General features: G+C 57.1%; 409 protein-coding genes, 13 tRNA genes and 7 pseudogenes (2 of these 429 only partly in view). 233 read left to right on the top strand and 196 right to left on the bottom strand.

Annotated elements, in window-relative coordinates:
• On the bottom strand, positions 1-441 hold the beginning of the coding sequence (locus tag NXF97_RS04675) for a sensor histidine kinase (RefSeq protein WP_274956623.1). The gene continues 984 nt to the left of window position 1, outside the view; 441 of the gene's 1425 nt are visible here — the first part of the coding sequence; its start codon is at positions 439-441; its stop codon lies beyond the left edge, outside the window.
• Positions 442-476: 35 nt separating this feature from the next.
• Entirely contained in the window at positions 477-1190 is a 714-nt protein-coding gene (locus NXF97_RS04670; RefSeq protein WP_022373679.1) for a response regulator transcription factor, read from the bottom strand.
• Positions 1191-1433: 243 nt separating this feature from the next.
• Between NXF97_RS04670 and NXF97_RS04665 the strand changes: the two genes are divergently transcribed.
• The 4 genes from NXF97_RS04665 to NXF97_RS04650 are packed head-to-tail and all read left to right on the top strand — an operon-like array spanning position 1434 to position 6148.
• Positions 1434-2957: an efflux transporter outer membrane subunit gene (locus NXF97_RS04665; protein WP_274956622.1), complete on the top strand. Its 1524-nt coding sequence runs from the start codon at positions 1434-1436 to the stop codon at positions 2955-2957.
• Complete coding sequence (locus tag NXF97_RS04660; protein ID WP_274956621.1) at positions 2954-4222, top strand: efflux RND transporter periplasmic adaptor subunit; 1269 nt, start codon at positions 2954-2956, stop codon at positions 4220-4222. Before NXF97_RS04665 ends, NXF97_RS04660 begins: the two co-directional genes overlap by 4 nt.
• 15 nt (positions 4223-4237) lie before the next feature.
• Positions 4238-4939 (top strand): ABC transporter ATP-binding protein, encoded by a 702-nt coding sequence (locus NXF97_RS04655; RefSeq protein ID WP_274956620.1) that lies wholly within the window; start codon positions 4238-4240, stop codon positions 4937-4939.
• Between the two features lie 3 nt (positions 4940-4942).
• Positions 4943-6148, top strand: coding sequence for an ABC transporter permease (locus tag NXF97_RS04650; protein ID WP_274956619.1), 1206 nt, complete (start codon positions 4943-4945; stop codon positions 6146-6148).
• 81 nt (positions 6149-6229) lie between these two features.
• Here NXF97_RS04650 and NXF97_RS04645 read toward each other — a convergent pair whose 3' ends face one another.
• From NXF97_RS04645 to NXF97_RS04625, 5 genes are all read right to left on the bottom strand, one after another.
• Positions 6230-6712 carry a single-stranded DNA-binding protein gene (locus tag NXF97_RS04645; RefSeq protein ID WP_274956618.1) on the bottom strand — a complete coding sequence of 161 codons (483 nt, stop codon included), beginning with the start codon at positions 6710-6712 and terminating at the stop codon, positions 6230-6232.
• Between the two features lie 28 nt (positions 6713-6740).
• A complete protein-coding gene (locus NXF97_RS04640; RefSeq protein ID WP_274956617.1) occupies positions 6741-7121 on the bottom strand; it encodes a hypothetical protein in 381 nt (126 codons plus the stop codon).
• A 167-nt stretch (positions 7122-7288) separates the two neighbouring features.
• Positions 7289-8620 carry a sodium-dependent transporter gene (locus NXF97_RS04635; RefSeq protein WP_274956616.1) on the bottom strand — a complete coding sequence of 444 codons (1332 nt, stop codon included), beginning with the start codon at positions 8618-8620 and terminating at the stop codon, positions 7289-7291.
• Between the two features lie 103 nt (positions 8621-8723).
• The gene (locus NXF97_RS04630) at positions 8724-9173 is read right to left on the bottom strand and encodes a single-stranded DNA-binding protein (protein WP_022372637.1); all 450 of its coding nucleotides are present in this window, start codon (positions 9171-9173) and stop codon (positions 8724-8726) included.
• 25 nt (positions 9174-9198) lie between these two features.
• Positions 9199-10419, bottom strand: a complete 1221-nt coding sequence (locus NXF97_RS04625) for an MFS transporter (protein ID WP_274956615.1) — start codon at positions 10417-10419, stop codon at positions 9199-9201.
• Between the two features lie 143 nt (positions 10420-10562).
• Here NXF97_RS04625 and uvrA point away from each other — a divergent pair, with 143 nt between their 5' ends.
• Together uvrA and rfbD are read left to right on the top strand one after the other, a co-directional pair.
• Positions 10563-13403: an excinuclease ABC subunit UvrA gene (gene uvrA, locus NXF97_RS04620; RefSeq protein ID WP_274956614.1), complete on the top strand. Its 2841-nt coding sequence runs from the start codon at positions 10563-10565 to the stop codon at positions 13401-13403.
• Positions 13400-14281: a dTDP-4-dehydrorhamnose reductase gene (rfbD, locus tag NXF97_RS04615; RefSeq protein WP_274956613.1), complete on the top strand. Its 882-nt coding sequence runs from the start codon at positions 13400-13402 to the stop codon at positions 14279-14281. Before uvrA ends, rfbD begins: the two co-directional genes overlap by 4 nt.
• A gap of 45 nt (positions 14282-14326) precedes the next feature.
• Here rfbD and NXF97_RS04610 read toward each other — a convergent pair whose 3' ends face one another.
• The 5 genes from NXF97_RS04610 to NXF97_RS04590 form a co-directional block, all read right to left on the bottom strand.
• Positions 14327-15874: an SLC13 family permease gene (locus tag NXF97_RS04610; RefSeq protein WP_274956612.1), complete on the bottom strand. Its 1548-nt coding sequence runs from the start codon at positions 15872-15874 to the stop codon at positions 14327-14329.
• 243 nt (positions 15875-16117) lie between these two features.
• Complete coding sequence (locus NXF97_RS04605; protein ID WP_274956611.1) at positions 16118-16708, bottom strand: TMEM165/GDT1 family protein; 591 nt, start codon at positions 16706-16708, stop codon at positions 16118-16120.
• A 359-nt stretch (positions 16709-17067) separates the two neighbouring features.
• Complete coding sequence (locus NXF97_RS04600; protein WP_074009753.1) at positions 17068-17856, bottom strand: fumarate reductase subunit C; 789 nt, start codon at positions 17854-17856, stop codon at positions 17068-17070.
• Positions 17857-18099: 243 nt separating this feature from the next.
• Positions 18100-19026, bottom strand: a complete 927-nt coding sequence (locus tag NXF97_RS04595) for a LysR family transcriptional regulator (RefSeq protein WP_022372644.1) — start codon at positions 19024-19026, stop codon at positions 18100-18102.
• Between the two features lie 11 nt (positions 19027-19037).
• The gene (locus tag NXF97_RS04590; protein WP_274956610.1) at positions 19038-19691 is read right to left on the bottom strand and encodes a hypothetical protein; all 654 of its coding nucleotides are present in this window, start codon (positions 19689-19691) and stop codon (positions 19038-19040) included.
• A 609-nt stretch (positions 19692-20300) separates the two neighbouring features.
• Here NXF97_RS04590 and NXF97_RS04585 point away from each other — a divergent pair.
• Together NXF97_RS04585 and NXF97_RS04580 are read left to right on the top strand one after the other, a co-directional pair.
• Positions 20301-20555: a hypothetical protein gene (locus tag NXF97_RS04585; protein ID WP_274956609.1), complete on the top strand. Its 255-nt coding sequence runs from the start codon at positions 20301-20303 to the stop codon at positions 20553-20555.
• A 604-nt stretch (positions 20556-21159) separates the two neighbouring features.
• Positions 21160-21414 (top strand): hypothetical protein, encoded by a 255-nt coding sequence (locus NXF97_RS04580; RefSeq protein WP_274956608.1) that lies wholly within the window; start codon positions 21160-21162, stop codon positions 21412-21414.
• A gap of 111 nt (positions 21415-21525) precedes the next feature.
• Here NXF97_RS04580 and NXF97_RS04575 read toward each other — a convergent pair whose 3' ends face one another.
• Positions 21526-21969, bottom strand: a complete 444-nt coding sequence (locus NXF97_RS04575; protein ID WP_274956607.1) for a phosphate-starvation-inducible PsiE family protein — start codon at positions 21967-21969, stop codon at positions 21526-21528.
• Between the two features lie 172 nt (positions 21970-22141).
• Here NXF97_RS04575 and upp point away from each other — a divergent pair, with 172 nt between their 5' ends.
• A complete protein-coding gene (upp, locus tag NXF97_RS04570; protein ID WP_022372647.1) occupies positions 22142-22789 on the top strand; it encodes a uracil phosphoribosyltransferase in 648 nt (215 codons plus the stop codon).
• A 68-nt stretch (positions 22790-22857) separates the two neighbouring features.
• Here the strand turns inward: upp and NXF97_RS04565 are convergent, their stop codons facing one another.
• The 6 genes from NXF97_RS04565 to NXF97_RS04540 all read right to left on the bottom strand — a co-directional run bounded on the left by NXF97_RS04565 (position 22858) and on the right by NXF97_RS04540 (position 30401).
• A complete protein-coding gene (locus NXF97_RS04565; protein WP_022372648.1) occupies positions 22858-23232 on the bottom strand; it encodes a hypothetical protein in 375 nt (124 codons plus the stop codon).
• 27 nt (positions 23233-23259) lie between these two features.
• Positions 23260-24537, bottom strand: a complete 1278-nt coding sequence (gene iscB, locus NXF97_RS04560) for an RNA-guided endonuclease IscB (RefSeq protein ID WP_274956606.1) — start codon at positions 24535-24537, stop codon at positions 23260-23262.
• Between the two features lie 294 nt (positions 24538-24831).
• A complete protein-coding gene (locus NXF97_RS04555; RefSeq protein ID WP_022373228.1) occupies positions 24832-25833 on the bottom strand; it encodes a class 1 fructose-bisphosphatase in 1002 nt (333 codons plus the stop codon).
• A 23-nt stretch (positions 25834-25856) separates the two neighbouring features.
• Entirely contained in the window at positions 25857-28529 is a 2673-nt protein-coding gene (pepN, locus tag NXF97_RS04550) for an aminopeptidase N (protein WP_274956605.1), read from the bottom strand.
• Positions 28530-28700: 171 nt separating this feature from the next.
• Positions 28701-29318, bottom strand: coding sequence for a cytochrome c3 family protein (locus tag NXF97_RS04545; protein ID WP_274956604.1), 618 nt, complete (start codon positions 29316-29318; stop codon positions 28701-28703).
• Positions 29319-29588: 270 nt separating this feature from the next.
• The gene (locus tag NXF97_RS04540; RefSeq protein ID WP_274956603.1) at positions 29589-30401 is read right to left on the bottom strand and encodes a TOBE domain-containing protein; all 813 of its coding nucleotides are present in this window, start codon (positions 30399-30401) and stop codon (positions 29589-29591) included.
• 197 nt (positions 30402-30598) lie between these two features.
• On the opposite strand from NXF97_RS04540, the gene modA reads away from it, so the two are divergent.
• The 6 genes from modA (at position 30599) to greB (ending at position 35532) form a co-directional block, all read left to right on the top strand.
• Positions 30599-31357 (top strand): molybdate ABC transporter substrate-binding protein, encoded by a 759-nt coding sequence (gene modA, locus NXF97_RS04535; protein WP_022373224.1) that lies wholly within the window; start codon positions 30599-30601, stop codon positions 31355-31357.
• 38 nt (positions 31358-31395) lie between these two features.
• On the top strand, positions 31396-32076 hold the full coding sequence (gene modB, locus NXF97_RS04530) for a molybdate ABC transporter permease subunit (RefSeq protein WP_022373223.1): 681 nt from the start codon (positions 31396-31398) through the stop codon (positions 32074-32076).
• Positions 32073-32912: a molybdenum ABC transporter ATP-binding protein gene (gene modC / locus NXF97_RS04525; RefSeq protein ID WP_022373222.1), complete on the top strand. Its 840-nt coding sequence runs from the start codon at positions 32073-32075 to the stop codon at positions 32910-32912. The genes modB and modC overlap by 4 nt, the downstream gene beginning before the upstream one ends.
• A gap of 139 nt (positions 32913-33051) precedes the next feature.
• Positions 33052-33966, top strand: a complete 915-nt coding sequence (argF, locus tag NXF97_RS04520; RefSeq protein ID WP_022373221.1) for an ornithine carbamoyltransferase — start codon at positions 33052-33054, stop codon at positions 33964-33966.
• A 186-nt stretch (positions 33967-34152) separates the two neighbouring features.
• Positions 34153-34875 (top strand): pseudouridine synthase, encoded by a 723-nt coding sequence (locus NXF97_RS04515; protein ID WP_084765957.1) that lies wholly within the window; start codon positions 34153-34155, stop codon positions 34873-34875.
• A 75-nt stretch (positions 34876-34950) separates the two neighbouring features.
• Positions 34951-35532: a transcription elongation factor GreB gene (gene greB, locus NXF97_RS04510; RefSeq protein WP_022373219.1), complete on the top strand. Its 582-nt coding sequence runs from the start codon at positions 34951-34953 to the stop codon at positions 35530-35532.
• 70 nt (positions 35533-35602) lie between these two features.
• Here greB and NXF97_RS04505 read toward each other — a convergent pair whose 3' ends face one another.
• The 4 genes from NXF97_RS04505 to NXF97_RS04490 form a co-directional block, all read right to left on the bottom strand.
• Positions 35603-37930, bottom strand: coding sequence for a RelA/SpoT family protein (locus tag NXF97_RS04505; protein WP_274956601.1), 2328 nt, complete (start codon positions 37928-37930; stop codon positions 35603-35605).
• 131 nt (positions 37931-38061) lie between these two features.
• Positions 38062-38265 (bottom strand): DNA-directed RNA polymerase subunit omega, encoded by a 204-nt coding sequence (gene rpoZ / locus NXF97_RS04500; protein ID WP_022373217.1) that lies wholly within the window; start codon positions 38263-38265, stop codon positions 38062-38064.
• A gap of 48 nt (positions 38266-38313) precedes the next feature.
• Complete coding sequence (gene gmk / locus NXF97_RS04495) at positions 38314-38958, bottom strand: guanylate kinase (protein WP_274956600.1); 645 nt, start codon at positions 38956-38958, stop codon at positions 38314-38316.
• Between the two features lie 55 nt (positions 38959-39013).
• Entirely contained in the window at positions 39014-39658 is a 645-nt protein-coding gene (locus NXF97_RS04490) for a LysE family translocator (protein WP_022373215.1), read from the bottom strand.
• A gap of 163 nt (positions 39659-39821) precedes the next feature.
• On the opposite strand from NXF97_RS04490, the gene NXF97_RS04485 reads away from it, so the two are divergent.
• From NXF97_RS04485 to NXF97_RS04475, 3 genes are read left to right on the top strand one after another with little or no spacing between them, the layout of a single operon-like run.
• Complete coding sequence (locus NXF97_RS04485) at positions 39822-42065, top strand: arginine/lysine/ornithine decarboxylase (RefSeq protein WP_274956599.1); 2244 nt, start codon at positions 39822-39824, stop codon at positions 42063-42065.
• Between the two features lie 27 nt (positions 42066-42092).
• The gene (locus tag NXF97_RS04480; protein ID WP_274956598.1) at positions 42093-42998 is read left to right on the top strand and encodes a hypothetical protein; all 906 of its coding nucleotides are present in this window, start codon (positions 42093-42095) and stop codon (positions 42996-42998) included.
• A gap of 23 nt (positions 42999-43021) precedes the next feature.
• Positions 43022-44419, top strand: a complete 1398-nt coding sequence (locus tag NXF97_RS04475; protein ID WP_274956597.1) for an L-serine ammonia-lyase — start codon at positions 43022-43024, stop codon at positions 44417-44419.
• 66 nt (positions 44420-44485) lie between these two features.
• Here the strand turns inward: NXF97_RS04475 and NXF97_RS04470 are convergent, their stop codons facing one another.
• Positions 44486-45250: a basic amino acid ABC transporter substrate-binding protein gene (locus NXF97_RS04470; protein WP_274956596.1), complete on the bottom strand. Its 765-nt coding sequence runs from the start codon at positions 45248-45250 to the stop codon at positions 44486-44488.
• 372 nt (positions 45251-45622) lie between these two features.
• On the opposite strand from NXF97_RS04470, the gene NXF97_RS04465 reads away from it, so the two are divergent.
• A complete protein-coding gene (locus NXF97_RS04465; RefSeq protein WP_274956595.1) occupies positions 45623-46411 on the top strand; it encodes a MetQ/NlpA family ABC transporter substrate-binding protein in 789 nt (262 codons plus the stop codon).
• Between the two features lie 177 nt (positions 46412-46588).
• Here the strand turns inward: NXF97_RS04465 and purB are convergent, their stop codons facing one another.
• Complete coding sequence (purB, locus tag NXF97_RS04460) at positions 46589-47959, bottom strand: adenylosuccinate lyase (protein ID WP_274956594.1); 1371 nt, start codon at positions 47957-47959, stop codon at positions 46589-46591.
• Between the two features lie 290 nt (positions 47960-48249).
• Here purB and NXF97_RS04455 point away from each other — a divergent pair, with 290 nt between their 5' ends.
• Both NXF97_RS04455 and NXF97_RS04450 read left to right on the top strand, forming a co-directional pair.
• Positions 48250-48849, top strand: coding sequence for a hypothetical protein (locus NXF97_RS04455; RefSeq protein WP_274956593.1), 600 nt, complete (start codon positions 48250-48252; stop codon positions 48847-48849).
• A 51-nt stretch (positions 48850-48900) separates the two neighbouring features.
• Positions 48901-50007 (top strand): DUF72 domain-containing protein, encoded by a 1107-nt coding sequence (locus NXF97_RS04450; RefSeq protein ID WP_274956592.1) that lies wholly within the window; start codon positions 48901-48903, stop codon positions 50005-50007.
• Here NXF97_RS04450 and NXF97_RS04445 read toward each other — a convergent pair.
• The 10 genes from NXF97_RS04445 to fnr form a co-directional block, all read right to left on the bottom strand.
• Positions 50004-50585, bottom strand: a complete 582-nt coding sequence (locus NXF97_RS04445; protein ID WP_274956591.1) for a nitroreductase family protein — start codon at positions 50583-50585, stop codon at positions 50004-50006. The genes NXF97_RS04450 and NXF97_RS04445 overlap by 4 nt on opposite strands.
• Positions 50586-50590: 5 nt before the next feature.
• Positions 50591-51400, bottom strand: coding sequence for a glutamate racemase (murI, locus tag NXF97_RS04440; protein ID WP_274956590.1), 810 nt, complete (start codon positions 51398-51400; stop codon positions 50591-50593).
• Positions 51400-52407 carry an L-threonylcarbamoyladenylate synthase gene (locus NXF97_RS04435; RefSeq protein ID WP_274956589.1) on the bottom strand — a complete coding sequence of 336 codons (1008 nt, stop codon included), beginning with the start codon at positions 52405-52407 and terminating at the stop codon, positions 51400-51402. Before NXF97_RS04435 ends, murI begins: the two co-directional genes overlap by 1 nt.
• A gap of 12 nt (positions 52408-52419) precedes the next feature.
• Complete coding sequence (locus NXF97_RS04430) at positions 52420-53595, bottom strand: 5-(carboxyamino)imidazole ribonucleotide synthase (protein ID WP_274956588.1); 1176 nt, start codon at positions 53593-53595, stop codon at positions 52420-52422.
• Between the two features lie 51 nt (positions 53596-53646).
• A complete protein-coding gene (iscB, locus tag NXF97_RS04425) occupies positions 53647-54945 on the bottom strand; it encodes an RNA-guided endonuclease IscB (RefSeq protein WP_274956587.1) in 1299 nt (432 codons plus the stop codon).
• 226 nt (positions 54946-55171) lie between these two features.
• Positions 55172-55675 (bottom strand): 5-(carboxyamino)imidazole ribonucleotide mutase, encoded by a 504-nt coding sequence (gene purE / locus NXF97_RS04420; RefSeq protein WP_274956586.1) that lies wholly within the window; start codon positions 55673-55675, stop codon positions 55172-55174.
• 114 nt (positions 55676-55789) lie between these two features.
• Positions 55790-56680, bottom strand: a complete 891-nt coding sequence (locus tag NXF97_RS04415) for a phosphoribosylaminoimidazolesuccinocarboxamide synthase (RefSeq protein WP_022373202.1) — start codon at positions 56678-56680, stop codon at positions 55790-55792.
• Between the two features lie 69 nt (positions 56681-56749).
• Positions 56750-57142 (bottom strand): diacylglycerol kinase, encoded by a 393-nt coding sequence (locus NXF97_RS04410; RefSeq protein ID WP_274956585.1) that lies wholly within the window; start codon positions 57140-57142, stop codon positions 56750-56752.
• Between the two features lie 78 nt (positions 57143-57220).
• On the bottom strand, positions 57221-58285 hold the full coding sequence (fba, locus tag NXF97_RS04405) for a class II fructose-bisphosphate aldolase (RefSeq protein ID WP_274956584.1): 1065 nt from the start codon (positions 58283-58285) through the stop codon (positions 57221-57223).
• Between the two features lie 227 nt (positions 58286-58512).
• Complete coding sequence (gene fnr / locus NXF97_RS04400; RefSeq protein WP_274956583.1) at positions 58513-59334, bottom strand: fumarate/nitrate reduction transcriptional regulator Fnr; 822 nt, start codon at positions 59332-59334, stop codon at positions 58513-58515.
• A gap of 316 nt (positions 59335-59650) precedes the next feature.
• On the opposite strand from fnr, the gene hemN reads away from it, so the two are divergent.
• The 8 genes from hemN (at position 59651) to NXF97_RS04360 (ending at position 67667) form a co-directional block, all read left to right on the top strand.
• On the top strand, positions 59651-61051 hold the full coding sequence (hemN, locus tag NXF97_RS04395) for an oxygen-independent coproporphyrinogen III oxidase (RefSeq protein WP_274956582.1): 1401 nt from the start codon (positions 59651-59653) through the stop codon (positions 61049-61051).
• A 151-nt stretch (positions 61052-61202) separates the two neighbouring features.
• Positions 61203-62768: an exodeoxyribonuclease I gene (gene sbcB / locus NXF97_RS04390; RefSeq protein ID WP_274956581.1), complete on the top strand. Its 1566-nt coding sequence runs from the start codon at positions 61203-61205 to the stop codon at positions 62766-62768.
• Positions 62769-62779: 11 nt separating this feature from the next.
• Positions 62780-63688 (top strand): NAD(P)-dependent oxidoreductase, encoded by a 909-nt coding sequence (locus NXF97_RS04385; protein ID WP_274956580.1) that lies wholly within the window; start codon positions 62780-62782, stop codon positions 63686-63688.
• A 237-nt stretch (positions 63689-63925) separates the two neighbouring features.
• Positions 63926-64168: a FeoA family protein gene (locus NXF97_RS04380; RefSeq protein ID WP_274956579.1), complete on the top strand. Its 243-nt coding sequence runs from the start codon at positions 63926-63928 to the stop codon at positions 64166-64168.
• A 9-nt stretch (positions 64169-64177) separates the two neighbouring features.
• A complete protein-coding gene (locus tag NXF97_RS04375; RefSeq protein WP_022373194.1) occupies positions 64178-64405 on the top strand; it encodes a FeoA family protein in 228 nt (75 codons plus the stop codon).
• Positions 64406-64451: 46 nt separating this feature from the next.
• Positions 64452-66815 carry a Fe(2+) transporter permease subunit FeoB gene (gene feoB / locus NXF97_RS04370; protein ID WP_274956578.1) on the top strand — a complete coding sequence of 788 codons (2364 nt, stop codon included), beginning with the start codon at positions 64452-64454 and terminating at the stop codon, positions 66813-66815.
• 110 nt (positions 66816-66925) lie between these two features.
• Positions 66926-67168, top strand: coding sequence for a FeoC-like transcriptional regulator (locus tag NXF97_RS04365; RefSeq protein ID WP_022373191.1), 243 nt, complete (start codon positions 66926-66928; stop codon positions 67166-67168).
• Positions 67169-67238: 70 nt separating this feature from the next.
• Complete coding sequence (locus NXF97_RS04360; protein WP_274956577.1) at positions 67239-67667, top strand: YbaK/EbsC family protein; 429 nt, start codon at positions 67239-67241, stop codon at positions 67665-67667.
• Between the two features lie 50 nt (positions 67668-67717).
• Here the strand turns inward: NXF97_RS04360 and NXF97_RS04355 are convergent, their stop codons facing one another.
• The 3 genes from NXF97_RS04355 to NXF97_RS04345 all read right to left on the bottom strand — a co-directional run bounded on the left by NXF97_RS04355 (position 67718) and on the right by NXF97_RS04345 (position 72382).
• A complete protein-coding gene (locus NXF97_RS04355) occupies positions 67718-68785 on the bottom strand; it encodes an RNA-guided endonuclease InsQ/TnpB family protein (RefSeq protein WP_274956576.1) in 1068 nt (355 codons plus the stop codon).
• A 109-nt stretch (positions 68786-68894) separates the two neighbouring features.
• Positions 68895-69308: an IS200/IS605 family transposase gene (tnpA, locus tag NXF97_RS04350; RefSeq protein WP_074009392.1), complete on the bottom strand. Its 414-nt coding sequence runs from the start codon at positions 69306-69308 to the stop codon at positions 68895-68897.
• Between the two features lie 230 nt (positions 69309-69538).
• Positions 69539-72382 (bottom strand): valine--tRNA ligase, encoded by a 2844-nt coding sequence (locus tag NXF97_RS04345; protein WP_022373873.1) that lies wholly within the window; start codon positions 72380-72382, stop codon positions 69539-69541.
• Positions 72383-72628: 246 nt separating this feature from the next.
• On the opposite strand from NXF97_RS04345, the gene NXF97_RS04340 reads away from it, so the two are divergent.
• The 3 genes from NXF97_RS04340 (at position 72629) to NXF97_RS04330 (ending at position 74093) form a co-directional block, all read left to right on the top strand.
• Positions 72629-72704, top strand: a tRNA-Ala gene (locus NXF97_RS04340).
• Positions 72705-72826: 122 nt separating this feature from the next.
• Positions 72827-73309, top strand: coding sequence for a DUF6978 family protein (locus NXF97_RS04335; protein ID WP_022373872.1), 483 nt, complete (start codon positions 72827-72829; stop codon positions 73307-73309).
• A 4-nt stretch (positions 73310-73313) separates the two neighbouring features.
• Positions 73314-74093, top strand: a complete 780-nt coding sequence (locus NXF97_RS04330; RefSeq protein WP_274956575.1) for a DUF1829 domain-containing protein — start codon at positions 73314-73316, stop codon at positions 74091-74093.
• A gap of 247 nt (positions 74094-74340) precedes the next feature.
• On the opposite strand, the gene NXF97_RS04325 is transcribed toward NXF97_RS04330, so the two are convergent.
• A tRNA-Arg gene (locus NXF97_RS04325) sits at positions 74341-74417 on the bottom strand.
• A 268-nt stretch (positions 74418-74685) separates the two neighbouring features.
• On the opposite strand from NXF97_RS04325, the gene istA (NXF97_RS04320) reads away from it, so the two are divergent.
• Positions 74686-76263, top strand: coding sequence for an IS21 family transposase (gene istA, locus NXF97_RS04320; protein WP_274955416.1), 1578 nt, complete (start codon positions 74686-74688; stop codon positions 76261-76263).
• Positions 76264-76272: 9 nt separating this feature from the next.
• Complete coding sequence (locus NXF97_RS04315) at positions 76273-77043, top strand: ATP-binding protein (protein ID WP_274955417.1); 771 nt, start codon at positions 76273-76275, stop codon at positions 77041-77043.
• A 266-nt stretch (positions 77044-77309) separates the two neighbouring features.
• On the opposite strand, the gene gltX is transcribed toward NXF97_RS04315, so the two are convergent.
• Complete coding sequence (gene gltX, locus NXF97_RS04310) at positions 77310-78713, bottom strand: glutamate--tRNA ligase (protein WP_022373870.1); 1404 nt, start codon at positions 78711-78713, stop codon at positions 77310-77312.
• A 151-nt stretch (positions 78714-78864) separates the two neighbouring features.
• Here gltX and miaB point away from each other — a divergent pair, with 151 nt between their 5' ends.
• The 23 genes from miaB (at position 78865) to ftsA (ending at position 105198) form a co-directional block, all read left to right on the top strand.
• Positions 78865-80190, top strand: a complete 1326-nt coding sequence (miaB, locus tag NXF97_RS04305) for a tRNA (N6-isopentenyl adenosine(37)-C2)-methylthiotransferase MiaB (protein ID WP_022373869.1) — start codon at positions 78865-78867, stop codon at positions 80188-80190.
• A gap of 9 nt (positions 80191-80199) precedes the next feature.
• Positions 80200-81201, top strand: a complete 1002-nt coding sequence (locus NXF97_RS04300; RefSeq protein ID WP_022373868.1) for a PhoH family protein — start codon at positions 80200-80202, stop codon at positions 81199-81201.
• Entirely contained in the window at positions 81201-81674 is a 474-nt protein-coding gene (gene ybeY, locus NXF97_RS04295; RefSeq protein ID WP_022373867.1) for an rRNA maturation RNase YbeY, read from the top strand. Before NXF97_RS04300 ends, ybeY begins: the two co-directional genes overlap by 1 nt.
• Positions 81675-81756: 82 nt before the next feature.
• On the top strand, positions 81757-82644 hold the full coding sequence (locus NXF97_RS04290) for an HlyC/CorC family transporter (protein WP_274956574.1): 888 nt from the start codon (positions 81757-81759) through the stop codon (positions 82642-82644).
• On the top strand, positions 82644-84200 hold the full coding sequence (gene lnt / locus NXF97_RS04285; RefSeq protein WP_274956573.1) for an apolipoprotein N-acyltransferase: 1557 nt from the start codon (positions 82644-82646) through the stop codon (positions 84198-84200). The genes NXF97_RS04290 and lnt overlap by 1 nt, the downstream gene beginning before the upstream one ends.
• A gap of 153 nt (positions 84201-84353) precedes the next feature.
• Positions 84354-85265: a glycine--tRNA ligase subunit alpha gene (gene glyQ, locus NXF97_RS04280; protein ID WP_022373864.1), complete on the top strand. Its 912-nt coding sequence runs from the start codon at positions 84354-84356 to the stop codon at positions 85263-85265.
• Between the two features lie 44 nt (positions 85266-85309).
• Positions 85310-87403: a glycine--tRNA ligase subunit beta gene (gene glyS / locus NXF97_RS04275; protein WP_274956572.1), complete on the top strand. Its 2094-nt coding sequence runs from the start codon at positions 85310-85312 to the stop codon at positions 87401-87403.
• A gap of 13 nt (positions 87404-87416) precedes the next feature.
• Positions 87417-88181: a lysophospholipid acyltransferase family protein gene (locus NXF97_RS04270; RefSeq protein WP_022373862.1), complete on the top strand. Its 765-nt coding sequence runs from the start codon at positions 87417-87419 to the stop codon at positions 88179-88181.
• Complete coding sequence (locus tag NXF97_RS04265; protein WP_274956571.1) at positions 88178-88915, top strand: M48 family metallopeptidase; 738 nt, start codon at positions 88178-88180, stop codon at positions 88913-88915. The genes NXF97_RS04270 and NXF97_RS04265 overlap by 4 nt, the downstream gene beginning before the upstream one ends.
• Positions 88916-89108: 193 nt before the next feature.
• Positions 89109-89534, top strand: coding sequence for a division/cell wall cluster transcriptional repressor MraZ (gene mraZ / locus NXF97_RS04260; protein WP_274956570.1), 426 nt, complete (start codon positions 89109-89111; stop codon positions 89532-89534).
• Positions 89535-89545: 11 nt separating this feature from the next.
• Positions 89546-90541 carry a 16S rRNA (cytosine(1402)-N(4))-methyltransferase RsmH gene (gene rsmH, locus NXF97_RS04255; RefSeq protein ID WP_022373859.1) on the top strand — a complete coding sequence of 332 codons (996 nt, stop codon included), beginning with the start codon at positions 89546-89548 and terminating at the stop codon, positions 90539-90541.
• Positions 90541-90876, top strand: a complete 336-nt coding sequence (locus tag NXF97_RS04250) for a cell division protein FtsL (protein WP_022373858.1) — start codon at positions 90541-90543, stop codon at positions 90874-90876. The genes rsmH and NXF97_RS04250 overlap by 1 nt, the downstream gene beginning before the upstream one ends.
• 2 nt (positions 90877-90878) lie before the next feature.
• Positions 90879-92699, top strand: coding sequence for a peptidoglycan D,D-transpeptidase FtsI family protein (locus NXF97_RS04245; RefSeq protein WP_274956569.1), 1821 nt, complete (start codon positions 90879-90881; stop codon positions 92697-92699).
• The gene (locus NXF97_RS04240; protein WP_274956568.1) at positions 92692-94215 is read left to right on the top strand and encodes a UDP-N-acetylmuramoyl-L-alanyl-D-glutamate--2,6-diaminopimelate ligase; all 1524 of its coding nucleotides are present in this window, start codon (positions 92692-92694) and stop codon (positions 94213-94215) included. The genes NXF97_RS04245 and NXF97_RS04240 overlap by 8 nt, the downstream gene beginning before the upstream one ends.
• Positions 94212-95615, top strand: coding sequence for a UDP-N-acetylmuramoyl-tripeptide--D-alanyl-D-alanine ligase (locus tag NXF97_RS04235; RefSeq protein ID WP_274956567.1), 1404 nt, complete (start codon positions 94212-94214; stop codon positions 95613-95615). Before NXF97_RS04240 ends, NXF97_RS04235 begins: the two co-directional genes overlap by 4 nt.
• Positions 95616-95630: 15 nt before the next feature.
• The gene (gene mraY, locus NXF97_RS04230; RefSeq protein WP_074009791.1) at positions 95631-96785 is read left to right on the top strand and encodes a phospho-N-acetylmuramoyl-pentapeptide-transferase; all 1155 of its coding nucleotides are present in this window, start codon (positions 95631-95633) and stop codon (positions 96783-96785) included.
• Between the two features lie 26 nt (positions 96786-96811).
• Positions 96812-98329: a UDP-N-acetylmuramoyl-L-alanine--D-glutamate ligase gene (murD, locus tag NXF97_RS04225; protein ID WP_274956566.1), complete on the top strand. Its 1518-nt coding sequence runs from the start codon at positions 96812-96814 to the stop codon at positions 98327-98329.
• Positions 98330-98331: 2 nt separating this feature from the next.
• Entirely contained in the window at positions 98332-99564 is a 1233-nt protein-coding gene (gene ftsW, locus NXF97_RS04220; protein ID WP_274956565.1) for a putative lipid II flippase FtsW, read from the top strand.
• A 2-nt stretch (positions 99565-99566) separates the two neighbouring features.
• Positions 99567-100673 (top strand): undecaprenyldiphospho-muramoylpentapeptide beta-N-acetylglucosaminyltransferase, encoded by a 1107-nt coding sequence (murG, locus tag NXF97_RS04215; RefSeq protein WP_022373851.1) that lies wholly within the window; start codon positions 99567-99569, stop codon positions 100671-100673.
• A gap of 65 nt (positions 100674-100738) precedes the next feature.
• Positions 100739-102142, top strand: coding sequence for a UDP-N-acetylmuramate--L-alanine ligase (murC, locus tag NXF97_RS04210; RefSeq protein WP_274956564.1), 1404 nt, complete (start codon positions 100739-100741; stop codon positions 102140-102142).
• A 30-nt stretch (positions 102143-102172) separates the two neighbouring features.
• Positions 102173-103129 (top strand): D-alanine--D-alanine ligase, encoded by a 957-nt coding sequence (locus NXF97_RS04205; RefSeq protein ID WP_074009793.1) that lies wholly within the window; start codon positions 102173-102175, stop codon positions 103127-103129.
• Positions 103130-103144: 15 nt separating this feature from the next.
• Positions 103145-103924 carry a cell division protein FtsQ/DivIB gene (locus tag NXF97_RS04200; RefSeq protein WP_084765874.1) on the top strand — a complete coding sequence of 260 codons (780 nt, stop codon included), beginning with the start codon at positions 103145-103147 and terminating at the stop codon, positions 103922-103924.
• Complete coding sequence (gene ftsA, locus NXF97_RS04195; protein ID WP_274956563.1) at positions 103924-105198, top strand: cell division protein FtsA; 1275 nt, start codon at positions 103924-103926, stop codon at positions 105196-105198. The genes NXF97_RS04200 and ftsA overlap by 1 nt, the downstream gene beginning before the upstream one ends.
• A gap of 233 nt (positions 105199-105431) precedes the next feature.
• On the opposite strand, the gene NXF97_RS04190 is transcribed toward ftsA, so the two are convergent.
• Positions 105432-105578, bottom strand: a complete 147-nt coding sequence (locus tag NXF97_RS04190; RefSeq protein WP_274956562.1) for a hypothetical protein — start codon at positions 105576-105578, stop codon at positions 105432-105434.
• A 119-nt stretch (positions 105579-105697) separates the two neighbouring features.
• On the opposite strand from NXF97_RS04190, the gene NXF97_RS04185 reads away from it, so the two are divergent.
• From NXF97_RS04185 to NXF97_RS04155, 7 genes and pseudogenes are all read left to right on the top strand, one after another.
• Entirely contained in the window at positions 105698-106495 is a 798-nt protein-coding gene (locus tag NXF97_RS04185; protein WP_274956561.1) for a hypothetical protein, read from the top strand.
• Between the two features lie 230 nt (positions 106496-106725).
• On the top strand, positions 106726-107058 hold the full coding sequence (locus NXF97_RS04180) for a hypothetical protein (protein WP_274956560.1): 333 nt from the start codon (positions 106726-106728) through the stop codon (positions 107056-107058).
• Positions 107059-107063: 5 nt separating this feature from the next.
• Positions 107064-107645, top strand: a complete 582-nt coding sequence (locus tag NXF97_RS04175; protein ID WP_338031955.1) for an integrase core domain-containing protein — start codon at positions 107064-107066, stop codon at positions 107643-107645.
• Positions 107646-107942: 297 nt separating this feature from the next.
• A pseudogene (locus tag NXF97_RS04170) lies at positions 107943-108554 on the top strand (FAD-binding protein).
• Complete coding sequence (locus NXF97_RS04165; protein ID WP_274956558.1) at positions 108509-109078, top strand: FAD-binding protein; 570 nt, start codon at positions 108509-108511, stop codon at positions 109076-109078. Before NXF97_RS04170 ends, NXF97_RS04165 begins: the two are co-directional and overlap by 46 nt.
• A 356-nt stretch (positions 109079-109434) precedes the next feature.
• Positions 109435-114573: a beta strand repeat-containing protein gene (locus NXF97_RS04160; protein WP_274956557.1), complete on the top strand. Its 5139-nt coding sequence runs from the start codon at positions 109435-109437 to the stop codon at positions 114571-114573.
• Between the two features lie 289 nt (positions 114574-114862).
• On the top strand, positions 114863-115246 hold the full coding sequence (locus NXF97_RS04155) for a helix-turn-helix domain-containing protein (RefSeq protein WP_074009804.1): 384 nt from the start codon (positions 114863-114865) through the stop codon (positions 115244-115246).
• 224 nt (positions 115247-115470) lie between these two features.
• Here the strand turns inward: NXF97_RS04155 and NXF97_RS04150 are convergent.
• The 3 genes from NXF97_RS04150 to NXF97_RS04140 all read right to left on the bottom strand — a co-directional run bounded on the left by NXF97_RS04150 (position 115471) and on the right by NXF97_RS04140 (position 115746).
• Positions 115471-115546 (bottom strand) — tRNA-His (locus NXF97_RS04150).
• Positions 115547-115575: 29 nt separating this feature from the next.
• Positions 115576-115652: transfer RNA gene (locus NXF97_RS04145), tRNA-Arg, on the bottom strand.
• A gap of 17 nt (positions 115653-115669) precedes the next feature.
• Positions 115670-115746 (bottom strand) — tRNA-Pro (locus NXF97_RS04140).
• A gap of 220 nt (positions 115747-115966) precedes the next feature.
• On the opposite strand from NXF97_RS04140, the gene trpC reads away from it, so the two are divergent.
• From trpC to lpxC, 6 genes are all read left to right on the top strand, one after another.
• Complete coding sequence (gene trpC / locus NXF97_RS04135; RefSeq protein WP_074009805.1) at positions 115967-116761, top strand: indole-3-glycerol phosphate synthase TrpC; 795 nt, start codon at positions 115967-115969, stop codon at positions 116759-116761.
• Positions 116762-116763: 2 nt separating this feature from the next.
• A complete protein-coding gene (locus NXF97_RS04130; RefSeq protein ID WP_274956556.1) occupies positions 116764-117516 on the top strand; it encodes a uracil-DNA glycosylase in 753 nt (250 codons plus the stop codon).
• A 74-nt stretch (positions 117517-117590) separates the two neighbouring features.
• A complete protein-coding gene (locus NXF97_RS04125; RefSeq protein WP_274956555.1) occupies positions 117591-119291 on the top strand; it encodes an autotransporter assembly complex protein TamA in 1701 nt (566 codons plus the stop codon).
• Positions 119291-123106: a translocation/assembly module TamB domain-containing protein gene (locus NXF97_RS04120; protein WP_274956554.1), complete on the top strand. Its 3816-nt coding sequence runs from the start codon at positions 119291-119293 to the stop codon at positions 123104-123106. The genes NXF97_RS04125 and NXF97_RS04120 overlap by 1 nt, the downstream gene beginning before the upstream one ends.
• Positions 123107-123309: 203 nt before the next feature.
• Entirely contained in the window at positions 123310-124656 is a 1347-nt protein-coding gene (ftsZ, locus tag NXF97_RS04115) for a cell division protein FtsZ (RefSeq protein ID WP_084765876.1), read from the top strand.
• Positions 124657-124661: 5 nt separating this feature from the next.
• The gene (lpxC, locus tag NXF97_RS04110) at positions 124662-125585 is read left to right on the top strand and encodes a UDP-3-O-acyl-N-acetylglucosamine deacetylase (protein ID WP_022373839.1); all 924 of its coding nucleotides are present in this window, start codon (positions 124662-124664) and stop codon (positions 125583-125585) included.
• Between the two features lie 4 nt (positions 125586-125589).
• Here lpxC and NXF97_RS04105 read toward each other — a convergent pair whose 3' ends face one another.
• A complete protein-coding gene (locus NXF97_RS04105; RefSeq protein ID WP_274956553.1) occupies positions 125590-126090 on the bottom strand; it encodes a hypothetical protein in 501 nt (166 codons plus the stop codon).
• 189 nt (positions 126091-126279) lie between these two features.
• Between NXF97_RS04105 and secA the strand changes: the two genes are divergently transcribed.
• The 4 genes and pseudogenes from secA to NXF97_RS10765 form a co-directional block, all read left to right on the top strand.
• Positions 126280-128958: a preprotein translocase subunit SecA gene (secA, locus tag NXF97_RS04100; protein WP_074010119.1), complete on the top strand. Its 2679-nt coding sequence runs from the start codon at positions 126280-126282 to the stop codon at positions 128956-128958.
• Positions 128959-129088: 130 nt separating this feature from the next.
• Complete coding sequence (argJ, locus tag NXF97_RS04095; protein WP_074009810.1) at positions 129089-130318, top strand: bifunctional glutamate N-acetyltransferase/amino-acid acetyltransferase ArgJ; 1230 nt, start codon at positions 129089-129091, stop codon at positions 130316-130318.
• Positions 130319-130320: 2 nt separating this feature from the next.
• Positions 130321-131211, top strand: coding sequence for an ATP-binding protein (locus NXF97_RS04090; protein WP_022373835.1), 891 nt, complete (start codon positions 130321-130323; stop codon positions 131209-131211).
• A pseudogene (locus tag NXF97_RS10765) lies at positions 131208-131615 on the top strand (NUDIX domain-containing protein); the annotation flags it as partial. The gene NXF97_RS04090 and the pseudogene NXF97_RS10765, both read left to right, overlap by 4 nt.
• 350 nt (positions 131616-131965) lie before the next feature.
• On the opposite strand, the gene NXF97_RS04080 reads toward NXF97_RS10765, so the two are convergent.
• From NXF97_RS04080 to tnpA (NXF97_RS03980), 21 genes are all read right to left on the bottom strand, one after another.
• Complete coding sequence (locus NXF97_RS04080; protein ID WP_074009812.1) at positions 131966-132181, bottom strand: DNA gyrase inhibitor YacG; 216 nt, start codon at positions 132179-132181, stop codon at positions 131966-131968.
• A gap of 75 nt (positions 132182-132256) precedes the next feature.
• Entirely contained in the window at positions 132257-132868 is a 612-nt protein-coding gene (gene coaE, locus NXF97_RS04075; protein WP_074009813.1) for a dephospho-CoA kinase, read from the bottom strand.
• 129 nt (positions 132869-132997) lie between these two features.
• On the bottom strand, positions 132998-133999 hold the full coding sequence (locus tag NXF97_RS04070) for a tRNA dihydrouridine synthase (protein WP_274956551.1): 1002 nt from the start codon (positions 133997-133999) through the stop codon (positions 132998-133000).
• A gap of 13 nt (positions 134000-134012) precedes the next feature.
• Positions 134013-135155 (bottom strand): MBL fold metallo-hydrolase, encoded by a 1143-nt coding sequence (locus NXF97_RS04065; RefSeq protein WP_274956550.1) that lies wholly within the window; start codon positions 135153-135155, stop codon positions 134013-134015.
• A gap of 243 nt (positions 135156-135398) precedes the next feature.
• Positions 135399-135773, bottom strand: coding sequence for an H-NS histone family protein (locus NXF97_RS04060; RefSeq protein ID WP_274956549.1), 375 nt, complete (start codon positions 135771-135773; stop codon positions 135399-135401).
• Positions 135774-135877: 104 nt separating this feature from the next.
• Complete coding sequence (nth, locus tag NXF97_RS04055; protein WP_274956548.1) at positions 135878-136513, bottom strand: endonuclease III; 636 nt, start codon at positions 136511-136513, stop codon at positions 135878-135880.
• A gap of 5 nt (positions 136514-136518) precedes the next feature.
• Positions 136519-137109, bottom strand: a complete 591-nt coding sequence (locus tag NXF97_RS04050; RefSeq protein WP_022373036.1) for an RnfABCDGE type electron transport complex subunit B — start codon at positions 137107-137109, stop codon at positions 136519-136521.
• Complete coding sequence (locus NXF97_RS04045; RefSeq protein WP_274956547.1) at positions 137100-137825, bottom strand: ferredoxin--NADP reductase; 726 nt, start codon at positions 137823-137825, stop codon at positions 137100-137102. Before NXF97_RS04045 ends, NXF97_RS04050 begins: the two co-directional genes overlap by 10 nt.
• Before the next feature lie 65 nt (positions 137826-137890).
• Positions 137891-138214 (bottom strand): ferredoxin FdxA, encoded by a 324-nt coding sequence (gene fdxA / locus NXF97_RS04040; RefSeq protein WP_074009817.1) that lies wholly within the window; start codon positions 138212-138214, stop codon positions 137891-137893.
• Positions 138215-138455: 241 nt separating this feature from the next.
• A complete protein-coding gene (locus tag NXF97_RS04035; protein WP_274956546.1) occupies positions 138456-139751 on the bottom strand; it encodes a hypothetical protein in 1296 nt (431 codons plus the stop codon).
• 80 nt (positions 139752-139831) lie between these two features.
• Positions 139832-141205, bottom strand: a complete 1374-nt coding sequence (locus NXF97_RS04030; protein WP_022373033.1) for a PFL family protein — start codon at positions 141203-141205, stop codon at positions 139832-139834.
• Between the two features lie 36 nt (positions 141206-141241).
• Positions 141242-141802, bottom strand: a complete 561-nt coding sequence (locus NXF97_RS04025) for a glycine cleavage system protein R (protein ID WP_274956545.1) — start codon at positions 141800-141802, stop codon at positions 141242-141244.
• 131 nt (positions 141803-141933) lie between these two features.
• Positions 141934-142734: a TatD family hydrolase gene (locus NXF97_RS04020; RefSeq protein ID WP_022373031.1), complete on the bottom strand. Its 801-nt coding sequence runs from the start codon at positions 142732-142734 to the stop codon at positions 141934-141936.
• A 6-nt stretch (positions 142735-142740) separates the two neighbouring features.
• Complete coding sequence (locus NXF97_RS04015; RefSeq protein WP_274956544.1) at positions 142741-143421, bottom strand: ABC transporter ATP-binding protein; 681 nt, start codon at positions 143419-143421, stop codon at positions 142741-142743.
• Complete coding sequence (locus NXF97_RS04010; protein ID WP_074009821.1) at positions 143414-144670, bottom strand: lipoprotein-releasing ABC transporter permease subunit; 1257 nt, start codon at positions 144668-144670, stop codon at positions 143414-143416. Before NXF97_RS04010 ends, NXF97_RS04015 begins: the two co-directional genes overlap by 8 nt.
• Before the next feature lie 27 nt (positions 144671-144697).
• Positions 144698-145975: an RNA-guided endonuclease IscB gene (gene iscB / locus NXF97_RS04005; protein ID WP_274956543.1), complete on the bottom strand. Its 1278-nt coding sequence runs from the start codon at positions 145973-145975 to the stop codon at positions 144698-144700.
• A gap of 282 nt (positions 145976-146257) precedes the next feature.
• Positions 146258-146758 carry an aminoacyl-tRNA deacylase gene (locus NXF97_RS04000; RefSeq protein ID WP_022372422.1) on the bottom strand — a complete coding sequence of 167 codons (501 nt, stop codon included), beginning with the start codon at positions 146756-146758 and terminating at the stop codon, positions 146258-146260.
• Positions 146759-146813: 55 nt separating this feature from the next.
• Complete coding sequence (locus NXF97_RS03995; protein ID WP_074009823.1) at positions 146814-147380, bottom strand: methylated-DNA--[protein]-cysteine S-methyltransferase; 567 nt, start codon at positions 147378-147380, stop codon at positions 146814-146816.
• Positions 147381-147580: 200 nt separating this feature from the next.
• Positions 147581-149182 (bottom strand): transposase, encoded by a 1602-nt coding sequence (locus NXF97_RS03990; RefSeq protein ID WP_274956542.1) that lies wholly within the window; start codon positions 149180-149182, stop codon positions 147581-147583.
• On the bottom strand, positions 149179-150240 hold the full coding sequence (locus tag NXF97_RS03985; RefSeq protein WP_274956541.1) for an RNA-guided endonuclease InsQ/TnpB family protein: 1062 nt from the start codon (positions 150238-150240) through the stop codon (positions 149179-149181). The genes NXF97_RS03990 and NXF97_RS03985 overlap by 4 nt, the downstream gene beginning before the upstream one ends.
• Positions 150241-150349: 109 nt before the next feature.
• Entirely contained in the window at positions 150350-150763 is a 414-nt protein-coding gene (tnpA, locus tag NXF97_RS03980; RefSeq protein ID WP_074009392.1) for an IS200/IS605 family transposase, read from the bottom strand.
• An 84-nt stretch (positions 150764-150847) separates the two neighbouring features.
• Here tnpA (NXF97_RS03980) and NXF97_RS03975 point away from each other — a divergent pair, with 84 nt between their 5' ends.
• Entirely contained in the window at positions 150848-151672 is an 825-nt protein-coding gene (locus NXF97_RS03975) for an alpha/beta hydrolase (protein WP_274956540.1), read from the top strand.
• Between the two features lie 692 nt (positions 151673-152364).
• Here the strand turns inward: NXF97_RS03975 and ispH are convergent.
• Entirely contained in the window at positions 152365-153330 is a 966-nt protein-coding gene (gene ispH / locus NXF97_RS03970; protein ID WP_022372830.1) for a 4-hydroxy-3-methylbut-2-enyl diphosphate reductase, read from the bottom strand.
• Positions 153331-153614: 284 nt separating this feature from the next.
• On the opposite strand from ispH, the gene rpmB reads away from it, so the two are divergent.
• Together rpmB and rpmG are read left to right on the top strand one after the other, a co-directional pair.
• Positions 153615-153848, top strand: a complete 234-nt coding sequence (gene rpmB / locus NXF97_RS03965) for a 50S ribosomal protein L28 (protein ID WP_022372829.1) — start codon at positions 153615-153617, stop codon at positions 153846-153848.
• A gap of 19 nt (positions 153849-153867) precedes the next feature.
• The gene (gene rpmG / locus NXF97_RS03960) at positions 153868-154035 is read left to right on the top strand and encodes a 50S ribosomal protein L33 (RefSeq protein ID WP_022372828.1); all 168 of its coding nucleotides are present in this window, start codon (positions 153868-153870) and stop codon (positions 154033-154035) included.
• A 126-nt stretch (positions 154036-154161) separates the two neighbouring features.
• Here rpmG and NXF97_RS03955 read toward each other — a convergent pair whose 3' ends face one another.
• The 11 genes from NXF97_RS03955 to trpD form a co-directional block, all read right to left on the bottom strand.
• Positions 154162-154830 carry a hypothetical protein gene (locus tag NXF97_RS03955; protein ID WP_274956539.1) on the bottom strand — a complete coding sequence of 223 codons (669 nt, stop codon included), beginning with the start codon at positions 154828-154830 and terminating at the stop codon, positions 154162-154164.
• A gap of 26 nt (positions 154831-154856) precedes the next feature.
• Positions 154857-155246 (bottom strand): hypothetical protein, encoded by a 390-nt coding sequence (locus NXF97_RS03950; RefSeq protein ID WP_274956538.1) that lies wholly within the window; start codon positions 155244-155246, stop codon positions 154857-154859.
• A gap of 114 nt (positions 155247-155360) precedes the next feature.
• A complete protein-coding gene (locus NXF97_RS03945) occupies positions 155361-155795 on the bottom strand; it encodes a universal stress protein (protein WP_022372825.1) in 435 nt (144 codons plus the stop codon).
• A gap of 175 nt (positions 155796-155970) precedes the next feature.
• Positions 155971-159114 (bottom strand): efflux RND transporter permease subunit, encoded by a 3144-nt coding sequence (locus tag NXF97_RS03940; RefSeq protein WP_274956537.1) that lies wholly within the window; start codon positions 159112-159114, stop codon positions 155971-155973.
• 15 nt (positions 159115-159129) lie between these two features.
• Complete coding sequence (locus NXF97_RS03935) at positions 159130-160293, bottom strand: efflux RND transporter periplasmic adaptor subunit (protein ID WP_274956536.1); 1164 nt, start codon at positions 160291-160293, stop codon at positions 159130-159132.
• Between the two features lie 246 nt (positions 160294-160539).
• Entirely contained in the window at positions 160540-162336 is a 1797-nt protein-coding gene (locus NXF97_RS03930; RefSeq protein ID WP_274956535.1) for an aminopeptidase P family protein, read from the bottom strand.
• A 50-nt stretch (positions 162337-162386) separates the two neighbouring features.
• Positions 162387-162767: a hypothetical protein gene (locus NXF97_RS03925; protein ID WP_022372821.1), complete on the bottom strand. Its 381-nt coding sequence runs from the start codon at positions 162765-162767 to the stop codon at positions 162387-162389.
• Positions 162768-162850: 83 nt separating this feature from the next.
• On the bottom strand, positions 162851-164710 hold the full coding sequence (locus NXF97_RS03920) for a DEAD/DEAH box helicase (protein WP_423767308.1): 1860 nt from the start codon (positions 164708-164710) through the stop codon (positions 162851-162853).
• 441 nt (positions 164711-165151) lie between these two features.
• Entirely contained in the window at positions 165152-165979 is an 828-nt protein-coding gene (gene trpA, locus NXF97_RS03915; protein ID WP_274956534.1) for a tryptophan synthase subunit alpha, read from the bottom strand.
• A 31-nt stretch (positions 165980-166010) separates the two neighbouring features.
• Positions 166011-167261, bottom strand: a complete 1251-nt coding sequence (gene trpB, locus NXF97_RS03910) for a tryptophan synthase subunit beta (protein ID WP_274956533.1) — start codon at positions 167259-167261, stop codon at positions 166011-166013.
• Positions 167251-168324, bottom strand: a complete 1074-nt coding sequence (gene trpD / locus NXF97_RS03905; protein WP_274956532.1) for an anthranilate phosphoribosyltransferase — start codon at positions 168322-168324, stop codon at positions 167251-167253. Before trpD ends, trpB begins: the two co-directional genes overlap by 11 nt.
• Positions 168325-168830: 506 nt before the next feature.
• On the opposite strand from trpD, the pseudogene NXF97_RS03900 reads away from it, so the two are divergent.
• Together NXF97_RS03900 and NXF97_RS03895 are read left to right on the top strand one after the other, a co-directional pair.
• A pseudogene (locus tag NXF97_RS03900) lies at positions 168831-169148 on the top strand (FKBP-type peptidyl-prolyl cis-trans isomerase); the annotation flags it as partial.
• Positions 169149-169490 (top strand): FKBP-type peptidyl-prolyl cis-trans isomerase, encoded by a 342-nt coding sequence (locus NXF97_RS03895; protein WP_416336978.1) that lies wholly within the window; start codon positions 169149-169151, stop codon positions 169488-169490. It begins immediately after the preceding pseudogene.
• 79 nt (positions 169491-169569) lie between these two features.
• On the opposite strand, the gene NXF97_RS03890 is transcribed toward NXF97_RS03895, so the two are convergent.
• The 6 genes from NXF97_RS03890 to NXF97_RS03865 all read right to left on the bottom strand — a co-directional run bounded on the left by NXF97_RS03890 (position 169570) and on the right by NXF97_RS03865 (position 173890).
• Positions 169570-170187, bottom strand: coding sequence for a Maf family protein (locus tag NXF97_RS03890; RefSeq protein WP_274956531.1), 618 nt, complete (start codon positions 170185-170187; stop codon positions 169570-169572).
• 2 nt (positions 170188-170189) lie between these two features.
• Positions 170190-170657 (bottom strand): 23S rRNA (pseudouridine(1915)-N(3))-methyltransferase RlmH, encoded by a 468-nt coding sequence (gene rlmH / locus NXF97_RS03885; RefSeq protein ID WP_022373250.1) that lies wholly within the window; start codon positions 170655-170657, stop codon positions 170190-170192.
• Between the two features lie 6 nt (positions 170658-170663).
• Positions 170664-171050 carry a ribosome silencing factor gene (rsfS, locus tag NXF97_RS03880; protein WP_022373251.1) on the bottom strand — a complete coding sequence of 129 codons (387 nt, stop codon included), beginning with the start codon at positions 171048-171050 and terminating at the stop codon, positions 170664-170666.
• Complete coding sequence (gene nadD, locus NXF97_RS03875) at positions 171050-171709, bottom strand: nicotinate (nicotinamide) nucleotide adenylyltransferase (RefSeq protein WP_274956530.1); 660 nt, start codon at positions 171707-171709, stop codon at positions 171050-171052. Before nadD ends, rsfS begins: the two co-directional genes overlap by 1 nt.
• Positions 171710-171762: 53 nt before the next feature.
• Positions 171763-173046: a phosphoribosylamine--glycine ligase gene (gene purD / locus NXF97_RS03870; RefSeq protein ID WP_022373253.1), complete on the bottom strand. Its 1284-nt coding sequence runs from the start codon at positions 173044-173046 to the stop codon at positions 171763-171765.
• A 103-nt stretch (positions 173047-173149) separates the two neighbouring features.
• The gene (locus NXF97_RS03865; RefSeq protein WP_274956529.1) at positions 173150-173890 is read right to left on the bottom strand and encodes a YebC/PmpR family DNA-binding transcriptional regulator; all 741 of its coding nucleotides are present in this window, start codon (positions 173888-173890) and stop codon (positions 173150-173152) included.
• 631 nt (positions 173891-174521) lie between these two features.
• Between NXF97_RS03865 and lgt the strand changes: the two genes are divergently transcribed.
• Complete coding sequence (gene lgt, locus NXF97_RS03860) at positions 174522-175325, top strand: prolipoprotein diacylglyceryl transferase (protein WP_274956528.1); 804 nt, start codon at positions 174522-174524, stop codon at positions 175323-175325.
• The gene (locus NXF97_RS03855; protein ID WP_274956527.1) at positions 175325-176137 is read left to right on the top strand and encodes a transglycosylase SLT domain-containing protein; all 813 of its coding nucleotides are present in this window, start codon (positions 175325-175327) and stop codon (positions 176135-176137) included. Before lgt ends, NXF97_RS03855 begins: the two co-directional genes overlap by 1 nt.
• Here NXF97_RS03855 and NXF97_RS03850 read toward each other — a convergent pair.
• Complete coding sequence (locus NXF97_RS03850; protein WP_274956526.1) at positions 176124-176870, bottom strand: 16S rRNA (uracil(1498)-N(3))-methyltransferase; 747 nt, start codon at positions 176868-176870, stop codon at positions 176124-176126. The two genes, NXF97_RS03855 and NXF97_RS03850, sit on opposite strands and share 14 nt — an antisense overlap.
• A gap of 203 nt (positions 176871-177073) precedes the next feature.
• Between NXF97_RS03850 and tkt the strand changes: the two genes are divergently transcribed.
• The 13 genes from tkt to NXF97_RS03785 all read left to right on the top strand — a co-directional run bounded on the left by tkt (position 177074) and on the right by NXF97_RS03785 (position 192384).
• A complete protein-coding gene (gene tkt / locus NXF97_RS03845) occupies positions 177074-179098 on the top strand; it encodes a transketolase (RefSeq protein WP_288559350.1) in 2025 nt (674 codons plus the stop codon).
• A 34-nt stretch (positions 179099-179132) separates the two neighbouring features.
• On the top strand, positions 179133-180149 hold the full coding sequence (gene gap, locus NXF97_RS03840) for a type I glyceraldehyde-3-phosphate dehydrogenase (protein WP_274956525.1): 1017 nt from the start codon (positions 179133-179135) through the stop codon (positions 180147-180149).
• Positions 180150-180264: 115 nt separating this feature from the next.
• Positions 180265-181461 (top strand): phosphoglycerate kinase, encoded by a 1197-nt coding sequence (locus NXF97_RS03835; RefSeq protein ID WP_274956524.1) that lies wholly within the window; start codon positions 180265-180267, stop codon positions 181459-181461.
• 520 nt (positions 181462-181981) lie between these two features.
• The gene (locus NXF97_RS03830) at positions 181982-184042 is read left to right on the top strand and encodes a cytochrome c3 family protein (protein WP_074009849.1); all 2061 of its coding nucleotides are present in this window, start codon (positions 181982-181984) and stop codon (positions 184040-184042) included.
• A gap of 83 nt (positions 184043-184125) precedes the next feature.
• Positions 184126-184548 (top strand): rhodanese-like domain-containing protein, encoded by a 423-nt coding sequence (locus NXF97_RS03825; protein ID WP_074009850.1) that lies wholly within the window; start codon positions 184126-184128, stop codon positions 184546-184548.
• A 96-nt stretch (positions 184549-184644) separates the two neighbouring features.
• Positions 184645-185400, top strand: a complete 756-nt coding sequence (locus tag NXF97_RS03820) for an FKBP-type peptidyl-prolyl cis-trans isomerase (protein WP_274956523.1) — start codon at positions 184645-184647, stop codon at positions 185398-185400.
• Between the two features lie 100 nt (positions 185401-185500).
• Entirely contained in the window at positions 185501-186154 is a 654-nt protein-coding gene (locus tag NXF97_RS03815) for a tetratricopeptide repeat protein (RefSeq protein WP_274956522.1), read from the top strand.
• 99 nt (positions 186155-186253) lie between these two features.
• A complete protein-coding gene (locus NXF97_RS03810) occupies positions 186254-186970 on the top strand; it encodes a 4Fe-4S dicluster domain-containing protein (protein WP_022373265.1) in 717 nt (238 codons plus the stop codon).
• Between the two features lie 3 nt (positions 186971-186973).
• On the top strand, positions 186974-187888 hold the full coding sequence (gene nrfD / locus NXF97_RS03805; protein ID WP_274956521.1) for an NrfD/PsrC family molybdoenzyme membrane anchor subunit: 915 nt from the start codon (positions 186974-186976) through the stop codon (positions 187886-187888).
• Between the two features lie 194 nt (positions 187889-188082).
• Positions 188083-189372 (top strand): nitrous oxide reductase family maturation protein NosD, encoded by a 1290-nt coding sequence (nosD, locus tag NXF97_RS03800; protein ID WP_274956520.1) that lies wholly within the window; start codon positions 188083-188085, stop codon positions 189370-189372.
• Positions 189373-189463: 91 nt separating this feature from the next.
• On the top strand, positions 189464-191341 hold the full coding sequence (locus NXF97_RS03795) for a heme lyase CcmF/NrfE family subunit (RefSeq protein ID WP_274956519.1): 1878 nt from the start codon (positions 189464-189466) through the stop codon (positions 191339-191341).
• The gene (locus NXF97_RS03790) at positions 191338-191721 is read left to right on the top strand and encodes a cytochrome c-type biogenesis protein (RefSeq protein WP_022373270.1); all 384 of its coding nucleotides are present in this window, start codon (positions 191338-191340) and stop codon (positions 191719-191721) included. Before NXF97_RS03795 ends, NXF97_RS03790 begins: the two co-directional genes overlap by 4 nt.
• Positions 191722-191745: 24 nt before the next feature.
• On the top strand, positions 191746-192384 hold the full coding sequence (locus tag NXF97_RS03785) for a TlpA family protein disulfide reductase (protein WP_274956518.1): 639 nt from the start codon (positions 191746-191748) through the stop codon (positions 192382-192384).
• Positions 192385-192435: 51 nt separating this feature from the next.
• Here the strand turns inward: NXF97_RS03785 and NXF97_RS03780 are convergent, their stop codons facing one another.
• On the bottom strand, positions 192436-192924 hold the full coding sequence (locus NXF97_RS03780; protein ID WP_274956517.1) for a DUF4186 domain-containing protein: 489 nt from the start codon (positions 192922-192924) through the stop codon (positions 192436-192438).
• Between the two features lie 40 nt (positions 192925-192964).
• Here NXF97_RS03780 and NXF97_RS03775 point away from each other — a divergent pair, with 40 nt between their 5' ends.
• Both NXF97_RS03775 and NXF97_RS03770 read left to right on the top strand, forming a co-directional pair.
• On the top strand, positions 192965-193675 hold the full coding sequence (locus NXF97_RS03775; protein ID WP_274956516.1) for an AlkZ-related protein: 711 nt from the start codon (positions 192965-192967) through the stop codon (positions 193673-193675).
• Between the two features lie 115 nt (positions 193676-193790).
• Positions 193791-194069: a hypothetical protein gene (locus NXF97_RS03770; RefSeq protein ID WP_074009859.1), complete on the top strand. Its 279-nt coding sequence runs from the start codon at positions 193791-193793 to the stop codon at positions 194067-194069.
• Positions 194070-194247: 178 nt separating this feature from the next.
• Here the strand turns inward: NXF97_RS03770 and NXF97_RS03765 are convergent, their stop codons facing one another.
• The 5 genes from NXF97_RS03765 to NXF97_RS03745 form a co-directional block, all read right to left on the bottom strand.
• Positions 194248-195594, bottom strand: coding sequence for an anaerobic C4-dicarboxylate transporter (locus NXF97_RS03765; RefSeq protein ID WP_143183139.1), 1347 nt, complete (start codon positions 195592-195594; stop codon positions 194248-194250).
• Between the two features lie 304 nt (positions 195595-195898).
• The gene (locus NXF97_RS03760) at positions 195899-197149 is read right to left on the bottom strand and encodes a dicarboxylate/amino acid:cation symporter (RefSeq protein ID WP_022373562.1); all 1251 of its coding nucleotides are present in this window, start codon (positions 197147-197149) and stop codon (positions 195899-195901) included.
• Between the two features lie 291 nt (positions 197150-197440).
• Positions 197441-198625: an MFS transporter gene (locus NXF97_RS03755; protein WP_274956515.1), complete on the bottom strand. Its 1185-nt coding sequence runs from the start codon at positions 198623-198625 to the stop codon at positions 197441-197443.
• A 119-nt stretch (positions 198626-198744) separates the two neighbouring features.
• A complete protein-coding gene (locus NXF97_RS03750) occupies positions 198745-199641 on the bottom strand; it encodes a universal stress protein (protein WP_074009861.1) in 897 nt (298 codons plus the stop codon).
• A 250-nt stretch (positions 199642-199891) separates the two neighbouring features.
• Positions 199892-200824: a DMT family transporter gene (locus NXF97_RS03745; RefSeq protein ID WP_274956514.1), complete on the bottom strand. Its 933-nt coding sequence runs from the start codon at positions 200822-200824 to the stop codon at positions 199892-199894.
• A gap of 210 nt (positions 200825-201034) precedes the next feature.
• On the opposite strand from NXF97_RS03745, the gene NXF97_RS03740 reads away from it, so the two are divergent.
• Both NXF97_RS03740 and NXF97_RS03735 read left to right on the top strand, forming a co-directional pair.
• Positions 201035-201520, top strand: a complete 486-nt coding sequence (locus NXF97_RS03740; RefSeq protein ID WP_274956513.1) for a GntR family transcriptional regulator — start codon at positions 201035-201037, stop codon at positions 201518-201520.
• 2 nt (positions 201521-201522) lie between these two features.
• Positions 201523-202314 (top strand): SDR family NAD(P)-dependent oxidoreductase, encoded by a 792-nt coding sequence (locus NXF97_RS03735; protein ID WP_274956512.1) that lies wholly within the window; start codon positions 201523-201525, stop codon positions 202312-202314.
• On the opposite strand, the gene NXF97_RS03730 is transcribed toward NXF97_RS03735, so the two are convergent.
• The 3 genes from NXF97_RS03730 to NXF97_RS03720 all read right to left on the bottom strand — a co-directional run bounded on the left by NXF97_RS03730 (position 202311) and on the right by NXF97_RS03720 (position 204939).
• Positions 202311-203798, bottom strand: a complete 1488-nt coding sequence (locus NXF97_RS03730; RefSeq protein WP_274956511.1) for an ATP-binding protein — start codon at positions 203796-203798, stop codon at positions 202311-202313. The two genes, NXF97_RS03735 and NXF97_RS03730, sit on opposite strands and share 4 nt — an antisense overlap.
• Positions 203795-204487 carry a response regulator transcription factor gene (locus NXF97_RS03725; protein ID WP_022373569.1) on the bottom strand — a complete coding sequence of 231 codons (693 nt, stop codon included), beginning with the start codon at positions 204485-204487 and terminating at the stop codon, positions 203795-203797. The genes NXF97_RS03730 and NXF97_RS03725 overlap by 4 nt, the downstream gene beginning before the upstream one ends.
• A gap of 95 nt (positions 204488-204582) precedes the next feature.
• A complete protein-coding gene (locus tag NXF97_RS03720; RefSeq protein WP_022373570.1) occupies positions 204583-204939 on the bottom strand; it encodes a NirD/YgiW/YdeI family stress tolerance protein in 357 nt (118 codons plus the stop codon).
• 368 nt (positions 204940-205307) lie between these two features.
• On the opposite strand from NXF97_RS03720, the gene rarD reads away from it, so the two are divergent.
• The gene (rarD, locus tag NXF97_RS03715) at positions 205308-206207 is read left to right on the top strand and encodes an EamA family transporter RarD (RefSeq protein ID WP_274956510.1); all 900 of its coding nucleotides are present in this window, start codon (positions 205308-205310) and stop codon (positions 206205-206207) included.
• Positions 206208-206252: 45 nt separating this feature from the next.
• On the opposite strand, the gene NXF97_RS03710 is transcribed toward rarD, so the two are convergent.
• The 5 genes from NXF97_RS03710 to lptE all read right to left on the bottom strand — a co-directional run bounded on the left by NXF97_RS03710 (position 206253) and on the right by lptE (position 210445).
• Positions 206253-206328, bottom strand: a tRNA-Glu gene (locus NXF97_RS03710).
• Positions 206329-206435: 107 nt separating this feature from the next.
• Positions 206436-207605 (bottom strand): THUMP domain-containing class I SAM-dependent RNA methyltransferase, encoded by a 1170-nt coding sequence (locus tag NXF97_RS03705; RefSeq protein ID WP_274956509.1) that lies wholly within the window; start codon positions 207603-207605, stop codon positions 206436-206438.
• Positions 207606-207620: 15 nt separating this feature from the next.
• Positions 207621-208898 carry a glutamate-5-semialdehyde dehydrogenase gene (locus tag NXF97_RS03700; protein WP_022373573.1) on the bottom strand — a complete coding sequence of 426 codons (1278 nt, stop codon included), beginning with the start codon at positions 208896-208898 and terminating at the stop codon, positions 207621-207623.
• A gap of 18 nt (positions 208899-208916) precedes the next feature.
• Positions 208917-209927 carry a DNA polymerase III subunit delta gene (gene holA / locus NXF97_RS03695; RefSeq protein ID WP_022373574.1) on the bottom strand — a complete coding sequence of 337 codons (1011 nt, stop codon included), beginning with the start codon at positions 209925-209927 and terminating at the stop codon, positions 208917-208919.
• Positions 209928-209932: 5 nt separating this feature from the next.
• Entirely contained in the window at positions 209933-210445 is a 513-nt protein-coding gene (gene lptE, locus NXF97_RS03690) for an LPS assembly lipoprotein LptE (RefSeq protein WP_022373575.1), read from the bottom strand.
• Between the two features lie 185 nt (positions 210446-210630).
• Here lptE and mobB point away from each other — a divergent pair, with 185 nt between their 5' ends.
• Genes mobB through NXF97_RS03660 form a run of 6 tightly spaced genes read left to right on the top strand, consistent with a single transcriptional unit; the run spans position 210631 to position 213884 of the window.
• A complete protein-coding gene (gene mobB / locus NXF97_RS03685; RefSeq protein ID WP_022373576.1) occupies positions 210631-211140 on the top strand; it encodes a molybdopterin-guanine dinucleotide biosynthesis protein B in 510 nt (169 codons plus the stop codon).
• Positions 211127-212332, top strand: coding sequence for a gephyrin-like molybdotransferase Glp (gene glp / locus NXF97_RS03680; RefSeq protein WP_274956508.1), 1206 nt, complete (start codon positions 211127-211129; stop codon positions 212330-212332). Before mobB ends, glp begins: the two co-directional genes overlap by 14 nt.
• A gap of 11 nt (positions 212333-212343) precedes the next feature.
• A complete protein-coding gene (gene moaD, locus NXF97_RS03675) occupies positions 212344-212601 on the top strand; it encodes a molybdopterin converting factor subunit 1 (protein ID WP_274956507.1) in 258 nt (85 codons plus the stop codon).
• A 1-nt stretch (position 212602) separates the two neighbouring features.
• Entirely contained in the window at positions 212603-213055 is a 453-nt protein-coding gene (locus NXF97_RS03670) for a molybdenum cofactor biosynthesis protein MoaE (RefSeq protein ID WP_022373579.1), read from the top strand.
• A gap of 3 nt (positions 213056-213058) precedes the next feature.
• A complete protein-coding gene (gene crcB / locus NXF97_RS03665; RefSeq protein ID WP_274956506.1) occupies positions 213059-213469 on the top strand; it encodes a fluoride efflux transporter CrcB in 411 nt (136 codons plus the stop codon).
• A gap of 4 nt (positions 213470-213473) precedes the next feature.
• Positions 213474-213884, top strand: coding sequence for a lysozyme inhibitor LprI family protein (locus tag NXF97_RS03660; protein WP_074009878.1), 411 nt, complete (start codon positions 213474-213476; stop codon positions 213882-213884).
• A gap of 63 nt (positions 213885-213947) precedes the next feature.
• Here NXF97_RS03660 and leuE read toward each other — a convergent pair whose 3' ends face one another.
• The 3 genes from leuE to NXF97_RS03645 all read right to left on the bottom strand — a co-directional run bounded on the left by leuE (position 213948) and on the right by NXF97_RS03645 (position 217923).
• Positions 213948-214610, bottom strand: coding sequence for a leucine efflux protein LeuE (leuE, locus tag NXF97_RS03655; RefSeq protein ID WP_022373582.1), 663 nt, complete (start codon positions 214608-214610; stop codon positions 213948-213950).
• Positions 214611-214776: 166 nt separating this feature from the next.
• Entirely contained in the window at positions 214777-217416 is a 2640-nt protein-coding gene (gene leuS / locus NXF97_RS03650; protein WP_274956505.1) for a leucine--tRNA ligase, read from the bottom strand.
• A 111-nt stretch (positions 217417-217527) separates the two neighbouring features.
• On the bottom strand, positions 217528-217923 hold the full coding sequence (locus tag NXF97_RS03645) for a CorA family divalent cation transporter (protein WP_274956721.1): 396 nt from the start codon (positions 217921-217923) through the stop codon (positions 217528-217530).
• An 8-nt stretch (positions 217924-217931) separates the two neighbouring features.
• Between NXF97_RS03645 and NXF97_RS03640 the strand changes: the two genes are divergently transcribed.
• The 5 genes from NXF97_RS03640 (at position 217932) to NXF97_RS03620 (ending at position 230720) form a co-directional block, all read left to right on the top strand.
• The gene (locus tag NXF97_RS03640; protein ID WP_022373586.1) at positions 217932-218741 is read left to right on the top strand and encodes an FAD-binding protein; all 810 of its coding nucleotides are present in this window, start codon (positions 217932-217934) and stop codon (positions 218739-218741) included.
• Positions 218742-219097: 356 nt separating this feature from the next.
• Entirely contained in the window at positions 219098-224020 is a 4923-nt protein-coding gene (locus NXF97_RS03635; protein ID WP_274956504.1) for an autotransporter domain-containing protein, read from the top strand.
• A 294-nt stretch (positions 224021-224314) separates the two neighbouring features.
• On the top strand, positions 224315-224683 hold the full coding sequence (locus NXF97_RS03630; RefSeq protein WP_274956503.1) for a helix-turn-helix domain-containing protein: 369 nt from the start codon (positions 224315-224317) through the stop codon (positions 224681-224683).
• 444 nt (positions 224684-225127) lie between these two features.
• Positions 225128-230047 carry an autotransporter domain-containing protein gene (locus NXF97_RS03625; RefSeq protein ID WP_274956502.1) on the top strand — a complete coding sequence of 1640 codons (4920 nt, stop codon included), beginning with the start codon at positions 225128-225130 and terminating at the stop codon, positions 230045-230047.
• Between the two features lie 289 nt (positions 230048-230336).
• Positions 230337-230720, top strand: a complete 384-nt coding sequence (locus NXF97_RS03620; RefSeq protein WP_274956501.1) for a helix-turn-helix domain-containing protein — start codon at positions 230337-230339, stop codon at positions 230718-230720.
• Positions 230721-230817: 97 nt separating this feature from the next.
• On the opposite strand, the gene NXF97_RS03615 is transcribed toward NXF97_RS03620, so the two are convergent.
• On the bottom strand, positions 230818-231204 hold the full coding sequence (locus NXF97_RS03615) for an FAD-binding protein (protein WP_274956500.1): 387 nt from the start codon (positions 231202-231204) through the stop codon (positions 230818-230820).
• Positions 231161-231625 (bottom strand): FAD-binding protein, encoded by a 465-nt coding sequence (locus NXF97_RS03610; protein WP_274956499.1) that lies wholly within the window; start codon positions 231623-231625, stop codon positions 231161-231163. The genes NXF97_RS03615 and NXF97_RS03610 overlap by 44 nt, the downstream gene beginning before the upstream one ends.
• 316 nt (positions 231626-231941) lie before the next feature.
• Here NXF97_RS03610 and NXF97_RS03605 point away from each other — a divergent pair, with 316 nt between their 5' ends.
• Entirely contained in the window at positions 231942-234392 is a 2451-nt protein-coding gene (locus NXF97_RS03605; RefSeq protein WP_274956498.1) for an ATP-dependent helicase, read from the top strand.
• Between the two features lie 124 nt (positions 234393-234516).
• On the opposite strand, the gene efp is transcribed toward NXF97_RS03605, so the two are convergent.
• Entirely contained in the window at positions 234517-235074 is a 558-nt protein-coding gene (efp, locus tag NXF97_RS03600) for an elongation factor P (protein WP_022372575.1), read from the bottom strand.
• A gap of 103 nt (positions 235075-235177) precedes the next feature.
• The gene (earP, locus tag NXF97_RS03595; RefSeq protein ID WP_274956497.1) at positions 235178-236332 is read right to left on the bottom strand and encodes an elongation factor P maturation arginine rhamnosyltransferase EarP; all 1155 of its coding nucleotides are present in this window, start codon (positions 236330-236332) and stop codon (positions 235178-235180) included.
• A 45-nt stretch (positions 236333-236377) separates the two neighbouring features.
• Between earP and uvrC the strand changes: the two genes are divergently transcribed.
• Together uvrC and pgsA are read left to right on the top strand one after the other, a co-directional pair.
• Positions 236378-238246, top strand: coding sequence for an excinuclease ABC subunit UvrC (gene uvrC, locus NXF97_RS03590; protein WP_274956496.1), 1869 nt, complete (start codon positions 236378-236380; stop codon positions 238244-238246).
• A 16-nt stretch (positions 238247-238262) separates the two neighbouring features.
• The gene (gene pgsA, locus NXF97_RS03585) at positions 238263-238820 is read left to right on the top strand and encodes a CDP-diacylglycerol--glycerol-3-phosphate 3-phosphatidyltransferase (protein WP_022372572.1); all 558 of its coding nucleotides are present in this window, start codon (positions 238263-238265) and stop codon (positions 238818-238820) included.
• 70 nt (positions 238821-238890) lie between these two features.
• On the opposite strand, the gene mutS is transcribed toward pgsA, so the two are convergent.
• The 5 genes from mutS to NXF97_RS03560 all read right to left on the bottom strand — a co-directional run bounded on the left by mutS (position 238891) and on the right by NXF97_RS03560 (position 244936).
• Entirely contained in the window at positions 238891-241554 is a 2664-nt protein-coding gene (gene mutS / locus NXF97_RS03580; protein ID WP_274956495.1) for a DNA mismatch repair protein MutS, read from the bottom strand.
• Positions 241555-241692: 138 nt separating this feature from the next.
• A complete protein-coding gene (locus tag NXF97_RS03575) occupies positions 241693-242493 on the bottom strand; it encodes an inositol monophosphatase family protein (RefSeq protein WP_274956494.1) in 801 nt (266 codons plus the stop codon).
• A 218-nt stretch (positions 242494-242711) separates the two neighbouring features.
• Entirely contained in the window at positions 242712-243809 is a 1098-nt protein-coding gene (locus NXF97_RS03570; protein WP_274956493.1) for a threonine synthase, read from the bottom strand.
• A gap of 18 nt (positions 243810-243827) precedes the next feature.
• Positions 243828-244208: a RidA family protein gene (locus tag NXF97_RS03565; protein WP_022372586.1), complete on the bottom strand. Its 381-nt coding sequence runs from the start codon at positions 244206-244208 to the stop codon at positions 243828-243830.
• Positions 244209-244228: 20 nt separating this feature from the next.
• Complete coding sequence (locus NXF97_RS03560; RefSeq protein WP_274956492.1) at positions 244229-244936, bottom strand: helix-turn-helix transcriptional regulator; 708 nt, start codon at positions 244934-244936, stop codon at positions 244229-244231.
• Between the two features lie 133 nt (positions 244937-245069).
• Between NXF97_RS03560 and NXF97_RS03555 the strand changes: the two genes are divergently transcribed.
• The 4 genes and pseudogenes from NXF97_RS03555 to NXF97_RS03540 all read left to right on the top strand — a co-directional run bounded on the left by NXF97_RS03555 (position 245070) and on the right by NXF97_RS03540 (position 248372).
• Complete coding sequence (locus NXF97_RS03555) at positions 245070-246242, top strand: alanine racemase (RefSeq protein WP_274956491.1); 1173 nt, start codon at positions 245070-245072, stop codon at positions 246240-246242.
• 77 nt (positions 246243-246319) lie between these two features.
• Positions 246320-247147, top strand: coding sequence for an RNA methyltransferase (locus NXF97_RS03550; protein ID WP_022372589.1), 828 nt, complete (start codon positions 246320-246322; stop codon positions 247145-247147).
• Positions 247148-247209: 62 nt separating this feature from the next.
• A pseudogene (gene cysE / locus NXF97_RS03545) lies at positions 247210-247860 on the top strand (serine O-acetyltransferase); the annotation flags it as partial.
• A 350-nt stretch (positions 247861-248210) separates the two neighbouring features.
• Positions 248211-248372, top strand: coding sequence for a hypothetical protein (locus NXF97_RS03540; RefSeq protein WP_274956489.1), 162 nt, complete (start codon positions 248211-248213; stop codon positions 248370-248372).
• Positions 248373-248482: 110 nt separating this feature from the next.
• Here NXF97_RS03540 and NXF97_RS03535 read toward each other — a convergent pair whose 3' ends face one another.
• From NXF97_RS03535 to NXF97_RS03510, 6 genes are all read right to left on the bottom strand, one after another.
• On the bottom strand, positions 248483-250027 hold the full coding sequence (locus tag NXF97_RS03535) for an FAD-dependent oxidoreductase (protein WP_274956488.1): 1545 nt from the start codon (positions 250025-250027) through the stop codon (positions 248483-248485).
• Positions 250027-250374, bottom strand: a complete 348-nt coding sequence (locus tag NXF97_RS03530) for a cytochrome c3 family protein (RefSeq protein WP_274956487.1) — start codon at positions 250372-250374, stop codon at positions 250027-250029. Before NXF97_RS03530 ends, NXF97_RS03535 begins: the two co-directional genes overlap by 1 nt.
• 255 nt (positions 250375-250629) lie before the next feature.
• On the bottom strand, positions 250630-252054 hold the full coding sequence (locus tag NXF97_RS03525) for an aldehyde dehydrogenase family protein (protein WP_022372593.1): 1425 nt from the start codon (positions 252052-252054) through the stop codon (positions 250630-250632).
• A 118-nt stretch (positions 252055-252172) separates the two neighbouring features.
• Positions 252173-253369 carry a PLP-dependent aminotransferase family protein gene (locus NXF97_RS03520; protein WP_274956486.1) on the bottom strand — a complete coding sequence of 399 codons (1197 nt, stop codon included), beginning with the start codon at positions 253367-253369 and terminating at the stop codon, positions 252173-252175.
• 23 nt (positions 253370-253392) lie between these two features.
• Positions 253393-254871, bottom strand: coding sequence for a sodium/proline symporter PutP (gene putP, locus NXF97_RS03515; protein WP_022372595.1), 1479 nt, complete (start codon positions 254869-254871; stop codon positions 253393-253395).
• Positions 254872-254978: 107 nt separating this feature from the next.
• Entirely contained in the window at positions 254979-255737 is a 759-nt protein-coding gene (locus NXF97_RS03510) for a biotin--[acetyl-CoA-carboxylase] ligase (RefSeq protein ID WP_274956485.1), read from the bottom strand.
• A gap of 86 nt (positions 255738-255823) precedes the next feature.
• On the opposite strand from NXF97_RS03510, the gene NXF97_RS03505 reads away from it, so the two are divergent.
• Positions 255824-256168, top strand: coding sequence for a flavin reductase (locus tag NXF97_RS03505; protein ID WP_274956484.1), 345 nt, complete (start codon positions 255824-255826; stop codon positions 256166-256168).
• Here NXF97_RS03505 and NXF97_RS03500 read toward each other — a convergent pair.
• Entirely contained in the window at positions 256094-257695 is a 1602-nt protein-coding gene (locus tag NXF97_RS03500; protein ID WP_274956483.1) for a transposase, read from the bottom strand. The genes NXF97_RS03505 and NXF97_RS03500 overlap by 75 nt on opposite strands.
• Before the next feature lie 127 nt (positions 257696-257822).
• Between NXF97_RS03500 and NXF97_RS03495 the strand changes: the two genes are divergently transcribed.
• On the top strand, positions 257823-258059 hold the full coding sequence (locus NXF97_RS03495; RefSeq protein WP_423767307.1) for a hypothetical protein: 237 nt from the start codon (positions 257823-257825) through the stop codon (positions 258057-258059).
• Between the two features lie 266 nt (positions 258060-258325).
• On the opposite strand, the gene NXF97_RS03490 is transcribed toward NXF97_RS03495, so the two are convergent.
• From NXF97_RS03490 to smpB, 14 genes and pseudogenes are all read right to left on the bottom strand, one after another.
• Positions 258326-260098 (bottom strand): IS1634 family transposase, encoded by a 1773-nt coding sequence (locus tag NXF97_RS03490; protein ID WP_274956145.1) that lies wholly within the window; start codon positions 260096-260098, stop codon positions 258326-258328.
• Between the two features lie 473 nt (positions 260099-260571).
• Positions 260572-260775, bottom strand: a complete 204-nt coding sequence (locus tag NXF97_RS03485) for a hypothetical protein (RefSeq protein WP_143277097.1) — start codon at positions 260773-260775, stop codon at positions 260572-260574.
• A gap of 113 nt (positions 260776-260888) precedes the next feature.
• Positions 260889-263932 (bottom strand): annotated as a pseudogene (locus NXF97_RS03480) (type III restriction-modification system endonuclease).
• 108 nt (positions 263933-264040) lie between these two features.
• Entirely contained in the window at positions 264041-265756 is a 1716-nt protein-coding gene (locus tag NXF97_RS03475) for a DUF262 domain-containing protein (protein ID WP_274956482.1), read from the bottom strand.
• A 9-nt stretch (positions 265757-265765) separates the two neighbouring features.
• Positions 265766-267799 (bottom strand): site-specific DNA-methyltransferase, encoded by a 2034-nt coding sequence (locus NXF97_RS03470; RefSeq protein WP_274956481.1) that lies wholly within the window; start codon positions 267797-267799, stop codon positions 265766-265768.
• 25 nt (positions 267800-267824) lie between these two features.
• Positions 267825-268697: a DUF4391 domain-containing protein gene (locus tag NXF97_RS03465; protein ID WP_274956480.1), complete on the bottom strand. Its 873-nt coding sequence runs from the start codon at positions 268695-268697 to the stop codon at positions 267825-267827.
• A complete protein-coding gene (locus NXF97_RS03460; RefSeq protein WP_274956479.1) occupies positions 268694-271927 on the bottom strand; it encodes a helicase-related protein in 3234 nt (1077 codons plus the stop codon). Before NXF97_RS03460 ends, NXF97_RS03465 begins: the two co-directional genes overlap by 4 nt.
• A gap of 10 nt (positions 271928-271937) precedes the next feature.
• Positions 271938-272522, bottom strand: a complete 585-nt coding sequence (locus tag NXF97_RS03455) for a recombinase family protein (protein WP_094839153.1) — start codon at positions 272520-272522, stop codon at positions 271938-271940.
• A 186-nt stretch (positions 272523-272708) separates the two neighbouring features.
• A complete protein-coding gene (locus tag NXF97_RS03450; RefSeq protein WP_274956478.1) occupies positions 272709-273089 on the bottom strand; it encodes a plasmid mobilization protein in 381 nt (126 codons plus the stop codon).
• Between the two features lie 143 nt (positions 273090-273232).
• Positions 273233-274549: an IS21 family transposase gene (istA, locus tag NXF97_RS03445; protein WP_274956477.1), complete on the bottom strand. Its 1317-nt coding sequence runs from the start codon at positions 274547-274549 to the stop codon at positions 273233-273235.
• Positions 274550-275020: 471 nt separating this feature from the next.
• Positions 275021-276586: a glutamine-hydrolyzing GMP synthase gene (guaA, locus tag NXF97_RS03440; protein ID WP_074009899.1), complete on the bottom strand. Its 1566-nt coding sequence runs from the start codon at positions 276584-276586 to the stop codon at positions 275021-275023.
• Between the two features lie 99 nt (positions 276587-276685).
• Positions 276686-278152, bottom strand: coding sequence for an IMP dehydrogenase (gene guaB, locus NXF97_RS03435; protein WP_022372599.1), 1467 nt, complete (start codon positions 278150-278152; stop codon positions 276686-276688).
• A gap of 155 nt (positions 278153-278307) precedes the next feature.
• The gene (locus tag NXF97_RS03430; RefSeq protein WP_022372600.1) at positions 278308-278904 is read right to left on the bottom strand and encodes an NUDIX domain-containing protein; all 597 of its coding nucleotides are present in this window, start codon (positions 278902-278904) and stop codon (positions 278308-278310) included.
• Positions 278905-278907: 3 nt separating this feature from the next.
• Positions 278908-279390, bottom strand: coding sequence for an SsrA-binding protein SmpB (smpB, locus tag NXF97_RS03425; RefSeq protein ID WP_074009900.1), 483 nt, complete (start codon positions 279388-279390; stop codon positions 278908-278910).
• 93 nt (positions 279391-279483) lie between these two features.
• On the opposite strand from smpB, the gene NXF97_RS03420 reads away from it, so the two are divergent.
• On the top strand, positions 279484-279798 hold the full coding sequence (locus NXF97_RS03420; RefSeq protein WP_274956476.1) for an RnfH family protein: 315 nt from the start codon (positions 279484-279486) through the stop codon (positions 279796-279798).
• Between the two features lie 149 nt (positions 279799-279947).
• Here the strand turns inward: NXF97_RS03420 and NXF97_RS03415 are convergent.
• Together NXF97_RS03415 and NXF97_RS03410 are read right to left on the bottom strand one after the other, a co-directional pair.
• Positions 279948-280163, bottom strand: a pseudogene (locus NXF97_RS03415) (efflux RND transporter permease subunit); the annotation flags it as partial.
• The gene (locus NXF97_RS03410) at positions 280145-280456 is read right to left on the bottom strand and encodes a hypothetical protein (RefSeq protein WP_274956475.1); all 312 of its coding nucleotides are present in this window, start codon (positions 280454-280456) and stop codon (positions 280145-280147) included. The pseudogene NXF97_RS03415 and the gene NXF97_RS03410, both read right to left, overlap by 19 nt.
• Before the next feature lie 39 nt (positions 280457-280495).
• Between NXF97_RS03410 and NXF97_RS03405 the strand changes: the two genes are divergently transcribed.
• From NXF97_RS03405 to NXF97_RS03380, 6 genes are all read left to right on the top strand, one after another.
• On the top strand, positions 280496-281275 hold the full coding sequence (locus NXF97_RS03405) for an ISAs1 family transposase (RefSeq protein ID WP_274956720.1): 780 nt from the start codon (positions 280496-280498) through the stop codon (positions 281273-281275).
• A 64-nt stretch (positions 281276-281339) separates the two neighbouring features.
• Positions 281340-281582 carry a hypothetical protein gene (locus tag NXF97_RS03400; RefSeq protein WP_274956474.1) on the top strand — a complete coding sequence of 81 codons (243 nt, stop codon included), beginning with the start codon at positions 281340-281342 and terminating at the stop codon, positions 281580-281582.
• 187 nt (positions 281583-281769) lie between these two features.
• Positions 281770-282003 (top strand): hypothetical protein, encoded by a 234-nt coding sequence (locus tag NXF97_RS03395; protein WP_274956473.1) that lies wholly within the window; start codon positions 281770-281772, stop codon positions 282001-282003.
• Between the two features lie 150 nt (positions 282004-282153).
• On the top strand, positions 282154-282411 hold the full coding sequence (locus tag NXF97_RS03390) for an ATP-binding protein (RefSeq protein WP_274956472.1): 258 nt from the start codon (positions 282154-282156) through the stop codon (positions 282409-282411).
• Positions 282412-282561: 150 nt separating this feature from the next.
• Entirely contained in the window at positions 282562-284214 is a 1653-nt protein-coding gene (locus NXF97_RS03385) for a fumarate hydratase (RefSeq protein ID WP_274956471.1), read from the top strand.
• Between the two features lie 292 nt (positions 284215-284506).
• A complete protein-coding gene (locus tag NXF97_RS03380) occupies positions 284507-285973 on the top strand; it encodes an aldehyde dehydrogenase family protein (RefSeq protein WP_274956470.1) in 1467 nt (488 codons plus the stop codon).
• An 81-nt stretch (positions 285974-286054) separates the two neighbouring features.
• On the opposite strand, the gene NXF97_RS03375 is transcribed toward NXF97_RS03380, so the two are convergent.
• Complete coding sequence (locus NXF97_RS03375) at positions 286055-286828, bottom strand: outer membrane protein assembly factor BamD (RefSeq protein WP_084765897.1); 774 nt, start codon at positions 286826-286828, stop codon at positions 286055-286057.
• Here NXF97_RS03375 and NXF97_RS03370 point away from each other — a divergent pair.
• The 7 genes from NXF97_RS03370 to NXF97_RS03340 all read left to right on the top strand — a co-directional run bounded on the left by NXF97_RS03370 (position 286827) and on the right by NXF97_RS03340 (position 295654).
• Positions 286827-287921 (top strand): RluA family pseudouridine synthase, encoded by a 1095-nt coding sequence (locus NXF97_RS03370; protein WP_274956469.1) that lies wholly within the window; start codon positions 286827-286829, stop codon positions 287919-287921. The two genes, NXF97_RS03375 and NXF97_RS03370, sit on opposite strands and share 2 nt — an antisense overlap.
• 57 nt (positions 287922-287978) lie before the next feature.
• Complete coding sequence (gene pgeF / locus NXF97_RS03365; protein WP_274956468.1) at positions 287979-288791, top strand: peptidoglycan editing factor PgeF; 813 nt, start codon at positions 287979-287981, stop codon at positions 288789-288791.
• Entirely contained in the window at positions 288788-290140 is a 1353-nt protein-coding gene (gene rimO, locus NXF97_RS03360) for a 30S ribosomal protein S12 methylthiotransferase RimO (RefSeq protein WP_274956467.1), read from the top strand. Before pgeF ends, rimO begins: the two co-directional genes overlap by 4 nt.
• A gap of 366 nt (positions 290141-290506) precedes the next feature.
• Positions 290507-292129, top strand: a complete 1623-nt coding sequence (locus NXF97_RS03355) for an ammonia-forming cytochrome c nitrite reductase subunit c552 (protein WP_274956466.1) — start codon at positions 290507-290509, stop codon at positions 292127-292129.
• Between the two features lie 102 nt (positions 292130-292231).
• Complete coding sequence (ccmI, locus tag NXF97_RS03350) at positions 292232-293125, top strand: c-type cytochrome biogenesis protein CcmI (RefSeq protein WP_022372611.1); 894 nt, start codon at positions 292232-292234, stop codon at positions 293123-293125.
• 201 nt (positions 293126-293326) lie between these two features.
• The gene (locus NXF97_RS03345) at positions 293327-294025 is read left to right on the top strand and encodes a hypothetical protein (RefSeq protein ID WP_274956465.1); all 699 of its coding nucleotides are present in this window, start codon (positions 293327-293329) and stop codon (positions 294023-294025) included.
• A gap of 27 nt (positions 294026-294052) precedes the next feature.
• Positions 294053-295654: a hypothetical protein gene (locus tag NXF97_RS03340; protein ID WP_274956464.1), complete on the top strand. Its 1602-nt coding sequence runs from the start codon at positions 294053-294055 to the stop codon at positions 295652-295654.
• 71 nt (positions 295655-295725) lie between these two features.
• Here the strand turns inward: NXF97_RS03340 and NXF97_RS03335 are convergent, their stop codons facing one another.
• Positions 295726-296619 (bottom strand): DMT family transporter, encoded by an 894-nt coding sequence (locus NXF97_RS03335; RefSeq protein ID WP_022372613.1) that lies wholly within the window; start codon positions 296617-296619, stop codon positions 295726-295728.
• A gap of 159 nt (positions 296620-296778) precedes the next feature.
• Between NXF97_RS03335 and NXF97_RS03330 the strand changes: the two genes are divergently transcribed.
• Together NXF97_RS03330 and NXF97_RS03325 are read left to right on the top strand one after the other, a co-directional pair.
• Positions 296779-297162: a nitrous oxide-stimulated promoter family protein gene (locus tag NXF97_RS03330; protein WP_274956463.1), complete on the top strand. Its 384-nt coding sequence runs from the start codon at positions 296779-296781 to the stop codon at positions 297160-297162.
• A gap of 4 nt (positions 297163-297166) precedes the next feature.
• Positions 297167-297496, top strand: coding sequence for a hypothetical protein (locus tag NXF97_RS03325; RefSeq protein ID WP_022372615.1), 330 nt, complete (start codon positions 297167-297169; stop codon positions 297494-297496).
• Positions 297497-297549: 53 nt separating this feature from the next.
• Here the strand turns inward: NXF97_RS03325 and NXF97_RS03320 are convergent, their stop codons facing one another.
• From NXF97_RS03320 to NXF97_RS03310, 3 genes are all read right to left on the bottom strand, one after another.
• On the bottom strand, positions 297550-299325 hold the full coding sequence (locus NXF97_RS03320; RefSeq protein ID WP_274956462.1) for a DUF748 domain-containing protein: 1776 nt from the start codon (positions 299323-299325) through the stop codon (positions 297550-297552).
• A 140-nt stretch (positions 299326-299465) separates the two neighbouring features.
• The gene (locus tag NXF97_RS03315) at positions 299466-300182 is read right to left on the bottom strand and encodes a class I SAM-dependent methyltransferase (protein ID WP_074009909.1); all 717 of its coding nucleotides are present in this window, start codon (positions 300180-300182) and stop codon (positions 299466-299468) included.
• Between the two features lie 66 nt (positions 300183-300248).
• A complete protein-coding gene (locus NXF97_RS03310) occupies positions 300249-301754 on the bottom strand; it encodes a hypothetical protein (RefSeq protein ID WP_074009910.1) in 1506 nt (501 codons plus the stop codon).
• 101 nt (positions 301755-301855) lie between these two features.
• Between NXF97_RS03310 and arfB the strand changes: the two genes are divergently transcribed.
• The 10 genes from arfB (at position 301856) to NXF97_RS03260 (ending at position 310419) form a co-directional block, all read left to right on the top strand.
• A complete protein-coding gene (gene arfB / locus NXF97_RS03305; protein ID WP_274956461.1) occupies positions 301856-302266 on the top strand; it encodes an alternative ribosome rescue aminoacyl-tRNA hydrolase ArfB in 411 nt (136 codons plus the stop codon).
• A gap of 44 nt (positions 302267-302310) precedes the next feature.
• Positions 302311-303240, top strand: coding sequence for a DMT family transporter (locus tag NXF97_RS03300; RefSeq protein WP_274956460.1), 930 nt, complete (start codon positions 302311-302313; stop codon positions 303238-303240).
• Between the two features lie 128 nt (positions 303241-303368).
• On the top strand, positions 303369-304910 hold the full coding sequence (locus NXF97_RS03295) for a 2-isopropylmalate synthase (protein ID WP_274956459.1): 1542 nt from the start codon (positions 303369-303371) through the stop codon (positions 304908-304910).
• 152 nt (positions 304911-305062) lie between these two features.
• A complete protein-coding gene (gene rpsO / locus NXF97_RS03290; protein ID WP_022372623.1) occupies positions 305063-305329 on the top strand; it encodes a 30S ribosomal protein S15 in 267 nt (88 codons plus the stop codon).
• Between the two features lie 265 nt (positions 305330-305594).
• Positions 305595-307727 carry a polyribonucleotide nucleotidyltransferase gene (gene pnp / locus NXF97_RS03285; RefSeq protein WP_022372624.1) on the top strand — a complete coding sequence of 711 codons (2133 nt, stop codon included), beginning with the start codon at positions 305595-305597 and terminating at the stop codon, positions 307725-307727.
• Between the two features lie 141 nt (positions 307728-307868).
• On the top strand, positions 307869-308627 hold the full coding sequence (gene tpiA, locus NXF97_RS03280; protein WP_274956458.1) for a triose-phosphate isomerase: 759 nt from the start codon (positions 307869-307871) through the stop codon (positions 308625-308627).
• An 18-nt stretch (positions 308628-308645) separates the two neighbouring features.
• Complete coding sequence (gene secG / locus NXF97_RS03275; RefSeq protein WP_022372626.1) at positions 308646-309002, top strand: preprotein translocase subunit SecG; 357 nt, start codon at positions 308646-308648, stop codon at positions 309000-309002.
• A 63-nt stretch (positions 309003-309065) separates the two neighbouring features.
• Positions 309066-309150, top strand: a tRNA-Leu gene (locus NXF97_RS03270).
• 124 nt (positions 309151-309274) lie between these two features.
• A tRNA-Leu gene (locus tag NXF97_RS03265) sits at positions 309275-309359 on the top strand.
• Between the two features lie 250 nt (positions 309360-309609).
• Positions 309610-310419: a MetQ/NlpA family ABC transporter substrate-binding protein gene (locus tag NXF97_RS03260; RefSeq protein ID WP_274956457.1), complete on the top strand. Its 810-nt coding sequence runs from the start codon at positions 309610-309612 to the stop codon at positions 310417-310419.
• 62 nt (positions 310420-310481) lie between these two features.
• Here NXF97_RS03260 and NXF97_RS03255 read toward each other — a convergent pair whose 3' ends face one another.
• Positions 310482-311708, bottom strand: coding sequence for an MFS transporter (locus tag NXF97_RS03255; RefSeq protein WP_274956456.1), 1227 nt, complete (start codon positions 311706-311708; stop codon positions 310482-310484).
• A gap of 231 nt (positions 311709-311939) precedes the next feature.
• Between NXF97_RS03255 and NXF97_RS03250 the strand changes: the two genes are divergently transcribed.
• The 19 genes from NXF97_RS03250 to NXF97_RS03160 all read left to right on the top strand — a co-directional run bounded on the left by NXF97_RS03250 (position 311940) and on the right by NXF97_RS03160 (position 330067).
• Positions 311940-312593 carry a hypothetical protein gene (locus tag NXF97_RS03250; protein WP_274956455.1) on the top strand — a complete coding sequence of 218 codons (654 nt, stop codon included), beginning with the start codon at positions 311940-311942 and terminating at the stop codon, positions 312591-312593.
• On the top strand, positions 312590-314701 hold the full coding sequence (locus NXF97_RS03245) for an ATP-dependent DNA helicase (RefSeq protein ID WP_274956454.1): 2112 nt from the start codon (positions 312590-312592) through the stop codon (positions 314699-314701). Before NXF97_RS03250 ends, NXF97_RS03245 begins: the two co-directional genes overlap by 4 nt.
• Positions 314702-314887: 186 nt before the next feature.
• Complete coding sequence (locus NXF97_RS03240) at positions 314888-316072, top strand: aspartate aminotransferase family protein (RefSeq protein WP_022372359.1); 1185 nt, start codon at positions 314888-314890, stop codon at positions 316070-316072.
• 194 nt (positions 316073-316266) lie between these two features.
• Positions 316267-316357: transfer RNA gene (locus NXF97_RS03235), tRNA-Ser, on the top strand.
• Positions 316358-316451: 94 nt separating this feature from the next.
• Positions 316452-316865, top strand: a complete 414-nt coding sequence (locus NXF97_RS03230) for a DUF2726 domain-containing protein (RefSeq protein ID WP_022373413.1) — start codon at positions 316452-316454, stop codon at positions 316863-316865.
• A 231-nt stretch (positions 316866-317096) separates the two neighbouring features.
• The gene (gene nosZ / locus NXF97_RS03225; RefSeq protein WP_022373414.1) at positions 317097-319685 is read left to right on the top strand and encodes a Sec-dependent nitrous-oxide reductase; all 2589 of its coding nucleotides are present in this window, start codon (positions 317097-317099) and stop codon (positions 319683-319685) included.
• An 88-nt stretch (positions 319686-319773) separates the two neighbouring features.
• A complete protein-coding gene (locus NXF97_RS03220) occupies positions 319774-320553 on the top strand; it encodes a hypothetical protein (protein WP_274956453.1) in 780 nt (259 codons plus the stop codon).
• Positions 320554-320567: 14 nt separating this feature from the next.
• A complete protein-coding gene (gene nosD / locus NXF97_RS03215) occupies positions 320568-321806 on the top strand; it encodes a nitrous oxide reductase family maturation protein NosD (protein WP_022373416.1) in 1239 nt (412 codons plus the stop codon).
• Positions 321803-322501, top strand: a complete 699-nt coding sequence (locus NXF97_RS03210) for a 4Fe-4S dicluster domain-containing protein (RefSeq protein ID WP_022373417.1) — start codon at positions 321803-321805, stop codon at positions 322499-322501. The genes nosD (NXF97_RS03215) and NXF97_RS03210 overlap by 4 nt, the downstream gene beginning before the upstream one ends.
• A 2-nt stretch (positions 322502-322503) precedes the next feature.
• The gene (locus NXF97_RS03205) at positions 322504-323136 is read left to right on the top strand and encodes a c-type cytochrome (RefSeq protein WP_274956452.1); all 633 of its coding nucleotides are present in this window, start codon (positions 322504-322506) and stop codon (positions 323134-323136) included.
• Between the two features lie 59 nt (positions 323137-323195).
• Positions 323196-323657, top strand: a complete 462-nt coding sequence (locus tag NXF97_RS03200) for a c-type cytochrome (protein WP_274956451.1) — start codon at positions 323196-323198, stop codon at positions 323655-323657.
• Between the two features lie 9 nt (positions 323658-323666).
• Positions 323667-324536 (top strand): NapH/MauN family ferredoxin-type protein, encoded by an 870-nt coding sequence (locus tag NXF97_RS03195; protein ID WP_022373420.1) that lies wholly within the window; start codon positions 323667-323669, stop codon positions 324534-324536.
• A 2-nt stretch (positions 324537-324538) separates the two neighbouring features.
• Positions 324539-325183, top strand: coding sequence for an ABC transporter ATP-binding protein (locus NXF97_RS03190; protein ID WP_022373421.1), 645 nt, complete (start codon positions 324539-324541; stop codon positions 325181-325183).
• Positions 325180-325653: a hypothetical protein gene (locus NXF97_RS03185; RefSeq protein WP_274956450.1), complete on the top strand. Its 474-nt coding sequence runs from the start codon at positions 325180-325182 to the stop codon at positions 325651-325653. Before NXF97_RS03190 ends, NXF97_RS03185 begins: the two co-directional genes overlap by 4 nt.
• Positions 325654-325672: 19 nt before the next feature.
• Positions 325673-326500, top strand: a complete 828-nt coding sequence (locus tag NXF97_RS03180) for an ABC transporter permease (RefSeq protein WP_274956449.1) — start codon at positions 325673-325675, stop codon at positions 326498-326500.
• Between the two features lie 108 nt (positions 326501-326608).
• A complete protein-coding gene (locus tag NXF97_RS03175) occupies positions 326609-328312 on the top strand; it encodes a sensor histidine kinase (RefSeq protein WP_274956448.1) in 1704 nt (567 codons plus the stop codon).
• Between the two features lie 20 nt (positions 328313-328332).
• Positions 328333-328977 (top strand): response regulator transcription factor, encoded by a 645-nt coding sequence (locus NXF97_RS03170; RefSeq protein ID WP_274956447.1) that lies wholly within the window; start codon positions 328333-328335, stop codon positions 328975-328977.
• A 173-nt stretch (positions 328978-329150) separates the two neighbouring features.
• The gene (locus NXF97_RS03165) at positions 329151-329336 is read left to right on the top strand and encodes a hypothetical protein (protein ID WP_274956446.1); all 186 of its coding nucleotides are present in this window, start codon (positions 329151-329153) and stop codon (positions 329334-329336) included.
• On the top strand, positions 329336-330067 hold the full coding sequence (locus tag NXF97_RS03160) for an HAD family hydrolase (protein ID WP_022373427.1): 732 nt from the start codon (positions 329336-329338) through the stop codon (positions 330065-330067). The genes NXF97_RS03165 and NXF97_RS03160 overlap by 1 nt, the downstream gene beginning before the upstream one ends.
• Before the next feature lie 132 nt (positions 330068-330199).
• Here the strand turns inward: NXF97_RS03160 and rpsT are convergent, their stop codons facing one another.
• A complete protein-coding gene (gene rpsT, locus NXF97_RS03155; RefSeq protein ID WP_022373428.1) occupies positions 330200-330463 on the bottom strand; it encodes a 30S ribosomal protein S20 in 264 nt (87 codons plus the stop codon).
• Positions 330464-330709: 246 nt separating this feature from the next.
• Between rpsT and murJ the strand changes: the two genes are divergently transcribed.
• Complete coding sequence (gene murJ, locus NXF97_RS03150; protein ID WP_074009921.1) at positions 330710-332284, top strand: murein biosynthesis integral membrane protein MurJ; 1575 nt, start codon at positions 330710-330712, stop codon at positions 332282-332284.
• A 30-nt stretch (positions 332285-332314) separates the two neighbouring features.
• On the top strand, positions 332315-332890 hold the full coding sequence (locus tag NXF97_RS03145) for a macro domain-containing protein (RefSeq protein ID WP_022373430.1): 576 nt from the start codon (positions 332315-332317) through the stop codon (positions 332888-332890).
• A gap of 51 nt (positions 332891-332941) precedes the next feature.
• Here NXF97_RS03145 and hypE read toward each other — a convergent pair whose 3' ends face one another.
• Genes hypE through NXF97_RS03090 form a run of 11 tightly spaced genes read right to left on the bottom strand, consistent with a single transcriptional unit; the run spans position 332942 to position 342265 of the window.
• The gene (gene hypE, locus NXF97_RS03140) at positions 332942-333991 is read right to left on the bottom strand and encodes a hydrogenase expression/formation protein HypE (protein ID WP_274956445.1); all 1050 of its coding nucleotides are present in this window, start codon (positions 333989-333991) and stop codon (positions 332942-332944) included.
• Positions 333992-334000: 9 nt separating this feature from the next.
• A complete protein-coding gene (gene hypD / locus NXF97_RS03135) occupies positions 334001-335113 on the bottom strand; it encodes a hydrogenase formation protein HypD (protein WP_274956444.1) in 1113 nt (370 codons plus the stop codon).
• Entirely contained in the window at positions 335097-335330 is a 234-nt protein-coding gene (locus NXF97_RS03130; protein ID WP_022373433.1) for a HypC/HybG/HupF family hydrogenase formation chaperone, read from the bottom strand. Before NXF97_RS03130 ends, hypD begins: the two co-directional genes overlap by 17 nt.
• Positions 335302-337659, bottom strand: a complete 2358-nt coding sequence (gene hypF / locus NXF97_RS03125) for a carbamoyltransferase HypF (RefSeq protein WP_274956443.1) — start codon at positions 337657-337659, stop codon at positions 335302-335304. Before hypF ends, NXF97_RS03130 begins: the two co-directional genes overlap by 29 nt.
• Before the next feature lie 28 nt (positions 337660-337687).
• Entirely contained in the window at positions 337688-338503 is an 816-nt protein-coding gene (gene hypB / locus NXF97_RS03120; RefSeq protein ID WP_022373435.1) for a hydrogenase nickel incorporation protein HypB, read from the bottom strand.
• Between the two features lie 18 nt (positions 338504-338521).
• Positions 338522-338866 carry a hydrogenase maturation nickel metallochaperone HypA gene (locus tag NXF97_RS03115; protein ID WP_022373436.1) on the bottom strand — a complete coding sequence of 115 codons (345 nt, stop codon included), beginning with the start codon at positions 338864-338866 and terminating at the stop codon, positions 338522-338524.
• Complete coding sequence (locus NXF97_RS03110; RefSeq protein ID WP_274956442.1) at positions 338859-340001, bottom strand: hypothetical protein; 1143 nt, start codon at positions 339999-340001, stop codon at positions 338859-338861. Before NXF97_RS03110 ends, NXF97_RS03115 begins: the two co-directional genes overlap by 8 nt.
• A complete protein-coding gene (hybE, locus tag NXF97_RS03105) occupies positions 339988-340662 on the bottom strand; it encodes a [NiFe]-hydrogenase assembly chaperone HybE (RefSeq protein ID WP_074009926.1) in 675 nt (224 codons plus the stop codon). The genes NXF97_RS03110 and hybE overlap by 14 nt, the downstream gene beginning before the upstream one ends.
• The gene (locus tag NXF97_RS03100; RefSeq protein ID WP_022373439.1) at positions 340643-340939 is read right to left on the bottom strand and encodes a rubredoxin; all 297 of its coding nucleotides are present in this window, start codon (positions 340937-340939) and stop codon (positions 340643-340645) included. The genes hybE and NXF97_RS03100 overlap by 20 nt, the downstream gene beginning before the upstream one ends.
• Positions 340940-340950: 11 nt before the next feature.
• On the bottom strand, positions 340951-341751 hold the full coding sequence (locus NXF97_RS03095) for a hydrogenase expression/formation C-terminal domain-containing protein (RefSeq protein ID WP_022373440.1): 801 nt from the start codon (positions 341749-341751) through the stop codon (positions 340951-340953).
• Between the two features lie 52 nt (positions 341752-341803).
• On the bottom strand, positions 341804-342265 hold the full coding sequence (locus NXF97_RS03090) for a hydrogenase expression protein HyaE (protein WP_274956441.1): 462 nt from the start codon (positions 342263-342265) through the stop codon (positions 341804-341806).
• Between the two features lie 436 nt (positions 342266-342701).
• Here NXF97_RS03090 and NXF97_RS03085 point away from each other — a divergent pair, with 436 nt between their 5' ends.
• Together NXF97_RS03085 and NXF97_RS03080 are read left to right on the top strand one after the other, a co-directional pair.
• The gene (locus tag NXF97_RS03085; protein WP_274956440.1) at positions 342702-343502 is read left to right on the top strand and encodes a pseudouridine synthase; all 801 of its coding nucleotides are present in this window, start codon (positions 342702-342704) and stop codon (positions 343500-343502) included.
• Between the two features lie 9 nt (positions 343503-343511).
• Positions 343512-344219, top strand: a complete 708-nt coding sequence (locus NXF97_RS03080) for a YggS family pyridoxal phosphate-dependent enzyme (protein WP_274956439.1) — start codon at positions 343512-343514, stop codon at positions 344217-344219.
• 57 nt (positions 344220-344276) lie between these two features.
• On the opposite strand, the gene ilvD is transcribed toward NXF97_RS03080, so the two are convergent.
• From ilvD to NXF97_RS03065, 3 genes are all read right to left on the bottom strand, one after another.
• Positions 344277-345935, bottom strand: a complete 1659-nt coding sequence (gene ilvD, locus NXF97_RS03075) for a dihydroxy-acid dehydratase (protein ID WP_274956438.1) — start codon at positions 345933-345935, stop codon at positions 344277-344279.
• A gap of 141 nt (positions 345936-346076) precedes the next feature.
• The gene (locus tag NXF97_RS03070; RefSeq protein ID WP_274956437.1) at positions 346077-347441 is read right to left on the bottom strand and encodes an MATE family efflux transporter; all 1365 of its coding nucleotides are present in this window, start codon (positions 347439-347441) and stop codon (positions 346077-346079) included.
• A 432-nt stretch (positions 347442-347873) separates the two neighbouring features.
• Positions 347874-348716: an RNA-guided endonuclease InsQ/TnpB family protein gene (locus tag NXF97_RS03065; RefSeq protein ID WP_274956436.1), complete on the bottom strand. Its 843-nt coding sequence runs from the start codon at positions 348714-348716 to the stop codon at positions 347874-347876.
• 194 nt (positions 348717-348910) lie between these two features.
• Between NXF97_RS03065 and ccmA the strand changes: the two genes are divergently transcribed.
• From ccmA to NXF97_RS03010, 11 genes are all read left to right on the top strand, one after another.
• Positions 348911-349621, top strand: coding sequence for a cytochrome c biogenesis heme-transporting ATPase CcmA (ccmA, locus tag NXF97_RS03060; protein WP_074009931.1), 711 nt, complete (start codon positions 348911-348913; stop codon positions 349619-349621).
• Positions 349614-350282 carry a heme exporter protein CcmB gene (gene ccmB / locus NXF97_RS03055; RefSeq protein ID WP_022373827.1) on the top strand — a complete coding sequence of 223 codons (669 nt, stop codon included), beginning with the start codon at positions 349614-349616 and terminating at the stop codon, positions 350280-350282. The genes ccmA and ccmB overlap by 8 nt, the downstream gene beginning before the upstream one ends.
• Before the next feature lie 24 nt (positions 350283-350306).
• The gene (gene ccmC / locus NXF97_RS03050; RefSeq protein ID WP_074009932.1) at positions 350307-351035 is read left to right on the top strand and encodes a heme ABC transporter permease CcmC; all 729 of its coding nucleotides are present in this window, start codon (positions 350307-350309) and stop codon (positions 351033-351035) included.
• Between the two features lies 1 nt (position 351036).
• Positions 351037-351216 carry a heme exporter protein CcmD gene (gene ccmD / locus NXF97_RS03045; RefSeq protein ID WP_274956435.1) on the top strand — a complete coding sequence of 60 codons (180 nt, stop codon included), beginning with the start codon at positions 351037-351039 and terminating at the stop codon, positions 351214-351216.
• 58 nt (positions 351217-351274) lie between these two features.
• Positions 351275-351766, top strand: a complete 492-nt coding sequence (gene ccmE / locus NXF97_RS03040; RefSeq protein WP_274956434.1) for a cytochrome c maturation protein CcmE — start codon at positions 351275-351277, stop codon at positions 351764-351766.
• Between the two features lie 37 nt (positions 351767-351803).
• On the top strand, positions 351804-353777 hold the full coding sequence (locus NXF97_RS03035) for a heme lyase CcmF/NrfE family subunit (protein WP_022373823.1): 1974 nt from the start codon (positions 351804-351806) through the stop codon (positions 353775-353777).
• Between the two features lie 2 nt (positions 353778-353779).
• Positions 353780-354313 carry a DsbE family thiol:disulfide interchange protein gene (locus tag NXF97_RS03030; RefSeq protein ID WP_074009935.1) on the top strand — a complete coding sequence of 178 codons (534 nt, stop codon included), beginning with the start codon at positions 353780-353782 and terminating at the stop codon, positions 354311-354313.
• Entirely contained in the window at positions 354310-354801 is a 492-nt protein-coding gene (locus NXF97_RS03025) for a cytochrome c-type biogenesis protein (RefSeq protein WP_022373821.1), read from the top strand. The genes NXF97_RS03030 and NXF97_RS03025 overlap by 4 nt, the downstream gene beginning before the upstream one ends.
• 3 nt (positions 354802-354804) lie before the next feature.
• A complete protein-coding gene (gene ccmI / locus NXF97_RS03020) occupies positions 354805-356088 on the top strand; it encodes a c-type cytochrome biogenesis protein CcmI (RefSeq protein WP_274956433.1) in 1284 nt (427 codons plus the stop codon).
• Positions 356089-356251: 163 nt separating this feature from the next.
• Complete coding sequence (locus NXF97_RS03015) at positions 356252-356893, top strand: DJ-1/PfpI family protein (RefSeq protein ID WP_274956432.1); 642 nt, start codon at positions 356252-356254, stop codon at positions 356891-356893.
• A gap of 249 nt (positions 356894-357142) precedes the next feature.
• Positions 357143-357910: an SIMPL domain-containing protein gene (locus NXF97_RS03010; protein ID WP_074009937.1), complete on the top strand. Its 768-nt coding sequence runs from the start codon at positions 357143-357145 to the stop codon at positions 357908-357910.
• Here the strand turns inward: NXF97_RS03010 and NXF97_RS03005 are convergent, their stop codons facing one another.
• From NXF97_RS03005 to NXF97_RS02985, 5 genes are all read right to left on the bottom strand, one after another.
• Positions 357911-358375: an EamA family transporter gene (locus NXF97_RS03005; protein ID WP_274956431.1), complete on the bottom strand. Its 465-nt coding sequence runs from the start codon at positions 358373-358375 to the stop codon at positions 357911-357913.
• Between the two features lie 62 nt (positions 358376-358437).
• Positions 358438-359505, bottom strand: a complete 1068-nt coding sequence (locus tag NXF97_RS03000) for an RNA-guided endonuclease InsQ/TnpB family protein (RefSeq protein ID WP_274956430.1) — start codon at positions 359503-359505, stop codon at positions 358438-358440.
• A gap of 109 nt (positions 359506-359614) precedes the next feature.
• The gene (gene tnpA / locus NXF97_RS02995) at positions 359615-360028 is read right to left on the bottom strand and encodes an IS200/IS605 family transposase (RefSeq protein WP_074009392.1); all 414 of its coding nucleotides are present in this window, start codon (positions 360026-360028) and stop codon (positions 359615-359617) included.
• Positions 360029-360049: 21 nt separating this feature from the next.
• Positions 360050-360628, bottom strand: coding sequence for a DMT family transporter (locus tag NXF97_RS02990; RefSeq protein ID WP_274956429.1), 579 nt, complete (start codon positions 360626-360628; stop codon positions 360050-360052).
• Positions 360629-360720: 92 nt separating this feature from the next.
• Complete coding sequence (locus tag NXF97_RS02985) at positions 360721-362247, bottom strand: tyrosine-type recombinase/integrase (RefSeq protein WP_274956428.1); 1527 nt, start codon at positions 362245-362247, stop codon at positions 360721-360723.
• Between the two features lie 126 nt (positions 362248-362373).
• Between NXF97_RS02985 and NXF97_RS02980 the strand changes: the two genes are divergently transcribed.
• Both NXF97_RS02980 and NXF97_RS02975 read left to right on the top strand, forming a co-directional pair.
• A complete protein-coding gene (locus NXF97_RS02980; RefSeq protein WP_022373815.1) occupies positions 362374-363321 on the top strand; it encodes a hypothetical protein in 948 nt (315 codons plus the stop codon).
• Between the two features lie 24 nt (positions 363322-363345).
• Positions 363346-365301 (top strand): sensor histidine kinase, encoded by a 1956-nt coding sequence (locus tag NXF97_RS02975; protein WP_274956427.1) that lies wholly within the window; start codon positions 363346-363348, stop codon positions 365299-365301.
• A gap of 3 nt (positions 365302-365304) precedes the next feature.
• Here the strand turns inward: NXF97_RS02975 and NXF97_RS02970 are convergent, their stop codons facing one another.
• Positions 365305-365499, bottom strand: a complete 195-nt coding sequence (locus NXF97_RS02970; RefSeq protein ID WP_274956426.1) for a hypothetical protein — start codon at positions 365497-365499, stop codon at positions 365305-365307.
• Positions 365500-365739: 240 nt separating this feature from the next.
• Between NXF97_RS02970 and NXF97_RS02965 the strand changes: the two genes are divergently transcribed.
• The 3 genes from NXF97_RS02965 to NXF97_RS02955 all read left to right on the top strand — a co-directional run bounded on the left by NXF97_RS02965 (position 365740) and on the right by NXF97_RS02955 (position 369177).
• The gene (locus tag NXF97_RS02965; RefSeq protein ID WP_022373812.1) at positions 365740-366282 is read left to right on the top strand and encodes a biotin transporter BioY; all 543 of its coding nucleotides are present in this window, start codon (positions 365740-365742) and stop codon (positions 366280-366282) included.
• 262 nt (positions 366283-366544) lie between these two features.
• Complete coding sequence (argG, locus tag NXF97_RS02960) at positions 366545-367885, top strand: argininosuccinate synthase (protein ID WP_274956425.1); 1341 nt, start codon at positions 366545-366547, stop codon at positions 367883-367885.
• A gap of 200 nt (positions 367886-368085) precedes the next feature.
• A complete protein-coding gene (locus tag NXF97_RS02955) occupies positions 368086-369177 on the top strand; it encodes a cation diffusion facilitator family transporter (protein ID WP_274956424.1) in 1092 nt (363 codons plus the stop codon).
• Between the two features lie 85 nt (positions 369178-369262).
• Here NXF97_RS02955 and leuD read toward each other — a convergent pair whose 3' ends face one another.
• Both leuD and leuC read right to left on the bottom strand, forming a co-directional pair.
• The gene (leuD, locus tag NXF97_RS02950; protein ID WP_274956423.1) at positions 369263-369904 is read right to left on the bottom strand and encodes a 3-isopropylmalate dehydratase small subunit; all 642 of its coding nucleotides are present in this window, start codon (positions 369902-369904) and stop codon (positions 369263-369265) included.
• An 11-nt stretch (positions 369905-369915) separates the two neighbouring features.
• On the bottom strand, positions 369916-371328 hold the full coding sequence (leuC, locus tag NXF97_RS02945) for a 3-isopropylmalate dehydratase large subunit (RefSeq protein WP_274956422.1): 1413 nt from the start codon (positions 371326-371328) through the stop codon (positions 369916-369918).
• Between the two features lie 104 nt (positions 371329-371432).
• Between leuC and rng the strand changes: the two genes are divergently transcribed.
• Positions 371433-372908: a ribonuclease G gene (gene rng / locus NXF97_RS02940; RefSeq protein ID WP_274956421.1), complete on the top strand. Its 1476-nt coding sequence runs from the start codon at positions 371433-371435 to the stop codon at positions 372906-372908.
• A gap of 62 nt (positions 372909-372970) precedes the next feature.
• Here the strand turns inward: rng and NXF97_RS02935 are convergent, their stop codons facing one another.
• Entirely contained in the window at positions 372971-373777 is an 807-nt protein-coding gene (locus tag NXF97_RS02935) for a sulfite exporter TauE/SafE family protein (RefSeq protein WP_274956420.1), read from the bottom strand.
• A gap of 602 nt (positions 373778-374379) precedes the next feature.
• Here NXF97_RS02935 and NXF97_RS02930 point away from each other — a divergent pair.
• The 7 genes from NXF97_RS02930 (at position 374380) to NXF97_RS02900 (ending at position 381253) form a co-directional block, all read left to right on the top strand.
• Positions 374380-376404 (top strand): ribonucleoside triphosphate reductase, encoded by a 2025-nt coding sequence (locus NXF97_RS02930; RefSeq protein WP_274956419.1) that lies wholly within the window; start codon positions 374380-374382, stop codon positions 376402-376404.
• 69 nt (positions 376405-376473) lie between these two features.
• Entirely contained in the window at positions 376474-376656 is a 183-nt protein-coding gene (nrdD, locus tag NXF97_RS02925) for an anaerobic ribonucleoside-triphosphate reductase (RefSeq protein ID WP_022373803.1), read from the top strand.
• A gap of 7 nt (positions 376657-376663) precedes the next feature.
• The gene (locus NXF97_RS02920; RefSeq protein ID WP_274956418.1) at positions 376664-377443 is read left to right on the top strand and encodes an anaerobic ribonucleoside-triphosphate reductase activating protein; all 780 of its coding nucleotides are present in this window, start codon (positions 376664-376666) and stop codon (positions 377441-377443) included.
• A 149-nt stretch (positions 377444-377592) separates the two neighbouring features.
• Complete coding sequence (locus NXF97_RS02915; protein WP_274956417.1) at positions 377593-377769, top strand: hypothetical protein; 177 nt, start codon at positions 377593-377595, stop codon at positions 377767-377769.
• Positions 377766-378278, top strand: coding sequence for a type II toxin-antitoxin system death-on-curing family toxin (locus NXF97_RS02910; protein ID WP_274956416.1), 513 nt, complete (start codon positions 377766-377768; stop codon positions 378276-378278). The genes NXF97_RS02915 and NXF97_RS02910 overlap by 4 nt, the downstream gene beginning before the upstream one ends.
• Before the next feature lie 190 nt (positions 378279-378468).
• On the top strand, positions 378469-379140 hold the full coding sequence (rbr, locus tag NXF97_RS02905) for a rubrerythrin (protein WP_274956415.1): 672 nt from the start codon (positions 378469-378471) through the stop codon (positions 379138-379140).
• A 283-nt stretch (positions 379141-379423) separates the two neighbouring features.
• Entirely contained in the window at positions 379424-381253 is a 1830-nt protein-coding gene (locus NXF97_RS02900) for a carbon starvation CstA family protein (RefSeq protein ID WP_274956414.1), read from the top strand.
• Positions 381254-381317: 64 nt separating this feature from the next.
• Here NXF97_RS02900 and NXF97_RS02895 read toward each other — a convergent pair whose 3' ends face one another.
• Positions 381318-382388 (bottom strand): lytic murein transglycosylase, encoded by a 1071-nt coding sequence (locus NXF97_RS02895; RefSeq protein ID WP_274956413.1) that lies wholly within the window; start codon positions 382386-382388, stop codon positions 381318-381320.
• A gap of 160 nt (positions 382389-382548) precedes the next feature.
• Between NXF97_RS02895 and NXF97_RS02890 the strand changes: the two genes are divergently transcribed.
• On the top strand, positions 382549-383007 hold the full coding sequence (locus NXF97_RS02890) for a hypothetical protein (protein WP_274956412.1): 459 nt from the start codon (positions 382549-382551) through the stop codon (positions 383005-383007).
• Here the strand turns inward: NXF97_RS02890 and gluQRS are convergent.
• Positions 383004-383876, bottom strand: a complete 873-nt coding sequence (gluQRS, locus tag NXF97_RS02885) for a tRNA glutamyl-Q(34) synthetase GluQRS (RefSeq protein ID WP_274956411.1) — start codon at positions 383874-383876, stop codon at positions 383004-383006. The genes NXF97_RS02890 and gluQRS overlap by 4 nt on opposite strands.
• Before the next feature lie 146 nt (positions 383877-384022).
• On the opposite strand from gluQRS, the gene NXF97_RS02880 reads away from it, so the two are divergent.
• From NXF97_RS02880 to NXF97_RS02830, 11 genes are all read left to right on the top strand, one after another.
• Positions 384023-385300, top strand: a complete 1278-nt coding sequence (locus NXF97_RS02880; protein WP_274956410.1) for a multidrug effflux MFS transporter — start codon at positions 384023-384025, stop codon at positions 385298-385300.
• Positions 385301-385427: 127 nt separating this feature from the next.
• Positions 385428-385503, top strand: a tRNA-Gly gene (locus NXF97_RS02875).
• Between the two features lie 26 nt (positions 385504-385529).
• Positions 385530-385603: transfer RNA gene (locus NXF97_RS02870), tRNA-Cys, on the top strand.
• Positions 385604-385638: 35 nt separating this feature from the next.
• Positions 385639-385714: transfer RNA gene (locus NXF97_RS02865), tRNA-Gly, on the top strand.
• 58 nt (positions 385715-385772) lie between these two features.
• A tRNA-Gly gene (locus NXF97_RS02860) sits at positions 385773-385848 on the top strand.
• Between the two features lie 207 nt (positions 385849-386055).
• Positions 386056-386307: an exodeoxyribonuclease VII small subunit gene (locus tag NXF97_RS02855; protein ID WP_022373791.1), complete on the top strand. Its 252-nt coding sequence runs from the start codon at positions 386056-386058 to the stop codon at positions 386305-386307.
• The gene (locus NXF97_RS02850; RefSeq protein WP_274956409.1) at positions 386300-387241 is read left to right on the top strand and encodes a polyprenyl synthetase family protein; all 942 of its coding nucleotides are present in this window, start codon (positions 386300-386302) and stop codon (positions 387239-387241) included. Before NXF97_RS02855 ends, NXF97_RS02850 begins: the two co-directional genes overlap by 8 nt.
• Complete coding sequence (dxs, locus tag NXF97_RS02845) at positions 387241-389145, top strand: 1-deoxy-D-xylulose-5-phosphate synthase (RefSeq protein ID WP_274956408.1); 1905 nt, start codon at positions 387241-387243, stop codon at positions 389143-389145. Before NXF97_RS02850 ends, dxs begins: the two co-directional genes overlap by 1 nt.
• A 28-nt stretch (positions 389146-389173) precedes the next feature.
• On the top strand, positions 389174-390247 hold the full coding sequence (gene murB / locus NXF97_RS02840) for a UDP-N-acetylmuramate dehydrogenase (RefSeq protein ID WP_274956407.1): 1074 nt from the start codon (positions 389174-389176) through the stop codon (positions 390245-390247).
• Between the two features lie 136 nt (positions 390248-390383).
• Positions 390384-391094 (top strand): PAQR family membrane homeostasis protein TrhA, encoded by a 711-nt coding sequence (gene trhA, locus NXF97_RS02835; protein ID WP_074009955.1) that lies wholly within the window; start codon positions 390384-390386, stop codon positions 391092-391094.
• A gap of 3 nt (positions 391095-391097) precedes the next feature.
• On the top strand, positions 391098-391745 hold the full coding sequence (locus NXF97_RS02830; protein ID WP_274956406.1) for a hypothetical protein: 648 nt from the start codon (positions 391098-391100) through the stop codon (positions 391743-391745).
• Here the strand turns inward: NXF97_RS02830 and NXF97_RS02825 are convergent.
• Together NXF97_RS02825 and NXF97_RS02820 are read right to left on the bottom strand one after the other, a co-directional pair.
• A complete protein-coding gene (locus NXF97_RS02825) occupies positions 391736-391999 on the bottom strand; it encodes a hypothetical protein (RefSeq protein WP_274956405.1) in 264 nt (87 codons plus the stop codon). The two genes, NXF97_RS02830 and NXF97_RS02825, sit on opposite strands and share 10 nt — an antisense overlap.
• Entirely contained in the window at positions 391996-392535 is a 540-nt protein-coding gene (locus tag NXF97_RS02820; RefSeq protein WP_074009957.1) for a GNAT family N-acetyltransferase, read from the bottom strand. The genes NXF97_RS02825 and NXF97_RS02820 overlap by 4 nt, the downstream gene beginning before the upstream one ends.
• A 194-nt stretch (positions 392536-392729) precedes the next feature.
• Here NXF97_RS02820 and NXF97_RS02815 point away from each other — a divergent pair, with 194 nt between their 5' ends.
• From NXF97_RS02815 to aroC, 3 genes are all read left to right on the top strand, one after another.
• Positions 392730-393098 (top strand): STN domain-containing protein, encoded by a 369-nt coding sequence (locus tag NXF97_RS02815; RefSeq protein ID WP_022373182.1) that lies wholly within the window; start codon positions 392730-392732, stop codon positions 393096-393098.
• A 193-nt stretch (positions 393099-393291) separates the two neighbouring features.
• Positions 393292-394575 (top strand): dicarboxylate/amino acid:cation symporter, encoded by a 1284-nt coding sequence (locus NXF97_RS02810; RefSeq protein WP_274956404.1) that lies wholly within the window; start codon positions 393292-393294, stop codon positions 394573-394575.
• A gap of 184 nt (positions 394576-394759) precedes the next feature.
• Positions 394760-395848 carry a chorismate synthase gene (gene aroC / locus NXF97_RS02805; protein ID WP_074009962.1) on the top strand — a complete coding sequence of 363 codons (1089 nt, stop codon included), beginning with the start codon at positions 394760-394762 and terminating at the stop codon, positions 395846-395848.
• A 102-nt stretch (positions 395849-395950) separates the two neighbouring features.
• Here aroC and NXF97_RS02800 read toward each other — a convergent pair whose 3' ends face one another.
• On the bottom strand, positions 395951-398983 hold the full coding sequence (locus NXF97_RS02800) for an Rne/Rng family ribonuclease (protein ID WP_423767312.1): 3033 nt from the start codon (positions 398981-398983) through the stop codon (positions 395951-395953).
• Positions 398984-399984: 1001 nt separating this feature from the next.
• On the opposite strand from NXF97_RS02800, the gene NXF97_RS02795 reads away from it, so the two are divergent.
• The 3 genes from NXF97_RS02795 to NXF97_RS02785 are packed head-to-tail and all read left to right on the top strand — an operon-like array spanning position 399985 to position 402384.
• Complete coding sequence (locus NXF97_RS02795) at positions 399985-401043, top strand: RluA family pseudouridine synthase (protein ID WP_274956402.1); 1059 nt, start codon at positions 399985-399987, stop codon at positions 401041-401043.
• Positions 401040-401750 carry an HAD family hydrolase gene (locus NXF97_RS02790; protein WP_274956401.1) on the top strand — a complete coding sequence of 237 codons (711 nt, stop codon included), beginning with the start codon at positions 401040-401042 and terminating at the stop codon, positions 401748-401750. Before NXF97_RS02795 ends, NXF97_RS02790 begins: the two co-directional genes overlap by 4 nt.
• Positions 401751-401802: 52 nt before the next feature.
• A complete protein-coding gene (locus NXF97_RS02785) occupies positions 401803-402384 on the top strand; it encodes an NAD(P)H-dependent oxidoreductase (RefSeq protein WP_274956400.1) in 582 nt (193 codons plus the stop codon).
• Between the two features lie 12 nt (positions 402385-402396).
• Here the strand turns inward: NXF97_RS02785 and NXF97_RS02780 are convergent, their stop codons facing one another.
• The gene (locus tag NXF97_RS02780) at positions 402397-403827 is read right to left on the bottom strand and encodes an ATP-binding protein (protein WP_274956399.1); all 1431 of its coding nucleotides are present in this window, start codon (positions 403825-403827) and stop codon (positions 402397-402399) included.
• Positions 403828-404045: 218 nt separating this feature from the next.
• Between NXF97_RS02780 and NXF97_RS02775 the strand changes: the two genes are divergently transcribed.
• Positions 404046-404843 (top strand): peptidylprolyl isomerase, encoded by a 798-nt coding sequence (locus NXF97_RS02775; RefSeq protein WP_274956398.1) that lies wholly within the window; start codon positions 404046-404048, stop codon positions 404841-404843.
• A gap of 75 nt (positions 404844-404918) precedes the next feature.
• Here NXF97_RS02775 and NXF97_RS02770 read toward each other — a convergent pair whose 3' ends face one another.
• Both NXF97_RS02770 and NXF97_RS02765 read right to left on the bottom strand, forming a co-directional pair.
• A complete protein-coding gene (locus NXF97_RS02770) occupies positions 404919-405659 on the bottom strand; it encodes an SAM-dependent methyltransferase (RefSeq protein WP_274956397.1) in 741 nt (246 codons plus the stop codon).
• A 13-nt stretch (positions 405660-405672) separates the two neighbouring features.
• Complete coding sequence (locus NXF97_RS02765) at positions 405673-406272, bottom strand: Maf family protein (protein WP_274956396.1); 600 nt, start codon at positions 406270-406272, stop codon at positions 405673-405675.
• Between the two features lie 50 nt (positions 406273-406322).
• Between NXF97_RS02765 and NXF97_RS02760 the strand changes: the two genes are divergently transcribed.
• On the top strand, positions 406323-406835 hold the full coding sequence (locus tag NXF97_RS02760) for a YceD family protein (RefSeq protein ID WP_274956395.1): 513 nt from the start codon (positions 406323-406325) through the stop codon (positions 406833-406835).
• Between the two features lie 83 nt (positions 406836-406918).
• On the opposite strand, the gene NXF97_RS02755 is transcribed toward NXF97_RS02760, so the two are convergent.
• Both NXF97_RS02755 and NXF97_RS02750 read right to left on the bottom strand, forming a co-directional pair.
• A complete protein-coding gene (locus NXF97_RS02755; protein ID WP_274956394.1) occupies positions 406919-407818 on the bottom strand; it encodes a DUF2156 domain-containing protein in 900 nt (299 codons plus the stop codon).
• Between the two features lie 125 nt (positions 407819-407943).
• The gene (locus tag NXF97_RS02750; protein WP_274956393.1) at positions 407944-409002 is read right to left on the bottom strand and encodes a hypothetical protein; all 1059 of its coding nucleotides are present in this window, start codon (positions 409000-409002) and stop codon (positions 407944-407946) included.
• A 253-nt stretch (positions 409003-409255) separates the two neighbouring features.
• Here NXF97_RS02750 and rpmF point away from each other — a divergent pair, with 253 nt between their 5' ends.
• Positions 409256-409441 (top strand): 50S ribosomal protein L32, encoded by a 186-nt coding sequence (gene rpmF, locus NXF97_RS02745; protein WP_022373313.1) that lies wholly within the window; start codon positions 409256-409258, stop codon positions 409439-409441.
• A 295-nt stretch (positions 409442-409736) separates the two neighbouring features.
• On the opposite strand, the gene NXF97_RS02740 is transcribed toward rpmF, so the two are convergent.
• A complete protein-coding gene (locus tag NXF97_RS02740) occupies positions 409737-411032 on the bottom strand; it encodes a nitronate monooxygenase (protein ID WP_274956392.1) in 1296 nt (431 codons plus the stop codon).
• 415 nt (positions 411033-411447) lie between these two features.
• Here NXF97_RS02740 and NXF97_RS02735 point away from each other — a divergent pair, with 415 nt between their 5' ends.
• The 5 genes from NXF97_RS02735 to fabF all read left to right on the top strand — a co-directional run bounded on the left by NXF97_RS02735 (position 411448) and on the right by fabF (position 415914).
• On the top strand, positions 411448-412434 hold the full coding sequence (locus tag NXF97_RS02735) for a beta-ketoacyl-ACP synthase III (protein ID WP_274956391.1): 987 nt from the start codon (positions 411448-411450) through the stop codon (positions 412432-412434).
• Between the two features lie 25 nt (positions 412435-412459).
• Positions 412460-413398, top strand: a complete 939-nt coding sequence (gene fabD / locus NXF97_RS02730) for an ACP S-malonyltransferase (RefSeq protein ID WP_274956390.1) — start codon at positions 412460-412462, stop codon at positions 413396-413398.
• A gap of 31 nt (positions 413399-413429) precedes the next feature.
• A complete protein-coding gene (gene fabG / locus NXF97_RS02725; protein WP_274956389.1) occupies positions 413430-414179 on the top strand; it encodes a 3-oxoacyl-ACP reductase FabG in 750 nt (249 codons plus the stop codon).
• 110 nt (positions 414180-414289) lie between these two features.
• On the top strand, positions 414290-414529 hold the full coding sequence (acpP, locus tag NXF97_RS02720) for an acyl carrier protein (RefSeq protein WP_074009976.1): 240 nt from the start codon (positions 414290-414292) through the stop codon (positions 414527-414529).
• A gap of 149 nt (positions 414530-414678) precedes the next feature.
• Complete coding sequence (gene fabF / locus NXF97_RS02715; RefSeq protein WP_274956388.1) at positions 414679-415914, top strand: beta-ketoacyl-ACP synthase II; 1236 nt, start codon at positions 414679-414681, stop codon at positions 415912-415914.
• 160 nt (positions 415915-416074) lie between these two features.
• On the opposite strand, the gene NXF97_RS02710 is transcribed toward fabF, so the two are convergent.
• The 18 genes from NXF97_RS02710 to NXF97_RS02625 form a co-directional block, all read right to left on the bottom strand.
• Positions 416075-417019, bottom strand: a complete 945-nt coding sequence (locus NXF97_RS02710) for a DMT family transporter (protein ID WP_274956387.1) — start codon at positions 417017-417019, stop codon at positions 416075-416077.
• 79 nt (positions 417020-417098) lie between these two features.
• Positions 417099-417896 (bottom strand): ABC transporter permease, encoded by a 798-nt coding sequence (locus tag NXF97_RS02705; RefSeq protein ID WP_074009977.1) that lies wholly within the window; start codon positions 417894-417896, stop codon positions 417099-417101.
• Position 417897: 1 nt separating this feature from the next.
• Positions 417898-418818 carry an ABC transporter ATP-binding protein gene (locus NXF97_RS02700; protein ID WP_274956386.1) on the bottom strand — a complete coding sequence of 307 codons (921 nt, stop codon included), beginning with the start codon at positions 418816-418818 and terminating at the stop codon, positions 417898-417900.
• Positions 418818-419222 carry a metal-dependent transcriptional regulator gene (locus NXF97_RS02695; protein ID WP_274956385.1) on the bottom strand — a complete coding sequence of 135 codons (405 nt, stop codon included), beginning with the start codon at positions 419220-419222 and terminating at the stop codon, positions 418818-418820. Before NXF97_RS02695 ends, NXF97_RS02700 begins: the two co-directional genes overlap by 1 nt.
• A 34-nt stretch (positions 419223-419256) precedes the next feature.
• Positions 419257-420045, bottom strand: a complete 789-nt coding sequence (locus NXF97_RS02690) for a TonB family protein (RefSeq protein WP_274956384.1) — start codon at positions 420043-420045, stop codon at positions 419257-419259.
• Between the two features lie 2 nt (positions 420046-420047).
• The gene (locus NXF97_RS02685; RefSeq protein ID WP_274956383.1) at positions 420048-420476 is read right to left on the bottom strand and encodes an ExbD/TolR family protein; all 429 of its coding nucleotides are present in this window, start codon (positions 420474-420476) and stop codon (positions 420048-420050) included.
• Positions 420477-420484: 8 nt separating this feature from the next.
• Positions 420485-421159: a MotA/TolQ/ExbB proton channel family protein gene (locus NXF97_RS02680; RefSeq protein WP_022373300.1), complete on the bottom strand. Its 675-nt coding sequence runs from the start codon at positions 421157-421159 to the stop codon at positions 420485-420487.
• 84 nt (positions 421160-421243) lie between these two features.
• Positions 421244-421756 (bottom strand): flavodoxin family protein, encoded by a 513-nt coding sequence (locus NXF97_RS02675; protein ID WP_274956382.1) that lies wholly within the window; start codon positions 421754-421756, stop codon positions 421244-421246.
• 42 nt (positions 421757-421798) lie between these two features.
• A complete protein-coding gene (gene hutX, locus NXF97_RS02670) occupies positions 421799-422335 on the bottom strand; it encodes a heme utilization cystosolic carrier protein HutX (RefSeq protein ID WP_274956381.1) in 537 nt (178 codons plus the stop codon).
• Positions 422336-422354: 19 nt separating this feature from the next.
• The gene (locus tag NXF97_RS02665) at positions 422355-423854 is read right to left on the bottom strand and encodes an ABC transporter ATP-binding protein (protein WP_274956380.1); all 1500 of its coding nucleotides are present in this window, start codon (positions 423852-423854) and stop codon (positions 422355-422357) included.
• 10 nt (positions 423855-423864) lie between these two features.
• Positions 423865-424653: an energy-coupling factor transporter transmembrane component T family protein gene (locus tag NXF97_RS02660; RefSeq protein ID WP_274956379.1), complete on the bottom strand. Its 789-nt coding sequence runs from the start codon at positions 424651-424653 to the stop codon at positions 423865-423867.
• Positions 424634-425176 (bottom strand): MptD family putative ECF transporter S component, encoded by a 543-nt coding sequence (locus NXF97_RS02655; protein WP_022373295.1) that lies wholly within the window; start codon positions 425174-425176, stop codon positions 424634-424636. The genes NXF97_RS02660 and NXF97_RS02655 overlap by 20 nt, the downstream gene beginning before the upstream one ends.
• Before the next feature lie 70 nt (positions 425177-425246).
• Positions 425247-427361, bottom strand: a complete 2115-nt coding sequence (locus NXF97_RS02650) for a TonB-dependent receptor plug domain-containing protein (protein ID WP_274956378.1) — start codon at positions 427359-427361, stop codon at positions 425247-425249.
• Positions 427362-427525: 164 nt separating this feature from the next.
• Positions 427526-428944 carry a heme anaerobic degradation radical SAM methyltransferase ChuW/HutW gene (gene hutW, locus NXF97_RS02645; RefSeq protein ID WP_274956377.1) on the bottom strand — a complete coding sequence of 473 codons (1419 nt, stop codon included), beginning with the start codon at positions 428942-428944 and terminating at the stop codon, positions 427526-427528.
• A 175-nt stretch (positions 428945-429119) separates the two neighbouring features.
• Positions 429120-429500 carry a hypothetical protein gene (locus tag NXF97_RS02640; RefSeq protein WP_274956376.1) on the bottom strand — a complete coding sequence of 127 codons (381 nt, stop codon included), beginning with the start codon at positions 429498-429500 and terminating at the stop codon, positions 429120-429122.
• Between the two features lie 70 nt (positions 429501-429570).
• Positions 429571-429942 (bottom strand): hypothetical protein, encoded by a 372-nt coding sequence (locus tag NXF97_RS02635; protein WP_274956375.1) that lies wholly within the window; start codon positions 429940-429942, stop codon positions 429571-429573.
• A gap of 27 nt (positions 429943-429969) precedes the next feature.
• A complete protein-coding gene (gene iscB / locus NXF97_RS02630) occupies positions 429970-431247 on the bottom strand; it encodes an RNA-guided endonuclease IscB (protein ID WP_274956374.1) in 1278 nt (425 codons plus the stop codon).
• A 303-nt stretch (positions 431248-431550) separates the two neighbouring features.
• Positions 431551-432705 (bottom strand): DUF4143 domain-containing protein, encoded by a 1155-nt coding sequence (locus NXF97_RS02625; protein ID WP_274956373.1) that lies wholly within the window; start codon positions 432703-432705, stop codon positions 431551-431553.
• 276 nt (positions 432706-432981) lie between these two features.
• Between NXF97_RS02625 and nrdD (NXF97_RS02620) the strand changes: the two genes are divergently transcribed.
• From nrdD (NXF97_RS02620) to dcuC (NXF97_RS02605), 4 genes are all read left to right on the top strand, one after another.
• The gene (nrdD, locus tag NXF97_RS02620) at positions 432982-435141 is read left to right on the top strand and encodes an anaerobic ribonucleoside-triphosphate reductase (protein ID WP_022373128.1); all 2160 of its coding nucleotides are present in this window, start codon (positions 432982-432984) and stop codon (positions 435139-435141) included.
• 91 nt (positions 435142-435232) lie between these two features.
• Positions 435233-435709, top strand: coding sequence for an anaerobic ribonucleoside-triphosphate reductase activating protein (gene nrdG, locus NXF97_RS02615; RefSeq protein ID WP_274956372.1), 477 nt, complete (start codon positions 435233-435235; stop codon positions 435707-435709).
• 140 nt (positions 435710-435849) lie between these two features.
• A complete protein-coding gene (pepT, locus tag NXF97_RS02610; RefSeq protein ID WP_274956371.1) occupies positions 435850-437094 on the top strand; it encodes a peptidase T in 1245 nt (414 codons plus the stop codon).
• A 33-nt stretch (positions 437095-437127) separates the two neighbouring features.
• On the top strand, positions 437128-438390 hold the full coding sequence (gene dcuC, locus NXF97_RS02605) for a C4-dicarboxylate transporter DcuC (protein WP_274956370.1): 1263 nt from the start codon (positions 437128-437130) through the stop codon (positions 438388-438390).
• Between the two features lie 496 nt (positions 438391-438886).
• Here dcuC (NXF97_RS02605) and mmuM read toward each other — a convergent pair whose 3' ends face one another.
• Positions 438887-439837 carry a homocysteine S-methyltransferase gene (mmuM, locus tag NXF97_RS02600; RefSeq protein WP_274956369.1) on the bottom strand — a complete coding sequence of 317 codons (951 nt, stop codon included), beginning with the start codon at positions 439835-439837 and terminating at the stop codon, positions 438887-438889.
• Positions 439838-439995: 158 nt separating this feature from the next.
• Here mmuM and NXF97_RS02595 point away from each other — a divergent pair, with 158 nt between their 5' ends.
• From NXF97_RS02595 to NXF97_RS02575, 5 genes are all read left to right on the top strand, one after another.
• Positions 439996-440772 (top strand): basic amino acid ABC transporter substrate-binding protein, encoded by a 777-nt coding sequence (locus NXF97_RS02595; RefSeq protein ID WP_274956368.1) that lies wholly within the window; start codon positions 439996-439998, stop codon positions 440770-440772.
• 41 nt (positions 440773-440813) lie between these two features.
• On the top strand, positions 440814-441680 hold the full coding sequence (locus NXF97_RS02590; RefSeq protein ID WP_274956367.1) for a hypothetical protein: 867 nt from the start codon (positions 440814-440816) through the stop codon (positions 441678-441680).
• A gap of 5 nt (positions 441681-441685) precedes the next feature.
• The gene (locus NXF97_RS02585; protein ID WP_274956366.1) at positions 441686-442636 is read left to right on the top strand and encodes a hypothetical protein; all 951 of its coding nucleotides are present in this window, start codon (positions 441686-441688) and stop codon (positions 442634-442636) included.
• Positions 442637-442789: 153 nt separating this feature from the next.
• Positions 442790-443935 carry a porin gene (locus tag NXF97_RS02580; protein ID WP_274956365.1) on the top strand — a complete coding sequence of 382 codons (1146 nt, stop codon included), beginning with the start codon at positions 442790-442792 and terminating at the stop codon, positions 443933-443935.
• Between the two features lie 67 nt (positions 443936-444002).
• Entirely contained in the window at positions 444003-444773 is a 771-nt protein-coding gene (locus tag NXF97_RS02575) for an SGNH/GDSL hydrolase family protein (protein ID WP_235836792.1), read from the top strand.
• A gap of 597 nt (positions 444774-445370) precedes the next feature.
• On the opposite strand, the gene NXF97_RS02570 is transcribed toward NXF97_RS02575, so the two are convergent.
• Positions 445371-446357, bottom strand: a complete 987-nt coding sequence (locus NXF97_RS02570; protein WP_274956364.1) for a LysR family transcriptional regulator — start codon at positions 446355-446357, stop codon at positions 445371-445373.
• 164 nt (positions 446358-446521) lie between these two features.
• Here NXF97_RS02570 and NXF97_RS02565 point away from each other — a divergent pair, with 164 nt between their 5' ends.
• From NXF97_RS02565 to NXF97_RS02545, 5 genes and pseudogenes are all read left to right on the top strand, one after another.
• On the top strand, positions 446522-447946 hold the full coding sequence (locus NXF97_RS02565; protein WP_274956363.1) for an argininosuccinate lyase: 1425 nt from the start codon (positions 446522-446524) through the stop codon (positions 447944-447946).
• A gap of 23 nt (positions 447947-447969) precedes the next feature.
• Complete coding sequence (dcuC, locus tag NXF97_RS02560) at positions 447970-449340, top strand: C4-dicarboxylate transporter DcuC (protein WP_274956362.1); 1371 nt, start codon at positions 447970-447972, stop codon at positions 449338-449340.
• A gap of 92 nt (positions 449341-449432) precedes the next feature.
• Positions 449433-449845 (top strand): annotated as a pseudogene (gene tnpA, locus NXF97_RS02555) (IS200/IS605 family transposase).
• Between the two features lie 109 nt (positions 449846-449954).
• Positions 449955-451022 (top strand): RNA-guided endonuclease InsQ/TnpB family protein, encoded by a 1068-nt coding sequence (locus tag NXF97_RS02550; protein WP_274956361.1) that lies wholly within the window; start codon positions 449955-449957, stop codon positions 451020-451022.
• Between the two features lie 431 nt (positions 451023-451453).
• Positions 451454-452449 (top strand): helix-turn-helix transcriptional regulator, encoded by a 996-nt coding sequence (locus NXF97_RS02545; protein WP_022373879.1) that lies wholly within the window; start codon positions 451454-451456, stop codon positions 452447-452449.
• On the opposite strand, the gene NXF97_RS02540 is transcribed toward NXF97_RS02545, so the two are convergent.
• Positions 452446-452823 carry a winged helix-turn-helix transcriptional regulator gene (locus NXF97_RS02540; protein WP_274956360.1) on the bottom strand — a complete coding sequence of 126 codons (378 nt, stop codon included), beginning with the start codon at positions 452821-452823 and terminating at the stop codon, positions 452446-452448. The genes NXF97_RS02545 and NXF97_RS02540 overlap by 4 nt on opposite strands.
• 119 nt (positions 452824-452942) lie before the next feature.
• Between NXF97_RS02540 and NXF97_RS02535 the strand changes: the two genes are divergently transcribed.
• On the top strand, positions 452943-455252 hold the 5' portion of the coding sequence (locus NXF97_RS02535) for a heavy metal translocating P-type ATPase (protein WP_274956359.1). Its footprint extends 480 nt past the window's final position; only the first 2310 of its 2790 coding nucleotides appear in the window; its start codon is at positions 452943-452945; its stop codon lies off the right edge, out of view.

Genomic DNA, 455252 nt, shown 5'->3' with positions numbered 1-455252 from the left:
ATGCCGCCCCATCATCATGCCGCGGCCCATGCCCATTCCCGGACCCATCCCGGGCATCATGCGGCAGGGCTGCAGAATGTACTGTTCAGCGGTGGGGTGCCTGAGGCTTTCGGCGGCTTTTTCCGGCACCTTGCGGCCGCTGATTTCATTGCCGTCGGCGTCGGTGACAAAGACTTCCGGGCGGTTGTTGCTCGTTTTGTCGGTAAGCCAGCTCACGAGCACTTCGCGGCCGCCCCAGTGGTAGATACCGATTGCGTTATTCACGGCGCGCTGTGCGGCCCGTCCGCTTTCAATGTCGCCGAAATTGCGCGGCACCTGCTGGTAGTTTTCACTGGCGACCCAGACAAGAAACCCGAGAATGAAAAGCGCTGCCCAAAGCCCGGCGAAAAGCTGCAGAAAAATGCCGCCGGACCGCAAAAACTGAGTCGGTTTGAGACGCATGGGTTGTCCTTGTCGGGGCCACGGGCCGCCCTCTTTTACGCCGCGCCCTCAGGCGTTGCGTGCACAACGAGCTGATAGCCCACGCCGCGGATGCTTTCAATGGAAACCGCCGTCGGCGAAATGTCCGCGAGTTTATGGCGGATGGAACTGATGTGTACGTCGATTGCGCGGTCATAGCGCCCCATGGGGCGGCCTAAAACGCGCGGATAGATTTCCGTCTTGGCAACCGGTTTTCCGGCCTGACGCGCAAGCATTTCCAGCAGCAATAATTCAGTCCCGGTGAGCGTCACGGACTTTCCGTTAAGGCTTGCCGTTCTCTGCGCCATATCGATTGACAGGGGCCCCGCGGTTAAGGGACCGCGGCCGAATTCACTGTTTTTGCTGCGGCGCAGAATGGCGCGCATGCGGGCAACAAGCTCCCGGGGCGGGCAGGGCTTAGGAACGTAGTCGTCCGCGCCGAGCTCAAGTCCCAAAATCCTGTCCACGGGATCGCCCTTGGCGGTGAGCATCAGCACCGGTGTCTGACTGGTCTCGCGGATCTTTGCGAGCACTTCGGTCCCGGACATCCCCGGCATCATGACGTCGAGAATAATGAGGTCAAACGTGTCTTTGGCAAGTGCCGCCAGGCCCGCGGGCCCTGAGTGCGAGGGAGTGGTCGCAAAACCCTCGAGCGTGAGGTAATCCACAAGCAGTGTGACAAGCTCAACGTCATCATCGATAATCAGAATTTTCGGCGGACGGGAGAACATGGTCGGCTCAGATCCTTTGAGTGCTGGCAGGCGGCATGCCTGCGGGTTTGTGGTGGGCCAATGGGAATTGTTGCCGGGAATCGTACACAACTTTGACGCGCCGCGCCTCATGCGCCTGTGTTTGGTTTCGCCTCTTTGCAGTTCCTTTGCAGTTCTTTACCCGGGCTTAAGGAACTTTAACGGGTCAATCCGCAACAATTCAGGGAACAAAAAGGACTGTTTGCCGCAAAAGGATAAGAAAAAATGGGAACGCAGACACGAAAAACCAAAACCGTCAGGCGCAGGCTTCTTGCCGCGGCCGCGGGCTCCGCGCTTCTGGCGCTCACAGGCTGCGCCTCGCAGGCAGTGATGACGCAGACCGATCAGGCGGCCGTCGGGGAGAGCTGGACCTGGCAGCAGGTGCTGCCTGAAGGCGTGCGGATGGTTCCGACGGCTGAAGTCAACCGCAACTGGTGGCGCGAGTGGCAGAACCCGGAACTCACGGGCCTCATTGATGCGGCTTTGGCCAAAAACACCGATATCAAATCGGCGCTTGCGAATCTGAGAAGCGCCGCAGCGTCGGCCGATGACGCCACCGCGTCGCTTTTTCCGACGCTTGATCTTTCGGGGTCGGGGTCCGCGAGCCGCGTGATGGGAGAGGCTTCGACGACACGCTGGGGCGTGCAAGGGGAGGGCGCCTGGTCGATGTCGCTTGCGGGCGGCAACATCGCCGCGCGCAGGGCGGCGGTTTACGAGGCAGCGGCTTCGCTTTTAAGTCTTGAAGACGTGCGCATTACCGTGGCGGGCGAAGTGGCCCAAAACTACATCGGACACGCGCTTGCGTGCGTGAAGTACGCCGTTGCCGCACAGATGCTCAAAAATTACTCGGAGGCCGCTCAGATTGCGCAGTGGCGCTTTAACGCGGGGCTGGCGGATCAGGCAGAGCTTGATCAGGCGATGAGTAACCGTGAGGCTTCAAGCGCGTCGCTTGCGATGATGCGGCAGAGCATCACGCAGTACAAAAATGCGCTCGCGCGGCTCACGGTCACCAATGTCATGCAGTTAAAACTCACCGAACCCGATGCAGTGCCTTCGGCGCCCGCCGCGTTTGCCGTGGCCGTGCCCGCGCAGACTCTCTCGCAGCGGCCCGATATGCGTGCCGCGGAACTGACGGTCGCGGCGGCAAGCGACCGCGTCTACGAGGCGCGTTCCCAGTGGTTCCCGGCTCTCACGATCTCCGGAAATCTCGGCACGCAGGCCGCAACGATCGCAACGCTCGGTGCTTCCGGCACCGGTATTGTGGCGCTTGCCGGAGCGCTTTCCATGCCGCTATTGAATTGGGGTAAGCAGGTGACGGCCTCTGAGCAGGCTTTGGCGCAGCTTGATCAGGCGCGCGCCTCCTATACGGCGACACTTGTGACGGCACTGGAAGAAACCGAAAACGCGCTCACGATGATTTCCACGGCCGAGACCCGTAAAAAGCCCCTGCAGCGCGCGTTAAGTTATGCGGAATCAGCCGCTGACCTCACCATGCAGCAGTACAAGGCGGGGCTTGTGGATTACCAGAATGTGCTCACGACGCAGAGAACGCTTCTTTCTGCGCTTGAAAGCACGGCCACAAACGATGCGGATCTCGCCACGGGTCTGGTGATGCTCTACCGCGCTTTAGGGGGCGGCTGGGAACCCGCCGACGAGGTGAGAGCAATGCTCACTGACATTGAAAAGCGTGCGGCCGAAGAGGCCGCTGCCGACAAACGGATTCAGGAAAAAGCGGGGATTAACAAATGAGTAAAGCTATGGACAAACAGACGCTTCTAGGTGAAAACCCCGCGAACAAAAGCCGCCGCCGGATTTTGGCGGCCGCTGTGGTGATTGCGGCCGCGGCGGGCGGTGCGGCCTGGTGGCATTTCGGTTCGGGTGCCGCCAAACCGAGTTATGCAACGCAGGCGCTCACCACCGGCAACATCACGGTTACGGTGACCGCAACCGGGACACTCAATCCGGTGCGAAGCGTCAGTATCGGCAGTGAACTTTCCGGCATCGTCGCCAAAGTCAACGTCGATGTGAACAGCACCGTCAAGGCCGGGGACGTTTTGATTGAACTTGATACGGCAAAACTTGAAAGTGCCGTCAATCAGGCCCGCGCCGCGCTCTCCAGCGCCAAGGCGCAGCTCGGGGAAGCCAACGCCACCGTCGTTGAAGCCAAAGCCAAGATGGCGCGTCTTGAGGAATTAAACCGCACGTCGGGCGGAAAACTCCCCTCGCGCACGGAGCTTGACGAGCAGCGGGCCACTGTTTTAAAGGCTGAGGCTTCGGTCGCTTCAGCCAAAGCTTCCATTGAAGACGCCACCGCCACGCTTGAGACGCAGCTCACAAACCTCTCCAAGGCCTCAATTAAGTCGCCCGTTGACGGCGTAGTGCTCACGCGCTCGGTGGAACCGGGCTACGCGGTTGCGGCAAGCCTTCAGGCAGTCGAACTTCTTACGGTCGCAACGGACTTAAGGGAACTCGAACTTAAAGCCGACATCGATGAAGCCGACGTCGGACGGGTGGCCCCGGGTCAGGGGTCCGACTTTACGGTCGCAGCCTTCCCGGACCGTAAGTTTGAGGCGCGGCTCTCGAAAGTCGCCTACGGCGCCACTACCAACGAAACCACGAAGGTTGTCACCTACACCGGGTACTTCAACGTTCCCAACAAGGAACTGCTTCTGAGGCCCGGGATGACGGCAACGGCAACGATTGAAACCGCACGGTGCGACAATGTGCTGCTCGTACCCAATACGGCATTCCGTTTTCGTCCGCAGACTGCGGCCGCCGCAAGTTCCGTCTCCTTCATGATGCCGCCGCCGAGAACGCGCGTAAAGCAGGTAAAGGAACGCATCCAGCAGGCCGAGCGCGAACGCACGGTCTACGTGCTCAAAGACGGTGCCGCGCAGGCGGTTACGATCCGCACGGGGCTTACCGACGGCAAGATGACCGAAGTTCTCTCGGGAGACATCAAGGCCGGTGACAAAGTCATTACGCAGCAGTTAAAAAGCGCTGCGGGCGCTTAAAGCGGGGTAGTGCCAATGTCCGAAACGCCGCTTATTGAACTTAAAAACATCACGAAGCGCTACGGCGTCGGAGCCGCTGCGTTTGATGCCTTAAAGGGTGTTTCCTTTACCGTGCATCAGGGGGAATTTCTTGCGGTGATGGGCCCTTCGGGGTCAGGTAAGTCCACCACGATGAATATCATCGGGGCCCTCGACAGCCCCACCTCCGGGGAGTACCTCTTTGAAGGCGTGCATGTGGAAACGCTCACCAAAGATGAGCGCGCTCTTTTGCGGCGCCGCTGCATGGGGTTTGTGTTTCAGGGGTTTAATCTCCTTGCGCGCACCACGGCGCTGGAAAACGTGGAACTGCCTTTGCTTTACCGTGGGGTCCCCGCCAAAGAGCGCCATGAGGCGGCAAGAAAGGCCCTGGATCGTGTGGGGTTGCTCGAGTGGGAACACCATACGCCCGCGGAACTCTCCGGCGGCCAGCAGCAGCGTGTGGCCATTGCCCGCGCAATCGTCACGCACCCGCTCCTTTTACTTGCCGACGAACCCACGGGGAGCCTTGACAGCCGCCGAAGCGTCGAAATCATGGAGCTTCTCACGGATCTCAACAAAAGCGAAAACATCACCGTGCTTTTGGTGACGCATGAGCCGGAGATGGCGGCGTACGCACGGCGCTGCATTCACTTTTTGGACGGCATGGTCGCAGGCGACAACCTGCAGCCCGGGAGGTAGGCGATGCTTGGTAACGCATTTCTTCTGGCATTCCGGCAGATCCGCCGCAATCCGATGCGGTCCCTTCTGACGGTTTTGGGCATCGTCATCGGTGTGGCGGCCGTGATCACCATGGTGACGATCGGTAACGGTGCCACGCAGGCCGTGCGCGCCGAAATCGAAAGTTTCGGCAGCAATCAGCTCATGCTCCGGCCGGGGCAGCGTATGGGCCCGGGGGGCGCAGCCGGAGCCCCCTCATTTAAGCTTGCCGACATTGAGGCGATTGAAAGTCAGGTCGCAGGCGTCGTCTCCGCCGCCCCTCAGACTTCGCGCTCGACGACGGTTGTGGCGCAGGGTAAAAACTGGTCCACAAGCGTGATCGGCACCACCAACGATTACTTCACGACGGATAACCGCACGTTAACCCAGGGGCGCTTTTTTGAGCCCGCGGAAGAGCGTGCGGGGTCAAGTGTCTGTGTGATCGGCAACACCGTGCGTAAGGAGCTCTGGGGCGCGGGCGATCCGGTGGGCGAGATGCTCAGAGTCGGTAACTTCAGCTGCCGCGTCATGGGCCTGTTGACGGAAAAAGGGTCGGCCGCGATGGGGGGAGACCAGGACGACCTCGTGGTGATTCCCTTTAATACGGCCGCACGGCGCCTGGTGGGTAGTACCCGCGTGAGCACGATTTTGATCAGCATCAGCCCGGACAGTGACCGCGAGGCGCTCAAATCCTCTTTAAAGGATCTGATGCGGGAGCGCCGGTCGCTCTCGGCCGGGGATATCGACAATTTCTCGATTCTGGATACCGCTGAAATTGCCGAAAAGGTCGCTTCCACGACGCAGATCATGACGATGCTTCTGGGTGCGGTCGCAGCGGTAAGCCTTCTTGTGGGCGGCATCGGCATCATGAACATCATGCTTGTCTCCGTGACCGAGCGCACCCGCGAAATCGGTGTGCGTCTTGCGATCGGCGCAACCGCAGACGAAGTGCTAATGCAGTTTCTGATTGAAGCAGTGGTGCTTGCCTGTCTCGGAGGCGTGCTCGGGGTGATTCTGGCCTTCGGGGCTTCGGCTGTTCTCACGACCGTGATGGATCTGCCCTACGTCTTTGACCTCACGATCAATATCGTGTCCTTCGGTTTTGCTGCATTAACGGGCATTATCTTCGGGTACTTCCCGGCAAGAAACGCCGCAAGGCTCGATCCCATTGAAGCCGTGCGCCACGAATAACGCGTTTTAAACCGTATGAAAAAGCCGCCGGGCAGTCTGTGCCGGCGGCTTTTGACGTATCAGGATGAGATGCCTGATGCTTTAGAACGGTACATCGTCTTCAGCGATTTCATCGGCGCTGCGGGCCGGTGCGGCGGGACGCGCAGCCGGCGCGCGGCGCGGCGACTCAAAGCCGTCGTCGCCCGCGGGAGCGCCGTAGCCGCCCGGCTGGGACTGGCCGCCTGCGGCGGTGTTGCGGCTGCCTAAAAGCTGCATGGATTCGGCGATGATGCCCGTGCTCCAGCGCTCGATTCCGTCCTTGTCGGTGTAGCGGTTCGTGCGGATGCGGCCTTCGATGTAGACGGGGTTGCCCTTTTTGAGGTACTGCTGGGCCACTTCAGCCTGGCGCCCGAAAAGCGTCACGCGGTGCCATTCGGTTTCTTCCTGCAGTGCGCCCTGGCTGTCCTTGTAGCGGCGCGTGGTGGCAAGCGCCAAAGAGCAGATGGGACGGCCGTCGGCGGTCATGCGGGTTTCGGGGTCGCGCCCCAGGTTACCGATCAGAATTACTTTATTAACAGAAGCCATAGCGGCAAAAATCTCGAAAAATCAAAAATCAAATGTTCGTTGCGACGACGATGAGAATCATCAGCGGAGCAAGGATACCCATAAAGAAGCGAATTGTACCGAGCTCAAAAGGCGTTAACGTCCTTACGGTCTGAAGCTGTCTGACGGTGTGCTTTTTCCAGGCAACCCACGCGACGGCAATCAGAAAGCCCATGGCCGACAAGGGCATCCCGACGTTACTCGTGAGCGCCGCAAACACAAGGCACAGATAGAAGGCAACGGCAAAGAACTGGCCCGCCGGGAGCTGCGCAAAAATTGCGGGCATCGTGACGAAGGTAAGGCCCGGACCGGCGTTGGGGTCAAGGCCGAAGGCAAAGACCGTGGGCATCACCATGAGGCCGCCCAGCACAGTTGAGAAAATCGCGAGCACCGCAACTCACGCGGTGGATGTGACGAGGTTTGATTTTTCCGAGAGGTAGCCCGCATAGGTCACCATGACGCCGGCGCTGAGCGAGAGCAAACCCATGGCGTTACTGACGACCGCAGAAAAACCTAACGGAAGACGTCTTTCTGCGGTCCGGTGAGGTTTCAGCTGCCTCAGATGTTTGTCGCGACCACGATCACGATCATGAACGGAGCGAGAATGCCCATGAAGAAGCGGATCGTGTTGAGCTGCAGGGCGCTTAAGGGCTTAACGGTCTGCAGCTGATGCGCGGTGTAGTTTTTCCACGCAACCCAGGCGGCAGCGATCAAAAAGCCCATGGCCGACAAGGGCATTCCCACGTTACTCGTGAGGTAATCGAGCAGATCAAAGACGGTCTTGCCGAAGATCTTGAAGTCAGCGAGGGCGCCGAAACTTAAGTCGCAGAAAAGGCCCACAATCATTGCAACGATCGTGCCGCCCACCACAATGCTGCGGCGGGTAAAGTGCAGTTCGTTGCTCACGGTGCCCACAACGGCCTCAAGCATCGAAACGGAGCTTGTGAGAGCCGCAAACACCAGGCACAGATAGAAGGCAACGGCAAAGAACTGACCCGCCGGAAGCTGCGCAAAAATTGCGGGCATCGTGACGAAGGTGAGACCGGGGCCCGCGTTGGGGTCAAGCCCGAACGCAAAGACCGTGGGCATTACCATGAGGCCGCCCAAGAGTGCTGAGAAGATCGCGAGCACCGCGACCCACGCGGTGGAAGTCACAAGGTTGGATTTTTCCGAGAGGTAGCAGGCGTAGGTCACCATGGTGCCCGCGCCAAGCGACAGCGAAAAAAACGCAAACCCCATGGCGTTAAAGGCCGAGGACGACGTGAACTGATCCCAGCGCGGCAAAAAGAGATATTCAAGCCCCTTGACGGCACCGGGAAGCGTGAGTCCCCTCACGATGAGAATCAACATCAGGATAAAGAGCAGCGGCATCAGGACCTTGGAGAGTCGCTCAAGCCCGGTGTTGACGCCGCCCAAAACAACGACGGCGTTTAAAATCAGAAAGACCGCCTGGTAGGCAAAACTCACCGGGCCGTTACTCACAAAGGCACCGAAATGGGAATTTAAAAGTGCGGCATCCTTAATGAGGCCGTTACCGAGCACGGCGTCCACAAGATACTTAAGGCACCAGCCGCCCACGGCCGAGTAAAAGCAGAGGATTGTAAAGCCCGTGAGCATCCCGATAAAGCCGAAAATACCCCACCAGCGGCCCGCGACCTTCTTTAAGGACCCGACGGCGCCTGCCCGGCCCGCGCGGCCCACGGCGTATTCGGCCAGAAGCATCGCCACGCCGATAGTGAGCGTAAAGAGAATGTACGGAATCATGAAGGCGGCGCCGCCGTTACTGCCCGACATATACGGGAACTTCCAGATGGCCCCGAGGCCCACGGCGGAGCCGGCGCTGGCGAGAATAAATCCGAGGCGAGACCCCCAGGATGCTGTTGCAGACATAAAAAACCTCTGTTTTCTTCTTGTCTTTGGTACAGGATTAAAGAACCGGACAAAGTTCAGATGAGGGGAGAGCCGTCCGGTCTGTTTTTGCGAGATTCAAAGATTAAAACGGCACGTCGTCTTCAGAGAGCGATTGCGCCGAAGCCGCGGGCTGAGCGCTTTGCGCGGCAGGTGCGGCGTGCGGCTGAGATGCCGTATGCGACGGAGGCGTTGCGGCGTTTCTTGCGCCTAAAAACTGCAGGGATTCGGCAACGATTTCGGTGCTGAAGCGCTCCACACCCTGCTTGTCGGTGTATTTGCGGGTTCTCAGACGCCCTTCAATGTAGACGGGATTACCCTTTTTAAGGTAGGTTTGGGCGACTTCGGCCTGGCGCCCGAAAAGAACGACGCGGTGCCATTCGGTTTCTTCCTGCAGGGCACCCTGGGCATCTTTGTAGCGGCGAGATGTGGCGACTGTGATCGAGCAGATCGCAAGTCCCCCTTCGGCGGTGTAGCGGGTCTCGGGATCACGCCCGAGGTTGCCGATCAGAATGACTTTGTTGACTGATGCCATGGTAAATCGTTCCTAAAAAATATCGTCAGATTTTGATTTCCTCACCGCGTTCGCGGGCCTTCGCCGCAGGGGGCGTCATACCTCGGGCGATGAAAAACCAGACAAGCATCATCACCAGACAAAATGCATAAACACCCGTGCGGCCGAATGTCTGCGACAGCCATCCGCCCAAGGCGCCTCCGACAAAAAGACCGATGCTCTGCGTGGTGTTGTAAACGCCCAGGGCCAGGCCCTTGGCAGACGTATCAGCGGTTCTTGACACAAAGGAGGGCAGTGTTGCCTCCAGAATGTTAAAGCCGCAGAAAAACGCAAACAACAGCACGCCGATGGCGGCAAGACTTTCGTCGGCAGCGGCAAAACCCGCGAAAACACACGCGAGCAGCAAAACGGCTACGAGAAAAAGCGTTTTCATTTTACCTGCCCGCTCAGCCCTTGAGATAGACGGCATCAACACGCCAAAGCTCAGGATCACGGCGGGCAGATACACCTGCCAGTGCTCAGACACCGGAAGGCCCAGGCGGCTCATCTCCACCGGAATCACGACAAAGACGGCCATCATCGCCATGTGAAGGATAAAAATTCCGGCATTTAACCGCAGCAGATCCGGGTTAAAGACGGTAGCTTTCCAGTTAGAGCCAGTGCCGGCTTCTTTTCTTACGAGAGGCGCATCGGGTACCACGCGGTACGTGACCCAGACGGCGGCAAGCGACAAGACGGCCGTAAGCCAGAAAAGGCCGCTCACGCCGATGTAGTGCGCAAGAACCGGAGAGGCTACAAGCGAAAACGCAAAGGTAAGGCCGATCGAAGAGCCCACAATTGCCATGGCCTTGGTGAGCACCCGGTCACGGACCGAGTCGGAAATCATGGCGGTGACGGCGGCTGAGACCGCTCCCATTCCCTGCAGCGCCCGGCCGGCCATCACGGTCCAGATGTCGCTGCCCAGGGCGGCAAGGATGCTGCCTGCGGCAAAAATCAGAAGCCCCGCGGCGATCACGGGTTTTCGCCCCCAGCGGTCGCTTGCCGCCCCGAAGGGAATCTGCAGAATCCCCTGAGTGAGCCCGTAAATACCGAGCGTGAGTCCAACGGCAAAGGCGCTTTCCCCGCCGGGCAGGTGCCGTGCATAAACGGCAAAGACCGGAAGAATCAGGAAAAGCCCGAGCATCCTCAGGGCAAAAATTGAGCCCAGCGACAGGGCGGAACGGCGTTCGACGGGGGTAAAGCGACGGGGATCAGCGGGCGAGGTCATCTTGAGACGGTTCTTCTGGCACGTCTGTCTGAATGTCTGACGTGTGTTTTTTCGTTGTGCGGGCTATATTAGTAGGTTCTTTCTTTCTGAGCCTTAAGAGAAAGCTTCTGACCACTTTTTTCGTTCCGGCACTGTGAAACGCTATGGCAAACGACTGGATCCGTATCCGCGGCGCACGCACGCACAACCTGAAAAATGTGAACGTCGATATTCCCCGCAACAAGCTCACGGTAATCACGGGGCTTTCGGGGTCCGGCAAAAGTTCGCTTGCCTTCGATACCCTTTACGCCGAAGGCCAGAGGCGCTACGCCGAAAGCGTGAGCTCCTACGCACGGCGCTTTATGGACGTTCTGGATAAGCCCGACGTTGACAGCATCGAGGGGCTCTCCCCTTCGATTTCCATTGAACAGCACACGGGAACGCTCGGTTCACGCTCCACGGTCGCAACCGTTACGGAAGCAGCCGACTATCTGAGGCTTTTGTTTGCCCGCGCAGGGCGCCCGTACTGCCCCGAGCACCATGTGCCGTTGTCGCGCTGTGGCATTCATGATATGGTGGACGCCGCGTTAAAGCTTCCCGAAGGGACGAAAGTCATGATTCTGGCGCCCGTTTCCCGCGACACGCGCCTAGTGGTGGGGCAGGCGGCAGCGGAAATGAGCCGCCGGGGCTTTGTGCGCGTAAGGCTTGACGGAGCAGTGAGCGCGACCGAAGAGCTTTTAGGCGACAAAACCGACGGCGTTCACACGCTTGAAGCCGTCGTCGACCGCCTCAAAATCAGCGATCAGTCACGCTCGCGCCTTGCCGAAAGCTTTGAGGCGGCGGTGCGGTTAAGTGACGGCAAAGCCATTCTTGCGCCGATGGAAGGCAACTTCCCGGAGCAAAGCTTTTCCACCCGCTACGGCTGCCCCGTGTGCGGCTACAGTGCCGCAGAACCCACGCCCCCGATGTTTTCCTTTAATAACGCGCTCGGGGCCTGCCCCAAGTGTGAGGGCACGGGGCGCGTGGATCAGTTTGATCCGCACCTTGTGGTCCGCGATCCGGAGCTCTCCTTGGGCGAAGGCGCCGTGTGCGGATGGTCTCCGAAAAGCCGCGCCAACTGGCAGATTCTGGAGCGCCTTGCCGACAAAATGGGCTTTAACCTCGCGGCGCCCTGGAAAAAACTCTCGCCCGAGGTGCAGCACTTCATTTTGTACGGTGACGGCAGGGAAGGCGGTTTTACGGGCGTGATCGGCGCGTTGGACCACGACTGGGAGCGTAAAAGAAGTGAAGCCGCCCGCGTGGGGCTGAAACAAATGCGCACCGTGTCGGTGTGCCCGGAGTGCGGGGGAGCCCGCTACAGGAAAGAAGTGCTGGACGTTTATCTCGGTGAAGGTGACTCGCGCGTCAATATTGCCGAACTCACGGCCATGAGTCTAACGGACGCACGCGACACACTCAGAGAGCTCACCTTTTCGCCCGAGCGCAAGGCCGTCGCAGAGGGGCCCGTTGCCGAACTTTTAAAGCGCCTCGCGTTTCTCTGTGACGTGGGCCTGGGGTATCTGACGTTAAACCGTGAGGCTTCCACCCTTTCAGGGGGCGAAATGCAGCGTATCCGTCTTGCAGGTCAGATCGGTTCGGGCCTCACAGGCGTTACGTATGTGCTGGATGAACCCACGATCGGGCTGCATCAGAGAGACAACGAAAAACTGATTGCCATGATGAAGCGGCTCTCTGAAGCCGGCAACACCGTGGTTGCGGTTGAACACGACATCGATGTGATCCGCGCCGCCGACTACATCGTGGATATCGGGCCGGGCGCCGGCGAGCACGGCGGCGAAGTGATCGCGCAGGGGACGCCCGCGGAGGTGGCTCAAAACCCCGCCTCCAAAACCGGCGCCTACCTCTCGGGGCGCGCCCGCGTGGAAGACGACGGCAAGGGGCGTCCGAAAGAAATGACTCAGTTTCTGACACTGGAAGGCGCGCGTGGGCACAACCTCAAAAACCTCACCTGTCACTTCCCGGTGGGGGCGGTGACGGTGGTGACCGGGGTGTCGGGTTCAGGGAAGTCAACGCTTGTGAACGACACGCTGGGCGCCGCGCTCAGACGGCACTTTAACCACACGAAAGAGCGGCCGCTTGAATACGACCGCATCGACGGGCTGGATCTCATTGACAAGGTGATCGACGTGGATCAGAGCCCGATCGGAAAGACGCCGCGCTCCAACCCCGCAACCTACACGGGGCTTTTCACGAGTATCCGCGATATCTTTGCGCAGACGCCCTCGGCGATTGAACGCGGCTACGACTCAGGGCGTTTTTCCTTTAATACGCCGGGCGGGCGCTGCGAAGCCTGTGAGGGCGACGGCGTCATCAAAATTGAGATGGGATTTCTGCCGCCCGTTTACGTCACCTGCAGCACCTGTCAGGGACGGCGCTACAACCGCGAAACGCTGGAAGTAAAGTACAAGGGGAAAAACATCTGCGACGTGCTCAATATGACGGCTTCGGAGGCGGCGGACTTTTTCTCGGCCTTTCCGGCGGTTTCAAGAAAATTGAGAACGCTTGAAGAAGTGGGCCTCGGCTACATCCGCCTGGGGCAAAGCGCGGTGACTTTCTCAGGCGGTGAAGCCCAGCGCATCAAGATTGCCGAAGAACTTTCAAGGCGCGATACGGGAAGCACGCTCTACATTTTGGACGAACCCACCACGGGGCTGCATTTTGATGACGTGGCGGCCTTAATGAAGGTGCTTCGCAAACTCACGGCGCTCGGCAACACGGTGATTGTCATTGAACACAATCTGGACGTGATCCGCCTTGCCGACTGGATCGTGGATATCGGCCCGGACGGAGGCTCCAGGGGCGGGGAACTCGTTGCCGAAGGCCCGGCAGACGTGATTGCCGCGTGCCCTGCAAGCCTTACCGGAAAGTATCTGAGGGAAGAACTTGCACGCACCGTTGTAAAGCCCGCGAAAAAGAGTGCGTCCCGCAAAAAGGCGGCGGCATGATGGTCCTGGTCCTGGGCGCGGGAGGCCAGATCGGAAAAAGCCTCATGAAGCGTGTGCCGCCGGGCGTGAAGGCCGTGGGTCTCACGCACGCGGCGCTTGATCTCACGGACGAAAGTGCTCTTTGGTCGGCACTTGAGTCGTACAGCCCTGAAGCAGTCATTAACGCCGCGGCATACACGGCGGTGGATCGGGCGGAAACAGAATCCGCGGCCGCCTTTGCCGTCAATGCCCGGGCGCCGGAGCTCATTGCGCACTGGTGCCGCATGCGGGCCGTGCCCTTCATTCATTTCGGCACCGACTACGTTTTTGACGGCACAAAAAACGGGGCCTATACGGAAGCCGATCCCGTTTCGCCCGTTAACGTCTACGGCCGCAGTAAAGCCGAAGGCGAAGCGGCCGTCATCCGTGAAGGCGGCGCCGTACTGCGCGTGGGCTGGGTGCACGCAAGTACCGTGAGGGGCTTTGTCCCCTGGGTTGTGAAAGGCCTTTTGGCCAGAGGTGACCTGCGTGTCGCCGGTGATCAGAAGGGGGCTCCCACCGCAGCCCGCACGGCAGCGGAAATTGCCTGGCAGGTGCTTTCCGCCGTCGGGCCGAACCGGGCGGCAGGCGGCCTTTATCACGCAGCGTCCTCAGGCGTTACAACGCGCTTTGAGGCAGCCTGCTTTATCCGGGACTGCCTCACGCAGGAAGGCTTGGCCGTGCGGGGAAAACTGACTGAGGTAAAAACAAAGGACATTGCTTTTGCGGCCGCCAGGCCCTTAAATTGTGTCCTCGCAACAGATCGCCTTCACCGCGTCTTCGGCATTGAGGCAGGGCCCTGGCAGACAGGGCTCTCGCAGACCGTGAGAAGAATCCTTTCAGAAATCTCCGTGCGGTAAAAAACGGCCGAACGTAAAGTCCGGCCGTTTGCTCAGGTGCGTGTTTTAGAGCGGTGCCTGGAGGCTACTCAGAATCCCCGGCGCAATGAGGATGCAAAGCAGCGGAATCAGGATGATTGCGACGATGTTAAGCCAGATACCCGCGCGGATCATTTCGCCGATCCGGATTTTGCCGGTACCGAAGACCATGGCGTTCGGAGGCGTACCCACCGGCATCATGAACGCGCAGGAGGCGCCGAACGTGGTGCAGAGAAGCAGTGTTTCAGGATTGATCTTTAGCGACTCAGAAATCGCGGCCACAAGCGGCATCATCGTGGCGGCGAGCGCCGTGTTGGAGGTAAATTCCGAAGCCATGACGGCAATGGCTGTCACGCCCGTCGTGATCCCCCAGTCCGGAAGGCCCGAAAGCCCCATGGCGGCAGAGCCTACGACCTGTGCGGCACCGGTACTCTGAATGGCCGCAGCCATCGAGAGACCGCCCCCGAAGAGAAGCAGCACGTCCCAGCTGATCGCTTCCGAAGCGCTTGACCAGTCAAGCGCGTGGATGCCTTTTTTGTAGTCAACCGGAATAATGAAGAGGATGATGCCCGCGCCCATGGCAATCACGGCGTCGCTCATGGGCTTAAGAGGCTTCATGCCGCCGATTTCAAGGGCTCTCAGGAAGGGCCCGAACACCCAGAGAAGCGCCGCGCAGACAAAGACCGTTAGGACGATCTTTTCGCCGCGGGAGAGTTTGCCGAGCGAAGCAAGTTCCGCCGACACCCATTCGCGTCCACCTTCGATCGCATCAATCTGCTGACGGAAGAGAAACTTCGTCATGATGATGTAGGTGGCAGCCAGAAGCCCGATGCCCACGGGCAGCGAAATCTTGAGCCACTCAAGAAAGCTCACCTGTTCGTTGTAGGTCTGTTCCACAAACCGCACGAAGATGCCGTTCGGAGGCGTACCGATCAGGGTGATCATACCGCCGAGGCTGGCGCCGTAGGCAATGGACAGCAAAAGGCAGACATTAAAGTTGTGTTCCCGCACATCGGGCGCATCGAGCTTACTTTTGCGGCGCACCACACCCATGATGGCAATGGCAATCGGCAGCATCATGGCGGCGGTGGCGGTGTTGCTCACCCAAGCCGACAGAAACGCCGTTGCCAGCATCACGCCCAGAATGATCTGCTGCGGGCGCGTGCCCACGATGCGGATCGTGAGAAGCGCAATGCGGCGGTCAAGACCCCAGCGGGCAATACCTGCGGCAATCAGAAAGCCGCCCATAAAGAGGTAGATCGTGCTGTTGGCGTAGTTCTTCAGCGCTTCAGCGGGCGTGGTGATCCCGAAAAGCGGAAAGATCACGATGGGCAGAAGCGCCGTGACGGCAATCGGCACGGCTTCGGTAAACCACCAGATGCCCATCCAGAGCACGACGGAAGCACAGGCGCGGCCCGCATGGGAAAACTGTGCGGTCTCGCCCGCGGGCGTCGTGTACGTTTCTGGCAGGATGAAGTAAAAGGCGAGCGCCAGAAGCGGGCCCAGAATGAGGGGTATGAGCTTGGTCTTGTTGCTTAACGCACCAATCTCAATGCTAGATTCGTGTTGGGACATTTAATTTGTCTCCCCGTGGTGGAGCAGGCGATGCAAGGGTTTGCCTGCTGCGGTTATCGGTTCAGCCCCGTCCGGTTTTTATTTTTGTAAACGAGACTTCTCGCTTTTGATGCTAGTCAAACTCTTAGAGTGAGACAACCCCGGAATATCCGTAGATACCCTTAAAAATAAACCGCCGCTTTTCGTTTGAGAGTCAATCTCAATGAAGTAGCGGCGGATTTCCCGTAGGCAAAACGGGAGGGATCAGACGTCGGGAGCGTCGGCAACGGCCGCCAAAACCGCAAGAAGCACAAAGATGGCGGCAGCGATCCGGCGCATCCACTTCATGGAGAGTTTCTCGGAGAGTTTGTTGCCGATAAAGACCGCGGGGACGTCCGCAAGCAGTATGCCGAGCGTGGTGCCGGTAACGACGGAAATCACGCTCGTGGCGTAGCTCGCACCCAGGGCCATTGTGGCAATCTGCGTTTTATCCCCCATTTCCGCAAGGAAAAAGAGTACGCACGTCGTACCGAACACGCCGAAGCGTTTGTGTGCAAAGACGCAGGAATCTTCTTCCATTTTGTCGGGAATGAGAATCCAGACGGCCATTGCGAGAAAGGCCGCCACCAGAATCCAGCGCAGAACCTCCGGATCGATGAAGGAGGCAACGGAGGCGCCTAAAAGTCCGGCTATGGCGTGGTTGGCGACGGTAGCGGCGAGTATGCCCAGACAGATGGGCATCGGCGCACGAAAGCGCGCCGCAAGGAAAAACGCAAGCAGCTGCGTTTTATCCCCGATTTCAGCGGCCGTGACGACAGCCGTGGAGATGCCGATAAGCTGAAGTGATTCAAACATGGGTTCAGGCGAAGTTGACGGTACAAAACACGTACGAAGGACGGACCGGATGTCAACTTCTTCGGGTTAGAGAAGCCGGGCAGTCTTTCGCAGGTCTTGCTGTCGGACGGAGTTTTGTTTCGGGACTTTCCTGTCGTAGTCTGCACCACAAAGGCCGGGCTTTTGTTCGTCCGGTCTCTGAGTCTGTTGATGCAGACGCTGTTTGCTTCGGAACCGCGCCGCAAAACGCGTTCCCGGAAGTTTTCAGCCAACTACTCCCCTGAAAAGGAGGCGGCATCTTATCAAAGGCAGATACAAAAAAGGCGCCGGACTTAACCGACGCCTTTGGGTAACCTTAAGCTGATAGTTTCAGCAGAGGATTACTTGGCAAACCAGTTGTTCTGGGGCACGTAGCGGACAGCGGCCTGGTCGCTTTCAACGAGCTGCTTGCCGTTCATGTAGAAGGTCGTGGCAGTGAAGGCACCGCAGACGATCATGAGAAGGGCAACCACGAGCATCGTCGTACGGAAGCCGTGAGCGCGGCCCTTGATGACGTCCCACTTAACACCGAGACGGTACAGACCGATCATGCCGTGCAGTTCCGTGGCAACGAGGAAGATGAACGTCCAAATGAGACCCATGTGATAGGTGTGAACGGAGGAGAGGTTGGGGTCGATTTCAGACGGAGCCGTGAGCATGCCCATCACGTGCGGGAAGACCGTGGCGGTGAGGATGATGGCGGTCACGAACTGGATGACCCACAGACGCGTATCCGTGTGATGCACAAACTTGTTGTGTGCGAAGATGTCGCGCAGCTGCTTATAAGAGGTCGGGAAGCGGCGCAAGGCGCACAGAGCGTGGATGATGACGAGCACCGTGATCACAGCCACGAAGATGAAGTGAGCCCAAACCTGTTCATGCCCGAAGATCGGGGTAAGGCCGGAGCACTGGATGAGGTTCCAGAAGAGGTCCTTGCCGAATTGAATGGAGCTCGTAAAGGCCATGTGGCAGAAGAGGAACAGACCGAGCAGCAGGCCCGTAACGGACTGAGCCACGTCAAAGTAGGCCGTCCACTTGCTTGCGCGCTTGGCGTCCTTGAGCGTAACACCGGCGATCACTTCGTCCGAAGTCGGCGTATGAGCGAACTTGATTTGTTCAGGAGTCGTCATGACTGATTTCCTTTGTTTGAGATTGGGGGCCCGGATGCACTGAAAACTCACCGCGCACCGGTTGTCTTTCTTGTTGAGCGAATCATGCTCCCTTAAGGAAATTTAAGGATTGACTTTTGTCAATATTCGTTACTTAAAACGAAAGGAAATCGAAGAATTTTCCGAAGAAATTACGTGTTAACCCTGAATAATGAATGAAGTATCACTCTTAAATAAAGGGTTAACCCGTAATTTTTGAAAAAATTAACCGTGGCGGAATTCACGTTCGCCGACGGTGTGCATCACATCAATGAGACTTTGGGCGGCTTTGCTGAGATAGGTGTCCTTGCGCCGGGCCGCGACGACCTGACGCGGGGGAACGAGCGGCGCAATTTCAAAAAAGCGCACGGGCTGAGCGGTGGGGCAGCGCCGGGCGAGTGTTTCGGTGACAAAGGTGGCACCGAGTCCGGCGCTTGCAAGCATCAGCGCCGCAATCGGGGATTCACTCTCAAGCACAATGCGCGGGGAAACCGAGCAGCGCGAGGAGAGGTTCCAGAAAAGCCGGTGAAATTTCTGGCCTCGCCGCAAGGTGATGAAGGGTTCCGCATCAAGCCGCGAGAAATCGAGCTTGTCAAATTCGGCCTTGGTTTCAGGGACGGACTTTGCCAGAGCACTGTCCGCTGCCGTGGCGATGAGGATTTTCTCGTCGTAAAGCGCTGTGTAGGTGAGTTCGTTGTTGAGAACCGGCGCAAGCACAATGGAGACGTCGGTTGTGCCGTCGGCGGCACAGGTCTCGAGTGCGTCGTTGGTGGCTTCCACCAGCGTAATGTCAATGGCGGGGAAAAGGCTTCTGAACCGAGGCAGCACCAGCGGCAGAAAGTAGCTTGAGCGGTACTGGGAGACTCCGAGCCTCACGTGCCCGCGGATGCCGGCGCCGATATCGGCGATCTCTTTGGTTCTGAGGTCCCGGAGCTGCTCAATGCGCCGCTCAGTCTGCAGAAAGCAGTCTCCGGCGGCCGTAAGCCTTAAAGGGCGGCTCGTGCGGTCAATGAGTTCGGTGCCGGCTTCGGCTTCCAGGCGCTGAATGAACTGTGACAGCGAAGGCTGCGAAATATCGAGGTAGCGCGCAGCCTGCGAAAAACTCCCCTGTGATACCAGGGCTGAGAGGTAGCGGTAGGTATGGTCTGCCATCGTCCGGATTCTCAGCGTTTCTGTTCTTGTGCCTGCTCTTTTTCAGCCGTTCCGGTGTTGCCCGGCAACTCTTTTACCGGTGTCTTTTCAACGGCCATGATGGGTTTGGCCGGTTCCTTTTCGCGGTGACCGAGAAAACCGAAGAAGCCGCTCTTAGCCTTTTTATCAGCGGGAGCCGCGGGTTTAAATTCCACGCCGTTTTTCTCGGCGACCGCGTCGATTTTGACGTCAAGCGCGGCAAGCGTTGACTGCAGCGCTGCAATCTGCGTGAGAAGCTTTTCGCGGAAGGCGTCCCGGTCCTTTATGTTCTGCGCTTCAGTGTCCGCAAACTTCTGTTCCAGTGCGGCAAGTTCTTCGTGAAAGGCTTTCTTACTTTCTTCAAAGCGGGACTTTTCGGCGCTGTCGGCAAGCCCGCGGCTTGAATCGGCTTCTTTGTAAGCCTTGCGGATTTCAAGCAGGGTGGCTGCCTGCTGCAGCAGCGCCCAGATGATGCCCGCAATCCAAAGCACGCCCAAAACCAGCAGGAGAATGAGGCCGAGCGGCGCTTCCGTGTCGGTGTACAGGAGATTCACCGGGACCGGCGCCGTGATGCCCGGCCAGTTGAGAATCAGAAAGACAGCGGCAACAATGCAGAGAAAAACAAGAACAACGGTTCGAATCGGCATGACGGCAAACCTCCGCGCCAGAAAGGTTGGTTTGCCGTTCATTATAGGTGGCGGGCTATGGAAAATTGTCTTGCCGCAGGAAATCGTTACAGACGCCGGAAGTTTTCCGGCGTCTGTGCCTCTTAGTGCGCTCGGCATGAGCGCGTTCTAACGGGTGAAAGTCCCGAGTGCAGGGGGTAGCACAAAGCACATAGCCAAGAGCAAGGGTGTCCGCCGCGAGGCGGGATCTGAAGGAAGCTGGAGGCAAACCACTGACCTGACGTACAGAAACTGCATAAGGCATTTGAAGATGGGTAAGTCTGCTAAACAAGATGAAGCCCGAAGCTACACGGAATCCGAGGTGTAAATGCAGCAGGTACATGGTGGGAAAGAACGCGTTCTTACCCGAGGAGGACTCACGGACTTCAATGCAACAGCATTGTCGGAGTAAAGCTTGCCGTGAGTAGTCAGCAACGGTCATAGTAAGCAGGGCAGTACCTGACGAAGGACCAAATTTATAGGAGTACGGTGCCGTAGACACAAAGTCGCATGGCGCAGAAAACATAAGAAACCTGTCTGAGTTTTGGTACCCACGGAATGGGAAGAGGAACTCAGGAGGGCGCAACGGCCGTGATGGACATGGAAAACACCGCACATACCCCGCCTGCTTTCACGGGGATCACACTTGAAGCGATACTGAGCACTGAAAACCTGCTCACGGCGCTCAAACGCGTCGAGAGCAACAGAGGTGCTCCCGGTGTCGACGGGATGACGACTGAAGAAATTCGAGCGTATATCTTTGCGTATCCGGGCGAGCTTAGGAGTGCGATTCTGACGGGTAAATACCGCCCTTCTCCCGTGAAACGGGTATCTATACCGAGTTAACGGTATGGGAAGGTAAAACTATGAAAACCGCCGTAAAACACTGCGTGAGCAGTGCCTACCAGATCGGTACGGGCGGTGGTGTGGAAGGACGGCGGGGCCTAGCCCCGCCTCCTATCCGATGTGCGCTCGGCATGAGCGCGTTCTAACGGGTGAAAGTCCCGAGTGCAGGGGGTAGCACCAAGCACATAGCCAAGAGCAAGGGTGTCCGCCGCGAGGCGGGATCTGAAGGAAGCTGGAGGCAAACCACTGACCTGACGTACAGAAACTGCATAAGGCATTTGAAGATGGGTAAGTCTGCTAAACAAGATGAAGCCCGAAGCTACACGGAATCCGAGGTGTAAATGCAGCAGGTACATGGTGGGAAAGAACGCGTTCTTACCCGAGGAGGACTCACGGACTTCAATGCAACAGCATTGTCGGAGTAAAGCTTGCCGTGAGTAGTCAGCAACGGTCATAGTAAGCAGGGCAGTACCTGACGAAGGACCAAATTTATGGGAGTACGGTGCCGTAGACACAAAGTCGCATGGCGCAGAAAACATAAGAAACCTGTCTGAGTTTTGGTACCCACGGAATGGGAAGAGGAACTCAGGAGGGCGCAACGGCCGTGATGGACATGGAAAACACCGCACATACCCCGCCTGCTTTCACGGGGATCACACTTGAAGCGATACTGAGCACTGAAAACCTGCTCACGGCGCTCAAACGCGTCGAGAGCAACAGAGGTGCTCCCGGTGTCGACGGGATGACGACTGAAGAAATTCGAGCGTATATCTTTGCGCATCCGGGCGAGCTTAGGAGTGCGATTCTGACGGGTAAATACCGCCCTTCTCCCGTGAAACGGGTATCTATACCGAGTTAACGGTATGGGAAGGTAAAACCATGAAAACCGCCGTAAAACACTGCGTGAGCAGTGCCTACCAGATCGGTACGGGCGGTGGTGTGGAAGGACGGCGGGGCCTAGCCCCGCCTCCTATCCGATACCTTCAGTGGTCATGGAGTTCGAGGTTTTCTTCACGATCCAGAGCGCTGCGACGAGAATCAGAATCGCCAGGGCTGTAAAGAGCATGTACTCGGGCGAAATGTGCTTATAGTCCACCACGATGTAGCGCGACACCGCAACGATTGCCAGAGCAATCGGCGTGTGAATCGGAATTTCGCGGGTGCCGAAGCAGGCCCCTTTAACCATCGAAATCACGGCGATGTAAAGAAAGAGCATCAAGAGGTCGCCCAGACTGATGTTTCGCGAGAGACTCATCTCCCAGATGGACTGCGCGATGCCGGCGACGGCCGCAAGTGCGATCGCAACGAGCGCCACAGCCTGCGCATAGGTGAGCCACTTATTGAAAATGATGCCCGGACCCTCAAGAAAGTGAGGCGAGTTGGGGTTTTCGGGCGTTTTGTCGGATTCAGACATGTTTGAATAAAACCGTGGGACTTAACGGAAAAAGTCGTGCGATCTTAGGGGAAAACGGCGTGAAACACATGTCTTTTTTGCAAGCGGTTGCAAGATTTCATGAGGCTTAAGAATTTGCCTGACACGAGTATCATTACCAGCAGTCTGCAACCGATCTTGGGAATAAATTTATATGAAAACCGACGCCCGTTTCCCGCGACTTCATATCGTTGATCATCCGCTGATTCAGCACAAACTCACCATCATGCGTCAGAAAGAGACGAGTACCAACGTGTTTCGTCAGCTGCTGCATGAAATCACCGTGCTGATGGGCTACGAACTCACGCGTGATCTGCCGCTTTCGCACCGTCATATTGAAACCCCGATCGGACCGATGCAGGCGCCGACTCTTGCCGGCAAAAAGCAGGTGATCGTGCCGGTGCTGCGTGCCGGGCTCGGAATGAGTGACGGCCTTCTGCAGCTCATGCCTTCGGCGCGTGTGGGGCATATCGGCATGTACCGCGATGAAAACCACCGGCCGGTGGAGTACCTCGTGCGGCTTCCTGACGTCACCGACCGCCTCTTTATCATCTGTGATCCGATGATGGCGACCGGCTACTCGGCCGTGCATGCCGCAGATGTTCTGAAAAAACGCGGTGTGGCGGGAAATTCCATCCGCTTCCTTGCGCTTGTGGCAGCTCCCGAAGGCGTTGAGGTGTTCCAGAAGAACCACCCCGATATTGATGTGTATGTCGCTTCGCTTGATGAAAAACTCAATGAAAAGGCCTACATCGTGCCGGGCCTGGGCGACGCCGGTGACCGGCTCTTCGGCACCAAATAAACGGTAATGACGCCAAAACGGGCTGCCTTTTTGAAGTAGCCCGTTTTTTTAATCCTTGGGGTAAACCGTTACTCAGCCAGCCAGTTTCTGAGTTTCTCTTTGCCGGCCTTGTAGCCTTCCTTCGTTTTTTCCTTGGCGGCGGCCCACCCTTCGGCAGACAACTCTTTGGTTTTATCCCAGCTGTCGGAAGTGATGTCCTTGGCCTTGTCCCAGCCTTCAGACGCGGACTTTTTTGCGTCAGACCACGCGTCAGAGGCTTTGTCAGCGGACTTCTCCCGTGTTTCAGCGGTGGCGTCCTTGGCCTTTTCCCAGGTGTCTGCAGCCGCTTCTTTGGTAGCCTGCCAGCTCTTTTTCAGATCATCGGTAAACGACGACTGGGCGCTCACGGAGCTGACGGCCAAAAGGGCCGTTACGGCGGTAAGAACGGCTGCAGTTTTTTTCATAGAAATTCCGCGATTCCTCCCGCGTCTTCAGACGCGGGAGGAATCGCGGCCCTCCTTTCTCAGTTCAGTTAAAAACATCTTTCGCTTCTCAAGAAGCGAAAGTTTCTTGTAGGAAATACCGGCAGAAATCTTTGTACCGTCCAGACGGCGCACATCGAATGCACCCGAGGAGCGTCTGCCAAAAATAAAGCCGACTTCCCCTTTGCACAGCACCTTGTCAAAGAGCCTGAAGCCGTGCACTAGGTACGGAGCCTGATGGCGCTTGCGCACACCGCCTTTGAGAATCGTCAGCTTGTGGATCTGGCGATTGTGGCGGCGCGTCTGTTTCTGAAACAGGTATTCGCCCCAACGTTTTGCGTCGAGGACGCCGGCAATGCAGAAAGCGTCCGCGCAATGCGTCTTCGGCAAGCCCGCGACGATGCGCTTGTGTTTGGTCAGATACCCGTAGGTATTCGTGACAGGCAATTCGGGATGGCGCTCGCGCAGGCGGTTGAGCACCGTCCAACGCATGATGCCCATGAAAGTCTCTGCCCTGAAAGAAGCGCCGCGCCGGGGACTGAACTGCTTCAACTTGCCTGCATGATACGCCTTGTGGCACGCCTCACAGAGCGTGATGAGGTTGCCCGGCGCGTCGCCTCCCGTTTTCCGACTCTCAATGTGATGCACGTTGAGAATCAGATCTTTCGATCTGCCTTTGCAGGCTTGGCAAACGTGACCGTCGCGGAAAAGAACGTACTCGCGCACGTTCCAGAATCCGAGCTGGTCGCCCTGCTGATAGTCCGTGCCTTCGACTTCGGGATTCTTGATCTTCTGAATGTCGAAGGATGCGGTTTCAATCACGATTTTGGTGATCGGAAGCACTCGGCAAACCGCTTCAATGCGCGATATGTGCGCCTGAATGCGGTTCTCCACGGACGGCGCAAGCCAACCCTTGTGCTTTGATCGAACGCGATTATCAAAACGCGGCGCACGGTAGCGGGTCTTGCGGTTGCGTCGGGCGCGGCGAAGTTCCAAGCGATCCGAGAGCAAGCCCGTCACGTCCTGCCGCAGTTCGACCTCGGAAGCCAACAACTCTTCCTTGGCGGTCGTTGCGCTCAGGCCGACGTGCTTGTAGCCCGCATCCACACCCAAGGTGATCGGCTGCTTGGTTTCGCCCGTCGGCACCGTCAGTTGAATCACAAAGGGCGTTCGGCGCACAGGCACGGCCTTCCCGGCCCGAAGGAGCTTACGCGCCCTGGGCGGGGAGCACGGCATGAGCGGTTGCCCGCGCATATTCAACACAAAAACTTTCAAAGTGTTCTCCATTGACGGATACCTCACGGGCTCCGTCTGCTCGACCTTGCGGTCGGTGGTGATCCTTCGCCAATGTTGGAAGGGGTTTGTTGTCTGAAGCACCGCTCCTACCTCTCAGAGCTTTTAACCGCAGACTGCAGAGCGCGGGACTGGGATCGACATCCCGCGGTGCCTGTTTGCGTCCCGTCTTGCGACGGAACGGATTCCCAACCAACGGAGTCCGTCCGAAAACGGACTGAGGCTAGTCAACCAAGACTTGTTGCCAAGCCTCTGACTTCAGCCAGGGGTAGTTGACAGGAAGGTTCCTTAATTTTTGTGGTAGGACGTGACGAGTTCCACCTCGTTTTTCGCTCCGAGAAATACTGCCACACGCTGGTGTAATTTTTCCGGGGCAATTGAAAGAATGCGTTGCCGTCCGTCGGTCGAGGCGCCGCCCGACTGCTCAATGAGCCAGCTCATGGGATTGGCTTCGTACATCAGGCGCAGTTTCCCGGGCTTGGCCGGATCGCGGTCGTCCCTCGGATACATAAAGATACCGCCGCGGGAAAGAATGCGGTGCACTTCGGCGACCATCGCCGCCACCCAGCGCATGTTGAAGTCCTTGCCGCGCACGCCCGTTGTGCCCTGCAGCAGTTCAGCGACATAGCGCTTCACCGGTTCCTGCCAGTGGCGCATGTTGGACATGTTGATGGCAAATTCCTTGGTGTCGGCAGCGAGCGTCACAACCGGGGTCGTGAGGATAAAGTCGCCGCTGTCGGGATCAAGCGTAAACATCGCCACGCCCCGGCCAACGGTAAAGACAAGCTGCGTCTGCGGGCCGTAGATCACGTAGCCGGCGGCCAGCTGATTGTCGCCTGACTGCAGAAAATCATCATCGGTGATGTCGCGGGAAGCACCCTTAGGACTCGGCAGCACCGAGAAAATCGTGCCGATCGAGACATTGATGTCGATGTTGCTTGAGCCGTCCAGGGGGTCAAAGCAGATGAGGTAGGGACCAACGGGCTTATCGGCCGGAACCAAGAGGGCGTGATCCATTTCTTCGCTAGCCATGGCGCTCACGGCTCCCGTGGCAATGCAGCCTTCCACCATCAGGCGGTTACTGATGACGTCAAGCTTTTTCTGATCCTCACCCTGAATGTTTTCGGTGCCGGCCATGCCGAGAACGCCGGCAAGCGCGCCGCGGCTTACTTCGTAACTGATTTCCTTACTCGTTTCAGCCACACCGGTGATAAGGTCGGCAAGTTTCTGCGGCAGGCCGTTTTTTGTGACTTCCGCTTCAAGGTAATGCTTCAGTGTTGTGTGCGTCATAACTAAAAATTCCTGATAAACGGTTAACGGCAGTTCAAAGCCTTGTCGACGACTTCACGCACGCCCGAAGAAAGCGTGGTGTTTTGGGCGACCTCAGTAAGCGCCGCATGCATGAGTTTGGCGCGTGCCGGGTCAAACCGGCGCCAGTTGTCAAGAGCTCTTGCAAGGCGCGCGGCCACATGGGTATTAATTTTGTCCACGGCCTGCACGGTCTCCGCCCAGAAGCGGTAGCCCGAGCCGTCGGCACGGTGAAATTCGCCCGGATTGCGGGTAAAGAAGGCGTTTACAAGGGCGTAGACGTTGTTCGGATTTTTAATGGAAAAGACCTTGCTTGCCATCAGAGCCCGCACGCGGTCCACGACCGGGCATTCGTTGGCGCGCGCAACGGCCGTTGCCTGCACCGTAAACCACTTGTTCATCAGCAGCGGTTCGCTTACCCAGAGGCGTGCGGCGGCATCGAGCACGTCGACCTTTGCGGGGCTTTGGCTGTTGACAACCATCTGCAGCGCTGCGAGCCGGTCGGTGAGGTTGTCGCTGTTGTCAAACTGATCGCGTGCGGTTAAAAGCGCCTTGGCGCTGCCGCCCGCAAGCCAATAGTCAAGCGCCGTGTTTTTAAGTGCCCGCTTTCCGGCCTCAACCGCGTCGGGCGAATAGTCCGCCGCGGAGAAGTTCTTCAAAACGGTGGAAGAGAAGTCCTGGCTTAAGTGGCGTCCGAAAAAGGCCTGCGCGGAAAGCCAGGCCGTGCGCACGGCGTCCGGGTTAATCATGGCGCGCGTCATCGCAACCGTCATTTCGTCGGGCAGCTGCAGTGCTGCTGCCCTGAAGGCGGGCGAGAGACCATCGTCGTTAAGCACTGAGCGGAAGGTCGTTGACCAGGCGTCGTTCACTTCAGGCTCTTCGCCTGCCTCCACCATGTCGATCATGGTGTTTAAGCCGTCAACCGCCAGGCGCTGCATCGCTTCATAGCGGTTGAAGGGATCGCTGTCGTGGCAGGCCAGAAACGCGAGTTCTTCGCGGCTGTAGGGGTAGTCAAAGATCACAGGCGCGGAAAAGCCGCGGGCCAGAGAAAGCACGGGATTACATTCCACGTTTTTAAAGACCCACTCGTCGCTTTCGTCTTCAAGTATCAGGGTGCGCGTGGTCTGCGGTACGGCTGCTTCGTTGTCATCGGCGAGCTTCAGCGTCATGTCGCGGCCTTCGGTGTCGAGCAGCCCCACGGAAATCGGAATGACGAGCGGCGCCTTTTCCTTCTGGTCTGCCGTCGCCGGCGTTGCCTGCGAGGCTCTGAGCGTTAAGGTCTGATGAACTTCGTCGTAGCTTGTTTCCACCGACACGCGGGGGGTGCCTGACTGCGACCACCAGAGCGCAAAGTGTCCGAGATCGCGGTTGTTGGCTTCCGCCATCGCGGCAATGAAGTCATCGCACGTCACGGCGTTGCCGTCATGGAGCATGATGTAGCGGTCAAGCCCCTTGCGGAAACCGTCTTTACCGAGCATGGTCTGCAGCATGCGGATTACTTCCGCGCCCTTTTCATACACGGTCATCGTGTAGAAATTGTTGATCTCGCGGTAGCTGTCCGGACGGATCGGATGCGACATGGGGCCCGCGTCTTCCGGGAACTGCGCGGTTCTTAAGGCCTTCACGTCTTTGATGCGCTTGATGGCACGGGACGTGCTGTCCGGGGCCATGTCCATCGAGAACTCCTGGTCACGGAATACCGTGAGGCCTTCCTTTAAGGTGAGCTGGAACCAGTCTCTGAGCGTGACGCGGTCACCGGTCCAGTTATGGAAATACTCGTGTCCCACCACGGACTCAACGGCGGCGTAGTCGGCGTCCGTTGCAATGTCGGGCGTTGCCATCACGTAGCGGGAGTTAAAGATGTTGAGGCCCTTATTTTCCATGGCGCCGAAGTTAAAGTCATCGGTTGCCACGATCATGAAGCGGTCAAGGTCAAGTTCCAGACCCCAGCGCTCCTCATCCCAGAAAATGGCCTTTTTCAGACACTGCAGCGCCCAGGCGCTCTTGTCGAAATTCTTCTCTTCGGTCCAGACCTGCAGCAGGCACTCGTGCCCGTTTTTAAGCGTGATTTTGTCGCCGCGCACGGAAAAGCGGCCGGCCACCAGGGCAAAGAGGTAGCAGGGCTTTTTAAAGGGATCTTCCCAGCGCGCCCAGTGGCGCCCTTCGCTTTCATCGCCGCTAGCCACAAGGTTGCCGTTGGAAAGAAGCACCGGGTAGGCGGACTTGTCCGCGTGCATTGTCACCGTAAAGCGGCTCATCACGTCGGGGCGGTCGGGCCAGTAGGTGATCGCCCGGAACCCCTCGGCCTCGCACTGGCTCATAAAGGACCCCGCCGACATGTAGATGCCCGAGAGATCCGTGTTTTCGGCCGGGCTGAAGCGGTTTACGATCGTGATGTCGGTCTGGTGGCTTACGCCGTAGACCGTGAGCGAGTCTTCGGTGAGGCTGTATTCGTTGTCCTTGGCCTCACGGTCATTGATTCTGAGGCTTTCAAACGTGAGGTTGTGCCCGTTTAAGACGAGGTCATCGGTTTCGGCATCGCGCTTGGGTGTGACCTTCATGCGGCTTGTGACAAGCGTGCTCTGCGGGTCGAGAACAAAGTCAAGCTCCACCGAGTCAATCGAGTGGGTGTAGGGCTTGTAGTTCTTGCGGAAAATGGTACGGGGGGAATCAGTCACTTTGAAAAATTCCGAAGCTCAAAGTCTGAGCGTTAAAAAACAAAGGTTGCCGGGCATTCTAGCGCCGGCATCGGGGTTTTCGGCGCAGTGTGCGGACACAATTTTCAGACAAAGAAAAAGCCCGGGGAATTCTCTCCGGGCTTTGTGCCTGATCAGCTGATTACAGGCCGATTAATTGACGCCTTCCTTGGCGGCAGCTGCGGGTTTGGCCTCAGCCTTGTCGATCGCCTCGTAGTCGTGGCCGGCGGTCTTGTGGCATTCGATGCAGTCGGCTTCCGGCGTATCGGCCATCATCTTGTGCATCGGAGCAACCATGGGCTTGGCGGGGTTGACCTTAAAGTTATTGAGGTCATGGCAGCCGCGGCAGTTCTGGAAGCCCGTGGAGCGGGCCCACTTCAGATACTTCTCGGAAAGTTCATTCTGCATGGCCTTCTGCTTTTCCGGCGTGCTCATCGTGCCGCGGATTTCACCCCAAAGGGAAGAAGAACCGCTCATTGCCTTGTGCCAGAGCAGACCAACTACCTGAGCCTGAGAGATGGACTTTTCGGATTCATACTTCAGATGGCAGTCAACGCAGCCCACTTCAACGCCGACGTTGGTCTTGCCGTGCAGACCGTGCTGGTAAGCGGCATAGACGCGGTCCATGGAGTGGCAGAACGTGCCGCAGAACTGCGTGGAACCGGACCAGTGAACAACAGCCGTACCGGCGGAAACAAGGGCAACGCCCACAACGATACCGACCAGGACGAGGCCGCTGGCGAACCATTTGCTGTTTTTGTTAAAGCTCATTTTTCAACTCCTGAGCCATCCGCGGTACAAGACCGGAGGGGCTTATTTTTGTTTTTTCAGTGTGTGCGGCACGCCGTCTCTGAGGGGCGGGACGCAAAATTTCACGCGGCGCTGGTTCCGAGGACTGCGCCTGAATTTGTCTGCGGTGCACCCGGGCATCCACGGGGCAAATATTAAGTGGATCTGAAAACGAAGGGCCGTTCAGGGTTTTGACATTGATCAACGGCTTGAATCTTTGTATCCGAAGTTTACAGATCTGATAGAAGCGCCTTAAGTGAAAAGCCCGATCACAACACTCTGCGGTGAGATATAGGCCTCAGCGGTATCCCCGACACGTAAGCCGTGACGGGGGCGAGAAAACCCCACAAGGGACATACCGCCCGCAAGTCTCAGGGTCACTTCGCCGCCTCGGTCGGCGCGCGACGTTCTCACAACAGTCCCCCTGAGAATGTTGCCGTAATCCTGCTGCACGGCCTGCTGCGCGATTTCAACGGCCGTGGCTTTCGTCAGAGCGAGCACTTTTGTGCCGACGTCAAGCCCCATTAACTGGGCGCTTTCCTGCGTAAGCGTTGCCTTGAGGCTGTTTTCCTCGTCAATTTTCAGATGCACGCGCACCTGCGCGGCCCCGCGCGAAATCCGGGTGATGACGGCGGGAAGGTGGTTGCGCATCGAGGTGCGCAGCGTGGAAGCCGAGAGGTTGGCAAGTTCCGGAACAAACTCGGACTCAAACTGCGCAAGCACCGCGGCGCGTGCTTCCGCAAGGCGCGAGGCGAGTTTGAGAACCTGTTCTCCGACGGGGGTGAGCCGTGTGCCGCCGCCTTTGCTGCCGCCCACCACTTTTTCCACAAGCGGGCTGCCCGCGAGGTTTGAGAGCGTTTCAATGGCCTGCCAGGCGGCTTTATAGGAGACCCCGGCCGTGCGGGCGGCCTCTGAAATTGAGCCCGTCTCCCCGATGCGTCTGAGGATGTCGTAGCGCTTATCGACCATGCTGCTTAACTGGCGCGTGAGCGCAATGGGGTCGGCAAGCCTCGTCTTGAGCGGAGTCTGAGCCGCGCTTTCCTGAACCGTTTTTTCCTCAGCCATGAATCGCCCCGGGTAAAAGTGTCTGCCGAATGTCCGGCAAGTATTGCACGGGATAAAACGTTTTGCGACATCAGAAGAGGCATTCGTGATTCATTTTATGAATAACGTGCTATTCTCCCGAAACCGGCGGACGCGGCGCCTTGTTTTTGTGCCGGAGGCGGCCCGAGAACAGATTTTTTTTTCAGGGGAATAAAAAAATGACGAACCGTTTTGTGAAGGCAGCCGTTGCCGCTGTCTTTTGTGCCGCGGCTGCGGCGTCTTTTGCCGATGAAATTCACGTGGCGGTGGCCGCCAACTTCACGGCGCCGGCCAAAGAACTCGCGCCTGTTTTTGAAGCGAAGACCGGCCACAAGGTCATTCTGAGTTTTGGTTCGACCGGCATGTTCTACGGCCAGATCAAAAACGGTGCGACCTATGACGTTTTGCTGGCTGCTGACGCCAAGACGCCGAAAAAGGCTGTGACCGAAGGCTACGGTGTCGCAAGTTCCGTCTTTACCTACGCCGTGGGTAAGCTCGTCTTTTGGTCTTCGGACGCGGGCAAAATCAAGGACGGTGCGAAGCTTTTGGAAACGGCTGACTTCAATAAGTGTGCCGTGGCCCACCCAAAGCTTGCTCCGTACGGCCTCGCTGCTTATGAGACTTTGAAGCACATGAAGGTTTTTGAGAAGGTGCAGCCTAAGTTTGTCGAGGGCGACAACATCGGCAAGACCTTCCAGTTTGTGAAGACCGGCAACGCCGATGTGGGCTTTGTGGCCTTAAGTCAGGTCTATAAGAACGGCAAGATGACTTCCGGTTCGGGCTGGGTGATTCCGGCTGACTACTACGGTAAGATCCGCCAGGATGCGGTGCTTCTTAAAAACGGCAAGTCTCTGAAGGCTGCGGCAGAGTTTCTGCAGTTCTTAAAGGGCGGGGAAGCCGCCAAGGTGAAGACTGCCTACGGTTACGGCACAAACTGATTCATTAACGGCGGTGAGCAACAGACAGGAGACGGGAAGTGCCGGACGATATCTCTCTGGAACCTGTGTGGTTAAGCCTTGAGCTTGCCGCCGTCACGACTGTTGTCCTCCTGATCCTCGCAGCGCCCCTGGCGTGGTGGCTGGCACGCACCAAAAGCGCGTGGCGGGCGCCTGTGGGGGCGGTGGTCACGCTTCCGCTGGTGCTGCCGCCTTCGGTGCTCGGGTTTTATATCCTGGTGGCGCTTGGCCCGCACGGCCCCCTGGGGCAGCTTACGCAGTCAATGGGGTTGGGACTTCTTACCTTTACCTTTCCGGGCCTGGTGATCGGGTCACTCATTTACTCGCTGCCTTTTGCGGTGCAGCCCCTGCAGGCTGCGTTTGAAGCGCTCGGTGAGCGCCCCGCGGAAGTGGCCGCAACGCTTGGAGCCAAACCGATTGACGCCTTTTTTTCCGTGGTGCTTCCGCTGGTGCGCCCCGGCATATTCACGGCTCTGGTGCTCACCTTTGCCCACACGATCGGTGAGTTCGGCGTGGTGCTCATGATCGGCGGCAATATCCCCGGCAAAACCCAGGTTGTTTCCACCGAGATCTACACCTTTGTCGAAGCGATGGAATACGATAAGGCCCACTGGCTTGCGGGCGGCATGCTCGTCTTTTCCTTTGCGGTGCTTCTGGCACTTTCATTTCTTAACCGGCGTGCCAAGGCGGTGAGCGTATGACGGGACACGCGCAACTGAAACTCACCCGCACGGCCGGGTTTTCGCTTGACGTTGCCTTTGACATTCCGGAGGACGGCGTCACCGCCCTTTTCGGACCCTCGGGCTGCGGCAAGACGACGGTGCTGCGCTGCATCGCGGGCCTTGAGAAAGCCCGGGGGCGCGTCGTTGTGGCAGGCCGCGTCTGGCAGGACGATGCGGCCGGTATTTTTGTGCCGACCTATGCGCGGCGGCTCGGGTACGTCTTTCAGGAAGCCAGCCTTTTTGATCACTTAAACGTCCGGCAGAACCTTGAGTACGGGATGAAGCGCATCCGTGATGCGGACGCGGCCGAGCGCCTGGCGCATGCCGTGGAGCTTTTGGGAATCGGACATCTGCTTGACCGCCGGACCAACGAACTTTCGGGCGGCGAGCGTCAGCGTTGCGCCATTGCCCGAAGTCTTGCCGTCAAACCCACGATTCTTCTGATGGATGAGCCTCTGGCGAGTCTTGACAACGCCAGGCGCCGCGAAATTCTCCCGTGGCTTGAAAAGCTCAGAAAGGAGCTCAGCATTCCGATTCTTTACGTGACGCACTCCGAAGAGGAGGTTGAGCGTCTGGCCGACCGTGTGGTGATGCTGAGTCAGGGCAGAAAAACGGCCGAAGGACCGGTAAAGGACGTCTTTGCCTCGCGCCGTACCGTCGGAACGCTTTCGGCCGTTGTCGTTGAAGTTGATCCGGATTCTTCACGCATGAAGATAAGGCTTCCTGAAATGGGTGAGAAGGAGATCTGGATAGCGGCCACCGGAGCAAAACCGGGCGACGTGCTGAGTCTGGATCTCTCCGCCGCCGGCGGTTAGGACCACAGTCTTTTCCTCAGGCCGGCCCGCGCATTAAAATCAGCAGGATTATCTGAGTTTTTTCACCTCGGAAAAAACGCGCCGGCACCGGCCTTACGGCCGGGCGCCGACGTCAGAAATTTTTTAAACGACTGCAGCCATGACGATCCGACACTTTCTCAAGCTTTCCGACTTTACCGCTGACGAACTCAACCACATGCTTGACCGCGCGCTTGCGATCAAGGCACTGCAGAAAGCGGGCATCCCCTACGAACCTTTCCGCGGCAAAGTGCTCGCGATGATCTTTGAAAAGGCAAGCACCCGCACGCGTGTTTCCTTTGAAGCGGGTTTTTATCAGTTCGGCGGCAACGTCATCAATCTGACGTCTCAGGGCTCGCAGCTCGGGCGCTCGGAATCCATCGAAGACACGGCGCGCGTCATCAGCCGCATGGTCGATCTGGTGATGATCCGCACTTTCGGGCAGGACCGCCTGGAAGCGTTTGCAAAAAACAGCAAGGTGCCGGTGATTAACGGCCTTACCAATGAATATCACCCTGTGCAGATCATGACCGACATCATGACCTTCATGGAGCACCGCGGTTCGATTCAGGGTAAAAAGGTTGCCTGGATCGGGGACGCGAACAACATGAGCTACTCCTGGCTTGAAGCGGCAAAAATCCTGGGATTTCATATGACGCTTGCGATCCCCGAGGGCTATCCGATTGACACCAAACTCATCCCCGCGGGGACCGATTACTACACGGTGACGCGTGATCCGGTTGAAGCCGCCCAGGGCGCCGATCTTGTCACCACGGACGTCTGGACCTCGATGGGCTTTGAAGAAGAAAACGCCAAGCGCCGCAAGGACTTTGCTGACTTCCAGGTCAACGACCGTGTGATGAAGGCCGCCAACCCCGGCGCGCTTTTCATGCACTGCCTGCCCGCGCACCGCGGTGAAGAAGTCACGGCTGACGTGATCGACGGACCCCAGTCCGTGGTGTGGGATGAGGCCGAAAACCGTCTGCACGCGCAAAAAGGCATCATGGAATACTGCCTTCTGGGCCGCGTCGGCTAAACAGCTGTGGCAGAACGCAGTTTTCCCAAGACAAGCCGCAGGCCGCGGCCGGTGAACCGGGGCTTCGTGAAAAGCCACGGTAAGCCCGCTTTCGGAGGAGCGCCCTTTGCCGGGCGCCGCCCCGTAAAGGCGCCGACAGCGGCCGCGCCGGCTGATCCCGACGCACCGCAGCGGCTCAGTAAGCGCATGAGTGAACTCGGCCTTTCAAGCCGTCGGGAGGCCGATGCCTGGATTGCCGCGGGCTGGGTGAAGGTTAACGGCGTTACCGCTGAGCTCGGTCAAAAGGTGACGCGTGAGGACGTGATCACCATTGACCGCCGGGCAAGTGCCGAGCAGGGTGAGCGCGTCACGATTCTCATCAATAAACCTGTGGGATACGTGAGCGGCCAGGCTGAAGACGGCTATGAGCCCGCAAAAGTTCTCGTGACGCCGGAAAATCACTGGGCCAAAGACACGAGTCCGAGGCGCTGGTCGCGCGCGCAGCTCGCGCATCTGGTGCCAGCAGGGCGCCTCGATATCGACTCCATGGGGCTGTTGGTCCTCACGCAGGACGGGCGCGTTGCCAAAACCATCATCGGTGAAACGAGTGACGTCGACAAAGAGTACATCGTGCGTGTGGGTAACGCCGACGGCACGGTGCCGCTGCGGCTTTCGGACAAAAACCTTGCGCTTTTAAATCACGGCCTGTCGCTTGACGGCGTGGCGCTTTTGCCCGCAAAGGTGACGCGGCTTAATGCCGATGAGCTGCAGTTTGTGCTCCGTGAAGGTAAAAAGCGTCAGATCCGCCGTATGTGTGAGGCTGTGGGGCTTAAAGTGCTGCGGCTTAAACGCGTGCGTATCGGCCGCGTGCGGTTGGGAGACCTTCCTTTGGGTGCGTGGCGCTACTTAGGCGAAAACGAGGCCTTTTAGGCGCCCGCTGCCGGCTTAAAATCCTCCGGCTTTTCGGGCGGGCAATTGAGTGCCGCCCGTTGTGGAACATGAGCTATGACTGAGCAGACAATGCAGAGCGCGCAGGACGGCGACGAAGAGGAAGTAAAGCTTCCCGGGCTGCCTGCAAACACCAAAAACTACATGACGCCCGCCTGCTACCGCAGGCTTTTGGACGAGCGTGAACACCTTGTGAACGTCGAACGTCCTCAGGTTGTGAGCGTTGTGAGCTGGGCCGCCAGTAACGGTGACCGCAGTGAAAACGGCGACTATCAGTACGGTAAGCGCCGTCTGCGCGAAATTGACCGCCGCATCCGCTTTTTAAATAAGCGCGTGGAGTCTGCTGAAGTCGTGGATCCGGAAACGCGTCCCGCGACCGATCAGGTCTTTTTCGGTGCTACGGTCACGTATGAAAACCTCACGACCGGGGAAGAGCACACGATCCGCATTGTGGGGATTGATGAAGCCGATCCCGATCACGGGGACGTGAGCTGGATCAGTCCGATTGCCCGCGTGTTTCTCAAAAAGCGTGAGGGTGATGAAGTGCGGCTTCCGACGCCTGCGACAATCGATCATCCGGCGCGTGTTGAAGAGCTTGAGATCGTTGAGGTGCGCTATACGGCCGAGCAGCCGTACTGATTCACGCAATACGCTTCAAAAAAGAGGCCGGTTTCTTTGCGGAGACCGGCCTTTTTAATTGGGTTTTGCGTCAGACGCGGATCACCTTGTCGCCGTCGAGGCACCGGGCCGCAGACGTGACGGTGGGCAGCTGCCGCACCATCCTGAGCACATGCAGCAGGTGCACGCGGTCCTTAACCTGAATCATGAGTCTGAGCTTGTTGTCCGTTTTGCCGTTGTCGTTCATGTTGACGCCCACAATGGCGGAGCCCGCTTTGGCAAGTTCGGCGGCCACACCCGCAAGCGCGGCGCGCTCGTCGGTGACTTCCAGTTCAACGGGCACCGGAAAGCGCGCATCAGAGGCAATGTCTTCCTTCCAGTCCGCGGCCATCCAGCGCTCAGAGTCAACCTTGCGGCCGCGAACGGTGTGCTCGCAGTCGGCGCGGTGTACAGAGAGGCCGTGGCCTTTGCGCATAAAGCCCCAGATCGTGTCGCCCGGAATCGGGTGGCAGCACGTTGCAAGCTGCACGGCCATGCCTTCGGTGCCGCGGATACTGACGGCGGCGGTGGACTGCGCAGTCTTTTCGCGCGCCCGCATGAAGTTCACGAGGCGCGTCACGACGGCTGCGGCAAAGAGTTTGCCCTGTCCCACATTGGCAAAAAGCGCCGTGCGGTTTTTGGTTTCGTTTTCGGTCACAACCGTCTTCCAGGCTTCTTCCGGAATCATCTCAAAGTTGATGCCGGCTTCAGCAGCGGCCTTACGCAGGAAGGTTTCCCCGAGGGCCACGCTGTCCTTGAAGTCGCGGGTTCTCAGGTACTGACGGATTTCGGCGCGGGCACGGCCCGAGCGGACGTAATTGAGCCAGTTCGGATCGGGCTGTGCTTTGTCCGCGGTGAGAATTTCCACCATGTCGCCGTTTTTGAGTTCCGTGGTGAGCGGTTTTTCCTCGCCGTTAATGCGGCAGCCGCTTGTTTTGTTGCCGATATCGGTGTGGATCTGATAGGCAAAGTCCACCGGGCAGGAGCCCCGCGGAAGACTGATGATCTTGGATTTCGGCGTAAAGACGTAGACGCGGTCCGGAAAGAGGTCGATCTTGATGTTTTCGATGAATTCGGAGCTGTCGGCGCTGGTGCGCTGAATCTCAAGAAGGCTCTGAAGCCACGCCGCCACCATCTTCTGCAGTTCGCTCGTATCGAGCCCGTCGTTATAGAGCCAGTGCGAGAGAATGCCCATCTCGTCGATGCGGTGCATCTGCTCGGTGCGGATCTGGTACTCAATGGGCGTGCCGCTCGGACCGATCACGGTGGTGTGCAGGCTCTGGTAGCCGTTGGCTTTGGGAATGGCGATGAAGTCCTTGAAGCGCCGGTGCACGGGTTTGTAGAGTTCATGCAGGGCGCAGAGCGCGAGGTAGCACTCCTCCCGGGTACGCACGATCACGCGAAAGCCGTAGATGTCCAAAACGTCCGAAAACGACGCATGCGTGTCACGCATGCGGTTGTAGATACCGTAGATTGTTTTGTCGCGTCCCTGAACCTGCGCAACGATATGGTGCTTGGGAAGCACTTCGCGCGTTTCCCGCAGAATCCGCTCAAGCACCGCACGGCGTTTGCCGCGGGAGGCGATGAGGTTTTTTCTGAGTACTTCGTAGCGCAGCGGATGCTGGTTGAAAAAGGAGAGCTCCTGCAGTTCACGGAAAACCGTGTTTAAACCTAGACGGTGCGCGATGGGAACGTAGATTTCCAAGGTTTCCGTGGCGATGCGGCGCCGCTTTTCCGGGCGCATCACGCCGAGCGTTCTGAGGTTATGCAACCGGTCGGCAAGCTTGACGAGAATCACGCGCACGTCGCGGCTCATCGCCAGAAGCATCTTTCGAAAGCTTTCGGCCTGGGCAATTTCGTTGGAGGAAAAACGGAGTTTATCGAGTTTGCTCACTCCGTCGACGATTTCCGTCACTTCGATGCCGAACTGCTCGGCCATCTCGATTTTGGCCACGCCCGTGTCTTCGAGCACGTCGTGCATGAGGCCCGCGCAGATTGTGGCGGCATCCAGATGCCACTCCGCGAGAATCGTTGCAACCGCCAGAGGGTGCGTGATGTAAGGTTCGCCCGACTTTCTGAATTGCCCGAGGTGCGCATCATCGGCGTAGCGGAAGGCCGCCTGAATGCGGCTCACATCGCTTTCAGAGAGGTACTGACGGCAGCGCGCCAGAAGCTGTGCGCTCGTTGCAATCGCTGTGGCTTTGCCCACCGGGGTGTAAAGCGGCAGGTCCGCATCATCGGAGACGATCTCATCGGCCCGGCGGTCCAGATACGCTTCGTCGTAATCACCCTCATGGCGCACGTTTTGCGTCGGAATCTCCGGCCGGGGAGGTACCTGCCGCAAAATGGCGTCGGATTGTCTGGCAACTGTCTGGGGCATCACGTTCTTCCCTGAAAAACAAAGCCGCGCAGTCCCGAGGTTTATGGGGTTGCGCGGCGAGGTATTTTTTCTTCGTTACGGTGCTTTTCTTTTTTTTCTGTTGAGCACCGTCTGACTGTCAGCAGGAAAGACTAGACGACGCGCTCGAGCATTTCATCGCGGCCGACGTCGCCGTTGGCGATTTCGCGCAACGCGACCACGGCGGGCTTATCCTTGGCGTCCACATGGGGCTGATGGCCCTGGGCAATCAGGCGGGCACGGTAAGCAGCCGCGAGCACGAGCTCAAAGCGGTTCGGAATCTTTTTCAGACAGTCTTCAACAGTAATACGAGCCATGGAAGTATCGGTTCAAAAGTAACGGTAATTTCGGGTTTCCGGCGTTTTTCAGACGGGTACGCCCAGAGACACAAACTGATCGCGGTGACGCACGGCCTGGTGCCGGTAGGTCAGACGCGACGCAGTCACAATGGCTTTAAGCTGACTTAAAGCCGTTTCAAAGCTGTCGTTGATTATAACGAACTCAAACTCCGGAGCATGCGCAATTTCCGCGCCCGCGCCCATCAGACGGCGCGTGATGACGGCTTCGCTGTCGGTGCCGCGCTTGTGCAGACGGGCGTTTAAAGATTCAATGGAAGGCGGCAGAATGAAGATGCCGACTATATCGGCGATTTTTTCTCTCACCTGGCGTGCGCCCTGCCAGTCGATTTCAAGGAGCACGTCGCGCCCCGCGGCCATCTGCTCTTCAATCCAGACGCGGCTTGTGCCGTAGTAGTTGCCGTGCACAAGGGCCGACTCAAGAAATTCACCGTGTGCCTTACGCTCTTCAAATTCGGCGACTGACACAAAGTGGTATTCGCGCCCGTTGACTTCCCCCGGACGCGGATCACGCGTCGTGTGGGAAATGGAAAGCATGATGGCGGGGTCGGCCGCTAAAAGCGCGTTAACAAGCGAACTTTTTCCCGCGCCCGAGGGGGCGGTCACCATAAAAAGGCGTCCGGCGTGCTGCGTTTTGTGTTTTTCGTCAGTCATCTCAAGCCTGAAAAAGAAGAAGTCAATCTGTTAATTTTAAAAGGAAGTGCGGTCCTTAAGGCGTCTCAGTCGTCACAAGTTTCAGACCGAAAATCAGAAAAATGCCGCCCGCAACGCGGTTAAGCCACTGCTGGAAACGCAGGGACTGAAAAATCGCGCGGATAAGCCCGAGAATGACCGCCAGAAGCGAAAACCACACGAGGCTGATTCCCATGAGAATGAGCCCCAGGATAAGGAACTGGGGCGTGAGCGGCGCATTCGGATCCATGAACTGCGGCAGAAAGGTGAGGAAAAAGATCACGGCCTTCGGGTTTAAGACATTACAGAAAAACCCCTGAAACCAGCTTTTCGCGAGTCCCCGGCCGTGTGCGGGCTCGAGATCAAGGTTTTCACAGGCAAGCGCGTTTTTTCCGGAAAAAGACGCGCGGATTGCCTGAATGCCGAGCCAGAAAAGATAGGCGGCGCCCACCCACTTAAGCACTGAAAAAAGCGTCACGGAATGTGCAACGACCGCAGAAATCCCGAGCGCGGCAAGCGTTGTGTGGACGAGCAACCCGCAGGCAACACCTGCCGAGCAGATGACGCCCGCGGTGCGGCCGCGCACCAGGGCCGTTTTTGTAATCACGGCAAAATCCGGGCCGGGCATCAGCACAATGAGAACGGCAGCCGGAATGTAAAGAAGCACGTTTTCGAGCGTCATGAGAAAATTACGCAACGGGCAGAGAAGGGGGCGAGGATTTTAGTCGCCCTGCAGACCCCCGTCTAAGTACAATTGCGTGCTTTCCCGTGTGTGCCGGTCATCAGGGATTGGCCGGGTCCGTGCGCACGCCGTTTCCGTTTCTTGCCCAAGAAAGAGGTAACCCATGCAATACCACTTTCCCGTTGTCATCATCGATGAGGACTATCACTCTGAAAACGTCTCGGGGCTCGGTATCCGGGACCTCGCGCAGGCGATTGAAGCGCAGGGGATTGAAGTGAGAGCCGTCACGGCTTTTTCCGACCTCACGGGTCTTGCCAAGCAGGCAAGCCGCACCTCAGCCTTTCTCGTGAGTCTCGATGACGATGACTTTTCCGAGACGGGTGAAGAAAACGAAGCGATTCACGAACTGCGTGAATTTGTGCGCCAGATCCGCCGCTCCAACCCGGATGTGCCGATTTTCCTTTACGGGGAAAATAAGACCGCCACATCAATTCCCAACGATGTGCTGCGGGAACTGCACGGCTTTATTCACATGTTTGAAGATACACCGGACTTTGTGGCGCGCTACATCGCGCGTGAGGCCCGTGAGTATTTAAAGAGTCTGCCGCCCCCGTTTTTTAAGGCCCTGACGCACTACGCCGCGGATTCTTCCTACTCCTGGCACTGCCCGGGGCACTCCGGCGGCGTTGCCTTCCTAAAGAGCCCCGTGGGACAGATGTTTCACCAGTTTTTCGGTGAAAACATGCTCCGCGCCGACGTCTGCAACGCCGTGGAAGAGCTCGGACAGTTACTGGACCATACCGGGCCGGTGGCAAAGTCAGAGCAAAACGCCGCGCGCATCTTCGGCTGTGACAATCTCTTTTTCGTCACCAACGGCACGTCAACTTCCAACAAGATCGTCTGGAACTACACCGTGGCTCCGGGCGACATCGTGATCGTGGACCGCAACTGTCATAAGTCGATCCTGCACGCCATTACGCTCACCGGTGCGATCCCCGTCTTTCTGATGCCCACGCGCAACCATTACGGCATCATCGGACCGATTCCGCTTTCCGAATTTGACTGGGAGTCGATTGAAAAGAAGATTGCGGCCAATCCCCTTATCAAGGACAAGAAGGCCAAGCCCCGGATCATGACGATCACGCAGTCGACCTATGACGGCATTGTCTATAACGACGAAGTGATCAAGGCGAAGCTCGACGGCAAGGTCGACATTCTGCACTTTGACGAAGCATGGCTGCCGCATGCGGCTTTTCACAGCTTCTACGACAATATGCACGCGATTGACCGCAATAAACCGCGCACGAAAAAGAGCATGGTTTTTGCGACGCACTCAACGCATAAGTTGCTTGCGGGTATTTCGCAGGCAAGCCAGATCTGTATCCAGGACTCTGAAACCGAGAAGCTTGACCGCGCCGGATTTAATGAATCCTTCATGATGCACACGTCCACTTCGCCGCAGTACGCGATCATCGCAAGCTGCGACGTCGCTGCGGCCATGATGGAAGGACGGGCCGGTACGGCGCTCGTGGAAGAATCCATTCAGGAAGCCGTGGATTTCAGGCGTGCCATGCGCGAAGTCGGTACGAGCTACTCCGACTGGTGGTTTACGGTCTGGGGGCCGGAGAAACTGCCGCAGGCCGGACGCGGCACGCAGGCCGACTGGATGCTTGACGCCAATGATGCCTGGCACGGCTTCGGGGATGTGGCACCGGGCTTTAACATGCTTGACCCCATCAAGGGGACGGTGGTGACGCCGGGGTTGTCGCTTACCGGTGAATTTGCCGAAACCGGGATCCCTGCGGCCGTCGTCACGAAGTATCTTTCTGAGCACGGCATCATCGTTGAGAAAACGGGCCTTTACTCCTTCTTCATCATGTTTACGATCGGCATCACCAAGGGCCGCTGGAACACGATGGTGACCGAACTGCAGCAGTTTAAGGACGCCTACGACGCCAACGCCGAACTCTGGCGCGTGATGCCCAAATTCATTGCGGCGTTCCCGGCCTATGAAAATATGGGGCTCAAAGACCTCTGCCAGAGCATTCACAGTGTGTACCGGGAGTATGACGTTGCACGTCTTACCACTCAGATGTACATCTCGGAGATGGTGCCCGCGATGCGTCCGACGGATGCCTACGCAAAGTTCGTGCACAGCGAAGTCGACCGCGTTCCGATTGATGAGCTTGAGGGCCGGGTCTCCGCGGTGCTTCTCACGCCGTACCCGCCGGGAATTCCGCTTTTGGTGCCCGGGGAACGCGTCAACAGCAAGATCGTCGAGTACCTGCGGTTTGCCCGTGATTTCACGAAGCGCTTCCCGGGGTTTGAAAGCGATGTGCACGGTTTGGTGAAGATAAAACAGCCTGACGGCACTGTGAAGTACATGCTCGACTGCGTGCGTGAGTAAGAATTTTTTGAAAAAAGAAGTAACGAAATGGCTTTGAATTTAGTGCTTTTTCAACCGCAGCCCGTGACGGTTCTCACCGTTAAGAAGGCGCCGAAGTTTCTGGCGCGCCTTACGGCAAGCGACTTATCCAAACTCGCCGTCGGAAGCCTTGAGCGGACGGTGATGTTAAACGCCTCAGGCGGCATCATCGGAACGGTGATCGCGGTGCGCACGGAAACGGACACCTATGAGCTTTTCCTTTACGGAGATAAGGCCGACGTACGTGAGGCGTGGATCCGTCAGGTAAGCGCCGCCTTTGACGCGGAGATTGAAGGGCGGCACCTCTGCGGTTTTCTTTACGCGGGCGAGATGCCCGTGGATGCGGCTAAAACCACGCCCAACACGGCTAAGGAAGAAAGCGAGATTTCGTTTCTGAACCTGCGCTGGATTCAGCTTGTCACGGGACCGGAAGCGAACATTAAGGCGCTGCACGAAAACCTCACCGCGGCGGGCGCGCAGGCCGGAGCGCAGGAGGGGCTTGATGCCCTGAGAATTCTTGCTAAGGAACCGGCCGAGGGGCTCGAGTTTGACGAAAACACGAGTCCCCTGGAGTGCGGTTTTGAGGATGTGCTCGACTTTTCCGATCCGGAACGCATCTTTATCGGGCGGGCACTGACGGAAGCGCGTTTTAAGGCGGGCGGTTACGACCGTATGCATCTCGTGGCTTTTGAAACGGCTTTTGATCCGGCGCTTCTGGTGGACGTGCCGATGATCGTGATGGGAGACACGGGTTATCAGCTCACATCCATTGCGCGCATCCCGGATATTCCTCTGACGGCAGGGCTTGTGCGTCTGCCCTATACCGTCAATGTCGGTGAGCACGTTGCCGCGGATGTGAAAACCGATCCGCGAAGCTACTGCGAAAAGGCCCTTGTGGTTGACGCGCAGGTCTGAGTTTTTTTGAAAAAAGGCAGAGCATGCCCATCAGTATTTTTGAAATGTTTCGGGTCGGTATTGGCCCGAGTTCAAGTCATACCGTGGGTCCGATGCGGGCGGCAGCCATGTTTGTGAAGGAAGCGGCAGATGAAGGTGTGCTCTCCAAAACCGAACACCTCTCCGCAGATCTGATGGGCAGCCTCGGCGCCACCGGTAAGGGCCACGCCACGGACACGGCCGTGATGCTGGGGCTGATGGGGTTATCTCCCGAGACAGTGGACACGTCCGCCGTCGCAGAGATGATGGCCTCGGTGAGAGACTCCAGGCGCCTTCCGTTGGCGGGCGGCCACACGATTGTGTTTGATCCGGCCGTCGACATCACGTTTTCGCCCGACAAGGCGGCGGCCTTTCACACCAACGGGCTGCAGATTGCGGGGTTTGACGCCTCAGGCAAAAAGATCATTGAGCGGCGTTATTACTCCGTGGGCGGGGGCTTTGTGGTGCCTGCGGACAACACGGACTTTGATAAGCCCCGCACGCAAAGCCGGGACGCTTTTCCGGGCCGTGCGGAAGTCACGGTGCCCTTTAATTACACCAATGCCTCGGAGCTTGTGGCGATGGCGCGCGCAAGCGGCAAAACGATTGCTGAAGTCGTCCGCGACAATGAACGCACCCGCCGCAGCGACGCAGAAATCGATGCGGCGCTTGACCATGTCTGGGACGTGATGTGTGAGTGCATTCAAAGGGGCCTTAAAACGGAAGGGGTGCTTCCGGGGCCCTTACGCGTAAAGCGCCGTGCACCGCAGCTGCTTGCGCGGCTTAAAGCCTCTGACGGAAACGATCCTTTGGCTGCCATTGACTGGGTGAACGCCTGGGGCTTTGCCACGGGCGAAGAAAATGCCGCGGGCGGCCGCATTGTCACCTGTCCCACAAACGGAGCGGCAGGCGTTTTGCCTGCGGTGCTTCAGTACTACGTGAAGTTTGTGCCGGGCGCGGATCAGACGGGCGTGAGAAACTTTCTGCTCACCGCGGGGGCCGTGGGCATGCTCTACAAGGAAAACGCGTCGATTTCGGGCGCTGAAGTGGGCTGCCAGGGCGAAGTGGGGGTGGCAACTTCGATGGCCGCGGCGGGCCTTGCGGCTGCCAAGGGCGCAACTCTCGATCAGGTGGAAAACGCCGCGGAAATCGGCATGGAGCACCAGTTGGGGCTCACCTGTGATCCGGTGGCGGGGCAGGTGCAGATTCCCTGCATTGAACGTAATGCCGTGGGCGCCGTAAAAGCCATTGAGGCGGTCCGCATTTCGATGGCAGGCGACGGGCGTCATGTTGTGAGCCTTGACAAGGTCATGCGCACCATGTTTGAAACGGGTCGGGACATGAAGGCCAAATACAAGGAAACGAGCCGCGGGGGGCTTGCCGTGACCATCGTTGAGTGCTGAGGCTTATGGCCTGACCCGAAAAAAATTTCCCGGCGCGTGCCGGGAAATTTTTTTCGACGGAAAACGTTACTCCTTGGGCGGCTCTTCGCCGAACCACTTCTTGTACATCCTGCCGTAGCTGCCGTCGGCGCGCATCGCCTTCATGGCGGCATTCATCTCCTCGACCAGTGCTTTGTTGCTCTTTTTGGCGGCAATGCCGAAAAGCTCTGTGTTAAGCATCACGGGCATGTGGTAGAAGTCTTTTGCGGTCTGCGGGCGGCTCATCAGAAAGTAGCTGTTTACCGGCCGGTCGCCGATCACGGCATCACACCCCTTGTTGCTTAATTCAAGGAAGGTTTCCGAGACGTTGTTAAAAGCCTTCACTTTGGCGCCGGGAACCTGCTGGGCACGCATGTGGCCGGAGGTGCCGATCTGAGCACAGATCGTGCGGTTGTTGAGATCCTCAACTTTGGTAATGGTTGCTTTGTCCGCGGCACGGATCAGAACCGAGAGGCCTGAGACATAGTAGGAATCGGTAAAGGCGAGGCGCTTTTGGCGTTCCGGCGTAATGGTGATCGCTGCCATGCCGACATCGGCCGTGTTTGTGAGAAGCGCCGGAATGATGGCGTCAAACCCCATCGGCACGATTTCGAGTTTGCGGCCGATGCGTTCGGCAATGCCCCGCAGGAGGTCAATTTCAAAGCCCACGGTTTCGCCCGTCTTGGTTTCCACAAATTCAAAGGGCGGGTAGGAGCTTTCGGTGGCCATGCGCAGGACCTTCTGGTCCGCGGCCTGAGCACTGATAAACGCGGCGGCAGCCAAAGCGCCGACGAGAAGTTTCTTCGCAAACATGTGTGTGCGTCTCCGCAAAGAAAGAAAAGTAGAGAGGGGCGTCAGCCTCGTCACTGGCAGCGGGCGGTATTTCTGTGCCGCTTCTCTCCGCAAACAGCGCGTGTAAGACTGACCGTCACTGCCTGAGTCAAAGCCCAAACGGAATGCAATATAGTCGCCTGTCTTCGGAATTTCTAAGAATTGCCGGTCAGGAAAACCTGCAGGAGATTTTGCTTAGACGTCCGGTTTTTTAAGGTGCCGGGCCGGTAATACCTTAACCGAACCGCAGAAAAGATACCTCTGATGACGGACTTGGAGCCGGTTTTGCGTATAGTGCCTTCACCCGGGGACGCGCTGTCCCTTCAGAACACAAAGAACACCGGAGTATTGCAAATGACAGTCAGAACCTTTTTTGCCGCAGCCGCGGCGGTGATCGTCGGTTTGAGTGCCGCAGCCGCGGGCGCTGAAGAACTTCGCGTGGCGGCAACCCCGGTGCCCCACGCCGATATTCTGAAGCTCATCGAGCCTGATCTGAAAAAGGACGGCTACGACCTCAAAATCGTTGAGTTTTCCGACTACGTGAGCCCGAACCTCGCGCTTGATGCAGGCGAAGTGGACGCCAACTACTACCAGCACAAGCCCTTTTTGGATGCCGCTGTCGAGCACCGCCGTCTGAAAATCGCTTCCATCGCGCCGATTCACATTCTTCCGATGGCGGCCTACTCCAAGAAGGTGAAGAAAATCACGGATCTTGCCGACGGCGCTTCCGTGACGATTCCCAATGACCCCGCCAACGGCGGTCGTGCGCTGCTTCTGCTCGAAGATGCAGGGCTTTTAAAGTTAAAGCCCGGGATCGGCGTCAAAGCCACGGTGCTTGATATCGTCAGTAACCCCAAACACCTCAGAATCCGTGAGGTGGAAGCCGCGCAGGTGCCGCGTACTTTGGACGATGTCGATCTCGCGGTCGTTAACTCCAACTACGCTATCGGCGTGGGTTTAAACCCTGTGACGGACTCGATCTATCTTGAGAGTAAGACGAGCCCCTATGCCGTGGTGGTGGCCGCCCGTCAGGGACATGAAAAGGACGCGAAGGTTCAGGCGCTTGTGAAGGCTCTGACGACCGAAAAGGTCCGCAAGTTCATGACGGATAAATATAAGGGCGGCGTGGTCCCGGTGTTCTGAGCCGGTCCCGACTTCTGAATCTGACAAAAGGACGGCGTGCTGCCGTCCTTTTTTCGCAGGAGGCTCACAAAGCAACGCGCAGACAAAGAAGCTGAAGCAACTGATCCGGGGCCTGTAAAAAAGCGGCTGAACAGACGTGTTCAGCCGCTTCAGAAGCACTTCCCGGTGAGCCGGAAATCAGGCGCGGCGCGCGAGTTCGACGGCCTTACCGATGTAGGTCGCGGGCGTGAGCTTCTGCAGACGTTCCTTTGCGTCGGCAGGCAGCTCAAGCGTCTCGATAAACTCGTGGATCACCTCGGGCGTCATATGGCCCTTGCCGCGGGTGAGCGCCTTGAGCTTTTCATAGGGCTTGGGAATGCCGTAACGACGCATGACGGTCTGGATGGCTTCAGCAAGCACTTCCCAGGCGGCATCGAGGTCTTCAGCAACGCGTGCGGCGTTAAGTTCAAGTTTTCCGAGGCCTCGGCCGAGCGCCGCATAGCCCACGAAGCAGTAGCCGAAGGCCACGCCGAGGTTGCGGAGCACCGTGGAGTCGGTGAGGTCACGCTGCCAGCGTGAGATCGGGAGTTTCCCCGCGAGGTGGTTTAAAAGCGCGTTGGCTACCCCGAGGTTGCCTTCGGAGTTTTCGAAGTCAATGGGATTCACTTTATGCGGCATCGTGGAGGAGCCGACTTCGCCTTCCTTGAGTTTCTGCTTGAAGAACCCGAGGGAGATGTAGCCCCAGACGTCACGGTCAAAGTCAATGAGAACCGTGTTGGCGCGCGCAATTTCGTGAAAGAGCTCGGCCATGTAGTCATGCGGCTCGATCTGAATGGTGTGCGTGTTGAAGGTAAGTCCCAGGCGCTCCTCAACGACGCGCTTACTGTGCGCTTCCCAGTCGTAGTCGGGGTAGGCGATGAGGTGCGCGTTGAAGTTGCCGACGGCGCCGTTCATTTTGGCGTAGAACTTCACGGCGCTGATCGCTTCAATGATGCGTCCGAGGCGCACGGCAACGTTGGCCATTTCCTTGCCGACCGTTGTGGGAGACGCGGTCTGACCGTGTGTGCGGCTTAACATCGGAACATCGGCCCACTGATGCGCATACTTCGCAATCGTTTCGCGGATCTCGGTAAGACGCGCAATCAGCGCCTTGCGGCCGGCGGTGAGCATCAGCGCGTGGCTCGTGTTGTTGATGTCTTCGCTTGTGCAGGCAAAGTGAACGAATTCGCTTGCCTTGGCGAGTTCCGCATCATGCGCGACCTGGCCTTTGATCCAGTATTCCACGGCCTTGACGTCGTGGTTGGTGGTGGCTTCAATCGCTTTGATCTCCGCGCAGTTTTCAACCGTAAAGTTCTCCGCCAGACCGCGCAGGAAGGCTTTGCCGTGCTCGCTGATGGGCTTGAGCTCTTCAAAGCCCGCCTCGGAAAGGGCGATGAGCCATTCCATTTCCACGCGCACGCGGGCGTTCATGAAGGCCGATTCAGAGAAGATGTCGCGCAGTTCATTGCACTGACGGGCATAACGGCCGTCCAGGGGACTTAAAGCCGTCAAAACAGAAAGTTCCTGCATGGGGAGATTTTCCGATGGTTAATATTTGAAAAGACAGGTGCCGCAATTGTAATGCACACGAACCTTGCTCAAAGCCGTTATGCCGGCGGGCGGACCCGATTTTGCGGGTGTTGGACTTTTGTTTTTTACATTTTGAAATACGTCCTTCCCGGCCCTTTACCGAGTGGCTTTCAGAAGGCTTTAACCTGAGCTTCATCAGTCAGGGGAAAAAGAAATTCCCGCCGGTAACGCCCGAAACCGCATGACACAGTCAGCGCCGGGGCGCGGACCGTTTTCATAAGGAGTCAAAAATGATGAAACGCTGGATTATCGCTGCCGCTCTTGCCGCCACCGCCGCGGGCGCTTATGCCTGGTGCGGAGACGGCGCCGGTTACGGCCCGCGCGGTCACTGGACGGGTCCCGATGTGCAGCAGTCTCTGGCAAACCGCAATGCCGCACTTGAGTCGATTCTCACGCTCAGGGACAATCAGAAGCAGGCTTTTAAAGACTACACGGCTGCCCAGGAAAAGGCTTATGCCGCGATGCGCGACTTCCGCGCCAAAAACCGCGGTCAGGCCTATGACCGGCAAAGCCGCCTCGAACTGAGTGCCGAACGCGAAAAGCTCCTCGGTCAGGTGCACTCCGATGTGGCCGCCAAGCGCGCCGCACTCTGGAAACTGCTTGACCCCCAGCAGAAGATGGCGCTTGAAGACTATGAAAGCCGCGCTTTTGTCGGTCACGGGCGCTTTCACCAGGGGCCGCGTCACGGCTGGAACTGCCCGGGTAACGCCGGCACACCCTGCCCGATGGCGGAGCAGTCTCCCCGTCAGTGTCCGGGCTACAACGGAGCTCCCGCACCGCGTGGGCCGGCTGCCGGGATGCATCATCCGGAAATGCCGCACCGCTATTAATTTCGGCTAAAGTAGAAGGCAGAGTTCGTTTTGAGGCTCTGCCTTTTTTATATGCGCGACACCCGAACAGAAGCACTCTTTGATGATGAACCGCCGGTGAACGCTCCGATCGCGCCGATGGCCCCCGAACGGGACCTGAGGCTTTTGGGCGAGCGGCTTCCTGCCGGCATTTATCTCGGAAGTTCAAGCTGGAACTTTCCGGGCTGGCGGGGTGTTGTCTGGTCGCAGATGAGTTCGGTGAAGGGACTCGCGGAAAAGGGGCTGACCGCCTACAGCGCCTATCCCGTTTTCCGTACCGCAGGGATTGACCGCTCCTACTATAAGCCGCTCGCCGAGGAGACCTACCGGCATTTCGCTGAGCAGGTGCCGGATAATTTTCGGTTTCTTGTGAAGGCCCCTCAGTCTGTTACCGACAGCCTTGTGCGCGACGTCAGAGGCCGTGGGGCCGGCGTCAACACACATTACCTTGATGTGAATGAAACCCTTGAAACCTTTATCGACCCGGTTGTTAAGGGACTCGGACGAAAGCTCGGAGTGCTTGTCTTTGAACTTGCGGCGCTTCCCCGTGAGCGGATTCTGAACCTGAGAAATGCGCATGCCGCGATTGATGAAATCGTTTCGTTCTTTGCAAGGCTTCCCCGGGAAACGGAAGGCATGCCCTTGAGTTACGGCGTGGAAATGCGCACGGCGCAGCTTCTGACGCGCCGCTATATCCGTCTGTTGCGGCCGACGCACGCCAGGCCCGTTGTCGGCATTCACCCGTCACTGCCTCCGGTGATGCGGCAGATCAACGCATTGAGATACCTTGATGACCCGGAGAATAATTCCGGCAACTGGCGGCTTAAAGGCGATACGGTTGTCCGTTGGTCGGTGGCGCAGGGCGGCACCTATGCGGAACTTAAGCGCGAGTGGGCGCCCTTTGACCGGATTCAGAGTCCCGATATCGTGACGCGGGAAGCCGTGGCCGGGCTCATGCAGCGCGCGCACGCAAGCGGCGTAAGGGGCTTTACGGTCGCCAACAACAAGGCCGAAGGCTGTGCGCCGCTGACGATGCGGGCCGTGGCCGAAAGTATCTGTGCGATGGAAAAAACGGCGCGGGACGCAGCGATTGAAGCCGCATCCGTGCGCCGTCTCACAGGACAAGGCCCCAAAAATTAAGAAGCCGCCGGAGTCCACACCGTAAAGGGAGCTTCTCGGGTTTCCGCGTCCTGGGGTTTGGCTTCAGGGGCGGGTGTGCCGCAGATCACCCAGGCAATGAGTTTTTCGCCGGGCTTGCGGCAGAAAAAGGCCTGCACGCCGTCGTCAGCGAGAACCGAACCCGAAAGCACGATGCCGCCGAAACCGAGCGCACTTAAGGCGAGCATGAACTGATCAAGAGCGGCGCCTGCGGTGAGAAACTGCTCATCAAGTGAAATGCCGCATTCGGTAGCAGGGGAAAACACAAAACCCACGAGCGAGGGACCTTTGAGAGCCTTGGAGCGGGAGCGTGCCTGTTTGTCCGCGTCAGCTCCCTGACGTTTGGCGGCTGCTTCGAAAACATCGGCAAGACGTCCGCGGTCTTCGCTTTCCACCCGCACAAAACGGTAGGGAACGAGCGAGCCGTGATCGGGTGCACGCATCGCCGCCTGTGCGGCACGCGCAAACTGCGCGTCCGTCGGCGAGGGTTCAGTAAGAAGCTTGGGTTTGAGGCTGCGCCTTGAGGCAATGAATTCAAAAACAGCGGTATTTTCGGACATGATTTTTAAACAGTAAGTTCTGTGACGGTTTCACTTGCCGCCTGCGGCCACAGTTTATTGAGAACGCCGGCCACGGAATTCACACCATTGATAAAAAATATGTCGCTTCCGGCCTCACCGGTATCGGCATTTTTAAGGAGTTCCCGTTCGGTAAGTCTCGTACGGGCGACGGCCGCAACCGCCGGACCGGGCTCAATGATTTTCACGGCCTCACCGACAATAGTCCGGATAGCAGCGGTTAAAAACGGGTAGTGCGTGCAGCCCAAAACGAGGATGTCGGCATTCGCCTCGGTGATCGGGGTGAGGTATTTGGTGAGAAGCGCTCTCGTGCGCGGCGTGTCAAATTCACCTTTTTCCACGCATTCCATAAGGCCCGGCGCAGGCGTACTGATGACGCGGGCGCCCGCGGAAAAACGCGACAGAAGCCGCGAATAGCGTTCACTGCGGATGGTGCCCGCAGTCGCAAGCACGCCCACCACATGCGTGCGGCTCATTTTCACCGCCGGTTTCACCGCCGGTTCAATGCCCACGACCGGTACGGGAGACCATTCTCTTAAATGATCGGCTGCGGCGGCCGTGGCGGTGTTGCAGGCAAGAACCAACATCTTGACGTGATGCACGTCAAGAAACCAGTGTGCAATCGTGTCGCACCGGTTTCTCACCCACTGACCGGTTTTATCGCCCCAGGGGGCGTTGCCGCTGTCGGCGCAGTAGATGAAGTTTTCGGCCGGGAGTTCCTGGCGCAGGGCTCTCAGCACCGAAAGGCCTCCGAGCCCGGAATCAAGAACCCCGACCGGACACTGCGCGGAAAGCATTAAGCGTCCTTGGCGGCTGCGGCGCGCCCGAGCCGGTCGTTGACGGCGGCCCATTCAGGCGTCTGCGGAGGCTGTTCAATCAAAAGTCTGGCGGCGCCGGATTTGTCGAGCCTGTGAAGGTTCTCGTACAGACTGTGCTGCCAGTCGGCTTCTTTACGGCTCATCACGAGTTCGAGCACAATGCGGTTGCCGAAGGCCTTTTTGCAGGCATCAAGAACGTCTGCGGTTGCCATGACGGCGACCTTATCGTTGCCTGCGGCAAGTGCCGCAATGTCCTTTGCGCTGAAAAGTGTGACGGGCGTGCCGGGCGCATAGTGGCTCTTTAGGCGCCCCGAGGCCCGCGGTGCATCACTTCCGGCATCAGGTACCGGGCGGCCGAGGACGGCTTCGAGCATGGCGCGCGTCACTGCACCGTGCCGCAGAATTTCAGGGCGCTCGCCCGAGAGATTGATGATCGTGGACTCAACGCCCACTTCGCAGCGCCCGCCGTCCAGAATCATGTCAAGCGATCCCTCGGGTTTGACGCCGAGGTCTTCGGCAACGTGTGCGGCGCAGGTCGGGGAGATTTTCCCGAAGGTGTTTGCGCTCGGCGCCGTCAGGCCCTTGAAGGTTGACCCCGCAAAGCGCTTTAAAAGCGCTTGAATCCAGGGGTGAGAGGGACAGCGCAGGGCGACACTCGCCTGCCCGCCCGTGACAAAACCGCCGCAGCGCTCACTCTTGGGAAGAACCATCGTAAGGGGCCCGGGCCAAAAGGCCTTGGCAAGTAGCCTGGCTTCCTCGGGGACGACGCACGCCCAGGCAGAAAGGGCTTCAGGGCCCGCTATATGCACAATGAGCGGATGGTTGGTGGGGCGGCCTTTGACGGCAAAGGTTTTAAGCACTGCGTCACGGTTATCGGCGTCAGCGGCAAGCCCGTAAACCGTTTCCGTCGGAATCGCAACGAGGCCGCCCTCGGAAAGAATCCGGGCGGCACGTTCGACGGCGGCTGTATCAATCGGGGGATACATGGATTTTGTCCGTCAGATGGGGGTGGGCAGGCCCAGAATCGCGGCTACACGCTTGGCACAGACAAGAGCCTCATCAAGCGTTTTTCCGACGCACGTGACGTGTCCCATCTTGCGGGCGTGACGGGCGTCTTTTTTACCGTAAAGATGCAGTTTGGCGCCGGGCACGGCAAGCACGCTCTTCCAGTCGGGTTCGCGCTTTTTATCGTCGGCATCAAACCAGACGTCGCCGAGAATATTGAGCATGACAGCGGGTTGCACAAGATCGGTGGGACCTAAGGGCATCCCGGTCATCGCGCGCACCTGTTCCTCAAACTGGCTGGTCACACACGCTTCAATCGTGGCGTGGCCGGAATTGTGCGGACGCGGCGCCATTTCGTTGGCAACAAGCGTGTCGTCGGCGAGCACAAAAAATTCAATGCAGAGGACACCGCGGTATTCCAGGGCGTGTGCGATTTTTTCAGCATACGCACGGGCCTTGTCGGCAACGGCCTGCGGCACGCGTGCCGGCACGACGGTTTCGGCCAAAATGCCGTTTTTATGATGGTTTTCAAAAACGGGGAAGGTGACCGCGGAGCCGTCAAGACCGCGGGCCACAATAACGGAAACCTCGGTCTTTAAAGGCAGACGCTTTTCCAGAATGCAGAATTTGCCGCCCATTTCGGCAAACGCGTGTTTGACGTCGTCACGGTTAAAGACCGTGCGCTGGCCCTTGCCGTCGTAACCCAGACGGGTGGTTTTAAGAATCCCCGGAAAAAGCGATTCATCAAGGAGATCGGCGTCTTCTGCGGAGAGAACCGGGGCGTGCGGTGCCACGGGGACACCGGCCACCATCTCAAGAAACGTCTTTTCATCCAGCCGGTCCTGGGCAACCGAGACGGCCTGCGCCGAAGGCGCGGTCACGCAGCCGTCGGGACCGTCGGCCAGGGCCGAAAGAGCTTCGGCCGGCACGTTTTCAAATTCGGTTGTCACCGCAGCCGTTGTGCGGCGCATGGCGTCCAAAGCCCCCGGATCGGTGTAGGGCGCGTCAATATGGCAGGCGCACACTTCACTTGCCGGGCAACTGCCCTTTTCGAGCACTTCGACTTCGTAGCCCAGCGTTGCTGCGGCCTGCGCAAACATGCGGCCCAACTGACCGCCGCCCATAAGCCCGAGCGTCGCACCGGGATTGAGAGGAAAAGAAGCTTTCATAATAATTCGGCGCGGAAACCTCTTCCTTTAGGAAGGGGAGGAAGCGCCGACCTACTTTCTAAGTTGAGTCAAAAATGTGGTTCGCTTTTCGAGAAGCGTCAGTTTTTTAGAGCTGATGCCAGCGGAAAGCCGAGTCCCATCAAGCGTTCTGACGTCGAAGGAACCCGTTGAACGGCGACCGAAAATAATCCCGATTCGTCCCGTGCATTTCACCTTGTCGAAGAGGCGGAAGCCCTTGACAAGGAACGGCGCTTGGTGGAGCTTTCGCACTCCACCCTTGAGAATCGAACACTTGTGAATCTGTCGGTTGTGCTTACGCGTCTGGCGCTGGTAGAGGAAGTCTCCTCGTCGCAGCGCATTCAGATTTCCGGCAATGCAGAAGGCGTCGGCGCAATGCGTCTTGGGCAGGCCAAGGGCAATGCGCTTGTGCTTCGTCAGATACCCGTAGGTGTTCTCGACAGACAGTTCAGGATGCGCCTTGCGGACGCGATCAAGCAGCGTCCGGCGCATGATGCCCATGAAGGCTTCAGCCCTGAACGATGTACCGCGTCGTGTCTTCAACTTGATCTTCCCGGCGTGATATGCCTTGTGGCATGTCTCGCAGAGCGTGATCAGGTTGTTTGGCGCGTCACCGCCCGTCTTGCGGCTCTCAAGATGATGCACGTTGAGGATCGGATCCTTGGATCGACCTCGACAGTGTTGGCAAACATGACCGTCTCGGAAAAGAACGTACTCGCGCACGTTCCAGAATCCAAGTTGATCGCCCTGCTGATAGTCCGTTCCTTCGACTTCGGGATTCTTGATCTTCTGAATGTCAAAGGATGCTGTTTCAATCACGATTTTGGTGATTGGAAGCACTCGGCAAACCGCTTCAATGCGCGAGATGTGCGCCTGAATGCGATTCTCCACGGAAGGCGCAAGCCAGCCCTTGTGCTTGGATCGAACGCGATTGTTGAAGCGCGGTACGCGGTAGCGTGTCTTGCGATTGCGCCTTGAACGTCGGAAAGCCAGACGGTCGGCCAGGAGTCCCGTGATGTCCTGTCGAAGCTCGACTTCGGACGCAAAGACCTCCTCCTTTTCCGTCGTGGCGGAAATGCCTACGTGCTTGGCGCCTGCATCGACGCCAAGCGTCACGTCCTGCTTCGTCTCGCCCGTAGCGATGGTCAGCTTGATCGTGAACGGCGTCCGTCGCGCTACGACGGCCTTGCCTGCCTTCAGCATGTGTCTCGCCTTTGCAGGCGAACACGGCATTAGCGGCTTGCCGCGCATGTTCAAAACAAATACTTTCAAAGTATCTCCTTTGCGGATACCCGCAGGATCCACTTGCTCGGCCAGAAGGCCGGTTAACATCCTTCGTCAATGTTGGAAGGGGTTTCCAACCAGCAGCACCGCTCCTACCTCTTAGAGCTTTTAACCACTGGCCGCAGAGCGTGGAACTAGGATGAACATCCCACGGTGCCTGTACATTCCCAACCAACGTAGCTCGCCTCCCCAAGGAGGTTTGCTGAGACTAGTCAATAAAGGCTCTTTCAAGCCTCTGCCTTCAGGCAGGGGTTATTGACGAGTTGATCTTTTTTTAAAGAGACGGCAGTTCCATGGCGCGGGCCTTGGCATTTTGTTCCTTGCGGAAGTCCTGCAGCTTGGCGTAAAGCGCCTTATCGGTAACGGCGAGAATGGTGACGGCGTAAAGCGCCGCGTTGGCGGCACCGGCTTCTCCGATGGCGAAGGTGGCAACCGGAACGCCCTTGGGCATCTGTACGATCGAGTAGAGGCTGTCTTCGCCGCGGAGGTACTTTGACGGCACGGGAACCCCCAAAACCGGCACCACGCATTTGGCGGCGAGCATACCGGGCAGGTGTGCGGCGCCGCCCGCACCCGCGATGATGCAGGCAAGACCCCGGTCACGCGCGGTGGCGGCGTACTCAAACATCTCATCGGGCATACGGTGCGCGCTTACCACACGGGCTTCGTAGGGCACGCCGAAGGCCTTGAGAATTTCGGCGGCTTTCTGCATCACGGGCCAGTCGGAATTTGAACCCATCACAATGCCGACAACGGGCTTCTGATCGCACTGAGTCATAGTTTTTTCTCTTAATAAAGCAAAGGCGCGCCGCGGCTCATTCTGACAAACGGATGAGACCGGACGGCGCGCGCTGCCGGGAGTCGCTCCCGGCATATCTCGGGCGGCAGAGACTTACTGCACGTCTTTACCTGTGAGTTTAACAAGTGCCTCACGGTACTTCATCGAGGTTTTCTCGATGATGTCCTCGGGCGGCACCGGAGCGGGCGGCACCTTGTTCCAGCCCGTGGATTCGAGCCAGTCACGCAGAAACTGCTTGTCGTAGCTCGGGGGCGAAATGCCGAGGGTGTACTGGTCAGCCGGCCAGAAGCGCGAGCTGTCGGGCGTGAGCATTTCATCCATGATGCAGACGTTGCCGTTTTCATCAAGGCCGAACTCAAACTTCGTGTCGGCGATGATGATGCCGCGGGTGGCCGCGTATTCGGCGGCACGGGTGTACAGGTCGAGCGTGTAGTCGCGGATTTTCTGCGCAACGTCGCTGCCGTACATTTCCACGACCTTTTCAAAGGAAATGTTTTCGTCGTGGGTGCCGATTTCGGCTTTGGCTGCGGGCGTAAAGATCGGTTCCGGAAGCTTCTGGGCCATTTTGAGCCCCTCGGGGAGCTTAATGCCGCAGACACTGCCCGTGGCCTGGTAGTCCTTCCAGCCGCCGCCGATGATGTAGCCGCGGGCAACGCACTCAATCAGAATCGGGGTGAGGCGCTTGACAACCATGGCGCGGCCCGTGACCTGGTCGACTTCGTCGGGCGCAACAACCGTTGCGGGATCAATGCCCGTTAACTGATTGGGCATGCCCTGCGTGAGCTTGTCGAACCAGAACTGGGTGATCTGCGTGAGAACCTTACCCTTATTGGGAATCGGAACGCTCAGAATGCTGTCAAACGCACTGATGCGGTCGCTCGCGATCATCAGAAGCTTGTCCTGACCGACGGCGTAGCACTCACGGACCTTGCCGCGGTAAACGAGCGGCAGGCTCTTGAGATTTGTCTGCATTAAACCGGACATTGGATTGTCTCTCCCCGTAACAGAGAATTATTGATGCTTGGAATTCTAAACGCACTGCCACTAGGCATTTCAACCAAAAATAATTGTAAAAAGTACAACAAGCCACACAATCAGCACAAAGATCAGTGCAAAAAGTACGGCGGCGCTGCCGCAGTCTTTGGCAAAACCGGAAAGGGGATGAAGTTCCGGACCGATTCTGTCGACGACGGCTTCAATACCGGAATTGAGTAATTCCGTCACCAAAAGGAAGATCAGCGAAAAGATGCACCAGAGTTTCAGAGACCAAGCCGCCGGCAGAAAGAAGGCAACCGGAATCAGAATGACGGCAAGGATGAACTCCTGCCGGAAGGCTTCTTCCTTACCGAAAGTCGTACGGATGCCCTGCCAGGAGTAGCGCGTGGCGTTGATGAGCCGGCGGATGCCGGTTTTGCCTTTGAGGTCGGCTGCGGTTTTTTCAGTCATAACACGAAAAAAATCAAAAAAGCCTGCCGCGGCGCTCGGTGCTCTCGGCAGGCTTTGTCTGTGTCTTGTGCTGCTTTCTTAACGGACGTTTTGAGCGAGCGTGCCGTCAGCGTAGCGCGAGGCCATCACGGAAAGGGGCGTGGCGTGAATCTTGCTGCCCTGACCTTCACAGCCGAAGGCGATGTAGCGGCTCTTACAGAGTTCGTAGGCAGCCTGGCGGGCCTTCTTGAGGTAGGCGCGCGGATCAAAGCCGTCGGGATTTTCAACGAGATAGCGGCGGATTGCAGCGGTCATCGCAAGACGGATATCCGTGTCGATGTTCACCTTACGCACACCGTGCTTGATCGCTTCCTGAATTTCCTCGACCGGCACGCCGTAGGTTTCGCGCATCTGTCCGCCGAACTCGCGGATTTCAGCGAGGTACTCCTGCGGCACGGAGCTCGAACCGTGCATCACGAGGTGAGTGTTCGGCAGGCGCGCGTGAATTTCCTTGACGCGGTCAATGGAAAGAATGTCGCCGGAGGGTTTGCGGGTGAACTTGTAGGCGCCGTGGCTCGTGCCGATTGCGATCGCAAGGGCATCAAGTTGCGTTTCGCGGACAAATTCGGCGGCCTGATCCGGGTCGGTGAGAAGCTGATCGCGCGTCATCGTGGCGTCGGTGCCGTGGCCGTCTTCCTTGTCGCCCTTCATGGTTTCCAGGGAGCCGAGGCAGCCGAGTTCGCCTTCAACGGAAACGCCGATGCAGTGGGCGTTTTCCACCACACGCTTGGTGACGGCGAGGTTGTAGTCATAGGGGGCGATCGTTTTGCCGTCGCTCATCAGTGACCCGTCCATCATGACCGAGGTAAAGCCCATGCGCATGGCGATCTGGCAGACCGCCGGGCTCTGACCGTGGTCCTGGTGCATACAGACCGGCACATCGGGCCAGGTTTCGACCGCGGCTTCGATCATGTTTTTGAGGAAGGCTTCACCGGCGTACTTACGGGCGCCCGCAGAAGCCTGCATGATGACCGGGGCGTCGACTTCTGCGGCGGCGGTCATGATGGCCTGAACCTGCTCAATGTTGTTGACGTTGAAGGCCGGTACGCCGTAACCGTTTTCGGCTGCATGATCCAGCAGCTCACGCATGCTCACAAGTGCCATTTGCGCAATGCTCCAATAGTGGTGAAGGAGAATGCTCCCTGAAACCTCCGCTGCTTGAGATTTATGCGCGGAAGCGGGCGCTGCGCAACACGCGGAAGACAACGCGCAGACGCCCCTCTTCAGAGACTCTCCGAAAAAAATGATGCCGCTATTTTAGCGGCACAGGGCCCGGCTGCGCGGCAACTTTTGCACGCTGCAACAGTCGGGCGGAAAAAGGCGGGGCGGGCTTATTCCGAAGGTGCCACCAAGTCATCAATGCCGCGTGCGGTCTTGTGAATCTTCATGTCGTTTTTGACTTGGGCACTGTGGTTGTCAAAGAACGTCTGGCCGCTTACGATCGCGCGCAGTCCGTCAAAGTCGAGAATCTGCACGTGCTTTTGGTTGACGATGATGAGGTTGTCGTGCGAAAAGCGTGAGAGCACGCGGCTCACGGTCTCAAGTTTCAGCCCCAGGTAAGAGCCGATTTCGGCGCGCGTCATGCGGAGCACAAATTCGCTGCGGGAGTAGCCGCGCTGTTCAAAGCGCTGGGAAAGATTGAGAATGAAGGCGGCAAGCCGCTCTTCGGCGTGCATGGAACCCAAAAGCAGCATCACGCCGTTCTGACGCACGATTTCGCGCGCCAAAAGCCTTTGAAAGTGCGAGCTCCAAGTGGGCATTTCTTCGGAAAGTTCTTCAAGCCGCGCAAAGGGCAGAATGCAGACTTCCGTGTCTTCCAGGGCGATGAGGTCACTGGAGTAGACCATGCTTGCCAGGCCGTCAAGGCCCACGATGTCGCCCGACATATGAAAGCTTGTGACCTGCTCACGACCGTCACTGGACATCACCGCGCTTTTAAGAAAGCCCAGGCGGATTGCGTAAAGCGCTTCAAACTTGTCGCCTGCACGGTAAAGCGCATCGCCGCGCTTGACGCGGCGTCGGGTGCTCACAATTTCTTCGAGCTGCTCGATTTCCTTGAGGTTCAACCCGACGGGCAGGCACAGTTCGCGCAGATTGCAGTTGGAACAGGCGACTCTGAGCGTGGCCATGTTGATGTTGGGGTTGTTGAGCATCTTTTTTCAGTGAGTCCGCTGGTTATCGGGCCGGCCGCAGATGAATTGCATCACAGTGACGCAAAAAACGGCGCCGGGTAATAAAAAAATAATCTGTTGCGCCTAGACTTAGCGACATTCCCGTCGGGAGAATGTCTGCATACAATGCGCAGTTCCGGATTGTTGCGGTCCGGAAGTGCCCGCAGAAAGCGCTTTTGCCTTACACCACAGAAAGTACCAATACTATTAACAGTGTTGACGTCTGTCAATGAAGGCATGAATAGCGCGCTGTCTTCGGCGAACTTTTGTTTTTGGTCATACTTTTTGAGGTGCCCCGATGTCTGACCCTGTAATGCGCGGTGTGGAACTGCCTGATTCCGAACTGCTGAAGAAATTTGATGTGCCGGCGCCGCGCTACACATCGTATCCGACCGCTGACCGTTTCAACGACGGGTTCACCGCAAAAGACTATGAAGCCGAACTCGCGGGCCGCAAGGACGCGAAAAAGCCCGCGGGCCTTTCGCTCTACGCCCATATTCCCTTCTGCCACGACGTCTGCTTCTACTGCGGCTGCAACAAGATCGTGACGCGCGACCACAGCCGCGCTAAGGACTATCTTGAGGTGCTTCTCAAGGAAGCTGATCTTGTGAAGGGCTTTATCACGGGTTCAACGGAACTTGAGCAGCTCCATTGGGGCGGCGGCACGCCGACCTTTCTCGATAACGACGAGATCGAGTACCTGATGAGCGAAATCGCCAAGCGCTTTCCTTTCGCAAAGGACGGCGAGTTTTCGATCGAAGTGGATCCGAGAACGTGCCCGGCCGATAAGGTACAGGCGTTAAAGCGTGCGGGCTTTAACCGCATGAGTCTCGGTGTTCAGGACTTTAATCCGGACGTGCAGAAGGCGGTTAACCGCATCCAGCCCTTTGAGATGACGCGCGATCTGATGCAGGAGGCCCGCGCCAACGGCTTTCACTCGATCAACATGGATCTTATCTACGGGTTGCCCAAGCAGACCCGGGAGACCTTTAAAAAGACGATTGATCAGGTGATTGATCTCTCGCCCGACCGTATCGCGCTTTACCACTATGCGCACCTGCCCAATCACTTTAAGGCGCAGCGCCGGATTCTGCCCGCGGACTTGCCCTCCACGGTGGAAAAGGTCAACATCATGTTTGATGCGATCCGTCGCCTGACCGCCAACGGCTACCGCTACATCGGGATGGATCACTTCGCCAAGGAAACTGATGAGCTTTCCATTGCCCAGATTAACGGCACCATTCAGCGTAACTTCCAGGGCTATTCCACTCGAGCCGAATGCGATATGGTCGCTTTGGGCGCAAGCTCCATTTCCTTTGTGGGCGGCGGCTACGCCTGCAATCCCCGCGACGTGGAGCCGTACGCTGAGGCAATCCGCGCCGGACGTCTTGCGACCTGCCGCGGCTTTAGGCTCTCGGAAGAAGACAAGCTGCGCCGTGCGGTCATCATGACGGTGATGTGCCGTTTTGAAATCGACAAGCGCGCGATTGAGGCTGAATTCGGCATCAACTTCGATGAAACCTTCGCGTATGAATTAAAGAAGCTGCAGGCCTACGCCAAGCACGAACTCGTGGTTCTTACGCCGGAAAAGATCATCGTGAGCCCCAAGGGCAAGATCTTCGTGCGCGCCGTTGCGATGCAGTTTGACCGCTATCTGCGTGAATCCGACCGCGCGGGCGGCTACTCCAAGATCGCTTAAGCGGGCACACTGCCCAGCATTAGAAAACCTGCAGGCCGGGCGCCCGTCACAAGCGCCTACTGCAGGTTTTTTGTTTCCGCCGCGGCAAGCCAAACGCCGGGCGGCGTGCTAGAGTCAAAAGATCAAGCCTTTAATTTAGAAAGTTCAACCTATGCCGGACCTCCCTGAAACAGAAAAAGCCGTCGGGCCCACGATTTACTGGCATGACTATGAAACCTTCGGCCTGGACAGAAAACTCGACAGGCCGGCACAGTTTGCCGGTATCCGTACCGACATGAACTTTAACCGTCTGGGTGAGCCCGACATCTGGTACTGCAAACCTTCGCAGGACTATCTGCCGGAGCCCACGGCATGCCTGGTGACCGGAATCACGCCGCAGCTCACCGAAGCGAAGGGGTGCTGCGAACACGACTTTGCGGAAAAAATCCGGGCTGCGATGATCGAGCCCGAGACACTCTCCGTGGGCTACAACTCCATGCGCTTTGACGATGAGGTGACCCGAAACCTCTTCTGGCGCAACCTTTACGATGCCTATGAGCGGGAGTGGGCGAACGGCTGCTCGCGCTGGGATCTCTTTCCCTTTGTTCTTGCGGTGTGGGCCCTCAGGCCCGAAGGTATTGAATGGCCTCTGACGGGGGGCGTTGATCCGGCCCGCGCAGACCTCGTGACCTTCCGGCTTGAAAAACTCACTCAGGCCAACGGCATCTCCCACACCCACGCACACGACGCCGCAAGCGACGTTGAAGCAACGATTGATCTTGCAAAGTTAATTGCCGGCAAGCAGCCCAAGCTCTGGCAGTGGGCTCTTGCCAACCGCAGCAAGAAATCGGTTGTGGCGGCTCTGGAAAGCGGAAAACCCTGTGTGTGGGTGGATCCGAGAGCGGGGCAGAAGCGCGGCTACATCCGTGTGGTGCTGCCGATTACGATTGCGCCCGTCAACAAAAACGAATACCTCGTCTGGGACTGCCGCGAGGATCCGCGGGTTTTGGTTGGTATGCCCCCGGAAGAAATCCGCCGCCGCGCCTTCGGTACGCGCGAGGAACTTAACGGCGAAGAGCGCCTCTCGCTTGCCTCCCTCAAGGTCAATCAGTCGCCTTTTGTTTGTAATGACCTGCGGGTTCTGACGGATGCTGTCTGTGCGCGTTTCGGTATTGATAAAGCGCGCTGCCTGGAAAACATGCAGCATCTTGCGGAAATTCAGAAGGAACTTGTGAGCCCAGTCTATTCAAGCCGGATGCCGGAAGAAAAGCCCGAAGAGGCGGCGCAGCCCGATCTGGATGCCGCGCTTTACGGCGGACTTATACCCGCCAATGACCGCACGCTCATGATCCGGGCCCAGAGCTATTCGCCCGCTGATCTCACGCAGGCCGTGGCTGAAGGCAGGCTTTCGTTTGAAGATCCGCGCCTTACGGAAATGCTCTGGCGCATGCGGCTTCGCAACTGGCCTGAGACACTCACCCCGGAAGAAAAGAAAGCGCGCCGCGCGTTTTGTGCCCAAAGACTTTCCGGTGAAATTCCGGGGGTGCGCGGCTTTGAAGACTACTTTAACGAAATCGACCGTCAGGCCGAGATTAACGATACGCTCGTTGCGGAAGGCACGATCGATGAAGCCAAGTACGAGGCGCGTCAGGCGGTTTTAGATGCGCTTTACGCCTGGGGTGAAGCCTTGGGTGAGTACTGTGAAGCCGGCGATGAGACCGAAGACACACCTCAGTGAGGACGCAGATCATGTTTGAAAAGAAAGCAGCTTATCCGGTGACCGAACCCAGACGTGTTGCCTTTATCGGTCTGGGTGTTATGGGTTATCCGATGGCAGGTCACCTTCTCGCAGCCGGTCACAGCGTGACCGTTTATAACCGGACCACGGCCAAGGCTGACAAGTGGGTGAAGGAATTCGGGGGCAGCCGTGCCCTCACGCCCAAGGAGGCAGCCTCCGGTGCTGACGTTGTTTTTGCCTGTGTCGGAAACGACGATGATTTAAGAAGTGTGATTCTCGGCGAAAACGGGGCGCTTGCTGGAATGAAGGCGGGCGCCGTTTTCGTGGACAACACGACGGATTCGGCCGGTGTTGCCCGCGAGACGGCTACGCTTTTCAAGTCAAACGGCCGGCACTTTATCGATGCGCCCGTCTCCGGAGGTCAGGCCGGTGCCGAAAAAGGGATTCTCACCGTGATGTGCGGGGCCGACACGTCGGATTTTGAGCGCGTTAAGGACGTGATTGCCGCCTACGCCTGCGCCGTCACGCGTATCGGGGAGGCAGGCAGCGGGCAGCTTGCAAAGATGTGCAATCAGATCTGTATCGCAGGGCTTGTTCAGGCGCTTTCCGAAGCCATCCGGTTCGGCGAAAACGCGGGGCTTGACATGAAGACGGTGCTCAAGGTCATTGAAAAGGGAGCGGCAGGCTCCTGGCAGATGTCTGCGCGCGGCACAACCATGCTTGAAGACCGCTTTGATTTCGGTTTTGCTGTTGACTGGATGAGAAAAGATCTGGGTATTGCGCTTGCCGAAGCCCGCCGCAACGGTTCAAGCCTTCCGGTTACGGCCTTGGTTGACAGTTTCTATGGAGATGTCCAGGCGCTGGGCGGCAACCGTTTTGACACGTCTTCACTCATTAAGCGCCTGCCGAAGAAAAAATAACCTTGTAATTTGCAGGCTATTAGCTGCAAACAACCAATAGCTGCTGAAAAAACGCCTCAGACCCCGGCACAGCCCGTGCTTACTGGTCCGGGGCGTTTTTTTATGGTTTTCGGAAAGTATGAACAGTTGTAAAAATTTGCAAATGAGAATAACTCTCATTAGTATCCCGTTTTGTGAAGGTCGGCCCGTATTGAAGGCTGGCTTCAAGTAGTTGTTTTATGGAAGGCAGTAAACAAAATGTCAGTCAGTGGTGTGTCGCAGCTCAAAAAATTATCTGAACTGCCGCAGGGAGTTGAAGCAGTGGTCGTGAAGATGAAGCTTGAGCAGGGGGAGGCTGACCGTCTCTCTGACCTCGGCATGCGCCACGGGAGCACTGTCCGCGTCTTGTGCGGCGGCGAAAATCAGACCATTTTGGTCGCTGTCGGTGACGGCCGTATCGGCGTTAACTACGCCACGGCAGAAAAGATTTACGTTCACTAAGGAAGAATCATGTTGCTGAAAGATCTCAAGCCCGGTGACAAGGGCCGTATCGTCAGTTACAGCAAGGACGCGGTGGAATACCGCCGTCGTCTGCTGATGCTCGGCGCCACGCCCGGTACCTCTTTTGAGGTTGTGCGTATCGCCCCCCTGGGCGATCCGATTGAAATTCGGGTAAGAGGCAGCTTCATCAGCGTCCGTAAGGACGAGGCCGCCATCATGGAGGTTGCCCTCTCATAAAGAGGGTTTTCCGGCAAAGAACATTCCAACTGAGGAATCACACAACATGTCCAGGCAGACAATCTGCGTTGTCGGTAACCCGAACTGCGGCAAGACAACGCTTTTTAACGCCCTCACCGGTGCGCATCAGGAAGTCGGCAACTGGCCGGGCGTCACCGTTGAAAAGAAGGTCGGCCACTACAGCTACAACGGCGAAGACATCGAAATCGTCGACCTTCCCGGCATTTATTCCATTACGCCTGCGAGCACAGCCGGTGAAGACGAACGCGTCGCGCGCGATTACATTCTCACGAATGAATCGTCCTGCGTCGTGAACATCGTTGACGCATCCAACCTCGAGCGTAACCTCTACCTCACCTCGCAGTTAATCGAAATGCGTGTTCCGATGATTGTCGTTGTGAACATGCTCGATATTGCCGAAGCCCACCACCTTAAGATCAATCTGGAAGCGCTTCAGGAGTTTCTGAAGTGCCCGGTGATCGGTATGGTCGCCGCCCGCAATAAGGGCGTGGAGGAACTCAAGGGCGCCATCAGCGACTTCCTGAAGAAGCCCTTCGTGCCGCCGATGACCGTGAAGTTTGACGAAAAGATCACCCACTGCGCTCACGCCGTTGAAGATCAGCTTGCCAAGCTCGGTGTTGAACGCCCCAACTGGTTTGCCGTGCAGCTCATGGAAAACGCCCCCGGGATTGCCGATAAGCTCCCTGCGGGCGCTGTGGATGCCGTCAAGCCCATCGTCGAACCCCTGAACAAGGAATTTGACGGTGACCTTGATATCGCCATTGCCGATGCCCGTTACCAGTTTGTGGCCGGCATCGCTGAAAAGGCGATTAAGCGCGAAGGCGAAGTTTCCGCAACCGTCACCGATAAGATCGACCACGTGGTTCTGAACCGCTGGCTCGGTCTGCCGATCTTCCTGCTCGTGATGTACGTGATGTTCCTCTTCACGCAGAATTTCGGCGCTGCCTTCATTGACTTCTTCGATATCTTCGTGGGCGGCGTGGCCGTTGACGGGTTCGGTCAGCTGCTTGAAAGCATCGGCTGCCCCGAATGGCTCAAGGTGATCCTCGCTGATGGTATCGGCGGCGGTATTCAGACCGTCTCCACCTTCATCCCGGTGATCTTCTTCCTGTATTTCTTCCTGGCCATCCTCGAAGACTCCGGCTACATGGCCCGTGCGGCCTTCGTGATGGACCGCCTGATGCGCGCTCTGGGTCTGCCCGGCAAGGCCTTCGTGCCCCTCATTGTCGGTTTCGGCTGCAACGTTCCCGCCATTATGGCAACGCGCACCATTGACCGTCCGGCTGACCGTATCACCACGATCATGATGGCTCCGTTTATGAGCTGCGGCGCCCGTCTGCCGGTGTACGTTCTGTTTGCAACAGCCTTCTTCCCCACCAACGGCCAGAACCTCGTGTTCGCTCTTTACCTCATCGGTATTGTGGCTGCCGTCTTTACGGGCTTTATCCTCAAAAAGTTCGTTCTCACGGGTGAAACTTCTGCCTTTGTGATGGAAATTCCGCCGTACCATATGCCGACCTTCAAGGGCGTCATGATCCGTACGTGGGACCGCCTCAAGGGCTTTGTGATGCGTGCCGGTAAGGTGATCGTTGTGATCGTTGCCTGCCTGCAGTTCTTAAACAGCTGGGGTGTCGACGGTTCCTTCGGTAACGCCGATAGCGATAAGTCCGTTCTCTCCAAGATCGGTCAGACGATTGTTCCTGTCTTCCAGCCGATGGGCGTTCAGGAAGAAAACTGGCCGGCTGCCGTGGGTATCTTCACCGGTATTCTCGCGAAGGAAGCCGTCGTCGGTACGATGAACTCCCTCTATGAAACGATGGCGGCTGAAGCCAACAAGAAGGCGGCTGCCGCCGACGGTGCTGCTCCGGCTGAAGAAGCTGAAGAAGACGCGGGCTGGAGCCTTGTCGACATCACTAAGGAAGCCGTGGGCGTGGTGGGTGAAAACCTCGCAGGTCTGGGCGGCGCACTGCTCGATCCGCTCGGTATCGAAGTCGGTGACTTAAGCGATACGGCAGCTGCGGCTGAAGAGCAGGAAGTCTCGGTTGACTCCGTGAGCATCATGCATCAGCTCTTCGGTACCGGTTTTGCCGCCTTCTGCTACCTCCTGATGGTTCTGCTTTACATGCCCTGCGGCGCGGCGGTGGCTGCGGTCTTCCGTGAAGCCGGCGCGGTCTGGACGGTGTTTCTCGCCTGCTGGACCACGATCATGGGTTTTTCGACTTCCACGATCGTCTACCGTCTGGGGACCTTCAGTCAGGATCCGATGTACGCCATTCTCTCCATCGTGATCGCTGCGGTGCTTCTCGTCGGTATGGTCTTCTGGATGAGAAGTTATGTAAAGCGCGCCCGTCTGAATGCCCCCAAGGTGATTCCGATCGCTGCGCAGTAATACGTCAGACATTGCTTAAATCAAGCGTCTGAGTGAGAACATACCCGGCTGTGCAATCAATACACTGCCGGGTATGTTCGTTTTGATACCCGACAAAGGACAAAACGGATATGGTTTCTACGGCTGAACTCAAGGCTTTTATTAAGGAACAGGGAACAATCGGTGAAGAGCAGATTGCGCGGCGTTTTCTGACAACGGCTCCCGTTATCGCCATGATGTGCGAGCGGCTTGCCGCCAAGGGTGACGTGCGCCTGATCGCTACGGGCGAACACTGCTGCGGCAAGGATCAGTGCACGGGCTGCACCGACGTGATGCCTGCGCAGCGCGCCTGGCGCTGGATCCGTAAGGACTGATGCGTCTTTTTCCGGTTGTCTGCCCGCCCTGGTCCGAAACCTCGGCGGGATTTTTTTTCAGGAAGACAGAGTGGCATTTGAAGAAGTAAAAGCGTTTATGACGGCGCGCGGCTTTGCTGACCGCCTGCGGATTTTGGACGGCTCAAGCGCAACGGTGGAGCTGGCGGCACAAACCCTGGGCTGCGCGCCTGAGCGCATTGCCAAGACGGTTTCTCTGCGGCTTAAGACCGGTCCGATAGTGATTGTTACCGCCGGCGACGCCAAGATTGACAACCGTACCTACAAGCACCGTTTCGGTGAGAAGGCGCATCTCATTGCCTTTGATGAGGTGGAGGCACTCACCGGGCACGCGCCGGGCGGCGTCTGCCCCTTTGCCTTAAAGCCGGGCGTTCGGGTGTTTTTGGATGAGTCACTGAAGCGTTTTGACTCGGTGTGGCCTGCGGCCGGAGCCGACCATACGGCGGTCTTTCTTAAACTTAGTAAACAATCCCCCGTCTGAAGACGGGGGCTTTATTGTAACCGCATCACACGGCCCAACATAAGGCTGGTTTACATCAGCCCCTGTGCTGACAGCTGTCGGCACAGACCCTGCAGGTTGCGGCTCGCATTCAAGTCGCTGTGCGCAAGGTGACCACATTGGCTGCAGCGGAATCCGTGCTTATGGCGTTTGCCCGGTGCCCCGCACTGTGAGCATGTCTGGCTTGTATAGCGCGGATCCAGGAAAACACACCGGATTCCAGCGGCTGCCGCTTTGTAAACAATCATCTCCTGCAACTCACGGAAAGACCAGCGGTGCAGTCGGCTTCTGATGCGTTTCCCGGCCTTGATGTGATCCCGGATATGCGTCAGGTCTTCCAGGGCGATTAACTTGATACCCCGCTTTGCGGCTTCCTGCACAATCTCTTTGCTTACAACGTTATTGACATGCGTCACATGGCGTCTTTCTCGGCCTGAGGCTTTTTTCAGGTGCTGTCTGGCACTCTGAGAGCCGTTGCGCTGAAGACGCTTTCTCTGACTCATATATCGGTCTCTTTTATCCTTTAATACTCCTGCTTTCCAAATACGACCCGTGCTGACGGCCGCAATATTGTTCTCGCCGACATCAATACCCATGATCTCGTCGGCTTTCAGATTCTTTAAATTCTCTTCGCCCGAACAACCTTGGGACTCCACTGCGATGTGAAGCTCCCAAAACGCTTCTTTCCGGCCTCTCCGGGGATGCAGAACAAGGTTGCACTCCTTACGCTTTCCAGAAGCCAGCAACTCTTTTTGAAAAGGGCCGGGGCACAGACGTGCCCGAATCCGACCGCTGATGGTTGAAATTGAAACAGTGCCGTCAGGGAAAAATGTCAGCGTGTTCTTGTCGACGTGAACCGAGGGGTGCCTGAACACCAGCGTCTTGAGCTTCTTGTCCTCACTTTTGAGCTGTGCCGGATGCTTGGCAAGCTCCGTCTTGTAGGCTGCCGACACCGAGCGGATGACGTTACAGGCATACTGGCTGCCGAGATCAGGAAATTTTGCCTTGATTTTGTCATAAACTGCGTGATGCAGCGTGAAACGCTGCCAGAGCCTCTTCGTGCGGTCCGCCGCTACTGTCGGAACTACAAAGTTACACACCTGCGCATAGAGTCTCTGCGTCGCTGCGAGCTTTTCGTGTGCTGCCGGATCGAGTAGTTCCAGCCGAACGCAGGCTGTGCGGACACACTTGCCACTCCCCTCAACGCGTCTAACGCCGTCCGCGGATGTGTTCAGTCCTTTCGATGTAGCTTTTGATCGTTTCTGCACTGACACTGCCAGCTGTTCCGACGTAGTAAGAAGGCGACCAAAGATGGCCTGCCCAAAGTTCATTTTTGAGTTCCGGATGCCGCATCAGCAGCATCCTTGCACTGGCACCCTTCAATACTCTCACCGCGTCGGCAATGCTGACGGACGGCGGAAAACTGACAAACAGGTGCAGGTGATCCGGCTGAATTTCCAAAGAAAGTATCTCATACTTTCTTTCAGCGCATATGCTTTCAAGCAACTCACGCAGAGACTGCGCAACACCACCCCTGAGAACGGATTTCCTGTACTGGGGGCACCATACCATATGGTAAGCTGTCTGATAGACGCAGTTTCTGCTGTAAACGATGTTTAGCATAGTGCGTATGGTACCAATTTTTTAAAATAAAAACAGCCGCGATTCCTCCCGCGTCTGAAGACGCGGGTTTCCTCGCGGAATTTCTATGAACTGGAAGCGCTTGCTCAGCCTGAAAGCTGGGGCGACGTCTGTAAAGGCTGTCGAGAAGAAGAAACGGCGCTTGCCGCATAAAAAGAAAAAGGCCGGAATGCTGTTGGAACATCCCGGCCTTTTTTTAGGGAAACCCTGCTTTAGGCTTTGGGCAGACGTGCAAGCTGCGCCTTCACCTTTTCAAGGGTGGCGGCGAAGTCAGCCTGACGCTTCTTTTCCTGGTCAACAACCGCCGCGGGCGCGCGCTCCACGAAGGAGGCGTTGGAAAGTTTGGCCTCACACTTCTTGAGCTCATTTTCAAGGCGTGCGACTTCCTTGGTGAGACGTTCGCGTTCGGCGTCAATGTCGATTTCAACCTTGAGCATGAGCTTAAAGTCGCCGACGATCGCGACCGGCGCAACGGCACCTTCGTTAATCGCATTGATGTCTTCGACATGTTCAACGCCTGCAAGGCGTGCAAGCGCCGAAAGGTACCCGGCAAAAGCCTTCACCGTGGCGTCGCACCCTTCAACGGCAAGCGGAACCCGCACGGAGGGAGACAGCTGCATTTCGCCTCTGAGGTTACGCACAGCATCGATCATCTGCTTCATCAGGCCCATTTTTTCATCGGCCGAAGCGTCGAGCGCCTTTTCATCGAACTCGGGGTAGCGGGCAATCATGATGCTCGTTTCTTCGTCCGGGCGGCGTGTTGCGGCCGCAAGGCTCACCTTCTGCCAGAGCTCTTCGGTGATGAAGGGGATGATGGGGTGCGCCAGGCGCAGTGTTGCTTCAAGCACCGTAGCAAGCGTGTGGCGCGTGGCGCGCTGCACGGCTTCATCGGCGTCAGAAAGCTGCACTTTCGCAAGTTCCAGGTACCAGTCGCAGAACTCGTTCCAGACAAAGCTGTAGATGGCGTTGGCGGCATTGTCGAGACGGTAGTCGGCAAAGGCGTCCTTCACGGCCTTCACGGTGCGCTCAAATTCGGAGATGATCCACTTGTCAACGAAGGAGAAGCTCATGGGCTTGCTGGCGTTTTCACCGGTGCCGCAGTCCTTGCCTTCGATATTCATGAGCGTAAAGCGTGTGGCGTTCCAGAGCTTGTTGCAGAAGTTGCGGTAGCCCTCGCAGCGCTTGATGTCAAAGTTCACGTTGCGGCCGAGCGTGGCGTAGGCAGCCATCGTAAAGCGCAGGGCATCGGCGCCGAACGAGGGAATGCCGTCCGGGTAGCGCTTTCTGAGGCGCTTTTCAACCTGCGGGGCTTTTTCGGGCTGACGCAGACCGCGGGTGTTCTTCTTTACGAGCGACTCAAGGTCAATGCCGGAAATAAGATCGAGCGGATCGAGCGTGTTGCCTTCGCTCTTACTCATCTTCTTGCCTTCGGCATCACGCACGAGACCGTGGATGTAGACGTTCTTAAAGGGAGCGCGGCCCGTGAAGTGTTTGGTCATCATGACCATGCGCGCAACCCAGAAGAAGATGATGTCGTAACCGGTAACGAGAACCGTCGAGGGGAGGTAGAGGTCGTAAGCGGCCTTGTCTTCGCCCCGGGGTTCAGGCCAGCCCAATGTGGAGAAGGGCACCATGGCGGAACTGAACCACGTGTCAAGGACGTCCTCGTCACGGGTGAGCTTGACGCCTTCTCCGGCCTGAGCCTGAGCTTCTTCTTCGTTTTCAGCAACGTAGACGTTGCCCTTTTCGTCGTACCAGGCCGGAATCTGATGGCCCCACCAGAGCTGACGGCTGATGCACCAGTCCTGAATGTTTTCGAGCCACTGGCGGTAAACGCCCTGCCATTCCTTCGGGAAGATGTTCACTTCCCCCGAGGTGACGGCTTCAAGGCCCACTTCTCCGATGGACTTGCCCGGGAAGAGACTGCCTTCGGGGGCGGGTTTGCTCATCGCCATGTACCACTGCTCGGAGAGCATGGGTTCGACCACCTCACCGGTACGCGTCACACGCGGCACCATGTGCTTGATGTCCTTGATGCCCACCAGCAGGCCCTGCGCCTTTAAGTCTTCGACGCAGGCCTTGCGGCAGGCGTAACGGTCCATGCCGCGGTACTTTTCCGGGCAGTTGTCGTTCATCGTCGCCGTCTTGGTGAGGATGTTGAGCATCTCAAGGTTGTGGCGCTTGCCGACTTCAAAGTCGTTGAAGTCGTGCGCAGGCGTGATCTTCACGCAGCCGGAACCGAATTCACGGTCGACGTATTCGTCGGCAATCACCGGAATCAGGCGGTCGGTGAGCGGAAGCTTGAGCATCTTTCCGACAAGGTGCTTGTAGCGCTCGTCTTCGGGGTGAACGGCAACGGCCTGGTCACCGAAAAGCGTTTCAGGACGGGTCGTTGCAACGATGACGCCTTCTCCGCCGTCAGCGGCCGGATAGCGGATCTCCCAAAGGTGGCCCGGAGCTTCCTCGCTTTCGACTTCAAGGTCGCTCACCGCACTCTGCAGCTTCGGATCCCAGTTCACGAGGCGCTTGCCGCGGTAGATGAGACCTTCACGGTAAAGCTGAACGAAGGTCTTTTTGACGACTTTGCTTAACTTGTCGTCCATCGTGAAGTAAAGGCGCGACCAGTCAAGGCTGTCGCCTAAGCGCCGCATCTGATTGAGAATCGTGCCGCCGGAATACTTCTGCCACTCCCAGATTTTGCTGATAAAGGCTTCGCGGCCGATCGCGCGGCGGTCTGTGCCTTCTTCCTGCAGCTGGCGTTCCACCACGATCTGCGTGGCGATGCCGGCGTGGTCGGTGCCGGGCAGCCAAAGCGTGTTGTAGCCCTGCATGCGGTAGTAACGCGTCAGAGAATCCATCACGGTCTGGTTGAAGGCATGGCCCATGTGCAGGATGCCCGTAATGTTGGGCGGGGGCAGCTGAATGGCAAACCCGGGCTTGGCGGGGTCGCTGCCGGCCTTGAAGTAGCCGCGGCTTTCCCAGACGGGGTACCAGCGCGCTTCAATGTCGGCCGGCTCAAAGCTTTTGGCGAGTTCGTTGGAGGTGGTCTGACTCATGATGAACTTTCAAAAAACAATAGGTACGGGCGGGACAAAAACGCGTTCCGTCCGGCTGAAAATCTGTAGGACCCGTAATTTTCGCACGATTTAACGGATGCGAGAAGAGCAGCGCTTGCAGGAAAAAGTCGTTGTTTGCTTGGAGCCAGGTTATGAGCTTTTCAGAAAAAATTTGATTTTTTCTTTCGACTTAGGCAGAATGCACCGCCTACGAAGAGACATTGGTCTTTCTCGTGAGAAAAATTTGGGGGTGTAGCTCAGCTGGGAGAGCGCTGCGTTCGCAATGCAGAGGTCAGGAGTTCGATCCTCCTCATCTCCACCAAATAAAAAGTTTTCAGATGATGTAAGCTCGCATAAAAGGCGGGCTTTTTTCATATCTGCGCTGAAATTTCTCGTCCTTTTTTCTCAGCTCTCAGATGGAGCCGATCTTGGAAGTATGGTTCAATGATTGGCGACACGGCTTTTGATTCAAAAGAAAAAATGACTGAACAGGCACTGACGAAAGAGGAAGCACAGGCTTTGCTGAAGATGGAAAAGGTTCCCCAGCCGGGGATTAAACCTGAGCCTTTTCCAGGGCTGGGCGGCCGGATAAAAGTTCCATTGCAAGCAATGAATGGTCGGGAAAAGTTTCTTTTCGATATCACAACTAAGCGTATAGCCTTGACAACCTCGTATCAGACCCGGGCCAGACAGGTCTATGTTCTTGCCAGATTAGATTTCAATGCTCCGCATACGAATCCTGACGGAACAAAGATCGGAGTGCCCCATCTGCATCTTTACTCGGAAAAATATGGGGATAAGGTGGCATACCCAGTGCCGGAGGGCTTGTTGAGCAATCCTGCTTCTAAATCCGCAGTTCTTGAGGATTTCATGAGGTTCTGCAATATCAAAAGTTGTGTGATTGAAATTGATCTGTTTGGGCAGTAATGAAATGACTACTATCGAACAAGTTCAGGCCATGACGGATGAGTACTTTCGGTGGCTGAGGCAGGAAACCACATTTAAATCGGTAGCGGCAGGAGAATGGGTTGAAATTACGACGCCAATGCTTGACAGACATAACGACCATATTCAGATTTATGTCAGGCATGATGAGCGAGGATGGTATTTGACCGACGACTCTTTTACGCTGGATGATTTGGCTATGTCGGGTTGTGAGGTCAACTCTTCCCGCAGAAAGTTTCTTCTTGATCAGGTTTTAAATGGGTTCGGTGTCTCGCTTGACGAGAACAACGCTATTTATGCCAGGGCTTCAGATCAGGATTTTGCCCGTCAGAAGCATTTCCTGCTTCAGGCGATCCTGGCGGTTAATGATTTGTTTTATTTGTCCAAGCCGAATATTGAAAGATTTTTCTTCGAAGATGTTGCTGATTGGCTTGACAATAACGACATACGAAACTCAAGAAGAATCATTGTAATGGGCAAAAGCCATTATTCGCATCAATTTGATTTCATTATCCCTAAGAGTAAGCAGGCCGGGGAAAGATTTATCAAACTTCTGAATAATCCCACACAATCAAATATCAAGAGTGCCCTTTTTTCATGGATCGATACGAAAGAAAATCGAGAACAAAATTCGAGCGCTTTTGTGATTGTGAATGATGAGAACATCAAGGCACTTGAAGAGGAGAAAAGTGCACTCGAGTCATATGGGCTTCAGATGTTCGAGTGGTCAAAAAAAGAAAATTTTGTCCAAAACTTAGCTGCTTAAAGCTGACAAAGTTTGGCGCGCCTCTGTCCCCCGTCCTGAGGAAAAATGATTGAGGCGGGAGCGGTATTTGTCAAGACAAATACCGCAACCGAGGGATTGCTGCCAAAACGTCCGCTCATTGTAGGACGGGAAAAGACAAAGCAGGAAGCGGCAGTCGGCAATTGCGCCGATAGATGCCGGAGCAACGCCGGGCGCGGATAACAAAAAACCGTGAGGCATTGCTGCTTCACGGTTTTTAATGAATTTCTGGTGCGCCGGGTAGGATTCGAACCCGCGACCCCCTGGTTCGTAGCCAGGTACTCTATCCAACTGAGCTACCGGCGCACACTTTTTTCTGCCCTCTCAAGCAGAGACCGGCATTTTACAGAAACACTTTTAAAAGTGCAACTGCCGTGGCTTTTCTTATTTATTGGCACGGCGCTTCTCAAACACTGGGACGGGGGTTTCTTAAAGATTGGGACAGAAGCCTAAATTTTTGATTCTTATCTACTGGGACACTGATTCTTAACCATTGGGACACAGGTACACACCTTCCGTCCGCTAATGATTGACGCTAAACAAAAAGTGCTCTTGTTAACCTACAGGAGGCTTTATGCAAAAGCATCAAACTGAGCACATCAGGGCTGTCTTGCAGGCCCTTGATGAAAACATGTCCTATCGTGAGATTGAAGCATGGCTTCATATCTCCAAAACCGCAGCAGGCCGCATCAGGACGGCGGCAGTCAATTCCGGTTTGTCTACTCAAGAACTTTGCGGGCTGGATGATGAAGACCTTCAAAAGATCTTCTATCCGCCGACAGGCAAAGTACGTGTTGATCCGGACTGGGAACAGGTTCACAGCCTTCTCAAACGAAAAAAAGTCACACTTCAAATGCTTTTCGCTGAGTACGAAAAGCAGGCTGAAGGGGAAACCTACACTTACGCGTCATATTGCAGACGCTACAACGAGTGGAAGCAGGCCAACGGCATTTTCCGTATCGAAGGCAACACACAACGCTTGCCCGGCGAGAGAATGGAAATCGACTTTGTCGGTGATGACATTCCCTGGGTTGACTCCTATGGAGAGATCCACAAATCGAGGCTCTTTGTAGCGACATTGCCATTCAGTTGTTTGATTTTCTGCAAGGCTTACCAGGATGAAACACAAGCCAGTTGGCTCGACGGCGTCATCTCAGCCTTGGAATACTTCGGAGGCTCTCCCCAGGTCCTGGTCATGGACAATGCCCGAGCCCTGGTTCAAAGAGCTCACTGGCATGAGCCTGACATCCAGCCGGCAGTGCGCTCAGTCTGCGCTTACTACTCAATGCAACCATGGGCTTGCCGGCCGGCAAGCCCCAAACAGAAGAATCGGGTAGAAGCCGCTGCCGGGGATGTTGAGCGATGGATCATCGCTCAACTGACTCTGCACCAGCCGCATATTCTGGCTCCGGATATCGATACGCTTAACAGCCTGATTCGCAGGCGCATTGATGAAATCAATGCCCAGCCGTTCAGATCCAAAGGCTCAACCGGATCACGCCTCCAGAAATATGAGGAAGAAGAACGATCCTGTATGCGGGCTCTGCCGCCGTTGCGCTACGAACTGGGGCAATGGCGCTTGCTCGTTGCTGACAAGGCACACTGCATTCGTATCTCTTCTGATGCCGGGCACCGCTACAGCGTTCCTGCCGCCTATGCGCATAAAAAAGTTGCTGTGCGCATCTGCAGTAACACTGTCGAGATTTACGATCCGGACAGCAATCAAATGCTGGGGCGGCACATTCGCTGCACGAATCAGCACGGTGAGAAAACACACATTCTTGAAGAACACCTGACTGCGGCAGAAAAGAGTTATCGAAAGACTCCGGCTGACTGGATAAAGATTTTCATCCAAAAAGGATTATCCGAAGCCTTGGCAGATCGGCTTGTCTCTGTGCTGCAGGACAAACAGGGCAAATTTCCCGGCAGCCGCACTTGTTGCGCACTTCTGAGGCTTACCAAAACCTACACGCCGGCCATTCTGCGCAAAGCCGTAGCGCAAGCTCTGGAAGACGATGTCGTGAGCTACCGCTACATAAAGCTGCTCAGTGAAAAGTACAGCGTTGCTGCGGCTACTAACCGCAGTCTCTTTGTCAAAGAAGCAGAGCCGGTTGACATCCGGCACGAAAACATCCGCAATAACTATGAATAAGGAACAGAGATGACTACGTCATTTATTGATTTGAAGCCGCTGTTTAAGCGGTTGCGCATGAGCAGTGTCTGTGAGCATGCCTGGGAACTGGACAAGGATCCCGCAACAGCCGCCCTGACACACGCTCAATGGATCGAAACCCTCTTGAGAGCTGAAATCGTCCGCCGTGAAGATAAAGCGCTCAAGCGTCGCATTCAGGATGCCCAAATTCGCTACGTCGATGCCTGCTTCAGTGACGTTGACTATGACCCCGTCAGGTGTCTGGATAAGGCATTCATTGCCCAGCTGGCCAGTTGTGACTGGATCCGGCACCACCAAAACCTCATCATCACCGGGAAAACCGGCTGCGGTAAGACATGGATGGCATCAGCCGTGACAAGGGCGGCTTGTTTAGCTGGTTTCACTGCCAGAACTTACCGACTTGCTCACCTGCTGGCTGCAATTAAGGCCGGAGAAACTGCTCTTTTGGAATACAGGAAGCTCAGTAAAGAGTTGGAACAAGTAGACCTCTTGGTTCTTGACGATTGGGGAATCGGAACCGCTGACCGATCAGCTCTGGCCGGCCTGTATGACATCATAGACAAAAGGTGTCACTGTAAAAGCACGCTGGTTGTCAGTGTGCTGCCGGTAAGGCATTGGGCTGAATTTCTTAACGATGCGACACTGGCCGATTCAATTTTGGACCGACTCGTTAAATCCAGCCATAGACTGGAAATGGACGGTCCTTCCATGAGAGATAAAGCACAGTACGGAGCAATTCCAAGAATTAAACGCGACTGATTGAACCGATAACACGACTTTCCCACCGCTCTCCCGGCCTACGGCCCACTTAGTAGGGTGAGCGGCCGGGAGAGCCGTGGAAAAGTCTGCGCTGTCCGTACGCCGTCGTCCTGCGTTCCTCCAATAAAAAAGCGCCGAAGCTTAACTCGCTCGGCGCCGTAACGGACTGTCCCAATGTTTGAGAAAGGGGGGGTCCCAATGTTCGATATACACCGTCCCAATGTGTGTGAAATTCCATGCCGTGCCGGTGAGCCGAAATTCAGGTCTTACGCTGCCATCGCCAGACCGCTGTCGATGCGGGCAAGCACTTCGTCTTTGCCGAAAAGTTCCAGGGTCTTGTCAATCTGCGGCGTACGGTCAACGTTGCAGACCAAAACTCTGAGCGGTGTGGCAATCGGGCCCATCTTGATGTTGAGCTTTTCCATGACGGCCTTGATGGCACCGTAAATGGAGGGCGCATCAAACGTTGCAAGCTTGGCAGCTTCTTCACGGAAGGCAAGGAGCGCTTCCTTGTTGCCGTCAGCCAAAGCGGCCTTTACCGCTTCCGGATCACGCTCGAGGGGCTTATAGAAGAAGAGGGCGGCATCGGCCAGCGCTTCAAGCGTGGCGGCACGGGTCTTTAAAAGGCCGCAGACGCCCGCAAGCGACGGGCCGCCTTCAACCTTGCCGCCGCGCTTTTCAATGCGCGCACGGGTGAGGTCTGCAAGACGCTTGTCATCGGCTTCCTTCATGTACTGGGCATTGAGCCACTCGAACTTCTTAAAGTCGATGCGGGCTGCGGCACGCGAGCAGTCGGAAAGGTCAAAGACCTTGGCCAGCTCTTCGCGCGAGAACTTTTCCATGTTGCCGTGGCCCCAGCCGAGGCGGGCGAGGTAATTGAAGACGGCTTCGGGCAGAAACCCGCGGGCTTCGTATTCCATCACCGACACCGAACCGTGGCGCTTGGAAAGCTTCTGTCCGTCAGGCCCGTTGATAAGCGGCAGGTGCGCAAAAATCGGAATCTCGGCGCCGAGGGCCTTATACAGATTAATCTGACGCGGCGTGTTGTTGATGTGGTCGGCACCGCGGATCACGTGGCTGACCTTCATGTCCCAGTCATCCACCACCACGGCAAAGTTGTAGGTGGGAATGCCGTCACGCATGATGATGAGGTCATCGAGTTCCTTGTTGGAAATCGTGATCGGGCCGTAAACGGCATCATCCCAGGACACGTCGCCGTCATCGGGATTGCGGAAACGGATCACGGGCTTGACGCCTTCGGGAATCGGGCGGCCGACGCAGTTTTCAGGACGCCAGCGGCCGTCGTAGCGGGGCTTAAGCCCCTTGGCACGCTGCTCTTCGCGCATTTGATCGAGCTCTTCGGGGGTGGCGTAGCACTTGTAGGCGCGGCCGTCGGCGAGCATCTGATCAACGATTTCGCGGTAGCGGTCCAGACGATCCATCTGATAGATGGGGCCCTCGTCGTAGTCGAGGTTGAGCCACTTCATCGAATCGAGAATGACCTGCGTTGCCTCATCGGTGGAGCGCTTCTGATCAGTGTCTTCGATGCGCAGCAGGAACTTGCCGCCCAGGTGCCGGGCCACAGCCCAGCAGTAAATGGCGGTACGGGCAGTCCCCAGGTGCATCATGCCGGTGGGCGAGGGAGCAATACGGGTACGGATTTCTTTCATCACAATTCTCTAAGTAATCCTGAACGCAGGTGAGGCGCCTTTATTTTTTCGATCGGTGCCGTCAGACTGAGATTTCAACAGAATTCAGCATTTTAGCGCTTACGGGTAAAATATCGGCCTTCAAAAATTTTTCCGCCGACGGATGTAAACCGTGACCGCAAAAAAACTCTATCTGCGCAGCTTCGGCTGCCAAATGAATGACTATGACTCCGCCCGTATCGTCGACCTGATGGCCAAAAACGGGTACGAGCGGGTGGCAGCGCCCGAAGAAGCCGATCTCGTTGTGATCGTGACCTGTTCGATTCGTGAAAAGGCTCAGGAAAAGACCTTCTCGGATCTCGGACGCATCCGCGAAATCAAGAAAAAGAATCCGGAGCTTCTCATCGCCGTGGGCGGCTGTGTGGCAAGCCAGGAAGGTGAAAATATCCTGAAGCGCTCCCCCTGGGTGGACGTTGTGTTCGGGCCGCAGACACTGCACCGGCTGCCGAAAATGATTGAAGAGCGCCTGAAAACCGGGCGCCCGCAAGTGGACATCACGTTTCCTGAAATTGAAAAGTTTGATTGTCTGCCTGCGCCCAAGAGCAACGGGCCCGCGGCCTTTGTTTCCATCATGGAAGGCTGCAGCAAGTACTGCTCTTACTGCGTGGTGCCTTATACGCGCGGCGAAGAAATCAGCCGTCCTCTGATGGACGTGCTTGTGGAATGCACGCTTCTTGCCGCACAGGGCGTGAAGGAAATCACGCTTCTCGGGCAAAACGTGAACGCGTACCGCGGGCGCGGCGCCGACGGCTCGATTGTGGACTTTGCGCTGCTTCTGGAATATGTGAGCGAAATCGACGGAATTGAACGCATCCGCTACACCACGAGCCACCCGACGGAATTTTCCGACCGTCTGATTGAAGCCTACGGGCGGCTGCCCAAACTCGCCAACCACGTGCATCTGCCGGTTCAGAGCGGCTCAGACCGGATTCTGGAAGCCATGAAGCGCGGCTATACGCACGACTGGTATCTCAACCGCATTGCCAAACTCATGGCCGTGCGTCCGGGGATTTCCATTGCCACGGACTTCATTGTGGGATTCCCCGGCGAAACCGAGGAAGACTTCAACGAAACGATGCGCCTGATTGATGAGGTGGGCTTTGACGCGAGTTTCTCCTTTGTGTATTCCAAGCGTCCAGGAACGCCCGCGGCAGATCTGCCCGATGACACCCCTTACGAGGTGAAGTTAAAGCGTCTGCAGCATCTGCAGGCCGTCAACGACGCCCGCGCCACGGAAATTTCCAAGGCCATGCTCGGCAACATTGAGCGCTGTCTGGTAACGGGCCCGGCGAAAAAGGGTGAGGGGATGCTTTCGGCGAGAACCGACAACAACCGCGTCGTCACCTTCGAGGGCGGTCCGAGGCTTATCGGCCAGATGGTCAACATTGAAATCACGGATGTCTTCCCGCATACGCTGGGCGGACGTCTTGTCAAGTAAAGAGGCGTCATGCAGGAACTTCAGGAACAGGTTTTTTCTGCGGAACTCACCGCGGCTGAGCTCTCGCGCCTTGTGGGGCCGTTGGACGAGAATCTGCGGCAGATTGAAAACGCCTTCGGCGTGCAGGTGCTGCGCCGCGGGCACAACTTCCGGTTTGCGGGAGTGCAGGCCGCAGGTGCCGCGCAGGTCTTAAGACGCGCCGCGGCGCGCATTCAGGCCGGTGAAGATCTGACGGTTAACGACGTTCAGATGATGATCATCGCCGAGCAGCGGGGCGGAGAAACCGAAGACGATGAGGGCTTTACGCTCAGAACGCGCCGCTCGGGTTTGAGACCGAGAACTCCCAATCAAAAGGCCTATCTCAAAGCATTACTCGAAAGTGATGTGACCTTCGGTATCGGCCCGGCCGGAACCGGTAAGACGTACCTGGCGGTTGCGGCTGCCGTGGACGCGTTTGAGCGCGATGCCGTGGAGCGCATTGTTCTGACGCGCCCTGCGATTGAAGCCGGTGAGCGCCTCGGGTTTCTCCCGGGAGACCTCACGCAGAAGGTCGATCCCTATTTAAGACCGCTTTACGACGCGCTTTTTGATCTCTTCGGATTTGAAAAGACGCAGCGCCTCATTGAAAAACAGGTGATTGAAATTGCGCCTTTGGCGTATATGCGCGGCAGAACGCTCAATAACGCGTTTGTGATTCTTGATGAAGCCCAGAACACGACCGTCGAGCAGATGAAGATGTTTTTGACGCGTATCGGTTTTGGTACGCGTGCCGTCATCACCGGGGACGTCACGCAGGTGGACCTGCCGCGCGGCGTGAGAAGCGGGCTTGCGCATGCCTCGCGGGTTCTTGAGAATGTCCGCGGCATTGCCATGGTGCATTTTTCGGCGGCTGACGTTGTGCGCCATCCTCTCGTGGGCGCGATTGTGCGCGCCTATGACGCCTACGAAGCCCGTGAAAAGGAAGAGGAAAAGGCGCGGCGCGCTCAGTTAAAAGCGGAGGCGGAAAACTGATGGCAAGAGCAAAAAAGGCCGGAAAGGCCGTGGACGTCACTTTTGAGCGCACGGACGGCGCCAAAAAGCGCCTTCCGACACGCGCCGAGATGCGCGGCTGGATGCAGGCCGCAAGCTTCGTGCCTTTTGCCGGGTCGGTGCGCTTTGTGGGGCCAGAAGAAGGGCGGCTTCTCAATAAAACCTACCGCGGCAAGGACTACACCACAAACGTACTGACCTTTGACTATGCGCACAGCCCGACGGCCGAAGCCGATATTGTGATCGCCACGGACGTCATTGAACGGGAAGCGCGCGAGCAGAAAAAAAGTTTCCGCGAGCATCTGGCGCACATGCTCATTCACTCCGTGCTTCACGCACAGGGCTGGGATCATGAAACCGATGAAGAGGCCGAGGCGATGGAAGCGCTTGAAACCAAGATTCTGTCAGGCCTCGGGTTTGCCGATCCCTACAGTGATCCGGCCCGCGGCCACTAAAAGCGGACGCTCTTTGCTATGCTCAACATATGACGGCGTAAAAACGCCGTGAAATCAGTTATTACCATCAAGAAAAAGTTGTATGCCCGACGAGCAACCACAAAAACAGACGAAAAAAAGCAAACGCGGATTTTTCAAACTGTTCCGCAGCCGTTTCGAGGACGGACCGCAGACGCGCGAGGAAATCGTGGCGCTTTTGCGTAGCTCTCTGAGAAAAGGACTTCTTGACGCCGATGCACTTGCGATGATGGAAGGGGCGCTGCACGTCTCCGAACTCAGAGCCTCCGACCTGATGGTGCAGCGCGCTCAGATTGAGGCCGTTGATCTTTCCGAGAAGAAGGAAAACTGGCTGCCCAAACTCATTGCCCGCGGACACTCACGCTTTCCGGTTGTCGACGGTGACCTCGACACCGTCAAAGGCATCATGCATGCCAAGGACCTTTTAAGGCTCCTACTGGATCCGGACTACGACCTCGCGAGCCATCTGCGTCCGGCCCGCTTTATTCCGGAGACGCTTCCCATCAATATTTTGCTCAGGGATTTCCGCGACAGCCGCAATCACCTGGCTTTGGTGATCGATGAGTTCGGTTCCGTCTCAGGGCTGATCACGATTGAAGACGTGATCGAGCAGGTCGTGGGGCAGATTAACGATGAATTTGACTCCGTGAGTTCCGACGTCGACAACATCGCGGTTGTGGATGCCGAGCACTGGCGCATTAAGGCGGGGACCCATCTGGAACAGTTCAACGCTTATTTCCAGTGCAACCTGCAGGATGACTACTGTGAGACGGTGGGCGGGCTTATCACCGACCGCTTTGAGCATGTGCCTCACAGAGGGGAAGTGATCGAAATTGAAGGGTTCCGCTTCCGTGTCTTAAAGGGCGATGAGCGTCAGGCCGCACTCTTTCTTGCGGAAAAAGTGGTGGCCGCGGAGAAGGCTGAAGCCAAGAGCCGGGAAGGTAACAGCTGATGGAGGCTTTAAAAGCCGGCGGGAAATTTTCTGCGGCAGCGCCGTTTGTGCGTGCCGCAGCCTGCGCTTTGTCGGGCGCTGTTGCGGTTTTGGGGTTTGCCCCCTTTAACTGGTGGCTTCCGACGCTGGTTGCCTTTGCGGCGCTTTTTTTCTGTATTGAAAAATCGGCCGGTGTTAAAGAGGCTTTTCTGGACGGCTGGCTCTGGGGGCTTGCATTTTTCACGCTGGGGTTAAGCTGGACGCACCGTTCGATGGCCGTTTTCGGCGGATTCGGCGATGTTTTGGCCGCGGCAGGCGTCTTTCTGATGGCCGCGGTTCTCGCGCTTACGGCTGCCGTTCCTTGTGCGGCAGCCAGGTTTTTCAAGGCACCGCAGGGGTTACGAAGTCTTTTGTATCTGCCGGTCTGTTGGGTGCTGTCTGAAATTATCCGTACGAATGTCTTCGGATTCGGGTGGCTTACGGCGGGCTATGCGTTTTTACCCACGCCGCTTGCGGGCTGGGCTCCGGCGGGCGGCGTGTTTCTCACGGCGCTGGCGGCACTTTTTGCCGCGGGTCTTGTTGCAGCAGCCACGCTCGGCATGAAGGGGGTTGCCGTCAAAACGGCGGGGGCGCTTTTGGCGGGCGCTGCCGTCGCGGGCGGTTTCGGACTTGAGGGCATCAGTTGGTTCACGCCGGGAAAAACGCTTGATGTGCGGCTTGTGCAGCCCGATCTTCCGATTGTGATGCGGGTAACGGCTTCCGAGCAGACTTCCCGTCTGGAGCGCGTCAAGGCCATGAGTCTTGCAAGTCCCTTAGGCGGCAAACTTGATCTTATTTTGTGGCCTGAGAGCGTTTATGCCGCGCTGTTAAATCGGCTTAAGACCGAAGAAGCGCTTCTGCCGGCTCGCGTTGCCCGCGCGCAGAAAACCACGGTTTTATTCAATGCGTTTGAAGAGCCCGCCCGCGGCGTTTATTTCAACAGCCTCTGGGCGGCAGATGAGGCAGGAAGCGAGGCGCCGGTTTACGCTAAACGCCATTTGGTGCCTTTCGGTGAATATGTGCCCTTCGGATTTCGCTGGTTCGTGGATGCGATGGGCATCCCCATGGCCGATCAGCGGCACGGTCTTGTGCCGGAAGAGGCGCTCAAGGCCTCAGGCATTGTCTACGCGCCGGCGGTTTGCTACGAAAATAACTTCGGCGGTGAACTGCGGGCTTTCTGGCAGAAGCGCGAAGTGCCTCAGCTTATTGTCGTCACGGCAAATCTGGGGTGGTTCGGTGATTGGGCGGCTGCGCAGTTCACGCAGATTTCTGCGATGCGGGCAAGGGAATTCGCCACGCCCCTTCTGCAGGTCGTCAATAACGGCAGCTCTGCGGTGATTGATTTCCGGGGAAGGCTTGAACGCCGGGCGGGGCCGGGCGCACAGAGTCTGGATGCACTGGTGACGGTTTCGCGCGGGAGCGTCACGCCTTATGCCCGGTTCGGGGATCTGCCGCTTGCAGTCCTTCTGACGCTTATCCTCGCGGTCATTGCTTTCTGTCATCTGCGCAGGAAGCACCGGGAAAGCGCTCTCCGTTAGGTGCTTTCTGCGGGCACGGCGGGCAGGCAGAGCCCTTAATCTTGATGGGGTAAAATTCCTCACTTTCCGCCGTCGGTTTTCGTTAATTGCGGCTCACGGTTGTGTTTTGCGCTGCAACTGAGGCGGGTTGTATTCAGGTTCTAGATAGAAAAAATGATTACCTTTCAGGAAGTAATTCTGCGTCTGCAGCAGTATTGGAACAAGCAGGGCTGCGCTCTGCTTCAGCCGATCGACATCGAAGTCGGTGCCGGTACCTCTCATACAGCGACATTTCTGAGAGCGCTCGGACCTGAACCCTGGCGTGCCGCGTATGTGCAGCCGTCGCGCCGTCCCAAGGACGCCCGTTACGGCGAAAACCCCAACCGTCTGCACCAGCACCATCAGTATCAGGTGGTGTTAAAGCCCGCTCCCGTCAATATCGTTGATCTCTATCTGGATTCCCTCAGAGCGCTCGGCATCGATACGGAGGTCAACGACATCCGTTTCGTGGAAGACAACTGGGAAAACCCGACGCTCGGCGCCTGGGGCCTTGGCTGGGAAGTGTGGATGAACGGTATGGAAGTCACGCAGTTTACGTACTTCCAGCAGGTGGGCGGCCTTGAGTGTAAGCCCATCACCGGTGAAATCACCTACGGGCTTGAACGCCTGACGATGTATCTGCAGAACTGCGACAACGTCTTTGACCTGGTCTACACGAACTGGACCGACGGACTGGGCGAAGAGCACACGCTCACCTACGGCGACGTCTTCCATCAGAACGAAGTCGAGCAGAGTCACTACAACTTTGAAGCCAGTGACCCGGAAAAGCTCTTCAAGCAGTTTGATTACTTTGAAGGCGAAGCCAAGCGCCTGATGGAACTCAGGCTCGCGCTGCCGGCCTACGAAATGGTTCTTAAGGCCGGCCACACCTTCAACCTTCTTGACGCCCGCGGTGCCATCAGCGTCACCGAACGAGCCGCCTACATTTCGCGCATCCGCAAATTCAGCCGTGAAGTGGCGCAGAGCTACTACGAATCGCGTGAACGCCTGGGATTCCCCATGCTTAAGAACGCACATCACGCCTAAGGCGAAGACCGGATTAAACACAATTTGCGGATAAAGAATTCAAAATGACCAGTTTGTTAGTTGAACTTCAGACCGAAGAACTGCCCCCGAAGGCTTTAAAGAAACTTTCCGACGCGTTTGCCGAAGGTATTGCCAAGAGCCTCAGGGCCGCGCATTTTCTGACGGACGATTCCGTTGTGCACGCCTACGGTGCCCCGCGCCGCATGGCCGTTCACATCACCAACGTTCTTGAAAAGAGCCCGGACGAGGCCTTCCGTCAGAAGCTTGTGCCGGTGAAGGTCGGTATCGGTGCCGACGGTGAAGCCGCACCGGCCCTGGTGAAGAAAATGGCTGCGCTCGGCATTTCCTGCCCGGTTTCGGAGCTTAAGCGCGTGAGCGACGGCAAGACCGAACAGCTCTACTACGAAGGTGTGCGCGCCGGTCAGAGCCTTACGCACGGCCTGCAGCAGGCCCTCGAAGACAGCGTCAAGGCGCTGCCGATTCCGAAGGTCATGAATTATCAGTTGGCCGATGGTGTGACCACAGTGCAGTTCGTGCGCCCGGTGAAGCATCTCACGGCTCTTTACGGCAGCGACGTTGTCAACGTCACGATGTTCGGCCTTAAGGCAGGCCGCGTCACGATGGGGCACCGCTTTCATACGCATGCGCCGATTGAAATCACGTCGGCCGACAGTTACGCCGCTGAGCTTCTTGAAAGGGGCAAGGTTATTGCCGACTATGCCGAACGCCGTGCGCGCCTTGTGGAAGAACTCGGTAAGGCCGCCAAGCGCGAAGGCGGCACGCTCATTGCCCCTGAGGACCTTATCGATGAGACGAATTCGCTCACCGAATGGCCTGTGATTTACGTCTCTGAATTTGAAGAGAAGTTTTTGGCCGTGCCCGAAGAATGCCTCATTCTGACGATGCAGACCAACCAGAAGTACTTCCCGATGCGCAGTGCCGACGGCAAACTCATGAATAAGTTCGCCCTGGTGTCGCACATTGAAGCCAAGGACGGCGGCAAAGCCATTGTTTCCGGTAACGCCCGTGTGGTGCGTGCACGTCTGGCTGACGCCGAGTTCTTCTACAACCAGGACTGCAAGGAAACGCTCGAAAGCCGCCTGCCCGGTCTGCAGCATGTTGTTTACCACAATAAGCTCGGCTCTCAGGCCGAACGGATGCTGCGCGTGAAGGCGCTTGCCGGCATGATTGCCAAGACAATCGGAGCCGATGTCACGCACGCAGAGCGCGCCGCCATGCTTGCCAAGGCGGATCTGCGCACCCTTATGGTGGGCGAATTCCCCGAGCTTCAGGGCATCATGGGTGAATACTATGCGCGCCACGACGGAGAGCCCGAAGACGTGGCTGTTGCCGTGCGTGAGCACTACGAACCGCGCTTTGCCGGCGACAAACTGCCCGAGAGCAAGGTGGCGCTTGCCGTTGCCCTGGCCGACAAGATGGAAACGCTTTGCGGCATGTTCGGTATCGGCCAGATGCCCACGGGTGAGAAGGATCCTTTCGCGCTGCGCCGTCATGCGCTCGGTGTGCTTAGGATGCTCATTGAAAAAGAACTCACCGTGAGCCTCACGACCCTTGTGAAGTACGGGTTTGAAGTCGAAACCGGTGTGGCAGGCGTTAAGGACGCGTCCGCAGAGCTTCTGAACTTCTTCCACGACCGTCTGCGCGTGATGATGCGCGATGCCGGTTACAGCGCTCAGGAAGTCGATTCTGTGCTGTGCGGCCGCCCGGCCGATCTTGCCGATATTCCGCAGCGTCTTGCCGCCGTGCGCCGCTTCCTGGAACTGCCTGAAGCCGAAAGCCTCACTGCAGCCAATAAGCGTATCGGCAACATTCTCAAAAAGATTGAGGGCGATGTTCCGACCGAAGTGGATCCGGCACTTTTTGCAGAACCGGCTGAAAAGGCGCTTTATGAAGCACTCTGCGACCATGAGCCGGTTGCGCAGGCGCTTTATGAAAAGGGCGAGTTCAGCGCGATGCTTGCCTCGCTTACGCCCTTGAAGACTCCGGTTGATGCGTTCTTTACCGATGTGATGGTCAACGCCGAGGATCTTGCGGTGCGCCGCAACCGTCAGGCGCTTTTAAACCGTCTGTCGACCCTGATGAACCGCGTGGCCGAACTCTCGCGCCTCGCACTCTGACGGAAGTCACGCCATGCGCGCCTTAAGGGGCTGGTGCTTTTACGTCGCCTTTTCGGTGACGCTCGTCCCCATCGCACTGGCCTGCGTCCTTTTGTGGCCGTTTGCAGGCGCGGCATGGCGCTATCAGAGAATCGTCAGACCCTGGTTGGGCCTGGTGATGGGGATGCTGAAGTTTTTCTGCGGCGTCACCTACGAAGTCCGGGGAGCGGAAAACATTCCGCTCACTTCCGGCCGTCCCGTTGTCGTTCTGAGCAAGCACTCTTCGGCTTGGGAAACGCTTTTTCTGCCGTACTACATTGACCACCGCATGGGCTTTGTCTACAAGGAGTCGCTGCACTGGATTCCTTTTCTGGGCTGGGCCTTAAAGTCAATGAACATGATTGCGATCAACCGCAGTAACGGCGCGGGCGCTTATGTGTCTTTCCTTAAAAAGGGCCTTCGGTTTGTGAAAAACGGCTGGTGGGTGACGCTTTTCCCGGAAGGAACGCGCGTCGCCTGGGGTGCCCGCGCGCGCTACAAGACGGGCGGCGCCCGTTTTGCCGTTGCCGCCAAAGCCCTGGTCCTGCCGGTGGCGCACGACGCCGGGCGCCTCTGGCCGCGAAACAGCATCGGTAAGACAAGCGGCACGATTCATGTGACCTTCGGACCGGTCATTGATGCGGGAGCGGCCGATTTTGAGACAGTCAACCGTGAGCTTGAAGACTGGATTGAGGGTGAGATCGCCCGTATGTCCGGGCCTGAGGCCGGTGCCGCACCGGTCAGGAATCAATCCGTATGACAGCCGAAAACCGGCAGATACGGCTGCCGGAAACGAAAAAGGAACCGGCCTTTACGGTTTCCTACACCCTCATGCGGGAAGCCCGCCGCACACTGGCAGCGAAGCTCACCGAAGAAGGACTTGTCGTCAAAAGCCCGCTCAGAATGGCGCTTGCGGACATCGAAGCGTTTCTCATCAAAAACACCTGCTGGATACGTAAGCATCTTGCCGCGCAGAAAGCCCGGCAGGACGTGGCCTCTCTTGCTCAGTTGCGGCACGGCGGGCGCTTTTTCTACCGAGGTCGCATGACCGGACTCATGCTCGGGGCAGAGAGGACCGCACTCATTGAACGCTGCGGGCAGCAGATTCTTTGTTTGTCCGCGGCCCGCGATGCAAGTCCCGCGGCAATCCGCGGGCATCTGTGGGGGTGGCTTGCCGCACAGGCAGCGCGCCTTTTTTCGGGGCGCGTGATGAGCAAAGCCGAAGCGTTCGGGCGAATTCCGTCCGCCGTGAGGCTTTCTGACGCCAAAACCAGCTGGGGAAGCTGTAAAAGCGACGGGACGATCCGGCTTTCCTGGCGGCTCATTGTTTTCCCTGATCCCGTCATTGACTACGTGATCTGTCATGAGCTTGCGCATCTGGCGCAGATGAATCATTCGGCGCGTTTTTGGACTGTGGTGGAGAGCTTAGACCCCGACTACAGAGCGCATGAGGCCTTTCTCAAGCAGTTCAACATCAGAATGTTTCCGCTATAGAGCGTCAGCAATAACGGCTCATTCGGGTTTTAACCGTAGGTGTGCTTTTGGTGTTGTGCTAAAGTGCGCGGTGTGAAAAGGTGGGAAAAAGTGGGTTGCCGATCCGGAAACGGCCGCCCGCGGGATTGGTTTTCTCTGCCTGACACTGCCGCAGGCCGCGGCATGGCCAACTTTGTGTATCAGGGGCACAGACGTGTTTCAGGGAACTTCTTTATTAACGCTCGACGCCAAGGGACGGATGACGATGCCGACACGGTACCGTACGACCCTAGTGGATTCCTGCGGCCCTGACGTCACCTTAACGCGCCACCCTGACGGTTGCGTTCTGATTTACCCCCGTGCCGTCTGGCTTGAAAAAAAGAAAGCACTCGCAGCGCTTCCCTCAAGCGCGCGGATGCTGCAGCGCTTTGTTCTCGGAAGCGCGGTTGACCTCAGTATCGACAGTGCCGGGCGCCTTCTGATTCCGTCGGAATTAAGGGTGCTTTGTTCGCTGGATAAAGATGTGGCGCTCGTCGGTCTCGGGGAACATTTCGAAGTCTGGAATGCCCCCAAGCTCACCGAGCTTGAAGCTGCGGCATCTCAGGAACTTGTTGCCGCCGTGGCAGATTTTCACTTCTGACGGAGGCGCTTGTGACAGATACAGCCGCTTCACTTCAGAAAGAAAAAGCCTTTGTGCATCTGTCGGTCTTGGCCGAAGCCGCGCCGCAGGCACTTCTGACCGATCCCGACGGCATCTACGTGGATGCGACCTTCGGCCGCGGCGGGCATTCCCGCCGGATTCTTGCGGCTTTAAGCCCGAAGGGCAGGCTCATCGCCTTTGACCGTGATCCTGAAGCGGTGAGGGCTGCTGCTTCAATCACTGATCCCCGTTTTACGATCATTCCGGCGCCGTTTTCAAGGATGCAGGCTGAGCTCAGTGCGCGGGATGTTACCTCGGTAACCGGCGTTCTTATGGACATCGGCGTGAGCAGTCCCCAGATTGATGATGCCGAGCGCGGCTTTTCCTTCCGTTTTGACGGGCCGCTTGACATGCGCATGGACACCGAGCACGGGATCACTGCGGCTCAGTGGCTTGCAAAAGCTCCGGCTGAGGATATCGAAAAGGTTTTGAAAATCTACGGCGAAGAGCGCATGGCAGGCCGTATTGCCCGCACGATCTGCGAAGTGAGAAAAACGGAGATCATCGACCGGACGGCGCAGCTTGCCCGCATTATTGCTTCGGCTGTGCCCCGCTCACGGCAGGACCCGCAGCAGCATCCGGCCACCCGGAGCTTTCAGGCGATCCGTATTTTTATTAACGGTGAACTCGATGAGCTTACGGCGGCGCTCGAAGAGGCAGGCGGACTGTTAAAGCCCGACGGAAAACTCTGCGTGATCAGTTTTCATTCGCTTGAAGACCGTATCGTGAAGCGCTTTTTTGAGGCAGGTGCCCATCCTGAACGTGCCGTGGACAGCCGCATCGCGCTCACAAGCGACATGCTGCCCGCGCCCCTGTGGCGCGATGTCACGCGGATTAAGCCTGATGCCGGCGAGTGTGAGGCCAACCCCAGAGCCCGCAGCGCCGTGATGCGCACGGGCGTACGTACCGCGGCGCCTTGGGTGCCCGGCGGCAAGGGGAGGCTCTGATGCGCTTTAACGTCGGCCGTCTTTCCGAGCCTTTCCTCTTTTTGGTGGCACTCGTTTCGGTGGTGGTTCTCTGGTCGAGTGCCTGTGCGCTCGTCTGGACACAGTACCGGGTGAGGCTGCTGTTCACGGAAATTGAACGCGCCAACGATATGGCGCGGCGTTTGTCGGATGACTCAAGCCAGCTCGCGCTTGACCTTTCCAAAGCCGCGCTGCCCGCGGCTGTGAGTGAAAAAGCCCGTCAGATGGGCTTTGCCCCCGCCGATCTTGCGGCGACGGTGCTTCTTGAGGTTTCTCCCGAAGAGCTCGCCCAGAGACACCTGGAGGTGCGCAAATGAGAATGCCCGTCTTTCTCATCGGCCTCTGGCAGGGGCTCTGCCGCAAGGTGCAGCTCATCTGGAAGGAAGACAATTCGCCCAAAAAGCAGCACCCCAACGGCGGCGAAGAGGCGATGCTTCTGGTGCCGATTTCGCCGGGACGAAGCAAACTGCTGTTTTTCCTCTTTTTCTGCGGTCTCACCGCTGTTGTCTGCAAGGCCTTCTGGCTGCAGTGCGGCATTGACACGGAGTTTTTGCAGAAGCAGGGTGAGGCGCGTTACGCCCGCACGCTTTCTGTGCCCGCGCAGCGCGGTCAGATTGTGGACCGTAACGGCGTGGTGCTTGCTTCCACGATTCCGGCAAGAAGCATCTGGGCCGTACCGGAAGAAGCCGCTGAAGCAAGCCGCACGCAGATCGGAAAACTCGCTGAACTCGTGGGGGAGGATGAAAAAGCCGTCTGGCAGAGAATCCACGAGCGCCGTAACCGCAGTTTCGTCTACATCAAGCGTCAGCTTGACGTGGAAACTGCGCAGGCGGTACGGGATCTGCAGATTCCGGGGATTTACATCAGTAACGAAATGCGCCGCAACTACCCGGACGGCGAAATCTCCGCGCATGTGTTGGGCTTTACCGATTCCGATAATAACGGCCGTGAAGGGGTGGAACTTGCCGACAACGATCAGCTTGCGGGCAAACCCGGTTCGCGCCGCGTGATCCGTGACCGCCTCGGGCGCATTGTTGAAGACGTCTGGGTGAAGGAAGCCAAGGCCGGAGCCGACGTGGTTCTTTCCATCGATTCCCGTCTGCAGTTTATTGCGCATAACGCACTTAAAAAAGCAATTGCCAAGCATGAGGCAAAGGCCGGTGCGGTGGTTGTGGTGGACGTGCACACGGGCGAAATTCTCGCAATGAGCAACTGGCCCACCTATGACCCCAACGTGCGCCGCACGCTTCGATTTGAAAACGTCCGCAACCGGGTGCTCACCGACACGTTTGAACCGGGATCGACGATGAAGCCGTTTGCGGTGGCCAAAGCGCTTGACCTCGGGATAGTGAGGCCCGATACGCTGGTGCAGACTGCGCCCGGAAAGCTCACGATCGGCGACAGAACGATCGGCGACACACATAACTACGGCATGATCACCGTGAGTCAGGTGGTCTCAAAGTCAAGCAACATCGGCACGAGCAAAATCGCGCTTGAAATGACGCCGCAGACGTTGTGGCAGACCTATGAGGAGCTCGGGTTCGGGCGCTCTCCGAGAATCGGTTTTCCCGGCGCCGTCTCAGGGCGTCTGAGGCCCGCGGCCTCGTGGCGTCCGATTGAGCAGGCCACCATTTCCTACGGACACGGTATTTCGGTGTCGCTGATGCAGCTTGTGCGCGCCTATACGGCGCTCGCCCGAAACGGCGACGTGATCGATCTCACGTTCCGGCGCACCAACCGTGAAGCCCAGGGCATTCAGGTGTTTCGCCCGGAAGTGGCCCGCCAGATGCGCTCCATGATGATGGGAACGGTCACTGCGGGCGGCACGGCCCGGCGCGTGAGCGTGGAAGGGTATACGGTCGCGGGTAAAACCGGAACCGCCAATAAGATTGAAAACGGTGAGTACGTCAGTAAATACGTGGCCAGTTTTGTGGGCATGGCGCCCGCAGGGCAGCCCCGTATTATCGTGGCCGTCATGATTGACGAGCCCACCAAGGGCAGCTACTTCGGCGGCACGGTCGCCGGTCCCGTCTTTAACGACGTGGCCGCGGGCGCGCTGCGGCTGATCGGCGTACACCCCGATGATCCGACCGCGGTGAGCGGTTCCGGAATTTTTGTGAAAGGATTGCGAAATGACTGAGCAGGCAGACCGGACCCGCGATGCCGTTCTGACCTGGCTTAAGGCCAGAACAAAACCGGGCGCGCATCTTTGCATCGATTCCCGCAATATCCGGCCCGGGGACGTTTTTGTGGCGCTGAAGGGTGAACACACCGACGGCCTTTCATGGGCGCCGGTGGCGGTTGCCCGCGGGGCCGCTGCCGTTCTCACGGAAGAACGGGAAGGGGAAAAACGGCCGGTGCTGCAGGTGCCGGTTCTGGCGGTGCGTGAGCTTAAAAAACGGCTGGGAGAAATCGCCTCGGACTTTTTCGGCAGGCCGTCTGAGCACATGATGGGTACCGCCGTCACGGGTACCAACGGTAAGACAAGCATCAGTCACTGGACGGCGCGGCTTTTATCAGCGCTGCATCACCCCTGCGCAGCCGTGGGCACGATGGGGTGCTTTTATATGGGTGAGAAAATCCCGTCGCCGGCGCTCACGACGCCGGACGCAGCCAGTACCCAGGATCTCTTCAGTAACCTTTACGGCAGGGGCTGTCAGGCGTTTTGTATTGAAGCGAGTTCCATCGGCCTTGTGCAGGGCCGTCTTGACGGAACGGCCTTTCATACGGCGGCCTTCACCAACCTCACGCGGGATCATCTCGATTATCACGGCTCGATGCAGGCCTATGAAGAAGCCAAGGCTCTGCTTTTTGACTGGCCGGGCCTGAAATGCGCGGTCATCAATGCCGACGATGCCGCAGGGCGCCGGTTGATTGAAAAGACGCTCGCGCACGGTGTGCGCACGATTGCCTGCACGCTTGACGCGGCACTTCAGATTGAAGGCTGCGAAATGTTGGCGGCCGGAAACATCCGAGCGGCGCATGCCGGTACCGCTTTTGACGCTCTCTGGCGGGGTGAACGCTTTGAAATTGAAGCAGCCGTGCTCGGGCGCTTTAATGTCGCGAACCTTCTTGAGACGGCGGGTATTGTTCTGAGCCTCGGCATTCCTGCCCGGGCCGTTTTCGGAAAACTTACGGAACTCACACCCCCTGCGGGACGCCTTCAGACTGTGACAAGCGAAGGTGCGCCGCTTGCGGTGGTTGACTACGCACATACGCCGGATGCCCTCGAAAAGGTTCTCACGGCTTTGCGTGAAACGGCCGAGCACAGAGGCGGCAGGCTTTGGTGTGTTTTCGGCGCGGGCGGCGACCGTGATCCGGGCAAGCGCCCGATCATGGGGCGCGTTGCGGCGGAGCTTGCCGACGTCGCGGTGGTCACAAGCGACAATCCGAGAACCGAAGAGCCTGCCGTGATTGCGCAGGCTGTGGCCGAGGGCGCAGCGCCTGCCCGGGAGCGCCGGGTCGTGCTTGACCGGCGCGAAGCGATAGTCTCGGCTGTTACTGAGGCGGCTGCGGCCGACGTGGTGCTCATTGCCGGCAAGGGCCATGAGGATTATCAGGAAATTCAGGGCGTCAAACACCATTTCAGCGATGTTGAGGTGGTGCGGGAAGCATTTAACGAACGCCGTACGCGCGTCGGGGGAAAATCAGCATGAAACAGGCGCAGACGGGGTGGACTTTTCACGCGTTGTTAAACGCACTGGGGCCGCTTGTAAGGGATGTGGACGGACAGACGGGGGCTGAACTCGGTGAGATCAGCACCGACAGCCGCACCATCACATCGGGCTCGGTTTTTGTCGCCCTCAAGGGCCCCAATTTTGACGGACACGACTACGCCGTTGCCGCCAAAGACCGCGGTGCCGGCGTGCTCATCGTCGAGCGTAACGTCGGTACCGGCGCGTCCTGCCCGCAGATCATTGTGACCGACACCGTGGAAGCCTACGGTGCACTGGCGCGGGCCTGGCGCGCGCAGTTTTCGATTCCGCTCATCTGTGTCGTGGGGTCCAACGGTAAGACCACCACCACGCAGATGATTGCCTCCATTCTGAGGCAGGCCTGCGGCGAAGAGGCGATGCTTGCCACGGAAGGCAACTTCAATAACGCCGTGGGCGTACCCCGCATGCTTTTGAAACTCACACCGCGCACGAAGGCGGCGGTGATTGAGGCCGGTATCAGCCACCCGGGTGAAATGGCGCAGTTAATCAGCTGGATTCGTCCGACAGTGGTGGTGATCACAAACGCCCAGCGCGAACACCAAGAATTTTTAAAGGGCGTTGAAGCGAGTGCCCGTGAAAACGCGATGGCGCTGGTGAGCCTCTCTGCCAAGGGGACGGCAGTGCTTCCGGCCGACGATGCCTGTCTGCCCGTGTGGCTTGAGTTTGCCCGTGCCCGCGGCTGCAAGGTTGCGACCTATGCCGCCGGCGACACCGATTTTGCCGTGGATCTCAGAGCCACGGAAGCAATGGGCACGGTCACGATGGCGTTTGGCTCGGAAACCCTCAGACTCGAACTCAAAATGGCCGGACGCCATGCTGTGCATGATGCGGCTGCGGCCGCTGCGGCTGCGGTGGCTGTGGGCGTCAATTCCCTCGCGGTGGAGGCGGGCTTAAGAAGTTTTGAGCCCGTGGAAGGCCGCGGGCGGCGCCACGTGCTCAGAAACGGCACGGTCATCATCGATGACGCGTATAACGCCAATCCCGACAGTATGCGCGCCGCCGTTGATATGCTGAGCCGCCTCTCCGGGCCCCGCATCTTTGTGGCGGGGGATATGGCCGAGACCGGCGGCGAAAACGTCGAAAGCTATCACCGTGAAATCGGGCAGTATGCCCGTGAGCACGGCGTGGACCGGTTCCTCGCCGTGGGTGAGGCAATGAAAAGCGCCGTTGAGGCTTTCGGCGCCGGTGCGCGGCACTTTGCAAGCCGCGATGAGCTGACGGCAGCGGCCATGGAAACGGCCAAGACGCCCTGCACGATGCTTGTGAAGGCTTCCAACAGTATGGGTCTGCAGCACGTGGTGCGCGACATCGTCTCCGAACTCGGCATTACGGATAAATAAACAAGAAGAAAAACAATGCTTCTTTATCTTTTTCAAAGGCTTGCGGAAGATATTCCGGCCTTCAGCGTCTTTAACTATCTTTCCTTAAGAGCAGTGCTTGCCGCGCTCACGGCTCTGGCAATCGGTTTTGCGGCCGGGCCCTGGGTGATCCGTGAACTCAAAAAACTCAAGATCGGTCAGGCCGTGAGAAACTGCGGGCCCAAAACGCATCTGGTGAAGGACGGAACGCCCACGATGGGGGGCTCTCTCATTTTGGTGGCAATCGGGCTTTCGACACTTTTGTGGATGGACCTCTCCAACCGTTTTGTCTGGGCCGTTCTTTTTGTGACGCTCGGATACGGCGCAATCGGCTGGGTCGATGACTACAGAAAGGTTGTGCATCACAACCCGCAGGGGATGAGTGCCCGCGAAAAGTTCAGCTGGCAGAGTCTCATCGGTATTGTGACGGCGGTCTACCTTGCTTTTGCCGTTTCCATGCCCACCGACACGCATGTCTGGGCAACGGTGATGCACTGGGTGGAAAACGGGTTTGCGCTCTCGGAACCGGGTAAGCTCGAACTCACCATTCCCTTCTTTAAGCAGGTGAGTTTTCCCTTCGGTGTCTGGGGCTTTCTGCTTCTCACCTACATCGTGATTGTGGGTACTTCCAACGCCGTCAATCTCACCGACGGCCTCGACGGCCTGGCGATTCTCCCGTGCGTGATGGTGGGCTCGGCCCTCGGAATCTTTGCCTACGTTGTGGGCCGCCCTGACTACGCGTCCTACCTTTATTTTTCCTATATTCCCGGGGCCGGAGAGCTTGTGGTCGTGTGCGCCGCGATGGCGGGCGCGGGCCTTGCTTTCCTTTGGTTTAACGCCTACCCTGCGCAGGTCTTTATGGGTGACGTCGGGGCGCTGGCTCTCGGCGGCGCCTTAGGCACCATCGCCGTTATTGTGCGGCAGGAAATCGTGCTCGCCATCATGGGCGGGATTTTTGTGGTGGAAACGCTCTCGGTGATGATTCAGACGGTCTACTTCCGGCTCTCTCACGGTAAGCGCGTTTTCCTGATGGCGCCGATTCACCATCACTTTGAACTCAAGGGCTGGAAGGAGACGCAGGTAGTGGTGCGCTTCTGGATCATCACCTTCATTCTGGTGCTGATCGGTCTTGCAACACTGAAGATCCGTTGAGTCGGGCTTTCCTGGGAGCAGAGGACATGTCAAATCAGTCGGTGCGTCTGGCAACAGGTAAAAGAGCGCTGGTTTTGGGGTGCGGTGCTTCGGGTGCAGCCTGCGCGCGGTTTCTTTATTCCCGCGGCTGGGATGTGACGATGGCTGACAGCCGCACCAATCCGGCGGCTGCCGATGCGCTTGCCGCAGAACTGCCTCATATTGAATTTTCGTTCGGGGGCTTTAATCCCGATCTTGTGCGGGGTGCTTCGCTTCTGGTGATAAGTCCGGGGCTCTCGCCCTCACATTCTGCGGCAGCCGCAACCGTCAACCTCGCACACGAACTCGGCATTGAGGTTGTGGGCGAAATTGAACTCTTTGCCCGGGAGATGAAGCGTCTGAAGGCCTTCTGCGGCTACTCGCCCGTGGTGGTGGGAATCACCGGCACCAACGGCAAAACCACCACAACAACGATTACGGGTCTGATGGCCAAGGCTTCGGGTAAAACCGTGTGCGTGGCCGGTAACATCGGTCCCAATGCGCTCACCGAGCTCACCAAAGCGCTCGCAGCCGGAAAACTGCCTGAAGTCTGGGTGCTTGAGCTTTCAAGCTTTCAGCTTGAGACGACGTCATCGCTCGAGCTTACCGCTGCCGCGTACTTAAACCTCACCGAAGACCATATCGACTGGCATGGGTCGCTGGAAAACTACGCGCAGGCCAAGGGCCGGATTTTCCTTCATGCCCGCTCGAGGATTTTGAACCGCGCCGATCCCGTGAGCATGCGCTGGGCAGAAAATACGGCAGGCGCGGCTGTGCGCACCTTTGCGCTCACCAAACCCGAAAAGCCGGGTGAGTGGGGCGTGACCGAGGACGCGGGTGTGGAGTGGATGAGTTTTATCGCACCGCAGACAACGCCCGCGGCAAGCAGCAAAAAAGCGCAGCTTTCGGCCTGGGACGCTCCGGAAATGAGTCTTCTGATGCCTTCGGCCGCGCTCAAAATCCGCGGCCGGCACAATGTGCAGAATGCTCTGGCGGCACTTGCGCTTGCCGACGCCGCAGGTTTTTCGCTTGCTGCGGCCTTGGAGGTGCTTGCAGGTTACACCGGAGAAGCCCACCGCGTGCAGCACGTTCTCACGGTTAACGGTATTGAATTTATCGATGACAGCAAAGGCACCAACGTTGGCGCTGTGGCCGCTGCGCTTGAGGGCCTGGCGGTCGGGGGACGAAAGTGTGCGCTCATCATGGGCGGCGACGGCAAGGGCCAGGACTTCGCGCCGCTCTCTTCATACGTGCAGCTGTTTGCGCGCTCGGTGGTTTTGATCGGTCGCGATGCCGTCCGGATTCAGGAGGCACTGAAAAACACGGGCGTGCCCCTTGAAAATGCGGGTACCGACTTTGAGGGTGCGGTGGACAAAGCCTACGCCTCGGCTCAGAGCGGAGACGCCGTGCTTTTAAGTCCCGCGTGCGCAAGCTGGGATATGTTTGCCAATTACGCCGAACGCTCGGCCCGCTTTATTGCGCGCGCCCAAGAGATTGCCGCGCGCACTGAGGAAGGAAGCCGCTGACGATGGCCTGGTTTTTCCCTGGACGGGCTCCGGCCCGGCAGATTGAGGATGATTTAAGCGGCTCCACGGTGTTGCAGACAGGGGGCCGTGCCAAGCGTATCCGTGCCGAGGGTATCGACTGGAGCATCCTTTTTATCACGGGGTTTTTGCTTGCTTTCGGTTCCCTGATGGTGTATTCGGCCTCGATTTCGCTCGCCGACAGCCCGAAGTTTGACACGAGCTACACGCACTTTTTCGTGCGGCATCTGATTTCCATTGCGGTTGCCGCGGTCGCAGGCAGCATCGTCTACCGTATCCCCATGCGCTTTTGGGAGCGTGTTTCGGGGATTCTCGTCATCATCGCCGTATTGCTTCTGATCGCCGTTCTTATTCCGGGAGTCGGTCACAGCGTAAACGGCGCCCGGCGCTGGATCGGCTTCGGTTCTCTGACGATTCAGGTCACGGAAATTGCAAAGTTTGCGGCCTTGATCGGCGCAGCCGGCTTTACTGTGCACCGGCAGGAATTCATGCATTCCTTTACGAAGGGCTTTGCCCCGATGGCGCTGGTGATGGCAGTCGTCGCCTTTCTCATCAACATGCAGCCTGACCTAGGGGCCACCTTCGTCATTGTCTGCATCGCGCTCGGAGTGCTTTTCCTCGGGGGACTTAATCTCAGAATCTTCATGGTGGTTCTGGCTGCCGTGATTTTCGCTGCCGTTATGGCCGTTTATATGTCGCCCTGGCGCGTGGGCCGCGTGATGGCTTACCTTGATCCCTGGAGCAGCGACTATGCGCTCGACAAAGCCTATCAGTTAAGCCACTCGCTTATTGCCTTCGGGCGCGGCGAATGGCTCGGCGTCGGGCTCGGGGCGTCGGTGGAAAAACTCAACTATCTGCCTGAAGCGCACACCGACTTTATTTTGGCGGTGGTGGGTGAAGAGCTCGGGTTCGTGGGCGTGATCTGTGTCTTTATTGCCTATTACTTCCTGGTGCGCCGCGCGTTTTCGATCGGACGGCAGGCCATCAAGCTTGACAGGGTGTTTTCCGGACTCGTTGCCGAAGGCGTGGGGCTTTGGATCGGCGTGCAGGTGGTGATTAACGGTGGCGTGGCCACGGGGCTATTCCCGACCAAGGGTCTGACGCTCCCGCTGATGAGCTACGGCGGCTCAAGCCTGCTCGCTACAATTGCGGCTGTCGCTGTTTTACTGAGAATTGACGCGGAAAACCGCATCCTGATGCGGGGCGGAAGGGTTTAGTCATGTCTGAAGAAAATAAAAAGCATTTGGTGGTAGCTGCCGCAGGAACGGGCGGACACGTGTTTCCGGCGCTTGCGGTGGCGCGTGAGCTCAGAAACCGCGGCTGGAAGATTTCCTGGATCGGAACGCAGACCGGGATGGAGTCCAAACTCATTGCCAAAGACGCTATTGATTTCACGGGCCTGGACTTTAACGGCGTCAGAGGCAAGGGTTTTTTTGGCATGATCTCCGGCGGCATCAAGCTTTTAAAAGCCATGTCGCGCTGCAAAAGCCTCATGCGCGAACTCAAACCCGATGTGATGTTTACCACCGGCGGCTACGTGGCCGTGCCGGTTGCTTCCGGATGCCGCAAAAACGGCGTGCGTGTGGCGGTGATGAACTGCGATGCCGACCTTCTGATGTCCACTGAGATGATTCTCAAGGACGCCTGGGGCGTGGCCTGCGGTTTTGCCGGTTCGGCGCGCTCGCGGGCAGCCAGTAAGGGCCGCATCACCGGTAACCCGGTGCGCGCGGAAATCGAGGCGGTTGAGGCGCCTGAAACGCGCCTTGCAGGCCGCACGGGCCCTCTGAAGCTCCTTGTTTTCGGCGGCAGCCTCGGCGCACGTGTCTTAAATGAGACGGTGCCTAAGGCGCTTGCGCTTTTTGACCCGGAAAACCGTCCTCAGGTACTGCATCAGTGCGGTGCGGGCTCGGTGGAAGAAGCCAAAAAATGCTATGCCGATGCCGGGGTTGAAGCTGAGATTGTTCCCTTTATCGAGGATATGGCCAAGGCCTATACGGAAAGCGACCTTGTGATCTGCCGGGCGGGCGCGACGACCGTGGCGGAACTCTGTGCGGCGGGCGCTGCTTCCGTTCTGGTACCTTTCGTGGCAAAGACCACCAAACATCAGCTCGGTAACGCCCGCTATATGGCGATGAACAACGCCGGTCTGTGTGTTCCGCAGGAAAGCCTCACGCCTGAACACCTCTTCGGAATTCTCGCGAGCATGAAGCGCGAAAAGATTCTGCAGACTGCGGTAAACGCCCGTGCGCTTTGCCGCCTGAAGGCAGCCGCGGCTGTTGCCGACATGATTGAAGACATCGCGGCAATGAAGACCAAGCCCGTCTGACGGGGCACTCAAGGTCGGTAAAGCTGCTTTGGACTGCGGTTTCTGAAAAAAGGTTGATTTGAGTTATGAAGTTCGTTGTCAAGCATCTGCATTTTGTCGGTATCGGCGGCACCGGGATGTGCGGCATCGCCGAGGTGCTCCTGAACCTCGGTTACACCGTAAGCGGCTCGGATCTGGCTGAAAACGCCGCCACACGCAGGCTCAAAAGCCTCGGCGCCGTGATTTACCGCGGGCATGACGCAAAAAACATTGAAGGCGCCGACGCCATCGTGATTTCCAGCGCCGTACATGCCGACAATCCGGAAGTTGTGGCCGCCAAGGCGGCCCATATTCCGGTGGTGCCGCGCGCGGTGATGCTCGCAGAACTCATGCGTCTGCGCCGCGGTATTGCGATTGCCGGGGCGCACGGCAAGACCACGACGACGTCGCTTACGACCGCGCTTTTGGCCGCCGGGGGGCTTGATCCCACCTATGTGATCGGCGGCAGACTCAATAGTTCCGGCACCAACGCCCGGCTCGGTGCCGGCGAATACATCGTCGCCGAAGCCGATGAGTCCGATGCCTCGTTTTTGAATCTCACGCCGGTGCTTGCGGCCGTCACCAACATCGATCAGGACCACATGGACACATACGGGCACGACTTTGAGCGGCTCAAGCAGGCTTTTGTGGATTTTCTGACGCGGCTCCCCTTTTACGGGGTGGCGGTTCTGTGCAGTGATGATGAGAACGTGCGCTCGATCATCCCGCGCGTGCCGCGCCGCGTGGTGGAATACGGTTTAAACGACAAGGCCGAAGTACGGGCCATTGACGTGAGAACCGACGGCACACGGATGCGCTTTACGATTTTAAGGCCCGAGCATCAGCCGCTGCCCGTGGTACTGAATCTGCCGGGGCTGCACAACGTGCGTAACGCCCTGGCGGCCGTGGCAATCGCCACGCTCGTGGGCGTCACGGACGAAGCGATTGTGAAGGGGCTGGCCGAATTTACGGGCGTAGGCCGGCGCTTTGCCCAGTACGGGGATCTCCCCGTGACGGGCGCCGAGGGTAAGACCATCGGCAGCTTTAAGCTCGTTGATGATTACGGACACCACCCGCACGAGATGGCGGCAACGATTGCCGCGGTGCGCGGCGCATGGCCCGACAAGCGCCTGGTGGTGGTGTTTCAGCCGCACCGCTACACGCGCACCCGTGACTGCTTTGAAGACTTTGTGAAGGTTCTCTCTCAGGCTGACGTGGTGGTGCTCGCGGACGTTTACCCCGCAGGGGAAACGCCGATTGCGGGCGCAGACGGCCGGGCTCTGGCGCGTGCCGTACGTCTTGTCGGTAAGGGGGATCTCATTTTCTGCGACAGCGTCGATGAGGTGCCGCAGGCCGTGATGCAGGTGGTGCGTGACGGCGATGTCGTGGTGACGATGGGGGCGGGTTCCATCGGGCGCGTCGCGCCGATTCTTGCGCACCATGAGCTCTGAAGAAACGGAAAAAATAAGGAAAAGGAATAAATGCAGGCAGCAGTTGATGTGAAGGCCCTGGGACATGTGGCCGTTCTCATGGGGGGCTTCAGCTCCGAGCGCGAAGTTTCGCTTTCAAGCGGTGAAGGCGTTTTAAAGGCGCTCTTATCCAAGGGCGTCAATGCCGAAGGCTTTGACCCGGCGCGCCGCAGCATCACGGAGCTTGCCGCGGGCGGCTTTGACCGTGTGTTTATCGCGCTTCACGGGCGCTTCGGCGAAGACGGCACGGTGCAGGGGGTGCTCGAGTATCTCGGCATTCCCTATACGGGACCGGGCGTGAAGGCAAGTGCCGTTGCGATGGATAAGAGTGCAACGCGTCTTGTTTGGGATGACGCAGGACTGCCCCTGGCGCGCGGCATGACGGTCACATCAGCCGATCAGGCGCAGGCTGTGTTTGAACGTTTGGGCGGCAGCGTCGTCGTAAAGCCTGACTGCGAGGGCTCTTCGATCGGCGTGACGAAACTCAAGGACGCAACGGTTGACGCGATTCGTGATGCTCTTCAGAAGGCCCTGAAGCTTGATCGCGAGGTTCTCGTGGAAGAGCGCATCTTCGGGCGTGAGCTTACGGTCGGAATTCTCGGAGGCAAGGCCCTGCCCGTGATTGAAATCAAGGCGCCTGCGGGCGACTACGACTATCAGAACAAGTATTTCGGCAACGCCGTCAAATACGACTGCCCGGCAGAACTGCCTCAGGCCGTTACTGAGGCCGTGCAGGCGGCGTGCGAAAAAGCCTTTGCAGTTTTGGGCGCCCGCGGCTGGGGCCGCATTGACCTGATGATGAGGCCCGACGGCAGTTTTGTGCTGCTCGAACTCAATACGAGTCCCGGCATGACGCCGCATTCGCTTGTGCCGATGGCAGCGCGTGCCGTGGGACTTTCCTATGAGGATCTTGTGGTGAAGGTTCTTGCCTCGGCTGCGCTGGATCATGTGCGCCCCAAGGTGCAGTAACGGACGTGACGGACAATGCAGAAGAAGAGGGTTTGGCGCTGTGTTTTTGTTGCCGCGGCTCTTTTGGCCGCCGCGGGCGGCGCTTACCGTTTTCTCACGTCTGAGGCCAACACCGTCCGTGAGCTTTACATTGTCGGGGATGTGAAGGGACCTTCGGTGAATGAAATGCAGCAGGTCGTGCAGCGCACGGTGCAGGGCACGCTTTTCACCGTAAACCTTAAGGCCGTGAAAGAGGCGGTGCAGGAATTAAGCTGGGTTCAGAGTGCTTCCGTTGAGCGCGTCTGGCCTGACGGCCTGAAAGTGACCGTGATCAAACACAATCCGGTTGCGATTTGGGAAGACGGCCGGCTTGTGTCTTCCGAGGGTATTCTCTTCACCGGAAACGATGAGTCCATCGAAAAGCTTGCCGACATGCCCATGTTTTCCGGCGATGCAGCCTATTCTGTGCAGGCCGTGCAGTATCTGCCGGCTTTTATGAAGGCCGCCAAAGCGCTCGGCGGGCGTCTGAAGGGGGTGCATGCGTCATACCGCGGCAGCTGGAGCGTGACGGTGGAACTCAAAACAACGCCGGTGGTGACCATAGAACTCGGACGGGCACTGACGGAAAACAGTCCCGTGGAGCGGCTTGAGCGTGTGGTAAAACACTATCCGGATCTGTGCCGCATCATGCAGGGTTATCCTTTGAAAATTGATGCCCGTTACCGCGATGCGTTTGCTGCACAGCTTCCGAACGCCGAGTCGGCCAGACTTTGGCGTCTGGAGCACCCCGCGGTACAGAAAAAAGGTGAAGGTTGATGGATTCGGCAGTAAAGTCCTCGCAGATTGCAGCGCTTGATATCGGTACCGCCAAAATTTCCGTGGTGGTGGCCGACGTTGACGACACGGGCGAGATCCGTGTGGTCGGCATCGGCAAGGTGGAAGCCTTGGGGATTTATGACGGCAGCATTCAGGACGTGGAGCTCGCCGTTGACTCAATCCGCAAGGCTGTTGCCGAAGCCGAAGCAATGAGCGGGCGCAAGATTACGGCCGTGTCGGCGGCATTGACCGGAAAGTATCTGCATTCCGTGAACCGCAAAGGGCGTCTTGTGCTGAGTGAAAATGAAGTGACGGCGCAGGATGTGCAGCGCGTCACGCGCCTGGCGATGGCTTTTGACCCGAAAAACGACAGCAGGGGCCGGGGTGACGATGACCGCGTGGTCTCGCACCTGGTGAAGGGATATACGCTTGATAACGACACGGCAACGCTTATTGCCGATCCGGTCGGCATGTCCGGTAACGTCATTCACGCGCATGTGCATCTCGCGGTCGGTTCGGAATCGATCGTGGCAAATCTCATCCGCTGCATCCGCCGCGCGGGGCTTGACGTGGAGGCGCTTATTCTTCAGCCCTGGGCGAGTGCAGCGAGCTGCCTGACGCCCACGGATAAAGAGCTCGGCGTCATCATGATGGATTTCGGCGCGGGCTCGGTGGACCTGGCCTGCTACGAGCGCAGCCGGATAGAAAAAACAGAAGTGATACCCGTGGGCGGCAATCTTTTTACCCGCGATATTGCCGGGGTTCTGGGCTGCTCCCTGGATGATGCCGATGACCTTAAGCCCACGTATGCGCATATCGGTGTGAGGCCTGGTGATGACTATGAAACAATCCGTTATGTCTGCGAAGCCACCCGGGAAGAAAAGGTTGTCCCCTGCCGTAAGCTCGTGGAAGTCGTGACCTGCCGCGCCGAAGAAATTCTCAAAGTGATCCGCGACCGGTTTCTTGCACCGGAAAACTGGCTGCAGAGAGCGGCCGGGGGCATTGTGATCACAGGAGGCTGTACGCGGATGCCGGGTTTTGCCGAGCTTGTCGCGAAGGTGATGCAGCTGCCGGTCCGCTTAGCCTCTCCGGGACACAAGGAAGGTAACGGCAGCGAAGATCTCATCGGGGTTGAGGATTCAACCGCGATCGGCGTGATTATTGAGACCGTGCGGCGCCGCCGCTTAAGCGGCAAGGCTCGTGCGGCGGACGGACATCTCGGCGGCTTTATGGCCGGTTTCAAGCGGATGATCTTCGGCGACTTTTCCGGCTAGAGGAAAAAAATAAACCCGAGTCGGCAACCGACTCGGGTCAGGAATTGTGGGGTGGAGATGCACCCAGCACACTCAATGTGTGCGCACCTATTTCGATGATTCCTCCTGTCTGAGGTCTTTTCGAGGTGCTTTTGTGATGAGCGCTATGCGCTTTTTGGTTCGGTCGTTGTCTGCTGACCGGCGGCTTCCGTCAGGTAGCCGAGTCCGTCCACATACTTGCGGATGTCTTCCCGTTACCAGTAGAGCTTAGCGGAAAATCCTTCAACCGGTTTCGGGAAGCGGGTCTTGTCCGAGTACCGGCGGCGCTTGAACGGCGTGACGGAAATTCCCATGAAGGCGGCTGCGGCTGCTTGGTCCATCAGAAGTGTTGTGTTATCCATGGCGATTGCTCCAGTCATTGTTGTCGTTCTCTTGTTCAATTGCTCTTTTCAGTTGTTCGTCGGTGTAGGCGTATCGCTCGTCCTTTCCCCTTGTCAGATGCCGCATCGCATAGAACTCCATGACAATTCGTGACAGCGCTGAGGCTATGTACGAATTCATGGGCCGCACGGGTGCTATGCGGTTTGATCGTATTGCCGGCATCGCCTCCGTTGCTCGCAAGCCGACGGCTCAGCAGTTGACCATACTCGGGCGTAGCTCGAAGGGCGGGTATTTGGCCCTGTCACTCAATACGCCGGAAGGGCGCATTGTTGATGACACAGAGCTTGATTCCGCTTCGCCGCGGCTGATTGAAGACTTCTTTGCGCAGGCGCAGGAAAAGGCTGATCGTGGCGTGGCAGGTGCGTGGGCGTCCCGTGGCAAGGCGAACGCCGGTAGCCGCACGTCTGAAGTGACGGAAACGCTTTCCACGGATCCGCAGATCGGTGCATCTTTCCACACGTTGACAGACGCGGGCGCGGTGAACGTCGTTGAAACCGTTGACGACTTGCCTGCGGAGATTCGCAGTCAGATCGATGACACGGAACAAAGCCGGTCTCCGATGAAGTCGCCGCGTGCGGACATTAAGCGCGGCCTCAATGCGATGGCTCGTCTCATTGCGGATCACAAGACGCAGTACCGTGCAATGTTCCGACAGGGGCTTGGGTGGGTTGATTTTGAGTACGGCTCTGAAGGTTCGGAACGTATTAAGGGCAACGGCTCTCGCAAGGGCGCACAGGGCATTATCCACATAATGGAGGCACGTTACCGTAAAGACGGCTACAACGAAAAACAGATCGGTGACTTGCTGGATGATGTGGTCTACGCCATTGCCGAAGGCCACGAAACCTCCCGTCTCAATAAGAGTGGGGTCACTTAAACGTTACGATTGAGAACTTCCGGAACGGAAAGACAACGCGCGTTGCGCTCACGAAGACGCCAAGTAGCGACGCTTGGGTGGTGACAGGATTCCATGTTGATGGGCTTGTTGCGACAGGTGCCACTAGAAAGGGTGATGGCAATGCTAGCGCTACGCATCAGCGGCCTACACTCAGTCGTCCGCAGAAGGGAGCTGTCGCAACAGACTCGGTTCTTATTTTAGGGAATCGTGTGCTTACGATCAAGCATTCCGACAACGGCGACATCCAGGGGTTGTATGACCCGGCTTCCGGAAAGTCCTATCTCATCGCCTCGAACCTCTCGAAGGACACGGCAAAAGGTGTGTTTCTCCATGAGGTCGGCGTGCATATGGCGACCGACGGTTCCGGCCGCGCAGCTATGGAGCCGCTGATTGCCCGGGCCGCTCAGATCGTGATTAACGGAGCGTCCAACGGTGACGCCACTGCCAAGGCTGTTTTACAGCGTATGGAAGACGCGGGGCTTATTGAAACAGTCGGCGACCGCAAGAACATCAAGAAGGGTCAGGAAGAAGAGGCCCGGTAGATGTCATTGTCGACGTCTACAGCCGCATGGTTGTGAGCGCCAGGGTATTCGAGGCTGATAATGCCGACTTCGCCGTGCGCTTTCTCGGGGATGCCTTCAGGCGATACGGAATCAAGCCCGGACAGCTTGTCGTGCACTCAGACAATGGTGCGAGCATGAAGGCCGCTCCCACTTTGGCTTTGCTTGAGAAAAACGGAATTACCTTCTCGCACAGTTGTCCGCGAGTCAGCAACGACAATCCGTATTCGGAGTCCTTCTTCCGTGCGCTCAAGTACAGCGGCGATTACCTGTACCACCGTGACGGCTTCGACAATGCTGAGGAAGCTGAGCAATGGGTGCAGGGCTTTGTAGACCACTACAACGAGCACCACAGACACCGCGGCATCCGCATGGTAACGCCGGGGCAGCGCTATCGCGGCGAGGACGCGGAGGTGCTGCGCCGACACAGGGAGACGATGCTGGAGGCTCGCAGACGCCATCTGGAGCGCTGGATCACCGGGAGAGTGCTGAACTGTACGCCGATCAAAGAGGTGTGGCTTAACCCCGAAAATGGGCAGTTGGAGGAAAAGCATGCCAAGGCAGCTTGAACAAACGCCCCGCTGTTGCTGCAACAGGGCGTTCAACGGTTTCCCGCGGGCCTCAGGCTCGGACTCCTCCTGCTGAGATTTCTTAACCGCGTGAACGGTGTTCTCAAACTCGTGAACACCCCCGTTTCTTACTTTCGTGAACGGTGCAGCACAGCTGCATCAAAGGTTTTTCTACGGGCTAAAAAACTCTAGGTGAATCCGCCGGAGGCGGAGTGGGCAGAGCCCCTCAGAACTCACACATATAAAAATTTGTAAATTAGAGGAAAGAAGACTTGACATCTACCGGGTCTCTCGGGAATTGTCGCGGCGCTCGCAGCCCGGGAGCGCGGTGCGCAGGTTCTTCTGATTGATAAAGCCCGCAAAGATATGCGCGGCGGTAATTCTCGCGTCTGCCTTGGGTCTTTTCTGATGCCAAAGGACAAAAGCCCCGAAGCGCGGACTGCCTTTATTGAAGATGTCGCCAAAAAGTCAATGGGCGGCGGACGTACGGATCTCTACGAAGTGCTCGCCGATCAGATTCTCGATGCCGTGGCCTAGGCTGAAAAGCACGGCGCCCGGTTTGAGCCCTGGCTGCAGCAGTCTCCCTGGCGGCTCGGAGTGCGGAATGCCTCGCCGGGCCAGTACCGCTGGATGCCCAAACTGCTCGAGACACTGCACACGGCTTATGAAAAGGCGGGGGAAAAAGCACTGTATCAGACAAAAGCAGTGCGGCTGCTTGTCAACAGTAAGGGCGCAGTCTGCGGCTGCCGTGTAAAGACCCGAAAGGGTCTGGTCGATATTGAGGCGAAGGGCGTGGTGCTTGCCACCGGCGGCTACTCCGCCAACCGTGCGTTACTGGAAGCGGCACATCCGGGCGGCGCTTTGTGGATGAATCGATCGGTTACGCTGCCTTCGGCAAAGCGACCCTGAAGCAGCCTCAGCAGCAGGTGGCGCTCATTTTTGACGAAAAGACGCGTCAGGCGGAAAAGCGTATCGGTATGTCGATGACGCTCTTTGAAAAGGCGGGCGGCGGTCTTATTACCGCGGACGGAATCGACGATCTGGCTGTTAAGCTCGGCGTCCCGGCGGGGGTTTTAAAGGAGACGGTGCAATCCTTTAACGCCAAGGTGAGGGCAGACGGTACGGCGCCTGAAGCCGTGCCTCCGAAATCCCATCTGGCGGCCAAACTCGACATGAAGGGCAGGCTCTACGCTTTTTATCCGCTGACTCCTTCCATCACCATGGTTTACGGGGGACTTACCATCGACACGAAGGCCCGCGTCACCGCGCAGGACGGTGATGTGATGCGCGGACTGTATGCGGCGGGTGAAACCGTGAACCTCTACTATATGGACTATCACGGCGGCGGCATTTTGTCGCAGTGCCTGGCTTTCGGTCGCGTGGCCGGAGAGGGTGCGGCAAAGCTTGCCGGGCACGGAGGGCGAGTGTTTTAAATATCGGTGATGTAACACGTAGCAGCGGGCGTAAAGCGCGTCACTCTGACATCTGTTTATCGAAGACGGCGCGGGTAAAACCGCGCCGTTTCCGTTCTTAGAAAACTTTATTTCATTTTTGACGAAAAACCGATCACATTTCCGGGTGACAATCCGGCCGAAAAACTCAAAACGTTGTAAAAGAACAACAAAAAATAAATTCTTTTAGCAAAAAACGCCGAAAAGTATAAGGGAATACCCCCCCCCTGTAGACAAATGCAGAAATTCTTATTCTGCGAATGTACCGCCTCGATAGGCGGGGGTGCATGCGTCCGAAAGATGCGTGCAGAAAAACGAAAATTTTCGGAGTTTTGTAAATGAACGAATCTTTTAAGGTCGTCTTCTCCAAGGCGCGTTCCGCGCTGATGGTCGTCAATGAAGCGACTTCTTCCGTTCAGGCCAAGGGCACAAAGACGGTGATCGCAGCAGCCGCTGCCGCGATGCTCGCCGGCGGTGCTGTGGCCGCCGAACCGACAGGCAACGATGCAATTATCGGCAAAGATGCCTCGCTGACAGTGGGTTGGGTTGTCGACAGCACTAATGCACAAAATAGTGCCATTAAGACGACGCACACCGGCCTCGTTGATGAAAACAAGTCCGGCTATACGGCTGATGCGGCTCTCACGGGTAAGAATGTGAAGCTCATGGGCGGCAAGCTCGTTGTGACGGCCACTGAAAACAGTGGCGCATCGACTGGTTACTCTCAGATTGTGACCGCCATCGGCAGCGGTACGATCGAACTGACGGCCAACAACGGCGCAGACAAGAAGAAGCAGGACGCAAAGGTCACCTACAACAGTGCTGATGCCGTCGGCGTTGTGACTGATGCAACTCAGAAAAAGACCTACGGTGATGTCACGGTCAGCTTCAAGAAGAATACCGGCACCGCAACAAAGACTGATGAAAAAGCTGTTTCTCAGTTGGTTCAGGAGGCAGGCCAGTCGGGTAGTTTTGTCCTCGGCCATAAGGCTGACTCCGCCGTGCGCGGTGACGGTTCGGCTGTCGTGACGCTGGACGTTGAAGCCGGTGCCAATGCGCGGGTTGCTGCTGCATCGAACAAGAACATCGACCTCGAAAATGTTGTCTTCACCAATAACGGTGAACTGACTCTCTCCGGTGCCGCAGTTAACTTCAAGTCCGATTACGCCGCTCAGAAGGGTACGCTGAAGGTTAGCGGTGCTGCCACCTTCACGGATGCAAGTCTGAACGGTACGAATGTTTTGGTCGGTACAAAGCCGGCCGAGGATAAGCTCACCTACACAGAAGCCTTCAATGATACCCTGACGGTTACCGGTGTGGGCGAAACCCTGACGGCAGACGTTTTGACGGTTAACGGCAAGGCAGCGAACGTATCCGGCCAGGCTGTTGCCACCGTCGGTACGGTTAATCTGCTTGGAAGTGAAGCCCTGACGTTCGGCGAGCTGACAGATACGACAGCTGTTTCACACACGATTACCGCTCTTAATCTCACGGGCGCTTCCGGCGGCTTGGTCGTCAACGCTCACAATACAGTGACCGGTGATACGGTCGTTGCTGCTAAGACCGGCAACAAGATCACCAACAACGGCTCTGTGAACTACAAGACAGTGACTGTTACGGCCGGTGATACGGTTGACAGCGTTGGCCTGACGGTCGAAGGCAGCGGTAGTCACACCTTCGGTGCCGTGACGGTGGCGGGCTCTGCCAAGGCTGGCGCCACAATGACGGTTGCGGGCGGTCAGGCTGCCATTGACACGCTCACGATTTCTGGTATTGCCCTGAATAAGGAAGGTTTGTTTGAGATCAATGACACCGCCTACGCTGCTCACACTCCCGTGAAGTACACGGTTGACGCGAAGACGGTTGATGTTCAGAGCTTCGGTCAGCTCAAGCTTACCAAGGGTTCACTGAAGGCCGGCACGATGACCGTAGCCAAGGATGGTACGGTTGAAACTGCCGCCGATCAGGTTGCTCAGATCGGCTCTCTCACCAATGCCGGCACTGTCACGCTGAGCGGTTCTACCACGGTCGGAGACCTGACAAATACCAATGCGCTGAACGCAATCGGCGCTCTGACGATTGAGGGCACGGCTTCCAACTCCGGCGCCATTATTGGTACCAATATCAGGGTGAATGGCGATCTCACCAACACTGGCCGGATCAACATCGGTACTGATGGTGCTCTGACCGGTGGCGCTACAGCGCTCACCGTTGCCAAGGGCGGCAAGCTCACTACCAAGATCACCAAGTCTTATGGCGTCGGAACTACGACCATTCAGGGTACGTTCAATCTGACGGAACTCAACTCCCACGTTGATCCGACGACCGCTGATACGGCTCCGGCTGATCAGCTGCTGCTCACCGGCAATATGACGCTTGACGGCGGCCTCGTGACCTTGAGAGATCAGGAATTCACGGGCAATGTCCAGCTGGGTTTTAAACCGGGAACGACGATTCTTCCTGCTGCCCTGACGGTTAAGGGGGATCGTAATTATGCTTCTCAGCAGATTACCTTCTATCCGGGTGGGACTGGTGCGAGCGGTTCTACGCTGGTCCTTGATACGACTTATACCGGCACCTACACGGTTGGTAAGCTTGATGCTAAGGGCGCTAATAGTGTTGCCGTTAACGGCGGCACGCTTGCCGTGACCGATAAGCTCACCACCGGTGCCACTGGTGCTGTCACGGTCGGTGCCGGCGGCACGCTCACTGTGACAAATACCGCCATCGGCCTTTCTGTGAAGGACGGTGCCGCTGTATGGGATAAGGAAGGTGAGACGGGCCATGAAGCCGTGTGGTTTAACGGTCTTGGTACAAATGCCGGTAAGGTGGTTGTTACCGGTCTGACGGGTGAGATTACACAGACTGCCCTGACGGACGCTTCCTCCGGCCTGGCCGCCAAGCTTGGTACTTCAGTCGGCAGCAGCAACTCCGCCGGTGCTCTTCTTGACCTGGGTGCTCTGAAGATCAAGGAACTTTTCGGAACCGATGGAACCATCACAGCTGCCACGGCTGCCAGTTTGGCCGGCGTTGTGACGGATGATACGAAGGGTGGCGTGGTTTCCGGTGTCACCGATCAGTCGCTGATCGGCGAATACAAGGCCTTGAAGCTCAGTGACAATACGGATACGTACGACGTTAAGGGCAAGCTGGTGCTCAACAACACCGGAAAGGTCATCACCTACGATACGACCGGTGCTTCCGCAACCAAGGATAATTTGGCAAAGGTTATGCTCGCTGCTGCCGGCGACCTCACCGTTACGGGTGACGGTGCTGTTCTCGGTGAAGTGACCTCGGGTGCCGCAGACAGCAAGCTCACGGTTGCTTCTGCCAACGCCACGATTGAAGGTAACGTGAATACGTCCGGCTCTGTGACATCCCAGGCTGGTTCCAATGTGACGATTAACGGTGACGTCAAAATCACTGATACGTTCCAGGTTGACGGCACTGTCACGATGGGTACCGCAACGGTCAACGGTCAGCAGCTTCCTGCTCAGGCCACGATCGGCACGCTCAACGTTGGGGATACCGGCGTGTTCAATAACGCAGATCTCACGTCTTTGAACCAGGCTGGTACCGTTTATGGTACCGCTAACCTTGGAAAGCTCAGTGCTACCTTGGGTCTGACAGTGAAGGGTCAGGCGGTTGTGGGTGAACTGAAGGAAGGCTCTGTCACGGTTGTTGCAGAACCCGCTGACCATACCCAGACGGAGCTCTTCAACAAGGCTAACGGCTACATGATCAACGTGGCCGACGCCGCACTGGCTTCTGTCGGTACGGTTGCAAGCGGTGCTATAGTGACTGTGGATGCTGGCGCTATCGTTGCTTTCGGTCAGACCTCTGCTGTGGCTGATGCCCAGAAGGCTTTTGCTGAAACCGGATATGGCCTGGGTTCGAAACCTTTGGATACCGATGGTGTGACGGTTATTAACAAGGATAAGAAACTTGTTACGTCCGTGATCTATGTCGGTAACCAGGTTGCCGCGACCACGAAGGCTGCCGCTGCTCCGACGTATGTGTCTGTGAACGGTATCGGCGCTACTGCTGACGAAGTGAACGTCGGTGCCAACCAGATGCTCATCATTGATGCTGATAAGGTTGATGTGACGGGTACGACGGCTGTGTTCGGTGGTCCTGTTACGTTTGATTCGAATGCTGTGGCTTCGATTGCCAACTTCTCTGTCCACGACAAGATCAAGATCGGTGCTTTCAAACAGGGCACTGATTCGGCCGCTAACTTCGGTGATGCGCTGCATGACATGACTTGGGCGGGTGATCTCCTGACGGAAGTTGAGTTCACGACGACGGGTACAACGACGACGGATACAACGACGACCGAAGGCACGGTTGAACTCCGTATGATCAATGAGAAGGACGACGGCTACGCTGATATCGCCGCTACTGCAGGCTTCGGTGTTGCCTACGCCATGTTCGATCAGAACATGGACAACGGCACCTCGTCTTCCGCGAAGTTCAACAAGTGGTTGTACTCCACCACGAGCTGGACTGATGCCAACGGCAATATGTCTCTCACGCAGATGCAGACGGCCGCTAAGGACGTCGCAAGCCTCGGCGCCACGACCGGTGTTCAGACGATGACGATGGACGCTGTGAACCAGATGGGTGAAACGGTTGCTGACCGTGTGTCGCTCCTCACCCAGCGTGCTGCCGGTGTGAACGTTTGGGCTGCCGCCAACGGCGGTATGTTCGAAGCCAAGTCGCTCTTTGACGGCGCAGGCTACGAAAGCGACATCTACTCCGGTGTTCTCGGTGTTGACTACCAGTTCGCCTGCAACGCTGTTTTGGGCGCCGCTCTGACGATCGGGACGGCCGACACGGACAACAAGAACTCCACGGTTAAGGCGAGCACCGACTCTGACCTCGTGGGCTTCTCCGTCTACGCCAGCAAGACCTTTGCTGACGTTCTCGGTGTGTCCGCTGACATCGGTTACCTCACGGCTTCCAACGACGTGACCGCCAACGGTTACGGCCAGGCTTGGAAGTTCAGCCAGGATACCGATGCCTTCACGATCGGCCTGCGCACTGAAGTCCTCGCGGAAGTCGGCGCTGTGAAGCTCGTGCCCCATATCGGCATCCGCTACACGGCTCTGTCGACCGACGGCTTTGAAGCCGGTTACAAGACCGAAATCGACGATCAGAACGTCTTCCAGATGCCGGTTGGTGTCACCGTCTCCGGTGACTTCCAGACGGGCGACTGGACGGTTGCTCCGAAGTTCGATCTCTCGGTTGTCCCGACCTTCGGCGACAAGGATGCTGACCTCAAACTCGGCATCACCGGTGTGAACGCCACTGACGACCTCGCGGTCCGTGTGATTGACTCCAACCCGGTTCAGGCAACGTTGGGCGTCAATGCCACCAACGGCGCCTGGGGCTTTGGTCTCAACTACAAGCTCGGCGTGGGCAGCGACGACCGTATGAACAACACGTTCAACGTCAACGTCCGCTACGCGTTCTAATCGAACGGGTATGAAAAAAACTCAGTCCGGGTAACCGGACTGAGGCCCGAGCCGCCTAAAGCGGATAACGCCACGGCGGCAAGGGCAAGCGCTTTACCGCTTTCTCTGAGGGGTTCACACGAACGCTTCAGAGGGAGCTCCCGGTTTTGCTTGAGCCGGTTACCTGTCGTTTCTCCTTTAAAAGACGGGAGAAAACGGCATCAAAACTCCATGTCAGGCAACTTTCAAGCCCCGTTCCCTCAATCAGGAAGCGGGGTCTTTTTTACCAGTAGCGTTTTCGGCGAAACAAATGAACATGACACTCAGTGATGGTGCAGGGCAAAGCGTGCCGGTTCGTCAGAAGCCCGCGTTTTATGCCTCAGAAAAGAAGCGCCGCTGGGCCCGTGACCTTTTTGAGCACGGCTACGGCTACACCAAAGTGGCGTCAATTCTGGAACTTTCGGAAAACACTGTCCGGGACTGGCAGCGTGAGTACCGCAAGGGGCGGTTCAGAGTTCAGATTGCAGACAACCAGCTGCGTTATTCCGATGAGTTGCGGGAGAAGGTTCTGAAAATGCGCGCAGAGGGGGTCTCATGGCGCAAGATCAGCGAATTAACCCGTGTTCCTGTTTCCACTGTCCGAAAGTGGTGTGCAAAGGCAGTAACCAGTGAAAAGTGCGCTGCGGCACCGTAATTAAAGCAGGGATAAAGCAAGGAAAAAAGAGCCAATCCGGCGGGAGACGTTTTTTGGGACCTTTTTGGGTGCTTTTGAATTATGGGATAGAAAGAAACGGGAGAGACTCAGAGAGACGCGGAGAGAGACGGCGCGGAACACCGCGAAGCCAATAACGGCGCGGGTTTGGTGGTACGGAAAGATACGAAAAAGCCCTGCTGTGAACCAGCAGGGCTTTAGTGACCTGGGGTGGGAGATGGGACTCGAACCCACGACAACCGGAATCACAATCCGGGACTCTACCAACTGAGCTACACCCACCGTTAATTTTTTGTCTCGCCGTCATGTTGTGGCCTGCCCGGCAGGATTCGAACCAGCGACCCTCGGCTTAGAAGGCCGATGCTCTATCCAACTGAGCTACGGGCAGTCATACAACCAGTAACGTGGTCGGGGTGAAGAGATTCGAACTCCCGACATCCTGCTCCCAAAGCAGGCGCGCTACCGGGCTGCGCTACACCCCGCGAGAGACCGAAATTATACGGATGATTTTATTTCCTGCAAATCGGTGCGGGGGAAAAGAGTCAGGGCATTGAAAAGAAACAGAAAATGTCATGCCGCACGGGCTTGCGGCATTCGGATGTGCCGGTTGTGTACTTTTGGTTTCGAAAGTGTGTTGGCGGTGAGTGTGAATCGGCCGCATAATCCCGCACAGAAAACAAGAAATGCCGCAGGGAGCAGACAATGGCTGATTATCTGGACCGGATACTTGAAACAAAGCGCGCGGAAGTCGCTCAGCTGAAAGCCCGCAAGACAATGAATGAGCTCAGGGCAGCGGCTGAGAAAGCAGATCCCCCGCGGGGCTTTGTGCGCGCTCTGCAGACAAAAATCAGTGCGGGGCTGCCCGCCGTCATCGCCGAAGTAAAAAAGGCAAGTCCGAGTAAGGGCCTTATCTGTCCGGACTTCAATCCTGCGCGCACGGCGCAGCAATATGAAGCCGCGGGTGCTGCCTGCCTCTCTGTCTTAACCGACAGCGTCTACTTTCAGGGCTCTGAAGCCGCGTTTCGTGCGGCGCGCGCTGCCGTCGGTATTCCGGCGCTGCGAAAAGACTTCATGATTGATGAAGCGCAGATTTACGAGTCCCGTGCGATGGGGGCGGACGCGGTACTGCTGATCATGCGGGCGCTCACCGACGGGCTTGCGCTCAAACTCGCGCAGACGGCTCTCAGTCTTGGAATGGACGTACTCACCGAAAGTCACGATGAGGGGGAACTCAAGCGCGCTCTCGCGCTTCCGGTGACGTTAATCGGCATCAATAACCGCAATCTCCGCACTTTTGTGACGAGCATCGACACGACGCTTGCGTTGCACGATCTGGTGCCCGGAGACCGCATCATTGTCTCGGAAAGCGGCATTGCGACGCCGCAGGACGTGGCGGCGCTGAAAAGCGCTCGTGTCGGAGCCTATCTTGTGGGCGAAAGCCTGATGCGTCAGGGGAACCCCGGTGCGGCGCTTACTCAACTTTTCTTTTCGGAATAATCATGCGTGACTTTGCGCGGGAACGGCATCTTTGGGAAGGGGCCGGCAGCTGGCAGCCTCTCTGTACGGAATTTCTTCAGAGTCCGGCCGGAGAAAGTCTTCTGGCACGGCTTGACGCGCGGCTTGAAGCCGGTGCCGTGATTTATCCGCCGTATCCCTTTAAGGCGCTCGAGATGACGCCCGCGGAAAAAGTGAAGGTGGTAATTCTCGGACAGGATCCCTACCACGGACCGGGGCAGGCGGTGGGAATGAGTTTTTCGGTTCCGCCCGAATTACGAAAGCTCCCGCCGAGTCTGAAAAACATTTTCCGCGAAATTGCGCTTGAGTACGATACGGGCATTCACACCAACGGTGACCTTTCCGGGTGGGCTGAGCAGGGCGTGCTTCTTTTAAACGCTGTGCTCACCGTAGAAGAGGGAGAAGCCGCTTCGCACGGCCGCTGGGGCTGGGAAAAACTCACCGACGCGGTGCTTGCAAAAACCGCTTCTGCCGCAACTCCCTGCGTTTATATGCTCTGGGGGAACTGGGCGCAGGCCAAGGCCGACGGGATCCGTCACAATGCCAAGGGGCCCATACTGATTCTCACAAGCAACCACCCATCGCCTTTATCGGCCCTGCGCGGTCCCGCGCCCTTTATCGGCTGCGGGCACTTCCGCAAGGCCAATGAATGGCTTCAGTCTCAGGGAGCCGAGCCCGTTCGCTGGCTTGAGTTCGCTGCGGGTGCAGAGTCTGCGCAAGGCTTTAGACTTACGTGAGGCGCAATCGGGAGCATGCTGTGCCGCCACAGGCTCTCCTTTGTTTCTGATTTCGGACTTCGGGAGCGCTCAGAGTGGCCTGGCAGCATCTTCTTTTCGGAACAGCCGTCTGTCTGACGGCTTGTACGGCAGCCGCCGGGTCGGTTGCCGTCACCGGTGTCGATGCAGCCGCAGCCAAAAATATTGTGCTGATGCTCGAACCGACGGGAGAGGCTGAGCCCTGGCGGCTTGATAATTCCTCAATCCGAGAGACGGCCTCGCGGGCTCTGCGCCCCTACGGGTACTACAGTCCCTCAATTAACGTCACGCGCGACGGGAAAAAGCTCAGTCTCAGGGTCGATCCCGGAGAGCGCACCGTGCTCACCGATTCCGCGGTTGAAATCACCGGTGCAGCCAAGAATGATCCGGACTTTGTAAAGCTTCTGGCCGCGGTCCCCAAGGCCGGGACGCCGCTTTCGCACGCCGCGTATGAAAACTTTAAGAAGTCACTCAATACCCTGACGCTGCAGAAAGGCTACTTTGACGCGCGTTTTGCCGTATCACGTCTGGAAGTTGAGCAGAAAAGGGCTAAAGCCCGCTGGGTGATCCGTTTTGAAAGCGGAGAGCGCTACAGGGTGGGTGAAACCGTGTTTGCGGGCAGCCAGATTGATCCGGAGCGGCTCGCCACGCTGGCACCCTATAAGGCAGGAGACTACTTCAGCGCGACGGCGGTTGCCGAATTAAGCCGAAGGCTTTCACAAACCGGGTGGTTTGAATTGGTGTCGGCGGCACCGGACTTTGAAAAGGGAACGCCTGATGCGCTGCCGGTTGTCGTAAGTCTCGTGCCCCGCAAGAAAAACGTTGTTGAGACCGGGCTCGGCGTGAGTTCGGACACCGGTGTGACGGGGACGGTTTCCTGGACCCGCCCCTGGATCAACCGCCGCGGCTACAGCCTCACGGCAGAGACGAGTGTTTCAACGGCCGAACATAGTTTTGAAGCGAGCCTAAAAATCCCCGTAAAGGAAAATCCGCTTGAGCAGTACTACCTTGTTTCGGCGGGCTACAAACACACCGATCTCAACGACACGGCGTCTTCGGCCTTTACGTTAAGTCTGTCGCGCTATTGGCAGACGGCTTCGGGCTGGCAGCGCGTTGCATCGGTGAAAGCCTCGCAGGATCACTTCACGCAGGGCGGCGTTACGCAGACAACGCAGCTCATTTATCCGGGATTAAGCCTCACGCGTATCCGTCAGAGAGGAGACACGAGTCCTTCGTGGGGTGACTCCCAGAAGTACAGCATTGATGTTTCGTCCGGCGCCTGGGCTTCTGATGTGGACTTTGTGATTCTGCGGCTTGACAACACATGGCTCAGAACGTTTAAAGTGCGCCACCGTGTGATCGGCCGGATTTCGCTCGGCGCCGTTTTTGCCGATGATATTGATGCGGTGCCGCCGGATCTGCGCTTTTTTGCGGGCGGCGACAAAAGTATCCGCGGCTTTGACTATAAGGGCGTCTCGCCCGAAGACGGCAGGGGGCGGCTTATCGGCGGCTCCAAGCTTGCGACAGCCTCGCTTGAGTACCAGTACAACGTGACGGGACGCTGGTGGGGTGCTGCCTTTTTTGATGCCGGTGATGCGGTGCGCAGTATGGATGATTTCACGGTGCACAAAGGCGCAGGGGCCGGTATTCGCTGGGATTCGCCCGTGGGGCCGGTGAAATTTGACCTTGCCTGGCCCATTAATGACGCGTCCGAACGCGGCCTGCACTTTTACATCGGTCTGGGGGCGCAATGGTGATGCGGCGCTGGCTTAAATATTCAGTTGCGGGTGCGGCCGTGCTTTCCGCTGCCGCCACCGGTGCCGTGGCCTTTCTGGCAGCGACCGAAACGGGCCTTCACTTTGTACTCAGAGAGGCAAGCGACCATGTGCCGGGATTTTCTTTCGAATCGGCGCAAGGGACACTTCTTTCTCCTGAAATCACGGGGTTAAGCTACGCCGCTGAGGGCGTTGCGGTGCGCGTCGGAAAGGCCGCTTATGCCTTTGACCTCATGGCTTTTTTGCAGGGAAACCGCATCGTTTTGCACAACGTCAGGCTTGAGCAGGCCTCAGTCAATGTTGCTGAGTCCGGTGAAAGTGCGCCGGAAGCGGCGCCGGCAGAGCAGACAACGCACTTTGAGGGACTGCCGGTTGATGTTGAAGTCACCGGTATTGCATTAAGGGATATTGCTTTTCACTCGGGCAGTCTTGATCTGGAGCTTCAGAAAGCCGATTTGGCCGTGAGTGCTTCGGATAAAACCATCCGGATCGCTGAGACGGCACTCTCGGGGCTTGCGGTGACGCTGCCTGCGCAGCAAAAAGCGCCGGAGGCCACCGACTGGGCAGCACTTGAAAACACGATCCGCGCAAGCGGTGCGGCTTCCTGGCTGGCGGTTCCTGAGAAACTCGTGCTTCCGGTTGACGTCACCCTGCAGAACTTCACGGCTCAGGGCGTGACGGTGCGGCAGGGAAAGGAAACGCTTTTGGCACCGTCCCGATTTGCCGCGGATCTGTCGCTCACGCAGACAGAACTTTCCGTGAGGCAGCTGACGGCAGACATTCCTCAGATGCAGCTGACGGTGAGCGGGAACGCGCAGACGGCGGGGGTCTGGCCCGTGGATCTGCGGGCTTCGGCGGTGCTCTCGGCTGACGGACGCGAACAAAAGACCGATGTCAGAGTGACGGGAGCCCTCCGGGAAAAACTCACGGCCCGGATATCGACGGCAGGAATGGCTCACGCCCGGGCCGAGGCTTCCGGTTTTCTCATGAAGCCCGAACTGCCTTTTGAAGCCGAAGTTTTTTTGGCCGCGCCTTTTGAGCAAAAGATCAGTGACAAAGACGCCGTCAAAGTGACCGCCTTTACGGTAAAGGCGCAGGGTACGGTTCTTAATGCCGGCATTAAGGCTTCTGTGATGGGGAAAGCTTCAGCGGGTTCCGCTGCTCTTTCAGACGTTCCCTTTTCCGGAGAAACCATACTTGATACCAAGGGGCTTCGCGCGATCACGGTCAGGCTTCTTGATGCGGCGGCAGGTGAAAAAGGTCAGCACGCCCGGATTAAGGCCCGGGCGCAGATAAATGCTTCAAACGGCCTTCGTGTGAGCGGCTCATTGACGGCAGTAAACCTTCAGGCCGCAAAACCGCTCCTGCCCACAGAACTGCGCCTTGAGGGAGCGACGGATTTTTCCGTGTTTTACCGTGACGGGCACTGGGACGCAGCACTCAAATCCATGAATTTCACGGGGCTTGTCTCCGGTCGGGCCCTTGAGGCCGCGGGCGGACTCCGTGCTGCCTCTGACGGCACGGTTTCGGCCCGAAACGTCACTTTGCGGGCGGGACGCAACACGATGACCGCGGACGGCAGCGTTGCCGTGGCCGGCAAAGGCGCATTAAACCTCAAAGCCCGGATTGCGGCGCCGGATCTTTCCGAAGTTTTGCCGCAGTTAAAGGGTGGGGCAAGAGGCACGGTGGCGGTTTCGGGGACTCTTGGTGAGCCCAGGCTTTCAGCCGATCTCACGGCCTCCGGTATGCGCTTTAATGATCTGGCTATTGACCGGGCGCGTCTGGCCGGGCGTTTCGGATCCGGGGGTGCGGCAGACGCCGTGACGCTTACGGTAAACGGCCTGCGGCAGGGAGACTACGCGGTCCCTGAAGCCCGGCTGGTTCTTGCGGGCACGCCGGAAAAACACACGCTGCGGTTTTCGGCGCGTGAAAAGACGCACGGGCTCGCGCTTGACGGGCGTTTGACAGGAAGCTGGAAGACTGAGGCGGCTCTCTGGAGCGGCGCGGCACAAAGCCTTTCGGTTAAAACGCCGTTGGGTGCCTGGGCGCTCACCAAGGCTGCGCCTTTAACTGTCTCCGCAGCAAGCCAACAGCTGAAAAACGCCTGTTTTGCGGGCGGCGCGTCAGCACGCACAGGGTTCTGTCTTACTGAACTTACAGCCGACAAGACAGCCCTTACCGTGAAGGCCGACGGCATCCGTATTGAACCCTCTGACTTCGCGGCGCTTTTCGAGCAAAAGCCGCAGATTACGGGCACCCTTTCAGGAAGGGCTTCCCTGCGGCAGATGTTCGGCGAAAACGGAGAACAGACGGCCGAAGCGCTTTTTGAGGCGCCGCGGATCACCGCACGGCTGCAGCAGAAAACGTCCGGCAAAGCCCGAAACGAGGGGCTCACACTGACGGATACGCGCCTGGTACTTAAGGCAGACGCCTCCGCCTTCACCGTCAGTGCGCAGACGCACACGGCGGGCAGTTCCCGTCCTGTGACGCTAGCCGTAACCGCTGACCGGCGCCGCAATGACACACTCTCAGGAAGACTCTCCGTTCAGGGGCTGGAACTGAAAGATCTCAGAGCGCTTTTGCCCGCTGAAACCGAAGTCACGGGGCTATTGACGGCAGACGTGGGTGTGTCGGGCAGCATCCGTCGGCCGGAGCTCACGGGGGAGGCGGCCGTCACGGACCTTTCAGTCGCGTCGCCTCAGATGCCTTTTCAGATGCAGCCGAGCCGCCTGACGCTCAGCTTTGCGGGGACGCAGTCTGACGCAGCGCTTGAGCTCATGACAAATCAGGGAAAGGCCTCGGCTGCCGCGCACCTTGACTGGAGCGACATGGACAGTCCCGCGGCTGATCTCACGATGACAAGCGAGCGGCTTCGGCTTGACGTGAGTCCGGATATTTCGGTGGATGTGGCGCCTGACTTACGCGTCAGAGCCCGCGGTGAAACATTGGCCGTTACCGGAAGGGTTGCTGTCCCCCGGGCCCGTATTGCGGTCAACAGCCTGCCGGAGGGCGCGGAAGGCACGTCATCCGACGAGGTTGTGATTGACCGGGATGAAGCAGAAGAAAAATCAGATCTCGCATCGCGAGTTTCCGCTGACATTGCCCTTCATTTCGGAGAACACGTCCGCATCAACGTCTTTGAACTCAAGGCCGGTTTAAAAGGGGACCTTCATGCCCGGCAGAACCAAGGGATATTTTCTCTGGACGGCCGCGTGAGCTTTGATGAGGGGACATTTCACGCCTACGGTCAGGATTTGAGAATCACCAAGGGGCTTCTCATTTTTGCCGGGCCGGCGGACAACCCGACACTTGAAATTGAGGCCGTGAGAAACAGTGAAACCACGGAGGATGACGTCACGGCGGGGGTTCAGGTGACAGGAACAGCATCGGCTCCCAAGGTGGAACTTTTTTCCGATCCGGAGATGAGTGATGAAAACAAACTTTCCTACCTTCTCACCGGGCACGGGCTTGATAATGAAAATGATGCAGCCGGCAGCAACGCTATGACCTCGGCCTTAATCGGACTCGGCGCAAGTCAGGCCGGACGCGTTGTGGGCAAAATCGGGGAGGCTGCCGGTATTGAAGGTCTTACCGTGGACACCGCCGGCCGCGGCACGGACTCTCAGGTGGTGCTCTCAGGTTACGTCCTGCCCGGCCTTCAGGTGAAGTACGGCATGGGAATCTTTGATTCCTTAACGACTCTGACGCTACGCTACAGGCTGCTGCCCAAACTTTATCTTCAGGCTGTTTCCGGCACCGGTCAGTCCTTTGACGTGCTCTGGCGCTTTGAATTCTGACGCAGTCGTCCGGAAAGATTGCAAATTTCTGCTACGGGAGCCTGAGCACCCTTTCGGAGAGCGGGAAAAAGGCTCTACAATAATGCGCACGAATTTTGACTGCCGCCTGCATGCGTGATTTTTTAGCGCAATGGGCGGCAGACTACCGGTAGTCAAATATTTGGGCGGGACGAGATATCGGCCCGCCGGTAAAAAGGATAGCCATGTCGTTTGAGGCCATTACGGAACAGCCCAATCATTTCGATGCCTGCATCAAAGTCATCGGTGTCGGCGGTGGCGGCGGCAATGCCGTTGAGCACATGATCGACAATCAGGCTCAGGGAATTACGTTTATTGCTGCCAACACGGATAAGCAGGCGCTGAGCCGCTCCCGGGCCAACATCGTGATTCCGCTCGGTAAGACCGGGCTCGGTGCGGGCGCCAAACCCGAAGTGGGTGCCATGGCCGCACAGGAAGCCGCCGACAAGATCCGTGAGGCGCTTGAGGGTACGCATCTTCTCTTTATCACGGCCGGCATGGGCGGCGGCACCGGAACCGGTGCGGCTCCCGTGATTGCCGAGATTGCCAAAGAGCTCGGCATTCTCACGGTTGCGGTCGTCACCAAGCCCTTTGAGTTTGAAGGTTCCCGCCGTATGCGCCAGGCGCAGGCCGGCATTGAAAACCTTAAGGACAAGGTCGACAGCCTCATCGTGATTCTCAACGACAAGCTCGAAGACGAAGTGGGCGGTCAGGCCACGATGGTTGACTGCTTTGCCGCCGCAGACGATGTGCTTTACAAGGCCTGTAACGGTATTGCCGAGATCATTCATACGCCCGGCATCATCAATGTTGACTTCGAAGACCTGCGTACCGTGATGAGTGAACGCGGCACGGCTATGATGGGTACGGCAACCGCAAGCGGTCCGGACCGCGCCCGTGAAGCAGCGGAAAAGGCGATTGCCTGCCCGCTTCTGGAAGGAGCAAACCTTCAGGGTGCCCGCGGCCTTCTCGTTTATGTGACGGCTTCGGCTGAAACGATGACCAATCCCGAAATCCGCGAAGTGATGAGCGTCATGAAGAACTTCGTGAGCCGCGACGCCAACCAGATTATCGGCACGGCCTTCGATAACGACATGGGCGATGAGCTGCGTGTGACGGTGGTCGCAACGGGTCTTGACGACGATACGGGACGTCATACGCCCGAAGCCGGTCAGGGCGGTTTGGGTAGCAGCATTTACGGCAGAGGTCCCCAGGTCTTCTCGCAGCCTGCGTTCGGCCAGGCCCCTGCGCAGCAGGCTGTGCCTCAGGCGCCGATTCAGCAGACGTTCGGTTACGGCTACACGCAGCCCGTGCGCGAGCCCCAGAGCGCGCCCGCCGCGCAGCCGCAGTTTGCACCGCAGACAAATGATCCGGCTCTGCAGCAGCCGCAGACCGTGCATCAGCCGGCGCCGCAGCCGCAGCAGCATCTGTCGGACGACTGGGCCCGCACGGCGCCGCAGGATAAGCCGCAACAAAGTGAGGTTTCCGCCACGCCCTTTGTGAGTGTTCCGACATTTATCCGTCACCGTTAAAAAACATGCTCAAACAATGCACTCTGCGCCGCACGGTCACGGCCGTCGGCATCGGCCTGCATTCGGGGCGTCGTGTCAAACTCGAGATGCGGCCGGCCGCTCCTGACACGGGTATCATCTTCCGCCGCGTGGATCTGACGCCGCCGGTTGAACTGCCTGCGCGCCCCACAAGCGTGAACGACACGCGCATGGCGACGACCTTAAACGAAGGCAAGATCATCATTTCGACGATCGAACACCTGATGAGCGCGTTAAACGGCCTCGGAATCGACAACGTCTACGTGGATGTGGACGCGCCTGAGATTCCTGTGATGGACGGCTCGGGCGCCACCTTCGTTTATCTCATCCGCTCGGCGGGTGTGATTGAACAGAATGCGCCCAAGAAGTTTGTGCGCGTGAAAAAGACGGTTGAAGTGCACGACGGCGACAAGTGGGCCAAACTCGAGCCCCACAACGGCTTTATCCTCGACTTCAGCATCCATTTCGGCCACCCCGCGATTGACAACACCGTGCAGCGTGCGGTGGTGGACTTTTCCAAGGAAACCTACGAGCAGAGCGTGAGCCGTGCGCGTACCTTCGGTTTCGTTTCTGACGTTGAAATGCTCCGCTCAATGGGTCTTGCGCAGGGCGGCACGCTGGAAAACGCGATTGTGATGGATGAGTTCCGGGTGCTCAACGTCGGCGGACTGCGCTCTCCCGACGAATTTGTAAAGCACAAGATTCTCGATGCGATGGGCGACCTTTATGTGCTCGGCCATCAGCTGCTTGCAAAGTACAGTGCCTATAAGTCCGGCCACGCCATCAACAACAGGCTGTTGCGGGAGCTTTTAGCCGACAGCGAAGCCTGGGAATTTGTGACGGTGCCAGAGAAAGACCGCCCCTTTATGGTGGCGACTTCCGCGTTTGAGCCTGCCGCGACAGCGGTGTAGACCGTTATGCAGCCGGGCCGGTCTGCTTTTTACGCATGGCCCGGGCAAGCGACAGTAAGGCGTCTTTTAAGGCCGACTCGTTCATCGAGCCGGCCTTTTCTTCAACTGCCGAAAGCGCCGTCTCCGACATGGTGCGGGGATTCGTCTCAACGGTGCGGGTTCTTAAGCGGATGTGGTCGGTGACCGGACGGATTTTGATGTCCACGGGGGCAATAAAGCCCGCGCGACCGAGAGCAGCCGTAATGCGGGGCAGCAGTTGCCGCAGGCGGTTTTGCTGGATCGCGGTTTTCACAAGCAGTGTGATTTTTTCGGGCGTCACACGGATGTTGGCGATGTCGGAAAAGTCCAGGCCGAGCCGCATTTTGGCGGTTTCACCTGCCACGGCGCGGGCGGCTTTGCGGGCGTCTTTTAACTGTTCGGCCACGCTTTGCTCTTCACCGGCGGCAAAGGTGATCTGTGCAAAAGTTCTGAATTTGCCGCGGCGCGGTGCTTTTTTGTAATACATGGCGGGGATAAGGCGCTCGTGAGCCCTTTTCCGTGAAGGAAATGGGCACATTTTTGTCCGAAAATAAGGGGTTTGCTGTGCGATAATAGCCGTTATTTCTTTTGGGCGGAGGGCTTTGTGCCGTCCGCATTTTTAAGGAACCGGCGCTTCCCCCAAAAAAACACCGCCGGGTTCTTTGACTGGATAACTATGTTTGATTCGATTCTCACCAAGATTTTCGGCAGCCGCAACGACCGGTTGATCCGGCAGTACCGCAAGAAGTGCGCTGCCATCAATAAGCTCGGGCCGGAGATGGAAAAGCTCACGGACGATGAGCTCAAGCACAAGACCGTTGAATTCCGCGAACGCTTGGCTAAGGGTGAGGATCTGCAGGCACTGTTGCCTGAAGCCTTTGCCGTGGTGCGTGAAGCAAGTACCCGTGTGCTCGGAATGCGCCACTTTGACGTGCAGTTGATCGGCGCCATGGTGTTAAACGACGGCAAGATTGCCGAAATGCGCACCGGTGAAGGGAAGACTCTCACCGCAACGCTTGCGGTGTACCTCAACGCCCTGCCGGGGCTGGGCGTTCACGTCGTGACCGTGAACGACTACCTCGCAAGCCGCGACGCCGCCTGGATGGGACGCCTTTACAACTTCCTCGGCATGAGCGTCGGAACGATTCTCTCGCAGCAGGATACGGAACACAAAAAGGCCGCCTACGCCGCCGACATCACCTACGGCACCAACAACGAGTTCGGCTTTGACTACCTGCGCGACAACATGGAGTATGACGTCGCCAACCGCCGTCAGAGAGGGCTCAATTACGCGATCGTCGACGAAGTCGACTCGATTCTCATTGATGAGGCCCGTACGCCCCTTATCATTTCGGGTGCAGCTGACGACAACACGGATCTCTATCGTCAGATCAACGAAATCCCGCCGCTTTTAAAGCGTCAGGCTGATGAAAAGGCTGAAGGGGACTATTGGGTGGATGAAAAGGCCCATCAGGTTTATCTCTCTGAAGCCGGCCACGCGCACCTTGAAAAGATCCTTACCGAAAAGGGACTCATCAAGGACGGCACGAGCCTTTATTCGCCCCAGAACATTATTCTGCTGCACCACCTCAATGCGTCGCTCAGAGCCCATACGCTTTTCCAGCGTGATCAGCAGTACGTGGTGCAAAACGGCGAAGTCATCATCGTCGACGAATTCACCGGCCGCTTAATGCCCGGCCGCCGCTGGTCCGACGGTCTGCATCAGGCCGTGGAAGCCAAGGAAGGCGTCAAGATCCAGCAGGAAAACCAGACGATGGCTTCCATCACGTTCCAGAACTACTTCCGCATGTACAAGAAACTTGCGGGTATGACGGGTACGGCCGATACGGAAGCCTACGAATTCCAGGATATTTACGGTCTGGAAACCGTGGTGGTGCCCACGCACCGCAAGATGATCCGTCAGGATGCGCAGGACAAGGTTTTCCGCACCACCGAAGAGAAGTACCAGGCCATCGTTGACGACGTCAAGGACTGCGTCAAGCGCGGTCAGCCGGTTCTGGTCGGTACGACTTCCATTGAAATTTCGGAACTCTTAAGCAACCGCCTCACCAAAGAGGGTATTGCGCACAATGTGTTAAACGCCAAGCAGCACGAACGTGAAGCACAGGTTGTGCTTGAAGCCGGACGTCCCGGCGCCGTGACGATTGCCACCAACATGGCAGGGCGCGGTACCGATATCGTTCTGGGCGGCGGCATCAACAAGCACATCGATGAAATCCGTGCCGACGAAACGCTCTCGCCTGAAGAAAAGGAAAAGCGCATCGAGGCTCTTAAGGCCGACTGGCAGAAACTTCATGACGCTGTGGTGGCGGCCGGGGGGCTGCGCATCATCGGCAGCGAGCGCCATGAATCCCGCCGTATCGACAACCAGCTGCGCGGCCGTTCGGGCCGTCAGGGTGACCCGGGCAGCTCTGTCTTCTATCTTTCGATGGAAGATCAGTTGCTCAGAATCTTCGGCGGCGACCGCATGAAGGCAATCGCGGACCGCTTAAAGCTCGAGCACGGCGTGGCGATTGAATCCAAGATGCTCTCGCGCATGATTGAAAGCGCGCAGCGTAAGGTTGAAGGCCGCAACTACGATATCCGCAAGCAGCTGCTCGAATTTGACGACGTCCAGAACGATCAGCGCAAGGAGATCTACCGCCTGCGAAACGAAATCCTTGAGAGTAAGGACGTCAGCGACATGATCAACAGCCTGCGGGAAGGCTACTTCACGGATCTCTTCAGAAGCTTTGTGCCCGCGGATACCGTTGAAGAGCAGTGGGACCTCAAGGGACTCACCTCTCAGCTTAAAACCAACTGGGGCATTGACATCCCGATGCAGGAGATGCTGGAAAAAGACAACAGCGTCACCGATGAAGACCTTCTGAAGAAACTCCTTGAGACGGCCGATGCCATTGAAAAGGGTAAGGAAGAGCTGGTCGGCCACGAAGCCTGGGCCGGTTTTGCCCGCAACGTGCTTCTGCAGGTTCTGGACGCCACCTGGCGTCAGCACATCACGGCGCTCGATGCCCTGCGACAGGGGATTTACCTGCGCGGTTACGCCCAGAAGCAGCCCAAGCAGGAATACAAGCGCGAAGCCTTCTCGATGTTTGAGTCGCTTCTGGATAACGTGCGCGAGCAGCTCTGCCGCGTGCTCATGAACGTGCAGATTCAGATGCCTGAGGAAGCACAGGCTGCGACCGAACGCAGTGAAGAGATGGGTGCGCAGCGCGCGCAAGCCGCTACGGCCAAACACGAAGAAGCGATCGACTTCTCGCACGTGGGCCGCAACGATCCGTGCCCCTGCGGCTCGGGCAAGAAGTACAAGGACTGCCACGGGCGGCTTAAGTAATCCAAAAACTTCGGTTGCGGTAGTCTGCGGCGCCGAAAAACACCGTGCATCGGGTTATGATGACCCTTTGCGCAACGGTGTTTTCGGCGCCGTTATTTTTGCCAGTTAAAAAAGAATCGGAGAGACAGTCATGGCAGTTAATTTAAAGAGCCCGGACCCCCGGATGATTTTCCCTGTGGAAGGGGTGGAACTCGGTACCGCCCGCGCCGGCATCCGTAAGCCCGGCCGCCGGGATCTGCTGCTTGTGCGTCTTGCTGAAGGTTCGACCGTCGCCGGCGTCTTTACCCGGAACCGTTTTGCGGCAGCCCCGGTGCAGGTTTGCCGCGCGCATCTGGCGAAAACCAATGCCGTGCGCGCCATTGTCGTCAATACCGGCATCGCCAACGCCGGTACCGGTGAGACGGGCCTTATGAACGCTGAAAAGACCTGTGAGAAGGCCGCGGAACTTGTGGGCTGCGGCACAGACGCAGTGCTTCCCTTCAGCACGGGCGTCATCATGGAGCAGCTTCCCGTGGAGCGCCTCATCAAGGGGTTGCCCGAGGCGTATGCGGATCTTGCACCGGACAACTGGCTTGAGGCCGCGGAAGCCATCATGACCACGGATACCGTCTGCAAGGCTTTTTCCACCAAAGCGTTCCTCGAATTTGCCCGCATCACGGTAACCGGCATCAGTAAAGGCGCAGGCATGATTGAGCCGCGTATGGCCACAATGCTCGGCTTCATTGCCACCGACGCCGCAATCAGCGCGGAGGTTCTTCCCCTGATCGTCAAGCGCGTCGCCGACAAGAGCTACAACCGCATCACGGTGGATGGCGACACTTCCACCAACGACAGCTTTGTGGTGATTGCCACCGGCAAAGCCAAGATGGAACCGATCACGAGTGCCGATGATCCCCGGATTGATGCCGTTACCGAAGCGCTCTGCGTGGTGGCGCGGCATCTTGCCCAGTCCATGATCCGTGATGGTGAAGGGGCCACGAAATTTATTACGGTGCAGGTGCAGGGTGCTAAAAGCGAAGCCGAAGCCCTCCAGGTCTGCTACGCCGTGGCGCATTCGCCGCTGGTGAAGACCGCGTTTTTTGCCTCGGACCCCAACCTCGGACGTATTCTTGCTGCTGTGGGCAACAGCCGTGTCGAGGACCTTGACAGCTCCAAAGTGACGCTTTGGCTCGATGACGTGCTCGTTGCCGAGCACGGGGGCCGTGCTGCAGGCTACCGTGAAGAAGACGGTGTGCGCGTGATGGCGCAGCCTGAAATCACGGTGCGCATTGATTTGGGCAGAGGCGTGGCTTCGGAAACCGTCTGGACCACGGACCTCTCCCACGAGTACGTGACGATCAACGCCGATTACCGCAGTTAAGCATGACGCCGGAAAACGAAAAACTCTTCGGCGAGGTGCTCACGCGCCTTAAGGCGGTGCTCCCTGCGGCTGAAGATGAAACCGACTGGACACGACCGGCTTTCCGCTGGGTGCGCCGCACGTGCCTGGGCACCACGGTGGGGCGGCTTGAACCCGTGGAGAAATTCGCCCGCGTTGAGCTCGATGATCTGCTTTATATCGAGGGACAGAAGGCGGAACTTTTGGCCAACACCGAGCAGTTTGTAAAGGGGCTTCCCGCCAACAACGTGCTACTTACAGGCGCACGCGGTACGGGTAAAAGTTCGCTGATCCGCGGGTGCCTGACGCGTTTTTACGATGAGGGGCTGCGGCTCATTGAAATCGATAAGGATGATCTCAGAGATCTTGCCGATATCGTGCGGATCACGGCGCGCCGCCCCGAGCGCTTTATTCTCTTTTGCGATGATCTCTCCTTTGAACTCGGTGAGGGAGGCTACAAGGCGCTTAAAGCCGCATTGGACGGCTCGGTTGCCGCGGGCGGCGACAATCTCATCGTTTACGCCACGAGTAATCGCCGGCATCTGCTGCCCGAACCCGTGTCAGACAACGCACAGGCGGTTTTAGACGATGAAGGGGAGCTGCATCCCGGGGAAGTGCTTGAAGAAAAGCTCTCGCTTGCCGAGCGCTTCGGCCTGTGGCTCAGTTTCTATCCCTTCAGCCAGGACAAGTACCTTGCTGCCGTTTTTGCCGCTCTGCGCCGTTTCGGCGTTGAAGAGGCGGTCGTCACAAGCGAAGCTGTGCGTCTTGAAGCCCTGCAGTTTGCCCTGCAGCGCGGCGGCCGAAGCGGCCGCGTGGCGCTGCAGTACGCCCGTAACCGTGCGGGCAGTGAAAAACTCAAAGCCATGAGGAAGTGAAAGTGCCCGATCGTCCTGTCACCGAAGTTGCTGTTGCCGTTGTGATTGATCCTCAGAGCGGGAAGTTTTTGCTCGGATCACGTCCGGAAGGGAAACCCTACGCGGGTTACTGGGAATTTCCGGGCGGAAAACTCGAAAAGGGGGAGTCCGTGCACGAGGCGCTCGTGCGTGAACTCCGGGAGGAGCTGGATCTGACGATTACGGATTCGGTCCCCTGGTTTGTCATGGAGCACGACTATCCCCACGCCTATGTGAGGCTTCACTTCCGGCGTTCCTGGGCCTTCAGCGGAACGCCCAAGGCGCTGGAAAATCAGACGTTTTGCTGGTGTACGGCAGAGGACACCGGGACACTTGCCGCAATGAAGCTGCTGCCGATGGACGCGCTTGTGATCAGCCGGATTGCGCTGCCCGCGGTGCTGGCGGTGCCGGAAAGCTCCGCGGGGCTTACAAAGGCCGCGGACTTTGTCCGGCATACCAAGGGCGCAGCCTTTTTGGCTGAGGACGACACGGCCCTTCAATTTGCCGCTGAAAAGGGGCTTCCCGTGGTTGATCTGCGTGAGACGGGCTGCTGGGCGGCAACCGACGCCGAAGCCGATGAAGCGGCCGCCGACGGCGTTACCTATGCTCTCTGCGTCAATCCCGGCACGGACCTTGTGAGCCACCACCGCAACCGGCTGCCACTTTACGTGGAAGGGTCGCCCGAAACCCTGACGGAGTCCCTCAGGGCCGGTGCTCACGGCGTGTACTGCCGGTTTTAATCTTTGTCTTTTTTCTCTTCGGCGGCCTGACGCATCACTTCGGCCGCAAGGGCTTCGGGGTCAGCGGTTCCCGGAGCCCCTTCAATGCGGTATTCACCCGCGGCCCACTTGCCGAGGTCAATTAATTTGCAGCGCTCGCTGCAAAAAGGCCTCCAGGGGCTTTTAACGTCATACTCGTGCATCTTTTTGCACGTGGGACATTTCACAAGCATCGGTTTTTTTCCGGATAAAAACGGGCCGGCCCTTTTCCTAAAAAGACCGGCTCAGGACATGGGAAACCCGACAGTTTAGGCTTTTTTGGCACGGGCCATCGCGAGGTACTTGGCGTCAAGCTCGGCAACGGCCTCGGTGAGGTCGTCGATCGTGCCCACGTTGCTGATTACGTCATCGGCAGCGGCAAGGCGTTCCTTGCGGCTTGCCTGCGACTCAATGATGGCGCGTGCTTCTTCTTCGCTCATATGGCGGTTAAAGCGCAGGCGGCTGATCTGTTCGTCTTCGGGGACGTCGACCACCACGACGCGGGCGACGGCGTCCTTCCAGCGGCCGCTTTCCACCAAAAGCGGAATGCTCAGAATCACATAGTCTGCGCCGCTGACCTTTTTCAGTTCCTCGAAGATTTCCTTTTTGATCATCGGGTGCAGAATCGCTTCAAGCTTTTCTTTTTTCTTCGGGTCGCTGAAGACGATCTCGCGCATGAGTTCACGCTTAAGGCCGTTGGTGCCGATCACGTCCGCGCCGAATTCAAGCGCAATTTCCGGAAGGGCTTTACCCTGAGCGGCAGTGAGGACATGCGAAATTTCATCGGCGTCAATGACAGGGACGCCGAGTGCACGAAAGGCATCCGTGGCTGTGGTTTTGCCGCTGGCGATACCGCCGGTCAATCCGATAATAAGCGTCATACGTTTGCCTCTTTTGCAGTAGTGAAACGGAGACGAACCCGTGCGGGTCCTTTTCTTTTATTCTATCCGCAAATATGAGTATTTCTGCTTATTTTTGAAAAAGTCTTTCCGCAGCGTTGCTTTCGGGTATCAGCCAAGCGCTTTGCGCCAGCCGTAAACGGGTTCCGGCCGTATCTCGAGTTCGTTTTTCATGGCGTCAAGGGCGGCAAAGAAATCGTCCGGCGTCCTGGCTTTAAAGAGGCGCTTGATGTGCTTTTCCGGGTTTTCAAAGAGAAACTGCTGGAAAAACCAATACTCCTTTAACCGCATCACGGCGTTTTTGAGGCTTGAGAACGCCGCCGTGTAGTCCTTCAAGAGGGCATCGGTAAAGGCAAAGATCTCATCGTGCGTTGCCGCTTCGCCGCCGCGGGCTTTTCTGAAAAGCGCAGGATCGGCCATCAGGGAGCGCCCGACCATGAGTTCGACGGAACGGGGAAAGGCGGCAAGACGGGCTTTGAGGTCGGCGACCGTCACGATGTCGCCGTTTACGCCCAGGGGCATCGCAAGAAGGGGCAGAGCGTCCTGTAAGACGTTAAGCCTCACATCGCCCTTATACAGATCGGTTTTAAGCCGCGCATGCACAATCAGCCGTTTAATCGGGTGATGCGAATAAATCCGTGCAAGATCGGCAAACTCATACTCTTCGCTCCAGCCGAGTCGTGTTTTGACCGTGACGGGAATATCGTCTCCGAGCGTGTCAAAAACCGTACCGAAGAATGTGTCAAGTTCCGCAGGAGTTCGCAGAAATCCCGAACCCTTCCCTTTGGCAACGACGGTACCGGCGGGACAGCCCAGGTTGAGGTTCACTTCATCGTAGCCCATGTCAAGCAGCGCCCTCACGGCCCAGACAAAGTCCTCCGGGCGGCGCGTCAGAAGCTGAGGAACGCAATGAATTCCCCTGTTGACTGAAGGCGCAAGGTCCTTTAACTGCCGCTCGGTAAAGCGCGGCTCCTGTGTGGGCGTGACAAAGGGAATGTAGTAGGCATCCGCGCCGCCGAAAAAAGATTGGTGGAGGCGGCGGAACACATAACCGGTGAGGCCTTCCATCGGAGCAACGGTAAGGCGCACGCCGTTAAAAGAATCGGAACTCACGGGGAGACGGAAATCAAGGTTTTTCGGGCCACCAGATTTTACCTGCCGCCGCGGGATCAGCAAGCGCAATGCGTGAGCCGATCAGAGGCGTGGTGACCGGAATCCGCACAGAGCGGGCATTGTCAAGCGCTGCAGTGAGGGGTTCGGTCCATACGTGCCGGCTTAAGGCGTATTTGGCGTTATGGCAGGGCATGACAACGGCGGGCGCGATATCCGTGAGAGCCAGTTTCCAGTCCGCGGGCATCAGATGGATGTCAGACCACTCCTTGTTGTACTGGCCGTCTTCGAGTACGGCAAAGTCAATGCGCCCGAACATGTCTCTGACGGCCTTAAAGTGCGGGCCGTAACCGCCGTCGCCGGAGAGGTAGAGCTTGTAGCCAGCGATATCGAACATGAAGCCCGCCCAAAGCGTCGTGTTCATCGTCATCGTGCGGCCGGAGAAGTGCTGCGAGGGCAGGCAGGTGAGTTCAAGGTTGGGGGCAAGACGCACGGACTCATGCCAGACGGTTTCCGTGATCCGCTCGGGATCGTAGCCCCAGGCTTCAAAGTGCGCACCCACCCCCAGCGGACAGACCACACGCTTAACGCGTGATCTGATCGCCGCAATCGTCGGGTAGTCGAGGTGGTCGTAATGGTCGTGCGTGATGAGAAGGACGTCCAAGGGCGGAATGTCTTCGGCCCGGTAGACATCTGCTCCCTTAAAGGGCTCAAAAAAGCCGGGAATCGGGCAGGCGGCCGCAAGGGCCGGATCCACGGCAATCGAAAGACCTTCGGCTCTGAGGTAAAACGCCGAGTGTCCGAGCCAGACCATTTCGCCGTTACGGACGCTGCTGAGGTCGGTTTTCTGGTGCGCAACCGGCGCCGAAGGCTTGACGCCCTCGGGTTTTTCGGCAAAGGCCTTGGTGATCTTTTTCCAGCGGGATTCCGCGACAGCCGGACCTCGGGTGCCGCCGGGGAGGTTGTGAAACGCACCGTCCCGGTAGTTTTTCTCCGCCATCATGCGCGCAAGGCGCTCGCCCTGAAAGCTGCCGCCGAGCTCAAGCGAGACATGATGCACACCTGTTGCTGCCGCAACAGCCGTGCCCGAGCCGGCAATGGCAGCGGCAAAGGGGAGTTTCAGCAGGCGGCGTCGGTTGAAGTCAACAAGTCCGGACATGGTGCGGAAAATTTCTCACGAAAAATCGGTCAGACAAACTCAGCTTAACGATAACGCAGCGTTTTGAAGCAGTGCGTTTCAAATTCTGGTAAAGCGTAACAGAGGTTTCTCAAAAAACAGACCGGATGAGCAACGATTGCGGATATCTGCCTTAATACGGGCAGTTTCGGATAACCTGTAAAATAAAACCGCCCGCAGTACGGTTATCGCGGGCGGCTTTTGAACTCAATATTGAGAGACGGCTCAGAGCTGTTCAGCGGGCGTCTTTTCAATGAGCATGGATTCAAGCGGCGTGCCCGCATCCACGAGTTCACGCATCTTCACGGGCATCTTGCCGCGGCCCGTCCAGGTACAGGCGCCGTCAGGGGTCACATACTTCGGCTTAATGGTGCGCTTGGGCTTGTCGGCAACAGCGGTCTTTGTCTTGCGGCCGCGCGTACCCTTGAGAATCTTCGGGGTACAGGTGCCTTCGAAATCGAGGTCAGAGGGCTTAAAGCCGAACATGGCGATAAGACAGTTAATGGTATCGATGGCGTCCTTACGGAACGATTCCTTCTTGGCACGGACCTGATCTTCCTGCAGCTGCAGCTTGCGCAGTTCCTGAATATCAACGGACATTTGAATATCCCTGTGTTTGTTTAGTGAATATCAGCATTGTAATTAATACGGACGCAGATAATCACGGAGAAACACTTTTTTAATTTCTTTTTTGCGAAACTAAATTACTCTTTCGTTTTTTCCGGATATTCACACAAATCAAAAATCGGACAGGCGCCGCACTCGGGTTTTCTTGCCTTGCAGCAGTAGCGGCCGTGCAGCAAAAGCCAGTGGTGCGCATTGGTGAGAAACTCTTTGGGCGTGGTTTTCAGCAGTTTTTCCATCACGTCCTGCGGCGTTTTTCCTGGAGCAATACCGGTACGGTTTGCGACGCGGAAAATATGCGTGTCAACGGCAATCGTGGGTTTACCGAAAGCGACATTTAAAACTACATTGGCGGTTTTAGTGCCGACACCGGGCAGTTTCGTGAGCGCATCAAAATCGGCAGGGACTTCGCCGTTAAAGTCTTTTTCCAGAATCGTGCAGGTGTCAATAATGTGTTTTGCCTTGGCGCGCCACAGACCGATCGTGCGGATATAGGGCTCAAGGCCTTCGACGCCCAAGGCGGCAATCGCATGCGCGGTATTGGCCGCCGGAAAGAGTTTGGCGGTGGCGATATTGACACTCTTGTCGGTTGCCTGCGCTGAAAGCATCACGGCAATCAGTAATTCAAAGGGCGTCGTGTAATTGAGTTCGCTTTTGGGGTCGGGCCGCTCGGCGGAGAGAATTTCAAATATCCGGCGGCGTTTTTCTTTATTCATTTTTTTTATTTTTGCTGAAGCAGTGCGGCGCGTTTTAAAACATCTGCCATCAGGGATTTTTTATTGACGGCAAGGCGCTCAGCTGTTTCCGTGAGTTTTTTCAGTTTTCGCTCGGCCCTGGCTTTTTTGGCTTCATAACGGCCTTTGGCGGCCCGGGCGTCGTCTTTGCTCCAGACTTTGCCGCACTCAACGAGTGTTATGCAGTCCATGGGGCAGGCCGTGAGGCAAAGCGCACAGCCCGTGCATTCGCTTTCAATGACGGCGTAGAGGTGCTTGGGAGCGCCCGCAATACAGTCAACGGGGCAGATTTTGGCGCAGAGCCGGCACCCGATGCAGCGACCGGCATCGATGCGCGCAAACGCAAAGGGGGCTTCGTGCCCGTATTCGGGATTGAGTTTTGTTTCAGCGCGGTGTAATGCGGCAGCCAGGATTTTGACGCCGGCATCGCCGCCCGGAGGGCAACGGTCGGGGGCCGTGCCCGTAAGCATCGCCTCGGCGTATTCGCGGCAACCAGCAAATCCGCACTGTCGGCACTGCGTCTGCGGCAGAAGACTTTCGAGCTCTGCCGCAGAGGGTTGGTTATGACTTAAAGCCAAAAGTTTTCCGCGAGAAGCTGGCCGGGTTTGCCGCCTCTCGGGCTCACAATGCCGCGGGCCTTCATGGCTTCGCGCACACTCTTGACCATGCCCGGATTGCCGCAGAGCATGACGCGGGAGTGTTCTTTTTCGATGGTGATGCCGGCAAGCTTTTCAAGCGAGCCGTCAGCCAAAGCGTCGGGAATACGTTCGTTTACCGCCGCCCCTTTTTCGCGCGTCACGCAGGCAACAACGGTAAGTTTGGGACTGCGCTTAACCAAGCGCGAAACGTAGCCCGTTTCATTCCAGGTGCGCACGCCGTGTACGAGAATCAGGCGTTCAAAGCGCGATGTGATCGATTCATCGGAGAGAACGGCGAGAAACGGCGAAACACCGGTACCGGAAGCAAACATCCAGAGGTCTTTGCCGCCCGCTTCCAGGCGGTCCGCAAGAAGCATGCCGCCCACTTCCGTGTCGATTAAAACGGAGTCGCCGGTTTTAATCTGATTGAGTTTCGGCGAGAGAATACCGCCCGTGACGTTCGCAATATAAAAGTCCACGGTTTCGCTTGCCGGAGCCGAGCCGATCGAATAAGCGCGGAAAACCTCATCGCCTTCGATTTTCAGGCCCATCCGGGCAAATTCACCGGTCTTCCAGGTAAAGCCTTCGGGGTTCACCAGACGCAGTTGGATGACGTTGTCGGCAACATGCTCTGCCGATGCAACACGGGTAGTCATTACAGCCATTTCTAAAGCCTCTGCCAAAGAAAAAGTGCCGGGATGCGCGTAAGGGGCAACGCCGGTTAACGCTTCAGATACTGAAGCTTGTTTTTCACTCCGCGCCACTGATCGGCATCGTCCGGATAGGGCTTCTTGTGCGTGATGGAAGGCCACTGGCGGGCGAGTTCACGGTTGAGCTCAATGAATTCCTGCTGATCTGCGGGAACATCCTCTTCGGCATAGATCGCGGCTTCCGGACATTCCGGAACGCACACGGCGCAGTCGATGCATTCGTCGGGATCGATCACCAGAAAGTTGGGACCTTCCCGGAAGCAGTCAACCGGGCAGACATCAACGCAGTCGGTGCGTTTGCAGCCGATGCAGGCTTCACAGACAACGTGGGCCATGGTGCTGAGTTACTCCTCAATAGTGAGACAGAAAAAGAACGTAACCGCTTATTTTATCAGCGCCGAGCGCTTCTGAATTCGCATGGGCGGCCTCGTCTTTTCGGATGCTGTCTCGGATTGCCGGGCATCTTACGCGCTGAAAAACCTTATGTTCTGCAGGCTTATGCTCAGTCTGATGGCGGAAATAGACGCACTCTAAAAATCGAAAAACAGCCCGAAGGCCGTCTTGTTTTTTCCTTGGTTAAGCAAGGTTCAGATAGAGCGCCGCGGCACGCAGGGCTTCCGCGGGATCGCGGTAAAGCCTTGCAAGATCGGCCGCAGATGAGACCGCATTGCCGGCATTTTTGCGCCGGCTGTTGTCGTTGCGGGTGACGGCTGCGGCAAGCTTTTCAACCGCTTCACCGTTTAATACCGCTGCGGAGTTTGTACCCCGTACAACTTCGGAGAGGAAAAAGACCGAAGCGGTTGTATCGGGAGCCGGTGTCCGGCTGACAAGTGCCTTGAGGCGCAAAAGTGTCGTTGCCGTCGGGGGCAGCGACGTTAAAAAGAAGACGGCGTTATTGGAATCGGCTTCCGGCACGAGCCGAATGAGACTGCCTTCTGAGAGCCCCGGCCAGGCTTTTTGCAGCGTTTTGGTGAAAAGCCTTCCGGGCACGAGATCGGCACTGTAGTGCTCCTCTCCGGCAGCAATTGTCTGCGCGATCCGGGCGTTTTGCGGCGTTTTTTCAAACGCGCGGGAAAGCGTCTTTTGCTTGGCGGCATCCGTGACGGAAACAACCCAGTCGGCGCCTTCGGTGAGGGCCGCAGAGGCTTCCTTTTTGCTGCAGCAGACGTGCGGTGCAAGAAGCGTACCGGTCAGAGACACGCCCGAGGCGAAAAGTCCGCCCAAAGAAAGCGTTGTCTCAAGTACCGCCTCACGGGCGTGCCAGGTGAGGGGGGCGGCTGTGCTGCCGTCAGCCGGGCGGATGCAGTCCATCAGGACTTTAAGCAATGTCTGCTGAAAGGCCGCCGGCTTAAAGAGCATCAGGACTTCGCGGATGGTTTCAGCCGTTGCGGCCGATTCGTTTGTTGTCTGCGTGAGTTTGCTGAGAAACGCCGACTGCTCGGACAAAAACCGGGCGGCGTCTTCGCAGCCGGGTTTGCCGGCCATGGCGGTAAGCCACAGTGCGGCCAAAACGGGACGCAGGTCAAGCAGGCTGTTTTCAGTTGTCCGTGCGGGCGCACTGACGGCGGGTTTTACCGCCGCCATGGGCTCAGAAAAGAGGTCGTACATGTCAATGCCGACCGAATCCTCAGGGGTGCTGTCAACCCGGGCCAGGTCCTTGATGCGGCCGCTGATTTCAGCCTGTGCGGCATGGGCCTTCCAGGAAGAGGCAAACGTAAAGACCCCCTGCCGGATTTCCCCCACGTCCAGGCGCTTGACGGTGCCGTCGGTCTGTTTTTCATCAAAAAAGACGTACAGCACATCCGGGTCCGCTGTGGACTGACTGTACGAGCCCTGCGGAATCTCGGGAAATCTGGCGAAATCGATCTGCATGAAACAAAAACTCTGTCGTTGGAAAAACCGGCAGGCGCATTATCCCGCGCCGCCGGTTTTGGTGCATGCCTTTTGCGGTTTTAGTTTTTAAGGCTGTGAATCGGAGCGGGGATGCGGCCGCCCAAGTTTGCAAAAGTTGAGCTGTCGCCGCCCGGGACGCGGATGATGCTTGCTTCACCCAAGAGTCCCCCGAAGACCGCCACGTCGCCCACTTTCTTGCCGGGGACCGGAATCACGCGCACGGCCGTCGTTTTGTTGTTGATCATGCCGATTGCGGCTTCGTCGGCAATCATGGCGGCGATGGTGTCGGCCGGCGTGTCGCCCGGAATGGCGATCATGTCCAGGCCCACGGAGCACACGCACGTCATCGCTTCGAGTTTTTCCATCGTGAGGGCGCCTGAGCGGGCAGCGGCTTCAATCGCGCTGTCTTCGCTTACCGGAATAAAGGCGCCGGAGAGGCCGCCCACGTTGCCGGAAGCAAAGACGCCGCCCTTTTTCACGGCGTCATTGAGCATTGCAAGAATCGCGGTTGAACCCGGAGCTCCGATCGAAGACAGCCCCAGCGTCTGAAAGATTTCGCCCACGCTGTCGCCCACGGCCGGCGTGGGTGCAAGCGAGAGATCCGCCACACCGAACGGCAGATTCATTTCGCGGGCCACGTTGCGGCCGATCAATTCACCCACACGCGTTACCTTGTAGGCGGTGTGCTTGATGACTTCAGCGATTTCAGAAAGCGTCAGACGCCGGCCGGTTTCTTCAATGGCGCGCTGCAGGGCTTTGTTGACAACGCCGGGGCCTGAGACCCCGACGTCAATCACCACATCGGGTTCACCGACGCCGAGATAGGCGCCCGCCATGAAGGGGACGTCCTGCGGAATGTTGCAGAACACGACGAGCTTGGCGGCGCCGAGGCCGTCGCGCTCTGCAGTGGCTTCGGCAACGGCCTTCACGGTTTTACCCATGAGAGCCACGGCATCCATGTTGATGCCGGCCTTGGTGCTGCCCACGTTAATCGACGAGCAGATGCGCTCGGTTGTGGCAAGCGCCTCAGGAAGCGCTTCAATGAGGTTTTTCTCGCCCGGGGTCATGCCCTTTTCAACGAGAGCGCCGAAACCGCCGAGAAAGTTGACGCCAACGTCGGCCGCGGCATCGTCTAAAACCTTACAGGCACGGACCATCTGATCGCGGGTGAAGCCCGCGCCCACGGTCCCGATGGGGCTCACGGCAATGCGCTTGTTGACAACGGGGATGCCGTAGCGGTCGCCGATCATGTCGCAGGTTTCCACAAGGCGCCGGGCGTACTTGCGGATCTTGCTTCTGACTTTGACTTCAAAGACGTCAAAGTCGTGGCTGGCGCAGTCAAAAAGGTTGATGCCGAGCGTGACGGTGCGTACATCAAGGTGTTCGCTCCGCAGCATATTGATGGTGGATAAAACCTCGCGTTCACTAAGCATGGTGTTCTTTTTCCGGTAAAAGGCTCGTTAATGGGGTCAGATGGCTTCAATGCGGTGCACGGCTTCAAAGATCGCACGGTGCTGCATCGTGAGGTTGAGATTCATCGCTTTGGCTCTTTCAAGCATCACGCGGTGAAGGCTGCGGGTGTCAATGTCATCGGGAATGCTCACTTCAAAAACCTGCATGGAGGAGCCGTCCCCTAACGGGAAAGCGCGCAGTGCCTCAATATTGATGCCCTGCTCGCCGAAGATATGCGCAAAAGTCCCCACGATGTCGTTGCGGTCCTTGCCGTAAACGCTGATCACAAAAGGCTGTGAGGCAGGGGCCTCGTGCTCGGGGTTTTCCATGTCGCGCGTGATGATGGAAAGCTTCATCTTCTTCTTTGCGGTCTCTTTTTCGAGGGCCTCTTGCAGAGCATTGTTGGAAAGGTCCGCGGGTTTGTCCACGACGTAGATGCCGGCAAACTGATTGTGCAGCGCCGTCTGCGTCATGTGTTCAATGTTGCAGTTAAGCCGCGTCATCACTGATGAAACGCAGGCCACAACCCCGGGCTGATCCAGGCCGATGACGGCAACGATCACGTTGTTTGTCTGCATGTGTAATGCCTCCGAAGACAGGTTTCCGCAGGAAATACGGAAATTTTGAGAATGTATCTCTCCATCATAGCCCAAGCCCGCTGACGCGCCCTCTGTTAAGCGCCTTAGAGCCGGAAAATATTTCGGATGCTTCAGGCTGCCATGCGGGAAAAGACGGCCAGGGCACTCTCCCGGGCAAGACGGGCCAGATTTTCCGGGCTCACGCCGCGGATACGGGCGGCTTCTTCACAGTAAAGGGCAATGTCGGCGGGATGCGTGCGGCTGTCCGCGTCGGCGCGGCGCCCGGGCGAGGGCATGTCGGGTGCGTCGGTTTCGAGCACAAAGTCCGTGTCGCCGATTTCAGCAAAAATGCGGCGGATGCGCTTGGAACCGGTGTACATGAGTGCGCCGCCGAAACCGAGCTTAAAGCCGAGATCAATGAGGCGCTTAGCCTGCTCAGATGACCCGTTAAACGCGTGAATGACGCCGCGTCTGACACCGCTTTTGCGGATTGCGGCGCTCACGGCATCCACGGCGTGGCGGGCATGTATGGAAACAGGCAGATCAAACTCGGCGGCAAGCTTAAGCTGAGCGGCAAAAACGGGGAGCTGCTCAGCCACTGTCGGTGTCTCGATATAGCCGTCCAGTCCGATTTCGCCCACGGCGGCAAGACGGGGGTCGTCCGCGTGCGCACTCAGAAAGTCTTTAAGGGCCGTGAGTGCCGCTTCAGTTTCCTCTTCTTCAGGGAGAAAAAGGGGATGAATGCCCGCGGCGTAGTGCAGGCCGTAGGTGTGCGCGGCGGAGCGCGCCGCCTCAAAGCCCGCAGGAAACCCGGCGCACACAAGAATGTCGGTGACACCGGCGGTGCGGGCTTCATGAACGAGCTCGGCCCGGTCTTTGTCAAAGGCCGGACAGTCGAGGTGACTGTGCGTGTCAATAAGGCCTGCGGGCATCGGCGGTCATTCCTCCCGGATCGTGCCGTCTACAAGGCGCAGGACGCGGTCGCAGCGTGCTGCAATCGTGTTGTCGTGCGTGACGATTACGGCCGCAGCCCCGCATTCGCGGGCGCTTTCGGCAAGAATGTCAAAAACGGCGACGGCGGTTTCGGCGTCAAGGTTCCCGGTCGGCTCATCGGCGAGGATGCAGACGGGATCAGCAGCCAGGGCGCGGGCCACCGCCGTTCGCTGACGCTCGCCCCCCGAGAGTTCCGACGGAAGGTGCTCGAGCCTTTCTCCCAAGCCCACTTTTTCCAAAAGTGCTTTGGCCTTGGCAAACGCCTTTTCCCGCGGCACGCGGGCAATCAGAAGCGGCATCGCCGCATTTTCCAGGGCCGTAAATTCCGGCAGCAGATGGTGAAACTGATAGATAAAGCCGAGCTTTCGGTTTCTGAGGGTGTCAAGCGCAGCGCCGTTTAGTCCGGCTAGTTCCTCGCCGTCTAAGCGGATGGAGCCCGCGTCAAACCCGTCAAGGCCGCCCGCAGCATGAAGCAGCGTACTTTTCCCGGAACCCGAGGCTCCGATTACCGCGATGGTTTCGCCGCGCTCCACGGAAAAGGTGACGTCTTTGAGAACCGGCACCACGCGGCCGTTTTCGGCGTAGCTTTTACGGACATGCTCTAAAACCAGGACGGGACTATTCATAGCGCAGGGCCTCGGCCGGATGGGTGCGTGACGCGCGCCACGAGGGGTAAAGCGTCGCCGCAAGACTCAGAATAAAGCTCAGCACGGCAATGGGCACGATGTCTGAGGCTCTCGGATCAGAGGGCATCTGACTGATGAAGTAGATTTCCCTGGGCAGAAACTGCGTGCCCAAAAGCGATTCAATCGCCGGAACGATCACATCAAGGTTCATGGCTATCGCGAGGCCGGAAGCCACGCCCGCAGCGACACCCACGGCCGCAACCATGGCACCCTCGATGATGAAGATCATCATGATCGAGCGCTTTGAGGCGCCGAGCGTGCGCAGCACCGCAATGTCGGTCTGCTTTTCCGTCACGGTCATCACAAGGGCGGAGACAAGACCGAAAGCGCCCACAAGCACAATAAGGAAAAGAATCACGGCCATCATGCGCTTTTCAACCTGCACGGCGGCAAACCAGGTGCGGTTTTGCTGCGTCCAGTCTGTGGCGTACTGGCCGCGGGGGAGTTTGGCCGACACAGCGCGGGCAATTGCTGGGGCGTTCTGCATGTCGTCCGTGCGGATGCGAAGGCCTGCAGGGCCCCCGGTACGGTACAAAACGGCGGCGTCATCGATATGCATGAGGCTCATCGTGCTGTCGTACTCATAGTGCCCGGAGGAAAAAAGGGCACTGACCTTCATCTGCTTCATGCGCGGCACAAAGCCTGCAGGCGAAACATTGCCCTTGGGGACGATGAGCGTGACGGTATCTCCGACCGTCACGCCGAGAAGACGCGCGAGGTCTTTGCCGAGAACGATGTTAAAGCTGCCTTTGGTAAGCGTGGCAAGCCCTTCTTTTCCGACGGTCTGCGCGAGTTCACTCACCTTGGGTTCTTCCGCGGGATCAATGCCGCGCACAAGTGACGCTCTGACCGTGCGGCCGCCCGAGAAAAGCCCCTGGCCGGAAACAAAGGGTGCGGCGGCGGCAACCCCGTCAACTTCGGTAAGTTCCGCCGCTTCCGCCTTCCAGTCGGGCAGGGCCCCGGTGAGGCTAACCACCTCCACGTGCGAGAGCACCGAGAGCATGCGGTCACGGACTTCCTTCTGAAAGCCGTTCATGACGGAAAGCACAATGATGAGTGCCATCACGCCCACGGCGATGGAAGCGGTCGACATCCCGGAGATAAAACTCATAAAGCCGTCTTTGCGGCGCCCTCTGCGGCCCGCGCGCATGTAGCGCAGGCCGATCATGAGCTCAAACGGCAGGCTCATAGAAATGCCGCGAGGAAACCCGCGTCTTCAGACGTGGGAGGAATCGCGGCCCTCCTTTCTCAGTTCAGTTAAAAACATCTTTCGCTTCTCAAGAAGCGAAAGTTTCTTGTAGGAAATGCTGGCAGAAATCTTTGTACCGTTCAGACGGCGCACATCGAATGCACCCGAGGAGCGTCTGCCAAAAATAAAGCCGACTTCCCCTTTGCACAGCACCTTGTCAAAGAGCCTGAAGCCGTGCACTAGGTATGGAGCCTGATGGCGCTTGCGCACACCGCCTTTGAGAATCGTCAGCTTGTGGATCTGGCGATTGCGGCGGCGCGTCTGTTTCTGAAACAGGTATTCGCCCCGACGTTTTGCGTCGAGGACGCCAGCAATGCAGAAAGCGTCCGCGCAATGCGTCTTCGGCAAGCCCGCGACGATGCGCTTGTGTTTGGTCAGATACCCGTAGGTATTCGTGACAGGCAATTCGGGATGGCGCTCGCGCAGGCGGTTGAACACCGTCCAACGCATGATGCCCATGAAAGTCTCTGCCCTGAAAGAAGCGCCGCGCCGGGGACTGAACTGCTTCAACTTGCCTGCGTGATACGCCTTGTGGCACGCCTCGCACAGCGTAATGAGGTTGCCCGGCGCGTCGTCTCCCGTTTTCCGACTCTCAATGTGATGCACGTTGAGAATCAGATCTTTCGATCTGCCTTTGCAGGCTTGGCAAACGTGACCGTCGCGGAACAGCACATATTCGCGCACGTTCCAAAAGCCAAGCTGCTCGCCCTGCTGATAGCCTTCGCCTTCAATCTCTGGGTTTTTGATCTTCTGAATGTCGAAGGATGCGGTTTCAATCACGATTTTGGTGATCGGAAGCACTCGGCAAACCGCTTCAATGCGCGATATGTGCGCCTGAATGCGGTTCTCCACGGACGGCGCAAGCCAACCCTTGTGCTTTGATCGAACGCGATTGTCAAAACGCGGCGCACGGTAGCGGGTCTTGCGGTTGCGTCGGGCGCGGCGAAGTGCCAAGCGATCTGAGAGCAAGCCCGTCACGTCCTGCCGCAGTTCGACCTCGGAAGCCAACAACTCTTCCTTGGCGGTCGTTGCGCTCAGGCCGACGTACTTGTAGCCCGCATCCACACCCAAGGTGATCGGCTGCTTGGTTTCGCCCGTCGGCACCGTCAGTTGAATCACAAAGGGCGTTCGGCGCACAGGCACGGCCTTCCCGGCCCGAAGGAGCTTACGCGCCTTGGGCGGGGAGCACGGCATGAGCGGTTGCCCGCGCATATTCAACACAAAAACTTTCAAAGTGTTCTCCATTGACGGATACCTCGCGGGCTCCGTCTGCTCGACCTTGTGGTCGGTTCTGATCCTTCGCCAATGTTGGAAGGGGTTTGTTGTCTGAAGCACCGCTCCTACCTCTCAGAGCTTTTAACCGCAGACCGCAGAGCGCGGGACTAGGATCGACATCCCGCGGTGCCTGTTTGCGTCCCGTCTTGCGACGGAACGGATTCCCAACCAACGGAGTCCGTCCGAAAACGGACTGAGGCTAGTCAACCAAGACTTGTTGCCAAGCCTCTGACTTCAGTCAGGGGTAGTTGACTATTTATGTCCCTCTTCGATGGCCACATGCACGGGCACGGCCTTTAAGGCGTCAACCAAAACGCGCCCTGCTATTTTCACAAGAAAACCGCGCCGACCGCCGTTGATGTAAATCTCGGGCATGTCAACGATGGTGGATTCCACATACACGGGCATCACCTTGCGCGTACCGAAGGGACTCGTGCCTCCGACCATATAGCCGGAATTGCGCTGCGCCTGCTCGGGTTTGCAGGGCGCAATGCTTTTGCGGCCCGTCTGACGCGCGAGGTTTTTGGTGGAGACTTCACAGTCACCGTGCATCAGAATCACGAGGGGCTTGGCGTGCTCATCCTCCATGATGAGGGTTTTCACAACCTGGTGGTGGTCAACGCCCAGCTGGCGGCTGGCTTCCGCGGTGCCGCCGTGCTCCACATAGTTGTAGCTCATTTCAACAAAATCCACATTGTGTTTTTTGAGCCACTCGGTGGCGGGCGATGCGCTTTCGTGTTTGGATTTACTCATGATCAGTGTGCTGCGGCAGTGTTCTCTCCTGCCGCAGAAAAACGGTTTTCCGCGATTATGCCGCGAAGGCGAGTTCGTGCAGTCTGAGCCAGGCGGCGATTTGTGAGAATTCTTGTTGTCCGAGCCAGGTTTTGGGGGCAAAAGTTGCGGGGTCGGTCACATCAAACCGTTTGATGTCGCCGGCAGCGGCCGCACGGTGGCAGGGAATCAAAAGCGGAAAGGGGTTTGAGGCCAATATCCGGCTCACCGCGGCCACGGCGCCCGGTCTGCCGCATTTGGCGGCAATTTCGGCATAGGAAAGAACGGTGCCCGGAGCGGTTTCACACAGCGTACGCAGCACCGAGCGGGAAAATTCCGGGAGGTTTGTGAGTCTGGGGAGCTCAAAAAGCCGGGCGACATCGTGCGCCGCGGCCGGTGCGGGTGCCGTGAGATAGCCCTCCAGCACGGCAAAAGCCCGGGCGATGACCTCGGGCGCTGCGTCCGGTGTTTCGCAGGGCGTGAAGTCAGGCTCAATCTGCCAGAGCGTGCCGAAGCATTCGGTGAGGATAAGGCTGCCCCAGGGGGCGGGCATGCGCCAGAGACTCCTTTCCGGGTCTTCGCCGTAAAGCGCAGTAAAAGACATGTGTGTTCCTTAATCCTTAGTTCCCGCCCAAAAGTTGTTACTACACATTTGGGCGGTCTTTAATTGGGTATTCCTTTGCAGGCTTGATCCCGAGAAGCTTGTAGATGTCGTTGTGTTCTTTGACCATCTCGGCTGGAATAACAGTCTGATCAAAGACTTTGGCCTTCTGAGTTCGCATGCGCGCGAGAATGCGGTCGAGGCTAAACAACCCGCGCTTGAAAGCGCGGGGTTTCCTGACACGGTGCAGGCTTTCCCGTAACAGGCAAGGTTTTTGAGGCCTTGTCTGCCCGGGCGTCCCCTGCACCACAGGAACATTTAAAACGCAACCGCTCTACGGGTACGGGCTTCATCAGCTCGATCCGTCGGTTCCGGCGAAGGACTGCTTCGTCTTGCCGATTCGCTGGTTTGTACTGCACTATCGATCCGGCGTTCCCTGAGACTTGTTTGTGCCTCGCAAGCGCTGATTGCTCAGCCTTCAGATCGTAGCTGTCAGTGGCGGGATCCGCAAAATACAGGTTCATGGCGGCCGCAAGGTCGCGGTCCATGTACCAGCCCGTATCTCCCAACTGGTGACTTCTCTCCCAAAGAGCCTTCTTACGGTACGTTCCCGTTTCGGGATCGTGCTGACTCGGGCGCAGTTTCCGGGGACTGACTTCCACCACACAACAGCCGGCGCTTTCAGCCTTACTTGTCATCCGGGTTATCAATCCTGCAATACCGCTTTTGCCCAAACTCTTGCCGTATCCGGCTCTCTGAAATGCTTTGTATGAGTTCTTCTCCACAATGACGGTGCCGGCCCGGCCGAACACCTGGTTAATCACTTCGCCGTGCAGGCAACGGCGGGTTTGCGCCTGGCGGCGGTACAGATCCGCAAGTTTTGCCTTTGTTGCCTTATAGGTCTTGGATTCCTTCCAGACAATCTTTTTTCCGGCGGCTTTAACGGTGCCGTCCGCGTTGTAGCACTCCCGATTCGTGTCTCTGCGGGAGCGGTCCATGGCACGTAAAAGACGCGCAATCTCCTTTTCCTGAGAGACAGTGCCCGCGCTCACCAAAATCTTCTGCTGCCACTCGGGGCTGTAAAAAGTCATGGTCCTCGGGCCCGGGTCAACAGCCACCTTGAGATCCTTGGGAGCATAAACGTGCTTGACGGGCGGTACGCCTTCGACAATGAGCTGAACAAAGTAGCGCATACGGCCGCGGATCATCCGCCGGACAAGACGGCAGTATTTGACACGCTTAAAACCGGACGGATCTGTTGCTGAAAGAAGAGCTTCTTTCTGCCAGGCATCCGGCGCTTCAGCCTTTATCACCAGATCCAGAACCTCGAGCGTCCACGTCTTGGCCTTCCAACGCAACCCTGTTTTGTTTGATTTTCCCTCAACGCTGTGCAAGCCCCGTTTAGCACTCTTAAACCGCGGCTGACCGCCCTGATGAAGCAGCCAGCGCTCAATGCCCTGCCAGACACGTGTGGCAATTTTCTGCGCTTCGTTGATGCCGATGCGCTTTGTAAAGCCGCCCTTGGCACGGTGCTCTTTCACGACATCATGCAGGGCATACTCGGAAAGGAGGGCGGACTTCTGAATTTCCTTAAACCGCTTGTTACGGTCTTTGCCCTTGGGCATCGCGGCCGTCAGCTTCCATGCTTCAGTGCTTTTCATGGCGCGCACGCGTTTCTTTGCTGTTCCAAGAACAGCATTGAAGAGCTGGCATGCATCGGAGAAGTAGGTCTCCAGTGCACTTTCCTGATCCTCTCCGGTTTTCAGGCCCAGCTCGATGACAAAGGACGGTGTGCGCGATTTCATAGCGGCTGAATATACCTTAAGCGAAAACTATGTGCATGGTTTGGCTGCGTTTGGGCCAAAATTAAAAAATTTCGAAAGCCCGCATTCCTCCCGGGGCTCAAGCCCCGGGCTTCCTGCGGGAAATTCTGTGAGCATGTCTGGCTTGTATAGCGCGGATCCAGGAAAACACACCGGATTCCAGCGGCTGCCGCTTTGTAAACAATCATCTCCTGCAACTCACGGAAAGACCAGCGGTGCAGTCGGCTTCTGATGCGTTTCCCGGCCTTGATGTGATCCCGGATATGCGTCAGGTCTTCCAGGGCGATTAACTTGATACCCCGCTTTGCGGCTTCCTGCACAATCTCTTTGCTTACAACGTTATTGACATGCGTCACATGGCGTCTTTCTCGGCCTGAGGCTTTTTTCAGGTGCTGTCTGGCACTCTGAGAGCCGTTGCGCTGAAGACGCTTTCTCTGACTCATATATCGGTCTCTTTTATCCTTTAATGCTCCTGCTTTCCAAATACGGCCCGTGCTGACGGCCGCAATATTGTTCTCGCCGACATCAATACCCATGATCTCGTCGGCTTTCAGATTCTTTAAATGCTCTTCGCCCGAACAACCTTGGGACTCCACAGCGATGTGAAGCTCCCAAAACGCTTCTTTCCGGCCTCTCCGGGGATGCAGAACAAGGTTGCACTCCTTACGCTTTCCAGAAGCCAGCAACTCTTTTTGAAAAGGTCCGGGGCACAGACGTGCCCGAATCCGACCGCTGATGGTTGAAATTGAAACAGTGCCGTCAGGGAAAAATGTCAGCGTGTTCTTGTCGACGTGAACCGAGGGGTGCCTGAACACCAGCGTCTTGAGCTTCTTGTCCTCACTTTTGAGCTGTGCCGGATGCTTGGCAAGCTCCGTCTTGTAGGCTGCCGACACCGAGCGGATGACGTTACAGGCATACTGGCTGCCGAGATCCGGAAATTTTGCCTTGATCTTGTCATAAACTGCGTGATGCAGCGTGAAACGCTGCCAAAGCCTCTTCGTGCGGTCCGCCGCTACTGTCGGAACTACAAAGTTACACACCTGCGCATAGAGTCTCTGCGTCGCTGCGAGCTTTTCGTGTGCTGCCGGATCGAGTAGTTCCAGCCGAACGCAGGCTGTGCGGACACACTTGCTGCTCCCTTCAACGCGCCTAACGCCGTCCGCGGATGTGTTCAGTCCTTTCGATGTAGCTTTTGATCGTTTCTGCACTGACACTGCCTGCTGTTCCGACGTAGTAAGAAGGCGACCAAAGATGGCCTGCCCAAAGTTCATTTTTGAGTTCCGGATGCCGCATCAGCAGCATCCTTGCACTGGCACCCTTCAATACTCTCACCGCGTCGGCAATGCTGACGGACGGCGGAAAACTGACAAACAGGTGCAGGTGATCCGGCTGAATTTCCAAAGAAAGTATCTCATACTTTCTTTCAGCGCATATGCTTTCAAGCAACTCACGCAGAGACTGCGCAACACCACCCCTGAGAACGGATTTCCTGTACTGGGGGCACCATACCATATGGTAAGCTGTCTGATAGACGCAGTTTCTGCTGTAAACGATGTTTAGCATAGTGCGTATGGTACCAATTTTTAAAATAAAAACAGCCGCGATTCCTCCCGCGTCTGAAGACGCGGGTTTCCTCGCGGAATTTCTATGAATGACAAAAGAATCCTCGCGGCCGCCGCCGTCTTAGCAATGGGCGGCATCTCGCAGGCTGCGGAGCCCGTCTGCACGATGACGCTCACGGCCGGTCCGCATGCCGGGGAGAACGGAAGGCCCGTCACAGTCTTTTACGTGACCGACGGCGCAAGGCTGGGCCCTGCGGTTTCCGGTATCTGCAGCCTGCTTTCGGGCACGAAGGGCGCCGCATCGACCTGTGCCGTTGCGGCCGTCGACGTGCCCGACCGCACCGCCTTCCTGACGCCCACGCGCTCGAGCATCGGCCGCAATGGTCGAGACACCGGAAAGCCCGCTCAGGGCGGGCGCGCCTCGGAACTCGTGGAATGCCTTGAGAAGACCGTGAAGCCCGAAGTTACCAAACGCTTTGAAGGAGAAACCTTGAGGCACGTCCTCATGGGCCACTCGTTCGGCGGACTCTTTGCGCTCCACACCATGGCGGAGCGCCCCGAGCTGTTTGATGCCTGGGTGGCGGCCGATCCGTCCCTCTGGTGGGACGGCGGCGTGCTCGTGAGAAGCCTGGAGGCAAAGCCCGGCTCGGGACGCCCCGGCGCATTCGTTTATGCGGGCTTCGGCACGGCTTTGAGAAAGGCGAGCGGCACGACGGCAAGCCAAAATCTTGCGTCCGAAAAGCGCTTTGAAGAGGCTTTAAGGTCCTTTTCGGGAACCGAAAGCGCGGTTCTCGTCGACGACTATCCGCGCGAAACACACGGGACGATTGCCGTGCCTGTCTTCCATGAGGCGATGAAGCATCTGATTTTGAGGTCGAAGAACGACGCAGGGACGAAACCGGCAAAGTGACGCTTGTCTCTCTGTAAATAAAAAAAACGCCGCAGGGATTATCGTTCCCGTGCGGCGTTTCTATTTGTGCGCTCGGCATGAGCGCGTTCTAATGGGTGAAAGTCCCGAGTGCAGGGGGTAGCACCAAGCACATAGCCAAGAGCAAGGGTGTCCTCCGCGAGGCGGGATCTGAAGGAAGCTGGAGGCAAACCACTGACCTGACGTACAGAAACTGCATAAGGCATTCGAAGATGGGTAAGTCTGCAAAACAAGATGAAGTCCGAAGCTACACGGAATCCGAGGTGTAGATGCAGCAGGTACATGGTGGGAAAGAACGCGTTCTTACCCGAGGAGGACTCACGGACTTCAATGCAACAGCATTGTCGGAGTAAAGCTTGCCGTGAGTAGTCAGCAACGGTCATAGTAAGCAGGGCAGTACCTGACGAAGGACCAAATTTATAGGAGTACGGTGCCGTAGACACAAAGTCGCATGGCGCAGAAAACATAAGAAACCTGTCTGAGTTTTGGTACCCACGGAATGGGAAGAGGAACTCAGGAGGGCGCAACGGCCGTGATGGACATGGAAAACACCGCACATACCGCGCCTGCTTTCACGGGGATCACACTTGAAGCGATACTGAGCACTGAAAACCTTACATCCCCATTAAAAACCGCCCAAATGTGTAGTAACAACATTTGGGCGGGAACTAAGGTTAATTCTTTTGTGAGCGCGCTTCATCAAGGTCGCTCTGCCACAGGCCCTTGGGCATGGGAAAGGCGACGTTTTCGTCCGCGGCCGCCGCAAGCGTTGTGACGCTTTGGGCACCGAACTCTTTCTGAATCATTTCCACAACCCCCTGAACCAGGGCTTCGGGCGCGGAGGCTCCGGCGGTGATGCCGACTTTTTCAACGCCGGTAAGCCAGGCGCGGTCAATGTGTTCGGCACTGTCAACGAGGTAGGCCTTCACGCCGCACCGTTCACTCACCTCACGCAGGCGTGTGGAGTTCGAACTCGTGGTCGATCCGATCACAAGCACAAGGTCCACGCGGGCGGCAAGCGCCTTTACCGCATCCTGACGGTTTTGCGTGGCGTAGCAGACATCGGCTTTTTTGGGTTCTGCGATGCCGGGGAACTTTTGCTTGAGCGCATCAATCACATCGCGGGCGTCATCCACGGAAATCGTGGTCTGCGTGACATAAGAAAGGGTGGAGGGGTCAAGTGTTGCCGGAAGGTTTTTCACTTCCGCCGGGCTTTGCACGAGCGTGATGCCGTCCTTGACCTGCCCCATCGTGCCCTCGACTTCCGGGTGCCCGGCGTGACCGATCATGATGATGCGGCGGTTTTGCTGCCTCATGCGGATCACTTCGCGGTGAACCTTCGTGACAAGGGGGCAGGTGGCGTCAAAAATCCGGAAGCCCCGTTTTTCCGCTTCCTGCTGCACCGCAACCGGTACGCCGTGCGCGGAAAAAATAAGGGTGGCGCCGTCAGGCACATCACTTAAATCTTCCACAAAGACCGCACCCTGTTCCCGGAGCCGCTCCACCACGGTTTTGTTGTGAACGATCTCGTGACGCACGTAAATGGGAGGGCCGTAGACGGCAAGCGCACGTTCGACAATCGCAATCGCGCGGGTGACGCCCGCACAAAAACCGCGGGGCTGGGCAAGAATGATCTGCATGGCAGTGGCTGCTCTGTAAATTTGAGTGTTGGCGAAAGTGTAGAAGAAAAACGCCGGCGGCTCACAAACGCACAGGCGCGCGACAGTGTAGAATGCGCCCTTCGCGGTGAGGGCGCACTATGCAAATGGAGCGCCCGCGGCGGGCTTCTCTTCTGCCTGAGAAATCAGAGGTTTGGCAGAGGAGGATTTTTGTCGTATAATCATCGTCTTTCAGTTTTCGCGCTCACGCCCGGATATCGGCGAGGCGTGAAGCGTTTTTAATCAACTTTTTACGGGAGTTAGCGATGGCACGAGTGTGTCAAGTCACCGGCAAGGCGCCGATGGTCGGCCATCAAGTCTCGCACGCGAACAACAAGACCAAGCGTCGTTTCATGCCGAACCTGCAGTATCGTCGTTTCTGGGTCGAAAGTGAAAACCGTTGGGTCCGCCTGCGTTTGACGACGGCTGGTCTTCGCACTGTCGACAAGATCGGTATTGATGCGGTTCTCGCGGATCTGCGCGCCCGCGGCGAAATCTAACCTGACAGGAGATTGAACCATGGCAAAGGGTGCACGCGAAAAAATTAAGATGGAATCGTCCGCAGGGACGGGTTACTTCGTCACTACGACGAAGAACAAGAAGACCTCCACGGGTAAGCTCGAACGCAACATGTTCGATCCGGTTGCCCGCAAGCACGTCCTCTTCAAGGAAACGAAGCTTCGTTAATCCTTGCTGTATCCCAGCGCTGTGCGAGCGCTGACGATCCCGAAAACCGGCTGCTGAGTGATGCCTCAGCAGTCGGTTTTTTCGTTGTCGGGAAAAAACGGCGGCCCAAAGGCCGTATTAGTCGGATTATTTTCTGCGGGGAAGACCGAAGTAGCCCTTAAACGGCCAAAGACGCCGCCAGCGGTTGATCCGGGTGAGTTCGGCTTCGCGTTTTTCGCCCATCGCATCGGGCTGAAAAATCTTCCACTTTTTGTAGGCTCCGCTCATGTCAAGTGCTTCGAGCGATTTTTTGAGCCACACGGGCATGCCGGCAGTGGCAAGCGCTGACTGAAAGTCAATGACGGCAGGGGTTTTATCAGGCCGCATCAGCACGTTGCCGTTACTGCGGATGTCCAGATGCACGATTCCGGCGCGGTGCATGTTTTTGATGAGTTCTTCCAGGCAGATCAGAAAGGCCGGGGTGACTTCCTCACGGGGAAGCTCGGCAAGGGTTTTGCCAGGAATAAAGGCAAGCGCCACGGCGTTTTCATCGAGTCTGAAGGCTTCTGCAGCAAAGCCGTCGATGTCGGCCACATAATGCGCGGCCTTGAGTTCGCGTGCCAAAAGAAAGCGCCCGAAGGGACGCACGAAGAAGGGGCGCGTTGAAAAGTCTTTGACCGTCCAGGTACGCCCGGCGAGGGTAACCCGCGTGACGACGGCGTTAAAAAGCCGTCCGTCACGCAGCAGAACTTTTTCGGCTTTTTCAAAGTCAGCCCGGGTAAAGGGCTGACCGGGAAAAGCGTCCTTTATCGTCACAGCCGAAAAGTCTCATAAGGAAAATATCAGGGCATCTGAATGCCGCCCGTGCCGGCGGCCGGCGGGACGCCGAAGCCGGGGGTGCCGGGGGTGACGATCTTGCTTGCCGCCTCACGTCGAAGCTGCTGCATTTTTTCAATCGTCTCCTGCACACCCTTTTTGGCGGCTTCCCCGTAAAGCTTCACGGCTTCTTCAAGGTTTGCAGCCTTGATTTCAAAAGAAATCGGCAGCGGTCCCATCTGCGTCATGATCTGCACTTCACCGGTGAAAATGCAGGCGCGGGCCGGGTCCTTCTCTCCCTGAGCCGTCACCGGCGTCAACACATGAATGACGCCCATCTTGCGGTCCGTGATCATTTCCTCACGGTAAAGATTGGCTGCGTCCATTTCGACTTTCAGATCATCACCGAATGCCATTTTTGTGAATTCCTGTCGTTAAAAAATTCGGGTAAACAAAACGCCGCGCGAAAAGAGAGTTCCTTCCGCCGGCGCTTTTTTAAGTGCGTATGCGATTGTCGCAGAAAACCGCGGTTAACGGTAGACCATCACAGGGACTTTCGAATGCGTGAGCACCTTCTGGGTTTCACTGCCCAGAAGGACTGCGGCAATGCCCTTGCGGCCGTGGCTGGCCATAAACACGCAGTCGCAGCCCTTTTCGGAACACGCGTCCATAATGGCTTCCGCCGGCGAAAAAGACTTCACCGAAAGCGTCTGCACTTTGATGCCTTTTTCTTCAAGAATGGCGCGGGCTTCGGCAAGGCGCTCTTCAGCGACCGTGCGCACGCGTTCATCGTAGTCATCGATCGATTCCGGGCGGTATTCGCTCAGAGACGTGTAGCTGTAGGGTTCGATCACGGTGATGAGCACCACTTCAGAGTGCATGGCCTCTGCAAAGGAAGCCGCACCGCGGACCGCATCAAGAGAAAGTTCCGAGCCGTCGGTCGGCACCAGGAGACGCTTGTACATAAAAACTGTTCCCTGTTTTTTGTAATTTCAAGACGCAATGATTCTATGCCAAAAATGCGGTGCGCGAAACAAGTACGGAAACACTCTTTGCCAGCGTCTTAGTCTGCGCCTTGGCGGTTTACCAAAAAAAGGCGGCATGGGTTTGTCCGTGCCGCTGGGATCATGGACCGTGGCCTCAGAAAAGCGGTTTCTTCGGCTCGTTTTCCATGTGCGAGACCGTTTCAGGAGCCTTCTTACGCTTGACAAACCAGGTGAAAAAGACCGGCACGAAGATAGTCGCGATAAAGGTCGCGGCAATCATGCCGCCGAAAACACCCGTCCCCATGGAGTGACGGGCCCCGGCACCTGCGCCCGTGGCAAATACAAGCGGGACGATACCCATCACAAACGCGAGCGACGTCATCAGAATCGGCCGCAGTCTCAAGCCCGCCGCTTCAATTGCGGCATCAAAGGGGCTTAACCCCTCGTGCATTTTCTGTGCGGCAAATTCCACGATCAAAATGGCGTTTTTGGCTGAAAGTCCGATCAACACCAGCAGCCCGATCTGAAAGTAGATGTCGTTGGAAAAACCGCGGATCCACAGCGAAACGAGGGCCCCGAGCACGGCAAAGGGAACCGCAAGCACCACGGCAATCGGCAGCGACCAGCGCTCGTAGAGAGCCGCCAGAATCAGAAACACGATGATCATGCCGAAGATAAACGCGGTCGTGGAAGACGCGCCGATCCGTTTTTCCTGCCAGGCCTGGCCCGTCCACTCAACGGCGTAGCCCTCGGGAAGGTATTCCTGCGCGGTTTCTTCAACGATCCGGATGGCTTCGCCGGAACTCACCCCCTGAACGGCCGAGCCCACAAACTGCGCTGCGAGATACCCGTTCATACGCGCAAGGCTCTCGGGGCCCGAGGTGCGCTTAACCGTGAGAACGGCAGACAGGGGCACCATTTCACCGGTGGTGTCGGAGCGCACCCAAACCTTGCCGAGATCTTCGGGGGTGAGGCGGTAGCGGTCTTCGCCCTGCATGATCACGCGGTAGATGCGGCCGTTACGGGTGTAATTGTTGATGTAGGAACCGGCAAAAAACGCCGTGAGCGTCGAATAGACGTTGTCTGAGGTAATCCCGAGCTGCGAGGCCTTCACGTCATCAAGATCGACCTGAATAAGGGGCGACTCTGCGCGCACGAAGTGCCTGAGGTCGGTGAGTTCCGGGCGTTCTGCAAGACGCGCGAGGAAATCCTCGGTGACGCGCTGCAGCATCAGAGCGTCGTCGCTTCCGCGGGACTGGATGTAGCCTGAAAAGCCGCTTGAGGAACCCAAGCCCCGGATCGGAGCTGGAAGCGAGGCCACCGTCACCGATTCTTTGCTTGTGGCACCGATTATTCTGAGTTTGGCGAGTACTTCGTCGGCCGATATCGTACGGTCGTTCCAGTTTTTGAGCTTAATGATGAAGGTGGCTGCGTTAGGGCGGATGTCGCCGCCCTGCGTGTCAAAGCCGGTCATCACAAGCACTGTGTCAAGGCCGGGGAGCTCTGCCTGAATCTTTTGCCGCATGGCGTCACTTTCGGCACGTGTGCGGGCAAAGGACGCACCTTCCGGAAGCGTCATCGTCATGCGCAGAATCCCTTGGTCTTCGCTCGGGACAAAGCTCGTGGGCGTGCGTTCGATCATCTGCCAGCAGGCAACGGTCACCGCTATTAAAACGACGGCCGCGATGCTTCGCCAGTGAAGAGCCCACTTCACGCACTGCAGGTAGCCGAAAGTGAGCTTGGAGAGGCCCTTATTAAAAGCCGTGAAAAAGCGTCCTTTTTTCGGTTCTTCTTTTTTGAGAATGACGGCGCAAAGCGCGGGGGTAAGGGTGAGCGCCACAAAGCCTGAAATCGCGACCGACACCGCAACCGTCACGGCAAACTGCTTGTAGAGTTCCCCTGCCATGCCGCCCAAAAAGGCGACCGGCACAAAGACCGCGCACAGTACGAGCACAATGGCAACAAGAGCAGAGGCCACTTCCCGCATGGCTTTCTGTGCGGCTTCAAAGGGGCCGAGTCCTTCGTGCGTCATCAGGCGCTCAACGTTTTCCAGCACCACAATGGCGTCATCGACCACAATGCCGATGGAAAGCGTCATGGCAAAAAGCGTGAGCGTATTCAGAGAAAACCCGAAAAGCCAGAGACCTGCCATGGTGCCGATCAGAGACACCGGAACCGCAAGCATGGGAATAAGGGTGGCACGCCAGTTCTGCAGGAAGAGAAAGACCACAAGCAGCACGAGAATACCGGCTTCAATGAGGGTCTTAAAAACTTCGGTGAGCGAAGCCTGTACAAAGACCGTCGTGTCATCGGTGATCTGGTGCTCGACTTTACCGGCCGGATACTGTTTTTCCAGACGCGCAAGTTCCGCCTTCACTTCCTTGGCCGCTGCCATGGCGTTGGCGCCGGACTGCAGGTAAACGCCCACGGTGATGGAGGGCTTACCCTGAAAGACGTTTAAGAATTCGTAGCTTCTTTTGCCGACCTCGGTCACCGCCACATCGCGCAGACGCACGATATGGCCGTTTTCGTCCGCCCTTAAGACAATGCCCCCGAACTCCTCAGGCGTTAAAAGCTGACCGTGGGTGCGGGTGGTGTAAAAGAGTTTCTGGTCGGCGGGCGTGGGCGCCGTACCGATACGGCCTGCGCCGCGTTCCTGGTTTTTGTCGGTGACGGCTTTGTCAATATCCTCCGGCGTCACCTTCATCTTGGCCATTCTTAAGGGGTCCATCCAGATACGCATGGCGCTCTGGGTGTTGCCGAAGACGGAGACGTCACCGATCCCGGGCAGACGCTTAAGGTAATCCACTACGTTTAAAAGCGCGTAGTCAGCCAATTGAGTCGGGGTCATGGAACCGTCGGGCGAGGTAAAGACCACTGTCATCAGCGACTCGTTGGAGCGCTTTCTGACGTTTACGCCGTTTTGTCGGACGGCGTCCGGAAGACTGCGTTCGGCACTTCGCACGCGGTTGTTGATTTCGAGCATCGCGTCATTGGGGTCGGTGCCCACGTCAAAGACGCACTGAATGCGCACGTCGCCGTTGGCGCGGATCGAGGTCGTGTAGTAGATGAGGCCTTCGATGCCGGAGAGCTGATTTTCGATGGGTGCCGCAACCGTTCGGGCGAGGGCCTGGGCGTTGGCGCCTTCGTAGGAAGTTGAAACCATCACCGAGGGCGGCGTGATGTTGGGGTACTGCGACACGGGCAGCACCTGCAGGGACACGAGCCCGGCAAGCACGATGAGGATGGATAAAACCGCGGCAAAAATCGGGCGGCGGATGCAGAACTGACTCAGCATTGCATCACTCCTTCATCAGAGCTTATCGATGTCGGAATGGTCGATCCGGATGCCGTAAGGAATCTTCGCTTCGGTCCTTACGGGGTGGGTGACGGTCGCTTTGACGGGACTGCCTTCCTTGATGCGCTGCAGGTTGTCAAGAATCACTTCGTCTCCGGCTTTGAGTCCCGTGAGGACAATCCAGTCGGTTTCCTTCCAGGTGCCCACCGTGACGTCACGGGAAAGGGCTTTGCCGTTGACGTTCACGTAGACGCGGTAGGTGCCGTCGGGGCGCTGCAGCACGGCCTGCTGCGGAATCCGAAAAACGTTTTTGAGTTTCTCGCGCTCAAGCTGCACATGTACGTACTGACCGGGCAGTACATCGGTTTTGGAAAGAATCCTCGCGCGCAGCGTGCGGGTTGCCGTCTCAGAATTGATTTCACGGCTCACGTAGTCAAGATTTCCTTCGATTTCTTTTCCGTAGGGATCAAAAAGACGCACGGGGTTATTAAGCGTAATGCGGCTTTGCTCGATGTCGCGCTCTGAAAGCGTAAAGGTGACCCTGAGTCTTTCGGGCTGCGAAAGGGTCGCAAGCTGCGTGGTGCCCGACGTGACAAGCGCGCCGAGGTTGACGAGCGAGCGGCCTGCCGTGCCGTCTGAAGGTGCCGTCACCGTGGTATAGGCAAGATTAATCTCGGCGTCTTTCTGAGCGGCTTTGGCCTGTCTCAACGACGCACGGGCAATGTCCGCGGCGCTTGCCGCATCATCGTACTCTTTGCGGCTTACGGCCTTGGCGGCCCAAAGCTGCGCATACCGCCGGGCTTCACGGTCGGCCTGCTTAAGTTCAGAGCTGCGCTGCCGGACGGTGGCTTTGGCTGACTCCAGGGCTGCGATGTAGGGATCCTGGTCAATCACAAAAAGGACCTGTCCTTTTTTGACGGATTCACCTTCCCTGTAGCCGATTTTTTCCAGAGTCCCGGTGACCTGCGCCTGAATACTGATTTCCTCGGCGCCTTCCGCGCGCCCGAGCGACTCAAGCCAGAGCGATTCTTCCGAGGGCTGCGCTGAGAGCACGGTCACCTCAAGCGGCGCCACCGTTTTGACGGCCGGTTTTTTATCCGTACAGCCGGCAAGTAAAAGAAGACCGGCACCAACGGCAACAAGGGTTGAACGCAGGGGCAGAGACACAGTTAACGGCATGGCGTTGTCGGATTTAAGGCGCACGGCATCCTTTGGGTAAGGTTCTCGTGCACGAAAGGTGTTTCAAAAATTCACAATAACGAAAGAGTTTAAGGCGTAGGGCGTTTTCCTGCTTTTAACCCGCGGAAAGCTTTACGTTTCTTAACGCGCGTTTGACGGCTGAATCCGGTTCCGAAATTGAGAAAGTCTGAAGCCGGTTAACGAAAGACGCCCGTTGCCGGGCGTCTTGGGTTTCTGAAGCTTTTTTCAAATGATGTCGGTTGCCCGCATGAGCCACTTGTGGGCTCTCGGAGAGACGCGGTTTTCCAGAACCTCACGCACACGGCGGTGATAGTCATTCACCCACCAGATCTCGTAGGGCGTCATCATCGCCGTTTTCACGAGCCGGTAGTCAATGGGGCAAAGCGTCAGGGTTTCAAAGTGAAGAAAGGCCTGCATTTCATCGGCTTCGGGGTCGGCGGCCACAGGGGTCACCAGGTTTTCCGTGCGGATCCCCCAGAGTCCCGGACGGTAAAGTCCCGGTTCGTTGGAAAGCACCAGGCCCGGCACCACGCGGGCTTCCGGTGACTGCGGTGCCCGGGGGCTGATGTGAACGGGCCCCTCGTGAACGGAAAGCACAAAACCCACGCCGTGACCGGTGCCGTGACCGTAATCTGCGCCGATTTCCCAGATCGGGGCCCGCGCGAGCGTGTCGAGCTGGCTGCCGTAGGCGCCCAGCGGAAAGCGGGCCGTTGCCAGCGCAATATGGCCTCTTAAGACCGCGGTAAAGTCGCGCTTCATCGCGTCGGTGGGCCTGCCCCAGATGACGGTACGGGTGACGTCGGTGGTGCCGCCTTCAAACTGTCCGCCGCTGTCGACTAAAAGCAGCGACTCTCCGGTGAGTTTTGCCGCAGAGCCTGCCTTCGGGGTGTAGTGCGGCTGCGCGGCGTTGGCGCCGTAAGCGGCAATCGTCGTAAAGCTCTCATCGAAAAAGCCCGGGATCTTCGCACGCGCTTCGTGCAGAAAGTCGCTTACATCTGTTTCCGTGATGTCCTTGTGCGTTTCATCGCACTCGGCCACCCACGCAAAGAGTTCGCACAGCGCCACGCCGTCGGCGGTCATTGTTTCTCTGAGCGAAGTGAGTTCCGCTTGCGTCTTGCGGCTTTTCATGACCGTGGTGGGCTGCATGCGGTCAAGCACAACGACGTCGTCAGCGGTTGTCAGCAGCGCCGCGGCTCTGGCGTTGGTGCGCTTTAAATCGCAGAGAACGGTGCCCCTGAGCGCCTTTAATGCCGCGTCGGCCGTTTCGTAGGGCTTTACGGTGATGCCCGCGGCTTTGATCAGCTCGGCGCTTTCCTTTGTCACCTTGCAGGTATCAATAAAGAGTTCGGCTCTGTCAGCCGTCAAAAGGAAATAGGCGATGAAAACAGGGGTGTGAAGGACGTCACTGCCTCTGAGATTGGTGATCCAGGCGATATCGTCAAGCGTGGAAAGAAAGAGCGCATCGGCCTTACGCTCAGAAAGCTCCGTGCGCACGTCCGCGATTTTTTCGGCAGCCGGTTTCTGAGCTGTTGTAAACGGCCGAACGGGAGCTTCAGAACGCCCGGGGCGGTCCGTCCAGAGCTTATCGATAAGATTGCCCGTATCAACGACGCCGATGCCGCGGTGAGAGACCGTGTTTTCAAGAAGCCTGAGGCGTTCAGCCGATACCGTGCTGCAGTCAAGTCCGACAGAGGCATTCTCCGGCAGGTTTTCTGCCAGCCACACGCGCACGTCCGGCACATCAGCCACACCGCTTTTCATCACGGTGATGCCGGTCGCTTCGGTTTCTTTGGTGGCCTGCTCCCAGTAGCGGCTGTCGGTCCACAGAAGTGCTTTTTCTGCGGTGACAACCAGCGTTCCGGCTGAGCCCGTAAAGCCGGTGAGCCAGCGGCGGAAAGCCCAGTTTTCCGGAAGGTACTCGCTCATGTGCGGGTCCCCCGTGGGGACAAGCAGCGCTTCAAGCCGTGCTTTTTTCAGTACTTTACGCACGGCACTGATGCGTTTTTCAATCGTTGTGGTCATAGAAATTTGTCTTTTGTCTTAAACAGGATGCCGCGCGCACGCACCGTGCATCAGAAAATCTTGCGGATCGTGATCGTGAGCGGCATTGCCTTTACGCCGTCAGTGCCGGTGCTGTCTTCGCCCACATCCACGGCCTCAATGCGCCAGCCGGCGTCGTACATCTCAATGACATTGGCTTTGACTGCAAGCTGCGGGCAGTCAAAGCGAATTGCTTCAAAGGTATTGTGCACCGAAAGCGGCGCCTCGGAGACGCAGCTCGCGCGTAATTTTTCGGGCGCTTCGTAGAGTTTGGAGAGATCGGGACGGACGCCTGCGGCGGCGTCGGCGGCGTCTTCCGCGGGCGTTTGCGGTGTTGAGCAGCCGGCGGCGGTTAAAAGTGCCGCAAGGGCCGCGGCACCGGCCGCTTTTTTGAGACTCGAAAATACAGGCATGAACATCATCCTTATGGCTACGCCCGGAGAAGCGCCCCGGACAGGGCGGCTTCTTCCGGTTTTGTCCCGATTGTATCGGGCGCTTAACGGCGGCGGAACTTGAGAACCATCCCCGGGGGAAGGTTCGAGCTCACCGACTCGTAGCGCGAATCATTGCGGCGGGCTGAGGACGCGTTGCCGCGGCGGCGACGGTCATCGTCTTCACGCATGACGGTGGAAACGATGTCGGGCTTGCGGTAACGGCTCTTGCCGTTGGCGCCTTCCGGTTTGCGGCCCCTGACGTTTCCTTCGCCGTAACGGTTGTCATTTTTGCGGGTGAAGCGCCCTGTGCTGCGGACATCCTCTTCGGGCATGCGCTGCGGCAGTGAAAGCGTCTGACGGCGCTGCTCAAAAGGATCGCTCTCCCGGCGGGCGGTGCTGCCCCGGCGGCCGGGCTGCCGGTCTTTGCGGTTGCCGAAATTGTCGTCGTCGCGCTCAGTGCGATCACGCCGGTCATTGCGGGGGCCGCGGCGGTTTGCGTCGGCAGTTCCGGCGCGGGCGTTGCGGGTTGCCTGAGCTTCTTGCCCCCGGTTTTCTTTCACGGCCTGCGCCTTGCGGACCACTTTCTTTACAAAGCGCTCTTCCGGATTTTCCGTCGTTTCGGCATGAGCGGCTTTCTTTAAAAGCGCTTCCGAGGCCCGGGCCTTATTGCGCGGTGCCTCGCCGTTACGTTCCCGGGTCCTGCGGCGGGATTCGCGCAGACGGGCGAGTTCCTCGGCACGGGCCTTGTCGCGCTCGGCGTTATCCCGGGCGATGTCTTCGGGGACCTCCCCGTCGTAACCTTCTGCCTTTGTAAGATCAATGCGGCGCTTTAAGAGCTTTTCAATGGCTCTTAACAGATCGCGCTCTTCGGGGGCCACAAGGCTTACGGCATGGCCTTCCATGCCGGCGCGCCCCGTGCGGCCGATGCGGTGTACGTAGTCTTCGGCCACTTCGGGAAGTTCAAAATTCACGACGTGGGGAAGCCCCTCGATATCGAGCCCCCTCGCGGCGATGTCGGTCGCAACGAGCACGCGGATCGAGTGGTTTTTAAAGCCCGCAAGCGCTTTGGTGCGCGCCGACTGGCTCTTGTTGCCGTGAATGGCCGCTGCCGTGATGCCATCTTTTTCAAGCTGCTGGGCAAGACGGTTGGCGGTGTGCTTCATGCGGGTGAAGACGAGCACCTGATCCCAGGCGTTGTCGACGATGAGGTCTCTCAAAAGCTCGCGCTTACGCTTTTTGGCAATGGCAAGCGCCTCCTGATGAATGAGGGTGCTCTCCTTGTTGCGCGCGATTTCCACTGTGAGGGGATCGGTGAGGAAGGTGTCGGCAAGCGCCTTGATCTCATCGCTGAAGGTGGCGGAAAACAGAAGCGTCTGGCGCTTAACGGGCAGAAACTTCAGAATCTTGCGGATGTCGTGGATAAAGCCCATGTCAAGCATGCGGTCGGCTTCATCAAGCACAAGAAACCCGACGTTTTCAAGCGTCACGTTTTTTTGCCCGAGGTGGTCGAGAAGTCTCCCCGGCGTGGCGACCAGAAAATCGACGCCCTTGGCAAGCGCCGCCGTCTGCGGCTTAATGTTCACACCCCCGAAAACGAGTGCCGTCTTCAAATCCGTACGGGCCGCATAGGCACGGATGTTTTCGTCAATCTGAGCGGCAAGCTCGCGGGTCGGGGCAAGCACCAGGGCTCTTACGGACTTAGGTGTCCGTTTTTCCGGGCGCGCGAGCATCTGCGCCAGAATCGGCAGCGCAAAGGCGGCGGTCTTGCCGGTGCCGGTCTGAGCGGCCGCGAGCATGTCGCGGCCCCTTAAGAGTTCCGGAATCGACTGAGTCTGAATCGGAGTCGGTGTTTCGTAGCCCATGTCGGCTACGGCAGCAGTCAGTGCTTCGGGCAGACCCAAAGCGGCAAATGTATTCGTCACTTAGAAAACCTGAAAAAGACAGAACTGCGTGACTGCACGGGGCGCTGGCGCAACCGGCCTGAAAACAACTCAGAGGCCGTACGTTTGAAGTACGCCGTCCGACCGGCAGACGCAGGCTGAGGCAAGAAAAGCCGTCAGACTCCCGCTTGTTTGTTAGTCGGCGGCAGACTTCAAGGGCTGCCGCAAAGATGCGCGGGACTGCATGAAAGAAAGCGGCAGGAACAGAATGTGCCTTTCGGTCGGAAGAAAGTGCACCGACGCCGCAGTGAATTCGGGCGCATTCTATAGGAAAGAGGACTGCGGGGAAGTCCTAAAACGCCGAATTTTTGAAACCGATACAAAGTGAGCTCGGCAGAGGATCCCGGCACAAGGAAGGTAACGGCGAATGCCGGCTGTGTTGAGACAGCCGGCAGAGGCGGGCACGCGGCAGCTCGGGTGGTCTTACCGGAGCGCTCCGACGGTTGCGGCCTTCATGGTACGCACGTAGTCGGTGAGCGCAGCAAGCATCGCTTCGGTTCTATCGAGATGTTCGTTAATGATGCGGACAATCGCCGAACCCACGATGACGCCTGCGACACCCGCGGCCATCGCACGGGTGACGTCAGACGGTTTGGAAATGCCAAAGCCCAAAAGCAGCGGTGCCGCGTGATTTTCTTTCAGCACACGAACGACCTCTTCAACGGGGGTGCCCGCAGCATGGTCGGTGCCTGTGATCCCGACGCGCGAGAGAAGATACGTGTAGCCGTCGCTTGCCTCAGCGGCTTCCTCTAAAAAGGCGGTGTCGGCCTTCGGGGGCACGAGGTTGACGAGTTTTACGCCGTGGCGCGCCGCTTCTTGGGCAAACACCGGGTCGGCCTTGCGCATCACAAGCGGAAGGTCCGGAATCAGTACTGCGTCAACGCACGCCTTGGCGGCACGCTCAAAAAAGGCCGCCACGCCCGGCGCTAAAACGAGGTTTGCGTAAAGCATGACGCTCACCGGTGTTGTTTTGTTTTCGGCGCGGAAGGCTTCAATCACTTTCAGGCACTTTTCCGTGGTGGCGCCGTTGCGGATCGCGCGGTCGGCGCTTGCGACAATCACCGGGCCGTCGGCACTCGGATCCGAAAAGGGAATGCCGAGCTCAAGCGCATCTGCGCCTGCGGCCACCAGTGTTTTCAGAATCCGAAGGCTCGTTGCTTCATCGGGATCGCAGAGATTGACAAAGGGGACAAAAGCGCCGTTTCTTTCCTGAGAAAGACGGGCAAAGGTATCGGCAAAACGGTCAGTCATATTTTTGTATCCTTTTTGTATCTCTGAAGTATTACTTTGCCGCCGCAATACGGGTTCTCAGTGCTTCAAGCATCCCCGGAACGATGCGGCCCTCCTTCATGAAGCCCGCTTTTTCAAGGTAGGCGGAGACCTGGAAGATATCCTTGTCGCCGCGTCCGGAGAGGTTCACGAGAAGCGTCTGTTCTTTTTCGGGGTTTTCGCGCACAAGCTTTAAGGCGTAGGCCAAGGCGTGTGAGCTTTCCAGAGCCGGAATAATGCCTTCTTCCATTGAAAGCGTCATGAAGGCTTCAAGCGCCTCAAGGTCGGTTGCGGCCACATAACTGACACGCCCGATATCCTTGAGGTAGGCGTGTTCCGGGCCCACCGACGGGAAGTCCAGGCCCGCGGAAATCGAGTAGGACTCGTTGATCTGGCCTTCATCGGTTTGCATGTTGAAGGTGCGGGCGCCGAAAAAGATCCCGACCTTGCCGTTTTCAAGCTTCATGCCGTTTTCCGGGGTGTCGGCGCCGAGTCCCGCGGGTTCCACGCCGTAAAGCTTCACATCCTTTTCGCCGATAAAGTTGGTGAACATGCCGATCGCGTTGCTGCCGCCGCCGATACAGGCAAGAACGGCATCCGGGAGCTTGTGCTCAAAGGCAAGAATCTGCTTTTTGGCTTCCTCTCCGATGATTTTCTGAAACTCACGCACGATTGTGGGGAAGGGGTGGGGACCGGCGGCGGTGCCGAGCATGTAGTGCGTCGTTTCAAAACTTTCGGACCAGTCTCTGAGAGCTTCATTGCAGGCTTCTTTAAGCGTCCCTCTGCCGTGGCGCACGGGGACGACTTCCGCGCCCATGAGTTCCATACGGAAAACATTGAGCTTTTGGCGCTCCACGTCCTTGGCCCCCATGTAGACGCGGCATTTCAGCCCCAAAAGGGCGCACACGAGCGCTGTTGCCACACCGTGCTGGCCGGCACCGGTTTCAGCGATGATGCGGGTTTTGCCCATGCGTTTGGCCAAAAGCGCCTGTCCCAATACCTGATTGGTTTTGTGCGCGCCTCCGTGCACGAGGTCTTCGCGCTTTAGGTAAATCTTTGCCTTGGTGCCGCGGGTGAGATTGCGGCAGAGTGTGAGGGGTGTGGGGCGCCCCGCGTAATTGACGAGGAGGTCTGTGAGCTCCTTCTGAAACGCGGGATCCTTCTGTGCGTCGACAAAAGCCGCTTCCAGCTGGTTTAAAGCGGGGATCAGAAGTTCGGCCACGTACTGGCCGCCGTAATTGCCGAAATAGGGGTTAAGCAGCATGATGAGTCTCTTTGGCGGTAAAACGGTTGTTGGTGGCGGGAGCGGCTTTGTACCGGGCAAAAGCGCGGTGCTCGGCAATGACTTCAAGGCCCTTGCCGGAATCGAGAACGGCGTACGCAAGTTCCATTGCTTCGGGAAGGGTTTCGGCCTTGCCGCCCGCAATCAGAAGCAGCGCAAGGTTGGCGGCCACGACGGCGCGGTGGGCGGGTTTGCCCTTGCCGCCCAGAATATCGAGGACGCTCTGCGCGTTTTCTTCGGGGCTGCCGCCCTTAATGTCGTCCAGGCTGTAGGGCGTTTCAACACCGAAGTCCGCCGGCGTAAAGGTGCCGCGGCGGATCGTGCCGTCAGCACAGAGTTCCGCGTACTCGGTTTCGCCGTGTACGGCCGCTTCATCGGCTCCGGCGCCGTGCACCACAAAGGCGCGGCGCATACCCTGCAGTTTCAGAACGTTTGCAACGGTCTCAAGAAGTGCCGGACTGTAGACGCCGATCACGGCGTAGTCGGGATGCGCGGGGTTCGTGAGCGGCCCCAGAATATTGATAATTGTCCGGGTTTTGAGTTCCGCCCTCACGGGGCCGGCAAAGCGCATCGCCGGGTGATAGAGCTTGGCGTAGCAGAAGGCAAAGCCCGTGTCCTTCAAAAGCTTTGCGCTTTCTTCAGGCGTTGCCTTGATGTCAAAGCCAAGGGACGTGAGAACGTCTGAAGCCCCGGAACGCGAGGAAACGCCGCTGTTGCCGTGCTTGGCGATAAAAAGACCCGCGGCCGCGGCGGCAATGGCTGCCGTCGTGGAAATGTTGATGCTCTGAGTGCCGTCCCCGCCGGTACCGACGATTTCGCCGATCGTGAGGCCCTCGGGACGCGGGACGGGGAGCGCGGCACCCCGCATCGCTGCCGCGGCACCCGCGATTTCTTCGGGTTTTTCGCCCCGCATTTTGAGCGCGGTGAGAATGCCTGCGAGCGCAACGGGGGCAACCTTGCCTTCAAAAATTGCTTCAAAGAGCGTGCGGCCTTCGCCTTCGGTGAGAGTTTTGCCTTCGTAAATGCTTTTGATGATGGAGTCCATGATGGTGTCCTTGGCTGTAAATGATGAAACGTGCGTTTGTCAATCAGTCACAGGGACGCCATCGAAAGAAAGGCCGGGTTGTCTTTCGCGGGAGGATTCTGGTGTTTGTCATCGTTTCTGCCCTTTAAAAAATCTTTCGCTTTCGGCAGTTTTCGAGACGTACTGATGAAAAACCCGCCGGACCTAAGTTCTCAGCGGGTTTCGTTGTCTGCTTTTTTATGCGTACGACATTGCGGCCCCGCCCTATGGGAGGTGCCAGCGCCAATATGCAGAAAAAAGACGGTTTGTCATGGAAGCAGACCTTTTTTAGTGGTTCCGTAAAAAAGCACGGGGCTTCTTTTTTTCAGTGACGTGTATCGTAACCGAGGAGAAAAAGTCCTGTCAATAAGGCGCTTTGCCTAACACAAAGAGCTCAGAAGGAGGCCGCCCGAGCGGGCGCAGAAAGCACCGAGCCGCTAAAATGCCCGCTCTTATGCCGCAAAAGCGGCCGCATAACAGGAAAAAATATGTCAGAACTCAAAATTGTCGATACGGTTGCCGGAGAAGGTGAGGCCGTCAAGGCCGGAGATCAGGTGCGCGTGCACTACACGGGGCGCCTTACCGACGGCACGGTGTTTGATTCAAGCCACAACCGCAATGAACCGTTTGAGTTCAAAGTCGGTGCCGGTCAGGTGATCCGCGGCTGGGACGAAGGCCTCATCGGCATGAAAAAGGGCGGCAAGCGCACGCTCACCGTTCCTCCTGAGATGGGCTACGGCGAACGCGGCATCGGCCCGATTCCTCCGAATGCCACGCTCGTTTTTGACATTGAACTGCTCGACATCGTGGAAGTGCCGCCCGAAGGGGAACTTGAAATCGAAGAAGTCGCCGAAGGTTCGGGCGCAGCGGCAGAATTCGGCAAGACCGTGCGCGTGCACTACATCGGCAAACTCACCGACGGCACGATTTTTGATGAAAGCTACAGCCGCGGTGAGCCTATTGAATTTCCGCTCGGCGCCGGCATGGTGATTCAGGGCTGGGAGCAGGGCCTTGTGGGCCTGAAGGCGGGCGGCAAGCGTAAGCTCACCATTCCCTATAACCTCGCTTACGGCGCGCAGGGCTATCCCGGTGTGATTCCTCCCTACGCCACGCTCATTTTTGACGTCGAACTCGTAGAAGTGAAGTAACGGCGGGAATTTTCCCAAAAACAAAAAAGGCACGGCAACCGCTTTGGGTCCGTGCCTTTGTTTTTAGGCTTTGCCCGCGTCAGAGAGCGGTGAATCCCAGAGGCCGCAGAAGCGCTCCGGTTTCAAAAACCGGGAGCCCCATGATGCCGCTGTAGCTACCGGTGATCTCGCGGATAAAAAGGCCCGCAAGTCCCTGAATGCCGTAGCCGCCTGCCTTGTCGTAAGGTTCCTCGGTGGCGATGTAGGCTTCAATGATTTCATCCGTGAGCGGCGCAAAGTTCACTTTGGAAACGCTTACCGCGGAGCGGATCAGCCCGGAGGGCATTGCCAGACAAACGGCGGTCCGCACTTCATGCGTGCGGCCCGAGAGAATGCGCATAAATTCACGGGCTTCATCGCGGCCGTCTGGTTTTCCGAGAATCGTGTCGCCCGCAATCACCACGGTGTCGGCGGAAAGCACGGGGGCGGGCGCTTTGCCGGCGTTTTTGATGACGGCAAGACAGGCTTCGGCCTTTTCCTTTGCCGTTCTCACCACGTAGTCGGCGGGGCGCTCGTCGGGGAGCTGCTCTTCGTCACCCGCACAGTACGTGAGAACCTCAGCCTTCCCCACAGGAAGAATTTCGAAGTCTTTAACCCCCATCGTCGTAAGAATTTCGCGGCGGCGGGGGCTTTTGCTCGCAAGATAAAGACTGGGCATGGTTATGCGCGGTGATAGGGGTGGTTGTTCAGAATGGACCAGACGCGGTAGATCTGCTCAACGAGCATCACACGCGCAAAGGCGTGCGGCAGCGTCATGGAAGAAAGCCTTAACATCAAGCGGGCGCTTTTTTTGAGTTCGGCATCAAGTCCGTCGGCGCCGCCGATTAAAAAGGTCACGCCGCAGCCTTCGTTTTTCCAGCCTTCAAACTTTTTGGCAAAGTCCATGGTGGTGAAGTCACGGCCGTGCTCATCCATGGCAACGACAATGTCGCCCGAAGGTATTGCTTTTCTGATGCGTTCAGCCTCAAGTTCCATAAGGCGTTTGGCGGACTGTCCGGCGCGGGGCTCGGCTTTGACTTCCTTAACCGACACCGAAAAGTCTTTGGGAAAACGGCCGAGATAGTCTTTGACGGCGGCATCGGCCCACTCAGGTTGCCTTAAGCCCACGGCAACAACAGTGATGTGCATGGCGGTTTAAGCGGGTTCAGCGGGACGCTTCATGGGAGTGGGGCCCCAGAGTTCCGCAAGGTTGTAATAGTCCCGGACCGCAGGCTGCATGCAGTGCACAATGACGCTGCCGCAGTCCACGAGCACCCATTCGCCTGTTTCCAGACCCTCGATCCCGTGAACGGGAAGGCCCGCCGTTTTCACGGCGCGCGCAGCCGAAATTGCAAGCGCCCGGGTCTGACGGTTACTCGTGCCCGAGACCACGATGACGCGCTCAAAGGCGCTTGTTTTGTCAGTGGTGTCGTAGACGCGGATGTCCTGCCCCTTGACGTCGTCAAGCGCATCGACAATGAGTTGAACTAAAGCGTTGTTATCCATGAGAAGAGTGTAAAGGCCGTCCTCACCGGGCGGCATCAGTAGATTTTCTTTTGCGCAATCGTAACGGCAACAGGGGCGGGAAGCCAATGCTGCAGGCGCTTTAAGGCTTCGGTGCGGGGAAAACGGGCAAAGGTCGCGCGGATAGCGGAGGAGTTGGCCAGATGCGGCACCATCGAAAAGCGGGTGATTTTTCCGCAGGCGTAATTGCGGATAAGTTCCGGGGCAACCGCTTTATGTTCGGCCCAGCGTAAGACTTCCGCAACAGCCTCCGCGTTTTCGCCGCCTCTGCGGCACACGGCAACAGAGCAGTAGTCAGTGAAGTCGCGCCAGTGCTTCCAGGTATGAAAGTTCGCCCACTGATCGCACCCGATGATCAGCACGAGGGGCTCAGAGGGGCCGAGCTCATCTCTGAGAACCTTGAGCGTGTCGATCGTGTAGGTGGCGCCGTCCCTTAAAACCTCGGTGAGGTTGATGCGCATATGGGCTTCGTGCGCCAGGGCGTCTTCGGCCATCCGAACCCTCAGATCCACGGGCGTGAGCACATTTTTCTGCCAGGGCGCAGAGGCCACAAGCAGCTCAATGCGCTGCAGCCTTAATGTGCGCAGTGCCTCACGGGCCAGTGCCAGATGCCCGTTGTGGATCGGATCAAAGGTACCGCCCAAAAGGCCGATACCGCGCGGATAGGTGACTGACATAACCGGTGTATGCCGCGGGAGTATTTCGGTTAAACACTCCCGCGCGGATTATCTTACTTGCCGAGCGCCCGGAAGCCGATGTCACTGCGCATCTGCATGCCGTCAAAGCGCACTTCCCGCGCAGCTTCATAGGCGGCGTCATGCGCTTTCTGAAGCGTGTCGCCCAAGCCCACGGCGCACAGAACGCGGCCGCCCGCGACGACAAGCTCACCCTTGGCGTTTTTCGCCGTACCGGCATGAAAGAGGTGATGATCGGCGTCGTTACAGGGAAGGTCCGTGATCACGGCGCCTTTTTCCGGATGTTCCGGATAGCCGCGGGCGGCAATCACCACCCCCAGGGCACTGCGGTTGTCCCAGGTGAGTTCGGCTTCGTTTAACTTCCCGTCGCAGGCGGCCTTGAGAACCTTGGCAAAGTCCCCGGTGATGCGGCTCATGATAGGCTGCGTTTCGGGGTCGCCCATACGGCAGTTAAATTCCAGGGTCTTCACGGTGGGCGTACCGTCAGCTGCCTTACTGATCATGAGACCGGCATAAAGAAACCCTGTAAAGGGAATGCCGTCGGCGGCCATGCCGCGGATTGTGGGTTCGATGATTTCCCGCATCACCTTGGCGTGAATTTCAGGGGTGACGACGGGAGCCGGGCTGTAGGCGCCCATGCCGCCCGTGTTGGGGCCTTGGTCTGCGTCCAAAAGGCGCTTGTGGTCCTGGCTTGTGGCAAGCGGCAGAACGTGCACGCCGTCACTCATCACGATGAAGCTGGCTTCTTCACCGGCCAAGTAGTCTTCAATCACGACGCGCGCGCCAGCGGCACCAAACTTGTGGCCTTCGAGCATGTCGTCAACGGCAGCGTGCGCGGTTTCTTCGTCCATCGCGACCACAACGCCCTTGCCGGCCGCCAGGCCGTCGGCCTTGATCACAATCGGAGCGCCCTTGCGGCGGATGTAGTCGTGGGCCGCGGCCGGGTCGGAAAACGTTTCGTAGTCGGCTGTGGGAATGCCGTGGCGCTTCATGAAGGCCTTGGCAAAGTCCTTGCTGCTTTCAAGCTGCGCGGCTTCCTTGGTGGGGCCGAAAACGGCAAGACCTTCGGCGCGGAAAACGTTCACGAGGCCCTTCGCGAGCGGCGCTTCCGGGCCCACGACCGTGAGGTCAATCCCTTCTTTTTTGGCAAAGGCCGCAAGTTCCGCGATGTCGGTCACCGCCACATTGGTGATGCCTTTTTCAGCGGCTGTGCCGGGATTGCCGGGCGCGGCAAAAACGGCATCCACACTGTCAGCCAGAGAAAGACGCCAGGCGAGGGCGTGTTCGCGGCCGCCGCTGCCGACAACGAGAACTTTCATGGGTTATCTCCGATAGGGAAAAAAGAAACTCAATAAGTGATGATACAAAAAAGGCGGCGCTCCGTAGTTTTGAGGCGTCGCCTTTTTCAGCAAAACAAACCGGTTATTCGGCCGGTTCGTCTTCAAAAACGGCGCTCGTGTAGACGTGGCTCACGTCGTCGAGATCTTCGAGTGCGTCAATGAGGCGGCGCATCTTCTCGGCGTCTTCGCCCTTTAATTCCACTTCGTTTAAGGGCTTCATCGTGACGTCGGAGGCAACCGGGGTGAGTCCGGCCGTTTCAAAGGCCTTGGCAACCGCATCAAAAGCCGCGGGGTCGCAGAGCACTTCAATCGAGCCGTCTTCGGCGGTCATCACGTCGTCGGCACCGGCTTCCAGAGCCGTTTCCATAACCTTGTCTTCGTCCGTGCCCGGGGCAAAGAGGAATTCGCCGCAGTGCTTGAACTGGAAGGAAACGGAGCCTTCGGTGCCGAGGTTTCCGCCGTGCTTGGAAAGGATGTGACGGACGTCAGCCACCGTACGGGTGCGGTTGTCGGTCGTGCAGTCGATGATAAGGCTCGCGCCGCCGATGCCGTAGCCTTCGTAGCGGACTTCTTCGTAGCTCACGCCTTCAAGCTGACCCGTGCCCTTCAGAATGGCATTGTTGATCGTGTCCTTGGGCACATTGCCTTCACGGGCCTTTAAGACCGCAAGGCGCAGGCGGGAATTCATGTCGGGGTCTCCGCCGCCGCCCACACGGGCTGCAACAATGATTTCACGGACCAGTTTGGTCCAGAGATTGGAGCGCTTGGCGTCCTGACGGCCTTTACGATGCTGAATATTGGCCCATTTGGAATGACCGGACATGAGTTCGACCCTTTTGTAATTAACCTGAAACGCCTGCCGTAAGCCCGGCTCTTTGTAGTGGTCCGTGAGGACTTTGTTGTCTGAAACAGAAGCTTCGGCAGAAAGAAAACGGGATTTTAGCGCGGGAGCGGGAAGTGGAAAAGTGTTTTTTTTGCGGGGGAGGTTCCCGGTTAAGCGCCTGATGACAGTGAGAAAAGGTCGTCCGGGTCTTTTTCCTGAAAGGCTCTTTTTTCTCAGCCGGTGCAGGAAATTGTGCACAAAGTTCGAAAAAGGTCTGAAAATCGGACATAGTCGTTTCCGGCCGGTCGTGTCCGGCGGAATCGGCAACATCAAAGGAGAAGAAAAAATGCAGAGACGTATGTGTGCGCAGTGCCTCGCTGTACCTTAAGCGAAAACTATGTGCATGGTTTGGCTGCGTTTGGGACAAGATTAAAAAAAATCGAAAGCCCGCATTCCTCCCGGGGCTCAAGTCCCGGGCTTCCTGCGGGAAATTCTGTGAATCAGGAAGCGCTGTCTGCGGCCGTTGTGTCTGCGGGCGGCGCTTTTTTTGACCGGCCGCAAAAGCCTCATATCAGGCTGATGCTGTATTGTTGCGCCCGCATCTGATATTTCACCGCTTTTTGCCGACACCATGCTTATTCATCCGCAGTTTGATCCCGTGGCCGTTCAGTTGGGGCCCGTGGCCGTGCACTGGTACGGCATCATGTATTTGGTGGGATTTGCGCTTTTTCTCATTCTCGGGCGCAGAAGGGCAGAGGACGCCTGGCGCGGCATGACAAAGGCTGACCTTGAGGATCTTCTCTTTTACGGGGTGCTCGGCGTGGTGCTGGGCGGGCGCCTGGGGTTTTGCCTCTTTTATCAGCCGGCCTGGTTTACTTCGCATCCCCTGGACGTCTTTAAGGTCTGGCAGGGCGGCATGAGCGCGCACGGCGGCATGATCGGCTGCATCATCGCGATGCTTGTGTTTGCCCGCACGCGCGGCAAAAGTTTCTGGACCGTGTCGGACTTTACGGCGCCCCTGGTGCCGCTCGGACTTTTTGCGGGCCGTATCGGTAACTTTATTAACGGAGAACTCTGGGGGAGAGCGGCTTTGCCGGATCTGCCCTGGGCCATGCTCTTTCCGCAGACCGGGGACAATATCCCGCGCCATCCTTCGCAGCTTTACGAAGCGGGGCTTGAGGGGCTCTGTCTTTTTGCGCTGCTTTGGTGGGCGTCGGCCAAAAACCACGGCCGCGGGTTTGTTTCGGCGCTTTTTTGCATCGGCTACGGTGTTGCCCGCTTTTTTGTCGAGTACTTCCGGGAACCGGACAGCTATCTCGGTTTGGGGTTACTCGGACTTTCGCGCGGCCAGTGGCTGTCACTGCCGCTCATTTTGACCGGCATCGCCGTTTTGATTTGGGTTTGGCGTCCCTCGCACCGTGAGCGGGCTGTCTGATGCAGTTTTCGGACTTAAGACAAACCGAAGAAAAGGCGCTGCCCCTTTTTGAGCGGCTCGGCAAAAAGGCCGTGCTTGCAGCCGCTGCGGCGCTCCTTTTGCTCTCCGTCGGGCTTTTTCTCCTGATGAGAGGCGTTGAACTTCTTTTGATGCCGGCACCTGTCATGACTCAAAAAACAGAAGTTTCGGCGGCAGAGCGCCTTGTTGAGCCGCCATCGCGGTTTCTCACGACAGAGGAGCGCATCAACATCATCAGCATCCGCTTGACCGATAGCATTGCCGGGCTGTGGCATAAGTCCAAACTCGAAGCCCGCACGATTGTGGACGAAGCCGTGCGGCTTGGTAAACAGTTTGACCTTGATCCACTGCTCATCCTTTCGGTTATTTCGGTCGAATCCGGCTTTAACGAGCGCGCGGTGAGTAAAGCCGGTGCCGTAGGCCTCATGCAGGTGCACGTTCCCGCGCACGGCAAAAAGTTTGAGGACCACGGCGGAAAAGAGGCCCTGTTTGACGTGCGGGCCAATATGACCGTGGGAGCGGAAATTTTGGCAAACTACCTCACAAAGCAGGGCACCGTGAAAAAAGCGCTCAAGTACTACGTCGGAGCGGCAAACCTTCGCGGCGACGGCAGCTATTCGCGTCGCGTCTTTGTGGCACAGAGCCGGTTGCTTCTGGCCGCAGAGGGAGAGGTTGAGCGGGCGAAGGTTCTGACGCTCAGAAAGAAAGCCGGCCCGAGCTACCGGATTCTTGCCGGAAAACCGGGTACCTGGAGTGATTTCCTCGCACTTGTCCGAAAGGTTAAGACGTGCTGATGCGGTAGTCCCCGAAAAGGGTATTGACGGCGCAGGCGGCAGCCAAGGCCGCGGTTTCCGTACGTAAGACGCGGGGGCCCAGAACAGCGCACTGCCAGCCTGCTTCCTGAGCCGCTTTGATTTCTTCCGGCGAAAAGCCGCCTTCAGGGCCCACGGCAAAGGCAAAGCTGCGGCAGTCCTTCTTGACCGTCAGTGCGTCTGATTCCCCGGGATGCATAAACCAGCGGCAGCCCGCCTTAACGTCCGTGAGCGCCGTATTAAGCGAGGGAAGGGCCTCAATCACGGGCACCACGTTGCGGCCGCACTGCTCACAGGCAGCGACTGCAATGTCATTCCAGCGGGTAAGGCGTTTTTCAAGGCGCTCGCCCGCGAGTTTGGTGACGCTTCGCGCCGCAGGCACAAGGATGATGCGCGAAATGCCGGCTTCAACGGCCTTTTCGACAATAAAGTCGATTTTTTCGTTGCTTACCATCGCCTGGATAAGCGTCATGTGTGCGGGGCTTTCTGTCTGCGGTCTTTCAATGCTATGAACCGTAATCCAGGCATCCTTGCCTTCAAAGGCAATGGGACCGGCGGCAACTTCTCCCGAACCGTCAAAAAGCGCCACGGTGTCACCGGCAACCGCGCGGATGACGCGTCCTGCGTGGTGGCGCGCTTTTTCGCTTAAAAGCGCACGCTCTCCGACGGCAAAAGGTTTTTCCTGAGGTGAATAAAAACGAGCGACAACGGCCATAAAACGACGTCCGGAAAAAGTCACGGGCCGCACGTAAAAAGTCCCTGCCCGGAAGCGGGCGCGCGGCCATCCTTTGTTACAATACCAAAGATAGGCAGGTGCCGCGCAGACTGAGACTTTCTGCTTAGAAGCGGAAGGCTTCTTGCGCGCGGAATCTGTTGAGGATGCAGTTTTCTCAAATTTTCCAGAATTATCCGACCTTTATGTCCGATTCCGTCTCCGCGCAGATGATGGCCAACGCCGTCCGTGCTCTCTCCATTGATGCTGTTCAAAAGGCCAAAAGCGGCCACCCCGGCATGCCCATGGGTATGGCCGATATCGCTGTAGCTCTCTGGACGCGGCATCTGCGTCACAACCCGGCCGACCCGCACTGGATCGGCCGCGATCGTTTCATCCTTTCCAACGGCCACGGCTCGATGCTGCAGTATTCGCTGCTGCATCTCACCGGTTACGACCTCTCGATGGATGACATCAAAAACTTCCGTCAGATGGGAAGTAAAACGCCGGGCCACCCCGAAGTGGGCGTGACCCCGGGCGTTGAAACGACGACGGGCCCCCTCGGACAGGGTATCGCCAACGCCGTGGGTATGGCGCTTGCGGAAAAAATGCTTGCCGCGGAATTTAACCGTGAAGGGTTCCCGGTGATTGACAACCGCACCTATGTGTTTTTGGGTGACGGCTGCATGATGGAAGGCATCAGCCACGAAGTCTGTTCTCTGGCGGGTGTCTGGGGGCTTAACAAACTCATCGCCATTTACGATGACAACGGTATTTCCATTGACGGCAATGTGAAGGGGTGGTTCGCCGACGACACCCGTAAGCGCTTTGAAGCCTACGGCTGGAACGTGATCGGCCCGGTGGACGGCCACGACATCGATGCCATGGATAAGGCGATTGCCGAAGCCAAGGCTGAAGAACACCGTCCCACGCTGATTATCGCCAAGACCGTGATCGGCTTCGGGTCCCCGAACCGCGCCGGTACCGCAAAGGCCCACGGTGAAGCCCTGGGTGACGAAGAAATTGCGGCCACCAAGGCCAAACTCGGCTGGAAGTACGGTCCCTTTGAAGTGCCTGAGGCGGTTTACGCCGCAATGGACGCGCGTCCGGCGGGTAAGGCGATGGAAGACGCCTGGAACAAGATGTTTGCCGATTACGCCAAGGCATATCCGGAACTGGCCTCTGAACTTAAGCGACGTCTGGCGGGCGACCTTCCTGCCGGGTTTGATGACGTTGTTTTTGAAGCGCTTTGCAATGCTCAGGCCGCCGCGGAAAGCGTTGCCACCCGTAAGGCAAGCCAGAAGGCACTCAACGCCCTGGCGCCGTCGCTGCCGGAACTCCTCGGCGGCTCCGCCGACCTCACGGGCTCGAACCTCACCAACTGGACGGGGGTGGAGCGCCTCACGCACGACAACATGCTCGGCCGCCACATCAGCTACGGTGTGCGCGAGTTCGGCATGGCCGGTATTCAGAACGGCATTGCTCTTTACGGCGGCTTTATCCCGTTCAGCGCAACGTTCCTGACATTCTCGGACTACGCCAGAAACGCTCTGAGAATGGCGTCTCTCATGAAGCTGCGTTCGATCTTTGTCTTTACGCACGACTCGATCGGCCTCGGTGAAGACGGTCCCACGCATCAGTCGATCGAACACGTGGCGAGCTTAAGACTCATCCCCGGCTTTGACGTGTGGCGTCCGGCCGATACCGTTGAATCGATTGTGGCCTGGGACGCGGCGCTTGAACGCCGTGACGGCCCGAGCGCGCTCATTTTCTCGCGCCAGACCGTGGCCTTCTGCGAAGAGCGTGACGAGGTGGACGCGGACGCGATTGCCCGCGGCGCCTATGTGGCGGCTGAAGCTCCGGCAGGCGCGGGTAAGGCCGAAGTCATCATTGCGGCGACGGGCTCTGAACTTCCGCTTGCCGTCGAAGCGCGCAAGCTTCTCACGGCTCAGAACATTCAGGTGCGCGTGGTGTCGGTGCCCTGCGCCGACGTCTTTGACCGTCAGGACGCGGCCTACCGCGAAAGCATTTTCCCGGCCGGCACTCCGCTTCTTGCAATCGAAGCCGGTGTGACGGGCCTTTGGTACAAGTACATGCACGGTAACGGCGACGTGATCGGCATCGACACGTTCGGCGAGTCGGCTCCGGCAAAGGTGCTTTGGCCGCACTTCGGCTTTACGGTTGAAAACGCTGTTAAGAAGGCCCGTGCGCTCGCCGGCCGCAAGGAATAACCCATTTCACCCCAACACTTAAGGACTAAGACAAATGACGATTCGTGTAGCGATCAACGGTTTCGGACGTATCGGCCGCAATGTGCTGCGTGCTCACTACGAGGACGGAAAGAGCCGTGACCTTGAGATTGTGGCGGTGAATACCCCGGGTGACGATGAAATCAATGCGCACCTGTTGCGCTACGACACGGTGCACGGGCGCTTTGACGCGGAAGTGAAGACCGAAGGCCCGGACTGGATGACCGTCAACGGCGACCGTATCCGTATGTTCTCTACCCGTGATCCGAAGGAAATTCCGTGGGGCGAACTTGACGTGGACGTGGTGCTTGAATGCACGGGGGCCTTTACGCACAAAGACAAGGCCATGATGCACATCGAACAGGGCGCCAAGAAAGTGCTCATCTCCGCACCGGGTAAGGAAGTTGACGCCACGGTTGTGTACGGTGTGAACGACAGCATCCTCACCTCTGCCATGCAGGTTGTCTCCAACGCAAGCTGCACCACCAACTGCCTTGCGCCCCTGGCAAAGGCGTTAAACGACACGGTGGGAATCGAGCGCGGTCTGATGACCACGATTCACTCCTACACGAACGATCAGAACGTCACCGACGTCTACCACAAGGACATGCGCCGTGCCCGTGCGGCCGCCATGTCAATGATTCCCACCAAGACCGGGGCAGCGAAGGCCGTGGGTCTTGTGCTGCCGGAATTAAACGGTCTTTTGGACGGCTACGCAGTGCGCGTGCCCACGATCAATGTGAGTTTTGTAGACCTCACCTTTATCGCCAAGACCGAAACGAGCGTGGAAGCCGTCAATCAGATCATGCGTGATGCCGCGGTGAACCCGAAATTTAAGGGTGTTTTGGGCTTTAACGAGCTTCCCCTTGTCTCCACCGACTTTAATCACGACCCGCATTCTTCCGTCTTTGATTCGACGCTTACGAAGGTCTCGGGCGGGCGCCTCGTGAAGGTCTCGAGCTGGTACGACAACGAATGGGCTTTCTCCTGCCGTATGCTCGATAACGCCGTTGCCATGATGGCAGCCAAGTAACCGCCGCAGTCACACTATGAAGAATCCGCATTGACCGAGACAACCGGCAGTGCGGATTCTCTTTGTCAACGTATTTCAATATCCGTTTTTTTAGCTTATTTCGGGAGCATCCTCCATGCATGTGAAGACTTTGGAAAACCTCGCCAAGGCCGGCGCCTTAAACGGCAAACGTGTTCTGATCCGCAGTGACCTTAATGTGCCGAGAGACGATGAAGGCCGTATTACCAACGAAGCGCGCCTTGTGGCGAGCGTCCCGGCAATCCGCCTTGCGCTTGACGCCGGCGCCGCCGTGCTCGTCATGAGCCACCTCGGGCGTCCCACCGAAGGGGAACTCAAGCCCGAAGACAGCTTGGCCGGCGTGGCTGTGCGTATGAGTGAGCTCGTGGGGCAGCCCATCCGCCTTGTGAAAAACTATCTTGACGGCGTTGATGTGAAGCCGGGCGAAGTGGTGATGCTTGAAAACTGCCGCTGCAACAAGGGTGAAAAGAAAAACGATCTGGAACTCGCGAAAAAGTATGCGGCGCTCTGTGATGTGTTTGTGAACGACGCCTTCGGTACCGCGCACCGCGCCCAGGCCTCCACAGCGGGTGTTGCTGAACTCGCGGCCGTTGCCTGCGCCGGTCCCCTGATGGCCGCTGAAATCGATGCGCTCACAAAAGCCGTGGCTGACGCCAAGCACCCGCTGGCGGCCGTTGTTGGGGGCTCCAAGGTTTCCACGAAACTCACCATTCTCAATAACCTCGCGCAGAAGGTGGATCGCCTCATTGTGGGCGGGGGTATTGCCAATACGTTCCTTCTTGCGGCCGGAAAACCCATCGGCAAGTCCCTGGCTGAACCCGAGCTCGTCGATGAATGCAAAAAGGTGCTCTCAACGCTCGCGGAAAAAGGCGCGGTGCTGCCGCTTCCCACGGACGTCGTGGTGGCAAAGGCTTTCAGCGAGGATGCGCCGAGAAGAACCTGCCGCGTCGAAGACGTTGCTGAAGATGAAATGATCCTGGACGTCGGTCCTGAGTCGGCTCAGGCGATTGCCAAGCTCATCGCAGATGCCGGTACCGTGGTCTGGAACGGCCCTGTGGGGGTCTTTGAAATGGAACCTTTTGCCCACGGCACGGAGGAACTTGCCAAAGCCGTCGCGGCGGCTACCGCCAAGGGCGCTTTTTCAATTGCCGGGGGCGGTGATACGGTCGCTGCCGTTGAAAAGTACAAGATGGCCGATAAGCTTTCTTACATTTCCACCGGCGGCGGCGCCTTCCTCGAATTTCTGGAAGGCAAGGTCCTTCCGGCCGTGGCCGTTCTTGAAAAGCGGGCGTAAGTTCTGAATATTTTGAGCCCTGCATAAACAAAAAAGCCGTCCGGCGAACAATCGGGCGGCTTTTTTACACGCGTTTTTCCAGGCAACAGAAAAAGGCGGAGCATTTAAAAAACATAACAGGTGTTGTAAAAATTTTCCTGATCTAACATTTAGTTACATATTTAAGAAACGGTACTTCCCGCACCAAAAAGGGGCGGCCTGAAAGGGTTGTTGAGAATGTTTCTCATTCATCTGTCTTAAACCAGGCTTAATTCTTTCGGATAACGAAAAATAGATGAAATGGTATCGGGTTAATACGTATATATAGAGTCGAGAGACTTTAATTTTTTGACAAAAGTCAAATGCGAATGGGTGAAAAGCAGTGGTTGTATTAAGACAACATTAAGACAAAGAGTTTTTCCGGGAATTTCAGCTTCACGTAATCTGCGCTGTGGGAGTGCGGCCCGTAAGGGCATTCGTGCGACCAATTTTTGGCACGTACACCACAAGTGAACTGTCGAAAACCTCAAGGAGAAACATAATGCAAACAACAACCGTCAGAACAGCGCTCAGCGCTCTGTTTTGCACAGCTGCTTTAGCTGCTGTCGGTACAGTGCAGGCTGCACCGGCCCCGGGCGACGGCAATCCGCATGTCAATGCGACCACTCAGAAGATCTGGGACAACCCTGATCTCACCGAGCCCACCAAGGGTGTGCGTACGCTGCAGGACTACATCGTCCAGGAAAAAGAACTTTTTGATTACCTCTTTAAGCATCACCCCCTCTTTAAGTACGCTGAAGAAGGCCGTGTGATCGGTATGTACAAGGTCTCCACCCGCGGTTCCGAATACCTCGGTGAAGGCAACGCCAAGAAGTACTCGGCTCTGCAGCCCGGCGCCCGTCCGTCGGCCTCGCAGTACCGTCTGCCTCAGACCTCGATTCTTGACTTCCCCAATAAGTTCGTGGGTCCTGAAAAGTGCGGCTCCTGCCACGCGGTTCAGTACGAAAAGTGGAAGAGAAGCCGTCATGCTCAGACGATCCGCTTCCCGGGCGAACACCCCGAAGTCAACAACGACCTCAAAAAGAAGCTCTACGGTTCTGACGCTTCGATTCTTGCCGACGGCATCACGCCTGACGTGATCTACGCCACGGTCGGTACGCCGCGCACGAAGTACGGCTACATCGACGCCTGGCTTGCCCGCGGCTCCTACCACGTCCGCGGCGGGCTGCTCCGTGACGGCACGGGTACGATCGTTGCCGGCGGCAACCAGTTCTCCCGCGGCTGGGCTTCCTGGTTAAGCCCCGAACGCGCCAAGGAAATCAAGAAGGTGATTCCTGACTTCCCGACCACGATGAAGGAAATGGGCGGCTCGGCCTCTCACCAGTGGGGTATGACCTCCTACGGTGCTTCTTTCGAGAAGCAGTTCCTCTTCCAGCCGGCAACCTCCTACTGCGAAGTCTGCCACTCCTTCAAGTTCGACTTTAAGAACAAGGAAGAGTTCTTCAAGGCTCTCGGCAATCCGAAGGAACTTCAGAAGCACACGATTTCCAAGGGTATTGCCTGCGAAGAATGCCACGGTGCGGGCGGCCACCTGGTGGGCGCTGCCAGTAACGGCTTTGAAACGAACTGCGAACGCTGCCACCAGCGCTCCAACTTCATTGAAGAAGACGTTGTCACCACCAAGGAAGGCGTGAAGAAGATCGAAACGGGCTTTAACATCAAGACAAAGAGCTCCTGCCCCTCCTGCGGTACGGAAGGCTCTCAGCTCATGATGTCCAAGCACTACGAAAAGGGCATGCGCTGCGTGACCTGCCACGATCCGCATGAAATCACGTCCAACGACTGGAAGTCCTACTACACCAAGCCTGCCATCCGCAAGACCTGCCAGGACTGCCACAAGGATCAGGCTGACGTGGTTGCGATGACCGACACCCACAAGAAGATCGACTGCATCGGCTGCCATATGCCGTTTACGATGAGCTGCGAAAACTTCACGGCCATCCAGCGTCCTGACTTCGCGGGCTTTGACGCCGTGCGTCGTTCTCACGTCTGGAACATCAAGGTTGATCCGACCGCCAAGATGATGAACCCGGCTGCCGGTCAGTCCCGTGCTTCGAACTCCAAGGGCTGGAGAATGGCTAAGGACGAAGAAGGCCACGGCTACCTCGACCTGATGTGGAGCTGCGCGCGTACCGCCAACGCTGAAGTTCAGGTTGTCGAAGGCAAGGGCTGCCACTCCGTGTTCATGTCTGAACTCGAGAAGGGCCTGCAGTACTCCGACCAGAAGGTCATCTACGGTGAAGTCATGAAGTGGCAGAACCCGGTTAAGGACGGCTACAAGGTTGTGACGCAGTCCCTCGACCGTGTGAACAAGCTTCTTGAAATCACGAAGCTCACCCCCGAAGCCAAGACCGAAGTGCTCATGCTCATCGACAAGGCTGAAGAAATCGCCCGGCAGATCAAGAAGGACGGTTCCTGGGGTGTTCACGCTCCTCACTACCTCGCCAAGCGCGTGGAAACGGCCAAGGCCTATGTCAACCAGGCTCAGGCAATCCTCGACAAGGGTGAGTTTGTGAAGACGAAGACGACTGCTTCGAAGTAACTTGCGAAGAAATCCCTGAGGTTGCTGCCGCCGGGACACCCCCGGCGGCAGCTTAGGGCGAAACTGAAAAGAATCACAACATCATGAAGAAAACGTTTGTCTGTCTCGGATTTGCCGCAGGAATGCTCCTTGCCGGAGCAGCGCTTGCCGGCGGTGACGGTCCCATGGTTGAGGCCCCTGTTTATAAGGAAGACCTCATCCAGATCTCGATCCCCGAGGCGGAAGTTCTCAAAAGCAAAGGCTGGAAGTTCTACGACGTCAACACGCTGGAAATCTGGGCCGACGGGTTTATCCCGGGGGCAACGTTTTTCAACGTGCAGGACTGGAAGAAACTGCTGCCCGCCGACAAGAACACCCCGATGGTTTTTTACTGCGCCAACCGCCTGTGCGAAAGCAGCGAGAACGCAGCCCGTCAGGTGATCAGACTCGGCTACACGCAGGTCCGCCAGATGCCCGACGGCATCTACGGGTGGAAACTTTCGGGCCGCGCCACGGAACGTCCGTAAGACACGCGTGATTTTTCTTGATAACCGGAACAAAAAGACTGTCCGAAACGAATGTCTCGTGAGGACGGCACCGTAACCACAGGAACACTCTGAATTATGCTGACCCTTAAGAAAACCCTGCCTGCACTCGCCGTGATTCTCGCGTTTGCGGCTCACTCCGTTACGGCGGCTGAGCTCAAAACGAGTGAAGAGCGTGAGTCTTACAGTATGGGGGCTTCTGTCGCCAACTACATCGCCGCGCAGATCATGAAGCAGGAAGCGCTCGGTGTAAAGACTGATAAAAAGCTCGTTCTGCAGGGCTTTAACGATGCGCTGCAGAATAAGTCGAAGATTTCAGCCGACGACATCATCAAGGAACTCAACAAGCGCCAGGATGTTTTAAACAAGCTTGAAGAGAAGGCCGTTGAAAAGGCGCGCGCGAAAAACGCGGCTGACGGCAAGGCCTACCTTGAAAAAAACGCCAAGAAAAAGGGCGTCGTGACCACTGAGTCCGGTCTTCAGTATGAAGTGCTCAAGCAGGGTAAGGGTGCGCTTCCCACAACGGCTGACGTTGTGACGGTCAATTACGAAGGCAGGCTCATTGACGGGACGGTCTTTGACTCGACCGCCCAGAGAGGCCCGCAGCGCTTTGTCGTGATGAGCGTGGTCCCCGGTTTTGAAGAGGGATTAAAGCTCATGAAGGAAGGCAGCAAGTACCGTTTTGTCATGCCGGCAAAACTTGCGTACGGCTCAGACGGTATTGCGCAGATTCCTCCGGAATCCACACTGATTTTTGAAGTTGAGCTGCTCAAGGTTGAAAAAGTCAAAGGACATCAGGGCATGATGAAAGGCATGGGAATGAGCGGCATGTAATGCCTCTCGGATTTTTTCCCTCGCTTTGCATCACCCCGACGGAAAAACGTTGGGTGCGTACATAAAAGACGCACCGGGTAAGCAAAAAGGAACCGAATCAATGACAACACTGGCGTGGGTGCTTGCTTTGGCGGCTTTGGTGCCGGCGGGGCTGTGCACTGCCTACGGCGTACGGTTTTCACATACGCCCGGGGCGGCCCGCGCAAAAGTTCTGACGGTACTTGCGGTGGTTCCCATCCTTGTGCTTTCAGCCGCAGGCTACGGGGTTCTGGGCCGTTTTTCGGACTGGGACACCCGTGAAGTCGACGAGTTTACGGACTGGCAGCTTGCTGCCCGCATCACCGAAGCCCGCCGCGCCGTGAAGGCTGATCCGGAAAATGAGGCCGCGCAGATGAAACTTGCGCAGTCTTATTACGCGGCAGGACTTTATAAGGATGCGGTTGACACACTGGATGCCGCCGTCACCCTCTGCGGCGAAACGCAGGAACTCTTGTCATTGAAGGCGCAGGCGCTTTACTACAGGGACGGACGCAGGTTCGGCCCGGAAGTCAGAGCCCTCACCGAAAGGCTGCTTCGCGCCAACCCCTACAACGTGGAAATCCGGCTTTTGATTGCCAACGATGCGTTTCTTACCGGGAACTATCAGATGGCAATCGATGAGTGGGAGTTTCTGATCCGTTCGGGAGCGGCGGCAGGCCAGCGCGCGGCACTTGAAAACGCCGTCGCCAACGCCCGCAGCCGGATGACCCGATAAGACGAAACGAATCAGCGGGAGACGTATTTTTCAGACGTTTCTTTCTGGTTACAGGTGAAAGAACAACTGAAGAAAAATACATACCCCTTGGAGAATATCGTGAGCGAAAAGATTGACAGGAGAAAGCTTCTCGCCGGAGCCGGATTAGGCGGCGCACTGCTCCTGCTTCAGACAGGCGGGTGCAGCAGCAACGGTTCGGGCGCGGCAGCCAAAGGTAAGCCCAAGTACGTGATGGTCTTTGACCAGAACAAGTGCGTGGGCTGCGGCGACTGCAAGGACGCCTGCACCAAAGTAAATGAATTACCGAAAGGCCAGTCGCGCCTGGCGCTGCAGTTTACCTGCGGCACCGACGGCACGGCACAGTGCCCGAAGGAAGACGCACCGCGCGGCTACGCCTACGACCGCCGTTACGTGCGTGTGTCCTGCCAGCAGTGTCAGGATGCACCGTGCGTGAAGGTTTGTCCGACGGGCGCAGCGCACCGCGATCCCGAAACCGGCATCGTGACGATGAATCCGGACAAGTGCATCGGCTGCAAGTACTGTATCGTGGCCTGCCCGTACAACGTCCGCTTCATCAATGAAAAGACCAAGGCAGCCGACAACTGCAACTTCTGCCTCGACAGCCGTCTGAAGAAGAATCAGACCCCGGGCTGCGTGGAAAGCTGCAAGTACGATGCCCTGATTTTCGGCGACGCAAGCGACGAGAAATCGTACGTGAGTCGTCTGTTGAAGGTGAAGGACAGCGTGCGCATCAAGCCTGAACTGGGCACTGATCCGGTCCTGCGCTACATCCCGATCGTAAAACTGGGAGTGTAAGAAATGGAAGCGAGCTTGAACTTTACCATCGGCTTAAGCCACGGCATTCAATGGCCCTGGCCCATTGCCGTGTATCTCTTCCTGGCAGGTATCTCGGGCGGTGCAATGGCAATTGCGCTGCTGGTGAACCTGTTTAAGGGTAACTATGAAAATACGCCGCTTCTGAAGTCCGCCTCGATGGTGGCCTTCGTGACGATCGCGCTCGGCATGGTCTGCCTTGTGGCTGACCTTACCAAGCCTCTCGCCTTCTGGCGCATTCTCATCAACTACAACCTGACTTCAGTGATGAGTCTGGGCGTGATTGCGCTCATTGCATACATTCCGCTCACCTTCATCCTGATGCTCATGGCGTTCGGGTCGAAGTGCTGCCCGGCGTTGTCGGGCCTCATCGCTGCCTTTGACGGCGTGAGAAAGCCCCTGTACTGGATCGTTCTGATCCTGGCGCTTACGATCTGCGCCTACACGGGTTTCCTCATTTCCGCACTGGTGCGCTTCCCGCTCATGAACACCGCCGTGCTGCCGGGGCTTTTTGTGGCTTCCGGGCTTTCTGCCGGTGCTGCTGCGGCGCGTTTGTTTGCCGTGGTGTGCTTCGGTGAAAAGCATGAAGGCTGCGATATGCACGTGCTGCACCGCGCCGAATATCCGATCATGGCCGCAGAACTTTTCTGCATCTTCATGATCGCGATGGCGATGGTGCTCGGCAACGAAGGTCAGCAGCTTGCGGCTGCGGCCTTCACGACCGGAACGTGGGCCACGCTTTTCTGGTGCGGCGTGATCGGTGTGGGCTTTGTCCTGCCCTTGATCGCGAGCTTCGGAAAATCGGCCGGTGCCTTCTGTCTGGGCGCTCTGGCGAGCATCTGCGGCATGATGTGCCTGCGTGTGTTCATCCTCTACGCCGGTCAGACATTCGTGCTCTAGAGCATCGTGTCAGAACTGTTTTTGCCGTACACTCGGAAGATTCCGGTGTACGGCGGAAACGCGGGTAAGGCGCCGGTTGTGCAGTGTGTTTGTGCAAAGGCGCCTTTTTTGTACCTTTTTCAAATCATTTTTCGGGTGCGGCAGTGGTCTTTCCGGCAAAACTCAAACGGGCGGCGGCATCGGCGGTGTTACTCATGCTGCCGGTCTTGGCGTCCGCTCAAAGTGCGCCGGTAATTACCGCCGCAGACGGCACGGTCTGCACCGTCATAACACCGGAAACAGCGCTTTCCCGGGCGCTTTCCTCTGTCCCCCGCGGGGGGTGCCTCTACCTTAGTAAGGGCGTTTACAAAGGCCCCTGGGTGATAGCCAAAAGCGTCGATATCCGCGCGGAAACGGGCGCTGAAATCCGAGGACGCGGCACCGGGAGCACCATTAAGATTCTTGCCTCTGACGTGAAGCTCACGGGGCTTACGGTCACCGGGTTCGGGCGCGAAATCCTCTCGCAGGACGCGGGTATTCATATCCGTAAGTTTGCTCACGACATCACGATTACGGGCGTTACGGTCACAGGCCCCGGGTTCGGCGTGTATGCCGAAGGGGTCTCACGCCTTACGGTTCAGAATTCAGTGATCACGGGCGAAAAGAGCGAACACGTCCTTGACCGCGGCGACGGGGTGTACGTAAAAAGCACCGGGGGCGCCGTGATCCGCGGCAACACCATGCGCTACACGCGTGACGGCGTTTACCTGGAAAGCACCGACGGCTGCACGGTCAATGACAATGACTTTGCGGGCCTGCAGTACGGTGTGCATTTTATGTACACCAAAAACGACAGGGCGCTGGGAAACAAAAGCGAAGCCGTGATCGGGGGCGTTGCGGTGATGAGTTCCAGAAATTCCGTTGTTACCGGCAACGTCACGGACCGTGCCGTGGAGTTCGGGATTCTTTTAAATGAAAGCAACGGGTGCCTCGTTGAAAACAACACCGTGACACGCACGCACAACCCGCGGGCCAAAAGTGCCCTCAATACGGAAGGTAAGGGCCTTTTTATCTACGGCGCGGGCGTCAACCGGATTCTCAGCAACCGCTTTGAGACAAGCGACATCGGTATTGACATTGCCCTGGGGGGCGAGGGGAGCACCGTGCTCGGAAACGTCATCGACGACAACCGCACACAGGTGCGCTATATCGGGAAGAGACCCCTTACCTGGAGCGATAACGGACGCGGCAACTACTGGGGTGCGGGCAGCGTCTGGGATCTGGACGGGGACGGTGTGGCCGATGCCCCGTACCAGCCCAATGATTCCCTGGACCGCCTCTTTTGGCTCTATCCGGAAGCGCGCTTTTTGATGGACAGCCCCGTGGTGTTTCTGCTCAGAAGAATCGCCGCAGGCCTGGCAATTGACAGCGGCAAGGGGATTACCGACTACGCGGCGCTGGCCGTCAGGCCTGAGGCCGGGGCGCGCAAGGAGCCTGAGAAATGACGTGTGTTAAGGCCGCAGAAGGACTTTTCGGGCACAATGAAGGCTCGTTTTGCGCGCAGGCCGTAAGCCTTGCCGCAGCAGGAGAAACACGGTGATTCCTGAGCTTGGTCTCTTTTTTCTGACGGCGGCGGCAGCGGCAGCGCTTGTCACGGCCGTCTTTTGTTTTTACGGTGTTGCCAAAGGCAATGTCTTTGCCCGTGACTTTTGGCGGGCAGGGCTCACCTCGGCCGTGATCTCTTTTTTTGCGGCAAGCATCTGCCTGACGGTGAGCTTTCTCACCGATGATTTTTCGGTTGCCTACGTTGCGCAGAATTCCAACAGTGCGCTTGCTCCTGTCTATAAGTTTGCCGCCTTCTGGGGCAGTCACGAAGGGTCGTTTCTGCTGTGGATTGACATGATTGCGGCGGCTGCGGCAACGGCACTTTTTTGCGCGCCCAAAGACGCCCTTTTGAAAGCCGCAACCGCGGCGGTGAGCTCTGCGGTGCTCGCGGCTTTTTCTCTTTTTTCGCTGTTTACTTCAAACCCTTTTGCGCGGCTTCTGCCGCTCGTTCCCAAAGAAGGCAGAGACCTCAATCCCATTTTGCAGGACGTCGGGATGATCGTGCATCCGCCGCTTCTGTTTGCAGGATACGCGGGCCTCACGATTGTGTTTGCCGTGGTGGCGGCGCTTCTGATGACGGGCTCGGCTGATGCGGCAAGACGCCGTTTCCTCAGAGGGCTTGTCTTTGTGACCTGGGCGTTTCTCACCGCAGGCAACGCTTTGGGCAGCTGGTGGGCCTACACCGAACTCGGCTGGGGCGGCTGGTGGTTCTGGGATCCCGTTGAAAATGCGTCCTTTATTCCGTGGCTTGTGACCACGGCGATGCTGCACGCCTTTGTTCTTCAGAAAACCGGGACATTCCGGCTTACGGTTTTCCTCGCGCTCATTTCCTTTGCGCTCTGTCTTTTCGGCTCCTTTATGGTCCGTTCCGGCATCGTTCAGTCGGTGCATGCCTTTGCCGCCGATCCCGCGCGCGGTGCGGCACTCCTGATTCTGAGCGTGGTGCTTCTGGTGCCTGCTTTTGTGCTGTATGCCGCACGTATTGAAGGGCTCACGAAACATGAGGCAGAGGCTCAAGGCAGCCCGGGCGGCGTCTTTTACTTTACGGTGACCGCCGGGATTTATCTTACGATTGCGGCAGCCGCAAGCGTCTTGATCGGCACGCTTTATCCCCTGATTTATGACCTCTTCGCGCTCGGAAAAATATCCGTGGGGGCGCCTTACTTCAACGCCTTTTTTGCCCCGATGACGATTGCCGCGGCCGTTTTGATCGGCGTGGTGCAGGCGGCAAAACTTCCGCGCCTGTTCTCTGTCTGTGCGGCTGTTCTTTCACTGGCGGCAGCTGCGGCAATCGCCGCCCTTTTTAAGCCCTCAGACCTGGTTCTTACGGTGCTCGGGTTTGCAGGGGCCTTCTGGGTGGCATCTACCGCCCTCGGGGCCGCAGCAAAACGCAGCATCAGCGCTGCTGCCGTTATTGCGCATCTAGGGCTTGCGGTGAGCATGGCGGGGGCCACCGGGACCTCAAACTACGAAACGGAAAACCTTCTGAGAATGGGGCCGGGGCTCGGAAAACCCATTGCCGACCTTATCTTTGTCTACGATGAAACAAAGGACGTCGTCACCCGCAGCTACCGCGCAAAAGAAGCGCAGATACTTGTGATGAATGAGAAAGAAGAGGTGCAGTTTACCTTGCGGCCCCAGCGTCAGACCTTCACGACTAACGGCATGGAAATGACGGCGGCAGGGATCCGGCACGGCCTCTGGCGCGACATTTATGTGTCGCTCGGTAACGAACTCGGTAACGGCGAATACCTGGTGAGAATCAGCATCAAGCCCCTGGTGAGCTGGCTTTGGGCGGGGGCGCTTCTGATGCTTCTCTCGCTGCCCCTGGCGTATATCGGACGGCGCCGTAAGGAGACTCAAAAGTGAAACGACGGACAGTGCTTGCGGCTGGAATTTTCGCGTGCATGACGGCACGGGCCGAAGACACCGGCAGACAAAGGCGAAACCTTGCCATTGCGATTTCCAAGGAACTCAGAGATCCGGCAAGCGCCAACTACACGCTTTTTGAAAGCGAAAGCTCGATTGCCGGGGAACTGAAGGCCGAAATCTATAAGCAGCTTGCCGAAGGCAAAACCCGGGAAGAAATCCTCGCGTTTTTCACGGCTCGCTACGGTGAACAGATCCGCTACGACCCGGCTTTAACGGGCGGCACGGCTCTTTTATGGGCGGCACCCTGGGTACTTTTTGCCGCCGCGGGCGCTGCTGCCTTCTGGCGCTTTAAAAGGCGTCGTCAGACGAATGAATAACAAACAAAGACCCTGAGGAACACTATGAAGAAACTTTGGATTGCACTGGCAGGTGTTTTGGCAATCGGTGCGGCACAGGCTTCTATCTTTGATGCGCCGGTCTATTCCACCGGTAATCAGCTCAAAAACCGGCCGCTTGCGTTTACCGACTTTAAGGAACTTGCGGGAGCGCACCCGGCGGAAAACCTGTCATTTGAAGGCATGGACGGTAAAAAGCACGCCATCAGTGACTACAAGGGGAAACTCTTGATTCTCGATATGTGGGCGAGCTGGTGCGATCCGTGCCTGCGCTCGATTCCTTTGATTACCGAACTGCAGAAAAAGTTTAATCACGACCCCAAGAGCAAGGTGCGCTTTTATTCGGTGAGTATCGATGAACCGGGGACCGACGTGAAGGATTTCCTCGAAGAAAATAAGTTCCGTGGTTTTGAGACGTGGCTTGATCCGGAAAAGTCTATTTTCCGCATCATTCCGAGTGATGTGGTCCCGACGGCTTATTTCTTTGACGGCAAGGGTAACCTCGTGGGCTTTTTGCGGGGTTACGCCGACTGGACGGGCGCGGGCGTTGAAAACTTTCTGATCCGTATGGGTGAAAAGTACGCCGATCCCACGAAAATCAAGCCGAAGGTGAAGCCCCCGGTGCTGCCGCAGGTAACGCGTTAAGTGCGGGTAAAGCCGGTCTTTGCAGAAAGTCCGGCTTTTTTTTGTGCCCGGTCAGAAGAGCTCTGGCTGCGGCGAGACATCCTTTTTCGTCTTTTTGGAGCGCTCGGGCTTAGCGGGTTTGGCAAGATCGGCTCTGATCCAGGCGATGATGAGTTCGATTGCGAAAGCTTTTTCAGCATCCGTGAGCGCGTGTCCGGGCGTAATGCCGTGCCACTTCATGAGACAGTTGCGGCAGCAGCAGGCCGTGGCGTGCTGGGCGGTAAAGACGGGATGCCCCTTCATCGGCGTCTGATGTCCGTCGTTGGCGATTTGGGCGGGGGCAAGGCGCTTGGTGATGATCTCAAGCGCGTGCTGCCGCAAAAGGGCGTCGCCTTTTGTCTGCGCCGCTTCCCGGTCTTTGGCGTTTAAGCGGAAGCGGGCGCGGAAGTCTGACTGCGCGAGGTGCGCGAGTTCCCGGGCCATATTGGCGTCCGAGAGGTCTGTGATGAGGCTTTGAAAGCCGCGCCATGTTGCCGGCTGCTCTAAGTGTTGACTAGACATAAAATAACCGATACGCGTCGAAAAAAGGACGGTACGCAAGATGGTTAAGCATAACGCGAAGAAAATAAGCCGCAGTCTCACGGATTCCGAGGCGCTCATCGAAGCCGTGGAACACTTCCGGTTTCTGCCTTTTTTCAGAAATCCGGTGGCAGGCTGGTCCGTTGAGGACATGACGCCCTCAGAGCTTTGGTTTACCGATATTCCGGGACCCTGGGAGTGGAAGGGACCCGTGATCCGCACCGGCGAATGTCTGTACGGAAAGTTTTTCGACAAAAAAGCGGGCTTTGTATTCCGGGATGAATTCCCGAAGTTCGCGGCTTTAAGGCGCGCGCTGATTCCGGAGACAGCAAATCCCAAGGCGGCCGCCCGGGAAGCCTGGGTGCTTGAGCAGCTCTCCCCGGGTGACCCGGTCTTAAGTCTTGAACTCAAGGAACTTTATGCGGAGGAATGCGGATCGGTTTCCGGGCTTGAGACAACGCTGACGCGCCTTCAGATGCACTGCCGGGTTGTGATTGCCGACTTTGAGTACAAACGTACCAAAAGCGGGAAACCTTACGGCTGGGGGCTCGCGCGCTTTACGCTCCCGGAATTCATCGCGGGCGAAGCGGCGATTGAAGCGGCGCGGGAAATTGACCTCGGGACCGCTGAAGAAGAGTTCGTCGGTTTGCTGTGCGCAGACTGGCCACATGCGCAAGAGGCTGTTGTCCGTGCCATGGTGACTGGTCGGGCGATTGCGCAGAAATTCCGTTAATCTGCAGTGCTTTTGCCGTGAGACTTGTCGGCTAAGCACTATTTACAGTCTGTGTTCAAGCCAGAGAGTACGATGGTGTCATCCGCAGAATAACTTCTTAAGGGAGAGGCCGATCATGATGCACGGAGTGCAGTGGATTAAGGAACTCATGGCGATGGTGGAGCGCGATAAGGCGGAAAACTCCCCTAAAAGCCTCATTATTCACGACCGCATTAAACCGCTTCTCGGTGAAGAGCTCACCGACAGCCGCAATCTCGGCATGCAGCGCATTAAGGAACTGCTCAGCGGCGGCTGGCCCGGAATTCTGTCTGTGGAACACACCGAAGATATGGCAAAGTTTCTGGAAGAAAATCCGGAAGCATTGAAAAAGCTGCAGAAGGAAGTCTACGGCTAGTTGTTCAGAATCGGCCGTTAAGAAAAAGTCCCGCCCAAGGCACTGAGCCCGGCGGGATTTTTTCCCCCCTCTGAGCATTATGGAAAAAAGCGGGACCGGTTTTGAGGCCGGTCCCGAAACGGTTGGATCCGCCTTATTACAGGCCTCACCACCCAGAGGAAAAGATTAATTCAGGTTCTCAGATGTAGCCGTAGACCATACCCAGACAGTAACCGGTGATCACAGCCGAGATCACACCGATAAGCCCCGGCGCAATGAATGAGTGGTTGATCACGAACTTACCGATGTGGGTTGTACCCGAACGGTCAAACGTGATGGCAGCCAGATCTGACGGATATGTCGGCAGAATGTAGTAGCCGTAGCAGGCGGAAATCATCGCCACGATGATGCCCGGAGGCGTGCCGATGGCAATTGCGGTGGGCACCAGGGTCACGATGGCGGCAGCCTGCGAATTTACCAGTTTGGAAACAAGAAGCAGGGCGATGCCGAAGGTCCAGGGGTGCTCCTGAATGAGGCCGGTGAGACTGCCTTTGAGCTCATTGAGGTGAGCACCGAACATTGTTTCGGCCATCCAGGCCACGCCGTAGACGGAGACAATGGCCACCATGCCCGCATTAAAGACATTGGTTTTGTTGATCTGACGGGCATTGCAGAACAGAACCATCAGGATGCCGGCCAAAAGCATGAACATCTGAATCACGAGCGTCATCGAGAGGCGCTTCTTGCCGACCATGGGCCGCAGTTCGGGAACCGAGCCTAAAACCGCCACAAGAGCAACGATCGCGATGAAGATAAAGAGGCTTGCCCACTGCTGCTTGGTGAATTTTTTGCCGATCAGCGTGGTCGATTCGCCGTAGACGTACTTCTTCTGTTCAGGATCAGCAATCAGTTTCTGGAACTTTTCATCTTTGTCGAGATCCTTGCCGCGGAAAAGCGAGAAGGTGCCGATGAGGAAAATGCCGACGATGGCGGCAGGAATTACGATAGCAAAAAGCTGAGGGAAGCCGAAGAGCTCACCGCCCACCGTGCGGCCTTCAAGCAAGGCAATGATCGTGACGGAGGCAACGGCCGCCGGGCTGCAGATGATGCCCATCTGAGCGGCAATCGTTGAGGCTGCCATCGGGCGTTCAGGACGAATGTTGTTCTTAATGGCAACGTCATAAATAATCGGAAGCATCGTGTAGACGACGTGCCCTGTTCCGCACAGCACCGTCAGGAACCAGCAGATGTAGGGGGCAACGTAGCAGATCGATTTCGGATGACGGCGCAGAAGTTTTTCGGCAATCTGCAGCAGGCAGTCAAGACCGCCCGCAGCCTGCAGGGCGCTGCCCGCGCACACCACGGCCATAATTGTGAGAATGACGTCAACCGGTGGCTTTCCGGGCGTTAATCCGAAGCCGAAGACAAAGACCACCAGGCCGATGCCGCCCATCATGCCGAGCGTCATACCGCCGCGCGGCGCGGCAAAAAACAAACAGGCAAGCAGCACAGCCAGCTGCAGCCAGAAATCAATACCAACTCCCATGATTCTCCTACCGGTTCTTTTTGGTTTTTGAAATGTGTTGAGGCGATTTTGTCCGCTTTTTCTTTCGGCTTAATCGTCCTGCGAAGCGGAAAATTATCATAGGATTACGAAAATAATCTTTTATTTAAAAATAGTATTTAAGTTATAATACTCCTTTAATCTCCGTCAGCCGGAACCGCTGGCTGACGTCAAGCCGAAAATGTTTTTTTCCTGCCGGTATTGAAAAAACGAGAGGTGTCAGGACAAAGAAAAAGGGCTTTGCCCTTTTTGAGCAAAGCCCTTTGCGTTTAAAGCGGATCGGATATCAGGCCGTCTTGATTTCCTGGCCTTCCATCGGGTCGAGCTTATCGGCATGCATCTGGTGTTCCCAGTTCGTGACGATCAGTGCCGAACCCACGTCGCCCACCACGTTAATGGACGTACGGATCATATCGAGAATACGGTCAATACCGGCGATAAGGGCCACGGCTTCGAGCGGAATGCCGACCTGCGTGAAGACAACCGTCGTCATGATGAGGCCAGCGCCCGGCACACCGGCCGTACCGACAGCGGCAAGAACGCCCATCAGCACGATGGTGACCTGGTCGGTCATCGAGAGGTCAATACCAAAGACCTGCGCGGCAAAGATCGAGCACACGCCCATGTAAACGGCGGTACCGGCCATGTTGATCGTATTGCCCAGAGGAATCGAGAAGTACGAAATGGCTTTTGTCGTACCCAGGCGGCGGGCTGCAACGATGTTTGCGGGCAGTGCTGCCGCAGACGAGCAGGTCGTAAAGGCGATGAGCCAGGGTTCCGCAATACCCTTGAGAAACGGGATGACCTTGACGCCGGCGAAGATTCTCACGCAGGGAATCAGGATCACGAAGACGAACACAACCGTTGCAAGGAACGAGGCGAGGATGAGCTTTCCGAGCGGAAGCAGCACCGCAAGCCCGTGACGCGAGACCGTAAAGGCGATCAAACCGAACACACCGATCGGGGCGTAGGTCATCACCATGTTGGTCACACGAATCATCGTCTGGCCGATGAGGTCAAAGACCGTGATGAGCGGCCGGCCGTTTTCGCCCAAGGCGGCAAGACCGAAGCCGAACATGATCGCAAAGAAGATGATCTGCAGCATGGCGCCCTTACTGAAGGCTTCCATGGGGTTGATCGGGACGATGTTCAAAAGCGTTTCAACAAGCGGAGGCGCCGTCACGGCCTTGGCCTTGAGACCTTCGGTCGTCAGACTCAGACCGACACCCGGGTCAATCCACTGTGCAAACAGAAGACCGCACATCACTGCGACGGCGGTAAAGCCCGCGTAGCAGATCAGGATCTTCACGGCAACACGGCCGAGTTTGCTGACGTCAGAAATGTTGGCGGCACCGGCGATCAGCGTTGCGATCACCAAGGGCACAACCACCATGCGGATCAGACGGATGAACAACGTACCCAAGGGCTGCAGATACGTCTGGGCGAACTGTGTGTCGACCAAAGCGCCGACGATCACACCTAGAATCAGGCCGATAAACATCTGCCATGCCAGGCCGATTTTCTTTTTGGAAGCCATAAAGAGCTCCTTTGTTTTTAACTGTCAAACTGGAATCGGACAGGCCCGAGCGCCGTAGCTGCAAGACCGACGGGGTGTGTCGGATTTGTAAGCAGAACTTTCAGGACCTGCTTGCAATTGATTGTATTGACTCAGCCCCCGACGGCCTGAAAAAAAGCCCAAGAATTGAAAAATATTTGTCTCAAGTTTGGTTTAAGACAAAAGTCTTGGGGTTTTGTTGCCGAAAACGGACTTTTTTCGCATTGAAGGTGTAGACGAATCGGTACAGGTTGTCTCTCTTAAGCAAAATGCTTATGCCTGTTTTTCGGGTTTTTGTGTGCGGCATTTTTTCGCGGAGAGCCAGAGACCTGCGCAGCCCATCAGAGCCGCCATTGAGGCAAAGATGGAAAACACACCCACGGCGGCTGAGAGCACGCCGAAGGCAGGCGGCAGAAACACGTGACAGCCCATCAAAATCGTGACGCGAACGCCGAGGGCCTCCCCCACACGGCCCTTGGGGACAACGCTGTGGAGCAGACTCATCACATTGGGCTGACTCGCTCCGAGCCCGAGCCCCAGCACAAAGGCCACGACAAAAAGCGGAGTGAGCGTTTCAAAGAAGGGAAAGGCAAAGTAGGCAGCGCCCCCCAAAAGCATTGTGCCCGTTAAAAACTGCCACTCCGAGACGTGTTTGGCAATAAAGACTATGAAAAAGCGCACGATGAAGGTGGCGGCATAAAAGACTCCGATCAGCCATCCGATTTCGGCTGCCGACAGGCCGATTGCATGCCCGTAGAAGGGGAACATGAAGTTCTGCAGGTCGTAGGCCATCGAAACGAGTGCGTTGATGATGAGAATGACCCGTACGTCGGAAATTGCGAGTAACTCACTGACCTTCTTCTGAACGGGATTGGCTGTTTTTTTCGGGGCATCTGCTTCCCAGTGCCGCGGCAGTTTTCTGAGTGTGAAAAGCACGATACCGATACCGGCTACGGCAAGCGCAAGGCTCGTTATGTAGGAGTAGTGCGCTCCGAGCCGGTCGATGACTTCTCCGGAAACGACCGGAGCCATGAGGCCAGAGGCTGAATAGACCATCGCAAGCCAGGAAAACGCAACGGCACGCTGTTTGGGAGAGGCCGTGTAGCCGGTCAATTCCTGCCCCACAAGCTGCACGGACATGGATCCGAGGCCGCTCACCAGCGCACAGCAGTAAAGGGGAATGAGACCGAAAGTGTCGGCTGCGGCCAGAGACGGAATGAGCGCCGCACAGAAAATACAGAGCGCGCCGAAACAGACCGGTTTTCTCGGACCCACGGCATCGACCCAGCGGCCGTATTTGAGTGCCGCAAGCATCGGGCAAAGCGAGATGAGCCCGATGAGGATGCCGACCTCGGTGCCGCCTGCACCGTGATTAAGCGCATCAAGGCTCAGCGTCAGACGCATCATCGAAAAACTCAGATGCAGGGACAGTGTGTAGAGAAAAACACAGGCAAGCATGCGGCAAAACCGGCAAAAAGAAAACCGACCGCACCGGGCTAAGGGAGGGGCCCGCAATGCAGTCGGCTGCGTTAATTTCAGGCGGGTGTGAGGATAGACGTCCGCCTGTTAAAGTGAGATCAGTGACGGATCAGCAGGATCGGCACATCACCCTGAGCGGCCACACGCGTGGCGGTGGAGCCCATCACGGCGGACTTGAAGCGCCCGTATCCGTGGCTGCCCATCACGACAACGTCGAGCTTGCGTTTCTTTGCAAACGCCGCAATTTCGTCACCGGGGTTGCCCACAAGGCAGATTTCCTTCGGGGCAACGCCGGCTTTGGCTAAAAGCGGACGCACGGGTTCAATGCTTTCGTCAAATTCCTTCTTCTGCAGTTCAATGACTTCAGATTCGGAAAGCGCGGGCAGAGCCATACCGGCCATATCCGGCATCACGGCACCGGCGTAGTCGCTGGTGACGTTGATGAGGTAGAAGGAAGCGCCCTTACCGAAGAGTTCCTTGTGACGCAGCGCGTATTTGACGGCCGCGGTACCGAATTTGGAGCCGTCCACGCAGATACCCACACGCATGGCGTCGGCTTCCGGAGCGGGTTTGTTGCGAAGAATCAGCAGAGGATTCTTGGTGCGGGCAAGAACGCCGTTGGTGACAGAGCCCAGGAAGAGGCCCGCAAGCGCCGTGCGGCCGCGCGAACCCATGATGATGAGGTCAGCCGGAAGGCGCGAGGCTTCCTCGGCGATCTTTTCCGCGGGATCACCCACGATAAAGGCTTCGGTGACTTCGATACCCTGGGCCTTCAGATATTTGCGGGCGGGCTTAAAGATCTTTTCGGCTTCGTCTTCGTAGTAGCGCATCAGGGAGTCCTTGCTCACCAGACGCGCGGCGCGGGCGGGCAGGGGATCCAAAACGACCAGAAGTTCGATTTCAGTCGCGGTACCCAAGAGTGTCGCACGGGAAGCGACAAACGCGAGCGAGTTCTCACTGTAGGAACTGCCGTCAATGGGAACGAGGATTTTCATAGGCTTGTATCCTTTACAAGAATCATCTTCAGCCTCAGGTTCTCGGCCTTTGTAAGCGTTGCCTGATAGTAAGCCGATAAGCCGGGCAACAGGGAGAAAGCTCCCCACTTGATGAAGTTATACCTGACTCAGGGCCAAACGGAAATAAAAAAGCGGGTTCGTTTGGATTTTATTGCGCCGAGTGTTGTGTTGACACAAACAATCATGCAAAAAAGTCTTTGAAATCCGTCGCCGCAGGTGCTGTTGCGGCTCAGTGCCGGCGCCTGAAAAATTTAAGCGACCCCTGCACCAGGATGATCCCGGCAAGAACGCACACCGACCCCGTGACAAAGGGCCATCCGACTTCTTCCCCGAGAATAAGGACGCCGAACAAAACCCCGAAAAGCGGTGTTGCAAAAACAAGGACGCCCAAGCGTGCCGCAAGGTAGGTTCTCAGCAGCCGGCACCAGACGAGGTAACTCGCAAATGAGACGATGAAGGTCTGAAAGAGAAAACTCGACCAGCCGGTGAGTGCCGGAGAAAAGGTCGTCTGTCCGGTGCAAAGCGCCGTGGTGAGGAGAAAAACAAACGCCGCAAGAAGCTGCCAGAAAAGCATCTGTGAGGGCGCGGCCGTGTTCATCGTCGTGGTGCGCATGAAGTAGGTGGTCAGTCCCCAGGAAATGCCGGAACCCAACCCCAGAAGGTCTCCGAGCCACCAAAGATCACCGGAAGAGCGCGGTTGGTCACCGGTAAGTGCCGGCACCAGAAACGCGACGGCAATGCCGGTAAACGCAATGAGTACGCCCAGCCACTGCAACGGGCTTAACCGCTCTTCCGGCAGTTTCAGCGAAAGACCCACGGCGGCAAAAAGGGGCGCCGTATACAGAAGCACAGACATGTGGGCGGCACTCGTAAAGCGCAGGCCCTCGGAGACAAAGAAAAATTCGAGCGTAAAGCCGATCCCGACCTTAAGGCAGTCGGCAAAGCGCACTGCCGGGTTCCAGGGATCCTTAATGACGAAACGCACCGCAAGAAGCACCAAAAGCGCCGCAATGCCGGATCTCAGCGCCACCTGAAGCATGGGGCTGATTTCGCCGGCAGCGGCCTTGATCGCCGTCTGCTGCAGCCCCCAGAGGGCGCACAAAACAACGGTGGTAAGGACTGCGGAGGAGTCAATGGGCTTGCGTTCGCCGGGGACTGCCATGGGAAGACACACAAAGGAAAAGACAGAACGAAGCCGCGAATCTTAGCGGTTTGCACGCGCTTTGGCGCTTGTGCGCGCGTGCCTGGTGCAAATCAGAATTTTCGGGCGTTTTTTGAGTGTTTCTTGTTTTAAAACAATAATTTGCAGGATAAAAATGCAAATTGGGACAATACACGCGCGCCGCGAGTAATAATCATCTTGCACGGTCTGGTGAACCGCTTTGAGCGTTTCCAGGACCGTGACGGTAACTTTTATGCGTTTGATCATGAGGTGCTTGCGGTTGTCAGAGTGCCCGCAGAGCCTGAAATTGCCGAAGTGCTCGAGCTCGCTCCTGGCACTGATCATGTCTGGAAGATTAAGCGGCTTCTTAAAAGCAACGGTGAACTCATCATTCTCGACGAGATGTTTTTGAATCCCCGCTGCTTCGGTGAGGAGGTCCGCGAAAAGATTGAAAGACTTGATCCCAGGCAGTCGATGTACGCTTACTTCGAATCGGAGTTCTGTCAGAAGATTGCCTCCTGCAGTGACGTGCTGCGCGCCTCGTTTGCCCAAGGAGACCTCGTGGGTTACGGTTTTCTTGAAGGCAGCTGCGTCGTTATTCTTGAGCGTGTTGCACCTAACCCCAAGGGTGAGGTGCTTGAATTTCGCCGCATGACGGCGGTGGCTTCAAAGGTTCAGTTTGCTGTTGAGGATTAATTGTGGCGAAGTGGTGCATCGTAACGGGAGCGACATCAGGTATCGGCCGGGAGCTTGCGCTTCTGGCCGCAGCGGACGGATTTTCTCTGATTGTCGCTTCCCGCAGCGGCGAACGCTTAAGGTCGGCTGCCGATGAATTCAGGCGGGCAGGAAGCCCGGAGGTTCTGTTTTTCCCCATGGATTTGAGTAGCGCAAAAGCTGCTCAAATGCTTTGGGCATATGCGCAGGAGAAAGGCATCACGCCTGAGATTTTGGTTAACAACGCAGGCTTTGGCGTCTACACCGATGCGGCTGACGCGGATAACCTTGAGCGGGTCACCCGTATGATGGGACTTAACGTGGAAGCGCTTACCGTGCTTTCAATGCTGGCCGCGCACGCGATGCGTGAGGCCGGCAACGGCCGGATTCTCAATGTGGCTTCGGTTGCAGCCTTTGCGGCGTGCCCGAAACTAGCGGCCTATGCGGCCACAAAGTCCTATGTGCTTTCCTTTTCCCGGGCGCTTGCCGAAGAACTCAAGAGTACGGGCGTCACTGTGACGGCGCTTTGCCCGGGCTATACGCTCACGCACTTTGCCGATGCCGCGGGTGTGGCGCCCTCAGCGGGCTCAGACATCATCGCGCGTTCAGCCCGCGAGGCGGCTTTAACCGGCTGGAAAGCTTTGCGTTCCGAAAAACCCGTTGTGATTGACGGTGCCCTCAACCGCCTTTGTGTCGGGCTCATCAGGCTTCTTCCCGCGGGATTTGTGACCCGGATTGCGGGCAGGCTTCTCACGCGTTTTGCCCGCGCCGCCTAAAGCGCTTTTTTCAGTGTGAGCGTTACCGTGAGGCCGGTCTTTTTCACAGCATCGGTCCAGTCAAGACTGATTTCGGTGCTGGTTCTCTGAGCGATGGTCTTCACGATGGAAAGCCCGAGGCCGGTGCCCGTTTCTTTGCTGCCCAAAATCCGGTAGAAAGGATCGAAAATCCGCCCGCGCTCTTCGGGCGCAACCCCCGGGCCGCTGTCGGCCACGCAGATGCGGATGCAGTCGGCAGCATCTGTGACGCTTACTTTGACCGTGCCGTTTTCAGGCGTGTACTTGACGGCGTTCTGAACGAGGTTGCGCACCATCGTAAAGAGGTCGCTCTCCCCGACGGCCGCTGTGAGTTTGTCCGCGCCCGGTGTGTCAAGGCCTTCGGCCTCAAAGTCAATTGACTTTTCATCGGCTGCCCAGTAAAGCTCCTCCATCACCGAGGCAATCACCGTAAGGCACCCGGCACGCGCGGGTGCAGCGGACTGGGTGCCGTCTGCAGCCTGAGCGCGTTTCAGGGCCAGAAGCTGCGTAATGAGGTCGGTTGCGCGGCTAATGCCGTTTTGCAGCGATGTGACGCGGTCTCTGACGTCTTTACTCATTTTGCAGGCGGCAAGGCGCTCGGCCTGCAGCGAGAGCGCCGTCATCGGACTTCTTAATTCGTGCGCGGCGTCCGCGGTAAAGCGCGCTTCGCGTTCCCGGAGCGCCTGCACGCGGGCCAGAAGCCGGTTCATGGCTTCAACCGAGGGTTTTATCTCCTGCGGAATGCCTTCCGTCCTGATTTCAGAGAGGTCTTCGGGCTTGCGGGCGTTGATTCCCTGTGCAAAGGTTTTTAAGGGTCTCAGGCTCTTCCAGAGCACAAAACCCAGTATGAGAAGCATCACGGGCGCAAGCATCAGAAGGGGCGCCGTGGAGACAAGGGCTGTGAAAAGCACCGTTTCGTTACGCTCTTCAAGATTTTGCGCGGCGGCAACGTGCGTGCCGTCGGAAAGCGTTCTGAAGTAGATGCGGTAGGGCTGACCGAAAAGTTCAGCGGTGTGCGCGCCGTCTTCATAGGTTCGGGTAAAGGTGGTCGTTAAGGCGCGGCCCCTGCCGTGTAGAAGCCGCACCGTTACGGGTTGCCCGGCCACAAGCACGGCGTTACCGTTGTCGTCATCGGCTTCATAGCGGTCTTCAAAGTCATCGTCATCCATCGTGAGTGCGGCAATGGAGGGCTTTGACGGGTCGTAGCCCGGGGCGCCCGGGCCGTAAAAGCCGCCGACGGGTTCGGGCGGAAGGACTTCCCCCATATCCATGCGGCCTGCAACGACGTCGCGGGAAATGAGCCCCACAACCTGTTTGAGGGTGTGGTCCTGTTCGTCTTCGGCACGCTCCCAGGCGGCAAAAAAACTCACCGTGCAGGCAACGACGAGAAAGACCGCGAGCGTGGCGCTGCACCACAAAAGAGAGCGCCGGATGAGCGAATTTTTTTCAAAAAGCGTGCTTTTCATGCGGCTTTCTCTTTCTGCACCATCCAGCCAAGGCCCCGGATATTGCGGATGACGCCTGCGCCGAGCTTTTTTCTCAGGCCGTAGAGAATAAATTCCAGGGCGTTGCTTTCGGGGGTTTCGTCCGGGTAGAGGCGCTCTTCAAGAGCCTGGCGCGAGAGAATGGTCCCCGGGCGCGCCAAAAGCGCTTCCAGAAGCTCAAACTCTTTTTTGGAAAGCGCGGTTTCTTCTTTTCCGGCCGGGCCCGTGACGGTCGCGGTTTTGGTGTCAAGCCGCAGGGTCACGATGCCGTTGGTAAGTTCTGCGGCAGCCTGTGTATCCGCGGGCGCCGGGGCTTTGCGGCGCAGCACCGCCCGCATGCGCGCAAGAAGCTCACTCATGTGAAAGGGTTTTAAAACGTAGTCGTCGGCGCCCGCGTCAAGCCCGGCTAACCGGTCTTCAAGCGCGTCGCGGGCGGTCATCACCAAAACCGGCGTTGCCGTATCCTTGGTCCGCAGGTCCCGCAAAAGCGCCATCCCGTCGCGGCCGGGCAGCCCCAGATCAAGAAACACAACGTCAAAGGTTCCCGCCGCAAGCATGCCGCCCGCTTCCCAGCCGCTTTTGGCCCAGAGAACATCGTAACCCTCGTCCGTGAGGGCTTCGCGGACGGCTTCACCGATCATCGGGTCGTCTTCAACAAGGAGTATGTGCATGGCGGACTCAGAAGGTTGGGTGGCTGCAAAATACGGACAAAGCCGAAGTATTCGCGACCGGAATACTTCGGCAGGATTTTAAGAAGCGTATCCGGTTAGCGGATCACGGTGAGGCGGTGGGCTTCGACTTCGTTGGGCTTCATGATTTCCGTGTCGATTTCGCCTTCAACGCGCACCTTTGTGTTGCTGTCGACGCGCTGGCCGGCAAAGATGCGGTCATCAATTTCCACGACGATCGTGCCGGTTGCATCACGCAGCGTGTACTTGTCGTTGCGGACCTGGTTGATGAGGTTGCCTTCAAGCACCACCATCTGGTCGTCGCGGCCGTTGTCCAAAACCTGCTTGACGGTCGTCACGGGCTGGCTCTGGCCCACAAACTGAGCCTGGGCGGCGCCGATCGAGAAAACGGAGAGAGCAGCGGCAGCGAAAGCAAGGGTCTTCATGTTGGTCATTTTTGTGTTTCCTTATTAAGGCTTGGTTTTTTCGGTTTCGTTTCAAGACTCAGCGGTGCTGTGTCTTTCTTTGTGCTTCGCAGTTTATGGAGCCGGAATTAGCCGACACCTAGATGCGGCCTAAGTCTTTACTAAGTGAAGGTAACGAATTGTTTCTGCTGGGCGCTTTTCCACCCGAAACGCATTCTTAAAGGTGCTCTGCGTATACCTTTGTATCGTCCGCCGGTGCCTTATTTTCTCTATTTAAATCAGTTAATTAAATAAACTGACGGTCTGTTGCAGATGACGGGGAGAGAGAAGTTTTCTCCGTCACGGTGCGTTTTTCTTAATTTGCGCTAAGCTCCTGCCGTGTATTCGCGGCAGGCAGTATGCAGACTTCTTCTCGACTTGTTGGTTTTACCGGAGCACTGACGGCGTATCTGTGCTGGGGATTTATGCCCGTGTATTGGCGGCTTCTTTCAGAGGCCGCAAGCTGGGAAGTGATTGCCCACCGCCTCATTTGGTCGCCGCTGGTGATCCTTGCATTACTCCTTCTGCGCGGAAAATTTTCCGGCATCGCGGCATCCGTGCGGCTCCTGGCACGGGAGCACCGGCAACTCTTCTTTCTTTTTTGCGCGGCAGGTTTTGCGGCACTCAATTGGTGGATTAACGTCGTGGCGGTGCAGCAGGCCCGTGTTGTTGAACTCGGGATCGGGATGTTTCTGACGCCTCTGATGTCAATCTGTTTCGGTGTGGTGCTTTTTCGGGAAACACTGGGAAAACTCAAGGCCTGGGGCGTTGCGGCAGCAGGTATCGGCATTGCGGTGCTCATCGCCGGCTACGGCACGTTCCCGTGGATAGCTTTGGGCGTGTCTTCAACCTGGGCCGTCTACGGAGTTTTTAAGCGTGTGCTCACCTTGGATCCCTGGATCAGCAACATGCTCGAAGCCTGCCTTCTGGTGCCTGCGGCGGTGATTTATGTCCTTTGGCTGAACCAAACCGGCGCCGGCCACTTTCTGGCGGGAAATGAGGTTCTCGCGCTTGCCTTAATCGGTACGGGTTTTGTGACGTCGGTCCCGATGATTGCCTTTGCTTACGCCGTGCAGAATCTTCCGATGACGGTCTTCGGGTTTTGCCAGTACTTAAACCCGATCCTGACAATGACCGTGGGGCTGGTGATTTTCGGTGAGCCCTTTAACGACGCATTTGCCGTGCCGCTTGCGCTGGTCCTCGCGGCCGTTGCGTGCTTTGCAGTGTCGGAAATCCGGGCGGCAAAAAGCCCGAAATGACAGGCAACAAAAAAGCCGCTCATGCGCGGCAATTTTTGCCTGAAATGGCGTCCCCATGGGGATTCGAACCCCAGTTCTAACCGTGAGAGGGTCATGTCCTAGGCCTCTAGACGATGGGGACATCGAGGCGTTTGAAGGGCGCAATTCTATCAATCCGGGCTGACTCCTGCAAGTCGCGAAAAAAGCCCGGAGCGGTCGGATCCGGGCTTTTCAAAGCTGACAGAGGCTTCAGGCCTTGCGGTAACTGCCGGCGACGAGATCAAACCGGAAGAAGCGGCATTCCAAGGGGCCGTTATAAAGCGGCACTTTCCGGGATTCGGAAAGCCGCATCTGACGCGGCAGCTGCCTGTCGCTGGTTAAAAGCCACGCAGTCCACCCGGCAAAGTTGTGCTTTAAGTTGTCCGAGACGTCCTTCATCATGGCGGCAACCGATGCGCTCTTGGGGTTGGACTGTTCGCCGTACGGAGGATTGGCAATCACCAGACCGTGATCCGCGCACGGAGTCACGGCGCGGGCATCGCACTGCGTAAAGGTAAGCCGCCCGTCTTCGAGCATGGCGGCAAGGCCCGCGCGCTCTGCGTTTTCACGGGCCTTTCCGACCACAATCGTTGAAATGTCGCTGGCGGCAATTTTGACAGTCGCGTGACGGTTGACGGCCGCCTTGGCGTCGTCCTTGAGTTCCTGCCAGGCGTCCTTATCAAAGTTCACCCAGTTTTCAAAAAGGAAACGGCGGTTCAGACCTGGGGCCGTGTTGGTTGCCGTGAGAGCGGCTTCAATCGCAACAGTGCCCGAACCGCAGAAGGGATCGGTTAACGGCATCTCAGGCGTCCAGCCCGCGATTTTCAGCAGCCCCGCAGCCATGTTTTCCTTTAAGGGGGCTTCGCCCTTATCACGCCGCCAGCCGCGCTTAAAGAGCGCCTCGCCGCACAAATCGAGATAAAAGATGCAGTAGCGCTCGCTCACGTAGGCAAAGATGCGGATGTCGGGCGTGACGCGTTCCACGTCGGGTCTGCGGTTAAAGAAGTGCACAAACCGGTCGCAGATGCCGTCCTTGATGCGTAAAAGCGTGAAGTCGAGCGACGTGAGGGGACTGCGGCGGGCGTTCACATCCACGCGGAAGGTCTGATCCGCCGTAAACCAGTTTTCCCACTTGGTGCGGCACGCGAAGTTGTAGATGTCTTCTTCGTCGCGGTAGTCGGAAACACCGAGACGCATCAGAATGCGGCTTGCGATGCGGGACGTGAGGCAGGCGCGCATCGCGCAGACCATATCAGCCTCAAAGACAATGCCGCCGCGCTCGAGTTTGAGGTTCGTGCCGCCGGCATCTTTGAGTTCTTCTGCAAGATACTCTTCAAGCCCCAGGGGACAGACGGCGTAAAAAGACAGTGGTTTTGCCATAACATTACCTTTCGTTTAACGGCGGCACTCGCCGTGCCCGTAAACAACATATTTAAGACTTGTAAGGCCCTCAAGCCCCACGGGGCCGCGGGCATGAAGTTTTCCGGTGCTGATTCCGATTTCGGCGCCAAGCCCGTAAACGTAGCCGTCCGCAAGGCGCGTGGAGCAGTTCACCATGACGCTGCCGGAATCGACTTCCCGCAGAAAACGCTCTGCGGTCATGTGGTTTGTGGTGATGATCGCATCGGTGTGGTGTGAGCCGTGCGTTTCGATGTGGCTCACGGCCGCTTCAAAAGAAGGCACGACCGCAATTGAAATAATCGGGGCGTTGTATTCGGTGTCCCAGTCGTCTTCAGTTGCTTTTTTAACGGTAAAACCGGCCTGGGTGAGAATTTCATAAGACGGATTGTCGCAGCGCATCTCAACGTCCTTTTCCTGCCAGATGCGGGCAATGCGCGGCAGAAACACCGCTGCCTGCTTTTCATGCACTAAAAGCGTTTCCATGGCGTTACAGGGCGAGTAGCGCTGCGTCTTGGCGTTGTCGCACACCGTGAGCGCCAAGTCAGTATCGGCTTCTGCGTCCACATAGGTGTGGCAGATGCCGTCCAGGTGCCGGATCATCGGCACACGGGCTTCGGCTTCAAGTCGGGCAATGAGAGACTTGCCGCCCCTCGGAATAATGACGTCAACGTACTTCACCGCCTTGATGAGTTCACCCACAAAGGCACGGTCCGTGGTGGGCGCAACCTGCACGCTGTCGGGATTGAGTTTCACGGCGGAAAGCGCCTCAGCAATAAGTCCGGCAAGGACTTTGTTGGTTTCAAAGGCTTCCGAGCCCCCGCGCAAAATGACGGCGTTGCCGGCCTTTAAGGCAAGGGCCGCTGCGTCCACCGTCACATTGGGGCGCGCTTCATAAATGATTCCCACAACCCCCAAAGGAACGCGCATGCGGCCCACGCCGATGCCGCTTTCCTGAGGCTTCACGCTTTCGATGGTGCCTGCTGGATCGGCAAGGGAGGCAATCTGCCGGCAGCCGTCCGCCATCGTCTCAAGCACTTTCTCCGTGATCGTGAGACGGTCAACAAAAGGCGCGGGAAGGCCGGCAGCCCCGGCGCGTTTCACATCAAGGGCGTTTGCGGCAAAAATGCGGTCTTTGTGTTCCGTGAGCGCCAGAGCAAGAAGCTTCAGAGCTTCGTTTTTCTGCGCCGTGGCGGCACGCGCCATGTCGCGCGAGGCGGCCCTCGCCTTGCGGCCGATCGTTTCCATCAGTTCACGGGGATCAAGTTCGCTCATGGCAGATCCTCAAAAAAATTAATGTGCGAGAAAGGCGGCAAGTGACGCGAGTTCGAGCCACACATCGCTGTCGCGGTCTTTGACTTTAAGGCCCTTGCCAAGCCGGTCAAGATCTGCGCAAAGCGTGAGCGCGGCTTCAAGACGCCGGGCATTGTTGCGGTTGACGACACTTTGAATACGCGCGGTTTTGTCAAATCCCCTGACACCTGCGTGCATCATGGCGTCACGGACGTTTTCGCCCTGATCCATGTAGGTACGGGTTAAAAGCGCTGCGCGGGTTTCATCCGTAAACTGCCAGACAATGGCGGGCATGGCCTCTCCCTCGGCCTTGAGGTTTTCGACGATTCTCAAGGCCTTGGCGGCGTCACCCGTGAAGGTCGCGGAAATCAGATTTTCAATGTCAAAACGCGCCACGTCGCCCACCGCACGTTCAATCATTTCGGCGGTAATACGCGTGCCCTTGGGGTATTGGTACGCGAGTTTGAGAACTTCCTGCGCCGCCGCAAGAAGGTTTCCTTCACAGCGCTCGGTGAGAAGGTTCACGGCGTCGCCGTCGGCACTTAATTCGTGCCGCGCAAGGCGCTCACGAAACCACAGGGGCAACTCTTTCACGGTCACCGCGGCGCATTCCACAACCTGTGCGGCCGCTGAGAGCTTTTTGTACCAGGCGAGTTTTTTCACCGTCCAGTCCGAGGGCATCGAGACGATGACGATGGTGTCTTCAAGGGGGGCGGACGCAAGGGCCGTGAGCGCTTCAGCGCCTTTTGTACCCACCCGGAAGGAGGCAAGCCTCAGCTCCACAATGCGCTTTTCGGCAAAAAGGCTCATCGAGGTGCAGGCTTCGCGCACCTGAGACCAGTCCCAGTTGGCCTGGCCGTTCAAAATCTGCCGCTCGCCGTAGCCCGCTTTTATGGCGGCCGCGCGGATCATGTCCGCGGCCTCGATCATCAAAAGCGGCTCTTCTCCGGTGACAAGCCACAGTTTTGCGGGCTCCCCCGTGAGTTTTCCGGCCAGTTCCTTAAAGCGCATGGTGTTTATGAGGCCTCGGGAGCGGCCGCAGGTTTGGCGGCTTCAATGCGCCGCAGAATGAGGCTTACGAGATCGGACTGCATCTCGGCAAATAAGAGCGCTTCTTCGTTCTGGCGGCTTAAGTATTCGCGCTCACTGTAGGTGACGGTCCGGGAGGTCGTCAGCGTAGTTTCCGGCACAAAGTCGCGTCCGTCGGGTGTGGTGATCCTAAAGGTCATCGTGAGCGTGAGCTCATTTTCGGCAACGTCACCCCGAAAGTTAAGCGAGAGAATGTCGCGGGACTGTGTTTTATTGACAAGCGTAAAGACGGCATCGGCTCCTTGGGCTGAGTCCGTCAGGGTTACGGAGCTCCCCGCCTTAAGCTGTCGGGCGAGTTCCGCGTAAAGCGGCGTGTTGCGTTCAAGCGCAATGTAAAGCGTGTCAAAGGGCACATCAAAGCGCCCCTTCATCCGGAATCCGCAGCCCGCGGCAGGAAGGGCAATCAAGGTTGCTAAAAGAGTACGGCGGGAAACGGTCATAACGCGAGTCAGGGCCCATCAACGGACGGGCCCGGTGAAGTGGTATCCGAATCCTTTATTATAGGGGGAGGCACCGCGCCTCTGCGGTAAACTGTTGCGGCTATCGGGTGTTTTCGGACGGGTTTTCGGACGGCATGAAAAGAGGACCGCCGCAGCACACTCCAACCTCCATGAGGAACCACACTATGTTTGCCGTAGGATTTATCGGACAGTCAGGAACCGGCAAGACCACACTGATGGAAAAAGTGGTGGCGCGGCTCGTAAGCCGCGGGCGCCGCGTCTCCGCCGTTAAAAGCACGCATCACGACACCGACATTGACCAGCCGGGCAAAGACAGCTGGCGCTTTCGCAAGGCCGGTGCGAACGAAGTAATTCTCGCAGGCAAAGACCGCTGGGCTCTGATGAAGGAGACCCCCGAGGCTGAGGTGCCGCTTTCAGAACTGTTAAAGCGCCTTGAGCCCGCCGACATCGTGATGGTGGAGGGGTTTAAGGCGGACGCTTCGATCCCGCGGATTCTTGTCTGGCGCAACCGCCCGGAGGCTGAGCCTTTTGCGCTCGAAGAAGGGGTGGTCGCGGTCGCAACCGACGACGAAACGCTGGTGCTCCCCGAAGGCATCACGCGGCTTGACATCAACAGCCCCGGCGCTGTTGCCAACTTCATCATTACCTTAAAGGCCGACAGTGATCACGTATAAGGAAGCGCTGCAGGAATTTATTGTGGCGGCAAAACCCAAAAAAGAGACTGAGACCATTCCGACGCTCTACGGTGAAGGCAGGATTCTCGCAGAGGACGTTGTGAGCACCATCTGCGTGCCGCCCTGGGATAACTCCCAGATGGACGGTTATGCGCTGCGTGCCGCCGACATTGCAGCTGCGTCAGAAGGTGCTCCCGTGCGTCTTTCCGTCTCCCAGCGCATCGCCGCGGGCACGACCGGCACGGAACTCGCGCCCGGAACCTGCGCACGGATTTTCACCGGGGCTCCGATGCCCGCGGGCGCAGACTGCGTGGTGCCGCAGGAAGACGTCACGGCTGAGTCCGGGGTCGTCGTCTTTACGCGCCCCGCGCCGGCAGGCGCGTGGGTCCGCAAAAAAGCCGGTGACGTGGATCAGGGTCAGACGGTGGCTCACGCGGGCGAGAAATTAACACCCGGCATTCTTGGGTTGATTGCCAGCGTGGGCGCGGCCTTCGTGACCGTGTATAAACCCCTTAAAGTCGCGGTCTTTTTCTCCGGCAGCGAACTTACGATGCCCGGTGAAGCGCTTCCTCCCGGCGGCATTTATAACTCCAACCGCTACACGTTAAGGGCGCTCTTAAAGGGCCTTAACTGCGAGGTTTACGACCTTGCGGGCGTCACTGATTCCTTTGAAAAAACCAAGGAAGCCTTAAGTAAGGCCGCTGACACCGCCGATATCATCATCACCTCGGGCGGGATGAGCGTCGGCGAAGAAGACCACATCAAACCGGCCGTGAAGGCGCTCGGACGCATTGACATGTGGCGGGTGTCCTTAAAGCCGGGTAAGCCCGTGGCGCTCGGTGAAGTAAAGGGCGTGCCTTTTATCGGTTTGCCGGGCAACCCCGTTTCGGTCTTCGTGACGTTTCTGATGCTTGCGCGTCCCTTTATCCTGCGCTGTCAGGGTATGAAGCACGTCGAGGCGCAGCCCCTTTCGGTGCGGGCTGACTTTGCCTGGACAAAGAAAGGCGAGCGGCAGGAATTTGTGCGCGTGCGCCGTAACGCCAAGGGGGGGCTTGACCTTTACCCCACGCAGAATTCGCAGATTCTCACGAGTTGCGCCTGGGCTGACGGACTGGCCGATATTCCGGCTGGCACGAGCGTCGCCGAAGGGGACTTTGTGTCCTACTATCCGTTCCGCGATCTTTTTATTTAAGAGAGAAAACCGTGCAGATTAAAGTGAAGTATTTCGCGCTTTTGCGTGAAGCATTAAACCGTGACGAAGAAACCGTTGAAGTTCCTGCAGACGTGAAAACGGCAGGGGAACTGCGTGCCTGGCTTGCGGCCAAAGATTCTGAACACAACGAGGCTTTTGCCACGGTTAAGCGCATCCGCGCGGCCGTAAACGGCACCATGGCCGGAGACGATGCTGCGGTGGCCGAGGACGATGAAGTTGCGTTTTTCCCGCCTGTGACCGGAGGTTAGGTTGACAGTCAAAGTCGAAGTCCGCACGGAAGACTTTTCGGCGGAAAAAGAAAGTGAGGCCGTGAAGGCCGCTTCGCCTGGGGCCGGGGCGCTCGTGAGTTTCATCGGCATTGTGCGCGGAGCGGGGATCCGCTCCATGGAACTCGAGCATTACCCGGCGATGACCGAAAATGCCGTCAGAGGCATTGTTCATGATGCCCGAAGCCGGTGGCCGGCGATTGAGGCGGTCACCGTGATTCACCGCGTGGGAAAACTTTTGCCCGGCGACAACATTGTCCTTGTGATCGTGAGTGCGGCTCACCGCCGTGAAGCTTTTGAGGCGGCGGAATTCATCATGGACTGGCTCAAGACCGAGGCACCTTTCTGGAAGAAAGAAACACTCACCGACGGAACGGCCCGTTGGGTGGATGCGCGTGAAAGCGACGATGCGGCCCGCGACCGCTGGAAGAAATAAAAAATGTTTGAAACCCGTGACGGTAATCTGTTTTTGGTACTTGCGGCGGTGGCTTCGGGCGCTGCTGTGGGCGCAAGCCTCAGATGGGCACTTTCCTATGGGTTTAACAAGGTCTGGGACGTGATGCCCGCGGGGACACTCATCTGTAACCTCGTCGGAGCCTTTGTGATCGGGCTTCTCACGGCCTTTTTTGTGCAGCACCCGGGGGTGCATCCGGCCGTGCGGCTTTTTGTCGTGACGGGACTTTTGGGCGGACTCACCACGTTTTCCACGTTTTCGATGGAAAACGTTTCGATGCTGATGGCGGGTGACTGGATGCGGGCATTTCTTCACGCCGGAACCCACCTTTTCGGGTCTGTTCTCATGACCGGAGCCGGCTTTTTTGTGTACAAGACATTTTTTGCGGAGGTTTGACCCAATGCGCAGCCTTTTAACAGGTGTGATGCTCATCGCGCTCGCTGCAGGCGCTTTTGCCGCGGATCCCGATGATCCGGTGGCGGCCTGCTACAGTAAGGCGGGCACCCAGGTTGCTTACGGCGAGTGCCTCAGAGAAGAACTCGCGTCTGTTACGAAGCAGTACACGGCGGTTGTCGACAAGGTGATGGGCGTTGCCCGCAGCGTTGACCGCGCCGAAAAGAAAAAGGCGGCAGCCAAAGCCTTTGACGTCGCCAACAAAGCGTTTAACGCCTACTTAAAGGCTGAATGCGACTGGACGTCCGCTTCTTACGGGTCGGGGGCCGGTGCCGGACACGCTGAAACCGCCTGCCGCATCAATCTCATGCGCCTGCGGATGGGCAGGCTGCAGGCGGAGTATCTTCAGAATCAGTAATTCTTTTTTGGAAAGATGAATACTCTGATCCCGGTTTTGGTACAGCCATGGCCGGGTTTTTCTTTAGTCCAGAACGAGTTTCCCGGCAAACAGAAGAAAGAGGCCTCCGATGGCGGTGTTGCCGAGCTTGGCCATGGCCGGAAACCGGGCAACCGCTCTTAAGGCATCCGCGCCGAGCGTCGTGAGAAAAAGAAGCCACGAGATGCTGAAAAACTGCAGCACGGCCGCAAGAATCAGGTAGGGGATCCACTTGGCCTCAAACGCCGGATCAATGAACTGCACGAAAAACGCGACAAAAAAGAGAATGGCCTTGGGGTTGGTGAGACTCAGGATGAGCGCCGTGCGGAAGGCCTTGAAGGCGCCGGCACTGCGTTTTTCCGCACTGTTTCTGACAGTTTCCCGGTCTTCTCCGGCTGCCGTCTTCTTTTTTCCGTATACACTGTAGAGAATCTTGAAGCCGAGCCAGGCAAGGTAGAGTCCGCCCGCCGTTCTCACCCACATAAAGAGGTCAGGGTGCGCCGCAAGCATGGCCGCCACACCCACAAAGGAACAGGTGATGAGGACGGAATCTCCCACGAGAACTGCGAGCGCGCCGGCAAGCGCCGGGCGGCGTCCTTCGGTGACGGCAGTTTTAAGGACAAAGAGCGAATTGGGGCCGGGCGCGATGATGACGGCAAATGCGCCCAGCACATAAACCCAAAAGTTAACGATTCCGAACTCGAGCATGGCTGACAATTCCGGTTGGCGGAGAAATTTTTCGAACTATAAACACCGCTGAAACGCACGGCTACGCGTTGTGTGACGGTTGCGTTAATACGGCAACTGTGCCGGCAGCGGGCCTGAAAAAGCAAAACGGCCCGAAGGCCGTTTTGCTCACCGGTAAAAGTCCGGGTTATTTCGCGACGACGTTGACGAGCTTACCGGGCACCACAATCACCTTGCGTACCGTGGCTTCACCCACGAAGCGTTTGACGTCGGGGTTGGCAAGTGCCGCGGCTTCAATCGCGGCGCGGTCGGCGTCAGCCGGAACCAGAATCTGGCCGCGCAGTTTCCCGTTCACCTGCACCACGAGTTTTAACTCATCAGCCACAAGCGCCTTTTCGTCGATGACGGGCCACGGAGCGTCGATCAGTTCGCACTCAAAGGCCTTGTCAAATCCGAGTTCCGTCCACATCGCGGTGGTGATGTGGGGCGCAAGCGGATAAAGAACACGCAGCAGAAGCGACGCGCATTCCTCAAGCGCGGCCTTGCCGAGCTCGTCCTCGGGCTTAAAGGCGTCAATGCTGTTGAGCATCTTCATCGCGGCAGAAACAACGGTGTTGTACTGCATGCGGTCAAAGTCGCTCTCAGCCTGCTTGAGCGTCGTGTAGACATCACGGCGGAAGTCTTTGACGGACTTGGCGGTAGCCGAGTAGTCGGGAGCAGCCTTCCTGCCGATCAGGTCGGCGCGGTGCGCATAACCCCAGTTCCAGAGACGCCGCAGGAAGCGGTACGTGCCTTCGGCGCCGGAATTGGACCACGCGGCGGACTGATCGGGGGGACCGGCAAACATCACGAAGGTGCGGGCCGTATCGGCGCCGAACTGCTTGATGATGTCGCGCGGTTCCACGACGTTGTTCTTACTCTTACTCATCTTCTCGATGCCGCCGGAGACAACGGGCAGGCCGTCGTCTTTGGCCGTCACCTTGCTCGGACGCCCCTTTTCGTCGTATTCGACGTTGATTTCATAGGGGTAGTACCAGCGCTTGTGACCGTCGGGAAGCTCACGGTAGAAGCATTCGGCGGTAAGCATGCCCTGGGTAAAGAGGCGCTTAAAGGGTTCGTCATACTTAACGAGCCCCAGATCGCGCATCACCTTGGTCCAGAAGCGCGCGTACAACAGGTGCAGCACCGCGTGCTCAATGCCGCCGATGTACTGATCCATCGGAGACCAGTAGTCGTTGCGTTCATCGACCATGGCCTTGTCGGCGTCCGGAGAGCAGTAGCGCATGTAGTACCAGGAGCTGTCGACGAACGTATCCATCGTGTCGGTTTCACGCTTGGCATCCGCGCCGCACTTCGGGCACTTGACGTTGAGAAACGCTTCGCATTTATTCAAAGGATTGCCCGAGCCGTCCGGAATCAGGTTTTCCGGCAGAATCACCGGCAGATCCTTTTCAGGCACCGGAACCGGGCCGCAGTGCGGGCAGTTGATGATGGGAATGGGCGTACCCCAGTAGCGCTGACGGGAAATACCCCAGTCGCGCAGACGGAACTGTGTCTGCTTGTCGCCGAGCCCCATCGCTTTCAAATCCGCGGCAATCGCGTCGATCGCTTCATGAATGTGAAGCCCGTCGTACTTGCCGGAGTTGATGCAGTAAGGGTTAAGCGTCTTGTCGCCGTACCAGTCCTGCCAGGCATCCGTCGAGAATTCCTTACCTTCAACGGCGCAGACCTGAATGATCGGAATGCCGAACTTCTTTGCGAACGCAAAGTCGCGTTCGTCGTGTGCGGGCACGCCCATGACGGCGCCCTCGCCGTAGCTCATGAGAACGTAGTTGCCGATCCAGACTTCAACCTTGCGGCCGTTTAAGGGATGCGTGACGTAAAAGCCCGTGGGGACACCCTTCTTTTCCATAGTGGCCATGTCGGCTTCAGAGACCGAGCCCTTGGCGCATTCAGCGATGAAGGCCTCAAGCTCAGGCTTACCCTGTGCAAGGCGCTTCGCGAGGGGATGCTCAGCGGCGATCGCCACAAAGGTCACACCCATCACCGTGTCGGCACGGGTCGTGTACACTCGAAGTTCCTTCTTTTCCCCGTCGATTTCGTAGGGAAAGGCAAAGTTCACGCCGATACTCTTGCCGATCCAGTGCTCCTGCATGCGGCGCACCTGTTCGGGCCAGCCGTCAAGCTGCTTGAGATCATCCAGAAGTTCCTGGGCGTATTGGGTGATGCCCAAGTAGTAACCCGGGATTTCACGCTTTTCAACCTTTGCGCCCGAGCGCCAGCCGCAGCCGTCGATTACCTGTTCGTTGGCGAGAACCGTCTTATCCACCGGATCCCAGTTCACAATCTGGGTCTTGCGGTAGGCAATGCCCTTTTCGAGCATCTTGAGAAACATCCACTGGTTCCAGCGGTAGTACTCAGGACGGCAGGTCGTCACTTCGCGCGACCAGTCAAACGCAAGCCCCAGGGGCCGCATCTGTTCCTTCATGTCGGCGATGTTGCGGTAGGTCCACTCCGCGGGCGCGACCTTTTTGCTCAAAGCGGCGTTTTCTGCCGGCAGCCCGAACGAGTCCCAGCCCATGGGGGTCATCACGTTAAAGCCCTTCATGCGGCGGTAACGGTAGAGGACGTCGTTTAAGGTGTAGTTGCGCACGTGGCCCATGTGCAGCTTCCCTGAAGGATAGGGTAGCATGGAGCAGACGTAGTACTTGGGTTTTTCCTTGCCGTTTTTGTCTTTGGCGTGCTCTTTTGCACGGTAGACGTCGTCCTTGACCCAGCGGGCCTGGACTTCGGCTTCAATTTCCTGAGGAGAATAGGTGTCGCGCATGGGCGCCTTGCCTTTTCGTGAAAATGTGCGGAATTTCCGCGGGAATAAACGAATTGAAAAGTATACCGCGTTAAGCCTTGGTGCCCAAAAGCCGGATGCGGTCAAAAAGCCTTACAAAAGGTCCTTTTTACGGAAATAAAGGAGCTCTCCGATGATGATGGCGGCGGCAGTAAGGCAAATCGCCGGATAAGCCCAGGGCCAGTGCAGTTCCGGCATAAATTCAAAGTTCATGTCGTACCATCCGACAAGTAGCGTCAGGGGCAGAAAGATGACGGAGACGACCGCAGGGATCCGCATGGCGGCGGCTTGTTTGAGCTGAATCTGCAGCTGATACATTTCGCGGATCTGCATAACGTATTCCCTCAGGGCTTCAACATGACGGTGTACGCGCTCGGCACGGTCAGAAAACCCCGCAAAGAGCTGACACTCGTTGTCGGTCAACATCTGATTGGAATTGGCGCGGATGGCAGCCGCCGTGGTCGTTAACTGATAAAAGAAGGCGAGAATTATCCCGGTTGCACAAGAAGTTCGGTCTGACTCTTAACGGTCTGAGAACCATTGCCAACAATCACCGCATCGGCTCCAAGACGCCCCTGATCGGAGCGCATGAAGCCCAGGAAATCGGGAAAACGGTCTGGCAGGCTCTGGAGGGCTACATTTTCCGCAAAGGCGGAAAGCCGCGGTTCAAGTCCTGGAAGCGTGGGCTCAACGGTATTTCCGGAACAGATAATCGGGAACTCATCTGGAAGCCCGAAGAATCGGCTTTGTACTGGCGTAAAAAGCCTTACCGGGTCAAGATCGACGACTCTCAGCAGCAGGTAGCGCTCATATTTGATGAAAAGACGCGGCAGGCGGAAAAGCGTATCGGTATGTCGATGACGCTCTTTGATAAGGCGGGCGGCGGTCTTATTACCGCGGACGGAATCGACGATCTGGCCGATAAGCTCGGAGTCCCTGCGGGGGTTTTAAAGGAGACAGTGGAGTCCTTTAACGCCAAGGTGAGGGCAGACGGTACGGCGCCTGAAGCCGTGCCTCCGAAAGCCCATCTGGCGGCCAAGCTCGACATGAAGGGCAGGCTCTACGCTTTTTACCCGCTGACTCCTTCCATCACCATGGTTTACGGGGGACTTACCATCGACACCAAGGCCCGCGTCACCGCGCAGGACGGTGATGTGATGCGCGGACTGTATGCGGCGGGTGAAACCGTGAACCTCTACTATATGGACTATCACGGCGGCGGCATTTTGCCGCAGTGCCTGGCTTTCGGTCGCGTGGCCGGAGAGGGTGCGGCAAAGCTTGCCGGGCACTGCGGCCGAGTGTTTTAAATATCGGTGATGTAACACGTAGCAGCGGGCGTAAAGCACGTCACTCTGACATCTGTTTATCGAAGACGGCGCGGGTAAAACCGCGCCGTTTCCGTTCTTAGAAAACTTTATTTCATTTTTGACGAAAAACCGGTCACATTTCCGGGTGAAAATCCGGCCGAAAAACTCAAAACGTTGTAAAAGAACAACAAAAAATAAATTTCTTTAGCAAAAAACGCCGAAAAGTATAAGGGAATACCCCCCCACTGTAGACAAATGCAGAAATTCTTATTCTGCGGATGTACCGCCTCGATAGGCGGGGGTGCATGCGTCCGAAAGATGCGTGCAGAAAAACGAAAATTTTCGGAGTTTTGTAAATGAACAAATCTTTTAAGGTCGTCTTCTCCAAGGCGCGTTCCGCGCTGATGGTTGTGAACGAAGCGACTTCTTCCGTTCAGGCCAAGGGCACAAAGACGGTGATCGCTGCGGCAGCGGCTGCGATGATTGCCGGCGGTGCGATGGCTGCAGCCACAAACTACGACTCTGTGACGATTAACGAAGGCTCGTCAATCGTGTATACGGGTGCAACTGGCAGCACGACTACAACTCAGATTCTCGGCACGACGGCTACCGGAGTGGCGAGCGACGCTGCGGATAAGACAAAGCCGGCAGCTATTGCAGACAAGACTGAAGTCGGAAAAATCTCCACGCTGGCCTTCAGCGGTGGTTCTGTAGTTGTGAATGCCAGCCATGGTAATCAGGCTGCTGTCTCTCGGGGCACGGTTGACATGGGCACATCTGCAACTCAGATTGCCGGCAATATTTCTGTCAACGCCTATCAGGGGGCTGCCCAGAACGCTAGCCTGACGCTTCAGAATATTGGTCTGAAGTCTGGCACGATTGATTTCGGCATTGTTGCTCAGGATGCAACAAACGATAATACGGCTGCGGCTAAGGTGACGACCGGCACGGCTACTCTTTCTGCAGGTACTGTGACACTGGGTGCAACTAGCGACAATGTAGGTAATGTTGGTTCGCAGGTTGTTGTGAAAACGGTTGCAGGGACGGATGCCACGATTACGGCTACCGGAGCCGGTACGTCTGCGGCCCCCTCAATGAATCTCGTTAATGTTGCGGTTGAGAATGCCGGCAAGCTGACGGTTTCTGCTACAACAGGCGATGTGGTAGTCGGTAAGGACAGCACCTTCGTGAACACGGGTGTTCTGACTGTTACTTCGGCTGCCGCTAGTGGCAAGGTCGATTTTGCTGCTGACTACGACGGCAAGACCGGTATTCTGAATATTAGCGGCGCTAACACCGTGAATATCACCGGTAACATCACGGGTGATTACGTCAAGATTGGTGATTCGATTAAGTTCGGTACTGATGGTAAAGTCACGCCGACCACCGATAAGAACACGATCGGTATTTCCGGTGCGACGATCACCATTGGTGAGGCTACAGCTGCAAATGGTTCTGTCACCAAGACGGGTTCTCTGATTGTGGGCAATACGCTGGAAATTGCCAGCGACTTTACCAACAAGACGACGGTTGAAGCTCCTGCCACTGAAGTGACTGCAGTCAATGGCACAGTTACCAATGGTCAGTACGGCACGATGGCTTTAGGTGATCTGACGATCAAGGCAGATAAGGGACTGACTCTGGCGAACAGCAACACCTCTGGTGCTGTGACGGTTGGTAAGCTGCTTCTTGACGGCACGCTGACGGTTTCTTCCGGAGATCTCGAAATCAATGGAACAGGATCCAAGATCGGCAAGGGTCTGCTTAATATTGCTGACACCGGTGTTGTTACGTTGAAGGGTGACTTGACTAACGATGCAGGTGCCAGGGGTATTGCCTTTACTGGGACTAATGCTAAGCTCACCATCGCCGGCTCTCTTGATAACACAAAGACTGGCGTGATTGGTGGGGATGCCACGAGTGGTTCTATTGTTGTTACTGGAACGCTTACCAATAAAAACACTGTTGGAGCAAAGGACATCACGGTGTCCGGCAAGCTCTCTAATCTCAAGAACACTGCTGCGACTGAAGGCTATACGGGCAAGATCACTGCCGGTACGGTGACTGTTAAGGAAGGCGGCGTGGTTGAAAGCGCGCTGACCGATGATGCCGCTGGTGAGTATGTCGTTGGCAAGACCGTTGTCAATAAGGGCGGTACATTCATCACGGCCTTGAACAGCAAGATCACGGCTGAAAAGGATTCGCTCACCCTTCATGGTGAATTCTCTTTGGACGGTGGCGTCCTCGGTACGGCTGCTGATACGCCTGTCACGAAATTCAACTTAATTTCCGGTGATACTCTGACCCTCAACGGTGATTACACGCTTGATACGGTCAAAGAAGCTGCTGGCGCCAAATTTAATGTCGGGACTGATGCCACTAAGACGGGCAATGTGACCGTTAAGACACTGACTGCGGCCGATGCTGACTCTGTTGTCGTGAACGGCACGCTCGCTGTGACCGATTCTCTGACGGCAGCAACTGCTGCCTCTGTCCAGGTTGCTTCTGGTACGCTGGCTACTTCGCTTAAGGCGATGAATCTTGAAGCCGATGCCACTACTGGTAATGTAGCCGCAATCAAGGACAAGACTCAGAGTGCTGCGGCTGGCTTCCTTAGCCTTAGCCAGGATGCAGTTCTCGATCTCGACGTCGGTGGTACGAAGGTTTCCAAGGATGGTGCTGCTACGATCGTTGGACTTGCCGGAACGCGTGCTGGTTTGATTGACCTCGGTGCTGTTGAGCTCTATAAGAGCGCGAGCGAAGCTGTTAAGGTCACGAACGGTGAAATTGCCGCTACTGAACTTGAGGGCTTTGACCACATCACGACCGATACGCTGAAGGCATCCCGTATTCTTGGTAAGGATACGATCACTAATACTTCGAGCTACGGTGCGGTTGAACTGTCTACAGACGCTCCGACCGCTGCAGACACCCTTGCCTCTAACGCTGGTCTCACCATCAGCGACAATGTCACTTTAACGCTCAATGGCATGGGTGAAACAGCGGTTAATCTTGTTCAGTACAAGAACGACAAGGTTGCTGCGGTTACATTTAACGGTGCTGCTTCGAAGCTCGTTACGAAGGGCAACGGCGTTATCGGTGAAGTTAAGGGTGGTGATACTACCAAGGGCGTGTTGGAAGTCGCTGACAAGGGCCTGACGGTTGAAGGCAATGTTGTCGCCAAGGATGTGATTGTCGGTACGACCGGCACGCTGACGATGGGCACTGTTGCAGATGCAACGAAGGCTTATACAGTCAATGTGGCCAATCTGACCGTTGACGGTACATTCGCCGCCGCACAGAACACTGTCACGATCGGTACTTCTATCGAAGTTGATGGCACTGCAACAATCAAGACCCTTGATATTTCCGCTGCGACTAATGCAGCTGTCGAAGGCACATTGACAGTTGATACGCTGACTGCCAATACCGGTAAGACCATGAAGGTCGGTCGCTTTGACAGCGCAACCAATAAGGATGCTGCTGGTACGGTCTCCGTGGCTAACTTCTCCACCGCCGGCACGATTGACGCGACCCGTGCATACACCGATAAGGACGCCTGGACGGCTCCGGCTGCTTCAGTGGCTGTGAAGACAGCTGTTGCGGGTGCCCTGATCAAGGCTGATGAAAACGCCTACATCGCTGTTGGTACGACAGATACCACAGCTGCTCAGAAGGCTCTGACGGCTGCCGGCTATACGCTTGCGAAGACAGTTGACACTGATACGACAGATAAGGTTGAAGTCAATTCGATCGATGCCCGTACGGTTAATACCGTGGTTTATGTTGACGGTGGTAAGACTGCGACGACCAATGCCGTGGCTTTCGGAGGTTCCATCGATACCACTGATAGCACAACGCGCGATGGTGGCGAAGGTGTGAAGATCGCTGCCAATACCGCCTTGGCCTTTGACACGGCGACGATTGATACGACCGGAACGACTGCTCTGTTTGCTCAGGATCTGAGCATTGCTGACGGTGCTGTTGTTGCCGCCAACAATCTCAAGATCGGCGACAAGATCCTGCTGACGGCAGGGAATCTGACAGCTGGTAGCAACTGGGAAGACAACGTTGAGTTCAAGGGCGATATCCTGTCGCACGCGGACGTGACGGACAAGGTCCTCTCCGTTGCCATGTACGACAAGGCTGACCTGAAGAAGGCCTACGGTCTTGATTCGGGCGTTGCCGGCTTTGACGCGTCTTACAGCTACTTTGCTAACGCTAACCGCGGCGCTGCCACGACGACGTCTGCTCAGTTTGCTGAATGGCTCTACACGAAGAGCTCTTCTGCTGCCTACGGTGCTTACTCTGACGGCGTCAAGCACGTGAACGTTGAAGCCATCCGCGCTATCGCCAATGCTGCCGGTGCCCTCGGTGCCACGACGGGCGTGCAGACGATGACGATGGACGCCGTGAACCAGATGGGTGAAACCGTCCAGGACCGCGTCTCCGTTCTCACGCAGCGCGCTGCCGGTGTGAACGTCTGGGCTGCCGCTAACGGCGGTAACTTCCAGGCCAAAACCCTCTACGACGGTGCCGGCTACAAGAGCGACATCTACTCTGGCGTGCTCGGTGTTGATTACCAGTTCGCCTGCAACGCCGTTCTCGGTGCTGCTCTGACGGTCGGTACGGCTGACACGGATTCCAAGAACACCGCTTTCGGTACTTCGACGGATTCCGACCTCGTGGGCTTCTCGGTCTACACGAGCAAGACCTTCGCCGACATCATCGGTGTGTCTGCTGACATCGGTTACCTGTCTGCTTCGAACGATGTGACCGCCAACGGTTACGGTTTCGGCTACAAGTTCTCCGAAGACACGGACGCCTTCACGGTTGGTATCCGCGGTGAAGTTCTCACCCAGGCCGGCCCCGTGAAGATCGTTCCGCACATCGGTCTGCGCTACACGGCTCTCTCTACGGACAGCTTTGAAGCCGCCTATGTGACGGATGTCGACGATCAGGCCATCTTCCAGATGCCGGTCGGTGTCACCTTCTCCGGTGACTTCCAGACGGGTGACTGGACGGTTGCTCCGAAGTTCGACCTCTCTGTTGTTCCGACCTTCGGCGACAAGGATGCTGAGATGAAGCTCGGTGTCACGGGCGGTACCGTGACGAGCGACTACGGCGTCCGTGTGATTGACTCCAACCCGGTTCAGGCCACGCTCGGTGTTAACGCCACCAACGGCGCCTGGGGCTTTGGTCTCAACTACAAGCTCGGTGTCGGCAGCGACGACCGTATGAACAACACGTTCAACGTCAACGTCCGCTACGCGTTCTAACCGAACGGGTGCTTTGAAACTCAGCTGCGTAAAGCAGCTGAGCCGGCGCCGCCTAAAGCAGTCTCTGCCATGGCCGTGCCGGTCATAAGTTGTGTTGTGTTTCCCCGGGGCCGGCTTGCACCGGCGCTCCGGCGGAAACATCCGGTTTTGCTTGAGCCGGTTATTGCTTCCCACTCCTTTAAAAGACGGGAGAGGGGAACATCAAAACTCCATGTCAGGCACATTCAAGCCCCGTTCCCTCAAAGAGGAAGCGGGGTCTTTTTTACCTGACACTTTTTGCGGTGAAAAATGACGATGACAGAAACTGCGGGCAAAGAAGAGGGCGCTCCGGTCCGTCATAAGCCGGATTTTTACGCGTCAGAGAACAAACGCCGCTGGGCGGTGGATTTGTTTAAGCACGGCTACGGCTACACGAAGGTCGCTTCGATTCTGGAGCTTTCTCCCTATACGGTCCGGGACTGGAACCGGGAGTACCGGGCGGGGCGCTTCAGAGTGCAGATTGCGGCCAATCAGCTGCGCTATTGCGAGGAACTGCGCAGCAAGGTTGTTGACCTGCGGACTGAAGGCCTGTCCTGGCGGAAGATCAGCGAGATGACGCAGGTGCCGGTGTCAACCTGCCGGAAGTGGGTGAGGGGACAGGGCGCTGAGAAGACGGAAGATTAAATTTTGATAATCTCAGGAGGGAGTTGCAATTCAGGAAAAAGGCAACGGATGACATGCCTTTGCAGCAGCAGGCGGAAGCTTTGAACCAGAGTTGTTTGCTGCGGCAGAAGCCCGTTTTGATCGGTCGTTTTTCTTTCTGCATTGTCCCGTACGTCCAATAAAACTGACGTTTATCTTTCCGTTGACAGTTTTTGAGCTTTTTCTCCCGATAAAACTCCAACCGGGCACCTACTGAAAACGGTGTTGAAAACCGGCCTTCTGTTGCAAATAAACAACATAATCCGAAAATTTCCTCTGAAATCGGCTGTTTTTTATAGGGGAATACCCCCCCCCGGTAGTCAAACTCGGAAATACTTATTCTGCGGGTGTACCGCCTCGATAGGCGGGGGTGCACTGCGTCCGAAAGATGCGTGCAGAAAAACGAAAATTTTCGGAGTTTTGTAAATGAACAAATCTTTTAAGGTCGTCTTCTCCAAGGCGCGTTCCGCGCTGATGGTTGTGAACGAAGCGACTTCTTCCGTTCAGGCCAAGGGCACAAAGACGGTGATCGCAGCAGCCGCTACCGCGATGCTCGCCGGCGGTGCTGTTGCTGCTACGACTGATGCTACGTTGGTAATCACCCAGGCGGATCAAATCACAGGTCAGCAGAAGCTGAAGAATGATCAGGTTTTCCAAGACCTTACAATCGCAGCTCCTACCAACACCACGGGTTATTACGGCGCTCTGTATGTGAACGGAGTTTCCGGTGCAAGCAATTCTGCTGTTACTGTTTCCGGGCTGAAGTTCCTTAATAACACCACTTATACCAAGGCTGCGGAAGGTAAAAACCAGGCACTCTACGGTCAGGGCGGCGCAGCAGCTGTTTACCGTAGCAATATTAAGTTCGTAGATGCCCAGTTTACGGGTAACACTGCACAGGGTCATGGTGGTGCGCTTCTGATTGCAACCGGCACCCAATCTCCTTCAGAGAAATGCACGGTGGAAGTTGCTGTTACTGCTAACAAGAAGGCGGTTTATGCCGGTAACAAGGCTGGTTCTGGCTATACGAAGTATGAGGATATGGGCGGTTTTGCCTACCTCAGGGACGCCTCAACGTTGACGCTGGACGTTGCTCAGGGTTCTTTCCTCACGATCGGTGAAGCAGGTGCTGCTCAGACGGCAGGCCTCGACTCCATCGCTTCTGTGGGTGACGGCGAGCAGCTCAAGGTGACGGGCGGCGGTTCTGTGACCATCAATGGTTCCACGGAAAACTTTGCCGGCACAATCACGGTTGAAAGCGGTTCTTCTCTGACGATGGCTACCGGGTTTGGTTCCCGCGTCACGCGTCAGCAGATTGAAGCAAATAAAACAAGTGGTTCTGACAGTGCGACAGAAGCCGCTGAAAGTAACTTGAAGCTGGCATCTGTTCTCTCGGTAGAGTCCGGTGCTTCTGCCACGATTAATGATGTGCTTGAAATCACGGGGCAGACAGCCGCTACACCGCAGGAGGGCAACACCACTAATTATCAGCAGGCAGGTACTGTTGTGAAGGTGGCGAACGGCGGTGCTTTCGTTGTTGACGGCATCAAGGTAACGTCGCATACGTATGCCGACAAGTTTGCTGCAACTGCCACTGAAAAACTGGGTGTTGGCGTCAAGACGGTCGGTAAAGGCCTGATTGAAGTTGTGGGTTCCGGCTCAGCTATCGTCAAAAACGATGTGACTGTTGACGGTAAGAGCACCATGATTAAGACTGGTGATGGTGAACTGAAGGTCAACGGCGCTGTAGTGACCGCGGCCGCTGAGATGTCCGGCGGTTCTGTTAAGACCTCTGGTGGTTTCTTCGATATCCAGGCTGGTCATGTGACGGCAGCTAAGATCACCAATGCGGGTACGACCAACGTCGCGAGCGGTGCTGCTCTTGCTCTGACCGGTACCGGTTCTGTGAACAGCGGCACGATCTCGATTGCGGGCACAAACACCACTGCTGGCTCTCTGACCGTTGCCAAGGGTGCTGATTTCGTGAACACCGGATTTATTTCCGGAAGTGCCAAGACTGAAAATAACAAGACAACCTACACGGCTACTGGTGAGGGTGATGTTTTCGTTGCCGGTACGTTCACCAACTACGGTACGGTTGACGGTAAGACTGTTAACGGTTACATCGGTGCCAACAGTCTGACGGTTGAAGAAGGCGGTGTTCTGAATACCAAGATTACGGACTCCTATGCTGTTGCCAAGACTACGGTGAAGGGTACGTTCAATCTGACTGAACTCAATTCCAGCGTTTCGGGTAAAAAAACCGATCCGAAGGATCAGCTGGTGCTCGCCGGTGAGATGACTCTGGACGGCGGCCTTGTGACGTTAAACGGCCAGGAATTCACGGGCAACGTGCAGCTTGGTTTGTCCGATGGCGAGCCTGATGCTACCAATGCTACTGTTGCCGGCGCTACAGTTGCCGTCAAGGGGGCACGTGACTATAAGGCTTCTCAGATTACCTTCCGTCCGAAGGGACAGAGTCAGGGCAATGACTCTACTCTGACACTTGAAAATGGCTACGAAGGCACCTACACCGTTGGTACTTTAGATGCTGTTGGTGCAGGTTCCGTGAATGTGAACGGCGGTACGCTGAACGTTGACACCAAGCTCACGACGAAGGCTGAAGGTACCGGTGCCAATGTTCACGTTGGCAAAGATGGTACGCTTGCTCTGACCAAGACCGCCATCGGTCTGACCGTTGCAACGAGCGGTGACAGTGCCGCGGTGGCTGATACCTTTAAGGGCGTACAGAACGAAGGCCGCGTGCTGGTGACCGGACTTGACGGCATGACGGTGAAGGCTGACACGCTGGCCGCGATTAAGAATGCGATTGTCAAGACCAATACCGGCTTCATTGACTTCGGCAAGCTTGCAGTCGATGCCACGACTGTGTCGGGGTATAACTCTACAGCCAATACGCTGACGGCTTCCGGTGCTGAGAAACTTGACGGTATGCATCTTGATCAGTTCAAGAACACGACGGTGACCGGTGTTTCAGGCGCTAACAATGGGCTGAACGGCAGTTTCGGTGCGGTTCAGCTGACTGATGCCGCAGCTACGGGCGGTACCCCCGCCTCGTTTAGTGTGGCTGATGGCAAGCAGGTTTATCTGAACAACTCCGGCAACCTCATTGTTGACAAGGACGGTAAGCTTGCCAATGTTGCTGTCGGTAATGGCTCTTCCTTTGTGACAACAGGCCAGAATGCAGTTGTCGGTGGTGTTAATGGCACGTCCGGTAGCTTTGTTGTTGAGAGCGGATCTCTGGAAGCCAAGGGTGACGTCAATGTTGCCGATCTCACGGTGACCGGAGCTCTTACGGTCAATGAAAAGGCTGCGGTTCCTGCTTCTGGCTCGACGGCTGCTCAGCCTGCTCAGCCTGCTCAAAAGTACACGGTGACCGCTACTAACCTTACGGTTGAACAGGGCGGTGTGCTCAACGTTCTGCACGATGTAACCCTCAATTCTGGCTCCGGCGCTTTGGCTGTCGATGGCACGATGAATGTGAAGGGCGTGTTGTCTGCTAACGGTACCGGTCGCACGATCAATGTCGGCAGCGACAATTCGACTGGTGTTCTGACTGTCGGGACGCTGAAGAATGTAACGGTTTTTGCTGATCCTGCCTGGAACAACGGTATGGAAGCTGCCCAGGTTGCAGTGAAGACGCTGGACAGTGGGGCTAAGGTCGAGGCCGGCCGTAATTCCATCGTGGCCGTCGGTACGACCGACATCACGAAGGCTCAGGCTGCTTTGGCTCAGACCGGTCTGAAGCTCGGTGAAGTCACAAAGGGCTCTGTTGGTGTTGTGAACGCAGTGGCTTATGTGACGGCTGAACCGACCGTGACTGCCGGTGTGACCGATTACAACGGTACGACGGTTGGCGGTCATGTGCTCGTCTCCGGTGCTAAGCAGGCTACCCAGTCGATTACGCACGGGCTTGATGTCAAGAAGGGGACGCTCGCTATCATCGATGCCTCCGGTTTTGATAAGTCCGGCGAAATCGCAGTGTTCAGTGGCTCGATCAACATTGATGACGGTGCCACGGTCTATCTGAGCAACCTCAAGAATGGTGACAAGCTGAATCTGACGACTGCGCTCCTTCCCTTCGACAACCAGCATGTCCCGGCTGTGTCCGTTGGTAACGCTAACATTGTGTTCGCTGGTGACCTGCTGATGAACTTCGAAGCAGTGAAGGATGCTGCGGGTAACGAAACGTCTGTTTATCAGATGAGCATGCTTGACCGTGCAGAGCTCGCCAAGATGGGGGCTGTTGCAGGCCTCGGCGCTGCCTATGGCATGTTCGCTGAAGGCGTTGACAACAACTCGAGCTCTGCTCAGTTCAACAAGTGGCTCTACACCTCGACCACGTCTCCGAAGAACGATGGTACGGAAGAAGGCAACTTCGTTGCTCTGCAGACGGCCGCTAAGGACGTCGCAAGCCTCGGCGCCACCACAGGTGTTCAGACGATGACGATGGACGCTGTAAACCAGATGGGTGAAACGGTTGCTGATCGTGTGTCGCTCCTCACCCAGCGTGCTGCCGGTGTGAACGTCTGGGCTGCCGCCAACGGTGGTATGTTCGAAGCCAAGTCGCTCTTTGACGGCGCGGGCTACGAAAGCGACATCTACTCCGGTGTCCTCGGCGTTGACTACCAGTTCGCCTGCAACGCTGTTTTGGGCGCCGCTCTGACGATCGGGACGGCCGACACGGACAACAAGAACTCCACGGTTAAGGCGAGCACCGACTCCGACCTCGTGGGCTTCTCCGTCTACGCCAGCAAGACCTTTGCTGACGTGATTGGTGTGTCCGCTGACATCGGTTACCTCACGGCTTCCAACGACGTGACCGCCAATGGTTACGGCCAGAGCTGGAAGTTCAGCCAGGATACCGATGCCTTCACGATCGGCCTGCGCACTGAAGTCCTCGCGGAAGTCGGCGCTGTGAAGTTGGTGCCGCATATCGGCATCCGCTACACGGCTCTTTCGACCGACGGCTTTGAAGCCGGTTACAAGACCGAAATCGACGATCAGAACATCTTCCAGATGCCGGTCGGTGTCACCGTTTCCGGTGACTTCCAGACGGGCGACTGGACGGTTGCTCCGAAGTTCGATCTCTCGGTTGTCCCGACCTTCGGCGACAAGGATGCTGACCTCAAACTCGGCATCACCGGTGTGAAGGCCACTGACGACCTCGCGGTCCGTGTGATTGACTCCAACCCGGTTCAGGCTACGTTGGGCGTCAATGCCACCAACGGCGCCTGGGGCTTTGGTCTCAACTACAAGCTCGGCGTGGGCAGCGACGACCGTATGAACAACACGTTCAACGTCAACGTCCGCTACGCGTTCTAATCGAACGGGTATGAAAAAAACTCAGTCCGGGTAACCGGACTGAGGCCCGAGCCGCCTAAAGCGGATAACGCCATGGCGGCAAGGGCAAACGCTTTACCGCTTTCTCTGAGGGGTTCACACGAACGCTTCAGAGAAAGCTCCCGGTTTTGCTTGAGCCGGTTACCTGTCGTTTCTCCTTTAAAAGACGGGAGAAAACGGCATCAAAACTCCATGTCAGGCAACTTTCAAGCCCCGTTCCCTCAATCAGGAAGCGGGGTCTTTTTTACCAGTAGCGTTTTCGGCGAAACAAATGAACATGACACTCAGTGATGGTGCAGGGCAAAGCGTGCCGGTTCGTCAGAAGCCCGCGTTTTATGCCTCAGAAAAGAAGCGCCGCTGGGCCCGTGACCTTTTTGAGCACGGCTACGGCTACACCAAGGTGGCGTCGATTCTGGAACTTTCGGAAAACACTGTCCGGGACTGGCAGCGTGAGTACCGCAAGGGGCGCTTCAGAGTTCAGATTGCAGACAACCAGCTGCGTTATTCCGATGAGTTGCGGGAGAAGGTTCTGAAAATGCGCGCAGAGGGCGTCTCCTGGCGCAAGATCAGCGAATTAACCCGAGTTCCTGTTTCCACTGTCCGGAAGTGGTGTGCAAAGGCAGTAGCCAGTGAAAAGTGCGCTGCGGCACCGTAATTAAAGCAGGGATAAAGCAAGGAAAAAACGTTTTTTCGGACGAGCAAAAACCGCCGCAGCCCGAGACTGCAGCGGCTCTTGCCTCAAGAGGAGAGGATTACTGTTTTACGGCCTTAGCGGCTTCCGTATCGGCAATCCGCCCGAACGTGATGGTTTCGGAGATGGAGTTGCCGCCAAAACGGTTCTTGCCGTGCACGCCGCCCGTCACTTCACCGGCGGCAAAGAGTCCCTTGATCGGCTGTCCCTTCGTGTTGATGACGCGGGTTTTGCCGTCAATCGTTAAACCGCCCATGTAATAGTGGATCGCCGGCGTGATTTCAATGGCGTAGTACTTGGGCTTGTCCACTTTCGGGAAGCCGTCCGGACGATGAAATTCCGGCTCTTTGCCGTTTTCAGCATAACGGTTGTAGTCGGTCATTGTTTTTTCGAGGTTGTCCGGATCAATACCGGCTGCCGCGGCAAGTTCGCTGATCGAAAATCTCATAGGCAACGCCGCCCGTCTGTTTGCTCACCGCAGCACTTGTGACGTCGCGCGTCGTGAGTTCGCTGATAAAGCGCTTGTCTTCCTTATTGACGAACACGGCACGAGCGCCGCGCACTGTTTCGGAGACAATCACGGGAGAGCCCACCAGCAGCGTCAGGTTAAGCTCGATTTCCTTGGCATCGGTCACCGAAGCGCCGATTTTCTTCGCAAGCACCATGCCGTCACCCTGACTGCCGGGCTGGTTTGATGTTTTCACGTCAGCACTGATGTCGGGGCGCAGACTCTGTACGCGTTTGGCGTTAGCGCCGATGCCGCCCGTTGCGAGCACAACGGCCTTGGCATTGATCTGATAAAGCCCTGAGTGTTTGCCTTTGACGAGTACGCCGGTCACGGCACCGGTTTTGTCTGTGATGAGCTTCACAGAATTTCCCGCATTCCTCCCGGGGCTCAAGCCCCAGGCTTCCTGCGGGATATTCTGTGAAAGCCGTCAGGCTCAACTCCACGGACAAGCACTGCACCGCGAATCTTTTGCGTCTGGGATTATGCCCGAGCGGGGTGGCAACACCCCCATCGGGGGCGTCTCAGGGCCAGCAAAAGAACCTTCCGGATCCGGGAGTGCTTGAGCATAGCCCAACCGAAACTTCCGGACTTAGGACTAAGCGGGTAGGGCGCTGCGTAACCCGTTAGAATGCCCGACTCAAAAATTCATCTTCTTTGCCGGCTTTTTTCCTACGACCATGCAGAATCTTCTTGACCTCGTCAACAGCCTCAATCCCATGCAGCGCTCCGCGGTGGAACTGCCTGCTGAGCACGCGCTCATTCTGGCGGGGGCGGGGTCCGGCAAAACGCGGGTTCTCACAACGCGCATTGCCTGGATTATCGCCAAAGGGATGGCTCGCCCAGCGCAGATTCTCGCGGTCACGTTTACCAATAAAGCCGCGCGCGAAATGCGCGACCGTCTGGCAGGGATGGTCAACGCCGACATGCGCAGCATGTGGGTGGGGACTTTTCACGGGATTGCGCACAAGCTTCTGCGGCTTCACTGCGAAGACGCGGGACTGCCCTCAGCCTTTCAGATCATTGATTCCTCGGATCAGTTGTCGCTTGTGAAGCGCCTCATGAAGGAGCAGGGCGTTGATACGGAAACAAACGATGCCAAGAGCTGGCAGGCCCGCATCAACCGCTTTAAGGAAGCGGGGCTGCGTGCCAAGGACGTTGCCGCCGAAGAAGAACCCTTGGGAGGTCAGGGCTTTTACCGCCTCTACGAGAACCGCTGCCAGAAAGAGGGGCTTGTGGATTTTGCCGAACTTCTTTTAAGAAGTACGGAGCTTCTGGAGCGCAACACCGTTTTGCGCGAGCACTACGCCGACCGCTTCCGCTTTGTGCTCGTCGATGAGTTTCAGGACACCAATGCCCTGCAGTTTCGCTGGATTAAGGCGATTGTGTCGCCCGCGAGCACCACAAATTCACTTTTTTGCGTGGGCGACGATGATCAGTCGATTTACGCCTTCCGCGGTGCGCGCGTGGGCAATATGGCCGACTTTGTAAACGACTACCACGTTAAGCACCTTGTGAAGCTCGAGCAGAACTACCGCTCGACCTCGCACATTCTCGATGCCGCCAACGCCGTCATTGCCAACAACGCCCAGCGCATGGGCAAAAACCTCTGGACTGAGGCCGGCAAAGGGGAACTGATCGGCATTTACGGCGCTGACGATGACCGTGAGGAAGCCAGAAGCCTCACGCAGGACATTCTCACGCTGCACCGCTCGGGCACCCCCTGGCGTGACTGCGCGGTCCTTTACCGCAACAACGCCCAGTCCCGCATCATCGAACAGTATTTCACCGCCAACTCCATTCCCTACCGCATCTACGGGGGCCTGCGCTTTTTTGACCGTCAGGAAGTCAAGGACGTCACCGCTTACCTGCGGCTTTTAAGTAACCCCGAAGACACGTCCGTTCTGCGTGTCATCAATCAGCCGCCGCGCGGGATCGGTGCAACGACGATTGAGCGCATTACGGCGCACGCCAACGAGCGCGGCGTCACGCTTTGGGAAGCAATGCACGACTGGCAGGCGAAGGACACGGCGACCGTGAAGCGTGCCGCAGGCTTTATGAAGCTTGTGGCCGATATGAAGGAAGCCTGCGAGGGGCTGCCCTTACCCGAAGTGATTGCGAAAGTCATGGAAATGTCGGGCCTTAAGACCTATTACGAATCAAAGCCCGACCACGATATCCGGCTTGAGAACATGGGCGAAATGGTGAACGCTGCCACCGGTTTTTGCCGCGAAAACGGCATTGACGAGGAGCAGCCTGCCTTTGAAGCGGGGATTGACAACGGCATGACGCCCCTGGACGGATTTTTGGCGCAGGCTGCGCTGGAAGCCGATGATAAAAACGAAGAGGGTGTGAGCGACTCCGTTCAGATGATGACGGTGCATGCATCCAAAGGCCTGGAGTTTCCGAACGTCTGGCTCTGCGGCCTTGAGGACGGCCTTTTCCCGCACCACGCCAGGGACGAAGCTGAAGAAGACAAGGCAATCAGCGAGGAGCGGCGGCTGATGTACGTCGCGATGACCCGTGCGCGGAAGCGCTTGAGGATCAGCTGGTGCGCGCAGCGTATGCTCTACGGCGACATCAAGTATCAGGACCGCTCGCAGTTTATTGATGAGATTCCCGAAGAACACGTTCGGGAACTCAAAGCCCCGAAAAAGGACGATGACGCGGGGGACTATCGAGGAGGCTACGGCGGCAGCCGTTACGGCAGTTACGGTAACGGAGGCTACAGCCGCGGCTACGGCAACAGCGGCTATTCCCGCGGCGGTTACGCAGGCCGCGACAACAGTTTCGGCGCCCGCTCTTCGGGTTACGGTCAGAAGACGGAGCGAAGCTCGGGCTGGCAGGGCGGAAAACTCGGTCGCGCGAGCGACTACCTCGCGGCAAGCCGCGCCTCGGGCGCCGGGTTCTCTTCGGACGCCTCAATTGCCGCCCGCAAGGAAAGCACTTCCAACGAGTGGGGCCTCTCCGTGGGAGACAAGGTGCATCACACCAAGTTCGGTGACGGTGTGATCGTTTCGATGGCCAACGTCGCCAAACGCGATCAGACCCGTGCGCAGATTAATTTCACCAATCCCGCCTACGGCACGAAGGAACTGCTGCTTGCGTTTGCCAATCTCACGAAACTCTGAGAAAAACAAAGCGCAGCAAAAAGCCCTGCACGAGCTGTTTTCTTCAGAAGAAAGCACTTCGTGCAGGGCTTTTTTGATGCCTGAAGCCTCAAGGCCTCAGGCATGGGAATGCCGTTACGCCGGATTACTTGATGCGGCTGCGGTATTCGCCCGTGCGGGTATCGATTTCGATCTTGTCGCCGGTGTTCACGAACGCCGGAACATCGAGCACATAACCCGTGGCGAGCTTGGCGGGCTTCATGACCTTACCGGAGGTATCACCCTTAACGGCGGGTTCGGTGTAAACCACTTCACGCACAACCATCGTCGGCAGTTCGATACCGATCACGCGGCCTTCGTAGAACACGGCTTCAGCGGTGAGACCGTCTTCGAGGTACTTCTTGGCTTCTTCCATCGTGTCGGCGTCGACTTCGTACTGGTTGTACTCTTCGTCCATCCAGACATAGTGCGGATCAGCAAAGTAGGAGTAGGTGACGGGCTTGCGTTCGAGGATGATGTCTTCGAACTTGTCGTCAGCACGGTAGACGGTTTCCGTCACGGCGCTGTTCAACAGGTTCTTCATCTTCATCTTGACGGTGGAAGCTCCGCGGCCGCCCTTGGAATATTCGGCCTTGAGCACAACCATGGGATCCTTGCCGACCATGAACACATTGCCGGCACGCAGTTCCTGCGCGGTTTTCATTTTGAGTCTTTCCTTGAATTGGACTGGATTGAATCGGCAGTCGGGGCACGTGTAACGGCATCCGCGTGAAGCGGCCCGACCGAGGCAAAATTTTTTCGTTAACTCAGCATTTTATCTGTTTCAGGGCCTTTTGCGCAATATACTCGGGCGCTGTGGTGAGGCATGAAAGGTACGTGCGCCAGGCCTGTGCGGCCTTCTGCATCGCCGGAAAACGGTCTCGGTATGCGCTCCAGGCCGCGGGCGTGAGAATCCTCCCGTTTAAGCCCGCTTCAAGGCCGGACCAGATCCGGGCGTCGTCCTCAGCCATGCCCCGGGTGTAGAGCTTCGTGAAGGCCGCAAGTTTCACAAGGTGCGTGTCTTGCGTCTGCGGGTAGAGCATCCATAAAAGAGGGGTGCCCGCAAGCTGCACACGCACGGTGGAATCTTCGCCTCTTACGAGCGCGCAGTCGCACGCCAAAAGCGGCTTATCAAATTCGCACTGCGGGAGCAAAGGCAGGCGCACAGTGGTCACGTGCGCCGGATTTCCGGCAGCGGCGAGAGCTGCAGCGAGCTTTTCGGACGCAGCCCCCGGCGCAAGAAGTATCTGTAAGGGGCGCTTGTCGGAAGCAAAGGCCCCGGCAAGTGCGTCAACAGCCTCTGTGGGGTAGGTAAAGAAAAAGAGCGTGAAGGGCGCGGCGGGATCGGCTCCGGACGATTCAAGAAACGCCGTCTTGCCGCCTGCGGCCTCAAAAGCCTTTCGGGCCTCACTGATGTCGGCTTCGCGCACGATGCCGCCTGTTTTTTCGGTAAATCCCGGAAAAACAAAGGTCTTCGGATAACCGAAACGGGGGTGGCGGCTCACAAGGCCGTTGGACTCCTCGGCGTAGGTTTCCGCTGTGAGATAGTCCAGGGCAAAGACCGCCGTGGGCTTCATGTCAAATCGATGCGAAAGCGCTTCTTCCACGCCGTCAGGCAGCCTGCAGCTGAAGGCTTCCACCGTGACATCGGGGAGGGTCGTGGCCTTCGAAAAGAAGCGTTCCGCAGCCGCATTCCAGCGCATGACGCGGATACCGAGGGCCGTACACGCGTCGCCCGCGGCATCGACTTCGGGCACAAAAGCCGCGAGCGTCTCGGGCTTATCAATAATGAGCGTCACGCACCAGCCGTATTCACGCTTTAAACTGCGCGCAAGCCGCCAGGCTACGCCCGCATCGCCGAAATTGTCGATGACGCGGCACCAGATGCCGGCGGTAACAGGGTTTTGTGTCAGGTTTTCCATGGTTTGGTTGACCAAAGCGGCAGTTGGGATTTTTGGTGCGGGATTATGCAGCAGATCAGCATAAACGACTATAAGGAACAGTTGGCGGGACTGCCGGGGCTGCCCGGCGTCTACCGTTATTTTGATAAGGACGGCAACTGCCTTTATGTTGGCAAGGCCCGCGACTTAAAGCGACGCGTCTCCTCGTACTTTCAGAAAAATGACCTCAGCCCGCGCATCGCCATCATGGTGCAGCAGATAGCAGCCTTTGAGACAACCGTTGTGCGAAGCGAAGCCGAAGCGTTTCTGCTGGAAAACAACCTCATCAAAACCCTCAATCCCAAGTACAACATTCTCTTTCGGGACGACAAGAGTTATCCGTATCTGAGAATTTCCGCAGACACCTTCCCGCGGGTGAGTTACTACCGCGGGAGCGTGGACCGCAAAAGCCGCTTTTTCGGGCCGTACCCCAATTCCGGCGCCGTGCGGGAAGCAATCGGCGTGCTGCAAAAAGTCTTTCGTCTGAGAGTCTGCGAAAACAATGTCTTTAAAAACCGGTCGCGTCCGTGCCTCATGGGTCAGATGGACCGGTGCTCCTGCCCCTGTACGGGCGAAATCACGCCTGAAGAATACAAAGGTGACGTCGAAAACGCCTGCCGCTTCTTAAAGGGCGAGACCGATGACGTCATGCAGGGACTTCGTGACCGCATGATGGCCGCAAGCGATAGGCTGCACTACGAGGAAGCGGCTGTGATCCGCGACCGCATCGCGGCACTTAACGACGTGATGCATCAGCAGGCTGTGGAAACAACGGGCGCGGACACTGACGCCGACATCATTGCGGTGGCGGTGACGCAAGGCGAAGCCTGCGTAAACCTTGCCATGGTCCGCGGCGGCCGGCATTTGGGGGATCACGCCGTTTACCCCGAGATCTCACGCGGCACAGGTAAGGAATTGGCAGCCTCAGACGTTCTCGAAGCCTTTGTTGCACAGCACTACGCCGGAGGTCAGGTTCCTGAGACCGTGATCAGTTCGGATGCAGCGGACCCGAGGGCGCTGCAGGAGACGCTGACGGAACTTGCGGGCCGGCGCATTCAGTTTGTGCATGAGCCGCAGTCCGTGCGGCGCCGCTGGCTTGAGATGGCGCAGCAAAACGCAAAGCTTGCGCTTGAGCGGCACATGGCCGAAGCCGGCGGCGAGAAAAAGAGGGTGGCCGCGATGATTGAGGCACTCGGACTTACGCTTGACGAAGAGCAGCGCGCCAACCTTCAGATTGAGTGCTTTGATATTTCGCACACCGCCGGTGAAGCAACGCAGGCCTCCTGCGTCGTTTTCCGGGGACTTGCGATGGACGGCAGCCGCTACCGGCGCTTTAACATCACCGGGATTACGCCCGGGGACGACTACGCCGCGATGAAGCAGGTGTTGACGCGAAGGTATCTCCCGGCAGCCAGAGGCGAAGCGCCGCTTCCCACTGTGGTGCTTGTTGACGGCGGCCGCGGTCAGGTGCATATGGCCAAGGACGTCTTCACGGAGCTTGGGCTTCCCATTTCCGTAATCGTGGGTGTGGCCAAAGGCGAAGGCCGAAAGACGGGGCTTGAGACGCTTATTTTTGCCGACGGCCGTCCTCCCTTGGTTTTGGGCAGTGAAAGCCCGGCATTGATGCTCATTGCCATGATCCGCGACGAAGCGCACCGCTTTGCCATCACCGGGATGCGCGCCAAGCGCAGCAAAACCCGGCAGACAAGTCGTCTTGAAGACATCGACGGGATCGGCGTGAAGCGCCGGCAGAAAATCCTCACGCACTTTGGGGGCCTTAAAGGTGTACGTAATGCGAGCGTGGAGGATATCGCTAAAATAGACGGCATTTCGCGAGTGCTCGCGCAAAAGATTTACGCACAACTTCACGGTGTTGACGGTGTCAGTTCAACCTAAGCCTTTTAACATTCCGATGGCCCTTACCTGGGCCCGGATTGCTTTCATTCCGCTCATTGTCGGCGTGTTTTATGTCCCCGACGCCCTGGTGAGTCCGCACATGAAAAATGTGCTCGCCTGCATCATGTTCATCATTGCGGCGATCACCGACGCCCTGGACGGCTACATTGCCCGCAACTACAACATGGCTACGATGATGGGGGCGTTTCTCGATTCGGTTGCCGATAAGCTCGTGGTGTGTTCCGCGATTGTTGTGCTGCTTGCTTTTGACCGCGTTGACATGATTGTGGCTCTGATCATCGTCGGGCGAGAAATTGCCGTGACGGCCTTAAGAGAATGGATGGCCAAGATCGGCGCGGCCGCGACCGTGAAGGTCAACTGGTTCGGAAAGATCAAGACCATCGCGCAGATGACCGCGATTCCGATGCTCCTTTTCTTTGATCCCTTCTTCGGGATTGATATTTACCTTGTGGGGACGGTGCTTATCTGGGTTGCCGCCGTTCTCACCGTCTACTCGATGTTTGTTTATATGTCGGCTGCGTGGCCGCATATCGAGGGCGGGGACGCGAAGTAAGTTTGTCCCGCGACTGTTGGTAAAAAACGGCTGGTTCCTTTCGGACTCAGCCGTTTTTTGACGCTTCTGATTAACCGAGGCTCTTTGCTTTTTCCGTGAGTTCGTAGAGTTTGTTCATCGCGTCCCGCGGCGAGAGGCTGTCGATGTCGATTGCCGCGACTTCATCCACAAACGCCGTGACGGCGGGGGCGACGGCGGGCATCTCTTCGGCATAGTCTTCCTCGGTGTCTGCGCCCTCAGTTGCTGCGGCAAAAAGGTCAAGCTGCGGACCCGTGTCTTCCTTGGCACGTTCTTCAAGTTTTTTAAGAAGCGCTTTGGCGCGCCGGATGACGCGCGCGGGGATGCCCGCAAGCGAGGCGACCGCAATGCCGTAACTCTGGCTTGCCGGGCCGTCTTTGACGTCGTGCAGAAAGACGATCCCTTTTGATGTGTTTTCCGCAGAGACGTGAACGTTGACGGCCTCGCGGCACTTTTGCGCGAGCTGCGTGAGCTCAAAGTAGTGCGTGGCAAAGAGTGTCCAGCTCCTGGTGCCTTCGGCAAGTTCTTCGGCAATCGCGCCCGCAAGACTTAAGCCGTCAAAGGTTGACGTGCCGCGGCCGATTTCATCCATCAGAACGAGGGACTCTTCGGTTGCCTGCATGAGAATCGAAGCGGCTTCGGTCATCTCCACCATAAAGGTGGACCGGCCGCGGGCGAGGTCGTCTGAGGCGCCGATTCGGGTGAGGATCTTGTCGACCGGTCCGATCTGGCTGGCGGCTGCGGGCACAAAGCTTCCCGCGTACGCAAGAAGCACAATGAGTGCCACAGAGCGCATGTAGGTGGATTTTCCGCCCATGTTGGGGCCGGTAATGATGAGAAGTCGTCGTCCCGGAACGAGTGAACAGTTGTTCGGGATATAGCCGTCAATCATCTTCTCAACGACCGGGTGGCGCGCTCCGGTGATGTCAATCCCGGGAGCGCTCATCAACTGCGGCCGTGTCCAGCGCATCTCAAACGCATGACGGGCAAACCCCAGAAGAACGTCTAAGGCGGCGGCTGCGTGCGCAGCGGCAAGCAGCACCTCCACCCAGCCGTGCATGTAGGTGACAAGCTCATCCCAAAGCGCGCGCTCAATCTGAGAAGCCCGCTCTTTGGCGGAAATCCGCTGATCCTCGTACTGCTTTAACTCCGGCGTGATGTAGCGCTCGGTGTTTTTAAGCGTCTGACGCCTGCGGAAATCCGCGGGAACATTTTCGCTCTGGCCCTTGGGGACCTCGATGAAGTAGCCGCTTACGCGGTTATAGTCGATGCGAAGCGCCGCGATGCCGGTACGCTCTTTTTCGCGCGCTTCCATCGCCAGAAGCAGGTCTCCGGCGTGATCCCTCATGCTTCTTAACTGCGTGAGTTCCGGATCGGCTTCCGAGCGGATGACGTCGCCTTCTCTTAAGAATGTTGCCGGCTCATCAAGGAGCATCGCCTTGAGTTTTTCGTAAAGCGCATCGTCCACCTCAAGCGCCCTGGCAAGTTCGGCAAAAATCGGGGCCTGAAGCGCTGAAACGACGGCTTTGAGGGTTTTCAGGGACGGCAGATAGTCTCTCAGAGCCGCGGCTTCCTTCGGGCGGATGCTTTTAAGCGCAATGCGTCCGGCGGTCCGCTCAATGTCGGGCATTGCGCAGAGCAGAGCCTTCAGAGGCTCGAGCGCATCGAGGTTGACCATGAGTTCGGCTACCGCCTCGTGACGCTTTTGCGCTGTCGTCGTGTCGCGCGAGGGTGTGGTGAGCCAGTTTTTTAACTCACGGCTTCCCATGCTCGAAAAACAGTTGTCCATGACGGAAAAAAGCGTCGGACCGTTGTCATTACGGAGGCTCTCGGTGATTTCGAGATTTCTGCGGCTTGCGGCATCCAAAACGATGAAGTTGGATTCCTTCTGCAGTTCCAGCGGCGCAATGTAGGGCAGGCTCTCGCACTGGGTGTTGGCAACGTAACTTAAAAGGGCGTTGCAGGCTGAGAGTACGGCAGGCTCATTTTCAATGCCCCAGGCTTCGAGGTTATTCAACCCGAACTGCTTCTTTAAAAGCTCCCTGCCGCGCTCGGCGTCAAAGTACCAGGTGGGCATTTCGTTCACGGCCGTCTCTGCTGCCGCACCCTGCACGGTTTCTCTGAGCTCTGCGGGCACAAGAATTTCCGAGGGCGTGATGCGCGCAAGTTCCGTCGCAAGATTCTGCGGCGCAATGCTTGCGGCGCAAAAGCGGCCGTTGGTGAGCGTAAGCCACACAAGTCCGAGGTTAGCCGTCGCCGACCGGCCGATTCTTGCCACCGCAAGCAGTACGGAATCAGACTTTTCGGACAAAAGCGCGTTATCGGTGAGCGTCCCGGGCGTGACAATCCGCACGATCTTGCGGTCCATCGTGGCTTTGCCGGGTTCGTTGGGGTCGCCGATTTGCTCGCAGATTGCCACCGAGACGCCGAGTTTTACGAGGCGCGCGAGGTACTGCTCCAGCGTTGCCGCGGGGATTCCGGCCATCGGAATGGGCTTGCCCTGAAAGGTGCCCCTTTTTGTGAGCGTCAGGCCGATCAAGCGGTTGATTTTCACCGCATCGTCAAAAAACGTTTCGTAGAAGTCACCGATCCGGTAGAGAAGCATCACGCCCGGATGCTTGTCCCTCAGAATCAGATACTGCCGCATGGCGGGGGTGTGCTCGCTGTAGGGCTCTTTGGAATCGGTCTCAGCCTGAGGGCGTGTGGCTTCAGTCATCGGTGTAAACAACTCTTAAGTTCGGCAGAAGGCCCTGAAAGACCGGATCTGCCGCATCGGGACGGAATTCATGCAAAAACGCCGCAGCGGTTCGTGAAAATTGCTGCGGCATTTTTCGGGAAAATTGTTGAATTGGCCTTAAGCCTTGGGTGTACCGAAGTCACCCACCTTGGCAATCAAAGGCGCAAAGATCTTGGGCGTTCCGCAGCAGATGCAGCCGTCGGCGAGGAAGTTCTCACCGCCCTTAAGGTCCGTGACGAGGCCGCCTGCTTCAAGAACGATGAGGGCTCCGGCGCAGATGTCCCAGCTTTTGAGGTTGGCTTCCCAGTAGGCGTCCAAGCGACCGCTTGCGACCCAGCAGAGATCGAGCGCTGCCGAACCCGCACGGCGCAACCCCGCGGCGTCGCGTGCGACCTTCTCAAACTTTGACATAAAGCCCGTGTAGTCGTCATTGCGGCGGAAGGGGAACCCCGTGCCGATGAGGCTCTTACTGAATTCACTGCGGCCGGAGACGCGGATGCGGGAGTCGTTCATAAAGGCGCCCTGGCTTTTTTCCGCGTAAAAGAGTTCGTTGCGGGTGGGGTCGTACACGACGCCCACGGCGAGTTTGCCGCGGTAGGTCATGCCGATGGAGACGGCGTACTGCGGAAAACCGTGCAGGAAATTCGTGGTGCCGTCCAAGGGATCGATGTACCAGACAGACTCAGCGTCGGAATGCTGCTTGAAGTCACCTTCCTCGGCGATGATGCCGTCATTGGGGAAGTAATGGCTGATGGTGCGGCAGATTTCTTCCTGGCAGTCGGTGTCCACACGGCTGAAGAAGTCAAACTGTGTCTTTTCATGCACTTCGAGCGTGTCAACGCGCAGACTTTCCCGGCTGATGATCTTGCCGGCGTTTAAAGCAGCCTTGATGGCTGTCTGAAGCTGAGGAGTGGCCATTTTCTCTCAAAGAATGTCGGAAACGGGGGGGGGGTTGTGCCGCAGGGCTTTTCCGCGTTGGTTGTTAAACGGGAAAAGACTGTGCTCAACGTAAAAGCAAAATATCTTTTAATTGTAACGGCTTGATGCGCGCGCGTCAGACCTCGTCTGAGAAAAAATTTGCCGCCCGAAGGCGGCAAAGGAAAAAAGGCTTACCAGTGCGGCAAAACGTCGGCGGGTCAGTGGTCGGACTTAATCCCGGCGCCGCAGAGCGTAATGACGACGTCGCCCTTGGGGTTAAAGGCCTTCTTGTAGGCGTCCCAGGCGGCAAAGTTTGCGGCCGTGGTGTGCTCGATGTAGTAGCCCTTTTTGGCCATCGCGGCACGCGCTTCAAGGATTTTGTCTTCAGGCGCCGTGATCACGTGAATGTTGTGTTTTTTCACCATCGCGAGAATCTCGCGGTCGCGCAGGGGCTTGCCGATCGCGATTCCTTCGGCAATCGTGGGGCTCACGGTTACCGTGGTGTCGGCGTGGCCAAGCCCCTTGTCAACCGCGGATTTCAGGGGCTGACACAGTTCGCTCTGAAGCGCCACGATCTGCGGGAAGGTGTTGATTGCACCCGAGTCATAGAGGTGTTCGAGAGCCTTTACCGCTCCGATAAAGAGCGTGCCGTTACCGACGGGAACGACAACGTGGTCGGGAATGCGGCCGAGCTGCTCGAAAATCTCGTAGATGTAGGTTTTCGTACCTTCGTAAAAATAGGGATTGGCGACGTGGTTGGCGTAGTAGACGCCGTCCTCTCTGACGCGAGCGCGGCAGACGTCGGCGCAGTGGTCTCGCGTTCCCGGAATCACGTGGGCCTTGGCGCCGTGCGCTTCAATCATCGTGGTCTTTTTGGGGCTTGTGCCTTCGGGAACGTAAATTTCACACGCGATCCCCGCGCGGGCGCAGTAGGCCGCAACGGCGTTGCCGGCGTTGCCGCTTGAGTCCTGCACGCAGGTTTTGACGCCGATCGCCTTCATATGCGCCACGAGCGCTGCGGCACCGCGGTCCTTAAAGGAGAGCGTGGGCATCATGTAGTCGACCTTGACGTACATCCCGGGCTCAAGTTGAACGGTCGGCGTCATGCCTTCGCCCAATGTCACGTCTCTCCAGCTGTCCCCGTCCACCGCCATAAAGGCGCGGTAACGGAAAAGCGACCATTCGGATTTGTCGATTTTGGCCGCGTCCCAGTCGGGCGGCGTGAAGTCGAGTTCAAAAAGGCCTCCGCAGGTGCAAAACGGCGCGTGTGTCGTGGTGTCGGTGAGTGCTCCGCAGTGTATGCAGCGGTAGTTCATGATCTTTCTCCCAGTGATTTAGGAATGCATTTCAGCCATGGCTTCGATTTCAACGAGGCAGCCGAAGTGAAGGCTTGTGGTGGAAACGACAATGCGTGCGGGCTTGTGTTCTCCGAAAAATTCGGCGTAGACCTCGTTAATTGCGCCCCAGTATTCCGAGGACGGCGTGTAGACGCGGCAGAGCACGACCTGGTTGCGGGTGACGCCCGCGGCTTTCAGGACCCGGTCGACGTTATTTAACGCCAGCAGCGCGTGCGCCCTGATGTCTCCGGTGCAGGGCTCTCGGGTGTCGGGATCCAGCGAAAGCTGTCCAGAGACGTAGAGCATGCCGTTGGAGATAACACCTGCGCTGTAGTGACCGGGGTTTTTGCCTTTAAAGTCCGGTGTGACGATCTGCATGGATTTTCCTCTTATGCGGTTTAGTTTTGTTGTTCGGTTTTGCGGCGCTTCAAAGCATCAAGGTCACTGTAGACGGTGACTTTGGAAATGCCGAGTTTGTCGGCAGCGTATTCGAGGGCGCCCTTCACAAGAAAAACGCCTCTGTCCTGCATGAAGTCAATGAGCTGCAGGCGCTCTTCGCGGGTTTTGGCGCCCGCCGCGGTCATGCGGTCAATGAGGCGGCACACCGACGTAAAGACGCTTTCAGCGTTGCCGGAGCCAGTTTCAGCGGTAACGGAAGCGGTGCCCGTAAGGGGGGCGGCCGGGCTTTCTGAGAGCGGATTGATGCCGGCAAGGCCCGGTAAGAGCGACGCCAGACGCTCAAAATCACGCACGGCCCCCGTGACGTCAAGGTTCACGCAGAGCGCTCCCGTGAGTTCCCCCCGGCTGTTGCGGATAAAAAGCGTGGTGCTTCGCACCGGTTTTCCCTCGTGCTCGAAAAACCAGTTGGGGGTGATGTTGGGAGTTTCTCTGGGGGTGCGGATGAGTTCGCTCACCAAGTGCCGGAAGCCCTGGCCGGGTTTGCGGCCCGTGACGCTCTCTCCTGCAACATAGACAACGGAGTGCTGCGGGGTGTCGAGGTCATGCAGGACCACTTCACAGCCTTTTCCCATCAGCTGCACGATCAGATCGGCGACAGCGGTGTAGGGGAGGAGCGGCGCTCTCACGGGAGAATTTTTTTCAGACATCGGTACTTTCATATAAAAATTTCTAGATATAATTCTAAGCGCATTCGCCCCTGTTTTTCCAGCTTTTGCTTGAAATCAGCGAAAAACGGAATTAGGACGGGGTGCAGAAAAATTTCTTGAAAAGGACGAAAAGATGACGGTTACGGAAACGGCGGATCCGGTGGGGCTGACGCTCACGAGCCCGGAACTGATGACACCGGCTTTTGTCATTGATGACGCGAAGCTCTCGGCCAACATTGCGCGAGCCAAAGGGAGGGCCGCAGCGCTCGGCGTCACTTACCGTCCGCACTTAAAAACGCATAAGTCAATCGGTATCGCACGGCGCCAGATGATGACGCCCGAGGGCCCCGCAACCGTCTCAACGCTTGCGGAAGCCCGCTACTTTGCCTCTCACGGCGTCAAAGACATTCTTTATGCGGTGGGTATTGCCCCGCAGAAGCTTTCCGTAGTCAAAGCGATCCGCGACTCGGGGTGTGATCTCAAGATCATTCTCGATAATGTGGCGGCAGCGGTCGCAGTATCAGATTTCTGCCGCAGGGAAAAGACCGCAATTCCGGTGCTTCTTGAAGTCGATGTGGACGGCCACCGCTCCGGGATTAAACCCGAAAGTGATCTGCTTTTAAAGACAGCGGCGGCGCTCACCGACGGCGCAACACTCGCGGGTGTTTTAACGCATGCCGGAGACAGCTATGAATGTAAAACGCTTGCCGCAATTAAAGCGGCTGCTGAAGGCGAACGCGCAGGGATTGTGACGGCCGCCGACCGCTTAAGAAACGCGGGGTATGAAGTCAGCATTGTTTCCGTGGGGTCTTCTCCTACGTTGATGTTCAGTGAGAGCGAATCCGGCGTCACGGAAATCCGCGCGGGCGTTTGTGCGCTTTTTGATCTCTTTATGACCAACCTCGGGGTTTGTACGCTTGACGATATCGCTGGGGCTGTTGTCACAACCGTGATCGGGCACCAGGACGAAAAGCACCAGGTGATTTGTGATGCGGGGTTCCTCGCGATGAGCCGCGACCGCGGCACGCAGCGCCAAAAGCACGACTACGGTTACGGCCTGGTGTGTGACATCGCCGGTAAACCTTTGGACGGCGGGCGGATTTTGCTCACGGGCACCAACCAGGAGCACGGCATCATCACGCTGCCGGCGGACACGCTCTTAAAGCCCTCGGATTTTCCGGTCGGCACCCGCCTGCGGATTCTTCCGAACCATGCCTGTCCGACGGCAGCGCCTTACGAAAAGCTCCTTCTGGTTAACGGCGAAGGACGCATCGCTGAGGCGCTTGATCACGTCCGCGGGTGGTAATCGGGCCGTTAAAATAGCGCACGGCGGGCATCGGGACTGTTCCCGGTGCCTTTTTATTCTCAAGCGGGAACATTGCTGTGGATCACGTACCTCAGGCCTCAGAACGCGTTCGTTTTATTTTGGTGGAACCGAGCCACCCGGGCAACATCGGGTCGGCCGCGCGGGCGGTTAAAACCATGGGGTTTACCGACCTCAGGGTTGTGAACCCCAAGGATCCGGATTTCAGAACGAATCCGGAAGCTGTGGCGTTTGCGACGAGCTCCGTGGACGTCCTTGAAAACGCCCGCACGCATGAAACGCTTCTCGACGCACTGGAAGGCGTCACGCAGGCCTTTGCTTTGTCGGGCTACAGCCGCGAGTTCGGGCCTCCGATTGAAGACTTAAGAACGAGTGCGGCAAGGGCCGCCGCGTGGCTTGAGAGGGACGACAAGCCCTGCATCGCGTTTGTGTTCGGGACGGAGCGAAGCGGCCTTACTAACGAGCAGATGGATCTGTGTCAGACGTGCTCGGCGATTGCCGCAAACCCGGAAAGCCCGAGTCTGAACCTCTCGCAGGCCGTGCAGATTACGGCCTATGAAATGCATCTCGCGCTTTTGTCGGACTCGCACCATGATCATGAGCTCTACACCTGGCAGGAGCGCTTTGAAAAGGAGCCTGCGGCAAGCGTCAAAGCCATTGAAGGGTTTTACGGACACTGGCAGCAGGCGATGACAGCCTGCGGTGCACTGAATCCCGATGAACCCAAAAACCTCATGGCGATGAGCCGCCGGCTTTTTGCGCGCAGCGGTCTCACGCAGCGCGAGGTTGATCTTCTTCGCGGGATCTGTGCGGCCGTCATCCGCTCGAAAAAAGACAGAATCGGCACCAAAGACGCGAAAAAGAGCATGACGGACGCGAAAAAGTAAGGCAGTTCGCTCTACAATCAGACTATTGGCCTCAAAGACTGCACACAAAGGACAGTTTTCCCATGTTTGAACGCATCCGCGAAGATCTGAAAACCATTTTTGAGCGGGACCCCGCCGCGCACAGCAAACTGGAAGTGGCTCTGTGCTACCCCGGGTTTCATGCGCTCATCATGCATCGCTGGGCCTACTGGTGCAATCTGCAGGGCTGGCCCACGTTTGCGCGCTGGGTGAGTCATGCTGCGCGGTTTTTGACGGGGGTTGAAATTCATCCGGCTGCCAAAATCGGGCGCCGCGTCTTTATCGACCACGGTATGGGCGTGGTGATCGGGGAGACTGCGGAGGTGGGCGATGACTGCACGATTTATCACGGCGTGACCCTGGGCGGAACAAGCCTCGGGCGCGGTGAAAAGCGCCATCCCACGATCGGTAACGGCGTCGTGATCGGGGCCGGTGCTCAGATTCTCGGGGGCTTTAAGGTGGGCGACAACGCCCGCATCGGCTCCAACGCCGTTGTGGTGAAACCCGTTGCCGCCAACGAAACCATCGTGGGTGTGCCGGGCCGCAAGGTTGCGGAAGGCGCCGCACAGAAAAAACTCAATCACGAAGGGTTTGCGGCTTATGCAGTAACGCCCGGCGAACGCGATCCCTATGCGGCTGAAATCGCACGGTTAAAGCGTGTGGTTGAGGAGCAGCAGGCGGTGATTGAAGCGATGTCAAAGCAGGTTGGCTTTAAACCGGAAAGCGTGAAGCTGGCCGCGCCTGCTGAAGTCAAGGTGGAAGGCAAACCCGCCCGTAAGACCCGCGCGGTAAAGACCGCCGCAAAGGCTACGGCCGCGGCAGCAAAGACCGCTGCGAAAACGGCCGCCAAGCCCGCAGCGAAGAAAACCGCTGCCAAAGCCAAAACAACGGCTCGTAAGACGGCAGCAAAGGAAGCGGCTCCCAAAAAGACAGCCGCCAAGAAAGAGACGGTAAAGGCTGAAGAAAAGCAAGCCTGAGTTTTATAAGGCTCAGCAAAAGCCTGCGGCAGGGACCGGTAAAACGGATCCGGCGCAGGCTTTTTTGTTTGACGTCAAAACGCGTCTCCGTACCCGTAGAGCGGTTGCGTTTTAAATGTTCCTGTGGTGCAGGGGACGCCCGGGCAGACAAGGCCTCAAAAACATTGGCTGTTACGGGAAAGCCTGCACCGTGTCAGGAAACCCCGCGCTTTCAAGCGCGGGTTGTTTAGGGTCGAAAAAAGGCGATGGATCGCTCCGCCGCCTTTTCGTTTGAGACAACTGTTGTACTTAAGCGACACCTCAGGCCTAAACCACGGCCCGCAGTGTCTTAAAGCCCCGATCAGGCTTCTTTATAGCCCGTGATGTAACGCCCGGCCATAAAGCCCGAGGTGTGGGCAAAACCGCAGGCGTTGCCGCCGCAGTAAAACGCGCCGTGCACGCCGGCAACCGTTTCACCCGCAGCGTAGAGGCCTCCGACGGGCTTCATATCCCAGCCCAGAACCTCAAAGTGCTCAGTGACACGCACGCCGCCGCAGGAGAGGTTGTTCCACGGGAACATGCGGATCATGTAGTAGGGGCCCTTGCCGATCTTGTACTTCTGATCGGTGCGCCCGAACTGGTTGTCAACCTTCGTGTCAACGGCCTTGTTCCAGACGGCGATCTGATCTTTGAGTCCCGCAAGATTCACGCCGCTTTCTTTGCAGAGTTCTTCAAGCGTATCGCACTTCCAGAGGTTTTCCTGCTTGGCAAACTCGGCAAGCACGCGTTCTTCAGACCAGGATGGCAAACCCACCAGTGCCGAAAGCTTGATCTTCTTTAACGTGCGTTCCCACCCGGCCTGATCCGTCAGAACGTAGTGGCAGCCGTCGGGGTTCGCGGCCAATTTCGGCGTTACGTGGCAGATGCCTTCAAGCTCGGTGACAAAGCGCTTGCCGTTTTTGTTCACGAGAATGCCGCCCTGACCGGTGATAAACCACCAGCGGCAGTAGGGGCCGTTGCGGCCGTTAACAACAATACCGCAGGGGTAAGACGCAATGTACTGCATGTGCGAAAGCGGCACACCCACGTCGCGCACGGCAACCATGAGGGCCTCACCGGTGTTGCTGGGGCCCCCGATCACAACGCCCTTGCCTGCAACGCTCGGCACCCAGCGGTCCAGCGACTCCGCAGAGCCCGTGATGCCGCCCGTAGCCATAATCACGCCCTTACGCGCACGGCAGGTGACTTTTTTGGCGCCCGTGCCGCATTCAACACCCAACACGCGGTTTGTCTTCGGATCAAAGAAAAAGCGGGTAAGGCCGCAGCCGTGGTGAATCACGAGCTTACGGGCCGCAATTTCCTTGGTAAGCACTTCAATGTAGTCGCGGCCCTTAAAGGAATCCTGACGGTGAGCGCGCACGTGCGTGTGGCCTGCGTAGGGTTCGAGGTGGTGTTTCGCGAGCCCATGGTCTTCAAGCCAGTCAAAGGCTTCGCCGGAGTGCTTTGCGAAAGCGTAGACGGGTTCTTTGAGGCTCATGTGTTCGCCGTAGGCGATGATGTCATCGGCAAAAGCCTTCCAGCTGTCTTTGATTTTGGGATCGGCCTTCTGCATGCGGGAGCCGTAGGCGGTGAAAAGACCGCCGCAGAGGTTCGTGCCCGTGTGAAACGGGCTCATGCCCTTATCAAAAATCTCAACCTTGGCGCCGCGGTCAAAGGCCTGGCAGGCAGCCATGAGGCCTGCGCCGCCGCAGCCTAAAACGACGACGTCGGTTTCAATGTCCCATTTGGCGGGCGCGGGATTGGCAACGGAAGCAGCCTGAGCAGGAAGCGTAACGGCAGCACCCGCGGCAGCAGCGGCAGCGGTACCGAGGAAACGGCGGCGGGTCAGATCATTGGTGCTCATCATCACTCTCCCTTCATCTTGAGGTTATTAAACGTGTGGCAGTCATTGCATTCCACGCGCGACTTCGTGTGCATCTTGTGGCAGTTGGTGCATTCCTGTTCGCCGCGGTGATTGAAGTGCGGGTTGGGATTGATCTTCTGCGTCTTCTTGGCTACGGCGTCATAGCTCTGGTGGCACTGAAAGCACGTTTCCTTTTTGGGCGCGGTCATCTGACCGTTGGCATGGCACATGCTGCAGGGGACTTTGGCGTGGGGGCCTTTGGCAGCGGCGGGCATGGCCGCGTGAGCGGGAAGGCATGCCGCAAAAGCTGCGGCCAAAGCGATTGCCGTAAGCGTTTGCTTCAGGGACATAGGTGTTCTCCTGGGATGTTGTTCTGACGGCACAGACCGAAACCGGGATCTCGGATCTGCGACTTTGTAAGGGCTCTGATGAGCTTTTCTTAACTGATGCTTATGATATATGAATTCGGCCGGCAGACCAACCCATACCGCGGGATAGGACCATACATCCCGCGGGCGGTAGTAAGGAGTGCGGAAAACTGATAAACACAAAAAAACGCCGTGCGGAAAGTCCGGACGGCGTTTTTGAAAACTTTTCGTCAGAAATCAAAAGGTGCTGTGATCGTAGACGGCCTTTAATTGCGTGAATTCCTTTAAGCCCTCGATGCCGCCCTCGCGCCCGATGCCGCTTTGTTTGTAGCCGCCGAAGGGCGCCGTCACGTCGCGCCCGGCGTCGTTGATGTAGACGTTGCCGGACTTAATGCGGCGGGCAACGGCAAAGGCTTCGTCCTTCTTACCGAATACGGCGGCGTTCAGACCATAGATCGTGTCGTTGGCGATCTCCACCGCTTCATCGACCGTTTCATAGGTGATGATGCAGAGAACCGGCCCGAAGATTTCCTCGCGGGCAATGCGCATCGTGTTTTTGACGTCGTAAAAGACGGTCGGGGCAATGTAGTAGCCGTGCTTGGGCTCTTCGGGGACGCCGCCCGTGAGAAGCTTTGCGCCTTCCTTGAGTCCCAGACGGATGTACTCACTGATCTTTTCAAACTGCTGCTTTGTGGCAACCGGCCCGATTTTCACCGACGGATCTTCGGGGTTGCCGACCGTGAGTTCGCCGATATGTTCAAGGATCAGGCGCTTTACCTTTTCGAGGTCCTTTGCGGGAACAAGAAGCCGGGAGAGCGCCGTGCAGGTTTGTCCGCTGTTAAGAAAGATGGAACTGAAAAGTTTCGCAAGCGCCTTACTGTAGTCCTCACTCGGCAACCAAATGTAGGGGGACTTTCCGCCCAATTCCAGACTGATGCGCTTCACGCTCGTGAGCGCCTTTTGCGCAAGGGCAATCCCGACCGGGGTGGAACCGGTAAAGCTCACCATATCCACAAGCGGGTGCGTTCCGAGTGTGTCGCCTAACTTGGAGCCCCGGCCGCTCACAAGGTTCACGACGCCCGCAGGGAAGCCTGCGCGCTCAAAGGCTTCGGTCATGAGAACCGCAGTCAAGGGCGTATGCTGGCTCGGCTTCATCACCACGGTGTTTCCGGCCAAAAGCGCCGGAATCACCTTCTGCACAATCTGCCCGAGCGGATAGTTCCATGGCGTGATGCAGGCAACGACACCCACGGGTTCACGCAGTACGGTGCTTTTGGCAAACTGCGTCTGGAATTTCAGCGTTTCCGCTGCGGCAATGTAGGACTCAATGCGGGTGAACTGATACTCGCAGTGTGAGATTTTCCCGAAACTTACCGGAGCACCGAGCTCCCGGGCTTCAAGAAGAATAATTTCATCGCGGAACTTCTTAAATTCCGCGAGCATCTTTTTCATAAGCGCAATGCGAAGCGACAGGGGCGTTGCCGACCAGTCGGGCAGTGCCGCGTGCGCGGCACGAACCGCGGCATCGGCATCTTCGGTACTGCTGTCGGGAACTCGCGCAAAGTGTTCGAGCGTGGCCGGATTGATGACGTCAAGCCAGGCGTTGCTTGCCGGCCGGCACCATTTACCATTAATGAAATTCTGCTCAAACGGGTGCTGCATCTTTGAAACTCCGCAAAACGAACGTGCAGACAAAAAATAACGGACTGCAGGCGAAGGATACGCGCGCCGCAGTCCGTCTGAGAACAATGAGTGGAAAAAACTTGTTTCCGGGCTTCTTTTAAGCGAGTTCTTTCTTGATGAGGTCGGCAAAGATGCGCACGCCCTCACGGATTTTTTCCGGAGGTACCGTCACAAAGGAAAGCCGCGCCTTGTTCTTCTGGGGTTTGAGAGCATAAAAGGCCTCTCCGGGCACAAAGGCTACGTTATGTGCGACCGCGGTCTTCATGAATTCTGTGGTGTCGATTGTGTCGGGGAGATTGCCCCAGATAAACATGCCTCCCAAAGGCTGCGTCCAGGATATGTCCCCGCGCGCGGGCATAAATTCCTTGAGTGCCTCAAGCATCACAGAGCACTGGTTCTTGTAGATCGCGCGCACCTTGGGAAGGTGTTCGGTCAAAAGGCCGCTAGTGAGCACCTCAGCCGCAATCTGCTGCGTGAGTGTGGACGTATGAAGGTCCAGGGACTGCTTAAGGCGCGTGAAGTTATCGAGCACGTCGCGCCGTCCGCAGACGTATCCGAGGCGCAGGCCCGGGGCAAGAATTTTGGAGAAGGTCCCGAGTCTGAGGGTCCTTTCCGGAGCCCAGGCTCTCAGGGACTTCGGCGGCGCCTTGTCGTACCAGAGTTCGCCGTAGGGATCGTCCTCCACAAGCCAGAAGTCGTATTCACGGGCTTTGTCAGCCAAAAGCGCACGGCGCTCTTCGGGCATCGTAAGGCCCGTGGGATTCGCAAACGTAGGCATCACGTAGGCAAAGCGAGCACCAGCGACCGAAGCGTTAATTGCGGCGGGGTTAAGGCCCGCGGCGTCCGCGGGCAGCGTTTCAAACGCGGGCATTGCGAGGCGAAACGCCTGCAGGGCTCCGAGGTACGTGGGGTTTTCAACCAAAACGCGGCTTCCTTCATCAAGGAAAACGCGCGCGGCAAGGTCCAGAGCCTGCTGCGAGCCCGAAACAATCTGCACTTCTTCCGGCTTTGTCGGCACGCCCTGCGCGGTTTCGCGTGCGGCGATGAATTCTCTGAGACGCGGCTCGCCTTCGGTGAAGGAGTACTGCAATGCGTGCGCCGCATTTTCCGCGAGCACCTTGTGTGCGGCCTCTTCGAGTTCCTTCACCGGAAACCCGAGGGGCGTGGGCAGGCCCCCTGCAAAGGAAATGACTTCAGGGCGGCTTGCAAGTTTCAGAAGCTCACGGATGAGGCTTGCCTTGGCGCCTGCCGCGGGGCGGCTTAAATGCGGCTTGGGGAGATTGGTCTGCGTCATATTTTTCTTCTTTTCGTTTTGTATCAGCGTTCGACCGCCACTTCGGCGATCACGCGGTCAAAATTCTTTTTGGTTTCTTCGTCGGGCTTTTCGGACATCAGGCTCGCAACCACAATCGCAATGAGGCCGAAGGCAAAGCCCGGAATCATTTCATAGAGCCCGAACCAGCCGCCCGCGTGCCAGACGATGACGGTGACGGCGCCGGTGATCATGCCGGCAACCGCTCCGTTACGGTTCATGCGTTTCCACCAGAGGCTCAACAGAATCACGGGGCCGAAGGAAGCGCCGAACCCGGCCCAGGCGTAGCTCACCAGCGAAAGGACAAGGCTCTGGGGGTCGGTCGCGATGAGAATTGCCACAAGCGACACCGAAATCACCATCACGCGCCCGAACCAGATGAGTTCACGGTTACTGGCCTTGGGGCGGATAAAGGCGCGGTAGAAGTCTTCGGTGAGGGTGGAAGAGCACACCAGGAGCTGGCAGGAAAGCGTTGACATCACGGCCGCGAGAATCGCCGCCATCAGAATGCCGCCGATCCAGGGGTTAAAGAGAATCTGCGAGAGCGCAATAAAGATGCGTTCGTGGTTTTCGGTGACAAGTTGCGCTTTATCGGCGTGCTCAGCAAAGTAGGCCGCGCCGAAAAAGCCCACGCACACGGCGCCGCCCAAACAAAAGAGCATCCAGAGAATGGAGACGCGGCAGGCGCCCGGAATGACCTTAATGGATTTTGTGGCCATAAAGCGCACGAGAATGTGCGGCTGTCCGAAGTAACCCAGGCCCCACGCGAGAAGACTCACAATCCCGATAAAGGACTGGTTCGTCATCATGTTGAGCATGTTGGGGTTAATGGACTCAACGCGCGCCACCGTTGCAGAGAGTCCCCCTAAATCCATCACAACGGCAATCGGGGTGACGATCAGCGCAATGCACATCAGCGTTGCCTGAATCGCGTCCGTCCAGCTTACCGCCAAAAAACCGCCGATAAAGACGTAGAGGATGGTCGCTGCCGCACCGATCCAAAGGGCCGTCGAGTAGTCGAGGCTGAAGGTGTTTTCAAAAAGGCGGGCACCGGCGACCATGCCGCTGGCGCAGTAAATCGTAAAGAAAATCAGAATGACGGCGGCCGCAGCAATTCTCAGAATCCGGCTTGTGTCCTTAAAGCGGTGCGTAAAGAAGTCAGGAAGCGTCAGAGAATTGTGCTCAATCTCGGTGTAGACGCGAAGGCGCGCGGCAACGAGTTTCCAGTTAAAAAACGTCCCGATGATGAGGCCGATCGCGAGCCAGCTCTCGCTGATGCCGGCTAAAAATACGGCGCCCGGCAGCCCCATTAAAAGCCAGCCGCTCATGTCGCTTGCTCCGACCGATAAGGCTGTGACAAGGCCGCCTAAGCTTCTTCCGCCGAGGATGTAGTCATTAAACGTACGTGTGTAGTGCCAGGCAACAAACCCGAGCAGAATCATCAGCAGCATGTAGCCGCAGAAGGTGATGGCGGTAGGAGTCATCTCTGGAAATTCCCTGAAACAGTGGGCCCGTCTTGAAGAAGGCGGCTTCTGCTGCCTTTTTAACAGCGAGCGTTACATTCTAAACGCGAAAAAATGAGGACTTTTGCCTAATTTCCGGTCTTTGTGCGCGCAGCGAGGCTTCCTTCAAAGAAGGCTTTTTCGCCTTCCGGCGTGGCGATAAGGATTTCGCCTGCGGCGTTAAGCCCCGTGAGCACCCCTTCAATAGCGGTACCGCGGATTGTGAGCGTCACCGGTTCGTTAAGCCACAAAAGCTCATGCACCCAAAGGTCCGGTGCCGGTTTTCCGGGGAAACGCCTGCGAAAGGCAAGAAAGACGCGCAGAAAGTTTTCCCAAAAGGAAAGGGGATCGGGAACTGAGGAGGCCGGCAGTATCTCCGCGAGACTTGCGGCCGGTAAAGCTGCGCCTTCGCGCATGGCGGCTGCAGTGGGGCTTGTCACCAGATTAAGACCAATGCCCGCCGTGAGGAGTTCCCCTTTACACTCCAGGAGAATCCCTGCGGCCTTACACCAGCCTTTCCCGGGAACGTTGATCACGAGATCGTTGGGCCACTTAAGTTTCGCCTCAACTCCGAGGTCTTTCACGACGCGCAAAAGACAGGCGGAAACCAATTGCGGCGCCAAAAGTCCTGCCTGCATGAGCCCCGCATCAAGCCTGAGTGCCGCGTAGAGGTTGCCTTCGGTGCTCACCCACGTGCGGCCGTGCGTGCCGCGGCCCACGCTCTGTGTACGGCTGATGACCGACGCATTTACCGGAAAGTTACCGGCTTCAAAGCGCCGGCGCGCCTCGTTCATGACGGTGTCGCAGGAGGAGAGTACGGCAATTGAAGTAGAGGAAAAGAGGGACATGGAAAGCGTGTTTTTTCGCAGAAAAAGACAATCGGAATTGAAATGTCCGGCACTACAATCGCAATCATCGTTTTGAGGAGCGAATTGTGTCAGCAGAAAATTTTGTGCCCGTTGCGGCCGACAAAGCCTATCGCCTCTTTAACCTCGGTGCAACTGCTCTGGTGTCCGCCGCGTACAAGGGCGATGAAGACGTGATGCCCGCAACCTGGGTGTGCCCGCTGGATTTAGTGCCCTTTAAGACAACGGCTGTGATTGACCATACCCATTACACGCGGCCTCTGATTGAAAAAAGCGGGCGCTTTGCGCTGCAGCTGCCGACCGTGGCAATCGTTGAAGAAACCTTAAAGCTCGGCTTTCTAAACAACCCGCGCTTGAAAGCGCGGGGTTTCCTGACACGGTGCAGGCTTTCCCGTAACAGCCAAGGTTTTTGAGGCCTTGTCTGCCCGGGCGTCCCCTGCACCACAGGAACATTTAAAACGCAACCGCTCTACGGGTACGGGCTTCATCAGCTCGATCCGTCGGTTCCGGCGAAGGACTGCTTCGTCTTGCCGATTCGCTGGTTTGTACTGCACTATCGATCCGGCGTTCCCTGAGACTTGTTTGAGCCTCGCAAGCGCTGATTGCTCAGCCTTCAGATCGTAGCTGTCAGTGGCGGGATCCGCAAAATACAGGTTCATGGCGGCCGCGACATCGCGGTCCATGTACCAGCCCGTATCTCCCAACTGATGACTTCTCTCCCAAAGAGCCTTCTTACGGTACGTTCCCGTTTCGGGATCGTGCTGACTCGGGCGCAGTTTCCGGGGACTGACTTCCACCACACAACAGCCGGCGCTTTCAGCCTTACTTGTCATCCGGGTTATCAATCCTGCAATACCGCTTTTGCCCAAACTCTTGCCGTATCCGGCTCTCTGAAATGCTTTGTATGAGTTCTTCTCCACAATGACGGTGCCGGCCCTGCCGAACACCTGGTTAATCACTTCGCCGTGCAGGCAACGGCGGGTTTGCGCCTGGCGGCGGTACAGATCCGCAAGTTTTGCCTTTGTTGCCTTATAGGTCTTGGATTCCTTCCAGACAATCTTTTTTCCGGCGGCTTTAACGGTGCCGTCCGCGTTGTAGCACTCCCGATTCGTGTCTCTGCGGGAGCGGTCCATGGCACGTAAAAGACGCGCAATCTCCTTTTCCTGAGAGACAGTGCCCGCGCTCACCAAAATCTTTTGTTGCCACTCGGGGCTGTAAAAAGTCATGGTCCTCGGGCCCGGGTCAACAGCCACCTTGAGATCCTTGGAAGCATAAACGTGCTTGACGGGCGGTACGCCTTCGACAATGAGCTGAACAAAGTAGCGCATACGGCCGCGGATCATCCGCCGGACAAGACGGCAGTATTTGACACGCTTAAAGCCGGACGGATCTGTTGCTGAAAGAAGAGCTTCTTTCTGCCAGGCATCCGGGGCTTCAGCCTTTATCACCAGATCCAGAACCTCGAGCGTCCACGTCTTAGCCTTCCAACGCAACCCTGTTTTGTTTGATTTTCCCTCAACGCTGTGCAAGCCCCGTTTAGCACTCTTAAACCGCGGCTGACCTCCCTGATGAAGCAGCCAGCGCTCAATGCCCTGCCAGACACGTGTGGCAATTTTCTGCGCTTCGTTGATGCCAATGCGCTTTGTAAAGCCGCCCTTGGCACGGTGCTCTTTCACGACATCATGCAGGGCATACTCGGAAAGGCAGGCGGACTTCTGAATTTCCTTAAACCGCTTGTTGCGGTCTTTGCCCTTGGGCATCGCGGCCGTCAGCTTCCATGCTTCAGTGCTTTTCATGGCGCGCACGCGTTTCTTTGCCGTTCCGAGAACAGCATTGAAGAGCTGGCGTGCATCGGAGAAGTAGGTCTCCAGTGCACTTTCCTGATCCTCTCCGGTTTTCAGGCCCAGCTCGATGACAAAGGACGGGGTGCGCGATTTCATAGCGGCTGAATATACCTTAAGCGAAAACTATGTGCATGGTTTGGCTGCGTTTGCTCCAAGATTAAAAAATTTCGAAAGCCCGCATTCCTCCCGGGGCTCAAGCCCCGGGCTTCCTGCGGGAAATTCTGTGAAGGGCTGCGCCTGCTGGGCCGTCTTTGACGTCATCAGGGAACCTCACAACGAGTCCGCCTATGACCTCTTTATCGGCACGTGCGTGGGCGCCTGGGCCGACCCCAGAGTCTTTGCCGGCGGTCACTGGAACTTTGAAGGGACGCCCAGAGAGCTGAGGCCTCTGCATTACGTTGCGGGCGGCCATTTCCACGCCACGGGTGACACGGTGGTTGTGCCCGGGTACGCTGAATAATTGACGAAGCGTCCTTTCCGGGTGCTAAAGTCCCGTCAGTTTTTTGGGCGGGACTTTTTTCTACTCATGCAATCCTTACGTTTCTTCGTTTTGGCAGCAGTTGCCGCAGCGGCACAGCCCGCGGCGGCGCTTGATCTCACGATTCTTCCCCAAGGGGGCGGCAGTCGAGTGCGACGATATTCTCGAAATCGAAGTCTTTGAGCAGTACTTAATCTAAATTGGTACGGGCACGTACGTAGGGGCGTCAGCCCCCTACGTCAGTTGAATCAAGGTACCCATTCAGGGATCGTTTCGTAGAGATCAGGAAATCCGAGCCGACTTGCAATTTCATGCTGCTTGCCGGTAACTTCCAGCCAGCGCTTCTCGCCGGAACCGGTGTAAAGCATGCGGATAGAGCTGAGTCTGTTCTTCAATTCATTCACAGTCATTTCCTTGGACAGCGGCTGGATGTCTTTCACAGGTCCCTTTTTCTGCTCAAGTTTTGTCGGCTGACGCATTAATCTGCGCAGTTCACACAGAATCGACATGGCCACAAATCCAACCAGGAAACGGCCTTCCAGCGTATTGTCCTTGTGGGCTCTCGCAACATCGATCTCAATATCCGTCTTGCCGCCCTTAAAGGTCTTCTCAATCACGTCACGTGTCTGGTAGATGTCCAGGGCTTCAGCCGCCGTGCACTTCATTGTGGAGACATTGCAAAAGAAACCGAAATACCGCGTAGCGTCATCAATTGCGGCGCTGTCGGTCTCCAGCCGACACTTTCCGGGCTCTCTCTTTGGCGCTTTGAAATACTTCAGCAGAGGGCTGTGCAGCAGCGGGCAGACGGTATCTTTTTTATGTTCCTCTTGCCGCCAGTTGGCCCAATCACTTTCGAAAGCCTCCAGCACGCGGTAAAAGGCAGCGTTTTCAGTATGTGACTTGGCATCGCTACGATAAACATGGACCCACACTTTGTGCTTTTGTCCGTCAGGAAAAGTCTGCTCGTTCTCGACAGTTGCTCCCCAGCAATCCTGGCCGGGAATACGTGATGAGTGTTGCCACATCCGCGGCATGACTTCTTCGATCGACTCGTTGATCCACTTGACATCGGTCTTTGCAGCCACGATGACATTGCTCTTGGCAGCGATAAAGCGGCCGAGGTTTTCAAGGGAGAAGTATCCTCTGTCAAGCACAGCAGCAAACACGCGCTTTTTGTCAGTGATTTCATCGAAGCGAAACAACATGTCCTGCACTGTTGTAACGTCGGTAATCTGACCTGGTAAGAGACGAAACAGGACCGGCATTCCAGATTTGTGGCCGACCAAAAGAATCATGCCTACCTGCTTTTGGTACCCGCCTTCCTTACCAAGACCGAACTGAGCATACGAGATATTTGCTGCCTCTGTTGCAATTTCAGTCGCATCAAAGGCAAGCACTTCATCTTCCGGCAGCCGTGCAATGCGCGCATTGAAGAAGGTCTTTCTCCACTCCGGCTGCGTGGCCAGAGCTTCAAAAAAGTCACTCATCTCCCTGGAGCACGGAATGTTAGTGCTCGGCAGGAGTTTGCCGGGTGCCCATGTCTTATACAGGTAAGCCGCATTAGCAGAGGTGTTGAGCCAATGATAGGCAACCGACAGAGTCATATCGGCCAACGCTTTTCCAAAGGTCTCCCGCAGATCATGTATCAGACCGATTTTGGCCGCGATCGCGTGATAAACAGGAAGTTCTGCGGCCAACGACGAGGACAAGCTGTCGCACGTCTTTTCATCGGCCTTTGTCTTGGTCTTCTTGGTGTCTTTTGTTACCAGGCGCGGGACTCCGTTTCTCTTGAAGTACTTTCGGTAATCGGCCGTTGCATAGTAGACATCATCGACGATGTACCCAAGGTAAACACGCTTTTCCTTGCCGCGGTCAGCTTGAGGATCCCAATAGTAATTCCGTTCTACGACGCGCAACACATCATTGACCCTGTCGTAGATGATCTTTGCCTTCTTATTGTCATGCGGGAAATTCTTAACTGCCGCCGGATTCGGGATGACTTTTTTCGCTGCAGGCATCATGGTCTCATACGTATTTATTGTTGGCATCTAATTATACAAAATAAATACGCATGAGTCAAATAAAAATGCATTGTTTTTCAATGCATTTTTAACAAAATTTGTCTGTTATCCGTACGCGTCTGTACCAATTTAGATTGGCAAGCACGTTAAAGCTGATACCGGAGGCATCTTTCAAATCCGTCCGGTTCATTTTGAGAGGATATTGAAGATATAGAAAAGAGCTACCTGACTTCATTTGAAATCAGATAGCTCTTTTTTTGTGAATAATGAAATTCTGTTGCCAAATCGTTGCCACGCGGGGTATCAAGGCTCAAAAAGTCCAGTGTTTACAGGCTTTTTCGACCTATGAAATCATTCCCACTCGATTGTCATTTGCAAATAAATTTCTTTATAAATCAACGTACAATGCTCATAGCTAAGCCTGATGCCATGAAAAATACCATGTGACGCCAAGAGAAGTCATCGGATAGCGTTCAACCTCCAGCCTTGCACCGTTTCTCCCGCTCGGCGTCGGCCAGGTCGCCGGGCCATCTCGCCAATTTGGCATCGGTGAGGCTCGCCAGGATTTGCGGCAAGTTCATCGTCCGGTGCGGAGGGATTGGCAGGTCATTGGACGGCGGGCCGTCGGTGATGAAACACGGCTCGGCCGAGCCAGTTTGATTCATCAGGTGCGTCATGCTCATTTCTCCGGTCTAGTGGCTAGAAAATCTGCGCCTCAAGCATCCGTTGCCGAGCGCTTGAGGCGCCTGCTGATCAAGCTGTCTCATCTCGGCGTGACAACGATAGCCATCTACCCCTTCGCCACCTCGACCATAAGATCACCAACCGAGCGTGCAACCACATATCGGGCAGGGTTCTCACCAACTGCCAGCGCCTTGAAATGCGCCTTGCCGCATTCGATCTTGGCGCTCTCCTTGTCGCGCAGGTCGTCGGTGAACAGGCTGCTTTTGGTTTCCACCACAAAGTACAGGTGCTGGCTGCCGTCCTCTTCCACCAGCACGGCCCAGTCGGGGTTGTAGGTGCCCAGCGGGGTGGGCACCTTGAACCAGCCTGGCAGCTTGGCGTAGAGCTTGATGGCGTTGTTCTTCTCCAGCCCATCGGCGAAATCCCGCTCAGTGGTCGAGTCGTACACCACGTGCTCGTAGATCGACTTCTGGGTATCCAGCAGCATGTTCTTGAGATAGCCGGTGAGCTCTTCCTTCTCGAACAGCTCCTGCGCATAGACATGCTGGTCGCCGAGCTTCTGGTACTTGATGCCATCGACCAAGGCCAAGCGCTTGCAACGGTTGATGGTTTCGGCGGTCAATTCGATGAACTGCTGCGGATTGCGCTTGAAGTCGTCCAGGCGGCCGCTGCCCGTCAGGATGCTGACGATGGTGCGTCGGGTGAGCTGGGTGCGGTCCTGCAGGTCGGTCAGCAAATCCGGCAGCTCGATATCCGCTTCGTCGAGCACCACAGTCGCCGCGCCCGCTTTCTCCGTCGCGGCGACACCCGCCTTGCCGATAGAGATGTCGGCCTTGCGCCATTGCAGCCGTGCCTTGGCAATCACCGGGGCCTTCTGCAACGCTGCGATGCAATCCGTCACCAGCTTGGCGTTGTCGAACTGCACGCGGTACGTTGTCTGGTGCTTGATACGATCCCACAGCGCCTTGAAATCGTCGCTCAGATAGACGGCCTTGCCATCCTTGCCCTTGCGCAGCGGCACTTGCCTGCGCTCATCGGCATTCTTGATATCCAGCCGGCCGGACACCTTGCGCAGCACCTCTGCAATCTGGCCCTTTTGCGCTTCAAACTCGGCAGGCAGCACCAGGGTGCCTTCCTTGAGCGCCTTTTTCAGAGAATCCTGCACCTTCCCCTTGGCATCAATGTGGCCGGCAGCCTTCAGATGTTCCCATAGCGCCTTCGACTTTTCGACGCCCAGAGGCACAATCTGACCGTCAGCCCCCGGTACTGCGATGGCTGCGAATTGGTGCTGCTCCACGATGCCGAAGCGTATGCCAGTGTCCGCCTCGATTTCCTTTTGCAGGTTCTCGGCAAACTGCTCGTAGTCCTCGGTCGCAATCACAGTGAGCGTATTGACGTCGAAGCCACGCACACGCTCGCCAGATTGATTAACGCACAGCCGTAGTCCGCGGCCAATGGTCTGACGTCGCTCGCGCTCGGTCTGGATGTCGCGCAGGGTGCAGATCTGGAACACGTTCGGGTTGTCCCAACCTTCTTTCAGGGCGGAGTGGGAGAAGATGAACTTCAGCGGCGTGTCGAAGGACAGCAGCTTTTCCTTCTCCTTCATGATCAGGTTGTAGGCACGCTCGGCATTCTCACGGGTGCCAGCATTATTCTCTGCGGTATCTGTCCACCCGCCTTTCTTGTCGATGGAGAAATAGCCGTTGTGCACTTCCTCTGCGGCGGAGTCCAGGTCGATCTCTGCGAAGAGGCTCTGGTAGGCCAGAAGCTTGGCGGCACGGCGATATTCCTCCTCGAATATCTGGGCATAAACACCCTTGACTGGCTTGCCATCCGCATCGTACTGGCGGTACCTGTCCACCGAATCGATGAAAAATAGCGACAGCACCTTGATGCCCAACGGTCGCAGGCGCTTTTCCTTGTCCAGATGCTCGCGAATCGTGCGGCGGATCATCTCACGCTGTACGGCCAGCGCATCCACATCACCGTGGGCTTGACCCGGCTTCAGGAACACTTCGCCACCGGGGTAACGCAGCTCCATAAACTCGTCGCCCTTGGCCGTGTGAATTTCGCCCACCCGAAAATCAGCGTAAATCGCGCGGCCATCAGCACTCTGCTGAAGATCATCGCCATCGCTGACCGTCACTTCAAGCCGCTGAACGCCACTGGGCGTCTGCTTGTCCAGCTCGACCTTGGCACTGATGCGGCCACGCTTATTTTCCACCTTAACCAGACGCACATACGGCTTGTTGTGCGCGTCCTCCACTGTCGCCGAGGCCACCTCGATCTGCTTGACCAGCTTGCGCTCGTAGGCATCGACGGCGTCGAGGCGAAACACCATGTGATGCTTGTCCACATGGGTCGCGGAATAGCGCAGCGTGCAGAGTGGATTCATCGCATCCAGGGCCTCTTTGCCACGCCCCTCGAGGCCTCCATCCACACTCTGGGGTTCGTCCACAATGACGATGGGCCGGGTCGCCTTGATCAGATCGATGGGCTTTTCTCCGCCGGTCTTCTCGCTGTCCTTGTAGAGGTTGTTGACGTCCTTCTTGTTGATGGCACCGACGGTCACCACCATGATCTGGATGTTCGAGCTGGTGGCAAAATTGCGCACCTGCCCGAGCTTACCGGAGTCGTAGAGGAAGTAATCGAAGGGCACGCCCGCGTAGAGCCCCTTGAAGTGATCCTCGGTGATCTGCAGGGTCTTGTAGACGCCCTCCTTGATCGCCACCGACGGCACCACAATCACGAACTTGGTGAAGCCGTAGCGCTTGTTCAGCTCGAAGATCGTGCGCAGGTAGACGTAGGTCTTGCCCGTCCCGGTTTCCATCTCCACGGTGAAGTCACCGGAAGTCAGTGAACCGGAAGGCGGCAGGCCTCCGCGCAACTGCACGTCATTCAAATTCTTCAGCAGTTCATCGTCCAGCAAGGTCAGACGGTTACCAACACCCAGATCCGACTCGGCCAGGCCCAGGGTCATTTGCTCGGGCTGGGTTCCGGGAAAAAGGTCGCCCCCCCCCCCACCGGCATTGGCGCCTTCATCGTCACCGTGAACTCGGTGCGGCACACCTCCTGACCACGGAACAGGTCGCACACGGCCTCAATGGCCTGCATCTGGTAGTCGAGGTTGGGTTCAAAGTGCAGCTTCATAAGCCATCCTTATTTTTGTGGAGTCTGCAACCGACACAAGCACATTTGTGGAGCCTGAAACCGGTTTCGGACTCCGCAAACACGACGCGCATTTCACAAGCAAGCCATTCATGACAGCTGTGCCACACGCCAAACGGTCGTCGCCAAGTTCGCCAATTGCTTCTGTCGGGCCTGCAGGCGTTCCGGTGTCCAATCATCGTTCTCCTCGGCCAAGCGGCGCGTTAGCGAAACGGCGCTTGCTCGCAACGCGTCACGCTTTTCGGCATAGGCTCCATTGCCAATGTCACGATTAACGCTCGATTCCAACATGACCATATTGCTCAAACGATAGATAAAAGCATCCAGATCGCGGTCAGAAAACACCTCCCAGCCCGCACCCGGTGATTGCGGCAAGACATGCTCAATGTTGTAGGCTGGCGAATCACGATCGAAGTCCAACCCGTCTGCCTGCCGCTCCAACTTGTACAGGATGTAACGCACGACCTTGGCGTTGCGGGTTTGCGTGGTTTTGATCGATTTTTCCGAGAAATCCGTCCGGAAGGCTTCATCTCCACGGTATATGGGCTTGAGTACATCCAACACTTGCGCCAGCGTCGTCGCCTCACCTCTATGCAAGCGCAGAGCAGCGGCGTGGTAGTGGCGCTCCTGCTCGCCAGTGTGTTGGGCACCGATGACGTTGTAGCGGAAAGCGATCACCACGGTTGCGCGCAGCAAGGCCTCGAAATCCGCGCTTTCCAACTTTCGGCGGGCAGCCATCAGCATCGGATACGGCTGGCGCACCGAGAACATGCGCAGTTCCAGCGCACTCTGTTTGCAGTTTCCGGACCATTGGGAGCCTTCTGGTTGGGTCAGCGCCAGATAACTGTCAATGTCTTCGTCCATTTCACGCAACAGGGCGAACACCGCTTCGCGGCTTTGTACACGCAAACGGATGGTCTTGAACAACTCGGCCTGCCGCGCAAAGTTCTGGCGACTGTTCCAATGCATGCGCAGAAAGTCAGGAAAACTTTCCGATCCCAGGCGACCCACCATCGACTCCCAGCGCCGCTCCAGTTCATCAAGTTCCGCTTCCGCCCCTTGTCCACGCGCCAGCACGGAGAACAGATAGTTCTTCAGCAGATCGGTCGCGGACAGCCTCACGCCACGGGCATTGAGTGTTTCGAACACCTTGTAGGCATTCAACTCATCGGCCACGGTGATGATCGTAAAAAACAGCCGGTCGCTCAACGTATCGATGAACCGCGCCAATGCCATGCCTTGATCGGGCTCGACTTTCACCTGCTCGCGCAAACGACGCTCGAACCACTCGAACCCTTTGCGCATGGCATGGGTGGAGGCGGGAAAACCGCGTTGCGGAAGATGATCGTTCAAGGTGACAAGGTAATCCCGATAATAAGGATCGTTATTGCGATTGAGAGAAAGCTTGTTGCGCGTGGTAAGCGTGACGGGATCCAGATACCCGATATAGGTGGCCCGCAACTGTTCCAGTCGCTTCTGACTGGCCTCTTTCTGTTCTCCATCGACCGCCTGCCGATCCAGCAGACGCATGGCCGCCAACACGATCAAGCTCAATGTGGTGAGCCGCTGCTGCCCGTCAATGACCTCAAAGGTCCTGTTATCACCAGTTTGCAGCACCAGATAGCCCATATAGTGCGCGGGCTCGCCATCCTCGGGCAAAGTGCCAAGAATGTCTGTCCACAAATCTTCCCAATGTTCTTCATCCCATGAGTAATCGCGCTGGAAGCGTGGAATACGGTATGTCAATCCATTGCCAAGCAATTGCCGATATGTACGGTTTTCAGTATTGAAATTGGTCGCACTCATTGATCTTCCTCACAAACTGCGCACATTCTGAATGCCGTGCTGCTCCAGAATTGCGGCGAGGTTCGTTTTAGCTACGTCGTCGGCAGCGCCTGCGACGGTTTGAAAGGCGCTGTCGCGAAACACGCAGGTGGTATCGCCGGCGGGTGCGAGCTCCTTGTGCCAGGCGACAATGCCCTGGGCCAGTGGTTCCACCTGCTCACGGGTGATTGTTTCAGCCAGGCAGGCCAGCAATACGCCGCCGCCCACGGCATGCACATCCAGCCCTTCGATGCTGCGCTTTTCGATGGGCACGCACAAGTCGAGGCCTAGCTTGAGCAGCAGTTCGTAAAGCACGTCCGCCTCGGAGCGACCTTCGAGCAAATGATCCTGGTGGTCGAACAACGAGGCTTCCAGATCCGCCGGATTGGGGTTCCAGGCGCGGATATTGGAAGTGTCGAGCTTGAAGACGCGGAAGCCGGTGTCGCCGGCAAACAATGGGTTGTCGGCTTTGATCTTGGCGGCAGCGCGGCGTAGGCGCTCCTTGGTTAGTTCAGCTATAGTGCGCGGCTTTCCTAGTGCATCACAGTAATCTGCTGCAGCCTTCTGATCTTTTTTCTCCGCATCGAGCGGCTCTGGAAGTTGAACAAGGATGTAGCGGCGGTTGCTGGAATCGGTAGCGTTCTGAGCCATCACAGCATGGCCAGTAGTTCCCGAACCCGCGAAAAAATCAACGATCACGTCTTCTCCGGATGCCATCATTCCGATGATCTCTTGAAGAACGGTTTCGTCCTTGGGGAAATCGAAGCAGTCGGCCCCCATTAGCTCGCGAAGCCTTTTTGTTGCGGCTCGGCCATCCTGATAGAAAACGCTATATGGTGCTTGGTACTCGCGATCCTTCAAGTAGGACTTGATACAAGGAACCCCTGTCTCGTCAGTACCAAAATGCACTCTGTCTTCTGCTATCCACTGCTTCATCTTTTCTGGATCACTGGTCATCCAGCCCCGTGAGGGCACGGCTACAGGTTTCTGAGTTCGTGGATGCAAGACTTCATATTTCGGACCGCCCCCCCCAGGCCAAGATATATTGTCTGGAAAGTAGACCCCGCGCGCATCAACGTGTGCATAGTGCTTGTGCGCTTTCGCCGGATGGCTGTCGGCAAGCTCTCGATACCAATCCTTCATCCCAGCAGTTATTGCTGGATAGTCAGATCCATGCTCGCGCTTGAGTTTTTCATACTGTGCGTAGATATCCTCAAGCCCTTTCTTTCTTTGTCTCCACTCGATCTTTAGCTCAGTTAAATATCCCTTGTCGCGTGCGTAGCAGAGGATGTACTCGTGCGAAACGGATATAAGGCGCGAGTCGTTCTTGCGTCCCGCTGCCCAGACCATATCGGCAACAAAGTTTTCCTGCCCGAAAATTTCGTCCATCGCCACCCGCAATCGAGCCTGTTCGCCTTCATCGCAGGATACGAATATTGCTCCATCTCGCATCAAGAGGTTTTGCGCGAGCTTCAACCTCGGATACATCATATTCAGCCAGTCGGTATGAAACCGCCCACTGGCCTCGGTATTGCTGCTGATCTTCTGCCCACCTTCCACCTGCCCGGTCAGCTCCAGATAGTTCCTGATGTTGTCCTGGAAATTGTCCGGGTACACAAAGTCTTTGCCGGTGTTGTACGGCGGATCGATGTAGATCAGCTTGACCTTGCCGGCATAGCTCTTCTGCAGCAGCTTGAGCACTTCGAGGTTGTCGCCCTCGATCATCAGGTTCTGGGTGGTGTCCCAATCCACGCTCTCGTCCGGACAGGGGCGCAGCGTGCCGGTGCTCGGAGTCAGCGCCAGTTGCCGGGCGCGGCGCTTGCCGTGCCAGTTGAGGCCGTATTTCTCGTCGGCATCGGTGACGGTCCGGTCACCCACCAGCGCCTTGAGCACATCCACGTTCACCGCCGTTCCGTTCGGGCCTTCAGTAATGAGTTCCGGGAACAGGGCCTTGAGCTGCTCGATGTTGCCCGCCACCAGGTCGGCGGACTGGGCCTCGGGGCTGGCTGCCGTGATCTTTTCCATGATGTTCTCCGTCATTCTTCAATCTTCAAAGTTGTTGGCGCGCGGTGGCCAGCTCGGCCTGCACGCGCTTGAGCGTCAGGTTCAGTTCCACCTGACGCGCTATTTGTTTTTCTTTCGCTGCTTGCGCCCGCAGACGGCTGACTTCGGTCTCAAGCCGCTCACAATCAGCCAAGGCTTGCCGACGCAACGCGGCCTGCTCCGGGGTTGCCGGGGTTTGGTAGCTTCCCGTCAACCGGGCGGCGAGCAAGGCCTGCATGCAATCCACCCAGCCTTGATAGAGGGCGTGCAGCGTGGCCTGTGGTTGCCGCGTGACTGACAGCGACTGGATGAACGCATTCTCCACGTCGGCAACGGCTACGGGATCAGGGTGAAAGGAATCCGCCGCGTTGACCCCGGTCAGTGAGGTCGACGCTGTGTTTGATGTCGGCACCGCTACCGTTACTGATATCGGGCTGCCGTCGAGCACGACTTTGTCGGCCTCGTTCTGTGCCCAGCGTTTGTGGGCCAGCGACAGGGTCAACGATTGCCCTCCCATCTGTGGTGCTACCAGCAGCAACAGCACCGGATAAGGCACGGCTCGGTGCACCAGCTCGGCGAGCCGCGAGTGACTTGCAGGTTTAACGACGCCCCGCACAGTCACTGCCAGCACAGCGATCTCCAGGTACTCACGCAGCGTATCCCTGTAGTCGGGCACGCCGATGGTGTTGGGCTTGAGCGCAGCGACCCATTGGATCTCTTCGATGGCCTCCGTGATCAGGCGCTTGTCTGCCGCCGTGGGGGCACCATTCTCCAGCAGCAACTTCTTGGGGACGCGCTGATCTACCCGGCAACTCTCGGGCAAGCGCAAGGCGTCGATAAGGGTTTGCACCGAGAGGGTTGATGTGGGGCTGACCGTCATAGCGCTTCGCTCTCCGGCAGGATCACCATAAACGCCACCACCTCGAAGTCGTTGCTACCGGCAAACTCGCCTTTAATGGCGTGGGTGCCACCCGGGGTGAACAGGCTGGCAACCGCCCGCTCTTCGTTCTTGCCAGCGACCGAGGCGACTGCTGCGGCGAGCAGCTTCTGGGCATGGCGCATGTCTTCGCCCTGTTTGGTCGCTTTGTCGAATTTCGCACAGGCACCGGCGTCGGGGAGTTCACGCCCAAGCGCGAGACGCTTGAGGCGGTCGAGGATGCGCTTGGCCTGGGGGTAAGGCAGCAATACGGCGCCGTCATCACCGACATGAACGAGGTAATGCGGTGCCAAGGGGTAGTCAGACTCTTTGGCTTTGTCGGCCGCCGGACCACAGGCTTGCAGGCAAAAGATCACTCCGGGCGGAATATCGGCATCCAGGGTGGTCGTCACGGCATAGGTGCCGAGCGGCTGGGTGTCGAGTTTACCGGGGTGCGCCTTCAGGTACTGCGCCAGATCGATGCGGAAGTCGGTCAGGGTCAGATCGGTGATCGACACCCCGGTGGACAGATCTTCCATGTCAATGACGGTGTCCTGCAATTTGAGCAGTTGCTTGCGCCGGTACTCCAGATCGTTCATCGGGTTGCCGGATTGCTGCTCGATCAGGTTTTCTTCGCCGGTGGCGGAGATGTCGAGCAGCACCATGCGGCCGCTGACCCGCTGCTCCAGATTGATGTATTCCTCCAGCTCCATGTTGGGCCAGAAATTGACCAGCTGGATGCACTGGTTGGGTGAGCCAATACGGTCGATACGACCAAAGCGCTGGATGATGCGAACCGGGTTCCAGTGGATGTCGTAGTTGATCAGCCAGTCGCAGTCTTGCAAGTTCTGACCTTCGGAAATGCAGTCGGTGGCGATCAGCAAGTCGATCTCGCCTTCTCCGGCGAGCTCTTCGGGGCGCTCCTTGGCGCGAGGGGCGAACGCCGACAACACGCCGCTCATGCTCTTGCGCAAGCCGGGCAAGGTGGTCTGAATGCCGGCGCTGCCGGTCACCAGTGCGGCGTCAATACCCAGCGTGCTTTTGGCCCAGGGGGCGAGCTGCTCGTAGAGGTAATGCGCAGTGTCCGAGTAGGCGGTGAATACGATGATTTTCTGGTTGCTCTTGCCATCCAGTGTGTTGATGGGGTGGCGGCACTTGTCTTCGATCATCTGGCGCAGCGTAGCCAGTTTTGCGTCACGGGCGGCATCCACTTGTTTGGCCGCCGCCAGCAGTGTGGCCAGCCGGTTGCGGTCCTCGATCAAATCCTGTTTCCAGCGAATCAGGTCAACATCGCCGAGCAGCACCTTGATCTTGCGCCCGACGAGCAGCGCCTCGAAAGCCGGGTCGTCTATGTCGACATCGGCGATGTCGATTTCTTCAAGCTCGTCCGTGTGCGATTCAATATGGGCCAAGGTGGCTTCCACATCCCTAAGCTGCCTTTGGACCGTCAGCGTGAAGGACGACACCGCGCTTTCCATACGCTTGAGCACATTGACGCGAAGCAGGTGAATCAGGCTCTCTTCGCGATCCACCTGGCGGAAGAAGCCCTCGCCGCCGCGGACCTGAGTGCTGTACTTGGCGTCATAAGCAGCCTGCTTGTGTGGCAGGACATAGCGCAGCGGCGCATAACTGGCCAGTGTGAGGCGGCGGATTTCCAGATTGATGTCCCGGATTGCGCGGAACTCGCCGGCGAGATCAACATCCGCTTTGATGTTGATTGGCGGAAGGCGATTTGGGAAACGGCCAGTCTCACTGGTGCCGTAGTATTTCTCGATGTGCCGCCGCGAGCGGGCGATGGTGAGGTGATCCAGCAGAGTGAAATAGTCGAACCCCAACATTTCAACCAGCTTCGAAGGCGTTTTTTCGGACTCGTCCATCGCCAACCAGCGGTTGAACTGGGCCTGGGCTTTGCGGGTGGTCGCCTCGATACTGGCGATGCCGTGTTCCAGCAACGCGGTGTCATCGCCTTCGGTGACAAAGGCGATCTGGTTGCGCAAGTCTGCAAGCCGGTTGTTGACCGGCGTGGCCGACAGCATGAGGACGCGGGTCTTCACCCCTTCCTTGATGATCCGACGCATCAGGCGGTCGTAGCGCGACTCCTTGCCCTTGTGTGTCGCCTTGTTGCGAAAGTTGTGCGACTCGTCGATCACCACCAGATCGTAGTTGCCCCAGTTCACGTGCGACAGATCGATGTCGCCGGAGGTGCCGCCGTCCCGTGACAGATCGGTGTGGTTCAGGACATCGTAGTTGAAGCGGTCCGCCGCGAGAATGTTGCGCTTGTCGTTGGCCTTGTAGAGTGTCCAGTTGTCGCGCAGACGCTTGGGCGCCAGCACCAGTACACGATCGTTGCGCAGCTCGTGGTATTTGATGATCGCTAGGGCTTCGAAGGTTTTACCGAGGCCGACGCTGTCCGCGATGATGCAACCACCAAAGCGGTTCAGCTTGTCGATGGCACCCACTACGCCATCACGCTGGAACTTGAACAGTTTTTTCCACACCACCGTATTGCGGATACCGGTCGCGGACTTGACGATTCGGTCCTCGTCCATTTCGTCACCGCTGTCACGAAACAGGTGATGCAATATCAGCGTGTAGACGGTGTATGGATCGCGGTGTTCGCCAAGGGCTCGCAACGCCTCAAGAACGGATTCGCGCTCTTCTCCCTGACCCTCGGAGTCGGTTGAAGCAGCAGTTCGCAAGGCTGCCCACTGGTGCTCGAACCATTGGGCGAGCTGCGCGGCTTCCTCGGCCGTTTCTGACGCCTGAATCAGGTTCAATGGATTGCCTGGCGTCAGGCCAAGGCCAGATGTGTTGAAGGCAAAGGAGCCCAGAACCACTTGTGCAGGCGCCCCGTCCGGGCCGCGCATGACAGCAGCCCCCTGTGGCACCGACCTCGGTGCCCGCCGGAGCGCTACTTTTTCACTGATCCATTTCGCGCACTGATTGGCCAGCCAACGTGCCTGCAGACGATTGCGCGCTGCACGGTCGCCCTCCGTTCCCAAGAGTTCAAGAGCCTCGTTATCTGGAGGCACGATCAATTGGACTCGATCCAGAGCGGACAACGCCTCCCGGATTTCCGCGAAGGCGTAAAGAGAGAGCGAAGGGGTTACACAGTCGAGTTGGCTGCCGTGCTTGAGGTGGGGCTTCATCAAATCGATGACGCGCTGTGTGCCGGTGTTTTGGATTAGCTTCATAGGCTCCCGATCACTTCTGGCTATTCTTTTCACGGGGCTTTATGACCCCTACGTACTTATAGAGTGTGGTACGAGAGATTCCGTACCGACGCGCCACTTCCGAAACCTGAATGTCAGGGTCGCGCAAAAGTGCTTTGATCTCTCTCACCCGCTGTTCATCCAGCTTCGGCTTGCGGCCACCGGCGCGGCCACGGGCACGCGCTGCGGCCAGCCCAGCCTGCGTCCGTTCTCGGATCAAACCGCGCTCAAATTCGGCCAGCGCTGCGAACACATGAAAAATAAGCTTGCCCGCCGCGCTGCCGGTTTCGATTTTTTCTGTCAGGCTTTCGAAGCCAATGCCTCGCTGCTCAAGATCGGTCACGATCTGCACTAGGTCTGGCAGGCTGCGCCCGAGCCGATCCAGGCGCCACACCACCAGGGTGTCCCCTGCCCGTAGTGCCTTACGGCACTGTTCAAGTTCTGGTCGAGTCGTGTTCTTGCCGCTAGCCGCTTCTTCGTAGATCACACAGCATCCAGCCTGCTGGAGCGCGTCGCGCTGCAGGTCTAGGTGCTGATCGTCAGTCGATACGCGGGCGTATCCTATGCGTTGATTCATGGACGCATCCAGGACATTGAAAACTTGACGCCGATATTAACATTCATAGACGGCTTTCACGAACACAAAGCGCGCTACTTTGACTTGTCCAGCAAACCACCGTTTTCTGAACAGACCGACTCTTACTCCGCCACCCAAGGATCACTCGCAGCCTGCGTTGCCACAGCCACTTCTTGGCTTTGCTCGTTATTTCCGACCGCGTATCGCTACGTGAATCAAATCGCGCATCTGTTTTTGCAGCATCCGAAAATCATCCATCATTGACGCAACCGCAGTTGGTGCAGCTCCCACCCCTCGCTTTTCTGTCAGCCATAGTTTCAGCAACCCTGCGACCCGACCTAAATTCCCACTCACTTTAGACAGTTCAGTAGCAGCTTCTAGATCCAGCACGGATCGCACTGGCACATTAAGGCCAAGGGTTCGTAAGAAGGCTGACTCTTTCATCCCTGCATTGGCAGCTGACTGCGCGATAGCTGCTTTTTCATCTGGCGTCACCCACACCTCTATCCGATGACTGCGCTGCCTTCCGTCACGCCTTCGGGTGCCTGCTAGATCACTTTTATCCATAGGTTCATCCTTTATCGACAGTTTTTCGTCGCGGTAGCGACTGTAGGCCTCGCAGAGCAAGAGGCCTGTTGAGCGACGCGAATAAGGCAGGTGATGGACTGGTTCGGGCAACGCCCGTACCGGTACAACACACATCTTGCCGTTTAATCACACGCGATCATGTGCAAACAACTACCTGTCAGTACCCAAATTGCGAAAAATCGCGTTTGTTCGCATTTATTCGCGAATCCTCGCGCGCTGCGGTGCTCACTGTAAGCTTGCCACTGCGGATCCTCGGCAAGCTTGTCCCGACTCTTGTCGTAGGACTCCTTCTCGATCTCACCGTTTGACAGATCTTGAGCTTGAGGGTTAAATACATCGGCGGTCTTATCGAGTGTGGCTACCATAACACCCCCTTGCAACACAGAAATCGTTGCCTCGTCGATCTGAATCTGCACCTTCATTCCGACAAGATGTTGGGGGACTCGGTAGTACTTGTTGTCAACACGGATAAGACCGTCGTTGTTGCCGACCTTGCGAGTCTCCACGTAGGTGTGGATCATCGGCGGCTTACTGAGCGCACGCATTTTGGGGAGCTCGATTTGCCACCTCTGGGCAGGAGTCCGAGGACCGTCAAACACCGTCGAGAGCTTGCGCTCGTCGGAAGATCGGCACCAAGCCTCAAACCACAGGTTCCAATCCTCGATGGTGGGTTTGTTGACGCCGGCCAGATTGCCTTTGAGATACTTCACCCCCGATTCCACTTTTCCCTTGCTGCGAGGCTTACACACGGCGGTCGCAATCGGCTTGAGACCGTAGTAGGTGCAGAACTGGTAGAAGCGCTCGGTAAAGCGTTCGACCGCCGTCTTGGCATAGTGGTCGCGAACCAGACTGGAAGCGTTGTCGCACACGATGCAGTAAGGCAGACCGCCGAAGTAGCGGAAGGCCGACTCAAGCCCGTCCAGCCAGGCAGTCTGGGTCTCAGACGGATAGGCCTTGGCAAACAATCGGCGTGAGTAACCGAGCTTGCAAACAAAAAAGTGCAGGCGTGTCATCTGCCCGCCCAACTGAACAACCTTCTCGCCGAAGTCGATCTGCAACTGCTGTGCCGGAGCAGTCTCGTAGCGACCGTGAATAGCCTGCTGCTGCAGGCAAGCTCGGGCAGCCTCACGAAACGGCTTGCAAAACCGCTCAAGCGTTCTCAGGGGGATGTCAACGCCGTAAGTCTCACGCAACAAACTCTGCAGTGGTGGACAGCGGCTCTCGCACGTGTAGAAGCTGTTTCGCACCTCGTCGGAGTGCTCGGCCAGAAAGCGGCCGGCCTGACTGCGGGTGTCACGGCGGGGTTGGTCGGTATCCGCCTGCAGGCACCGCTTAACCGTGTTGCGTGCCATGCCCAAGATCCGGGCGACATGGCGGATGGGTTTGTGTTCTTCAAGAACAAGTTGCCGCACAAGAAGACGGCATTCTTTGGTAATCATGGTTTTGGAACCTCCGTTGTGATGAACAACGGAACCCATGATCCTCGACTTTCTCGTCATTGTAAAAGTACCTCACGACGCCCCCTCGAGGTGGGTCAAAATTAATGTCGTTTGGTGGGTACTTTAGTATGTCGTGCAACAGCGCAACTTGGTATCGGTCAGCATCAGAGGGGGGCTCCAGATCTATAGAAATACCATGATTGAAAACCCAGAAAAAATCAATAAATAACCAGAAAAAACAATTGCTTATATATTTTCAATACCATGCACAACCTGATTCGTTCGACATGGTATCCATGAGGTTCATGGTATCTAGCCCCCATGATACCAAGTTTGATGCCATGAAAAATACATGCTTGGTGTTGCTTGCTGATGCCAGACAGTGCCACACCAAAAAACAAAAAAGCCCGCAATTACGCGGGCTTAGAGGCTTTTTAGGCCGTTTCTTGCCTGGCTATGCCAGACGTGGGATCACTCCCATTCAATGGTGGCAGGGGGTTTGCCGGAGACGTCATAGACGACGCGGTTGATGCCCTTGACTTCATTGATGATGCGGTTGGAGACGCGGCCCAAAAGCTCATAGGGGAGTTCCGACCACTTCGCGGTCATGAAGTCGCTTGTCTGCACCGAGCGCAGGCTCACCACCCATTCATAGGTGCGGCCGTCGCCCATGACGCCCACGCTTTTAACCGGCAGGAACACCACGAAGGCCTGGCTCACCTTGTCGTACCAGCCGCTTGCGCGCAGCTCATCGATAAAGATCGCATCGGCTTCACGCAGAATGTCGGCGTATTCGCGCTTGACTTCCCCGAGGATTCGCACACCGAGGCCCGGCCCCGGGAAGGGATGACGGTAAACCATCTCGGCAGGCAACCCGAGCTTGACGCCGAGCTCACGCACTTCGTCCTTAAAAAGCGAACGCAGCGGTTCAAGAAGTTTGAGGTGCAGCGTATCGGGCAGGCCCCCCACATTGTGGTGGCTCTTAATGGTCTTCGCTTTCTTCGTTTTCGCGGCGGCGCTTTCAATCACATCGGGGTAGATCGTCCCCTGCGCCAGCCACTTCGCGGCAGTGAGCTTGGCGGCTTCATCCTGAAAGACGTTTACAAACTCGCGGCCGATGATCTTGCGTTTGGCTTCGGGATCGGTGACACCCGCAAGAGCATTCATGAAGCGGTCAACAGCGTCCACGACGATGAGTTTTAACCCCATGTTCTTTTCGAAGGTTTCGCGGACCTGTTCGCGCTCGTTTTTGCGCAGCAGGCCGTTATCAACGAACACACAGGTGAGCTGTTTGCCGATGGCGCGGTGAATCAGCGCTGCGGCAACCGAGCTGTCGACGCCCCCGGAAAGGCCCAGAATCACTTCGTCGGTGCCCACTTCACGGCGGATCGTTTCAACGGCTTCGGTGATGTAGTCTTCCATGACCCAGTCGGGTTTGCAGCCGCAGATGTTTAAAACAAAGCGGTTCAGAATTTCGCGGCCCTTGACGGTGTGCGTCACTTCCGGGTGAAACTGCACGGCGTAAAAACCGCGGGCTTCATCGGCCATGCCGGCAATGGGGCACGAGGGCGTCGAGCACATCACCTTAAAGCCTTCGGGCATCTGAGCGACCTTGTCGCCATGGCTCATCCAGACCTTGAGCATCCCTTCGCCGTTGGCGCCCTTAAAGTCTTCAATGCCTTCCAGAAGCTTCGTGTGGTTGTGGGCACGCACTTCGGCGTAGCCGAATTCGCGCTTGGTGCCGCCTTCAACGCGGCCCCCCAGCTGCTGCGCCATCGTCTGCATGCCGTAGCAGATACCCAAAACCGGGACGCCGGCCTTAAAGACGGCGTCAGAGACCTGGTCGTTGCTTTCTTCATAGGCGCTCATGTGCGAGCCCGAAAGGATGATGCCCTTCGGTGCAAACTGAGCGATGAATTCGGCGGAAACATCATTGGGGTGGACTTCGCAGTAGACGTGGGCTTCGCGCACGCGGCGTGCGATGAGCTGTGTGACCTGACTGCCGAAGTCGAGAATGAGAATTCGATCGTGCTGCATGTGTGGCGTTCTCAGTGAATTAACAAAAATCTTAACGAAAAGGCGCAGGTGTCAGTGGGTTTGAACGCCTGCGCCGTGGTTCCCGGATGCGGGATCCTCTTAGTTTTCCTGACGGTAGTTCGGGGCTTCCTTCGTGATCTTCACGTCGTGGACGTGGCTTTCACGCCAGCCCGCCGCCGTGATTTCAACGAACTCGGCACGCGCACGCATCTCGTCGATCGTGCGGCAGCCGCAGTAGCCCATCGAGGAGCGCAGGCCGCCCGCCATCTGATAAAGGATCGTGGTGACGGAGCCCTTAAAGGGAACCATGCCTTCGATGCCTTCGGGAACGAGCTTATCGAGGTTGCCGGAGTTGTTGTCCTGGAAGTAGCGGTCGGCAGAGCCCTTAAACATGGCGCCCAAAGAGCCCATGCCGCGGTAAGCTTTGTAAGAGCGCCCCTGGTAGAGAATGACTTCGCCCGGCGCTTCTTCAGTACCGGCAAGCATTCCGCCCATCATGACGCAGTTGGCGCCCGCGGCGATTGCCTTGGCGATGTCGCCGGAGAAGCGGATGCCGCCGTCGGCGATCAGCGGCACGCCCGTGCCTTCGAGGGCTTCGGCGACATTGCTGATTGCGGTGATCTGGGGGACGCCCACGCCCGCAACAATACGCGTCGTGCAGATGGAGCCCGGGCCGATACCGACCTTGACGGCGTCGGCGCCGTTATCAACGAGCGCACGTGCTGCGGCACCCGTGGCGATGTTGCCGCCGATCACCTGCAGCTTCGGATAATTCTTCTTCACCCAGGCCACGCGGTCCAAAACACCCTTGGAGTGGCCGTGCGCCGTATCAACGACAATCACGTCAACGCCGGCTTCAACGAGAAGCTCGAGGCGCTCTTCGGTGCCGGCACCGACGCCGACGGAAGCGCCCGCAAGGAGCTTGCCGTCCTTATCTTTGGCGGCGTTGGGGTGTTCGGTGGCTTTGATGATGTCCTTGACGGTGATAAGGCCCGAGAGGTTGAAGTCCTTGTCCACGACGAGAACACGTTCGAGACGGTTTTCGTGCATCAGGCGCTTGGCTTCATCAAGCGATGCCCCTTCCTGCACGGTGACCAAACGTTCGCGCGGCGTCATGATTTCACGCACCGGAGCCTGCATGCGGGTTTCAAAGCGAAGGTCGCGGTTGGTGACCATGCCCAGAACGCGGCGGCCTTCCACAACGGGCACACCGCTGATGCGGTGTTCAAGGCACATGCGGATCACGTCGCCGACGAGCATATCCGGGCCCACGGTGATGGGGTCGCTCACAACGCCGGATTCATGGCGCTTAACCTTGGCGACTTCCGCGGCCTGCTGTTTGGCGGAAAGATTCTTGTGAATAATGCCAACACCGCCTTCCTGCGCCATCGCAATGGCGAGATTGGCTTCGGTCACCGTATCCATGGCGGCCGAAATCATCGGGATGTTGATGCTGATTTCACGGGTGAGTTTGGTGGAGAGGAGAACGTCCTTGGGAAGAACTTCCGAGTATGCCGGAACGAGCAGGACGTCATCGAAGGTAAGAGCCTTCTGAAGGAGCCGCATTTTTTTACCTCAAACGCAAAAATGAATTATATCGCGCCGGTCAGGCGCCTTTCAAACCCGCCCAGAAACTGCGGTTAACCCATTATTTTAAGGCTGAGTGTCCGTCTTGACAAGGTGTGCTGGCACGAAAAAATACCGTGCCAGCAGGGGCGATTTCAAAGGCTGCGGGCCTGCGTCAGGCGCCCGCGGATGTAGTCTTCGGCCCACATCAGACCGATGATGGTTTTGACGTCAGAAATTGTGCCGTCGCGGCAGGCCGCAAGAGCCTCTTCAAACGGCACGCGCGTGAGCGTCAGAAATTCGTTTGCATCGAGCCTTTGCTCACCCTGGGTCAGCCCCCGGGCAAGATAAATCTCGATGTGCTCGTCGCTGTAGCCGATTGCGTTGCGGATCGTGCCCAGAAACACCCAGTCGCGCGCCGTGAGCCCTGCTTCTTCCTTCAGTTCGCGGCGTGCCGTGACGGCGTGCTTCTCACCCGGATCAATTTTTCCGGCAGGGATTTCCCAGAAGGCGCCGCCTGCGGGGGTGCGCCACTGACGCTCAAGCACGACGCGGTTTTCGTCATCCAAAACAACGATTGCAGCCGCTCCGGGATGCCGGATCATTTCGCGGGTACTTGTTTTGCCGTTGGGAAGCGTCACCGTCAGCCGGTGCACCTTCAAGAGGCGCCCGGTGAAGACCGTATCGTCAGCGGTAACGGTCTCGGCAAGACGTTTGTCGAGCTTATCAACATCAGCGGAAAACGAAGCCATGACTTAATCCTTGTAATTCTGTCTCGGGCGGCCTTTGGTCATATCGTTTTTCATCAGGCGCTCCTGATCGCGCTTCCATTCTTTCTTGCTTTCGTCCTGGCGTTTTTCAAAGTCGCGTTTGCCGCGCGCAAGCGCAAGGCTCAGTTTCACGCGGCCCCGCACAAAGTGAAGGTCCAGGGGAATCAACGCATAGCCCGAGCGTTCGACCTTACCGATCAGACGCATGATTTCCTTGCGGTGCATCAAAAGCTTGCGGGTGCGCGCCATCTCGGTCTTTTCGTGCGTGCAGACCTGATCGGCGGGGGTGAAGTGGGCGTTACAGAGAAAGAGTTCCCCTTCCCGCGCATAGACGTGCGCAAGATTGATGGTGGCGCGTCCGGCACGCACACTTTTGACTTCCCAGCCTCTGAGGACGAGCCCCGCCTCAAAGCGCTCTTCAATGAAATAGTCAAAGGTGGCGCGTTTGTTCTTAATTACTCCGGCCAATTTGTTTTGTATCCTTCTGAGAGCAAAATCTTTTTTGTGCGGGCATTCTAAAGGACGCACCTTGAGTCCGTACGCTCAAAAGGAAGTGAGATTGTGAGAATTTCCATCGCTCATGTTGATGCGTCGGGGCACGTGACCCTGACGGAAACCGAGGTCGCGCAAGGGGCGACTGCGGCTGACGTGCTTGCTCGCCGCGGCATTGATGCGGGCGCAGGGATCGCCCTTTTCGGAGAAAGAATAACGCCTGAGACCGAACTGCATGAGGGTGACCGTCTTGATGTGGCGGCGCCGCTTACGATTGCACCTATGGAAGCGCGGCGCCTGAGGGCGCAGAAAAAAGCCGCACTCCGTGACGTGAGCCGCGGACGCCACGGCGGACGCCACCGGCTTGCGGTTTCGGATGTCTGACGGTTTATGGTGTGCTTAAAAATTAAGCACGCCATAAAAATCAACGCTTAGCAAAAATTGCTGCGTGAGTTTTTCACCCTTTTCCACAAAACCTGCGGAAAAAGGTGAATAACCCGGCCTGACATCAGGTTATCAGCCGTCAGGCCTTGTTACTGCGCGGCATTGTTTCTTTTCCTGTTCGTGTAAGACCACATGAGCTTGAAGGCGGCCGGAATCAGAAACATTGAAAGAAGCGGCGCCGTGATCATGCCGCCCACCATGGGCGCGGCAATGCGGCTCATGATTTCGCTGCCAGCGCCGGTTCCGATGAGAATCGGCACAAGCCCCACCACAATCACCGAAACCGTCATCGCCTTGGGGCGGACGCTTTCTGCTGGTTATCGTCCTGGCCGGGCTTGGCGGCTTCCTTTCCTGCCGGCAGATTGCTGAGTACTGGAAACTGCATCGTCCTGTATTTAAGGCATGGTTTGCCGATTTCCCTGATCAGGATATTTCTCACGATACGGTCCGCAATGTCATCCGAATCCTTGGCAAAGGTGACGTCAACAAGCTCATTGAGCAGTACACGATCCCTCTGCTGGCCAAGTACCAGACGCGGATTGTTGCCTTGGACGGTCAGGCCGTATGCGCAGCATAAAGCCTGGAGCACAAGGCTCACAGCCGCTATGTGCTGAACCTTTTCGATACTGACAATGAAATGTGCCTTCAGCAGGTACTTATCGAGGAAAAAGAGAACGAGATCACTCAGACCGTCAACATCGTGACGTCCATGGATCTCAGCGGTGCGATCTTCACCTGCGATGCGATGAATACGCAGAAAAAGCTGGCGGAGTTTCTTCTTTACGAAAAACACTGCGACTACTGCTTTGCCGTCAAAGGCAACCACAAAGAACTTCACAGCCAGGTTTGCGGTTGGTTTAAAACCAAACAAGGCCGGAGCGCTGCAAAAGAATGTGCCCGTATTGAGCTGGGGCACGGCCGCACTGAAACACGGGAAATCAGCGTGTTGCCGGCCTCTCTCATGAAAGAATTTGCCCAAGATGTTTTGGATAAATGGGCCGGACTGGAAGACGGGTGCATCGTCATGGCCAGAATCAAACGCGAATTCGCAGACGCACCGGAGAAAAACTCTGATGAAGTGCGCTACTTCATTACGAGCCTGCATTTCGACAAGCGCTACATTGCTGCCACGCTGGCGCGCGTGCTCCGCAGACACTGGATGATTGAAAACGGGTTGCACTGGGTGCTGGATGTGACTTTTAACCAGGACAGAACCCAGTGCAGAAACGCCGATTTCTTGGCCGGAGTAACCGGAATCCGCAAAATTGTTTTCAACCTGATCAGTAAGGCTCAGTCCGTGCAAGAAGCAGAAACCGGACGCCAGGCCGCACACAAACCGTCCTGGAAAGTCAGGCTTTCAACGCCTGCCTCTGCCATGGAGCTTTTTGCAAAACTATACCGGCACGTCAAACGATAAGGATGAGTAATCGTCAACCCTGACTGTCTCTCAGGAAAAGGAGATTGCGCGTCTTTTACGTGCCATGGACCGCTCCCGCAGAGACACGAATCGGGAGTGCTGCAGCGCGGACGGCACCGTTAAAGCCGCCGGAAAAAAGATTGTCTGGAAGGAATCCAAGACCTATAAGGTAACGAAGGCAAAACTTGCGGATCTGTACCGCCGCCAGGCGGAAACCCGCCGTTGCCTGCACGGCGAAGTGATTAACCAGGTGTTCGGCAGGGCCGGCACCGTCATTGTGGAGAAGAACTCATACAAAGCATTTTAGAGAGCCGGATACGGCAAGAGTTTGGGCAAAAGCGGTATTGCAGGATTGATAACCCGGATGACAAGTAAGGCTGAAAGCGCCGGCTGTTGTGTGGTGAAAGTCAGTCCCCGCAAAACTGCGCCCGAGTCAGCACGATCCCGAAACGGGAACGTACCGGAAGAAAGCTCTTTGGGAGAGAAGTCATCAGTTGGGAGACACGGACTGGTACATGGACCGCGACCTTGCGGCCGCCATGAACCTGTATTTTGCGGATCCCGCCACTGACAGCTACGATCTGAAGGCTGAGCAATCAGCGCTTGCGAGGCTCAAACAAGTCTCAGGGAACGCCGGATCGATAGTGCAGTACAAACCAGCGAATCGGCAAGACGAAGCAGTCCTTCGCCGGAACCGACGGATCGAGCTGATGAAGCCGTACCCGTAGAGCGGTTGCGTTTTAAATGTTCCTGTGGTGCAGGGGACGCCCGGGCAGACAAGGCCTCAAAAACCTTGCCTGTTGCGGGAAAGCCTGCACTGTGTCAGGAAACCCCGCGCTTTCAAGCGCGGGTTGTTTAGTTTGGGAATTACCCCATGGGTGAGGGTGACCGTTAAAAACAAAGGAACACCGATTCCCGCGGACAAGATCGCGCACGTCTTTGAGCGGTTTTTCAGGGCTGATCCCGCACGAAGCCGTACCGACGGCGGCACCGGCATCAGACTTGCAATGGTTGAGTCCATTGCCCGTGTGCACGGCGGGCGCGTTTGGGTGAGGTCTGACGCCGAGGCAACTGTTTTTGCCTTTGAGAGGCCGCAGAATGCCGCCGGCCGTACGGCAGCTTCTATAGGTGAGTAAGGATTCCCCGAAGGTTGTAGGTAAAAGGGCTTAATAAATCCTTCTCAGCGCAAAACGGCGGGGTAACTTTAACCTTTTAACAGCAGACGAAATACCAAAAGGGGAGTATGTTTACGGGTGCTAAGACTCCAACCGTAATAGGTATAAAAAATGGCACAAGCACCTGAATTCAAATACGCGCCGATGTTCCAGCTCGGTAAGGACGATACGGAGTACTACCTCCTCACAAAGGAGTACGTCTCCGTCGGTGATTTCGAAGGTCATCCGATCCTGAAAGTCGAGGCCGAAGGTCTCACCCAGATGATCAACACCGCTTTCCGCGATGTGTCCTTCCATCTGCGCCGCGCGCACAACCTGCAGCTTGCGAAGATTCTGAAGGATCCGGAAGCAAGCGAGAACGACAAGTTTGTTGCGCTCACGTTCCTTCGTAACGCTGAAGTGGCCGCCAAGGGACAGCTCCCCTACTGCCAGGACACCGGTACCGCCATCGTTCACGGCGAAAAGGGCCAGAGCGTCTGGACCGGTTTCTGCGATGAAGAAGCGATTTCCAAGGGCGTCTACAAGACCTATACGGAAGAAAACCTGCGTTATTCGCAGAACGCCCCGCTCACGATGTACGACGAAGTGAACACGAAGTGCAACCTTCCTGCTCAGATCGACATCGAAGCCACCGAAGGCATGGAATACAAGTTCCTGTGCGTCTGCAAGGGCGGCGGCTCTGCCAACAAGACCTACCTCTATCAGGAAACGAAGGCTGTTTTGAATCCGGCCAAGCTCGTTTCCTTCCTCGTTGAAAAGATGAAGACCCTCGGCACGGCTGCCTGCCCGCCGTACCACATCGCCTTCGTCGTGGGCGGTACCTCCGCTGAGAAGAACCTTCTCACCGTGAAGCTTGCTTCCACCCACTACTACGACAACCTCCCGACGACCGGTGACGAAACGGGCCGCGCCTTCCGCGACGTGGAACTCGAAAAGAAGCTTCTCGAAGAAGCCTGGAACATTGGTCTGGGTGCTCAGTTCGGCGGCAAGTACATGGCCCACGACATCCGCGTGATCCGTCTGCCGCGTCACGGCGCTAGCTGTCCGATCGGCATGGGCGTGAGCTGCTCTGCGGACCGCAACATCAAGTGCAAGATCAACAAGGACGGCTTCTGGATTGAAAAGCTCGACACCAACCCGGGTGAACTCATTCCTGAGGAATACCGCAAGGCCGGCGAAGGCAAGACCGTTAAGATCGACCTCAACCAGCCGATGAAGGCGATCTGCGCTGAACTCTCCAAGTACCCGGTTGCCACGCGCGTCTCGCTCACGGGCACCATTATTGTGGCCCGCGATATTGCGCACGCCCGCCTGAAGGAACGCCTTGACAAGGGTGAGGATCTGCCGCAGTACATGAAGGATTACCCGGTTCTCTACGCAGGCCCGGCCAAGACCCCGAAGGGCATGCCCTGCGGCTCGATGGGCCCGACCACTGCCAACCGTATGGATCCCTATGTTGATCTCTTCCAGAGCCACGGCGGCTCGATGGTGATGATTGCCAAGGGTAACCGTACTCAGGTTGTGACCGATGCCTGCAAGAAGCACGGCGGCTTCTACCTCGGTACGATCGGCGGCGTTGCTGCGGTGCTCTCTCAGTCTTCGATTAAGAGCATTGAATGCATCGAGTTCCCGGAACTCGGCATGGAAGCCGTCTATAAGATCCAGGTTGAAGACTTCCCGGCCTTCATCCTTGTGGACGACAAGGGCAACGACTTCTTCAAGCAGATTAAGCCCCGCTGCGAAATCTGCGCCGCCAAGAACTAATCGGCCGAAGCAAAAAAGCCTGAGCGCAACAGTCGCTCAGGCTCACCGAACTTAAGTTTTCGGACAGGGTTGTTTCAAGCTCTGTCCGATTTTTTTGCCTAGTCCTTTTGCACCGCTGATTTTCTGCGGAAATTTCTCCTTGCTACGCCGTTCGGTGGGTATCGGATTACGACTTTTGCGGCGTTGACGGCGTCAGGAATCGGCCTATGCTGAACATCAACGAAACGGCTTTATCGAAAGTCGTTTTTCAATAGCTAACAGTTATTACAAGCAATTGTCCGGAGGTTCCGCAATGACAAAGAATCTGATTGATGCCCGTTACGGTCTTTTCATCAACGGTGAATGGGTGGATGCCGAAGGCGGCAAGACCTTTGTGACCACAAACCCTGCGACCGGCGAAAAGCTCGCTGAGTGCGCAGACGCGTCGGCCGCCGACGTCGACCGTGCCGTTAAGGCTGCGCGCGCCGCTTTTGCAACGTGGTCCAAAACGAGCGTGCAGGAGCGAAGCGAAATCCTCCTTAAAATCGCCGACCTCATTGAAGCCAACGCCGAAAAGCTCGCGATGGTGGAAACGCTCGATAACGGTAAGCCCATCCGTGAAACGACGCTTGTGGATGTGCCGCTTGCCGTGGATCACTTCCGCTACTTTGCCGGGTGCCTGAGAGCCGACGAAGGTTCCGCAACAGTCTTTGACGAAAACACGCTCTCCCTTATTATCCGTGAGCCGATCGGCGTGGTGGGGCAGATTGTTCCCTGGAACTTCCCGTTCCTGATGGCTGCCTGGAAGATTGCGCCGGCCCTGGCGGCTGGCGACACGGTCGTGATTAAGTCTTCTTCCACGACGCCCCTCTCATTAAACGAGTTCGGCAAGCTCCTTGCCAAGGTGCTGCCTGCCGGTGTCGTCAACATTATCACGGGCCGCGGTTCCGTGAGCGGTCAGGCAATGCTTGATAACCCGGGCTTTGACAAGCTTGCCTTCACCGGTTCCACGGAAGTGGGCTATACGGTTGCGGAAGCCGCCGCCAAGCGCCTCATTCCCGCTACGCTTGAATTGGGCGGCAAGTCCGCCAACATCATCTTTGATGACGCTCAGCTTGATAAGGCGATTGAAGGCGCTCAGATCGGCATTCTCTTTAACCAGGGCCAGGTTTGCTGCGCGGGTTCCCGCATCTTCGTGCAGGAAGGGATTTATGACAAGTTCGTCGCGGCACTTACCGAAGCTTTTAAGAAGGTGAAGGTGGGCGATCCCACGGATATGTCCACGCAGGTCGGTGCGCAGATTAACGAACGTCACCTTCAGAAGATCATCGACTACGTCAAACTCGGCGAAAAAGAGGGGGCGAAGGTTGTCTGCGGCGGCGAGCGTGCCTGCCCGACCGGCGCCTTTATGAAGCCCACGCTGCTCGCCAACGTCGACAACAAGATGCGTGTTGCGCAGGAAGAAATCTTCGGGCCGGTTGCCTGCGTGATTAAATTTAAGACCGAGGAAGAGGCGGTGCGCCTTGCCAACGAAAGCGAATACGGTCTCGGCGGCGCCGTCTGGACCCGCGACATCAACCGTGCGCTTCGTGTGGCGCGCGGCGTGAGAACGGGTCGTATGTGGGTCAACACCTACAACGAACTGCCCGCGGGCACGCCCTTTGGCGGCTACAAGAAGTCCGGTATCGGCCGCGAAACGCACAAAATGATGCTTTCTCACTACAGCCAGGTGAAGAACATCTACATCTCGATGTCCGAAAAGAAGCGCGGTTTCTTCTGATTGATTGAAAAACTCAAGCTCTGAAAAAACGAAAGGATCCCAAAATCGGGATCCTTTCGCATTACCGGCGGCTTAAAAATATCAGCGGGCGCGGTTTTTGTTCATTTCCATCACGCGGCGCATGTCGGCCTCAAGGTCCGTGAGCCCGAGCTCATGGTAGCTGTCGGCGATGATCTGCATGGCCTCATCCGAGGCGGATGTCTGCTGAAAGTCCGTGAGCACTACCTTAGCGCGGTTAATTGCCGCCACATAGGCCTTGCGGACAAAGTAAAAGCGCGCCGTGGAGAGTTCATGATTGGCCTGGGCGATGACAAGTTCATGCATGCGGCGCCGGGCTTCGGCTGCATAGCGGGAATCCGGGAAGCGCCCTGCAAGTTCCTTAAAGAGGTCAAACGCGTCACGTGCGGCCTGGGCGTCACGCTCGGAGAGATCCTGACGCGTAAAGGAGGAGAGCCACCCGTCGCGTTCGTTAAGCGTGGCAAGCGCCTTTAAGTAAAGCGCGTAGTCGCTGTTGGGGTGGTTCGGGTAGGCGCGCAGGAAACGGTCCAGGGTCTGCACGGCACTTGCCGCATCGTCATCCTTAAAATACACATACGCGAGGTCGATCTGAGCCTGCTGCGCATAGGCGCCGAACGGGTAGCGGGCCTCAAGCTTGGTATAGTAATCCTTCGCCAGGGTCCAGTTGCTGTCAGCCATGGCGGCACGCCCTTCGGTGTAGAGCTGATTGGCGCTCCAGTCGCGGGTGGGATCGATTTCCAGATCCTGCAGCCAGCCGCAGCCGGTCATGGAGACGGCCGCTGTTGCGGCAGCAAAAAGACCGGCCAGACGCAGACGCATCGGATGTTTCAGGTTCATGATGAATAAAACGACAGAAGAAAAGTTTTCCGATTATATCGGGGATGCCGTGCCCGCAGAAGAGGGCGACGATGACGATTTCGCAATTATGCCGCCTTCGGCAGCGAGCCTCCCGGACTGTTACCGTTTCGAACTTGGTTTTGACGAGGGCGAGGAACGCCTCGACAAGATCCTTGCACGCAAAATCCCTGAGGTAAGCCGCGCCCGCATCCAAAGCTGGATTGAGGCCGGGCGCGTCACGGTGTCCGGGGAACCGGCTAAAAGCGTGCGTCAGAAGGCGGCGGCCTGTGATGTGCTCGAAGTGCGGCCGATGCCGCTTCCTGAAGAAAGCGCCTTTGAGCCCCAAGACGGCATCGAATTTGAAACAGTCTATGAAGACCGCGACATCATCGTTATCAATAAACCCGCGGGCCTGGTGGTGCACCCGGCGGCCGGCAACTGGCAGGGTACCCTTTTAAACGGGCTTCTCTTCCGTTATCCGGAACTCAGAAAACTCCCGAGAGCCGGGATCGTGCACCGGCTCGATAAGCTCACCTCAGGCCTCATGGTTGTCGCGCGGAATGAAGCTGCGCAGCTTAACCTCGTGCGGCAGCTGCAGGAACACGCCGTCGCCCGTGAGTACTGGGCGATTGTGGCGGGCATTGCACCCGAGGCGGGTTTTGTCGACCGCGCGATCGGGCGCGATCCGCGTAATCCCCAGAAGTTTGTCTGCCGCGGCGGGGCCGGCAGCCGCCCCGCAAAAACCCACTGTCGGCTCGTGGACACTGCCTACATTGAGGGACGTGCCGTGAGCTGGGTGGCCTGCCGCCTTGAAACCGGGCGCACGCACCAGATTCGTGTGCATCTTTCGACCGTGGGGCTGCCGTTAATCGGGGACCCCGTTTACCGCACAAGCGCTTCAGTCTTTCCCAAAGAAGCGCAGGCGGTCAACGGCTTTCCCCGTCAGGCCCTTCACGCAAGCCGTCTGCGGCTTACGCATCCCGCGACGGGCGCGGCCTCAGAATGGTTTGCGCCGGCGCCTGAGGATATGGCAGGACTCATGGATGAACTCGGATTCGGACCGACGGATGAGCCGGTCCATGTATTTGACTGATTATTGCGGGCTGCAGACGGTTAAACTGCGGCCGCTTTGTGCTTTTGTGGATTAAAAATGGCAATAGCTTGGAAAACGGAATCGGACGTGATCCGTCCGGATCTTGGTCAACGTGTCGGGGCGCTTTTTACCGAACGTGTAGGGGGCGTCTCATCGGGGCCCTGGGGTGGTCCGGAAGGCATCATGGGGCTTAATGTCGGAGTGCACGTTTCAGATAACGCCTCCTGCGTGCGCATGAACCGCAGCCTTGTTGCGCAGATGACGCCGGGAGAGCCCCGCTGGATGACGCAGGTGCACGGCACGGATGTCGTTGACGCTGAGACTGTGGAAAGGGATGAGGTGGAAGCGGACGCGCAGACGTCGCTCACCCCGGGCGTAGTGTGCGCGGTGCAGGTCGCCGACTGCCTGCCGGTACTCATTGCTGAAAAAGACGGGAAGGCCGTTGCCGCCGTGCATGCGGGCTGGCGAAGCCTTGCGGCCGGGATTGTGGAAAAGACCGTGCGCCGTCTGCGGGAGCGCCTCGGAAATCCGGACGCTCAGTTTAAAGCCTGGCTTGGCCCCCGAATCGGGTTTGACGATTTTGAAACAAGTGAAGAAACCGCACGAACGTTTAAGGCGCACTTCGGGGATGTTAAGGGCGCCGTGAAAGCGGCGGGCGAACCCGGTAAATGTTTTCTGAGTCTGGCGGCCTACGCTTCTGAAGCATTAAAGCGCGAAGGGGTGAGGGATGTCGAAGACTGCGGGCTTTCCACCGTTGCAGATCCCGCACACTTTTACAGCTACCGCCGTGACGGCGAAAAAACGGGGCGGCATGCGGCCTTAATCTGGATCGAACCCGAAGACAAGACACTTGAGGAACCTCAGAAATGACCGGTACAACGCAAAAAACAGTGCCGAGCGTGGGTTTTGTGAGCCTCGGCTGCCCCAAGGCGCTTGTTGACACCGAACGGATCGTGACGGAATTGAGAGCGGAAGGGTACCTCATTGCCCGCGACTACCGTCACAGCGACATTGTGATCGTGAACACGTGCGCCTTTATTGACGCGGCGGTCGCCGAAAGTATTGAAGCGATCACGGAAGCAATGCGTGAAAACGGACGCGTCATTGTGACGGGGTGCTTGGGCGGCAAGAAAACACCTGAAGGCGACAACTGGGTGATGCAGCGCATTCCGAAGCTTCTCGGGGTGACCGGTCCCGATTCAACAGCAGAGACCTTAAAACTCGTGCATCAGCATCTGCCGCGGCCGCACGAACCGTTTTCGGACTTAGTCCCCAACGCGGGCCTCAAACTCACGCCCTCGCACTACGCCTACCTTAAGATCAGTGAGGGCTGTTCGCATCACTGCACGTTTTGCATTATTCCGAGCCTAAGAGGTGACCTTGTGAGCCGCCCGATCGGAGACGTTTTGCGGGAAGCCGAAAATCTTGTGGAAGGCGGCGTCAAAGAGCTTCTCGTGATCAGCCAGGATACGGCCGCTTACGGGCTTGACACGGGCTACCGCACGGGGTTTGTGGGCGGCAAGCCCGTCAAAACCCGGCTTTTGGAACTCGCGCGGGCTTTGGGTGATCTTGGCGCCTGGGTGCGGCTGCATTACGTTTATCCTTACCCGTCGGTTGACAACATTATTCCGCTTATGGCCGAAGGAAAGATTCTGCCGTACCTCGATGTTCCGTTTCAGCACGCGCATCCGCGGGTTTTAAAAGCGATGAAGCGGCCGGCAAGCGCTGAAAAGAATCTCGAGCGTATTGCCGCCTGGCGGGCACTGTGCCCCGACATCACGATCCGTTCGACCTTTATTGCGGGATTCCCGGGGGAGACGGAAGAAGAGTTTGAGTACCTTCTGGATTTTCTGCGGGAAGCCCGGCTCGATCGGGTGGGGTGCTTTGCGTACAGCCCTGTGGAAGGCGCTGCCGCAAACGCTTTACCCGGACAGCTGCCCGAGGAAGTGCGCGAAGAGCGCCGCGAGCGCTTCATGCAGGTGCAGGCGGAGATTTCCGCGGAAAACCTCCGCAAAAAGATCGGCACCGTGCAGCGTGTTTTGATTGACGAGAGCGAAGATGAGGACGGCGTTGCCGTGGGCCGCACAACGGCGGACGCCCCCGATATTGACGGCGTGATTTATGTGACCACCGACAGACACCTCAATCCCGGTGACTTTGTCGACGTAAAGGTCACCGACAGCCGTGACTACGATCTGATCGGCCGCGAAGTCCTCTGACGAAACACAAAAGAAGAAGCGGTTTCGGCCCGGTTTCCCGTTGTGGGTGGCCGGGCTTTTTGTTGCTGTGTTGCCTCTGAGTTTTATAAATTTTTGTAGGGATATACCCTTACGCCTTTCGTATCGAAAAGATTTTTTCTGCAGCAAACCCCGCTTTCTTAATCATCGCTTAAGTCAGTCGTGGCGCGCCATTTGGCCCAAACGTAAATCATGACGGGCAGTAACTCACTGAGACGGCTCAATATGTCGGATTCTTAAGACATTCTTCAGATTATCCCGAAATTGTGTGAAAATAAGCTTCATATAAGGAATCCGTGGGGACTTGATTTTGTGGTCTTGCGGCGGGTAAATAAAAGGAGACACAACATGATCAAACACGTGATGCAGGCCTGCCTGGCCGCTGCGGTTGCTTTGGCAATCGCCCCCAATGCGTCAGCTGCTGAGAAGGTCAACACCACGATGTGCGTGGCCTGCCACAGTAATGTCGGTGATTTTCATAAGAGCGGCGCTCATAAGAGCGTTTCCTGCACCTCCTGCCACACGGGTCTTGCAAAGCATCTGAAGGCGCCGGGCAAAGACACCCGCCCTGTGACGAGCATGGATCCGAAGACCTGCGGCAGCTGCCACCCCGCACAGTTCAAGTCGATGTATAAGGTCAATGATCAGCGTACGCCGCGTGCCAGCAAGAAGGCCGCTGAAGGCGTTGCGCCCGATCCGTTCTTTGACCGCGCTTTGGGCGGCCACGGCTTTACGAAGGAACATGCGGAACTCCGCAGCCACACCTTCGCCGTGCTTGATCAGTTCCTCTGCGACCGTGCTTTCGGCGGCCGCTTTGTTCCGAAGGACGGCTGGCTCTATCTCTCCATGGGCAGCGGTGCGATCGATGCTTGGAAGGTCATGAACGACCTGTATCCGAAGGATAACCTGCAGAAACCGCGTCGTCCGGGGACGGCAGCTGCCGCCAACCCCGTATGCATCAGCTGTAAGTCCACCGACCTGATGCTTGACTGGGCCTACATGGGCGACAAGGTTGAAGGCGCCACGTTCTCGCGTGAAAGCAATGTCGTTGACATGGCCCGCAAGACGAGCCACTCGGTTAACTGCAACTTCTGCCACGATCCGCACTCGGCCAAACCCCGTGTCGTGCGTGACGGTCTGATTCAGGCTCTGACCCGTACGGATTTCCCGACGGTCTACTCCGAAGATCCGAACCGCACCAAGATCGAAGTTAAGGATATGGGCGTGCGCGGCTTTACCCGTAAGATCGCCATCCTTGAAAAGGCGGACTCCAAGCTCATGTGCGCTCAGTGCCACGTTGAGTACAACTGCAACCCGGGTATCGATACCAAGACTGGTAAGCCTGTGAAGATGTCCGATCAGCGCACCAATGTCTTCCCGTTCGTCGCTGTTGACCGCATTGATGACTTCTACAAGCACATCAACTTCAAGGACTTCAAGCACAACACCACCGGTGCGCTGCTGACCAAGCTGCAGCACCCCGATGTTGAGACGTACTGGACGAGTAAGCACGGCAAGGCCGGCGTGGACTGCAAGGACTGCCATATGCCCAAGGTTAAGGGCAAGGACGGCAAGACCTACACGAACCACTGGGCCACGAGCTCCAAGTACTACGTGAAGGAAACCTGCCTGCGTTGCCACAAGGACAAGACCGAAGCCCAAATGAAGCGCACGATTTCCGGCATGCACGCTTACTACATGGGTAAGCTCCGTGAAGCTGAAAGCCGTATGACGGATATGTTCAACGCCTTCGATCTTGCCAACGCCATGGGTGTTGATGAGGCCGCTCTCAAGAAGGCCCGCGAACTGCACAGCGTTGCTCACACCAACTGGGAATACTGGACGGCTGTGAACGGTGCCTGGTTCCACAATCCTGAAATGGCTCAGGCCTCGCTTGCGAAGTCTGCCGCCGCAGCTCAGGAAGCCACCAAGGTTCTGCGTGACGCAATGGCCGCCAAGCGCGCCAAATAAGTCAGACTCGGAAAAGGCGGATCCCGTAAGATTCGCCTGACCGAAACGAGAAGCGGATGATCGAAAATTCGGTTGTCCGCTTTTTTCTTGATCCAAAAGACCATGTCACACGAAATTATTTTCTGGTGCGTTGCAGCCCTTTTGATTCTCATTGCCTGCGCCTTTGTCGTGCCGGCGCTTCTCGGGCACAGCTTCTTCCGTACCAAAGGCGCAAGCGCCGAGGAAACCTCACGCGTCCTTTTGGCGCAGCAGATGGAGAGCCTCAAGGCCGATCTTGATGCGGGGCTTCTCGATAAGGCTGGCTACGAGGCAAGCGTCGAGGACGTCAGGCGCCGTGCGCTGCAGGATATTTCTGAGGCCCGCGGCAGAACGCTCGGGGGCAAAGGCGCTCCCGTTGCGACGGCGCTTACCGTGTGCGTGCTGATGACGGTGTCGGTATTGGGGCTTTATCAGTGGTTCGGAGCCGCAGGATCCATTGATTTGTTTGACTCGGTGCAAAAGGGCGGCATCATGCGTGCCGACGGCACGCTCGGGCTTAACGACCGCGCGCCGGGCGCGGCTGAACTCAAGGCCTTTCTTGAAACGCATCCCAAGGATGAACGTGCCTGGGTGCTCTACGGGCGCGCTCTTGCGCAGAGCTCTGACTGGCAGGGAGCGGCTGATGCGTATGAAAAGGCTGTGAGTCTCGGCCGTTTTGCCGGCAAAGACACGGACGTACTGATGGAGTACGGGGCGGCCACCATGAACCTCAGAACAGAGGCCGCGTACAAAAAGGCTGTTGAGATTCTCACGCAGGCCGCCGTGATTGACGAAAACAACCTCCGGGTGCAGGAGTTTCTCGCGATGGCTGCGTTTCAGGCGCACGACTGGAAAACGGCGCGTATTGCGCTCGAATTTATTCTTACCAAGGCCGATCCAAACGACCCGGCCTATCAGAGCATTGCCGAAGCTGCGAGCCAGGCTGCGCGCATGGAGCGCGAAAGCCGGCAGAAGTAGGCTCTTTTCTTTGATCTCCTGTCTTTTGAAACGACCGGGCAGCTGACGTTGCACGGCCGCTAACTTAAACAGGCTACTGAGAGTGCCGTTAATAAAGCGCATCAAACTTCTCTGAGTCGTCCCACGGGCATAAGCCCACAATGACGAAAGGCGTCCGTTTCCAAAGGGAGGCGGGTGTTTTTCTTGATTGGCTCGTGGAGTTTGAGCCTGTACAACTTTCTGCTCGCCTTTGTGATCTGCGGAGGCGTCATCATCATCGGTGAGGTGGTTTCCACCTTAACCAAAGCCTGGGTTCCTTCGGTCTTTGTGTCAGCCGTCCTGCTGCTGTTGGGGTACTGGACTATTCTGCCGCACGACCTTGTGAAGGACTCGTTTCTGATTCCGTTCGGCGCGACGCTCTGCATTTATCTGCTGATTACCCACTTGGGCACAATCATCAGTCTCAAGCAGCTGATGCAGCAGTGGCGCACCGTCACGGTGTGCCTTGCGGGCCTTTTGGGTATGTGCCTTGCCGCGTACTTTATTGCGCCTTTCTTTATGGACCGGGCACTCGTCATCACGGGGCTTCCGCCGCTCACAGGCGGCATTGCGGCGGCAACGATGATGCAGACCGCGGCCATGAAGCAGGGCCTTACGGTTGCTGCTGTTTTTGCGATTTCCATATACTGCGTGCAGGGTTTTGCTGGGTATCCGCTTACGTCCTACTGCCTTAAAAAAGAGGGCTTGAGGCTTTTGGCCCTTTACCGCAGCGGCGAACTCAAACTTAACCCCGAAGAGCTTGCTGAGGTTAAAACGGTCACAGAATTTCCCGCAGGAAGCCCGGGGCTTGAGCCCCGGGAGGAATGCGGGCTTTCGAAATTTTTTAATCTTGGAGCAAACGCAGCCAAACCATGCACATAGTTTTCGCTTAAGGTATATTCAGCCGCTATGAAATCGCGCACACCGTCCTTTGTCATCGAGCTGGGCCTGAAAACCGGAGAGGATCAGGAAAGTGCACTGGAGACCTACTTCTCCGATGCACGCCAGCTCTTCAATGCTGTTCTCGGAACGGCAAAGAAACGCGTGCGCGCCATGAAAAGCACTGAAGCATGGAAGCTCACGGCCGCGATGCCCAAGGGCAAAGACCGCAACAAGCGGTTTAAGGAAATTCAGAAGTCCGCCCACCTTTCCGAGTATGCCCTGCATGATGTCGTGAAAGAGCACCGTGCCAAGGGCGGCTTTACAAAGCGCATCGGCATCAACGAAGCGCAGAAAATTGCCACACGTGTCTGGCAGGGCATTGAGCGCCGGCTGCTTCATCAGGGAGGTCAGCCGCGGTTTAAGAGTGCTAAACGGGGCTTGCACAGCGTTGAGGGAAAATCAAACAAAGCGGGGCTTCGTTGGAAGACTAAGACGTGGACGCTCGAGGTTCTGGATCTGGCTATAAAGGCTGAAGCGCCGGATGCCTGGCAGAAAGAAGCTCTTCTTTCAGCAACAGATCCGTCCGGCTTTAAGCGTGTCAAATACTGCCGTCTTGTCCGGCGGATGATCCGCGGCCGTATGCGCTACTTTGTTCAGCTCATTGTCGAAGGCGTACCGCCCGTCAAGCACGTTTATGCTCCCAAAGATCTCAAGGTGGCTGTTGACCCGGGCCCGAGGACCATGACTTTTTACAGCCCCGAGTGGCAGCAAAAGATTTTGGTGAGCGCGGGCACTGTCTCTCAGGAAAAGGAGATTGCGCGTCTTTTACGTGCCATGGACCGCTCCCGCAGAGACACGAATCGGGAGTGCTACAACGCGGACGGCACCGTTAAAGCCGCCGGAAAAAAGATTGTCTGGAAGGAATCCAAGACCTATAAGGCAACAAAGGCAAAACTTGCGGATCTGTACCGCCGCCAGGCGCAAACCCGCCGTTGCCTGCACGGCGAAGTGATTAACCAGGTGTTCGGCAGGGCCGGCACCGTCATTGTGGAGAAGAACTCATACAAAGCATTTCAGAGAGCCGGATACGGCAAGAGTTTGGGCAAAAGCGGTATTGCAGGATTGATAACCCGGATGACAAGTAAGGCTGAAAGCGCCGGCTGTTGTGTGGTGCAAGTCAGTCCCCGGAAACTGCGCCCGAGTCAGCACGATCCCGAAACGGGAACGTACCGGAAGAAAGCTCTTTGGGAGAGAAGTCATCGGTTGGGAGACACGGACTGGTACATGGACCGCGACCTTGCGGCCGCCATGAACCTGTATTTTGCGGATCCCGCCACTGACAGCTACGATCTGAAGGCTGAGCAATCAGCGCTTGCGAGGCTCAAACAAGTCTCAGGGAACGCCGGATCGATAGTGCAGTACAAACCAGCGAATCGGCAAGACGAAGCAGTCCTTCGCCGGAACCGACGGATCGAGCTGATGAAGCCCGTACCCGTAGAGCGGTTGCGTTTTAAATGTTCCTGTGGTGCAGGGGACGCCCGGGCAGACAAGGCCTCAAAAACCTTGGCTGTTACGGGAAAGCCTGCACTGTGTCAGGAAACCCCGCGCTTTCAAGCGCGGGTTGTTTAGGGCGCTAAATTTCTTAAACAACACGAAGTAACCGGATGCATAAGCCCGGACCGGCGTCCGGGCTATGAGCCTTAAAGCCCGGAAGAAGCCTTCTTTTTCCGTTTTTTTTCCATCTGTTTGGTGATGACCGATGCCGCGCAGCCCGCAACGAGAATCAGCGCCATGCCGGTCAACGCTGTTGCCGGAAGCGACTCGCCGAAACAGAACGTGCCGATAAGTTCAGCAATCGGAATCGTTGCAAACTGAAAGCAGGCCGTGAGCATCATGTTGCCGTATGCGTAGGCTCGGGTGAGGCACACCTGCGCGAGAACTGCGGTGATTCCGACGCCGAGAAGCGCACCCCATGTTTCAGGGGAGTGGCCTCCGATACCGCCCTCAAGGATGAGGTTGCCGCCGAGCCCCCAGATGGTGCCCACAAGCGAAAAATAAAAGACGATGCGCCAGGCGGGCTCATGGAGGTTTCCGAGCTGCTTGATCTGGAAAAAGATAATCGGTCCCATGGAAGCGGCAAAAAGCCCGAGAAGCGCCCACTTAAATTGTTCACCGTTTACCGACGGCTGCAGTACGAGACACACCCCGATAAAACCCGTGACGATGGCAAGCGCCAGAAGCCAGGGCGCCTTTTCCCGGTTTTTGAGTGCAATCACGATCACCGTGAGTGCAATAAAAAGGGGCGCCGTGTAGTTAAGCGTCGTCGAGGTTCCCAAAGGGAGGTGCCCCATCGTCGCAAACCACATCGTGAAGGAAACGGTCCCCAGAATCGAGCGCTTTAAGTGCCCCGTGAGATAGTTCGTGCGCGGAGAACACCCTTTTGCGAGCATAAAGCCCCAGATCACCGCAAAACTGATGAGCGAGCGCCAAAAGACGATCTCAAAGGTACCGGTCTCGGCGGAGGAGAGCTTTACAAACGCGCTCATGACGGCAAAAAAGAAAGCCGCCACCAGCATCCAGAATGACTGCAGCATGGGGACAGAGAAAATCTTGGGTTACACAGACACGGAAAGGCGCGTGGAATTCTAAAGACGTACCGAGGATTCCGAAATACCGCACAATGATTGGCCTGTGCGGATTTTGCTCAGATAGCGCTCATCTTTTTTGCCTATCATGCGTAACACTGTTTTGATATGTTTGCTTCAGACATGACCGACGACCGTATGCAGCGTCTTGAGAAAGGCGCGCTTAAAGAGGAAGCCGACTACTGCCACGCGCATCACGGCACGAAAGAGGGGCTGTGCGAAAAGTGTGAAGCGCTTTATGAGTACGCCCGAAAGCGCCTTGCCTGCTGCCCCTTCGGAGAGGAGAAGCCCGTGTGCGCCAAGTGCAGAATCCACTGCTATAAGCCCGAGATGCGCGAAGAGACGGCAAGGGTCATGCGCTTCGGCGGACCGCGTATTATGTTTAAGCACCCGATTCTGGGCATTAAACATATTTATAAAAGCATGACGGTGACGCCGCCCGAAAAACCCCGCAATACCCGCGCGGCTGCTGTTACCCCAAAGGACAAGTAAAACCATGTGGCGCCTGTGTTTCCCGATTGTGAGCCTGCTTCTGATGGAGGCGCATTTTCTTTTTAACGGCTACGAGGCTCTGCTGCCGCTTCCTGCGGCGCTTGCGCTTTTTCTTTTGGTGCCTTACCGCTGGGTGAAGTGGCTTGAAGTCGGGTTTCTCGTCTTTTTCGGGGTGGAGTGGGTCCGCACTGCACTGAGGCTTGTCAACGAACGGATGGCCGAAGGCCGCCCCTATACGCTTGCCTGCGTGATTCTTCTTGTGTGTGCGGTCTATACGCTCGCGTCAGCCTGGGCTTTTTTCACGGCCAAAATCAAGGACCATTACAGCCTTTAAAAGAAGCCCGGGCGTACCTTGCGGTTTCCGGGCTTACTCAGGCTCTCTGACGGTTATTTGCCTGCCTTGGCAAAGATGCTGTTTAAGGTTTCCACGGCAAGTGCTTCGAGTGTTCCGCGGCCGATGCCGTTAACCGAGAAGCGGCCGTCGGCGTAGACGAGGTTTTTCACGCGGATATCTTTCTGCACCGTTTGACTCACCTTACCCGCGCGGCGTGCGGTGTTTTCGTGTCCGGTGGCGGCAGCCACGGCTCCGAGAATATCGGCAATCGTGGAAACGGTCTTTGTCACTTTCTGCGCGGGCTGCTCGACGACAAGTTCGCCCACCGTGAGGTTCACCGGTGTCACGGACTTGAGGTCAACACCGTTCGCGGAAGCCTTTTTCCAGGTCATGAGCGTTTTACCTGCGGCATTTTTTGCGGCAAGCGAGACAAGCGAAAAGTCACCTTTCCAGGCAATCTGCGGCGTCATTGCGTCCTTGTAGGAAAGGTTGCCCGCAAGCTGCGCCGTGCCGGAGGTGAGCTGAGCGCCCGCCAGGGGCTTTACCCAGCCGTTAAACTGCGCGAGATTTAAGGCGGCAATCTTGGTCGTGAGATCGGCTTTTAAGGGCGCTACACCCAAATGACCTGAGGCTGAGACCGTGCCGGAGCCGAGTCTGGCCGAGAGACTCACGGTCCCGGTTTTGTTTTTCTGTGAGGAGAGTCCCTGAGCACTTGCTTTAATCTGCGCGATCCTAAGCTGTGCCGTGGGTTTGACGCTCTGATCAATCACGGTGACGGTGCCCGAGGTGAGCGAGGCTTTGGCAAGCGACCACTGCCAGGCGGAGGAGGTCTCCGGGCTCTTTTCTGCGGGAGCGTTCTTCGTGCCGGAATTCTTTGCGGGCGCAAGCCGCAGCGTGATGTCCGGGGAGTGAACTTCGGCGTTTGTGACGCTCACGGATTGCTTTGCGAGATCAAAGTGTCCGACCGTGACGCTTGCCGAAGCGAGTTTCACAAAGTTTCTGCCGGCTTCATCCCTTACGTCAACGCTCTTGGCGGCAACCGTCCCCTTGGCCGTAACTTGAGGGGTGCTGCCCGCCATCTTAAAGGTGATGTCGGTGTCGGCGCTCACGGAGAGTTTGTCGATACGCACGGGCAGCGCGAGGTCAGCGGCTCTCACAAGCTTGGCGGCATCAATATCGGCTGCGGAAATTTTTAAGGCGGCGCTCTTAATGTCAGCCGTGCCCGAAGCCTTGACAGGGCGTCCGTCAATTTTCAGTGAAAGCGCGGGCGTTACCGGAGCGAGGGTCCCGGCCGCCAGCGTTGACACAAGCGGCAGCGTGAGGTTGACGTCAGTCACCGCGCAGGAGACGCCTGCTTTGGAATTGGTGAGCGTCACGGCGCTGTCCGTTACACGGATGTCGGCGATACTGAAGGCGGGGAGAGTGAGACTATCAGAGGCTGAGGTCTGCGAGGCTTCCTTTTTGGCGCTTTCCACTTTCTTTGAGCCAGTCGTGATGCTCGCTTTAAGGCCCTCGACGTAAAGCGCCGAAACAACGGGGGCAAGCTTTGTGACCGATTCACCGCTCACATCGGCATAAAAACGCCTTAAGGAAAGAAGGGATTTGTTTTTCGTGGAGAGCGCCGAGACGCCGCGCACTTCCAGTGTCCAGTTCCAGGGATCAAAGGTGACGGACTCCACCGTGACGGACTTTGCGCCGAGTGCGGGCTTCAGATACGTCTCAAGCCCCCAGCGCACGCCTTGCGGCACACCCCAGTAACCTGCGGCGGCATAGGCGCCCGCCACAACAGCAGCGGCAACGGCGGTTTTGAAAAGAAACTTGACGGCCATACGGTTTTCCTCTTTCGGATTTTTGTTTGTAATCATCCTACCGCAGGTGCGTAGTTTTGAGTAACTCCGAAACAAGCCCAAACAAAAAGCCGGCTGCAGTCCTGCAGCCGGCTCTGAGCGCCGTATGTGCTTTATGCGGTTTACGGTTTTTTGGCGTGCACAATGAGGCGGGTGCTCTCATCGGTGTATTCGGTAAAGCCCTGGCCGTAGAAGGCAAGAAGCGTAAGGCCCGCGTCCTTGAGCATTTCCTTGTATTCGTCCGTGGTGTAGACGCGGATGCTTGCGACCACCGGACCGCGGTATTCATTGGACGGGAAAACAACCGAGGCGCGGCGGCTTTCTTCGTCCCAGGTTTCAGGCACCGTTTCGCCGGACGCGATAAGGCGCGTGGCCCTGCCGCTCATTACAAGTTTGGGGTTGGCGACTTCGATTAAAAGTTCACCCCCGGACTTGAGGCTTTCGGCAAAGCGCTCGAGCAGATCCTTGTTGCCTTCATCGCTGAAATAACCGAAGGAGCTCGCCCAGTTGATGATGAGATCCTGATTGTGCGGGAACACCGCGTGGCGCATGTCGTCGTTGGTGAAGGTCCCGGGAAGATCGGCGCGGTAGAACTTGTTGCGGGCCGCTGCCACAAAGTGGGGGTTAAAGTCCATGCCGCTCATGATGGCGCCCATGCGCGCCAGGGGAAAACCGATGTCGGCTTTGCCGCAGGGACATTCAAAAATCCGGATGCCGGGCTTAAGACCCAGCTTGTCCCAGATCGCTTGCGCGTCATTTTGGGAAGCGGCAGGATCTCTGAGCCACTTGTCCTCGGGCACGTGACGGAACCATTCGGTCAGAGCGGTGTTTTGAATCATGGGGAACCTCTGAAAAAAAACGAAAAGCGGTATCGACAATTATCGCACGGTGAGTTGCCCGCGGCGTCAGTCTTCGTTTTGGGTGGTCAACGGCTGCACGGTCTCAAGGCGCTTGATGCCTTGGGCATTAATGACGAGCCGCTGCATGGCTACGGCACGCTTTTCGCCGATTTTGATTCGCTGGGCCACGTAGATGTGATAGATCTTTTCACCGAAGGCTTGACGGGCTGCGGTTTCCGCAGCGTCCTCTTCAAGCACGGGAAGCTCTTCAAAAAGGGTTTCGGTGTAGCGCAGAAAGTCCCTGATGTTAAGCCGCATGATGTCAAGCACGGAATTACCGGTGTCCTGCGTGAGGGTCCTGAGTTTCTCAAGCGTTACTTCCTTTTTGTAAAGCAGAATGTCCTCAGGGAGTTTGCCGCTTAAAAGTTCAATGGTGTGCGCGGACTCCCGCAGCTTGCGGACGGCTTCGGGGACCTGCTCGGCATTGATGAAGCGAAACGATTCCTCAACCTGACCGGCGTGCCGGTAGGAGCCGCGCTCAAGCTGCAGACGCCTGTCGGGAATCCACTTCTGAAAGCGCTTGTAAAGCCACGCTCTTAAACTCTCTTTGATGCGGTCTTTGAAGATGTAGGCAATCACCATGGCCCAGAAGAGGTTCATCGAGAGTGACCCGTAGGTTCCCTGCCAGGAAAAGGCGATGATGGTGGCAAAGAGCATGGAGACCGCGGCCGCAACACCGTAAAGGGAATGCAGCAGCATGGGCTGTCCGCCCTGGACTTTGGCTTCAAGAAACAAAAGGCTGCTCACGTACTTTTTAAGTACCGACCAGCGGAAAAGCAGCGTTTCATTGTCTGCGCCGGCGCCCGGGACGCTCAAAGGGTAGTGCTTGAGCCGGTACTGCTTTTCACTTTCCCAGAGCGTAAGCACGATTTCCTGCTTTTCAAAGTCAAGCGCCAGATAGACGTTACGGAGGTAGTAAGCCGTGATGATGCTCATGAATTCATCACAGTAGGCCCAGGCGTGGTTGTTGCCGAGTTCGCGGCCGAGCGTGACAAGATAGGTCTGGCGGCTACGGTAAGCCGCGAGAATTCCGGTGATTTGTCCGATAATGCGCCGTACATCTTCCGTCGTGCAGCTGTCCGGATCCTGAGCAAGGGTTTCCAGAGCCGACTTCACGCTCTGCCGGTAGGTAAGTGCAAAGCGTCTCACGGCGTTTTCATAGTCTTCATCGGCGTTGACGGTTCGCACGTTGATGTCCTTTAACGCACTGTCAAGATCGGCAAAAGGACCGGCGTTATCTTCAAAAGCGGTAAGCGGCAGCTTCGGAGCCCGCAGACGGATGTAGTTTTTCAGAGACCGCAGCAGTGTGGCGCTTGTGAAGTGTTCGGGCGTTACCTGCAGCGCGGGCGGCAGAAAAATATAGGTTTCCGTTTCGTAGCGCACCGAGTCCGCGCTTTCCGGAAAAGCAACGCGCTCCTTGAATTCAATCTGATGGGGCGAATTAACCCGGACACTCTCGCGCACGCGGGTGTCGGTGTCGTTCACGGCCGGATTGTTGTCGGACTGACGCATTGCAGGATGTTTGTTGAAAAAATTGTTGTTGCCGGAATTGTCTCATTACGGACGCGAAACTACCAACTGGAGCGCGGTTTTGGCGGCAGTGCAGGAAAACGATGTCAGAAAAATTTGTGATCAAAGAAGCCTCCGTTACATGGAGCGCAGTGCGAAGCAGCGGCCCGGGCGGGCAAAATGTCAACAAGGTCGCTACGGCCGTGCAACTGAGGTTTTCTCTGTCTGAGAGCGGGCTGCCTGCTAACGCGGTTGAGAGCTTCCGCACGCTTTTTGCCGCAAAACTTGTGGACGGCAGCGTGCTTCTCATTAAAGCGCAGACCGAGCGCACCCAGCAGGCCAATCTCCGGGCCGCCCGAAGCCGGCTTGAGGTCATGATTTCGGCGGCTTTGGTTAAGCCCAAACACCGCATTGCCACGCGCCCCGGCAAGGGCGCCCGCGAACGCCGGCTTAAAGCCAAGGCGCGGCACGCCGAAATTAAGGCAGCCCGCCGCGCAAAACCGGGCGATTTCTGAGAGAATCTGCCGTTGTTGCCTTAATCATCTCCAAGGATTCGGTCATGCTCTCCGGTGTGCTCTACGGTCTCGGTGCCTGCGTACTCTGGGGCTTCGTGTACTTGGTTCCGCTGGTGCTTCCGGACTACGATCCTGTGATTATCGCGACGGCCCGCTACATCAGTTTCGGCCTGGTGGCGGTTCCTTTGATGTGGATGCAGCGGCACGAATTTGCGCACTACACCCTTAAAGACTGGGGGACGGCCTGCGCCCTCGGGGTGCTCGGTAACTGTGTCTATTACTGGCTTCTTGTGAACTGCATCAATATGGCGGGAGCGCCTTTTGCCGGCATGTGCATGGCGCTTATCCCTGTGCTTGTTGCGGTGATTGCAAACCTCAGAGATAAAAAGCGCGGACGGTTTGTCCGCTGGCGAAGCCTCATACCGGCTCTGGTTCTTATTTTTGCGGGCCTCGTGCTTGCCAACATCTCCGAATTTAACGCGGTGGTCGCTGCGAGCCAGGGTAACCCCGAGCGCTTCTGGTACGGTGTTTTATTCGGTATTGCCGCCCTGGCGGTCTGGACGTGGTACCCGATCTGTAACGCCGACTGGCTGATTGACCATCCGAAGCGGACGCCGCGCGCGTGGACCACGGCGCAGGGCCTGGCAACGCTGCCTGTTGCCTGCGCGGGTTTTGCTCTCGTGCAGACAACGGTTAACGCGGGCGGCCCCCTTTTGGGGCCGCAGCCCGTTTGGTTTGTCTTTGTGATGATTGCCTCAGGGCTTCTGTGCTCCTGGGTGGGAACCGTGTTTTGGAGCGAGATGAGTCAGCGGCTTCCGACGGCCCTTGCGGGACAGATGATTGTTTTTGAGACGCTTTTTGCGGTTGTCTATGCGCATATTCTGCGGCTGGAGTGGCCTGTCTGGTCGATGACCGCGGGTATGGTGCTTCTTGTTCTCGGGGTGCTTTTGTCACTGCGGGTTTTCTATCGGTAGAAAAGAGCCCCGCATCCGTGCGGCGTACCGCGCTTAGACAAAGCGCTTGTCCCGCTATAAACTCAGCAGACAATGTCTGTTTCCGGCAGTGAAGATCTAACATAACAACATTCGTAAGGGAAAGCGCAATGACAGACCGTCTCATTATTTTTGACACGACGCTTCGCGACGGGGAACAGAGCCCCGGTGCTTCGATGACGCAGGAAGAAAAGCTGCGCATTGCGCTGCAGCTTGAGCGTCTCGGTGTGGACGTGATGGAAGCCGGTTTTGCCGCCAGTTCTCAGGGTGACTTTGATGCGATTCATCAGATTGCCCGTCATGTGAAGGATTCCACCGTCTGCTCTTTGTCCCGTGCTTCAATCAAGGACATTGAACGCGCCGGTGAAGCGATTGCCCCGGCGCCGCGCCGCCGTATTCACACCTTTATTGCAACGTCGCCCCTGCACATGCAGGCAAAACTGCGCATGACGCCTGACGAAGTGTTTGAGCGCGCCGTGGCCGCCGTGCGGGCCTGCGCCAAGTACACCGACGACATTGAATTTTCCGCTGAAGACGGCTACCGCTCGGATCCGGAATTTCTCTACCGCATCTGCGAAGCCGTGATTGACGCCGGTGCCACGACCGTCAATATTCCCGATACGGTGGGTTACGCCGTGCCCGAACTTTACGGTGCCTTTATCGCTGACCTCCGTGAGCACGTTCCCAATTCCGATAAGGCCGTCTGGTCCGTGCACTGCCACAACGACCTCGGTATGGCGGTGGCCAATTCCTTGGCCGGCGTCAAGCAGGGCGGAGCGCGTCAGATCGAATGCACGATTAACGGCCTGGGCGAACGCGCGGGCAACTGCTCGCTTGAAGAAGTCGTGATGGCCGTGAAGACCCGCCGCGACTACTTCGGCCTTGAGACCGGCATTCATACCGAGCAGATTGTGGCGGCAAGTAAGCTTGTGAGTTCCATCACCGGTTTCCCGGTGCAGCCCAATAAGGCTGTGGTGGGCGCCAACGCCTTTGCGCACGCTTCCGGTATTCACCAGGATGGCGTGCTTAAGAGCCGTGAAACCTACGAAATCATGCGTGCCGAGGATGTGGGCTGGACGCACAACAAGATCGTTCTTGGAAAACTCTCCGGCCGCAACGCCTTCCGTCAGCGCATTAAGGAGCTCGGCATTCCGGTTGCAACCGAAACGGAACTTAACGCCGCCTTTGTCCGCTTCAAGGATCTTGCCGACCGCAAGAGTGAAATCTTTGACGAAGACATTCAGGCGCTCTTTAAGGAAGCGCCCGCCAAGGCTCATCAGGACCGCTATGAGTTTGTGAGCCTTCTGCAGCAGTCTGAGACCGGTGAAAAACCGAAGGCCACGGTTGTCTGGACGGATAACGGCGTTGAAAAACGTTCGGAAGCCGAAGGTAACGGTCCGGTGGACGCCACCTTCCGCGCGATTGAAGCGGAAGTGAAGTCGGGCGCCGAGCTGCAGCTGTACAGTGTGAACGCCATCACCGGCGGCACGGAAAGCCAGGGCGACGTGACGGTGCGTCTGGCGCGCTCGGGCCGCATTGTGAACGGCGTGGGCGCCGATCCGGACATCATCGCGGCTTCCGCCAAGGCCTATCTCAATGCCTTAAGCCGCCTTGATACGGAACCGAGCTGCAACCCGCAGCATACGGTCTGATACAGGGTGTGACCCGTAAAAAGCGCAGGAGGTTTGTTTTTCCTGCGCTTTTTTTCTAGAATACCGCCTTTCGCAAATCACGGCACGGGCTCAAGACACCCCTGACCGCCTGTTTGCGTCCTTTTTAACCTACTTTTTACAGGTAAAAATCAATGTCTGCACAGATCAACAAGGCTGACGTTATTGCCAAGTTCCAGCGCGCTGCCGGCGACACGGGTTCTCCCGAAGTCCAGGTGGCTCTTCTCACCGCCCGCATCAACGGTCTGACCGGTCACTTCAAGGAACACATGAAGGATCATCACTCCCGCCGCGGTCTTCTGAAGATGGTGAGCCGCCGCCGTAAGCTCCTTGACTACCTCAAGCGCACCGACGTCGCCGCCTACCGCAAGCTCATCGATACGCTGCAGCTACGTAAGTAACCGGTTCAAAAACAGCCTGTCTGTCCTTTAGCGGCACACAGGCTGTGCGTTTATCTGGACCTCTTTTTTCTTCCTTTCCTTGTTTAAGAGCCCCTGACGGTTTGTGACGGATCCGCGCGTTGCGACACCGACGCTTTCAGTCGTCAGACTTCTCTTCTGAGAGAGCTTCCGTGCCGCAGCGTGCCGTCGCCTTAAGGAAACCGGCGTGTTTTCGGGAATTCCGCAGGGATCTTCAGACAGGAACTTTTAAGGATCTCATTTCATCATGACGATGTTTAATAAAGTCACGAAGAGCTTTCAGTTCGGCGATCACAATGTGACGCTTACCACGGGTGAAATCGCCCGTCAGGCCACCGGTGCTGTGGTCTGCGCCATGGACGACACCGTGGTGCTTGCCACCGTTGTCGCCAAGAAGGAAGCCAAGCCCGGCCAGGACTTCTTCCCGCTCACCGTTGACTACATCGAAAAGACCTACGCCGCCGGTAAGTTCCCCGGCGGGTTCTTCAAGCGTGAAGGCCGCCCGAGCGAAAAGGAAACGCTCACGAGCCGCCTCATTGACCGCCCGATCCGTCCGCTTTTCCCGGACGGCTTCTTTAACGAAGTGCAGGTCATCATTCACGTTTTGTCTGTTGATCCGGAAGTCGATCCCGACATTCCTTCCATGATCGGGGCGTCTGCCGCCTTGGCTGTCTCCGGCATCCCCTTCAAGGGCCCGATCGGCGCCTGCCGCGTGGGCTACATCAACGACCGTTTCGTCTGCAACCCAAAGGTTTCGCAGATGCATGAAAGTAAGCTCGACCTCGTCGTGGCCGGCACCGAACGCGCTGTTCTGATGGTTGAATCCGAAGCCGACCGCCTGCCCGAAGAAACGATGCTTAACGCCGTCATGTACGGTCACCGCGAAATGCAGGTCGCGATCAACGCCATTCATGATCTCGTTGCCGAAGCCGGCAAACCCGCCTGGGACTGGCAGCCTGCTCCCAAGAACGATGCGCTTATTGCCCGCATCCGTGAGCTCGCTGAAGAAGGCCTGCACGCCGCGTATACGCTGCGCAGCAAGCAGGACCGCAACGATAAGCTGCGTGAAGTCTACGAAGCCGTGGAAGCGGCGCTTACCAAGGACGCCGAAGCTGCCGGCACCGAAGTGCCCGACATGAACGAAGTGCACGGCATTCTCTTTGAGATGGAAGCGCAGATCGTCCGCGGCAACATCCTCGCCGGCAAGCCCCGTATCGACGGCCGCGACACCCGCACGGTGCGTCCGATCGAAATCCGTCAGGGCGTGCTTCCGCGCACCCACGGTTCGGCCCTCTTTACCCGCGGCGAAACTCAGGCGCTTGTCATCACGACCCTGGGCACCAAGCAGGACGAACAGATTGTTGATTCGATCATGGGCGAGAGCCGTGACCGCTTCATCATGCACTACAACATGCCGCCGTTTGCCACCGGCGAAACCGGCCGCGTGGGCAGCCCCAAGCGCCGTGAAATCGGCCACGGGCGTCTTGCCAAGCGCGCTCTGAAGGCGGTGCTTCCCTCGGCTGACGACTTCGCTTACTCGATCCGCGTTGTGAGCGAAATCTGCGAATCCAACGGTTCGAGCTCCATGGCAAGCGTCTGCGGCGGGTGCCTGTCGATGCTTGACGCCGGTGTGCCTCTGAAGGACTACGTGGCCGGTGTTGCCATGGGTCTTATCAAGGAAGGCAACAAGTTTGCCGTTCTTACCGACATCCTTGGTGACGAAGACCACCTCGGTGACATGGACTTCAAGGTCGCGGGTACCGAAAACGGTGTCACGGCTCTGCAGATGGACATCAAGATCGAAGGCATCACGGCTGAAATCATGCAGGCAGCTCTCGCCCAGGCGCACGAAGGCCGCATGCACATCCTCGGCAAGATGCACGAAATGGCCGGCGACGGCGCGCACGAGCTTTCCGCTTTTGCCCCGCGTCTGACGACTCTGAAGATTAATCCGGAAAAGATCCGTGACGTGATCGGTAAGGGCGGCGCCACGATCCGTGGTCTCTGCGAAGAAACCGGCTGCCAGATCAACGTCGAAGACGACGGCACGATCACGATCGCTTCGAGCGATCCGGAAAAGGCCGCCATCGCCAAGAAGCGTATTGAAGACATCACGGCTGAAATCGAAGTGGGCCAGATCTACGAAGGCACCGTGCAGCGTCTGCTCGACTTCGGCGCCATCGTGAGCCTGCTGCCCGGCAAAGACGGCCTGCTTCACATCAGCCAGATCGCCAATGAACGCGTCAATCAGGTTTCCGACTACCTCAAGGAAGGCCAGGTTGTCCGCGTGAAGGTGATCGAAGCCGACGAAAAGGGCCGTGTGCGTCTTTCCATGAAGGCTCTTTTAAACGAAGGCAAGGACAACGTCCGCGCTGAATAACTCAGCTGGCCGAGGTTAAATGCAGGGAATGGGGCCCAGAGCCCCCACCTTGCGGCGCTTTCACGAAAAACCCGGGTATTTCGGTACCCGGGCTTTCCGTTAAAATGCGGCCTCAAATGAGTAAAGACAAGGCAGATAAACATGGCACGAACCAAGTACGCAGCAGCCAACTGGAAATTAAACGGATCAAGAGCAGCAAACGCCGCCTGGGTTCGCGATTTCCTGCGCCTTGCGGCGGGGCTCACCTGTGACGTGACGGTGGCGGCGCCCTTTGTTTATCTGCCGGAACTCGCCGGACTTTTCAAAGACAGCCCCGTGAAAACCGCGGCTGAGGACGTGAGCCGCTTTGACACCGGCGCCTACACGGGCGAAGTCTCTGCGGCTATGGTCGCTGACATCGGTGCGGGTGTGACGCTTGTCGGTCACAGCGAACGCAGAAGCCTTTTCGGCGACACCGATGAGGTGGTAGCCGAAAAAGTGAAAAAAGCGCTTACGGCCGGGCTTGAAGTGATCCTCTGCGTTGGAGAAACCCTTCACGAGCGCCGCGAAGGAAAGACCGACGCGGTGGTGATTGCGCAGACGGTTAGTGCACTTCACGGACTTACAGAGGGTGACCTCTGGAAGGTGACGCTTGCTTACGAACCCGTGTGGGCGATCGGCACCGGTGAGACGGCAACGCCAGAGACAGCGCAGGCGGTGCATGCCGCACTGAGGGCTGAACTGGCCCGGCGCTTTGGCGGGGCAGTTGCCGCAACAATGCGCATCCTTTACGGCGGCAGCGTGAAACCGGCGAATGCCGCAGAACTTTTTGCCATGCCTGACATTGACGGAGCCCTTGTGGGCGGCGCGTCATTAAAGGCGGAAGATTTTTATGCGATTTGTGCTGCGGCACAGATCTAACCAACAGGAAAAGAAAACATGCAGATGCTTATGAGCGTGGCGGTCATCATTCAGATCATTGCCGCCGTTGCCGTCATTATTCTCGTGCTGCTGCAGCACGGTAAGGGTGCCGATATGGGCGCGGCCTTCGGTGCCGGTGCCTCCGGGTCACTCTTCGGTGCGTCGGGGTCCGCGAACTTCCTGTCCCGTTCCACCGCTGTTGCCGCCACGATCTTTTTCTGCGCCACCATTGCCGTGACACTCGGTTCCGGCGCCTATCAGAAGCAGGCCCGTGCCGACAAGGGCGGTGTTTTGGGGTCGATGACGACCACGGAACAGACGGCTCCGGCAGAAAATTCCGGAAAGGACTTGCAATCTAATCAGATTCCGCGCTAAAATGCCGAGCTTCGCAGTTGAGGATAAAACTTCAGCTGTGAAGACAATCTGAATAAGCCGTATGCGGTCGTGGCGAAATTGGTAGACGCGCAGCCTTGAGGTGGCTGTGCCGAGAGGCATGAGAGTTCGAGTCTCTCCGACCGCACCAGGTACTGGGGTATCGCCAAGTCCGGTTAAGGCAGCGGATTCTGAATCCGCCATTCGTAGGTTCGAATCCTACTACCCCTGCCAAACGTACCAAGGTGCGGCACTTGTTCAGAGATAAAAATTTTGCGGTCGTGGCGAAATTGGTAGACGCGCAGCCTTGAGGTGGCTGTGCCGAGAGGCATGAGAGTTCGAGTCTCTCCGACCGCACCAAACGTACTGGGGTATCGCCAAGTCCGGTTAAGGCAGCGGATTCTGAATCCGCCATTCGTAGGTTCGAATCCTACTACCCCTGCCAAGTACGCCGATGAAAGCCCTGCCTGTGCAGGGTTTTTTGTTGTCCGGCGCCGTAATACCTCAATGCTTTACGCGATTTCTGTTTTCTTCGCTTTTCTTTCCCGTAAGATGTACGGACCTCGGGCCGAGAGGCCCTTCAAAGAACAACATACAGGGAAAGATCAACATGTTTGCACGTCGTCAAATCATCGCTGCCGCTGTGGCTGCTGTTGCCGTTACGTCGGTTTTAACCGGTTGCGGCTCTCAGAAGTCTGAAGAAATCAAGGTGGGCGCAACCGCCGGCCCGCATTCTGCAATTGTCAACGAAGCCGCCAAGGTTGCAGCCAAAAATGGTCTCACCGTTAAGGTGGTGGAATTCACCGACTACATTTCGCCCAACCGGGCTCTGGCGGACAAGTCAATTGACGCCAATGTTTTCCAGCATGAGCCGTTCCTGAATAACTTTAATAAACAGCAAAATGCGAATCTTGTGAAGATTGCCGATGCGGTCGTGCAGCCGATGGGCTTTTATTCCAACAAGATTAAGAGCCTTGATGCCATTAAGGAAGGCATCACAATCAGTATTCCCAACGACCCGACAAACGGCGGACGGGCGCTCCTTCTGATTCAGGCTGCGGGCCTGATTAAACTGAAGGCCGGTGTTACGGGAAACACCGCCACGCCGGCTGACATCGTCGAAAATCCTCGCGGCATTAAGATTGTGGAGCTTGAGGCAGCACAGCTGCCGAGGAGCCTTGACGACGTGGAAATCGCCGCGATTCCGATGAATTACGTCATCAGCGCAGGGCTTTCACCCGCCAAGCAGGGCTTTTATTTCGAATCCCGCGAGGCGCCCTTTGCCATCATGATCATTGCAAGCCGGGCTGATAACGCCAAGGACGAAAAGGTGCAGAAATTCGTGAAGGCCTATCAGTCGCCGGAAGTGAAGGCATTCATTGAAAAGACCTTTAACGGTGCCGTAAAGGCTGCCTGGTAACCGGTTTTCAGGTAACAACAAAAAGGCCGTCGCTGCAGCAGAGCTGACGGCCTTTTTCGCGTCTATTTGTTGAGCGGCGCTCCGGTTGCAGGCGCTGCGTTTTTCGGACGGAAGAAGTAGAGGACCGCAACCACGGGAATCAGAACGGCGCCCGCAGCGGCAATGGCGACCTGGTTGCCCCACCACGTGGCAAGCGAAGCGCCGAAGATCGGGCCGATGACGCTGCCGAACTGCTGAGCCGAGTATGAGTAGCCGAAAACCTTGCCGCGGTCCGCGGGATTCGTGCTTTGGGTCAGCACTGCGTTAATGGCAGGGAAGATCCCGGCAAACGCAAGCCCCCCGATGAAGCGCAACATGGTAAACCACGTGAGGTTATGGGGAATGGCTTGGACAATACCGAAAACCGCGCTGAAAAGAAGCGAGAGGTAGAGCACCGGACGGTACCCCCAGCTTTGCCCCAGAACGCCCCAGGGAGGCGAAGCGAGGACGCCTGAAATACCGACAATCGAAAAGACGATGCCGGAAATAAGCACGATGCTTTCCATCGAGCCCTGCAGTTCCGCAATGTAAAGGGGAAGCACGGGCTGCGTCATGAGAATCGTGAGCTGCACAACGCCTGCGGCAAAAAGCATGCGCTGAACCACCGCAAGCCGCAGGGGATTGGGGCGGGTTGCTGCGGCTTCCGCCGTCTCTTTGGCAGCCGCGGATTTTTTGCCGGCCGGAGAATCGGTCACACAGAATGCCAACACAAGCGTAATGAGAAAAAGTGCGGCGCCCGAGGCAAGAAACGTCGAGCGCATGCCGATGTATTCGGCCAAAAGCCCGCCGATCAAGGGACCCAAAACGCCGCCTGCGGTAAGACCTGCCTGCATCACACCCATGGAAAAGCCCAGGCGGTTGTGCGGCGCATGGGCACTCATAATTGCAAGCGTTGCAGGCCAGAGGCCTGCTGAAAGTCCCTGAAGCACACGTACCCAGAATAGCTGCCAGGGCCCCTGCACAAGCCCGCCGAGCGTGTAGGTGATGGCAAGACACGCAGCCGCGCGGATAGCCATCAGTTTGCGTGACTTCTTGTCGGCAATCGCGCCCCAGATGGGGGCCATGATGCCTGAAATCAGGAAGGTTACCGAGAAGATTGCGCTGCTCCACCAGTTGACGTCGCCCTGCGCAACCCCGAGTTCCTGAATAAGGTACATCGGCAGAAACGGGATCAGCATGGTGTAGCTTGCCGACATTAAAACCGTGTTGGCGGTGAGAATGGCAAGCGTAATTTTCCAGTTGGCGGTCATACTTACAGCCTGAAAAATCGGGGGTGAGGGGCGTGGGAAAAGCTCGTGCGGCAGGGAGCTGCAACACCCTTGACAGTCTACGCCCAAAGCCCGTGTGTCACCTCCGCCGAAAGGAGGTGTATCCGGTTTTTTCCGTGTGTTTCCGTGGGCGTGCAAAGGTCGCCGCCGGCCGCTAAACTGCCGTCATTGTCCGGTTGATTTTAATTTTTTCTTTGCAGAGAAACGCTTTCTATGTGGACCAAGCCCGCCGTCTTCCTCCTCGTGAGCCTCATGAGCCTTTCGGCTGCGGCGTTTACGCCGGACCTCAAAGCCCTGGAAGACATGACGCTTGTGACGCGCTATCCGCAGGGGTCGCTCGTCTCGCGGGAAAGCGCCGAGCACGCGCTTTCTGAAGTCAAAAAAGCGCAGAGCCGCCTGAAGGAACAGGCTGACTACGCCCACCGCCGCTGCGAAGAGAATTTCTTCGTCAACAGCTGCCGCGATGATGTGCGCGAGGCCCGCATCCGTCAGGAGCGGCGTCTCTTTCAGATTGAAAAGGAAGCGCGCGGCGTGATCCGTTCCTTTAATGCAAAGGAAGAAGCCGCACGGCAGGCTGAGCGCGACAAAAAGGCAAAGGCTAAGGCAGCCCAGCGTCAGAGGTCGGACTCTAAAAAGGCAAAGACCGCTCAAAAGCCCGACGCGAAGCTCGGGACGGCCCTCAGCAAACGCGCTCAGGAGAGCAAAGCGCGTCAGAAAGCTGCTGAGGCCCGTAAGGCTAAGGAAGCCGCCAACCGCGCCAAGTACGAATTAAAGCAAAAGGAAAAGGCTGAACGCATCAAGGCCCGGGAAGAGGCCTTGGCAAAACGCCGGGCTAAGGAAGCTGCGAAGGCTGCTCGCGGGAAATGACAAAGAAAAAGAAAAGTGAGGCGCCGCACGATCCTTTTAATGAAGGGGTAAATGACGGAGCCGCTGACTTTGAAAAGCGCATCCGATCCGCATTTTCCGCGGGCGGACGTTTGGCCGGCGCCACCGAACACTTCATGCACCGCGACGGGCAGTTAAGTTTTGCTCTTGATGTGGCGCGTGCGATTGAGAATCACGGCACTGAAGTCATTGAAGCCGGTACCGGTACCGGCAAAACTTTTGCATATCTGACGCCTGCCATTCTTGCGGGCTGCAAGGTCATTGTAAGCACGGCGGGTAAGCCCCTGCAGGATCAGCTCTTTGGAAAGGATCTGCCCGCTGTCTGCAAGGCGCTCGGGGTCAATGCCTCCACCGCGCTTTTAAAGGGCCGCTCCAACTACATTTGCCTTTACCGCATGGAAACGGCACAGTCCGAAGCGAGACTGCCGTCACCGGCAGCCGTCCGGGACTTTCAGAAGATCGCTTTTTTTGCCAAAACGGATGAAACCGGGGACAGAGCCCGCTGTCACGGGGTGCCGGACGATTCGCCGGCCTGGCCCTATGTGACGAGCACCGCGGAAAACTGCCTCGGCAGCGACTGCCCGCGCATCAAGGACTGCTTTGTCTACAAGGCCCGCGCCAAAGCCAAAGCAAGCGACATCGTCGTTGTCAATCACCATCTCTATCTTTCGGCGATGGCTTTGCTTGCCGACCCCGAATCAGCCGGGGCCGGAGACGATGCGCGGATGCTGCCGCAGGCTGATCTCACGATTTTTGATGAAGCGCACAAGCTTCCTGACATTGCCTCGGCCTTTTTCGGAACGGAATTTTCGACCTATCAGCTCAAAAACACCGTCAAGGAAATGCGGGCCGGGCTTTTGAGCCGCTTTAAGAGTTACCTCAAGAAGAACAACTGGGATCAGGCTTGCGATGCGGTGATCCACGCCATGATGGACTTTGTCCTGAGGCTCGATGAAATCGGAGTGGGCGAGGGCGTAAGCCGCATGATTTCCGAAACCGCGGATGCGGAGTCGCTGGTTAAGCCCCTGGATAAGACTTTCACGGCGCTTGCCACACTCATTGAGTCCGTGATGCCCGTGTGTGAGGAAGACGCGGAAATCACCAAGTACTGCGAGGTGTTAAACGGCCTGTCGGTTCAGATGAACGAGTGGATTGAGGCACTGAAAACGCCCAAGGAGCCCGCCAAAACTGCTGACGGGCGGCCTGCGGTTCGCTGGATTGAGCGCGGTAAAACGGAGGCGCGGCTTAATACGACGCCGCTATCCTTTGCCGAAGACTTTGCCAAATTAAGGCAGATGCAGGCGCAGTCGGCCTGGGTTTTTACGTCCGCGACGATTGCTTCCGGCCACGGGGACTTTTCTCACTTTGTCAGCGAAATGGGCCTTACCGGGGTTGAAACCCACGTGTATGCGAGTCCCTTTAACTACGCTGATCAGGCGATGCTTTATGTGCCTGAATCGATGCCGGACCCGAAAACCAGTGAGCGGGAAGACTACATTGAGGCTTTGATCCGCGAGAGCTGGCCCGTGATTGACGTGATCGGCGGCAAGACTTTTATTCTCTGCACGAGTTACCGGGCCATGCGCCACGCGGCGGCACTGCTCAGAGGGCTTATTTCCGCCAATAACCGCGCCTACGAGGTGCTCGTGCAGGGCGAAGACAGCCGCACAAAACTTATTGAGCGCTTTAGAAAAACTCAGGCGGGCGCCATTCTTGTGGGCAGCATGAGCTTTTGGGAAGGAATCGACATTAAAGGCGATGCTTTGTCGCTTGTTGTGATCGATAAGCTCCCGTTTGCCCCGAAGGACGATCCGGTATTGCTGGCAAGAAGCCGCTGGATTGCCGAGCAGGGCGGCAATCCCTTTGTTGAGCACCATGTACCCTTGGCAACCATTGCGTTAAAGCAGGGTACGGGGCGCTTAATCCGCAGCGAACACGACCGCGGCATCCTGATTATCGGGGACCGCCGCGTGCTGCCTTCAATTTCTTCCTACGGCCGGCGGTTTCTCGAGAGCCTGCCGCCATTTTCCAGAACGCTCAAACTCGAGCGGGTACTCGATTTCTGGCAGCATCCGGACACGTGGTCCTGAGAATTTTCCGGGCCGGCTCAAAAAATCCTTCGGTCCGTGGTTTCCTTTGCCTTAAAATACACAAATTGTCCGGCTGGGATTTTGCGGTGTCGGACTCTGAAAAGCTGCGCGGCGGGCGTCTCTCTGAGGGCGTCTGCGGATCCTCCCGCAGCCCGATTTCATGGATTTCAGTGCAGGGGAATTATTTTGGAAACCACAACACATCTGCTGCCGATCTTTTCGCCGCTTCCGGTGTCTTTTGTTAAGGGCGAAGGTCTTTGGCTTACCGATACGGAAGGTAAGCGTTATCTTGACGGCTTTGCCGGTATTGCTGTGAATTCCCTCGGGCACAACCATCCGGTGCTTGTGAAGGCCCTGAAGGACCAGGTTGAGCATCTGATTCACTGCTCCAACTATTTCCGTATTGATCTACAGGAAACCGTGGCCGCAAAACTTTGTGAAAAAAGCGGTCTGCGCGGCTGTTTCTTCTGCAATTCGGGCCTTGAAGCCAATGAGGCCGCGATCAAACTCGCCCGTAAGTACGGACACATGAAGGGCTTTGCCCAGCCTAAGATCATCGTTTTCCAGCACGCCTTCCACGGCCGCTCGATTGCCTCGTTGTCCGCTACAGGTAACCCCGGTGTGCGCCGCGATTTTGATCCGTATCTGCCTGACTTCATTTTTGTGCCGGACGGTGATGTTGCCGCGATTGAAAAGGTTGCGGCGTCCGAACCCGGTATTGCTGCCGTGATGTTTGAGCCCGTGCAGGGCGAAGGCGGTATCCGCCCGATTCCCTTTGAGACGATGCGCCGCATCCGTGCGCTTTGCGACAAGAACGACTGGCTCATGATTCTTGATGAAGTCCAGAGCGGTATGGGACGCACGGGCAAGTGGTTTGCACATCAGCACGCGGGGATTAAGCCCGACGTGATGACGCTTGCGAAAGCTCTCGGTTCCGGCGTTCCCGTCGGTGCTATTGTCTGTAATGAAAAGACCTACGGCGTTTTTGTCCCCGGCAACCACGGTTCCACCTTCGGCGGTAATCCCCTGGCAATGCGCGCTGCGGCAACCACCATTGACGTGATGGAAAAGGATCACCTCATTGAAAATGCGGCGACGATGGGTGAGTACCTGCAGAAGGCTTTCGGCGAAGCCTATAAGGATCTGCCCTGCTTTACGGAAGTGCGCGGTTTGGGTCTCATGATCGGCATCGTGCTTGACCGGCCGGCTCACGATTGCTTAAAGCTCGGTCTCAAGCACGGCGTACTTTTCTCGGTGACCGCCGGCAACGTCATCCGCATCGTGCCGAGTCTCACGATTTCGCGCGCGGAAGCTGATGAATTGGTGCGCCGCGTGGGTGACGTGCTGCGTGAGTTCTGCGCCCGGGGCTGAGTGCCGGGTTGCAAATTTCTATCCGACGGAAGAGAGCGATGGATATTGAAAAACTTAAAGAGATCGGGTTCTGGATTGTGAAGATCGCCGTAGCTGCGCTTCTCATCAAAATCGCGTGGAACGTGATTGTGGTGCAGCACACGTGGCTCAACTCCTGAGCGCGGTGTCTTTCTGATAAAATCCGAGTCCCTTACGGAAGTGTGGCAGAGTGGTTTAATGCACCGGTCTTGAAAACCGGCGACGGTTTATAGCCGTCCGTGAGTTCAAATCTCACCGCTTCCGCCAATTGCTGAAAAAAGGACTTCTTTGCGAAGTCCTTTTTTTATTGGGTTTTCGGCGGTTTAACCCAGTGTTTCCCGCTTAAGCCCTTTTCCGGAAGATGCTCACGAAAGTTTTGGGAGGGGAAGACTTCCGGCATCTGGCGTTTGTGCGGGAGTATCCGTTGCTGATGCTGCCGAAGGACTTCTCCGGATTTACGCAGGCCGAAAGGCAGTTTATGGAGCACAACGCGCGGCTTGATTTTCTTGTCTACGACAAAATTGACAAGCATCCGGTTGCAACAATTGAAGTGGACGGCAGCGCGCACGGCACCGATGGGCAGAAACGCCGTGACGGCCTGAAGAACGCCATTCTTGAAAAACTGGGATTGCCGCTGAAACGGTTTGCGACGCGAAATTCTCTTGGGGGTGAGGCGGTAGCGTTGAATCAATTGCTTAGCTTATCCTGCATACAGTCAGGAAAACAGAGACAACAGTCCAAAACCGAAAGCCGCACGGTAATGAAGATGAGTTGAGCATGGGATAGACACTCCTTCTGTTGTTTATGTTGAAGAACAGCAAGAAACAGGGAAATTTAAAATTTTGTACATTAAGGGTTAGCCCTATGTCGTTTATATCGTATTGAAGGGTTGATTGTCTTAGGGTTTAATGAGTACAGGCGGGACATCGTCTGACCTCTTGATCAGGAAAAAAAGTTCGCGGTGCCGGTCCGCCGTCTACGTTCCTAACCTAAAGGAGCTTTTCCTATGAAACTCAAACAGTGGGTCAAACTCATTCCCTTAAGCGTCGTAGCCAGCAGCCTGTGCCTGTGTGCTTATGCTTCAAGCGATCTTGAGGCGATTATGAAGGCGCGTAATCTGTCAGAAAAGGATATTTTGGCTGCAGCCAAGACATATCAGCCTTCAGGGCGCCGCGACGAATACATGGTTTTCAGTTCCGGCGGTCAGTCAGGACAAGTGATCGTCTATGGTGTTCCGTCCATGCGTATTTATAAGTACATCGCGGTTTTTACCCCGGAACCCTGGCAAGGTTACGGCTACGATCAGGAATCTAAAAAGGTACTTGCAGGCGGCAAGATCCGCGGCCGGGACATCACCTGGGGTGACTCGCATCATCCGGCTTTTACGGAACGTAACGGCGAATACACCGGTGATTATCTCTTCATCAATGACAAAGCCAATCCCCGTCTAGCTGTTATTGATCTGAAAAGCTTTGAAACAGTCCAGATTGTCACCAATCCGATCATCAAGAGTGAGCACGGCGGGGCGTTTGTCACGCCAAACAGTGAATATGTGATTGAAGCTTCCCAGTATGCCGCACCGCTTGATGACAACTACGCGCCGATCGAAGCCTATGAAAGTCGGTACCGCGGCGCTGTCACGATGTGGAAGTTTGATATGAAGAAGGGCCGCATCAATGAAAAGGAAAGCGTGACTCTTGAACTTCCGCCGTATATGCAGGATCTCTCGGATGCAGGTAAGGGTGTTTCAGACGGATGGGCCTTCATCAACTCATTTAATACGGAGATGTATACCGGTGGCATCGAGGTCGGTATGCCGCCCAATGAAGCCGGCATGAGCCGTAATGACCATGACTATCTGCATGTTTTCAACTGGAAGAAAATTGCTGAGCTCGCCAAGGATGAGAAAAATGTCCGGATCATTAACGGGCATCGTGTAGTTCCGATGGAAGTTGCTGTCAAAAACAATGCGCTTTTCCTGGTTCCGGAACCCAAGAGCCCGCACGGCGTTGATGTTTCTCCTGACGGTCGGTACATCGTGGTGGGTGGAAAGCTTGACACGCACGCTTCCGTTTATGACTTCGAGAAAATCAAAAAGCAGATTGAAAAGAAGGAATTTGCCGGTAAGGACCCCTTCGGTATCCCCATACTTGATATCGACAAGAGCCTGCACGGACAGGTTGAACTCGGGTTAGGACCTCTGCATTCCGCCTTTGACTCCAAGGATGGCATCATCTACACGTCGCTTTATGTTGACAGTCAGGTGGTTCGCTGGGACTACAAGAACCTGAAGGTACTCGACCGCACGAATGTGCACTACAACATCGGGCATTTGGATTCCATGGAAGGTAAGTCTTCCAAGCCGAAGGGACAATGGCTTCTCGCACTGGACAAGCTTTCCATTGATCGCTTTAATCCGGTCGGACCGCTGCATCCGCAAAACCATCAGCTCATTGATATCGGCGGGCCGAAGATGGAGCTCACATATGATCTTCCCATCCCGCTCGGTGAACCGCATGATGTCGTTTCCATTGAAGCCAAAAAGCTCAATCCGAAAGCGACTTATGACATCGGTACCGACAGCCGCACGGAACAAGCCAGCCCGTTTGCCACCTTGGCCGGCCAGGAGCGTATTGTGCGCGACGGCAAGAACGTCACTGTGTATGCCACGATGGTGCGCTCACACATTAATCCGGAACGTATCACCGTTAACAAGGGCGATCACGTCACGATTCATCTTTCCAGTCTTGAACGTGCCCAGGATGAAACGCACGGCTTTGCTGTAGACGGCTTGAATGTTCATGCGTCTCTGGAACCGGGTAAGACCGCTACGGTTGAATTTGATGCGCTCGATGAAGGTGTGTTCCCCTATTACTGCACTGAGTTCTGCTCTGCGCTGCATCTTGAGATGATGGGATACCTGATGGTGAAGGATCCGAACAAGTCATACGAAAGCACGGCGGTTAAGAGTATCTCGCTCACCAAAGAACAGTTGGAGGCGCAGTACAAGAAAATCATTGAAACCAACAAGGCTACCGACACAGTGATTCAGGCAGTGGTGAAGTATCTGAAGGAAAAGGGATACGAGAAATACCCGACCATCGCGGCACTGGTTGCCGATGCACTGGACCAGTACGGCAAGATTCCTGAAGTCAAAGCAAAGGCCGATAAGGCTCTGAAGGCAGGGGATCTTAACCAGGCTGTGCTTTGGGAAAACCAGATCTGGCAGTACATGGTGAAGACAGCTGATGTTGGCCTGCGTGCCAAGGCGCGTCTTGCGCGTGAACTTGCGACTCCGATGACTGAGGCTGCTTCGCGCGGTGAAAAGGCTTATCTGCGCGGCGGCTGTAACGGTTGTCATGTGATCGGCCAGGTATCCTCCGGTCCTGATCTTACGGGGGCGATTGCCCGCAAGGGTGAACAGTGGGTTTATGAATTCACGCTCAAACCCGAATCAAAATTCAATGAACCTTATACGAAAGCGCTCATTGAATACTTCAACCTGAGAATGCCAAATCAGCACATGACGGAGGCTGAAAGCAAAGATATTGTGGAATATATGAAGTGGATTGACGCCAACGCCGATCTCTTCTGATATGAAGCAGGAAGTCAGCCGGTTAACTTTGTTATCCGGCTGACTTTGGGGTTTCTTCAAGTGAACTTTCCAAATTCGGGGCCGGTTTATGAGAACATTTAAAAAATCAGGTTTTTACGCTTTGATTGCCCTGATTCTTTTGGTTATCGGGTTCGTCCTGCCTTCCGTGGCGTTTTACAAGGTGCCTCAGAAAATTGCGGCGGGGCAGACTGAAAGTATTCCGGCTTATGTGTACCCGCTTTGGGATCTTTATCAGACAGGGCGCTATGTGAGTCCTTATACGCCCAAAGGAGCAGAACACAATCTTAGAAAAATGATTGAAAAAAAAGGCGAAATCGGCATGATGTCTCTGCCTATTTGGTATGTTGCGCTTGAGGCGCCTAACTATCCGAAGGCAGCGTTTCCTGAAGGTATCCCGGTATGGTTTCACATCGATGGGTTCTCCGGAGACATTCATGAAATGAACACCATTAATCATTATGTTGGTATGTACCCGCTGGAGGCAGGGGCCCGCTATGAGCGTGCCGCAGGTCCATTCATTATGTTGGGCATTGCGTTGCTGATTGTGCTTTTTATCGCCTGCAGAACACGATGGAGTGTATGGTTGATGATGCCATCAGCGCTTTTCCCTCTCGGATTTTTCGCCTTCTATGCAGGGTGGATGTACTGGTTCGGGCACAACATGCAGGACTGGGGGGCTTTCAAAATTAAGGCATTCACACCGACAGCGCTGGGTGTCGGACATGTGGCTCACTTTACAACGAAGAGTTTTCCTTCCATAGGGTTTTGGGTGCTGCTCGTGATTGCCGTACTGAGTATCTTGGCCATTTTAGCCCGCCATAAGGAGCTATCAGAACCCCAGGCCTGACAGGAGTCTCCGGGATGAGCATGCGCTTTTTTGTGTTGAGTTTGGTCTTTGTACTGGCAAGTATCGGAGTCTCTCGGGCTTCCCCATTGCAGCAGGCTATCGATAAGGCACCTTCAGGGGCTGTGATTGCGCTCGGGCCGGGATTCTACGAAGGCAACATTGCCATCAGTAAACCGCTTACCTTGCGTGCGTCCGGCAAGGGTGTGGTTATTCACGGTGATGGTACAGGCAGCGTTATCACCGTGACGGCTTCCTACGTTACTGTGGATGGGCTTACGATTGAAAACAGCGGACCGAAGCACCAGACCGTGGATGCCGGCATCACGGTTAGAGGGGCTGACAATGTCAAAATTCTCCGTAACCGCATCCGCGATTGCCTTTTCGGTATTAATTTCGAGCAAACAAACAGGTCAGTTATTGAAGATAACGACATTACTTCGTTACCAGTAAGCCTGGGGCTTAAAGGTGACGGTATCCGTCTTTGGTACAGCCATGGCAATCTTATTCGGATGAACCGCACGCGCTATGTCCGCGACAATGTGTTTTGGTACTCAAGTGCCAACAAGATTTACGAAAACAGCGGTGCTGATTCCAGATATTCACTGCATTTCATGTATGCAGACCGTAATGAAATTCTCAGTAATGACTATCGGCGCAACTCCGTGGGTATTTTCCTGATGTTCAGCCAGGGCTCCACACTAAAAAGAAATTTTGTTGCAGATTCCACCGGGCCCTTCGGTATCGGCATAGGTATGAAGGAGAGCAGTGATATTCTGGTGGAGGAGAATCAGATTCTCTATAACGCCCGCGGTTTTTATTTGGACAGCTCTCCGTATCAACCTGGTACGTTCAATACCTTTCGCGGTAATGAGATCAATTTCAACACTACTGCATTTTTGCTCCATGGGACACTGTTGCCCAGTCTTTTTGAGTCTAATGTTTTTAAGGGCAATATTGAGGATGTTGCCAACGATACCCCCGAGAGTAAATTGGAAATTAATACCTGGCGCAGCAATTATTGGGATAACTACGAGGGTTTTGACCGCAATGACGACGGATACGGAGATATTCCGCACGAGCAGTGGATGTATGCGGACCGCATTTGGAGCTATCTGCCTGCAGCGAAATTCTTTTACGCTTCCCCGGTATTGGATTTTATGAACTTTCTCTGGCGGCTGATGCCTTTTTCCGAGCCGGTTCTGTTGGCAAGAGACGCCCGGCCGCAAATACGCGAGAGGGGAACGGAGAAATGAAACACCTTAACCGCCGTACCGTCGTTCTCTCTGCCGTGGCTGTTTCCTGCAGCGCCGCAGCTGGTATCACAGTCTTTCAGCTGGCGGAAAAGTCCAAGGATAAGGGATTGTTGCGACCGCCGGGAGCGCTTGGCGAAAAAGAATTTCTGGCAGCCTGCATTAAGTGCGGACAATGTATTCAGGTGTGCCCCTACCATTCGCTCAAACTGCTGGATCTGACGGCTGGTATCGATATGGGCACACCCTATATTGACCCTCTGGACAGAGGATGTTACTTGTGTGATCTCTTCCCCTGCATCCTCTGTTGCCCTTCTGGTGCGCTGGATCCGAAAGTCCAGACGATTGATGACGTACAGATGGGGACAGCAAGGGTTAAATCTGAGCAGAAATGCTGGGCAAAGACCGGAAAGACTGTTACCGGATCGTGGCTTAAGCACCTTGCGCAGCGTGATTATCTGACAGAACTTGAGCAGAAGCTCAATGCAAAAATGAAGCAGCAGGAGGGAGCGGCCTGCCGGCTTTGTGAGGTTGTCTGTCCTGTGCCGAATCCGCGGACGGCGATCGTCATTCGTGATGGTGTGCCGGTTATCGGCCGTGGGTGTGTGGGGTGCGGAGCATGTGCTGAAGTATGCCCGGAACATATCATAGAGATCAAAGCCCGCATTAGCTTTGCCTCTTTGTACGAAGGAAAGTGACTATGGCTGAGAAAGGCTTCAAATGCTTTTACACGGTTTTATCGCTTGCGGCGGTGGTTGTACTTGCAGCCTGTGGTGGTTCAGAAACAGAGAAAGCAGAAACACCGGCAGCTAAAAAACCCGGAACCATCACTGTTATTTCGGGTGGAGACAGCGCGCAGGAGAGAAAAAGCAGCAGTGCATTTCGGACCTATAACGTCCGGGGGGAGAGCCAGATCAGCTATGCCCCGGAAGGCGCGGAGGTTACCGATGCCGTGAAAAATGTTCAGGTCGTAGTGGCAGCCAGATCCAGCCCGTATGCTTCAATCGGAGCCGATCTGATGGCCAAACGTCTGTCCAAGGACTTCATTATCTATTGCTCGGCTTGCCACGACGACTACGGTAACGGTGTCATTGGGCCGTCGCTTCTCGGAAAAAATGCTAAAGAAGTCAGGGAGATGATTGACAAATATTCCCGTGAGCCCGATGCCAACGTGCTGATGACGGATCTTGTACACCGTCTTTCCGAAGAAAAAATTCAGTTCATAGCCGGTGATATTGCCCGTTTTAATGCAGAACTTGCTGCGGAAGCGAAAAAGGGCAGGCAAAACGACTGGCTTAAAGAGTTGCTCAAGTCAGAGGAGAACGTCCGATGAGCTTTAATAAAGCAATTGCCGCCACGGGTTGTGTACTGGTAGCCGGCGCGGCCGGCTGGATGCTCTGGCAGGCTAACGATGTGCCTGTTGTGAAAGAATCGGCTGACTGGCGTATCAGTAACTATTCCAATGCGGAGAAACCGGCTGCAGCCGGACAAGCGGAAACGGCCAAAGCGGGTGATCAATCGGCCTTTGCACGAAAACTGCAGACAGAGGCTGATAAAGCAGCCTTTGCGAGGATGCCTGCGGAAACAGCCCGGGAAAAAACGCCGCGTATGGTGGTGCCGGCTGAAAACCTTTCCAAACTCTATATTGTTCGTTGTTCGGCTTGTCACGGAAGGGATGGTATGGGGCCTGTCGGTCTGCCGATTGCCGGAAAAGATTACGCCTATAACCTTGACAAGTTAAAAAAATACAAGGCGGGACAAGTGGCCAACACCATGATGGCAGACCTTCTGACCCGTACAAGTGATGAGGAGCTTGAAATGCTTGCCCGGGAAGTCTCTTCATTTAAGAAGTAAGGTAGCATCATGCAAAAGCTTCCCGTTCCTCCCGACAACAGTTTCTTTTACAGAACCGATGTCAGTGGTTGCCGGCATCTGAAAGTCAGACCATGGCGATGGCTGACTGCGGTTTTGCTGGCTGCGGCTTTTCTGCTTTCTTATTTTCTTGATATCCAGGTACTGGAAGGTTCCATGGTGGCGAGCCGGCTGATGGGCTTTCATTTGGCGGATCTCTACAGCGGGCTGGAAGTTATCGCTGCACATGGTTCTATTGCAACAAATCTGGCGCTCGGAATGACGTTTATCGGGCTGGCCTACTGGATTTTAGGAGGCAGAACATTCTGTGCATGGGCCTGTCCTTATGGTCTCTTGTCCGAGTGGGCGGAATTGATTCATCTAAATCTTGTTAAGAAGGGCTGGATTCGCCACAGACGGTTGCTCACAACAAGGATTAAATACGTATTTACAGTGTCCTTTTTAGCCGCGAGTTTTCTCTCCGGTTACCTGGTTTTCAGTCATATCAATCTGGTGGGTCTGCTCTCGCGGCTCATGATATACGGACTTACGGAGTCGGCACTTATCATCATTTTTGTTCTTGTGGTGGAAATCTTTTTCTCGCGGCGGTTTTGGTGTCGGGCTGTTTGTCCGAGCGGTGCTGTATACGGCTTACTTAATCCCGTGAGTATTATCCGGATTGAAGCTGATCGCAGCCGGTGTGATAAATGCGGAGCTTGTACACCGAACTGTCATGTGCCCGAGGCTTTGGCTGACGTTTTTGAGAAAAAAGACGGAACTGTTTTTTTGAATTCCACTGACTGCACAATGTGTGCAAAATGCATGGATTCCTGCTCAAGAAATGTGTTTCATTTCAGCAATCGCTTGAAGAGGTGGGTTTGATTATGGTTATTGAAGCGGGACACATCAGCAAATCATTTGGTCCGCAGAATGTTCTGAACGATGTGTCACTGAACATTGATAACGGCGAACGAGTGATCATCTTGGGGCAAAACGGAGCCGGTAAGACCACGTTGCTGCGCTGCCTTTTAGGTCAATATCGGCTTGATTCCGGTAGTGTCAGACTCTGCGGAGCAGATCCGGTGACTGACCGTCAGACGGCACTTGCCAATGTGGCTTTTATCCCTCAACTTCCTCCGCCTCTGCCGTTTTCGGTGCACGAACTTTTCCGTTATGCGTCTTGCACGAGTGGTCTTGATGTGCACGAAGCGGAACACTATTGCGATTGTTTCGGGCTTTCAGTGAAGGAGCACTACGGCAAGGCATTCAGCAAGCTTTCCGGCGGTATGAAGCAGAAGGTGCTTGCGGCGCTGGCTTTTGCCCGGCATGCATCTGTCATGCTCTTTGATGAACCGACGGCCAATCTTGATACGGAAGGGCGGCGTGTTTTCGGAGAAATCATCCGCGATTCCCGGTTTAGTGAGACCACAATGGTTTTTATCAGTCATCGTTTGGAAGAACTCAATGCCGTGCTCAATCGGGCGGTTTGGCTTGACTTGGGAAAAGTTGTTAAGGATGAAAAATTATGACAATGAAATGGTCTGTGCTGATTACCGCTGTTCTTTGTTCACTTAGTTTGTCCGCCTGCAGTGACCGGGAATCTTTATCCCCGAAAGATCCTGCCTGGGACCGCGATGTTTGTCACCGCTGTCAGATGATGATCAGTGACCGAAACTATTCGGCACAGGTGATCAATCCCGCAAAGGGAGAGCACTACTTCTTTGATGATTTGGGCTGTGCGCTTAATTGGCTGCAGGAAACAAAGCCTGTGTGGAAAAATGAAGCTTTGATTTATGCCAACGATGCTCGTTCGGGAAAATGGGTGGATGTGCGTCAGGGAATTATCGCGGTTCAGTTTGTTACGCCCATGTCTTACGGAATGGGAGTTTTCAGTAAAGATACCAAAATGCCGGAGGATAAAACGGTTTTGACGTTCGAGCAGGCAATAGAGCGCGCCGTGTCGGTTAAACACAGCAAGATGCAGCACAACGCCCGGTGACGGAGAACGGGGTAGACAAATGCAGAATTTCGGTATCATTTTTCGCCTCAGCACATTGGCAAGCCTGCGTTCTCGTTGGTTTTGGGGCTATACGATCATTATTTTCGGGTTTATTGCTCTGATTTTTTCTTCCGGCGTGACGGACAGCCGTGTAATGGGCTTTACAGGACTCACCAGACTCCTTGTTATTTTTATTCAGGCGTGCAATCTCGTCCTGCCGGTATTCATTTTGGTCAGTACTGTCCGGACACTCGTCAAGGAGCGTGAAACCAATGTTTTTGAGTATCTGCTGAGCTATCCGATCTCCCTGGGAGATTATTACTGGGGAAAAGCAGCCTGTGCGGTTATCACGACAATGGTCCCGCTCGCCGCAGCACTTGCAGGGGCGGCTCTTTGGTCCTGTTTTATGGGACAGACGGCATCCGTCGGGCTGATCGCCCTTTATACAGCCTTGCTACTGGCTTCGTCCCTCTTTTTTATCGGCCTGAGTTTCTTGATTTCATCCGTTGTCCGTACTCAGGAGGCCGGGCTCACCTGCGCATTGCTGATTTGGCTCACTCTCATTGCTTTGCTTGATGTGGCATTGCTGGGTTTTCTTATCAAACTGCAGGTTCCTGAAAATATTATTTATGCGGCAGCGCTTTTAAATCCAGTGCAGGTATTTAAGATCGCGGCGCTTTCACTCTTTGATCCTGTGCTCGCGGTACTGGGGCCGGCTTCTTACTTTATCCTTGATCTGTTCGGAAATACACTGCTGATTGTGACAGCGCTGTTGTACTTAACCGGTGCGGGACTTCTCTTTTTGTATCTTGGCTATCGACGCTTTACCCGCAGAGATCTGCTGTAGGCTGAGATTGCGATGTTGCGACCGTTATTTCTGGTACTGCTTTGGGTAGCTCCGTTGCTGCCCTGTGCTGTGTCGGCTACAGTTTGGGGAGAAACAAGTGAACCCCCGGTGCAGATCGGAGCACTGCAGCGCTCCGATCTGGAAGAAATTTCATCTCAGGAAGCAATTTTTTTGGACCGCTTGCGCCGTGAACTCTTGCCCCGGCAGGTCACGCTCCAGTATTACGGTGAAAATGACCTGATTCACATGGTTCAAAACGGGGAGTTGAATTTTGTCATTACTGATGCTGCGGTCTATGCCTCCCTGCAGTCAGCGGTTGAGCTGCGCCCTTTGGCAGGTCTTGTCTATCCGGAGGCAGCTGATGCCGATCACATGACCGCTTCTGTTGCTTTCACTGCACAGCACGAAGCGGGCTCCCTCAGTCTTGCTGAAATTAAGGGGCGTCGATTATTCGTCACCGACAAACATTCATTCGGCGGCTTTTTGGCCTTTGCGGCAGAACTTAAAGACGAAGGATTCGATCCCGAGGAATTTTTTTCGGATGTTTCTGAGTTTCAGAAAAGTGATGCAGAACTTGTCAAAACAGTATTGAAAACGCCCGGAGCCGTCGGCGTTCTGCCGGCCTGTACACTCGAGAGGCTACAGTCAGCCGGGTTTATCGACGCCGCGGGACTTACTGTGATCAATGCCAAAAACGGTGGCGGTCTGACATGCCGACACTCTACGAAGGTCTATCCCGGCTGGGTTTTGGCATCACTTCCTTCAAGTGACCTGGGTCTCGTCAGAATGGTGGCTGCCACAGCTCTGGCCGCCACGTCTCCGGGTATGCTTCAGTGGAGTTTTCCGCCAACAGATTTCAGGCGTGTCCACAACATTCTGATTGACCTGGGAATCGGTCCGTACGCCGGAAACGAGGGCAAGCTCTGGAAGGGGTTATTTCTTCGGTACCGCTGGTGGTTTGCCGGAATAGCGCTGTTCATGCTTTTGATCCTTGCGCACGGTGTTTTCGTTGCCTGGCTCGTTCGCACAAGAACAAAGGACTTGCGGTTGTCGTTGCTAAAGCAGCAAAAAATGACAGATGAGATACTGCAAACGAGAGCCCGTCTGCAGAGTATGGAAAAAGTTCAGACTGTCAGCCACATGTCTACGCTCTTTGCGCATGAGCTCAAACAGCCTCTGGCAGCGATCCGCAATTTCTCCTTGGGTCTTTTGAGACGCAGCCAGCGTGGTGAACTTGATGCGGAGACCATGCATTCGATTTTAGAAAAAATGGTTTTTCTCACGGAACAGGCCTCCAACATTGTTAACCATGTTCGCAAGTACGCCAAAGCCGGTAAAACTGAGAGACTGCGGGAAGACTTCAGAACTGTGATCCGGGAGGCTGTTGAATCGTTCGGTAAAACAGCAGATTTTCGAGTCCAGGTTTCTCTCAGCCTACCTTTGGTTCCGGTATGGGTGGAAATAAACCGGTGGGAGATCGAACTCGTTATTTTGAATCTTATCAAAAATGCTGCGGAAGCGACACATGAGGTCAAAAAACCAAAAATTGAAATCGTGCTTACCGAAGATGAACACCATGCCATTATGCGGATTACAGATAACGGGAAAGGAAGTCAGGATGTGCCCATCGATGAAATGTTCCGGCCTCTTTTTTCTACAAAAACCGGAGGAATGGGTTTGGGCCTTTCCATTGCCGAGAGTGTTGCCGAGAGCCACGGCGGCCGACTGAATGCGCGGCAAAACACCGGGTCCGGGTTGACGATGGAAATGATCTTGCCGCTGTACCAGGTCTTTCCGGAAGCCGTTGATTAACGAAAACGAAAAGCTGTATTATGAATTTGACTGACAATAAAAACAACGACTCGCCCGGAGTTCCCGTCATCCGTATTGTCGACGATGATGCAATGATGCTCAGTTCTTGGGTTTTTTTGCTCGAAGGAGAGCACAGGACTGTCAGAGCTTATACCAATGCTTTGGAATTTTTGGAGAAAGACGACCCGGAAGATCCCGGTTGTCTTCTGCTCGATGTACGTATGCCGGCTATGTCCGGACTCGAGCTTCAGGAGCTGATGTCATTGAAGGAAATTGACCTGCCGATCGTGTTTGTTTCCGGGCATGGGGACATTGATATGGTTGTCCATGCTCTCAAGCACGGAGCTTGCGATTTCCTTCAGAAGCCGGTGGATGAAGTGCGGTTACTCAATGCTTTGGATGCGGCGATAGAGAAAGACCGTCAGCATCGCGCAGAGGTCAGAGAGGTGCGTACTTTGGAAGAGCGTTACGACACCCTCACCGCACGCGAAAAAGAGGTTGTTGGTCTTGTCGGACAAGGCCTGATGAATAAAGTAGTTGCAGACCATATGGGAATCAGTGAACGCACGGTTCAGATCCATCGGGGTGTTGCCATGAAAAAACTGCGCGCCCGAAGTGTTGTGGACCTTGTGAAAATACTGCAGGGTTTGGGAATTCACGTGTAGGCTGAATGTAACATCACAGCGGTCTGATTCTTTTGGGAAGGCGTTTAGGGGTGTGTGTGGATTTTTGTGTCTAGCGCGGGTTTACGGTTGAGCTTGTATTGTTGACGAAGATTCATCATTTTTCAACTCTTCCCTGGTTGTTTTTCTTGGAATCTGCAGGCTGAGAGTCGATAATGTGGCTCGCGGATACGTTTCTGCCGCGGGAGCCCGACACCTTGGTGTTCGGGCCTGCAGAGTGGCAGAAAACGGAGCAGCCGGGCCGAGTTCACTTGAAGGCCGAGCTTGCGCTGAAAAATCCCGAGGCTTGTCTGCAACAAGCCTCTTTTGTTGTCTGCCGCAGCTTCACGAAGGAACACTGATGCCCGGATTCTTGGACCCTAAAGCCTATATTTTCGACCTTGACGGCACGCTCATTGATTCTCTGGGCGTCTGGGACAAGGTGGACGAAATCCTCGCCTCTGAAATCGCTCGGGTTGATTACAGCGACCTTGATCTTCCCCGGTTTCGTGAGATTTCTCTGGCTCAAAACAGCCAAAAAGCGAGTCCCTACGAGGCCTTCTGCGGAGAGCTCGGAAAGCGTCTCGGCTCAGACCTTTCCGCGGCTGAAGTTCACGCACGGCGTTACGCCATCAGCCGCAGGCTTCTTAAGGAGACGATGCGGCTGAAGCCCGGAGCTGCCGACCTTCTGAAACTCTTAAAGTCTGCGGGCAAGCGCCTGGTGCTTGCCACGACCACGCGCCGCGCCAATGTCGACATCTACTGCGACATCAATCCCGTGATCCGTTCTGAAATTTTGCTGCGCGACATCTTTGACTTCATGCTCACGCACGAAGACGTTACGGCGATAAAGCCGGACCCTGAGGTCTACCTCAAGGCGCTCGCAGGATTGGGGCTTGCGGCTAACGACTGCCTCGTGATCGAAGACAGTCTGCCGGGCGTTGAGGCAGCCAAGGCCGCGGGACTCACGGTGGTTGCTCTTGAGGAGCCGCATTCGGCGGCTGATGAAGAACTGATCCGGACAAAGGCGGACGGCTTTTACGCCGGTCTTCCGGCACTCACCGCTGACATTCGTCAGGCGCTTGCCGAATAAAAACTCCGGGCAAAAGAAAAACGCATCGCGGAGCAATCGTCGATGCGTTTCTCAGGAACTTTTTTGCCTTATGCACGCCCCCGGCTGAGGGACAGAAGGCGTGCGGCGCCAAAGCTCGACAGGTCAGGCTGATTAAGCCATCGCCTTGATGGAGGCGGACAGGCGGCTCTTATGACGGGCAGCGGCATTGTGGTGCAGAACACCCTTGCCTGCCATCGCGTCAATGACGCACTGAGCCTGCTTGAAGGCTTCAGCAGCGGCGGTCTTGTCGCCGGCGAGAATCAGCTTGCGCACCTTCTTGATGGCGGTGCGGTACTGGCTGCGCTGAGCCGAAAGGTGCTGGTTGCGGGCAACCGCCTGACGGGCGCGCTTGCGAGCTTGTTTGGTATTGGCCATTTATGTTTCCTGAAAAACGTTTGCCTGATGGTGAGGCACACACAGTATTAACCGGTATGCCCTTCGCATCTGTCAGCCGTGGGCTCGGCCGGTTTGGTTAGAATCACTTTTCAATGCGACAATGTCGCACCTGAGTCGGTTGACCCGACCCCTGAAAAGCCCCGCATTCTATCAAAACTCATGCCGTGAGACAAGTTGCAGAAGGCAGCGGGCCCACTCTGTTTTTGCTGCGGAAAAAGAAATCTTATGTCTTTGCTGCGTTCGGCCGCCACGGTCTCTGCGCTCACCCTGCTGTCGCGCGTCACGGGCCTTATCCGCGATATGCTGATTGCCCGCTATTTCGGCGTTTCTGGCGCCACCGACGCGTTTTACGTGGCTTTCAGAATTCCGAATCTTTTAAGACGTCTTTTTGCCGAAGGCGCGTTTTCCCAAGCGTTTCTGCCGATGTTAAGCGATGTGCGGGAAAAAGAAGGGGAAGAGAGGAGCAAAGAATTCATCTCGCATGTTTTCAGCCTTTTGGCGGTTGCGGTTTTTGCCGTGAGCGTGCTGGGTGTTATCTGCGCGCCGCTCATTATTTGGGTGATCGCCACGGGCTTTGCCGAAAATCCGGAAACCTTTGACCTCGCGGCAGCCCTTACGCGCTGTATGTTTCCCTACATCATCTTTATGAGTCTTGTGGCCTTTGCGGCGGCCGTACTCAATACGTGGAAGCATTTTGCCGTGCCCGCTTTTACGCCGGTTCTTTTAAATCTCTCGTTTATCGCCGCGATTCTCTGTCTGGCCCCTTTTATGCAGGCGCCTATCTGGGCCCTGGCGGTTGCGGTGATCGGGGGCGGCATTCTGCAGCTTGCGATGCAGCTGATGGCCTTGAAGCGCCTGGGGCTTCTGCCGCGGTTTTGCTCTCCTTTTCAGTCACTTAAAGACAGTGCGGTGCGTCAGACCCTGCGTCTTATGGTTCCGGCCGTGGTCGGGGTGTCGGTCGCGCCGATTTCCATTCTCATCAACACCAACATTGCTTCGCGCCTCAATCACGGCGCCGTGACGTGGCTTAATTACGCCGACCGTCTGATGGAATTTCCGACGGCGCTTCTCGGGGTCGCCCTGGGAACGGTACTGCTGCCGAGTCTGGCCTCGGCCTTTAACCGCGGGGAGCTTGACCGCTACAACCGCCTTCTGGACCGGGGACTGAGACTCGTAGTGCTTTTTGCCGTGCCGGCTGCCGTCGGGCTCTGGCTCTTGGCCGAGTGCTTCGCTTCGGTCCTTTTTCAGGGGAAAAACTTTACGGCCGCAGACGTCATGCAGACGGCGGTTGCCATTGAAGGCTACGCGGCCGGGTTAATCGGCCTTATCGGAATCAAAATCATTGCGCCCGCGTTTTACGCAAGAAAAGACATCCGCACGCCGGTGAAGGCGGCGGTTGCTTCGGTTGTGTTCGTTCAGGCCTGTAATTTTGTGACGGTTCCGGCATTTTCACACGCGGGGCTTGCGCTTTCGGTGGCACTCGGGGCCTGCTTTAACGCTCTCTGCCTTCTGACGGTGCTTTTAAAGCGCGGCTGGTATAAGCCCGAGGCGGGGTGGCTTCTTTATTTTGTCCGGACGCTTTTGGCGGCGGCGGTGCTTGGTGCGGTACTTTGGGGTATTGAAGCCGGATTTGCCGTCAGTTGGGCGCAGATGCAGTCCGCGTGGATCAGAAGACTAGTTCTTGCGGCGGGGGCAGTCGTTGCCGCAGGTGTGACATACTTTGCAGTATTGGCGGTTTTCGGCTGGCGGGCGCAGGAATTGCGCGGCGCAGTACAGGCCCGCAGGTCCGCAAACCGGTAATTTTTCCCCACAATCGAAAGGCTTTCCATCATGCCTGCTTCAACGCTCAGTCCTGAAGTCAAACGCCGTCTGCACATCGTGCAGGCCGACATCACAACGCTTAAGGTCGATGCCATTGTGAACGCTGCCAACGCTGACTTCAGAGGCGGGGGCGGTGTGGACGGCGCCATTCACCGCGCGGCCGGGCCCGAGCTCAGAAAAGCCTGCCGCGACTTTGTCAATCAGTTCGGGCGCTGTTTTGCCGGAGGCGCCGAGATGACGGAGGCGTTTAATCTCCCGTGCCGCTACATCATTCATGCCGTCGGGCCCGTCTGGTGCGGGGGCGGCGAAGGGGAGTCGGCGCTTTTGGCCCGTGCCTATGCGCGCTCCTTTGAGATTGCACGCGTAAAGGGAATCCGGACGCTTGCCTTTTCCTGTATTTCCACCGGCGTTTACGGCTACCCTAAAAAGGAAGCGGCCGAAACCGCCGTGGTGGTGGCAGGGCAGTTTCTGCTGACCGAGTGTCCCAACACCGAGGTGATCTTCTGCGTCTTTGATGATGAGACCCGGGGTATCTACGAGGGTCTTCTCGGTAAGAGCGCTGAAGACGCCGAAATCTGGCAGTAACAAAAAAGGACGGAAATTAAAACCTGTCCTCTTTTTCTGGTTGCCTGCGGCTTAACAGATACGCGGCAGGGGGTCGGAATTCAACCAGTCCACCAGGCGGTGGCCGCCCAAAAGCGTCTTCATCCGGACCGTTCCGGGATTTTCTTCGGTCACGGTTCCGATGACGGAGGCGTTTTTGCCGTGGGGGTTTCGGCGGATGATTTCAAGGGCTTTTTCTGCCGCACCCCCTTCCACAATCACGATGAGTTTGCCTTCGTTGGCAATGTAGAGGGGATCAAGCCCTAGAAACTCACAGGCTGACTGAACTTCCGGGGAAACGGGCACCGCTTCCTCGTCCATTTCAATGCCGACGGCCGACTGGCTTGCAATCTCGTTTAAGGTGGTGGCAAGGCCTCCGCGCGTCGGATCGCGCAGCACGTGAACTTTGCCGCCTAATGCTGCAATGAGGCTTTCGGTGATGTCGTTTAAGGGCGCCGTGTCACTTTTAAGATCAGTGCCGAAACTTAAGCCCTCACGGTGTGAGAGAATCGTGATGCCGTGGTCACCCATAGTCCCGGTGACGAGCACCGCATCGCCGGGTTTGGCCGCGCGTCCGGAGATGTGTACGCCGGCGTGTGCTTCCCCGAAACCGGTGGTGGCGATGTAAAGGCCGTCGCCGTGCCCTTTTTCCACGACCTTGGTGTCACCCGTGACAATCTGCACACCCGCTTCTTTTGCGGTTGAGGCCATCGAGTCAACGATGGTTTTGAGGGTTGCCAGGGGCAGCCCCTCCTCCATAATGAAGGAAGCCGTGAGATACAGGGGCTTTGCGCCGCAGACCGCAACATCGTTTACGGTCCCTGAAACTGCGAGCCGCCCGATGTCGCCTCCCGGGAAAATGAGGGGATTGACCACGTGGCCGTCGCAACTCATGACGGGCTGCCCCTTGATTGCCGGCAATACTGCGCCGTCGTGGCCCTCATCAAGGTAGGGGTTGGTGAAGGCCGGTGCAAACACTTCGGCAATGAGCTGCGAGGTGGCACGGCCCCCGGCACCGAAGGTCATGTCAACGACCCCGTGACGGATATCAAGCGGCCGGATGTAATTGGGTTTGACAGACATTGCGAATCCTCATTGTTTGGCGGCAAGACTTCGCCGTTCGTAAGAGTAAAACGCCGCACAGGCGCCTTCGCTGCTCACCATGCAAGCTCCGATCGGGTGAATGGGGGTGCAGACCGTGCCGAAGGCCTTGCAGTCTTTGGGCTCTTTTTCACCGCGCAAAATGGCGCCACACTCACAGGCCTTGTTGTCGGGCACAGGCTTTTCAACAAGCCCGAATTTCTTTTCCGCATCAAACCGGGCGTAGGCAGGGGCAATGGCAAGCGCACTTTCGGGGACTTCGCCAAGACCGCGCCAGCCGAAACTCTTGCGCCGTACAAAGACCTCGTCCATGAGGGTAATGGCAACGGTGTTGCCTTCCGGCGTTACAGCCCGGGTAAATTCGTTTTCCACAACGCTGCGCCCGTCGTTTACCTGCCGCACGAGCATGAGGATGCTCAGGAGCATGTCAAGCGGCTCAAACCCGCAGATCACAACCGGCATATGGTGGTGTTCGGCAAACCAGTGATAGGGCTTTTCGCCGATCACGGTGGAAACGTGCGCCGGGCCCACCAGGCCGTCAAGATGCACTTTTCCCAGCAGGATATGTTCCATGGCGGCCGGGGTGAGCACGTGCGAGCAGATCACCGAAAAGTTCGTGAGGTTTTCTTTGTCCGCAACTTTGATTGCGACCGCTGTAGGCGGCGTTGTCGTTTCAAAGCCGATTGCAAAGAAGACAACTTCCTTGTCGGGGTTTTCACGCGCCAGTTTCACCGCGTCCATGGGGGAATACACCATGCGGATATCCGCGCCCTGCGCCTTCGCTTTAAAAAGGGTCTGGCCTTTTCCCGCCGGCACACGCATCACGTCGGCGTAGGTGCAGAGAATCACGCCGGGCCTTGCGGAAAGCTCAACCGCCATGTCAATGCGGCCTGCGGGCAGTACGCACACGGGGCAACCCGGTCCGTGAATCATTTTGACGTTGGCGGGCAGAAGTTCCGTCAGTCCCCAGCGGGCCAGAACATGCGTGTGTCCGCCGCAAAACTCCATAAAGCGGTAACTTCTGTCGGGTTTTGCCTCGCGCCGGATTTCTTCTGCAATGGCCTGCGCTTTTTCGCGGTCGCGAAACTCAGTGACGTACTGCATCGCCTGCATCCTTTAAAGCGGCCATCTGAGCAAGCGTCTCCTGCGCTTTTTGGGCGTCAATCGTCTGCAGGGCAAACCCTACGTGAACGATCACCCAGTCGCCGTGCCTGACTTCAGGCGTAAGCGACACGTCAATTTCTTTGGTGACTCCCGACATCACGCACAGTGCGGATGTCCCGTTCACCGACTCAATCTGCGCAGGAACTGCCAGACACATGATTCATCTCCCGATATTTCAAAATCTGCGCCGCAACCAGCGCCTCACCGTAACTGACGGCCCCATCTCCGGGCGGCAGACTCTGCGGCATATAAACAGTCAGTCCGTGTTCACGCAGTCTCCGCGGTACGGATTCGGCTAAAACACGGTTTAAAAAAGATCCCCCCGCAAGGCACACGGTTTCCCCTGCGGGCACGACACGGCTCACCCAGTCCGAAAGGCCGGCTGCCACGGTCGCTTCAAAGTCCGCGGCGCACTGCCCGGTATTGTCGCCGGCAAGGCGCCTGTCGATAAGTTCAGCAAAAAGCGGCGTAAAGCTTAGTACGTTATCGTCTGAAACCGTCCAGCCATGAGGCTGAACACGCCCTTGGGCGTTGACGGCTTCGCTTTCAAGACGCATGGCGGCATAGGCTTCATCGTGCATTACTTCCACCAGGCCCAGTACGGCAGCCGCGGCATCAAAAAGACGCCCGAGCGAGGTCGTGCGGCCCGAGAGCCGGGGGCTTTTGATAAGTTCACGAACAGGCTGCCCGGTAAAGGCGGGCCACAGTGTTTCAATCACCTCGCCGCGGCCCGCCTTAAGGCACATCACGGCACCCATGCGCCGGGGTTCCCGTGCGGCTTTGTCAAAACCCGGCAGCGCCATCGTTTCAAGGTGCCCGATGCGGTCAAACGTGCCGTTCGTATGCACATGAAGGAGTTCGCCGCCCCAGGCCGTCCCGTCCGTGCCGTAGCCAACGCCGTCGGCAACGAGCGCCCAGGCGTCATTAGTCACCCCGTGCTCGCCCATGACGGCAGCGGCGTGCGCATGATGGTGCTGCACGGGGATAAGCGGTATGCCGAGCCTCTGCGCATAGTCTTCTGCAAGGTGCGTCGAATAAAAGTCCGGATGCAGGTCGCAGGCAACGGCCCCGGGGGAGACTTCCAAAATGTTGAGAAAGTGCTTTACCGAGCCCGCCAAGGCTCTGCAGGTTGATTCGTTGTCAGTGTCACCGATGTGTTCGGTGACAAAGGCTTCTTTTCCGCGCGTGATGCAGGCGGTGTTTTTCAGAAACGGTCCCGTTGCGAGAATGCTGTCGGCGGCATCAGCCGGAAAGGGGAGCGCAAGCGGCGTGTAGCCGCGGGCACGGCGCACCGTCTGGATGCCGTTTTTTGTATCGCGCACCACGGAGTCGTCACAGCGTACGACGATGTCGCGGTTGTGCAGCAAAAAGACGTCGGCAATGCCCATGAGCCTTCCGTAGGCTTCCTCGTTACCGGTCACCAAAGGTTCGCCCCCAGGATTGGCGCTTGTCATCACAAGCGTGAGGTCCACGGTGCGGTTTTCAAACGCGAGGTCCGTTTCAGGCTGCCCGAGGTATTCGTGAAAAAGAAGCAGGTGCACCGGCGTATAGGGGAGCATCACGCCCACCTCGCTGAAACCCCCGGCGACGCCCGGCGCAAGAAGCCGGTCGGCCGCCTCGGTTTTGGGCGCAAGGACAATCGGTCGCGCAACGGAAGTAAGCGCCTTTACGCCTGCCGCAGACAGCCGCACGAGTTCTGAAGCGCTTTCGGTGTTGGCGCACATGACGGCAAGCGGTTTTTCGCTTCGGCCCTTGCGCTCACGCAGCCGTGTGACGGCACGGCTGTTGCGGGCATCGCACACAAGGTGAAAGCCCCCGAGGCCCTTTACGGCGGCAATGCCGCCCGTAAGAATCACTTTAAGTGTCCCGGCAATCGCGTCGCCCGTAATGACGTTACCCTTATTGTCGGTGAGCGTGAGTTTCGGGCCGCAGACCGGACAGGCATTAGGCTGCGCGTGGAAGCGCCGGTCGGCCGGATTTTCGTATTCGGCGCGGCAGACCGGACACATCGGAAAGACCGCCATTGAGGTCTGTGCACGGTCATAGGGAATATGGCGCGTAATCGTGTGGCGCGGACCGCAGTGCGTGCAGTTAGTGAAGGCGTAGCGCCACCGGCGGTTCGTTTTGGTAAAGATCTCTGAAGCGCACTTGGCGCAGGTTGCGGCATCCGGCGTCACGGTTGTTCGGGCAGCGCCCTCGCGGCTTGTGGTGATCTCAAAGTCAGTTGCACCCGTGGGTGCGGAAAACCCGAGTGAGACGAGGGCATCAATCCGCGCAAGCGGTGCGTCACGCGCAACATCGCGGCGCAGTTCCCGGGCAAAGGACGCGACAGATGCCTCTTCGCCCTCAACGTTGACAACGACACCTTCGCTGTCGTTATAAACGTCGCCCGCAAGTTTCAGACGCCGGGCTGTGTTCCAGACGGTGGGCCTGAAACCCACCCCCTGCACAAGGCCCCGGATCCGAAACGATTCACGCACGCGCATTTTGACTGACCGTCCTTTGCCGCCCGGCTTAAAGGGTTGCGAGCGTGTATTGGGCCTTAAGCCACGCAAGCCACTTTTCAAGCCCCTCCCCGGTAGTGGCCGAAACCCGCAGTGACTGAATGCGGGGGTTGACGCGGCGCGCGTTCTCCTCGCATTTATCGAGATCAAATTTCACGTAGGGCGCAAGATCAATCTTATTGATGATCATCAGATCGGCCGCTGCAAACATGTCGGGGTATTTAAGGGGTTTATCTTCGCCTTCGGTAACGGAAATCACCACGACCTTGTGGGCCTCACCGAGGTCAAACTCCGCAGGGCACACGAGGTTGCCGACGTTTTCGATGAAAAGGACGGAGTTGTCCTGCGGAGACAGCGACTTCACGGCAAGCGTCACCTGTTCGGCATCGAGGTGACAGCCTTTGCCGGTATTAATCTGCACGGCGCGGGCTCCCGCTTCACGGATGCGGCTTGCGTCGTTGTCGGTCTGCAGATCCCCTTCGATGACGTTCATCACGGGGTCACCTTCTTTGCGTGCACGGACAGTGGCGGACAAAAGTTCAGTTTTTCCTGATCCCGGAGAGCTCACAAAATTCAATGCGAGGATTTTGTGGCGGCGGAATTCTTCCCGGAGTTTTTCGGCTTCCCGGTTGTTGCGCGCGAGAATGTCTTCCTCCACGGTCACCGTGCGGGAGGCGGCATGACTGTGTTCATGCGCGTGATCGTGGTCATGATGCTCATGCGTGTGATCGTGGTCATGCGGTCCGTGCGTGTGGGTGACGACGTTACCGTGTTCATCCACGTGGGTGTGGGTATGGCTGCCGCCGCAGCCGCAGGTTGTGCACATAACGTTTTTCTCCAAAATCTATTCAGGAACTTCAAAATCCAATACGCGCAGTTCATGCCCCTGCGTTGCCGTGAGATGGTAACCCCCGCATTCGGGGCAGGGTTCGCCGTGCCGGTGCAGGGGAACTTCTTTGCCGCAGTCCAGGCACCAGGCTTTCCCCGGGGGTGTTTCAATCGTAAGGCCCGCGCCTTTTAAAAGGCCCTCGCGCGTTACTGAGAGCCAGGCAAATTTCAGGGCCTCAATATCCACGCCCGCGAGTTCCCCGACGGCAACCCGCACGGAAAGCACGCGGTCAATAGCCTGAGCGGCCGCCGTTTTTTCCACGGCTTCAACAATGCCTTCAGCAATGGAAAGTTCATGCATGAGCGCTCACCTCATCCGTGGTGCCGTTGGTTTGCGGCATCTCAAAGTGCAGGCGGCACGGTACGCAGGCATCGATCCCCGCGAGCATCCAGGCGGCCTGGCGCCGGTAGTCTTCTTCCGAGAAGAATTCGATTTTAGAGAGCGCCTCCTCAGCTGCGCCGTGCCGGGCAAAGTTCCATTCCGTGGGCGCAGCGATCACGACGGACTCTACGCGGTTTAAGTCGCGGGCAAGTCTGATGCGGTGCGTCAAAAGCCCCCTCGCGGACTGCACCAGTGCCACCCCCGTGTCGGCGGCAACCGCGGCAGCCCGGACAAAATCAAAGGTTTTGGCCCAGTCCGTAAGCACCCGGATGATTTCAATCAGGCGCGCCACAAAAAGCGTTCTCACCGAGCAGCAGTAGAGCTCATCCAGATCGGCAATGAGGGGGTGCGATTTCCAGCGCGTCAGAGCCCCGGTCATGCGGGGTTTGCCTCTGACCGTGGGGTTTTGCGCGGAAAACTGCGGCGTAAACCACGTTTCAGCGTCCGCCGGCGAATGAGGATCCAGTGCGGGTGTCGTGAGAATCCCGCGGGAGGGGACCTGCTCCCAAAGCGCGGAGAAAAGCTGCGCGGCCGGGGTCTGCCCGTGCGTGATCCAGGACTCAAAGTCAGGAATTGAATCAAGCGCATTAAAGCCCGCGGCAGGACCCGTGATGAAGTGTTCGGTTTCAGCGGTCAGTGCCGCGCGGATTTTCGCAAAATCCGGTTTGACTGCGGAAAATTCTTGCGTCATCAGGGCGCGCAGTGCCCCCAGACGCCGCACGTCATGCGCGGGTTTAAGCCCCACGGCTCTCGGCGCGTCAAACGCGAGAAACCGCAGATGTTCGGCAGCCGTTTCGGCGGCAACCCTTTGGGCGTTCTCAGGCATTGCCTTGGCGGCAGCCCGGGCAGAGGCCGCCTCCCAGGCCGCCAGATGAGCCTGAGGGCAGAGCGCGTAGACCGAGGTGAGAAGAAGCTTGGGTGCGGCCGAGGAAAGCGACGTACCGGTGAGCGTTTTGGCTACCGTATCGTCGCGCCCGGAAACCGTGCGTACCGCGACGGTGTTGTCCTCGCGGACCGTGACGGTGATATCCACCGTGGCATCAGTGAGACTCATCGGCTCCTCCGTCGGTAAAGTCAGAAAAAAGCGCACGGCGCGTCACCGGATCCGAGAGGCTTTTGGCCGGTTTAACCGGTCTGGCGGGCGTGAGCTTTTCCCCGGGCTCGTCTTCGGGCACGTCCTCTTTCTTTTTGGAAAGCATCAATTGCAGGCACACACCGGCAAAGGCTTCGGCCGCGGCCTGATCGGCAAAATCAGTGACCGGGCTTTTCAGTGAACACATTAAGTACTGCCCGAGCACACTGTCGGCAACGCCCAGAAACGTAAAGGGGCCCGAGGGGAGCGGAATATCGATTTCCGCACCGGCCGCGACCGGTTTCCAGCGGGCCTTGTCGCCGCAGGCAAGCACCGCCTGCACCGACCACGGGGTCACCGCCACACCGAACCAGTGCGGACCGATCCGCTTAAAAGGCAGAACCTTCACATTCATGCGGGGATTGAGAATCGGCAGCCCCCGCATTCGCGTTGCGAGAATTTCCCGGAAACCGGCCTCGTAAAAGGGGGCCGGATCCTGCTGAAAGACCCTGAGGCGTCCTTCCTCACGGATAAAGACCGGACGGGGTGTCTGCCCGGTATGAGACCGATCGTAGGCGCGCGCGGCCTCATCCCTGTCAAAGGGCTTGGGCTTGCGGACGAGTTCAACGGGTTTGATTTCCATCGGTTGCCTCGCTGGAGGTGTCTGCCGCACTGTCGGTTTCGTCCTCGGGGACCGGGAGAAAAAGCGCCGCAGGTGTGTCGCAGTGCGGGCAGCTCCACCATTCGGGCAGTTCCGAAAAGGGGGTGCCCGGGGGCGTCTGCGTCTCGGGGCACCCTTCGGCCGGATCATAGATGTACCAGCAGACCTTGCACTGCATGCGTCCGCTTGCGGCAATGCGTTTGGCGCGTTGCGCATCCAGGCGCTTCTGGACCTCTTCAGAACTCACAAATTCCGTCACGGCTTACCTCCTTAACCGATCGCGCCGCGCGCCATGTCGCGGCGGATCCAGTCGGCAAGTTCCCGCAGTTTGGCTTCTGAGGTCGGAATATCTTCGCGGCCCGCGGGGACTTCAGGCGGAATAAGCGCCACCACCAGGCTGTCCATCAGGGTTTTGCCGGCATTGTTGAGAATGCGGCTGCGCCAGATGCCTTTGACGCGGGAAGCCTGAATACGGCTTTTGGCAAAGCCGGAAAGTTCGATGTCGACCTTGCCTTCCCCGAGCGTGGTGAGAATGTAATTCATGTCCGCGGGGTTTAAGGGCTGGCGTGACAGATCAATCTGATGGTCGGGCAACTCCGGAATCTTTGTGAGATCGGCGTCTTTTAAGGCCTGTCTGAGTTCGGAGAGCACGGGGCCCGCGGCAAAAAGGCCGTCGGGCTTTTTTTCCGGTTCCTTAATGTCGGTGTTGCCGGTCTCAAGCAGCGTTGTCACGCAGCGCGGCAGCAGTGCGGCCACAAGACTCGTCTGCTCGCCGATCGTGAGCCGCCAGACCGCGGGGATCTCGGTTTCTTCCGCGACGGCTTCACCCCCGCACAGAGAAATTTTGACTTCCCCCCTGCCGAGCGTCTGCTTTAAGAAGCGGTTGGTGCCGGCGTCAAGCCGCCCCAGATCCGTGATCCAGTGCAGTTCGTTTTTCGTGTCCTCTCCCGCCTTTTTAAAGACGTCCGCCATTTCTTCCAGAACTGCCAGCGTCTTTTGAGCGGCGCGTTTTTCCTCTTCAGGTTTCAGATCGGGACCGGTCCAGGCCGAATCCGTGATGTTGTGCGGCATGCGCTTCCTTTTAATGACTGTTTTAAAAATCGATTTCCCGGAGGGCTTTCGTTCAGGCGTTGCCGATCACAATCTTACGCTTGGGCTGCGCCGTCTCACCGGTCAGAATCTCAACAAGTTTTGCCTCATAGACGTCCCAGTCCTGAAGGCCTTCAATTGCACCCATCATTTCGCCGAAGCGAAAGACCGCAAGCGCCGGCAGCCTGCGGATGCCGAGCGTGTTGGCGATGCGGCGCCCGAAGGCCGGATCGGTAAAGCCCTGCGCCGTGAGAGTGCCGCCGAAAAGATTAAAGAGCTCCGGGCCGATCACGGCCATATCGAGTGTTTCCTTGTACATCACGGGGTCGTCGACAATACAAAGCGCGGAAAGTCCCTGAGCTTTTGTGACGGTTTCAGCGTTTGCGTCCGTGATGCGCGTAATCGTTTTGTCGTCCCAGATGCGCTTAAAAAGCGGGTGCTCATCGACGTTGATGCGCACGAGTTCCGCGGTCGGGACGTTAAGTTTGACTGCCATGAATGACCCGTTTGTTTCGGATGTAGTACCAATCATTCTGATGCAGTGAGAAAGGGGTGTAAATACTCCGTTGGTGCCGTTTTTGGTTTCTTCCCTCAGCCATCGGGAGTAAGTGTTCCCGATAAAGGAGATGGTTATTTTGCGGCAGGAAAAAATCACGTCAGAATTTCAGGGAAAATACCTAGATGGCATAACCTGCACAACGGAAACAAGATATTGCTGCGTGCTTAAAAAATAGGCATAACAGAAACCGGCTGAATTTGTGTGAAATTTTTTCAGCTCCTCTGAGATCTCCACACAAACAGTGGAAAAGGGTGGAAAACGCAGGGGGCTGATATCGCTGGAAATTTCATTTTCGCCCCGACGGGCTTGACAGTTTTTTCGTGTGCGGCTAAAAGGCAGACAGCATTTTCTTTGTTTTGTGACGGAGTCAGTTTTGTCGTTACCGCCGGAAGAAAAACCGTCGGCACCGCGGGTGGTGCGGCTTTACACCGATGAAGTGCTCGGGATCGTCATGAAACCGGCGGGACTTCTCGTGCACCGCAGCGAGGTGGCACCCAACGCGGAGGCCTTTGCGCTGCAGCAGGCCCGGGATCTTTTCGGGCGCCGCGTTTATGCTGCGCACCGCCTGGACAGAGGGACTTCCGGCGTTCTCATTTTTTCCTTTGATCCGGAAACGGCGGCAACCGTTGCCCGTCAGTTTGAGACCGGGGTCGTGAGAAAGCGCTACGCGGTGCTGGTGCGCGGCTGGATCAATGAACCCTGCCGCATTGATTACGCCTTAAAGCCCGTGCGTGATCCGTATCTGAGGACCCAGAAAACCGAAGCGCAGCCTGCGGTAACGGATATTGAGCCCTGGGCGCGCACTGAGGTGCCGGTTGCGTTCGGGGATTTTGCCTCGGTGCGGGTGACGCTTTTGGGGGCCGAACCCGAAACCGGCCGCAGGCATCAGATCCGCCGGCATTTAAAGCATATCGCCCACCCGGTGATCGGCGACTCCACCTACGGTAAAGGCGCCTTAAACCGCACGCTTGCGGCGTATTGGGGAGAGCAGAGGATGTTTCTGCACTGCGCGCGCCTGGCGCTCACGCATCCTGTCACCGGTGAACTCCTGGACATTACGGCGCCCGCCGACACAAAAATGAACCGCATACTGCAGTCTCTCGGGCTTGAGTCTTACTACAATGCCCGCGTGGCGGCGCCTTGGACCGATGCCGCGCCCCAGGCTGATTCTTGAGTAACTGTTATGTCTGATTTTTCCCGAATTCCCGAAAACCTTGCCCGTGTCCGTGAAAGGCTCGAAGCGGCCGCGAATACCTGCGGCAGAAGTGTCGTATTGCTCGCGGTTTCAAAAACGTTTCCCGCTGAAGCCGTGGATGCAGCGCTTGCTGTGGGCCAGAAAGCGTTCGGCGAAAACTATGTGCAGGAAGGTGTGGAAAAGATAGAGTGGTTTAAGGAAAAGAGGCCTGACTCAGGGATTGTCTGGCACTTTATCGGGCCGCTGCAGTCCAACAAAACGCGCCCTGTGGCCGAGCATTTTGACTGGGTGGAAAGTGTTGACCGCTTAAAAATCGCGCAGCGTTTAAATGACCAGAGGCCCGAAAATCTGCCGCCCTTAAATGTGCTCATTGAAGTCAATATTGACGGCGAATCCAGTAAAAGCGGTGTTGTGCCCGACGATCTTCCCGCTCTGATTGAATCCGTGAGAGCGCTTCCACGGCTCAAACTCAGAGGGCTCATGACGATTCCGGCGCCCGCTGACACCCGGGAAGAAAAGATGAAGCCCCTTATTGCCATGCGTGCGCTTTTTGACGGGCTCAAAGACCGTTACGGCTTTGACACGCTTTCCATGGGAATGAGCGCGGATATGACGGAGGCTGTTGAGGCCGGAAGCACCGAGGTTCGCGTCGGCAGCGCGATTTTCGGCGCCAGACACTATCCGGCCAAAGCCTGACGCAAAAAAAGAGGACGCCCGTAAAGACGTCCTCTTTTTCCAAGAAGCCCTCTGAAATTAACTCAGCACGGCACCCTTGCAGCCCGAACTCACAAGCTTGGCGTAGCGGGCGAGGTAGCCCGTGTTCACGCGCGGCGTTCTCGGCTTCCATTCGGCACGGCGCTTCGTCATTTCTTCGTCCGACACATCCACGCTGATCGTGTTGGCGGGAATGTCGATTTCGATCATGTCGCCTTCCTTGATGAGCGCAATGGGGCCGCCCACAGCAGCTTCCGGCGAGACGTGACCGATGGCGGCACCGCGGGTGGCGCCGGAGAAGCGTCCGTCGGTGATGAGAGCCACGCAGTTGCCGAGGCCCGAACCCATAATGGCGGAGGTGGGGTTGAGCATTTCGCGCATGCCGGGGCCGCCCTTGGGTCCTTCGTAGCGGATCACGACGACTTCGCCGGCGTTGATCTTGCCGCCGTAGATGGCGTTAAGCGCATCTTCTTCGCAGTCAAAGACGCGGGCCTTGCCCTTGTGATGCATCATTTCAGGAGCCACGGCCGAGCGCTTCACCACAGACCCTTCGGGAGCGAGGTTGCCCTTCAAAACAGCAATGCCGCCTTCCTTGCTGATGGGGTTATCAACGGTGTGAATGATCTCGGTGTTGAGAATCTTCGCGCCCTTGATGTTTTCGGCAACGGTCTTGCCGGTGACAGTCATCAGATCGGTCTTTAAGAACCCGAGCTTGGCGATTTCAGCCATCACCGCGCGGATGCCGCCCGCTTCGTCGAGTTCCTCGATGTAGTGGTTGCCGGCCGGAGCGAGGTGGCAGAGGTTCGGGGTGTGCTTGCTGATTTCGTTTGCGACCGAGAGATCAAGATCAATGCCGCATTCGTGCGCGATGGCGGGCAGGTGCAGCATGGAGTTCGTTGAGCAGCCGAGTGCCATGTCAATGGCAAGCGCGTTCATAAACGCGTCGCGCGTCATGATGTCGCGGGGCTTAAGGTCGTCACGGACGAGATCCATGATCTTCATGCCGCTTTCCTTGGCAAGGCGCAGGCGGGCGGAGTAAACGGCCGGAATCGTGCCGTTGCCGGGCAGCGCCATACCGAGCACTTCCGAGAGGCAGTTCATGGAGTTCGCGGTAAACATGCCCGAGCAGGAACCGCAGGACGGGCATGCCTTGTTTTCGAGGTCTTCAAACTGAATCGGCGTGATCTTGCCGGTTCGGAACTGACTCACCGCTTCGCTGATGTTGGAGTAGGAGACCTTGTGGCCTTCAAAGTGACCGGCAAGCATTGCGCCGCCGCTGATCACAATTGAAGGAATGTTAAGGCGCGCGGCGGCCATCAGAAGCCCGGGGACGTTTTTGTCGCAGGCAGCGACCATCACCAGGCCGTCAAAGGGGTGAGCCATTGCCATCGATTCGGTGGAGTCGGCAATGAGTTCGCGCGAAACCAGGGAGTACTTCATGCCGACGTGGCCCATCGCAAGGCCGTCGCAGACGGCAATTGCCGGGAACACAATCGGAACGCCGCCCGCCAAAGCCACGCCCTGCTTGACGGCATCGACAATCTTGTCAAGATTCATGTGGCCCGGAACGATGTCGTTCTTGGAGCTCACAACGCCGATCAGAGGCTTGCCGATTTCGGCATCACACAGGCCCAGGGCCTTTAAAAGCGAACGCTGCGGGGCGGCATTGATGCCCTTGGTTAACGGATCACTGCGCATAAACTTATTTTCTCCCATGAATACGCGGGGTTGTATTTGTGGTGTTATTCAGAATTGTCCGAAATAACGGTGTCTGCATATTGTATTGCTCACGCTGAAACAGACCTGACGAAAGGCGCGAAAACAGATACGTTTCTAGACTTAATCGAAACTGCCTGCGGTTTTTGTCTCAAGTGTTTTTTGGTGACGCCGGTAAAGCCACCAGAGCATCAGCGTCGTCACCACCCAGCTTGCGGGGTAGACGGCCATGAGCATGTTGTAGGTGGGGTCGGCGGCAAAAAGTGTTGCAACCCAGAGTACGCGGATCGAGCAGATGCACACCAATGTCACCACTGCCGGAGGCAGTGAATAACCGAAACCGCGCATGGCGTCAGACAAGGTTTCCATGATGACGTTAACCGGTTCGGGCAGCACCACCCAGAAGATGCGGGTAAGCCCCAGCGCAATAACGGACTCATCGGTCGTAAAGCAGGCGAGAAGTTCTCTTGCGAAAATCCAGATAAAGGCTACGAGAACGAAGGTCGCCGCAAAGTTAAGCCCCATGGAAATGAGGGTGGCGCGCCGGCAGCGCGCGAGGTTTCCCGCGCCCCAGTTCTGGCTCACGAACGTGGTGGCCGTGAGGCCAAAGGCATTGATAAAGCAGTAAACGTTGATTTCAATCGTAAAGGCTGCGACGCTTCCTGCCATCGCGGCAGGTCCGAGACTGTTGATTGCCGCCTGAATGATGAGGTTGGAAAGCGAAAAGACCATACTCTGCAGTCCCGCGGGCCACCCGATTCTCACCATGTTTTTCAGTGCCGTGCGGTTGACGGTGAAAAGCCTGGCGGGGATGAGCCTTAATTCATCATCGCGCCGCATGAGGCAGACCACAAGAATGGCGGCGGCCAGAGCGTTGGCAAGCGCCGTCGCAAGCGCCACGCCCCCGGCCTGCATGCCGCAGACCAAAACAAAAAAGAGGTTTCCGGCAATATTAAAAACCGTTGCGGCGCAAAGCGCCCACAAAGGGGTTTTCGTGTCGCCCTTGCTTCTGAAGACGGAAGCAAGGAAGTTATAAACCGCAATAAAAGGGATGCCCGCAAGGTAGACGCGCAGGTAGTCTTCGGCGTGCCCGAGAACGCTCTCAGGGACGTCAAGCACATCCATGATGAAGCCGCAGAAGATTTCCCCCAAAAGGGCAATGGCAACGCCAAAGGCGACCGACAGTGCAAAAGCCGTGTGTACGCTTTCAGAAGCGAGTTCTTTCTGCCGCATTCCGAGGTAGCGGGCCGTCACGACGTTAACGCCGAGCGCAAGCCCCATACACAGACTCACTATGAGACCGATCACCGGGACGTTGTTTCCCACGGCAGCCATTGCGTCGCTTGAGACGTAGTGTCCGAGGACAGCGACGTCGGCGGCATTAAAGAGCTGCTGCAGCACGCCCGTGAAGGCAAGCGGCAGCGCAATGATGATCATTTTGTCCCAGAGGGAGCCCTCGAGAAGGTTGAGTTCCTTGGCCTGTGACATGGTGCGTGTATCGTGAAAACCGTCGGATGAAGCGCTTTTTCGGCCGATTTTAAGCTTCGGACGGGCGGCAACCGATTCTTAAGGCAGGATTCTTTTTTCAGGCAGGAAAAAAGTACGAATGTGCATATTTATTGGGTCGAAACAGGTTTTACGGTCGACTAATCCTTTATAATTAATAGACAAGCTTAATTTTCAGCCCGCTTTAAGGTATCGTCCTTTGGCAGGCGTTTCGGGGCGCAGACACAATTCGGCATGAAATCAGCGCTTAAGGCGGTGTCGGAGAGCCCCGCAGACGCAGTAAAACCCCAATAAAAAATCTCTGACAACAAGAAGTACGACTTTCCCATCCGGGAGGAGACACACGTAAACAACCCCCGTCTGATGACGGGGGGTTTATTGTAACCGCATCACACGGCCCAACATAAGGCTGGTTTACATCAGCCCCTGTGCTGACAGCTGTCGGCACAGACCCTGCAGGTTGCGGCTCGCATTCAAGTCGCTGTGCGCAAGGTGACCACATTGGCTGCAGCGGAACCCGTGCTTATGGCGTTTGCCCGGTGCCCCGCACTGTGAGCATGTCTGGCTTGTATAGCGCGGATCCAGGAAAACACACCGGATTCCAGCGGCTGCCGCTTTGTAAACAATCATCTCCTGCAACTCACGGAAAGACCAGCGGTGCAGTCGGCTTCTGATGCGTTTCCCGGCCTTGATGTGATCCCGGATATGCGTCAGGTCTTCCAGGGCGATTAACTTGATACCCCGCTTTGCGGCTTCCTGCACAATCTCTTTGCTTACAACGTTATTGACATGCGTCACATGGCGTCTTTCTCGGCCTGAGGCTTTTTTCAGGTGCTGTCTGGCACTCTGAGAGCCGTTGCGCTGAAGACGCTTTCTCTGACTCATATATCGGTCTCTTTTATTCTTTAATGCTCCTGCTTTCCAAATACGGCCCGTGCTGACGGCCGCAATATTGTTCTCGCCGACATCAATACCCATGATCTCGTCGGCTTTCAGATTCTTTAAATGCTCTTCGCCCGAACAACCTTGGGACTCCACAGCGATGTGAAGCTCCCAAAACGCTTCTTTCCGGCCTCTCCGGGGATGCAGAACAAGGTTGCACTCCTTACGCTTTCCCGAAGCCGGCAACTCTTTTTGAAAAGGGCCGGGGCACAGACGTGCCCGAATCCAACCGCTGATGGTTGAAATTGAAACAGTGCCGTCAGGGAAAAATGTCAGCGTGTTCTTGTCGACGTGAACGCAGGGGTGCCTGAACACCAGCGTCTTGATGATGCGGAAATGCGAAATTCGAAAAACCCGGCCTCGGCCGGGTTTTTTGTAAGATTTGGTTAATCGGTTTTGACTAGACTCAGCGGACTAGTCAGAAAGTCTGCCTTCGGGCGGATATAAGCGTTCAGCAAAGCCCCTGCAAAAAGGGGTTGTCTGCCGCTAAAAGAAGGATCCCGGGATTTATGTCAAATTCTGCTGTTGCGCGCAACGGGCTCAGTGTCTGCGGTCTTGAGCTCGAGCGCGGTGAGAGACTGCTTTTCAGGGGGCTCGCGTTTGAAGCGCCTCCGGGCACGCTTGTGCGCCTTGCCGGCGCAAACGGCACCGGTAAAACAAGCCTTCTGAGGCTTTTGACGGGGCTTATGGTTCCCGACGCCGGCGAAATTCTCTATAAGGGCGAGTCCATCACAAAGCTCAGGGAAGACTTTCACCGCGATCTCGTCTATATCGGCCACATGAACGGCGTCAAGGACGATCTGAGCGCCCGGGAAAATGTGCGCATTGCCGCACGGCTCGGAAACCTCATTGTCACCGACAGTCAGATTAACGAGGCGCTCGGCGCCGTCGGACTTACAGACTTCACCGAACATACAACCGGGGAATTAAGCCAGGGGCAGAGGCGGCGCGTGGCGCTTGCGCGCCTTTTTGTGAGCGAAATGAAGCCCGTCTGGATTCTGGATGAACCCTTTACGGCGCTTGACGTTCAGAGCGTGGCGAACCTTTCGGACGCCGTTGCCCGGCATGTCAGGGCGGGCGGCATCGTCATTTACACCACCCACCAGGAGTGTGCCGTGGACGTCCCTGAGGAAAAGAAACTCACGGTGGACGTCTCCGCCTTTGCCCCAAAACGCAAAAAGAAGGCACAGGCGTGCCTCGGGGGAGGTGATCATGTTTAATCTCTTTCTCTCGGTGGTCCGCCGCGACCTGATGCTTGCACTGCGGCAAAAAAGCGACCTTGTTCAAACGATCTTCTTTTTCGCGGTCGTCGTGACGCTGGTGCCGCTCGGGGTCGGAGCCGAACAAAACGTCTTAAGAACGATGGCCCCGGGCGTGGTGTGGGTGGCGGCTCTTTTGGCGGCTCTTTTGTCGCTGCCGCGCATTTTTGCCCTGGACTACGCCGACGGAACGCTCGAGCAGATGCTCATTTCCGCCGAACCCTTAAGCGTCATCGTGGTCGGCAAAGTCGTTGCGCACTGGCTCGTCACCGGGATTCCGATCACGGTTTTTGCGGCCGTTTTCGGTATTTTGTTTGACCTCCCGGTTGATCAGACGGCGGTGCTGATGTTTTCCCTTTTGCTCGGCACACCGGTCTTAAGTCTTGTGGGGGCAATCGGTGCGGCGCTCACCCTGGGACTCAGAGCTGGTTCCGTCTTAACGAGCCTTCTGGTGCTGCCGCTTTACATTCCGGTTTTGATTTTCGGCGCAGGCGCAACCGTGCAGGTCGCCATCAGCGTGAGCCCTGCGGCCTACCTCATGGTCACCGCCGGACTGAGCTTTTTTGCGCTTGCCGCAGCGCCCTTTGCGGTGGCGGCCGCCCTTCGGATTTCACTGCAGTAAAACTACACCCCATCAAGGAGAAGCATGAAGAACGCATTTTTTACCCCGGAAGGTTTTTACCGTACCGCGGGTTATTCGGTGAAGTGGCTCTACGGCCTTGCGGCCGTCTGCGCCGCCGTCGCGTTTTACCTCGGCTTTTTTGTCTGCCCCATTGACGCCACGCAGGGTAACTCCTACCGCATCATCTTTATTCACGTGGCAAGTGCCTGGATGAGCATGCTCATCTATGTTGTGATGGCGGTCTTTTCCGCTGCGGCGCTTGTGACCAACAACAAGATGTGCTCGATTTTCTCGGCCGCGATGGCGCCCACCGGGGCCCTGATGGCGTTTCTTGCGCTTTTTTCGGGATCTTTCTGGGGACGCCCCACATGGGGAACCCACTGGGTGTGGGACGCGCGTCTGACAAGTGAACTCATCCTTCTCTTTCTTTACCTCGGTTTTCTGGCGCTTCAGAGCGCGATTGCCGATCACCGCCGTGCCGACAAGGCCTGTGCCGTGATCGCGATTGTGGGCGTTGTGAACGTCCCGATCATTTATTTCTCGGTGAAGTGGTGGAACACGCTGCATCAGGGCGCTTCGATCACGAGCAAAGGTTCTTCTATCGCTCCGATCATGCTCTACACGCTGCTTTTGATGGTTGTGGCCTTCTGGATCTACAGTTTTGCCTCAACTTTTGTGCGTGCGCGCTCGATGATTCTGGAACGTGAACGCCGGCAGACGTGGGTACAGGCGCTTGTGAAGGAGGGTAAGTAACATGGACTGGACTTCAATTACGCATTTTCTCGACATGGACGGCCACGGCTTTTATGTCTGGAGTGCCTACGGAATGGCCACGTTTCTTGTGATCGCTGAAAGTTTTATGCATGTAAGACGCCGCAAGGCGGCCCTCGGGCGCGTGAAAAAAGAAGCGGCGCGCGCCGAGATTGAGGCGTAAGCCCCATTAAAAGAACACAGTTTTTAACCGCTTTATTGATCCCAAGGAGCAGAGAACTATGGAGAATCGAGCTGCCAAACGACTGGCTTTGATTGCCGGCGCGGTTGCCGTTGTGGGCGTCGGGGCCTACCTGATGCTTTCCGCTTTTAACGAAAACCTGGTGTTTTTCTATTCCCCCATGCAGGTGCAGGCGCAGGAAGCCCCCAAGGGCCGTACCTTCCGTATGGGCGGGATGGTGATGCCCGGCTCCGTCAAGCGCCTTGAAGACGGCGTTACGGTGAGTTTCGGCATCACCGATACCGGAGCCGTGATCCCCGCGCAGTTTAAGGGGATTCTCCCCGACCTCTTTAAGGAAGGTAAGGGCGTTGTGGCTCAGGGTAAGTTAAACGATCAGGGCGTTTTCGTCTGCAGCGAAGTGCTTGCCAAACACGACGAAAACTACATGCCGCCTGAGGCGCAGGACGCTGTGGACAAGGCTCATGCCGCCATGCGTACGGCTGACTATAAAAATGCCGAAGAGGGTGTGTCGATGGCGCACTCCAAGCAGTAATTCAATCAACAAACTTCTCGGATAAGGGAGATATCCCGTGATAGCGGAAATCGGTCATTTTGCACTGATTCTGGCGCTCATCGTGGCCGTGATTCAGGGGGTGCTGCCGCTTGTCGGCGCCGCCCGCGGAATCTCGTCCTGGATGGCGGCCGGACGCATGTGCGCCAGCGCCAACGCGCTTTTTCTGACGGTGGCCTTCGCCTCGCTCGCGTACTGCTTCTATATCAGTGACTTCACTGTGCTCAACGTGGCGAACAACTCCAATTCGCTTTTGCCCTGGTACTACAAGGTGGCGGCAACCTGGGGCAGCCACGAGGGCTCGATTCTGTTCTGGTCAGTGACGCTTTCCTGGTGGGCTTTGGCTGTTTCCTTCGCAAGCCGCCGGCTTTCCGAAGAAATGATGGCGCGTGTTTTAGGCATCATGGGCCTTGTGCTCATGGGCTTTCTGGCGTTCATGCTCTTTACCTCCAACCCCTTCCAGCGCCTTTTCCCGGCCGCTCCCGAAGGGGCTGACTTAAATCCCCTGCTGCAGGACCCGGGGATGGTCTTTCATCCGCCGCTTCTGTATCTGGGCTACGTGGGCTTTTCCGTGCCCTTTGCCTTCGCGCTCGCAGCCCTGATCAGCGGTAAGCTCGATGTGGCCTGGGCGCGCTGGATGCGTCCGTGGACGACGGCGGCGTGGATTCTTCTCACGCTCGGCATCAGTTTGGGTTCCTACTGGGCCTACTACGAACTCGGCTGGGGCGGCTGGTGGTTCTGGGATCCGGTGGAAAACAGCTCCTTTATGCCGTGGTTGACCGGTACTGCGCTGATGCACAGCCTTGCCGTGACGGAAAAGCGCGGGTGCTTCAAGATCTGGACGGTGCTCCTTGCGATCATCACCTTTTCGCTCTCGCTTCTTGGGACCTTCCTCGTGCGCTCGGGGGTTCTCACGTCCGTTCACGCGTTTGCGACTGATCCGGAACGCGGCGTGTTTATTCTCGCCTTCCTCATCATCGTGATCGGCCTGTCGTTCCTTCTGTTTGCCTGGCGTGCTCCCACGGTGGGCCTCGGAGGCAACTTCTCGATGGTAAGTCGCGAGTCGATGCTTCTTGTGAACAACGTGCTTCTTGTTGTCGCGATGGGCGCGGTTCTTCTGGGAACACTCTATCCCTTGTTCCTTGACGCTTTAAACGCCGGCAAGATCTCGGTCGGGCCCCCGTACTTTGACTCGGTCTTCGGGCCGATCATGCTGCCGATGCTCTTCCTTTTGGGCGTGGCTCCGTTTGCCCGCTGGAAGGAAGCCGATCCGCTTACGCTTACCAAGAAGCTCTGGTGGTGCTTTGCCGCGGCCATTGTGATTGCCGCCGTGGTGCCTTTCCTCATGGGACGCTGGAGCCACTGGGTCTTTATCGGCGTGACGCTTGCGGTTTGGGTTGCCATTACCGTGGTCTACAACATCATCGACCGCGGCCGCAACATGCAGGGCAGTTTCTTTGCGAAACTTTTCCGTCATCCGCGTGCTTTCTGGGGCATGCAGCTCGCGCACCTGGGCGTGGCCGTTTTTGTGATCGGTGTGGCTCTTGTGAAGGGCTACCCGGCCGAACGCGATGTGCGCATGTACGTGGGCGAACAGGTGACGGTTGCCGGTTACAGCTTTGTCTTTAACGGCACGAAGGAAGTGCGCGGTCAGAACTACACGGCTGTGCGCGGTGACTTCACCGTGACGCGTGAAGGCAAGGAAATCACGCGGCTTTATCCTGAAAAGCGCAATTACTTCTCGTCCCGCTCCATGCCCATGACCGAAGCCGCGATCCGCCACTCGATCACCGGCGACATCTATGTAAGTCTCGGTGAGCCGACGCCTGACGGCGGCTGGATTGTGCGCGCTTACTCCAAGCCCTTTGTGACATGGATCTGGTGGGGCACGATCATCATGGCCTTGGGCGGCCTTTTGGCGATGACCGACAGACGCTACCGTCTGCGCCGCCGTGAAGACAAGGGTGCGGACGCCGCAGTGAAGGAGGCTTAAATATGCGTTGGAAGTTTCTGATTCCTCTTGCGATATTTCTGTTTCTTGCCGGGTTCCTCTTAAAGGGCCTTTACATGGATCCGAGAAAGGTTCCGTCTGCTCTGATTGACAAGCCGGCGCCGGAGTTTTCTCTGCCTCAGCTTCATGACCCGCAAAAGACCGTAACCAAGAAGGATCTTCTCGGGAAGGTCTACCTCTTAAACGTCTGGGCGAGCTGGTGTGAGTCCTGCCAGTACGAGCATCCCTTTTACGTGCAGTTAAAGCGCGCCGGTGAAAAGATCTTCATCGTGGGCTACAACTACCGTGACAAGCGCTTTGCAGCACTGCAGTGGCTCGATAACCTCGGAGATCCCTATGACGTGTCCGTGATGGACGCTGACGGCCGCACCGCCATTGACTTCGGTGTCTACGGTGCGCCCGAGACGTTCCTTGTGGACAAAAAAGGTGTGATCCGCCACAAAGTGGTGGGGCCGGTGACGCCTGAAATCTGGAAAAACGAACTCAAACCGCTGATTGACAAGCTGGAGGCGCAATGAAAAAGCTCATCTGTGTATTAGCGGGCCTGTGCGCGTTCTCTGCTTCGTACGCGGCGGCTGAAGCGCCGGCCGCGGCCGCCCCGCATGAAGCAGCGCCCACGCAGTTTGATCCGGTGGCGCACAAGCGCGTTCTGGGCATTTCCGAGCAGCTCCGTTGCCTCGTGTGCCAGAACCAGTCGATTGCTGAAAGTAATGCGGAACTTGCGGTGGACCTGAGAAATCAGGTGATTGAGCAGATCAAGGCCGGCCGCAGCGATAAGGAAATCATCGACTACATGGTGGACCGCTACGGCGACTTTGTGCTCTACAAGCCGCCCTTTAAGGCGTCAACGGCTATTTTGTGGCTCGGGCCCGTCGTGCTCTTCATTGCGGCGCTTCTTGGCTTTTACATCAACCTGCGCCGCCGCAAGCAGACGGTTCAGAAGACGGAAACGGCCTTAACGCCCGAAGAGCGTAAAAAGGCTGACGCCCTCTTGCGCGGAGAGTAACCGATGCTCATTACATTCATTATCTGTGCCCTGATTCTGACGGCGGCGGGGCTTGCCCTCATCGTCTGTGGGCTTGTGAAAAAGCACCGCGCGGATGCCGGAAAGGTGAGAGCCGAGCAAAACCTCGCGCTTTTGCGCGCTCAGTACGCCGAGCTTGAAGCCGACTACAAGGCAGGCAAAATTCCCGAGGACGAGTACACCGAGACCAAGACGGAAATCGAACACCGTGTGATCGAGGAGACCGCTGAAGGTGAGGAGAGCGTGCGGCGCGACGGCCGTCAGGGGCTTTACGCCGCCTTCGTGATTGTCGTTGCTGTCCCCGTTCTTGCGTTTGTGGGGTATGAGTACCTGGGGTCTCCGCAGGCACTGGACCCGGTCTTTATGCAGCAACAGCAGCAGAACATGACCGGCATGCAGGGACACTCCGAAGCCGATCTGATGGATTCCATCAAACTGCTGGAAGACCGTCTGAAGGAAAATCCCGACAACGCCGACGGCTGGATGATGCTCGCCAAGACCTACGCGTCTTTTAAAAACTGGAAGGAAAGTTCGCGCGCGTTTGCTGAGGTAAACCGCCTTGTGCCGCACAACCCGGACGTTCTCGCGGACTGGGCGGACGTTCTGGCAGCGACCACAGGTTCCATTGAAGGTAAGCCTCAGGAACTCATTGAAGAGGCTCTGAAAATCGATCCGATGCACTGGAAGGCACTGGCTCTGATGGGAACGCTCTGCTACGACAAGCGTGACTTCAAGGGTGCCGTGACTTACTGGGAGCGCATGCGTTCGGGCACTGAGCAGGGCAGCGAAGAGTGGCGTCAGATCACGGAAAACATTGAGCAGGCCCGCCGCATGGGGGGACTTCCTGCCGAGACAAGCGCCCTGCAGCCGGCACCTGCCGGGGAAAAAGCGCCCGTGAAGGAAAAGGCCGCGGCGCCCGGTAAGGTCTTTATTACCGGAACGGTGGATGTGGCCCCCGCGATGAAGGGAAAACTCACCGGTAAGGAAACGGTCTTTGTGTTTGCACGCAGTGTGACGGGCAGCAAAATGCCGGTTGCCTTTATCCGCCTGGATGCGGCAAACCTTCCCGCGAGTTTCCGCCTTGACGGCATGAGCCAGATGGGAATGGGCGTGAAGACCCTGGCTGACGTCACGGAAGCCATTGTTGAAGCGCGCGTTTCCCGCTCCGGCAACTTTATGCCCGGTCCCGGCGATCTTGAGGGTTCCGCCGGAACCGTTAAGGTCGGGGCTGAAGGCGTGAAGATTGTGATTGACCGTGTGGTACCTTAAGGTTTGCCTTCCGGTATCGCCTTAAGCTAAGCGGAAAAAGCAGCTGGAATCAGATCCCGCTGCTTTTTTCGTTATGTTGTCTGAAGTGCTTTTTGATGGAGATGAGTGATGTCTGAAACCCCGTCTGAGCCGTCGGGCTCTCTGCAGTGCAGCCGCGGTGCTCATGATGCCGGCATCGGCTTTGCCTGCGGTTGCCGGACAAACGACCGCGACCGCGGCAAAAGCCAATCTTACCGTCGTGTTTTTTCCCGGTTTTGAAACAATCGATGCTATGGGACCGGTGGAGATGCTCGGAAATCTTGCAGACTCCATGCGGTTTGTGTCGCTTGACGGCGGCATTGTCAAAAGCGCGCAGGGCGTGCCGGTGATGACGGAAAAGTTCGTGTCTGAGGATCCTGTGAGAATTCTTCTTGTGCCGGGCGCAGCGCCTCAGGTTCTGCCCAAAGAGAAAGCGTTTTTTGAGGCAGGTAAAGCCGCGGCACAAAAAGCAGAATATGTGCTCACGGTTTGTACAGGCTCATTTCTCGTGGCGCAGACAGGACTTCTGAAGGGACGCAAAGCGACGAGCAACAAAAAGGCACTGCCCATGGTGATGAAGCGCGTGCCGGATGTAAATTGGCAGAAGAAAGCCCGCCGGGTAGCAGACGGTAAGTTCTACACGTCCTCGGGTATTACGGCCGGCATGGATATGGCGCTCGGGTTTATTGCTGACCGGTATGGAGAAAACGAAGCTCGCCGTATTGCGGCATTTACCGAGTATCGCCGAAGCGCGGATCCGGCGGACGACCCGTTTACGGCAGGTTAACGGACTGCGGGTGCAGAAGAACGTCATCGACTGCGTGGCGCCGTAATGTCGTTCTGCTCTTTTGCAGCAAAAAACCGCCGTCTCTGTCAGAGAGTCCGGCGGTTTTTTGTAACTTCCCGGGCCGCAGCCGTTACGGAGCGCGAGCCTTTGCAAAGCTCTGTTTCGGGGTGTTGCAGAATGAGTTTTTAAAGGAAAAAGGCGGGCACAATAGGCTCTGAGCAGTACTTAACAACAAAAAGGACATAAAAAATGAGAGCAACGCATTCTCTGAAGATTCTGGCTTTTGTAACGCTTGCCGCGGCCGGCTCTGCCGCGCTTGCTCAGCTTCCTGAAGGCGTGCAGACGGGCCGTAACGGTACGGAAGTGATGCTTACCGGTCAGGCAACGCTCACACAGACAAACAACGAAGCCGTCGTGAATCTCTACTGCACGGAAATCGGTGCTGATGCGGCTGACGTTGCGCGCAAGGTGATTGAAGCTACGAACACGGGGCTCACCGAACTCAAAAAACTTGGCCTCGATGCCCGTTATGAAACGACGCAGCTCTCAAGCTGGCCGCACTACAGCGACACCGTAAAGACGGCGCGCACAAAGACTGCTGCCCCGAAGATCACCGGCTGGCAGGTCCGTCAGAACGTGCAGATCACCGTCAAGGACGCGGAAAGCGCCGCCAAGATCGCTCAGGCAGCACAGAAGTACTTTGCCTTTGAAAGTGTGAATTTCTCCCTGAGCCGCGAAGCGCAGGAAGCTATGCAGGGGACGCTCACCCGTATGGCGATTGAAAACGCCGCCAAAAAAGCTGTGGAAGCGGCCAAAGCGCTCGGCAAGACCGCCTCTGACGTGAGGATTGAAAGTCTCTCCTTTAACGGTAGCGGCAACTACTATGCGCCCCGGATGCTCAGGGCCAGTGCCGTGATGGACGCCGCAGCCGGTAAGGCAAGCGCTGCACTCCCGGTTTTTGAAGCCGGTGATACGTCGGTGACGATGACGGTGCAGGCAAAGGCCGTTATCCGTTAATCACTGTTTTTCCACATTCGCGCGGGCGCGGCGACGGGCTGACAAAACGGCCTCGACCTGCGCCTGTTCTTTTTCAAGGCGCCGGGCGTTGAGTGACTGTGCTGTCACCGCTACCACAATGATGACGCCGCCAAAAATTTCAATCCACGTCATGGTGACTCCGAGCAGCATGACCGACAAAACCACGGCTACGAGCGGTTCGGCACTTGTGAGCATCGAGGCAATCGCAGGCGAAATGTAGCGGGTGCTTGCAAGAAACGCCGTAAGCGCAATGACGGTCCCCACGATCACAATAAAGGCAAAGCAAAGCGAGGACTCCCAGGTCCACTGTGCGTGAGAGGCCCAGGGCGGATTGATAAAGCAGGCAATAACGCCGCCGATAAAAATCCCCCAGCTCACAACGGGTGTTGTGCCTCCGACGCGCGCCATGACGCGTTTGGGTTGCAGCGTATAGATGGTAAACAATCCCCCGTCTGAAGACGGGGGCTTTATTGTAACCGCATCACACGGCCCAACATAAGGCTGGTTTACATCAGCCCCTGTGCTGACAGCTGTCGGCACAGACCCTGCAGGTTGCGGCTCGCATTCAAGTCGCTGTGCGCAAGGTGACCACATTGGCTGCAGCAAAACCCGTGCTTATGGCGTTTGCCCGGTGCCCCGCACTGTGAGCATGTCTGGCTTGTATAGCGCGGATCCAGGAAAACACACCGGATTCCAGCGGTTGCCGCTTTGTAAACAATCATCTCCTGCAACTCACGGAAAGACCAGCGGTGCAGTCGGCTTCTGATGCGTTTCCCGGCCTTGATGTGATCCCGGATATGCGTCAGGTCTTCCAGGGCGATTAACTTGATACCCCGCTTTGCGGCTTCCTGCACAATCTCTTTGCTTACAACGTTATTGACATGAGTCACATGGCGTCTTTCTCGGCCTGAGGCTTTTTTCAGGTGCTGTCTGGCACTCTGAGAGCCGTTGCGCTGAAGACGCTTTCTCTGACTCATATATCGGTCTCTTTTATCCTTTAATGCTCCTGCTTTCCAAATACGGCCCGTGCTGACGGCCGCAATATTGTTCTCGCCGACATCAATACCCATGATCTCGTCGGCTTTCAGATTCTTTAAATGCTCTTCGCCCGAACAACCTTGGGACTCCACTGCGATGTGAAGCTCCCAAAACGCTTCTTTCCGGCCTCTCCGGGGATGCAGAACAAGGTTGCACTCCTTACGCTTTCCCGAAGCCAGCAACTCTTTTTGAAAAGGGCCGGGGCACAGACGTGCCCGAATCCGACCGCTGATGGTTGAAATTGAAACAGTGCCGTCAGGGAAAAATGTCAGCGTGTTCTTGTCGACGTGAACCGAGGGGTGCCTGAACACCAGCGTCTTGAGCTTCTTGTCCTCACTTTTGAGCTGTGCCGGATGCTTGGCAAGCTCCGTCTTGTAGGCTGCCGACACCGAGCGGATGACGTTACAGGCATACTGGCTGCCGAGATCCGGAAATTTTGCCTTGATCTTGTCATAAACTGCGTGATGCAGCGCGAAACGCTGCCAGAGCCTCTTCGTGCGGTCCGCCGCTACTGTCGGAACTACAAAGTTACACACCTGCGCATAGAGTCTCTGCGTTGCTGCGAGCTTTTCGTGTGCTGCCGGATCGAGTAGTTCCAGCCGAACGCAGGCTGTGCGGACACACTTGCCGCTCCCCTCAACGCGTCTAACGCCGTCCGCGGATGTGTTCAGTCCTTTCGATGTAGCTTTTGATCGTTTCCGCACTGACACTGCCTGCTGTTCCGACGTAGTAAGAAGGCGACCAAAGATGGCCTGCCCAAAGTTCATTTTTGAGTTCCGGATGCCGCATCAGCAGCATCCTTGCACTGGCACCCTTCAATACTCTCACCGCGTCGGCAATGCTGACGGACGGCGGAAAACTGACAAACAGGTGCAGGTGATCCGGCTGAATCTCCAAAGAAAGTATCTCATACTTTCTTTCAGCGCATATACTTTCAAGCAACTCACGCAGAGACTGCGCAACACCACCCCTGAGAACGGATTTCCTGTACTGGGGGCACCATACCATATGGTAAGCTGTCTGATAGACGCAGTTTCTGCTGTAAACGATGTTTAGCATAGTGCGTATGGTACCAATTTTTTAAAATAAAAACAGCCGAGATTCCTCCCGCGTCTGAAGACGCGGGTTTCCTCGCGGAATTTCTATGAAGGTGATGATCGCGGCAAGCGACCACAGGCACCCGGTGAGGGAGAGATGAACCGAGCTTAAGTCCCCCTTGGTGACAAGAAGCGTTACGCCCACCACGGCGCAGAGCATGCAGCCCATCTCAAAGACCCGCACACGTCTGTGGGCAAAAAGCGCGAGGTAGAGCACCATGAATAAGGGCGTCATCGACTGGAAAATGGTCGCGGTGCCGGCGTTAAGGTAAAAAATCGCGAGGAAAAACGTGAGTTGCGACACTCCGATCATGATGCCGCAAAGCGTGATGTCAAAGGCGTCGCGCTTATTTTGCATGGGAGCAAGAGCAGCTTTTCCGCGCTGCAGAAACAGCAGAATCAGAAGAATGCTTCCGGCACAAAGAAGCCTGAGACTCACAAGGTCCCAGGGTGTAAAAGAAAAGTGCTGCAGGACGTTTTGACCCGCAACACCCATCGCGCCCCAGGCGCTTGCACCGAGTAACGCCAGCAAAATACCTTTGGTGGAATTGGATAACTGCATTCCTGCACCGTCTGCCTTAACGAAAACGGGCGGATGATAATACGAAGGGCGGCAGCGAAAGTCCGGCGGCGTTGATCTGAGGAAAACGTCCGTCAGATCGGTGACATGTTTTTCATGGCCTTTGCAATCTGCGCGTCTTCGGGCGTCAGATAACGGCTTGTGGTGCCGATTGAGGCGTGGCCCATCGCGTTTTGCACGACGTTGATGTCCATGGTGCGCAAGGCACAGGAGGCAAAGGTGTGACGCAGCCAGTGGGTCGAGGCGGCCCGGAGTTTGGCGGCGTCTGCGGGACTTTTGTCTTCAGCGGCAAGCGCAGCGCCCTCAAAGAAATTTTCCAGTGTCCTGTACAGCCCCGAGCGCGAAATCGCGGTAAGGCTTGCGGGGTCCTTTTTTCGCCCGATCCCGAGACTGGCGACAAGCGCTGTTTTTGGATCGGCTTTTAAAACCGGGGGGAGGTCTCTGAGGCTGAAGTAGAGATTGATGGCGTCAAGCGCTTCGCTGCTTACGGGCAGCCGCCTTACCTTGTCGCCCTTGCCGACGATTTCGATCACGAGAAGATCATCGTCGCCGATTCGCCGCGTCACGAGCCACCCGGCTTGGGCGTGAATGATTTCAGAGGCGCGCATCCCGAGGCCCTTACCGAGACAGAGCACCACGCGGATGCGGGCGGAAGCGAGGTTTTCCGGAAGGCTGTCGAGGTATTCGAGCACGTCTTCCCACTGGGATTCAGACAGCGACCTGTCGGCAAAATCGCGCGGGGCACCTTCGCCCGGCAGAAGCCTCACTTTGCCTGAGACCTGATCAAAGGGGTTGTATTGCAGATAGCCGGTTTTGACGAGAAAACTGAAGAGAAGCCGGATCACGGTCAGGCTTGTTTTGCGGCTTGTGGCGGTTAAGGGGCCGTTATAGGGCCGCCATGCCGGCGACGTTCTTGCGGCATTTTTCGGGCCGATCCAAAGTGCCTGAGGTTCTTTCCAGAGTTGCTGCCAGACGGCCGGATCCGTGCGCCCGAGGCCTTCAAGCCACCGGGGAAAAAGGGCGGCGTCTTTGGCGGTGATGGAACTTAAGGCAAGTCCCCGCTCAAGCGTGCACCAGAGAATAAAGCGCTCGGCTTCCTTGCGGTACTGCGCGCGGGTGTTGGGATTGACGGCGCGTGCCGCGAGCCATTGGTTCACGGCCTCAAGGTCGTTGCCGGCCTCAAGCATCCCGCCGCGACCGACGCGGTTGGTGCCGAGGCGGCCCGAGAGGTCGCCCGCAAGCTGCATTTCTTCCATCGGCCGGACAGCAAGAGCACAGTCTGAAGCCGGTTCCCGGGTTTTAAGCGATTCAGGTGCTTCGCCCGGCGGATAAAAGCGCGCGGTGATTTCTCCGAGGCCCGGAACAGCGCTCTTCATCCAGTCAATGAGCGCCACGGCGTCTTCGCGTGAGAGTCCCTGCAGCTGCCGGTACCAGTTGCCGCCCACGTTGGCGGCACACTCGTAGAGATCTTCCGGGGTGAGCAGCCCAAATTCGGTCAGTGGCGCCGCCACACGATGCGCGAGATCCGCGGGCAACACGTCAGCCAGGGCTGCCGTTTCGATGTCATCGTCCAAAACCTCAATACCGGCCATGATCTGCATGTCTTTGGCCCGCGGACTGATGAAAAATCAAAGCCCGCGCGCGTTAAAATTGAAACCTTTGCATCACGGACCGCAACGGTCCGTATCCAAACAACAAACAAGTCTAATTGTAGGTGGGAGAAGAACGTGTCGCTTGCTGCATTTGATCTGACGCTTGAAGGCGCACTGCATCAGGGTACGACCTCAGAAGACAGTGCCGTCTCCAGAACCATTATCGGCATGGACCGGCTGCTCACCAATGCAACCCGTGCGCTCTACGGCTACCTTGTGGATCCGGAAGTGGATGTGCGCCGCAAGGATAAGGCGGGGGCCTATGAGATCGATCTCGGGTTCAGGAGTAACTTCGGCATGGCCCGCCGTGCGTGGCTCTCCGGTCAGAGCCGGTACGAAAATCCGCAGCCCGCGGCCGTGATGCGGGCTTTGGGGTGGTATCAGAAGGATCTGGCAGAACCCGGTGAAGCCGAAGTGGAAGAGGGTACGCAGACCGGGCTTGTGCCGCTTTTACTGGCCATGGATGGGCGCGAACCCGACCGCATTGACCTCGTGGGTGACAAAGTTGACATTGAAGCGGGCGATCAGCTCTGGCATATCACGAACGACGCCTACCGCCTCTGGCGTCACATTGAAGTGCGCAGGGGCCTTGCCGAGATCGCCAAGGCTCTGGCTTCCGCGGAAGTCTCCCGCATGATCATTACGGACCGCAATGAGAACGCCGAACTCTGCAGGCTTGATGCCCGCGCGGTCTCGGCCCTTGCCATGCCTGAGCCGCGTGACGTGCTTTTGGTCGATGAAACCCGCACGATGGCTCTTGCGCTTGCCGCGCCCGTTTTCTGCAATGACCGCTTCTGGACGTTCGTGGACGGTGCTCAGACAATCAGGGCCCGTATGTGCGACAAGGCCTTCTTAAACATCATCGATAACGGCGTGTTTGCTCTGAAGCCCGGTGAAATTCTGGTCGTCAACATGCATGTCACGACCGTGCAGACTCCCGAGGGCCTTAAGAGTACGTATGACATCGTGCGTGTGGTCGATCACCGCAAGCCCGGCCGTCACCTGCCGATGCCCGGCATCTAGTCTGCTTTAAATCCGGGAAATCACGTGAAAAACCGTATCCGCGTACTGGCTGTCGTTGTTGTTCTGCTTTTTATCGGTGTTTACGGCGCCGTTAAAGCTGACTTTGCCATCAGCCGCAGCACCGCGCCCGCGCAGGCGCCCGACGCCGTGGAAAACATCGCTCCGTTTCTGGATCCGGCGCTCACCAAAAGCATTGAGCGCGCCACCGTCAAAATCGTGTCCGGAGAAAACGGAGACGGTGAGCGCGAAGGCATGCCCACTTATGCCTTTTCCGCACCGATGCGCGTGGGCATCATTACCGAAGCGCAGCTCGTGGACCGCGGCGAAATGGTGCGTTCCACCCTTGAGCAGCTTTATCACACCTTCGGGCGCGACAATGTGGAGGTTCTGAGTTACGGTAAAAAAGATCTGCAGGAAGAACTGCAGTCCGGGCGTCTGGATTTTGTGCTTGCCGATTCCGCGTTTTACAGCGAAATGGAAGCGCTTGCGGGATTAAAGGGCCTGGCAAGTCTCTGGTCCACTGAAACGAGTGATCCCAAGGAAAGTATCGGCGCGGTCTATTTCACCCGCACCGACACCGATATTCTCACCGTGGAACAGATGAAGGGGCGCCCCGTGGCGGCGACATCTCCGGTGAGTTTTGAAGGCAACCTCGTGCCGCGGCGCGATCTGCTGCAAAGAGGCCTTGTGCCCAACGTCCTTTTAAAGGGCGTGGTTTATTACGGCATCAATCCCTTAAACGTGGTGGAAGCGGTGCTTGAGCGCAAGACCGCGGATGTGGGGATACTGCCCGCGTGCGCGCTGGAACATCTGGCCTCCGAGCGCGGCATTCATCCGGACAATCTGCGCTATCTTGGACTGAGAAAAGGCGGGCCCCTGATGTGCGCACGCAGCACCGAGCTTTACCCGAGCTGGTACTTTGCCGTGACGCCCGGAACCGACCCGCAGCTCACCAAGGCCGTGAGCGCGTCGCTTTACGTGATGCCGGGGTTCGGTAAGGGAAGCGACTGGGGCTTTCCCGTTTCCAACCGCGCCGTGCACGATCTCTTTTTCGATCTCAAGATCGGCCCCTACGAGCACCTGGCGCGCTGGAGCTTTGAGCGCTTTGTGCGGGAGCAGACGAGCTTTTTCTTCGCTCTGGTTTTGGGGGTTGTCTTTATTCTCTGCTACGCGTTTCTCGTTTCCGTAATGGTGCGCCTCAGGACGCGCCAGCTCAGGGAAGCGATGGCTGACAGAAGCCGCATCGAAAAGCAGGCCGCGGCCAGCCGCGACCATATCGCCAACCTTGAGCGCACCGGTATCGTCGGGCAGATGTCCACAATGATTGCCCACGAATTGAAGCAACCCCTGGGCGCGATCACGAACTTTGCGAACGGCCTTTTGCGCCGTGCCAAGCGCGGGGCGCTTGATCCGCAGATGCTTACCGAAGTGCTCGAGGAAATCGTGGAACAGGGCACACGTGCAAGCGAAATCGTCAACCGCGTGCGCGCTTACGCCAAGCACCAGAATCCGGAACTCAAGGTTTCGGACATGAGTATCTGCATTGAGCGCGCGATTGAAACGTTCCGCAGAAGTAAACGCACAGACGCCCTGATCCGAAAGGCCGTGCATCCCTATCTCTGGGCTGAGATCGACAACTGGGAGATTGAGCTCGCGCTCTTAAACCTTCTTAAAAACGCAGCTGATGCGCTCGAGGGGCGGCCCGACGCTGAAATCACGGTGCGCGTCTACGCCGAAGACAAGTACTGGCGCATTGAGGTGAAGGATAACGGGGCCTTAATAACGCAGCATGATGTCGATAAGTTCATGCAGCCGCTCGTTACGAGTAAATCAACAGGGCTCGGCCTGGGGCTTTCGATCATCGGCAGCATCGCCGAGCGCCATCACGGGCGCCTTGTTGCCACGCCCAACCCCAAGGGCGGCATGACCTTTGCCCTGGACATTCCGCGCGCGGAGATGCCCGAACATACCGCGATGTAACTGCTAGCGGCCGGCGATATTCCAGAAAACGCCGGCTGCGAGCAGCCAGAAGAGCACGGCGCTTGTGCGGTTCAGAATCATGTAAAAGATCTTTCCCTTCATACGCCGTCCGGCAAAGGCGGCCGTGTAGCTGTAGAGCACATGCACGGCCCAGACGAGCACCACAAACAGTCCGATTAAAAGCGTGATGCGCGGCACATAGTCGTCTTCCGATGCTACCCGTAAGCCCGCAAAATTGCGCAGGAAATTACGCGTTAGCGTAAAAGAGCGGGTATTTTGTGTGAGTAACATCAAAACAAGTTGAAAAGCGGGGTTTTTGCAGGTGCTTCACGCAAGTTGCTGCACGGCTTGAAGCGCACTTTTCTTTTGCCTACGATGCCGCGTTACCGAGCTCTTCTGCGGGCTCAGAAACCTATCCTATTGAAACAGGGAGAAACCATGTCAACAATCCTTACCGCACCGGCAAAGTCCGGTGAGAAGCGCCGCCTTCAGCAGGTTTTGGGCGCCGTCATTGCCTTTGCTTTTCTGACGGCATCTTCACATATCGCCGTGCCCGTGGGGCCGGTGCCGATGACGATGCAGACGCTTGCCGTGACGCTCACGGGCGTCTTTCTGGGGCCGCGTCTCGGGGCCGCTGTGACCGCAGCCTGGGTTGCCTGCGGCTTTTCCGGGCTCCCGCTTTTTGCGATGGGTAACGGCGGGCTTGCAGCCATGGTGGGGCCCACGGCCGGATACCTTTACACCTTCCCAGTCGTAGCTTTTGTGACGGGATTTTTGGCCGGTAAAGGCGGATTTCTCCGTACGCTTGCCGCGATGGTTGCGGGTAACGCCCTGTGCCTCGCGCTGGGTACTGCCTGGCTTGCCGCCGTGCTGGCAATGCCCGTAGCCAAGGCCGTTGCCGTGGGTGCTGCGCCCTTTGTCGTGGGCGGACTCTTAAAGAGTGTGCTCGGAGCGCTTATTGTGAAGGCTGCACGCCGCTGATAGGCTGAGCTCAAAAGTCATCAGTTCCGAAAAGGCTGTCCGTACGCGCGGCGGGCGGCTTTTCGGGACTTTCTTTTGTTCCTGCGCAACCATTTGAGATAAACGCCGTATTGACGGGAGGGCGCAGGATCTATAATTTCATACTGTCAAGTTTTGAATTCCCGGGTGAGCGGCAGCGCACGTGCGTCTCACGCTTTTTCCGGGGTGTCTGTTTGCCGGCGATCGTCAGATTCTCGTCGGTTTTTTTAAGAGTGCACACACAATGTCTCAAACGATTCTGCAAAGTGTTCCCGTCGGCGAGAAGGTCGGCATCGCTTTTTCGGGCGGTCTCGATACTTCGGCAGCCCTGCGCTGGATGAAGAACAAGGGCGCGTTCCCGTACGCCTACACGGCGAACCTCGGCCAGCCCGATGAGGACGACTACGAATCGATTCCGCGCCGCGCGCTCGAGTACGGTGCCGAGAAGGCGCGCCTGATCGACTGCCGTCCGCAGCTCGTCGCTGAAGGCATTGCGGCCATTCAGTCCGGGGCTTTCCATATCGCCACGGCCGGGATTCCGTACTTCAACACCACGCCGATCGGCCGTGCCGTCACCGGCACGATGCTGGTTGCAGCCATGCGCGACGACGGCGTGAACATCTGGGGCGACGGCTCGACCTATAAGGGCAACGACATCGAACGCTTCTACCGCTACGGTCTTCTCGTCAACCCGAATCTGAAGATCTACAAGCCTTGGCTTGACGTTCAGTTCATTAAGGAACTCGGCGGCCGCGCCGAAATGTCGGCCTTTTTGAATGCTGAAGGTTTCAACTACCGCATGAAGGCTGAGAAGGCCTATTCCACCGACTGCAATATGCTCGGTGCCACGCACGAAGCCAAGGACCTTGAGCACCTCAACAAGTCCATGAAGATCGTTGACCCCATCATGGGCGTGCGCTTCTGGGATGAGTCCGTGAAGATCGATCCGGAAACAGTGACGGTGCGCTTTGAAGAGGGCATGCCCGTTGCGTTAAACGGCAAGGAATTCAAGAATGCCGTCGAACTCATGATGGAAGCCAACCGTATCGGCGGCCGTCACGGCCTCGGCATGAGCGATCAGATCGAAAACCGCATTATTGAAGCCAAGAGCCGCGGCATCTACGAAGCCCCGGGGATGGCGCTTCTTTACATTGCCTACGAGCGTCTCTTGTCGGGCATTCATAACGAAGACACCCTCGAGCAGTACCACATCAACGGCCGCAAGCTCGGGCGTCTCCTGTATCAGGGCCGCTGGTTTGACAGCCAGGCCATCATGCTGCGTGAAAGCGCAATGCGCTGGGTTGCGCGTCCGATTACGGGCGAAGTCGACCTTGAACTGCGCCGCGGCAATGACTTCACGATCCTTGATACGCGTTCTCCGAACCTCACCTATGAACCGTCGCGTCTGACGATGGAAAAGGGTGACTCGATGTTTACGGCCGTGGACCGTATCGGTCAGCTCACGATGCGTAACCTCGACATCACCGATACGCGCGCCAAGCTGCAGACCTATGCCAAGACCGGGTTGCTCACGGGCGGTGAAGGCTCTGTGGTTCCGATGTTGACGGGCCGTAAGGAGAAGTAACGCATGGTAAGGATGCTGCAGAGCCGCGATCGGGAAACTCTGCAGTGTCCGGCAGTAAATGTAAACAATTCTCGGTCACCAAAACGCTCCTTCGTTGACGGCGGGTGTTTCTGTTCAGTCAGAACGCTCCGCGTGACGGAGGAGTTTTTTATTGTTTGTTTTAACGGCGGAGGCAACGCTCGAAGGCGCCTTCGTAGGGAATGACTGATATCAAGAATCCGGCCGGGCAGGAGACGCAGGTTTTGACTGCAGCCCCGAATTCCGAATCAACGGGAGATCTGAATCTCAAGGGGAAGGAAACACTTCAGGAATACTCTGGTCACGACAACGGTGACGCAGACTACAACCACGCCTCGCAGGGGGTGCGCTTCAGTGTGCTGGGCCTCGCGGTTGTTTTGACGCTCGGTTTTTCCGTGGTTGAGTTAATCGGCGGCCTCTGGGCGAATTCACTGGCCCTCGTGGGTGACGCAGGGCACATGGTCACCGATTCCGCAAGCCTCTTGTTTGCCCTCGTTGCAAACATCATTTCCCGCAAGGGCGTGGACTACAACCACAGTTTCGGTCACGGGCGCATTGAGGTGCTTGCGGCCTTTGTGAACGGCATCGCGATGCTTGCCGTGGTCGTCTGGATTTTTGTGGAGGCCCTTGACCGCATCCAGAATCCGCCGCCCATTGCCGGGGGTTCGGTCATGATCGTTGCCGTGATCGGTCTGCTGATCAATATTGCGGTGGCCTGGTCCTTGTCGCGCGATCAGAAAAACGTTAATACGCGCGCGGCCTTCGTGCATGTGTTGGGTGACCTTTTGGGGTCTGTGGCGGCAATCACGTCGGGCGCTCTGATTTATTTCGGGGGCGACAGATTTGCACTGGCTGACCCGATTCTCTCCTTTGTCGTTTGTTTCCTCGTGCTGCATGCGACCTGGGGCGTCTTTAAGGACACGACGCGCGTGTTGACGGATGCCGTTCCCGAAGGGGTGAATTATCAGGACGTGGGCGACGCGCTCATGAGCGTTAAGGGTGTCGTGGAAGTGCACGATCTGCACGTCTGGACGATGGCTCCGGAACATTCCGCCGTGATGGCGCATCTGCATCTGGAACCCAACTGTGACTGGCCTCTGGCGTTAACCGAAGCCCGGGCGCTCATCCGCGAACGTTTTGCGATTGACCACATCACGCTGCAGCCGGAAAACGCCGATATGGAACGGCAGTGCCGCTGGCGGCCCAAAGACGGCTGCCGCTTCTGCTGCAGCCGGCCGGAAAACAGCGACTGCCCGCATCAGCGCGCTGCGTAGTCATCGGAAAGATATATAAAAACGGACGGCCCGGAAGCGTTTTCCTTTCGGGCCGTCTGTTTTTTAGAACTGAGGTCAGCAGAATTTATCCGCGCAGCCGCCGGGCTTTGCCGGGCAGCCCCGCCATCCAGGGGTAGGCGGCTTCATGTTCACGCCGGAAGGCTTCAATGGCTGCCTTGTCTTTTATCGTCGCTTCGAGCATGTCAAGGCCCTCAAGCAGCATCGTCTTGTGGCGTTCCGCAACCGTAAAGGGGACCGTCAGGCCGCCAGCCGCGGAAATGGTCTGCGCGGGCAGATCAATTATGAGTGAAACCGGCACGGCGTCCGAGAGGACGCTTAAAAGTTGCGCCGCATCCTCAGGCGTTACTTTGGCCGCAAGCAGTCCGTTATTAAAGCAGTTGGAATAGAAGATTTCACCGAATCCGGCGGCTACGACCGCGCGGATTCCGAACTGCATCAGCCCCCAGACCGCATGCTCGCGGCTTGAGCCGCAGCCGAAGTTCGGACCGGCGACAAGAATTTCGGTTTTTTCAAAGCCCGGCTTATTAAAGACACAATCCGGATTAGGCCGACCGTTGCCGTCAAAGCGCAGGTTATAGAGCAACCCCTGCGCAAGGCCCGATTTGTCGATTCCGTGCAGAAACTGCTTGGGCATGAGCTGATCGGTGTCGATATTGTCGGCGGGAAGCGGTGCGGCTACGGCCGTGAGCGTTGTAAATTTTTCCATGGCGTTAATCCTCACAGGCGTTTTAACGTTCTCGGATCGGTAAGCACACCGGTCACGGCTGCGGCAGCCGCGGCCGCGGGACTCACAAGGTGCGTGCGGGCGCCCCGCCCCTGGCGGCCCTCAAAGTTCCGGTTGGTGGTGGAGGCGCAGCGCACGCCGGCCTTCAGTATGTTGCCGTTCATCGCAAGGCACAGCGTGCAGCCGCTCTTGCGCCATTCAAAGCCGGCGGCCTTAAAGATGTCGGCTAAACCCTCGCGTTCGGCCTGACGGCGCACGCGCATGGAACCGGGCATCACCTGGGCGCGTACGCCCGGCGCCACGTGACGGCCCCTAAGAACGGCAGCGGCTTCCCGAAGGTCCGAAATGCGGCCGTTGGTGCAGGAGCCGATAAAAACATGCTGCACGGGGGTGCCGGCAGGAGCCTGTCCGGCTGTAAGTCCCTGATAGGTAAGTCCGCGGCGGGCAGCCGCCTGCGCCACGGGATCGGTGAAGCTCTCGGGTGCGGGAATCGCTTCGTCAAAGCGCACGGCCTGATCGGGGCTCGTGCCCCAGGTCACCATGGGAGCAACTTCTGAGGCATCAAGCGTGACTTCTTTATCAAAGTGCGCGCCGGCGTCCGTTGTGAGCGTTGCAGCGTAGTCTGACATGGCGTTGAACTCATCTTCGGTCATGCCGACTGCATGGTCTTTGACCCAGGCCAGCGCTTTCGTGTCCGGTGCAATCAGTGCCCCGCGGGCACCGGCTTCCACCGTGAGGTTACAAAGCGTCATGCGCTCTTCAACGGTGAGCGCCTCAACGGCACTGCCGCAGTATTCAACGATCATCCCCAGGGCGCCGCGCGCGGAGATTTTGCGCAAAACCGTGAGCACGAGATCTTTGGCGGTTGACCCCTCGGGCAGTTTTCCGGTAAGCGTGATGCGCATCGTGCCCGCCGTGCGGTAGACAAGCGTTTGCGTTGCGAGAATATGTTCGATTTCCGATGTTCCGATCCCGAAACCCAGGGCACCTAAGGCACCGTGCGTTGTGGTGTGGCTGTCGCCGCAGATCACGACCATCCCCGGGCGCACGAGCCCCTGCTCATCCATTACGACGTGCTCAACACCCTGATCCGGATCGTCGGGGCCGTAAAAGGCGTCAATACCGAAACGGCGGCAGTTGGCTTGAAGCGTCTCGGCCTGAATGCGGCTTTTCTCATCGTAAATGCGGCGCGGTGACTCATCGATGCTCGGAAGGATGTGGTCGACCACACACAGATGCGCGTCAGGTACCGGGACAGTGAGTCCCCTGTCAACGAGCCCGGCAAAAGCCTGGGGCGACGTGTATTCATTGGCAAAGTGCACATCGCAGTAAAGAAGCACGGTGGCGGCGTCGATACGTTTGACGGTGTGCGCAGCGACGATTTTTTCGTAGAGCGTCTTGGGCACGGGTTGTCTCCTAGTGGTTCATGTTTTTTGTGAGTATAGGCCCGGGCCATAAGCCAAACCGTTGCCGGGCTATTGGCTATTATGTCGGCCAAGCAAAGACAACCATGCCGGAAGCGCTTTCTATGGAAGACATTCTCATTAACTGCACGCCGCGGGAAAACCGCGTGGCGGTGATCGTCGACGATATCCTTGAAGACGTGCATATTGAGCGCACGCAAAGCCGCGGGCTTGTGGGTAACGTCTATAAGGGGAAGGTGATCCGGGTGCTGCCCGGCATGCAGTCCGCCTTTATCGACATCGGACTTGAGCGCACCGGGTTTCTCCATGTGATGGACATCGAAAGCGCGCACGGTCCCGACGGCATCATGAAGCCCATCGAAAAGATTCTCTGCGAGGGCGTGTGCCTGATGGTGCAGGTCGCCAAGGATCCTATCGGCACCAAGGGTGCGCGGCTTACGACCACGATTTCGCTTGCAGGCCGCAAGCTCGTTTATCTGCCCCACGACAACCATATCGGCGTGAGCCAGCGCATTGAAGATGAGGCGCTCAGAGAGGAACTCAGAAGCCGCGTGACGGCCCTCAGGCCTGAAACGGAAAAAGGCGGTTACATCGTCAGAACCTGCGCCGAAGAGGGGGCTCAAGACAGCGAGTTTCTCGAGGACATGACTTACCTTAAGCGCCTCTGGAGCGAGATTGAGGAAAAGCGCTCGCGTCAGCCCGCGCCCTCGCTTTTGTATGAGGATCTGTCGCTTTCGCAGCGGGTGTTAAGGGACATGGTGCAGGCTACAACCCGAAGGATTTTGGTTGACAGCCGCCGCACCTGTGAAAACCTCAGAGCCTTTGCCCGCCGGTTTGTGCCGGCGGCTCTCGATAAGATCGAGCACTACAGCGGTGACCGGCCTCTTTTTGAAATGTACGGGGTGGACGAGGAGATTGAAAAAGCCCTCGGGCGCCGTGTGGAATTGAAAAGCGGCGGCTATCTGGTCGTTGACCAGACTGAAGCGATGACAACGATTGACGTCAATACCGGGGCCTTTGTGGGCCGCCGGGACTTCTCTGAAACCGTCTTTAAAACGAATCTTGAAGCCGCTCAGGTCATTGCCCGGCAGCTGCGTCTGAGAAACCTGGGCGGAATCATCATCATCGACTTCATCGATATGGTCTGCGAGGAGCACCGCCAGGCGGTGTTGTCTGAATTAAGGCGCGCCGCGGCTTCTGACCGCACCAAGCACACCATTTCCGAATTCACCGAACTGGGGCTCGTTGAGATGACCCGCAAGCGCACCCGTGAGTCGCTTGCGCACGTGTTGTGCGAACCGTGCCCGGTCTGCGGGGGGCGGGGGCAGATTAAGACCGCGCGCACCGTCTGCTACGACATCCTCCGGGAGATCGTGCGGGAATTCAAGCAGTACCGCGATGCCAGGGAATTTAAGATCCTTGCTTCGCAAAGCGTGATTGATATGTTTTTGGAAGACGAGGCGCCCGCCTTGGACCTTCTGCAGGACTTTATGGGTAAGCCCGTGACGCTTGAGGTGGAGGGCTGCTACAGCCAGGAAGAGTACGACGTGATCCTGCTCTGAGCTAAAAAAGAGGCCGGCCTGAATAAAAACAGCCGGTCTTTCGTTTCGCAAGCGCTGTGCACTTAAGCGCTGACGCCTCTCCAGAAGAGCTCACATCCTAAAAGAACCATAATGGCCGACAGAAGGATCACAATCCAGGACGGGCGGATTTTCTTTGCAATCTTGGCGCCGAACTGTGCGCCGACAAAAGCGCCGCACCCCACCGCAACGGCTGCGGTCCAGACAATGTGACCGAGCATTGCATGGCCGGCAACACCGATCACGGAACTCACCATCAGCACAAAGGTGGAGGTTGCCACGGCAATCTGCGCCGGGAATCCGAGGATAAAGACCATCATCGGTACGTGCACGACGCCCCCGCCGATACCCAAAATCGACGAGATAAAGCCCACAAAGAAGGAAAGCGTGATGCCGATAGTGTAGGAAAACTCGGCATGCGCGACGTCAAAGTCTTCCACGCGGGCCGTGGCGCGCCTGCTGCGGCTTTTTAAAAACATGAAGATGCCGAGCGCGGCAAGCGACACGCCGAAAGTTATTGAAAAGCCGGGGCCCGAGAAGTATTCGGTGACATAGCTCCCCAAAAAGGCGCCCGGGATCGTGGCCGCTGCAAAGGGCAGGGCCGCACGAAACATCACGCGTTTTTGGCGGATGTAGGCGATGGTGCCTGAGACCGAATTGAGAAATACGCCAAAAAGGCTCGTGCCGATCACCTGCTGCACGGTCTGAAAGGTCGTGCCGTTCGGGGTCATCATCGTGAGCATGAAAAGCGGCACCATGATGAGGCCGCCGCCGATGCCCAGAAGCGCCCCCACAAGCCCCACGCCGATACCGACGCCGAAAAGTTCTGCAAAGGAAAGAAGTTCAGTCATGATTCAAACCATCCGGAAAATCGGGCAAGGCCGCAATTTTAGAAAAACCGGGGCAAAAAAACGCCCGACGGCACACACGTGCAATCGGGCTGAAAATGCGAAACGCTTCAATGCGCGCTTTGGAAGAGGGAGAACTTCGAAAACGGCCCCTCGGGAGCGTTCCGCACAGGGAGATTCGGATCGGCTACCGCTCGATCCGCTACGAACTATATCAACTGCCTAGGTAATATTAAATAGGTGTATTCACCTAGGCGCCGGGTCAGGCACTGAAACCCGCTCTGAGAGGGCATTTGAGGGCTCAAAGGGAAAACCCCTGTGGCGTTTAGGGTACCGGCGGAAAACCTCATGCTCCACCTCAAACGCCTGATTTTACGGATAGTTTTTAATTTAAACTCTACTATTGGTAGTGGGGCTTTAAGATTGACACCACAAGCACTGGCCGTTATTGTCCTGAGAACCAAAGTGATGCCGCAGGACTTACCGGCCTGCGGTCCGTTTTTTCCCGACAGAGCCTTATGACCGGGGCGCGGGTAATGCCCGTGGCGTCCGTTGCGGATCTTTATTGCCGGGGAAACACTGAAAGAATAAAGAGGAGTTCACTTATGTCCGTCATGCCTGAACATCTGGTCAAACGCGACGGCAGCGTCAAACCTTTTGACGCCGCCAAAATTACGGCGGCTATTGCCAAAGCCGGCAAGGCGACCGGTGAGTTCGGGGAAAAGCGTGCGCAGGAAATGTGCGAAACGCTCGTGATTCCCAAGATCAAGTCCTTAAACCTTGTGACGCCCGACATTGAGCAGGTGCAGGACGCGGTTGAACACGCCCTTTTTGACTCAGGGTACTTCGCCACACTCAGGGCCTACATCGTTTACCGCGAACAGCGCGCCAAGAGCCGTGACGCCAAAAAAAGCTGGGTCAATGTGGAAAGTTCCATCAACGAGTACCTCGATCAGCTCGACTGGCGCGTCAACGCCAACGCCAACCAGGGCTACAGTCTGGGCGGACTCATTCTCAACGTGTCCGGCAAGGTCGTCGCCAACTACTGGCTCAACTACATCTACACGCCCGAAATCGGTGCCGCGCACCGCAATGCCGACATTCACATTCATGACCTTGACATGCTCTCGGGTTACTGCGCGGGCTGGTCGCTGCGCACGGTGCTCACCGAAGGCTTTAACGGTGTGCCGGGCAAGGTTGAAGCCGGGGCACCCAAGCACCTTTCCTCAGCCACCGGTCAGATCGTGAATTTTTTGGGCACGATGCAGAACGAATGGGCGGGCGCTCAGGCCTTCTCGTCCTTTGACACCTACATGGCGCCTTACATCCGGAAGGATCATCTGCCGTACCATGAAGTGCTGCAGTGCATTCAGGAGTTGATCTACAACCTCAATGTCCCGAGCCGCTGGGGTACGCAGACGCCCTTTACAAACCTCACCTTTGACTGGACGTGTCCTGAGGACTTAAAGCATCAGCACCCGGTGATCGGCGGCGAAGAGCAGCCCTTTACCTACGGGGAACTGCAGGCTGAAATGGACATGATCAACCGCGCCTACATCGAAGTCATGATGAAGGGCGACGCGAAGGGCCGTGTCTTTACGTTCCCGATTCCGACCTACAACATGACGCCGGACTTTGACTGGGACAGCCCCAATGCCCTGCGCCTCTTTGACATGACGGCGCGCTACGGGCTGCCGTACTTCCAGAACTTCATCAATTCGGAACTTAAGCCCAACATGATCCGCTCGATGTGCTGCCGTCTGCAGCTCGATCTGCGGGAACTCTTAAAGCGCGGCAACGGCCTCTTTGGCTCGGCCGAGCAGACGGGCTCTTTGGGTGTGGTGACAGTCAATTGCGCGCGCCTCGGGTACCTCTATAAGGGCAACGAAGAAGAGCTCTACAAGCGTCTTGATCATCTCCTCGATCTTGCCAAGCAGTCCCTGGAAATCAAGCGTAAGGTCATTCAGCGCCACATCGATCAGGGGCTTTTCCCGTACACGAAGCGCTATCTCGGCACACTCAGAAACCACTTCTCCACGATCGGTGTGAACGGCATCAACGAGATGATCCGCAATTTCACCGGCGACACCGACGACATCACAACCGACTGGGGCCACGCCTTTGCGGTGCGGTTCCTGGATCACGTGCGTGAAAGGCTCGTGCAGTTTCAGGCCGAAACCGACCACATGTATAACCTTGAGGCAACGCCCGCGGAAGGCACAACGTACCGCTTCGCGAAGGAAGACAAAAAGCGTTTCCCCAATATTCTGCAGGCGGGAACGCCCAAGAATCCCTACTACACCAACTCTTCGCAGCTGCCGGTGGGCTTCACCGACGACCCCTTCCAGGCGCTTGAGATGCAGGAAGATCTGCAGAAGAAGTACACGGGCGGCACGGTTCTGCACCTGTACATGAACGAGGCGATCAGTTCGGCTGAGGCCTGCCGGGATCTCGTGAGAAGAACGCTCACGCGGTTTCGTCTGCCTTATATCACGATCACGCCCACGTTCTCGATCTGCCCCAAGCACGGCTACATCCCGGGACGGCACGATTTCTGCCCGATCTGCGACGCTGAGCTTATTGCCAAAAAGCGTGCGGCGCTTGCGGCCAAGGAAAAGGCGGCCGCGTAAGTGTTTTATCTCTGTGCGGCCGCGGCCGCCGGTATTAAAGTTTCGTTAACCAAAAAGGGAGGTCATGAAATGGACCAGAACACAACAAAAACTCAGGAAGTTGAATTAAAGGACAGCGAACGTCAGCCCTGCGAAGTCTGGACCCGTGTGATGGGATACCACCGCCCGGTTCAGTCCTTCAACATCGGCAAGAAGGGCGAATTCGAGGAACGCAAGTACTTCGTTGAATCGAAGTGCGGCTGCAGCAAGTAACTGCGGCGTGAATCACGAAGCGATTCCGATCCGCGCTGAGGCACAGACTCCCGGCGCGGATTTTTGTCTTGAGGCACGGCACCTGAAGGTGGCGGGCATCACCCCCTTTACGAGCATCGACTTTCCCGGAAAGCTCGCGGCGGTGGCGTTTCTGCAGGGCTGTCCCTGGCAGTGCATCTACTGTCAGAACCCCTGGATGCAGAGCCGCGCGTTTGCGCCGGATCTGGAACACAGCTCGTGGGAGGAACTTGAAAAGCTCCTGTCCCGCCGCAAGGGTCTTTTGGACGGCGTGGTGTTTTCAGGCGGCGAGCCGCTCACCGACCCCGCGCTCAAAAGTGCGATAGAGGAGGTGAAGTCGCTTGGGATGGCCGTGGGACTGCACACCTCAGGCTCCTATCCGCGGCACTTAAAAGAAGTGATCGGACTTGTTGACTGGGTGGGGCTTGATGTGAAGTCGCCGCCGGAAAACGCCGCGCTTTTTGAAGTCGTCACGCAGCGTAAGGGGAGCGCCGCAGCGTTTCGCGAAAGTTTTGAGGTGGTGCGCGCAAGCGGCGTTTCTTATGAAGCGCGCACGACGGCGCATCCGGATTTTCTCTCGGCGGAAGCAATCGGTGAAATTGCCGACTGGCTCGCAGAGCGCGGCTGCAAAACATACGCTCTGCAGATTTTCCGTCCGGCGCCGCACATTGACCTGAAACTCGCGAAAGTAGGAAGCGACTACCCGGGCGAAGAACTTCTTGCCCGTCTCAAAGCACAGTTTGAGCACTTCACATTAAGGCGCGGGTAGCGTTTTTTCCGTGTCAGATGAAGCAGTCTTGCGGCAGCGGCCGCGGGCTGCTTTTTCTTTTTTGCCGGATATTCGGGATTTCTTCTACGACATAAAACGACGTATATCTGCCGACAATTTCTTCGTGATCAACACGAAGAAAGAAAGCGATGTGTCTGCATCAGAAGCCCATTAAAGCGCTTGAAGACAAAGGCCGGCTCCGCGCCGCAGGCTCGGGAAAGTTTCCGGCTGCAGCAGGAAAGCCGGGCGGAGAAACACTGCCCGATGATATTGCCGCCCTGATCGAAAAGTGGAAGGTCCTGTTGAAAAACCTGGAGGACAAATGAGCGGCATACGGACAGTTCTGACCGGGCGGGAAATCCGCCTCATGCACGACGCCGTTTTGATGCGCTTCCGGGGGCTGGCTTCAGCGCAGGCGCCCGGATTCCTGAAAGAGCGCATTAACGGCCTTTTGGGCGGCGTGGAACTGAAGCTTGACTGCAGCACGGCAACGGATGCGGTGGTTTTCCGGACGGCAGGAGAACTGCTCTCAGCGCTTGCCCGGGCGCATCTTTTCTCTGACGGCAACAAACGCACGGCCGTTCTCTCGGCGTTACTTTTTCTGTTGCGCAGCGGACACGACGTGAGTGCAACAACCGATGCGGTGCAAAGACTTTCGTCTCTGGCGGTTAATGCCGCGCAGGGCGCTGTCGGAGGAGAGGAGGCGGCCCGGGTTCTCGAAAATCTTCCCGTTGACCGTACAGTTGCGGCAACGGCCGGCAGCGCAGTGACCGGGCCAGAAACTGCAGGCATCGACCGCAGATTTGAGCCTTGTCAGCATGACAAAAAGCTATAAGCGCCATATGGCAATTAACTATCATTTAAAAGAGGGTGAGGCATAGAATTCAATCCGAATTTAATAAGAGCCGGGTCGGCCCCATCATTAAAATTAGTACTGGCCCTGAGGCACGGGGGGTTTTGCGGCTTTCCTGCTTCGCTGCAGAAAAAATGTCTGCGGTGGTTCATCAACATTTCAGGAGAAAAACATGAAATTCCGTTGCAAGGTTTGCGGCTACATCTATGAAGGCGACAGCCTCCCCGCTGACTACATCTGCCCCGTCTGCCACAAGGACGCCTCCTACTTCGAACCCGTCGTTGAAGAAAAGAAGAGCTGCGGCTGCACGGCCAAGCTCGCCGGCACCAAGACTGAAAAGAACCTGTGGTCTGCCTTCGCCGGTGAATCTCAGGCCCGCAACAAGTACACGTACTTCGCTTCCGTTGCCCGTCACGAAGGCTATGAACAGCTCGCGGAAATCTTCCTGACCACGGCCCGCAATGAACAGGAACATGCCAAGCTTTGGTTTGAATACCTGGGCGGCATCGGCGACACGGCCGCTAACCTGAAGGCTGCAGCCGACGGCGAAAACTACGAATGGACCGACATGTATGCAACGTTTGCCAAGGAAGCCGAAGAAGAAGGCTTCTCTGAAATCGCTGCCAAGTTCCGTATGGTCGGCGCCATCGAAAAGACCCACGAAGAACGTTATCGTAAGCTGCTGAACAACGTTCAGATGAAGCGCGTCTTCTTCAAGGGCGAAATGACGATGTGGGAATGCCGCGTCTGCGGTCACATTGTTGTCGGTACCGAAGCTCCGGAAGTCTGCCCGGTCTGCCACCACTCGCAGAGCTTCTTCGAAGTTCGCGCCACGAACTACTAATCAGTGCTTCTGACTGCGGCTTTTTCGCAGCAGTCTGACTGATCGGTCAAGCCGCCGTTGGGTTTCAGTGCCCTGCGGCGGTTTTCGTTTGTCCGTTCGAAAAACACGGTAGAGTGCATAGGAAGAGCCTTATTTTCGCAAGAAGAGGAGATCTCTCAGGGTTATTCCCTAATTTTGGAACAGTTTTTCATTTTCCCCTGACTACACTGCAATTCCTGCGCCCACGGTACCGCAGAAAGTACCGGCTGCGGTCGTTAAAGACCCCTCTGAAAGGAAATACATCATGCAGTGGCTTGAGGGCATCAATGCCGTCACGGTGATTTTCGCGGCGCTCTGCGTCTTTGCGATCGGTTACCGCTTCTACGGCCTTTACATCGCCCAAAAGGTTCTCAACCTCAACCCCAACCGCGAAACACCGGCTGTGAAGTATGCCGATGACCGCGACTACGTCAAAACCGACAAATTCGTTCTGTTCGGTCACCACTTTGCCGCGATTGCAGCGGCCGGTCCCCTGCTCGGACCTGTGCTTGCCGCGCAGTTCGGGTACCTGCCCGGGCTTCTCTGGATTCTGATCGGCTGCGTGCTTGCAGGCGGCGTGCACGACATGGTCGTGCTTTTCTGCTCGGTGCGTCACGGCGGACGGTCGCTCGCGTACATCGCGATGAAGGAAGTCGATCCGAAAACCGGTGTGGTGACAAGCTGGGCCGTGATTGCCATTCTGATTCTCACGCTTGCGGGGCTTTCGATTGCCTGCGTCAACGCCATGCATGATTCGCTCTGGTCCACCTACACGGTGGCGGCTACGATTCCGATTGCCGTCATCATGGGCCTTTACATGCATATCTGGCGTAAAAACGATGTGCTCGGCGCAAGCCTTCTGGGCGTTGTGCTTCTTTTCCTGTGCATCCTTTCAGGCCCCTGGGTTGCCTCGCATCCGGAATATTTCGGGTGGCTTAACCTCGACAAAAAGACGATGTCGCTTGCGATTCCCGTCTACGGCTTTATCGCTTCAGTGCTGCCGGTGTGGCTGCTTCTTCTGCCGCGCGACTATCTGTCGACGTTTCTTAAGGTCGGTACGATTGTGGCGCTTGCCGCAGGCATCATCTTTGTGATGCCTGACTTCCAGATGCCGCCTCTTACCGAATTCGTTAACGGCGGCGGCCCGATCGTGGGCGGCCCGGTGATTCCCTTTATCTTCATTACGATTGCCTGCGGTGCCCTTTCGGGCTTTCACGCAACCATCGGCACGGGCACAACGCCCAAGATGATTGCCAACGAAAAGGACGTGCTTTTCGTGGGTTACGGCGCGATGCTCACCGAGGGTTTTGTCGCCGTGATGGCTTTGATTGCGGCCTGCGTTCTGGTGCCTGCCGACTACTTTGCGATTAATTCAGCCGCGGACAAGTTTGCCGAACTCGGCATGACCGTGCAGAACCTGCCGATGCTTGAAGCTGAAGTGCAGGAAAACCTCGCGGCCCGTCCGGGCGGCTCCGTGAGTCTTGCCGTCGGTATGGCCTATATCTTCAGCCGTATCCCCTGGATGGAAGATCTGATGGCCTACTGGTATCACTTCGCCATCATGTTTGAAGCGGTCTTTATTCTCTCGGCCGTGGATGCCGGTACCCGCGTGGGGCGCTTCTTCCTGCAGGAAATGGTGGGTAAGGTCATTCCGAAGTTTGCCGATCATGTGTGGGTGCCGGGGATTGCGATAACGTCTGCCATCTTTACGGGCCTCTGGGGTTACCTCGTTTACTCGGGCGATATCTCCACCATCTGGCCGCTTTTCGGTATCTGCAACCAGTTGCTCGCTTCCGTGACACTGCTGATCGGCACCACGGTGCTGCTGCGTCTCAATAAAACGCGCTACGCCTGGATGACCGGCATTCCCGGTGTGCTGATGACCATCATCACGATGTGGGCCGGCGTGTGGCTTGTCGTCTATCAGTACCTGCCCGCCGAGAAGTATCTCCTTGCGTTCCTCTCGTGCCTTGTGATGGTTCTGATGGCCGTGGTGATCGTGGGGACGCTGCGCCGCTGGTCCGTGCTTCTGAAGATGGACAGCCACATCAAGGACGCTTACGGCGTGGATGTGAAGCAGATTGTGGAAGAGTAGTCGTCTTTTGTGAGTGACACCGAAAGTCCGGCGGGATTAAGCTCCTTGCCGGGCTTTGGTTTTCTTAAGCTGCCGTCGTTTTTGCCGCCGTGAGTGCAGCGGCTAATTCGGTAACGCTCTGCGCATAGAAAAAAGAGCGGTTGTAGTCGAGAAGCGCAGCAAAGTTGACGCTTCCCAAAAGGTAGACTTTGGCTTTTGGGTCCTCTTTGGAGGGCGTGGGAAGGCTCACCAAAAGAACGGGTGTGGCAGGAGAAAACGGCACGTACCCCTGCGGTTCAACCCCTGCGTCCAGAGCGTTTTGCAGGGTTGTCGTCAGACGTGCCTCACCGGTATCGAGTTCCCTGGCGGCGGCTTCTGAGACCCGGCAGGGCCAGGTCACGGGCAGCCGGTTGTCCCATCCCACGCTTTTAAGGTAGTTGGCCGCTGAAGCAACGGCGTCCGCGGTACTTGCGGTCAGGTCGACCTTGCCGTCGCCGTCCATGTCAATGCCGAGCTTTTCAATGTTGCTCGGCATAAACTGGCAGATGCCCAGGGCCCCCGCAAAACTCCCTCTCATCGTTGTCGGATCCGTCTTGTTTTTGTGACAGATCGCAAGAAAGCTCGCGAGTTCATTCTGGAAAAAGGCCGCGCGCCGCGTGTAGTCAAAGGAAAGCGTGGCAAGCGCGTCAAGCGTTTTGACGTTTCCGGTGCTCTTGCCGTAAATCGTTTCCACACCGATCACGGCGGTGATGATTTCAGGCGGAACCTGCCAGCGTTCAAAGGCAGAAGCCAGGCTTGCGGCGTTGGCTTTCATGAAGTTCAGGCCCAGCGTGATGCGCTGACTGTTCACAAAGTTTTTGCGGTGCGCGGGCCAGTTTTTGGGGGTTGCCCCTGCGGTGAGTCTGGGGCGGCTCATGATGCGTTCGCTCACCGCGCTGTAGCGGGCGCGCGAAAGCGCATTGGTAATCCACGCAAAGGGAATGCCGCGCGATTCGGAGATGCCGGCCGCCCAAAAGCGAACGTCTGCGCGCGTGGCGTAATTAACGAACCCCTTTGTCTGCGCAAAAGCCGCAGGCACACACGCGCACACCGCGGCGGCCAAAAGCCGGCGGCGCAGGGCATCGGGCCCGGGGCAGGTGTGAAGGGGAACGGACATCGTTAAAAGCGCGCCAAGTGTGTGTGGTGTGGACAATCTTAACCGCAATACGCCAAAAACGGCTGAAATACCGGTAAAAAAGGCACTTTCGGGCTATACAAAAACGGGACTCAACCTGATAGGATTGAAGAATCAGTTGTTTTGATATGTGTTGACCCACATGATTCACCGTGCTTTTCTTTTGAGTGTGCTTGCGGCGGTTCTCGCCGGCTGCCAGACAACGACCCACAACCCCTACAGCTGGCGCTACGCCTCCGGCGGGGAGGAGACGGTGTGCGTTGCTTCGCCGGAAGAAACCAGTGAAGTGTTAAAGCTCACCTTAAGACAGGCACTGAGGGAAAAGGGCTTTAAGGCACTTGAAACTGACGGGGAAGATGCCCGCTGTACCAAGTACCTGCGTTTTACCGCGGTGATGGGCGGCTGGTCCGGCGCACGGCTTGAGTCCGCGCGGCTTGAGCTCAGAAATAAGGGTGAGGCGCGGCCCGCTTACAGCGCTTCGGTTTCAGGCTTCAGCGCCGGTGACGCAAGTCTTAACCTGCCGGAAGACGACTACAACCTCACGATCCGCGTGCTCGTTGACCGGATGTTTCCGGAACCGCAGCCCTGGAGCGCAAACTAAGCCGGGATATTGTCCCGCCAGATTTCAACGGCAGTTTTCCAAAAGCCCGTAAGCGTATCGGCTTTAAATGCGGGCAGTCCGAAGTGCGGCCACAAGGCCGTGAGTGTTGCGAGCGGAGCCTCGGCAGTGACTGCCGGGGCTTTTCGCTGTTTGGAGAGTTTTTCGCCGTCGGGCCCGAGAATAAGGGGCGTATGAAGATAGCGGGGCGTGCGGTATCCGAGCGCCTGCTGCAACTCAATCTGCCGCGCAGTGCTCGCTAACAGGTCGCTGCCTCTCACAACGTCGGTGATCCCCTGATCCGCGTCATCAACAACCACGCAGAGCTGATAGGCCCAGAGGTGGTCGGCGCGGCGGATGATGAAGTCGCCCACTTCTTTTTCAACATTTTGCTTAACGGGCCCGCAGAGGCGGTCGGTGAAGGCTACTTCCCGGTCTTCGGTGAGAAAACGAACGGACCGCACGGGTCTGCCGTGAGTGCCTCGTCGGCAGGTGCCGGGGTACACGCCTTTTGGAAGATGAAGCAGTCCGCAGGCGTGAGCGATATCGGTGTTGGTGCACGCGCACCCGTAGGCACGGTGAAGAGCATAAAGCCGCGCAAGTGCCGCCTCATACAGGTCGCAGCGTTTTGACTGCCATACAACGGGCTCGTCAGAGGCCAAGCCGAACGCAGCGAGTGTGTCAAGAATCAGCCGGTCGGCTCCGGGCATATCCCGCGGGGGATCAATGTCCTCGATGCGCACAAGCCAGACGCCGCCGTGCGAACGGGCATCAAGCCAGGTCGCGGCGGCACAAAAAAGGCTCCCCAGGTGCAGGGGGCCGGTGGGCGAGGGGGCAAAGCGTCCCCGGTAAACGGGTGTTGTCTCAGACATGACCTGCATTTTGGCACGCATCAGAGGAGAAGGCGCCCGCCGGGCGCGTTTTTCTTCGGATAAACACCTGTATGGAGGTCATCCGATTGTCTTGAGTCAGACCGCACGGGCCTTAGAATGCCGGCATATTTGCCGGAATTTAATTCATGACTGAAGCTAAGAAACACCCGGGCGGCACAGATTACGTTAAGCCCAAGGTCAATACCTTTATCCTCACCTGGCTTTTGGCGGCCTGTTCCATGATCGGGCCTTTTGCGACCGACATGTACCTGCCGAGCTTTCACGAGATGACGCAGGTCTTTGGCGTGCCGATGCAAGCCGTGCAGCAGACGCTGTCGGCCTACCTCATCGGCTTTGCCGCGATGACGCTTTTTTACGGGACCATCAGCGACATTCTCGGCCGTAAAACAACGATGGTTGCGGGCTTTTTCTTTTTTATGCTCGCCAGTGTCGGCGCCGCTTTTTCAACGACTTTGGCCGAAGTCACGTTTTTCCGTTTCGTGCAGGGCCTTTTTGCGGGCTGCGGCATGGTGATCGGCATGGCCGTGATCCGCGATCTTTTCGGCGGACCGCAGGCACAGAAACTGATGGCCTACGTGGCGATGGTTTTCGGTTTCGGACCGGCTTTGGCGCCCGTGATCGGGGGTTACGCCGCAACGCACTTCGGCTGGCAGAGTCACTTCTATACGCTCGCCGTCATCAGTGCGTTTTTGTGCCTTGCCTGTGTTTTCTTTCTGCCGGAGAGCCTTCCCAAAAGCGCCCGTACGCCGGTGAACTTTAAGCTTTTGGCCGTGAATTACGCCAAGGCCGCCGCCAACCCCGCCTTCATGACGGGCTGCAGCGCACTGGGTCTCGCGTTTCTCGGGCAGGGCGTTTTTATTGCGGGTGCCGCCGACTGGTGCGTCAACGTCATGGGCATGAAGCCTGATGAGTTCTGGCACATGTTTTTGCCGATGATTGCGGGAACGGTCATCGGGAGCTGGATTTCCGCGCGCACGGCGCAGAAAATCGGCACGCCCATGACGATCCGCGTGTCCTTTGCCATCATGGCGCTCGGGGCACTCGCGGCGCTTTTTGAGATTGTTTTCGTGGATCAACCCGAGATGCCCTGGGCGGTGCTGCCGCTTGCGGTTTACACAACCGGCATCGGCATGATGCGCCCGGCGATGTCGCTTCTGCTGATGGACTTTTATCCGCACTCGCGCGGAATGGCAAGTTCCGTTTTGAATTTCCTGCAGACACTCTTTTTTGCGCTTTGCTCGGCCTTTATCGTGCCGTTTCTTTACGGTGACGGTGCAAAATATTCGGCTGCGATCATCGTGTTTTCGCTTCTCACGATGCTTTTCTGGGCCGCAAGCACTCAGCTTTATCTGCGGTCAAAGCACCGCGCGGCTTTAAAAGAGCGAAGCGACGAAATCGGCTGAGACCAAAAGAGAAAAGCGGACGGCAATTTTTGCCGAAGTTTCAACGGGCGGGAGCTCCTTGCGGTGTTCTGTTTAATTTTCGGACTTGACAGCGTACGGGGTCTGTGTAAAATGCGCATTCTTCGCCGCGGGAGTAGCTCAGTTGGTAGAGCGCAACCTTGCCAAGGTTGAGGTCGCGAGTTCGAGACTCGTCTCCCGCTCCAAAGCGCGTGTTTTGGAAAAGAACGGCGGCGCGATAGCAAAGTGGTTATGCACCGGATTGCAAATCCGTTCACAGCGGTTCGATTCCGCTTCGCGCCTCCAGCAGCTTTTTGCGGTGAAGAAAAACGTGATTTTGTGCGGGAGTAGCTCAGTTGGTAGAGCGCAACCTTGCCAAGGTTGAGGTCGCGAGTTCGAGACTCGTCTCCCGCTCCACAAATTCACGGTCAGTCCGTGATGGGTTCTTCTGAAGGAACCCGGCGCATCAGATGATGCGGGAGTAGCTCAGTTGGTAGAGCGCAACCTTGCCAAGGTTGAGGTCGCGAGTTCGAGACTCGTCTCCCGCTCCAGTTTCTTTCCTCCCAATACTTTCGATGACACCGTCCATGCGGTGGAGTTTTGCTGTCCGCAACTTTTGCAAAACGCCTGAAAACAGGCCGTCTGCCTAAGGTTTTCGCGGGCGTGCTGCGCTAAAATCGAAGCATGATCATTCATGTCATCAGCCTCCTGGCACGTGCTCGGGTAAACCCTCTGCGCTTTGGGGCTTAAACAACGTCATGACCAAAACAGCAAAAGACAATATCTCGTTTGAAGCCGCCATGAGCGAACTTGAAGCGATTGTGCAGAAAATGGAAGCCGGGGGCCTTACGCTTGAAGAAAGCCTTGAGGCTTATACACGGGGTGTTGAACTTTCCAAACTCTGCCGCCGCAGGCTTGACGCCGCTCAGGCCAAAATTCAGGTGCTGCAAAACGATGAAACCCTGCGGGAAGTAAGTCCCGAGGCGCTGGGGGTAAGCCGCGATGCGTGATGATGATCTTACTTTTGAAGCCTGGGCCGATGCCCGCCGTGCGCATTTTGAAACGTATGCCGAGGGCGTCTTTAAGGGCGTCACGGCGCGTGTGACCGATCCCGCGCTCTTAAAACTTTGGGAGGCCATGCGCTACGCGGTCTTGGGCGGCGGTAAACGCGTGCGTGCGCTTCTTGTCTACGCCGCAGGGCACCTCACGCAGGCCTCTTCCGCGGCCCTTGACGCCGCGGCTCTTGCGGTTGAGTCGGTGCACGCGTATTCGCTCGTGCACGATGATCTGCCGGCCATGGATAACGATACCCTTCGGCGCGGCAAACCCACCTGCCACGTGAAGTTTGGTGAGGCGCAGGCGATGCTCGCCGGTGACGCGCTGCAGCCTTTTGCGTTTTCGCTTTTGGCGTCGCTTCCTGTTTCGGACGCTTCGCGCGTTGCGGTGATGGCCGAACTTGCGAGGGCAAGCGGCGCCGTCGGGATGTGCGGTGGGCAGATGATTGACCTCGAGAGCGTCGGAAAGAGGGTATCGGCTGAGACGCTGCGGAGAATGCACGAGATGAAGACCGGGGCCCTTATTGCCGGGAGCGTCGTGATCGGCGCGCACTGCGGGACGGCTGAGAGGATCGCGGCCGCACTGCCGGCGCTTAAAACCTACAGTAAGTCCCTGGGGCTGGCGTTCCAGGTGATTGACGACATTCTGGACGTCACGGCCGACACCGCAACGCTCGGGAAAACCGCCGGCAAGGATGCGGCGGAAAATAAGCCCACCTATGTGACGCTTCTGGGGCTAGAAGAAGCAACGGCTCTGGCAAAGTCCTGCCGTAATGATGCGCTTGATGCGCTTCGCGGTATTGAAACGGACGAAGAGGGGCTTATTCCGCCGCGGCTTACAAGGCGCCTGGCAGAGACCGCCGACTACATCGTCGGAAGGACGTTCTGATGACGGATAAAACGCCTGAGACCCGTTTCAAGCTCCTGGAAAGCGTGAATTATCCGGAGGATCTGAGAACCCTTCCGGAGGAGTCGCTGCCGATTCTTGCGCATGAAATCCGCGAGTTCATGATCGAAAGCGTCTCCAAAACCGGGGGGCATCTCTCCAGTTCCCTGGGTGCCGTGGAACTCGCGGTGGCGATTCATTATGTCTTTAATACGCCGGAAGACGCCGTCGTCTGGGACGTGGGGCATCAGGCCTACGCACACAAGATTCTCACCGGGCGCCGTGAGGCAATGGCGGGTTTGCGTCACTGGGGCGGCATTTCGGGCTTTCCCAAGCGAAGCGAAAGCCCGTACGACAGTTTCGGCACCGCGCATTCCTCCACCTCGATTTCAGCCGCACTCGGTATGGCCGTGGCTGACAGCCTTGCCGGAAAAACGGACCGCTGGCACATTGCCGTGATCGGTGACGGAGCGTTGACGGGCGGCATGGCCGTGGAAGCGTTAAATCACGCCGGGGTCTATAAGGACGGCGTGAAGCTTCTGATTATTTTGAACGACAACAACTGCTCGATTTCGCCTGCGGTGGGCGCTCTTTCCGGCAACCTCGGAAAGCTCGTGAGTTCCGCGCCCGTCTGGAAGATGAGAAGCATCAGTAAAAAGGCCCTGAAAGGGTGCCCGTCGCTTTGGGAACTTGCCAAGCGCCTGGAAAAGCAGACGGTGAATTTTTTAAGTCCGCCTTCTTCCATCTTTTCCACCTTTGACCTCAATTACTTCGGCCCCATTGACGGTCATAACCTTGCCGAACTCGTGCATATTCTGAAAAACCTCAGAAATCTCACGGGTCCGGTGGTGCTGCACGTCAAAACGCAGAAAGGGCACGGCTACGCCCCGGCTGAAGCCGATCCGACGCTTTATCACGGTGTCTCGCCCTTTGACCCGAAGGTGGGGATCCTTCCGAAACCCGCTGACCCCGCGCATCCCACCTATACGCAGGTCTTCAGCCGCTGGGTGTGCGATATGGCTGCCGCCGACAAGACGCTTTACGCGATTACCCCCGCCATGCGGGAAGGCAGCGGTCTTGTTGAATTTGAAAAGAAGTTTCCGGACCGCTACAGAGACGTCGCGATTGCCGAGCAGCATGCGGTGACGTTTGCCGCGGGCCTTGCCTGCGCGGGCATGCACCCGGTTGTGGCGATTTATTCCACCTTTGCGCAGCGCGCCTACGATCAGATCGTGCACGATGTGGCGATTCAGAACCTGCCGGTGATGTTTGCCGTGGACAGGGGGGGCCTCGTGGGTGCTGACGGTCCGACGCACCACGGTGTGTTTGACCTGGCGTACTTCCGGTCGATTCCGAACCTCACGGTGATGGTGCCGAGCGACGAAAACGAGACGCGGCTCATGCTCACAACGGCCTTCCGGATGAAAACACCGGCCGCGGTGCGCTACCCCAGAGGCAAGGGCCCGGGCGTTGCCCAGAGCGGGGGGCTTGAAACGATAGAGATCGGTAAGAGCCGCACACTGCGTGAGTCTGGTGCAGAAAAAGGTAAGCGCGTGGCGTTTCTGGCGTTTGGTTCGATGGTAAACGTTGTGCGGCCGATAGCTGAAAAGCTTGACGCAACCTTGATTGACATGCGTTTTGTAAAGCCCTTGGACACCGAAGCGGTTTTAAAGGCAGCGGACATCCATGATCTTCTTGTGACAGCCGAAGAGGGTGTGGCCGCGGGCGGCGCAGGAAGCGCCGTACTTGAGTGCCTGAGCGGAGAGGGCCGCACGGTGCCGGTGCTAGTTAAGGGCATCGCCGACCGCTTTATCGATCACGGCGACATGGCGCACATCATGAAGGAAGCCGGTATTGATGCCGAAACGATTGAATGCGACGTACGGGCGCGTCTTGCGGCACTCTGAAGGAACGGATAAGCAAAGAGAGGAAGCAATGCTGACGGATACAGTGACAGTGTCGGCCGCCGGGGCCGTGACGGGGCCCGCGGGTGTGATTGAAAACGCTCCGTTACAGGACAAAAACACCTTTCACGTGAAGGCGCAGTCCCGTTGGTTCGGCTTTTTTAAGACGGCCGAAGACCTGAAAGCCCTTTTTGCGGACACGCGGTTTAAGGACGTGCCGAAATTTGTGCTCGGGGGCGGCTCCAACCTTTTGCTGACCGACAACTATCCGGGCCTCATGCTGCAAAGTGTCGACGGGAGCGCTGAAGTCGTCGACGAAAACGACGGCTACTGGTTTGTCCGCGTGGGGGCCGGCGCCGACTGGACGCGGTTTGTGGATATGACGCTTGAAGCGGGCATGCAGGGGCTGGAAAACCTCGCGCTCATTCCGGGGACTGCAGGGGGCGCCGTTGTGCAGAATATCGGCGCCTACGGTCTTGAGATCGCTGAGTGCGTGAGTGACGTTGAGTGCTTTGACCCGGCAACCGGGGAGCCCCTTACGCTCACGGCTGACGATTGTGACTACGGCTACCGCACGAGTGTCTTTAAAACGAAGCGGCCGGATCTCATCGTTCTTTCGGTGACATTGGCGCTTCCTAAAACCTTCGAGCCGCGGACGGCTTATAAGGAACTGGCGGCAGTCTTTGGCGAGCGGGTGCCTGTGGATGCCAACGAACTTGCCGAAGCCGTAAAGTCCGTGCGCCGCAAAAAACTGCCGGATCCCAAGGTGCTCGGTAACGCGGGGAGCTTTTTTAAAAACCCGGTTGTCACCAAGGTCAAGATGGTGCATCTTCTGGAGGACGACCCGACGCTGGTGGCTTACCCCCTGGCAGGCGGCCGCGCAAAGCTCGCCGCAGGGCGTTTGATTGATGCCTGCGGGATGAAGGGTAAGCGCGTCGGGGATGCCGGTGTTTCTGAAAACCATTCCCTGGTGCTTGTGAATTACGGCGGCGCATCAGGAGCCGACATCCTGGAACTTGCCCGCAAGGTCCGTCAGGCGGTTAAGCGCCGCTACGGGGTGGAACTCACGCCGGAACCCGTCTTTTTGCCGGCCGCGGACCTGTAACGGCTGTTTGCAAAAGTTCGGGTTTGTCCCTAGAAAATTGAGAACGCCGACCCCACATGGACCTGTGAGAATCATTCTCAACGCGGGAGGCACAAACTGTGTCTCCCACCGGGTTTTGTCGGGAGGTTTCTTTGTTATGACAGTTTCGACGGCAGAGACAGCAAAAAAGCCGGGGCGCACCGCCTCGGACGCCTGCTACAGTCTCGGGGAAGAGATTGCTAACGCGGTCACGCACGGCGTGGCGGCGCTTTTATCCATTGCCGGACTCTGTGTGCTGGTGGCGTTTGCCGCCAACTACTCGGGTTCGGCCAAAGTCGTGACGGCCGTGAGTATCTTCGGCGCGAGCATGGTGCTTCTTTACACGGCTTCAACGCTTTATCACGCCATTCCCAACATCAACGCCAAACGGGTGCTGCAGATCCTCGATCATTCGATGATCTATGTGCTCATTGCCGGTTCTTATACGCCCTTTTGCCTCATTACGCTCAAAGGTTGGGTGGGCATTGCCCTTTGTATCGCCGTCTGGACGATTGCGGTGGTGGGGGTGAGCCTGCAGAAAATCCTTTTAAAGCGCAGCGACTGGATTAACTGCGTGCTTTACCTCGCAATGGGGTGGCTCGTGGTGCTTGCGTTTGATCCGCTCGTGACGGCGCTCCCCGAAGGCGGCCTGTGGCTTTTGGTCGCTGGCGGCATTGCCTACAGCGTGGGCGTCATTTTCTACATCTGGGAAAAACTCCCCTACGGGCATGCGATCTGGCACGTCTTCGTGTTTTTGGGCACGGCCCTGCAGTTTTTCTCCGTTCTGCTGTACGTCATTCCGGGGGTACTCGATACAGGAGCGGCGTAACCGATGATGCGGGATTGGCGGGCTTCGGACTACGCGGTTTTTACTGAAGCCTTTGACAGTGTCTGGGGTTACGAGGTCAGCAATGATCCCGAAAATCCGTCGCGCCGCATCACGGCGGAAGTCTATGTCGCGGGCGCTCTGATGCGCTCGGACTTCATCAAAGTCGCAGAGACTGAAGACGGAAAACCGGGCGTACTTTTGTGCGCCGCGTTTTCAGACTTTCCTCTGCCGCCCGCAAGCCTCACGGCTCAGGCGCAGGCTTTGGCTTGCGTCATTCAGACCGGGGAGGAGGCGCTTTCAAAGTCCCGGGAAGGCCGCGCGGAACTGGTGTTTGACGAACGGCTTAACGCAACGAACGACCGCTTTAAGACGCGGCTTGAGGAAAGAGGGCTTGCCGCTCAGGCTGAGCTCGTTTTTCTCATTGCGCACCCGGAGGGGCGCGGGCAGGGCCTGGCAAGCGAGGCGCTTGCGGCGTTTGATGAAGAATGTGTGAGGCGCCGCGTTAAGCGCGCGGTTCTTTTTACGGACAACCACTGTGAGCGCAGGCCTTATCTGAAAAAAGGCTGGGTGCAGGAAGAAACCGAAGTCTGGCCCGAAAGCGAATACGGGCCGAACTTCGTCTCTTATGCCTTTGTTAAGCGCTACGGCTGAGACTTAAAGGGCATTGAGGCGGGCCAGGCCACCAGGTCATCATGATCCATGATTTCGGCTGCCTGCGGACCCACGCGGGCGGAATTCACGGCGTAGTTGAGTTTGGCGTAAAGCGCCGTGATCTCGTGCTCCATCACGCCTTCGGCTTTGCGAGGATCCTCTTCAATGAGGTTGATGGCGTGCGCGAGCTCTTCGGCCGCATCGTTTAACGTCAGAAGCAGCCATTCGGCATCAATTTTTCCGTTCTGCGTCATTTGGCGGCATCCTTTTCAAACGGATTAAGCGTAAGTTCCATAAAGACGCAATCAAGGGGCCGGCCGAACTTAATGCCGCAGTTATGCATCGTGCCGATCATGGAAAAGCCGAGCTTGGTGTGCAGCCCGATCGAAGGCTTGTTTTCGCTGTCACCGATGACGCTGACCATCTGTTTGTATCCGAGGTCGCGGCAGCGGTTGATGAGTTCAGCGAGAAGCGCGGATCCGACTCCGAGGTCCCGTGCGGCCTGTGCCACATAGATGGAATCCTCGACCGTGGTGTCATAGGCCTTTCTTTCACGGAAAGGTCCCGCATAGGCGTAGCCCAGAACGACGGAAGGCTTATCCTCGCGCACCGCCACGATGTAAGGGGAGTGCCGCTCGGCAATGTGGTGAAAGCGCCGCTTCATTTCCTCAACGGTCGGGGCTTCAAGTTCAAAGCTTCCCGTGCCGTGCAGCACGTGATAACCGTAAATAGCCGTGATCTGTTCCACATCGGCTTCCGTGGCCGTGCGGATGGTAAAAGCCCTGCTCACAGGTGCCTCCCGAAATGCTCGAAGATAACTGAAGGCCGTAATGTAGCGCAGTGCCCGTTTTTTCGCTTTCGAAATGTTGCTTTTCCGGCCTTTCGGTTAACGGACTGAGGCTCTTTGTGTGCAATCGTTGCTGCCGAAGCTGCCGTTGGTTTCGACTCGGGCAAAATGACCGTACATTGCCACAGGAGTGGGTCATGCAGAAAAAACTTTGGGCATTGGCGGTTGCCGTGTCGGCTCTCGCCGTAACTGCCGGTTGCAGCACACAGACGCAGACGGCAGAGGAATCAGAGGTCGTTGCAGACAACGGCCGCGGGTGTCTCATAATCGTGGCGGATCATCCTTACAGTTTTAAGGACTGGCGGTTTGACGAAACCGCACAGGCACTGGCTCACGCCTCGGGCTGCTTTATTTCCATTGAAGACCGTGAGGTCTATGCCCAGAAGATTTCCCCGGTTGAAGGCCGCATGAGTATCCGTGACGCGGTCGCGCAGGCTCTGAAGGGCACAGCCTTTGAAATCAAGGAAGCCACAAACGATCACATCGTCGTGGGCCGCAAAAAGTAAACCTGAGATTTGTTCTTAAAGGGAAGAGGGGCTTTTTCGGCAGGGTGCCGGGAAGCGCCTTTGTCGGCGGATTCTCTCTGATTGAAAGTTTTTTTGCTCAGATCGCACTAATTGGCGGGAAATTGGTGCAAAATGCAGTCATCATCCGCAAGCGGCCGCCCTCGGGCCGTTTCTGAAGATTCCAGAGAGAAAAATGACAACTCCCCACCCGCAGCGTCCTGTGATGACGCCCAGGAAAAAGCGCCGGCAGCTGATTTTGGCTGTCTGCTATCTCATCGCAATCGTTTTGGGTATCGTCAACGGCCTTTACGGCTCGGCCTTCTGGCAGGCCGCAGGCGACTTTATTTCCACCGTTTTCATCCGGCTTTTCCGCTTCATCGCGGTGCCCATCATTGCCGTGTCGATTATTTCGACGCTGGCGATGATCAGTCGCTCCAGCGAATCGGGACGGATCTTCCGGCACACGATTTTCTACACGCTTCTGACGACGATTCTCGCTGCGGGCCTTGCGGCGGTTTTGTACGTACTTTTTTCACCCGCCAACGTCACGCTTGACGCCAATGTCGGTCAGGCGGCAGCCTTAGACAGCGTCAAGACGCAAAGTTACCTGCAGTACGTGCAGTCGGTGATTCCGGATAACTTCCTCGCGCCCTTTCTTTCCGCCAATGTTCTCTCGGTACTGCTGATTTCCGCTGCGGTCGGTATTGCGATTGCAAAATTGCCCAAGGACAGCCGACAGCAGGAAGTGCTGATGAGCTTTTTCTCGGGGCTTCAGTCGGTTCTCTTTACGCTTGTGGGATGGATCATCACGGTGTTGCCGATCGGGATCTTCGGGTTCTTTACGGTGCTGGCGATGCAGCTGGCCTCGGGCGTTGCCTTGGGCGGTCTCGGCACGTACTTTGTGACGGTCCTTGCCGCCAACTTCATTCAGATGCTTGTGGTGCTGCCGCTTTTGCTTTTAATCCGCGGCATCAATCCCCTTCGGGTCGCCAAAGGTATGTTCCCGGCGCTCACGGTCGCTTTCTTTTCGAAGTCCTCTGCGGGGACGCTGCCCGTCACAATGGCGTGCGCCGAAAATAATCTCGGCGTGCACACTTCAGTCTCACGCTTTGTGCTGCCGATCTGCACCACGATCAACATGAACGGCTGCGCGGCCTTTATCCTCATCACGGTGGTTTACCTCATGCAAAACGCGGGCGCCGAGGTGAGTTTCGGGATGCTTGCTGCCTGGATCGTGATTTCAACGATTGCGGCTGTGGGTAACGCGGGCGTGCCGATGGGTTGCTTTTTCCTCTCGGCAAGCCTGCTGGCAAGCATGAATGTGCCGATTCTCCTAATGGGCGTGATTTTGCCTTTTTACGCCGTGATTGACGCGATTGAAACGACTCTGAACGTCTGGAGCGACAGTAACGTCGCAACGCTCGTGAACCACGACCTCTACGGTGACGCGCCGCAAAAAGAGCAGGCGCAGGTTTAAGTCCGTGTGCCGGCAGCCTTTCTTCGAGCGCCTGCCGGGCGCAGACTGTCACGAGGCTTACGGCCCTTGCGGCATCCGTAAAGGGCCGGCCGTTCTGAAGGCGCCGGTGCATAACCAGTCGCTTCAGGAAGCCGGCTGATTGCTACAATCGCCGGATTCCTCCTTATTTTCGGACGCCCGAGCCATGTCATCTTCCAGTACCGGCGAACTTTTTGTCGTGACCAATTTCGGCGAAAGCCATGGACCTGCAATCGGCTGTGTGATTGACGGCTGTCCTCCGGCCATGGAACTTACCGCTGAAGACATTCAGAAGGAACTTGACCGGCGCAAGCCAGGACAGAGCCGCCACGTGACGCAGCGTAAGGAAAGCGACACGGTGGAAATTCTCTCCGGTGTCTACGAAGGTAAAACCACGGGTACGCCGATTGCCCTTTTAATCCGCAACGAAGATCAGAGAAGCCGCGATTACGGCGACATTGCGCATCAGTTCCGGCCGGCGCACGCCGACTGGGGGTACTGGGCCAAGTTCGGCATCCGCGACCCCAGAGGCGGCGGCAGGGCTTCGGCGCGTCTGACGGCGCCCACGGTTGCCGCAGGTGCCGTTGCCAAGAAGTGGCTCAAGGATAATCTCGGCATTACGGTGCGGGCCAGACTTACAAAGCTCGGTGCCACCGACGTTCTTTTTGAAGACTGGTCGCTGATTGATGCCAATCCCTTTTTTGCTGCCAACGCGTCTCAGATTGAGGCGCTTGAAGCGCAGATGGACGCCGTGCGTAAGTCCGGAGACAGTATCGGCGCAGAGCTTATGGTGGAAGCTACGGGGGTGCCTGCCGGTTTCGGCAATCCCGTTTACGGCCGGCTTGACGCAAAGCTTGCTGCGGCACTAATGGGTGTGAATGCCGTTAAGGGCGTGGAGATCGGTGAGGGGTTCGCGGCCGCGGGCCTTACCGGTACCACAAACGCCGACTGCATGACGCGTGAGGGCTTTACCTCCAACCATGCGGGCGGCATTTTGGGCGGCATTTCCACTTCGGCGCCCATTACGGCACGCGTGGCGATTAAACCGACGCCGAGCGTGCGGCTCCCGTTAAAAAGCCTTGATGAAGCCGGTAACGAAGTCGAAGTCGTGACAAAAGGCCGTCATGACCCTTGTGTGGGGTTGAGAGCCGCACCGGTTCTGGAAGCAGTTGTTGCGTTGGTACTCATGGACGCAGCACTTTTGCAGCGCGCACAGGTTGGAAACTTCGGGATGACCTACGGCGAAAAGGCTTAAGGCGCCTTGCGGCTGCGGGTCCGCATCACTTTTTCCGGTTAAGAAAAAGCCGGCAGATTGCTTAAACAGTCTGCCGGCTTTTGCCGTTATTGCAAGCGGGCTTTAGGCCATGTACTTCGGATCGGTGTGAACCTGCTCGAGGTGCTCCTCAACCACGGCTTCAACCACGGGGCGAGGACGGCCCGGGTACTTCACCGCAACGTAGGAGTAGGGCTCGGCAAGGCTTGCATCGGTCTGGACCTGGGTAAGGCCGGCCTTGGCGAGGTTTTCCTCGAGCCCTTCGCTGATGTCGTGCGCGGCGGGCGCGGGTTCGCCTGCCGCGGGTGCAGCAGCCTCAGCGGATTCGGTCTTCACTTCCTCAGCCTTTGTTTCGGCGGCGGGAGCCTGCGTTTCAACCTGGTTCAGCATTTCGGTCTTGACGGTTTCCCGGGCTTCGGCGGCAGCAGGCGCTTCAGTAGCGGGCGCGTCCGACATCACCTGTACGCCTTCGGAGGTCTTGGTGGGACGGCGGCGACGGCGGGGACGACGGCGGCGGCTGTCGCTTTCGATCATCTGCTCACTGTCACCTTCCGGCGCATCCGTGGCGGCCGTCTCACTGTCTTCGGCGTCAGCGGGTTTGAGACCCACTTCCGCGTCAAGCGCATTCATGACGTCAGCGGGGAGCACGGGCGAAGGACCGTGACGGTCAGCGTGACGCGCCTCGGTGAAGGCGGCATTGATGTCGTCAACATCGGCCACGGGCTCTGCGGCAGGCGTTTCAGAAAGCGCTTCCGGTGCCTGAAACGGCGTGTCTTCGGCAGCTGCCTGCACCTTGCGGCTCTGGCGGCGCGGACGCGGCGTACGGGCCGGTTTTTCTTCCGCGGCGGCAGCTTCAGCAGAAGCAGCCGGTGTTTCGGGCGTAACAGCTGCCGGTGCAGCCTCAGAAGCAGCAGCTGCGGGCGCCACGGCCGGCGTCTGTTCTGCGGTATCCGTCGGTTCCTCACGGCGCGGACGGCGCGTGCGGCGGCTGCGGCGTTCTTCCGTCACGGCGTCACGGGCGGCATCGTCCGCGGCACCCTGCGTGGTTTCCGCGGGCTTTTGCGCCTCACGGCTCTGCAGGGCCTGACGGGCCTGATCGTCACGGCGGCGGTCGTTGCGGCGGCCGCGGTTGGTGCGGGCCTCGTCACTCTTTTCAGAGCGTTCGTCCTTGTCCTGACGGCGGTCGGTACGTTCAGCACGTTCCCCGCGTCCCTGACGGCGCTCCTGCGTGCGGCCGCGGCGGTTGCGGTCGTCACGGCGCCCCTTCTTTTCAGCCGGTTTCTTTTCTTCTTCCTTCTTTTCTTCGGACTTGCCGCCGAAAATGGAGGAAATTGCGGAAACGATGGAGGCAAAGAACCCCTTTTCTTCGGTCTTTGCCGCCTCCGGCGCCTTTTCGTGCACAGGCGCCACATCCGTGGGAAGGATGTTCTTGATAACCGGCACCTGACGCGGACGTGCGGGCTTGTCCTCATCAGACTTCAGGGCATACGGGTCGTCGGCAACGGTCGTGAGGTCTTCGGCGCGGTTGTAGCTTGCCACCGAATCTTCAAGTCGTTCGTCGTCGGTTCTCAGGCGCTCAATGTGGTAGTGCGGCGTTTCAAGCATCGTGTTGGGGATGAGCACCACGGGCACACGGTAGCGGGCTTCAAGCTTGCTCACCTCTGCACGTTTTTCGTTTAAGAGGTAGGTGGCGACATCAACGGGCACCTGAGCGTGCAGCGCCCCCGTGCCTTCTTTCGTGGCCTCCTCCTGCAGAATCCGGAGAACCTGCAGTGCGCAGCTTTCGGTGTCGCGGATGACGCCCACGCCGTTGCAGCGCGGGCAGGTGATGTGGTGGCCTTCGGAAAGAGACGGTCTCAGTCTCTGGCGGGAAAGCTCCATCAGACCGAACCGGCTGATGCGGCCGATCTGCACGCGGGCACGGTCCGGACGGATCGCGTCACGCAGGCACTGCTCGATTTCGCGCTGGTTCTTGGGGTCTTCCATGTCGATGAAGTCGATCACGATAAGGCCGCCTAAGTCTCTGAGGCGCATCTGGCGGGCGACTTCTTCAGCCGCTTCCAGGTTCGTCTTCAGAGCTGTTTCTTCAATGTCGGAACCGCGTGTGGCGCGGGCGGAGTTGACGTCCACGGCAACGAGAGCTTCGGTGTGGTCGATCACGATGGCGCCGCCCGAGGGCAGGGGCACCGTACGGGAGTAAGCCGTTTCGATCTGATGCTCAATCTGGAAACGCGAGAAAAGGGGCGTTTCTTCACGGTAGCGCTTCACGCGCCCCACCATGTCGGGCATCACGTGCGCCATGAACTGGCGCGCCTGATCGTAGATTTCGTCGGTATCAACGAGGATTTCGCCGATATCGGGCTGGAAGTAGTCGCGGATTGCGCGGATGACGAGGTTGCTTTCCTCAACGATGAGGAAGGGGGCGGGGTTGGCGCGCTTTAAGGGCTTGCCGTCCTTGACGCTTTCGGTGATGTAGTGCGTCACCGTGCGGCCTTTTTCCGTGGTCACCCATTCGTACTGGGGCGTGGCGGCTTCGCTGATCGCGCTCCAGAGTTTCAGAAGGTAATTGAGGTCCCACTGCAGTTCTTCCACAGTGCGGCCGATGCCTGCCGTGCGGGCGATCGTGCTCATGCCTGCGGGCAGATCAAGCTGCTCCATGGCAGCACGAAGTTCCTGACGCTCTTCGCCCTCAATGCGGCGGCTCACACCGCCTCCGCGCGGGTTGTTGGGCATCAGGACCAGATAGCGGCCCGCAAGGCTGATAAAGGTCGTAAGAGCCGCGCCCTTGTTGCCGCGCTCTTCTTTTTCGACCTGAACGATGAGCTCCTGCCCTTCGCTGAGGGCTTCACGGATCGTGGCCGTGCGAACATCCACGCCTTCCTTAAAGTAGCTGCGGGAAACTTCCTTAAAGGGGAGGAACCCGTGGCGTTCTTCGCCGTAGTCAACGAAGCAGGCTTCAAGCGAGGGCTCGATGCGGGTAATGATGCCTTTGTAGATGTTGGATTTACGCTGTTCGCGGCCTGCGCTTTCGATGTCGATGTCGATTAACTTCTGGCCGTCCACAATCCCGACGCGGGTTTCCTCGGCGTGGGTTGCGTTAAATAGCATGCGCTTCAATTTCATTCTCCCGGGCCGCCACTGACGCGGGCGGCGTGTTGTCGCCTTGCGCACGAAAGCGCAGCAACTCAGAGCCCGTCAGACGATAAATGTCTGACCGGGTACTCACACGCTGCCGGGGAATTTTGAATCGGGTAAGAACGCACGCCGTGCGGCAGCTCTCGCTTCAGAGAGGCTGCAGACGACAGTCAGGGAAATGAGGGGATGAAGGCGCAGGCCTTCCGTCCGGACGCATTAGCCGCAGTGAGTCTGTCTGTGTCGAGCCCCTCGTTAAACCGAGGCAGCTCCTTGGGGAGAGCACGCTGTCAAAGTACATCCGCAGCTGCGGCCAAAGGCGCGCAAGGGGCCTGAAAACCCCGGCTGCGGCAGCTCGATCCCTCACAGGAACAGAGGCTAAAACGGTGATCATTTCTGTGTCGGACGGGGTGCGCGCAAAGCCCGGGCGTTCTTCCCTTGGAAGAAGTCCGAGAGCAGCAAGCGCGAAAAGAATCCACTCTTTGGCCGACACGTTCTTACTCAAAACAAAACCCGGCAGAGCGTGCGTGAGATGCGCACAAACCGCCGCAAGGAGTCCGGACGGGTTCCGCTGCCGCGCTGTGCGTTTCCGGGCAGACGCCTGAGGATCCCTTCTTCCGGACGCGTCAGCTCAAGCCTGATTCTTCATCAGGCGAGCCGAACAGAGCCGGAATCGGGCCGGTACAGGGTGCCGGCAGTAACGCGCAGCGGCCGGACAACGGGCCGCCGAACGGTCAAAAAAACTGTTACAGGCTCCGCAGAAACTGCGACTTGCCGCAACGCCGTGCGGCAGTATCGGTCCCCGTGCGGAGTTGCCGAAAACGCAAAAAATCGGCTTTTTCGGCTCCGGTGGCTCGGCTAAAATGGCCGGACACCTTCGAAAATCCGCTTCCGGACGCGTCGCAATAAATCCGTCAGACAGTGTGCTGACCGATTTTTCACGGCGTCGCCAACGGACGCAGGCGACAGTATATAGAGTTCAACCGATGATTTCCCGACAAGATGCTGAGGTTTTGACGGCAAAAAAGACCGCGCAGCGCGAGACCGTAAAGGCTGCGGCCGCGCAGTCGCTTTCCTGCGACGCCGTGCGCTTTATTGAGATTGATGCGTCCGCCGAAGGCCAAAGGCTCGACAATTTTCTGCTCAAAATCGCCAAGGGCGTTCCCAAAAGCCATATTTACCGTGTGATCCGCTCGGGTGAAGTACGGCTCAACAAAGGCCGTACCGATGAAAAAGCGCGTCTTGCCTTAGGCGACATCGTTCGGGTGCCGCCCCTTAAAACCGCGCAGAGAACCGGTGACGTCAAAACCGCGCCCGTTATCCGGGAGGCCGAGCTTCCGGTACTTTTTGAGGACGAACATCTTCTTGTCGTCAACAAACCCTCGGGGCTTGCCGCCCACGGGGGCTCGGGCGTGGCCTTCGGTCTCATTGAGCGGCTGAGGGCAAGCCGCCCGGCGGCGCCTTTTTTGGAACTCGCGCACCGGCTCGACCGCGACACCTCGGGGGCTCTGATCGTCTGCAAGACCCGCAAAGCACTGGTGCGGCTTCATGAAATGCAGCGCGAAGGGAAGGTTGAAAAACATTACCGGCTTCTCGTGCAGGGCGACTGGGTCAACGACCGGCAGCATGTAAAGGCACCGCTCGCGCGTTACGTTCTGCCGAGCGGCGAGCGGCGCGTGAAGGTTGATGAGGTCGAGGGGCTTTCTGCCCACACGATTTTCACGCTGATTGAACGCTTCGGGGACGTGTCGTTTCTCGATGCGGAACTGAAAACCGGACGCACGCACCAGATTCGCGTTCATGCGTTAAGTACCGGTCATCCGCTCGTGGGCGACGATAAGTACGGCGATTATGCATTTAATGACGCCGTGAAAAAGGGAAGTCTCGGCGTACGGTTTGCGAGGCTTTTCCTGCACGCCTTGCGCCTGCAGTTTATCCATCCCGTCACCGGAAGCCCGGTAACAATCACCGCACCGCTTCCTGCGGAATGTGAAGCACTTTTGGCTGCGTTGAGAGCCCGCGGCCGCGTAAAGGACGCAAAATGACAGCAAAAGAACGCCGCTGGGACCTCTTTGTCTGGGACTGGGACGGCACGATCATGGATACGACGGGGCTTATTGCCCTGGGGCTGCAGCAGGCTGTTGAAAAGCTCGGCCTCACACCGGTGACCTTTGAAAAGGCAAAGTCCACCATCGGTCTCGGATTTTCCGAAACGATGCAGGTGATCTGCCCGGAGTTGCCCGAAAAAGACTGGGGACGCTTTCAGCAGGCTTATAAGGACTGGTACCTTGTGCGCGAAGCCGATGTCCTACTGTTTCCTCATCTTTCTGAACTTCTGACCGGAATGCACGAAAACGGCCTCAGAATGGCCGTGGCAACCGGCAAAAGCCGCGCGGGACTCGACCGGGTCTTTAAAAAGACCGGGATCGGCAGCCTTTTTGAAGCCACACGCACGGCCGATGAGTGCGCCTCCAAACCTGCTCCTGATATGCTCGAGGAACTCTCAATCGAGACGGGCGTTCCCTGTGAACGGATGGTCATGATCGGTGATACCGGCTTTGATCTGCTGATGGCGAAAAAGGCGCACTGTGATGCGGTGGGCGTCACCTACGGCGCCGGAAGCCGGAAGGACCTGATGCAGGTGCCGTCGCTGGGATTGGCCGACAATGTCGATGAACTCGCCAAGATTCTTGGGGTTGACGACATTTTGACGGAAAAGCTCCTTAAAAAGCATCAAAAGTCGGATAACTGAGACGAAAAAACAAGTCTTCTGACGAAAAAACAGAAGACAGACGGAGATTGATATGGGAAAGAAAATTCTGATTGTGGACGCCGGCTGCACCAACTATGGTAAGGGCGGCACGCTCTCGCACGCCTTTGCGGCACTTGCCAAAGAAACGCTTGAGGGTCTGGGGCACACGGTGGATGTGACCACGGTGGACCGGGAGTTTGACCCGCAGGCGGAGGCTGAAAAGATCGCCGCCGCTGACTCGGTGATCTTTCAGGTGCCGGGCTGGTGGATGTACATTCCGTGGCAGCTTAAGAAGTATCAGGACCTCGTCTTCGTGAATCCCAAGCTTTGCGGCGGAGACGGGCGGCATCGCGACGATCCTGAGGCGAAGTACGGTACGGGCGGCTTCTTAAAAGAGAAGACCTATCTGCTGAGCACGACATGGAACGCGCCGCTTGAAGCCTTTGAGGATCCGAAGCAGTTCTTTGAAGGCCGGGGCCTTGACGGGCTCTTTATGCCTTTCCACAAAACGATGGCTTTCATCGGGATGCAGAAACACCCGTCCTTTATGGTGAACGACGTCTTCAAGCATCCCACGATCGAAGCGGATATGGAACGCTTTAAGGCGCATCTTAAGACCGTTTACGGCGCTTAACCCGGGTGCGGCTCAGCTTAACGCCTGAACAATATCTTCAAGTGTCCAAACCTCGACGGGCACGTCCTGGTTCTTGGCGTCAAGCACCAGTGCAGGCGCGAAGCCGGATTTTGAAAAGAGGTAATACGCAGAGGGTCGGATGCCGAGGTGTTCGGCTTTTTGTACCAACTTGTAGAAGTCTCCTGTCGTCATTGGTGAATTGCGGTATTTGCATTCGCCCAGCAGCATTCCATTGCCGTTGATTTCTGCAGCGGCGATATCAATTACCGTGTTGTCTTTTGTGAATAAGCGACCAACGCGGTTACATAAAAAAGGAAGCTTCCCTTTGGCGTTGAGCCGCATCAACAGTTCACGGCAAATTGCCTCAAAGGGAAACGAGCAAATTTCATTCAGGTGATCGACGATATGTTCCTGCCAAACCTGGGTACCTGCACCGTAGTTGATTAGCTCTTCATTCGGGAGAACGCAGCTGAACCAAAAGCCAGTGAAATTGTCCGTCAGACGGATCAGACCACGCTGGATATTGGCTGTTTCTTTGATGCCGGTATTAATGCTGTACTCTTTTTGGATGAATCCCATGTCCGTCAGAATTTCCAGATACCTGTTGATTGACGTCGGAGCGATACCGGCTTTAGCGGCGATCTCATTGGGTTTGGAGGCGCCTAAGGCCACGACTTTAAGGATCTGAAGGTAGTTAAAGGGTTCCCTGCATTCCTGCTGAAGTGTCTGCAGAGGCAACTCAGAAAGCGGTGCATAGGACGTCAATGTATTGGCTATGACGTTATCGCCCAAAGGGACGGCATCATTGAAGTAGCTCAGAGACAGAGGAGATCCTCCGGCTATTGCATATGTTGCAACTTTGTCTGCGGGCGAGTATCCGTGAACGAACTTCTGGGCATCCGCAAAGGGCATCGGATCTACGCGCAGTACTCTTGTCGCCCTGCCAAACAGAGGACTTTTTTCAGCGAGAATCTCCTTTTCAATAAAGGACACGGCGCTGCCGCACAGAATGATCATGACATTGCTGTTTTGCAGCACGTGATCCCATGTGTGCTGCAGGATTGAGGCAAGCGCTGGATTTTGCTGGAGTATGTATGGAAATTCGTCAATGATCAGTAGCTTTTTGCCCTTTTCCGGTATGCGGGAAAATTGCTCAAAAGCGACTTTCCAGGAAGCAAAAGTGTCGACAACGTCTCCTCCCGGGGCTCCGGCATTTATCACGGCGCGGCTGAAGTCCCTCAGTTGTACTTCGTCTCTCTCTGTAGAGCTAAAAAATAAAATTCCTTTTTTGTCAGAGGCAAATTTTCGAAGCAACCAAGTTTTTCCCAATCTTCGGCGGCCATAGATGACTACCAGCTCAGAATGTTCGGATTGGTAGGCTGTTTCTAATGCCTGAAGTTCATTTTTTCGCCCGATAAAACGAAGATGTGGTGAGATAATCATTTTCGAGATAATAATTATTTAAATAATTATTCTTTAGATAATATTATAGAGTTGCTATTATCTTTTGGATAATTTTACTGCATTTTTGCCTGTGGGCTACAGCTTGTAAAACACTTTTGTAACTACCGTCGAAATTTGTGTACGACCTGCGATACACTGCGAAAACCCGACGGCGGGGCCGGTCTCCGCCCAAAACAACAATTTACCGAGAGGTCTTCATGCGTTTTATTCAAGCTGCCGTCATTGCTGCCGCTGCCGCCGTTGCTGCGGCCGGTGCCCACGCCGAATTCAAGGACTTTACCGTCAACGGTCAGGTGATCTCCAAAGATATCCAGGAGCGCCAGGCGCAGCAGGTGATTGCCGGCAGCCACACCCCTGACGTAAAGCCCAATGAGCATCTCGAGGGCCAGGTGCGGGATTGGCTGATCCGCGTGACGGCCGTCGCGCAGTACGCAAAGAAAAACGGTCTTGACAAGGATAAGGACGTAAAGGCCGATCTGCGGACCACGGCCGACTACGTCCTTTACAACGCCGCGATGGCTGACTGGATGAAGAAAAACCCGGTCACCGAAAAGGAAATGCGTGCGGTCTACGAAAAGGACAAGGCCTTCTGGGGCAATACCGAATACAACATCCGTCACATCATGGTGAAGACGGAAAAAGAAGCGCAGGACATTCTTGCGCAGCTTAAAAAGGGCGGTGACTTTAAGGCGCTTGCCGATAAGTATTCGATTGACGAAGACACGGCGGCGATCGGGGGTGACCTCGGCTGGCAGTCTCCGTCGGTCTTTACCGAAGACTTCCGCAGCGTGATCACAAAACTGAAGAAAGGTGAAACGGCCGATAAGCCCCTGAAGTCGGCGGGCGGCTGGCACATCATCCGTGTTGAAGGCACGCGTAAGGCTGAGCTTTTCCCGAAGTTTGAGGAAAAGAAGGCTGAAATTGAGCAGGTGCTGATGCAGCAAAAGCTCAATCAGTTTGTGGAAGACGTGGTGAAAAGCGCAAAGATTAAGTAACGACTGACCGAAACAACAAAAAAGCGGCGGAGGAACGTAAAAAGTCCGGCGCCGCTTTTTCTTTGCACGCAAAAATTAACGGTGTCTGCGCCCGCCGGTTTTCATCTGCACCATCACGGCAAAGACCGTGGGCAGCTTCGGCAGTTCGGGAAGCGCTTTTTTCCACTCAAGAGCGGTCTTTGTGACAATCGATTCACCGCTTCCGGTCACGTCGGTTGCCGCCGTAATGAGCGTTTCGGGACAGAGCGATTCCGCAAGGGCTTTGAGCATCTTCGTGTTGCGGTAGGGCGTCTCGATGAAAAGTTCGGTTTCACCGAGCCTGCGGCTTTCGGCTTCGATACTGCGGATCGCCGCATCGCGCTCTTCGCGTTCAATCGGCAGATACCCGAGAAACCGGAAGCGCTGCCCGTTCATGCCGCTTGCCATGAGCGTCAAAAGCATGGAGCAGGGGCCCACGAGGGGCTTGACGGGAATGCCGAGCAGCGAAGCGCGGCGAACGATCCCGGCACCGGGGTCGGCAACCGCGGGGCACCCGGATTCACTTACAACAGCGGTATCTGAGGCGCCAACTTTTGTCATGGGGGCAAGCCACGCATCAAACTGCCCGGCATCGGGCTCATGCCCGATTTCAATGATTTCAAGCGTATCAATGGGACCGGGGTGGCCCGCAGCCTTCAGAAACCGGCGCGCGGAACGCGCGTTTTCCGCAAGAAACCGCCGGCAGTTTCTGAGTACCGAGAGCGTCTGCGCCGGGAGTACGGCTTCGGGTTCGGTTTCCGCAATCCGGTTGGGCAGAAGATAAAGAGTCGCAGCCATGATGCCCGTGTCCTTAATTGACGGTGAGTCCCTTGACCGGGGGAATGCCCGCGAGGGTGAGCATTGTGGTGACGCGCATCAGAGGGAGCCCAATAAGCGACGTGGGATCATCACTTGAGACCGATTCCATGAGCGCGATGCCGAGACGCTCAATCTTGGCGCTTCCGGCGCAGTCAAAGGGTTTTTCCCGTTCAACATAGTCGCGCACGGTCTCTTCGGTGAGAGCCCGCATCGTGATCACCGTGTCGCTGATCGTTTCCTGCGGCGGCAAGACTGGGGAGAGCACACATACGGCCGTGTGAAACACGACGCGCTTACCCTGCATACTCATTAACTGCGCCACGGCTTTTTCAAACGTGTGGGGTTTGCCGAGGGCCTGGCCGTCCAAGTCACAGACCTGGTCGGACCCTATCACAACGGCGTGAGGATTGGTTTTTGCCACGGCCTCGGCTTTAAGCCGCGCAAGCCGCGCGCAAAGCTGTACCGGGGATTCACCGGCCAAAGGGGTTTCATCAACCTCGGGGCTCACACAGGTATAGGCGAGCCCGAGACGGTCCAAAAGCTCACGGCGGTAGCGCGATGAGCTCGCTAAAATCAGAGGAATGTTTGCCATAGTGCCCGCTATTTTAAAGGCAGGCACTGCGAGATTTCCTGAGAAGAACTATGTCCCGTACCGTCGATATTTTTGAACTCTCCCGCACACGCCGCACGATCGAGGGGGAGGCAACGCTAACGGATATGCCGCAGCTTGAAAGTGCATTGGAAGGAGAAACCCGGGAGGCTTCCGTGCACTGGAAGGCTGTCGGGGAAGCCGGCGTCAGGGGGCTTGCGGCCGCGCGCCTTTTTATTAAGGCCGTGCTTGTCACGCAGTGCGTGCGCTGCGGCAAAGCCTGTGAGATTGAGATTGAAAAGGAGCTGCCCTTTCTTTTTACAAAGACAGAAGCAGAAGCCGATGCGCTTCCGATTGAAGAGGATGGTGACTACGACATTGTCGTCGGAAGCACGCACTTTGATCCGGTGGGCTGGGTTGAGGAAGAACTCATTTTGTCGCTGCCTGCATTTCCGCAGCATCCGGCCTGTGAACCCGACCGCGAAAAGCTGCAGACCAAAGAGACCGGGGAAACGCAGCAGAAAACCAATCCCTTTGCCGTGCTTGCCTCGCTGAAAAGGCGCTGAGAACGTCCTGAAGGTTTTCGTTGAGAAAAAATTACGAAGTCTCGGCTACAAATTGATGACAGAAATAATCACGAGAATGCCGCTCAGAGATCCACACAGATGCGGCATTTGCGGATGAAGCGCTTCACCGCCCAGTCGGTCTTGGCTTTGCGTAAGCCCGGAATCCCGAGATCCTCTTCGCGGTTAAGTTCCGTGATGTGCTCGGGAAGGCTCTTTGCGAACTCCTGGGCGAGCACCGGATAAGCGCCCGCAACATCTCGCGCGGCTTTTTCAATGTGAACAGCAAATAGTCCGGGCGCGCATTCGGCGCCGTAGGTAAACCCGAGCACGCGCCCCGCATCGGTTAAGACCCTGCCCGTGACGTTAAGTGCCGTGAGGTTCGCCAGAACAATCGAAATCGCTTCGCATTCTTCGGTCAGACCCGCATTACTGTCGTGTTCGGCGTACCAGCCAGTGAGAAAGTCTCTTACGGCGGGAACATGGGCGGGGGTGAGCGGCTCAAGTGTTGCCTGCGGATGCGCGGCACGGAAACGCCGGGCAAAGTTGCGTTTGCCGTTTAATTTTCTGCCGGCAAGCGTTACGAAGGCCTCCCGGTCGTAGATGTAATCCCAGTAGTCGTTGGATGATTCCAGGCGAAAGCTCACCGCGGGCAGATGAGTCGTGAGGTTGGCGACAAGGTCATCGACCACACCCGTGATGTAAAGCGCCTCACACCGAAGCCGCGCTTCTTCCGAGAGATGCTCCAGAACAGGCTTCATTTTTTCTGCGCAGGCAGGAACGGCATAGGCCGCTTCTTCTCCCGTCGGATGCCAGCGCACGACGGGAATTCCCTCAATCACGGCAAAACTTGCTTTGCGCGCGGCAGCGCGGGAAATCAGTGATACGGCGGTGAGATTGCAGTCGCCGCTGCCGAAGGCCGGGTAGGCGGACAAAAGCGTTTCGGCGCTTTCAGCCGTGACGGGCGAAAAGGAGGTTTCAAACATCGGGAGCAGACAAATCTTTCAAAAGGAAGCAGACTTTAAAACAAAATGCCCGCGAAAAAACTGAAGGCAGACAAAAGAGTCCGCAAAGACTGCGGGCCCGATTGCCGGAATGTATGGGAAAACGCTTAAAAGCGGGCGGCCTTGAGTTTGACCGCTTCCACCCATTCGGCCGTGGAGGCTGCGCTTTTTGCGCGGTAGGTGGGGCATTCCGTCGCATAAGCGGTGACGGTCCCCGCGTCAATGAGATCAAAGACCGGACGAAAGACGCGGATTTCGCCTTTTTGCGGCGCGTCCATCATCTCGGCTTCCTGCAAAGGGAGCTTGTCGACTTCCGGGGAGTCCGGATCACAGACGTTGTTGGTCCCGACGGTGTAGACGGGGATACCGGCGTGGCTTGCGGCAAGCGCGCAGAACGAGCTTCCGGTGTAGCCCACGGCGTCACCGCGCCGCGTAATCCGCAAAACCGGGAGCATGGCGGCCGTTATGCGGCGCGTTTTGATGGTGTAGTTCACTGCCGTATCGGCAATCACCGAAAAAGGAATATTGCGGATCTGCAGTTCCTGCACGGCCATGCGGATGCGGCCCGGAACGTACTGTGACTCAAGAATCACGACTTCGGCGTTTGCGCCCTGTCTGCGGGCTTTTTCCACGGCCATGAGAATCGGGCTTTTGCCGAGCGCGCTTTTTGAGCTGCAGCCCGCGGTAAGCAAAATGACGGCATCTTCGCCGATCAAGGGCAGGAGATTTCCTGCAACCTTCTCTTCAGAGGCCACAATATGGTCGCAGTACGTTTTGGCGGCCGCAAGAAGCCCCTGAGCCTGCTCATCAATCGTAAGGTGCTCTTCCTTTAAGCGTTTGCTCGCAAGACGCATATAAGAGAGTGCCGCTGCAAGCGAGGCTGAGGCCGGGCACGTGGCCTGAAGGATCAGAAAGGCTTCTTCAAGCGCGTAACTGAAAAAGTCGGCGCTCGGGGCGCGTCTCTGGTTGTTGGCTTCAAGAGCAAGCCCCGCTAGAGCGGTTCCCGCGATGGCGCCCGAACCGATCACGCCGTAAAGACGTATGGCCTGAGCGACCTTGTTGACGTTGTCAAGCTCCCAGGTTTCCTGTCCGGACGGGCGGCTTACCGAGAGCGTGAGTCCCTTGTCCGTGAGCTTTATTGAGTTGTACTCAAGAAGCGTTGTCATTATTCTGAGCCCGTCTTCAAACAGTTCTGCAGTAACTTGGGATTGTAGTCGACGGACTGATTTTTTTCGGATGTCCGGACTTTTCTTGCCTTGGGTTAAGATGCGGAAAGCTGCGGCGGGCTTTGCCTTAAAGCACAACGCATACGGGTTATGGCTCTGAGAAAACACAAAAAATTGTTTCCGGACCGTAGCAAAGCCGCGTCATTTTGCGTATAATGGCGCGCTTTCAAGTTTTCCCTCGTGGGGTATAAAAATGGCTGTTCAGCAAAATAAGAAGTCCGTCGCCAAGCGCGGCAATCATCGTGCACACGACTTTCTGACCAACCCGCCGACCGCTGTTGAAGCGACGACCGGTGAAGTCCATCGTCGTCACCACATCAGCCCGACCGGTTTCTACCGCGGCAAGAAAGTGATCGCCACCAAGGGCGACGCTGAGTAAGGTTTTACGTCCGTCCGATACAGAGTGCAGCAGCGCTCTGAGGTGAAGCACTTCAGAGCGGCTCATGTACCGAGGGATCCCACGGCCCGGTCGCGGGAGAGAGCGGGAAAGGACAGACACTCTGCTGCAGGTTTCAGCAGAAAAAACTGAATTTGCCGGTCTCGACCGCATTCGCTGTCGGACGGTCAGCAAAAAGGCAGATTTCTCGCGCAGGAGGTGTGTTCCTGCAGGAGAATCTGCCTTTTTCTTTGCCCTGAAATAATCCCGGGCGCCACAGGCCCGGGAGAGAGAAACCTTATGCGGCCAGTGCGCAGGTTTCCGCGGGCGCAGCCTCCGGTGCGGGCGGCACGGGCAGTGCAATTTCGCCGTTTGTGCTCATCAGATAGTCGTTAAAGACGTGAGCGGCCGGGGGCTCGTACCACGTGCCGTCGGGCAGTTTCACGGTGGTTTCCCTGAGCCTCCAGGCAAGCGCTCCGCACGTGTAGACGCGGTACTGCTTCATTTGGTAGCAAAGGCAGGTCTTGCCCTCAATCACGGGGTTTTTGATGCCTGACTCTACCGCTTCACGGTAGGCGGCAAGGTAGGCACAGTCGCCCTTATCGAGCAGGTAGCCGTAGGCTTCACACTGCGGTTTGACGTTGGAGGCGATGGCAGGTGAAATCTTAAGCATCCGCATCGGGTAGCCCGTAGGCGAAATGCCGTTAACCTCAATGCCGTCTTTTTCGGAATTAAAGTAGGCCTGCTTCACCTTGTGAGGAAGTCCCGCTTCCCGCGTGACTGCAAAGCGCGTTGCAACCTGAATGCCTGAGGCACCGAGCTGCATGAGTTCCACGCCGTCGGTGCCGGTGAAAACGCCGCCTCCGGCAATCACCGGGATTTCAAGGAGGTTTTCCTTGAGAAAGGCGATCACTTCAGCCGTGATTTTCTGCAGACTGTACGCCTCCCAGTCAAAGCCGAAACCGAGGTGGCCGCCCGCCAAGGGGCCTTCCACCACCACAAAGTCGGGAAGCCGTCCGGTACGGGAGGATTTTTTCAGGAAAATGTTGAGGGCACGGACGCTTGAAACCACAATCCCGAGTTTGGCGTGCCTAAAGCGCTTATTCTCAGCCATCATGGCAAAGGAAGAAATATGCAGGCCCGCCGAGAGGCTGATGCCGTCAATGCCCGCGTCAAGCGCTGCGTTTAAACGGTGCGGCAGCGTTTTAAAGCTGTCGTTCATCGTGAGCTTTTCCATGCAGTTGATGAAGACAAGACCGTCACCGGTTTTGCGGTTCATCACGTCTTCAACGCACAGGTGCGTCGCGCGCTCGATTTCTTCCGGCACAAATTCCATGTCTGTTTTCGGAGCCAGACCAGAAAAGGGCGCGCAGCGCTTTGCTTTATCCTTTACGAAGTGCGTGCCGAAAAGGCGGTCGCTCACGTCGGCGGTGAGAGCGTCTGAAATATGGCCCACGCCTCCCAGGCGTGCGGCTTCAAGCGCAAGCTCGCGGGTGGAGATATTCACGCCCATGCCTCCCACCATGATCGGTTTGAGTTCTTTGTCTCCGAGCACAAGGCGGTAGTCATTCATACGGGCCGAATTAAGCGGCATAGTCTTGGTTCCTCCGGGGGAATACGTTTTCGTTTACCGCAGTTTTGCAACGCACGGGGGACAAAATGTCCTGCCTGACTTTGGGGTTAATACGAATCAGCCGTCGGGACGATTCCCGCGGGGCCGCACCGCTCACGGCCTCAGGGGGGTTCTGAGGCTTGAACTTACTTTCAGAAAAATCCGTTTTTCAGCTTCACGGATGAGGGGATTCACCCTGATGCGCAAAGCCTGATTTTTGTGTAAACGCACACAGGCGCGAAGAGGCAGATATTTCTTTTGGCCGTCGGACATCCGCGCTTTTGTCGTCCTTTCGGACGGCTCACAACGATCCCGCTCTTTGTTAAGATCATCAGATTCACGTCCGCGGGCTGAAATTGGCCACGGCGGACAAACGGAATCTGAGAACAAACTATCCATGGCTTTGACTGTTTACTCACGCATTACGGGCACCGGGAGTGCGCTGCCCGTAAAAAGCGTCACCAATGACGAACTGGCGCGTGAACTCGCCCTCAAGGGTATTGAGACAAACGACGAATGGATCCGCACCCGCACGGGGATCTGCGCTCGGCGCATTGCGTCCGGGACGGAAACCACCACAACGCTTGCTGTGGCAGCGGCAAAAAATGCTTTGACTGCCGCGGGCGCTGCAGCGGATACGGTGGACCTCATCATCGTCGCAACAACGACGCCCGACGCGGTCTTTCCTTCCACGGCCTGCCGCGTGCAGGCTGCTTTGGGTTGCCGCGGCTCGGCTGCTTTTGACGTGCAGGCGGTCTGTTCCGGTTTTGTGTATGCGCTTGGAACCGCTGACGGTTTGATCCGCGCAGGAAGCTATAAGCGGGCCCTGGTGATCGGCGCCGAAACCCTTTCGCGCGTTGTGAATTGGGAAGACCGTTCAACCTGTGTGCTTTTCGGTGACGGGGCGGCTGCGGTGGTGCTTGAAGCCTCTGACGCGCCCGGGATCCTCGCGCACCGCATGCACGCCGACGGAACGTTCGGAGCCGACACACTCGGGCTTGATGCACACATCGCGGGGGGTGCTGTGACCGGCAACCCCTATATCCGCATGAACGGACAGCAGGTTTTTAAGCTTGCGGTGAGTTCGCTTGCGGCGTCTGCTCAAGAAGTCTGCGCGATGGCCGGTCTTAAATCAGCTGATATCACTGTCTGGGTGCCGCATCAGGCCAACAGCCGCATCATTTCGATGGTGGGGGAAAAGCTCGGAATTCCGCTCGAAAAAACAGTGCTTACCGTGGCGCATCACGGCAATACGTCGGCGGCGTCCGTGCCCTTGGCGCTTGATGAAGCCGTTAAAGCAGGCCGCGTGAAATCCGGTGACACGGTCCTGCTGCAGGGGGTCGGTGCCGGCATGACCTGGGGCAGCGTCCTCGTGCGCTGGTAAAGAACAAAAAAATTTGGGAGTCAACATGAAAATCGCTTTTGTTTTTCCCGGACAGGGAAGTCAGGCCGTGGGGATGGCCGCAGGCTTTGCCGACAACGCAGCGGCTGCGGCCGTGATGAAAACCGCCGACGCCGCTCTCGGCGAGAGCCTCTCGGGGCTCATTGCAGAAGGCCCTGCGGAGAAACTGAACCTCACCGTAAACACCCAGCCCGCCGTGCTGTCCGTTTCTTACGCGCTTTACAGCGCGTGGCTTGCCGCGGGCGGCGTTAAGCCCGCTGTTGCCGCGGGGCACAGTCTCGGTGAATACACGGCGCTTTTGGCCGCGGGCACCTTTACGCTTGAAGAAGCCGTAAAACTCGTGCGTTTCCGAGCCGAAGCCATGCAGTCGGCGGTGCCCGTCGGGGTGGGCGGCATGGCCGCGATCATTGGTCTTACGGATGAAGCCGTGGAAAAGGCCTGCGCCGAAGCTGCCGAAGGTGAAGTGGTTGAACCCGTGAACTTCAATTCCCCGGGGCAGGTCGTGATTGCCGGCAACACCGCGGCGGTGGCGCGCGCCTGTGAAAAATGTAAGGCGGCGGGCGCCAAGCGTGCTTTGCCTTTGGCCGTCTCCGGGCCCTTCCATTCAAAGCTTTTGGCGGGTGCTGCCGAAAAGCTGGGCGTTCGTCTTTCTGAGGTTGAAGTGAAGACCCCGGCCTTTGACGTGATTGCCAACGTGGACGCGGCCGTACATACGGCGCCCGATGATATCCGTACGGTGCTCGCACGCCAGGCCGCCAGCCCCGTGCAGTGGGTAAAGACCGTGCACGCGATGAAGGCAATGGGTGTGACGCATGTCGTTGAGTGCGGCCCGGGCAAGGTTCTGACGGGCCTTATCCGCCGCGTTGATCCAACGATTGAAACGGCCAATATTTCCTCGGTTGACGCCATTGCCGCGCTTCTGGAAAAAGACGGTTTCCGAGCTTAAGACACAGATTTTTTTGTAAGGAACACGAAGAATGCTTATCAATGCAGATGCTTTTGCCGGGCGCGTGGCGCTCGTAACGGGCGCAAGCCGCGGCATCGGTGCCGCAGTGGCAAAAAAACTCACCGAAGCCGGTGCTTTTGTGGTGGGCACCGCAACCTCTGAAAAGGGGGCAGAGGCTGTCTCGGCGGCTTTGGGAGAAAAGGGCCGCGGCATTGTCTTAAATGTCACGGACCGCGCAGCCTGCGCCGAAGCCGTCAACGCTGTTGTGACCGAATTCGGCCGCATCGATATTCTTGTCAACAACGCGGGCATCACCCGCGACATGCTCGCGATGCGTTTAAGCGACGAGGACTGGGACACGGTGATTGCCACCAACCTTACCTCGGTCTTTACAATGACGCGCGCGTGCCTGCGCCCCATGATTAAGGCCCGTTACGGCCGCATCATCAACATGAGTTCGGTGGTGGCTCAGATGGGTAATGCAGGGCAGGCCAATTACGCTGCCGCCAAAGCCGGCATCATCGGCATGAGTAAGTCGGTTGCGCAGGAAGTCGCTTCCCGCGGCATTACCGTCAACTGCATCACCCCGGGCTTTATCGAAACGGATATGACCAAAGCCCTGCCCGAAGAGACCCGAAAAGCGCTCTCAGACCGTATCCCTGCAAAGCGCTTAGGGCAAACGGATGATATCGCGGGAGCGGTCCTCTTTTTGGCCTCAGATCTTGCGGGCTATGTAACCGGCGCGGTTTTGCCGGTCAACGGCGGACTCTTCATGGGGTAGTGCTTCGCGCGCTCATCCCTGATAAAATAACGCGCTTACGGGGCGGCAGACATTCGCCCTCGTACCGAATTTTTTCAGTATTACCAGAATTACCTCCCCGGAGACTTTAAATGGACGATTTGGAACAAAAGGTCAAGAAGATCATCGCTGAACAGCTCGGCAAGAACGAAGCCGACATCAAGAACGAGGCTTCCTTCATCGAAGACCTCGGCGCTGACAGCCTCGACACGGTCGAACTGGTGATGGCTCTTGAAGATGCCTTTAAGGTTCAGATCCCCGACGAACAGCAGGAAAACCTGCGCACTGTTCAGCAGGCGATCGACTTCATCAAGGCCAACGTCAAGGCCTGATGTCTGAGCGTCACGGGTCCGCAGCCTCAGACTGAGCCGCGACCCGTGAAAAGTTCTCCGAAGGGCCTCAGATTTCAGGCCCTTTTTTGTGCCCGCTGAAAGCGTGTGTTCCTACCGCGGGCGCCTTAAAACATAAGGATTAATCCGTTATGCGTCGTGTTGTAGTGACCGGTCTGGGACTGGTCAGCCCCCTGGGCAATGATGTGGACACCTCCTGGAATGCGCTCCTTGAAGGGGCCTGCGGCATTGACCGCATCACGCTTTTTGACGTGGAAAATTACGGCTGCCAGATTGGCGGTGAAGTCAAAAACTTTGATGCGGCACAGTATTTGCCCGCCAAAGAAGCCCGCCGCTTTGACCGCTTTATCGCTTTCGGGTGCGCGGCCGGCATGGAAGCGTTGGACGATGCGGGGCTTAAGTTCGAGCAGGGCGATCCCGCCGCTGAACGCGCAGGCGTCATTCTGAGCGCCGGTATCGGCGGGCTTGACATGCTCTGCAAGAACTACGGCACGCTTCTTGAGCGTGGTCCGCGCCGTGTGTCGCCCTTTATGATTCCGGGCTCCATCATCAACCTCGCGGGCGGTGAACTCTCGATTTTAAGAAACCTCAAGGGCCCGAACCTCACAACGGTGACGGCCTGTGCTTCCGGCCTGCACGCGATCGGTGAAGCTTCCTGGATCATCCGCCGCGGCGACGCAGACGTGATGGTCGCGGGCGGCTGCGAAGGCTCGATCTGCCCTGACGGTATTGCCGGCTTTGACGTCATGCATGCGCTGTCGCGCCGCAACGACGATCCCAAGCATGCCTCGCGCCCCTTTGACACGGGCCGCGACGGCTTTGTGATGGGCGAGGGTGCCGGTGTTCTCGTGCTTGAAGAGTACGAACACGCCAAGGCCCGCGGAGCAAAGATCTACTGTGAAATCGCGGGTTACGGACTTTCCGGTGACGCAGGCCACATCACGACCCCGTCCACCGACGGCCCCGTGCGCAGCATGAAGATGGCTTTGGGGCACGCTGAGATGAAGCCCGAAGACGTTATGTACGTGAACGCACACGGTACGTCCACCCCGATCGGCGACATCAACGAATGTAAGGCGATCCGTGAGGTCTTCGGCGAGCACACCGAGCACATGTGGGTGAGTTCCACCAAGGGCGCCACGGGGCACCTTCTCGGGGGCGCAGGCGGCCTTGAATCGGTCTTTACCGTGAAGGCCATTGAAACCGACACGGTGCCGCCGACCATTAACCTCGAAAACCAGGATCCGGAATGTAAGGTCCGGGTGTGCGCCGGTAAACCGGAAAAGGCGGTGATCAACGCCGCCATGAAGAATAACTTCGGTTTCGGCGGCACAAACGCCACGGTAATCTTCAAAAAGCTGAAATAACCGCTCGGCTTTAAGCCGAAAAAAAGCCCGCCGGGAGGAAAGCTCTCAGGCGGGTTTTTGCTGCCCCGGTCTTCGGGTTTCTCGCACAGCACTTTGGTCTGGCAAAGGCTCTTATCTTTGTGCTGCCGCTGATAGCCGTGACGGCGGCAGCAGAGCCTGGTCAGCGCTTGCCGCTCGCATCCGGGACTGAGGCCGCGCCAGCGCTTTTGGCCTCAATGTCCTTAAGCTTTTTGATCGCCTTGATGTGCCCTTCGGTGCGCTTGGTGAGAAGGCTTGCGGCAATGCCCGAGACCACAATCGTCACCATGCCGACGGCGCTGGTAAAGCTTACGTCATCTCCGAAGATAAGAACACCCATGAGCGTGGAAAAGAGAATGACGGTGTACTGCAGGGCGCCTGAGAGCACCATGTTGCCGCGGGAAAAGGCCATCGTGAGCGTGAGCTGTCCGAGGGTCGCGCAGACGCAGAAAGCGAGAATGCTTGCGGCACCCGTGGCAGTCCACGCGTGAAAGCCGCCCGTGAAGGGAATGGCCGAGAGGCCGCAGACGCTTCCTGCAAGCATCAGGAAAAAGATGATGCGCGAAAGCGGCTCATGGTAGCTTCCGAGGCGCTTCACAAAGCCCGTGGCCAGCGCCGTGAAGCCGCCCGCGGCGATGCCGACGCCCGCGGCAAAATATTCGTCCGGCCGGATGGTGGGCCCGAGCAGAATGACAACGCCCGCAAAGCCCGCGGCAAGGCTGGCCATCAAGCCCCAGTTGATGTGGGAGTGATGCAGCAGCGACCAGATGACGACAAAGGTTCCCAAAAAGAGGGGAGCTGTGTAATTGAGCGTCATCGCAAGGCCGAGGTTGAGGTGCGAGAGCGAATAAATCCCCGCCACAATGGCGGCCACGCCCGCCAGAGACCGCACGGCATGCGCCCACGGGTGCTGCGTGCGCATTGAGGTGCCTTCGCGGTGCATCATGATGAAAAAGACCACGAGCCCGAAAAACGACCGGTAAAAGAGCACTTCCCAGGCGCCAATTCCTTCAAGGCTCGCAAACTTAATGCACACACCGTAGACCGCGTAAAAAACGGCGGCGACAACCATCCAAAGCGACTGCATGCGTTTCTCCAAAGTATCTTTAGATTGTATCGCCGGTGCTTATGCCCGAAAAGGGGCTTTTTTTTTGCGCTGCGTCAGACTATTTCCTGAGCTTGTAGCCGATCACGAAAAGCCGAGCGGCAATTGCAGCCGCAACGACAGCCGCGGCAGCAAGCACGGTGAGGCTCACCCAGGCATTAAAGTCGCTTTGCCCGAAAAAGCCGTAGCGAAAGCCGTCCGTCATATAAAAGAAGGGATTAAAGCGCGAAGCGGTTTCCCAGACGGGCGGCAGGCTCTTGACGGAATAAAAAACGCCCGATAGAAAGGTTAGCGGCATCAGCACGAAACTCTGAAAGGCGCCGAGCTGGTCGTACTTATCGGCCCAGAGTCCGCAGATCACGCCGAGGCTTGCCATGAGAACGGCCCCTAAAACCGCAAAGGCCAAAACCCATAACGGGGACAAAATCATCGGACGCCCCCAGAAGAACGTGGCGATAAAAACGCCGATACCCACAACGAGCCCGCGCACAACCGAGGCCCCGATAAATGCCGCGGCAAGCTGAAGACCTGAAAAAGGCGGAAGCTCAATAAAAACGAGGCTTCCCATGATCTTTGACTGCAACAGCGACGAAGCGCTGTTGGCGAAACTGTTTTGAAGAAGCGACATCATGACCAGGCCCGGCACCAAAAACTGCGTGTAGGTAACGCCCTCAAACGTGGCCATCTTGTCGTCAAGGAGTTCCCCGAAAACCGCGAGGTACATCACGCCCATGATGACGGGTGCAAGCACCGTCTGCAGGGCGATTTTCCGGAACCGCAGCACTTCTTTTTCAAACAGCGTGAGAAAGGCGGCGCCTGCGTGATAGGGTTGTGGCTTGGGAAAGGTCTTTTGTGTCATGTCAGTCGTGCGTGAGGCGCAGGAAAACTTCTTCAAGGCTTGCCGGTCCCGTCTCAATGTCAGTAATGCGGCAGCCGGCATCGTGGAGCCGGTTCAGAATCCGGCGCAGGGCGTCAGCGTCAGGCGCTGAGGCCGTAAAGACGTTTTCGCCCGCGGCGGAAAAGGGCGTGCCTTCGGTCTCAGGAAGCGTCCCCTCAAGCAGCCGGAAGCGCACCCGGTCACCGGAAAAGCGGGTGAGAAGATTTCGGGTGGTATCCAAGGCCGCAAGTTTCCCGTGACTTAAAAGGGCAATCCGTTCACAGAGGGCCTGCGCTTCCTCAAGGTAGTGCGTCGTAAGAATAATGGTGTGGCCTTCGGCGTTAAAGCGGCGCATGAGGTCCCAGAGCTTGTGCCGTAATTCCACGTCAACGCCCGCCGTCGGTTCATCAAGCACAATCACGGGCGGCTTATGCACGAGCGCCTGCGCGATCAGAACGCGCCGCTTCATGCCGCCCGAGAGGCGGGAGACCTTGTCGTTGATTTTTTCCGTGAGTCCGAGGCTCTCAATGAGTTCCTCAATCCAGGCGTCGTTGTTTCTCAGGCCGTAGTAGCCGCTTTGCTGCCGCAAAATCTCGCGGACGGTAAAGAAGGGATCAAAGGTGATTTCCTGCGGGACGATCCCGACCGCCATTTTGGCGCGCCGCGCATCGGTGATGACATTCATGCCGAGCGCCTCAATCGTGCCTGCGTCGGGCGTGACAAGGCCCCCGAGAATGCCGATCAGGGTGGACTTGCCGGCGCCGTTCGGGCCCAGCAGGCCGAAGAGTTCGCCCTGCTGCACCTTAAAGGAGACGCCCTCCAGGGCGTGCGTGTCGTGCCCTTTGCGGTGATAGGTTTTTGTGAGGTTCTGAACGCTCAGGGCATTCGGTAAAACGTTGGACATTACTTAAAGATATCCGTGCCTTTTGCGGCGAGAAAGGCGGAGAGTTTCTGAAAACGGTGAATGACTTCATCGTCGGTCGTGCGTGCAATTTCGCGGGCTAGCTCCCGGGCTTCATCAGGATTAAGCATCATTGACTGCGTGAAAAAGTCTTCAATGATGCGGCGCCGGGCACAGATGCGTCGTGCGTGCCTTAACCCTGGCTCCGTGAGCGTAATGGGGCCGTAGGGCTGGTAGGTGACGAGTCCCGCTTCCTTCATTGAGCGCAGTGTTGCGGCCACCGTGCCGCGCGTGACGCCCTTTTGCTGCACGATCGAGCAGCCGCGCGCCGTTCCCTTTGCCGACTGCTCTTCAAAGATGACCGCAAGATAGTCTTCCTGCACCGGGGTGAGTGGTTTTTCCGCCATGGTGTTCTCCCGTGTTTTTTCTTTTTACGAAAGTCTAACTGCCTGAAAGGGTGAAGACCACCGGCACGTCAACGTTAAGCGCTTCCGTGACCGCGAGTTTCATGCCGATTAAAGCGTCCGCGGCTTTTCGTGCCGCACGGTTAAGCAGTACCGACGCATGCGGCTTTTTAACCGTGACAGCCGTCACGGTGCCGGCGGCGTCGATGTTGACGGTGAGAAGCACCTCACCTTCAGTGCCCGTCTGGCGGGCGCGCCGCGGATAGCGTTTGTGTTCGTTAATGACCGCAACAATGACGGCAAGCGCCTTGGAGCGCTCCTGGGCGGAATTGCCGGCTTTTTCCGGGTTCACGGCAACGGCTGATGCCCCTTTGCCGGCACCGGTTTGCGCTTCGGCCGGCACCGTTTTTTCGACGGCAGCAGGGGCCTGAGGCTTAACTTTGGGACTGACGGGCTTTACTCGTTTCCGGGCCTCGGCCGCCTTTTTGGGTACGGGCTTCGGTTTAACGGCGGGTTCGGGCTCCACGGGTTTCACCTCGGGCGCAGGAGCCGCTTCAACGGGTTTGACGGGCGTGGGCTTTGCGGCAATCGTAAAGTCGCTTTTCTCTGCCGTATGTTCAATGATTGTTTCTTTGACGGGCGCGGGGACCATTTCTATGGTGACTGTCGTTTCCTCTTTGAAAATCCCCTTGGTGAGTTCCGGCACGGCAATCGCTTTTTCCGCAAACCGTAAAAGCACGGCGGCAACGAATAACAGCCCCACCGCGCCCACTACGGTGCGTGTGAGCCGCGTTGCCCTGAGAATTTCCTTACTGCCCCCTGCCATCGTCACTGTAGCTCCTTGTCGGAGCTTCCGGTGATGTCGCCGGGCTCGCGCGTACTGATCACAAAGCGCCCGGAGCGCTTGACCTTCGCAAGATCCAAAACCGACACGAAACTTGCAAACGGTGCCTTCTCGTCCATAAAGATGTTGAGAAGATTCTCAGGATCCGCGTCAAGTGCTGCGGCAAGTCCCTTGAGATCGGTTTTTTCATCGCCGAGCCAGAGGCTGCCGTCAGCCTTCACCGAAAGAACGAGTTCGTTACGCTCAGCGTGCTCTTCGGCATTTTTGGCTTCCGGCAGAATGATTTCCAGTACCGGGCGGGAAAAGCTCATCGTCAGAACGAAAAAGATGATGAGCATGAAGAGACAGTCAATCAGGGGCGTGAGATCGATCTGCGGCTCTTCCTCGAAGTTGTCAAAGAGGTTCGGGCCCATGGCGCACCTCACGAACGGCAGACGGGACAGGTGCCCTCAGCCGTTTCCTGTCCTGCGGCGTGCTGCCCGAGGTGAAGGCGCCGGCAGACTTCAAGCGCGCGGTAGCTGTGTTCGATCGCCTCAATGTGAAAGCCCCGGAACTTGAGCATGAGGTAGTAGTAGCACATCAGTACGGGAATCGCGATCGTCAGTCCCATGATCGTGGTGATGAGCGCAGACCAGATGCCGGAAGCCAGGACCGAGGCGTTCGCCTGTGTCACGTCACTCATGCTGCGGAAAACGTCCACCATCCCCCAGACGGTGCCGAGAAGTCCCAGAAGCGGGGAGATGACAGCGATGAGTTTTAACCAGCAAAGGCCGTTACTGACACGCTTAAAGTTGCGGTAAAAGAGATATCCCACCTCGGCACGGATGTCATCGGAGTGATGCGAGTGGGTGGAGACGATGTCGTAGATGATGCGGATCAGGGGGTTGGCGCGGTTGGGATCAATGTCACGCAGACAGCGGTCGCGGCCTTTTTCCAGATCCAGAAAGTCATGCTTGAAGTTACGCCACACGGCGGACATGTAAAAGAGCTGCCACAGGCCCACGTAGAGCGCAAAAAGCGCCACAACGCAAAGCGCAAGGCCCGCAGGGCCGATCAGGCGGTAGAGGGCATCAAAGCCCGCGACGGAAACTTCCATGGTACTTCTCAAGGTAAATGACGGAATAAGGGACGGCCCGGCAGAAAACGCGAAACTTTTCCGCTTGGCCGTCAGTGGGCGCTGTCAGGCAAAAAGGGGTGCCATCGCTTCGGCGGCGCGCGCCAGATCACTTCTGTCCGGATGGGTGTCCGCGGCCTTGCGGCGTGCCTCACGCTCGGGCGTCACCTTGCCGCCCATCATCTGCGTCATGCGGTCAAAAACCTCTGAGTCGATGCGGCCCTGGCACAGAAACGTTGCTTTGAGCGTGTTGCTTTTGCCCAGCGCGGCGACTTCACCGGAGACTTTTTTGGCCCAGGCCAGCGCCCTCGGGTCTTCGGGTTCAGCGCCCATCGTGATGAAGGTCCCGATGGTTTTACCGGTCACACGCGCGGCAAAGGCCTTCATGTCTTCGGGCGCATCCCCCTTGTCGCACCAAAAACCCAGAAGCACGGTGCTGAAGCCCGTGAGATCAGAGGGGGCCGTCTCCGGCGTATAGAGAACGCCCGCGGCATAGGCGTCTGCGAGCCAATGCCCGACGATGCGGGTGTTGCCCGTGACGCTTGAAACCACAACAAGCGCTTTTGCTTCGTTTGTCATTCTTACGTATTCCTTTGGTAACTTCGCAGAGTGTCCTGTCAGTCAGGAACCAAAGCAGAAAGCGGCCTTGGCCTTATGAAAGGCTTCGACAACACTATCGATAAGCTGATGGTTTTCGCGTCCGACATAGACAGAAAACGCCACGGATCCGTCATTGGAGAAGAACTGCACGGAATGCGATTCTCGTCCCATAAAGGGCATTGTGACAAATGCGGCGGCCGCGATGTCTTCGTACTTGATGTGGCCTCCGGCAACGGCGTCTTTCTGCAGGATGTTGTAGTAGCCGCGGGCGCACTTGCCGGTGGAAAGTTTGGTCTGAATCTCAAAGACGTGACCGGCGTGGACAATAAAAAGCGTCACCTTCTGCCAGGAGGCAAGTTCCGCCCAGAGCGCCTCAAAGCGCTCTGCGATGCTACCCGTGACAAAGGCGACGGCGTCGTCGGGCATTTTCTGTGCCGACGCAAGTTCCGTGGTGTTAAGGGCTTTTGCGACCGTGGCAAGCGTCACGGGAAAAGGTGCCTTCATGAGTTCTTCGATCTTTGCGGCTTCTTCGTGGGTTGCGGCAATTTTTTCAGTCATGGCTGACTCCTGTTGGTTTTTAAGAGTGAACGGGTTGGTCCTGAAGCATTGCCATGTCTAGCGCTCTGTCGCAGCAGGCAAGCAGTTCCAGGTCATGGGTGATGAGAAAAACGGCGCGGCCTTTTTCGGCTTCTTTTTTAAGAAGCCCGGCAATTGCCTGCATGTTGGCGCCGTCCAGGCCGCTCGTCGGTTCGTCCAGAATGAGAATCCCCGGTTTTTTCGCGAGCGCACAGGCAATGACGGTGCGCTGCTTTTCGCCGCCGGAGAGGCTCTGAGGGTGACGGAGGGCCAAATGCGTGAGGTTGAGGCTTTCGAGAATTTCGCGGGCAAAGGCTTTGTCAGCTTCCGTAAGATGCGCCTTTTTAAAGCGTGCAAGCCACCCGCCTTTCCGGCGCATGAGGCTTGTTTTCTGAGCGGCCACCGCGCTTTCGATTTCTTCAAGGACTGTCCTCATCTGAAGCTGATGGTCGGCGTTCTGAAGCACAAGTCCAGTGTGAGGCATCAGAGCGCCTTTGTCGCCTGAGAGGTCACGGCCTGAGAGCGTAAAGCGTCCGTGCTGCGGGGTGTTAAGCCCCGTGAGAATGCGGGCAAGCGTCGTTTTTCCAGCGCCGTTTTTTCCGATTAAAGCCGTGATGCCGGGCTTCACGGCAAAGCTCACGTTTTTAAAAATCGGCTTTTCCGGCACGTAGGCAAAGTCAAGGTCTTCAGCACTGAAGACGGCGTCCGCTGTTTTGGGAGCAACTTCCCTTGTGACCGCTACCCGGGGCAGCGTCACGCGCGCGTCTTCCACCACGTCCTTACGTAACCCGAGACGGCTTCGGAGCAAGGGGTCGCTGAGAATGGAGTAGGGCCCCGTTTCCCGGATTTCGCCCTTTTGCATGATGATAACGGCATCGGCGGCATCCCTGAGCCAGTAGAGGCGGTGGTCCACCACGAGAATTGCGCAACCCTGGTGCTTGAGTTCAATGAGGGTCTGCGCGAGCGCAGCGGTTGCTTCCGGATCGAGGTTGGCGCTCGGTTCGTCAAGAATGAGGACCTTGGGGCCGAGAGCCAGAATGTCGGCTAAGCCAACCTTCTGCTTCTGGCCCTCGGAAAGCGCATGAATGTCCTGCTTTACAAGACTTTCGATACCCACACGGCGGGCGGCTGCGTCAACGCGCTCAGTGATAGCGTCGGCGGGAACGCCGCGGCTGCGCAAAGCAAACGCGATTTCATTTCCCACGTTTAACGCGAAAAACTGCTCTTCCGGATCCTGAAAAAGGGTTCCGATGTCTTCGGCGAGTTCGGCAACCGGTGTCTGCGAGACGTTTTTCCCGGCGACTGTCACGCTCCCGGTGACCGTGCCGCCGTAAACCTGAGGCGCAAGGCCGTTGGTCAGCCGCATGAGCGTCGTTTTTCCGCACCCCGAAGCCCCCGTGACGATCTTGAGTTCCCCGAGTTTGACGGTAAAGGAAATGTTTCGGACCGCATCGTGATCGGTGTTGGCGTAGCGGTAGGTGACGTTATCAAAGGTGATCATCTTTCACTCCTTACCGGATCACCGGGCCCGTGCCCGCGAGCACGTGCCTCAAAAAGATTTCGCAGAGGATGACGGCCGCTGCGGCAATGACGGTTGCCGCGAGAATCCGGGCGTCAAGACTGGTCATTGTCTGCCCGTCACTGCGCATCGTGCGGCTGCGGGTGCCGAGGCCCTTGAGTTCTGAGGCTACCCCGAGCGTTTCAGAGGACTTGAGCGCCCGGAAAAGCACAGGCGCGAGAATGAGGCGCGCCGAAAGCACGGGCTGCACCGTGAGCATCGCCGGCCCCAGGGGCCAGCCTTTGATCCTGAGCGTTTCCCAGACCTGCTTGATGTCATTGGTGAAGGTCGGGATAAAGCGCAGCATCACGGTGACCGGCAGAAAGATGTAAAAGGGGAGACGGATACGCTCAAGCGTTGCCATCAGATCCTCTATATGCGTTGTGAGCGCGAGAACCATCACCACGTTCATCATCGAGAGGCCGCGCAGAAACGGGATGATGAGTGACTTTACGGAAATGCCGCCCATTGCCGGAAAGATTTCCCCGAGGGCTGCGCCGCACAAAACGGCCACACCCATTGTCACGGCCATCACGCCGTAAAGAACGGCCAGAAGTCCCGGACGGCGGATTAAAAGCGCGTAGACAAGTGTTGCGGCAAATATGGCGAGCTGCCCGATAAGGCCGGAAGCCGCAACCGTAAGAACCGCGGTCACCAAGGTCACCGCGAGCTTTGTGCGTGCGTCAAGCCTTCGCATCAGGTTCGTTTCATCAGCCGCCGCTTTAGCGAACAAATCCCGCATGTCTTAATTCTCCGACCGTTTTCCAACCGAACCAAAGACCCGCGAGGCTTCCGGCGTAGCCCAAAAGCACAATCGGGATGATGACTGACATCAGCTGCGGGCTTTCCCGCAAAAAGAGGTACGAGACGATCAGTGACGCGCCTTTTCCGGTGACGTCAAACATACCCGCCGCGACCCAGGGCGCCCAGGCAGTGGCTGCGCCCCCGGTGAGTTTCACAAAAAGTTCGCCGACTAAGGCACCGAGGAGCGCTGCAGGCAGCAGCGTGAGACTTCCGCCCATGAGGCATACGCTTACGATCATGCTCACGGCCGTAAAAAGCAACAGCGTTCCTGCTTTCGGAATCTTTGTGAGAAGCACGATCAAAAGCGTTGTGAAGACGAGGTTTTTCGCCACAAGCGACACGGGATTCATCCCGCCGCCCGCAAGCGCAATCAGAAGACTTGAGAGCTTTGCGGCTGCGGCAAAGACGCCGATTAAGACGAGCTCCCTTGACTCCCAGTAGCGTTTTTTAAGACTTGTCATGTTCCTTGTTTCTTTGTGGGTGATCCACCGGGCGGCAGACTCCCTGAGTGCCGCCCGGGGGAATGTTTCATCAGAAGCGGGCGTTCATCTTCAGACTGAAGTAACGGGCCGGTTCATAAATCGACTGATTGTCCTGGTACTTCTTGTCAAAGATGTTGTAGAGACCTGCATCCAGCGAGTACTGCTTCTGAGGCCCGAAGCAGACGCCTGCCGTGAGGTTTAAGGTCGTGGCGCCGCCCAGGCGGTAAGCTGAAGAGCTCCCGGCGACCCCGTCGTCATACTTTGTGGCAGTCTGGCTGTGTGCGTAAAGATCCGTGCGCAGTGCGAGTGCATCGTAGGACCCCGTCCAGCGCACGCCGTAGCGCGCCACGATTTCGGGTGTTGCCGTGTCATAGGTCTTAAAGCCCACACCGTTGTCGTACTGGCGGCGGATCCACGTGACGTTGGCATACGGTTCAAAACCGGTCAGGCCGATGCGGTAGGCGGCAGAAAGCTCAACGCCGAAGGTTTTCGCTTTGGCAATGTTGGCGTAACGTTTGTTGACGGGACCGTCCGCGACAGCGGCGATGTAGTCATCGGCAAGCGAGAGAAATGCTGCCGTATCGACCATCAGGCCGCCGCGGATAAAGCGGGCGCCGATTTCAAAGTTGTCGCTTGTTTCGGGATCAAGATCCGGATTGCCGTAGGTCATCCCCATCGAAGAGCCCATCGACGTGGGGATATAGCGTTCCTGCAGAAGCGGCGCGCGGAAGCCCTGACTCCATAAAGCGCGCAGCGTCAGGTCTTCAATACCCGTCCAGGTGATGCCGGCGTTGAAAATCACACGGTCATCACTTTGATTGCCGGCTGTGTCCGTTTTTGTACCCGGGTTTCCGGCATTCTTTCCGAGAGCGTATTTCTTCACGCTGTAGGCATCATCCATGTCGGTTTTGACATAGGTGTAACGGGCACCATAGTTGAGTGTGAAATCGGCGGGCAGCGTCGTTTCCATTGAGGCGAAGAGGGCATGCGTCTGCATGCTGCCGTTGTAGACGCCGTCATTGTTGTAATAAAGCGAGCCGGCAGGGAGCTTCATCATCAGCGCGCCCATACGTCCGAGAGTGCTGATGGTGTTGCTGGTGGCCTTGAGCTCATCACGGTTGTATTCGTAACCCGCCACCAGATAATTGGATTCGCCGAGCTGCCAGTCCGACTGAAGGGAGAAGCCGTACTGATCGGTTTCATTGTCTGCATAGTTGTCAACCGTAAACGGCATGTCGGAGCCTGCAACGTGGTTGAGCATGTTTTTGGTGCTCTTCTGGTAGAACACGTCGGCTCTTATGCGGGAGAGGTACTCACCGAGGTTTCTGAAATCGGCAAAAAGCCCGACCTTGTCACGCTTCCATTCCGGAACGTCCACTAAGAAATCTTCGTAGCCGGGCATGGCGCTTCCCGACATGAATTCCATGTCAAAGTGATCAAGCGTGAGGCCCACCGTCTTGTTTTCATCGATATCGTAGGAAAGAAAACCGTTGACGCCGGCGGATTTAAACCCGGTGCTGGTCATGTCGCCTGCGGGTGTTCTCAGGTCATCGCCCTTTTCATGCGCAACGCCCAATCGGTATTTCCAGCCGTCGATGTTACCGGCAACATAGGCGGAGGCCGAAACCCCGTTGGAGGAATTATCGAGTCCTGCGGAAACTCCGGCTTCAAAGGGCTTTGAGCCGCCTTTTTTGGTGATGATGTTCACGGCGCCGCCGATTGCGTCAGAACCGTACAGGACGGAAGCCGGCCCCTTGATGACTTCAATGCGTTCGATCATTGCGGGGTCGATGAGCATGGGAGAGCCCGACATCGATTTGTGTTCGGCAATCTTTTGCCCGTCAATCATCACCAGGGTGCGGAAGGTGTCTTCGCCGCGCACCTTGATGCGCTTCATGCCTTGACCGCCGTCATTGTTGATGCGTACGCCCGGGACGTCTTTTAAAAGGTCGCCTACGGTTCGTGCGTCTGACTTCGCAATATCTTCGGCCGTGATGACGGAGACCGACATATTGACGTCCATCAGTTCCTGCTCGACGCGGCTTGCGGTCACCTTCACGTTTTCCGTGGTGACGGTGTCTGCGTCCTGCGCCTGAGCCGTTGTGCCGACGGCAAGCGCTGCGGTGACGGCAGCGGCCGTGAGGGTGAGGTTGCTGTACTTCATGGTGTTTCCTTGGTTACTCAGTCAGAGTCAGTCCGGCCGCCTCCTTTTTCGCGGTCAGGAAACTGACGGTTGTGAGCGTTTTGTCACCCTGCTCAGGCGGGCTTCAGGTCGGCTTCAAACCTTGGGGAGGCTTTAAGCCCAAGACGGACGTTTTGAAAAAAGGTTTATGCGGCCATTGCTTCTTTTCTGAGCGCTTTGCCGATCAGATCAACGAGAAGCTGCGCAAGGGTCACGTGCCAGAACTGGCCGGCCACGGTCTGAACAAGCCAGTCGCCCGTGCGTGTAACAAGGCCTGCCTCTTCCCACTGCGACGTCACTTCCCGGGTAAGCGCATCAACGTCAACGCCGAAACGCTCACTGATGCGCGGGAGGTTGATGGCACCGGACTCCATGTCGGAAGAAACGGTTCTCAGCAGTGCCCAGTTCGGACCCGGGGCCGTCATCACCATCACGGGTTTGAGCCCGGCGTCAACACCTGCGCTCCAGTCGGCAAGGCTTCGGTTCATCATGAAGCCGTAGCCCTTCAGACGGCCGCCCGCACCGCAGCCGAACGCAAGGCAGTCGCAGGCGCTTTTACCGAGTTCGTTATAGATGTTGCGTTCGCGGTTTGTCTGCCGCCAGTGGTTGTTGGAAAGCCGGTGCCACTGATGCGCCGTGAGGACTTCAACGGATTTGGCAAACATGTCGGCTTTCTGCGCCGTGTCCGCTGCCGCCGGGAGTTTGCCGTTGGCGATGTATTTCGCAAGAGGCGACTTTTCAAAAACATTTAACTGATAGCAGTCAACGCCGTCAAGGGGCAGCGTCATCGCGGTGGCAAGGTCGTCTTCCCAGACTTCCATTGTCTGGCCCGGAAAACCGTAAATGAGGTCAATGACAACGGCGGCGTTATCATAGGAGCAGAGCTTTTCAAGCCGGCTGATGAGGGCATCACGGCCGTCCATGCGCTGCACGGACTGTCGCACCTGACTGTTAAAAGTCTGAACGCCCAGACTGAAGCGGTTGACGCCGCCCGCAAGCGCCGCTTCCATCTTGGCGTCTTCAAAGTGGTGAATGCGGCCTTCAAGCGTGATTTCGCAGTCGTTTGCAAGCGGCAGGTGTTCGTGCACGGCTTTAATCACCGCCTTCAGATCCTCAGGGAGCAGCGCCGTGGGCGTGCCGCCTCCGAAGTAAACCGCGTGAATCAGCCCCGAATTCTGTGCGGCCCTGTCGCTCCAGAGCTCAATCTCACGAATCAGGCGCCGAGCGTATTCGCGGCTTGCGTCTTCCTTGAAGGGATTCTGATAAAAGAGGCAGTAAAGGCAGCGGGTTTCACAGAAAGGGACGTGAAAGTAGGCTAGCCCCTTGCCGCTTCGCGGCTCTTCCCAGAGTTCAGAGAGGCGCTTTTGTGCGGCTTCTCCCATCAGGGGCATGCCGCCCGGTCCCGAATGAATCACGGCTTTGGCCTTAAACGCCGCGTGCAGGGGATCGGCACTGTCGGCAAAGTAAGCCGAAATGCCGCCCGCATTGACGGCCTCTGTCATGGCGCGGGCGCCGGACTCAAACGTATCCTGATTGGCGCTTTTGGGAATGGAAGAGGGATGCATTACTCAATTGCCTCTGTGTTTTCTGTGATTGTATGCAAATGAGAACCTAAATAAGAATCATTCGCAATGTATGATAACTCAAACAACGGCGATTTTAAGCATGGCATCAGAAAACTGTCAATGCGATATTTCCGGGGAATAAAAAACCGCACGGTTGTGCGGTTTCTGAAGGATGCTAATCGCTGTCCTTTTCAGCAGTCTTTACGGCCTGCCGGCTTCTGCGGCGGGCCCGCTTAAATTCGCCCTGCAGCTTCTCGGTGTAGCTTTTCACCTTCATTTCCGCGAGATCAATCAGAAGCAGTGCGGCAAGCAGAGTGGGGAAGATCCCGTAGGCGAGTGCCTGAACGGTCGCTTCACTGCCGGCACCGAGCCGGTAGGAAAGACAGAGCAGAAAAGAGCACCACCAAAGCTTCATCAGCAGGTGCCCCGGGCGCAGGCGCAGGGCGTCACGCAGTGCCGTCACGCGTTCTTCCTGCGTGAGCATCTGACGGAAAACCCACAGAAAGACGATGATGTTTGCGAGTGCCGCGAAATTGATCCAGTCGGAAACGGACATAGTGTATGGCTGTAAAGCTCTAGCTCTTAAAAACGGTTCTGAACCGTACGCCGCTCATTATAAGGAGGCGTTACTTCGCGTCCGGATTCGGATCCTTGTCTTCAAAGAAACCCGGGTTCGGATTGGGAAGCGTTGAAACACAGCGGAAAACAATGACAGCCTCCGAGCCCGGTTTTCCGTCACGCTTTTGGCTTACGGCATCAAGAGGCTGCGCACTCTTGTCGCTTTTCTGACAGTAATCCTGCGCATAGTCGTTTACATACTCACGCACGCGGATTGCCATGTCTTCCCAGGGCCAGACGGCATAAAACTGCCAGGTGTCGCCCATCACGTTGGAGAGTTTTTCTTCCCGCTGATCGTAGAGAGCGGAGCGCCCGGAAAGATCGGCGCAACCCGAAAGTGCGGCTGCTGCAAGGCATAAAGCCAAAACTGCTTTTGTCATAGAAATTCCGCGAGGAAACCCGCGTCTTCAGACGCGGGAGGAATCGCGGCCCTCCTTTCTCAGTTCAGTTAAAAACATCTTTCGCTTCTCAAGAAGCGAAAGTTTCTTGTAGGAAATACCGGCAGAAATCTTTGTACCGTTCAGACGGCGCACATCGAATGCACCCGAGGAGCGTCTGCCAATAATAAAGCCGATTTTCCCTTTGCACAGCACCTTGTCAAAGAGCCTGAAGCCGTGCACTAGGTACGGAGCCTGATGGCGCTTGCGCACACCGCCTTTGAGAATCGTCAGCTTGTGGATCTGGCGATTGTGGCGGCGCGTCTGTTTCTGAAACAGGTATTCGCCCCGACGTTTTGCGTCGAGGACGCCGGCAATGCAGAAAGCGTCCGCGCAATGCGTCTTCGGCAAGCCCGCGACGATGCGCTTGTGTTTGGTCAGATACCCGTAGGCATTCGTGACAGGCAATTCGGGATGGCGCTCGCGCAGGCGGTTGAGCACCGTCCAACGCATGAGGCCCATGAAAGTCTCTGCCCTGAAAGAAGCGCCGCGCCGGGGACTGAACTGCTTCAACTTGCCTGCGTGATACGCCTTGTGGCACGCCTCGCACAGTGTGATGAGGTTGCCCGGCGCGTCGCCTCCCGTTTTCCGACTCTCAATGTGATGCACGTTGAGAATCAGATCTTTCGATCTGCCTTTGCAGGCTTGGCAAACGTGACCGTCGCGGAAAAGAACGTACTCGCGCACGTTCCAGAATCCGAGCTGCTCGCCCTGCTGATAGCCTTCGCCTTCAATCTCTGGGTTTTTGATCTTCTGAATGTCGAAGGATGCGGGTTCAATCACGATTTTGGTGATCGGAAGCACTCGGCAAACCGCTTCAATGCGCGATATGTGCGCCTGAATGCGGTTCTCCACGGACGGCGCAAGCCAACCCTTGTGCTTTGATCGAACGCGATTGTCAAAACGCGGCGCACGGTAGCGCGTCTTGCGGTTGCGTCGGGCGCGGCGAAGTGCCAAGCGATCCGAGAGCAAGCCCGTCACGTCCTGCCGCAGTTCGACCTCGGAAGCCAACAACTCTTCCTTGGCGGTCGTTGCGCTCAGGCCGACGTGCTTGTAGCCCGCATCCACACCCAAGGTGATCGGCTGCTTGGTTTCGCCCGTCGGCACCGTCAGTTGAATCACAAAGGGCGTTCGGCGCACAGGCACGGCCTTCCCGGCCCGAAGCAGCTTACGCGCCTTGGGCGGGGAGCACGGCATGAGCGGTTGCCCGCGCATATTCAACACAAAAACTTTCAAAGTGTTCTCCATTGACGGATACCTCACGGGCTCCGTCTGCTCGACCTTGCGGTCGGTGCTGATCCTTCGCCAATGTTGGAAGGGGTTTGTTGTCTGAAGCACCGCTCCTACCTCTCAGAGCTTTTAACCGCAGACCGCAGAGCGCGGGACTAGGATCGACATCCCGCGGTGCCTGTTTGCGTCCCGTCTTGCGACGGAACGGATTCCCAGCCAACGGAGTCCGTCCGAAAACGGACTGAGGCTAGTCAACCAAGACTTGTTGCCAAGCCTTTGACTTCAGTCAGGGGTAGTTGACATTAGCCCATCGCCTGCTTGTTAAGCATTGGAAGGAACCGAAGAACTGACGGTTGGAGAAACTTGCAGGAGAGGCAGGATATGCAGGCATTGTACGGCACCGGGTACGGCAATCGGCGCGATGTCCGCAGGGGCCGCATCTCCCTCAAAAACAAAGCGCGGCGTGCCGCCGGCAATGCCCGCCTTCACAATTGACTTGTGGTGCCTGAGGGCTGTTTGAGCTTCAAGTGCGTCTTTCGGAAAGTAAAAAGCCGTGAAGTTTTCGCCGGGCTTCTTCATCATCAGGGGGCACGTGACGGCGTTGGTGTCGAGAAAGTGCGAAAACGCTGCTCCGGGAAAGGCGTCTTTCAGTGCCAGGTACACGCAGTTTTCAATGAGTGCATTTTTGAGTTCCGGCGTAAGGTGCCCGGCCGTATCGGAAAACCAGACCGCAAGGCCCGGCGTATTCCAGAAAAGTTTCGGGCGCATCTTGGCGCGGCGCGGTGCCGGAGCGGAGGCAGCTTCGACGAGTTCCACCACACCGCAGTCCACAAGAAACCGGCACCAGTCGCGCGCGCAGGGCCCTGAAATCCCGCAGCGCGTGCCGATTCCGGCCCAGTTCATGCCGCGGGCGGTGTAGTCCGAGAGGACTTTGAGATAACTGAAAAACGTCCCCGGATCCCGCACCCGCAGTACCGGCAGCACCTCGTCATAAAAGAAGCGGTGAAACCAGGCGCTCCAGTACACCGAGGGCGTGGCGCGCAAGGGGCTGTCTGAGCCGATGCCGGCCGTCAGAAGCGCCGTACCGCAGGATCCCGCATGTCGCAATGACGCGTCGGCCGCGTCAAACGTAAGGGCCCGGGGCGCCGTGAGATAAGTCACCGTCAGTCTGATGCCGCGCTGATCACAGGTCTTTCTGAGCGCCGTCAGCCTGCGGCTTCCGATGTGGCCTGAAAGCGTGAGGTTGCGGGTATGCCAGAGATCAAGGTGCTTTACGGCTTCCGTGAGCACCTCAAAGGCCGCATGGATATGGTCGATGCAGAAGTCACGCCCGTACTGCTCAAGAAATTCAGCGGGAGACGCCCTGAAAAACCGCCAGGCACGGATGTCGGCAAGATCCACACGGTTGGCGGGCGCCTCCGGTGTATCAGTGATTTCCCGACCGGTCTCGGTGATCCGGAGAATCATCTCCGGCATCGGTCGTGCAGAGCGGATTTCTGTCGCTTCCATGGCGTGTCAAGAAAAAAATTCTATGAGTGAGGCTAAACCTTCAGGGCCCTAAAAGTACTGCACTTCGCCTGTCCGGTCAAATTCCCGTGACGGCCGAAACTTCCTGCTGCAACAAGGCATGAGGGGGCGTTTTCCGCGGATTAAGACTTGTTTCAGAATTCGAATTGTAAATCTATTGGTAGTTTGTTGAAGGTGGTGTAGCATCAACATCTTGTGTCAGAACTAAAAAGCCAAAGGATGAAAATGCAGGTATTGAAGAAGGACGGCAGCCTCGAGGATTTCTTCCCGGCCAAGATCATCAGCGCCATTCAGAAGGCGGCTTTCCGCTGTGACCGAAAGCTTGATGCGGAAACCCTTGAATCGATGGCCGAGACCGTGCGCAAGCGCTCCGAACACGAAGACAAAGTCAGTGTTGCGACGCTGCATGAACTCGTGATCGCCGTTTTGAGCAGCTTCGGCTTTAAGGATGTCGCCGACAGCTACGCCGAATACCGCTACTACCGCAGCAATTACGCAAAGACCTTTGAGCAGCTGCGGCAGGACGCCGATGATGTGCTGCGCCTCGGGGACCGCGAAAACGCAAACTTCGACAGTTCTCTGGTGAGTACGAAGGGCAGCCTCATCAAGGGTTACCTTACCAAGGAACTTTACCGTCAGTTTTATCTTTCCAAGACCGAAAAAACGCTCATCGACCGCGGCGACATCTATATCCACGACATGCGCGACATGATCCTGGGGTCGATCAACTGCTGCCTTTTTGACATCGGAAACCTCCTCAAGGGCGGTTTCGAAATGAGTAATGTCCGCTACACCGAACCCAAGACCGTTTTAAGCGCCCTGCAGGTGATCGGTGACGTGACGCTTGTGGCAACAGCGCAGCAGTTCGGGGGCTTTTCACTTCCTGAACTCGATAAGGTATTGCTTCCCTACGTCAAAAAGACCTACGCGGCGTTTGTGAAGAAGTACACCGAAGAGTGCGGGCTCCCGGAAGAAAAGGCCAAAGCCATTGCCCGCAAGGACACGCTGCGGGAGATCGAACAGGGCTTTCAGTCGCTTGAACACAAACTCAACACCGTTCCCTGCTCGCGCGGCGACTTCGCCTTTACGACGATTACGTTCGGCCAGTGGGATCCGAAACTTTCCGAAGAAGACCGCGACTGGCTCTTTGAAATCGGCCGCTCCATTCTCGTGACGCGCCGTGAAGGGCACGGGCCAAACCATCAGCCGGTGGTCTTTCCGAAGCTGAGTTTCCTCTACGATCAGAAGCAGATCGACGCGGACCCCTGGTCCAAGAAACTTTTTGACGAGGCGGTGAAGACGTCGTGTCAGTGCATGTACCCGGACTATCTGTCGTTAAGCAGCAAGTACGGTGACGTCTCACGGCAGTTTCAAAAGTACGGGATTGTGGTAAGCGGCATGGGCTGCCGCGCCTACCTTTCCGAGTGGCACGATGAAAACGGCAAGTACGTTTCGGTGGGCCGCTGCAACATCGGTGCGGTGTCGCTGAACCTCCCGTTAATCATCAAACTCGTGCAGCTTGAGCATCCGAAGACCTGGCAGACGAAGTTCTGGGAGGTTCTCGATGAACGGCTTGAGGTGATCCGCGAATTCTTAAAGAAGCGCTACGACGCACTGCGCCATCAGAAGTGCTCCTCCAATCCCCTGGCCTTTACGCAGGGCGGCTTTTACGAGGGCACCAAGGATCCCGATGACGAAGTGGGGGATCTGGTGCGCTACATGACCGCAAGTTTCGGCATTACGGCTCTGGACGAATCCACGTACCTTTGGACCGGCAAGCGTCTCATTGAAGAGGGCGGCGTCTTCTCCAATCAGGTCTTAAAGCACATGAAGGAGAAAATCGGTCAGTTTAAGAAGGAAGACGGGTATCTGTACGCCATCTACGGTACGCCCGCCGAAAGTCTCTGCTACACGCAGGCCAAGCAGTACGACCGCTTCTGCCGTGAACGCGGCGTGGAAAATGTGTTTTTGAATACCCCGCACTATTCGCCGGAGTATTTCTCCAACAGCTTCCATGTGAACGTTACCGAAGACATCACGCCCTTTGAAAAGCAGGACGCGGAATTTAAGAACTTCCACGACTGCGAGGGCGGCCACATCATCTACTGCCGCATCGATAACCCCAACAACACGCAGGCGGTGCAAGCCATTGTCCGCCGCGGCATGGAGATGGGCTTTTATCAGGGTGTGAACTTTGACTCCGCCTACTGCAACACCTGCGGGCGCCACAGCACCAACGTGCAGCAGAAGTGTCCGTACTGCGGCAGCATGGATATTTCCGTGATTTCGCGTGTGTGCGGCTACCTCGGTTTCAGTAATGTGAACGGCCACACCCGCTTTAACGACGGCAAGAAGGCCGAGTGGCAGAACCGCGTGAGTATGTAAGGCGCACTGAGCTTACTGTTTTACACGGGAGTTACACGGGAGGCGCCGGACGTTTGGCCGGCGCCTCACGCGCATTTTGGAAAAGAACAATATGAATTACTGCGGTTACACAAACTGTGACGCCGCCAACGGCCCGGGCATGCGTGTCTCAGTCTTTGTTTCGGGCTGCACGCTGCACTGCAAGGGGTGCTTTAACCCCGAGTCCTGGGACTTTAAGGCGGGCAAGGTTTTCGATGAGGCGATGCTTGCGAAGATGCTCAAAGACTGTGAGCATCCCTTTGTGTCCGGTCTGAGTGTCCTGGGGGGCGATCCCTTTGAGGCGGAAAACATGGACGGGGTGCTCGCGCTTTTAAAAGCCTTCCGCGCAAAGTTCGGCGACACCAAGACCGTGTGGATCTGGTCGGGAAGAACTTACGAAAAACTCATGAAGGACACAAAGGCCGCTCAGATCATTGCACTGAGCGACGTGCTCGTGGACGGCCCCTACATCGAGAGCCGGCGCGTGACGGAACAGGGCCAGTGGTTCGGGAGCACCAATCAGCGTGTCCTCAACATTAAATCGCTCTGAGCCTATGCAGGTCAGATTTTCCGGCGTTTTTAATGAAAGCCCGAGACTCTGACTAGGCTAAAATACTCATTCCCCAAGCCGCCGAAGAAGTGCTTTCGGCGGTTTTTGCTTAGCTGAAAAAATCTGAGAAGGTATTAAAAATGGATCAGAAAGAAGCTCTGCTTGAACGATTCCTGCGTTACGTTGCGGTCCCCACGCAAAGTGACCCCAAGGCAGCCACCGTACCGAGTAACCCCAAAGAGTTTGACCTTGCCCGGCTCCTGGCCGATGAATTGAAGACCATGGGCTTTGTTGACGTCGAGGTTTCCGAGTACGCCGTTGTCACCGGGAAGCTTCCTTCGAATCTGCCCGCGGGCACGAAGGCCCCGAAAGTGGGCTGGTGCACGCACATGGACACCGTCAACATCGGTAAGTCCGGCGACATTCATCCGCAGGTGATCCGCGGCTACAAAGGGGGCGACATCTGCCTCAATAAAGAAAAAGACGTGTGGCTGCGCGTGAAGGACCACCCCGAAGTCGAACGCTACAAGGGCGACGACCTGGTGGTCACCGACGGTACGACCGTTTTGGGTGCGGACGACAAGAGTGCGGTTGCCAACGTTATGACCGCCATGGATATCGTGATCCGTGAAAACCGTCCGCACGGCGACATCTGGGTGTGTTTTGTCCCGGACGAAGAAATCGGCCTTTTGGGCTCCAAAAAGATTGATTTCAAGAAGTTCCCCGTGGACTTTGCCTACACGATCGACTGCTGCGAATTGGGCGAAGTCGTCTGGGAAACGTTTAATGCGGGAAGTGCGTTTCTCACGGTTGAAGGTGTGTCCGCGCACCCGATGTCTTCGAAAAACGTTCTCGTGAACCCCGTGATGGTCGTGCACGATTTTCTCAATATGCTTGACCGCGGCACGATGCCTGAGTTCACGGAAGGTCGTGAAGGCTTTATTCTGCCGAAGTCGCTCACGGCTTCTCCCTCGCAGGCCAAGCTTCTCATCAACATCCGCGACCACAGTAAGGCCGGTTACGAAGCCAAAAAGGCGCTGCTCAAGCAGGCCGTTGAATTTCTCAAAGTGCGCCACCCGCGCGCCGTCATTTCCTACACCCAGGAAGACGTCTACAGCAACATCGCCGATGCCGTGACGCCTGAGAACCGCTCCTGCATCGACCTTTTGTATAAGGCGCTCGAAGAAGTGGGTGTGAAGGCGAAAACGATTGCCATGCGCGGCGGCACCGACGGCTCTTACATCTCCACGCAGGGTATTCCCACCCCGAATTACTTCACCGGAGCGCACAATTTCCACAGCGTGTGCGAATTTATGCCGATGAGCTCCTGGGTTAAGAGCCTTGAAGTGACGTTAAAGCTCGTTGAGCTCACCGCCAAGGCCTGAGTTTGATTTGAATTTTTTCAGTTTGAGGTAGTTATGAGTTGGACAGTTTGGGCGGCCGTCGTCGTTGTGTGCGTGACGGTCTGGGCCCTCATCAAGCGCTATGAAACGCGTCTGGTGCTTTTGGTTTCGGGTCTGGTGATGGCACTTCTGAGCCTTGACCCGATGATGGCTTTTAAGCAGTTTGATAAGTCCATGACCAACGGCAGTCTCATCATCGCCATCTGCTCGGCCATGGGTTTTGCCGCAGTGATTTCGGTCACCAAGTGCGATGCGCACCTTGTGCGTCTTCTCACGCAGCCCTTAAAGCGCATGGGGATTTTCCTTTTGCCCGCATGTATGGCTGTGACGAGCGTCATCGCAACGGCCATTCCTTCAATGGCAGGTCTTTGCGCGTCCGTGGGTCCCACGATCATCCCGATCATGGTGCGCGCGGGTTTTCGGCCGGCTACGGCCGCTGCCGCCGTGGGCGCGTGCCTGATGCCCGCGTACTTTAACCCGGGCGTCTCGCACAACCCCTTCATTGCGAAGCTTGCGGGTATCGACGTGATGACCTTCATCGGCAACCACGGCATGATGACACTGGGTCTTACGATTGCCGCCATTGTGCTGATGACCGTCATCTGCATGATTTACGGCGACTACCGTAAGGAAGGGTTCGGCGAACTCAAGTCCGAGGCCGCCGCGGAACTTCCGGAACGCGCCAACGTCCTTTACGCTGTTGCGCCGCTCGTTCCCGTGGTGCTCCTTGTGTGCACGTCGCTGTGGCTGCCGCAGATGAAGATTTCGGTCGCAACCGCGATGCTCGTGGGCATGATTTACGCGCTTGCGATCACCCGCAGCAACCCCCAGGACACGATCAAGAAGTTCTTTGACGGCATGGGCAAAGGCTACGCCAACATCATCGGCATCATCATCGCCGCCGGCGTTTTTGCGGCCGGTCTGCGTGCCGCAGGCGTCATTGACCTCTTTGTTGAGTTCCTGAAAAACTCCAACGAAGTCGCCAAGATCGGCGGCAGCGTCGGGCCCTTCATCCTCGGTGTTCTCACCGGGTCCGGTGACGCCGCGGCCTTTGCCTTTAACGAAGCCGTGACGCCGCACGCACCGTCCTTCGGCATGACGATTGATTCGCTCGGCTACCTCGCGATGATGTCGGCCGGTCTCGGCCGTATGGCTTCGCCTCTGGCGGGCGGCATCATCGTGCTTTCGGGCATTGCGATGGTAAGCCCCATGGAACTTATTAAGCGTACGGCCCCGGCAGCCGTGATTATGCTGATCGGCCTGTATTTCCTTACGTAGCCGCAACTTTTGCGGCAGGTTGTAAAGCCAGCCGCAGAGTTTGACAAAAACGCTGTTTCGGGAGTTTTTCCGGGACAGCGTTTTTTATCGGTCAGCCTGCCGCGTACTACATTGCGCGCGTTGTTAATAATCAGTTCGGCGGCTAGGCAGCCGGTGTTCTTAGGTTGCCTTTAACGTTCGCCGTCCTCACCGGTTAGTCTGCGCGTGCTGTCCCTTTCCCGACAGACGCCTGTAACCGGTGTTTCTTTTTCCGGCAGGAGAGCACGCGCGCAAAGAAGGAGGAGATCTTCTATGTTGCGTCAGTTGTCTGTGGCCGCCCTGTGCGTTGCAGCTTCGCTATCCACCGCCGCCTTTGCTGCGTAATAGCGTCCGGTCGAAACGGCTTCGATCAAAAGAACAGACTGCATATAACCTCCGAAGACGCTGAAAAGCCGTGCCTTCCCATAGTAAGGAAAGCGCGGCTTTTACCGAAACGGAGCCGGCACTCACTCCTGCATCAGTGCTTTGAAAGAAGCGCGGCAATCTGCACGATGTCAGCCGGCAACGTTCTGCAGCAGCCGCCGATACAGCGCGCCCCGAGACTCTTCCAGCGGCCTACAAAATCGTCCCACCCGGGGTGATTCACCGGGTGATGCCAGGTCTTCGTGGCCGGATCATAGGTTTCGCCGGAATTCGGATAGACAATGAGGGGCTTATCTGTGACGGAATGCGCGAGTTCAAGCGCCCGTGCAGCCCACTCCTGGCGGATGCAGTTAAAGCCCAGCGCATCAATGTTGTCAAATGCAGAAAGGTGTCTGACGGCATCAGTTACGGGCGTGCCGTCAGCGGTGTGCTCGGCGTCTGCCAGTGAAAACGTCACCCAGGCCGAAAGCCCGTCTTCTTCGGCCATTTGTGCAACGACCGCCGCTTCTTCGGGTTTGGGCTGCGTTTCAATTGCCAGAAGATCCGCGCCGGCCTCAGCCAAAGCCTTGAGCCTCAGACCGTGAAACGCGCGGTATTTGTCGCGGGTGAGAGTGTAGTTGCCGGTGTATTCGCTGCCGTCGGCAAGATACGCACCGTAAGGGCCGACGCTTCCCGCAACCAAAAGAGGTGAGTTTCTCTTTTCAGGGTGAGCGGCCAGGACCGTGTCCCGCGCACGCCGGGCAAGCGTTACCGAGAGCGCAATGAGTTCAGCGGCTTTTTCCGCGCCGATTCCCTTGGCTTTAAAACCGGCTTCACTGGCCTGGTAGCTTGCGGTGATCGCGACGTCGGCACCGGCTTCGTAGTAGCGGCGGTGCACTTCATAGATTTTTTCGGGGTCTTCGGCAAGGATCTTTGCGCTCCAGAGGCTGTCGTTGAGGTTGCAGCCCAAGGATTCGAGCGCCGTGGACATGGCGCCGTCAATGACGACACTGCCCTTGGCGGCAATGAGATCGCGGAGCGGATGATTTCGGACGAATTCGGTCACGGCGGGGATCCCTTACAAATAATTCGGATGTCCGACACGATAGCGGAATCGGTTAATGACGTCTTGCGAAAAAGCGTAAGACCGCGAAAATTAAGCCCGACGCGGCGGCAGACGCGGTAAGCTCCCGCCACAGTTTTTTAAGTATCTTCTGAGTCATTATGTTAAGACGCAAGCTTTTAACGGGCGCCGCAGCTGCCGCGCTGACCGCCAATGTTTCTTTTCAAGCCTTCGCCCGGGAACGCAAAACCCTCATTGTCGGGATGGATGCCGCCTATCCGCCCTTTGGTTTTCAGAACTCCAAGGCCGGCACTTATGTGGGCTTTGACGTGGATGTGATCCGCGCCATCGGTAAGGCAGAGGGCTTTGCCGTGGATATCCGCAATATGGCTTTTGACGGACTGATTCCGGCGCTGAAAACCGGCAACATCGATATCGCGATCAACGACATCACCGTAACGCCTGAGCGACAAAAGAGCGTCGATTTCAGCGACCGCTACTACATCGCCGGGCTCGGTGTGGTCGTTGCGGCCGGCAACAACACGATTAAAACCGCAAAAGACCTCGAGGGCCGAAAACTCGCGGCTTCAATCGGCTCTACCGGTGAAATTGCCGCTAAGGCAATCAAGGGTGCCGACGTGCGGATTTTCAACCAGTTGAATGAATGCTTCCTTGAACTCAGAAACGGCGGGGTTGAGGCTGTCATCAATGACATTCCCACAAACGACTACTATGTGGCAAACGCCGGCCGCGGGCGTGTGAAGAGCCTTGCGGTGGCGCTTACGGCCGAAGATTTGGCAATTGCCGTCAAAAAAGGCAATACTGATCTTTTGGCGCGTGTGAACCGGGGTTTAAGAACCATCAAGCGTAACGGCGAATTTGCCGTTATCTATAAGAAGTGGTTCGGCAAAGAGCCCCCGAAAGCGCTTTTTGAGTAATTGTTTTATCCGGCCGGATGCGCCGGAGAAGCGGGGGTGAGATGAGCAGTTTGGGCAGAGGATTTATCAGAAAGGCGGCGGCTGCAGCCGTGACCGCGGCATTGTTGCTTTCGGGAGCCGCTTACGCGGAAAAACTCACGCCAGCGCAGTTTGAGTCGCAGTTTAAGGCGATGGCGGCTTCCGGTGAACTCGGTGCAGCGCTCACCGCTGCCTACGGTGCGGGGCCGGATAAAAAAGAGATTCTCACCGGCTACACCGCGCTTTTTGCTTCGGATGCGGTGGCCAAACGCCTTGTGGGGGAATTTGACGCCGCAGGGCTTCTTGATACCGCGAACTACCCCAAAAACGCCGAGCGGCGCGACGTGATGGCGCTTTTTGCCCAGAGTTTCACGGAAGACCTCTTTGTGAAGGGATTAAGACGCCTGACGCCTGCGGAAAAGAAAACCTACTTTAAGTTTCTCGCGTTTCGTCTTACACAGATGTCGCCCGTTCTTTGTAAGCGGGTGGCCGCGGGTGACCCCAAGGCAAGCGAAGACCAGGAGTATGTCCGCGTAATGCGGGGGCTTTATGCGGCGATGGACAAAGACCTGCTGCAGGACTTTCTGAGCGCCAGAAGCCGCGCGGTGCTCGCGGAAATCCGGGCGTTTCCTGCGGTGGCAAAGGTCAGCGGTGAGAAAGAGCGCGAGGGGCGCGACGCGATGAATGCGGCGCTCGAGGCGCGTCTGGCGGCGCTTCCTGAAGGTGAGCGCACGGCATTAAAGGCCGGGCTTACGGATCCCATGAAGGCTTCTGCTGAAAACACCTGCCGTGCGTTCGGGTTTTACCTTTCCACGATTGCGTCTCTCACGGGGGAAGCAGGCGACAACTACGTTTCCACGGCAGTGAACCGTGTTGCAGGTCAAGAATGAACGAGATGCGCGTATTTTCCTCGTCGTACCTGGCTTTGTCGGAGTGCCGCCTTGATGCGCCCGGCCGGCGCCGCCCCAAGCCCGCGGACGTGACGGCGCTCTTGTTGCCCGACCTCAGAATCGAAGGCGACAAGCTTTTTGATGAGATGGCCGACATTACCTGCGGCAGTAATTCCGTCACCTGGCCCGACCGCGTCGTGACAACCGACAGCGGTACCAAAATTATGGCTGTAGGGAGCACCACCGATCCTGATGCCGCGCAGATTGCGGCTGTTGCCGTCGTGGACGAAAAAACAAAGGACATCACGGTCTGCGCGTTTGTCGAGCAGCTGCCCGGTGCCGCAATCGAGATCATCCTGCGGGATAAGGCACCCACGGACAATAACGTCACGGGAGAAATCAGCTTTGCCTGCGGTGCGGCACCCGAAAGTTACTTTGAGTGCTTTATGCCGTTTTATCTTGCCGAAGACGAAAAGCTCGTGCCGGGCAGAAAGCTCTGTCTGTCGCTGGCCGGTATCGGCTTTGATGTGAGGCGCATTGACGGCGAAGAGCCCGTCACCGCGGGGCCCCTGTTTGAAAGTCTTCAGAAGCAGTGGCTCCGGGATAATCCGGACAAAAAGCCCGCGGACTTTTCGCTTGTGCTTCAGCCCTCGGACTGCTTTTTAGCCTCTCCCTCTTACGAGACGACGTCCTGCGTGACGGTACGCCAGCCCCTGCTTGCAGTCGAAAAGATTGAGATCGCCGGGCACGGGTTTTATAAAGTTTTGTATGCGCTCGCAGGCTTTGCCGAAGACGATGTCCGTTACCTCGTGCTGCCGGTGTATGTACCGGAAACAGCCTTTGCAGAAGAACCGAGGGCAGGGGAATCTTTTGAGATGTCGGTGATGCTGACCGGGTACTTGAGAGATCCAGCGACGCTTAAGCCTCAGGAATGCCTGTGTCTGAGAATTTCCTGACACCGTAACGGCAAGGGGATCGACCGGCCGGTTAACTTTTTCCGGTTATCCGTACGCTTTGCGGAAAACGCAAAATCCCTTTGAGCCAAACTCATTGTGACCGACGGTGACTCTTCCTATTCTCTGATCATGCCAGACCAAGGAGAGAACAGCATGTTCAGACTTAAGACCGCGGCATTGGCCGCAACGATGGCCGCAGCAGCGCTTTCAGCCCAGGCTTCCGATGTTGAAGTGTTCGGGCGGCTTGATACCGGTGTGCTCTATACCGTCAATCAGGGGGACGCCAAAGACACTTTACAAATGTCCACCGGCCGTTCTACCGGCAGCCGCTGGGGGCTGGAAGCTACCGAAGATTTAGGCAATGATTGGCAGGTCGTGGCCCACCTTGAATCCGGCATCAGTTCAGATACCGGTGAATTCTGCAGCTCCTGCGGCAGCCGCATATTCGGACGACAGATGACACTGTCACTGAAGAACAATTCTTTCGGAAAAATCGCTTTCGGCCGGTCCGGAAAACCGCTTTCCGGCTCCGATGAATTCACACGAATCCGCTCTTTTACACCGTTTGGTGTGACTTACGGAGACGCGGGACTGCTCTTTTACGGTAAGGGCGGTCGTGTGGATAACGGCGTTTTCTACCAGTCACCGAGGGTTGCGGGATTAACTGCAGTTCTTGCGGCCTCAACACAGACAAGCAACCAGGAAGAACCGGAGTGGACGGACAATACGCGTTTCTGGGGCGGGTCACTTGACTGGAAGGGCGGCAATCTCGGTCTGATCGTCGGCGCCGAGCAAATTGTGGTCGCGCGAGCCGATAAGGAGACGAAGGACAATCCGACTACGCTTCTGATGGGGGCGTACTACGACTTCGGCTTCATGAAACTCATGGCGGCATATCAGAAGGGCTGGGACCTTGACAGAATCGGCGCTTTTCAGGGCGGCAGCAAACTGACGATCGGCGGGAAAAACAGCATCGTGCGTTATTTTGACGCGGACTTTTACATGCTTGGTGCAACTGTCCCGGCCGGTAAAGGGCTTGTTCGGCTGAGTGCGCTATACATGACCGGCGAAAATGCGCAGCGCCTTGCCAATAACTCCGTCTCCAATGACGAAACAAAAGCCGGATACTGGGCGGTCGCTGCCGGCTATACCTATCCCTTCAGCAAGCGTACGAGCGTTTACGGAACGGTGTCTTATCTGCAGGGGACGGACGCCCTGGATAAAAAGTACAAGGTAACTACGGCTGACGGCGATCTGACGCGTTACCAGTTCGCGGTGGGTTTGGTGCACAAGTTCTGATCCGGGGAGTTGTTCTATGCAAGGTTTTGTCAAATCAGCTGTTACGGTTTTCCTGGGAAGTTTTGTCATGACTTCGGCCATGGCGCTGGAAAACTCCGTGAAGCCCGAGGTCACCGAGCCGCTTGCGGTCTCTCCCAAGGTATCGCTTCTGATCGGTAATTCGTATTCGTTCTACAACTGCGGCGTACATACCTATCTTCGCGGTTTTATGAAGGCAGGTACGCCCAAGGAGAATATGAAGACCCGGCTGCTCACCATCAGCTCTGGCGCCCTGTCATTTCATGATGTGGGCTTTTATCTGAGCCCGCATGAGCAGGATCCTTATGCAGTTGTCAAAGACGGAAAGCTCACCAAGCCCATGTTCGATGTGGTGTTGCTGCAGGGGTACTCTGCGGCGGCCGTGTCCAAAAAACGGTTGCCGTATTTTGAAAAGTATGCGGCAGCTCACGCTGAAACGATCCGCAATGCGGGCAGTACGCCGATGCTCGTGATGACCTGGACTAAACAAGATAAGCCCGGGGATATCCGTAAGCTTGCCGACAACACAATTACCATCGCCAATAAGGCCGGTATGCGTGTCGTGCCCGTCGGTTTGGCTTTTGCCGAAGTCCGCAAGCTGCGGCCGGAACTTGTGATGTATATGCCGGACAAGAGTCATCCGTCTGCAGCCGGTAGCTACCTCTACGGCGCTGTACTTTATGCAACGCTTTTTCACCGGTCGCCGGCCGCCATCGATTACCTCGGTGAGTGCGAAAAACCGTTGTCTGCGGAAACAGCGAAGTTTTTGAGGGAAGTTGCCTGGAAGACGGTGGCTGACTTTAACGGCTGGGAGCAGTAAAGTCCTACCCTGACGCAACTCGGGAGCCGGCGCTGTTGCCGGCTCTTTTGTCCGTGCGCTCGGCATGAGCGCGTTCTAACGGGTGAAAGTCCCGAGTGCAGGGGGTAGCACCAAGCACATAGCCAAGAGCAAGGGTGTCCGCCGCGAGGCGGGATCTGAAGGAAGCTGGAGGCAAACCACTGACCTGACGTACAGAAACTGCATAAGGCATTCGAAGATGGGTAAGTCTGCTGAACAAGATGAAGCCCGAAGCTACACGGAATCCGAGGTGTAGATGCAGCAGGTGCATGGTGGGAAAGAACGTGTTCTTACCCGAGGAGGACTCACGGACTTCAATGCAACAGCATGGTCGGAGTAAAGCTTGCCGTGAGTAGTCAGCAACGGTCATAGTAAGCAGGGCAGTACCTGACGAAGGACCAAATTTATAGGAGTACGGTGCCGTAGACACAAAGTCGCATGGCGCAGAAAACATAAGAAACCTGTCTGAGTTTTGGTACCCACGGAATGGGAAGAGGGACTTAGGAGGGCGCAACGGCCGTGATGGACATGGAAAACACCGCACATACCCCGCCTGCTTTCACGACGGCGTAGCCGATCTCAGGTCCGGTAGATCTGGCTGCGGTCAACAGCCGCCTTATCCGGCGGCAGCCCCACAAGCGCAGAGACTTCGGCCTCGTAGGAAGCAAAAAGCGACTGCATGGCTTTGGCGTACCATTCAAGGAAAATCCGGACGCGCTTCATGTGCCAGGCTTCATGGCTTGCCACGATAAAGCATTCGGCCGGCGGATGAAACCATCCCGGCAAAATGGCCACGAGCCTGCCGGCCACAATATCCTCATGGATCTGCACAAGCGGCATATCCACCGCCACGCCCATGCCTTCGAGAAGCGCCGAACGGATGGCGAGAATGTCCGTTGACCGGATGACCGAGGCAAAGTTAATGGGCTCTGTGCGTGTGCCGCGGACAAGCACCTTGGTTTCTTCGCGCACGGGCCCGGTGTAGACAAGGCCTGTGTGCTGCCGGAGGTTGGCGGGTTCAATCGGCATACCGTGCCGGCTGATGTAGTCGGGGCTTGCCACAGGAAGGTAGACATTGCGGCCGCGGCTCATGTAGCAAAGGCCAGGAAGTGTGGGTTCTCCCGTGATGGTTGCAACATCGCATGCGCCTTTCTGAACGTCTGCGGCACTAAAGCCGCTCAGAATTTCCACCGTAATCTGCGGGTGCAGTTTCTGAAACTCCTGAAGAAGCGGTGTAAGGCGCCGCGCGGCAAAACCGGGCGCTGAAGAAAGCCGGATGTTGCCGGTTAAGGCACTGTTGTCGTCAATGAGTTTCTGCATCAGGCTGTCGTGTGCCTTGACGATCTGTCCCATGCGTTTGACAACAATTTTTCCGGTTTCCGTGAGCTGCAGCGGCCGCACGGAATGGTGGATGAGTTCGCAGCCAAGCGACTTTTCAAGTGCAGAGATGGCGCGCGACACAACAGACGCATCAACGTTAAGGGATTGCGCGGCAGCCGTGAGACTGCCGGTTTTGGCAAACATCAGAAAGGCGCGCCAGGCGCCGAGATCGTCGAGCTTGGACATGACCGTCCGTCCTTGACCGGGTTTATGGTTCGATACAGAAGATTGTAGAGAAGAACACTTCGTTCTATTTTGCAAAATCAGCAAAATGTCTTTGCCGAATAAACATTGATTGAGATGCTGAAAGAAGGAATACTGCATGCATCAGTTTTTGCCGGGAGCAAATCGTGCAGCGTGATGAATTTTTCTGGATTTCAGAAATTAATAAGGCCAGTGTCGTCGCAAACAGCCGCAGCGGGCTTTTGGAGCCGACAATTGCGAAAGAAGCCGCGGGCGGCATTAAGGCGCTTGATGCGGCCGCTGAAGCTGATCCCCCCAAGCGCGTCAAGCGCTACATCGACTATGAGCCGATGCTCATTGCGGCAACGGGGCCCGAGGTGACGATGCTTCATGCGGGGCGCTCAAGCCAGGACATTTTGTCTACGGTGCGTGTAGCCATTGACCGGCAGGATCTCTTTGCTGTCGCCAAGGCGCTTGACGCCGTGATCGAAAAACTTCTGAGCCTTGCGGCCGCGCACCGCGATACGATTGTTCCCAACTACACAAACGGCGTTGCTGCTCAGCCCAACAGCTACGCGCATTACCTTCTGGGCTTTACAGCGGCGTTTCTGCGGGACCGCACGCGTCTCAATGAATGTCTTGCCCGTTACAACGAATGCCCGATGGGCAGCACCGTGCTTAACGGCACAGGCTGGCCGCTCGACCGCGAAACGATGGCGAAGCTCCTTGGGTTTGAACGGCCGCGCCGCAATGCGTTTGACTCCACCTGCGTAGCGCCGGTGGACTTTCCGCTGGAGATTGCCTCCGTTGCGGCTTCCATCGGTATTCACGCGGGTTCGCTGATTAATGACATCATGGTGCAGTACGCGCAGCCCCGTCCCTGGATCATTCTGAAAGAGGGCGGTGACAACACGTATGTGTCGTCCGCGATGCCGCAGAAGCGTAATCCGGGTCTGATGAATAACTGCCGTGCGGATGCCTCGGACGTGGTCTCCGAGATGAATGCCGTCTTCTTACGGGTGCATAACCTCGTGCCGGGGATGGTTGACGGTAAGAGCGTCGCGAAGAACTCCCGTATGGCAAAGGCCGCGGTCTCGATGCTCGAGCGCTTCCTCAAGGTCTTAAATGCGCTTTGCATTAATCCGGAGAGAGCGCTTGAGGAGCTTAACAACGACTGGACGGCCTCGCAGGAAATTGCCGACCGCCTGATGCGCGACCACAAACTGCCTTTCCGTATCGGACACCATGTCGCAAGCCGCATGGTGAGCTGGGCGCGTGCCAACAACGTCCTGCCCAAAGACTTTCCCTACAGCCAGATGCAGCGCATCTACGCCGAAGAAATCCGCGAGGAGTTCCCGCAGGGACCGGCGGTGCTCCCCATGACGGAAAGTGAATTTTTGGACGCTCTGGATCCCCGCAAGATTGTGGCCGGGCGCCGCACGGCGGGAAGCTGCGCTCCGGCGGAAGTCGAGGCAATGCTCCGGGAATTCACGGGGCTTCTCAATAAAGAAAAAGAGAAGACGCAGGCGGCTGAAGCGAAAGTTGATTCGGCCCTCAGTGAGCTTGCCGCTGAGTTTCAAAAATATCTTTGAAAAAGGACTGAAGGAGATTAATCATGTCGGCACTTTTACCCTGGATAGCCGTCATTGTGACGGTGCTGGCGGGCTGGGCGCTCATTAAGCGCTACCAGACCCATATGGTGTTGCTTTTTGCCGGGCTTGTCATCCTTATTTGCGTGGCGCTCATGGGCGGCACGGGATTTCTTCCGAAGGGCGTTAAGCCCTCGGGTTTCTGGCTCTTTGATATTTTTGCGACCCTCAAATCGATTGCAACGAAACAGAGTTCCGGGATTGGGTTTCTCATCATGACCGCGGGCGGTTTTGCCGCTTACATGGACAAAATCGGCGCGGCAAGGGCGCTCGTTGACGTGGCCGTCAAACCGCTTTCGAAACTCAAGGCCCCGTACCTCGTGCTTGCGGGCGGCTACATCGTGGGTCAGTTGCTCGTTACGGTGATTCCGTCTGCCGCCGGTCTTGCGATGCTGCTTCTCGTGGCGCTTTTCCCGATTTTAAAAGCCGTGGGCACTTCCCCGGCCGCCGCGGCTTCCGTGATCGGGACCTCCGCGGGCATGACCTTTGCACCGACCGCGGGTACCGCGAGTCTCGCCGCCAAGGTCGCAGGGCTCGATCCCATTATTTATCTCGTACAGTATCAGCTGCCGCTTGCGGTTCCGACGCTTATTGTCTGCTGCGTGGCGCACTACTTCGTGCAGCGCTATTACGACCGCAAGAACACTGACGTTTACGCGGAGGCGGCCGCCGTCAAGGCCGCTGATGTGCCGGCAGTTCCCAAGTGGTATGCCCTTTTCCCGGTGCTGCCGATTGCGCTGCTCATCATCTTTTCCAAGCTCGTAGTTACATCTGTGAAGCTTGATACGATCGCCGCTCTTTTCATGGTTTGGGTGGGCGTCGTCATCATCGAAATCATCCGCTACCGCGACGTGAAGAAGATCTTCAAAGACGCCATGGCGATGTTTCAGGCGATGGGCAAGATGTTTGCCGGCATTGTGGCGCTCATTATCTGCGCCGAGTTCTTTGCAACGGGCCTGAAGACCTCGGGCCTCATCGATATCCTGATTAATTCCGCGCAGGGCGTGGGCGCAGGTATGGGCGCGATGACCGTACTTCTGACCGGGATCGTCTCGATCGTTACGTTCCTCACTGGTTCCGGCGTCGGTGCGTACTCGTCCTTTGCGGCCTTGGCGCCGGATGTTGCCGCGGGCCTCGGCGGCTCGGTCGAAGCGCTTGTGACGCCCATGCAGTTTGCTTCCGGGATGCTTCGGGCCATGAGCCCGGTTGCCGGCGTGATCATTGCCGTTGCCGGTGCTGCCGGCGTTTCTCCGATGGCGATTGTGCGGCGTACCTGGATTCCGATGATTGCAGGTATGGTGACGACACTCGTCTTTAACCAGATTTTCTTCGGCTGATTTTCATAGAAATTCCGCGAGGAAACCCGCGTCTTCAGACGCGGGAGGAATCGCGGCTGTTTTTATTTTAAAAAATTGGTACCATACGCACTATGCTAAACATCGTTTACAGCAGAAACTGCGTCTATCAGACAGCTTACCATATGGTATGGTGCCCCCAGTACAGGAAATCCGTTCTCAGGGGTGGTGTTGCGCAGTCTCTGCGTGAGTTGCTTGAAAGCATATGCGCTGAAAGAAAGTATGAGATACTTTCTTTGGAGATTCAGCCGGATCACCTGCACCTGTTTGTCAGTTTTCCGCCGTCCGTCAGCATTGCCGACGCGGTGAGAGTATTGAAGGGTGCAGTGCAAGGATGCTGCTGATGCGGCATCCGGAACTCAAAAATGAACTTTGGGCAGGCCATCTTTGGTCGCCTTCTTACTACGTCGGAACAGCAGGCAGTGTCAGTGCAGAAACGATCAAAAGCTACATCGAAAGGACTGAACACATCCGCGGACGGCGTTAGGCGCGTTGAAGGGAGCGGCAAGTGTGTCCGCACAGCCCGCGTTCGGCTGGAACTACTCGATCCGGCAGCACACGAAAAGCTCGCAACGACGCAGAGACTCTATGCGCAGGTGTGTAACTTTGTGGTTCCGACAGTAGCGGCGGACCGCACGAAGAGGCTCTGGCAGCGTTTCACGCTGCATCACGCAGTTTATGACAAGATCAAGGCAAAATTTCCGGATCTCGGCAGCCAGTATGCCTGTAACGTCATCCGCTCGGTGTCGGCAGCCTACAAGACGGAGCTTGCCAAGCATCCGGCACAGCTCAAAAGTGAGGACAAGAAGCTCAAGACGCTGGTGTTCAGGCACCCCTCGATTCACGTCGACAAGAACACGCTGACATTTTTCCCTGACGGCACTGTTTCAATTTCAACCATCAGCGGTCGGATTCGGGCACGTCTGTGCCCCGGCCCTTTTCAAAAAGAGTTGCTGGCTTCGGGAAAGCGTAAGGAGTGCAACCTTGTTCTGCATCCCCGGAGAGGCCGGAAAGAAGCGTTTTGGGAGCTTCACATCGCAGTGGAGTCCCAAGGTTGTTCGGGCGAAGAGCATTTAAAGAATCTGAAAGCCGACGAGATCATGGGTATTGATGTCGGCGAGAACAATGTTGCGGCCGTCAGCACGGGCCGTATTTGGAAAGCAGGAGCATTAAAGGATAAAAGAGACCGATATATGAGTCAGAGAAAGCGTCTTCAGCGCAACGGCTCTCAGAGTGCCAGACAGCACCTGAAAAAAGCCTCAGGCCGAGAAAGACGCCATGTGACGCATGTCAATAACGTTGTAAGCAAAGAGATTGTGCAGGAAGCCGTAAAGCGGGGGATCAAGTTAATCGCCCTTGAAGACCTGACGCATATCCGGGATCACATCAAGGCCGGGAAACGCATCAGAAGCCGACTGCACCGCTGGTCTTTCCGTGAGTTGCAGGAGATGATTGTTTACAAAGCGGCAACCGCTGGAATCCGGTGTGTTTTCTTGGATCCGCGCTATACAAGCCAGACATGCTCACAGTGCGGGGCACCGGGCAAACGCCATAAGCACGGGTTCCGTTGCAACCAATGTGGTCACCTTGCGCACAGCGACTTGAATGCGAGCCGCAACCTGCAGGGTCTGTGCCGACAGCTGTCAGCACAGGGGCTGATGTAAACCAGCCTTATGTTGGGCCGTGTGATGCGGTTACAATAAATCCCCCGTCTTCAGACGGGGGATTGTTTACTTCTCCTCTTTCGAAGAAAAGAGCAGCGCTCAGTCTTTTGTTCAGGCTGAGCGCTGTTTTTCTCTTCGTCTGTTCAGAATACACATGCTCTTTCGGGGAGCAGTAGCCGGCAACTCGGCAGATAAGCCTGCGTTCGCCGGTAACACGCCTTTTGGCCAAAAAGAGAAAATCCCGGCGGCGGATGTGATGCCTTGCTCCATGTCAGGCATTCTGTTTTTCTCTGTGCTGCGTCCGCGCCGGGATTTTCCAATAGCGGACCCTACATCCAAACACGACAATTCATGTCGCATTGAAAACACAGTAATTCCAAAATTACGCGCGTCCTGCCTTAGAATAAATTACAAATTCCAAGGAGGCCGCCATGCCGCGCCATATTGACCAAAACGGGGTCACGGACGCCCTGCTCATTATTTCGATTCTCAAGCAGATTCCCACGAGTCGCTGGATCAGCGGTCCGCAGATTCAGCAGAATCTTTCGGAACTCGGCATCGAGATTGAGGCGCGCCGGATGCAGCGGCTTTTAAAAAGCATCCGTGACTGCGAACAGCTCCATGTGGACGTGAACGACAAAAGTAAGCCCTTCGGCTACCGAAGACAGGTCCCCGAGACCGATCTCGCAGTTGATCAGTTGAAGCCCGCCGAGGCGCTTTTGTTCCGTCTTTTTGAAGAACACATGCAGTATCAGCTGCCGGCGCCGCTTTTAAAGTCGCTGTCGCCTTTTTTTGCAGCCGCTAAAAGTTCGCTCAACGAAACAAAAAACGGCCGCACGCATGAGTGGCTCAGAAAAGTGGCCTTTGTGTCGGGGACGGTACCGATGATGCGGCCGAGGATACTGCCGCGCGTCTTTGATGCGGTGAGTGAAGCTCTCTACCGCGATGCAAAGTTAAAGATTTCATTTGAAAACCGGAAAGGGGAGAAGTCCAAGGCCGAAGTTTCGCCCTTGGGACTTGTGCAGCAGGAGCAGAGGCTCTACCTTGTCTGCCGCTTTGAGAATTACGACAACGTCCGGCACCTGGCACTGCACCGCATAACGTACGCCGAGGTGCTCGATTTTCCGGCCGAGCGCCCCAAAGACTTTTCTCTGGAACGCTATATCCGGGACCGCCACTTTAATTACAGTAACGGCGGCCGCATCAGGCTCGAAATTGAATTTACCAATCCCGAAACCGCCCGCAACATGAGCGAAACGCCCTTTAACAGCACGCAGGTTCTGACGGAACTCCCCGACGGCGCCTGGCGGCTTGAAGCTGTGATGGACGACACGGTCGTTTTGCAAGGGTGGATCGCCGCCTGGCACGACATTGCCGGTATGCGGCTTGTGAAGAAGACGCCCGTTGAGACACCGGTCAAGGATTAGTGTTTCCCGTGGCAGCACCCGCAGGCCGTTTCGTGCGGCTGCATGGCGCAGTTGGGTTCAACGCCTGATGCGCGCAGATAGTCTGCGCCCCAGGCGTACATGGCTTCCAGAACCGGGCGGATGCTGCGGCCGCGCTCGGTGAGCGAATACTCCACTTTGGGCGGCACTACGGCATAAACGCGCCGTGCGACAAGGCCGTCGCGTTCAAGTTCCCTGAGCTGCGTGGTGAGCGTTTTCGGCGTGGCGGCCGTCACGATCCTTTGCAACTCAGAAAAGCGCAGTGTCCCGTCCGTGAGACGCCAGAGAATGAGCGCCTTGTACTTTCCGCCGATAAGCCCGAGCGTTGCTTCCACCGGGCAGTGGATGTCGCCCATGGGTATTGTTGCTGTTTTCATGGTATCAGAAAAGATAGTAGTTGTATTTTTTAACCGTTCTTCCAAAAAGAAAGTTTAATACCTAAAATCAGTTGTAACATGATTTAGGGGGACTTTCGATGAAGGAAGTTCATTTTGATGTGCGCGGCATGAGCTGCGCAGCCTGTTCTGCGCGCGTGGAAAAAGCCGCTGAGTCGGTCGCGGGAACAGAGGGTGTTGCCGTCAATCTGCTCAAAAACAGCATGGTCTGCTCGGTTGACGACACGAAAGCCGATGCCGTGATTGCGGCCGTTGAGAAAGCCGTGGCTGATGCGGGTTACGAAGCCCTTTGCCGCGAAGAGGGCAAGACCGCCAAAGGTTCTGAAAACGAGCTGCAGGCAGCGGCAGACGCCGAAACCCGGCAGCTCAAAATCCGCCTTTACACCTCCGTTGTTTTGTGCGTGATTCTGATGGCGGCAGCCATGGGTCCGATGGCCGGGCTCGCCGTCCCCGCGTTTTTGGATCCGAGGGTAAGCCCCGTGTCGGCGGCGTTGACGCAGCTCCTGCTCACGATTCCCGTGGTGGCGCTTAACTTCAAGTTTTTCCGGCAGGGCACAAAGGGCCTTATCCACGGAGCGCCCAACATGGATACGCTTGTGGCGATCGGGGCCGGTGCGTCGCTTCTTTTCGGCATCTTTGCGCTTTACCGCATGGTTTTTGCCCTTGAGGCCGGCGACGCAGCGCAGACGATGCACTACGCGCATAACCTCTACTTTGACTCGGCCGCGATGATTCTGACGCTCATTACCGTCGGAAAATATTTTGAGGCAAGAGCCAAAGGCAAAACCACGGCCGCGGTTTCAGCGCTTTTAAAGCTTGTTCCGGAAACCGCGGTGGTTATGAGAAACGGTACTGAAGTCACCGTAAAGGCCGCAGAGATCGTTGCCGGTGACACCGTGGTATTAAAAACCGGGGAGCGTATCCCCGTGGACGGCGTGGTTATTGAGGGGACGGCAACGGTGGATGAGTCGGCGATGACCGGTGAAAGCCTGCCGGTTGCCAAAGCCGCGGGTGACAGTTTGTCGGGTGCGACGCTCATGACAAGCGGCCGTCTTTTGATGCGCGCCGTGCGGGTGGGGGATGAGACGGCACTTGCGCAGATCATTCGCCTCGTGGATGAGGCAACATCAGGAAAAGCACCGGTCGCGCGGCTTGCGGATAAAGTGAGTGCTTACTTTGTGCCCGCAGTGATCGGCATTGCTTTTGTGACGGCCGCCGTGTGGCTCGTGTGCGGCTACAGCTGGGAATTTGCCGCAACCTGTGCGGTCAGTGTCCTCGTGATTTCCTGCCCGTGCGCCCTGGGCCTTGCCACTCCAACGGCCATCATGGTGGGAACGGGCAGAGGCGCTGCCGAGGGACTTTTATTTAAGTCGGCGGAAGTGATTGAAAAGACGCGCTCCGTTACAACCGTTATTCTCGATAAAACGGGAACCGTGACCGAGGGCCGTCCGGCACTCACCGACATCGTGCCGCTTGCCGGCCAAAACGCAGACGAAGTTCTCACGCTTGCGGCTTCTGTTGAAGTCTTAAGCGAACATCCGCTGGCAAAGACCGTTGCCGGGGCCGCCAAGGAAAAGAATTTGGCATTACTGAAGGCAGAGGCCTTCACGCAGGCGCCGGGCCGTGTTGAGGCACTTGTGAGCGGCCGCAAAATCGCGGTGGGCAACGTTTCGGTGCTGGACGACACCGAAGCGCAAAAACTCAGCCCCGCGCTTGAAAAGCTTGCCGACGAGGGAAAGACGGCGCTCGTTGTTGTTGCTGACGGAAAGCCGCTTGCGGTGCTTGCGGTGGCCGACGCCGTCAAACCGGAGAGCCATCAGGCGATTGCGGCTCTGAAGGCCAGGGGCCTTAAGGTGCGGATTGTCACCGGAGACAACGCCCGTACGGCAGCCGCGGTGGCGCGCGCCGTGGGGCTCACTGCGGCGGACGTGACCGCTCAGGTTTTGCCTGCGGACAAAGAGCGCATCGTGCGTGAGCTGCAGGCCGACGGCGAAACGGTTCTCATGGTCGGAGACGGCATCAACGATGCGCCGGCCCTGACGCGCGCGGATATCGGGATGGCAATCGGCGCGGGCACAGACGTTGCGGTGGAGTCGGCCGATATTGTGCTCGTGAGAAGCCGACTCACGGACGTTGCCGCGGCCTATGACCTTTCTGCGGCCGTCATGCGCAATATCAAGGAAAACCTCTTTTGGGCGTTCTTTTATAACGCGGTCGGGATTCCGGTTGCCGCAGGCGTCTTTTACCTGTGGCTCGGCTGGACGTTAAATCCGATGATTGCCGCGGCGGCGATGAGCATGAGTTCGGTTTCGGTGGTCAGTAACGCCTTAAGGCTCAGAGGCTGGAAGCGCGCAGCCGATCTCGCCGTCACCGTCAAGGCGCAGACAAAA

Source organism: Duodenibacillus massiliensis (assembly GCF_928721995.1).
GTDB lineage: Bacteria > Pseudomonadota > Gammaproteobacteria > Burkholderiales > Burkholderiaceae_F > Duodenibacillus > Duodenibacillus massiliensis.
This window is presented reverse-complemented; position numbering and strand designations above follow the sequence as displayed.

What these genes read in the sequence shown, in the direction of transcription:
- NXF97_RS04670 (WP_022373679.1), bottom strand. Translation starts at nt 1,190, where the DNA reads ATGTTCTCCCGTCCGCCGAAAATTCTGATTATCGATGATGACGTTGAG.
- NXF97_RS04665 (WP_274956622.1), top strand. Translation starts at nt 1,434, where the DNA reads ATGGGAACGCAGACACGAAAAACCAAAACCGTCAGGCGCAGGCTTCTT.
- NXF97_RS04660 (WP_274956621.1), top strand. Translation starts at nt 2,954, where the DNA reads ATGAGTAAAGCTATGGACAAACAGACGCTTCTAGGTGAAAACCCCGCG.
- NXF97_RS04655 (WP_274956620.1), top strand. Translation starts at nt 4,238, where the DNA reads ATGTCCGAAACGCCGCTTATTGAACTTAAAAACATCACGAAGCGCTAC.
- NXF97_RS04650 (WP_274956619.1), top strand. Translation starts at nt 4,943, where the DNA reads ATGCTTGGTAACGCATTTCTTCTGGCATTCCGGCAGATCCGCCGCAAT.
- NXF97_RS04645 (WP_274956618.1), bottom strand. Translation starts at nt 6,712, where the DNA reads ATGGCTTCTGTTAATAAAGTAATTCTGATCGGTAACCTGGGGCGCGAC.
- NXF97_RS04635 (WP_274956616.1), bottom strand. Translation starts at nt 8,620, where the DNA reads ATGTCTGCAACAGCATCCTGGGGGTCTCGCCTCGGATTTATTCTCGCC.
- NXF97_RS04630 (WP_022372637.1), bottom strand. Translation starts at nt 9,173, where the DNA reads ATGGCATCAGTCAACAAAGTCATTCTGATCGGCAACCTCGGGCGTGAT.
- NXF97_RS04625 (WP_274956615.1), bottom strand. Translation starts at nt 10,419, where the DNA reads ATGACCTCGCCCGCTGATCCCCGTCGCTTTACCCCCGTCGAACGCCGT.
- uvrA (WP_274956614.1), top strand. Translation starts at nt 10,563, where the DNA reads ATGGCAAACGACTGGATCCGTATCCGCGGCGCACGCACGCACAACCTG.
- rfbD (WP_274956613.1), top strand. Translation starts at nt 13,400, where the DNA reads ATGATGGTCCTGGTCCTGGGCGCGGGAGGCCAGATCGGAAAAAGCCTC.
- NXF97_RS04610 (WP_274956612.1), bottom strand. Translation starts at nt 15,874, where the DNA reads ATGTCCCAACACGAATCTAGCATTGAGATTGGTGCGTTAAGCAACAAG.
- NXF97_RS04605 (WP_274956611.1), bottom strand. Translation starts at nt 16,708, where the DNA reads ATGTTTGAATCACTTCAGCTTATCGGCATCTCCACGGCTGTCGTCACG.
- NXF97_RS04600 (WP_074009753.1), bottom strand. Translation starts at nt 17,856, where the DNA reads ATGACGACTCCTGAACAAATCAAGTTCGCTCATACGCCGACTTCGGAC.
- NXF97_RS04595 (WP_022372644.1), bottom strand. Translation starts at nt 19,026, where the DNA reads ATGGCAGACCATACCTACCGCTACCTCTCAGCCCTGGTATCACAGGGG.
- NXF97_RS04590 (WP_274956610.1), bottom strand. Translation starts at nt 19,691, where the DNA reads ATGCCGATTCGAACCGTTGTTCTTGTTTTTCTCTGCATTGTTGCCGCT.
- NXF97_RS04575 (WP_274956607.1), bottom strand. Translation starts at nt 21,969, where the DNA reads ATGTCTGAATCCGACAAAACGCCCGAAAACCCCAACTCGCCTCACTTT.
- upp (WP_022372647.1), top strand. Translation starts at nt 22,142, where the DNA reads ATGAAAACCGACGCCCGTTTCCCGCGACTTCATATCGTTGATCATCCG.
- NXF97_RS04565 (WP_022372648.1), bottom strand. Translation starts at nt 23,232, where the DNA reads ATGAAAAAAACTGCAGCCGTTCTTACCGCCGTAACGGCCCTTTTGGCC.
- iscB (WP_274956606.1), bottom strand. Translation starts at nt 24,537, where the DNA reads ATGGAGAACACTTTGAAAGTTTTTGTGTTGAATATGCGCGGGCAACCG.
- NXF97_RS04555 (WP_022373228.1), bottom strand. Translation starts at nt 25,833, where the DNA reads ATGACGCACACAACACTGAAGCATTACCTTGAAGCGGAAGTCACAAAA.
- NXF97_RS04545 (WP_274956604.1), bottom strand. Translation starts at nt 29,318, where the DNA reads ATGAGCTTTAACAAAAACAGCAAATGGTTCGCCAGCGGCCTCGTCCTG.
- NXF97_RS04540 (WP_274956603.1), bottom strand. Translation starts at nt 30,401, where the DNA reads ATGGCTGAGGAAAAAACGGTTCAGGAAAGCGCGGCTCAGACTCCGCTC.
- modA (WP_022373224.1), top strand. Translation starts at nt 30,599, where the DNA reads ATGACGAACCGTTTTGTGAAGGCAGCCGTTGCCGCTGTCTTTTGTGCC.
- modC (WP_022373222.1), top strand. Translation starts at nt 32,073, where the DNA reads ATGACGGGACACGCGCAACTGAAACTCACCCGCACGGCCGGGTTTTCG.
- argF (WP_022373221.1), top strand. Translation starts at nt 33,052, where the DNA reads ATGACGATCCGACACTTTCTCAAGCTTTCCGACTTTACCGCTGACGAA.
- NXF97_RS04515 (WP_084765957.1), top strand. Translation starts at nt 34,153, where the DNA reads ATGAGTGAACTCGGCCTTTCAAGCCGTCGGGAGGCCGATGCCTGGATT.
- greB (WP_022373219.1), top strand. Translation starts at nt 34,951, where the DNA reads ATGACTGAGCAGACAATGCAGAGCGCGCAGGACGGCGACGAAGAGGAA.
- NXF97_RS04505 (WP_274956601.1), bottom strand. Translation starts at nt 37,930, where the DNA reads ATGCCCCAGACAGTTGCCAGACAATCCGACGCCATTTTGCGGCAGGTA.
- rpoZ (WP_022373217.1), bottom strand. Translation starts at nt 38,265, where the DNA reads ATGGCTCGTATTACTGTTGAAGACTGTCTGAAAAAGATTCCGAACCGC.
- gmk (WP_274956600.1), bottom strand. Translation starts at nt 38,958, where the DNA reads ATGACTGACGAAAAACACAAAACGCAGCACGCCGGACGCCTTTTTATG.
- NXF97_RS04490 (WP_022373215.1), bottom strand. Translation starts at nt 39,658, where the DNA reads ATGACGCTCGAAAACGTGCTTCTTTACATTCCGGCTGCCGTTCTCATT.
- NXF97_RS04485 (WP_274956599.1), top strand. Translation starts at nt 39,822, where the DNA reads ATGCAATACCACTTTCCCGTTGTCATCATCGATGAGGACTATCACTCT.
- NXF97_RS04480 (WP_274956598.1), top strand. Translation starts at nt 42,093, where the DNA reads ATGGCTTTGAATTTAGTGCTTTTTCAACCGCAGCCCGTGACGGTTCTC.
- NXF97_RS04475 (WP_274956597.1), top strand. Translation starts at nt 43,022, where the DNA reads ATGCCCATCAGTATTTTTGAAATGTTTCGGGTCGGTATTGGCCCGAGT.
- NXF97_RS04470 (WP_274956596.1), bottom strand. Translation starts at nt 45,250, where the DNA reads ATGTTTGCGAAGAAACTTCTCGTCGGCGCTTTGGCTGCCGCCGCGTTT.
- NXF97_RS04465 (WP_274956595.1), top strand. Translation starts at nt 45,623, where the DNA reads ATGACAGTCAGAACCTTTTTTGCCGCAGCCGCGGCGGTGATCGTCGGT.
- purB (WP_274956594.1), bottom strand. Translation starts at nt 47,959, where the DNA reads ATGCAGGAACTTTCTGTTTTGACGGCTTTAAGTCCCCTGGACGGCCGT.
- NXF97_RS04455 (WP_274956593.1), top strand. Translation starts at nt 48,250, where the DNA reads ATGATGAAACGCTGGATTATCGCTGCCGCTCTTGCCGCCACCGCCGCG.
- NXF97_RS04450 (WP_274956592.1), top strand. Translation starts at nt 48,901, where the DNA reads ATGCGCGACACCCGAACAGAAGCACTCTTTGATGATGAACCGCCGGTG.
- NXF97_RS04445 (WP_274956591.1), bottom strand. Translation starts at nt 50,585, where the DNA reads ATGTCCGAAAATACCGCTGTTTTTGAATTCATTGCCTCAAGGCGCAGC.
- murI (WP_274956590.1), bottom strand. Translation starts at nt 51,400, where the DNA reads ATGCTTTCCGCGCAGTGTCCGGTCGGGGTTCTTGATTCCGGGCTCGGA.
- NXF97_RS04435 (WP_274956589.1), bottom strand. Translation starts at nt 52,407, where the DNA reads ATGTATCCCCCGATTGATACAGCCGCCGTCGAACGTGCCGCCCGGATT.
- NXF97_RS04430 (WP_274956588.1), bottom strand. Translation starts at nt 53,595, where the DNA reads ATGAAAGCTTCTTTTCCTCTCAATCCCGGTGCGACGCTCGGGCTTATG.
- iscB (WP_274956587.1), bottom strand. Translation starts at nt 54,945, where the DNA reads ATGTTAACCGGCCTTCTGGCCGAGCAAGTGGATCCTGCGGGTATCCGC.
- purE (WP_274956586.1), bottom strand. Translation starts at nt 55,675, where the DNA reads ATGACTCAGTGCGATCAGAAGCCCGTTGTCGGCATTGTGATGGGTTCA.
- NXF97_RS04415 (WP_022373202.1), bottom strand. Translation starts at nt 56,680, where the DNA reads ATGTCCGGTTTAATGCAGACAAATCTCAAGAGCCTGCCGCTCGTTTAC.
- NXF97_RS04410 (WP_274956585.1), bottom strand. Translation starts at nt 57,142, where the DNA reads ATGACTGAAAAAACCGCAGCCGACCTCAAAGGCAAAACCGGCATCCGC.
- fba (WP_274956584.1), bottom strand. Translation starts at nt 58,285, where the DNA reads ATGGCACTTGTGAGCATGCGTGAGCTGCTGGATCATGCAGCCGAAAAC.
- fnr (WP_274956583.1), bottom strand. Translation starts at nt 59,334, where the DNA reads ATGCTCAACAACCCCAACATCAACATGGCCACGCTCAGAGTCGCCTGT.
- hemN (WP_274956582.1), top strand. Translation starts at nt 59,651, where the DNA reads ATGTCTGACCCTGTAATGCGCGGTGTGGAACTGCCTGATTCCGAACTG.
- sbcB (WP_274956581.1), top strand. Translation starts at nt 61,203, where the DNA reads ATGCCGGACCTCCCTGAAACAGAAAAAGCCGTCGGGCCCACGATTTAC.
- NXF97_RS04385 (WP_274956580.1), top strand. Translation starts at nt 62,780, where the DNA reads ATGTTTGAAAAGAAAGCAGCTTATCCGGTGACCGAACCCAGACGTGTT.
- NXF97_RS04380 (WP_274956579.1), top strand. Translation starts at nt 63,926, where the DNA reads ATGTCAGTCAGTGGTGTGTCGCAGCTCAAAAAATTATCTGAACTGCCG.
- NXF97_RS04375 (WP_022373194.1), top strand. Translation starts at nt 64,178, where the DNA reads ATGTTGCTGAAAGATCTCAAGCCCGGTGACAAGGGCCGTATCGTCAGT.
- feoB (WP_274956578.1), top strand. Translation starts at nt 64,452, where the DNA reads ATGTCCAGGCAGACAATCTGCGTTGTCGGTAACCCGAACTGCGGCAAG.
- NXF97_RS04365 (WP_022373191.1), top strand. Translation starts at nt 66,926, where the DNA reads ATGGTTTCTACGGCTGAACTCAAGGCTTTTATTAAGGAACAGGGAACA.
- tnpA (WP_074009392.1), bottom strand. Translation starts at nt 69,308, where the DNA reads ATGCTAAACATCGTTTACAGCAGAAACTGCGTCTATCAGACAGCTTAC.
- NXF97_RS04345 (WP_022373873.1), bottom strand. Translation starts at nt 72,382, where the DNA reads ATGAGTCAGACCACCTCCAACGAACTCGCCAAAAGCTTTGAGCCGGCC.
- NXF97_RS04335 (WP_022373872.1), top strand. Translation starts at nt 72,827, where the DNA reads ATGATTGGCGACACGGCTTTTGATTCAAAAGAAAAAATGACTGAACAG.
- NXF97_RS04330 (WP_274956575.1), top strand. Translation starts at nt 73,314, where the DNA reads ATGACTACTATCGAACAAGTTCAGGCCATGACGGATGAGTACTTTCGG.
- istA (WP_274955416.1), top strand. Translation starts at nt 74,686, where the DNA reads ATGCAAAAGCATCAAACTGAGCACATCAGGGCTGTCTTGCAGGCCCTT.
- NXF97_RS04315 (WP_274955417.1), top strand. Translation starts at nt 76,273, where the DNA reads ATGACTACGTCATTTATTGATTTGAAGCCGCTGTTTAAGCGGTTGCGC.
- gltX (WP_022373870.1), bottom strand. Translation starts at nt 78,713, where the DNA reads ATGAAAGAAATCCGTACCCGTATTGCTCCCTCGCCCACCGGCATGATG.
- NXF97_RS04300 (WP_022373868.1), top strand. Translation starts at nt 80,200, where the DNA reads ATGCAGGAACTTCAGGAACAGGTTTTTTCTGCGGAACTCACCGCGGCT.
- ybeY (WP_022373867.1), top strand. Translation starts at nt 81,201, where the DNA reads ATGGCAAGAGCAAAAAAGGCCGGAAAGGCCGTGGACGTCACTTTTGAG.
- NXF97_RS04290 (WP_274956574.1), top strand. Translation starts at nt 81,757, where the DNA reads ATGCCCGACGAGCAACCACAAAAACAGACGAAAAAAAGCAAACGCGGA.
- lnt (WP_274956573.1), top strand. Translation starts at nt 82,644, where the DNA reads ATGGAGGCTTTAAAAGCCGGCGGGAAATTTTCTGCGGCAGCGCCGTTT.
- glyQ (WP_022373864.1), top strand. Translation starts at nt 84,354, where the DNA reads ATGATTACCTTTCAGGAAGTAATTCTGCGTCTGCAGCAGTATTGGAAC.
- glyS (WP_274956572.1), top strand. Translation starts at nt 85,310, where the DNA reads ATGACCAGTTTGTTAGTTGAACTTCAGACCGAAGAACTGCCCCCGAAG.
- NXF97_RS04270 (WP_022373862.1), top strand. Translation starts at nt 87,417, where the DNA reads ATGCGCGCCTTAAGGGGCTGGTGCTTTTACGTCGCCTTTTCGGTGACG.
- NXF97_RS04265 (WP_274956571.1), top strand. Translation starts at nt 88,178, where the DNA reads ATGACAGCCGAAAACCGGCAGATACGGCTGCCGGAAACGAAAAAGGAA.
- NXF97_RS04250 (WP_022373858.1), top strand. Translation starts at nt 90,541, where the DNA reads ATGCGCTTTAACGTCGGCCGTCTTTCCGAGCCTTTCCTCTTTTTGGTG.
- NXF97_RS04245 (WP_274956569.1), top strand. Translation starts at nt 90,879, where the DNA reads ATGCCCGTCTTTCTCATCGGCCTCTGGCAGGGGCTCTGCCGCAAGGTG.
- NXF97_RS04240 (WP_274956568.1), top strand. Translation starts at nt 92,692, where the DNA reads ATGACTGAGCAGGCAGACCGGACCCGCGATGCCGTTCTGACCTGGCTT.
- NXF97_RS04235 (WP_274956567.1), top strand. Translation starts at nt 94,212, where the DNA reads ATGAAACAGGCGCAGACGGGGTGGACTTTTCACGCGTTGTTAAACGCA.
- mraY (WP_074009791.1), top strand. Translation starts at nt 95,631, where the DNA reads ATGCTTCTTTATCTTTTTCAAAGGCTTGCGGAAGATATTCCGGCCTTC.
- murD (WP_274956566.1), top strand. Translation starts at nt 96,812, where the DNA reads ATGTCAAATCAGTCGGTGCGTCTGGCAACAGGTAAAAGAGCGCTGGTT.
- ftsW (WP_274956565.1), top strand. Translation starts at nt 98,332, where the DNA reads ATGGCCTGGTTTTTCCCTGGACGGGCTCCGGCCCGGCAGATTGAGGAT.
- murG (WP_022373851.1), top strand. Translation starts at nt 99,567, where the DNA reads ATGTCTGAAGAAAATAAAAAGCATTTGGTGGTAGCTGCCGCAGGAACG.
- murC (WP_274956564.1), top strand. Translation starts at nt 100,739, where the DNA reads ATGAAGTTCGTTGTCAAGCATCTGCATTTTGTCGGTATCGGCGGCACC.
- NXF97_RS04205 (WP_074009793.1), top strand. Translation starts at nt 102,173, where the DNA reads ATGCAGGCAGCAGTTGATGTGAAGGCCCTGGGACATGTGGCCGTTCTC.
- NXF97_RS04200 (WP_084765874.1), top strand. Translation starts at nt 103,145, where the DNA reads ATGCAGAAGAAGAGGGTTTGGCGCTGTGTTTTTGTTGCCGCGGCTCTT.
- ftsA (WP_274956563.1), top strand. Translation starts at nt 103,924, where the DNA reads ATGGATTCGGCAGTAAAGTCCTCGCAGATTGCAGCGCTTGATATCGGT.
- NXF97_RS04190 (WP_274956562.1), bottom strand. Translation starts at nt 105,578, where the DNA reads ATGGATAACACAACACTTCTGATGGACCAAGCAGCCGCAGCCGCCTTC.
- NXF97_RS04185 (WP_274956561.1), top strand. Translation starts at nt 105,698, where the DNA reads ATGACAATTCGTGACAGCGCTGAGGCTATGTACGAATTCATGGGCCGC.
- NXF97_RS04160 (WP_274956557.1), top strand. Translation starts at nt 109,435, where the DNA reads ATGAACGAATCTTTTAAGGTCGTCTTCTCCAAGGCGCGTTCCGCGCTG.
- NXF97_RS04155 (WP_074009804.1), top strand. Translation starts at nt 114,863, where the DNA reads ATGAACATGACACTCAGTGATGGTGCAGGGCAAAGCGTGCCGGTTCGT.
- trpC (WP_074009805.1), top strand. Translation starts at nt 115,967, where the DNA reads ATGGCTGATTATCTGGACCGGATACTTGAAACAAAGCGCGCGGAAGTC.
- NXF97_RS04130 (WP_274956556.1), top strand. Translation starts at nt 116,764, where the DNA reads ATGCGTGACTTTGCGCGGGAACGGCATCTTTGGGAAGGGGCCGGCAGC.
- NXF97_RS04120 (WP_274956554.1), top strand. Translation starts at nt 119,291, where the DNA reads ATGCGGCGCTGGCTTAAATATTCAGTTGCGGGTGCGGCCGTGCTTTCC.
- ftsZ (WP_084765876.1), top strand. Translation starts at nt 123,310, where the DNA reads ATGTCGTTTGAGGCCATTACGGAACAGCCCAATCATTTCGATGCCTGC.
- lpxC (WP_022373839.1), top strand. Translation starts at nt 124,662, where the DNA reads ATGCTCAAACAATGCACTCTGCGCCGCACGGTCACGGCCGTCGGCATC.
- NXF97_RS04105 (WP_274956553.1), bottom strand. Translation starts at nt 126,090, where the DNA reads ATGTATTACAAAAAAGCACCGCGCCGCGGCAAATTCAGAACTTTTGCA.
- secA (WP_074010119.1), top strand. Translation starts at nt 126,280, where the DNA reads ATGTTTGATTCGATTCTCACCAAGATTTTCGGCAGCCGCAACGACCGG.
- argJ (WP_074009810.1), top strand. Translation starts at nt 129,089, where the DNA reads ATGGCAGTTAATTTAAAGAGCCCGGACCCCCGGATGATTTTCCCTGTG.
- NXF97_RS04090 (WP_022373835.1), top strand. Translation starts at nt 130,321, where the DNA reads ATGACGCCGGAAAACGAAAAACTCTTCGGCGAGGTGCTCACGCGCCTT.
- NXF97_RS04080 (WP_074009812.1), bottom strand. Translation starts at nt 132,181, where the DNA reads ATGCTTGTGAAATGTCCCACGTGCAAAAAGATGCACGAGTATGACGTT.
- coaE (WP_074009813.1), bottom strand. Translation starts at nt 132,868, where the DNA reads ATGACGCTTATTATCGGATTGACCGGCGGTATCGCCAGCGGCAAAACC.
- NXF97_RS04065 (WP_274956550.1), bottom strand. Translation starts at nt 135,155, where the DNA reads ATGTCCGGACTTGTTGACTTCAACCGACGCCGCCTGCTGAAACTCCCC.
- NXF97_RS04060 (WP_274956549.1), bottom strand. Translation starts at nt 135,773, where the DNA reads ATGTCCGTTGATATTCAGGAACTGCGCAAGCTGCAGCTGCAGGAAGAT.
- nth (WP_274956548.1), bottom strand. Translation starts at nt 136,513, where the DNA reads ATGAATAAAGAAAAACGCCGCCGGATATTTGAAATTCTCTCCGCCGAG.
- NXF97_RS04045 (WP_274956547.1), bottom strand. Translation starts at nt 137,825, where the DNA reads ATGACTACCCGTGTTGCATCGGCAGAGCATGTTGCCGACAACGTCATC.
- fdxA (WP_074009817.1), bottom strand. Translation starts at nt 138,214, where the DNA reads ATGGCCCACGTTGTCTGTGAAGCCTGCATCGGCTGCAAACGCACCGAC.
- NXF97_RS04035 (WP_274956546.1), bottom strand. Translation starts at nt 139,751, where the DNA reads ATGCAGATCGATTTCGCCAGATTTCCCGAGATTCCGCAGGGCTCGTAC.
- NXF97_RS04030 (WP_022373033.1), bottom strand. Translation starts at nt 141,205, where the DNA reads ATGCTTAGTGAACGCGAGGTTTTATCCACCATCAATATGCTGCGGAGC.
- NXF97_RS04025 (WP_274956545.1), bottom strand. Translation starts at nt 141,802, where the DNA reads ATGCAGACAAACAACGTGATCGTTGCCGTCATCGGCCTGGATCAGCCC.
- NXF97_RS04020 (WP_022373031.1), bottom strand. Translation starts at nt 142,734, where the DNA reads ATGCCCGCAGGCCTTATTGACACGCACAGTCACCTCGACTGTCCGGCC.
- NXF97_RS04015 (WP_274956544.1), bottom strand. Translation starts at nt 143,421, where the DNA reads ATGAATAGTCCCGTCCTGGTTTTAGAGCATGTCCGTAAAAGCTACGCC.
- NXF97_RS04010 (WP_074009821.1), bottom strand. Translation starts at nt 144,670, where the DNA reads ATGAGCCTGCCGTTTGAGCTCATGATCGGCCTGCGCTACATGCGCGCG.
- iscB (WP_274956543.1), bottom strand. Translation starts at nt 145,975, where the DNA reads ATGGAGAACACTTTGAAAGTTTTTGTGTTGAATATGCGCGGGCAACCG.
- NXF97_RS04000 (WP_022372422.1), bottom strand. Translation starts at nt 146,758, where the DNA reads ATGAGTAAATCCAAACACGAAAGCGCATCGCCCGCCACCGAGTGGCTC.
- NXF97_RS03995 (WP_074009823.1), bottom strand. Translation starts at nt 147,380, where the DNA reads ATGTCTTTTACTGCGCTTTACGGCGAAGACCCGGAAAGGAGTCTCTGG.
- NXF97_RS03990 (WP_274956542.1), bottom strand. Translation starts at nt 149,182, where the DNA reads ATGAAATCGCGCACACCGTCCTTTGTCATCGAGCTGGGCCTGAAAACC.
- tnpA (WP_074009392.1), bottom strand. Translation starts at nt 150,763, where the DNA reads ATGCTAAACATCGTTTACAGCAGAAACTGCGTCTATCAGACAGCTTAC.
- NXF97_RS03975 (WP_274956540.1), top strand. Translation starts at nt 150,848, where the DNA reads ATGAATGACAAAAGAATCCTCGCGGCCGCCGCCGTCTTAGCAATGGGC.
- ispH (WP_022372830.1), bottom strand. Translation starts at nt 153,330, where the DNA reads ATGCAGATCATTCTTGCCCAGCCCCGCGGTTTTTGTGCGGGCGTCACC.
- rpmB (WP_022372829.1), top strand. Translation starts at nt 153,615, where the DNA reads ATGGCACGAGTGTGTCAAGTCACCGGCAAGGCGCCGATGGTCGGCCAT.
- rpmG (WP_022372828.1), top strand. Translation starts at nt 153,868, where the DNA reads ATGGCAAAGGGTGCACGCGAAAAAATTAAGATGGAATCGTCCGCAGGG.
- NXF97_RS03950 (WP_274956538.1), bottom strand. Translation starts at nt 155,246, where the DNA reads ATGGCATTCGGTGATGATCTGAAAGTCGAAATGGACGCAGCCAATCTT.
- NXF97_RS03945 (WP_022372825.1), bottom strand. Translation starts at nt 155,795, where the DNA reads ATGTACAAGCGTCTCCTGGTGCCGACCGACGGCTCGGAACTTTCTCTT.
- NXF97_RS03940 (WP_274956537.1), bottom strand. Translation starts at nt 159,114, where the DNA reads ATGCTGAGTCAGTTCTGCATCCGCCGCCCGATTTTTGCCGCGGTTTTA.
- NXF97_RS03935 (WP_274956536.1), bottom strand. Translation starts at nt 160,293, where the DNA reads ATGCCGTTAACTGTGTCTCTGCCCCTGCGTTCAACCCTTGTTGCCGTT.
- NXF97_RS03930 (WP_274956535.1), bottom strand. Translation starts at nt 162,336, where the DNA reads ATGACCACAACGATTGAAAAACGCATCAGTGCCGTGCGTAAAGTACTG.
- NXF97_RS03925 (WP_022372821.1), bottom strand. Translation starts at nt 162,767, where the DNA reads ATGCCTGTATTTTCGAGTCTCAAAAAAGCGGCCGGTGCCGCGGCCCTT.
- trpA (WP_274956534.1), bottom strand. Translation starts at nt 165,979, where the DNA reads ATGACTGACCGTTTTGCCGATACCTTTGCCCGTCTTTCTCAGGAAAGA.
- trpB (WP_274956533.1), bottom strand. Translation starts at nt 167,261, where the DNA reads ATGCTGCTTAACCCCTATTTCGGCAATTACGGCGGCCAGTACGTGGCC.
- trpD (WP_274956532.1), bottom strand. Translation starts at nt 168,324, where the DNA reads ATGGACTCCATCATCAAAAGCATTTACGAAGGCAAAACTCTCACCGAA.
- NXF97_RS03890 (WP_274956531.1), bottom strand. Translation starts at nt 170,187, where the DNA reads ATGCCCAGTCTTTATCTTGCGAGCAAAAGCCCCCGCCGCCGCGAAATT.
- rlmH (WP_022373250.1), bottom strand. Translation starts at nt 170,657, where the DNA reads ATGCACATCACTGTTGTTGCCGTGGGCTTAAGGCAACCTGAGTGGGCC.
- rsfS (WP_022373251.1), bottom strand. Translation starts at nt 171,050, where the DNA reads ATGCCGCCCGGTGAGGACGGCCTTTACACTCTTCTCATGGATAACAAC.
- nadD (WP_274956530.1), bottom strand. Translation starts at nt 171,709, where the DNA reads ATGTCAGTCACCTATCCGCGCGGTATCGGCCTTTTGGGCGGTACCTTT.
- purD (WP_022373253.1), bottom strand. Translation starts at nt 173,046, where the DNA reads ATGAAAGTTCTCGTTGTCGGCAGCGGCGGCCGCGAACACGCCCTCGCC.
- NXF97_RS03865 (WP_274956529.1), bottom strand. Translation starts at nt 173,890, where the DNA reads ATGTCCGGTCATTCCAAATGGGCCAATATTCAGCATCGTAAAGGCCGT.
- lgt (WP_274956528.1), top strand. Translation starts at nt 174,522, where the DNA reads ATGCTTATTCATCCGCAGTTTGATCCCGTGGCCGTTCAGTTGGGGCCC.
- NXF97_RS03855 (WP_274956527.1), top strand. Translation starts at nt 175,325, where the DNA reads ATGCAGTTTTCGGACTTAAGACAAACCGAAGAAAAGGCGCTGCCCCTT.
- NXF97_RS03850 (WP_274956526.1), bottom strand. Translation starts at nt 176,870, where the DNA reads ATGGCCGTTGTCGCTCGTTTTTATTCACCTCAGGAAAAACCTTTTGCC.
- tkt (WP_288559350.1), top strand. Translation starts at nt 177,074, where the DNA reads ATGTCCGATTCCGTCTCCGCGCAGATGATGGCCAACGCCGTCCGTGCT.
- gap (WP_274956525.1), top strand. Translation starts at nt 179,133, where the DNA reads ATGACGATTCGTGTAGCGATCAACGGTTTCGGACGTATCGGCCGCAAT.
- NXF97_RS03835 (WP_274956524.1), top strand. Translation starts at nt 180,265, where the DNA reads ATGCATGTGAAGACTTTGGAAAACCTCGCCAAGGCCGGCGCCTTAAAC.
- NXF97_RS03830 (WP_074009849.1), top strand. Translation starts at nt 181,982, where the DNA reads ATGCAAACAACAACCGTCAGAACAGCGCTCAGCGCTCTGTTTTGCACA.
- NXF97_RS03825 (WP_074009850.1), top strand. Translation starts at nt 184,126, where the DNA reads ATGAAGAAAACGTTTGTCTGTCTCGGATTTGCCGCAGGAATGCTCCTT.
- NXF97_RS03820 (WP_274956523.1), top strand. Translation starts at nt 184,645, where the DNA reads ATGCTGACCCTTAAGAAAACCCTGCCTGCACTCGCCGTGATTCTCGCG.
- NXF97_RS03815 (WP_274956522.1), top strand. Translation starts at nt 185,501, where the DNA reads ATGACAACACTGGCGTGGGTGCTTGCTTTGGCGGCTTTGGTGCCGGCG.
- nrfD (WP_274956521.1), top strand. Translation starts at nt 186,974, where the DNA reads ATGGAAGCGAGCTTGAACTTTACCATCGGCTTAAGCCACGGCATTCAA.
- nosD (WP_274956520.1), top strand. Translation starts at nt 188,083, where the DNA reads ATGCTGCCGGTCTTGGCGTCCGCTCAAAGTGCGCCGGTAATTACCGCC.
- NXF97_RS03785 (WP_274956518.1), top strand. Translation starts at nt 191,746, where the DNA reads ATGAAGAAACTTTGGATTGCACTGGCAGGTGTTTTGGCAATCGGTGCG.
- NXF97_RS03780 (WP_274956517.1), bottom strand. Translation starts at nt 192,924, where the DNA reads ATGTCTAGTCAACACTTAGAGCAGCCGGCAACATGGCGCGGCTTTCAA.
- NXF97_RS03775 (WP_274956516.1), top strand. Translation starts at nt 192,965, where the DNA reads ATGGTTAAGCATAACGCGAAGAAAATAAGCCGCAGTCTCACGGATTCC.
- NXF97_RS03770 (WP_074009859.1), top strand. Translation starts at nt 193,791, where the DNA reads ATGATGCACGGAGTGCAGTGGATTAAGGAACTCATGGCGATGGTGGAG.
- NXF97_RS03765 (WP_143183139.1), bottom strand. Translation starts at nt 195,594, where the DNA reads ATGGGAGTTGGTATTGATTTCTGGCTGCAGCTGGCTGTGCTGCTTGCC.
- NXF97_RS03760 (WP_022373562.1), bottom strand. Translation starts at nt 197,149, where the DNA reads ATGGCTTCCAAAAAGAAAATCGGCCTGGCATGGCAGATGTTTATCGGC.
- NXF97_RS03755 (WP_274956515.1), bottom strand. Translation starts at nt 198,625, where the DNA reads ATGCTTGCCTGTGTTTTTCTCTACACACTGTCCCTGCATCTGAGTTTT.
- NXF97_RS03750 (WP_074009861.1), bottom strand. Translation starts at nt 199,641, where the DNA reads ATGAAAATCCTCGTTCCCATTGACGGCAGTTCCTACAGTGAGAACTCG.
- NXF97_RS03745 (WP_274956514.1), bottom strand. Translation starts at nt 200,824, where the DNA reads ATGGCAGTCCCCGGCGAACGCAAGCCCATTGACTCCTCCGCAGTCCTT.
- NXF97_RS03730 (WP_274956511.1), bottom strand. Translation starts at nt 203,798, where the DNA reads ATGAAAAGCACGCTTTTTGAAAAAAATTCGCTCATCCGGCGCTCTCTT.
- NXF97_RS03725 (WP_022373569.1), bottom strand. Translation starts at nt 204,487, where the DNA reads ATGCACATACTCCTTGTTGAAGACGACCCGATGATCGGTGAAGCCGTC.
- NXF97_RS03720 (WP_022373570.1), bottom strand. Translation starts at nt 204,939, where the DNA reads ATGACCAACATGAAGACCCTTGCTTTCGCTGCCGCTGCTCTCTCCGTT.
- rarD (WP_274956510.1), top strand. Translation starts at nt 205,308, where the DNA reads ATGCAGACTTCTTCTCGACTTGTTGGTTTTACCGGAGCACTGACGGCG.
- NXF97_RS03705 (WP_274956509.1), bottom strand. Translation starts at nt 207,605, where the DNA reads ATGGCAAAACCACTGTCTTTTTACGCCGTCTGTCCCCTGGGGCTTGAA.
- NXF97_RS03700 (WP_022373573.1), bottom strand. Translation starts at nt 208,898, where the DNA reads ATGAGCGAACTTGATCCCCGTGAACTGATGGAAACGATCGGCCGCAAG.
- holA (WP_022373574.1), bottom strand. Translation starts at nt 209,927, where the DNA reads ATGCGCTTTAAGGAACTGGCCGGAAAACTCACGGGGGAGCCCGCAAAA.
- lptE (WP_022373575.1), bottom strand. Translation starts at nt 210,445, where the DNA reads ATGACCGTTTCCCGCCGTACTCTTTTAGCAACCTTGATTGCCCTTCCT.
- mobB (WP_022373576.1), top strand. Translation starts at nt 210,631, where the DNA reads ATGTTTGCCGTAGGATTTATCGGACAGTCAGGAACCGGCAAGACCACA.
- crcB (WP_274956506.1), top strand. Translation starts at nt 213,059, where the DNA reads ATGTTTGAAACCCGTGACGGTAATCTGTTTTTGGTACTTGCGGCGGTG.
- NXF97_RS03660 (WP_074009878.1), top strand. Translation starts at nt 213,474, where the DNA reads ATGCGCAGCCTTTTAACAGGTGTGATGCTCATCGCGCTCGCTGCAGGC.
- leuE (WP_022373582.1), bottom strand. Translation starts at nt 214,610, where the DNA reads ATGCTCGAGTTCGGAATCGTTAACTTTTGGGTTTATGTGCTGGGCGCA.
- leuS (WP_274956505.1), bottom strand. Translation starts at nt 217,416, where the DNA reads ATGCGCGACACCTATTCTCCTCAGGAAATTGAAGCCGAAGTCCAGGCC.
- NXF97_RS03635 (WP_274956504.1), top strand. Translation starts at nt 219,098, where the DNA reads ATGAACAAATCTTTTAAGGTCGTCTTCTCCAAGGCGCGTTCCGCGCTG.
- NXF97_RS03630 (WP_274956503.1), top strand. Translation starts at nt 224,315, where the DNA reads ATGACAGAAACTGCGGGCAAAGAAGAGGGCGCTCCGGTCCGTCATAAG.
- NXF97_RS03625 (WP_274956502.1), top strand. Translation starts at nt 225,128, where the DNA reads ATGAACAAATCTTTTAAGGTCGTCTTCTCCAAGGCGCGTTCCGCGCTG.
- NXF97_RS03620 (WP_274956501.1), top strand. Translation starts at nt 230,337, where the DNA reads ATGAACATGACACTCAGTGATGGTGCAGGGCAAAGCGTGCCGGTTCGT.
- NXF97_RS03615 (WP_274956500.1), bottom strand. Translation starts at nt 231,204, where the DNA reads ATGAGATTTTCGATCAGCGAACTTGCCGCGGCAGCCGGTATTGATCCG.
- NXF97_RS03605 (WP_274956498.1), top strand. Translation starts at nt 231,942, where the DNA reads ATGCAGAATCTTCTTGACCTCGTCAACAGCCTCAATCCCATGCAGCGC.
- efp (WP_022372575.1), bottom strand. Translation starts at nt 235,074, where the DNA reads ATGAAAACCGCGCAGGAACTGCGTGCCGGCAATGTGTTCATGGTCGGC.
- earP (WP_274956497.1), bottom strand. Translation starts at nt 236,332, where the DNA reads ATGGAAAACCTGACACAAAACCCTGTTACCGCCGGCATCTGGTGCCGC.
- uvrC (WP_274956496.1), top strand. Translation starts at nt 236,378, where the DNA reads ATGCAGCAGATCAGCATAAACGACTATAAGGAACAGTTGGCGGGACTG.
- pgsA (WP_022372572.1), top strand. Translation starts at nt 238,263, where the DNA reads ATGGCCCTTACCTGGGCCCGGATTGCTTTCATTCCGCTCATTGTCGGC.
- mutS (WP_274956495.1), bottom strand. Translation starts at nt 241,554, where the DNA reads ATGACTGAAGCCACACGCCCTCAGGCTGAGACCGATTCCAAAGAGCCC.
- NXF97_RS03575 (WP_274956494.1), bottom strand. Translation starts at nt 242,493, where the DNA reads ATGGCCACTCCTCAGCTTCAGACAGCCATCAAGGCTGCTTTAAACGCC.
- NXF97_RS03570 (WP_274956493.1), bottom strand. Translation starts at nt 243,809, where the DNA reads ATGAACTACCGCTGCATACACTGCGGAGCACTCACCGACACCACGACA.
- NXF97_RS03565 (WP_022372586.1), bottom strand. Translation starts at nt 244,208, where the DNA reads ATGCAGATCGTCACACCGGACTTTAAAGGCAAAAACCCCGGTCACTAC.
- NXF97_RS03560 (WP_274956492.1), bottom strand. Translation starts at nt 244,936, where the DNA reads ATGTCTGAAAAAAATTCTCCCGTGAGAGCGCCGCTCCTCCCCTACACC.
- NXF97_RS03555 (WP_274956491.1), top strand. Translation starts at nt 245,070, where the DNA reads ATGACGGTTACGGAAACGGCGGATCCGGTGGGGCTGACGCTCACGAGC.
- NXF97_RS03535 (WP_274956488.1), bottom strand. Translation starts at nt 250,027, where the DNA reads ATGATGAGCACCAATGATCTGACCCGCCGCCGTTTCCTCGGTACCGCT.
- NXF97_RS03530 (WP_274956487.1), bottom strand. Translation starts at nt 250,374, where the DNA reads ATGTCCCTGAAGCAAACGCTTACGGCAATCGCTTTGGCCGCAGCTTTT.
- NXF97_RS03525 (WP_022372593.1), bottom strand. Translation starts at nt 252,054, where the DNA reads ATGCAGCACCCGTTTGAGCAGAATTTCATTAATGGTAAATGGTGCCGG.
- NXF97_RS03520 (WP_274956486.1), bottom strand. Translation starts at nt 253,369, where the DNA reads ATGACGCAGACCAATCTCCCCAAGCCGCATTTAAGCCGCCCCGCGGCA.
- putP (WP_022372595.1), bottom strand. Translation starts at nt 254,871, where the DNA reads ATGACTCCTACCGCCATCACCTTCTGCGGCTACATGCTGCTGATGATT.
- NXF97_RS03510 (WP_274956485.1), bottom strand. Translation starts at nt 255,737, where the DNA reads ATGTCCCTCTTTTCCTCTACTTCAATTGCCGTACTCTCCTCCTGCGAC.
- NXF97_RS03500 (WP_274956483.1), bottom strand. Translation starts at nt 257,695, where the DNA reads ATGAAATCGCGCACCCCGTCCTTTGTCATCGAGCTGGGCCTGAAAACC.
- NXF97_RS03490 (WP_274956145.1), bottom strand. Translation starts at nt 260,098, where the DNA reads ATGATGCCTGCAGCGAAAAAAGTCATCCCGAATCCGGCGGCAGTTAAG.
- NXF97_RS03485 (WP_143277097.1), bottom strand. Translation starts at nt 260,775, where the DNA reads ATGACGCACCTGATGAATCAAACTGGCTCGGCCGAGCCGTGTTTCATC.
- NXF97_RS03475 (WP_274956482.1), bottom strand. Translation starts at nt 265,756, where the DNA reads ATGAGTGCGACCAATTTCAATACTGAAAACCGTACATATCGGCAATTG.
- NXF97_RS03470 (WP_274956481.1), bottom strand. Translation starts at nt 267,799, where the DNA reads ATGGAAAAGATCACGGCAGCCAGCCCCGAGGCCCAGTCCGCCGACCTG.
- NXF97_RS03465 (WP_274956480.1), bottom strand. Translation starts at nt 268,697, where the DNA reads ATGACGGTCAGCCCCACATCAACCCTCTCGGTGCAAACCCTTATCGAC.
- NXF97_RS03460 (WP_274956479.1), bottom strand. Translation starts at nt 271,927, where the DNA reads ATGAAGCTAATCCAAAACACCGGCACACAGCGCGTCATCGATTTGATG.
- NXF97_RS03455 (WP_094839153.1), bottom strand. Translation starts at nt 272,522, where the DNA reads ATGAATCAACGCATAGGATACGCCCGCGTATCGACTGACGATCAGCAC.
- NXF97_RS03450 (WP_274956478.1), bottom strand. Translation starts at nt 273,089, where the DNA reads ATGGATAAAAGTGATCTAGCAGGCACCCGAAGGCGTGACGGAAGGCAG.
- istA (WP_274956477.1), bottom strand. Translation starts at nt 274,549, where the DNA reads ATGATTACCAAAGAATGCCGTCTTCTTGTGCGGCAACTTGTTCTTGAA.
- guaA (WP_074009899.1), bottom strand. Translation starts at nt 276,586, where the DNA reads ATGCAGCACGATCGAATTCTCATTCTCGACTTCGGCAGTCAGGTCACA.
- guaB (WP_022372599.1), bottom strand. Translation starts at nt 278,152, where the DNA reads ATGCGGCTCCTTCAGAAGGCTCTTACCTTCGATGACGTCCTGCTCGTT.
- NXF97_RS03430 (WP_022372600.1), bottom strand. Translation starts at nt 278,904, where the DNA reads ATGGCTTCGTTTTCCGCTGATGTTGATAAGCTCGACAAACGTCTTGCC.
- NXF97_RS03405 (WP_274956720.1), top strand. Translation starts at nt 280,496, where the DNA reads ATGTGCCTTCAGCAGGTACTTATCGAGGAAAAAGAGAACGAGATCACT.
- NXF97_RS03400 (WP_274956474.1), top strand. Translation starts at nt 281,340, where the DNA reads ATGGACCGCTCCCGCAGAGACACGAATCGGGAGTGCTGCAGCGCGGAC.
- NXF97_RS03385 (WP_274956471.1), top strand. Translation starts at nt 282,562, where the DNA reads ATGGCACAAGCACCTGAATTCAAATACGCGCCGATGTTCCAGCTCGGT.
- NXF97_RS03380 (WP_274956470.1), top strand. Translation starts at nt 284,507, where the DNA reads ATGACAAAGAATCTGATTGATGCCCGTTACGGTCTTTTCATCAACGGT.
- NXF97_RS03370 (WP_274956469.1), top strand. Translation starts at nt 286,827, where the DNA reads ATGATGAATAAAACGACAGAAGAAAAGTTTTCCGATTATATCGGGGAT.
- NXF97_RS03375 (WP_084765897.1), bottom strand. Translation starts at nt 286,828, where the DNA reads ATGAACCTGAAACATCCGATGCGTCTGCGTCTGGCCGGTCTTTTTGCT.
- pgeF (WP_274956468.1), top strand. Translation starts at nt 287,979, where the DNA reads ATGGCAATAGCTTGGAAAACGGAATCGGACGTGATCCGTCCGGATCTT.
- rimO (WP_274956467.1), top strand. Translation starts at nt 288,788, where the DNA reads ATGACCGGTACAACGCAAAAAACAGTGCCGAGCGTGGGTTTTGTGAGC.
- NXF97_RS03355 (WP_274956466.1), top strand. Translation starts at nt 290,507, where the DNA reads ATGATCAAACACGTGATGCAGGCCTGCCTGGCCGCTGCGGTTGCTTTG.
- ccmI (WP_022372611.1), top strand. Translation starts at nt 292,232, where the DNA reads ATGTCACACGAAATTATTTTCTGGTGCGTTGCAGCCCTTTTGATTCTC.
- NXF97_RS03340 (WP_274956464.1), top strand. Translation starts at nt 294,053, where the DNA reads ATGAAATCGCGCACACCGTCCTTTGTCATCGAGCTGGGCCTGAAAACC.
- NXF97_RS03335 (WP_022372613.1), bottom strand. Translation starts at nt 296,619, where the DNA reads ATGCTGCAGTCATTCTGGATGCTGGTGGCGGCTTTCTTTTTTGCCGTC.
- NXF97_RS03330 (WP_274956463.1), top strand. Translation starts at nt 296,779, where the DNA reads ATGTTTGCTTCAGACATGACCGACGACCGTATGCAGCGTCTTGAGAAA.
- NXF97_RS03325 (WP_022372615.1), top strand. Translation starts at nt 297,167, where the DNA reads ATGTGGCGCCTGTGTTTCCCGATTGTGAGCCTGCTTCTGATGGAGGCG.
- NXF97_RS03320 (WP_274956462.1), bottom strand. Translation starts at nt 299,325, where the DNA reads ATGGCCGTCAAGTTTCTTTTCAAAACCGCCGTTGCCGCTGCTGTTGTG.
- NXF97_RS03315 (WP_074009909.1), bottom strand. Translation starts at nt 300,182, where the DNA reads ATGATTCAAAACACCGCTCTGACCGAATGGTTCCGTCACGTGCCCGAG.
- NXF97_RS03310 (WP_074009910.1), bottom strand. Translation starts at nt 301,754, where the DNA reads ATGCGTCAGTCCGACAACAATCCGGCCGTGAACGACACCGACACCCGC.
- arfB (WP_274956461.1), top strand. Translation starts at nt 301,856, where the DNA reads ATGTCAGAAAAATTTGTGATCAAAGAAGCCTCCGTTACATGGAGCGCA.
- NXF97_RS03300 (WP_274956460.1), top strand. Translation starts at nt 302,311, where the DNA reads ATGCTCTCCGGTGTGCTCTACGGTCTCGGTGCCTGCGTACTCTGGGGC.
- NXF97_RS03295 (WP_274956459.1), top strand. Translation starts at nt 303,369, where the DNA reads ATGACAGACCGTCTCATTATTTTTGACACGACGCTTCGCGACGGGGAA.
- rpsO (WP_022372623.1), top strand. Translation starts at nt 305,063, where the DNA reads ATGTCTGCACAGATCAACAAGGCTGACGTTATTGCCAAGTTCCAGCGC.
- pnp (WP_022372624.1), top strand. Translation starts at nt 305,595, where the DNA reads ATGACGATGTTTAATAAAGTCACGAAGAGCTTTCAGTTCGGCGATCAC.
- tpiA (WP_274956458.1), top strand. Translation starts at nt 307,869, where the DNA reads ATGGCACGAACCAAGTACGCAGCAGCCAACTGGAAATTAAACGGATCA.
- secG (WP_022372626.1), top strand. Translation starts at nt 308,646, where the DNA reads ATGCAGATGCTTATGAGCGTGGCGGTCATCATTCAGATCATTGCCGCC.
- NXF97_RS03260 (WP_274956457.1), top strand. Translation starts at nt 309,610, where the DNA reads ATGTTTGCACGTCGTCAAATCATCGCTGCCGCTGTGGCTGCTGTTGCC.
- NXF97_RS03255 (WP_274956456.1), bottom strand. Translation starts at nt 311,708, where the DNA reads ATGACCGCCAACTGGAAAATTACGCTTGCCATTCTCACCGCCAACACG.
- NXF97_RS03250 (WP_274956455.1), top strand. Translation starts at nt 311,940, where the DNA reads ATGTGGACCAAGCCCGCCGTCTTCCTCCTCGTGAGCCTCATGAGCCTT.
- NXF97_RS03245 (WP_274956454.1), top strand. Translation starts at nt 312,590, where the DNA reads ATGACAAAGAAAAAGAAAAGTGAGGCGCCGCACGATCCTTTTAATGAA.
- NXF97_RS03230 (WP_022373413.1), top strand. Translation starts at nt 316,452, where the DNA reads ATGCTCACGAAAGTTTTGGGAGGGGAAGACTTCCGGCATCTGGCGTTT.
- nosZ (WP_022373414.1), top strand. Translation starts at nt 317,097, where the DNA reads ATGAAACTCAAACAGTGGGTCAAACTCATTCCCTTAAGCGTCGTAGCC.
- NXF97_RS03220 (WP_274956453.1), top strand. Translation starts at nt 319,774, where the DNA reads ATGAGAACATTTAAAAAATCAGGTTTTTACGCTTTGATTGCCCTGATT.
- nosD (WP_022373416.1), top strand. Translation starts at nt 320,568, where the DNA reads ATGAGCATGCGCTTTTTTGTGTTGAGTTTGGTCTTTGTACTGGCAAGT.
- NXF97_RS03210 (WP_022373417.1), top strand. Translation starts at nt 321,803, where the DNA reads ATGAAACACCTTAACCGCCGTACCGTCGTTCTCTCTGCCGTGGCTGTT.
- NXF97_RS03205 (WP_274956452.1), top strand. Translation starts at nt 322,504, where the DNA reads ATGGCTGAGAAAGGCTTCAAATGCTTTTACACGGTTTTATCGCTTGCG.
- NXF97_RS03200 (WP_274956451.1), top strand. Translation starts at nt 323,196, where the DNA reads ATGCTCTGGCAGGCTAACGATGTGCCTGTTGTGAAAGAATCGGCTGAC.
- NXF97_RS03195 (WP_022373420.1), top strand. Translation starts at nt 323,667, where the DNA reads ATGCAAAAGCTTCCCGTTCCTCCCGACAACAGTTTCTTTTACAGAACC.
- NXF97_RS03190 (WP_022373421.1), top strand. Translation starts at nt 324,539, where the DNA reads ATGGTTATTGAAGCGGGACACATCAGCAAATCATTTGGTCCGCAGAAT.
- NXF97_RS03185 (WP_274956450.1), top strand. Translation starts at nt 325,180, where the DNA reads ATGACAATGAAATGGTCTGTGCTGATTACCGCTGTTCTTTGTTCACTT.
- NXF97_RS03180 (WP_274956449.1), top strand. Translation starts at nt 325,673, where the DNA reads ATGCAGAATTTCGGTATCATTTTTCGCCTCAGCACATTGGCAAGCCTG.
- NXF97_RS03170 (WP_274956447.1), top strand. Translation starts at nt 328,333, where the DNA reads ATGAATTTGACTGACAATAAAAACAACGACTCGCCCGGAGTTCCCGTC.
- NXF97_RS03165 (WP_274956446.1), top strand. Translation starts at nt 329,151, where the DNA reads ATGTGGCTCGCGGATACGTTTCTGCCGCGGGAGCCCGACACCTTGGTG.
- NXF97_RS03160 (WP_022373427.1), top strand. Translation starts at nt 329,336, where the DNA reads ATGCCCGGATTCTTGGACCCTAAAGCCTATATTTTCGACCTTGACGGC.
- rpsT (WP_022373428.1), bottom strand. Translation starts at nt 330,463, where the DNA reads ATGGCCAATACCAAACAAGCTCGCAAGCGCGCCCGTCAGGCGGTTGCC.
- murJ (WP_074009921.1), top strand. Translation starts at nt 330,710, where the DNA reads ATGTCTTTGCTGCGTTCGGCCGCCACGGTCTCTGCGCTCACCCTGCTG.
- NXF97_RS03145 (WP_022373430.1), top strand. Translation starts at nt 332,315, where the DNA reads ATGCCTGCTTCAACGCTCAGTCCTGAAGTCAAACGCCGTCTGCACATC.
- hypE (WP_274956445.1), bottom strand. Translation starts at nt 333,991, where the DNA reads ATGTCTGTCAAACCCAATTACATCCGGCCGCTTGATATCCGTCACGGG.
- hypD (WP_274956444.1), bottom strand. Translation starts at nt 335,113, where the DNA reads ATGCAGTACGTCACTGAGTTTCGCGACCGCGAAAAAGCGCAGGCCATT.
- NXF97_RS03130 (WP_022373433.1), bottom strand. Translation starts at nt 335,330, where the DNA reads ATGTGTCTGGCAGTTCCTGCGCAGATTGAGTCGGTGAACGGGACATCC.
- hypF (WP_274956443.1), bottom strand. Translation starts at nt 337,659, where the DNA reads ATGCGCGTGCGTGAATCGTTTCGGATCCGGGGCCTTGTGCAGGGGGTG.
- hypB (WP_022373435.1), bottom strand. Translation starts at nt 338,503, where the DNA reads ATGTGCACAACCTGCGGCTGCGGCGGCAGCCATACCCACACCCACGTG.
- NXF97_RS03115 (WP_022373436.1), bottom strand. Translation starts at nt 338,866, where the DNA reads ATGCATGAACTTTCCATTGCTGAAGGCATTGTTGAAGCCGTGGAAAAA.
- NXF97_RS03110 (WP_274956442.1), bottom strand. Translation starts at nt 340,001, where the DNA reads ATGAGTCTCACTGATGCCACGGTGGATATCACCGTCACGGTCCGCGAG.
- hybE (WP_074009926.1), bottom strand. Translation starts at nt 340,662, where the DNA reads ATGGAAATCAAACCCGTTGAACTCGTCCGCAAGCCCAAGCCCTTTGAC.
- NXF97_RS03095 (WP_022373440.1), bottom strand. Translation starts at nt 341,751, where the DNA reads ATGCCGCACAACATCACGGATTCGGCCTGGACCGGTCCCGATCTGAAA.
- NXF97_RS03090 (WP_274956441.1), bottom strand. Translation starts at nt 342,265, where the DNA reads ATGGCAGTCAAACTTAACGTCCCGACCGCGGAACTCGTGCGCATCAAC.
- NXF97_RS03080 (WP_274956439.1), top strand. Translation starts at nt 343,512, where the DNA reads ATGTCTGATTTTTCCCGAATTCCCGAAAACCTTGCCCGTGTCCGTGAA.
- ilvD (WP_274956438.1), bottom strand. Translation starts at nt 345,935, where the DNA reads ATGCGCAGTGATCCGTTAACCAAGGGCATCAATGCCGCCCCGCAGCGT.
- NXF97_RS03070 (WP_274956437.1), bottom strand. Translation starts at nt 347,441, where the DNA reads ATGTCACAGGCCAAGGAACTCAACCTTCTCGAGGGCTCCCTCTGGGAC.
- ccmA (WP_074009931.1), top strand. Translation starts at nt 348,911, where the DNA reads ATGTCAAATTCTGCTGTTGCGCGCAACGGGCTCAGTGTCTGCGGTCTT.
- ccmB (WP_022373827.1), top strand. Translation starts at nt 349,614, where the DNA reads ATGTTTAATCTCTTTCTCTCGGTGGTCCGCCGCGACCTGATGCTTGCA.
- ccmC (WP_074009932.1), top strand. Translation starts at nt 350,307, where the DNA reads ATGAAGAACGCATTTTTTACCCCGGAAGGTTTTTACCGTACCGCGGGT.
- ccmD (WP_274956435.1), top strand. Translation starts at nt 351,037, where the DNA reads ATGGACTGGACTTCAATTACGCATTTTCTCGACATGGACGGCCACGGC.
- ccmE (WP_274956434.1), top strand. Translation starts at nt 351,275, where the DNA reads ATGGAGAATCGAGCTGCCAAACGACTGGCTTTGATTGCCGGCGCGGTT.
- NXF97_RS03030 (WP_074009935.1), top strand. Translation starts at nt 353,780, where the DNA reads ATGCGTTGGAAGTTTCTGATTCCTCTTGCGATATTTCTGTTTCTTGCC.
- NXF97_RS03025 (WP_022373821.1), top strand. Translation starts at nt 354,310, where the DNA reads ATGAAAAAGCTCATCTGTGTATTAGCGGGCCTGTGCGCGTTCTCTGCT.
- ccmI (WP_274956433.1), top strand. Translation starts at nt 354,805, where the DNA reads ATGCTCATTACATTCATTATCTGTGCCCTGATTCTGACGGCGGCGGGG.
- NXF97_RS03015 (WP_274956432.1), top strand. Translation starts at nt 356,252, where the DNA reads ATGATGCCGGCATCGGCTTTGCCTGCGGTTGCCGGACAAACGACCGCG.
- NXF97_RS03010 (WP_074009937.1), top strand. Translation starts at nt 357,143, where the DNA reads ATGAGAGCAACGCATTCTCTGAAGATTCTGGCTTTTGTAACGCTTGCC.
- tnpA (WP_074009392.1), bottom strand. Translation starts at nt 360,028, where the DNA reads ATGCTAAACATCGTTTACAGCAGAAACTGCGTCTATCAGACAGCTTAC.
- NXF97_RS02990 (WP_274956429.1), bottom strand. Translation starts at nt 360,628, where the DNA reads ATGCAGTTATCCAATTCCACCAAAGGTATTTTGCTGGCGTTACTCGGT.
- NXF97_RS02985 (WP_274956428.1), bottom strand. Translation starts at nt 362,247, where the DNA reads ATGCAGATCATGGCCGGTATTGAGGTTTTGGACGATGACATCGAAACG.
- NXF97_RS02965 (WP_022373812.1), top strand. Translation starts at nt 365,740, where the DNA reads ATGTCAACAATCCTTACCGCACCGGCAAAGTCCGGTGAGAAGCGCCGC.
- argG (WP_274956425.1), top strand. Translation starts at nt 366,545, where the DNA reads ATGTCTCAAACGATTCTGCAAAGTGTTCCCGTCGGCGAGAAGGTCGGC.
- NXF97_RS02955 (WP_274956424.1), top strand. Translation starts at nt 368,086, where the DNA reads ATGACTGATATCAAGAATCCGGCCGGGCAGGAGACGCAGGTTTTGACT.
- leuD (WP_274956423.1), bottom strand. Translation starts at nt 369,904, where the DNA reads ATGGAAAAATTTACAACGCTCACGGCCGTAGCCGCACCGCTTCCCGCC.
- rng (WP_274956421.1), top strand. Translation starts at nt 371,433, where the DNA reads ATGCCGGAAGCGCTTTCTATGGAAGACATTCTCATTAACTGCACGCCG.
- NXF97_RS02935 (WP_274956420.1), bottom strand. Translation starts at nt 373,777, where the DNA reads ATGACTGAACTTCTTTCCTTTGCAGAACTTTTCGGCGTCGGTATCGGC.
- NXF97_RS02930 (WP_274956419.1), top strand. Translation starts at nt 374,380, where the DNA reads ATGTCCGTCATGCCTGAACATCTGGTCAAACGCGACGGCAGCGTCAAA.
- nrdD (WP_022373803.1), top strand. Translation starts at nt 376,474, where the DNA reads ATGGACCAGAACACAACAAAAACTCAGGAAGTTGAATTAAAGGACAGC.
- NXF97_RS02915 (WP_274956417.1), top strand. Translation starts at nt 377,593, where the DNA reads ATGTGTCTGCATCAGAAGCCCATTAAAGCGCTTGAAGACAAAGGCCGG.
- NXF97_RS02910 (WP_274956416.1), top strand. Translation starts at nt 377,766, where the DNA reads ATGAGCGGCATACGGACAGTTCTGACCGGGCGGGAAATCCGCCTCATG.
- rbr (WP_274956415.1), top strand. Translation starts at nt 378,469, where the DNA reads ATGAAATTCCGTTGCAAGGTTTGCGGCTACATCTATGAAGGCGACAGC.
- NXF97_RS02900 (WP_274956414.1), top strand. Translation starts at nt 379,424, where the DNA reads ATGCAGTGGCTTGAGGGCATCAATGCCGTCACGGTGATTTTCGCGGCG.
- NXF97_RS02895 (WP_274956413.1), bottom strand. Translation starts at nt 382,388, where the DNA reads ATGTCCGTTCCCCTTCACACCTGCCCCGGGCCCGATGCCCTGCGCCGC.
- NXF97_RS02890 (WP_274956412.1), top strand. Translation starts at nt 382,549, where the DNA reads ATGATTCACCGTGCTTTTCTTTTGAGTGTGCTTGCGGCGGTTCTCGCC.
- gluQRS (WP_274956411.1), bottom strand. Translation starts at nt 383,876, where the DNA reads ATGTCTGAGACAACACCCGTTTACCGGGGACGCTTTGCCCCCTCGCCC.
- NXF97_RS02880 (WP_274956410.1), top strand. Translation starts at nt 384,023, where the DNA reads ATGACTGAAGCTAAGAAACACCCGGGCGGCACAGATTACGTTAAGCCC.
- NXF97_RS02855 (WP_022373791.1), top strand. Translation starts at nt 386,056, where the DNA reads ATGACCAAAACAGCAAAAGACAATATCTCGTTTGAAGCCGCCATGAGC.
- NXF97_RS02850 (WP_274956409.1), top strand. Translation starts at nt 386,300, where the DNA reads ATGCGTGATGATGATCTTACTTTTGAAGCCTGGGCCGATGCCCGCCGT.
- dxs (WP_274956408.1), top strand. Translation starts at nt 387,241, where the DNA reads ATGACGGATAAAACGCCTGAGACCCGTTTCAAGCTCCTGGAAAGCGTG.
- murB (WP_274956407.1), top strand. Translation starts at nt 389,174, where the DNA reads ATGCTGACGGATACAGTGACAGTGTCGGCCGCCGGGGCCGTGACGGGG.
- trhA (WP_074009955.1), top strand. Translation starts at nt 390,384, where the DNA reads ATGACAGTTTCGACGGCAGAGACAGCAAAAAAGCCGGGGCGCACCGCC.
- NXF97_RS02830 (WP_274956406.1), top strand. Translation starts at nt 391,098, where the DNA reads ATGATGCGGGATTGGCGGGCTTCGGACTACGCGGTTTTTACTGAAGCC.
- NXF97_RS02825 (WP_274956405.1), bottom strand. Translation starts at nt 391,999, where the DNA reads ATGACGCAGAACGGAAAAATTGATGCCGAATGGCTGCTTCTGACGTTA.
- NXF97_RS02815 (WP_022373182.1), top strand. Translation starts at nt 392,730, where the DNA reads ATGCAGAAAAAACTTTGGGCATTGGCGGTTGCCGTGTCGGCTCTCGCC.
- NXF97_RS02810 (WP_274956404.1), top strand. Translation starts at nt 393,292, where the DNA reads ATGACAACTCCCCACCCGCAGCGTCCTGTGATGACGCCCAGGAAAAAG.
- aroC (WP_074009962.1), top strand. Translation starts at nt 394,760, where the DNA reads ATGTCATCTTCCAGTACCGGCGAACTTTTTGTCGTGACCAATTTCGGC.
- NXF97_RS02795 (WP_274956402.1), top strand. Translation starts at nt 399,985, where the DNA reads ATGATTTCCCGACAAGATGCTGAGGTTTTGACGGCAAAAAAGACCGCG.
- NXF97_RS02790 (WP_274956401.1), top strand. Translation starts at nt 401,040, where the DNA reads ATGACAGCAAAAGAACGCCGCTGGGACCTCTTTGTCTGGGACTGGGAC.
- NXF97_RS02785 (WP_274956400.1), top strand. Translation starts at nt 401,803, where the DNA reads ATGGGAAAGAAAATTCTGATTGTGGACGCCGGCTGCACCAACTATGGT.
- NXF97_RS02780 (WP_274956399.1), bottom strand. Translation starts at nt 403,827, where the DNA reads ATGATTATCTCACCACATCTTCGTTTTATCGGGCGAAAAAATGAACTT.
- NXF97_RS02775 (WP_274956398.1), top strand. Translation starts at nt 404,046, where the DNA reads ATGCGTTTTATTCAAGCTGCCGTCATTGCTGCCGCTGCCGCCGTTGCT.
- NXF97_RS02770 (WP_274956397.1), bottom strand. Translation starts at nt 405,659, where the DNA reads ATGGCTGCGACTCTTTATCTTCTGCCCAACCGGATTGCGGAAACCGAA.
- NXF97_RS02765 (WP_274956396.1), bottom strand. Translation starts at nt 406,272, where the DNA reads ATGGCAAACATTCCTCTGATTTTAGCGAGCTCATCGCGCTACCGCCGT.
- NXF97_RS02760 (WP_274956395.1), top strand. Translation starts at nt 406,323, where the DNA reads ATGTCCCGTACCGTCGATATTTTTGAACTCTCCCGCACACGCCGCACG.
- NXF97_RS02755 (WP_274956394.1), bottom strand. Translation starts at nt 407,818, where the DNA reads ATGTTTGAAACCTCCTTTTCGCCCGTCACGGCTGAAAGCGCCGAAACG.
- NXF97_RS02750 (WP_274956393.1), bottom strand. Translation starts at nt 409,002, where the DNA reads ATGACAACGCTTCTTGAGTACAACTCAATAAAGCTCACGGACAAGGGA.
- rpmF (WP_022373313.1), top strand. Translation starts at nt 409,256, where the DNA reads ATGGCTGTTCAGCAAAATAAGAAGTCCGTCGCCAAGCGCGGCAATCAT.
- NXF97_RS02740 (WP_274956392.1), bottom strand. Translation starts at nt 411,032, where the DNA reads ATGCCGCTTAATTCGGCCCGTATGAATGACTACCGCCTTGTGCTCGGA.
- NXF97_RS02735 (WP_274956391.1), top strand. Translation starts at nt 411,448, where the DNA reads ATGGCTTTGACTGTTTACTCACGCATTACGGGCACCGGGAGTGCGCTG.
- fabD (WP_274956390.1), top strand. Translation starts at nt 412,460, where the DNA reads ATGAAAATCGCTTTTGTTTTTCCCGGACAGGGAAGTCAGGCCGTGGGG.
- fabG (WP_274956389.1), top strand. Translation starts at nt 413,430, where the DNA reads ATGCTTATCAATGCAGATGCTTTTGCCGGGCGCGTGGCGCTCGTAACG.
- acpP (WP_074009976.1), top strand. Translation starts at nt 414,290, where the DNA reads ATGGACGATTTGGAACAAAAGGTCAAGAAGATCATCGCTGAACAGCTC.
- fabF (WP_274956388.1), top strand. Translation starts at nt 414,679, where the DNA reads ATGCGTCGTGTTGTAGTGACCGGTCTGGGACTGGTCAGCCCCCTGGGC.
- NXF97_RS02710 (WP_274956387.1), bottom strand. Translation starts at nt 417,019, where the DNA reads ATGCAGTCGCTTTGGATGGTTGTCGCCGCCGTTTTTTACGCGGTCTAC.
- NXF97_RS02705 (WP_074009977.1), bottom strand. Translation starts at nt 417,896, where the DNA reads ATGACACAAAAGACCTTTCCCAAGCCACAACCCTATCACGCAGGCGCC.
- NXF97_RS02700 (WP_274956386.1), bottom strand. Translation starts at nt 418,818, where the DNA reads ATGTCCAACGTTTTACCGAATGCCCTGAGCGTTCAGAACCTCACAAAA.
- NXF97_RS02695 (WP_274956385.1), bottom strand. Translation starts at nt 419,222, where the DNA reads ATGGCGGAAAAACCACTCACCCCGGTGCAGGAAGACTATCTTGCGGTC.
- NXF97_RS02690 (WP_274956384.1), bottom strand. Translation starts at nt 420,045, where the DNA reads ATGGCAGGGGGCAGTAAGGAAATTCTCAGGGCAACGCGGCTCACACGC.
- NXF97_RS02685 (WP_274956383.1), bottom strand. Translation starts at nt 420,476, where the DNA reads ATGGGCCCGAACCTCTTTGACAACTTCGAGGAAGAGCCGCAGATCGAT.
- NXF97_RS02680 (WP_022373300.1), bottom strand. Translation starts at nt 421,159, where the DNA reads ATGGAAGTTTCCGTCGCGGGCTTTGATGCCCTCTACCGCCTGATCGGC.
- NXF97_RS02675 (WP_274956382.1), bottom strand. Translation starts at nt 421,756, where the DNA reads ATGACAAACGAAGCAAAAGCGCTTGTTGTGGTTTCAAGCGTCACGGGC.
- hutX (WP_274956381.1), bottom strand. Translation starts at nt 422,335, where the DNA reads ATGACTGAAAAAATTGCCGCAACCCACGAAGAAGCCGCAAAGATCGAA.
- NXF97_RS02665 (WP_274956380.1), bottom strand. Translation starts at nt 423,854, where the DNA reads ATGATCACCTTTGATAACGTCACCTACCGCTACGCCAACACCGATCAC.
- NXF97_RS02660 (WP_274956379.1), bottom strand. Translation starts at nt 424,653, where the DNA reads ATGCGGGATTTGTTCGCTAAAGCGGCGGCTGATGAAACGAACCTGATG.
- NXF97_RS02655 (WP_022373295.1), bottom strand. Translation starts at nt 425,176, where the DNA reads ATGACAAGTCTTAAAAAACGCTACTGGGAGTCAAGGGAGCTCGTCTTA.
- NXF97_RS02650 (WP_274956378.1), bottom strand. Translation starts at nt 427,361, where the DNA reads ATGAAGTACAGCAACCTCACCCTCACGGCCGCTGCCGTCACCGCAGCG.
- hutW (WP_274956377.1), bottom strand. Translation starts at nt 428,944, where the DNA reads ATGCATCCCTCTTCCATTCCCAAAAGCGCCAATCAGGATACGTTTGAG.
- NXF97_RS02640 (WP_274956376.1), bottom strand. Translation starts at nt 429,500, where the DNA reads ATGTCCGTTTCCGACTGGATCAATTTCGCGGCACTCGCAAACATCATC.
- NXF97_RS02635 (WP_274956375.1), bottom strand. Translation starts at nt 429,942, where the DNA reads ATGACAAAAGCAGTTTTGGCTTTATGCCTTGCAGCAGCCGCACTTTCG.
- iscB (WP_274956374.1), bottom strand. Translation starts at nt 431,247, where the DNA reads ATGGAGAACACTTTGAAAGTTTTTGTGTTGAATATGCGCGGGCAACCG.
- NXF97_RS02625 (WP_274956373.1), bottom strand. Translation starts at nt 432,705, where the DNA reads ATGCCGGAGATGATTCTCCGGATCACCGAGACCGGTCGGGAAATCACT.
- nrdD (WP_022373128.1), top strand. Translation starts at nt 432,982, where the DNA reads ATGCAGGTATTGAAGAAGGACGGCAGCCTCGAGGATTTCTTCCCGGCC.
- nrdG (WP_274956372.1), top strand. Translation starts at nt 435,233, where the DNA reads ATGAATTACTGCGGTTACACAAACTGTGACGCCGCCAACGGCCCGGGC.
- pepT (WP_274956371.1), top strand. Translation starts at nt 435,850, where the DNA reads ATGGATCAGAAAGAAGCTCTGCTTGAACGATTCCTGCGTTACGTTGCG.
- dcuC (WP_274956370.1), top strand. Translation starts at nt 437,128, where the DNA reads ATGAGTTGGACAGTTTGGGCGGCCGTCGTCGTTGTGTGCGTGACGGTC.
- NXF97_RS02595 (WP_274956368.1), top strand. Translation starts at nt 439,996, where the DNA reads ATGTTAAGACGCAAGCTTTTAACGGGCGCCGCAGCTGCCGCGCTGACC.
- NXF97_RS02590 (WP_274956367.1), top strand. Translation starts at nt 440,814, where the DNA reads ATGAGCAGTTTGGGCAGAGGATTTATCAGAAAGGCGGCGGCTGCAGCC.
- NXF97_RS02585 (WP_274956366.1), top strand. Translation starts at nt 441,686, where the DNA reads ATGCGCGTATTTTCCTCGTCGTACCTGGCTTTGTCGGAGTGCCGCCTT.
- NXF97_RS02580 (WP_274956365.1), top strand. Translation starts at nt 442,790, where the DNA reads ATGTTCAGACTTAAGACCGCGGCATTGGCCGCAACGATGGCCGCAGCA.
- NXF97_RS02575 (WP_235836792.1), top strand. Translation starts at nt 444,003, where the DNA reads ATGACTTCGGCCATGGCGCTGGAAAACTCCGTGAAGCCCGAGGTCACC.
- NXF97_RS02570 (WP_274956364.1), bottom strand. Translation starts at nt 446,357, where the DNA reads ATGTCCAAGCTCGACGATCTCGGCGCCTGGCGCGCCTTTCTGATGTTT.
- dcuC (WP_274956362.1), top strand. Translation starts at nt 447,970, where the DNA reads ATGTCGGCACTTTTACCCTGGATAGCCGTCATTGTGACGGTGCTGGCG.
- NXF97_RS02545 (WP_022373879.1), top strand. Translation starts at nt 451,454, where the DNA reads ATGCCGCGCCATATTGACCAAAACGGGGTCACGGACGCCCTGCTCATT.
- NXF97_RS02540 (WP_274956360.1), bottom strand. Translation starts at nt 452,823, where the DNA reads ATGGGCGACATCCACTGCCCGGTGGAAGCAACGCTCGGGCTTATCGGC.